321 protein-coding genes, 1 tRNA gene, 15 pseudogenes and 1 riboswitch are annotated in these 369,294 nt (G+C 71.2%); of the genes and pseudogenes, 183 read left to right on the top strand and 154 right to left on the bottom strand.

Annotated features, from left to right (window positions below):
• Positions 1–213 precede the first annotated feature (213 nt).
• The gene (locus ACZ562_RS03760) at positions 214–1,170 is read left to right on the top strand and encodes an ABC transporter substrate-binding protein (RefSeq protein ID WP_471173815.1); all 957 of its coding nucleotides are present in this window, start codon (positions 214–216) and stop codon (positions 1,168–1,170) included.
• A 95-nt stretch (positions 1,171–1,265) separates the two neighbouring features.
• Here the strand turns inward: ACZ562_RS03760 and ACZ562_RS03755 are convergent, their stop codons facing one another.
• The 7 genes from ACZ562_RS03755 to ACZ562_RS03725 all read right to left on the bottom strand — a co-directional run bounded on the left by ACZ562_RS03755 (position 1,266) and on the right by ACZ562_RS03725 (position 8,604).
• Positions 1,266–1,628, bottom strand: a complete 363-nt coding sequence (locus ACZ562_RS03755) for a DUF742 domain-containing protein (RefSeq protein WP_471173813.1) — start codon at positions 1,626–1,628, stop codon at positions 1,266–1,268.
• Between the two features lies 1 nt (position 1,629).
• Positions 1,630–2,061 carry a roadblock/LC7 domain-containing protein gene (locus ACZ562_RS03750; protein WP_471173812.1) on the bottom strand — a complete coding sequence of 144 codons (432 nt, stop codon included), beginning with the start codon at positions 2,059–2,061 and terminating at the stop codon, positions 1,630–1,632.
• A gap of 11 nt (positions 2,062–2,072) precedes the next feature.
• Complete coding sequence (locus ACZ562_RS03745) at positions 2,073–4,394, bottom strand: sensor histidine kinase (RefSeq protein ID WP_471173810.1); 2,322 nt, start codon at positions 4,392–4,394, stop codon at positions 2,073–2,075.
• 198 nt (positions 4,395–4,592) lie between these two features.
• Complete coding sequence (locus ACZ562_RS03740) at positions 4,593–5,603, bottom strand: substrate-binding domain-containing protein (protein WP_471173808.1); 1,011 nt, start codon at positions 5,601–5,603, stop codon at positions 4,593–4,595.
• 332 nt (positions 5,604–5,935) lie between these two features.
• Positions 5,936–6,850, bottom strand: a complete 915-nt coding sequence (locus tag ACZ562_RS03735; protein WP_471173806.1) for a lytic polysaccharide monooxygenase auxiliary activity family 9 protein — start codon at positions 6,848–6,850, stop codon at positions 5,936–5,938.
• Between the two features lie 249 nt (positions 6,851–7,099).
• The gene (locus ACZ562_RS03730; RefSeq protein WP_471173804.1) at positions 7,100–7,954 is read right to left on the bottom strand and encodes an NAD(P)H-binding protein; all 855 of its coding nucleotides are present in this window, start codon (positions 7,952–7,954) and stop codon (positions 7,100–7,102) included.
• Entirely contained in the window at positions 7,951–8,604 is a 654-nt protein-coding gene (locus ACZ562_RS03725) for a ScbR family autoregulator-binding transcription factor (protein WP_471173803.1), read from the bottom strand. Before ACZ562_RS03725 ends, ACZ562_RS03730 begins: the two co-directional genes overlap by 4 nt.
• Positions 8,605–8,738: 134 nt before the next feature.
• Here ACZ562_RS03725 and ACZ562_RS03720 point away from each other — a divergent pair, with 134 nt between their 5' ends.
• From ACZ562_RS03720 to ACZ562_RS03710, 3 genes are all read left to right on the top strand, one after another.
• The gene (locus ACZ562_RS03720; protein WP_471173801.1) at positions 8,739–9,677 is read left to right on the top strand and encodes a ScbA/BarX family gamma-butyrolactone biosynthesis protein; all 939 of its coding nucleotides are present in this window, start codon (positions 8,739–8,741) and stop codon (positions 9,675–9,677) included.
• Positions 9,678–9,770: 93 nt separating this feature from the next.
• Positions 9,771–10,418, top strand: coding sequence for a ScbR family autoregulator-binding transcription factor (locus tag ACZ562_RS03715; RefSeq protein WP_471173799.1), 648 nt, complete (start codon positions 9,771–9,773; stop codon positions 10,416–10,418).
• A 22-nt stretch (positions 10,419–10,440) separates the two neighbouring features.
• Positions 10,441–11,646 carry a damage-control phosphatase ARMT1 family protein gene (locus tag ACZ562_RS03710; RefSeq protein WP_471173797.1) on the top strand — a complete coding sequence of 402 codons (1,206 nt, stop codon included), beginning with the start codon at positions 10,441–10,443 and terminating at the stop codon, positions 11,644–11,646.
• Here ACZ562_RS03710 and ACZ562_RS03705 read toward each other — a convergent pair.
• A pseudogene (locus tag ACZ562_RS03705) lies at positions 11,618–11,782 on the bottom strand (cytochrome P450); the annotation flags it as partial. The gene ACZ562_RS03710 and the pseudogene ACZ562_RS03705 sit on opposite strands and share 29 nt — an antisense overlap.
• 92 nt (positions 11,783–11,874) lie before the next feature.
• Between ACZ562_RS03705 and cyc2 the strand changes: the two are divergent.
• Positions 11,875–14,031: a germacradienol/geosmin synthase Cyc2 gene (gene cyc2, locus ACZ562_RS03700; RefSeq protein WP_471173795.1), complete on the top strand. Its 2,157-nt coding sequence runs from the start codon at positions 11,875–11,877 to the stop codon at positions 14,029–14,031.
• A 109-nt stretch (positions 14,032–14,140) separates the two neighbouring features.
• On the opposite strand, the gene ACZ562_RS03695 is transcribed toward cyc2, so the two are convergent.
• Positions 14,141–14,881: a CTP synthase C-terminal region-related (seleno)protein gene (locus ACZ562_RS03695; RefSeq protein WP_471173793.1), complete on the bottom strand. Its 741-nt coding sequence runs from the start codon at positions 14,879–14,881 to the stop codon at positions 14,141–14,143.
• Between the two features lie 86 nt (positions 14,882–14,967).
• Between ACZ562_RS03695 and ACZ562_RS03690 the strand changes: the two genes are divergently transcribed.
• From ACZ562_RS03690 to ACZ562_RS03675, 4 genes are all read left to right on the top strand, one after another.
• The gene (locus ACZ562_RS03690; RefSeq protein WP_471173790.1) at positions 14,968–15,834 is read left to right on the top strand and encodes a LysR family transcriptional regulator; all 867 of its coding nucleotides are present in this window, start codon (positions 14,968–14,970) and stop codon (positions 15,832–15,834) included.
• Positions 15,835–15,907: 73 nt separating this feature from the next.
• Positions 15,908–16,531, top strand: a complete 624-nt coding sequence (locus tag ACZ562_RS03685) for a LysE family translocator (protein ID WP_471173788.1) — start codon at positions 15,908–15,910, stop codon at positions 16,529–16,531.
• Positions 16,532–16,659: 128 nt separating this feature from the next.
• Complete coding sequence (locus tag ACZ562_RS03680) at positions 16,660–17,784, top strand: M24 family metallopeptidase (protein WP_471173785.1); 1,125 nt, start codon at positions 16,660–16,662, stop codon at positions 17,782–17,784.
• Between the two features lie 46 nt (positions 17,785–17,830).
• The gene (locus ACZ562_RS03675) at positions 17,831–18,787 is read left to right on the top strand and encodes a phosphotransferase family protein (RefSeq protein ID WP_471173783.1); all 957 of its coding nucleotides are present in this window, start codon (positions 17,831–17,833) and stop codon (positions 18,785–18,787) included.
• Positions 18,788–18,843: 56 nt separating this feature from the next.
• Here ACZ562_RS03675 and treZ read toward each other — a convergent pair whose 3' ends face one another.
• Entirely contained in the window at positions 18,844–20,589 is a 1,746-nt protein-coding gene (gene treZ, locus ACZ562_RS03670; protein ID WP_471173781.1) for a malto-oligosyltrehalose trehalohydrolase, read from the bottom strand.
• A 173-nt stretch (positions 20,590–20,762) separates the two neighbouring features.
• Between treZ and ACZ562_RS03665 the strand changes: the two genes are divergently transcribed.
• From ACZ562_RS03665 to ACZ562_RS03655, 3 genes are all read left to right on the top strand, one after another.
• Positions 20,763–21,314: an FHA domain-containing protein gene (locus ACZ562_RS03665; RefSeq protein ID WP_471173779.1), complete on the top strand. Its 552-nt coding sequence runs from the start codon at positions 20,763–20,765 to the stop codon at positions 21,312–21,314.
• 158 nt (positions 21,315–21,472) lie between these two features.
• Positions 21,473–22,837 carry a M14 family zinc carboxypeptidase gene (locus ACZ562_RS03660; RefSeq protein ID WP_471173777.1) on the top strand — a complete coding sequence of 455 codons (1,365 nt, stop codon included), beginning with the start codon at positions 21,473–21,475 and terminating at the stop codon, positions 22,835–22,837.
• Positions 22,834–23,250: an SSI family serine proteinase inhibitor gene (locus ACZ562_RS03655; protein ID WP_471173776.1), complete on the top strand. Its 417-nt coding sequence runs from the start codon at positions 22,834–22,836 to the stop codon at positions 23,248–23,250. Before ACZ562_RS03660 ends, ACZ562_RS03655 begins: the two co-directional genes overlap by 4 nt.
• 86 nt (positions 23,251–23,336) lie before the next feature.
• Here ACZ562_RS03655 and ACZ562_RS03650 read toward each other — a convergent pair whose 3' ends face one another.
• The 4 genes and pseudogenes from ACZ562_RS03650 to glgX all read right to left on the bottom strand — a co-directional run bounded on the left by ACZ562_RS03650 (position 23,337) and on the right by glgX (position 29,753).
• On the bottom strand, positions 23,337–24,587 hold the full coding sequence (locus ACZ562_RS03650; RefSeq protein WP_471173774.1) for a M14 family zinc carboxypeptidase: 1,251 nt from the start codon (positions 24,585–24,587) through the stop codon (positions 23,337–23,339).
• A gap of 110 nt (positions 24,588–24,697) precedes the next feature.
• A pseudogene (locus ACZ562_RS03645) lies at positions 24,698–24,950 on the bottom strand (dihydrolipoyl dehydrogenase); the annotation flags it as partial.
• Between the two features lie 233 nt (positions 24,951–25,183).
• Entirely contained in the window at positions 25,184–27,565 is a 2,382-nt protein-coding gene (gene treY / locus ACZ562_RS03640; RefSeq protein WP_471173773.1) for a malto-oligosyltrehalose synthase, read from the bottom strand.
• 70 nt (positions 27,566–27,635) lie between these two features.
• Positions 27,636–29,753: a glycogen debranching protein GlgX gene (glgX, locus tag ACZ562_RS03635; protein ID WP_471173771.1), complete on the bottom strand. Its 2,118-nt coding sequence runs from the start codon at positions 29,751–29,753 to the stop codon at positions 27,636–27,638.
• A gap of 196 nt (positions 29,754–29,949) precedes the next feature.
• On the opposite strand from glgX, the gene ACZ562_RS03630 reads away from it, so the two are divergent.
• The 4 genes from ACZ562_RS03630 (at position 29,950) to ACZ562_RS03615 (ending at position 34,346) form a co-directional block, all read left to right on the top strand.
• Complete coding sequence (locus ACZ562_RS03630; RefSeq protein WP_471173768.1) at positions 29,950–30,762, top strand: Tat pathway signal sequence domain protein; 813 nt, start codon at positions 29,950–29,952, stop codon at positions 30,760–30,762.
• A 55-nt stretch (positions 30,763–30,817) separates the two neighbouring features.
• A complete protein-coding gene (locus ACZ562_RS03625) occupies positions 30,818–32,164 on the top strand; it encodes a copper amine oxidase (RefSeq protein ID WP_471173766.1) in 1,347 nt (448 codons plus the stop codon).
• A gap of 105 nt (positions 32,165–32,269) precedes the next feature.
• Positions 32,270–33,508, top strand: coding sequence for an SAV2148 family HEPN domain-containing protein (locus ACZ562_RS03620; RefSeq protein ID WP_471173996.1), 1,239 nt, complete (start codon positions 32,270–32,272; stop codon positions 33,506–33,508).
• Positions 33,509–33,623: 115 nt separating this feature from the next.
• Positions 33,624–34,346 carry an exonuclease domain-containing protein gene (locus ACZ562_RS03615; RefSeq protein WP_471173763.1) on the top strand — a complete coding sequence of 241 codons (723 nt, stop codon included), beginning with the start codon at positions 33,624–33,626 and terminating at the stop codon, positions 34,344–34,346.
• Positions 34,347–34,398: 52 nt separating this feature from the next.
• On the opposite strand, the gene ACZ562_RS03610 is transcribed toward ACZ562_RS03615, so the two are convergent.
• The gene (locus tag ACZ562_RS03610) at positions 34,399–35,262 is read right to left on the bottom strand and encodes a phosphotransferase enzyme family protein (protein WP_471173760.1); all 864 of its coding nucleotides are present in this window, start codon (positions 35,260–35,262) and stop codon (positions 34,399–34,401) included.
• 157 nt (positions 35,263–35,419) lie between these two features.
• On the opposite strand from ACZ562_RS03610, the pseudogene ACZ562_RS03605 reads away from it, so the two are divergent.
• Positions 35,420–35,634 (top strand): annotated as a pseudogene (locus ACZ562_RS03605) (sugar ABC transporter substrate-binding protein); the annotation flags it as partial.
• Between the two features lie 72 nt (positions 35,635–35,706).
• Here the strand turns inward: ACZ562_RS03605 and ACZ562_RS03600 are convergent.
• Positions 35,707–37,968, bottom strand: coding sequence for an MMPL family transporter (locus ACZ562_RS03600; protein ID WP_471173758.1), 2,262 nt, complete (start codon positions 37,966–37,968; stop codon positions 35,707–35,709).
• Positions 37,969–38,377: 409 nt separating this feature from the next.
• Here ACZ562_RS03600 and ACZ562_RS03595 point away from each other — a divergent pair, with 409 nt between their 5' ends.
• Both ACZ562_RS03595 and ACZ562_RS03590 read left to right on the top strand, forming a co-directional pair.
• A complete protein-coding gene (locus tag ACZ562_RS03595; protein ID WP_471173756.1) occupies positions 38,378–38,926 on the top strand; it encodes a DUF1697 domain-containing protein in 549 nt (182 codons plus the stop codon).
• A 124-nt stretch (positions 38,927–39,050) separates the two neighbouring features.
• On the top strand, positions 39,051–39,647 hold the full coding sequence (locus ACZ562_RS03590) for a TIGR03086 family metal-binding protein (protein WP_471173753.1): 597 nt from the start codon (positions 39,051–39,053) through the stop codon (positions 39,645–39,647).
• Positions 39,648–39,855: 208 nt separating this feature from the next.
• Here ACZ562_RS03590 and ACZ562_RS03585 read toward each other — a convergent pair whose 3' ends face one another.
• The 15 genes from ACZ562_RS03585 to ACZ562_RS03515 all read right to left on the bottom strand — a co-directional run bounded on the left by ACZ562_RS03585 (position 39,856) and on the right by ACZ562_RS03515 (position 55,095).
• Complete coding sequence (locus ACZ562_RS03585) at positions 39,856–40,614, bottom strand: sirohydrochlorin chelatase (RefSeq protein ID WP_471173751.1); 759 nt, start codon at positions 40,612–40,614, stop codon at positions 39,856–39,858.
• A gap of 8 nt (positions 40,615–40,622) precedes the next feature.
• The gene (locus ACZ562_RS03580; protein WP_471173749.1) at positions 40,623–41,534 is read right to left on the bottom strand and encodes an ABC transporter permease; all 912 of its coding nucleotides are present in this window, start codon (positions 41,532–41,534) and stop codon (positions 40,623–40,625) included.
• A complete protein-coding gene (locus tag ACZ562_RS03575; RefSeq protein ID WP_471173747.1) occupies positions 41,521–42,309 on the bottom strand; it encodes an ABC transporter ATP-binding protein in 789 nt (262 codons plus the stop codon). The genes ACZ562_RS03580 and ACZ562_RS03575 overlap by 14 nt, the downstream gene beginning before the upstream one ends.
• Positions 42,310–42,344: 35 nt before the next feature.
• Positions 42,345–43,457: an aliphatic sulfonate ABC transporter substrate-binding protein gene (locus ACZ562_RS03570; protein WP_471173746.1), complete on the bottom strand. Its 1,113-nt coding sequence runs from the start codon at positions 43,455–43,457 to the stop codon at positions 42,345–42,347.
• Between the two features lie 223 nt (positions 43,458–43,680).
• On the bottom strand, positions 43,681–45,015 hold the full coding sequence (locus ACZ562_RS03565) for a sulfate adenylyltransferase subunit 1 (RefSeq protein WP_471173744.1): 1,335 nt from the start codon (positions 45,013–45,015) through the stop codon (positions 43,681–43,683).
• Between the two features lie 2 nt (positions 45,016–45,017).
• Positions 45,018–45,965: a sulfate adenylyltransferase subunit CysD gene (gene cysD, locus ACZ562_RS03560; RefSeq protein ID WP_471173742.1), complete on the bottom strand. Its 948-nt coding sequence runs from the start codon at positions 45,963–45,965 to the stop codon at positions 45,018–45,020.
• A complete protein-coding gene (gene cysC / locus ACZ562_RS03555; RefSeq protein WP_471173740.1) occupies positions 45,962–46,498 on the bottom strand; it encodes an adenylyl-sulfate kinase in 537 nt (178 codons plus the stop codon). Before cysC ends, cysD begins: the two co-directional genes overlap by 4 nt.
• 35 nt (positions 46,499–46,533) lie before the next feature.
• Positions 46,534–47,244 carry a phosphoadenylyl-sulfate reductase gene (locus ACZ562_RS03550; protein ID WP_471173738.1) on the bottom strand — a complete coding sequence of 237 codons (711 nt, stop codon included), beginning with the start codon at positions 47,242–47,244 and terminating at the stop codon, positions 46,534–46,536.
• The gene (locus ACZ562_RS03545; RefSeq protein WP_471173736.1) at positions 47,241–47,420 is read right to left on the bottom strand and encodes a hypothetical protein; all 180 of its coding nucleotides are present in this window, start codon (positions 47,418–47,420) and stop codon (positions 47,241–47,243) included. Before ACZ562_RS03545 ends, ACZ562_RS03550 begins: the two co-directional genes overlap by 4 nt.
• A 145-nt stretch (positions 47,421–47,565) precedes the next feature.
• Complete coding sequence (locus ACZ562_RS03540) at positions 47,566–49,263, bottom strand: nitrite/sulfite reductase (protein WP_471173735.1); 1,698 nt, start codon at positions 49,261–49,263, stop codon at positions 47,566–47,568.
• A gap of 154 nt (positions 49,264–49,417) precedes the next feature.
• A complete protein-coding gene (locus tag ACZ562_RS03535) occupies positions 49,418–49,501 on the bottom strand; it encodes a putative leader peptide (protein WP_309486338.1) in 84 nt (27 codons plus the stop codon).
• Between the two features lie 127 nt (positions 49,502–49,628).
• Complete coding sequence (locus ACZ562_RS03530) at positions 49,629–50,201, bottom strand: GNAT family N-acetyltransferase (RefSeq protein ID WP_471173733.1); 573 nt, start codon at positions 50,199–50,201, stop codon at positions 49,629–49,631.
• Positions 50,202–50,259: 58 nt separating this feature from the next.
• Entirely contained in the window at positions 50,260–51,552 is a 1,293-nt protein-coding gene (locus tag ACZ562_RS03525) for a hypothetical protein (protein ID WP_471173731.1), read from the bottom strand.
• A 290-nt stretch (positions 51,553–51,842) separates the two neighbouring features.
• The gene (locus ACZ562_RS03520; RefSeq protein WP_471173730.1) at positions 51,843–53,132 is read right to left on the bottom strand and encodes a GAF domain-containing protein; all 1,290 of its coding nucleotides are present in this window, start codon (positions 53,130–53,132) and stop codon (positions 51,843–51,845) included.
• Between the two features lie 328 nt (positions 53,133–53,460).
• Entirely contained in the window at positions 53,461–55,095 is a 1,635-nt protein-coding gene (locus tag ACZ562_RS03515) for an acyl-CoA dehydrogenase family protein (RefSeq protein ID WP_471173728.1), read from the bottom strand.
• 346 nt (positions 55,096–55,441) lie between these two features.
• Between ACZ562_RS03515 and ACZ562_RS03510 the strand changes: the two genes are divergently transcribed.
• The gene (locus ACZ562_RS03510) at positions 55,442–56,584 is read left to right on the top strand and encodes a YihY/virulence factor BrkB family protein (RefSeq protein WP_471173725.1); all 1,143 of its coding nucleotides are present in this window, start codon (positions 55,442–55,444) and stop codon (positions 56,582–56,584) included.
• 63 nt (positions 56,585–56,647) lie between these two features.
• On the opposite strand, the pseudogene ACZ562_RS03505 reads toward ACZ562_RS03510, so the two are convergent.
• Positions 56,648–56,949, bottom strand: a pseudogene (locus tag ACZ562_RS03505) (NmrA family transcriptional regulator); the annotation flags it as partial.
• On the opposite strand from ACZ562_RS03505, the pseudogene ACZ562_RS03500 reads away from it, so the two are divergent.
• Both ACZ562_RS03500 and ACZ562_RS03495 read left to right on the top strand, forming a co-directional pair.
• Positions 56,922–57,410 (top strand): annotated as a pseudogene (locus tag ACZ562_RS03500) (helix-turn-helix transcriptional regulator); the annotation flags it as partial. The pseudogenes ACZ562_RS03505 and ACZ562_RS03500 sit on opposite strands and share 28 nt — an antisense overlap.
• A gap of 89 nt (positions 57,411–57,499) precedes the next feature.
• Entirely contained in the window at positions 57,500–58,189 is a 690-nt protein-coding gene (locus ACZ562_RS03495; protein WP_471173723.1) for a helix-turn-helix domain-containing protein, read from the top strand.
• Here ACZ562_RS03495 and ACZ562_RS03490 read toward each other — a convergent pair.
• From ACZ562_RS03490 to ACZ562_RS03475, 4 genes are all read right to left on the bottom strand, one after another.
• Positions 58,172–58,573, bottom strand: coding sequence for a VOC family protein (locus tag ACZ562_RS03490; protein ID WP_471173722.1), 402 nt, complete (start codon positions 58,571–58,573; stop codon positions 58,172–58,174). The genes ACZ562_RS03495 and ACZ562_RS03490 overlap by 18 nt on opposite strands.
• Before the next feature lie 61 nt (positions 58,574–58,634).
• On the bottom strand, positions 58,635–59,267 hold the full coding sequence (locus ACZ562_RS03485) for a VOC family protein (RefSeq protein ID WP_471173721.1): 633 nt from the start codon (positions 59,265–59,267) through the stop codon (positions 58,635–58,637).
• 68 nt (positions 59,268–59,335) lie between these two features.
• Positions 59,336–60,916 carry a diguanylate cyclase domain-containing protein gene (locus ACZ562_RS03480; RefSeq protein ID WP_471173719.1) on the bottom strand — a complete coding sequence of 527 codons (1,581 nt, stop codon included), beginning with the start codon at positions 60,914–60,916 and terminating at the stop codon, positions 59,336–59,338.
• Between the two features lie 41 nt (positions 60,917–60,957).
• Positions 60,958–63,720, bottom strand: coding sequence for a hybrid sensor histidine kinase/response regulator (locus ACZ562_RS03475; RefSeq protein ID WP_471173718.1), 2,763 nt, complete (start codon positions 63,718–63,720; stop codon positions 60,958–60,960).
• A 722-nt stretch (positions 63,721–64,442) separates the two neighbouring features.
• Here ACZ562_RS03475 and ACZ562_RS03470 point away from each other — a divergent pair.
• A complete protein-coding gene (locus ACZ562_RS03470) occupies positions 64,443–66,128 on the top strand; it encodes a carboxylesterase/lipase family protein (RefSeq protein ID WP_471173716.1) in 1,686 nt (561 codons plus the stop codon).
• 61 nt (positions 66,129–66,189) lie between these two features.
• Here the strand turns inward: ACZ562_RS03470 and mmuM are convergent, their stop codons facing one another.
• Complete coding sequence (mmuM, locus tag ACZ562_RS03465) at positions 66,190–67,110, bottom strand: homocysteine S-methyltransferase (protein ID WP_471173715.1); 921 nt, start codon at positions 67,108–67,110, stop codon at positions 66,190–66,192.
• Positions 67,111–67,133: 23 nt separating this feature from the next.
• Here mmuM and ACZ562_RS03460 point away from each other — a divergent pair, with 23 nt between their 5' ends.
• The 10 genes from ACZ562_RS03460 (at position 67,134) to ACZ562_RS03415 (ending at position 73,535) form a co-directional block, all read left to right on the top strand.
• On the top strand, positions 67,134–67,397 hold the full coding sequence (locus ACZ562_RS03460; RefSeq protein WP_471173714.1) for a hypothetical protein: 264 nt from the start codon (positions 67,134–67,136) through the stop codon (positions 67,395–67,397).
• A 166-nt stretch (positions 67,398–67,563) separates the two neighbouring features.
• Positions 67,564–68,010 carry an ATP-binding protein gene (locus ACZ562_RS03455; RefSeq protein ID WP_471173712.1) on the top strand — a complete coding sequence of 149 codons (447 nt, stop codon included), beginning with the start codon at positions 67,564–67,566 and terminating at the stop codon, positions 68,008–68,010.
• A 124-nt stretch (positions 68,011–68,134) separates the two neighbouring features.
• A complete protein-coding gene (locus ACZ562_RS03450) occupies positions 68,135–68,350 on the top strand; it encodes a hypothetical protein (protein WP_471173710.1) in 216 nt (71 codons plus the stop codon).
• Positions 68,351–68,545: 195 nt separating this feature from the next.
• A complete protein-coding gene (locus tag ACZ562_RS03445) occupies positions 68,546–69,358 on the top strand; it encodes a hypothetical protein (protein ID WP_471173707.1) in 813 nt (270 codons plus the stop codon).
• A 35-nt stretch (positions 69,359–69,393) separates the two neighbouring features.
• Positions 69,394–69,696: a putative quinol monooxygenase gene (locus tag ACZ562_RS03440; RefSeq protein WP_471173705.1), complete on the top strand. Its 303-nt coding sequence runs from the start codon at positions 69,394–69,396 to the stop codon at positions 69,694–69,696.
• A gap of 276 nt (positions 69,697–69,972) precedes the next feature.
• Positions 69,973–71,007 (top strand): permease, encoded by a 1,035-nt coding sequence (locus tag ACZ562_RS03435; protein ID WP_471173703.1) that lies wholly within the window; start codon positions 69,973–69,975, stop codon positions 71,005–71,007.
• Positions 71,004–71,885, top strand: a complete 882-nt coding sequence (locus ACZ562_RS03430) for a TIGR03943 family putative permease subunit (RefSeq protein ID WP_471173699.1) — start codon at positions 71,004–71,006, stop codon at positions 71,883–71,885. The genes ACZ562_RS03435 and ACZ562_RS03430 overlap by 4 nt, the downstream gene beginning before the upstream one ends.
• A gap of 87 nt (positions 71,886–71,972) precedes the next feature.
• On the top strand, positions 71,973–72,440 hold the full coding sequence (locus ACZ562_RS03425; RefSeq protein ID WP_471173696.1) for a hypothetical protein: 468 nt from the start codon (positions 71,973–71,975) through the stop codon (positions 72,438–72,440).
• On the top strand, positions 72,437–72,601 hold the full coding sequence (locus ACZ562_RS03420) for a hypothetical protein (protein WP_471173694.1): 165 nt from the start codon (positions 72,437–72,439) through the stop codon (positions 72,599–72,601). Before ACZ562_RS03425 ends, ACZ562_RS03420 begins: the two co-directional genes overlap by 4 nt.
• A gap of 43 nt (positions 72,602–72,644) precedes the next feature.
• Positions 72,645–73,535 (top strand): DUF817 domain-containing protein, encoded by an 891-nt coding sequence (locus tag ACZ562_RS03415; RefSeq protein WP_471173692.1) that lies wholly within the window; start codon positions 72,645–72,647, stop codon positions 73,533–73,535.
• On the opposite strand, the gene ACZ562_RS03410 is transcribed toward ACZ562_RS03415, so the two are convergent.
• Positions 73,449–73,661 (bottom strand): DUF397 domain-containing protein, encoded by a 213-nt coding sequence (locus ACZ562_RS03410; protein ID WP_471173994.1) that lies wholly within the window; start codon positions 73,659–73,661, stop codon positions 73,449–73,451. The two genes, ACZ562_RS03415 and ACZ562_RS03410, sit on opposite strands and share 87 nt — an antisense overlap.
• 563 nt (positions 73,662–74,224) lie before the next feature.
• On the opposite strand from ACZ562_RS03410, the gene ACZ562_RS03405 reads away from it, so the two are divergent.
• Both ACZ562_RS03405 and ACZ562_RS03400 read left to right on the top strand, forming a co-directional pair.
• Positions 74,225–74,407 (top strand): hypothetical protein, encoded by a 183-nt coding sequence (locus tag ACZ562_RS03405; RefSeq protein WP_471174005.1) that lies wholly within the window; start codon positions 74,225–74,227, stop codon positions 74,405–74,407.
• A gap of 117 nt (positions 74,408–74,524) precedes the next feature.
• Positions 74,525–75,823, top strand: coding sequence for an ABC transporter substrate-binding protein (locus tag ACZ562_RS03400; protein ID WP_471173991.1), 1,299 nt, complete (start codon positions 74,525–74,527; stop codon positions 75,821–75,823).
• 86 nt (positions 75,824–75,909) lie between these two features.
• Here the strand turns inward: ACZ562_RS03400 and ACZ562_RS03395 are convergent, their stop codons facing one another.
• Both ACZ562_RS03395 and ACZ562_RS03390 read right to left on the bottom strand, forming a co-directional pair.
• Positions 75,910–77,154, bottom strand: a complete 1,245-nt coding sequence (locus ACZ562_RS03395; RefSeq protein WP_471173687.1) for a D-arabinono-1,4-lactone oxidase — start codon at positions 77,152–77,154, stop codon at positions 75,910–75,912.
• A gap of 12 nt (positions 77,155–77,166) precedes the next feature.
• Positions 77,167–77,979, bottom strand: a complete 813-nt coding sequence (locus ACZ562_RS03390; protein ID WP_471173685.1) for a hypothetical protein — start codon at positions 77,977–77,979, stop codon at positions 77,167–77,169.
• Positions 77,980–78,196: 217 nt separating this feature from the next.
• Between ACZ562_RS03390 and ACZ562_RS03385 the strand changes: the two genes are divergently transcribed.
• The 5 genes from ACZ562_RS03385 (at position 78,197) to ACZ562_RS03365 (ending at position 84,126) form a co-directional block, all read left to right on the top strand.
• The gene (locus ACZ562_RS03385) at positions 78,197–79,516 is read left to right on the top strand and encodes a radical SAM protein (protein WP_471173684.1); all 1,320 of its coding nucleotides are present in this window, start codon (positions 78,197–78,199) and stop codon (positions 79,514–79,516) included.
• Between the two features lie 318 nt (positions 79,517–79,834).
• Entirely contained in the window at positions 79,835–81,346 is a 1,512-nt protein-coding gene (locus tag ACZ562_RS03380; RefSeq protein WP_471173682.1) for a cellulose binding domain-containing protein, read from the top strand.
• Positions 81,347–81,614: 268 nt separating this feature from the next.
• A complete protein-coding gene (locus tag ACZ562_RS03375) occupies positions 81,615–82,343 on the top strand; it encodes a response regulator transcription factor (protein ID WP_471173680.1) in 729 nt (242 codons plus the stop codon).
• Positions 82,340–83,245 carry a sensor histidine kinase gene (locus tag ACZ562_RS03370; protein ID WP_471173677.1) on the top strand — a complete coding sequence of 302 codons (906 nt, stop codon included), beginning with the start codon at positions 82,340–82,342 and terminating at the stop codon, positions 83,243–83,245. Before ACZ562_RS03375 ends, ACZ562_RS03370 begins: the two co-directional genes overlap by 4 nt.
• A 290-nt stretch (positions 83,246–83,535) precedes the next feature.
• The gene (locus ACZ562_RS03365) at positions 83,536–84,126 is read left to right on the top strand and encodes a DUF3060 domain-containing protein (protein WP_471173675.1); all 591 of its coding nucleotides are present in this window, start codon (positions 83,536–83,538) and stop codon (positions 84,124–84,126) included.
• A 21-nt stretch (positions 84,127–84,147) separates the two neighbouring features.
• On the opposite strand, the gene ACZ562_RS03360 is transcribed toward ACZ562_RS03365, so the two are convergent.
• The gene (locus ACZ562_RS03360; RefSeq protein WP_471173989.1) at positions 84,148–85,767 is read right to left on the bottom strand and encodes a serine/threonine-protein kinase; all 1,620 of its coding nucleotides are present in this window, start codon (positions 85,765–85,767) and stop codon (positions 84,148–84,150) included.
• Between the two features lie 275 nt (positions 85,768–86,042).
• A complete protein-coding gene (locus ACZ562_RS03355) occupies positions 86,043–86,177 on the bottom strand; it encodes a hypothetical protein (RefSeq protein WP_471173672.1) in 135 nt (44 codons plus the stop codon).
• A gap of 353 nt (positions 86,178–86,530) precedes the next feature.
• On the opposite strand from ACZ562_RS03355, the gene rsgA reads away from it, so the two are divergent.
• The 3 genes from rsgA to ACZ562_RS03340 all read left to right on the top strand — a co-directional run bounded on the left by rsgA (position 86,531) and on the right by ACZ562_RS03340 (position 89,960).
• Positions 86,531–87,643 carry a ribosome small subunit-dependent GTPase A gene (gene rsgA, locus ACZ562_RS03350; RefSeq protein WP_471173670.1) on the top strand — a complete coding sequence of 371 codons (1,113 nt, stop codon included), beginning with the start codon at positions 86,531–86,533 and terminating at the stop codon, positions 87,641–87,643.
• Positions 87,644–88,020: 377 nt separating this feature from the next.
• Entirely contained in the window at positions 88,021–89,424 is a 1,404-nt protein-coding gene (locus ACZ562_RS03345; protein WP_471173987.1) for a bifunctional transcriptional activator/DNA repair enzyme AdaA, read from the top strand.
• On the top strand, positions 89,424–89,960 hold the full coding sequence (locus ACZ562_RS03340; RefSeq protein WP_471173668.1) for a methylated-DNA--[protein]-cysteine S-methyltransferase: 537 nt from the start codon (positions 89,424–89,426) through the stop codon (positions 89,958–89,960). Before ACZ562_RS03345 ends, ACZ562_RS03340 begins: the two co-directional genes overlap by 1 nt.
• A 49-nt stretch (positions 89,961–90,009) precedes the next feature.
• Here ACZ562_RS03340 and ACZ562_RS03335 read toward each other — a convergent pair whose 3' ends face one another.
• Entirely contained in the window at positions 90,010–90,492 is a 483-nt protein-coding gene (locus tag ACZ562_RS03335; protein WP_471173666.1) for a DUF456 domain-containing protein, read from the bottom strand.
• Positions 90,493–90,681: 189 nt separating this feature from the next.
• On the opposite strand from ACZ562_RS03335, the gene ACZ562_RS03330 reads away from it, so the two are divergent.
• Positions 90,682–92,238: a protein phosphatase 2C domain-containing protein gene (locus ACZ562_RS03330; protein WP_471173664.1), complete on the top strand. Its 1,557-nt coding sequence runs from the start codon at positions 90,682–90,684 to the stop codon at positions 92,236–92,238.
• Positions 92,239–92,666: 428 nt separating this feature from the next.
• The gene (locus ACZ562_RS03325) at positions 92,667–93,149 is read left to right on the top strand and encodes an ATP-binding protein (RefSeq protein WP_471173662.1); all 483 of its coding nucleotides are present in this window, start codon (positions 92,667–92,669) and stop codon (positions 93,147–93,149) included.
• A 76-nt stretch (positions 93,150–93,225) separates the two neighbouring features.
• On the opposite strand, the gene ACZ562_RS03320 is transcribed toward ACZ562_RS03325, so the two are convergent.
• Both ACZ562_RS03320 and ACZ562_RS03315 read right to left on the bottom strand, forming a co-directional pair.
• Entirely contained in the window at positions 93,226–94,269 is a 1,044-nt protein-coding gene (locus ACZ562_RS03320; RefSeq protein WP_471173661.1) for a DUF2637 domain-containing protein, read from the bottom strand.
• 315 nt (positions 94,270–94,584) lie between these two features.
• The gene (locus ACZ562_RS03315) at positions 94,585–94,710 is read right to left on the bottom strand and encodes a hypothetical protein (RefSeq protein ID WP_471173660.1); all 126 of its coding nucleotides are present in this window, start codon (positions 94,708–94,710) and stop codon (positions 94,585–94,587) included.
• 203 nt (positions 94,711–94,913) lie between these two features.
• On the opposite strand from ACZ562_RS03315, the gene ACZ562_RS03310 reads away from it, so the two are divergent.
• Positions 94,914–95,723 carry a GntR family transcriptional regulator gene (locus ACZ562_RS03310; protein ID WP_471173659.1) on the top strand — a complete coding sequence of 270 codons (810 nt, stop codon included), beginning with the start codon at positions 94,914–94,916 and terminating at the stop codon, positions 95,721–95,723.
• Between the two features lie 322 nt (positions 95,724–96,045).
• Here the strand turns inward: ACZ562_RS03310 and ACZ562_RS03305 are convergent, their stop codons facing one another.
• Positions 96,046–96,819 carry a hypothetical protein gene (locus tag ACZ562_RS03305; RefSeq protein ID WP_471173657.1) on the bottom strand — a complete coding sequence of 258 codons (774 nt, stop codon included), beginning with the start codon at positions 96,817–96,819 and terminating at the stop codon, positions 96,046–96,048.
• Between the two features lie 153 nt (positions 96,820–96,972).
• Positions 96,973–98,646 (bottom strand): PucR family transcriptional regulator, encoded by a 1,674-nt coding sequence (locus tag ACZ562_RS03300; protein ID WP_471173656.1) that lies wholly within the window; start codon positions 98,644–98,646, stop codon positions 96,973–96,975.
• A 369-nt stretch (positions 98,647–99,015) separates the two neighbouring features.
• On the opposite strand from ACZ562_RS03300, the gene ACZ562_RS03295 reads away from it, so the two are divergent.
• From ACZ562_RS03295 to ACZ562_RS03280, 4 genes are all read left to right on the top strand, one after another.
• Positions 99,016–99,915, top strand: a complete 900-nt coding sequence (locus ACZ562_RS03295) for an FAD binding domain-containing protein (protein ID WP_471173654.1) — start codon at positions 99,016–99,018, stop codon at positions 99,913–99,915.
• Positions 99,915–100,514, top strand: a complete 600-nt coding sequence (locus ACZ562_RS03290) for a (2Fe-2S)-binding protein (protein WP_471173653.1) — start codon at positions 99,915–99,917, stop codon at positions 100,512–100,514. The genes ACZ562_RS03295 and ACZ562_RS03290 overlap by 1 nt, the downstream gene beginning before the upstream one ends.
• Positions 100,515–100,516: 2 nt before the next feature.
• Complete coding sequence (locus ACZ562_RS03285) at positions 100,517–102,913, top strand: xanthine dehydrogenase family protein molybdopterin-binding subunit (protein WP_471173651.1); 2,397 nt, start codon at positions 100,517–100,519, stop codon at positions 102,911–102,913.
• 211 nt (positions 102,914–103,124) lie between these two features.
• On the top strand, positions 103,125–104,276 hold the full coding sequence (locus tag ACZ562_RS03280; protein ID WP_471173650.1) for an XdhC family protein: 1,152 nt from the start codon (positions 103,125–103,127) through the stop codon (positions 104,274–104,276).
• A 4-nt stretch (positions 104,277–104,280) separates the two neighbouring features.
• Here the strand turns inward: ACZ562_RS03280 and ACZ562_RS03275 are convergent, their stop codons facing one another.
• A complete protein-coding gene (locus ACZ562_RS03275) occupies positions 104,281–105,987 on the bottom strand; it encodes a hypothetical protein (RefSeq protein WP_471173647.1) in 1,707 nt (568 codons plus the stop codon).
• A gap of 94 nt (positions 105,988–106,081) precedes the next feature.
• Here ACZ562_RS03275 and ACZ562_RS03270 point away from each other — a divergent pair, with 94 nt between their 5' ends.
• Entirely contained in the window at positions 106,082–107,545 is a 1,464-nt protein-coding gene (locus tag ACZ562_RS03270) for a hypothetical protein (RefSeq protein ID WP_471173645.1), read from the top strand.
• Between the two features lie 93 nt (positions 107,546–107,638).
• Positions 107,639–107,848 carry a hypothetical protein gene (locus ACZ562_RS03265; RefSeq protein WP_471173643.1) on the top strand — a complete coding sequence of 70 codons (210 nt, stop codon included), beginning with the start codon at positions 107,639–107,641 and terminating at the stop codon, positions 107,846–107,848.
• An 18-nt stretch (positions 107,849–107,866) separates the two neighbouring features.
• Here ACZ562_RS03265 and ACZ562_RS03260 read toward each other — a convergent pair whose 3' ends face one another.
• Together ACZ562_RS03260 and ACZ562_RS03255 are read right to left on the bottom strand one after the other, a co-directional pair.
• The gene (locus tag ACZ562_RS03260; RefSeq protein ID WP_471173641.1) at positions 107,867–108,307 is read right to left on the bottom strand and encodes an SRPBCC family protein; all 441 of its coding nucleotides are present in this window, start codon (positions 108,305–108,307) and stop codon (positions 107,867–107,869) included.
• 154 nt (positions 108,308–108,461) lie between these two features.
• Entirely contained in the window at positions 108,462–109,223 is a 762-nt protein-coding gene (locus ACZ562_RS03255; RefSeq protein ID WP_471173986.1) for a polysaccharide deacetylase family protein, read from the bottom strand.
• Between the two features lie 231 nt (positions 109,224–109,454).
• Between ACZ562_RS03255 and ACZ562_RS03250 the strand changes: the two genes are divergently transcribed.
• Positions 109,455–111,758 (top strand): ATP-binding SpoIIE family protein phosphatase, encoded by a 2,304-nt coding sequence (locus ACZ562_RS03250; protein WP_471173640.1) that lies wholly within the window; start codon positions 109,455–109,457, stop codon positions 111,756–111,758.
• 39 nt (positions 111,759–111,797) lie between these two features.
• On the opposite strand, the gene ACZ562_RS03245 is transcribed toward ACZ562_RS03250, so the two are convergent.
• On the bottom strand, positions 111,798–112,370 hold the full coding sequence (locus ACZ562_RS03245; protein WP_471173638.1) for a histidine phosphatase family protein: 573 nt from the start codon (positions 112,368–112,370) through the stop codon (positions 111,798–111,800).
• Between the two features lie 96 nt (positions 112,371–112,466).
• Positions 112,467–112,624: riboswitch (cobalamin riboswitch) on the top strand.
• A 37-nt stretch (positions 112,625–112,661) separates the two neighbouring features.
• Between ACZ562_RS03245 and ACZ562_RS03240 the strand changes: the two genes are divergently transcribed.
• The 3 genes from ACZ562_RS03240 (at position 112,662) to ACZ562_RS03230 (ending at position 115,285) form a co-directional block, all read left to right on the top strand.
• Positions 112,662–112,883: a CbtB domain-containing protein gene (locus tag ACZ562_RS03240; RefSeq protein ID WP_471173634.1), complete on the top strand. Its 222-nt coding sequence runs from the start codon at positions 112,662–112,664 to the stop codon at positions 112,881–112,883.
• A gap of 24 nt (positions 112,884–112,907) precedes the next feature.
• The gene (locus ACZ562_RS03235) at positions 112,908–113,678 is read left to right on the top strand and encodes a CbtA family protein (protein ID WP_471173633.1); all 771 of its coding nucleotides are present in this window, start codon (positions 112,908–112,910) and stop codon (positions 113,676–113,678) included.
• Between the two features lie 500 nt (positions 113,679–114,178).
• A complete protein-coding gene (locus ACZ562_RS03230) occupies positions 114,179–115,285 on the top strand; it encodes a winged helix DNA-binding domain-containing protein (protein WP_471173629.1) in 1,107 nt (368 codons plus the stop codon).
• 46 nt (positions 115,286–115,331) lie between these two features.
• On the opposite strand, the pseudogene ACZ562_RS03225 reads toward ACZ562_RS03230, so the two are convergent.
• The 5 genes and pseudogenes from ACZ562_RS03225 to ACZ562_RS03205 all read right to left on the bottom strand — a co-directional run.
• Positions 115,332–115,415 (bottom strand): annotated as a pseudogene (locus ACZ562_RS03225) (LysE family translocator); the annotation flags it as partial.
• A gap of 111 nt (positions 115,416–115,526) precedes the next feature.
• On the bottom strand, positions 115,527–116,318 hold the full coding sequence (locus tag ACZ562_RS03220; RefSeq protein WP_471173628.1) for a S1 family peptidase: 792 nt from the start codon (positions 116,316–116,318) through the stop codon (positions 115,527–115,529).
• Positions 116,319–116,517: 199 nt separating this feature from the next.
• On the bottom strand, positions 116,518–119,445 hold the full coding sequence (locus ACZ562_RS03215) for a helix-turn-helix transcriptional regulator (protein WP_471173626.1): 2,928 nt from the start codon (positions 119,443–119,445) through the stop codon (positions 116,518–116,520).
• Between the two features lie 184 nt (positions 119,446–119,629).
• Positions 119,630–119,829, bottom strand: a pseudogene (locus ACZ562_RS03210) (response regulator transcription factor); the annotation flags it as partial.
• Positions 119,820–119,942, bottom strand: a complete 123-nt coding sequence (locus ACZ562_RS03205; RefSeq protein WP_471173625.1) for a hypothetical protein — start codon at positions 119,940–119,942, stop codon at positions 119,820–119,822. The gene ACZ562_RS03205 and the pseudogene ACZ562_RS03210, both read right to left, overlap by 10 nt.
• Before the next feature lie 215 nt (positions 119,943–120,157).
• On the opposite strand from ACZ562_RS03205, the gene ACZ562_RS03200 reads away from it, so the two are divergent.
• Positions 120,158–121,828, top strand: a complete 1,671-nt coding sequence (locus tag ACZ562_RS03200) for an AMP-binding protein (RefSeq protein ID WP_471173623.1) — start codon at positions 120,158–120,160, stop codon at positions 121,826–121,828.
• Positions 121,825–123,470, top strand: a pseudogene (locus ACZ562_RS03195) (AMP-binding protein). Before ACZ562_RS03200 ends, ACZ562_RS03195 begins: the two are co-directional and overlap by 4 nt.
• 3 nt (positions 123,471–123,473) lie before the next feature.
• On the opposite strand, the gene ACZ562_RS03190 reads toward ACZ562_RS03195, so the two are convergent.
• From ACZ562_RS03190 to ACZ562_RS03110, 17 genes and pseudogenes are all read right to left on the bottom strand, one after another.
• Positions 123,474–123,881, bottom strand: coding sequence for a hypothetical protein (locus tag ACZ562_RS03190; RefSeq protein WP_471173621.1), 408 nt, complete (start codon positions 123,879–123,881; stop codon positions 123,474–123,476).
• A 127-nt stretch (positions 123,882–124,008) separates the two neighbouring features.
• Positions 124,009–124,704 (bottom strand): hypothetical protein, encoded by a 696-nt coding sequence (locus ACZ562_RS03185; protein WP_471173984.1) that lies wholly within the window; start codon positions 124,702–124,704, stop codon positions 124,009–124,011.
• Between the two features lie 391 nt (positions 124,705–125,095).
• Complete coding sequence (locus ACZ562_RS03180; protein WP_471173619.1) at positions 125,096–125,332, bottom strand: hypothetical protein; 237 nt, start codon at positions 125,330–125,332, stop codon at positions 125,096–125,098.
• An 80-nt stretch (positions 125,333–125,412) separates the two neighbouring features.
• A pseudogene (locus tag ACZ562_RS03175) lies at positions 125,413–125,574 on the bottom strand (NAD(P)-binding domain-containing protein); the annotation flags it as partial.
• Between the two features lie 3 nt (positions 125,575–125,577).
• A complete protein-coding gene (locus ACZ562_RS03170; protein WP_471173616.1) occupies positions 125,578–126,312 on the bottom strand; it encodes a hypothetical protein in 735 nt (244 codons plus the stop codon).
• Between the two features lie 24 nt (positions 126,313–126,336).
• A complete protein-coding gene (locus tag ACZ562_RS03165; RefSeq protein WP_471173614.1) occupies positions 126,337–126,852 on the bottom strand; it encodes a hypothetical protein in 516 nt (171 codons plus the stop codon).
• On the bottom strand, positions 126,825–128,102 hold the full coding sequence (locus ACZ562_RS03160) for an MCE family protein (protein ID WP_471173612.1): 1,278 nt from the start codon (positions 128,100–128,102) through the stop codon (positions 126,825–126,827). Before ACZ562_RS03160 ends, ACZ562_RS03165 begins: the two co-directional genes overlap by 28 nt.
• Positions 128,099–129,361 (bottom strand): MCE family protein, encoded by a 1,263-nt coding sequence (locus ACZ562_RS03155; protein WP_471173609.1) that lies wholly within the window; start codon positions 129,359–129,361, stop codon positions 128,099–128,101. The genes ACZ562_RS03160 and ACZ562_RS03155 overlap by 4 nt, the downstream gene beginning before the upstream one ends.
• The gene (locus ACZ562_RS03150; RefSeq protein WP_471173982.1) at positions 129,358–130,461 is read right to left on the bottom strand and encodes an MCE family protein; all 1,104 of its coding nucleotides are present in this window, start codon (positions 130,459–130,461) and stop codon (positions 129,358–129,360) included. The genes ACZ562_RS03155 and ACZ562_RS03150 overlap by 4 nt, the downstream gene beginning before the upstream one ends.
• 17 nt (positions 130,462–130,478) lie before the next feature.
• On the bottom strand, positions 130,479–131,459 hold the full coding sequence (locus tag ACZ562_RS03145) for an MCE family protein (RefSeq protein ID WP_471173981.1): 981 nt from the start codon (positions 131,457–131,459) through the stop codon (positions 130,479–130,481).
• 170 nt (positions 131,460–131,629) lie between these two features.
• Positions 131,630–132,667, bottom strand: a complete 1,038-nt coding sequence (locus ACZ562_RS03140; protein ID WP_471173607.1) for an MCE family protein — start codon at positions 132,665–132,667, stop codon at positions 131,630–131,632.
• Complete coding sequence (locus ACZ562_RS03135) at positions 132,664–133,899, bottom strand: MCE family protein (RefSeq protein WP_471173605.1); 1,236 nt, start codon at positions 133,897–133,899, stop codon at positions 132,664–132,666. Before ACZ562_RS03135 ends, ACZ562_RS03140 begins: the two co-directional genes overlap by 4 nt.
• Positions 133,900–133,904: 5 nt before the next feature.
• Positions 133,905–134,708 (bottom strand): MlaE family ABC transporter permease, encoded by an 804-nt coding sequence (locus ACZ562_RS03130; protein ID WP_471173601.1) that lies wholly within the window; start codon positions 134,706–134,708, stop codon positions 133,905–133,907.
• A gap of 3 nt (positions 134,709–134,711) precedes the next feature.
• A complete protein-coding gene (locus ACZ562_RS03125) occupies positions 134,712–135,482 on the bottom strand; it encodes an MlaE family ABC transporter permease (RefSeq protein WP_471173599.1) in 771 nt (256 codons plus the stop codon).
• A complete protein-coding gene (locus ACZ562_RS03120) occupies positions 135,479–136,408 on the bottom strand; it encodes an ABC transporter ATP-binding protein (protein WP_471173596.1) in 930 nt (309 codons plus the stop codon). The genes ACZ562_RS03125 and ACZ562_RS03120 overlap by 4 nt, the downstream gene beginning before the upstream one ends.
• A 128-nt stretch (positions 136,409–136,536) precedes the next feature.
• Positions 136,537–137,634: an RNA polymerase sigma factor gene (locus ACZ562_RS03115; RefSeq protein ID WP_471173595.1), complete on the bottom strand. Its 1,098-nt coding sequence runs from the start codon at positions 137,632–137,634 to the stop codon at positions 136,537–136,539.
• Positions 137,635–137,764: 130 nt separating this feature from the next.
• Positions 137,765–138,811, bottom strand: coding sequence for a lytic transglycosylase domain-containing protein (locus tag ACZ562_RS03110; RefSeq protein ID WP_471173594.1), 1,047 nt, complete (start codon positions 138,809–138,811; stop codon positions 137,765–137,767).
• Between the two features lie 124 nt (positions 138,812–138,935).
• Between ACZ562_RS03110 and ACZ562_RS03105 the strand changes: the two genes are divergently transcribed.
• The 6 genes from ACZ562_RS03105 to ACZ562_RS03080 all read left to right on the top strand — a co-directional run bounded on the left by ACZ562_RS03105 (position 138,936) and on the right by ACZ562_RS03080 (position 142,908).
• Positions 138,936–139,187: a hypothetical protein gene (locus ACZ562_RS03105; RefSeq protein ID WP_471173592.1), complete on the top strand. Its 252-nt coding sequence runs from the start codon at positions 138,936–138,938 to the stop codon at positions 139,185–139,187.
• Positions 139,184–139,549, top strand: a complete 366-nt coding sequence (locus ACZ562_RS03100; protein WP_471173591.1) for a helix-turn-helix domain-containing protein — start codon at positions 139,184–139,186, stop codon at positions 139,547–139,549. Before ACZ562_RS03105 ends, ACZ562_RS03100 begins: the two co-directional genes overlap by 4 nt.
• 122 nt (positions 139,550–139,671) lie before the next feature.
• Entirely contained in the window at positions 139,672–140,190 is a 519-nt protein-coding gene (gene uraD, locus ACZ562_RS03095) for a 2-oxo-4-hydroxy-4-carboxy-5-ureidoimidazoline decarboxylase (RefSeq protein WP_471173588.1), read from the top strand.
• Positions 140,187–140,582 (top strand): hydroxyisourate hydrolase, encoded by a 396-nt coding sequence (uraH, locus tag ACZ562_RS03090; RefSeq protein ID WP_471173586.1) that lies wholly within the window; start codon positions 140,187–140,189, stop codon positions 140,580–140,582. The genes uraD and uraH overlap by 4 nt, the downstream gene beginning before the upstream one ends.
• Before the next feature lie 6 nt (positions 140,583–140,588).
• Entirely contained in the window at positions 140,589–141,509 is a 921-nt protein-coding gene (gene pucL / locus ACZ562_RS03085; protein ID WP_471173584.1) for a factor-independent urate hydroxylase, read from the top strand.
• Between the two features lie 28 nt (positions 141,510–141,537).
• A complete protein-coding gene (locus ACZ562_RS03080; protein WP_471173583.1) occupies positions 141,538–142,908 on the top strand; it encodes an 8-oxoguanine deaminase in 1,371 nt (456 codons plus the stop codon).
• Positions 142,909–143,124: 216 nt separating this feature from the next.
• Here ACZ562_RS03080 and ACZ562_RS03075 read toward each other — a convergent pair whose 3' ends face one another.
• From ACZ562_RS03075 to ACZ562_RS03060, 4 genes are all read right to left on the bottom strand, one after another.
• The gene (locus ACZ562_RS03075) at positions 143,125–143,580 is read right to left on the bottom strand and encodes an acyl-CoA thioesterase (RefSeq protein WP_471173581.1); all 456 of its coding nucleotides are present in this window, start codon (positions 143,578–143,580) and stop codon (positions 143,125–143,127) included.
• Positions 143,581–143,605: 25 nt separating this feature from the next.
• A complete protein-coding gene (locus ACZ562_RS03070; RefSeq protein ID WP_471173578.1) occupies positions 143,606–144,247 on the bottom strand; it encodes a hypothetical protein in 642 nt (213 codons plus the stop codon).
• A 207-nt stretch (positions 144,248–144,454) separates the two neighbouring features.
• Positions 144,455–145,054, bottom strand: coding sequence for a histidine phosphatase family protein (locus ACZ562_RS03065; RefSeq protein WP_471173576.1), 600 nt, complete (start codon positions 145,052–145,054; stop codon positions 144,455–144,457).
• 21 nt (positions 145,055–145,075) lie between these two features.
• Positions 145,076–146,284 carry a pyridoxal phosphate-dependent aminotransferase gene (locus tag ACZ562_RS03060; RefSeq protein ID WP_471173574.1) on the bottom strand — a complete coding sequence of 403 codons (1,209 nt, stop codon included), beginning with the start codon at positions 146,282–146,284 and terminating at the stop codon, positions 145,076–145,078.
• Between the two features lie 87 nt (positions 146,285–146,371).
• On the opposite strand from ACZ562_RS03060, the gene ACZ562_RS03055 reads away from it, so the two are divergent.
• Positions 146,372–146,998 (top strand): winged helix-turn-helix transcriptional regulator, encoded by a 627-nt coding sequence (locus ACZ562_RS03055; protein ID WP_471173572.1) that lies wholly within the window; start codon positions 146,372–146,374, stop codon positions 146,996–146,998.
• Between the two features lie 192 nt (positions 146,999–147,190).
• On the opposite strand, the gene ACZ562_RS03050 is transcribed toward ACZ562_RS03055, so the two are convergent.
• The 3 genes from ACZ562_RS03050 to ACZ562_RS03040 are packed head-to-tail and all read right to left on the bottom strand — an operon-like array spanning position 147,191 to position 150,822.
• On the bottom strand, positions 147,191–148,003 hold the full coding sequence (locus ACZ562_RS03050; protein ID WP_471173569.1) for a hypothetical protein: 813 nt from the start codon (positions 148,001–148,003) through the stop codon (positions 147,191–147,193).
• Positions 148,003–149,277, bottom strand: a complete 1,275-nt coding sequence (locus tag ACZ562_RS03045) for a VWA domain-containing protein (protein ID WP_471173568.1) — start codon at positions 149,275–149,277, stop codon at positions 148,003–148,005. Before ACZ562_RS03045 ends, ACZ562_RS03050 begins: the two co-directional genes overlap by 1 nt.
• A gap of 45 nt (positions 149,278–149,322) precedes the next feature.
• Positions 149,323–150,822: an IucA/IucC family protein gene (locus ACZ562_RS03040; RefSeq protein WP_471173566.1), complete on the bottom strand. Its 1,500-nt coding sequence runs from the start codon at positions 150,820–150,822 to the stop codon at positions 149,323–149,325.
• 102 nt (positions 150,823–150,924) lie between these two features.
• Between ACZ562_RS03040 and ACZ562_RS03035 the strand changes: the two genes are divergently transcribed.
• The 3 genes from ACZ562_RS03035 to ACZ562_RS03025 are packed head-to-tail and all read left to right on the top strand — an operon-like array spanning position 150,925 to position 153,674.
• The gene (locus ACZ562_RS03035) at positions 150,925–152,454 is read left to right on the top strand and encodes an IucA/IucC family protein (RefSeq protein ID WP_471173565.1); all 1,530 of its coding nucleotides are present in this window, start codon (positions 150,925–150,927) and stop codon (positions 152,452–152,454) included.
• Between the two features lie 27 nt (positions 152,455–152,481).
• On the top strand, positions 152,482–153,396 hold the full coding sequence (locus ACZ562_RS03030) for a HipA family kinase (protein ID WP_471173563.1): 915 nt from the start codon (positions 152,482–152,484) through the stop codon (positions 153,394–153,396).
• On the top strand, positions 153,393–153,674 hold the full coding sequence (locus ACZ562_RS03025) for an Rdx family protein (protein ID WP_471173562.1): 282 nt from the start codon (positions 153,393–153,395) through the stop codon (positions 153,672–153,674). Before ACZ562_RS03030 ends, ACZ562_RS03025 begins: the two co-directional genes overlap by 4 nt.
• A 3-nt stretch (positions 153,675–153,677) precedes the next feature.
• Here ACZ562_RS03025 and aceB read toward each other — a convergent pair whose 3' ends face one another.
• A complete protein-coding gene (aceB, locus tag ACZ562_RS03020) occupies positions 153,678–155,312 on the bottom strand; it encodes a malate synthase A (RefSeq protein ID WP_471173560.1) in 1,635 nt (544 codons plus the stop codon).
• Positions 155,313–155,509: 197 nt separating this feature from the next.
• Positions 155,510–156,109: a nucleotidyltransferase family protein gene (locus ACZ562_RS03015; RefSeq protein WP_471173557.1), complete on the bottom strand. Its 600-nt coding sequence runs from the start codon at positions 156,107–156,109 to the stop codon at positions 155,510–155,512.
• A gap of 237 nt (positions 156,110–156,346) precedes the next feature.
• Between ACZ562_RS03015 and ACZ562_RS03010 the strand changes: the two genes are divergently transcribed.
• A complete protein-coding gene (locus ACZ562_RS03010) occupies positions 156,347–156,661 on the top strand; it encodes a DUF5955 family protein (RefSeq protein WP_471173555.1) in 315 nt (104 codons plus the stop codon).
• A 23-nt stretch (positions 156,662–156,684) separates the two neighbouring features.
• Here the strand turns inward: ACZ562_RS03010 and ACZ562_RS03005 are convergent, their stop codons facing one another.
• The 3 genes from ACZ562_RS03005 to ACZ562_RS02995 form a co-directional block, all read right to left on the bottom strand.
• Positions 156,685–156,993, bottom strand: coding sequence for an antibiotic biosynthesis monooxygenase family protein (locus ACZ562_RS03005; RefSeq protein ID WP_471173553.1), 309 nt, complete (start codon positions 156,991–156,993; stop codon positions 156,685–156,687).
• 367 nt (positions 156,994–157,360) lie between these two features.
• Positions 157,361–157,930, bottom strand: a complete 570-nt coding sequence (locus tag ACZ562_RS03000) for a DinB family protein (protein WP_471173550.1) — start codon at positions 157,928–157,930, stop codon at positions 157,361–157,363.
• Positions 157,931–158,034: 104 nt separating this feature from the next.
• A complete protein-coding gene (locus ACZ562_RS02995) occupies positions 158,035–158,832 on the bottom strand; it encodes an IclR family transcriptional regulator (protein WP_471173546.1) in 798 nt (265 codons plus the stop codon).
• 279 nt (positions 158,833–159,111) lie between these two features.
• Here ACZ562_RS02995 and allB point away from each other — a divergent pair, with 279 nt between their 5' ends.
• The 5 genes from allB to ACZ562_RS02970 all read left to right on the top strand — a co-directional run bounded on the left by allB (position 159,112) and on the right by ACZ562_RS02970 (position 163,716).
• On the top strand, positions 159,112–160,449 hold the full coding sequence (gene allB / locus ACZ562_RS02990) for an allantoinase AllB (RefSeq protein ID WP_471173543.1): 1,338 nt from the start codon (positions 159,112–159,114) through the stop codon (positions 160,447–160,449).
• A gap of 52 nt (positions 160,450–160,501) precedes the next feature.
• Positions 160,502–161,617, top strand: coding sequence for an allantoicase (gene alc / locus ACZ562_RS02985; protein ID WP_471173541.1), 1,116 nt, complete (start codon positions 160,502–160,504; stop codon positions 161,615–161,617).
• Between the two features lie 47 nt (positions 161,618–161,664).
• Positions 161,665–162,486 carry an AIM24 family protein gene (locus ACZ562_RS02980; protein WP_471173539.1) on the top strand — a complete coding sequence of 274 codons (822 nt, stop codon included), beginning with the start codon at positions 161,665–161,667 and terminating at the stop codon, positions 162,484–162,486.
• An 87-nt stretch (positions 162,487–162,573) separates the two neighbouring features.
• Positions 162,574–163,200 (top strand): dihydrofolate reductase family protein, encoded by a 627-nt coding sequence (locus tag ACZ562_RS02975; RefSeq protein WP_471173537.1) that lies wholly within the window; start codon positions 162,574–162,576, stop codon positions 163,198–163,200.
• A 120-nt stretch (positions 163,201–163,320) separates the two neighbouring features.
• Positions 163,321–163,716 (top strand): guanyl-specific ribonuclease, encoded by a 396-nt coding sequence (locus tag ACZ562_RS02970; RefSeq protein WP_471173535.1) that lies wholly within the window; start codon positions 163,321–163,323, stop codon positions 163,714–163,716.
• Between the two features lie 67 nt (positions 163,717–163,783).
• Here the strand turns inward: ACZ562_RS02970 and ACZ562_RS02965 are convergent, their stop codons facing one another.
• Positions 163,784–163,984 (bottom strand): hypothetical protein, encoded by a 201-nt coding sequence (locus tag ACZ562_RS02965; RefSeq protein ID WP_471173533.1) that lies wholly within the window; start codon positions 163,982–163,984, stop codon positions 163,784–163,786.
• 178 nt (positions 163,985–164,162) lie between these two features.
• Here ACZ562_RS02965 and ACZ562_RS02960 point away from each other — a divergent pair, with 178 nt between their 5' ends.
• A complete protein-coding gene (locus ACZ562_RS02960) occupies positions 164,163–165,368 on the top strand; it encodes a sensor histidine kinase (RefSeq protein WP_471173530.1) in 1,206 nt (401 codons plus the stop codon).
• A 48-nt stretch (positions 165,369–165,416) separates the two neighbouring features.
• Here ACZ562_RS02960 and ACZ562_RS02955 read toward each other — a convergent pair whose 3' ends face one another.
• On the bottom strand, positions 165,417–166,439 hold the full coding sequence (locus ACZ562_RS02955) for a Gfo/Idh/MocA family protein (protein WP_471173527.1): 1,023 nt from the start codon (positions 166,437–166,439) through the stop codon (positions 165,417–165,419).
• Positions 166,440–166,569: 130 nt separating this feature from the next.
• On the opposite strand from ACZ562_RS02955, the gene ACZ562_RS02950 reads away from it, so the two are divergent.
• The 8 genes from ACZ562_RS02950 to pflA all read left to right on the top strand — a co-directional run bounded on the left by ACZ562_RS02950 (position 166,570) and on the right by pflA (position 179,093).
• Positions 166,570–167,307 carry a GntR family transcriptional regulator gene (locus tag ACZ562_RS02950; RefSeq protein WP_471173979.1) on the top strand — a complete coding sequence of 246 codons (738 nt, stop codon included), beginning with the start codon at positions 166,570–166,572 and terminating at the stop codon, positions 167,305–167,307.
• A gap of 250 nt (positions 167,308–167,557) precedes the next feature.
• Positions 167,558–168,706, top strand: a complete 1,149-nt coding sequence (locus ACZ562_RS02945; protein WP_471173524.1) for an ROK family glucokinase — start codon at positions 167,558–167,560, stop codon at positions 168,704–168,706.
• Positions 168,703–169,284: a sugar kinase gene (locus ACZ562_RS02940; protein ID WP_471173521.1), complete on the top strand. Its 582-nt coding sequence runs from the start codon at positions 168,703–168,705 to the stop codon at positions 169,282–169,284. The genes ACZ562_RS02945 and ACZ562_RS02940 overlap by 4 nt, the downstream gene beginning before the upstream one ends.
• Before the next feature lie 100 nt (positions 169,285–169,384).
• Positions 169,385–172,234 (top strand): DEAD/DEAH box helicase, encoded by a 2,850-nt coding sequence (locus tag ACZ562_RS02935; protein WP_471173519.1) that lies wholly within the window; start codon positions 169,385–169,387, stop codon positions 172,232–172,234.
• Positions 172,235–173,223: 989 nt separating this feature from the next.
• On the top strand, positions 173,224–174,993 hold the full coding sequence (locus tag ACZ562_RS02930) for an SWIM zinc finger family protein (RefSeq protein ID WP_471173977.1): 1,770 nt from the start codon (positions 173,224–173,226) through the stop codon (positions 174,991–174,993).
• Positions 174,994–175,365: 372 nt separating this feature from the next.
• A complete protein-coding gene (locus ACZ562_RS02925) occupies positions 175,366–175,806 on the top strand; it encodes a pyridoxamine 5'-phosphate oxidase family protein (protein ID WP_471173516.1) in 441 nt (146 codons plus the stop codon).
• A 282-nt stretch (positions 175,807–176,088) separates the two neighbouring features.
• On the top strand, positions 176,089–178,350 hold the full coding sequence (gene pflB, locus ACZ562_RS02920; protein WP_471173514.1) for a formate C-acetyltransferase: 2,262 nt from the start codon (positions 176,089–176,091) through the stop codon (positions 178,348–178,350).
• Positions 178,347–179,093, top strand: a complete 747-nt coding sequence (gene pflA, locus ACZ562_RS02915) for a pyruvate formate-lyase-activating protein (protein ID WP_471173512.1) — start codon at positions 178,347–178,349, stop codon at positions 179,091–179,093. Before pflB ends, pflA begins: the two co-directional genes overlap by 4 nt.
• A 122-nt stretch (positions 179,094–179,215) precedes the next feature.
• Here pflA and adhE read toward each other — a convergent pair whose 3' ends face one another.
• Positions 179,216–181,876, bottom strand: coding sequence for a bifunctional acetaldehyde-CoA/alcohol dehydrogenase (gene adhE / locus ACZ562_RS02910; protein ID WP_471173510.1), 2,661 nt, complete (start codon positions 181,874–181,876; stop codon positions 179,216–179,218).
• Positions 181,877–182,348: 472 nt separating this feature from the next.
• On the opposite strand from adhE, the gene ACZ562_RS02905 reads away from it, so the two are divergent.
• Positions 182,349–183,344 (top strand): Acg family FMN-binding oxidoreductase, encoded by a 996-nt coding sequence (locus tag ACZ562_RS02905; RefSeq protein ID WP_471173508.1) that lies wholly within the window; start codon positions 182,349–182,351, stop codon positions 183,342–183,344.
• A 167-nt stretch (positions 183,345–183,511) separates the two neighbouring features.
• Here ACZ562_RS02905 and ACZ562_RS02900 read toward each other — a convergent pair whose 3' ends face one another.
• From ACZ562_RS02900 to ACZ562_RS02890, 3 genes are all read right to left on the bottom strand, one after another.
• Entirely contained in the window at positions 183,512–185,800 is a 2,289-nt protein-coding gene (locus tag ACZ562_RS02900) for an NACHT domain-containing protein (protein WP_471173506.1), read from the bottom strand.
• A 171-nt stretch (positions 185,801–185,971) separates the two neighbouring features.
• Positions 185,972–186,553, bottom strand: coding sequence for an Rv1733c family protein (locus tag ACZ562_RS02895; protein ID WP_471173504.1), 582 nt, complete (start codon positions 186,551–186,553; stop codon positions 185,972–185,974).
• A 557-nt stretch (positions 186,554–187,110) separates the two neighbouring features.
• On the bottom strand, positions 187,111–187,533 hold the full coding sequence (locus ACZ562_RS02890; RefSeq protein ID WP_471173503.1) for a pyridoxamine 5'-phosphate oxidase family protein: 423 nt from the start codon (positions 187,531–187,533) through the stop codon (positions 187,111–187,113).
• Positions 187,534–187,917: 384 nt separating this feature from the next.
• Between ACZ562_RS02890 and ACZ562_RS02885 the strand changes: the two genes are divergently transcribed.
• The 6 genes from ACZ562_RS02885 to narI all read left to right on the top strand — a co-directional run bounded on the left by ACZ562_RS02885 (position 187,918) and on the right by narI (position 196,352).
• Positions 187,918–189,132 (top strand): MFS transporter, encoded by a 1,215-nt coding sequence (locus ACZ562_RS02885; protein ID WP_471173975.1) that lies wholly within the window; start codon positions 187,918–187,920, stop codon positions 189,130–189,132.
• A gap of 46 nt (positions 189,133–189,178) precedes the next feature.
• On the top strand, positions 189,179–189,310 hold the full coding sequence (locus tag ACZ562_RS02880) for a hypothetical protein (RefSeq protein WP_471173500.1): 132 nt from the start codon (positions 189,179–189,181) through the stop codon (positions 189,308–189,310).
• Between the two features lie 208 nt (positions 189,311–189,518).
• The gene (locus ACZ562_RS02875) at positions 189,519–193,202 is read left to right on the top strand and encodes a nitrate reductase subunit alpha (protein WP_471173974.1); all 3,684 of its coding nucleotides are present in this window, start codon (positions 189,519–189,521) and stop codon (positions 193,200–193,202) included.
• Positions 193,202–194,908 carry a nitrate reductase subunit beta gene (gene narH, locus ACZ562_RS02870; protein ID WP_471173498.1) on the top strand — a complete coding sequence of 569 codons (1,707 nt, stop codon included), beginning with the start codon at positions 193,202–193,204 and terminating at the stop codon, positions 194,906–194,908. The genes ACZ562_RS02875 and narH overlap by 1 nt, the downstream gene beginning before the upstream one ends.
• A gap of 14 nt (positions 194,909–194,922) precedes the next feature.
• Complete coding sequence (gene narJ / locus ACZ562_RS02865; RefSeq protein ID WP_471173497.1) at positions 194,923–195,585, top strand: nitrate reductase molybdenum cofactor assembly chaperone; 663 nt, start codon at positions 194,923–194,925, stop codon at positions 195,583–195,585.
• Positions 195,582–196,352: a respiratory nitrate reductase subunit gamma gene (gene narI / locus ACZ562_RS02860; protein ID WP_471173495.1), complete on the top strand. Its 771-nt coding sequence runs from the start codon at positions 195,582–195,584 to the stop codon at positions 196,350–196,352. The genes narJ (ACZ562_RS02865) and narI overlap by 4 nt, the downstream gene beginning before the upstream one ends.
• Before the next feature lie 151 nt (positions 196,353–196,503).
• Here the strand turns inward: narI and ACZ562_RS02855 are convergent, their stop codons facing one another.
• Positions 196,504–198,243, bottom strand: a complete 1,740-nt coding sequence (locus tag ACZ562_RS02855; protein ID WP_471173493.1) for a sensor histidine kinase — start codon at positions 198,241–198,243, stop codon at positions 196,504–196,506.
• A 780-nt stretch (positions 198,244–199,023) separates the two neighbouring features.
• Here ACZ562_RS02855 and ACZ562_RS02850 point away from each other — a divergent pair.
• The 4 genes from ACZ562_RS02850 to ACZ562_RS02835 all read left to right on the top strand — a co-directional run bounded on the left by ACZ562_RS02850 (position 199,024) and on the right by ACZ562_RS02835 (position 203,571).
• Entirely contained in the window at positions 199,024–200,460 is a 1,437-nt protein-coding gene (locus tag ACZ562_RS02850; protein ID WP_471173491.1) for an NAD-binding protein, read from the top strand.
• A 298-nt stretch (positions 200,461–200,758) separates the two neighbouring features.
• Complete coding sequence (gene pcaDC, locus ACZ562_RS02845) at positions 200,759–202,060, top strand: bifunctional 3-oxoadipate enol-lactonase/4-carboxymuconolactone decarboxylase PcaDC (protein WP_471173490.1); 1,302 nt, start codon at positions 200,759–200,761, stop codon at positions 202,058–202,060.
• Between the two features lie 36 nt (positions 202,061–202,096).
• Complete coding sequence (locus ACZ562_RS02840) at positions 202,097–202,732, top strand: MBL fold metallo-hydrolase (protein WP_471173488.1); 636 nt, start codon at positions 202,097–202,099, stop codon at positions 202,730–202,732.
• Positions 202,733–202,791: 59 nt separating this feature from the next.
• Positions 202,792–203,571 carry an exodeoxyribonuclease III gene (locus tag ACZ562_RS02835; RefSeq protein ID WP_471173486.1) on the top strand — a complete coding sequence of 260 codons (780 nt, stop codon included), beginning with the start codon at positions 202,792–202,794 and terminating at the stop codon, positions 203,569–203,571.
• Between the two features lies 1 nt (position 203,572).
• On the opposite strand, the gene ACZ562_RS02830 is transcribed toward ACZ562_RS02835, so the two are convergent.
• Positions 203,573–205,402 carry an SGNH/GDSL hydrolase family protein gene (locus ACZ562_RS02830; protein WP_471173485.1) on the bottom strand — a complete coding sequence of 610 codons (1,830 nt, stop codon included), beginning with the start codon at positions 205,400–205,402 and terminating at the stop codon, positions 203,573–203,575.
• A gap of 143 nt (positions 205,403–205,545) precedes the next feature.
• Here ACZ562_RS02830 and ACZ562_RS02825 point away from each other — a divergent pair, with 143 nt between their 5' ends.
• On the top strand, positions 205,546–205,953 hold the full coding sequence (locus ACZ562_RS02825; RefSeq protein WP_471173484.1) for a DUF6278 family protein: 408 nt from the start codon (positions 205,546–205,548) through the stop codon (positions 205,951–205,953).
• 147 nt (positions 205,954–206,100) lie between these two features.
• Complete coding sequence (locus tag ACZ562_RS02820) at positions 206,101–206,844, top strand: amino acid ABC transporter ATP-binding protein (RefSeq protein WP_471173482.1); 744 nt, start codon at positions 206,101–206,103, stop codon at positions 206,842–206,844.
• A gap of 146 nt (positions 206,845–206,990) precedes the next feature.
• Here ACZ562_RS02820 and ACZ562_RS02815 read toward each other — a convergent pair whose 3' ends face one another.
• Both ACZ562_RS02815 and ACZ562_RS02810 read right to left on the bottom strand, forming a co-directional pair.
• Complete coding sequence (locus ACZ562_RS02815; protein WP_471173480.1) at positions 206,991–208,559, bottom strand: alpha/beta fold hydrolase; 1,569 nt, start codon at positions 208,557–208,559, stop codon at positions 206,991–206,993.
• 324 nt (positions 208,560–208,883) lie between these two features.
• On the bottom strand, positions 208,884–209,642 hold the full coding sequence (locus ACZ562_RS02810) for a hypothetical protein (protein ID WP_471173478.1): 759 nt from the start codon (positions 209,640–209,642) through the stop codon (positions 208,884–208,886).
• A 119-nt stretch (positions 209,643–209,761) separates the two neighbouring features.
• Here ACZ562_RS02810 and ggt point away from each other — a divergent pair, with 119 nt between their 5' ends.
• Positions 209,762–211,558, top strand: coding sequence for a gamma-glutamyltransferase (gene ggt, locus ACZ562_RS02805; RefSeq protein WP_471173477.1), 1,797 nt, complete (start codon positions 209,762–209,764; stop codon positions 211,556–211,558).
• Here ggt and ACZ562_RS02800 read toward each other — a convergent pair whose 3' ends face one another.
• The 3 genes from ACZ562_RS02800 to map all read right to left on the bottom strand — a co-directional run bounded on the left by ACZ562_RS02800 (position 211,559) and on the right by map (position 215,597).
• Positions 211,559–214,114 carry an ATP-dependent Clp protease ATP-binding subunit gene (locus ACZ562_RS02800; RefSeq protein ID WP_471173475.1) on the bottom strand — a complete coding sequence of 852 codons (2,556 nt, stop codon included), beginning with the start codon at positions 214,112–214,114 and terminating at the stop codon, positions 211,559–211,561.
• Between the two features lie 128 nt (positions 214,115–214,242).
• Positions 214,243–214,383 (bottom strand): hypothetical protein, encoded by a 141-nt coding sequence (locus ACZ562_RS02795; RefSeq protein WP_471173474.1) that lies wholly within the window; start codon positions 214,381–214,383, stop codon positions 214,243–214,245.
• A 428-nt stretch (positions 214,384–214,811) separates the two neighbouring features.
• Positions 214,812–215,597: a type I methionyl aminopeptidase gene (map, locus tag ACZ562_RS02790; protein ID WP_471173472.1), complete on the bottom strand. Its 786-nt coding sequence runs from the start codon at positions 215,595–215,597 to the stop codon at positions 214,812–214,814.
• Between the two features lie 32 nt (positions 215,598–215,629).
• Here map and ACZ562_RS02785 point away from each other — a divergent pair, with 32 nt between their 5' ends.
• The 9 genes from ACZ562_RS02785 (at position 215,630) to ACZ562_RS02745 (ending at position 226,680) form a co-directional block, all read left to right on the top strand.
• Positions 215,630–215,881, top strand: coding sequence for a helix-turn-helix domain-containing protein (locus ACZ562_RS02785; protein ID WP_471173470.1), 252 nt, complete (start codon positions 215,630–215,632; stop codon positions 215,879–215,881).
• A gap of 135 nt (positions 215,882–216,016) precedes the next feature.
• Entirely contained in the window at positions 216,017–217,561 is a 1,545-nt protein-coding gene (locus ACZ562_RS02780) for a hypothetical protein (protein ID WP_471173469.1), read from the top strand.
• 169 nt (positions 217,562–217,730) lie between these two features.
• Positions 217,731–218,573: a nitrilase-related carbon-nitrogen hydrolase gene (locus ACZ562_RS02775; RefSeq protein WP_471173466.1), complete on the top strand. Its 843-nt coding sequence runs from the start codon at positions 217,731–217,733 to the stop codon at positions 218,571–218,573.
• Complete coding sequence (locus ACZ562_RS02770; RefSeq protein WP_471173463.1) at positions 218,570–219,856, top strand: aspartate aminotransferase family protein; 1,287 nt, start codon at positions 218,570–218,572, stop codon at positions 219,854–219,856. Before ACZ562_RS02775 ends, ACZ562_RS02770 begins: the two co-directional genes overlap by 4 nt.
• Positions 219,857–219,878: 22 nt before the next feature.
• Positions 219,879–221,444, top strand: a complete 1,566-nt coding sequence (locus tag ACZ562_RS02765) for a PucR family transcriptional regulator (RefSeq protein WP_471173460.1) — start codon at positions 219,879–219,881, stop codon at positions 221,442–221,444.
• A gap of 203 nt (positions 221,445–221,647) precedes the next feature.
• Positions 221,648–222,490: a nitrilase-related carbon-nitrogen hydrolase gene (locus tag ACZ562_RS02760; RefSeq protein WP_471173458.1), complete on the top strand. Its 843-nt coding sequence runs from the start codon at positions 221,648–221,650 to the stop codon at positions 222,488–222,490.
• A gap of 87 nt (positions 222,491–222,577) precedes the next feature.
• A complete protein-coding gene (gene hydA, locus ACZ562_RS02755) occupies positions 222,578–223,981 on the top strand; it encodes a dihydropyrimidinase (RefSeq protein ID WP_471173455.1) in 1,404 nt (467 codons plus the stop codon).
• An 11-nt stretch (positions 223,982–223,992) separates the two neighbouring features.
• The gene (locus ACZ562_RS02750) at positions 223,993–225,012 is read left to right on the top strand and encodes a TIGR03842 family LLM class F420-dependent oxidoreductase (protein ID WP_471173452.1); all 1,020 of its coding nucleotides are present in this window, start codon (positions 223,993–223,995) and stop codon (positions 225,010–225,012) included.
• A 144-nt stretch (positions 225,013–225,156) separates the two neighbouring features.
• Positions 225,157–226,680, top strand: coding sequence for an NCS1 family nucleobase:cation symporter-1 (locus ACZ562_RS02745; RefSeq protein ID WP_471173448.1), 1,524 nt, complete (start codon positions 225,157–225,159; stop codon positions 226,678–226,680).
• A gap of 22 nt (positions 226,681–226,702) precedes the next feature.
• On the opposite strand, the gene ACZ562_RS02740 is transcribed toward ACZ562_RS02745, so the two are convergent.
• The gene (locus ACZ562_RS02740) at positions 226,703–227,371 is read right to left on the bottom strand and encodes a hypothetical protein (protein ID WP_471173444.1); all 669 of its coding nucleotides are present in this window, start codon (positions 227,369–227,371) and stop codon (positions 226,703–226,705) included.
• Between the two features lie 213 nt (positions 227,372–227,584).
• Complete coding sequence (locus ACZ562_RS02735; protein WP_471173440.1) at positions 227,585–227,791, bottom strand: hypothetical protein; 207 nt, start codon at positions 227,789–227,791, stop codon at positions 227,585–227,587.
• A 187-nt stretch (positions 227,792–227,978) separates the two neighbouring features.
• Between ACZ562_RS02735 and ACZ562_RS02730 the strand changes: the two are divergent.
• The 8 genes and pseudogenes from ACZ562_RS02730 to ACZ562_RS02695 form a co-directional block, all read left to right on the top strand.
• Positions 227,979–228,154, top strand: a pseudogene (locus ACZ562_RS02730) (gamma-glutamyltransferase); the annotation flags it as partial.
• 203 nt (positions 228,155–228,357) lie between these two features.
• A complete protein-coding gene (locus ACZ562_RS02725; RefSeq protein ID WP_471173437.1) occupies positions 228,358–229,200 on the top strand; it encodes an inositol monophosphatase family protein in 843 nt (280 codons plus the stop codon).
• Between the two features lie 96 nt (positions 229,201–229,296).
• Entirely contained in the window at positions 229,297–230,706 is a 1,410-nt protein-coding gene (locus tag ACZ562_RS02720; protein WP_471173434.1) for a phytoene desaturase family protein, read from the top strand.
• Between the two features lie 205 nt (positions 230,707–230,911).
• Entirely contained in the window at positions 230,912–232,069 is a 1,158-nt protein-coding gene (eboE, locus tag ACZ562_RS02715) for a metabolite traffic protein EboE (RefSeq protein ID WP_471173432.1), read from the top strand.
• 165 nt (positions 232,070–232,234) lie between these two features.
• Positions 232,235–232,744: an O-acetyl-ADP-ribose deacetylase gene (locus ACZ562_RS02710; RefSeq protein ID WP_471173428.1), complete on the top strand. Its 510-nt coding sequence runs from the start codon at positions 232,235–232,237 to the stop codon at positions 232,742–232,744.
• 292 nt (positions 232,745–233,036) lie between these two features.
• Positions 233,037–234,362, top strand: coding sequence for a hypothetical protein (locus ACZ562_RS02705; RefSeq protein WP_471173972.1), 1,326 nt, complete (start codon positions 233,037–233,039; stop codon positions 234,360–234,362).
• 425 nt (positions 234,363–234,787) lie between these two features.
• Entirely contained in the window at positions 234,788–236,260 is a 1,473-nt protein-coding gene (locus ACZ562_RS02700) for an AlkA N-terminal domain-containing protein (protein WP_471173971.1), read from the top strand.
• 9 nt (positions 236,261–236,269) lie between these two features.
• Positions 236,270–236,761, top strand: coding sequence for a methylated-DNA--[protein]-cysteine S-methyltransferase (locus ACZ562_RS02695; protein ID WP_471173426.1), 492 nt, complete (start codon positions 236,270–236,272; stop codon positions 236,759–236,761).
• A 121-nt stretch (positions 236,762–236,882) separates the two neighbouring features.
• Here the strand turns inward: ACZ562_RS02695 and ACZ562_RS02690 are convergent, their stop codons facing one another.
• Together ACZ562_RS02690 and ACZ562_RS02685 are read right to left on the bottom strand one after the other, a co-directional pair.
• Entirely contained in the window at positions 236,883–237,116 is a 234-nt protein-coding gene (locus ACZ562_RS02690) for a hypothetical protein (RefSeq protein ID WP_471173425.1), read from the bottom strand.
• 361 nt (positions 237,117–237,477) lie between these two features.
• On the bottom strand, positions 237,478–238,215 hold the full coding sequence (locus ACZ562_RS02685) for an SIR2 family NAD-dependent protein deacylase (protein WP_471173423.1): 738 nt from the start codon (positions 238,213–238,215) through the stop codon (positions 237,478–237,480).
• A gap of 112 nt (positions 238,216–238,327) precedes the next feature.
• Between ACZ562_RS02685 and ACZ562_RS02680 the strand changes: the two genes are divergently transcribed.
• Positions 238,328–239,809: an oxidoreductase gene (locus tag ACZ562_RS02680; RefSeq protein ID WP_471173420.1), complete on the top strand. Its 1,482-nt coding sequence runs from the start codon at positions 238,328–238,330 to the stop codon at positions 239,807–239,809.
• A 30-nt stretch (positions 239,810–239,839) separates the two neighbouring features.
• Complete coding sequence (locus ACZ562_RS02675; RefSeq protein WP_471173419.1) at positions 239,840–240,040, top strand: DUF2191 domain-containing protein; 201 nt, start codon at positions 239,840–239,842, stop codon at positions 240,038–240,040.
• Between the two features lie 18 nt (positions 240,041–240,058).
• Here ACZ562_RS02675 and ACZ562_RS02670 read toward each other — a convergent pair whose 3' ends face one another.
• Positions 240,059–240,553 (bottom strand): NUDIX domain-containing protein, encoded by a 495-nt coding sequence (locus ACZ562_RS02670; protein ID WP_471173416.1) that lies wholly within the window; start codon positions 240,551–240,553, stop codon positions 240,059–240,061.
• Positions 240,554–240,661: 108 nt separating this feature from the next.
• Complete coding sequence (locus ACZ562_RS02665; protein WP_471173415.1) at positions 240,662–241,741, bottom strand: ADP-ribosylglycohydrolase family protein; 1,080 nt, start codon at positions 241,739–241,741, stop codon at positions 240,662–240,664.
• 260 nt (positions 241,742–242,001) lie between these two features.
• Here ACZ562_RS02665 and ACZ562_RS02660 point away from each other — a divergent pair, with 260 nt between their 5' ends.
• Positions 242,002–243,120, top strand: a complete 1,119-nt coding sequence (locus ACZ562_RS02660; protein ID WP_471173413.1) for a glycerate kinase — start codon at positions 242,002–242,004, stop codon at positions 243,118–243,120.
• Positions 243,121–243,196: 76 nt separating this feature from the next.
• Here ACZ562_RS02660 and pssA read toward each other — a convergent pair whose 3' ends face one another.
• The 9 genes from pssA to ACZ562_RS02615 form a co-directional block, all read right to left on the bottom strand.
• Positions 243,197–244,015: a CDP-diacylglycerol--serine O-phosphatidyltransferase gene (gene pssA, locus ACZ562_RS02655; RefSeq protein ID WP_471173969.1), complete on the bottom strand. Its 819-nt coding sequence runs from the start codon at positions 244,013–244,015 to the stop codon at positions 243,197–243,199.
• A 22-nt stretch (positions 244,016–244,037) separates the two neighbouring features.
• Positions 244,038–244,694, bottom strand: a complete 657-nt coding sequence (locus ACZ562_RS02650) for a phosphatidylserine decarboxylase (protein ID WP_471173412.1) — start codon at positions 244,692–244,694, stop codon at positions 244,038–244,040.
• A gap of 170 nt (positions 244,695–244,864) precedes the next feature.
• On the bottom strand, positions 244,865–246,079 hold the full coding sequence (locus ACZ562_RS02645; RefSeq protein ID WP_471173410.1) for an acyl-CoA dehydrogenase family protein: 1,215 nt from the start codon (positions 246,077–246,079) through the stop codon (positions 244,865–244,867).
• A gap of 3 nt (positions 246,080–246,082) precedes the next feature.
• On the bottom strand, positions 246,083–246,610 hold the full coding sequence (locus ACZ562_RS02640; protein WP_471173967.1) for a MaoC family dehydratase: 528 nt from the start codon (positions 246,608–246,610) through the stop codon (positions 246,083–246,085).
• 16 nt (positions 246,611–246,626) lie between these two features.
• Entirely contained in the window at positions 246,627–247,589 is a 963-nt protein-coding gene (locus ACZ562_RS02635) for an HpcH/HpaI aldolase/citrate lyase family protein (protein WP_471173965.1), read from the bottom strand.
• Positions 247,590–247,642: 53 nt separating this feature from the next.
• Complete coding sequence (locus tag ACZ562_RS02630; protein WP_471173408.1) at positions 247,643–249,670, bottom strand: protein meaA; 2,028 nt, start codon at positions 249,668–249,670, stop codon at positions 247,643–247,645.
• A gap of 8 nt (positions 249,671–249,678) precedes the next feature.
• On the bottom strand, positions 249,679–251,016 hold the full coding sequence (gene ccrA / locus ACZ562_RS02625; protein ID WP_471173964.1) for a crotonyl-CoA carboxylase/reductase: 1,338 nt from the start codon (positions 251,014–251,016) through the stop codon (positions 249,679–249,681).
• Between the two features lie 423 nt (positions 251,017–251,439).
• Complete coding sequence (locus ACZ562_RS02620; RefSeq protein WP_471173407.1) at positions 251,440–252,249, bottom strand: TetR family transcriptional regulator; 810 nt, start codon at positions 252,247–252,249, stop codon at positions 251,440–251,442.
• A 136-nt stretch (positions 252,250–252,385) separates the two neighbouring features.
• Positions 252,386–254,191 (bottom strand): 3-hydroxyacyl-CoA dehydrogenase family protein, encoded by a 1,806-nt coding sequence (locus ACZ562_RS02615; protein WP_471173405.1) that lies wholly within the window; start codon positions 254,189–254,191, stop codon positions 252,386–252,388.
• Between the two features lie 368 nt (positions 254,192–254,559).
• Here ACZ562_RS02615 and ACZ562_RS02610 point away from each other — a divergent pair, with 368 nt between their 5' ends.
• Positions 254,560–255,129, top strand: a complete 570-nt coding sequence (locus ACZ562_RS02610; RefSeq protein WP_471173403.1) for an adenylosuccinate lyase — start codon at positions 254,560–254,562, stop codon at positions 255,127–255,129.
• Between the two features lie 10 nt (positions 255,130–255,139).
• On the opposite strand, the gene ACZ562_RS02605 is transcribed toward ACZ562_RS02610, so the two are convergent.
• From ACZ562_RS02605 to ACZ562_RS02595, 3 genes are all read right to left on the bottom strand, one after another.
• Positions 255,140–255,676 carry a GNAT family N-acetyltransferase gene (locus ACZ562_RS02605; protein ID WP_471173963.1) on the bottom strand — a complete coding sequence of 179 codons (537 nt, stop codon included), beginning with the start codon at positions 255,674–255,676 and terminating at the stop codon, positions 255,140–255,142.
• A gap of 152 nt (positions 255,677–255,828) precedes the next feature.
• A complete protein-coding gene (locus ACZ562_RS02600; protein ID WP_471173400.1) occupies positions 255,829–257,406 on the bottom strand; it encodes an alpha/beta hydrolase in 1,578 nt (525 codons plus the stop codon).
• 144 nt (positions 257,407–257,550) lie between these two features.
• On the bottom strand, positions 257,551–258,588 hold the full coding sequence (locus ACZ562_RS02595) for an Rv2578c family radical SAM protein (RefSeq protein ID WP_471173398.1): 1,038 nt from the start codon (positions 258,586–258,588) through the stop codon (positions 257,551–257,553).
• Between the two features lie 178 nt (positions 258,589–258,766).
• On the opposite strand from ACZ562_RS02595, the gene ACZ562_RS02590 reads away from it, so the two are divergent.
• The 12 genes from ACZ562_RS02590 (at position 258,767) to ACZ562_RS02535 (ending at position 275,735) form a co-directional block, all read left to right on the top strand.
• Positions 258,767–259,210: an SRPBCC family protein gene (locus ACZ562_RS02590; RefSeq protein WP_471173396.1), complete on the top strand. Its 444-nt coding sequence runs from the start codon at positions 258,767–258,769 to the stop codon at positions 259,208–259,210.
• A 153-nt stretch (positions 259,211–259,363) separates the two neighbouring features.
• Positions 259,364–261,754 (top strand): MFS transporter, encoded by a 2,391-nt coding sequence (locus tag ACZ562_RS02585; protein ID WP_471173394.1) that lies wholly within the window; start codon positions 259,364–259,366, stop codon positions 261,752–261,754.
• A 145-nt stretch (positions 261,755–261,899) separates the two neighbouring features.
• Complete coding sequence (locus ACZ562_RS02580) at positions 261,900–264,386, top strand: ATP-binding SpoIIE family protein phosphatase (RefSeq protein ID WP_471173392.1); 2,487 nt, start codon at positions 261,900–261,902, stop codon at positions 264,384–264,386.
• A 158-nt stretch (positions 264,387–264,544) separates the two neighbouring features.
• Positions 264,545–265,270, top strand: coding sequence for a class I SAM-dependent methyltransferase (locus ACZ562_RS02575; protein WP_471173390.1), 726 nt, complete (start codon positions 264,545–264,547; stop codon positions 265,268–265,270).
• Positions 265,271–265,931: 661 nt separating this feature from the next.
• Positions 265,932–266,678: an IPT/TIG domain-containing protein gene (locus ACZ562_RS02570; RefSeq protein ID WP_471173388.1), complete on the top strand. Its 747-nt coding sequence runs from the start codon at positions 265,932–265,934 to the stop codon at positions 266,676–266,678.
• Positions 266,679–266,829: 151 nt separating this feature from the next.
• A complete protein-coding gene (locus tag ACZ562_RS02565; RefSeq protein WP_471173385.1) occupies positions 266,830–268,104 on the top strand; it encodes an IPT/TIG domain-containing protein in 1,275 nt (424 codons plus the stop codon).
• A 1,680-nt stretch (positions 268,105–269,784) separates the two neighbouring features.
• Positions 269,785–270,618, top strand: a complete 834-nt coding sequence (locus tag ACZ562_RS02560) for a M55 family metallopeptidase (RefSeq protein WP_471173383.1) — start codon at positions 269,785–269,787, stop codon at positions 270,616–270,618.
• A complete protein-coding gene (locus tag ACZ562_RS02555; protein WP_471173381.1) occupies positions 270,611–271,915 on the top strand; it encodes a M20/M25/M40 family metallo-hydrolase in 1,305 nt (434 codons plus the stop codon). Before ACZ562_RS02560 ends, ACZ562_RS02555 begins: the two co-directional genes overlap by 8 nt.
• Positions 271,916–271,931: 16 nt before the next feature.
• Positions 271,932–273,884 carry a S9 family peptidase gene (locus ACZ562_RS02550; protein WP_471173379.1) on the top strand — a complete coding sequence of 651 codons (1,953 nt, stop codon included), beginning with the start codon at positions 271,932–271,934 and terminating at the stop codon, positions 273,882–273,884.
• On the top strand, positions 273,881–274,804 hold the full coding sequence (locus tag ACZ562_RS02545) for a S66 peptidase family protein (RefSeq protein ID WP_471173376.1): 924 nt from the start codon (positions 273,881–273,883) through the stop codon (positions 274,802–274,804). Before ACZ562_RS02550 ends, ACZ562_RS02545 begins: the two co-directional genes overlap by 4 nt.
• A 151-nt stretch (positions 274,805–274,955) precedes the next feature.
• Positions 274,956–275,147 carry a LapA family protein gene (locus ACZ562_RS02540; RefSeq protein ID WP_471173373.1) on the top strand — a complete coding sequence of 64 codons (192 nt, stop codon included), beginning with the start codon at positions 274,956–274,958 and terminating at the stop codon, positions 275,145–275,147.
• A gap of 27 nt (positions 275,148–275,174) precedes the next feature.
• A complete protein-coding gene (locus ACZ562_RS02535) occupies positions 275,175–275,735 on the top strand; it encodes a GNAT family N-acetyltransferase (RefSeq protein ID WP_471173371.1) in 561 nt (186 codons plus the stop codon).
• Here ACZ562_RS02535 and ACZ562_RS02530 read toward each other — a convergent pair.
• Positions 275,698–276,054 carry a DUF6204 family protein gene (locus ACZ562_RS02530; RefSeq protein ID WP_471173370.1) on the bottom strand — a complete coding sequence of 119 codons (357 nt, stop codon included), beginning with the start codon at positions 276,052–276,054 and terminating at the stop codon, positions 275,698–275,700. The two genes, ACZ562_RS02535 and ACZ562_RS02530, sit on opposite strands and share 38 nt — an antisense overlap.
• Before the next feature lie 26 nt (positions 276,055–276,080).
• Between ACZ562_RS02530 and ACZ562_RS02525 the strand changes: the two genes are divergently transcribed.
• Positions 276,081–276,416: a hypothetical protein gene (locus tag ACZ562_RS02525; RefSeq protein ID WP_471173368.1), complete on the top strand. Its 336-nt coding sequence runs from the start codon at positions 276,081–276,083 to the stop codon at positions 276,414–276,416.
• A 6-nt stretch (positions 276,417–276,422) separates the two neighbouring features.
• Here the strand turns inward: ACZ562_RS02525 and ACZ562_RS02520 are convergent, their stop codons facing one another.
• The gene (locus tag ACZ562_RS02520) at positions 276,423–276,770 is read right to left on the bottom strand and encodes a VOC family protein (protein WP_471173366.1); all 348 of its coding nucleotides are present in this window, start codon (positions 276,768–276,770) and stop codon (positions 276,423–276,425) included.
• A gap of 242 nt (positions 276,771–277,012) precedes the next feature.
• Positions 277,013–277,975, bottom strand: a complete 963-nt coding sequence (locus ACZ562_RS02515; protein WP_471173364.1) for a TIGR03557 family F420-dependent LLM class oxidoreductase — start codon at positions 277,973–277,975, stop codon at positions 277,013–277,015.
• Between the two features lie 150 nt (positions 277,976–278,125).
• On the opposite strand from ACZ562_RS02515, the gene ACZ562_RS02510 reads away from it, so the two are divergent.
• Genes ACZ562_RS02510 through ACZ562_RS02450 form a run of 13 tightly spaced genes read left to right on the top strand, consistent with a single transcriptional unit; the run spans position 278,126 to position 288,128 of the window.
• The gene (locus ACZ562_RS02510) at positions 278,126–279,967 is read left to right on the top strand and encodes an NAD(P)/FAD-dependent oxidoreductase (protein WP_471173361.1); all 1,842 of its coding nucleotides are present in this window, start codon (positions 278,126–278,128) and stop codon (positions 279,965–279,967) included.
• Positions 279,964–281,820: a transketolase gene (locus ACZ562_RS02505; RefSeq protein WP_471173360.1), complete on the top strand. Its 1,857-nt coding sequence runs from the start codon at positions 279,964–279,966 to the stop codon at positions 281,818–281,820. The genes ACZ562_RS02510 and ACZ562_RS02505 overlap by 4 nt, the downstream gene beginning before the upstream one ends.
• On the top strand, positions 281,817–282,743 hold the full coding sequence (gene ligD, locus ACZ562_RS02500; protein ID WP_471173358.1) for a non-homologous end-joining DNA ligase: 927 nt from the start codon (positions 281,817–281,819) through the stop codon (positions 282,741–282,743). The genes ACZ562_RS02505 and ligD overlap by 4 nt, the downstream gene beginning before the upstream one ends.
• 60 nt (positions 282,744–282,803) lie before the next feature.
• Positions 282,804–283,169, top strand: a complete 366-nt coding sequence (locus ACZ562_RS02495) for a gas vesicle protein GvpO (protein WP_471173356.1) — start codon at positions 282,804–282,806, stop codon at positions 283,167–283,169.
• 58 nt (positions 283,170–283,227) lie between these two features.
• Complete coding sequence (locus tag ACZ562_RS02490) at positions 283,228–283,665, top strand: gas vesicle structural protein GvpA (protein ID WP_471173353.1); 438 nt, start codon at positions 283,228–283,230, stop codon at positions 283,663–283,665.
• Positions 283,662–284,432 carry a GvpL/GvpF family gas vesicle protein gene (locus ACZ562_RS02485; RefSeq protein WP_471173352.1) on the top strand — a complete coding sequence of 257 codons (771 nt, stop codon included), beginning with the start codon at positions 283,662–283,664 and terminating at the stop codon, positions 284,430–284,432. Before ACZ562_RS02490 ends, ACZ562_RS02485 begins: the two co-directional genes overlap by 4 nt.
• A 4-nt stretch (positions 284,433–284,436) precedes the next feature.
• Positions 284,437–284,700 carry a gas vesicle protein GvpG gene (locus ACZ562_RS02480; RefSeq protein WP_471173351.1) on the top strand — a complete coding sequence of 88 codons (264 nt, stop codon included), beginning with the start codon at positions 284,437–284,439 and terminating at the stop codon, positions 284,698–284,700.
• On the top strand, positions 284,697–285,467 hold the full coding sequence (locus ACZ562_RS02475) for a DNA primase (protein WP_471173349.1): 771 nt from the start codon (positions 284,697–284,699) through the stop codon (positions 285,465–285,467). Before ACZ562_RS02480 ends, ACZ562_RS02475 begins: the two co-directional genes overlap by 4 nt.
• Entirely contained in the window at positions 285,464–286,573 is a 1,110-nt protein-coding gene (locus tag ACZ562_RS02470) for an SRPBCC family protein (RefSeq protein ID WP_471173346.1), read from the top strand. Before ACZ562_RS02475 ends, ACZ562_RS02470 begins: the two co-directional genes overlap by 4 nt.
• Positions 286,570–286,908 carry a gas vesicle protein gene (locus ACZ562_RS02465; RefSeq protein ID WP_471173343.1) on the top strand — a complete coding sequence of 113 codons (339 nt, stop codon included), beginning with the start codon at positions 286,570–286,572 and terminating at the stop codon, positions 286,906–286,908. Before ACZ562_RS02470 ends, ACZ562_RS02465 begins: the two co-directional genes overlap by 4 nt.
• A complete protein-coding gene (locus ACZ562_RS02460; protein WP_471173342.1) occupies positions 286,905–287,663 on the top strand; it encodes a GvpL/GvpF family gas vesicle protein in 759 nt (252 codons plus the stop codon). Before ACZ562_RS02465 ends, ACZ562_RS02460 begins: the two co-directional genes overlap by 4 nt.
• The gene (locus ACZ562_RS02455; protein ID WP_471173341.1) at positions 287,660–287,842 is read left to right on the top strand and encodes a gas vesicle protein; all 183 of its coding nucleotides are present in this window, start codon (positions 287,660–287,662) and stop codon (positions 287,840–287,842) included. The genes ACZ562_RS02460 and ACZ562_RS02455 overlap by 4 nt, the downstream gene beginning before the upstream one ends.
• Before the next feature lies 1 nt (position 287,843).
• The gene (locus ACZ562_RS02450) at positions 287,844–288,128 is read left to right on the top strand and encodes a gas vesicle protein K (protein ID WP_471173339.1); all 285 of its coding nucleotides are present in this window, start codon (positions 287,844–287,846) and stop codon (positions 288,126–288,128) included.
• 14 nt (positions 288,129–288,142) lie between these two features.
• On the opposite strand, the gene ACZ562_RS02445 is transcribed toward ACZ562_RS02450, so the two are convergent.
• The 3 genes from ACZ562_RS02445 to ACZ562_RS02435 form a co-directional block, all read right to left on the bottom strand.
• The gene (locus ACZ562_RS02445; protein ID WP_471173338.1) at positions 288,143–288,313 is read right to left on the bottom strand and encodes a hydrophobic protein; all 171 of its coding nucleotides are present in this window, start codon (positions 288,311–288,313) and stop codon (positions 288,143–288,145) included.
• A 42-nt stretch (positions 288,314–288,355) separates the two neighbouring features.
• Positions 288,356–289,177 (bottom strand): class I SAM-dependent methyltransferase, encoded by an 822-nt coding sequence (locus ACZ562_RS02440; RefSeq protein ID WP_471173335.1) that lies wholly within the window; start codon positions 289,175–289,177, stop codon positions 288,356–288,358.
• 122 nt (positions 289,178–289,299) lie between these two features.
• A complete protein-coding gene (locus tag ACZ562_RS02435; protein ID WP_471173333.1) occupies positions 289,300–290,793 on the bottom strand; it encodes a phosphatase PAP2 family protein in 1,494 nt (497 codons plus the stop codon).
• A 116-nt stretch (positions 290,794–290,909) separates the two neighbouring features.
• On the opposite strand from ACZ562_RS02435, the gene ACZ562_RS02430 reads away from it, so the two are divergent.
• The gene (locus ACZ562_RS02430; protein WP_471173331.1) at positions 290,910–292,529 is read left to right on the top strand and encodes an ABC-F family ATP-binding cassette domain-containing protein; all 1,620 of its coding nucleotides are present in this window, start codon (positions 290,910–290,912) and stop codon (positions 292,527–292,529) included.
• Between the two features lie 183 nt (positions 292,530–292,712).
• On the opposite strand, the gene ACZ562_RS02425 is transcribed toward ACZ562_RS02430, so the two are convergent.
• Entirely contained in the window at positions 292,713–293,819 is a 1,107-nt protein-coding gene (locus ACZ562_RS02425) for a baeRF2 domain-containing protein (protein WP_471173329.1), read from the bottom strand.
• Positions 293,820–293,832: 13 nt separating this feature from the next.
• Here ACZ562_RS02425 and ACZ562_RS02420 point away from each other — a divergent pair, with 13 nt between their 5' ends.
• Complete coding sequence (locus ACZ562_RS02420; RefSeq protein WP_471173961.1) at positions 293,833–294,159, top strand: DUF6158 family protein; 327 nt, start codon at positions 293,833–293,835, stop codon at positions 294,157–294,159.
• 28 nt (positions 294,160–294,187) lie between these two features.
• On the opposite strand, the gene ACZ562_RS02415 is transcribed toward ACZ562_RS02420, so the two are convergent.
• From ACZ562_RS02415 to ACZ562_RS02400, 4 genes and pseudogenes are all read right to left on the bottom strand, one after another.
• The gene (locus tag ACZ562_RS02415) at positions 294,188–294,730 is read right to left on the bottom strand and encodes a type 1 glutamine amidotransferase domain-containing protein (RefSeq protein WP_471173327.1); all 543 of its coding nucleotides are present in this window, start codon (positions 294,728–294,730) and stop codon (positions 294,188–294,190) included.
• A gap of 130 nt (positions 294,731–294,860) precedes the next feature.
• A complete protein-coding gene (locus ACZ562_RS02410; protein WP_471173325.1) occupies positions 294,861–295,295 on the bottom strand; it encodes a CBS domain-containing protein in 435 nt (144 codons plus the stop codon).
• On the bottom strand, positions 295,292–295,678 hold the full coding sequence (locus ACZ562_RS02405; RefSeq protein WP_471173324.1) for a DUF2795 domain-containing protein: 387 nt from the start codon (positions 295,676–295,678) through the stop codon (positions 295,292–295,294). The genes ACZ562_RS02410 and ACZ562_RS02405 overlap by 4 nt, the downstream gene beginning before the upstream one ends.
• A 149-nt stretch (positions 295,679–295,827) precedes the next feature.
• Positions 295,828–296,010: pseudogene (locus ACZ562_RS02400) on the bottom strand (hypothetical protein); the annotation flags it as partial.
• A 281-nt stretch (positions 296,011–296,291) separates the two neighbouring features.
• Here ACZ562_RS02400 and ACZ562_RS02395 point away from each other — a divergent pair.
• From ACZ562_RS02395 to ACZ562_RS02380, 4 genes are all read left to right on the top strand, one after another.
• The gene (locus ACZ562_RS02395) at positions 296,292–297,089 is read left to right on the top strand and encodes an RNA polymerase sigma factor SigF (RefSeq protein ID WP_471173322.1); all 798 of its coding nucleotides are present in this window, start codon (positions 296,292–296,294) and stop codon (positions 297,087–297,089) included.
• Between the two features lie 146 nt (positions 297,090–297,235).
• Complete coding sequence (locus ACZ562_RS02390) at positions 297,236–297,862, top strand: hypothetical protein (RefSeq protein WP_471173320.1); 627 nt, start codon at positions 297,236–297,238, stop codon at positions 297,860–297,862.
• Between the two features lie 109 nt (positions 297,863–297,971).
• The gene (locus ACZ562_RS02385; protein ID WP_471173319.1) at positions 297,972–299,219 is read left to right on the top strand and encodes an aminotransferase class I/II-fold pyridoxal phosphate-dependent enzyme; all 1,248 of its coding nucleotides are present in this window, start codon (positions 297,972–297,974) and stop codon (positions 299,217–299,219) included.
• On the top strand, positions 299,216–300,286 hold the full coding sequence (locus tag ACZ562_RS02380; protein ID WP_471173316.1) for an MBL fold metallo-hydrolase: 1,071 nt from the start codon (positions 299,216–299,218) through the stop codon (positions 300,284–300,286). Before ACZ562_RS02385 ends, ACZ562_RS02380 begins: the two co-directional genes overlap by 4 nt.
• An 86-nt stretch (positions 300,287–300,372) precedes the next feature.
• On the opposite strand, the gene ACZ562_RS02375 is transcribed toward ACZ562_RS02380, so the two are convergent.
• Positions 300,373–300,999, bottom strand: a complete 627-nt coding sequence (locus ACZ562_RS02375; RefSeq protein ID WP_471173314.1) for a DedA family protein — start codon at positions 300,997–300,999, stop codon at positions 300,373–300,375.
• The gene (locus ACZ562_RS02370) at positions 300,996–301,769 is read right to left on the bottom strand and encodes an MBL fold metallo-hydrolase (RefSeq protein WP_471173311.1); all 774 of its coding nucleotides are present in this window, start codon (positions 301,767–301,769) and stop codon (positions 300,996–300,998) included. Before ACZ562_RS02370 ends, ACZ562_RS02375 begins: the two co-directional genes overlap by 4 nt.
• An 83-nt stretch (positions 301,770–301,852) precedes the next feature.
• Between ACZ562_RS02370 and ACZ562_RS02365 the strand changes: the two genes are divergently transcribed.
• From ACZ562_RS02365 to dnaK, 6 genes are all read left to right on the top strand, one after another.
• Entirely contained in the window at positions 301,853–302,290 is a 438-nt protein-coding gene (locus tag ACZ562_RS02365; RefSeq protein WP_471173307.1) for a hypothetical protein, read from the top strand.
• Between the two features lie 183 nt (positions 302,291–302,473).
• Positions 302,474–304,486, top strand: a complete 2,013-nt coding sequence (locus tag ACZ562_RS02360) for a phage holin family protein (protein WP_471173959.1) — start codon at positions 302,474–302,476, stop codon at positions 304,484–304,486.
• A gap of 116 nt (positions 304,487–304,602) precedes the next feature.
• Entirely contained in the window at positions 304,603–305,664 is a 1,062-nt protein-coding gene (locus tag ACZ562_RS02355) for an ATP-binding protein (protein WP_471173304.1), read from the top strand.
• Positions 305,661–307,460, top strand: coding sequence for a vWA domain-containing protein (locus ACZ562_RS02350; RefSeq protein WP_471173302.1), 1,800 nt, complete (start codon positions 305,661–305,663; stop codon positions 307,458–307,460). Before ACZ562_RS02355 ends, ACZ562_RS02350 begins: the two co-directional genes overlap by 4 nt.
• Before the next feature lie 62 nt (positions 307,461–307,522).
• The gene (locus tag ACZ562_RS02345) at positions 307,523–307,948 is read left to right on the top strand and encodes an OsmC family protein (RefSeq protein ID WP_471173301.1); all 426 of its coding nucleotides are present in this window, start codon (positions 307,523–307,525) and stop codon (positions 307,946–307,948) included.
• Positions 307,949–308,100: 152 nt separating this feature from the next.
• Positions 308,101–309,984, top strand: a complete 1,884-nt coding sequence (gene dnaK, locus ACZ562_RS02340; protein ID WP_471173298.1) for a molecular chaperone DnaK — start codon at positions 308,101–308,103, stop codon at positions 309,982–309,984.
• A gap of 235 nt (positions 309,985–310,219) precedes the next feature.
• Here the strand turns inward: dnaK and ACZ562_RS02335 are convergent, their stop codons facing one another.
• From ACZ562_RS02335 to ACZ562_RS02310, 6 genes and pseudogenes are all read right to left on the bottom strand, one after another.
• Entirely contained in the window at positions 310,220–311,680 is a 1,461-nt protein-coding gene (locus tag ACZ562_RS02335; RefSeq protein WP_471173297.1) for a hypothetical protein, read from the bottom strand.
• Positions 311,670–312,287 (bottom strand): RNA polymerase sigma factor, encoded by a 618-nt coding sequence (locus ACZ562_RS02330; RefSeq protein WP_471173295.1) that lies wholly within the window; start codon positions 312,285–312,287, stop codon positions 311,670–311,672. The genes ACZ562_RS02335 and ACZ562_RS02330 overlap by 11 nt, the downstream gene beginning before the upstream one ends.
• 374 nt (positions 312,288–312,661) lie before the next feature.
• Entirely contained in the window at positions 312,662–312,874 is a 213-nt protein-coding gene (locus tag ACZ562_RS02325; RefSeq protein WP_471173293.1) for a hypothetical protein, read from the bottom strand.
• 177 nt (positions 312,875–313,051) lie between these two features.
• A complete protein-coding gene (gene narJ / locus ACZ562_RS02320) occupies positions 313,052–313,570 on the bottom strand; it encodes a nitrate reductase molybdenum cofactor assembly chaperone (RefSeq protein ID WP_471173291.1) in 519 nt (172 codons plus the stop codon).
• Between the two features lie 183 nt (positions 313,571–313,753).
• Positions 313,754–314,569: pseudogene (locus ACZ562_RS02315) on the bottom strand (SAM-dependent methyltransferase).
• A 21-nt stretch (positions 314,570–314,590) separates the two neighbouring features.
• Positions 314,591–315,454 (bottom strand): helix-turn-helix domain-containing protein, encoded by an 864-nt coding sequence (locus ACZ562_RS02310; RefSeq protein WP_471173289.1) that lies wholly within the window; start codon positions 315,452–315,454, stop codon positions 314,591–314,593.
• A 239-nt stretch (positions 315,455–315,693) separates the two neighbouring features.
• Between ACZ562_RS02310 and ACZ562_RS02305 the strand changes: the two genes are divergently transcribed.
• A complete protein-coding gene (locus tag ACZ562_RS02305) occupies positions 315,694–316,119 on the top strand; it encodes a hypothetical protein (RefSeq protein ID WP_471173286.1) in 426 nt (141 codons plus the stop codon).
• Here the strand turns inward: ACZ562_RS02305 and ACZ562_RS02300 are convergent.
• Positions 316,101–316,925: a helix-turn-helix domain-containing protein gene (locus ACZ562_RS02300; protein WP_471173284.1), complete on the bottom strand. Its 825-nt coding sequence runs from the start codon at positions 316,923–316,925 to the stop codon at positions 316,101–316,103. The genes ACZ562_RS02305 and ACZ562_RS02300 overlap by 19 nt on opposite strands.
• A 222-nt stretch (positions 316,926–317,147) precedes the next feature.
• Here ACZ562_RS02300 and ACZ562_RS02295 point away from each other — a divergent pair, with 222 nt between their 5' ends.
• Positions 317,148–317,453, top strand: coding sequence for a 4a-hydroxytetrahydrobiopterin dehydratase (locus ACZ562_RS02295; RefSeq protein WP_471173280.1), 306 nt, complete (start codon positions 317,148–317,150; stop codon positions 317,451–317,453).
• A 3-nt stretch (positions 317,454–317,456) separates the two neighbouring features.
• Positions 317,457–318,206, top strand: coding sequence for a class I SAM-dependent methyltransferase (locus tag ACZ562_RS02290; protein WP_471173279.1), 750 nt, complete (start codon positions 317,457–317,459; stop codon positions 318,204–318,206).
• A 27-nt stretch (positions 318,207–318,233) separates the two neighbouring features.
• Here the strand turns inward: ACZ562_RS02290 and ACZ562_RS02285 are convergent, their stop codons facing one another.
• Positions 318,234–318,407: a hypothetical protein gene (locus tag ACZ562_RS02285; protein ID WP_471173277.1), complete on the bottom strand. Its 174-nt coding sequence runs from the start codon at positions 318,405–318,407 to the stop codon at positions 318,234–318,236.
• 124 nt (positions 318,408–318,531) lie between these two features.
• Between ACZ562_RS02285 and ACZ562_RS02280 the strand changes: the two genes are divergently transcribed.
• The 3 genes and pseudogenes from ACZ562_RS02280 to ACZ562_RS02270 all read left to right on the top strand — a co-directional run bounded on the left by ACZ562_RS02280 (position 318,532) and on the right by ACZ562_RS02270 (position 320,671).
• Complete coding sequence (locus ACZ562_RS02280; protein WP_471173275.1) at positions 318,532–319,404, top strand: class I SAM-dependent methyltransferase; 873 nt, start codon at positions 318,532–318,534, stop codon at positions 319,402–319,404.
• A gap of 172 nt (positions 319,405–319,576) precedes the next feature.
• Positions 319,577–319,860: pseudogene (locus ACZ562_RS02275) on the top strand (SDR family oxidoreductase); the annotation flags it as partial.
• A gap of 199 nt (positions 319,861–320,059) precedes the next feature.
• Positions 320,060–320,671: a hypothetical protein gene (locus ACZ562_RS02270; protein WP_471173273.1), complete on the top strand. Its 612-nt coding sequence runs from the start codon at positions 320,060–320,062 to the stop codon at positions 320,669–320,671.
• 88 nt (positions 320,672–320,759) lie between these two features.
• On the opposite strand, the gene ACZ562_RS02265 is transcribed toward ACZ562_RS02270, so the two are convergent.
• The 3 genes from ACZ562_RS02265 to ACZ562_RS02255 all read right to left on the bottom strand — a co-directional run bounded on the left by ACZ562_RS02265 (position 320,760) and on the right by ACZ562_RS02255 (position 324,840).
• Positions 320,760–321,596 carry an aldo/keto reductase gene (locus tag ACZ562_RS02265; protein WP_471173271.1) on the bottom strand — a complete coding sequence of 279 codons (837 nt, stop codon included), beginning with the start codon at positions 321,594–321,596 and terminating at the stop codon, positions 320,760–320,762.
• A 103-nt stretch (positions 321,597–321,699) separates the two neighbouring features.
• Entirely contained in the window at positions 321,700–323,526 is a 1,827-nt protein-coding gene (locus tag ACZ562_RS02260) for an AMP-dependent synthetase/ligase (RefSeq protein WP_471173269.1), read from the bottom strand.
• 435 nt (positions 323,527–323,961) lie between these two features.
• Positions 323,962–324,840: a LysR substrate-binding domain-containing protein gene (locus ACZ562_RS02255; protein ID WP_471173267.1), complete on the bottom strand. Its 879-nt coding sequence runs from the start codon at positions 324,838–324,840 to the stop codon at positions 323,962–323,964.
• A gap of 193 nt (positions 324,841–325,033) precedes the next feature.
• On the opposite strand from ACZ562_RS02255, the gene ACZ562_RS02250 reads away from it, so the two are divergent.
• Positions 325,034–326,044: a bile acid:sodium symporter family protein gene (locus tag ACZ562_RS02250; protein WP_471173958.1), complete on the top strand. Its 1,011-nt coding sequence runs from the start codon at positions 325,034–325,036 to the stop codon at positions 326,042–326,044.
• Here ACZ562_RS02250 and ACZ562_RS02245 read toward each other — a convergent pair.
• From ACZ562_RS02245 to ACZ562_RS02235, 3 genes and pseudogenes are all read right to left on the bottom strand, one after another.
• A pseudogene (locus ACZ562_RS02245) lies at positions 325,980–327,225 on the bottom strand (DUF4185 domain-containing protein). The gene ACZ562_RS02250 and the pseudogene ACZ562_RS02245 sit on opposite strands and share 65 nt — an antisense overlap.
• Before the next feature lie 198 nt (positions 327,226–327,423).
• The gene (gene fdhD / locus ACZ562_RS02240; protein ID WP_471173264.1) at positions 327,424–328,272 is read right to left on the bottom strand and encodes a formate dehydrogenase accessory sulfurtransferase FdhD; all 849 of its coding nucleotides are present in this window, start codon (positions 328,270–328,272) and stop codon (positions 327,424–327,426) included.
• A gap of 7 nt (positions 328,273–328,279) precedes the next feature.
• A pseudogene (locus ACZ562_RS02235) lies at positions 328,280–328,459 on the bottom strand (2Fe-2S iron-sulfur cluster-binding protein); the annotation flags it as partial.
• A 214-nt stretch (positions 328,460–328,673) separates the two neighbouring features.
• Here ACZ562_RS02235 and ACZ562_RS02230 point away from each other — a divergent pair.
• The 4 genes from ACZ562_RS02230 to ACZ562_RS02215 all read left to right on the top strand — a co-directional run bounded on the left by ACZ562_RS02230 (position 328,674) and on the right by ACZ562_RS02215 (position 331,382).
• Positions 328,674–329,621: a beta-ketoacyl-ACP synthase III gene (locus ACZ562_RS02230; RefSeq protein ID WP_471173262.1), complete on the top strand. Its 948-nt coding sequence runs from the start codon at positions 328,674–328,676 to the stop codon at positions 329,619–329,621.
• Between the two features lie 135 nt (positions 329,622–329,756).
• The gene (locus tag ACZ562_RS02225; protein ID WP_471173259.1) at positions 329,757–330,434 is read left to right on the top strand and encodes a GntR family transcriptional regulator; all 678 of its coding nucleotides are present in this window, start codon (positions 329,757–329,759) and stop codon (positions 330,432–330,434) included.
• Positions 330,435–330,706: 272 nt separating this feature from the next.
• Positions 330,707–331,156, top strand: a complete 450-nt coding sequence (locus ACZ562_RS02220; protein ID WP_471173257.1) for a MarR family winged helix-turn-helix transcriptional regulator — start codon at positions 330,707–330,709, stop codon at positions 331,154–331,156.
• 138 nt (positions 331,157–331,294) lie between these two features.
• Positions 331,295–331,382 (top strand) — tRNA-Leu (locus tag ACZ562_RS02215).
• Positions 331,383–331,626: 244 nt separating this feature from the next.
• Here the strand turns inward: ACZ562_RS02215 and ACZ562_RS02210 are convergent.
• Positions 331,627–332,217: a hypothetical protein gene (locus tag ACZ562_RS02210; protein ID WP_471173255.1), complete on the bottom strand. Its 591-nt coding sequence runs from the start codon at positions 332,215–332,217 to the stop codon at positions 331,627–331,629.
• A 20-nt stretch (positions 332,218–332,237) separates the two neighbouring features.
• Between ACZ562_RS02210 and ACZ562_RS02205 the strand changes: the two genes are divergently transcribed.
• From ACZ562_RS02205 to ACZ562_RS02185, 5 genes are all read left to right on the top strand, one after another.
• A complete protein-coding gene (locus ACZ562_RS02205) occupies positions 332,238–333,911 on the top strand; it encodes a DUF262 domain-containing protein (protein WP_471173253.1) in 1,674 nt (557 codons plus the stop codon).
• A gap of 219 nt (positions 333,912–334,130) precedes the next feature.
• Entirely contained in the window at positions 334,131–336,554 is a 2,424-nt protein-coding gene (locus ACZ562_RS02200) for an AAA family ATPase (RefSeq protein ID WP_471173252.1), read from the top strand.
• The gene (locus ACZ562_RS02195; protein ID WP_471173250.1) at positions 336,551–337,000 is read left to right on the top strand and encodes a hypothetical protein; all 450 of its coding nucleotides are present in this window, start codon (positions 336,551–336,553) and stop codon (positions 336,998–337,000) included. The genes ACZ562_RS02200 and ACZ562_RS02195 overlap by 4 nt, the downstream gene beginning before the upstream one ends.
• Before the next feature lie 160 nt (positions 337,001–337,160).
• The gene (locus tag ACZ562_RS02190; RefSeq protein WP_362766545.1) at positions 337,161–337,490 is read left to right on the top strand and encodes a plasmid mobilization protein; all 330 of its coding nucleotides are present in this window, start codon (positions 337,161–337,163) and stop codon (positions 337,488–337,490) included.
• Positions 337,487–337,972 (top strand): PIN domain-containing protein, encoded by a 486-nt coding sequence (locus ACZ562_RS02185; protein WP_177223532.1) that lies wholly within the window; start codon positions 337,487–337,489, stop codon positions 337,970–337,972. Before ACZ562_RS02190 ends, ACZ562_RS02185 begins: the two co-directional genes overlap by 4 nt.
• A 1,081-nt stretch (positions 337,973–339,053) precedes the next feature.
• Here the strand turns inward: ACZ562_RS02185 and ACZ562_RS02180 are convergent.
• On the bottom strand, positions 339,054–339,743 hold the full coding sequence (locus ACZ562_RS02180; protein ID WP_471173247.1) for a hypothetical protein: 690 nt from the start codon (positions 339,741–339,743) through the stop codon (positions 339,054–339,056).
• Positions 339,744–340,016: 273 nt separating this feature from the next.
• Positions 340,017–340,487 (bottom strand): ATP-binding protein, encoded by a 471-nt coding sequence (locus tag ACZ562_RS02175; RefSeq protein ID WP_471173245.1) that lies wholly within the window; start codon positions 340,485–340,487, stop codon positions 340,017–340,019.
• A 168-nt stretch (positions 340,488–340,655) separates the two neighbouring features.
• Between ACZ562_RS02175 and ACZ562_RS02170 the strand changes: the two genes are divergently transcribed.
• Positions 340,656–341,528: a helix-turn-helix domain-containing protein gene (locus ACZ562_RS02170; RefSeq protein WP_471173243.1), complete on the top strand. Its 873-nt coding sequence runs from the start codon at positions 340,656–340,658 to the stop codon at positions 341,526–341,528.
• Positions 341,525–341,713, top strand: a complete 189-nt coding sequence (locus ACZ562_RS02165; protein WP_471173240.1) for a DUF397 domain-containing protein — start codon at positions 341,525–341,527, stop codon at positions 341,711–341,713. Before ACZ562_RS02170 ends, ACZ562_RS02165 begins: the two co-directional genes overlap by 4 nt.
• Positions 341,714–341,851: 138 nt before the next feature.
• Here ACZ562_RS02165 and ACZ562_RS02160 read toward each other — a convergent pair whose 3' ends face one another.
• From ACZ562_RS02160 to ACZ562_RS02130, 7 genes are all read right to left on the bottom strand, one after another.
• Positions 341,852–344,617, bottom strand: a complete 2,766-nt coding sequence (locus ACZ562_RS02160) for an ATP-dependent helicase (protein WP_471173238.1) — start codon at positions 344,615–344,617, stop codon at positions 341,852–341,854.
• Positions 344,618–344,710: 93 nt separating this feature from the next.
• Positions 344,711–347,437, bottom strand: coding sequence for a site-specific DNA-methyltransferase (locus tag ACZ562_RS02155; protein WP_471173236.1), 2,727 nt, complete (start codon positions 347,435–347,437; stop codon positions 344,711–344,713).
• Between the two features lie 5 nt (positions 347,438–347,442).
• Positions 347,443–350,646, bottom strand: coding sequence for a BPTD_3080 family restriction endonuclease (locus ACZ562_RS02150; RefSeq protein WP_471173234.1), 3,204 nt, complete (start codon positions 350,644–350,646; stop codon positions 347,443–347,445).
• A gap of 78 nt (positions 350,647–350,724) precedes the next feature.
• Positions 350,725–352,089, bottom strand: coding sequence for an AAA family ATPase (locus ACZ562_RS02145; protein ID WP_471173232.1), 1,365 nt, complete (start codon positions 352,087–352,089; stop codon positions 350,725–350,727).
• Positions 352,086–353,603 (bottom strand): hypothetical protein, encoded by a 1,518-nt coding sequence (locus tag ACZ562_RS02140; RefSeq protein WP_471173230.1) that lies wholly within the window; start codon positions 353,601–353,603, stop codon positions 352,086–352,088. Before ACZ562_RS02140 ends, ACZ562_RS02145 begins: the two co-directional genes overlap by 4 nt.
• The gene (locus ACZ562_RS02135; RefSeq protein ID WP_360242128.1) at positions 353,600–354,718 is read right to left on the bottom strand and encodes a hypothetical protein; all 1,119 of its coding nucleotides are present in this window, start codon (positions 354,716–354,718) and stop codon (positions 353,600–353,602) included. Before ACZ562_RS02135 ends, ACZ562_RS02140 begins: the two co-directional genes overlap by 4 nt.
• Positions 354,719–354,806: 88 nt before the next feature.
• On the bottom strand, positions 354,807–355,682 hold the full coding sequence (locus tag ACZ562_RS02130; RefSeq protein WP_471173228.1) for a hypothetical protein: 876 nt from the start codon (positions 355,680–355,682) through the stop codon (positions 354,807–354,809).
• A gap of 136 nt (positions 355,683–355,818) precedes the next feature.
• Here ACZ562_RS02130 and ACZ562_RS02125 point away from each other — a divergent pair, with 136 nt between their 5' ends.
• The 7 genes from ACZ562_RS02125 to ACZ562_RS02095 all read left to right on the top strand — a co-directional run bounded on the left by ACZ562_RS02125 (position 355,819) and on the right by ACZ562_RS02095 (position 366,454).
• Positions 355,819–357,459, top strand: coding sequence for a PD-(D/E)XK nuclease family protein (locus ACZ562_RS02125; protein WP_471173226.1), 1,641 nt, complete (start codon positions 355,819–355,821; stop codon positions 357,457–357,459).
• On the top strand, positions 357,456–358,631 hold the full coding sequence (locus ACZ562_RS02120; protein ID WP_318295290.1) for a pPIWI_RE_Y domain-containing protein: 1,176 nt from the start codon (positions 357,456–357,458) through the stop codon (positions 358,629–358,631). Before ACZ562_RS02125 ends, ACZ562_RS02120 begins: the two co-directional genes overlap by 4 nt.
• The gene (locus tag ACZ562_RS02115) at positions 358,624–362,058 is read left to right on the top strand and encodes a pPIWI_RE_Z domain-containing protein (RefSeq protein ID WP_471173224.1); all 3,435 of its coding nucleotides are present in this window, start codon (positions 358,624–358,626) and stop codon (positions 362,056–362,058) included. Before ACZ562_RS02120 ends, ACZ562_RS02115 begins: the two co-directional genes overlap by 8 nt.
• Positions 362,059–362,142: 84 nt before the next feature.
• Complete coding sequence (locus tag ACZ562_RS02110) at positions 362,143–365,013, top strand: pPIWI_RE module domain-containing protein (RefSeq protein ID WP_471173221.1); 2,871 nt, start codon at positions 362,143–362,145, stop codon at positions 365,011–365,013.
• A 568-nt stretch (positions 365,014–365,581) separates the two neighbouring features.
• Positions 365,582–365,734, top strand: a complete 153-nt coding sequence (locus ACZ562_RS02105) for a hypothetical protein (protein ID WP_471173219.1) — start codon at positions 365,582–365,584, stop codon at positions 365,732–365,734.
• Positions 365,731–365,928, top strand: coding sequence for a hypothetical protein (locus ACZ562_RS02100; protein WP_471173215.1), 198 nt, complete (start codon positions 365,731–365,733; stop codon positions 365,926–365,928). Before ACZ562_RS02105 ends, ACZ562_RS02100 begins: the two co-directional genes overlap by 4 nt.
• A gap of 16 nt (positions 365,929–365,944) precedes the next feature.
• Positions 365,945–366,454, top strand: a complete 510-nt coding sequence (locus ACZ562_RS02095; protein WP_471173212.1) for a flavodoxin domain-containing protein — start codon at positions 365,945–365,947, stop codon at positions 366,452–366,454.
• A gap of 16 nt (positions 366,455–366,470) precedes the next feature.
• Here ACZ562_RS02095 and ACZ562_RS02090 read toward each other — a convergent pair whose 3' ends face one another.
• Positions 366,471–367,049: an Rv1733c family protein gene (locus ACZ562_RS02090; RefSeq protein ID WP_471173209.1), complete on the bottom strand. Its 579-nt coding sequence runs from the start codon at positions 367,047–367,049 to the stop codon at positions 366,471–366,473.
• Between the two features lie 229 nt (positions 367,050–367,278).
• Here ACZ562_RS02090 and ACZ562_RS02085 point away from each other — a divergent pair, with 229 nt between their 5' ends.
• Both ACZ562_RS02085 and ACZ562_RS02080 read left to right on the top strand, forming a co-directional pair.
• Entirely contained in the window at positions 367,279–368,349 is a 1,071-nt protein-coding gene (locus ACZ562_RS02085) for a zinc-dependent alcohol dehydrogenase family protein (RefSeq protein WP_471173207.1), read from the top strand.
• Between the two features lie 100 nt (positions 368,350–368,449).
• A complete protein-coding gene (locus tag ACZ562_RS02080) occupies positions 368,450–369,133 on the top strand; it encodes a helix-turn-helix domain-containing protein (protein ID WP_471173204.1) in 684 nt (227 codons plus the stop codon).
• The last annotated feature ends 161 nt before the right edge of the window (positions 369,134–369,294 follow it).

Here is a 369,294-nt window from a genome sequence, read left to right as displayed (position 1 = left end):
TTCTGTTTTCCCCTGCTTTCCCGAAAAACCCCCCCTCCCCCCCCCCCTCTCCCTCCCCCCCCCCCCCCCCCCCCCCCCCCCCCCCCCCACCAGCACAATCAGCCACCCGCTGAAGCACATTGGTAACGAGGCTGCTCTTGACTGACCGAGAACCCGCTGGATTGGATCAGTGCAAGAGCTTCCGAGCACCGCCGAGAGTCCGGAACGGGAATCGTGACTTCTACCGCCCCACACAGCAGGTCCATCAGGAACCATCCCGGCGTGGCCGCCGTCGCGCTCGCCGCTGCCGCGGCCCTGCTGGCGGGATGTTCCTCGTCCGACGACACCTCCGACCCGCTCTCGGAGAAGCCGGCCGACGGCGGCAGCGTGGTCGTCGGCTCCAACAACTTCGCCGAGAGCATCCTGATCGCCGACATCTACGGCGAGGCCTTGAAGGCCAAGGGCGTCAAGGTCGAGTACAAGCTCAACATCGGCAGCCGCGAGACCACTTACGGCCTGCTGAAGAACGGCTCCGTCACGGTCCTGCCCGAGTACAACGGCTCGTTGCTCGCGTACCTGGACGCCAAGGCCCCGCAGCAGTCGGCCGAGGCCGTGAACGCCGCGGTGAAGGCCGAGCTGGACTCGAAGCTGACGCTGCTGGAGTCGGCGCCGGCCGAGGACAAGGACTCCGTCAGCGTCAACGCGAAGACCGCGAAGAAGTACGGCCTCACCGGCGAGTCCACTCTCCAGGACCTCAAGGACATCGCCCCTGACCTGGTCATCGGCGGTTCGCCCGAGTTCCAGACCCGGCAACAGGGCCTGGTGGGCCTCGAGTCCGAGTACGGCCTGAAGTTCAAGTCCTTCAAGGCGCTCGACGCGGGCGGTCCGCTGACCCAGGCGGCGCTGACGAAGAACACCGTGCAGGCCGCGGACATCTTCACCACCGACCCGACCATCACCAAGGAGAAGTTCGTCGTCCTCCAGGACCCTCAGAACCTCTTCGGCTTCGCGAACGTGACCCCGCTGGTCCACAAGAGCGGCCTCTCCAAGGAGGGCGTCGCCGCACTCAACGCGGTCTCGGCCAAGCTGGACACGAAGGCGCTGCTGGACATGGACTCCCAGGTCCAGCTGGAGAAGAAGGATCCGCTGGACGTCGCCAGGACCTGGCTGAAGGCGGCCGGCCTGGCCTGACGTCACGTACCCGACTCGCGCTCGCGCGCGTCGCACAGCAGCACCGGCACGTCCTCCGGCAGCGCCAGGGCACCACGCCCGCACCCGCGGCGGGATCAGAGCCGGCCAAGGCCGTCCCTCACCTTCTGCAGCAGGTCCAGGTCCAGGCCGGGGTCGCGGCGCACGGGATACGGCGGGTTGACGGCGATCCGGCCCGCTTCCAGCAGATCGCACAGCATGATCACGACCACGCTCACCGGAAGGTCGAGATGGGCGGCGAGCTCCGCCACGGCGACCGGCCGGGCGCACTGCCGGAGGATCCGCGCGTGCTCGGGCTGCGGCCGGGCCGCCCACTCGGGCGGCGGATCCACCGCGGTCACCGTCGTGATGAGGGTGAAGTCGGCGCGGCTGGGCCGGGTCCGGCCACCGGTCAGGGTGAACGGTCGTACGAGCCGGCCCGCCGAGTCGCCTTGGCTCACCTCACGCGCCGGAGCCGGCCGCGGGACCGACGCCCCCCCGCGGTGCCGCGCTGAGATGCTCGCCGATCTTCTTCACGAGCATGTTCATCTGGTACGCCACCACACCGACGTCCGCGCCAGGGCCGGTGAGCACGACGAAATGGGCGCCGGAACCCGCCGACGTGAGGATCAGATAGCTGTTCGCCATCTCGATGAGCGCCTGGCGCACCGGGCCGCCGCGGAAGTCCATGCTCACGCCCTTGCTGAGACTCATCAGCCCGGACGCGGTCGCCGCCAGCCGTTCGGCGTCGTCGCGCAGGAACCCCGTGGACTTGCTGACGACCAGCCCGTCCTCGGAGAGCACGACGGCGTGGCTCACGTCGGCGACCCTGTCGACGAGGCCCGTCAGCAGTTGGTCGACCTGGGAATGGGTGGCGGGGGCTGGGCGTGTCATGTCGGTGTCCTTCAGGAGCGGTCGGCGGGCGGACTCGAGGGAACTGCTGTGTCTGCGGCGGGGACCTGTGCCAAGGGGTCCTCCGGTGCGGCCTCCTCCCCCTGGTCGTACTGCGCCTGCGCGCCGTCGTCCCGCGCCCGCTGTGTGCCGCGCTGGAACCCGGTGAGTGAGCAGGCGGCGCGTTCCGCGGTGAACTCCTCCGCCGAGCCTTCCTCTTCGGCGGGCGCGGACTCCTCGCGCAGTTCGACGGCCAGGCTGGTCTGCGGGACCCGGCGGGGCAGCGGTGCGGGACCGTTCCGCCCGGCGACGAGCGAGGGGGCGGGGGCGGCGGACGTACGCGCGGGGACGACGGGCCGGGTCTCCCGCGCGGGCTCGGGGGCGGCCGCCTCGGGGGCGGGTGGTTCCGGAGCCTCACGCACCACGATGTCGTGCGGGAGCAGCACGATCGCGGTGGTTCCGCCGTACGGCGAGGGACGCAGGGTGACGGCGACACCGTGCCGGGTGGCGAGCCGGGCGATCACGAACATGCCGAGCCGCAGGTCGTCTGCCAGCGCCACGACGTCGAACTGCGGCTCCTCGGCCAACTGGGCGTTGAACGACGCGTAATCCTCCTCGGACAGGCCGAGGCCGCGGTCCTCGACCTCGACGGCCAGACCCTTGGCGACCATCACGGCCCGGACACTGACGGGGCTGGGCGCGGGGGAGTAGGCGGTCGCGTTGTCGATGAGTTCGGCCAGCAGATGGATCACGTCCGCCACCACCGGCGGGGCCAGGTACAGATCCTCGTCGGTGTGCACCTCCACCCGCTGGTACTCGGCGACCTCGCCCACGGCGCTGCGCAGGATGTCGATCAGCGCGACCGGCTCGGTCCAGCTGCGCCGGGGCTGCCCGCCGCTGATGATGACCAGGTTCTCCTCGTAGCGGCGCAACTGGCTGGCGTTTGAGTCCAGTTCGTACAGGCCCTTGAGGACGTCGGGGTCCTGGTGTTCGCGTTCCAGCGCGTCGAGCCTGCTGAGCTGGAGGTTGACCAGGTTCTGGCTCTGCCGGGCGATACCCAGGATCACCTTCTGGAAGCCTCGCCGGGTGTCCGCGAGTTCGACCGCGGTGTGCACCGCCGTGCGCTGCGCCGTGTTGAACGCCTGGGCCACCTCGCCGAGTTCGTCGCGCCCGTAGTCCAGCGGCGGTGCCGCCAGGTCGACGTCGACCTTCTCACCCCGGTTCAGCCGGGCCACCACGTCGGGCAGCCGCTCCCGGGCCAGACTGAGGGTGGCCATTCGCAGGCCGCGCAGCCGCCGCGACAGGGAACGCGTGATCCGCCACGACATGCCCACGCACAGCAGCAGGGCGGCCAGTCCGCCGGCGCTCAGCGAGCCGGCCGTCACCAGCAGGCTGTGGGCCTTGTCGGCGCTACGGGTGAGCAGTTCCGCCGTCTGGCTACGGATCAGGGCCGTGTACTGGCCGGAGACCTTCTCCAGCGCGGCCCTCCACTGCTGCTCCGCGGCCGGCAGCGCGCTCATCCCCGCGCCGCCGGCCGTCCGGGCCGCGAGCACCCGGTCCTCGATGTCCTGGATCGTCTGCCACTCGGGGCTCTGCAGGATGCGCTCGGTCCGCGTCTTCGTGCTGCCGCGCAGCTGGGGCACGATCTGGTCCTCCACGAGCCAGCGGCGGGTGTTGACCAGCTGTGCGACCCGCGTCCAGGCCTTTTCGTCCAGATGACCGGACGGCCAGGCCAGCGTGAGCTGCGCGTCCTCCTGGGAGACCAGCTCCGCCGCGTGCTCCAGCGCGACCAGCGGGCCGGCCTGCGAGGTGAGGTCGCCGTCGTCGACCTGGGAGAGCTCCTGAAAGGCGTGCACCTGGTCGTCGATGATCGACGTGTACTGGTCCAGCGCCTGCTGGGCGGTGATGTCCGTGGGATCGTCCACCTGGCCCCGGTAGTACTCCAGGCTCCCCACCGAGCCGACGACCGAGTACAGCCGGTCCGCGACCCGGGCGGGGGCCTGGCGGATCGCTTCGGACCGGCCGGCCAGCTTCGCGACCGCCTTGTCCGTCCTCCTGCGCTGCGTGTCCAGCGCGGCCCGGGACCCATGGGGCGAGGCCAGCCGCGCGGCCGACAGACTGCGCTCCCGCTGGAGCGCCAGCGTCGCGTCGGTGCCCATGGCCCCGGTCGACCTGCTCAGCTCCGTCTGCGAGCGCAGGCGCAGTCCCTCGGCGAACATCTGCGTCGTCGTCACGCCCCACATGGCGGCGAGGGTCACGCCGGGGACCAGCGCGAGGAGGATCAGGGAGAGACGTATGGAGGCGAGACGGCGCCGGGCGCCTGTCCGTTCAGACATCGTCGTCCTAGTGCGGGGAGCGGGAAGCGGTCGATGGGCGGTGTGGGAGCGGGGAGGGGGGAGCGGGGGGACGAGCGCGGCGGGTGACCGCGTGTCCGGTACGGCACAAGGGGTGCGCAGGATGTTATCCGTACATGTGCCGGTACGCGCCCCGGGTGAACCGATTCTTTGGGTGACACCCGTGTGCGAAGTGTCCGGTCAGCGGGTTCCGCCCGCGGCGAGTTTCGCGATGGCGGAGACGTTTGTCCTGGTCACGAATGCGGGGCCGGTCAGCACCGGCGCCACGCCGCCGCCGCTGACGTTGCCGTTGGTCTTGTAGAGCCAGAGCGAGTCCACGGCGAGATAGCCCTGCAGGTAGGGCTGCTGGTCCACCGTGAACTGCACGTCACCCCTCTGCACCGCCTTGACCAGGTCCTTGTTGAGATCGAAGGTGGCGACATGGGCCTTGCTGCCCGCCTGCTTCACCGACTTGACCGCGGCGAGCGCGAACTGCGCACCCATCGTGACGACTTCGTCGATGCTGGGGTCCTGCCGCAGCTTCGCCGTGAGGGCGGCGTTCACGGCGTCCGCGTCCGTGCCCGCCACGTAGAGCATCTCGGTCTGGCCGTCGAACGTCTTTTTCACCCCGGCGCAGCGCGCCTCCAGGGCGACGTTGCCCCGCTCGTGGATGACGCAGAGGGCGTGCTCGGCCCTCAGGCTGTCCAGCTTGTCGCCGACGGCGCGGCCCGCGACGCTCTCGTCCTGGCCGAAGTACGCCAGGAGCCCCGCCGACCGCCAGGCGTCGATACCGGAGTTGAGACCGATCACGGGTATGCCCGCCGCCTTCGCCTCGGCGACCGCGCCCTTCATCGCCTCCGGCTTGGCCAGGGTCACCGCGATGCCGTCGACGTTGTCGCGGACCGCGTCCCGCACCAGCTCGGCCTGGCCCGCCCCGTCGGGCTCGTTGGCGTACGTCAGGTCGATGCCGTCCTTGGCGGCGGCCGCCTCGGCGCCCTTCCTCACCAGGTCCCAGAAGGCGTCCCCGCGTCCGCCGTGGGTGACCAGGGCGACCTTCATCCGGGTGGTGTCCGACCTGCCCGCCGCGTCGGTGCCGGAACCCGGCGACCCGGCGGAGAAGGAGCAGCCGGCCATCAGCAGACACACGGCGGCCGCGAAGGCCGCGATGCGGGCGAAGCCGGAGGGGGCGTGCGGCGGGGAAGGAGTGATCATGACGGTGCGGCACCTCGCTGTGCGGCCGAGCCGGGGGAACGGAGAGCACAGCCGGACAGCACGAGGCTGTGCGAAGACCGGGCGACTCTCGCTGGCCCGGAGCCAATCGTGTGTGACCGCCGGTAGTCAAGTGAGCGGTCACCTGGAGTGAGTTGTCACTGCCGCCTTGTGATGATCTTCTGTTCACATGGAAGCACTGCGGCCCGGTCGGCTCGGTTTGCGCGCAACCGCCCCGTACATCGCGATGTCCTCGTCCCGGATCTCCTCCTCGTCCGTGCCGTCCGGACGCCAGTTGACGCGGTCAGCGTCAACTGACCGCGAACGGCGAGGAGTCAGCGCCGACGCAGGCGCAGGGCCAGGGTGGCGCCGCCGGTGAGTACCAGCACCGCGGCGGCGCCGCCCGCAAGCAACGGGGCCGAAGGGCCGTCCGCAGGTGCGTCGGCGGTGGCGGCGACCGGCGTGCTCCCGGGCGCCGTACCACCCTCGGTGCGCGGCGCCGCCGACGTTTCGGCCGGGCTCGCGGAAGCCGTCCGGCTGCTGGCCGCCGTCGGCGAAGGACTGCCGCTGGTACGGTCCTCGCCGCCGTCACCTCCACCACCCCTCGCGGCTGCGGGGAACACGACGTCGGAGCACGAGTAGTAGGTGTCCGGTGTGCTGCTGTTCTGCCAGATCGTGTACAGCACCTGCCGCCCCGTCCGGTCCGCCGGCAGCTTCGCCTCGACGCGGTACGCCCCGTCGGTCAGCGCCGGGTCCTTCACCTCGGCGAACGGCTTCTCCGGCAGGTCGGACCACTTCAGCGGCTTCGCCGGGTCGTAGCCGGGTTTGGTGAGGTAGAGCCGGAACGTGCCGGTGTGCGGGATCGTCGAGACGTACTTCATCGTCAGCGTTCCACCGGGTGTCAGCCGGGTCGACGGCCAGTCCGGGCGGGCGAGGTCGAGGCCCTTGTAGGCGGACAGGCCCCCGCTGCACAGCTTGCCGTCGGGGATCGTCCCGCGGTCGCGGCCGCCCACGTTCGCGACCCGCAGATTGTCCCAGGCCGCGAACGACGCCCCGTTCGCGGCGACGGCCGCCCGGCACGCCGCCGAGCGGGACGGGCCGCCACCGTCGGGGGAACAGGCGAAGACCCGGCTGACCGGATCCGTCGGCGCGCCGTGCGCCTGGGCCGGCCCCGACGTCACCACCGTGAGCAGGATCGGGGTGAGGGCGGCGGCCGCCAGGGCGGTGCGGTGTGCGGTCATCCGGGACATCCGGAACGTCTCCTCGGCCGAGGCGGGAACGGTCTGCTCCCGAGGAGTACGGAAAATTGGCCGGGCGCGTTCAGCCCCGCATGCCTCACAGGGGGCGATTGCCGGTCAACTGGCCGGTATCGAGGGTGTGTTTCCGGCCGGGGCAAGGGGTTCCCCGTATCCGCATGACCAGCCCTTTGCCCATCGTTCCAGGGGGACCGGCCGGCCCGTCGTGCGTATGTCGGTCACACCCTGTCCGCGCGCCGGACTTCACCCCCGGAACACCGGCAGATGATCCCGCGCCCACTCCCGGTAGCCGCCCGCAGGCCGGCCCAGCAGCTCCGCCGCCGTCGGGTCCACCCGCGTCTTCGCCCCCGCCCGCCCGCGCCCGGCGCTCTCCACGAGCGCGTCGGCGACCGGAGCGGGCAGGCGGGCGAGCAGCCGGCGGCGGGCCTCGTCCTCGGTCAGCTCGACGAACCGCAGCGGGCGGTGCAGAACCTCCCCGAGGATCTCGGTCTGCCGCACCGGGCTCATCGCCTCGGGCCCGGTGAGCGCGTGCGCACGCCCCGCATGGGCGTCCGGGGCCAGCAGCGCCTGGGCCGCCACCTCGGCGACGTCCCGCGGGTCGACGGTCGCGTTGGCGGCGCTGCCGTTCTGCGCCCGCACCACGCCCTCCTCCCGGACCGAGCGGGCCCAGCCGAGGGTGTTGGTCATGAAGGCGCGCGGGCGCAGCAGCGTCCACGACAGCCCCGATCCGAGAAGAAGTTGCTCGTTGGTCCGCTGCCAGACGGTGATCAGGTCGGTCGCCCCGGGATCGGTGACCGCGAGGGCCGACAGCTTCACCACATGCCCTACGCCAGCCGCCCGCGCGGCCGCCACGAAGTGCTCGTCGTGGGTGTGCGTCAGCGGGTCGGCGGTGACGAGCAGGGCAGACCGTACACCGGTCAGCGCCCGGTGCAGACTCGGACGGTCCGCGAAGTCACCGCCGGCCACTTCGGCCCGGGGGCCGGCCAGGGCGGCGGCGCGGTCCGGATCCCGGGTCAGCAGCCGCAGCCGCGCGACGCCCGACAGACGCCGGCCCACCAGCCGTCCGACGGTACCGGTCGCTCCGGTCAGCAGGATCACGGCTCAGTACCCGCCAGCTCGATGTCGGCCAGGACCCGGGTGCCCCGGTCGGGCTTGCTGTCCAGGCCCAGGAGCAGACCCGGCACCGCGATACTCGGCAGGACGTGGGACCACAGGACCGAGATCCGGTGCCCGAGGTCCTCGCGGCCTGTCAGCGCCCGTGACATCTGCTGAATGCCCGCGAAGCCGCCGACCAGCAGTTCCACCGTGTCCTTCAGCTCCACCGTGGGCAGCAACTCGCCTCGTTCGCGGGCTTGTTGCAGGAGCCCCACCAAGAGGTCCGTCCACTGCCGGTACGGCCCGGTGTGATCGACGCCGGGTGGCGCGCACTGGTCCACCGTCAGCCGCACGCTGCCCTGCAGCAGGGAGTTGTGCGTCAGCCGCTGCCCGAAGACGAACGTGATGTCGATGATTTCCTGCAGCTTGCACGGGTGCGGCGGCACGGCACCGAACGGCAGCTGCTCGTCGAGCACGGCCTGGGCGAGGGATTCCTTGGAGGGGAAGTGGAAGTACAGTGCGCCTTTGGTGACATCGGCCCGTTCCAGGACCATCGCGATGGTGGTGGAGGCATAGCCGTGTTCGTCGAAGACCGCGCCCGCGGCCTCCAGAATCGCCTTGCGCGTCCTGATGGCGCGCTCTTGTCGTGCCATAAGAGCTCCTCCCCTGCGCCGAGTTGGGCATCACGGGTCTCATTGAAAACAAACCGTCCGCCTCGTACTCTAGCGCTCACCGGCACGGCCACGTCGCCGTCCGTCATTGCTTTCGGGGGGTCCGAGGGAGGGACATGCCTCAACTGCCCCAGCTTGCCGAGACCTTGACAACCGGGACCCCGAAGACGACCGGGACCCCGAAGATCCTGACGGCCACCGTGCCCCGTCAATTGGTGCACCGGGCGGCCGTCGCGGAGACCTTCCTCACCGGCTGGACCGGCACCGGACCCGACCGGTTCACCGTCTCCGCCCAGTGGCCCCGGGCCCACCCGTTACATGTGTCGTCGGACCGGGCGTCGTACGAACCGCTGCTGGTCGCCGAGACCGTCCGCCAGTGCGGGGCGCTCCTCGCGCACACGGAGTACGGCGTTCCCCTCGGCCACCGGTTCGTACTCCACGAACTGCGCGTCACCACGCGCCCCGAGCACCTGGCCGTCGGCCCCGTACCGGCCGAGCCGGTCCTCGGCGTCACCGTCACCGAGGTCCGCCGGCGCGGTGACCGCCCGACGGCCATCCGCTACGACGCGGACATACGGCTCGACGGCGAGAGCGTCGCGACCGGGCACATAGCCGTCTCCTGGACCAGCGAGAACGTCTACAGCCGACTGCGCGGCGCCCGCACCCCGGACACCGTCTCCGCACTGCCGGCTCCGCCCGGCCTGCCGGCCTGCGCCGTGGACCGGCCCCTGCCCGCGGACGTCGTCCTGGCCCCGACCCGCCGCCGCGACCGCTGGCAGCTGCGCGTCGATACCACCCACCCCGTTTTCTTCGACCATCCCCTTGACCACGTGCCCGGCATGCTCCTCCTGGAGGCCGCCCGCCAGGCGGTACGGGCCCGGGACATCGGCCCCCGGCCGCCGACGGCGTTCCACACCGTCTTCCGCCAGTACGCCGAACTCGACCGCCCCACCTGGATCCAGGTCACGGACGAGGACGACGGGCATATACAAGTCGTGGGAAAACAGGGTGAGTCGACCGTCTTTGAATGCCGCGTCGGGACCGGCGCACGGTGAGATATCGTGTACGGGGAGTAAGAAACAAACGGCATGACCCGTTCTTTTCGTTATCAGGAGTCAGTCCGGTTCCATCCCAGGAGTGTTCAGTCGATGGCGAGGCAGTTACGCGCCGAGCAGACCCGCGCGACCATCATCACGGCCGCTGCCGACCTGTTCGACCGGCAGGGCTACGAATCGACCAGTCTGAGTGACATCGTCGACCACGCCCAAGTCACCAAGGGCGCCCTGTACTTCCACTTCGCGGCCAAGGAGGACCTGGCCCACGCCATCATGGAACTCCAGTCCAGAGCCTCGCGCCGGCTGACCAACGAGATGGACGCCAGGGACTGCACCTCGCTCGAAGCCCTGATGCGCATCACGTTCGGCATAGCACGACTGTCCGTCGAGGGGCCCATCCCGCGGGCCGGACTCCGGCTGGCCACCGGGGGAGTCGAGGTGCGCCCGCCGCTCAGGCACCCCTTCGCCGAGTGGCTGGACATCGCCTCCCGCAGACTCCTCGGCGCGGTCAAGGAGTGCGACCTCCACCCGGACACCGACATCGAGGCCGTCGCCCACTCACTGGTCTGCTTCTTCGTCGGCACCCGTGTGGTGGGCCGCTCCGTCGAACCGGTCAGACGGCAGCCGCGCCGGCTGGCCGAGATGTGGCAGATCCTGATCCGGGGCATGGTCCCGGTGCCCCGCCGCGCCCGCTATCTGACCCTCGCCACCCAGCTGGAGCGGGAGATCAGAACCGTGTGACGCCCGCGATACGGTGAGGCGCATGCCCGACACCCCGTCCGCGCCCGTGATCCTCGGCAACGAACCCGGCTCGTTCCCGCACAGCGTCCTCGCCGAACGGCATCCCGCGATCGTCCGGCAGGTGCGGGAAGCCTTCCCGTACGGCCCCGGGCAGCACCGCGCACTCGACGCGTTGCTCGACAGTTGCACCAACGGCGTGATCGAGCCCCTTCCCGCCGACGCCCACGACCGCGCCCGCTGGGACGACTGGGGGATGCGCGAGTACACCGGCCGGTCCTGGTTCGACGTGCCCTGGCTGTGGTCCGAGAGCCACTTCTACCGGCGGCTCCTCGACGCGGTCGGCTTCTTCGGACCCGGACCCTGGCAGGGCGTCGACCCATTCCGCCCCTTCAAGCTCGCCGAGCTCGACGCCCCGGAGACGGACGAGGAACTGGCCGCGCTCGACGGCCTCGCCGGCCGGCCCGCCGACGAGCAGGCACAGGCCCTGCTGCACGGCTCGCTGTGGGGCAACCGCGCCGACCTCGGCTTCCGCCTCTCCGCCGCGCACCCCGGCAGCCCGGCCGCCGCCCAGGGCCTGGTCGCCGACGACAGCGAGGCCCTGTTGCCGCTGCTCACCGGCACGGGCACGCTGTGCCTGATCGCCGACAACGCGGGCCGCGAACTCATCCCCGACCTGCTCCTCATCGCCCACCTCCTCGACCGCCGGCGCGTCGAGCGGGCAGTCCTGCACGTCAAGCCGTACCCGTACTACGTCTCCGACGCCACCACCGCCGACGTCGTCGACGCGCTGCGCAGGCTGACAGGAGCTCCGGGGACCGCCGCCGAGTACGGGAACCTCCTCTGGTCCGCGATGGCCGACGGCCGCCTCACGGTCCGGGCCCACCCCTTCTCCTGCGCCCCGCTGCCGTACGCGCAGATGCCCGCCGACCTCCGCGAGGAGTGCGCCGCGGCCGCGCTGACCATCGTGAAGGGCGACCTCAACTACCGCCGCCTGGTGGGCGACCGGCTGTGGCCCGCGACCACGCCGTTCGCCGAGGCCGCCGCGTACTTCCCGGGACCGGTCGCCGCCCTGCGCACCCTGAAGTCCGACGTCATCACCGGCCTCGACGCCCGCACGGAGGCCGCGCTGGTCGCCGCGGAAGGACAGCGCTGGCGGACCGGCGGGACCCATGCGCTGATCCAGGTGCGGACCCTCGCCCTCAAGCCACCCGCAGCGGCAGGGACTTGAGCCCGTTGATGAAGTTCGACACGAGGCGTGCCGCAGGCCCGGCGGTCCGTGGCGCTTCGGGCAGCACCCGCAGCACCTCCCGGTAGAGGACCCGCAGCTGCAGCCGGGCGAAGTGCGCGCCCGGACAGACGTGCGGCGGTCATCTGCCCACCGCACCGATTTCACGCGATGGTGTGATCACGTCCCGGCCCGCGGATGCCGCCGAACGGCCCTGGGTAGGGCCCGGCCATGACGCAGCAGCCCTTCGAACTCCCGCACTTCTACATGCCGTACGTGGCGCGGCTGAACCCCCATGTCGACGAGGCCCGCGCCCACTCGACGCGGTGGGCGCGCGAGATGGGCATGCTGGAGGGGTCCGGCATCTGGGAGCAGGCCGATCTCGACGCGCACGACTACGGCCTGCTCTGCGCCTGCACCCACCCCGACTGCGACGCGCCCGCCCTCTCGCTGATCACCGACTGGTACGTGTGGGTCTTCTTCTTCGACGACCACTTCCTGGAGACCTTCAAACGCACCCAGGACCGCGCCGGAGGCAAGGCCTACCTCGACCGGCTGCCCCTGTTCATGCCGCTCGACCTGTCGACTCCCGTGCCCGAACCGCAGAACCCGGTCGAGGCCGGTCTCGCCGACCTGTGGGCGCGCACGGTGCCGTCCATGTCCGTCGACTGGCGCCGGCGTTTCGCGGTCGCCACCGAGCACCTGCTGAACGAGTCCCTGTGGGAGCTGTCCAACATCAACGAGGGGCGGATCGCCAACCCCGTCGAGTACATCGAGATGCGCCGGAAGGTGGGGGGCGCCCCCTGGTCGGCGGGGCTCGTGGAGTACGCGACCGCCGAAGTCCCGGTGTCCGTCGCCGGGTCGAGGCCGCTCAGGGTGCTGATGGAGACCTTCTCCGACGGCGTCCACCTGCGCAACGACCTGTTCTCCTACCAGCGGGAGGTCGAGAACGAGGGCGAGCTCAGCAACGGCGTGCTGGTCCTTGAGACCTTCTTCGGCTGCACCACCCAGGAGGCCGCCGAGACCGTCAACGACGTCCTCACCTCACGCCTCCACCAGTTCGAGCACACCGCGCTCACCGAAGTGCCCGCGCTCGTCGTGGAGAAGGGCCTCAGCCCCGCCGAGGTCGCCGCAGTCGCCAAGTACACCCAGGGCCTGCAGGACTGGCAGTCCGGCGGTCACGAATGGCACATGCGCTCCAGCCGTTACATGAACGCACGCGCACGGGCCACCGTGCCGTGGCAGCGCCCGACCGGGCCCGGCACCTCCGCCGCGGACGTCGGCGCGCTGCTCGCCTCGGCCGGCGCAGAGCGTCTGCGCGCTTACACTCACGTGCCGTACCAGAAGGCCGGCCCGTCCCTGCTCCCCGACTTCTACATGCCGTTCCAGGTGGAGATCAGCCCGCATCTGGCCGGCGCCCGCGACCGCCTCACCGGCTGGATGCACCGCATGGGCATGCTCCAGGAAGGCGTCTGGGACGAGGACAGGCTCGCCGCCGCCGACCTCCCGCTGTGCTCGGCGGGCCTCGATCCGGACGCGACGCCCGAGGCCCTCGACCTCAGCTCGCAGTGGCTCGCCTGGGGGACGTACGGCGACGACTACTACCCGCTCGTCTTCGGGCACCGCCGCGACCTGGCGGCCGCCCGCCTCACCACCGAACGCCTGGCGGCCTGCATGCCCGTCGACGGGGAGAAGACCGTCGCCCCGCTCAACGGCATGGAGCGCGGACTGACCGACCTGTGGGCGCGTACGACGGCGGAGATGACCCCGGGGCAGCGGCGCACCCTCAAGGACGCGGTGAACGTCATGACCGAGAGCTGGGTGTGGGAGCTGGCCAACCAGCTCCAGCACCGCATCCCCGACCCGGTCGACTACCTGGAGATGCGGCGCGCCACCTTCGGCGCCGACCTCACCATGAGCCTGTGCCGGATGGGCCACGGTCCCGCCGTCCCGCCGGAGGTGTACCGCAGCGGCCCCGTCCGCTCGCTGGAGAACGCCGCTGTCGACTACGCGTGCCTCGTCAACGACGTCTTCTCGTACCAGAAGGAGATCGAGTACGAGGGCGAGATCCACAACGCCATCCTCGTCGTGCAGAACTTCTTCGGCATCGACTACCCGACCGCGCTCGGAGTCGTCCACGACCTGATGACCCAGCGCATGCGGCAGTTCGAACACGTCGCCGCACACGAGCTGCCCGTCGTCTACAAGGACTTCGGCCTCTCGGACGAGGCGTGCGAGATCATGCGGGGCCATGTGGCCGACCTGCAGAACTGGATGGCCGGCATCCTGAACTGGCACCGCAGGGTCGACCGCTACAAGCCCGAGTACCTCTCCCGCCGCTCCCACCGCTTCCTCCCGGACCGGGCGCCCGCTGTACCGGTGGGCTGATCCGGGGCAGCCGGGGCCGTCTCAAGAGGTCGAACACGATGCTCAGGAGTCTGGCACGACACAATGACCGACCAGCCGAGCAGAGGTGCCTCCCTGTTGTCCCCGCCCATCAGTTGATCAAATCTTCGTGCTGTGCCGCACGTTCCACCGCGGCGCGCGCCAGCGCCCGCAGCACCGGGTGGGGGCGCGAGCCGTCGCCGGACAGTTCCGGCTGGAAGAGCGTGGCAAGAAAGAAGGGGTGGCCGGGGAGTTCGGCGATCCGGACGTTGCCCTCCTCGTCGTGCCCGGAGAAGCGCAGACCGTGCGCCCGCAGGGCGTCGAGGTGGCGGGAGGGGCCGTACGCGCAGTGGTAGCGCTCGACGGTCCGCTCGGAGCCGATCACGGACTGGGCGAGGGAGCCGGGCTCGACCGCGACCACGGCCTCGTGGCCGACGAGCGAGCAGGCCAGCGGCTCGATGAGCAGGTCGTCGGCGTCGGCGTCGGGGTCGTTCTCGGCGTGCGCCACGCGGGTCAGCCCGCAGACGTCACGGGCGTACTCCAGGAGCGCGTGCTGGAACCCGCCGCACGTGCCGAGGAACGGGATGCCCGCCTCGCGCGCGGTGCGGATCGCCGCGAGCACCCCGGCCTCGCTGCGGTACGGACTGCCCGGCACCACCCACACCGCGTCGAACCCGCGCACGACGTCCTCGTCCGCGGCCTCCTCGGACGGGATCCAGTAGGCGTCCAGGACCAGCCGGTCGCGTGCGGCAAGGGTGTCGAGCAGGTGGGGGATGCGCGTGTGGGACACGACGTCGGGGGAACGGTCGCCGACCAGGGCGAGCCGGGCGGTCCGTGCTGAGTTGCTCGTCATGGCCCCATCCTGGGTGCGCCCGTGGTTCACGTCCAACGATGATTGCTGGACTGTCGATAAGCGATTCTGATGGCACCCTGGTGGGCGTGGACCCGCACCTCCTGCGCACGTACGTCACCGTCGCCCGCCTCGCCTCCTTCTCCGAGGCCGCGCGCGAGCTGGGCTACACCCAGTCCGCCGTGTCCCAGCACATCGCCGCGCTCGAACAGGACCTCGGCGCGCCACTGCTCACCCGCCGCCCCGTCGCACCCACGGCCGCCGGTGAGCGGCTCCTCGAACACGCGGGCCCGCTGCTGCTGCGCCTGGACGCGGCCCGCGCGGACGTCGTACGGATGGCGGCCGCGCCCGAGCACGGGCTGACGCTCGTGGCCGCACCGACCGCGCTCGGGCCGCGTGCCGTGGCCGCGCTCCCGGCCGCGGGGGTGACGCTGAGGGTGCTGGCCCGCGACGAGATCCCGGTTGCCGTCGCCGGCGGCACGGCGGATCTGGGCCTGGTCGACGGCCTGGCCGCGCCCAGCGACCCGCTGCCGCTGCCCGACGTGGCGCCGCTGACCACGCGCGGCGTGGGAGAGGAGGCCGTCTGCGTCCTCCTGCCCGCCACGCATCCGCTGGCCCGGCGCCCGGGGCTGCGCCTCGCAGACCTCGTCGACGCCCGCTGGCTCGACGCTCCCGACGCCGGCCTGCCCCTGGACCGGCTCCGTGCCGCGAGCGGCGGCCGCGGCTTCCGGCCGGCCCTCCGCTACGACGGAACGGACGTGCGCGTCCTGACCACCCTGGCCGCCGCGGGGCACGGCCTGACCCTGCTGCCCCGGTCGGCGGCCACCGGAGTGCCGGGCGCGGTCGCCGTCCCGGTCACCGAACCACGTCTGGTTCACCGGACGGAACTGGTGTACGCGGGATCGCTCCGGGGCGCGGCGGCGGCGCTGGCGGAGGCCGTGCGGGCGCCCGGCTGACCACCGTGCCCGGCCGCGGCGCCCCCGGAGAAAACCTCTGGCCGGTTCCGGCCGTGCGCGTCACGATGAGCCCATGCTGAGCACCCTCATCGCCTTCCTCGGAGCCTGCGCCCTGATCGCCGCCTCACCCGGCCCGAGCACGGTGCTGATCATCAAGCGGTCCCTGCACAGCAGACGTGCCGGTTTCCTGACCGTGCTCGGCAACGAGACCGGAGTCTTCGTCTGGGGCGTCGTCGCCGCGTTCGGCCTGACCGCGCTGCTGGCGGCCTCCGAGACGGCGTACGACGTGATGCGGATCGTCGGCGCGGTCGTCCTCGTCGGCTTCGGCGTCCAGGCGCTGCGGCAGGCGCGCCGCACCAAGGGGGAACCGGAGAACGGCGGACCGGGGGACACCGTGCAGAGCGGCTGGGCCTCCTATCGCGGCGGGCTGCTGCTCAACCTCGCCAACCCCAAGGCGGCCGTCTTCGCCCTGTCCTTCCTGCCGCAGTTCGTGCCCGAGGGAGCGCCCCACCTGCCGGCCATGGTCGCACTCGCCGCGCTGTGGGCGGTCTACGAAGTCGGCTACTACGGCCTGTACGTGTGGTTCGTCGACCGGTTGAGGACCGTCCTGTCCCGTACCGGGGTGCGCCGGCGCCTTGAGCAGATCTCCGGGGGTGTGCTGCTGCTCCTCGGAGTCCGCCTGGCTCTGGAGAGCTGACGCGTGGCCGGGGGCGCCTGCGAAAACCCGGCCGACCGGCTCGCGCTGCCCCCTCTGTCCGGGCAGGATGCTGCCCGTAGTCCTTTCACCGCCCGCAGCCCCCACACCCGCTGCCCAGGGAGGCCCGGATGACCGGCAGTACGGCCGCGCCCTTCACCGTCGACGACTACCGGGCCCGCATGGAGCGCGCCGCACGGGCCGCCGCCGACTCGGGCCTGGCCGGGCTTCTGGTGGCGCCGGGCCCCGACCTGGTGTGGCTGACCGGATACGCCCCCACCGCGGCCACCGAACGGCTCACCCTGCTGGTCCTCACCCCCGGACAGGACCCCGTCCTCGTCGTCCCCACGCTGGAGGCCTCGGACGCCGCGAAGGCCGCCGGCGCTCCCGCGCTGTCCCTGCGCGACTGGACCGACGGCAAGGACCCCTATGCCGTCACCGCCGCCTTCCTGGACGACGGCGGCTTCGGGATCAGCGACAACACCTGGGCGATGCACCTGCTGGGCCTCCAGAAGACACTGCCCGGCACCTCCTACGTGTCCCTCACCGAGGCCCTGCCGATGCTGCGTGCCGTCAAGGACGCGGCGGAGCTGGACCTGCTGGCCGCCGCCGGCACGGCCGCCGACGAGGCGTTCGAGGAGATCCGGAACCTGCCCTTCGCCGGGCGCCGGGAGTCGGACGTCGCTGCCGACCTCGCCGCCCTGCTGCGGCGGTTCGGGCACTCCCGGGTGGACTTCACCATCGTCGCCTCCGGCCCGAACGGCGCCGACCCGCACCATGAGGCCGGCGACCGGGTCATCGGACGCGGCGACATGGTCGTCCTCGACTTCGGCGGCCTGAAGGACGGCTACGGCTCCGACACCTCCCGCACCGTCCACGTCGGCGAACCCACCGACGAGGAACGCCGGGTGCACGACATCGTGCGCGAGGCCCAGGAAGCGGGCTTCACGGCGGTGCGGCCCGGTGCCGCCTGCCAGGAGGTCGACCGGGCCGCCCGCGCGGTCATCGCCGAGGCCGGGTACGGCGAGTACTTCATCCACCGCACCGGCCACGGCATCGGCGTCACCACGCAGGAGCCGCCGTACGTGATCGAGGGGGAGGAGCAGCCCCTCGTGCCCGGAATGTGCTTCTCCGTGGAACCCGGCATCTATCTGCCCGGCCGTTTCGGGGTACGCATCGAGGACATCGTCACGGTCACCGGGAACGGGGGCCGCCGCCTCAACGACACGACACGCGAGATGGTCATAGTGGACTGACCGAGCCCAGAGCCCCTCCACCACCCCGGACGACAACGGCGCGACCATGACCCAGGCACCGACACCCACCGCGGACACCGTCCGACGGCTGGTCCGTTCCCTGCTCGAGGACGGCGCGGACTCGGCCGCCGCCGGACCCGACGTCCGGCCCGTCACCGCGGGCGGTGAGCACTCCACGTGGTGGGTCGGCACCCGCCATGTGCTGCGGCTCGCCCCCGACCGCGAGGCCGCCGCCCGCCAGCGCCGCGAACTTCGCCTGCGGGACCTGGTCCGCCCGCACCTCCCGGTCGCCGTGCCGACGAGCGTGGCGCACGGCGAGTGGATGCCCGGTCTGACCTACACCCTGGACACCAAGGTGCCCGGCGGCTCGGGGGAGGACCACGACGTGTCCGCCGTCGGAGAGGCCGACCTCGCAGGGCTGCTCGCCGGGCTGCGCGAGGTGCCCCCGCGGCAGGCGGAGGCGCTCGGGCTCCCGCGCGCCGCTCCGCGCTCCCTGGCGGCCCTGCGCCGCGCCGCCGAGCGTGCCGCCCAACGCCTCGCCCGGGCGGACGAGTTCGACCCGGTCCGCCTCCAGCAGCTCACGCCCCCGGTCGCGGTCCAGCTCGCCGCCCAGCCCGGCACCGCGGTCCTCGTCCATCACGGCCTCAAGGGTGAACACCTCGTGGTCAGCGTCGACGGCCGGGTGCGCGGCGTCCTCGACTGGACCGGCGCGTTGGTCGGCGACCCCGCAGAGGACATCGCCGGGCTGGCGCTCGCCGTCGGATCCCCCGCCGCCGTCCGCGCCGCGACCCTCGCCGGCTACGGCGCACGCCCCTGCCTGCGCGGCCTGTGGCTCGCCCGCTGCGACACCGTCATCCGCCTCGCCGACCGCCTCGACGGCCGGGACACCGGCCCCCTTCCGCTCCTGCGGACCCAGCTGCGACGCGCCTGGGAGGCGATCCTGCTGGAGAGGGTGACGGAACTGCGCGACGAGGAGAAGGACGACGCGGAGGACGCCCTCTAGTGCCGCAGCTCAGGGGCGGCACTCACCGCCGTCTGCCCGCGTCGGCGGCGGCGCGCTCACGCCTGCAGCAGCACCGCGCACGACTCGCCGGGCACGTGCAGTACGCCGTCCGCGCCCGGCGCCTCGACGGGCTCCCACGCGGCCAGGACCTCCGCCTCGCGCGGGCCCAGGGGGATCGCGGCCGGCTGCTCGGAGAGGTTCACGACCACCCGTACGTCCCCGCGCCGGAAGGCGAGCCAGCGCTCCTCCTCGTCGTACGCCACCTTGATGTCGGCGAGGTCGGGATCGGTCAGGTCCGCCTGCTCGTGCCGCAGCGCGACGAGCCGGCGGTACCAGGCCAGCACGCGCGCGTGAGGCTCGCGTTCCGGCTCGGACCAGTCGAGACAGGAGCGGTCGCGGGTTGCCGGATCCTGCGGGTCGGGCACGTCCTCCTCGGCCCACCCGTGCGCGGCGAACTCCCGCCGTCTGCCCCGCCGTACGGCCTCGGCGAGTTCGGGATCGGTGTGGTCCGTGAAGAACTGCCAGGGCGTGCCCGCCGCCCACTCCTCGCCCATGAACAGCATCGGCGTGAAGGGCCCGGTCAGCGTCAGCGCGGCGGCGCAGGCCAGCAGCCCGGGGGAGAGCGTGGAAGACAGGCGGTCCCCCTGGGCGCGGTTGCCGACCTGGTCGTGGGTCTGGCTGTAGCCGAGCAGCCGGTGCGCGGCCACGGTCGCACGGTCCAGGGGGCGTCCGTGGTGCCGGCCCCGGAAGCTCGAGTACGTGCCGTCGTGGAAGAAGCCGCCGGTGAGCGTCTTGGCGACCGCGGCGAGGGGAGTGCCCGCGAAGTCGGCGTAGTAGCCCTGGGACTCGCCGGTCAGCGCGGTGTGCACGGCGTGGTGGAAGTCGTCGTTCCACTGGGCGTGCAGCCCGAGCCCGCCCTCCTGGCGGGGCGTGATGAGCCGAGGGTCGTTCAGGTCCGACTCGGCGATCAGGAGGAGCGGCCGGCCCTGGTCTGCGGCGAGGGCGTCCACGGCCGTCGACAGCTCCTCCAGGAAGTGGCACGCGCGCGTGTCCGCCAGGGCGTGCACCGCGTCCAGGCGCAGCCCGTCGAATCGGTAGTCGCGCAGCCAGGCCAGCGCGCTGCCCAGCAGGTACGCCCGCACCTCGTCCGAGCCGGGCGCGTCCAGGTTGACGGCGGAACCCCACGGGGTGTGGTGCGTGTCCGTGAAGTACGGGCCGAACGCGGGCAGGTAGTTGCCCGACGGGCCCAGGTGGTTGTGCACCACGTCGAGGACCACCCCGAGGCCGAGCTCATGCGCCCGGTCGACGAAGCGTTTCAGCGCCTCGGGCCCGCCGTACGGCTCGTGCACCGCCCACAGCGAGACCCCCTCGTACCCCCAGCCGTGCCGACCCGGGAAGGGGCACACCGGCATCAACTCAACATGTGTGACCCCCAGTTCGGCCAGGTGGCCCAGCCGCCCGGCGGCCGCGTCCAGAGTGCCCTCGGGCGTGTACGTGCCCACGTGCAGCTCGTACAGGACCGCGCCCGGCAGCGGACGTCCGGCCCACTCGGCGCGCCACGAGTACCGCCCGTGGTCGACGACCGCGCTCGGCCCGTCCGGCCCGTCCGGCTGCCGGCGAGAGCGCGGGTCGGGCAGCACCGGCCCGTCGTCCAGTGCGAAGCCGTACCGTGTGCCGTCGTGCGCCTCCGTCTCTCCCGTCCACCATCCGGCCCGCTCAGGATCGCGCGCCAACGCGCGCGTGGCGCCCTCGCAATGGAGCGTCACACGGCCGGCCTGCGGTGCCCACACCTCGAACTGCACGGACGGTTCCCCTTCGTCTGCTCACCGTGATGTAGCCCGTCCATGGTGCGTCAAACGAGATCAATCCGCTTTTGAATCACCCCTTTTGCGGCGGGTGTCGTCAGGTACGTGCGCGTGGCGGCCGTTTTCACGTTTTCTGGACACGCGGGGTTCACTGCCCGACAATCACGAGCGTGACGTCGTCCTTCGAGTTCAACACGTACCCCGCGCGGCTGTCCGACGTGGAGCGCGACAAGGCGCTGAAGGTGCTGCGGGACGGCGTCGCCATGGGCCGTCTGTCGCACGACACGTTCGTCCGGCGCATGGAGCTGGCCCTCGCCGCCCGCCGTTCCGACGAGCTCGCCGCGCTCACCGCCGACCTGCCCACCGAGAGCCGCGTCTCGCGTCTGGTGTTCGGCACCGTGGAGGCGGTCTCCGGCTTCACGGTACGGCTGCGCAGGGCCTGGCAGGCCGAGCGGCTCCCCAAGCTGCTGCTGCCCCACCCGGGCGACGGGCATCCTCTGCGCATCGGCCGCGACCCCGCGAGCGGGCTGCGGCTGAACCACGAGACCGTCTCCCGCGTGCACGCCGAACTCAGCCGCCAGGGCGGCATGTGGGTGCTGCGGGACCTCGGCTCGACCAACGGCACGACGGTGAACGGACGACGGGTCATCGGCGCGGCCGTGGTCCGGGAGGGCGACCAGGTGGGCTTCGGGCGGATGTCGTTCCGGCTCGCCGTGAGCTGAACCGCACCCTGCGCAGTGTAGCTCTGGCCTGGGCTTTACCCGGTGTCGTTGTGCCGGACCGGCCCAATCCCGTCTCCGCTCGGCGGTGTTGACGTGACGGTCAACTCGTGACTGACTGTGCTTACACCATGCACACCAGGTGAACCGACGGCACCACATTGTGGAGGTGTGCCCTGCCGCCCCTCCGCCGCTACCCGACCGTCGACGAACTCGGCACCCGGGCCGCCGCGCTCGTCGCCCGCCATCCCCGGGACGCCCGGCTGCGCCGTATCGGCACCTCCCGCGCGGGCACGCCCCTGTGGCTGCTGTCCGTCGGCCACGGCAGCCGCCAGGCCCTCGTCGTCGCGGGACCGCACGCCAACGAGCCCGTGGGCGGCGCCACCGTCCTGCGCCTGGCCGAGCGGGCCGTCGCCGACCCCCGCCTCACCGTCGGCGCCGACGCCACCTGGAACCTGCTGCTGTGCCTGGACCCCGACGGCCTGCGCCGCAACGAGGGCTGGCTGCAAGGCCCGTACACCCTCGGCCACTACTTCCGGAACTTCTTCCGTCCCGGCTTCCTCGAACAGCCCGAATGGCTGCCCGACGGAGCGGCCGGCGCCCTACTGCCGGAGACCCGGGCCCTGCTCGACCTCCAGGACGAACTGCGGCCCTTCTTCCAGTGCTCCCTGCACGGCGTCGACGTCGGCGGCGGCTTCGTCGAGCTCACCCGCGAGCTGCCGGGCCTCGCCCAGCGCGTCGCCCAGTGCTCGGCCCGCCTCGGCATCCCGCGGGAACTCGGCCCGTACGACACGCTGTACTGGCCGCGGCTGGGACCCGCCGTCTACCGGATCCCGCCCCCGCGCGTGGGGGACCTGGCCGCGGCCATCACCGAGGCCGCCGTCGACTCCACGTGGTTCCACCCGCACCGGCACGGCACGGTGACCGCGATCGTCGAGGCGCCCATGTGGGGCGTGGCCGCCGTGGAGGACGACTCCGCGCCCCCGGACCTGGAAGCGGTGCTGCGCACCGTCAGCCACACTCTGCGCCACGACGCCGGCCGACTGGAGCGGCTCCTCGCGCGGATCCGCCCCGCGCTCCTCGCCGCCCCCGACGCGGCACCGCTGCTCGCACCGGTCGACGACTATTTACTGGTCTGCCCCGGGCTCGCCGACGCATGGGACCCGGACGTCGCCGACGGCGCGCGCCCGCTCCCGCCGCTCGGCACCGCCCACCTGGCAGCCCTGCGCATCGCGGGGCGGCGGCTGGCGCTGCGGACGGCGGGGCTGCTGCACCAGCTCGTGACCCGCGTCGGCACCGACCCCGAAGGCGCGCTTTTGGAGCTGGACGGCTTGGTCGACGCGTGGTGCGCCGACTACCGCGACGGGTGCGGGGCGCGCTGGATCCCGGTCGCCCGTCAGGTGGAGTACCAGTCGCGCGTGGTGCTCGCCGCGTTCGAACTCGCCGGGCGGCACGCGCCAGCATGCTCCCGTTCGGGTGAGTCGGGGTGGGGTTCCGAGGCCGCCGTGCCGATGCATCTGGAATGACGCACACCACTGCAGCGAAAGCGGCACGTGCCGGCCTGCTGGCCGCCGCCGCTCTCCTCCTCGCCGGTATGACCCCGGCTCAGGCGACGGCCCAGGAGGCCCTCCCGGCCAACTGGCTCTACCTCACGGTCACCAAGGGCGAGTCGCGTTCCGGCGACACGCGCGGCACCCTGCTGCTGTGCCGCCCGCCCACGGGCCACGCGCACGCGGCGGCAGCCTGCGCGGAGCTCGAGGCGGCCGACGGCGACCTCGGTGGCCTCCAGCCACGGACCGCCTTCTGCCCGATGATCTACGCGCCGGTGACCGCCCACGCGCGCGGGCGGTGGAACGGACAGCGCGTCGCGTACACGGAGACCTTCTCGAACGCGTGCGAGATGGAAGCGCGCACGGGCTCGGTGTTCGTTCTGGACTGACCCGGGAGCCCGACGGCCGGTGCCGTCGGGATGGTGCGCTGCACGCGTGCGGGAGCCTGTTTCAGGCTCTGAGGAGCGGCGGTGTCTCACACCGGCCGGTCGCGCGCGTGCAGCGCCGCCGCCACGACCGTGCGGGACTGGTGCTCGACCTGGTGCTCCAAGGGCACCCAGCGGGCCTCGAAGCGCTCCGCGAACGCTTCGCTCCAGGCCGCCACCAGCCGTTCGAGACGCGGCGCCGCATGGTCGCCGGTCTCCAGCAGGACACGCAGCAGCATCGCCGCCGCCCGCAGCGGCAGCCTGCGCGCGAACGCGTCCACACTGCCGACATAGGCCCTCGTGTGGTCGGCCGGCGGAGTGTGGATCCAGTCCGAGGCCAGGCCCGGCACCAGCTCCAGACCCCACCTGGCGGCCCGCAGCAGAGGCCCGTCGACGCCCTCCAGACGCGGCAGCGCCTCCGTGAGCACCCGCTCCACCTGCAGCGCGTCCTGCCGCAGCCGGCCCGCCAGCCCGCGCATCGCCGCGGCCGGCGCCGGGTGCGGTGCCGGGTCGTCCACCAGGTCGCTCGCCCACATCGGCACCTCGACGACCGCCGTGAGACCGCCGTACCGGTGGATGTGGTGCCAGGTGCTGTGCCGCGCGTCGTCCGGCATGCTCGGGTAGGCCGCCCCCGTACCGGGCGCCGGCATCACATGCACGCCGGGCCCGGAGGCGGGCCAGCCCGCCGCGTCCGAGGCGGCCGTCTCCACCGGGATGTGCAGCTCGGCCGCGGACTTGCCGAACGGCTCGGCGAGTCCCGGCACGTCCTTCGTCAACTGCACCCAGCTCCCGCCCAGATCGGTCCCGTGCAGGGTCACCTGCAGGTAGGGCCGCAGCTGGTCGATGACGCCGGTCAGGACCCGCGTCTCGGGCGGCAGCCGGTCGGGCGGCAGCACGGACGGCGACCACTCGGGCTGCTCGGGCCCCGCGGGCCGGAAGAAACCGAGGTGGTAGTCGAAGAGGCTGCGTGGCGCCGGCGTGACATGGAGGCTCGCGCCGTCCGGGTCCGCGCACAGCAGAAAGTGCCAGGACGTGTCCGCCCGCAACTCCCGCTCGTTCAGGACCCGTTCGGCGACCGCGAGAAGTGCCGGGCCACCCGTCGGTTCGTTGGCGTGCGCTCCGGCGACCACCAGCACGCTGCGCCGCGCCTCGCCCACCGACAGCAGGTGCAGGGGTCTGCCCGCGCGGGAGATCCCCACCTGCCTCAGGGCGCACACGCCCGGCCGGTGAGCGGCCAGCGCCCGGGCGGACGAGACCAGTTCGGGCACAGTGGGGTAGCGCAGCTCCGGCAGAGGACTCACCCCCGTCATGTCCGCCCGGCCTCGCAATCCGCAGTACCCCACGGTCTCGGTGACGTGTCAAGGCCACCTCGGGGGAGGCTCCTGGGGGCGCGGGGCGCGGGCCCCGGCGCTCACTGCTGGCGCAGCCCGCGCCCCGCCGGCGTCAGGACGCCTCGCCGACCGCCTCCGACAGCGTCGGGTGCGCGTGGACGTGCCTCGCAGGGCTGGGCGTTCCGCCGACGATCAGCCGGCTCTCGGAGATCATCTCGGACACGTGCGGTCCCACCGGATGCAGCCGAGCACCAGGGCCGCCACCCGTTTCGGCGACCACTTTCACCATCCCGTGCTGCCCGTGCACCATTCCCTCGCGACGGCGGTCAGCGGTGCCCGAGGCCCGCGTCGGCCAGGCCCAGTCCGCCGGTGACCGGGGCCCGCCCACGAGCCGGCCGTCCGGGACGAGCCCCGGGAGCGGACGCGGTCGCGAGCCGGTCGCGAGGGCGAATCCCACGGCGTGCGGTGAAGACGCGCCCGCCCGAAACATGACCGTCGTCCACTCCTACGAGGACTGCGACCAGGCCCCGCGGCGGACGGCTGAGGCCCGTCACCCGAGGGCTCGATCAGCCGCCCTCCGCGGACGCTTCCGGTCCGGCCCCGCCGACCCGCTCCAGCAGCACCACCGGCAGCCGCTCGAAGAGCTCCGCCACGGGTGCGTGCCCCGTGAACTCCCGCTCCGGAGCCAGCACGTCGGCCCACCGCCCCGGCGGCAGCGGAAGCCGCGTGTCGCCCCAGCCGCCCGCCTCCGCCAGCCGCAGCGACAGCCGTGTCACGGCGGTGACCACCTCCCCCGAGCGCGCGAACGCCACACAGTGAGCCGCCGCCGGACCCTCCGCGGCCAGCGGGGCGTACGCCGCCGCATCACCGAAGACGTCCGGCCGTCGCGCGCGCAGCCGCAGGGCCGCCCGTGTCACCGCGCCCTTGTCGCCGGGATCCTCCGGAGGAAACCGCACGGGCCGCCGGTTGTCCGGGTCCACCAGCGCCAGGTACTCCTCCTCCGTGCCCTGGTACACGTCCGGCACACCCGGCATCGTCAGGTGGACCAGGGCCGCACCCAGGACATTCGCCCGGATATGGGGTGCCACCCTGCTTCGCAGGGCGGCCACGTGCTCGCCCGGCACCCCGCACGGCCCCGCCGTGACGAAGGCCGCCACCGCCTCCTCGTACGCGGGTTCCTGCTCCGTCCAGCTCGTGTACATCCCGGCCTCGCGCACATGCTTCAGCAGCGCCCCCCGTACGCGGTCCCCGTCGGCCGGGCCGAGCCCGAACACGGTCTGCCAGGCCGCCCACGCCAGCTGGGCGTCCGGTACGCCCTCGCCGCCGCGGGTCACCTCGGTCAGCACGTCCGACCAGCGCTGCGGGCACTCGGTGAGCACGGCCAGCGCCGCCCGCACGTCGGCGCTGCGCTTGGTGTCGTGCGTCGAGGCGACGGTTCCGGTGGTGGGCCAGTCGCGCTGCACGCGCGCGCAGTAGGCGTGGAAGTCCTCGGGGGACACGGCCGGGCTGCCGGGGTTCCCGCCCACCTCCGTCGCCGACAGCAGCGGTACGTAGCGGTAGAACGCCGTGTCCTCCACGGATTTGGCACGCAGCGCCGACGCGGTCTGCGCGAACCGTGTGCGGAACTCCACGTGCTCGGGCCCGTCACCGGCCCGCCCCAGCACGAGGTCGCGCACCACGGCGACGGCACCGGCCTCCTCGGGCACGACGAAGGCGAGCCGGGCCTCGGCCGCCGCCTCCTCGGTGACGACGGCTGCCGCGTCACCCGAGGCATAGGGCCGGTAGACCTCCATGCGGACGAGGAGCTCCTGGAGCGCGGTGCGCAGCGCCCAGGGCGCACGGTCGCGCAGCGCGGGCTCCGGGGACGTGGCGCACAGCCGTCCCGCCACCCGGGTCAGCCGGTCGACCTCGGCGGCCAGCTCGTGCGTGAGCACCTTGTACGCCGCCCGCCGCCCCGTCGCAGCCCAGTCCCCGCCCCGGTCCGTCTGCGGGGCCGCGAAGCGCCGGTACCGGCCGAGGAGTTCCCCGGCGCCCGCGGGGTCCGTGAAGAGGCCGTCGACGTGCCGCAGGGCGTCGTAGCCGGTGGTGCCCGCGACCGGCCAGGAGGCCGGCAGGTGCTCTCCGTCCGCCAGGATCTTCTCCACGACCGTCCACCGGCCGGCGGTCGCGTCGTGCAGCCGCAGCAGATACGCGTCGGGGTCGGCGAGACCGTCGGGGTGGTCGACGCGCAGCCCGTCGACGACACCCTCGTGGAGCAGCGAGAGGATCTTGTCGTGTGTGGCCTCGAAGACCCCCGGGTCCTCGACCCGCACCCCGATGAGTTCCGAGATGCTGAAGAAGCGCCGGTAGTTCAGCTCGGTGCGGGCCAGCCGCCACCACACCGGCCGGTACCACTGGGCGTCCAGGAGCTGCGGCAGCGGCAGCTCCTCGGTGCCCTCGCGCAGCGGGAACGCGTGGTCGTGGTAGCGCAGGACGTCCCCGTCGACCCTGAGGTCGCCGATCACCGCGCCGAGGGGGTGTCCGAGCACCGGCAGCAGCACCTGGCCGCCCTGTGCCTCCCAGTCGATGTCGAACCAGCGCGCGTACGGCGATTTGGGGCCCTCCCGCAGCACCTCCCACAGGGCACGGTTGTGGCGCGGAGCCATCGCCATGTGGTTCGGGACGATGTCCACGACCAGGCCGAGGCCGTGCTCCCGAGCGGTGTGCGCCAGCGCCCGCAGCCCGTCCTCTCCGCCCAGCTCCTCGCGCACACGCGCGTGGTCCACGACGTCGTAGCCGTGCGCCGAGCCCGGGACGGCCTCCAGGACGGGGGACAGGTGCAGGTGCGAGACACCGAGCGAGGCCAGGTAGGGCACGGCCGCAGCCGCGGCCCCGAACGGGAAGTCGGGCTGCAGCTGCAGCCGGTACGTGGCCGTGGGCGGAGCCGTACGAGATCGCTCAGGTGTCATGCAGACCTACGTACCCGCCCCGCCGCCTTTCGTGTCATCGGCCCCTGCACATGCCCCCGCGTGCGCGGAGCTATACGGGCCGCTGCAACACCGTCATGCTCCGGTCCACCAGGGTCAGCCGGTCACCGGCCTGCACCTTCGCGCTCGTGTCCGGCGGCACACCGTCCGTCCGGCTGGTGTCGACCACCACCTGCCACTGGCGGCCGTGGTTGACCGGCACCACGAAGTCCAGCGTCTTCGGCGACGCGTTGAACATCAGCAGGAAGGAGTCGTCGCTCATGCGCTCCCCGCGCGGTCCGGGCTCCGAGATCGCGTTGCCGTTGAGGAACACCGACAGTGCGGAGGCCTGCGCCGAGTCCCAGTCCCGCCGGGTCATCTCCTTGCCCTCCGGAGTGAACCAGGCGATGTCCGACAGCTCGTCGTGCGTGCCCTCCACGGGCCGTCCGTGGAAGAAGCGCCGGCGGCGGAAGACCGGATGGTTCCGGCGCAGCTGCACGATCGCGCGGGTGAAGGCGAGCAGCTCGCTGCCGTTCTCCTCGGCGCCGGGCCATTTCACCCAGGCCAGCTCGCTGTCCTGGCAGTAGGCGTTGTTGTTGCCGCGCTGGGTGCGCGCGACCTCGTCGCCGTGGCTGATCATCGGCACGCCCTGGGACAGCATCAGAGTGGCGATGAAGTTGCGCATCTGCCGCGCCCGCAGCTCCAGCACGGCCGGGTCGTCGGTCTCGCCCTCCACACCGCAGTTCCAGGACCGGTTGTGGCTCTCGCCGTCCCGGTTGTCCTCGCCGTTGGCCTGGTTGTGCTTCTGGTTGTACGACACCAGGTCGTGCAGGGTGAAGCCGTCGTGGCAGGTCACGAAGTTGATCGAGGCCAGGGGGCGCCTGCCGTCGTCCTGGTACAGGTCGGAGGAGCCCGTCAGCCGGGACGCGAACTCCGCGAGCGCGCGTGGCTCGCCCCGCCACAGGTCCCGTACGGTGTCGCGGTACTTGCCGTTCCACTCGGTCCACAGCGGCGGGAAGTTGCCCACCTGGTAGCCGCCCTCGCCCACGTCCCACGGCTCGGCGATCAGCTTCACCTGGGAGACCACCGGGTCCTGCTGCACCAGGTCGAAGAACGACGACAGCCGGTCCACCTCGTGGAACTGCCTGGCCAGGGTGGCCGCGAGGTCGAAGCGGAAGCCGTCGACGTGCATCTCGGTGACCCAGTACCGCAGCGAGTCCATGATCAGCTGCAGGACGTGCGGGGACCGCATGAGCAGGGAGTTTCCCGTCCCCGTGGTGTCCATGTAGTAGCGGGGATCGTCCGTCAGCCGGTAGTACTGCGGGTTGTCGATGCCCCGGAAGGACAGCGTGGGGCCCAGGTGGTTGCCCTCGGCGGTGTGGTTGTAGACCACGTCGAGGATGACCTCGATCCCGGCCTCGTGCAGCGCCCGCACCGCCGACTTGAACTCCAGGACCTGCTGGCCGCGGTCGCCCCAGGAGGCGTACGCGTTGTGCGGGGCGAAGAAGCCGATCGTGTTGTAGCCCCAGTAGTTGTTCAGGCCCATGTCCACCAGACGGTGGTCGTTCACGAACTGGTGTACGGGCATCAGCTCCAGTGCCGTGACACCCAGCCTGGTCAGGTGTTCGATGATCGCCGGGTGGGCGAGCGCCGCATAGGTGCCGCGCAGTTCCTCCGGCAGTTCGGGGTGGCGCATCGTGAGGCCCTTCACATGGGCCTCGTAGATCACCGTGTGGTGGTACTCGGTGCGCGGCCTGCGGTCGTCGCCCCAGTCGAAGTAGGGGTTGACCACGACCGAGGTCATCATGTGCGGCGCCGAGTCCAGGTCGTTGCGCTTGTCGGGTGCGTCGAAGTGGTAGCCGTACACCTCCTCGCCCCAGCGGATCGAGCCGCTGACCGCCTTCGCGTACGGGTCGAGCAGCAGCTTCGCCGAGTTGCAGCGCAGCCCGCGCCCGGGGGCGTACGGGCCGTGCACCCTGAATCCGTACCGCTGCCCCGGCATGACGCCGGGCACGTACGCGTGCCGTACGAACGCGTCGCTCTCCCGCAGCTCCACCGCCGTCTCCGAGCCGTCGTCGTGCAGCAGACACAGCTCTACTCGGTCCGCGGCCTCGCTGAAGACCGCGAAGTTCGTGCCGGCGCCGTCGTACGTGGCACCGAGTGGATATGCCTCTCCAGGCCAGACCTGCATGGATACGACTCTTTCAGCTGAAGCGCGCCGCCGGGGTGCCTTGGTCCCGAGTCTCCCCGAAAGTGATGGAACCACCTATGACTCACGTCCCTCTTACCGGGCGACCAGTGCATACGGCGGTCACGGAATACGTCGTATGCCGAACAAATGGGGCAGACGCGTACTCCCGGGGAGTTTGGGGGAGTAGGGGGAAGATGTGCGCAAGATAGTGCACCGCCATCTGGGCAAGGTGGTGGCCGGTTCGGCCATCGCGGTGGCCGGGACCGCCGTGATGGTCGGAATCACCCTGCCGGGGACGGCCGGGGCCGACGAGGCGGGAGGCGGCAAGGCGGGCGCCCAGTCCGCACAGCAGGCAGGTCAGGGGCAGGACGCCGTCCGGCCGGGCGTGGTCGAGCGGGCCCCGGCCGAGGGCGAGAAGGGCAAGGGCCGCGATCCGCTGACCGGCGACGAGATCAAGCGGGTCGAACAGCTCGCTGTGAACCGTCAGCTGTTCAACTCCACCGAGAACGTCGAGGGCGACCGGGGCCCGCAGCGCCTCACCGTCGACCTCGCGGAGCCGGACGACGACGAGGTCGACGACCCGAACGCGCCCAGGCGCGCTGAGGTCTCCTTCTACGACTACCGGAACGACACGCTCGTCACCAAGACCGTCGACCTCGCCACCGGGAAGGTCGTGCAGACCGGCACCGAGCACGGCGTCCAGCCGCCGATGAGCCGTGCCGAGAACGCCGAGGCCGCCGCGCTCCTGATCGCCGACCCGCTGGGCGCGGGCCTGAAGGCGGACTACAAGGACGCCACCGGCAAGGAGCTCACCTCCCCGGACCAGCTGCTGCTCAACGGCGCGGTCTACCGGGCCGCTCCGGGCGCCCAGCCCGCCGTGCTCGGCAAGTGCGGCGAACACCGCTGTGTACGGCTGTTCCCGAAGGTCAAGAACGGACCGTGGATCGACGCCAGGTCCATCGTGATCGACCTGAGCGCCCGCAAGGTCGCCGAGCTCGGCCGCGGCTGAGCCGCCCTCCATCCAGTTTTCCTACTTGCGCCTTCTGCAAGGGAGTCATTTCTTCATGCGCGTAAAGTCCTCAAGCAGCGGCCGCCGGCCGCGGGGAATCAGCCGTGCCCGCCGGGGGGCGGCCGTGGGTCTCTCCCTGGCCGCGCTGGCCGCCGGCGCGACGACGGGGGCGGGACCGGCCGCCGCCCAGCCGAAGACCGCCGGCGCGGCCGCCGCCGACTGCAGCGCCGCCTACCGGATCGAGCAGACGCTCTCCAGCGGCACGACCTGGCGGATGTGCTGGCGCTACGACAGCAAGGCCGGGCTCGTCCTGGAGGACATCTCCTACCAGCCCAAGGGCGAGGCCGCGCCGATCAAGGTCCTCAACAGTGCCCGGCTCGGCCAGATCCACGTCCCCTACGACGACGGAAGCGTCGAGTACGACGACCTGACGGGCTTCGGCTTCGCGCAGGGCCTGGTGAACCTGGCGTCGGGCGAGTGCCCCGGCGGCACCATCAAGAGCGTCAAGGTCCCGGACGCCTGGGACCCGGCGCACCCGGACGTCAACGGCCTGTGCACCACGACCCGCTCCCGCGGCCACGCCTACCGCATGCAGGGCAACAGCGCGAACAAGGTCTACCAGGCCCAGGGCAAGGACCTCCTCGTCTACACGGTCAACCAGGTCGGCTGGTACGAGTACATGACCGAGTGGCGCTTCCAGGACGACGGCACGATCAACATGAACGTCGGCGCCACCGGCAGCCTCTCGTGGGGGGACTACGACGCCGGTGACGGCCGTGGATGGCCCATCGGCAAGGGCGCCAGGGCCTCCGCCACCAGCCACAGCCACAACGCCTTCTGGCGGCTCGACTTCGCCCTCGACGGCTCCTCCAAGAACAAGATCGAGCAGTACGACTCGAAGGTCGCGGCGCCCGCCGGGGGCCAGGCGGCCCCGAGCGCCAAGACCACCCGGACCAAGGTCACCGAGGAACTGGCGGGCGACGCCAAGGCCTACCGCTGGTGGCGCGTGGTCAGCGCGACCGGCAAGAACAAGGACGGGCACGCGCGGTCGTACGAGATCGTCCCAGGGCCCACCACCAAGTACCCGGGGCGCAGCTTCACCAAGCACGACGTGTACTTCACCCAGTACAACAAGTGCGAGAAGTTCGCCAGCAACAACCCGGGCAGCTGCGGTGCCGGAGCGGGCAAGTCCGTCGACAAGTGGGTCAACGGCCAGACCCTCAAGCACCCGGTCGTGTGGATGAACGTCGGCTTCCACCACATCGCCCGGGACGAGGACCAGCAGCCCATGCCGGTCCACTGGCAGGGATTCTCCATCGCCCCGCGTGACGTCACCGCTATGAATCCGCTCACTCCCGACGAGCTCGCGTGGCAGAACGGGCACTGGGAACCGCGTAGTTGAGAAAAACGACCCTGTCCATCCGGCTGCACCGCCGACCGCTCCCGGAGTACCCTTCCTTGATCGTTGAGACGGGGAGAGCTCGGGGGAGCGGAAGGCGGTGCGCGGGTGGGCTCGGGAGGGCTGGAGTTGCCCCCTGGTGACGAGGGTCACGAGGGGAACTCCGCAGACGTCCCGCCCGGCACGGTGTCCCTGGCGCGGCCGATGGACGCGGGCGCCATCGGGCCGGAGCTGGACTGGGACGCCGACGCCTGGCGCGAGGTGCGTACGCGCGCCCAGCGAGCCGGCCGGGCCTACATCTGGCTGAATCTCGTGGAACAGCGGCTGCGCGCCGTGGTGGCCGCCGTTCTGCGGCCCGTCTACGAACCCGTGCACCGCGACGACTGGGTGGTCGCCGCAGCCGGCCCGGCAGGCCAGGAGTGGGTTCAGCGCGCGGTCGCCGTACGCGAAGTCAGCCGCCGCAAGGGCTACTTGCTCGACCCCGCCGACGACAACGTCCTCAGCTTCCTCACGCTGCCGCAGCTGCGGGAGCTGATGGTGCAGCACTGGCCGTGCTTCGAGCCCTACTTCGACGAGCGCCGGGACGTCGAACTCGCCCTGGACGAACTGGAAGTCACCCGCAACGTCGTCTCGCGCAACCGGGCGCTGTCCGAGGCCGTCCTCGGCCAGGCCGAACGGGCCTCGGCCAGGCTGCTGGAGATACTCGGCACGGGCGGTGACGTCCCCTCCGCGCGCCGGCTGCCCGTCGACGCGGTCGAGGACCTCGTGGGCGACCGGTACGCGGACGTGGTCGCCGTGCACCCCGACCGGGTGCGGCTCATGCGCCAGTTCCCTGCCGAGGACATCTTCGGCGGCGCCCGCCGGCTCGACGCCGTCGGCATCGGCCTCAACCTGCTCGTGCAGAACTTCTCCGGCCGGCGCCTGGTGCGCCTGGCGGAGTCCGGGTGCCGGGTACGGCTGCTGTTCCTGAACCCGGCCTCCAGCGCGGTCAAGCGGCGCGAGCGCGAACTCGGCGTCAGGCGCGGGGAGCTGAGCCGGGCCGTCGAGATGAACATCCTGCACATGCGCCGGGTCCGCTCGAAGCTGCGTGACCCCGGCGCGTTCGAGATCCAGGTCTACGACGACACGCCCCGCTTCACGGCGTACCTCGTCGACGGCGACGGCTCGGACGGCATCGCCGTCGTGCAGTCCTATCTGCGGCGGTCGCGGGGCATGGAGGCGCCGGTGCTCGTGCTGCGCGGCGGGGGCAAGCTGGTCAAGCCGGACGAAGTCGACGAGAGTGGTCTCTTCCCGACGTATCGCGAGGAGTTCGAGCTGGCTTGGACGGATTCGCGGCCCGTGTCCTGACCGGTGCCCGGCGCCGCGGAGGACGGCCAAGCGGAACGCGGGCCCCCGATTGTCAGTGGCCCATGGGAAGGTGGAGACCACTGGGGGAAAGCACCACCAAGAAGGGGGGCCGCCGATGGGCTGGCACCGGGAGCTGCTGATCGGCTTCGACCTGGAGACGACCGGGACCGATCCGCGTGAGGCGCGTATCGTCACGGGGGCCGTGATCGAGGTCAGGGACGGGCAGCCCATAGGGCGCCGGGAATGGCTGGCGGATCCGGGAGTGGAGATCCCGGCGGACGCCGTGGCGGTGCACGGCATCAGCAATGAGCGCGCGGCCGCCGAGGGCAGGCCGGCCGACCAGGTGGCGGACGCCATCGCGAACGTCCTTGTGACGTACTGGAAGACGGGCGTGCCGGTCGTCGCCTACAACGCGGCCTTCGACCTGAGCCTGCTCTCCGCGGAACTGAGGCGCTACGGACTGCCGTCCCTGCGCGACCGCCTGGGCGGGCTCGACCCGGCCCCGGTGGTCGACCCGTACACCATCGACCGCTGGGCCGACCGCTACCGCCGCGGCAAGCGCAACCTCGAAGCGGTCTGCACGGAGTACGGCATCGCACTCGACTCCGCCCACGACGCCTCGGCCGACGCCCTGGCCGCGGCCCGGCTGGCCTGCGCGATAGCCGCCCGTCACCCCAAGATCGCGGCCCTCGGCCCGGCGGAGCTGCACCGCCGTCAGATCGAGTGGTACGCCGAGTGGGCGGCGGACTTCCAGAACTTCCTGCGCCGCAAGGGTGAGGCGGACGCGGTGGTCGACGGGACATGGCCACTGCGGGAGCCGGCGGACGAAACAGTGTGAACCACCCGTTCTACGGGGCCGGTTGGGGATGGTCGGGGCTGGTTCCGCCGGTTCAGAAGGCATACCACCGCACTGTCTCGTCCCCGTCCCGCAGGGACGCCACCCGCCGTTCGAACTCGGCCAGCGCCTTGGGGTTGCCCGGGGCGTGCTGGGCCACCCAGGCGCAGCTGGCCGTTTCGCGGGCACCGCGCAGCACCGAAGAGCCCTCCCACTCGCGCACGTCCCAGCCGTAGGCCGACGTGAAGGAGTCGTAGGCCTCGGCGGGGAGCCCGTAGCGGTCGCGGGCGAGGGCCATGACCACCAGGTCGTGCTCGCGCAGATCGGCGGAGAAGGTCTCCAGATCGACCAGGACCGGGCCGTCCGGGCCGACGTGCACATTGCGGGGCAGCGCGTCGCCGTGGATCGGGCCGGGCGACAGGTGCGGGAAGAGCGCGGCCGCGGCCGACGCGAAGCCGTCGCGGCGCTCGCGCAGATACGCGGCGTCCGCCGGGTCGATCGCGTCGCCCGCGAGCCGCAGCCAGCGCTCCACACCGCCCAGCAGCTCGCGGGGCGGCAGGTCGAAGGAGGGGGAGGGCAGTGCGTGGACCACCCGCAGCAGTTCGGCCAAATCCCGAGGTTCGGCGGGCCGTACCGGATCGGGGAGCCGGTGCCACACGGTCACCGGGTGCCCCTCGATGAGCAGGGCTCCGGGATCCGCCGTGCGCACCGCGGGGACGCCCGCCCCGGCGAGCCACACCGCGATGTCCAGCTCTCGGCGCGCCCGGTCCAGGAGTTGGGCGTCGCGGCCCACCTTGACGACCAGGTCACCGGCGGCGAACACCGCGTTCTCGCCCAGGGCGAGCAGCCGCGCGTGCCGCGCCGGGCCGGGCAGTACACCCGCCGCGGCCAGTACGTCCCGCGCCCGTGCCTCGTCCACCGTCCGCCTCCGTGTCTGTCCGGCCCGGCCTGGATCCCGCCCGGTGACGTCGGGTTCCCGCCATCCACCGGCCAGTGTCGCATTGGCGCCGTGGTCGCGAGGCCGCCTGCTCCCGTCGGCGCGAGGCGCACCCGGCGCCGACCGCTTCGTCGCCACCATGGTGCGCCTCGCCCTCGGCGACTGGATGCTGCCCACCGGCACGCAGGCTCTCCGGGACCCTGCCCTGCACACCGCGAACGACGGCCGGGCCACCGGCACCGCCCTCGCCGGCCGGCCGCGCCCGGCGCACGCGCAGTCCGTCCGGGGCTCTATGAACCGCGCGAACGACTGGAGAAGGACGGCGACCTGGTGCTGGCGCGGTATCAGCGCTGAGCAGGCAGGTGCATGAGTGAGGGCCCGTTGGCTCCCCCGGAGACCAACGGACCCTCGGCTTTCAAGGAGGGATCAGACCCTCAGCGGCTCACCCTCGTCGTCCCGCGACGCGGGCGGCGCGACCGCCTCCGGCGACTCGTCGTGCGTCAGGTCCGGCAGCCGGTGCAGCCACTTCGGCAGGTACCAGTTGCGCTCGCCGAGCAGTGCCATCACCGCGGGGAGCAGCACGCCCCGGATGACCGTCGCGTCGATGAGCACCGCGGCCGCCAGGCCCACACCCATCTGCTTCATGGACTGCATGGACAGCGTGCCGAAGATCCCGAACACGGCGACCATGATGACCGCGGCGCTGGTGACGACACCGGCCGTGGTGACCACACCGTGCTGGATGGCGTCGTTGGTCGTACGGCCCCGCATACGCGCCTCGCGGATCCGCGAGACCACGAACACGTGGTAGTCCATCGACAGGCCGAACAGGATCACGAAGAGGAACAGCGGCAGCCAGGTGATGATGGCGCCGACGCCCTCAGCGCCGACCAGGGACGCGCCCCAGCCGTGCTGGAAGACGGCGACGAGGATGCCGTACGCCGAGCCCACCGACAGCAGGTTGAGCACGATCGAGGTGATCGCGACCGTCAGCGAACGGAACGACAGCAGCATCAGCAGGAAGGCGAAGACCACGACGAACGCGAAGACCGGGACGACGGCTCCGGCCAGCTGGTCGTTGAAGTCGTGCGAGCCGGCGACCTGACCGGAGATCGGCGCCTGGACCCCGTCGACCTTGCCGAGCGTGGCCGGCCGTACCTCGTCACGCAGCTTCTCCAGGCTCGCGCCCGCCTTGTCCAGGTCGGAGCCGCCGACCAGCGGGACATACACGAAGGCGATGTTCTGCGCGTCGTGCAGCTTGATCTCGACCGGGCCGCGTGAGGCGCCCGAGCTGATCGCCCGCTCCTTGAAGCCGGCGAGGGCCTCCTTGACCTCGGGGGCGTTGATGTCCTTCGCCTTGACGACCACCTCAGCCGGGTCGGAGCCGCCCGGGAAGGCCTCGTTGACCCGGTTGTACGTCTGCACGATCGGCAGCGAGTCGCCGAACTCCTGGTCCAGCGTGAGGTTCTGGGTCTTCATGCCGATCGCGGGAGCCGCGATCGCCAGTAGCGCGCCGGCCGCGACGAGGACGGAGACCAGCGGCCTGGCGAGGACGAGGCGAAGGACGGCCGTCCAGAAGCGGCTCTCCCCGCCGTTACGGGCGGCGCGGCGCTGCATGGCCTTGTGCAGGAACGGGATGCGGCCCTTCTCGACCCGCTCGCCCAGCACGGAGAGCAGCGCGGGCAGCACGGTCACCGACCCGACCATGGCGACCGCCACGACCATCAGCGAGGCCAGGCCCATCGCCTCGAACTCGGCGAGCCCGGTGAACAGCATGCCGGCCATCGCCACGCACACCGTGACACCGGAGACGATGATCGCGCGGCCGCTGGTGGCGGCGGCGACCTTGAGGGCCGTCTGCGCGTCCCGGCCGGCCTCGCGCTCCTCGCGCTCCCGGCGCAGGTAGAACAGGCAGTAGTCGACGCCGACCGCGAGGCCCACGAGGAGCATCACGGAGTTGGCGGTGTCGCTCATCGGCATCACATGGCTGACGACACCCATCAGACCCATCGTCGCCATGATCGCGGTGACCGCCAGCGCCACCGGCAGCAGCGCCGCCACCAGCGCGCCGAAGGCGATGAGCAGAATGCCGAGGGCCACCGGCACCGCCGAGTACTCGGCCTTCTGGAAGTCGTCCCCGAACGCGTCGTCGAACGTCTTCATCATGCTGGCGCCGCCGATCTCCTCGATCCGCAGCGACTCGTGCTCCTTCTGCACCCCCTCGACGGCTTTCAGCACCGGCTCGACCCGCTCGCCCGCGGTGTCCGCTGCGCCGCGCATGTCGAACTGCACCAGCGCGCTGCGGCCGTCCTTCGAGATCGTCCGCGTGTCGTACGGCGACGTCACGTCCGTGACCTTGCCCGTCTCCTCGACGGCCCGCATGACCGCGGCGACCGCCGCCTTGAACTCGGGGTCCGTTGCCTTGACCCCGGAGTCCTTCGCCTGGACCAGGACGGTCTCACCGGCCGGTTCGTCGATCCCGGCGTCCTCGATGATCGTGGCGGCGGTGCGTGTCTCGCCCTTGAGCTGGTCGCTCTCCTTGACGTCGACCCGGCCCGCCGCCGAACCGAGCCCCATCGCCAGGACGACGAACAGCACCCAGATGCCGACCGCCGCCCAGCGGTGCCGGGCGCTCCAGCCGCCGGCGCGGGCGGCGATGCCCCGCACCCGCGAATCTCCGTTCTGCATGACGGGCTTGCCCCCTTGTGCGCGGTGACAGCCCCCTGCCGCCACCTCCGCTTCGAAGGTATGGGCCGGATAAAGCCATCTCGTCGTGCTGGCCGGTGACGTGCCACGGGCGCGACTCATCCCCTCGGAGGCCGCCGTCTCACCACTGGGGAGGACGGTGGTCCCTTACATCTATCTGGAGACCTCGGGGACGACGATCGGGGTGTCCGGCCCGGACGGGCCACGGTGTCCGGTCCGTCGGCAGAGGTCCCGTTTTGTTGCTTCCAAACCTTGTTGAATAGGTCACAGGTGCGTGTAGCCGTTGATCCGCGCCCTCCCCGTCGGCCAGAGTTTCGCGCAGTCCGCGTCGCACGGACGCGGCCGTCGTGCCCACCCCCACGGGGCACGACGGCCGCTCTAAGGTGTGCGGATGACGACGACGTATGCGGCGCTGCTGCGGGGTGTCAACGTGGGCGGCAGCAAGAAGGTCCCGATGGCCGAGCTGCGCACGCTCATGGAAGGCCTCGGCTACGACGGCGTACGCACCTATCTGCAGAGCGGCCAGGCCGTGTTCGCGAGCGGCCACGGGGACGAGGAGTCCCTCGCCGGAGAGCTCGGGCAGGCGATCGAGAAGCGCTTCGGGTTCGCGGTCGGCGTCATCGTGCGCGACCACGCCTATCTCAAGGCGATCGCCGACGCCTGCCCCTTCCCGGCCGCCGAACTCGAGGCCAAGCAGCTCCACGTCACGTACTTCTCCGCGCCGGTGGACGCCGAACGGTTCGCGGGGATCGACCAGGCCGCCCATCTCCCGGAGGAGTTCCGGCTCGGCGACCGCGCGCTGTACCTGTACGCGCCGGACGGGCTGGGCCGTTCCAAGCTGGCCGAGCAGCTGTCCAAACCCCGGATCAACAGGGGCCTGATCGCCACCACCCGCAACTGGAACACGGTCCTCAGACTCGTGGAGATGACCGCCGGCTGAAGGGCGTCCGGCTGACGTGCAGAGTCGGGGCTCGAGGCACCGGCGCGGGAGCTGGTGGCGCCGGCCGACGACGCTGTCGCGTTTGTTCAAGAGTCCGGAGCGGGCGCTGCCTAGCGTGCTGTGCATGACGTACGACGACCTGCACCTGTACATGACCGAATGTGCCGCCGAGGCGGCGCGCGTCGCGCGCGGCGTCGCGGCGGACCGGCTAGGCGATCCCACCCACTGCCCGGCCTGGGACGTCCGCACCATGGTCAACCACTGGGTCCTCTACACCTCGCACGGCCTGGAGCACCGTGCCCTGCGCAAGCAGCTCCCCGAGGAACTCACCGCGCACGACTTCACCGCCGACCCCGACTGGGCCGAGGCGTACGCCGCCCAGCTGGACCGCGCGGTCGCGGCCTGGGCGGATCCCGCGGTGTGGGAGGGCGAGGTCGACCTCGGCATGGCGAGGATGCCGGCCGTGGACGTCGCCTCGATGATCATCAAGGAGATGGCGGTGCACGGCTGGGACGTCGCCACCGCCACGGGCCAGGAGATCCGCGTCTCGCAGGGCGCCGCCCGGTTCGTCCTGCACGTGGTCGAGAAGCACGGTGACCTCTACCGCCAGTACGACGGCTTCGCCGACCCGGTGCCCGTGCCGGACGACGCGCCGGTGTTCGAGCGGGCGCTGGCGGCCAGCGGGCGGGACCCGCGGCAGCGTGCCCAAGCGGACCACTGAACCAGGGGCTGATCGGGCCGGGACTGTGACCGCCGGGCGCCTGGCGTCGACGCCATGACCAACGCGGCCCCCTGCCCGCACACCAGCTCGACCGCTGGACGTACCTGGACTTTCGGCCGGTGCGGCGAGTGGGGGCACCTCCCAGGCCCTCAAGGCAGTGGGGGAGCGTGCCGGCGTCGCGACGGGGCGAACCCCGGCTGGCGCGGTACTAGGCACCCACAGCGGCCAGCGCAGGCACCCGTGCCGCGTCGTAGCGCTCCAGCAGCACCCGGGCCACCTCCGGCGCCGGGCCGAGTACCTCGGCCAGAACGTCCGCCCCGGCCGCGCCCCGCGCGATGCGGTCCGGCAGGAAACCGGGCGCGAGGACGTACGGCGCGACCGCGACCTTCGGGCAGCCCAGCGCCCGAAGCTCGCGCACCGCGTCCTCGGTGCGGGGGAACCCTGCGGGACAACCCGCGGAGGCGAACGCAGGCCGCACGGCGCACCAACCGGTGTGCCACCACTCCCGCGCGATGTCGGCGATCACTGCGATCGCCTCCGGGTCCGTGGACCCCGCCGAGGCCAGCACGACCCCGGTCGAGGACTTGTCGGCGGGCGTCAGCCCCGCCTCGTACAAACGCCGTTCGAGCGCCGACAGCAGCAGCGGCGACGGACCGAGCACGTCCGCCTGCCGGATCCGCAGCTGCGGCGGCGCGTCCCGCAGTACGGCGGGGATGTCGGCCTTCGCGTGGAAGGCCCGGGTCAGCAGCAAGGGCAGGGCCACGACGTCCCGGACACCCTCAGCCGCCAGCGACTCCAGCACCCCGTGCACGGACGGGATGTTGAAGTCCAGGAAGCCGGTCTCCACCCGCAGCCCCGGCCGCAGTGACCGTACCCGCCGGACCAGGGCGTGGACGGTCGCCGCGTGCCGCGGATCACGGCTGCCGTGGGCGATCACCACGAGGACGGGGCGGATGGGGTTGCGCATGTCGTCGCTCAGCCCTTCACCAGCAGACCGCGGCTGCGCAGTACCCACCGCTCCAGCGGGCTGAAGATCAGCAGGTCGATGGCGATGCCGACGAACAGGATCAGGAAGATGGCCTCGAACACCATGGACATGGAGCTGGCGTTGCGGCCGTTCTCCAGGAGCGCGCCCAGACCGATGCCCAGGTCGGGCGAGGAGGCGATGATCTCCGCCGCCATCAGCGAGCGCCAGGAGAAGGCCCAGCCCTGCTTCAGGCCCGCCAGATAGCCCGGCAGAGCCGCCGGCATGACGATGTGCCAGGCGCCCTTCAGGCCGGTCGCGCCCATGGTGCGGCCCGCCCGCAGGAACAGTGGCGGCACCTGGTCGATGCCGGAGACGAGGCCGTTGGCGATGGACGGGACGGCGCCGAGCAGGATCACCGCGTACATCATCGAGTTGTTCAGACCCAGCCAGATCACGGCCGGCGGCACCCACGCCACCGACGGCAGCGACTGCAGTCCCGACAGGATCGGGCCGATCGCCGCGCGCACGAACTTCACGCGGGCCACCAGCAGACCCAGCGGGGTACCGATCGCGAGCGCCAGCAGGAACCCGAGCAGACCGCGCGAGACGCTGGTCCAGATGTAGTCGAGGAGCTTGCCCTCCAGCCAGGCGTCCTGGAACTCGCCCCCGACGTCGGCGGGCGAGGGCAGCTTGGTCGGGTCGTCGACGATCTTCAGCGAGATCAGCGCCTGCCAGGCGACCAGCACCACGGCGACCGCCACGATCGGCGGAAGGATCTTGTTCACGAACGTCTGCCGGAACGGCGTACGGCCCGCGACCGAGGTCTCCAGGGCGTCGAGGCCCGCCTCCAGTCCGCCGAGTCCGGCGCTGTCCTTGACCGGGGCGTCGGCCGTCGTGTCGGTGGTCTCAGTGCTGGCCATGACGGCGGATCTCCCCACGCAGTACATCGGTGATCTCGAGGGACAGCTCGGCAACGGGGGCGTCCTCGATGCGGCGCGGCTGCGGAATGTCCACGCTCCACTCGCGCGCCACCCGGCCCGGCCGGGAGGACAGCAGCACGACGCGCTGTGCCAGGCGCACGGCCTCACGCACGTTGTGCGTGACGAACAGGACCGACACCCCCGTCTCCTCCCAGATCCGGGTCAGCTCGTCGTGCAGCACGTCTCGCGTGATCGCGTCGAGCGCCGCGAACGGCTCGTCCATCAGCAGCAGCTGGCTGTCCTGGGCGAGCGCGCGGGCCATCGCCACCCGCTGGCGCATGCCACCGGACAGCTCGTGCACCCGCTTGCCGTACGAGCCCTTCAGCCGGACCAGTTCCAGCAGCTCCTCGGCGCGGCCGCGCCGCTCGTTCTTGGGAACTCCCCTGAGCTTCAGGGCGAGTTCGATGTTCTTGCCCGCGGTCAGCCACGGGAACAGGGCGTGCTCCTGGAACATCAGAGCAGGGCGCCCGTTGGTCGTGATGTTGCCGGCGGAGGGCTTGTCGAGCCCCGCCACCAGGTTCAGCAGGGTGGACTTGCCGCAGCCCGAGGCCCCCAGGAGGGTGACGAACTCGCCTGGTGCGACATCCAGGGTGATGTCGTCGAGGACGAGCTGCTGCCCGGTGGGCCCGGGGAAGGACTTCGAGACGTGCTCGATGCGGGCGCAGTGCTCCACCGACGTGGCGCCTTCCGCGGCCTTGGCGAGGGCGGTTGCCATGGTCGTCACCTCCTGGGAACTCTCGGGAATCTGGGCTACTTGACGCCGAGACCGGCGTCGTCGACGGTGCTCTCGCCCTCGGCCTTGAGGACCTTGTTCAGGAGCGTCAGGTCGTAGATGCCGTCCAGCTTCGGGTTCTCGAGGAGACCCGCCTTGACCGCGTGCTCCGCCTCGGTGCTGAGCGTGGAGGCCAGCGGGTCATTGGTGATCTGGATGGACTTCCACGCCGGGTCCAGGACGTCGGCCGGCAGCTCCTTGCCCGAGTCGATGCCCAGCTGCTTGTTGGCCGCGGCCTTGGCCTCGTCCGGGTTGGCGTTGATCCACTTGTTGGCGTCGACCGAGGCCTTCAGTACCGCCTCGACGGCCTTCGGGTGCTCCGTGAGGAACTTCTGGGACACGATGATGTTCGTGATCACGAACTTCTTGTCCGGCCACAGGTCGGACTCGTCGAGAAGTACCTTGGCGCCCTCGGCGACCAGCTTGGACGCGGTCGGCTCCGGCACCCAGGCACCGTCGACGGAACCGGCCTTGTAGGCGTCCGGGGTGACCTTGTTGTCGGTGCGGACCACCGAGACGTCGCCCTTGCCGCTCTCCGCGTCGACCTTCCAGCCCTGCTCCGCGATCCAGTTGAGGAACGCCACGTCCTGCGTGTTGCCGAGCTGCGGGGTCGCGATCCTCTTGCCCTTGATGTCCTTCAGAGACTTGATCTTCTTCGGGTTGACCACGAGCTTCACGCCGCCGGAGGCCGAACCGCCGATGATCCGCAGGTTCTTGCCGTCGGACTTGGTGTAGCCGTTGATCGCCGGGGAGGGGCCGATCCAGCCGATGTCGATGGAGCCGGAGTTCAGCGCCTCGATCTCGGAGGGACCGGCGTTGAAGATCTGGTACTTGGCCTCCGTCGCGCCGAGCTGCTTCTGGAAGAAGCCCTTCTGGACGCCGACGAGAGCGGTGCCGTGGGTCAGGTTGCCGAAGTAGCCGATCTTGACGGAGTCGAGACCGTCGATCTTCTCCGCCCCGGCGGCGACCTTCTGGCCGGACGTGTCGTCGTCGGCCTTGGAGCCGTAGCTGCAAGCGGCGAGGGTGAGCAGGGGAAGAGCGGCGGCCACGGCTATGGTGCGGCGGAGGTAGGACGAGCGGTTGGCAGGCACGGGAGGCTTTCCTCTCGTTGGCCCGGCGGTCACGGTGTCTCAGGTCGTGGCCGGGAGGTCGGCAGGTCTTCGTCTGGGGCGGTGGGGGGTGAGGGCGCGCAAGCGGTGCGCGTACGTCATCGCACACATCGCGCCACTCCGCCCTGCCCGCTGCCGAGGGCGCCGCTGCCGACGCGGCCGCCCTCCTTCGCGAACATCGAGTAGTAGTCGGTGGAGTTCATGTTCAGAAGTCCCACCCGTCGTCCTCGGCCTCGTCCTTGACGGGCTCCGGGGACGCGAACGACTCGCCGACCATGCCCGCGGTGAGCGTGGTGCCGTCGTTCGGGTCGATCAGGATGAACGAGCCGGTGCGCCGCGAGTCGGCGTAGGAGTCGACCGGCAGCGGCTCGGCGCTACGGATCTTCACCCGGCCGATGTCGTTGGCGACGAGCTGTCCCGGGTGCGGGTGCAGGGACAGGTCGTCGAGCGTGAGACGGGACGGGATGTCCTTGACGATCGCCTTGACCGTGCGGGTGCCGTGCTTGAGCAGCACCCGGTGACCGACCGTCAGCGGCTGGTCGGCGACGTGGCAGACGGTCGCCTCGATGTCCTGGGTGGTCGGCGGCGCGTCCTTGCTGGGCACGATCAGGTCGCCGCGCGAGATGTCGATGTCGTCCTCCAGCAGGAGGGTCACCGACTGGGTCGTCCAGGCGACGTCGACCGGCTCGCCGAGCAGGTCGATACCGGAGATCTTCGTCGAGCGGCCGGAGGGCAGGACCGTGATCTGCTCACCGACGCGGAACGTGCCGGCGGCGATCTGGCCAGCGTAGCCGCGGTAGTCCGGGTGCTCGGCGGTCTGCGGCCGGATCACGTACTGCACGGGCAGCCGGGCGTGGCAGTGCGCCAGGTCGTGGCTGACCGGGACCGACTCCAGGTGCTCCAGGAAGGTCGGCCCGCCGTACCAGTCCATGTTCGCGGACGCCTCGACGACATTGTCACCGGCGAGGGCCGAGATCGGGATCGCCGTGACCTCCGGGACCCCCAGCTCGGTCGCGTACGCCGTGAACTCCTCGGCGATGGCGGCGAACACGGACTCCTGGTAGTCGACGAGGTCCATCTTGTTGACGGCGAGCACGACGTGCGGGACGCGCAGCAGCGCGGCGATCGCGGCGTGGCGGCGGGTCTGCTCGACGACGCCGTTGCGGGCGTCGACCAGGATCACCGTGAGCTCGGCCGTGGAGGCACCGGTCACCATGTTGCGGGTGTACTGCACATGGCCCGGCGTGTCGGCGAGGATGAACCGGCGCCGCGCGGTGGCGAAGTAGCGGTACGCCACGTCGATCGTGATGCCCTGCTCGCGCTCGGCGCGCAGGCCGTCGGTGAGCAGTGCGAGGTCCGGTCCGTCCTGGCCGCGGCTCGCCGAGGCGCGCTCCACGGCCTCCAACTGGTCGGTGAGGACCGACTTGGAGTCGTGCAGCAGACGGCCGACGAGGGTGGACTTGCCGTCGTCGACGGAGCCGGCGGTGGCGAACCGCAGCAGGGTGGTGGCCGAGAGTTCCTCGGTCGTCGTCGTGCTCATGGTTAGAAGTACCCCTCGCGCTTGCGGTCTTCCATCGCGGCCTCGGAGAGCTTGTCGTCGGCACGGGTCGCACCGCGCTCGGTGAGCCGGGAGGCGGCGATCTCGGCGATCACGGCGTCCAGCGTGGCCGCCTCGGAGTCGACCGCACCGGTGCAGGACATGTCGCCGACGGTCCGGTAGCGGATGAGCCGCTTCTCGACGACCTCGGTCTCCTTCGGCCCGCCCCACTCGCCGGCGGTCAGCCACATGCCGGCCCGCTGGAACACCTCGCGCTCGTGGGCGAAGTAGATGTCGGGCAGCTCGATGCCCTCGCGGGCGATGTACTGCCACACGTCGAGTTCGGTCCAGTTGGACAGCGGGAAGACGCGGACGTGTTCGCCGGGCGCGTGGCGGCCGTTGTAGAGGTTCCAGAGTTCGGGCCGCTGGCGGCGCGGGTCCCACTGGGAGAACTCGTCGCGCAGCGAGAAGACCCGCTCCTTCGCCCGCGCCTTCTCCTCGTCCCGTCGTCCGCCGCCGAAGACGGCGTCGAACTTCTCGGACTGGATCTTCTCGGTGAGCGGGAGGGTCTGCAGGGGGTTGCGGGTGCCGTCGGGGCGTTCGCGCAGCACACCGCGGTCGATGTAGTCCTGCACGGAAGCCACGTGCAGGCGCAGGCCGTGCTTCTCGACCGTACGGTCCCGGTACTCGATGACCTCGGGGAAGTTGTGGCCGGTGTCCACGTGCAGCAGCGAGAAGGGGACGCCGGCCGGGGCGAACGCCTTCAGCGCGAGGTGCAGCATGACGATGGAGTCCTTGCCGCCGGAGAAAAGGATCACCGGCCGCTCGAACTCGCCCGCCACCTCGCGGAAGATGTGCACCGCCTCGGACTCCAGCGCGTCCAGGTGCGACAGGGCGTACGGGCTGTCGGTACCGTCCTCGCCCCCCTTGACCTTCGCGACGGTGGTCGTCATGCCAGTCCCCTCTCGGTGAGCAGCGCGTGGACCGCGGCCGCGGACTCCTGAACGGTCTGGTGCTGCGACTCGATGCGCAGGTCGGGCGACTCGGGCTCCTCGTACGGGTCGTCGACCCCGGTGAGCCCGGTGAGCTCGCCCGCGGCCTGCTTGGCGTACAGACCCTTCACATCGCGTACGGAGCACACCTCGACCGGTGTCGCCACGTGCACCTCGACGTACGCCGTCCCCTTCTCCTGGTGGCGCTTGCGCACGGCCTCGCGGCTGTCCGTGTACGGCGCGATGACCGGGACGAGCGCCTTGACGCCGTTGCGGGCGAGCAGTTCGGCGAGGAAGCCGATGCGCTGCACGTTGGTGTGCCGGTCCTCGCGGCTGAAGCCGAGGCCCGCCGAGATGAACTCGCGGATCTCGTCGCCGTCGAGCACCTCGACGAGGTGGCCCTCCTCGCGCAGCCGGCCGGCCAGCTCGTACGCGATGGTGGTCTTGCCGGCACTCGGCAGACCCGTGAGCCAGACGGTGGCTCCGGTCGTCACGTGCTTCTCCTGATTCGTCGAAAGAGCGGTCTCGGTCATCCGTGCAGCCCGCACTCGGTCTTGGCGCGGCCGGCCCAGCGGCCGGCGCGCGCGTCCTCGCCCTCCAGGACGCGGCGGGTGCAGGGGGCGCAGCCGACGGAGGCGTAGCCGTCCATCAGCAGCGGGTTGGTGAGCACGCCGTGTTCGGCGACGTAGGCGTCCACGTCGTCCTGGGTCCAGCGGGCGATGGGGGAGACCTTGACCTTCTGGCGCCTCTCGTCCCAGCCGACGACCGGGGTGGTGGCCCGGGTCGGGGACTCGTCGCGGCGCAGACCGGTCGCCCAGGCCGCGTAACCCTTGAGGCCCTCCTCCAGCGGCTGCACCTTACGGAGCTTGCAGCACAGGTCGGGGTCGCGGTCGTGCAGCTTCGGGCCGTACTCGGCGTCCTGCTCGGCGACCGTCTGACGCGGGGTGAGCGTGATGACGTTGACGTCCATCACGGCCTCGACCGCGTCCCTGGTGCCGATGGTCTCGGGGAAGTGATAGCCCGTGTCGAGGAACACGACGTCCACGCCCTTCAGGACGCGGGAGGCCAGGTGCGCGACCACCGCGTCCTCCATGGAGGAGGTCACGCAGAAGCGCTTGCCGAACGTGTCGACCGCCCACTGGATGATCTCCAGTGCGGAGGCGTCCTCGAGGTCCCGGCCCGCCTGCTCGGCGAGCTGCTTCAACTCCTCGGCCGTACGCTCTTCCTGAGCCGTCGTCATATCTGGTCCCCTCCGTTGTCGGCTCGCCGAACGCCCCGGGCCAGCAGTCCGAGGAACTTCAGCTGGAATGCGCGGTTGCACGCCGCGCATTCCCAGGCGCCGTGGCCCTGCTCGCTGGGACGCAGGTCCTCGTCGCCGCAGTAGGGGCAGTAGAAAGGGGCGGCCCGCTCGCTCACGACAAGGCCTCCCTTTTCTTTGCGGCTCGGTTCGCCTCCGGGGCGCTCCAGCCTCCGTCGACGGTCGACCGTGCTCGACCGCTCCGCGGCCTCCGCGCGCTCTCCCTTTCGACGGAGGCGCGCCCCTTCGGCTCACTCGCCAAGCTCACGACAAGGCCTCCTCAGAAGCCCGGGCGGCCCACGTGGCGAACCGCTCGCCGTCCTCGCGCTCGGCCTGGAACCGCTTGAGTACCCGCTCGACGTAGTCCGGCAGCTCCTCGGACGTGACCTTCAGGCCGCGTACCTTGCGGCCGAAGCCGGCCTCCAGACCGAGCGCGCCGCCCAGGTGCACCTGGAAGCCCTCGACCTGCTCGCCCTTCTCGTCGAGGACCAGCTGGCCCTTGAGACCGATGTCCGCCACCTGGATACGGGCGCAGGCGTTCGGGCAGCCGTTGATGTTGATGGTGACCGGCTCGTCGAAGTCCGGGATGCGGCGCTCCAGTTCGTCGATCAGCGAGGCGCCCCGCGCCTTGGTGTCGACGATGGCGAGCTTGCAGTACTCGATGCCGGTGCAGGCCATGGTGCCGCGCCGGAACGGAGACGGCTTGGCGGTCAGGTCCAGCGCCTCCAGGGCCTCGACCAGCGACTCGACCTGCGCCTCCTCGACGTCGAGCACGATCATCTTCTGCTCGACGGTGGTCCGGACGCGGCCCGAGCCGTGCGCCTCCGCCAGCTCCGCGATCTTCGTGAGGGTCGCGCCGTCCACCCGGCCCACCCGCGGGGCGAACCCGACGTAGAAACGGCCGTCCTTCTGGCGGTGCACGCCGACGTGGTCGCGCCAGCGCTCCACGGGCTGTGCGGGCGCAGGTCCGTCGACCAGCCTGCGCTTCAGGAACTCGTCCTCCAGCACCTGGCGGAACTTCTCCGCACCCCAGTCGGCAACCAGGAACTTCAGGCGAGCCCTCGTACGGAGGCGCCGGTAGCCGTAGTCGCGGAAGATCGAGATGACGCCCTCGTAGACCTCGGGCACCTCGTCCAGCGGGACCCAGGCGCCGAGCCGGACGCCGATCTTCGGGTTGGTGGACAGGCCGCCGCCGACCCACAGGTCGAAGCCGGGGCCGTGCTCGGGGTGGTCGACGCCGACGAAGGCGACGTCGTTGATCTCGTGCGCCACATCGAGCAGCGGCGAGCCGGAGATCGCGGACTTGAACTTGCGGGGCAGGTTCGAGAAGGCCTTGTTGCCGATGATCCGGCGCTGGATCTCGTCGATGGCCGGGGTGCCGTCGATGATTTCGTCCGCGGCGATCCCGGCGACGGGCGAGCCGAGGACGACGCGGGGCGTGTCACCGCAGGCCTCGGTGGTGGACAGGCCGACGGCCTCCAGCCGGTTCCAGATCTCCGGCACGTCCTCGATCCGGATCCAGTGGTACTGGACGTTCTGCCGGTCGGTGATGTCCGCGGTGCCGCGCGCGAACTCCTCGGAGATCTCACCGATGACCCGCAGCTGCTGCGTGGTCAGCCGGCCGCCGTCGATGCGGACGCGCAGCATGAAGTACTCGTCGTCCAGCTCCTCCGGCTCCAGGATCGCGGTCTTGCCGCCGTCGATCCCGGGCTTGCGCTGGGTGTAGAGCCCCCACCAGCGCATACGGCCGCGCAGGTCGTTGGGGTCGATCGAGTCGAATCCCTGCTTGGAGTAGATCGTCTCAATGCGTGTCCGCACATTGAGACCGTCGTCGTCCTTCTTGAACTGTTCGTTGCCGTTGAGCGGGGTGAAGTGCCCCGCGGCCCACTGACCTTCACCGCGGTGACGGCTCACCTTGCGGCGGGGAGTCGCGGCGGGAGGGTTCTGCGGGGTGGCGGCCATGGTGATTTCGTCCTTCGGGACAGGCGGGAACGCGGCTCTTGCCCGCGCGTACGGGCGCATGGGTGTACATGCGCGTCATTGCGCGGGAAGGAGAACAGAAGGGAGGATGTCCGGCGGTGCTGGCGCCCGTGGCCGGAGGCCACTACGGGCAGGATCAGCTCGCCGGACAGATGGCGCTGGACATGCGGCCGAGGTCGACGTGCCGCCGACTCACCAAGGCAATTCCAGTTCCAGACATGACGGAAGCGTGTCACGGAGATCTGGACTCAGTCCAGCTTCGTCCATTATGCGGACACCCTTGTCCCGAAGTGTGGGACAAGGGTGTTGTCGGTCACATGTGGTGCGCACCGGCTTGTCCGTGCAGGTCAGGCAGGGTAGGCCCCTGGCCAGGGGCCCGGTGCGGCCACCTGCTTCTCCTCCTCGACCTTGGTGTCGAAGAGCCTGAAGCCGCGGCGCAGATAGTTGTCCATCGCATGTTCCCCGTCCAGGCTGCACGTATGCAGCCACACCCGCTTGGTCGCCGCCAGCCCCGGCCAGCGGTCCGTGAGGTCCCAGGCGCGGGCGGCGCCGTACGACAGAAGGTGGCCGCCCATGCGCCGCCCGCGGAAGGCCGGGATCAGCCCGAAGTACACGATCTCCACGACCCCGTCGTCCTGCGGCTCCAGCTCCACGTATCCAGCGGGCGTGCCGCGGTCGTAGGCGACCCACGTCTCCACGCCGGGCCGGCCCAGGTGCTCCTGCCAGCGTGCGTACGTCCAGCCGAGCCGGTCGATCCAGCGGATGTCCCCGCCCACGGACGCGTACAGGAAGCGGCTGAACTCAGGGGAGGGCACCTCGGAGCGGACGATCCGCACATCCCCCTCCGGGGCGGCGGCCGGGAGAAGGTCCGTCGGGGCGGTCTGCTCCAGGGACCAGGTGGTCACGGGGATGTCGGTCATGCCGGCCAGGGAACCATGCCCTCGAACGATCTGTCGAACGCCGGCGGCGCGGCAGGGCCTAGCCCAGTGACCGGCCCACCGAGGCCAGCGGCAGCGCGAACAGAACGCGCCCCGACTGGGACCAGACCTCACCGGTCTCCTCCCAGTAGGAGAGGGAGGCCGTGCGCCCGCTCCAGCAGGTGTGCGTCTCGTCCGACCCGCACTCCGTGGCCTTCGCACCGCGCGTGTTCTGCCGCCACAGTGTGCCGCGCCCGTCTCGCGTGTCGGACATGTGTGTCACATACCAGTCGGAGTGGTGCGCCAGCACGCCGCCGACACCGGCCGTCTTCGTCTCGTACGCCTCGGCCGCGTGCACCCGGCCCGCGGAGTCGGCGGCCGGCAGACCGGCCCGGGCCGGGTTCGTGTCGAAGGAGTAGCGCCACAGGCGGGTGGGCCCGTCGCTGTCCGCCGGGGTGCGCCCGCCCGCGACCAGGGTGTCGGGCGCCGTGCTGCGGTCGAGGGAGATGCTTGCGGGCCGTGCCGCGCTGTCGTCGCCGGTCAGGCGGTACGAGCCGACGGCGGGCAGCACGTACCGGTGACCGTGCGCCGACCAGCCGCCGCGCACCCGGCCGACCGCGGCGGCGTCCACGGTGGTGCGCTGGACGCGGTTCATGTCGTACACGTACAAGGCGTCGCGGGCCCCGTCGGTGGTGGTGACCAGCAGCTTGTCCTGGTACCAGACCATGCCCGACAGGCGGGAGTCGAGCCCCCGGTAGTCGCGTCCGCCGTCGACCGGGACGACGAGGAGCGCCCAGGTGTAGGTCAGATGGTTCACGTCGTTCGCGTCGACGAAGGCGACCCGGGCGAGGCCGCGGCCGGCCGAGGTGCCGCCGCCCTGGCTCCAGCCGGAGAGGATCACGCGGTTCTCGCCCCAGCGGCCGTCGTCGTCCGCGTCCCCGGAGGTGGTGACCGCGCCCGGCTGCCAGGACCGGGTGTCGGCGGCGTCCCAGCAGTAGGCGCGGGTGGCGGCAGGCTCGACGGGGAGCGACTTGCGCTCCCCGGCCGTACAGTCGACGGCGTCGCGCAGGCCCCGGTCGGCGTCGGCGAGGACGGCACCCACGCCTACGGGGCGGCCCATCGCCGAGGCGAGCCGGTCGAGAGTGGCCTCGGGCACCCGCTGTTCGCGCAGCCGCAGCCCGGTTGTGTCGGCTGACGAGGTGAGCGGCTTCAGCGCCCCGGGGTCGTCCCCGACCGTGGCCTGTGAGGCGCTGATCATGGTGGCGGCGGCGGTCAGTGCGAGGGCGGTGCCGGCCAGCGCGGCCCGCAGCGCTCTGCCCCGCCTGCGTCGACGGTGTCTGCCACGATGCTTCATTCGTCCTCCCGAGGCGGGTCAACTGCGCCTGGTGATCCGTACGTTGACCAGGGAGCAGGTGAGGCGACCCGTAGAGGGATGCTACGGCAGTCGGACACTGCCGGGGACGAAGACCCCGCAAATATGCGAAAGACGCACTCCGAGACTGTTGGAACGGGGAGATCGCTCGAACGCGAAGACCGTTTGTGCGGGTTCAGGCAGGCTCAAGCGTGTTCGGCAGGCTCAAGCGTGTTCGCCAGACTCAAGGGGTTCGACAGGCTCAAGCGTGTTCGGCGGGATGAGGCGCGTGTTCAGGCTCTCCCCTCGGCCGTCCTTTGCCGGGACACCGCCGGAGCGGTCGAGTGGGGCAGCAGGTCCTGCGGGTCGTCCGGGAGGAGCACCTCGATCTCCGCGTCCTCGCAGAAGCGGTACGGCCGGTGTTCCAGCAGACCCCCGAGATACCGCCGTACCCGGGACAGCTCGGCGCGCACGGTCACCGTACGGTTCGGGTCGCCGAACATGTCCTCGGCCAGGCCCGCGGCACTGCGGCCGGTGCGGTGCAGAGCCAGCAGGCAGAGCAACTCGGCGTGCCGGGGACTCAGTTCGCGGCTCCAGGAGCCCGCGCAGCCCGACACCGTCACCGACCAGCGGCGCGGCTGCGCCAGGTCGAGCACGATCCGCGTGGCGCCGCGCGGCACCGGCTCGTCGGCGACCCGGACCAGCCAGCCGGCCGCCAGCGGCTCCACCGCGCACAGCCCGAGCGGCGGCAGCCACCGACGGCCCGCCGCCAGCGACTTGGGCAGCGCGACCCGGTTCGTGTACGGCATCCCGGTCACCGCGGCCGTCCAGCCGTCCCGGTCCACCACCACGGCCCGGCCGCCGAGCCGGGCAAGAACCGGCGCCGCCACGGCACGCAATTGCTCCAGCGAGGTCAGGTGCAGCTCGCGCAGCCGTGCCTCGGCGAGCTTGGCCACAGAGTCGACCCAGGCGAGCGTCGCGGGGTGCATCGTCTCCAGCGGTCCGCTCACGTCCACCACGCCGAGCAGCCGGCCGTTCCGCGGATCCGTGATGGGGGCGCCGGCACACGTCCAGGTGGCGTGCGTGCGCACGAAGTGCTCGGAGCCGAACACCTGCACGGGGCGGCGCACGACCGCCGCGGTGCCCACTCCGTTCGTCCCGACAACGTCCTCCCGCCAGTCGGCGCCGGGTTCAAGACCCAGCCCGTCGGCCTTGCGCAGCACCGGCGAATCGCCCTCGCGCCACAGCACGCGGCCCTCCTCGTCGGCGACCACCACGATGTGGTGGGCGACGTCCGCGACCGACAGCAGCCCCTCCCGCAGCACCGGCAGGACGTGCCGCAGGACCGTGGTCTCCCGGCGCCGCTGCACCTCCTCGCGGGACAGCAGACCGGTCCTGAAGTCGTGGTCGGGGTCTACACCGCTGCGCAGCATGCGGTCCCAGGACTGCTCGATCACCGGGCGCGGCGCGAGCGGGGCGCGCTGTCCGGCCAGCCGGGCGGAACGGACCTCGCTCAGCACCCGCGCGGCACGCGCCGAGTCCACGGCGGCGAGCTGCGTCACGTCGGTCGGCGAGAGCGCCACTGATCCTCCCGTGGGTGGAACTCGGGACGACCGGTCGCGGCGGCGGGCCGGCCACTGTCCTGAAGTCAGTCCTGAAGTCCGTCCTGCAGCGCGTCCTGCACTGCGCCCTGAATGCTCGTCTCATAGTGCCGTTCGCGCCTGGCGGAGGGACACAGTCCGCACACAGAGGCCAATAAGTTGCAACCCCTTGCAACCCTGGTGGTCCGCCGCGCTGTGTCTGAAACTTGAACGACGCCGTCCCGAGCGGCGTTCGGGGCCTCGAACAGGCCTGTGAGCGGGGGTGGTGCCGTGTCGGCGCAGCACCACCCCCGCGCCGCGTCCCCGCAGGTCAGGCCGACGGCCTCGCCCGCTCCACCACGGCGGCCAGATCAAGGCTCGGCGGCAGTGTCCCGAAGGCCGAGCCGCTGTCGCCGCCCAGTCGCGAGGCGCAGAAAGCGTCTGCTACCTCCGGCGGCGCGAACCGGACCAGCAGCGAGCCCTGCAGCACCAGGGCGAGTCTTTCGGCCAGCCGCCTGGCCCGTCCCTCGATGCCGTCCAGATCGGCGAGTTCGGTCAGCAGGCTCTTGATCGCCGCGTCGAGACGGTGATCGGCGCCGCGGGCCTTGCCCACCTCCAGAAGGTAGGCGTTCAGTGCCGCCGGCTCCCGCTGCAGCGCCCGCAGCACATCGAGGGCCTGGATGTTGCCGGCCCCCTCCCAGATCGAGTTGAGCGGAGACTCGCGCACCAGGCGGGGCAGGCCGGACTCCTCCACGTACCCGTTGCCGCCCAGGCACTCGGCCGCCTCGACCGTCACCGGCGTACACCGCTTGGTCACCCAGTACTTGGCGGCCGGCACCGCGATCCGCAGCAGCGCCCGCTCCTGTTCACCGCCGTCGTCGCAGGCGGCCGCGAGCCGCAGTGCGAGGGTGGTCGCCGCCTCGGACTCCAGCGCGAGGTCCGCCAGCACGTTGCGCATCAGCGGCTTGTCGACCAGCTTCCCGCCGAACACCTCGCGGTACGAGCAGTGATGGACCGCCTGCGCGACGGCCTGCCGCATCAGACCCGCCGAGCCGAGCACGCAGTCGAGCCGGGTCGCGGCCACCATGCCGATGACGGTGCGCACCCCGCGTCCCTCCTCGCCGACCCGGCGCGCCCACGTCCCGTCGAACTCGACCTCACTGGAGGCGTTCGACCGGTTGCCCAGCTTGTCCTTGAGCCGCTGGAGGAGGAAGACGTTGCGGGTGCCGTCCTCCAGCACACGCGGGACCAGGAAACACGTCGGTCCGTCCGGTGCCTGCGCCAGCACCAGGAACCCGTCCGACATCGGCGCCGAGCAGAACCACTTGTGCCCGGTCAGCCGGTACGTCCCGTCCTCGGCCAGCGGCCGCGCGGACGTCGTGTTCGCCCGTACGTCGCTGCCGCCCTGCTTCTCCGTCATGCCCATCCCGAACAGGGCACCGGCCTTCCGGCCGGCGGGCCGCAGCTCACGCTCGTAGATCGTGGAGGTCAGCCGCGGCTCCCACTCGGCGGCGAGGCCGGGGTCCGTGCGCAGGGCGGGCACCGCCGCGTGGGTCATGGACAGCGGGCAGCAGTTGCCTGCGTCGATCTGTGTCCACAGCAGGAACGCGGCCGCGCGCCGCACATGTCCGCCGGGCCGTACCCAGGCGGCGGTCAGGCCGGCCGATACGCCCTTGCCGAGCAGCCGGTGCCAGGCCGGATGGAAGTCGACCTCGTCGATGCGGTGGCCGTAGCGGTCGTACGTACGCAGTCTCGGCGGGTTCTCCTCGGCCTGCGCCCCCCATTCCTGGACCTGGGCGGAACCGCAGGTCCGGCCGAGCCCCGACAGTTCGCTGCGCACCTCGTCGAGCAGGTCCGGGGCGGTGTGCCGGTCCACCGCCGCCGTCAGGGCGCGGTCGGTGGCGAAGACGTCGTGTCCGCAGAGCGGCGGGGGCTGGTTGGTCACGGAGTGGGTGCTGCCTGCCATGTCTGCGAACCTACCCGCCGAGACGGCGGACACCACAGGGACACGGCCCCGAAAGCACGGGCCGGCGCGGTCGCGCCTGGGCCGGCGGCGGCCCTCACGTGGCCGCACGGGCCCGGACGGCCACGGCGGTGGGCCCGATGTCCGGGGCGACCGACACTGCGGGCCCCGTCCGCCGCGCTGCGGTCACCGAGACCGGCCCCGGACGACTCGCCGGTCAGTGGCGGCGGCACGCACGGCCCGGGCCGGGGATCAGTCAGCGATCCGGGTCCGGCCGAGGCCGCCGGGCCGGTGCCGGCCCGCCCACCGCGGGATGAGTTCAGGCAGTCGCGACAGATACCTTTAGGACGTGCAGCCAGCAACGGAATCCTCCGAGCGGCCCTCCGGCCGCCTCCACCGGGCACGTGCCCTCTACCGGAACGTGTCGAAGCGCAGGACCGTCTGGCTGCTGCTCAAGGACACGGTCAACTCATGCGTGGAGTACCGCATCCTGGGCCTTGCGGCCGAGGCCGCGTTCTTCTCCCTGCTGTCCGTACCGCCGCTGCTGCTGAGCATGATCGGCCTGCTCGGCTACGTCGACGACTGGACCGGCACCGACAGCATCAGCGGCCTGGAGGCCAACATCCTGGAGGCCTCGCGCACGGTCCTGTCCGACAAGGGCGTCCGCGAGATCGCGCAGCCGATCCTGGACGACGTGATGAAGGGCGGCCGCCCCGACGTCATCTCCATCGGCTTCCTGTTCGCCCTGTGGTCCGGGTCGCGCGCGGTGAACGTCTTCATCGACACCATCACCGTCATGTACGGCCTCGACGGCGTCCGCGGGATCGTCCGGACCCGGCTGGTGGCGTTCCTGCTGTTCGTCGCGGGGCTGCTGATCGGCTCGGTCGCGCTGCCGCTGATGGTGGCGGGGCCGGACGCGGTGGTGCGGATCGTGCCGTGGTCGGCGACGGTGGTCCAGGTCCTGTACTGGCCCGTGGTGATCATCCTGTCCGTCGCGTTCCTGACGACGCTCTACCACGTGTCGGTGCCCGTCCGCTCGCCCTGGATCGAGGACGTTCCCGGCGCCCTGGTCGCCCTCGCCATGTGGGTGCTCGGCAGCTTCCTGCTCCGCATCTACCTGACGAACACCATCGAGGGCGCGACGATCTACGGCTCGCTGGCCGCCGCCGTCGCCGTACTGCTGTGGATCGGCGTGTCCGCGTTCGCCGTGCTCGTCGGGGCCGCGGTCAACGCCGCCATCGACCGGGTCTGGCCGGCCGCCGCCACGGCCGCGGCCCGTGCCGCCAACGAGCGGCTGCGGGAGGCGCAGGTCGCCGAGTACGTGGCCCGCGCCGCCGCGCACCGCGACGCCGACCCCGACGACCCGGACATGCCCTCCGAGTTCCCGGAACGCTGGTCCCGTTTCCTGCCGCCGGAGGACGTGACCTCACGACTGCGGACCCATGTGAAGAGCACCCACCCCCCTCATCCGCACAAGCCGGACGGGGCGTAGCCCCACAAGCCGGAGGGTTCGTATCCGCACAGGCCGCAGGCCTCATGGAGACCGCCGGCCCGGTCACGCCTTCCAAGTGCCCGCGGCCGCCTCCTCCCCCGCGAAGTCCGCGAAGCGGCACGGTTCGGGGCCCCAGACCTGCCGCACCCCGTCAGATGGGCGTTCCGGCCGTCCAGCAGCTGCTGGAACGCCTCGACCAGGGGTTCCACCTCCTCGGCCGGCACCCCGAAGCCGATCAGGTTCTCGACGTACCGGCGCGCCGACACGGCCCGATACGTCAGCTCGCGCCCCGCCGCCCCGCCGCCCCGCCGCCCCGCCGCCACGGCGACCTCCGCGACTGCCTCCCCGAACGTCAGCAGCCGCGGCGTGGGAGCGCCCGCTCACCCCGCTCCTCATGGAGGAGGCCGTGCGCGACGGACCCGGGCAGGCGGTCGTTCCGGACCGTCTGCTCGACCCGCTGGTCATCGCCGCGCCCAGGGCTGGTTCTCCCGCCCCGAAGCGGCCCCGGCCTGGTACCGGGCGATGGCGGACCACGTGGCGGGCCGCGTCCTGCGTCTGCTCGGGACGACCCGGCCCATCCCCGGACGGTCGCCACGCTCGCGGCCGAGGCCGGCGTGTCCCGCGGGGCCCTCGCCCGCCGCTTCACCGGCCTGGTCGGCGAGCCCCCGACGACGTACCTCACCGGCTGGCGCCCGGCCCTCGCCGCAGACCGCCTCCGCGACACCGGCGACACCCTCGGCGCCATCGCCCACCAGGTCGGCCACGGCCCCCTTTCGCCCTGTCCAACGCCTTCAAAGGGGTGTACGGCGTGAGTCCGCGGGACCACATCGCAGCGGACTCAGCCGACGAGGGTGGGCGTGTAGGCGGCGGTGGGGCACGCGGTTTCCCCGGCCGCCGCCGGCGTAGCCTGGCCGTGTGTACGCGGAGCGGGCGTCCGGGCTGAGCGGCGCCGTGGTGTGGAGTCGGACCCTCGACGACGACCCCGTCGTCCGGCCCGTCCTGCCGGACGGCTGCATGGACCTGCTCTGGACCGAGGGCCGGCTGCTCGTCGCAGGTCCGGACACACACGCGCACGTTCCCGAGGGCGGGCCCAGGCGCTGGGCCGGCGTCCGCTTCCAACCCGGTACCGCGCCCGCGCTCCTCGGCGTTTCGGCGCGCGAACTGCGCGATCGGCGCGTTGAGTTGGCCGAGCTGTGGCCCGCGGTGGAGGTACGGCGCCTGCAAGGCCGTATCAACGCGGCCGCGGACCCCGCGGCGGCCCTCGAAGAGGTCGCGCTGGCACGCGCGGCCGCAGTGGACCCGCCCGACCCCCTGCTGACGCGGCTCGTGGCGGCGCTCGACGCGGGCCGACCGGTCGCCGCGACCGCCGACGAACTGGGCCTCGGCGCACGTCAGTTGCACCGCCGCTCCCTCGCCGCCTTCGGCTACGGCCCCAAGACGCTGGCCCGCGTCCTCAGGCTCCAGCGAGCCCTCGCCCTGGCCCGTTCGGGCATCCCCTTCGCGGAGACGGCTTCCCGTTCCGGATTCGCCGACCAGGCCCATCTCGCGCGGGACGTGAAGGAGTTGGCGGGCATGCCGCTGGCGCGCCTACTGAGCCTCGGCTAGCCGCGCGAACAGGTCCACCCCGTTGCCGTCCGGATCGTGCAGCACCGCGTACCGCTGCCCCCAGAACGCGTCCCACGGCTTGAGCTCCCCGTGGCACCCGGCCGCCACCAACTCCTCGTACACGGTGTCGACTTCGGCCGGGCTCTCGCACAACAGGGCCAGCGAGGCCCGGCTTCCGCCGGACGGCGGCCGCCACCCGCCATGGAACGAGCGGACGGTCTCCTCCGTGTCGAGCAGCAGCCGGATCCCGCCCGCGAGTTCGGCCTCGACGTGCGGCTGCGCCTCCGCACCCTCGGGAAACACGAACCCGAGCCGGCGGTAGAAGGAGACGGAGGCGGCCATGTCGGAGACGACAAGACCGATGGCATCGAATCGTGGAGTCATGGGGCCACGGTAGGCACCACTCGGCCGAGTGGTCTTGAAGGAATCGGACACGCCCCGCCGCTCACCCGAAGGTCACCGGCCCGAGCGGTGTGTCCACCGTGAACGACAGACCCACCGGGCCGGCGCTGAGGGTGAGGTCGGTGCCGACCGCGGAGAGCAGGGGACGGATCTCGTCCGGTTCGGGGGCCGTCGCGGACAGGGACACCAGGTCAGTGGTGGGCAGGCCGGACGCGGACGGGTGGAGGGAGGAGCCCCAGTCGATGAGGAACGGCACCAGGCCGGAGGGGTGTGCGGTGTCACCGTCGGTCAGGCGCCACTTCAGCAGGATGCCGTCCGGTCTGCGGCGGCTCATCGGGTGCACGGGGCCGGGGTCGTAGCCCCGGGCGCGGGCGGCGGTGACCGCCGCGTCCAGGTCGGGCGGGCTGATCGCCCAGGTCACCGTACGCGGGACGGTCAGGCCGTCGACGCCGAAGGGCCGCGCCTGCCCGGGCGCGGACTGCTCCGGGTCCGGGCCGATGATCTCCAGGTAGCTGCTCCCGCCCAGGGACACCAGGTAGTTGCGGGTGCCCAGACCGACATGGGTGCCGCCGGGGGCGGGCGCCACACCGGTGCGGCGCGTGAAGTCGGCGACCGTTGCCGCGAGATCCGGGGTGGCGAGGACGAGGTGGTCCAGGTGTGCGGGAATGGCGTTCATCGGGGTCGAGGCTACGCAGACCGGGCCCCGCGACGGAACAGCTGTGCGGCAGGAGGGCCGCATACCTGTCAGGAGTGCCGTCGGCTTTCTCTGACGGCGGACGACGACTGCTGCAGGGATTCGAAGAACACGACCTGGTTCTTGCCTGCGGTCTTGGCCCTGTAGAGGGCGGCGTCGGCGTCCCGCAGCCCTTCCGCGGGCGGGGTCGGCTCGGTGACGCTCCGTGCTCCGATACTAGTGGTGACGTGTACCGAATGATCGCGGGCGAGGGTGAACGGGTCTTTGAAGGAGTCCAGGATTCGCGTGGCGTAGACGTGCAGGGTGCTCAGGTCCACGCCCTCCACCAGGAGCGCGAACTCGTCCCCGCCGAGCCTGGCCACCATGTCCTGGTCGCGGACCCTGCTCGTCAGCCGCTGTGCGACGTCGACCAGCAGGTCGTCGCCCGCCGGATGCCCCAGTGTGTCGTTGACCTCCTTGAAGCCGTCGAGATCGAGCAGCAGGAGTCCGGCGGCGGACGTGGCGGAGCACCGGCCGAAAGCGGACTCCAGGCGCTCGTTCAGCAGTGCCCGATTGGCCACACCCGTCAACGGGTCGTGGGTCGCCTGATAGCTCAGCTGCTTCTGGAGTTCTTCCTGCTCGCGCAGCGATGCCGCGAGGGCCTGGGCCTGCGTCCGCGCCTCGGTGGCCCTGCCCTGGGCGTACCGGGCCAGAAACGCGGTGCGCAGCACCAGCAGCAGCGACAGGCTCGCCATCATGCCTACGATCACCGTGACGTTCACGGGCTGGTCCCGGATGCCGTCGACATCGGCCAGCACGATCAACGGGCCCATCAGGATCAGCGCGATCAGGATCGACAGCCGCCGCCGGGACAGCCTCTCCTGGTCTCTCGCCAACCGGGTCGGCTGGGCCACGGACGAGTGCAGCGCCGCCGCCCCCAGCAGGAGGGAGGAGACCATCCACCCGACTTCGGACACGTCCTCCGGGACCGAGACCCCGGTGGCCAGCGTTCCGTAGTAGAGGCCGTCGGCAGCGAGCAGGACGAGCAGCCATCCGAGGCACAGCAGGAACGACGGCGTGTGCGTGCCGGTGGTGAGCATCAGCCGCGCGGCCATGGCAAGCAGCACCATGTCGGTGACGGGATAGGCGATGGTCACCGCGAGCGGCCAGGCGGACAACTGGCTGCGCAGGTAGGGGGCGATGATGAACGCCCACGACAGGGTGCCGAACCCCAGCGTGACGATTCCCGCGTCCAGCAGCCCGGCCCAGTGCAGGCGGCCGGCCTGCCGTCTGGCCAGGGTCACCAGACCGGCGGTGAACAGCACGTAGGTGCCCAGGTAGAGCATGTCGGCCACCCCCGGGAACGGAACCTCGACACCGCGGGCCTGGTAGAGACCCCAGATCAGGTCCGCCGCCGCGAACGGTGCCATGGCCGCCGCGAACAGGCACCACGGAAGGACCGACGGCGGCCTGTTCCTCCTCACTCCTACCAGGATCGCGAAGACGACCGAGCCGGATATCACCACGGGCAGCATGTAACGCTCCGCGGAGGAGGTGAGCAGGTAGAAGACGATCACCGCGGTCCCTGCCGCCACATACGCCCAGGCCGCCGCTTCGCGACGGGAGGCCGACCGGACATGAACCGTGCCCACGGGCCCTCCTTCCCTGCTCCGACCGGGTACGCGGTGATGCCTCATCCGGGAGGGTGGGAGCGGAGCGCCTCAAGAATGCGGCAGGTGCGGTCGAGTTCGTCCTGCAGGCGGGGAGCCGTCTCGGCCAGCTGGGTGGGTTCTCCGCCCCTGGCGTGCTGTTCGAGTTCCCGGCAGCAGGCTGCGAGGCTGTGCGCTCCGATGTTCCCGGCAGCGCCGCTGAGGCTGTGTGCCTTCTCCGCGATCTCCGAGGAGTCGTGGCGGTCCAGGGCATGGAAGAGGGCGTTGGTCAGCTCGGGGGCTCGGGTGATGAAGTGGTCCACCAGCCGGTCCACCAGTTCGTGCTCGGCCGGCGTGCCCGTGCCCCGCAGTTCGTCCAGCCGCTCCTCGATGGAGGCGCGCAGGTCGTCCTCGTCCGGGGGCTGGCCTTCCGGATGTGCCCAGCGTGCGAGGGCGTGCTCCAGCGCGTCGGCCGAGACGGGTTTGGAGATGTAGTCGTCCATGCCCGCGGCCAGACAGCGGTCCCGGTCCTCGGCGAGGGCGTCGGCGGTCATGGCGATCACAGGCAGGTGCCGGCCGGTCTCCCGTTCCCGGCGGCGCAGCTCCCGGGTGGCGCTGTAACCGTCCATCTGGGGCATGTGGCAGTCCATCAGCACGGCCTGATACGTGTTTTCCCCGGCGAGTCGCAGTGCCTCTACGCCGTCGGCGGCGACGTCCGCGCTGTAGCCCAGGCGGGTGAGGATGCCCTGCGCCACCATCTGGTTGATGTCGTTGTCCTCCACCAGCAGCAGATGCCCGCGGTGGGCCGGCGGGGGTGCCGCGGGGGCCGGCGCGGGAGCGGCCGCCGAGGGCTTCTGGGTGACGAGTTCGACCAGGGCGTCCATGAGCTGGGACTGCTGAACGGGCTTGGCCAGACTGCGGGCGATACCGGCCGCGGTGAGTTCGGCGGCGGGCAGCTGCGGGCCGGAGGTCAGCATCAGCAGCGGTACCCGCCCGAGTTTCTGGTCGGTGGTGATGCGCCGGGCGAGTTCGAGTCCGTCCATGTCCGGCATCTGCATGTCGAGCAGAGCCAGGTCGTAGAGGCGGCCTGCGGCTGCCGCCTCGTGCAGGGCCACCAGGGCCTGGGCGCCGCCGGAGACCGTGGTGGGGTGCATGTGCCACCTGCGCAGCTGGGTGTCGAGGATCAGCCGGTTGGTGTCGTTGTCGTCGACTACCAGCGCCCGCAGCCCGCGCAGCACGACGGGCTGGGGAGTCTCCGGGCGTTGCGGGGGGGCGTCGGGTGTGCGCACCGGCACGGTGAACCAGAAGGTGCTGCCCTCGCCGAGCCGGCTGTTGACCCCGATGGAGCCGCCCATGGCCTCGGTGAGCCTGCGGCAGATGGCCAGTCCGAGGCCGGTGCCCCCGTAGCGGCGGGTGGTGGAGGCATCCGCCTGGGAGAAGGCGTCGAACATCCGCTTCTGGTCGGCCTCGGCGATGCCGATGCCGGAGTCCGTCACCTCGAAGTGCAGCCACGGCGCGCTGTGCTCGGAGGGCTGGGCGGAAGCGGGGCGGGCGCGCAGGACGACCTCGCCGGACTCGGTGAACTTCACCGCGTTGGACGCCAGGTTCAGCAGGATCTGCCGCAGCCGGCCCGCGTCCCCGAGCACCATCGCCGGCAACTGGGGATGGCAGTCGCTGATCAGCTCCAGGCCCCGCGCCTGGGCGGTCTGCGCCACCAGCGAGATGACCTCCTCCACCATCAGCTGGGGACCGAAGGCGACCTCGTCCAGTTCGAGCTTGCCCGCTTCCAGCTTGGAGAAGTCCAGGATGTCGTTGATCAGCGACAGCAGTGCCGTGCCGGCGGACTCGATTCCTTCGGCGTAGCGGCGCTGCTCGGCGTTCAGTTGGGTCCCCAGCAGCAGGTTGCTCAGCCCGATGACGCCGTTCATGGGGGTCCGGATCTCGTGGCTCATCGAGGCTACGAACTGAGACTTCGCCTGGGATGCGGCGATCGCCTGGTCGCGGGCCTCGGCAAGGGCGACTTCGGCATGCTTACGCTCCGTGATGTCGCGGATGAACGCGTTGAAGCAGCGGGCCTTCGCCGACTTCAGCCGCCACACCGCGAGTTCGACCGGGATTTCATGACCGTCGCGGTGCATGGCGCTGAGCTCCACCCGGCGGCCCAGCACATGGGCCTCGCCGCCGGCCAGCACCCGCGCCAGACCCGCCCTGTGCGCGGCGTGGTACCGCTCGGGGATGAGCGTCTCCGTCAGCGGCCGGCCCATCACCTCACGATGGCTGAAGCCGAACAGCCGCTCGGCGCTCTGGTTCCAGTCGATGACCAGACCGTCCTCGTCGATGGACACGAAGGCGTCCCGGGCCGTGTCGATGACCGAGCGTGCCTGCTCCTGCAACAGCCGCAGCGCTTCCTCCCTGCGCCGCTGGCCCTCCGCCTCGCGCAGAAACCCGCGCACCTCGAGCGCCGCGCCCGCGGGGTCGCGCACCACCCAGGACGTCGTCTCGGTCCACATCCAGTGCCCGTCGGCATGCCGCATCCGCAGACATACCACCACCCGGCCGTCGCGGCGCAGATCCCGCTCCGCCCACTCGAAGTCCTCCGCGTCGCCCGGGTGCACCCAGGACTCGGCCGACGTCCCCACGATCTGCTCGACCGGCCTGCCGAGCAGCAGCGCACCCGCTGCGGAGACCTCCTGGTAGACGCCGTCGACCGACCGACGGAAGACCATGTCCGGCGAGTTCTTCGCCAGCAGCCGAAACCGCTCCTCGTCGTCGGCCGCGTACTGCTGCTGCCGGTCTGCGGGCTCCATGGATCCGCCTCCACATGATCATGCCCGGCCACAGGACGGGCCGGGACTTCCGACAGACGGCCGCGACCGCTCGGGCGCGGCGTCGCTGAACGGCGGACGTCCACCCACGGGCCAATGGGGTGGCGACGGAGATCGAGCGATCCTCTCCAGGTCTCAGCGGACCTTCCAGCGAAGAATGAACCACTGAAGTCCAGCGAAGAATGAACCACTGAAGATCGCAAATCGAGCCGCCCGCGGAACAGGGCCGTCCGTGTGACCCCCGAACCACCGGGGCCGCCGCGGCCGTCGAAATCCGCCTGGCGGTTACGCCGCTGTCGTCTGCCTCTCCACCAGGGGCGAGGTACTGACAACCACCAGACGCGCACGGCTTTCCGGATACGTCCACCGGGCCCTCGTCGAGGACCACAGCCACCCGGCCACCCAACACCTGCCCGTGGTCGGCAAGTTCACGAGGAGCGGTACGGCTTCCGCACCAACCCCCCGGCGCGGTACGGCTGCTCGTCCTGTCTCCGCCGACGGGTCGTCACCACCACGGGCGACGGTGGGTCCGGAGGGCGGCGGTGACCACGGCTCCACCAGCGGCGGCCCAGACCAGCTCGGCTGCGGCACGCCGATGTACGCCAAACAGCCGCAAAGCCGCGTTTGTGCACCGGAATACCGGGCCGTGATGTGGTGCTCTGTTGTTCACGGTGCACGAGCGCGGCGAGGAAGCTGGTGGTCGCATGACGGCAGTCCAGGCAGATCCCGTGGTGAGAACGCCGTACGGGGCCGTCCGCGGCCGGTACGAGCGGGGCGTCGCGGTCTTCCGGGGGATCCCCTACGCGGCGCCCCCCTTCGGTCCCCGCCGGTTCCGGCCGCCCGTGCCGCCCGAGCCCTGGGACGGCGTGCGCGACGCTGGCGCCTTCGGGCCGACGCCCCCGAAACCGCCGTACTCGGAGGCCTTCGCGCAGTACCTGTCCGACCCGGTCGTGCCGGGCGACGACTGCCTCAATCTCAATGTGTGGACTCCGGAGCCGGGCCCCGGTGCCCGGCTCCCTGTCCTGGTGTGGGTGCACGGCGGCGCCCTGACCAGGGGATCTTCCGCCGTCCCCGTGTACGACGGGCGCCCCTTCGCACGCGACGGCGTGGTCTTCGTCTCGCTCAACTACCGGCTGGGCGTCGAGGGCTACGGACTGTTCCCGGACGCCCCCGCCAACGCCGGCCTGCGTGACCAGATCGCCGCGCTGGCGTGGGTGCACCAGTCGATCGGGGCCTTCGGCGGCGACCCCGCGCGGGTGACGCTCTTCGGGCAGTCCGCCGGGGCGATCAGCATCGGGGCGCTGCTCGCCGCCCCGCAGGCCCAGGGTCTGGTGCGGCGCGCGATCCTGCAGAGCGGGACGCCCGAGGTCTCCGAACGGGACAAGGTTCGGCGCATGGTGCGCCGTATCGCGACCCGGCTGAAGATCCCCGCCACCGCCGCGGCCTTCGCCGAAGTCGACCGCGAGCTGCTGCTGCGCACCCAGGCCGAGGTGGGACGGCTCAGCAGCCCTGTCCTCGGCGGGCCCGCGTTCGGGATCGTCGTCGACGGGGACGTCGTCCCGCGCGACCCCCTGGAGGCCCTGGTGGACGAGGACGCCGCTGCCGGGATCGACCTCCTCCTGGGCTGGACCCGGGACGAGTACCGGCTGTGGCTGGTACCGGGCGGGCTCCTGGAACGCGTCGACCGGCTCGGGGCCGTCGCCCTGGCCGGCGCCATGGCCCGCTGCCACTGCGGGCACGAGGTGCCCCGCGGATACCGTGCCCTGCACCCGGAGGCCGGCACCGCCGAGATCGTCGGCCAGATGGTCACCGACCACCTGCTCCGCCTCCCGCTGCACCGGCTCGCCGACGCCCGCCCCGGCACCTCGTACGTCTACGAGTTCGCCTGGCCCTCCAGCCTCCCCGGCCTCGGCGCCTGCCACGCCCTCGAACTCGGCTTCGTGTTCGACACCGGTGACGTGCCCGAATCGGCGAGACTCGCCGGCGAGGGCGCCCCGCAGGAGCTGGCGGAGGCGATGCACGGGGCATGGGTGCGGTTCGCCGCCGACGGTGACCCCGGCTGGCAGCGCTGGGACGCCTCGCATCCCGTGAGGACCTTCGGCGACGGTGAGCCGTATACCGCATACGGTCCGCGAGATCCGGAGCTGGCGGTGTGGACCGTGGACAAGGCCGTCCGAGAGGCCGCCGGCACGTCGGCACCCTCGGACCTGCCGGACCTGCCGGACCCGTCGGACCTGCCGGACCCGTCGGACCTGCCGGAGACGCCGGACACGGGGGAAACGCCGGGACTGGTGAACGGTACGGGCGCGGCCTCGCGGACCGCGGAACTGCGGGCGGTCGTACGGCGGCTGCGGCGGCCCGGGGTGCGCCGCGGCCAGGGCCTGCCCTGACCGGTCGCGGGGGAAGCCGGCGGGGCGGGTACGAGGGAAACGGGCGGGAACGCGGGTGCGGTCACACCGCCGTCAGCGTCGCCGCGATCGATGTGATCGCCTCCGGCCCCACCCGGCAGCACCCCCCGATCAGCCGCGCCCCGGACTCCCGCCAGGCGCGCACCTGCTCCGGGGCGAAGGTGGGGCGGCCGGCCCAGACCCGCGCCCCCGCGTCCCAGGCCTCGCCGCTGTTCGGGTACGCGACGACCGGCTTGCCGGTGACGCGGGCGGCGGTCCCGATCGCCCCGTCCACGTCCTCGGGAGCGCAGCAGTTCACGCCCACCGCGATCACCTCGTCCGCCTCAGCGGCCAGGGCGAAGGCCTCCTCCAGGGGCTGCCCGGCGCGCGTGCGGTCACCGGCGACGGTGTACGACAGCCAGGCCGGCACGCCCAGCCCGCGCACCACCCGCAGCAGGGCCTCGGCCTCATCGGCGTCCGGGACCGTCTCCAGGGCCAGGACGTCGGGGGCGGCCGCGGCCAGCACCTCCAGGCGCGGCCGGTGGAAGCGTTCGAGCTCGGCCACGCTCAGGCCGTACCGGCCCCGGTACTCGGAGCCGTCCGCCCGCATCGCCCCGTACGGGCCGACCGAGGCCGCCGTCCACAAGGGCCGTGTGACGCCATTCGCCCCTGCCTGCCGGGCCGCCTCGCGGGCCAGTTCCACGCTCAGGGAGAGGAGTTCGGCGGCCCGCTCCCTGCTGATCCCGCGCTTCGCGAAGCCCTCGAAGGTGGCCTGGTAGCTGGAGGTGATCGCCACGTCCGCGCCCGCCTCGAAGTAGGCGAGGTGCGCGTCGGTGATCGCCTCGGGCCGTTCGGCGAGCAACCGGGCCGACCACAGCTCGTCGCTCAGGTCGTGCCCGGCGGCCTCGAGCTGGTTGGACATCCCGCCGTCGAGGACGACGGACCCGGCGGCGAGGGCATCGGCGAGGCTGATGGCGCGGGTCATGTCATCGACGGTAGTCGAGCGGGTTGGCCCTCGCCTTCCTCGCGGAGCGGGCGGCCGAGGCGCGGATGCCGGCCCCCTCGCTGGGCTTCCCCGAGGGGCCGAGCGGGCGTCGACGCCCGGTTTCCGACGGCTCGGCTGCGGAGTCCGTCCACCGCCTGCTCACCGACCCGCCGCACCCCCACCCGACCGCACGGCACTTCGGCAGCCACCGGTTCATGACGTACGAGACTTCGGCAGCCAACCGGTTCATGACGTACGAGAGGTCGGACCGGGAAATCGATCAATGAGAGGAATCCTCACGAAATCGCCTCACGAAATCGGCTGTCAACCGGACCGGGCACTTGGGCAACTCTTGTTCGAAGGCCCCGATGAAAAGCCGCCAGTGGCCTGCGGACGACGCCTCGCGTGAGGCGCGGACGCCGTTGAGCCGCGTTCACCCCCTGTGAGCACGTAATGTCCATCCTCACCTCCGCCCCGTCCCGTACCGTGCCTGCGACCGACACATGGGTTCTCCCCGCGACGCTTGCATCGCCCGGGGAGGCGCGGCGGCAGGTCACGAACCGGCTGCGGCACTGGTGTCACTCCCAACTGGCCGACGAAGCCGTGCTGGTCATCTCCGAACTGGTCACCAACGCGGTCTGCCACGGCGCGGGACCCGTCTGGCACACGCTGAAGGTCATCCGCGACGAAGCCGCTGCGTGTGTCGTCCGTATCGAGGTGGGGGATCACGGGCCGGGCTGGGACGGCAGCCGGACACCTCAGGGCACGGCGAGCGACGAATGCGGCGGACGGGGTCTCCACCTGGTCGAGGCTCTCACGTCCCGATGGGGCACCCACCGCCTCCCTCACGGCCAGCTGGTATGGGCCGAACTCAGCCTGCCACCGCACGACTGCCTGTAGTGCTCGATCCCTTCACAGCCGTGCACAGGACGGGATCGTGAGGCCCTGCATCCGAGGCCACCGCCACCACACAGCTGGCGCATCAAACCGTGCGCCCCTCCCGGCTCGGCGTCAGGCTGGTGCCATGGCCAGCGCGAAGCCCATCGCGATCTACCCGCCCGGCGAGGACGGAGGCCGGCGCGTCCGCGTCGACGGCCGATTCGTGGGGATGGCTTACGGGCTGCTGGACATCGTCGAGTTCCTGCGCCTCGCGGGCCTGGAGGAAGTCGACGACGACTGGGTGCGGCAGTCCGAGCTGATCGAGTGGCGTGGGGGCGGCCCGGACGTGTGGGAGCAGTGAACGCGACGCGGTGAAGCCCCGCCGCGGGAGGTCGGTTCCGACAGCGCAGGCGCGGTGCTGGCAGGCGCGTTCCCGGAGACAGGGCAGCGCATCCCGAAGTGCAGTAACGAGGTACGTAGTTTCACCGACAGCGCGCAGTTCATGCGTTCGGTACCGTCCTGACGCGTAGTGGCGCCTGTATGTACGGGGGAGTTCGTGCCGAGCCGTCTGGCTGTTCTGCTGTTTCTTGTCGTTGTCGGCGAGTTGCTCATCCTGCCCGTCTGGATGCACGACCTGATGGCGGCCCAGACGCCTCCCCGGCAGCTCGGCCTCGGCGAGATGACACTGCTGACTCTCGGCTCGTCGCTGTGCGCTCTGCTGGTCGCCTGGTCGGCGGGCCGCCGCAGACCCGGCCGGTCGTGGGCGACCGTCCTGCGCGCGGTGGTGCTCCTCGCGTTCTGTCTCGCGGTGGCTCTGTGGCTGCGGCAGAAGACGGGCACGGAGAACTGGAGCCTCGGGGCGGGCATCGAGAGCCTGGCTGCGGGAGTGACCGCGATGGCCTTCCGACGGGCGGTGCGCAGGTGGGAGCACGGCCGACCACTGCCGGGCGAGGTCTGGCTCGCCATGGTGCCCTTCCGTGAGCGGGAGGAGGAGGCCAAGCACTACTGCGTGGTGGTCGGCCGTGGCCTGACGCACGCTCAGGTTCTGCAGATCACGTCGAAGAACAAGGACGACCGCCACGACCATGTCCGAATCCCCGGGACCGGCTGGGACTTCACCGGCAAGCAAGCCTGGATGGAGATCGGTCTGCCGCCGCGCAGAGTGCCGTACCGCAGGTTCCTCAAGGACACGCGCCAGGGGCCGTGCCCGATAACGACATGGCGGCAGATCCGCGCGACGCGACAGACCTACGGCTTGGCCACGGCTCGCGACGGGCTTCGGTGGATCGGGGGCCGGATCGCCCGGCAGAAGGAGGGGCGCATCTCTGCGACGGCCCCTCGGCCTGACCGGCCAGTGCCTCCCCGGTGAACGTGCCTGGTCACGGGATGTGTAGGGTTCAGCGCATGACACAAGCGGTGAAACTCGTCATCTTGATCACCACTCAGCCGGGCCGCGGCCGGGACCAGATCGCTGCTTTCGAGCGTCTCGCGCCGATCGTGCGCGCCGAGGCGGGTTGCCTGCAGTACGACCTGCACCAGGTCAGTGGCGAGCCTGACCGCTTCGTTCTCATCGAGCGGTGGTCGTCGAAGGAGGCGCTTGCCGCACATGATGCGACCCCGCACATGATCGAAGCCGACGCAGCCAGCCCGGCGTTCCGCGCGGGGCCCGCGGAAGTCATCCAGCTCGTCGCTGAACCCCTGGCCTGAACGCATTCTGTACCTCGCCCCGAGCCGTCCCGCCCTCGCTGGACTCCTGCCGACCGCCGGGCGAGCACACAGCAACCCCGTGAACCTTCCCAAACCACCCGCGGGGCGGCCTGGTCAGCAATCAGATACGAGCTCGTCTGCCATACGCAGCGCCCACGGCGGGCGCCAGGGCCGGGGGCACGAGCTGATCGGTCGCGGAGGCCGTCGGGACGGTGCGAGGCGGGATTTCGGGGCCCGCTATCTTGAACCGGACATCCGACATCATGTGGGGCTGGTGTGCAGACGACAGCTGAACGGGCCGAGGGAGCGGAGGCCGTCAGCGATGTCGCCGCAGCCGATGACGCTCCCGCACGCGGCTGGCCCCGCGCGTGGCCGCTGCTGCTGCTGGCCGCGGCCGCCCTCCCCGGTACGGCGCTGTTCGCCTTCGGCCGGTGGGGGGACGAACCGGCCGTGCACGCCTGGCGGACCGTCTGTCTCGCCATCACCATGCAGGCGATGCCCTTCCTGCTGCTCGGCACCGCCCTGTCCGGCGCGATCAACGCGTTCGTGCCTGCCAGCGTGTTCAGCCGGGTCCTGCCCCGGCGGCCCGCCCTCGCCGTCCCGGTCGCCACGGCCGCCGGAGTCGTCCTGCCCGGCTGCGAATGCGCGTCGGTGCCGGTCGCGAACAGCCTGATCGGCCGGGGCGTCACGCCTGCCGCCGCCTTCGCGTTCCTGCTGTCCGCCCCCGCCGTCAACCCGGTCGTGCTGACCGCGACCGCGATCGCCTTCCCGGGCAGCCCCGCCATGGTGCTGGCCCGGCTGCTCGCCTCGCTCGTCACCGCCGCCGCGATGGGCTGGCTGTGGCTCCTCCTGGGGCGCGAACAGTGGCTCAGACCGGCCGTACGGCACACCGGCCACCGCCCGGGGCACAGCCGCTGGACGGAGTTCCGGCAGGGCTTCCAGCACGACTTCCTGCACGCGGGCGGCTTCCTGGTCGTCGGGGCGATGGCGGCGGCCACCTTCAACGTGACCGTCCCGCGCTCCGTGCTCGACACGTTCTCCGGCTCGCCCTGGCTGTCCGTGCTGTTCCTGGCCGCGCTCGCCATCCTGCTCGCGGTGTGCTCCGAGGCCGACGCCTTCGTCGCCGCCTCGCTCACCGGCTTCTCGCCGCTGGCCCGCCTGACGTTCATGGTGGTCGGCCCGATGGTCGACCTGAAGCTGATCGCCTTGCAGGCGGGCACGTTCGGCAGGGCCTTCGCGGCCCGCTTCTCCGCCGCCACGGCGGTCGTCGCCATCCTGTGCAGCACGCTGATCGGAGGGGTGCTGCTGTGAAACGGCCGCTCCAGGTGACCCTGCTCGTCCTCAGCGGCCTGGGGCTGCTGCACGCCTCGCTCTTCACGGACCTGTACCTCAGATACGTCAAGGAGGGCATGCGGCCGCTGCTGATCGGGTCGGGGGTGCTGCTGCTGGTGCTGGGGGTGGCGGAGGCGTGGTCGCGGCGCGCACCGGAAACGGAGCCGGAAACGGAGCCGGAAACGGAGCCGGAAACGGAGCCGGAAACGGAGCCGGAAACGGAGCCGGAAACGGAGCCGGAAACGGAGCCGGAACGGGATGGGCACGACGGGCTCGGGCATGAGGGACACGGGCACGGGCACGACGGGCACGGGCATGAGGGACACGGGCACGACCACTCCGGTGTGCCCAAGGTCGCCTGGCTGCTGTTCCTGCCAGCGCTGAGCCTGCTGTTCTACGCCCCGCCCGCCCTCGGGGCGTACACCGCGTCCCGCGAACCGGCCAAGGCCGTCACGGAGCAGGGGCAGGAGGACTTCGACCCGCTGCCCGCGACCTCGCCGCTGCCGATCACCCTCACCGACTTCACCCGCCGGGTACAGCAGGACCGTGCACGGGCCGTCGAAGGCCGTACGGTCCTGATGACCGGGTTCGTCACGCCGGTCAAGGGGGGCGACGGCTGGGATCTGACCCGGATCATGCTCTCGTGCTGTGCGGCGGACGCCCAGTCCGTGAAGGTGCGGATCCACGGGGGCACGGCGCCGCCCGCCGACACCTGGGTGACCGTCACGGGCACCTGGCACGCGGGCGGCACGCTGGGCACGAAGTCCGCGCCGGCCGCGCTGGACGCCCGTACCGTCAGGAAGGTCGCCCGTCCGGCCAACGGATACACCGACGCCCTTCCGCTCGTCCCGTCCTGACGGCAGCCGGGAGCGTGCCACAGAGGGGGAGGCGGGCGATCACACAGTTCGGCCGGCGCCGAAGCGATCCGCCCCTAGCGTGCCGGTATGACCGAAAGCCCGCAGGAGACACCGCAGACCCCCGCCCACGCCGTCACCGCGATGGTCGGCCATGTCCTGGCCCGCGCCGCCACCTGGACCGCCTGGGACGGCGAGCCCGCCCACGTCGACGACCGCGTCTACACCCCGCACAAGGCGATCCGCCGGGTCACCGACCATCTGATCGACCACCTGGCCGAGATGGAGGCCCGGCTGGCGGGCGAGGACCCGCAGCCTGACCACTGGCACGCCTCGGCGACCACGACCGAGGCGGACCTGGCCCCCTTCACCCAGGAGGACCTGGACGAGGCCCGCAGCCGTCTCACCCGCCTCGCCCGGATCTGGGCCGACCGCCTGGACGCACTGACCGACGAACAGCTCGACGCCTCCCCCGGCGAGGGCTGGAGCTTCCGCGAACTCGCCCTCCACCTCAAGGGATCGGCGTACTACGCCGACGCCCTGGGCGACCTCTCATGACCCCCTTCGCCGCCCTCCACCGCACCGACCGGCCGCTGCTCCTGCCCAACGCCTGGGACCACGCCTCCGCGACCCTCGCCGGCCAGGGCCTCCCCGCGATCGTGATCGGGGCGGCCGGCATCAACCCCACCAGGGGTGCGACGCGCGTGCGCAGGTGGTGAATCCGATGTAGCTGCAACCGGTGCCGCCGCGAGATCGCTCTAGATGGGCATGCACTTGATCATGCGGGGAGCGGGCGTCTTCATCCGGCAGCTGGCGCGGTTCGCGTGGCTACAGGCACGCAGCTGCGCGTTCGCGGTCGCGCTGCTCGGCGGCATGGCGGCCTCGAAACTGCTTCCGCCGCTGCCGGTGGCGCGCTACGACCTGCTGCTGGCATACGGTGTCCTGCTCACCGGCGTGGGCTACCTGGTGGGGTGGGAGAGCAGACGGGAGGTAGCGGTCGTAGCCGTCTGCCACATCCTGGGGCTCGCCTTCGAACTGGTGAAGGTGCAGGTGGGTTCGTGGAGCTATCCCGAGCCGGGGCTCGCCAAGATCGCCGGTGTGCCGCTGTACGGCGGCTTCATGTACGCGGCTGTCGGCAGCTACGTGTGCCGGGCCTGGCGGTTGCTCGACCTCACGCTCACCGGCTACCGGGCGCGCGGTACCGCCGTGCTGGCCGTCGGCCTGTACGTGAACTTCCTCAGCCACCACTGGCTGCCGGACCTGCGCTGGCTGCTGGGCGGCCTGCTGCTGGTGGTGACCACGGGGTCGTGGGTGCACTTCGTGATCGGCGAACGGCGGTACCGGATGCCGGTGGCGGTGTCCTTCGCCCTGATCGGGTTCTTCCTGTGGCTGGCCGAGAACATCGCCACGTATCTCGGGGCCTGGAGCTACCCGTACCAACTCAACGGCTGGGAACCGGTGTCGGTGTCCAAATGGGTTTCCTGGGCGCTGCTGATCAGCATCACCTTCGTCATCTGCGGAAGGCTGAGCGGCGGGCCCCCGGCCGGGACCCGGCGGTACTCCGCGTCAGCCGTGACTGCGAGCCGCGAACTCGACGAACTCCGTCCACGTGGTGGGAGAGAGCGCGAGCTGAGGACCGGCCGTGTTCTTTGAGTCGCGGACGTGGATGGTGGCGGGGCAGGCGGCCACCTCGACGCAGTCGGCGGAACTTCCGCTGCTGTACGTCGACTTGCAGGCTGACCGACCGCCGCGCCGGCCGAAGAGGGTCTGGGCGGAGATCCCCCTGCGGGTTCGGCTCAGCTGACCGGCGCGCGCCCGCGACGTCACTCACCTTCATGGTGGGGGTGTCTCCGGTCCTGGAAGCCGGGGAGGAAGATGAGCGTTGCTCAGGTTTGGTTCCAGCCAGTGTGAAGGAAACGGCGGTTGGGGCGAGGTGATGCCGGGGACGAGGCCCTCACCCCCCGCCGGGCCTTGTGGCAAGAACGGAACCCTCGGGTCTTCCGGGCCGCGTCCGGGCAGCGAAACGGGCGCGTTTCGAGCGGACCCGGGCAAGATTCTTGCTCTTGTCCTGAGTGGAAAACGCCTCCGTCTGCGGAAACGCATTTGTCGATACGGGCGTATTCGGTCACGGAATGCATGGACTTTCCCCTGGTCATGCACTGAGCGCGCCTGTAGAAATTCCGCATGAATCCGGACGGGCCGGGCTCTGCCCATGCCGCAAACGCGCCAGACAGGAAACGGTCGGACCGAGTGGCGGGTCAGAGCCGCGGAATAGAGGTGTCGTCGTCGATGCCGGGGAATGCCGACGTGCCTTCCTGGAAACGGCGCGTCGTGTCGGCACCGTGACCAAGACCGCCACCGACTTGAGCGCTTCCAAGGAAACCGTGCGGCTTGGCCGGTCCGACCCCGTCATCGACCTGGCACAGGTCGGCGCGAACGGCATCTCCCGACAGTGGGGGCTCACCACCGCGGACCCCGAAGCCCATCGCCACGCCCTCCTCGGGCCGCAGGTCATCCGGGTTTGACCTGCATGTTGCTACACGGAACCACAAACACCACTGGAGTCAGCCGTGCCCATCCGAAGCATCGCCCATGCAAGAAGAAGCACTCGCGTTGTGCTCACCGCTGTGGCCGCCGGCTCCATGCTGGTCGCGTGCAGCGGCGTCGGCGGGTGGGGCTCCGGCGGCGGCAGCGAGAGCATCAACGTGATCATGGCAGGCAATCCGCAGATGCAGGACATCGTGAAGCTGACGAAGGACAGCTTCACCAAGGAGACCGGAATCAAGGTGAACTTCACGATCCTTCCCGAGAACGAACTGCGCGACAAGGTCACCCGGGACATCGCCAGCCAGGCCGGGCAGTACGACGTGGCCACGATCGGCGCCTACGAAGTGCCCATCTGGTACAAGAACGGCTGGCTGCACGAGATGAGCTCGTACGCCGAGAACGACTCCGGCTTCGACAAGAGCGATTTGCTGGAGCCGATCGTGGAGTCGCTGTCGGGCCTGGACGGCAAGCTGTACGCGCTGCCGTTCTACGGCGAGTCGTCCTTCCTGATGTACAACACGGAGGTCATGGCGGAGGAGGGCATCGACGTGCCCCGGCGGCCGACCTGGCACCAGGTCGCCGACATCGCCGCCAAGGTCGACGGAGCGCGTCCCGGCATGAAGGGCATCTGTCTGCGCGGCCTGCCCGGCTGGGGCGAGCTCGGTGCGCCGCTGACGACCGTGATCAACACCTTCGGAGGCACCTGGTTCACCAGGGACTGGAAGGCACAGGTCAACAGCAAGGAGTTCAAGGAAGCGACCAACTTCTACGTCGACCTGGTCAGGAAGCACGGTGAGGTGGGTGCGCCGAAGACCGGGTTCACCGAGTGCCTGCACGCGATGAGCCAGGGCAAGGTCGCGATGTGGTACGACGCGACCAGCGCGGCCGGCCCGTTGGAGGACCCGAAGGTCAGCAAGGTCGCGGGGAACGTCGGTTACGCGTACGCGCCGGCGGAGAAGACGAACAGCTCCGGCTGGCTGTGGGCCTGGGCGTGGGCGATGCCGAAGACCACCAAGAAGGCCAACGCCGCCTCGAAGTTCATGCTCTGGGCCTCCGGCAAGGACTACGAGAAGCTCGTCGGCGAGAAGCTGGGGTGGTCACGCGTTCCCGTCGGAAAGAGGGCCAGTACCTATGAGAACTTCGAGTACCGGAGGGCGGCCGCGGCATTCGGCGACATCACCCTGAAGTCCATCAAGCAGACCCACCCGGCCTCCCCCGGTCTGCAGCCGCGGCCCACGGTGGGCATCCAGTTCGTGGCCGTCCCCGAGTTCCAGGAACTCGGCACCAAGGTGACGCAGGAGATATCTGCGGCCATCGCCGGCAGGACCACCGTGGACGAGGCTCTCGAAAACGGCCAGAAACTCGCGGAGGAAGTCGCCAAGAACTACCGGTGATCTCCCCTGGCCCGGTCGCCCCCGAGGGCCGGCCGGGCACCGCGGTCCGGATGCGGCACGGGGCCATGGGCCGCGAGGGACGTTTGTCACTCCGCGAGGACGGACCGCACGAAGGCGTTGGCGAACGTGCCCTTGGGGTCGAACTCCCGCGCAAGCGACCTGAAGTCGCCCAGCCGCGGGTACCGCCGGCGCAGCACCGCCGCAGGCACGGTGAACACCTTCCCCCAGTGCGGCCGCGTGTCAAAGGCGTCGAGTGCCTCCTCCACCCGGCGCACCACCGGCAGAACCGCCGCGGTGTCCTCGATCCAGGTGAAGTGCACCGCCACCGTGTCCCGCCCGTAGGCGGGGCTGAGCCACTGTGTGTCGGCGGCGACCGTACGCACTTCGCAGGTCTGCAGTACGGGGGCGACCGTATCCCGGATCCTGTCGATCGCATACAGCATGTCGACGGCATTCCGGCGCGGCAGCAGATACTCCGACTGGAGCTCCGCGCCGCTGCTGGGAGTGAACTCGGCCCGGAAGTGAGGCAGCCGTTCGTGCCAGGGCCCGGGCACACCGCACTGCGCGGTGCAGTTGACGGCGGGCATGCCCGGCACCGGGTGCAATGCCTCCGCGGCGGGCTCGGCCCACGGAAAGGCGGCGAGCGGCTGGTCGGTGCGCCGTTTGAGCCACACCTGCCGGAAGCCGGGCTCCCTCCAGTCGGTGAACAGGCTCACGCTGTACGCCGCGGCCGCGACCGTCTCGAAGTCCAGCCCAGTGAGCGGGAGTTCGGTGAAGACGTGCTGCTCGACCTCGTAGGACGGCTCCAGGCCGAGAGTGAGCGCGGTGACGACGCCGAGGGCGCCGAGGGAGGTGACGGCACCGCCGAACCGCTCGTCGTCCCGCCCGACCGTGACCGTCGAGCCGTCCGCCGTGACGATCTCGACCTCATGCACGGCCGACGCCAGCGAACCGTTGGCGACGCCCGACCCGTGCGTGCCGGTGGCGACCGACCCGGCCACCGAGATGTGCGGCAGGGACGCCATGTTGGGCAGCGCCAGCCCGTGCCCGTGCACACGGCGTGCCAGTTCGGCGTACCGGACGCCGCCGCCGACCCGTACCGTACGGGCCGCCGTGTCGACCTCCATCTGCGCCGGCAGCGCGTCCAGCGCGAGCAGCACGCCGTCGGGACCGGGCTCGGCGATCTCGTTGAAGGAGTGCCCGCTGCCCAGCACCCGGACCGATGGGCTCACGGCCACGAGAGCCCTGAGCGCGTCGAGCGAGCACGGCCGGCGCAGTTCCCGGGCGGTGTAGGTGATGTTGCCCGCCCAGTTGGTCAGGGTCTCGGTCATGCCGTGATCCTGTCAGTCCGACCTCAGCTTCTCCAGGGTCGCCTTCGTGTCGGTCTTGAGCCACTTCTCGACGTCGCTCAGGTCGGGCTTCTCGTCGTCCTCGTCGTAGGACGACGTGTAGATGCTCCAGGACATCTCGTACGTCATCCAGCCGTCGCGCACGGCGAGGGTGGCGTACTGGGAGTCACTGGGTTCCGAGGTGACGAGGTAGGCCTCGTCACCGAAGCCGGAGAGCGTCTCGACGTCGTAGTCCTCGTAGCGCTGGTCGTACTCGGACCACAGCGCGGTGAACTCGGGAGCCGGATCGGTCTTCTTGTGGAGGTCGACCTGAACCGACAGGTACGCGGAGGAGTACGACGTGGTGGACCTCTCCAGCGAGAGGCTGCAGTAGCTCTGGTCGAGGGCCCCGTGTGCCAGGGAGTGGTGGAGGGGGTTGTCGTCCCGCTGGTATTCGCTCTCGACCGACGAGTAGTCGACCGAGGAGCAGAGATTCACCTTGGCCTCGTATCCGCGCAGGTCCGGCTGGGGGCTGTCGTCCCGGCCCAGGAGGAGGACGCCCCCGGCCCACAGCGCGGAGGCGGTCACCGCACCCACCACGGCCCACAGGACGGCACGTCCTGCGCCTCCCGCTCGGCCGGACCGCGGCGGAGGGGGGAAGACGCCCGTCGGCTGGGCCGGTGGCGGCCACTGCGCCGCCACCGGAGCCACAGGAGGCCCGTAGACGCCCAACGGCTGAGGGACGGAGTGGGGGGCGGCACCCGGCTGGGCCTGCGGCTGGGGCTGCGATCCGGCCTGTGCCGGGGCACCGTCGGGGCGTTCGTCCATCGTGTTCTCCTTCTCCGTGGCCGGCGAAACGCGGCCCCGGCTGATCACCCTTGCAAAATCCCCTCGCACAGTCATCAGCAGAATTACGCAGCACGCCTACGTAACCGATCACCATGTCCTGGGCGTCGACACGCGGCGAGAGGGGACCCGGGACGGCCGGCGTACGGGCGGGGGCATACCGTGAGGAGTCGTACGCCTGACCCGGGAGGAGATACGGATGGGCAGCCGCACCGCGCTGGTCGAGGATCTGATGGAGCGGTTCCCGCACGTACCGCGGGAAGCCGTCTTCAAGGAGGACCTGCTCCGTGGCGGGGTTGCCTTCGACCCGTCCGCCCTGAGCGACAACGAGCAGGGCGAGGTGAAGCCGAAGTCGTACTTCATCTTCTCCTTCGACCACGGCACCCTGCCCGAGCTCGGTGAGGCGGCGCTCCGCCGCCCGCCGGAGGAGATCATCCTCACCGGCGGCCCGTACGACCTGCGGCGGACGGTCGTCTCCGTCCGTGTGAACCCGTCGTCGCCGTACCGCGTCGCCGCCGACGAGAACGGCATGCTCGGGCTCTACCTCGACGGGAAGCGGATCTCCGACGTCGGCGTGCCCCCCATGCCCGAGTACTACCGGCACACCCTCGCCAACGGGAAGTCGGTCATGGAGGTCGCCCCCACCATCCAGTGGGGCTACCTGATCTACCTCACCGTCTTCCGGGTGTGCCAGTACTTCGGCGCCAAGGAGGAGTGCCAGTACTGCGACATCAACCACAACTGGCGCCAGCACAAGGCGGCCGGGCGGCCCTACACGGGCGTGAAGGACGTCGAGGAGGTCCTCGAGGCCCTGGAGATCATCGACCGGTACGACACGGCGAAGGCGTCCACCGCCTACACGCTGACCGGCGGCGCGATCACCAAGACGGTCGCGGGGCGTGACGAGGCCGACTTCTACGGCCACTACGCCAAGGCCATCGAGGAGCGCTTCCCGGGCCGCTGGATCGGAAAGGTCGTCGCGCAGGCCCTGCCCAAGGACGACGTGCGGCGCTTCAAGGACTACGGCGTGCAGATCTACCACCCCAACTACGAGGTGTGGGACCGCCGCCTGTTCGAGCTGTACTGCCCCGGCAAGGAGCGCTACGTCGGTCGCGACGAGTGGCACAAGCGCATCCTCGACTCGGCCGATGTCTTCGGTGCCCGCAACGTCATCCCCAACTTCGTGGCAGGCGTGGAGATGGCCGAGCCCTTCGGCTTCACCACGGTCGACGAGGCGATCGCGTCGACGACCGAGGGCCTGCGCTTCTTCATGTCGCACGGCATCACGCCCCGCTTCACCACCTGGTGCCCCGAACCCACTACCCCGCTCGGCAAGGCCAACCCCCAGGGCGCGCCGCTGGAGTACCACATCCGGCTCCTGGAGGCCTACCGCGCCGCCATGGACGATTTCGGCCTGTCCTCGCCCCCCGGCTACGGCCCCCCCGGCCCCGGCCGCGCCGTCTTCTCCGTCAGTTCCTTCATGGACAGCCTCCCGGCACAGGAGGCGGCCGGGGTGTGACGGCAGGCGTGTTGCCGGGCGGCCGCCGATCCGAGTGGACCGGCGTCGGTACATTCTGACGTTCTTTCCGTGTAACTCTCTTGGCAACGGAGGGTGGACGGGACAGGCGGCAACGGAGGGTGGACGGGACAGGCGGCAACGGAGGGTGGACGGGACAGGCGGCGCGGGGCGGCCTGGCCGGCCTGGCCGAACAGAGCCTTTGAACACGCCGCTTGTCAGTTGTGCGGTGGGCGTGAAAGGCTCGTGCTCTGCCGCGAGGTTCCCCCCAACTCCTCTGCCAGTATGGCGAGTCGCCTTCGCTTGTGGATGCAGGAGCTCATGCCCGACCTGCCGACCCCCCAGGACGCCGCCGAGGCCGCTCTGTTCTCGGAGTGCTGGGACGCCGTGCTCTCCTACGCCGATCTGTGCACGGCCGGTTCCGAGGCCGCCACACAGCTGGCCACCGAGGCGTTCTCCCTCGGTATGCGCGAGGCCCGCGCCGAGGCCGTCCCGTCGCGGGGTGCCGGCCGCCGCCCGGCCCGCCTGCCCATGATCCCCCTGCTGCTGACCGCCGTCCGCAACACGGCGGCGGACTGGGAGGACCACGGTCAAGGGCACCGGCTCGACCCCGAACTGCGGTTGTGGCTCCACTCCGACAAGGCCGCCCGCTACACCAAACCGCCCCTGCAGCGCCCGCTCGCCCTGCGCGGCCTGCGCGATCTGCAGGAACCGGACGCGGCGCTGCTGTGGCTGGTCGAGGTCGAGGCGCTGCCGCTGCCCGTGGTCGCCCGCCGGCTCGGCCACGACCCCGCCGCCGTGGCCGACGAACTCACGCAGGTGCGCGGCCTGTTCCGGGACCGCTGCCACCGCAACCATCTCGACACGCCGATGGCCGCGCAGTGCCGCGGCTACGCCCGGCTGCTCGACGCCGTCACCCGGTCGCCCGCCGCCGACACCCCGCAGGACCTCTCCCGCCACCTGGCCCGCTGCGTGGACTGCGCGGAGGCGGCCGCCTGCCTGCGGCTGCAGGGAGGCGGACTGCCCGGGGCCCTCGCCGGCGGTGTGGTCGGCTGGGGCGGCCTCGCCTATCTGGAGCGCCGCCGCCGGGCGGCCGAGGTGCGCCTCGGCGCCGGCCGCCCCGAACCGGCCGACGCCTCCGGCGGGGAGCCGAACCCGGGCGCGTACAAGGCGCGCGTCCTGCGCAACGGCCTCCTCGTCGCGGCCGTCCTCGTCTCCCTGCTGGCGCTCGCCGTCTCGCTGATGCCCTTCGGTGAAGCGGGCGACAGCACCGGCTCCGCGGCCCCCGGCGACTCGGCCGACCGGCAGCCGGTGGCCGACCCGGGCGCGCCCGTACCGTCCGCCGATCCGCTGCCGTCCGACTCGCCGAAGTCGTCGCCCGGCCGCCGGCCGACCGCCTCCTCGACGTCCGAGTCGAGTGCTTCTTCGACGTCCGACGGGGAGAACTCCGACCCGGAACCCCATGGCACCTCCCCGGGCAAGGCCGGAGGCGGCGGACCCGAGCCCGGCGAGAGCGAGCAGGCGGTCTGCAAGGTCCGGTACGAGCTCGTCAACCAGTGGCCCGACGGCTTCCAGGCCACCGTCACCGTCACCACCGAACGGGCCCTCGAGAACTGGCGCGTCGCCTGGACCTTCCGGGACGACCAGAAGGTCAACCAGATGTGGGACGCGCGCTTCACCCAGAACGACTCCCGCGTCACCGCCACCGCGGCCGACTACGACAAGGCCGTCCCCGCGAACGGCTCCGTCGCCTTCGGCTTCGTGGCGTCATGGCGGGGCAGGAACTCGCCGCCGTACGACTTCACGCTGAACGGGAGCGGTTGCTCGAACTGAGAACGCGTCGCCCGGCTGCCTCACCGCGGCCTTCCTCGGCCTGTCCTGCCACGAGAGACACCTTCAGCGCGCCACCCAGGGCGCCGTTCCGGGTAGAGAAATTGAGTAGTTGTACTGATGTCCTGGGTCGTCTGATCTGCCACTCTTGCGCCTGGTCGCGCGGGCGGCGGTCCACGGACGGGGGTCGGCGCACGCCTCTGCCTCCGGCGGCCGTTCGGACGCGGGACGGCACCGGCCATCGGGTGGTAACCGCTGAGGAAACGAGAAAGTGACAGGCGAGGAAGAGCGGCCGCGGGTCCTGCTGGCCGACGACGACGAAGCGATCACGGCCCAGCTCGCCCCGTTGCTGGAGCGTTCCGGCTTCGCCGTGGAGGTGGCCCACGACGGCGGGGCCGCTCTGCGGTGCGCCATCGCGGTGCCGGGGCCGGACCTTGTTCTGCTCGATGTGCAGATGCCCGTGCTGGACGGCCGAGAGGTCCTGCGGCGGGTCCGCAGATCGGAGAACTGGCTGCCCGTCATCCTGCTGACCCAGGTGGGCGAGGCCGGCGAGCGTGCGATGGCGCTGGAGGAAGGCGCCGACGACTACCTGAACAAGCCCTTCGACCCCTATGAACTCACCGCCCGGATGCGCGCGGTGCTGCGCCGCACCCGTCGCGGGCAGCCTCCGCTCGGCGCCTCGAAGACCCTGCGTGCCGGAGAGCTGCGGGTGGATCGTACGGCCCGCCGCGCATGGCTCGCGGACCGGGAGCTGATACTGACCCCCAAGGCCGCCGCGCTGCTGGACCATCTCTTGACCCACCCGGGCGAACTGCTCGCCAGGGAGCGCCTGCTGGAGGTTCTGTGGGGCTGGGAGACCGCCAGCACCACACGCGCCGTGGACAATCGGGTCGCCGAGCTGCGCCGTGTGCTGGGGGACGATCCGGCCGTACCGCGGTGGATAGAGACCGTCACCGGTCAGGGATACCGTTTCATCGCACCCGTCGAGGCCGGAGCGTGAGGGTACCGAGACGCCGCTGGCTGCCCTTGGCCGCGGTGCCGGCAGCCGGCTGTGCGCTCACCGCAGTCGTCGCACTGCTGCTGGGCAATGTGACCGTGCATCTGCGGTTCGCCCTGGCGCTGGGCAGCGCGGTACTGGCCACCGCCGCAGCATTGGTGGCGGCGGCCGTCGCCGTGGTGAAGCAGCGTACTGAGCGGCTGCGCGAACGCCTGCGGGAGGAGGCCAGGGACGAGCACCGGCGATTCGTGCGGCACCTCGATCACGAACTGAAGAACCCGCTGACCGCGATCCGGGTCGGACTGGCCAACATCTCTGCCGCGGAGGGCATGGACGAGGATTCCCGCGCCACCGCGCAGCGTGTGGAGGAGCAGGTGCTGCGGATGGTCCGGATCACCGGAGACCTGCGCAAGCTGGCGGCCATCGAGGACCAGCCGATGGAACGCGTTCCGGTGCCGCTCGCAGAGTTGCTCGAGGCTGCCGGGGAAACCGCCCAGGAACTACCGGGCGGCGACGGGCGGAAGGTCACCCTCAGCGTGTCGGACGTCCCCTGGCCGCTGCCGCAGCCACCCGGTGACGCGGACCTGCTGGAACTGGCCCTGCACAATCTTGTTGCCAACGCGGTCAAGTACAGCGAGCCGGGGTGTTCCATCGAGCTGCGCGCCTACGAGGAGAGCGCGCACGTCGTGGTCGAGGTGGCCGATACGGGCCAGGGTATCCCAGCCGATGAACTGCCGGGCGTGTGGGACGAACTGGTACGGGGCAGCGAAGTGCGGGACATCCCGGGCAGCGGGGTGGGGCTGGCGCTCGTGCAGGCCGTGGTCGCGCGGCACAACGGGGACTGCGAGATCCGCAGCCGCCGGGGGGCCGGCACCGTGGTCCGGCTGCGCCTGCCGCTGGCGTGATCGGCCGGGCCTCCCGCCGCGTGAACGCCTGGTGGAGGAAGGCGGGGAGGAGCGTGGCCGGCAGCCCTGCGGCGGAACTCCCCAATGGGCGGAATCAGTCCGCGGTGGTCAGGTACGGGGCATTACCCGGCTCGACCTCACATGTCGCCACCTCGGAACGACGTGTCGCAGATCCGGCACATCGCGGCCACCGCGATGCGACAGCGCGTTCCTAGGCTTCTGATCAACAGGAGACGGACGTATCCGAACGTCCCTCCCGAGTCCCCACGAAACAAAGGAAAGGCATCTCCATGTCCATATCCAAGCTGTTGCCCGCCACCGTCATGGCCCTGGCACTCGCGACCACGGTCGGTTGCTCCGTCGACGTGAGCACTCCGGAAAAGGAGAAGAAGGCGTCGGAGCCCGGGACGTCGCAGACGGCGGACACCGGAAGCGGCGACAAGCCCGCCACCGACGCTGACGCGCAAACCCGAACCGACGCGCCGACCTCGTCCGCCCCCGCCCCCTCCAACGCCAAGCGGCTCCGGTTCAAGGGCACCCAGGCAAGCCACTCCGCTGACTGCACCGGCCGCGATGTCTCCGTCGAGGGCGACTTGTTGAGCCTGATGCTGAAGGGCGACTGCGGAACGATCACCGTCAGCGGCACCTCCAACTCGATCGTGGTCGAGTCCGCTGAAGCCATCAACGTCAGTAGCGAGCTCAATGAAGCGGCGGTGAGAACCGTGGGCGCGGTGTCCCTGGAGGGAGAGGGCAACGCCGTGTACTGGGTCCGTGCCGCCCGCGGAGAGGCGCCCGAAGTGAACGACGCAGGCGCGCTCAACGAGGTTACCCGGGTCAGCTCGGCACAGTACGAGGAAATGGAAGTGGCCGTACAGGAGTGATTCCCGGCCCATCGGCGGGAATCAGTCACGCCGAAGAGTGCTCTGCCCGTTCTGATTGGACTCGAAGGAGTAGTGCAGCGTTCCGTCCTCGGACGGTGTGAGGGTGATCCGTACGTCAACGCAGTTGGATGTGCCTTCGGTGATCTGCTCCTTCACCACCGAGGCCTGGTCGGTCTGGGAGACGAGCACCCAATGGCCGCTGCAAGTCGGGTAGTCGACGGTGGCGACGGTGTCCCCGACCTTGCCTCCCGTGTATACGGCTGTCACTGGGTAGTTGTTGTCTCCCTCTGTCACGGTTCCTTGCCAGGTGCCCTCGTAGCGGAACGCTGACGAGACGGGCTCGGTGCTGGCGGAGGCGGAGGCGGATGCAGACGCGGAGGCCGATGCGGAGGCAGAGGCGGACGTGGATGCCGAGGTGGATGCGGAGGCGGAGGCGGAGGCGGAGGCGGAGGCGGACGTGGACGCGGAGGTGGAGGTGGAGGTGGATGCGGAGGGGGAGGCGGTGGACGGCGTCGGCCGTGAGGTTCCCTCTGCCTGGTCGAGTGTGCCGCTCACCATCCTCGGAGCCAGGACGATCACCGGGGCAACAGCGGCTGCCGTCAGAAGCAGCGGCCATCGCCGTTGCCGCTGTGGTGTCGAGAGGCCGCTGGGCGAGGTCGGGACAGGACTGTGGTGAGGAGAGAGCGCGGGTGCGTCGATCGGGCCGACCGCCCCGGGAGCGGCGGTGTGACCCGGCCGGGGAGCTGGCTGCCCTGCGTCGACCAGTGCTGTCGGAGACGGTGTTTCCACGTCGAGCAGGCGCCCCGCGTGCCGGCCGACGTGGTCGAGGAGCTCCGGAGGCAGCCAGGGGCGCGAACGGTCGTAGCCGGCGGACTCGGCCATCTGAGCAATGCGTGCGGGAGTCGGGCGCTGGGCGGCCTCCCGGACAAGGCATGCCTCTGCGACTTCGCGCAGAGGCCCGTTCAGGCCGTCGAGGCGGGGCGGCTGTGAAACGACGGCGAACAGTGCCGCCGCGGCTCCGCTTCCGGCTTGGAGGAACGGGGAACGTCCGGTGGCGGCAAAGACGATGACCGAGCCGAGGCAGAAGATGTCGCTGGCACCTGTGATGGGCTCCCCGTTCACCTGTTCGGGGGAGATGAAGCCCGGGGTTCCCACCACCATCCCGGTGCGGGTGAGCTGGTCGCCGTCCACGGCGCGCGCGATTCCGAAGTCGATCACTCGGGGCCCGTCAAGGCCGAGCAGCACGTTCGACGGTTTGAGATCCCGGTGCACCAGGCCGCAGCCGTGGATTGCCTCCAGGGCCCGCGCCAGTCCGAAGGCCAGGGCCCACACGGACTCCTCCGGCAAGCGCTTGTGTCGCTGCACCGCCTCCTGCAAAGACAATGCGGGGATGTAGGTCGTGGCCGCCCACGGAACGGCAGCGTCGGTGTCCGCTGCCACCACCGCGGCGGTCCATTCCCCCACGACCCGGCTGGCCGCCTGCACCTCTCGCTGGAACCTCTGCCTGAACTCCGGATCCCGCGCGAGTTCGGCGTGCACGAGCTTGACGGCCACGGTCCGTCCTTGCGCCGAACGCCCCAGGAAGACCCTGCCCATGCCCCCGGATCCGAGTCGACCCAGCAAACGGTATGGCCCCACCATGCTGGGATCACCCGGCATGAGTTCGTCCATTCCCACCTCTCCCGCCAACTGAAGCGCACCGCAACAGCCTTGAACAAATACCCGCCCGCCATCACCCGCCAGGGACGGCATCCGGCATCTCATCCAGGAAGATCGGGTGAAGTCGTACGCACCTTACATGTATGGCTCGGTGTGCTCTTGACCGGCTACCAGACGCCTGTCATCATCCGCCGATCGTCGCCCGCCGCATCAAGGCCTGGCTGAGGAACCGCATGGTCGGGAGGCCCGAACCGCCGTCAGGCCGCACGGCGGCAAGGCCGCTGCCGCGCGGCGAGCGTGCGCAGCAGCTCCCCGACGCCGGGCAGCGGCAGCGGTCCTGGTACGGCGGCCCGGTCCTGGCCGATGCGCTGCTCGACGGCGGGGACGTTCACGCCGCCCGGCGGGCCGCGGCCGAAACACGTACCTCGCCGCTCTGCGGGCCGGCCAGAAACGCAAGCGGAACCTGATGCGGCTCCTTGGCCGGTACGGCCTGTGACCCTGCCAGAAAAACGGTGGCGCCCGAATGTGCGCGCCTCTAGGGTGAGGACCGCTTCTCGCAGTGGCTGTTGGCCCTGCTGCCGGCCGAGTGAGGAACGGGAGGTGTGAACCGATGGCTGTCTCTGTGATGGGCGCTGCCCGCATCCAGGAGTTCGACAAGTCCACCTCCGTGGCCTCCGGCTGACACCTCGACATCCTTCCGCGCCCGTGCGCGCGCTGCCGGGGCCGCCCTTGTGAAGGGTTTCCCTTGACTTCCACCTCAGTTTTCTCCGCTCTCGCTCCCTACGGCTGGGACGAGGCATGGGCGGACGAGTTCGCCCCCCACGAGCCCGAGGGGCTGCTGCCCGGACGCGTCGTCCGGGTCGACCGCGGGCAGTGTGACGTGATCACCGCCGGCGGGCTCGTGCGGGCCGACACGGCGTTCGTCACTCCGCACGACCCGCTTCGGGTCGTGTGCACCGGCGACTGGGTCGCCCTCGAAGCCGGTGGGAACCCGCGCTACGTACGAACGTGTCTGCCGCGCCGTACCGCCTTCGTGCGCTCCACCTCCTCGAAGCGGTCCGAGGGGCAGATCCTCGCCGCCAACGTCGACCATGCGGTCGTCGCCGTGTCACTGGCCGCCGAACTCGACCTCGGCCGTGTCGAACGCTTCCTGGCCCTCGCCTGGGAGTCCGGGGCGCAGCCCGTCGTCGTCCTCACCAAGGCCGACCTCGTGCCGGACGCGGCCACGCTCGGGCATCTCGTGCAGGACGTGGAGACGTCGGCGCCGGGCGTGCCGGTGCTGCCGGTCAGCGCCGTGGACGGGGACGGGCTCGACGCGCTCGCCGCTGTCGTGTCCGGCGGTACGTCCGTACTGCTCGGGCAGTCCGGAGCGGGCAAGTCGACGCTCGCGAACGCGCTGCTCGGCGAAGACGTGATGGACGTCCGGGCCACGCGGGACGTGGACGGAAAGGGACGCCACACGACCACCACGCGCAACCTCCTCGCCCTGCCGGGCGGCGGCGTGCTGATCGACACGCCCGGGCTCCGGGGCGTCGGGCTCTGGGACGCCGGGAGCGGGGTCGGTCAGGTCTTCTCCGAGATCGAGGAACTGGCGGCGGACTGCCGTTTCCACGACTGTGCGCACGATGCGGAGCCGGGGTGCGCGGTGCTGGCCGCGATCGACGCCGGTGAGCTGCCCGAGCGGCGGTTGGACAGCTACCGCAAGCTGCTGCGGGAGAACCGGTGGATCGTCGCGAAGACCGATGCGCGGCTCCGGGCCGAGATTCGCAAGGACTGGAAGCGGGATCGGATGGACTGGCGGAAGGGGGCGGAGGGCCGGGCGGCGATGGAGACGAAGCGGGGACGTAGGCGTCCGTAGCCGCCGTAGTTGCAGCGCGCGGCGAGCCGGACCCTGGAAAGTCCGGCTCGCCGCGCGCTGCTTACGCTTCCCCGCCCCTTGCCGAATCGGTCCAAGGCGAGCCGCACGCAAAGCGGCGAGGTCCCCGTGGTGTGAATCGCCGGCCCCGGGCGTAGCCGCCGCACACGAGAGGCCCGGCGCGGGTCTGCACGCCGCTCTCCTGGGCCACCTTCGGAAGGGCTCAGCCCGCTCGACGACTCCGGCGCCGGGGTTCAGCCGGCCGACATGGGCGCGGCACCTTGCCGACGCCGACGGGTACCCCACGCGACGCCGGCGCCAACGCCGTGTCCGTTTTCCGCTAGCAGCACCCTCGCCCACGGCGGAGACTGGAACGCGTGATGGACGAAGACACCAGGTACGAGGCGGTGCGGAGCAGGGACGCCCGGTTTGACGGGGAGTTCTTCTTCGCCGTCGAGACGACCGGGATCTACTGCCGGCCCAGCTGCCCGGCGGTGACGCCGAAGCGGCGCAACGTGCGGTTCTTCGCGACGGCCGCCGCCGCGCAGGGCTCGGGTTTCCGGGCCTGCCGGCGGTGCCGGCCCGACGCCGTGCCGGGATCGGCGGACTGGAACGTGCGGGCCGACGCGGTGGGGCGGGCCATGCGTCTGATCGGCGACGGCGTCGTCGACCGGGAAGGCGTGGCCGGCCTCGCCGCGCGGCTGGGCTACAGCGCCCGGCAGGTGCAGCGGCAGCTCACCGCCGAGCTGGGCGCGGGACCCGTAGCCCTCGCCCGGGCCCAGCGGGCGCACACCGCGCGCGTCCTCCTTCAGACCACCGGCCTGGCGGTCACCGAGATCGCCTTCGCGTCGGGGTTCGCCAGCGTGCGGCAGTTCAACGACACGATCCGGGCCGTGTACGCCTCGACGCCGCGCGAGCTGCGGGCCGCCGCACCGCGCGGCGGACGGGCTTCCCGGCGGGCGGACGCCCCGTCCGCGGGGATCCCGCTGCGGCTCGCGCACCGAGGGCCGTACCAGGCCGGCGCGGTCTTCGACCTGCTCGCGGCGGAGGCCGTGCCCGGCGTGGAGGACATGAGCGGGCCGCCGGGCCGGCGCACATACCGCCGTACGGTCCGGCTGCCCCACGGCACCGGCATCGTCGCCGTCGACGAGCGGCCCGGTACCCAGCGGGCGGCGCCCGGCGCCGCCCACCCCGGCGGCTGGCTCGACGCCCGCCTCCAGCTCACCGACCCCCGCGATCTGACCACCGCCGTCGGGCGGCTGCGGCGGCTGTTCGACCTCGACGCCGACCCGTACGCCGTCGACGAGCGGCTCGGCGCGGACGCACGGCTCGCCCCGCTGGTCGCCGCCCGGCCCGGACTGCGCTCGCCGGGTGCCTTCGATCCCGAGGAACTTGCGGTACGGGCACTGGTCGGCCGGGCCGGGGCCGAGCGGCTGGCCGGGCGCTACGGCAAGGCGCTGGACGCCCCCGCCGGCAGCCTCACCCACGTCTTCCCCGAACCGGCCGTCCTCGCCGAAGCCGAGCCGGACGGCCCCCTGGGCGCGCTCACCGCAGCCCTCGCCGACGGCGCCGTACGGCTGGACCCGGGCGCCGACCGGGACGACGCGCAGCACGCGCTGCTCGCCCTGCCGGGCATGGACGCCCGCACGGTCGCCGCCGTCCGCGTCCGCGCCCTCGGCGACCCGGACGTCGCCCCGCCCGGCGTGGACGTCCCCGACACCTGGCGCCCGTGGCGCTCCTACGCATGGCAACACCTGCGTGCAGCAGGGGAGTTGGAGCTGTGATGACCCGCACGACCCGCACGACCCCTATGACCGGCATGACCGTGACGTACTGGGCGAGCGTCGACAGCCCGCTCGGCCCGCTCCTCCTCACCGCCGACCCGTCCGGCTCCCTGACCTCGGTCTCCGTGCCCGGTCAGAAGGGCGGCCGCAGCGTCCAGGACGGCTGGCGGCACGACCCTGGACCCTTCCGAGCGGCCGAGGAACAGCTCGCCGCCTACTTCGCCGGTGAACTCAAGGAGTTCCGGCTGGAGTTGCGGCCGTCCGGCACGGAGTTCCGCGAGCGGGTGTGGGATGCCCTCGACTCCGTCCCGTACGGCGGCACCACGACGTACGGCGAGATCGCGGCCCGGATCGGAGCCCCCAGGGCCGCCGTACGGGCCGTGGGCGGCGCGATCGGTGCCAACCCGCTGCTGATCGTCCGACCGTGCCACCGGGTGATCGGGGCCGACGGTTCACTGACCGGGTACGCGGGCGGGCTGGAGCGCAAGACGACGCTGCTGACTCTGGAGGGCGTCCTCCAGACGCGCAGACGCTGACCTCGGAGGCGTCCCCCGGCCGCCGCTCTCCGCCGGCCGCGGCCCAGCCTCAGCCCCAGAACACCGCGCCCATCCACGCACCCATGATCAGCAGGCAGGTGAACAGTTCCGCCAGCACGCTGGAGCCGCCGGAGTGCATCGCCGTCCGTGTGGCGGCGACCGCCTCCCGGTGGCCGCCGAGCCGGAGCCGTTCGGAGAGATAGACGCCGCCGATGAAACCCGGGATGGCGCCGAGCACGGGTATGAGGAAGAAGCCGAGGAGCGCGCCCACCCCGGCGTACACCGCCATCCGGGGAGTCGCGCCGCTCATGCGCAGCCGACGGGGCGGCAGCGCCCAGCGCACCACCTGGGAGAGGAGCAGTGCGACGGTCGTACCGACCAGAACCCACCAGGCGACGGGCCGCGGATCCTTCAGCGCCCACCACAGAACCGCGGCCCACACGAGCCATGACCCCGGCAGCCCGGGTACAAGTACTCCGCACAGGCCGAGCAGGAGGACCAGGCCGACCAGCAGGAGGTCCCACACTCCCATCTGACCAGAGTGCCGGAGTGCAGAAGAAAGCGCAGGTCAGCCAGGTCACACGGGTCGCCGCCGGGCAACCTGCTCCCGCTCGTGCGCAGGCGGCCCGTTGCGGCCGGCACGTCGTCCGACGCGGAGCGCCCAGCCGGATTTTCCGGATGCCCCGTTTTCAACCGGCCCGTGCGGTGGACAATTGGGGGCATGAGCCAACAGGGGGGAAGGCCCACCGGTCACGAGGACGACTGGTGGGGCCAGCTGTACGACGACTCCACCGAGGACACCGGGCCCACGGCCGCGCCCGACTCACTCGACGACCGCTTCGCGTCCGCCGTGGGGGCCGTGGACGAGGAGTCCGCGGCCGACGTGCCGCGCGGCGCGGAGCTCGCGCCGCAGCGCGCACCCTGGGAGCCTCCTCCGCCCACGCCACCGGGCGGCACGGCGACCTTCCCTCCCGGACCGGTCCCCCCGGGATTCGTCGAACGGGCACCCGAGGGGCGTACGACCTCCGGGACCGGCGGCGGTCCGTCCACGGAGACGCCGGTCACGACGGTCCCCGCCTCCCGGATGCCCCCCGGCACACCGCCGCCGCCTGCCACGCCCGCCCGGCCGGCCGGCGCGGCCGTCCCCGACGGAGGAGCCGACTCCCGCCGCGACGCCATCGCCGACGCCGCGGAGGCCGCGGAAGCCGGCCCCGCCGCGCAGGGGGGTCCGCCGGGCACCGCCCCCGCGCCCACGCTCACCGGCGAGGGGATCCGCACGGCCACCCGCGTGGACGTCCCCACGCTCCCCGCGGCGGCCGCCGACTACGTCGGGACCGGGCCGCCCACCTACGACGCCGAACCCACCGCGCTGCCGCCCGCCGACCCCGACGACCTGGACGGCCTCGTCGCCGACACCGTGCTCGACGGCGCCCGGTACGGGGCGTGCACGCTGCGGGCCGTCTCCGTACGGGGGGACTCCGCACGGTTCAGGGGCGAGCCGCGACGGGACTCCCTGCTCACCGCCCGATTCGGCGCAGGCGACCAGGCGTTGGTCCTGGTCGCGATGGCGACCGGAGCGCGGGCCACGCCGGGGGCGCACCGCGCGGCCGCCGAGGCCTGTCAGTGGATCGGCCGGGCCGTGGGCCGCAGCCACGCCCGGCTCGCCGAGGACATCAGGTCCGGCCGCAGGGGCGACCTGAAGTCCGGTCTGCACCGCCTCACCGACCGCAGCCTCGGCAGACTCCGAGCCAGCGCCGCGGAACAGGGCATCGACCCCGAGGAGTACGCGGCCACCCTGCGGTGCCTGCTGCTGCCCGCCGATCCCGACTGCCGTATCCGCGTGTTCTTCGGTGTCGGCACGGGCGGACTGTTCCGGCTGCGCGACGGCGAATGGCAGGACATCGAACCGCGCGTCGCCGACGTCACCGGCGAGCCGGTCGTCGGCTTCGGCTCACTGCCCGCCGAGACCCCCGAGGGGGACCGGCTCACCATGGACCTGGGCATCCCGACGCCTCCGAGCCCGTACGAGCCCGCCCCCGAGCCGCTCCGCGAACCCTTCCGTTTCCGCGCCTCCGTCGCCCGCCCGGGTGACACGCTCCTGATGTGCACGGGCGGCCTGGCCGAGCCCCTGCGCGGCGAGCCCGAACTGTGCGGCTACCTGACAGGCCGGTGGTCCGGACACGCCCCGCCGGGTCTCGCCGCGTACCTCGCCGACGTCCAGATCAGGGTCAAGGGGTACGCGGACGACCGTACGGCCGCGGCCGTCTGGGAGGCGTGACGGCGCAGGCTGTGGATTCACCCGCATGTACGGCGTCGTCGGCGACAGCCTGCGGACGGCCCGCACCAATCCGCGGAACGGGCCGTGTCCTCAGCTGGAGAGGCAGCGGATTCCGGCCAGTTTCGCGAGCGGCGCGGGCATCAGCTCCGGCCGCACCCCGGCGTGGAGGCTTTACTGACACACCGGTTCGCCGAGTACGGCGAGGAACGGCAGACCGGAATCGGCGCCCGGCCAACCGGAACCAGCTCGTCCGCGGCGGCTCGACCGCGCTGGGCGAAGTGTCACCCACCCGTCCGCGAACGCCGCACCAGTGGCCGAACACCTGGTCGTTGATGATGCGCCATGACTGGCCCGTGTCCGACGGGGCATGGATCCCGTGAACGTGTTCGAGCTGGAGGGGAATCGACATCGGCACGCGGGCGGGGGTCATGAAGAGGCAGGCACGAGGAGGCGGTCCCAAGGCAGTCGGGGCCTTCTCGGCACGGACCGTGGAGGACGAGGCCGAGAGCGCCATGGAACAGGCGCCGGCACCTCAGCTCAGGCGCAGACTCGGACGGGCGGACCTGCGGGCGGTGCCGGAGGCGCGCAAGGCGCTGCGTGAGCTGTTACGGACCTGGGGGAGGCCCGGACGATCGGAGGTAGCGGAACTGCTCACCACCGAGCTCGTGACCAACGCGCTCGTCCACACCGACCACGATGCCGTGCTGACAGCCACCGTGGGACCCCGTGGACTCCGGGTGGAGGTACGGGACTTCGTGGCCCGCAGGCCGAGACCGCGCGTACCGAACGCCGACGACGGTACGCACGGCAGGGGCCTGCTCCTGGTGCAGTCCCTGGCGGACGCCTGGGGCGTGCGTGTGCACGGGGTGGGGAAGGCGGTGTGGTTCGAGCTCGGGGCCGGAGCGGCGTAGCGACGGGAAGGGGCGTGACCCGTGCGGGTCACGCCCCTTCCCGTGGTTCCGGCTCGCGTCGTCCGCCGGACAGGACCTAGCCGAACTGCTGCTCGAGGTCCTTGAGCTTGCGCTCCAGGGAGTCGAGGCGCGGCAGCGCCATTGTGTCGTCCTCCGCTGTGAGATCCACGGTGACCGGGTCAGAGCCGTTGCGGACGGGCTGCAGGGAGGGCCGTGACCGGACGGGCAGTTCCGGCGTTGATATGGCGGGCTCCGCGGAGACCTGGGCGGAGGCCCGCTCCAGGGTTGCCTGGGCCTCCAGCTGCCGTCCGCCACCGCGGCCGGCGAAGCCGCGGTGGCCCCGGCTGATCGCCTTGAGCTGGGCACGCTCGACCCGCTGCTGCTCGCGGCGCCGCAGGCGGGCAGCGTCCTTCTGGCGCTTGTCCTCGCGGACCTCGTCCACCGCCTCGTCCAGGCTGCGCACGCCCTCCAGAAGCATCAGGGACCACGCCTTGTACGTCTCACGGGGGGCCCGCACCCAGCGGACGACGCGGATCTGCGGCAGAGGGCGCGGCACCAGGCCCTGCTCGCGCAGGGCGGCCCGGCGGGTCTGCTTCAGCGCGCGGTCGAACAGTACGGCCGCCGAGAGGGACATGCCGGAGAAGAACTGCGGCGCACCGTCGTGGCCGAGGCCCCTGGGCGCGTGCACCCAGTTGAACCAGGCCGCCGCGCCCGCGAACGTCCATACGAGTATGCGGGAGCCGAGGGCCGCGTCGCCGTGGCTGGCCTCGCGCACCGCGAGCACCGAGCAGAACATGGCCGCGCCGTCGAGGCCGAACGGCACCAGGTACTCCCAGCCGCCGGAAAGGCTGAGGTTCTCTCGGCCGAAGCCGACGAGCCCACGGTAGGAAAGCGCGGCGGCCACGGCCGCGCAGCAGAACAGCAGCACGTAGGAGGCGATGCCGTAGATGGCCTCCTTGCGCCTGCGGCGCTCCTCGCTGCGCTCCCACGAGTCGTCCGCGGTCGCGTCCTTCCCCGAGGAGCGCTTACCGCGCGCCAGCACCGCAACCGCCGCCAGCATGCCCAGGAGCAGTACGGCGCCCGGAAGCAGCCAGTTCAGCGATATGTCGGTCAGTCTCATCTGGGGTCCCTTGCATTGGGATAGGGCGTAACGCCCGCCATAGTGGCCCAATTCCACCGGCCCTCAGGGGGTTTCGGGGCAAGAGGCCGCCAAGGAAGTGCAAGGGGATGCCCAGGGCGGCGTTCTGCTCGAACTGCCGCTTGAGGGGCGGGAGTTGAGTTCGAATAAGACTACCCGTACGGATGGTGCTACGGAAAGTTTCTGCGGCCGGTGAGGAAGTTGTGAACCACCTGTAACCGGAAGGGCGCCTCGTTCGCAGGCGATCTTACGGGACGCGCGTGCCCGTGTGTCGGCCGGGCGGGTGCTGAGGGTGCCTCAACTGGCCGCGCTGTTCGGTCCGGTCGGCTCACGGAAGGCCGCCGAGCCGATGTACGGCTGGGGCGACCCCGGCAGTAGCCGCTCCGGCTCGCGTTCGGTGACCGCCGCGCGCACCCGCGTCACGGGATGCGGGGCACCCCGAAGGGGGCACGGGCATACCGGAACCTCCGTTCGCGGTCTTTGTGAACGCGAGTTGCAAAGGTAAGCCTTGCCTTACTCAAGGATTCCCGGGTTTGACCTACCGGCTTCTGCGCCTAAGGTGCTTGACGGACGAGTAACAACCCGCCGTAATGACCCCAAGTACCGACACGTCCGGAGGAGGACCCGTGGAGCAGGGCGCGCAGGGCTCCGCCGACACGGGGAATCCGGATCCTCCCGGGCTTCCCGCGGGCGCGGCCCGGGTGCCGTCGCAGCCGCGGGCCGCGGACGTGGACCGGGAGCGGTGCGCCCCGCAGGGCGCCGCACGCGGCGAGCACACACACAGTGAGCAGACCATTCCCCGGCCCCGCCCCGTCGTCCAGCGGTCCTCCGTACGCGGGCAGATCCTCGACGCCCTGCGCACCGCTCTGGTCGCGGGCGAGCTGACACCGGGCGAGGTCTACTCGGCCCCCGCGCTCGGCGACCGCTTCGGAGTCTCCGCGACGCCCGTGCGCGAGGCGATGCAGCAGCTCGCCCTGGAGGGCGCGGTCGAGGTGGTCCCCAATCGCGGGTTCCGGGTGATCGAGCGCGGCGCGCGGGAACTGGCTGAGCTTGCCGAGATCCGCGCCCTGATCGAGGTCCCGGTGATGCTGCGGCTGGCCCGCACGGTCCCCGCCGAACGCTGGGCGGAACTGCGGCCCCTCGCCGAGGCGACCGTCCGCGCCGCGTCCTCCGGCTGCCGCGCGACGTACGCCGAGTCGGACCGGTGCTTCCACCGGGCGGTGCTGGCGTTGTCCGGGAACGAGCAGCTCGTCCAGATCGCCGAGGACCTGCACCGCAGGGCGCAGTGGCCCCTGGTGCGCGGCCGCGCACCGCGCGGGCGCGCCGAGCTGGTGGCGGACGCGGCGGAGCACACGGCGCTGCTGGACGCGTTGACCGCGCGGGATCTGGACGTGGTGCGGTCGCTGGTCGCGGAGCACTTCGCGGGCGCGGGCTGAGCAGGTCGGCGCAGCCCGCGGGCGCGCGCTGAGCCGGCCCGGACGACTGGTGCTGGTGCCGGGGGGCGGTCGCGCAGCCCGGCGCTGACGGGTGCCGCCCGCGCCCACCCGTGCCGCCCCGGCGGCACCACTGCCCGCAATCGGGCCGAGCCGGGCGGACGCCGCCGCGACGACTGGCGCAGCCGGGCAGGGCCGGGTGGACGCTGCCGCCATGGCTGGCGCAGCCGGGCAGGGCCGGGAGGACGCTGCCGCCATGGCTGGCGCAGCCGGGCCGGGCCGGGAGGACGCTGCCGCCATGGCTGCCGCAGCCGTGCCGGGCGGACTACGCCGTCGCCGCCGGCGGAGCCAGGTGCCGTGCCAGCCACGTCGGGACGCCCCCGAGCAGCCGGAACAGCCGCCGGGCCTCCTCGCGCAGCCGTGAGGCCTCCGGCTCGGCCTCCGCGTCGGCCAGCGAGGCCAGTGCGGGCGCCGTACCGACCAGGTACCCCAACTCCTCCCGGATCCGCAGGGATTCCGAGAACCCGTGCCGCGCCTCCGCCAACTCGCCGTCCCGCAGGGCGAGTCCGGCAAGGTGCCGCCAGGTGAACGACAGCAGCAGCGGATCGGCGTGCGCGGTGGCCCCCGCGTGGGCACGGCGGTACGCCGCCCGCGCCGCCTGCGGGGAGTCCGCGAGGTTCTCCGCGAGCAACCCGCGCCGGAAGTCCAGCAGTGCCCGCGCAGGCGCCCCCGGAGGGATCAGCGCCGCCGCCCGTCCGAGCGCGGCCCGCGCCTCGTCGGCCCGGTCCCGCACTCCGTGCAGTGTGGCCGCGTAGGCAAGCTGCCCGCGTTCACAGGCCGCCGCCCCCCGCTCGTCGTCACCGTGGGCCAGCGCCTCCGCGGTACGCAGCGCGTCCTCGGCCTCCTCCCAGCCTTGCTCGGTGTAGAGACACCGTTCCACGAGCAGACCGGCCCGCTGCAACGCCGTCGCCGGGGTCACCGGCTGGAGCAGGGCCGCCGCGTCGGCCCAGCAGGCGCGCGAGCGCAGCCGCCATACCGCGGTCTGGAGTGGATCGTCACCGGCGGTCGTTCCGTTACCAGACATGGCGGTATACGCCACCTTGCCCTCCCCGAGCACGCCATCGAGCTGTTGAGTGGTGGCGGCATCTCAGCACGATTCCCGGGCCCCGGCCAAGAGGGTGGGTGAAGTATTTCACAAAGTCGTGGGACGCGGACGGCACTCCGTCCCCTTCCGCCCCACGACGGTGTGACCTCAACTCATCCGCAACGCCAGGAAGAAATCGAGCTTGTCCTCCAGTCTGGACAGGTCACGGCCCGTCAACTGCTCGATTCTGCCGACCCGGTAGCGCAGCGTGTTGACGTGCAGGTGCAGCCGGGTCGCGCAGCGTGTCCAGGAGCCGTCGCAGTCCAGGAAGGCCTCCAGGGTCGGGATCAGTTCCGCGCGGTGTCGGCGGTCGTAGTCCCGCAGTGGGTCGAGCAGCCGGGCCGTGAAGGCGCGGCGGACGTCGTCGGGCACGAACGGCAGCAGGAGGACGTGCGAGGCCAGCTCCTGGTGCCCCGCCGCGCACACCCGCCCGGGTCGCGCCGCCGCCACCCGCCGGGCGTGCCGCGCCTCCTCCAGCGCCCCGCGCAGCCCCTCCGCCGAGTGCACGGCCGCGCTGACGCCGAGCGTGACCCGCCCGTCGTCGTCCAGGCCGGCCGTCAGCGGGTCCCGTACGGACTCCAGGAGCGCGTCGGCGAGGATCCCGGCCTCGGAGCCGTCGTGCTCGGTCGACACCGCCGGCAGCGGGACGAGCGCGACGGCCTCGCCACCCAGGTGGGTCACGGCGATGCGGTCGGAGGGCTCGGGGCCGCCGGCGAGCGGGTCGACCAGGATCTCCTCCAGCAGCGACTGGGCGACCGGGCCGCCCTCGATGTCGCCGCCGTCCCACTCGACACGGGCCACGACCACCTGCCAGTGCGGGGCCGCCCCGAACCCGGGCAGCAGCACCGGCGCCGCGACCCGCAGGCGCGCCGCGATCTCGGCGGGCGCCGCACCCGCCTGCACCAGCTCCAGCACCTCCTGCGCGAGCCGCCGCCGTACCGTGCGCGCCGCGTCCCGCCGGTCCCGCTCGACCGCGATCAGCTGGGTGACGCCCTGGAGCAGGTCGAGCCGCTCCTCGGGCCACTCCCCGGCGTCCGCCTCCACGGTCAGCAGCCAGTCCGAGAGCACCGTCTCGCGCACGTCCCGGGAGGCGTGGGGCGAGCGGCCGTTGCCGCGGACCGGGAAGAGGGAGTACGTGGTGGAGCCGAGCGCCAGCCGGTGCGGTCCGCGCCGGCCCGTGCGGGCGGAGGCCAGATGCTCGGCCGCGAGCTTCGCGCACACGTCGGCGGGCAGCGCCGGCCCCCCGGCCTTCGGGCCTGCGATCAGCCGCCCCGTCGGCGACAGCACCCAGGCCCGCAGGTCCAGGTCCGAGCCGAGCAGGTCCAGGACCACGTCCGGGCCGCCGCCCGCCGGGCCCGAGGTCATCATCCGGCGGTGCCGGTCGACGACGGCTGCGAGGTCACCGGCCCGCTCCCCGGAGACCTGCCGCACGACGTGCTCCGTGATCGTCGCGAACGCAACCGACTCGTGCACGGCGAACAGCGGCAGCCGGTGCCGGGCACAGGCCACGACCAGGTCGTCCGGGATGTCGCCGAGCTCCGCCTCACCGGCCGCGAGGGCGGTCACCCCGGCCCCCACCAGGATCCGTACGAACGGCTCGGAGTCCGCGGCGTCGCGGCGCCAGGCCAGGCCGGTGAGCACCACTTCCCCGCCCGACAGGTACCGGCTGGGGTCCCTCAGGTCGGTGGTCATCACGCCGCGCACGGTGCGGTCGAGTTCGTCCTCGCCGCCGAGCAGCCGCAGGCCCAGCGCGTCGGTGTCCAGCAGTGCGCGCAGCCGCATTCTCGTCGCCGCCGTTCTCTGTCTCGAAATCTACGATGGATCGTGAGGGGCTCGTGGTGGCGGGCCCGCCCGGTCGGCAGGTGAGCGGTGCTCGCCGTCTCCCGAGCTGTGTCCCGGCTGTGTCCCTGGTCACGCGGCTGTGTCTCGCGTTTCCACAGGAAAAGAGGAGGTTACTGACGACCTCCATTCATACGAATCTACAAGATGCCCGCCCTGGCCAGCCAACTCCTTCATGGTTTACGTGACTGACCCCGTCGGAGCAGCGCGCTGTGTACTGATCCCATCCCGCGTGAACAGCACATTGAACGAGCCGGACCCGCCGCACACGAACTGGCTCGATCCGTACGACCCACGAGAAGAGAGCCGGTCATGGACTTCCTTCGCCCCGCCAGCTGGGAGGAGGCGCTCGCCGCGAAGGCGGCGCACCCCACGGCTGTGCCGATTGCGGGTGGCACCGATGTGATGGTCGAGATCAACTTCGACCACCGGCGGCCCGAGTACCTGCTCGACCTGAACCGCATCGGCGAGCTCGAGGAATGGGAGGCCGGCGAGGACAGCGTGCGGCTAGGTGCCTCCGTCCCCTACACGAGGATCATGGAGAACCTGCGCGGAGAGCTGCCCGGCCTGGCCCTCGCCTCGCACACGGTCGCCTCCCCGCAGATCCGCAACCGCGGCGGCGTCGGCGGCAACCTCGGCACCGCCTCCCCGGCCGGTGACGCCCACCCCGCCCTGCTGGCCGCCGGCGCCGGGGTCGAGGTCGAGTCGGTGCGCGGCTCCCGGCTGATCCCGATCGACGAGTTCTACACCGGCGTGAAGCGCAACGCGCTCGCCGCCGACGAACTGATCCGCGCCGTCCACATCAAGAAGGCCGACGGCCCGCAGCAGTTCTCGAAGGTCGGCACCCGCAACGCCATGGTCATCGCGGTGTGCGCCTTCGGTCTCGCGCTGCACCCCGAGACGCGGACCGTCCGCACCGGCATCGGCTCGGCCGCGCCGACCCCCGTCCGGGCGAAGGCCGCCGAGGAGTTCCTGAACGCGGCGCTCGAAGAGGGCGGCTTCTGGGACAACGGAAAGATCATCACTCCGTCGGTCGCCAAGCAGTTCGCGGAGCTGTGCTCCGCCGCGTGCAACCCGATCGACGACGTCCGGGGCACGGCGAGCTACCGCCGCCACGCGGTCGGCGTCATGGCCCGCCGCACGCTGACCTGGACCTGGGAGTCGTACCGCGGCACCGACGGCCGTACATATCCGAAGGGCGGTGTCGCGTAATGCGCGTCAGTTTCACGGTCAACGGACGCCGGCAGGAAGCCGACGACGTGTGGGAGGGCGAGTCCCTGCTGTACGTGCTGCGGGAGCGCCTCGGTCTGCCGGGCTCGAAGAACGCCTGTGAGCAGGGCGAGTGCGGGTCGTGCACGGTGCGCCTGGACGGCATCCCGGTGTGTTCGTGTCTGGTCGCGGCGGGCCAGGTGGAGGGCCGCGAGGTCGTCACGGTCGAGGGGCTGGCGGACTACGCCAGGCAGCGGTCCGGCGGTACGGGTGCATGCGGCACGTCTCCCGACGAGGCCCGGCTGGGGGTCCCCCCGGGCGAAGCCTGGGGGAGGCAGGCCGGGGGCACCGACTCCCAGACCGGCGAGGGAACCGAACTCTCCCCGATCCAGCAGGCGTTCATCGACGCAGGCGCCGTCCAGTGCGGCTTCTGCACCCCCGGTCTGCTCGTCGCCGCCGACGAGATGCTGGAGCGCAACCCCAACCCGACCGACGCGGACATCCGCGAGGCGCTGTCGGGCAACCTCTGCCGCTGCACCGGCTACGAGAAGATCATGGACGCGGTCCGCCTCGCGGCCGCCCGGCAGGGAGAGGCGGTCTGACGATGCCCAGGAACGGCGCTCCCCTCGGCACTCCCACGAAGGTCACCCAGGGCTCCCGGACCAAGGGCGGCATCGGCGAGTCCACGCTCCGCCCGGACGGGACCCTCAAGGTCACCGGCGAGTTCGCGTACTCCTCGGACATGTGGCACGAGGACATGCTGTGGGGACAGATCCTGCGCTCCACGGTCGCCCACGCCGAGATCGTCTCCATCGACACGGGCGAGGCACTGGCCACGCCGGGCGTCTACGCCGTCATGACGTACGACGACCTGCCGACCGACGTGAAGAACTACGGCCTGGAGATCCGCGACACCCCGGTCCTCGCCCACGGCAAGGTCCGTCACCACGGCGAACCGGTCGCCGTCGTCGCCGCCGACCACCCGGAGACCGCGCGCCGCGCCGCCGCCAAGATCAAGGTCGAGTACCGCGAACTGCCCGTCATCACCGACGAGGCGTCCGCGACCGCGCCGGACGCGGTCCTCGTCCACGAGAACCGCACCGACCACCACATCGGCCACGTCCCGCACCCGAACATCGTGCACCGCCAGCCGATCGTCCGCGGCGACGCCGACGAGGCGGCGAAGAAGGCCGACTTCATCGTGCGGGGCGAGTACACCTTCGGCATGCAGGACCAGGCCTTCCTCGGCCCGGAGTCCGGTCTGGCAGTACCCGCCGAGGACGGCGGCGTCGACCTCTACATCGCCACCCAGTGGCTCCACTCCGACCTGCGCCAGATCGCGCCCGTCCTCGGCCTGCCCGAGGACAAGGTACGCATGACGCTGTCCGGCGTCGGCGGCGCGTTCGGCGGCCGCGAGGACCTGTCGATGCAGATCCACGCCTGCCTGCTGGCACTGCGCACCGGCAAGCCCGTCAAGATCGTCTACAACCGCTTCGAGTCCTTCTTCGGGCACGTCCACCGCCACCCGGCGAAGCTGTACTACGAGCACGGCGCCACCCGCGACGGCAAGCTGACCCACGTCAGGTGCCGCATCGTCCTGGACGGCGGCGCGTACGCCTCCGCGTCCCCCGCGGTCGTCGGCAACGCCTCCTCGCTCGGCATCGGCCCGTACGTCGTCGACGACGTCGACATCGAGGCCATCGCGCTCTACACCAACAACCCGCCCTGCGGCGCCATGCGCGGCTTCGGCGCGGTCCAGGCGTGCTTCGCCTACGAGGCCCAGATGGACAAGCTCGCCGACGCGGTGGGCATGGACCGGGTGGAGTTCCGTCAGCTCAACGCGATGACGCAGGGCACGCTCCTGCCGACCGGGCAGCCGGTCGACTCCCCGGCCCCGGTCGCCGAACTCCTGCGCCGCGTCAAGGCGATGCCGCTGCCGCCGGAGCGCCAGTGGGAGAGCAGCGAGGGTGCCGACGTACGGCAGCTGCCCGGCGGTCTGTCCAACACCACGCACGGCGAAGGCGTCGTACGCGGTGTCGGCTACGCGGTCGGCATCAAGAACGTCGGCTTCTCCGAGGGCTTCGACGACTACTCCACCGCGCGCGTGCGCATGGAGGTCGTCGGCGGGGAGCCGGTGGCCGTCGTGCACACCGCCATGGCGGAGGTCGGCCAGGGCGGCGTCACCGTCCATGCGCAGATCGCCCGCACCGAGCTGGGCGTCGCGCAGGTGACCATCCATCCGGCCGACACCCAGGTGGGCAGCGCCGGTTCGACGTCCGCGTCGCGTCAGACGTACGTCACCGGCGGCGCCGTCAGGAACTCGTGCGAGCTCGTCCGGGAGAAGGTCCTGGAGATCGGCCGGCGCAAGTTCGGTACGTACCACCCGGCTTGGGCCACGGCCGAGCTGCTCCTGGAGGGCGGCAAGGTCGTCACCGACGGCGGCGAGGTCCTCGCCGATCTGGCCGACGTGCTCGAAGACGAGACCGTCGAGGTCGAGGCCGAGTGGCGGCACCGGCCGACGGAGCCCTTCGATCTGCGCACCGGCCAGGGCAACGGACACGTCCAGTACTCCTTCGCCGCGCACCGCGCCGTCGTCGAGGTGGACACCGAACTCGGCCTCGTGAAGGTCGTCGAACTGGCCTGCGCCCAGGACGTCGGCAAGGCGCTCAACCCGCTGTCCGTCCTCGGCCAGATCCAGGGCGGTACGACCCAGGGGCTCGGGGTGGCGGTCATGGAGGAGATCATCGTCGACCCGAAGACGGCGAAGGTGAAGAACCCCTCCTTCACGGACTATCTGATCCCCACCATCCTCGACACGCCGACCATCCCGGTCGACATCCTCGAACTCGCGGACGACCACGCGCCGTACGGACTGCGCGGCGTCGGAGAGGCACCCACCTTGTCGTCGACTCCCGCGGTCCTCGCGGCTGTCCGCGACGCGACCGGCCTGGAGCTGAACAGGACGCCGGTACGTCCCGAGCACCTCACGGGAACCGCGTGACTCCGGCTGCCGTTGCGGGCAGTCGCGCCGCAGGGCGGCACGGGTGCGCGCGCAACGGCACCCCGGCGCCGGGCAACGGTGGGGCCTGGCAGGCATCTTCGTGGTCTGTTTCGCCCTCAGTCCCATTGAGAGCCGGCTGACGCCGCACCAGCTGTATCGATCAGGACCGCCGGACCGCCCTGCACACAACCGCTGTCAAGGAGACCGAGAGATGCTGGACATCGCCGACGAGCTCGACCGGTGGGTCGAGCGGGGACGCGACTTCGCCGTGGCCACCGTGGTGGCCGTCCGCGGCAGCGCTCCCCGACTGCCCGGGGCCGCCCTCGCGGTGGACGCCGACGGCACGGCGATCGGCTCGGTCTCGGGCGGCTGTGTGGAGGGCGCCGTGTACGACCTGTGCCGACAGGCGCTTCGGGACGGGGAACCGGTCCTGGAGCGCTTCGGCTACAGCGACGAGGACGCCTTCGCCGTCGGCCTGACCTGCGGCGGCGTCATCGACGTCCTCGTCGCACCGGTACGGTCGGGCGATCCCGTCCGTCCGGTGGCCGCGTCCGCGGTGTCCGCCGCCTCCCGCGGGGAGGCGGCGGCGGTGGCCCGGATCGTCTCGGCCCCCGCGCACCTCATCGGCAGGGCGCTCCTCGTCCACCCCGACGGCTCGTACGAGGGCGGCTTCGCCGCCCACCCCGAACTGGACCGCACGGTCGCCGCCGAAGCGGGCGCCTTCCTGGACGCCGGCCGCACCGGCACCCTGGAGATCGGCGAGCAGGGCTCGCGCTGCGGGGCCCCGCTCACGGTCCTGGTGGAGTCCTCCGTCCCCCCGCCCCGGATGATCGTCTTCGGAGCGATCGACTTCGCGTCGGCACTGGTCCGGATCGGCAAGTTCCTCGACTACCACGTGACGGTGTGCGACGCCCGCCCCGTGTTCGCCACCCGCACCCGCTTCCCGGAGGCCGACGAGATCGTCGTCGAGTGGCCGCACACGTACCTGGAGCGGACGTCCGTGGACGCCCGCACGGTCCTGTGCGTGCTCACCCACGACGCCAAGTTCGACGTGCCCCTGCTCCGGCTCGCGCTGCGGCTGCCGGTGGCGTACGTCGGTGCGATGGGCTCCCGCCGGACCCATCTGGAACGGAACGAGCGCCTGCGCGAAGCCGGCGTCACCGAGCTGGAGCTGGCACGGCTCCGGTCCCCGATCGGCCTCGACCTCGGGGCCCGTACGCCCGAGGAGACAGCGCTCTCGATCGCCTCCGAGATCGTCGCCGGCCGGCGCGGAGGCAGCGGCGTTTCGCTGACCGGCGCGCACACCCCGATCCACCACGACGTGACGTCCGGGCCGACGGGACGGATCGGGTCGGTGGCCTGAGGGGTCAGGAGGCCTGCGACGACAGGACCCTGGACGCTTCGCGGACCGCCGTGAGCAGGTCGTCCAGGGCGTGCGCGAGGTCCTTGACCGTCTGGTCCACGGAGCGCGTCGGGAGGTGGCCCGCCCACATCCGCTGCAGACTGGTGCGCAGTACGGTCGCCAGGTCCGCCACATTGCGCAGCCGGACCACGACTTCGTCCACACCCGGGCGGGCCGCCGCGGGAGTGTTCCACTGTCTCCGCAGTGAGGTCCTGAGGGAGACGGCGCGCGTCCCGATGACCCGCACCACGTCCCCCTTGACCTGATTGGCGCTCAGCGAGGCCAGTTCCTCGCTGGGACGCTCGAAGGTGGACCAGATCTCCTCGAGCAGGGCCAGGGTCTGGTCCCCGGTGGGCGATGCGGCGGCCGCCGCGGGTCCCTCGACGGCCGGTGCCTGGACGGGAGGGGTACCGTCCACGGTTTCGAGGGCGATGCGCGACGACGGAACCGGTGCGGCCTCGGAGAGCGTACGAGGCCGGAGAACCGGTGCCTGGTGGGGCCGGTTCACCTTCATCTCGTCCAGGTACGCCCAGCACGCCCGCGCCGCCAGGCGGAAGAACCACCAGCGGTCCCGGTCCGAGACCTTGCGCGGGATGAACATCAGGGAGCAGGCCTGGATCGCCAGGTACCACTGGTGGAGCCAGGCGGCATCGAGGCGCCGGTCCGCGCCCCAGCCCAGTGTCGCCTCGCGCACGGTGTCCACCAGTTCGGCCAGACCCAGTGGGATCAGCGGGCCCGTACAGCCGGGACCGACCAGCCCGGTGATCAGCTCCTCCCTGGCGTCGTCCAGCATGTGGGGAAGGTAGGAGTCGGCGACCAGGCACAGCAGCAGATGGACCGGATCGCGGGCCAGCAGCGCCTGCTCGTCGAACCGGGAAAGGTCGATGAGCGTGTACTGGTCCGCCGGGGCGTCCGCCCTGGCCGGCACCATGATGTTGCCGGGATGCAGATCTCCGTGGGCGCGGCCGCGCGCGGCGTCCTGGACCTCGTACCGGCTCAGGGGACAACCGTCCGCCAGGAGAACGGGGTTGGGCAGGGGGAGTTCGTCACCGCCGGTCGAGAACCACGGGAGCGACACCGCCCGAGGGCCGAGCCGGTCACGGATCCACTCGCTCAGGGGAGCGCCGGCGTCGAGGCGTCGGCCCAGCAGCTCCGTCACGAACTTTGCCGCCGGCAGCGTCGGCATCGCCGGATCCTCCGGATTCCACTCGCCCAGCACATCGCTGACGATGTTCCCGGCCAGCTGCGGAAGACCCGCCCGGCGCCCGGCCGCGGCGAGCGTCTCGGTCCTGCTCCTCCCGTCGCCGGCGGGCTGCTGGAACATCAGCCATGCGTTCCCCACCGGAAAGTGTTTGTCCGCCAGCTTCACCAGATGGCGCTCGATGAAGTCCCGGGTGCCCGGCAGGCCGCAGTCCAGCGCCAGAGCGTGGTTGCGCGGCTCGGCGGCGGCGTCGTCGGACGATGCGACCAGCTTGATGATCCTCCGGCCCCCCGTCCGGTCGGCACACCGCTCGCGCACGACGGCCGAGACGAGCTGCCCGCCACTGCCTCCGGTCTTCAGCGACTCCCACCTGAACAGCTCCATACGGTTCCCGTCGAGCCAGCGGGCCAGCGCGGCGTCCACGGTCTCGTCGTCGAACACCGCCGGGACACCAGAGGGGTGATGCTCCATGACCTCAGTATCTCCGGAAGCCGCCCGACTCCCGGTAGCTCTGTGCCGGGTACGGCCGCCCGTGATATGCCGTGCGGGGAGAAAGGGGATCATCATGGCACGCCGCAGGGGGAGTTGGCGTACACACCGCACCCGCACCGCACGGCTGTCCGGCACGGTCGACGCCGCGGCACTGCGCTCCGCGCTCACCGCCCACGAGCCGGACGGCGGGCCCGCACCCCGCTTCGAGGGTCTGCACGTCACCGGAGTCCTCGACCTGAGCCACTGCCGCCTCGACACCGCGGTCGCGCTCGTCGGCTGTCACTTCGAACAACCCGTCCAGCTCACCCAACTCACCGTCCTGGCACTGGACCTGTCGGGTTCGACGATGCCTGCCCTGTACGCCGACGGCATCACCATGGACGGCGAACTCGGCCTGAAGGGTGCCCGGTTGGGGGACGGCCGTGACGAGCGGAGCCCCCTGGTGGAACCGAGAGCGGGCGGTGCCCGGGTTCCGCGCCGCCTCCAGGAGGATTCCACGTCAGGCGTCGTCCGGTTGGCGGACGCGCGGATCGGCGGCAACCTCGTCGTCGAGCGGCTCCGGGTGACCGGCGCCGACGCCTGGTCGCTGCTCGCCCCGCGGCTGTCGGTCGGCGGCTCGGTGCACGCCCGCGAGCTCAACGCCTCCGGTTCCCTCTATCTGCGCGACGCGCGCGTCACCTACGCCGTCAACCTCCAGGCCGCCGAGGTGGGCGGCATCGACGCCACCGGGCTCGTCTGCAGCGGCGGCTTCTACGCTGACTGGGGATTCCGCAGCACCGGACAGGTGCTGCTGCGGGCGGCTGAGATAGGCGGGGTGGTCACCTTCCACGACAGCGTCCTCGCCGAGCCCGCAGGGTCGTTGCTGCTGAGCAGGGTCCGGGTGCCCCGCCTGCGCCTCGATCTGCGCGAGCCCCCGGCGGGGGCGGTGATCCTGCAGGACGCGGCGGTGGACGTCCTGGTGGACTGCGAGGACACCTGGCCGGACCCGGGCGAGCTGGTCCTGGAGGGCTTCACCTACAAACGCCTGGAGACCGCCCGGCCCGTCGCGGTCCGCTCCCGTGTCGGCTGGCTGACCCGTGACGAGCGCGCGGGCGCGGGCTCCTTCGAGCAGCTGGCGAGGTCGTACGAGACCATCGGCGACGAGCGCGCGGCCCGTACGGTACGGCACGCCCGAGAGCGTCATCTGCGCCGCCACGACCGCCTGTCGGGCCGGCTCTGGGGAGCGGTCCAGGACGTGCTGTTCGGATACGGCTACGCGCCGCGCCGGGCCCTCGCCTGGCTGCTGTTGCTGGCGGCCGCGGGATCCCTGTGGTTCGGGAACCACCCGCCCCCTCCGGCCGGCGGAGACACCCGCCGCGTCTGGGACCCCGTCCTGTACAGCCTCGACCTCCTCGTCCCGGTCGCCGGCCTCGGCTACCGGGGAGCGTGGGACCCGACAGGCGTGGACAAGGCCGTGGCGGTCTTCCTCGTCGTGTCGGGCTGGACGCTGGTGACCGCGGTGATCGCCGGGGCCCGGCGGGTGATCGGTCGCGGATGAACGGACGCCCGCGGCGGTGCGCTGCCCCAGGACCACCGGGGTCGAGGCGGCGATGCCGCACGCTGCCGGGGAGCGACGTACCAGAGGGAGTCGATGGGGCGCGACGAATACTGGGTGGCCGTTTCCCGAGGCGGTCTCCTGTACGGCGCCGGTTTCTTCGTGACGCCGAGTTCGACGCCGAACTGTACGGCGACGCACCCGAGTTCGGACCCGTGGCTGCGCGATCTCTTCGAACGGCACCGGGGGTACGTCATCGGGCGGCGGGACGGGCAGTGGTGGGTCGTCGGCGACACCGGCTACTGACTCTGGCGTGGACCGCCGTCACGGCCGTCTCAGGAGCCGGTTCGCCGCCCGTCCGAACACGTACTGTGCCGTGGTCCGCAGCAGGGGGTCGGCGAAGGCGGGCAGCAGGCGGACCCGCAACTCCTCCCGCCACAGCACTCGTGTGCGGCCGCCCGGGCCGGGCCGCACCTCGATCTCGGCCCACCCCCGGACGACGCGGCCCCGCTTCTCCAGCCGGCACAGGCCGGGCTCGCCGTCCGTCGGCGGGCGCCACACCGTGACCTCCATCGGGTCGTCGAAGGCGAGCGGGCCGATTCCCGAGCGGGCGACGATGAACGTGCCGCTGCGTGTCGGCGGGGGCGTGACCACGGTGACGCGGGTCAGCGGAACCACCTCGCCGTGGCGGGGCCACTGAGTGAGGCGCCGCCACGCCTCGTCGAGGGGCAACGGGGCGGTGCGTTCGAGGAGGATGTTGACCACGTAACGATCTTAGGGAATCCGGCCTGCTCATCGGCGGGTTCGGGGACGGCTCACACGGTTGGCCCAACGAGGCGTCGGCGTCCGACGTGCGTGCTCCGACGTGCGCGAGCGGCGCGCCGCGCCAATCCCGGTGCCGGTCGCATGAGTTGGGGCGTCATGGCCTGTACACCTTCCCCGGCTCCGCCGTCCCCGGCGCCAGCAGCTGCGGCACGGTCACGAACACGTACCCCCGCTCCTTGAGCGCATCGATGATGCCGGGCACGGCCGGCACGGTGCCGTAGTAGATGTCGTGCAGCAGGATGATCCCGTCGCGGGACGCCTGCGCGAGGACGCGCTTGGTGATCAGGTCCGAGTCGGTCGTCGTGTAGTCCTTGGCGGTCACGCTCCACAGCACCTCCGCGAGGCCCAGCTCGCGGCAGATCCCGTGCACGGTGTCGTCCGTCCGGCCCTGGGGCGGGCGCATCAGTGTCGGGCGGTGTCCGGTGAGGCGCTCTATCTCCTCGTTCGGGCGCTCCAACTCCTCGCGTATCTCCCCGGGTCCGATCCGCGTGAGGATCTTGTGGTCCCAGGTGTGGCTGGCCACCTCGTGCCCCTCGTTCGCCATCCGCTTCACGAGTTCGGGGTACTTCTCGATGTGCCGCTCGCCGAGCAGGAAGAAGGTCGCCGGGACCTGCTTCTCCTTCAGGATGTCGAGCAGGCGGGGCGAGTTCTCGCTCGGCCCGGCGTCGAAGGTGAGCGCGATGCACCTGGCCTCGCGGCAGTCGACGGTCCCGAACCTGGCCTGGACGCCCGCGGTGGCGTGGGCGCGGGCCGCGCTCGGCGCGGTGGCGCCGGTGTTCGTGCACGCGGTCAGTGACAGAGTCGCGGCCGCGAACATCATCGCGGCGGCACGCAACCCGCCCCCCGTTCTTGTCATCTTCTTGGTCGGAACACACATGCGGGGACTATACACAGCGATTATACGCGCTATGTATAGTCGATCGCCGGCGCCCTGACCCGTGCCTGGACGAACGACAACACCGACCTCCACCTCGCGAAGTCGGCGGGTTTGGTCGCTACGACGCGACGACCGGCGCACACCGGCGCACACCCGGGCCGGGAGCCTTCCGGCGAGGCGTACGTGCCCTTGCGGCGTAACGTCGTGAGGGTGGACTTCACTGCGGACAGCCTTGTGTCCTGTGCCGCGCGTGAGCTCAGCCGGAGAGCGGAGCAGCTGATCCGCGAGGTGGAGCGGCGTCTGCGTCGTGACGTTCCGGACCTGTGGGAGAACCCGGACGTCATGGCGTCGGAAAGCGTCGCCGCGCACGTCCTCGCAGTGCTGTACGGCCTCGAGCACGATGTCGATCCGGGCGGACTCGAAGGGCCGGCCGAGCAGGCAGGGCGCGCACGGCGGCTCGCTCGGCAGGGCACTCCCGTCAGCGCGATGCTGCGGGCCTTCCGGCTGGGACAGGGCATCATCCTCGACGCACTCCTGGAAGAGATGCCCCGGCTGACGGACGACGCCGAGCTGATCAGCTCGGCATCGCGCAAGCTGATCGCGACGGCGACCGGATACCTGGACCGCGCGTCGGAGCGGGGCGTCCTCGCGTTCCAGGAGGAACGGGAGCGCCGGCTGCAGTGGCGGCTGTCGATGGTGAACGAGGCCGGCATGCGCATCGGGACCACCCTGGACATCGTCCGCACCACCCAGGAACTCGCGGATGTCGCCACCCAGCAGTTCGCCGACCTCGTCACCGTCGACCTGCTCGACTCCGCGCTCCGCGCGGACGACACCCCGGCGGCGGGCCCGCCCCTGCTGCGCCGGGTCGCCCAGCGGTCGGTGGTGGAGCGCGACCCGGCATCGACGATCCCGCCGCAGCGGCTCCACACCTATCCGGACGGATCACCGTCGGCGCGCGCACTCGCCACCGGGCAGCCCTCCCGGCACGGCCTCGACGAGCCGCCCGGCGGCGTGGCCGCGGCTTCCGAGCACCACCGCGCCGCGGACCAGCCCCTCCACTCGCTGCTGGTGGTGCCGCTGCGCGCGCGTGACACCACGCTGGGCGTCGCACAGTTCTACCGCCACCGCCGCGCCGACCTCTTCGACGAAGAGGATCTGCTCCTCGCCCAGGAGATCGCCGCCAGGGCGGCGGTGGCCGTCGACAACGCCCGCCGCTACACGCACGCGCGCGCCACCGCGCTCGCCCTGCAGCGCAGCCTCCTCCCGCGGTTTGTGCCGCGGCAGTCCGCCGTGGAGGTCGCCTGCCGCTACCTGCCCGCCGGCGCCGAGGCCGGCGTGGGCGGCGACTGGTACGACGTCATCCCGCTGTCCGGGGCGCGTGTCGCGCTCGTGGTGGGCGACGTTGTCGGCCACGGCATCCACGCCGCCGCCACCATGGGCCGCCTGCGGACGGCGGTACGCACCCTCGCCGACATCGACCTGCCCCCCGACGAACTCCTCACCCACCTGGACGACGTCGTCATCCGCCTGTCCGCGGAAGCGTCCAGTACACCGGACGATCCGGCCGCCGAGTCCGTCACCGCGACAAACGCGGCCACCGCGTCGGCCGGCTCGGGGAGCGGGGGGTCGGGCGGCTCGGACGCCCCGGATGCGGGGGCTTCGGGCGGCTCGCGTGCCGCAGGCCCGGTCGCCCCGGACGCGGTGCCTTTCAGGGCCCCTGGCGCCGAGGTCGGTGGGGACGTCGGGGCGGCCTGTCTGTACGCCGTCTACGATCCCGTCTCCAGCCGCTGCACCCTCGCCCGGGCGGGGCATGTGCTGCCCGTCGTGGTGAGCCCGGACGGAAACGTCGACGTCCTCGACCTGCCTCCCGGCCCGCCGCTCGGCCTGGGCGGCCTGCCGTTCGAGGCGGCGGAGGTCGACGTGCGGGAAGGCAGCCTCCTCGCCCTCTACACCGACGGCCTGTTCGGAGTCCGCGGCCACGACATCGATGCTTGCCTCGCCACGCTGCGCCAAGCCCTGGCCCACCCCGCTCCCTCCCTGGAGGCCACCTGCGACAACGTGCTGACAGCGATGCTGCCCGAACGGCCGCCCGACGACGTCGCACTGCTGCTGGCCCGCACCCACGCCCTCGGCGCCGGCCAGGTCGCCGCCTGGGACCTGGACGCCGACCCCGCCGCCGTGGCCGGGGCCCGGGAGCGCGTCTCCGAACAGCTGGGCATCTGGGGGCTGGAGGAACTCGACTTCATCGCCGAACTGGTGGTGAGCGAACTGGTCACCAACGCCATCCGCTACGGCCGGCCCCCCATCCGCTTGCGCCTGATCCACGACCGCACCCTCATGTGCGAGGTGTCCGACGCCAGCAGCAGCACCCCGCACCTGCGCCGGGCCCGCGTCTTCGACGAGGGCGGCCGCGGTCTGCTCCTGGTCGCCCAGCTCGCCGACCACTGGGGGACGCGCCACGCCCGACAGGGCAAGACGGTCTGGGCCGAGCTGAACGGCTCCGCCGCCTGACGCGACACCCCTTCCCAGCGCCCCGCCCCCCGCCGGGGCCTACGCCCGGCCCAGCGGCGCTCCGACGCGGAGGTTCCACCGTCCGGACCGTCCGCTGAACTCGGTTGCCGTCAGGGGCGGCACGTCGATACGCCAGAACGCCGACTCGGGCGCCCCGAGTGCCCGCACCCCCGCGGCCCGTACGACCTCGGGGTCCACGACGGCGACGGTGCGGCCCGCCGATCGCGCGGCCGACTCCAGCCAGGTGCCGATCCGTTCGCAGAAGTCCCTTACCGACTCCCCGCCGTGCGGCGCGGAAGCCGGGTCCGACAGCCACAGCGCGACGGCCTCCGGCTCCTTGGCGCTCACCTCCGCCAGGCTCGCACCGCGCCAGCGGCCCACGTCCAGACCGGTCAACTCCGTTACCACCAGGGCGTCCAGACCGAGTGCCTCGGCAGTCTCGCGGCACCGCACCGTGGGGGAGACCAAGGCCCGGCCCTCAGGTCGGGGAGTCTCGGCCGCGGCGCGCGCGAGCCGGAGTCCGGCCGCGTCGAGTGAGCAGCCGTCGTCGAACCGGGCCTCCCTCAGCGCCGCACTGATCGCAGGTGAGATCAACATCACTCGGCTCGTCATCTGTCCGTTCCCGTGCTCGACTTCCCTGCCGCCCCGGGGACTTGAGGTGCTCCAGACCCCCTGGCGTGCGCCCGTGCGCTCTTGGCCGCGCCTCCGCTTCGCGGTACCTTCACGGGCGGTGTCCACGACGGACACCGACGACGGTTCCGCGGAAGCCGGTGAGAGTCCGGCACGGTCGCGCCACTGTAAGCCCGGTTCGCCCACCTCGGTGTGCGGCGGGCAAGTCAGACCCGTTCCCGTCGTCCTGTGCACCACCGAGACGGGACGCGAGTTCCCCCAGGAGGGCCTGCCATGGCGCAGTCTGTCGCTCAGCCGACCACCAACCCCACCGCCGTACCCGCCAAGCTGCCGATCGGCGCGATCGCCCCCTGGGCGGTCTTCTTCGGCATCCTGATGCTGGTCCTGCTCTACTTCGTCGGCGCCGAGCAGGGCGCCACCGCCGTGATGAGCGGAGAGGACGTGCACGAGTGGGTGCATGACGCCCGCCACCTGCTCGGCTTCCCCTGCCACTGACAGCGGCGAGGAAAGTACGAGCTCATGAACTCCGCAACCGTCAGAAACCTACTGGTGCGTGGCATGCTCGCGGGTCTCACCGCGGGCCTGCTCGCCCTCGTCGTCGCCTACTTCCTGGGCGAGTCGCGCGTCGACGCGGCCATCGCCTACGAGGAGGCGCACGCCCACGAGCACGAGCACGGCGCAGAACTCGTCACCCGTACGATGCAGTCCACCGCGGGCCTGTCCACCGGTGTGCTCGTCTACGGCATCGCGTTCGGCGGCATCGCAGCCCTCGCGTACTGCTTCGCCCTGGGCCGTATCGGCCGCTTCGGGCCGCGCGCGAGCGCGCTGCTCCTCGCGGCCGCCGGCCTGATCGCCGTGTACCTCGTGCCGTTCCTGAAGTACCCCGCCAACCCGCCCGCCGTGGGCGACCCCGGCACCATCGCCAAGCGCACCACCTTGTACTTCCTGATGATGGTGCTCGGTGTGCTGCTCGCGGTCGGCGCCGTCATTCTGGGCAAGCGCCTGGCGCCGCGCCTCGGGAACTGGAACGCGACGCTGGCCGCGGGGGCGTTCTTCGTCCTGGTCATCGGGCTCGCGTACGCGTTCCTGCCGTCCTTCAACGAGGTCCCGGCGGACTTCCCGGCCACACTGCTGTGGCAGTTCCGTCTGGCGGCCCTGGCCGTCCAGGCGACGTTGTGGACCGTCTTCGGGCTGCTCTTCGGAATCCTGGCAGAACGGGTCCTGGCCCCTCGTACGGCAGCCGCCGCAGAGCAGGCCACCACCACGCGGGCCACCCCGGTACCGCACTGAGAACGCCACTTCGACGGCCCCGCGGGAAACCTCCGGCGGGGCCGTCGGCCATGGCGCGGGCACCCGCGTCGGCCGGCCGCCCTGGTAGCGGGCTCTCTCTTCGGCGGCGTATGCCCGCCGCGCCCGGCGAAGGACTCGCGCCGGCCGTCGCGCTCCTCGTGCCGCACGACGGGGCGGAGGGCCGTCGACACGGACGCCTTCGGCCGGTCGCCTGTCGCGGCGGGGCGGTCTCCAGCAGTTCGCCGGCCGTCCGCCGCGCCGGCGCCGCGGTCTGTTCGGCGCCGCGCCGGTACGTCACGGGTAGGTGGGCTGCCCAGCGGATGTACAGCGCACCGGCCGAGGTACGGCCCACGAGGTCCGGACGCCCGTCACCGGAGAAGCCGCCGTGCGCGACCAAGCCCGTCGGCACGGGGCAAACGGCGCCGGTGTGCCGGGCCGGACCGGGATTCGGTGAGAGTTGCGGACAGAAGGTGTCCGCAAGCGCCGCTAGCGTGCACGGTATGACGAAGACGACCGCGACGGCCCCCGCGGCCGGCACCCGTGCCCTGAACCGCGCGACCCTCGACCGGCAACTGCTGCTGCGCCGCGCGTCCCTGTCCGCCAAGGACGCCGTGCGGCACCTCCTGGGCCTGCAGGCGCAGAACGTCAAGCCGCCGTACTACGCGCTCGCCGCCCGTCTCGACGGATTCACCCCCGAGGAGCTGTCGGGGCTGATGGCGGAGCGCGAGGTCGTCCGTATCGTCACCATGCGCTCGACCATCCACACCCACACAGCCGACGACTGCCTCACCCTGCGCCCCCTGGTGCAGACCGCCCGCGACCGGGAACTCACCAACTTCCGCAAGGGCCTTGAGGGTGTCGATCTGGACCGGCTCGCCGTACTCGCCCGTGAACTGGTGGAGGCCGAGCCGCGCACCATGAAGGAGCTGCGCGAGGCGCTGCTCACCGAGTGGCCGGACGCCGACCCGCAGGCTCTCGCCATCGCCGCCCGCTGCCGGCTCCCGCTCGTGCAGGTCACCCCGCGCGGTCTGTGGGGCAGGAGCGGCCAGGTCGCCCTCACCACCGCCGAGCACTGGCTCGGCCGCCCCGCCGAGCCCGCCCCGGCACCCGACGCGACCGTGCTGCGCTACCTCGCCGCGTTCGGCCCGGCGTCCGTCAAGGACATGCAGACCTGGGCGGGCCTGACCCGGCTGCGCGACGCCTTCGAACGACTCCGGCCACAGCTCCTGGCCTTCCGTGACGAGAACGGCGTCGAGCTCTTCGACCTCCCGGACGCCCCACGCCCCGGCCCGGACACCCCGGCCCCGCCCCGCTTCCTCCCCGAGTTCGACAACCTCCTCCTCTCCCACGCCGACCGCACCCGCGTCGTGCCGCCCGAGTACCGGGGCCGCGCCTGGCAGGGCAACCAGACCTCCTGCACGCTCCTCGTCGACGGTTTCCTCGCCGGTGTGTGGAAGCTGGAGGAGGGCGCCCTCGTCGTCGAGCCCTTCGGCCGGCTCACCAAAGCGCAGCGGGACGACGTCACCGCCGAGGGGGAGCGGATGCTCGCGGTGCTGCACCCCGGGACCGCGTACGACATCCGGTTCGGTGCCGTCGTACGACAGTGAAGGGGCTCTCGCCGTCATGACCACGGAGAGGCCGTCAGCCCGGGCGGGCGAACCAGGTGCGGGCCGCCGACGCGGTCAGGCCCCACAGGGTGTCCGTGATCAGGCCGATGGAGACCGGGACCAGTCCCATACCCTCCCCCGCGGAGAGCGCCGCGTGGAGAGGGGGCGCTGCGGGCCGCTCGTGGTGGCCCGCAACGCCCCCTGGTTTTTCACCTGAGGGATACTCAGGAGAACTGCCGGGTTACGAGTTGACCTGCGCGGTCACCTGGCTCGAGAAGGTGGTCAGCCGGGTGTAGACACCCGGGTAACCGGCCTCGGCGCAGCCCTCGCCCCAAGAAGTGATACCTGCCAGGACGCCCCCGATGAGCAGGGGACCGCCGCTGTCGCCCTGGCAGGTGTCTACACCGCCGGAGGTGTATCCGGCGCAAACCATGTCGCTCGCGATGAAGTCGGAGCCGTACGAGCCGGCGCAGCTGGAGTCGGACACGATCGGGACGGTCGCGGTCCGCAGCTGGTTGGAGGAGCCGCCGCTTGAGGAGGTGGTGCCCCAGCCGAGGATGCGGGCGGTCGTGCCGGCCGCGTACACGGAGGTGTTCGAGGAGGAGACGTACTTCGCCGTGGTGTACGGCATCGACGTCGACAGGGTCAGCACGGCCACGTCGTCGCCGTTGGTGGCGTCCGTATAGCCCGGGTTGATCCAGATCTTGCTGACTCTGCTGACCGTGCCGTTCGTGCCGCTGAGGTACGTGCGCCCGCCGACGACACGGACGCTGCTGGTGGTCTCGCCGACCATACAGTGCGCGGCCGTGACCACCTTCGTGGCCGACACCAGGGTGCCGCCGCAGAACTGGCTCTGCGAGGCGTCCGTGATCTGCATCATGAACGGGTACGCGGTCGTCGTGGTCGTCGTGCCGCCGACGATGGGCTGGGGGGCGGCCGTGGCGTTGGGAGCGCCGAGCAGCGCGGTGGCGGCGGCGGCAGCGGTGGCCGCGACGACGGCGCCGGTCTTCTTGGCGCGGTTGAGCCCGAACATGAGTCTCCTCAGTGGGGGTTGCCGGTGGGGGACGCGCGGGTGGGGGTGAGCACGGGGGTCGCGGGACCGACCCCCGTATGCCCGGCGAGCGGCACGCCCTTACGCTAGAACCCGGCGCTCCCTCTTCCCAATGAGGGAACCCCCTAAGGGAGTTGGGCAGGGTTAACCCTCGGTCGAACCCAGTAAACCCGCACGGGCCTCACTTCGAGTGGCGCCCCGCCGCCAGTCGGACGATGTCCACCCGCGAGCGGATCCCCAGCTTGCGGTAGACCCGGGTGAGCGTCGCCTCGACCGTCTTGACGCTGATGAACAGCCGCCCGGCTATCTCCCGGTTGGTGGCGCCCTCCATGACGAGCGCGGCGACCTGACGCTCCATCGCGGCGAGGCCGTCCAGCGCGTCGAGCGCGGGGACGGGCGCCGGGGCGGGCTGCGACGGCGCGGCGACGGCGGCCGCCTCCACCTGGCGCAGCCAGGGCAGCGCGCGGCAGCGCCGGAACAGCCGCGCCGCCTCGTCGTACGACGTCGTACTTCCGCGGTTCGCCTCCGGGGCGTCAGAGCCTGTGGCGAGAGTCCGACGGTGCTCCGCCCTTCGGGCCTCCGCGCGCTCGGACCCTCGCCACAGGCGCGCCCCTTCGGTCGGCCCCGGCCGGCGGGCGGTACGCAGCGAGGCCAGCGCGAACGCGGCCCGCGCCTCCTCCAGGCCGTATCCCAGTTTGGCGAGCCGGTCCTGAACGGACGTCAGCTGGGCGAGGGCGGCCTCGTGTTCGCCACGCGCCGCCCGGACCAGGGCCTCGGCCCGGTCCAGCACGGCCAGCACACTCTCGCGGTCCAGCCTGAGCGCGTGCTCCCGCGTCACGTCGATGACGTCCTGCGCCTCGCCTGTCTCACCGATACGCACCAGGGCCTCGGCGAGGTCGCCGTGCCAGCGGCCGCGCGCCGGGTCGGTGATGCCGAGCCCCTGCTCCAGCTCCCGCACCCGCCGCAGCGACCGGACCGTGCCCGCGGCGTCCCCGGCGACCAGCTGGGCGTGCCCGAGGGCGGCCAGGGCACGAGAGACGTACATCTGGTCGCCGTCCTCCTCGGCGTGCTGCACCGCTTCCCGGGCCAGCGCCAAGGCCCGGTCCACGTCCCCGCCCGCGGCCTCCGCGAACGAGGTGAGCAGGGCGGAGGCCACCGTACCGATGCCGGTGTCGCGGGCCATCCGCAGGCTCTCGCGGGCCAGGTCGAGGGCCCGGCCGCAGTGCCCGGAGCGCAGTTCGGTTTCGGCGAGCAGGCGCAGGAAATGCACCTCGCTCTCGACGACGCCGCGCCGCCGCACCTCACGCAGCAGCGCGGTGACCGTGCTGCGGGCCTCGGTCAGCTGATCGCTCATGATCAGCCAGCGGTACCGGGTCGAGCCCGGGCCGTTGTGATGGCAGGCCACCTCGGGGTCCTGGGGCTCCTTCAGCGCGCGCTTGATGGTGGCGGGGGCGTCCGGGTGGCCCATCAGGGTCTCGGTCTGGGCCTGGAAGGCGAGCGCCAGGAGTTCGGTGCGCCGGTCGCCGGCCCGGGCGGCGAGCTCCGCCGCGTGCGCGGCCTGCTCCCGGCCCTCCGCGAAGTCGCCCTCCACGACCAGGCCCCGCCAGGCCAGCTGGTAGTGGACCAGGGCGAGCAGCCGCGGGTCGTCACCCGCGTCGGCCAGTACCTGCGGGAAGACCGCGTCCACGTCACCGAGGGCCTGGCCGGCCGCCTCGATCACCACCATCCAGGCCCGTACCCGGTCGGCGGGCACGGTGGCCCGGGTCAGCACGTCGCGGGCGATGTCCCGGGCGAGGTCCACCTCGCCCGAGGTGATCGCGTCCTCGGCGGCCTCGAGCCGCCTCTCGTCCGGGGCCGGTCTGCTGTCCGGCGGGGTGTGCCGGGCCGCGAGCAGCCCCATCGACGCGGCCACCGACGGCGCCCCGCGGTCCCGTGCCAGCGTCGCGGCCTCCGCGAGCCGGGCCGCCACTTTGGGGTCGGTGCCGGTGGTCGCCAGGGCCAGGTGCCGGGCCCGCTCGATCGGATCGGAGGCCGCCGTGGACAGCGCGGCGTGCGCCGCACGCCGGTCCTGCGCCGAGGCCTCCGCGTACAGCGCCGCCGAGATCAGAGGGTGCGCGAACCTTACGGCGGCCCCCTCCGGCTCCGTCGCGAGCAGCCCGAGCTCCGCCGCCTGCCCCGTCTCGGCGTCGGCGTTCTCCCGGCCGGCCGCGTGCAGCAGGGCCAGGGTGGGGCGGGCGCCCGCGCTGGCCACCAGGAGAGTGCGGCGGGCCTCGTACGACAGCATCTCCAGCCGGTTCAGTACGAGAGCCCGCAGCGAGGTGGGCACGGGCAGCGGCTCACCCGGCCGGGGAGGGGTGGGGTTCTCGGCCAGCGCGCGGCCCAGCTCCAGCGCGAACAGCGGGTTGCCGCCGCTGGTGCGGTGGATGTCACGGACGGTGGACCGCGGCAGGCCGGTGTAGCCGCGGTGGTCGAGCAGCGCGGAGACCTGGGCGCGGGAGAGCGGGCCGAGGCGGACGGCCACGGTGTCGGGCAGGGACGCGCGTAGATGGCGGTCGTACTGCTCGCCCTCGGTCCGCTCCGCGCACAGCATCTGCACCGGGGTGCCGCCCAGGCGGCGGGCGGCGAAGCCGAGCAGTTCCGCACTGGCCGGATCCAGCCACTGCAGGTCGTCGGCGACGATCAGGACGGGGCCCGCGGCGGCGAGCGCGCGCAGCACGGACAGCACGGCCAGGCGCAGCGCGAGCCCGTCGCGCTGGAGGGTGGACTCGCCGCGGCCGGTGAGCGCCGACTCCAGGGCCGTGCGCTGGGCCGAGGGCAGCTGGTCGGCCACCTCGCCGACGGCCAGACCGAGGAGGTCGGCCAGGGCCAGGAAGGGGAGATGGGATTCGGACTCGGTCGCCGAGCAGCGCAACACGGTCCGTGCCGACTCGGCGTATTCGGCTGCCAATGACCGCAGGACGGTCGACTTTCCTATTCCCGCGGGGCCGTGCAGCAGCACGCTCCCACCCTGCCTGAGCTGCTCACGGGCCGCGCTGAACAGCTCCTCGCGGCCGATGACCAGGTCGGGGCGGCATCTCGCAGGCTCCTGGAAGTCCCGTCGCACGGTCACCGCTCCCCTCCTGTGTCTCGTGAGGCCCAAATTCTAGGCAACATCGCTTTGAAATTCGGACGGACGACGTCGTGAGGGATATAACAGCGGCCCAGGCGGGCGGAAATTCAAAGCGCGTCTGAATGAATAAGTGCTCATCTGTGAGGTGCGCCGAACGTGTGCGGGGGGTCGGGAACCAGCCAAGTCACGGCAATATACCCGCCCGGCGTGCGGGGCCACGGCCTCCCCGCGGGCACGGGCCCCGAGCTTGCGCATGGCCGACCGGAGGTACCCCTTCACCGTCCCGGCCCGCACCCCCGTCCGCTCCGCGGCCACCACCTTCGTGGCCCCCGAGGCGACGCACGCCAGCACATCCAGCTCTCGGGGCGCAAGACTCACCCCGGCCGCCGGCGGTGCTCCCCGCCGAAGGCGACCGGGAGCCCGGTCGCGCGCCGCAGCCGCAGGAGCGCACCGCGTATCTCCACCGTCCCGGCCGCCCCGGTCGTGTCTGCTGCCACGTACTCGCCCCTTCGTTCGCGGGTTCCCTGCGGCGAGGGGACCCCCTTTCGGGGTGCCTCCCGCGAGCGCTCACCCCCGTTCGGGGGTAGTGAGACCTGCATCACGGATTACACGATGGCAGAGAGCCGCCCGGCAATGGTCCGGTACGGCGCGGGAGTGAGCCGCAGGGGCTGGAGCGCCCCGGAGGTGAACGACCGAAAGAGGAGGAGGACAGATGAGTACGGCTACGGAGCTCTTCCGCGCGGCGCGGGACTTCCTGCTGGCGCACCGCGAGGACTACGCCACGGCCTACGAGGGCTTCTCCTGGCCCCGCCCACAGCACTTCAACTGGGCTCTCGACTGGTTCGACGTCATCGCGGACGGCAACGAGCGGACCGCGTTGCACATCGTCGAGGAGGACGGCACCGAGACCGTCCGGTCCTTCGCCGAGACGGCCGACCGCTCCGACCGGGTCGCGAACTGGCTGCGGGAGCGGGGCGTCCGTGCCGAGGACCGCATCCTCGTCATGCTCGGCAACCAGGCCGAGCTGTGGGAGACGGCCCTGGCCGCGATGAAGCTGCGCGCCGTCGTCATCCCGGCCACCCCGCTGCTCGGCCCCGCCGACCTGCGCGACCGGGTCGAGCGCGGCCGCGTCCGGCACGTGCTCGTGCGCGCAGAGGACACCGGCAAGTTCGACGAGGTGCCCGGCGGGTACACCCGGATCGCGGTCGGCGGTGCGCCGGAGGGCTGGCGGCCGTACGAGGACGCGTACGCGGCCCCGCCCGGCTTCACCCCCGACGGCCCGACCCCCGCCGACGACCCGCTGATGCTGTACTTCACCTCCGGTACGACGGCGCGTCCCAAGCTCGTCGAGCACACCCACGTGTCGTACCCGGTCGGGCACCTGGCCACCATGTACTGGATCGGCCTCAAGCCCGGTGACGTGCACCTGAACATCTCCTCGCCGGGCTGGGCCAAGCACGCCTGGTCCAACCTGTTCGCGCCGTGGAACGCGGAGGCGACCGTCTTCCTGTACAACTACGCGCGCTTCGACGCGGCCCGGCTGATGGCGGAGATGGACCGTGCCGGCGTGACGACCTTCTGTGCCCCGCCGACCGTGTGGCGCATGCTCATCCAGGCCGACCTGACCCAGCTGCGCACCCCGCCCCGCGAGGCCGTGGCCGCCGGCGAACCGCTCAACCCCGAGGTCATCGAGCAGGTCCGCCGGTCCTGGGACGTGACCATCCGCGACGGCTTCGGGCAGACCGAGACCGCGGTCCAGGTCTCCAACAGCCCCGGCCAGCCCCTGAAGACCGGCTCCATGGGGCGGCCGAGCCCGGGCTACCGCGTCGAACTCCTCGATCCGGTCTCCGGCGCGCCGGGCGCCGCCGAGGGGGAGATCGCCCTCGACCTGTCCGTGAAACCGGTGGGCCTGATGACCGGCTACCACGGCGACGCGGACCGTACGGCGGAGGCGATGGCCGGCGGCTACTACCGGACCGGCGACATCGGTTCCCGGGACGCCGACGGCTACATCACCTACGTCGGCCGCGTCGACGACGTCTTCAAGGCCTCCGACTACAAGATCTCCCCCTTCGAGCTGGAGAGCGCGCTGATGGAGCACGAGGCGGTGGCCGAGGCGGCCGTCGTGCCCGCCCCGGACGAGCTGCGCCTCGCCGTGCCCAAGGCGTACGTCGTCCTCGCGGAGTCCTGGGAGCCCGGCCCCGGCACGGCGAAGGCGCTGTTCGAGCACTCCCGGGAGGTCCTGGCCCCGTACAAGCGCATCCGCCGCCTGGAGTTCGCGCCCCTGCCCAAGACCGTGTCCGGCAAGATCCGCCGGATCGAGCTGCGCGAGGCCACGGCCGCGGGCTCGGCCGACGAGTACCGCGAGGAGGACTTCCGGTGACCGGCCTGTCGTACACGCACGGGACCGACGAGACCCCGCTGCTCGGCGACACCGTGGGCGCCGCCCTCGGCCGGGCGATCGCCGCGTACCCGGGCCGCGAGGCCCTGGTGGACGTGCCCTCCGGGCGGCGCTGGACCTACGCCGAGTTCGGCGCCGCGGTCGACGAGGCCGCGCGCGGACTGCTGGCGAAGGGGGTGACGAAGGGCGACCGGGTCGGGATCTGGGCGGTCAACTGCCCATGGGGGTACCTCCCACGCCCTTAAGGCAGTGGGGGAGGGTCCTCGTCCAGTACGCCACCGCCCGCATCGGCGCGATCATGGTGAACATCAACCCGGCCTACCGGGCGCACGAGCTGGCGTACGTGCTGAAGCAGGCCGGCGTCTCGGTGCTGATCGCCTCGCTCGCCCACAGGACGAGCGACTACCGGGCGCTGGTGGACCAGGTGCGGGGCCGGTGCCCCGGGTTGCGGGAGACCGTGTACATCGGCGACCCGTCCTGGGAAGCGCTGACGGCGGGCGCGGCCTCGGTGCCGCACGAGCAACTGGAGGAGACCGCCGCCGAGTCGAGCTGCGACGATCCGGTCAACATCCAGTACACCTCGGGCACCACCGGCTTCCCGAAGGGTGCCACGCTCTCCCACCACAACATCCTCAACAACGGCTACTGGGTGGGGCGCACGATCGGTTACACGGAGCAGGACCGGGTCTGCCTGCCCGTGCCCTTCTACCACTGCTTCGGCATGGTCATGGGAAACCTGGGAGCCACATCCCACGGGGCCTGCATCGTCATCCCGGCCCCCTCCTTCGAACCGAAGGCCACACTGGAGGCGGTCCAGCAGGAGCGGTGCACCTCCCTGTACGGCGTCCCGACCATGTTCATCGCGGAGCTGAACCTGCCGGACTTCGGCGCGTACGACCTGACCTCCCTGCGCACCGGCATCATGGCCGGCTCGCCCTGCCCGGTCGAGGTGATGAAACGGGTCGTCACCGAGATGCACATGGAACAGGTCTCCATCTGCTACGGCATGACCGAGACGTCCCCGGTCTCCCTGCAGACACGGATGGACGACGACCTGGAGCACCGCACGGGGACCGTCGGGCGGGTGCTCCCGCACATCGAGGTCAAGGTCGTCGACCCGGCGAGCGGAGTGATCCGGCCGCGCGGCACCGCGGGCGAACTGTGCACCCGCGGCTACAGCGTGATGCTCGGCTACTGGAACGAGCCCGAGAGGACCGCCGAGGCCGTGGACACCGGCCGCTGGATGCACACCGGCGACCTGGCCGTGATGCGTGAGGACGGGTACGTCGAGATCGTCGGCCGCATCAAGGACATGATCATCCGGGGCGGGGAGAACATCTACCCGCGCGAGATCGAGGAGTTCCTGTACGCCCACCCGAAGATCGCGGACGTACAGGTCGTCGGCGTGCCGCACGAGCGGTACGGCGAGGAGGTCCTCGCCTGCGTCATCCCGCGCGATCCGGCCGACCCGCCCACCCTGGAGGAACTGCGCGCCTTCTGCGAGGGGCAGGTGGCGCACTACAAGATCCCCAGTGCGCTGCGGATCCTGGACTCCTTCCCGATGACGGTGTCCGGGAAGGTGCGCAAGATCGAGCTGCGGGAGGAGGCGGCCCGGGGGTTGTGACGATCAGGTGGGCTCGTCGAGTCGGCTGTGGTCGGCGTCGGCTCCCTCAGCGGCCTCTTCGGCGGGCGCATCCTTGCCCAGAGCGCGCCGGAGTCGTGCGGCGACCGCCTCCTTGTCAGGTCCGGAGAGCCCGGTCGCCGCGGTCGCGGTGTCCGCAGTGCCGGGGGCGTCCGGGCCGGGGTGATCGGGGGCGCGCTGTTCTGCCAGTGCGGACATCAGCGTGCTCCGAGTGACCGAGCCGAGCTGCCTGCGGGCCGTGCCGATCGCCGCGAGGATCACCGCCTGCTTGATGTCGCGGCCCGACACCTCTGCGACGTCGGCGAGCTCGTCGATGGAGACGTCGTCGTGCACCGGCAGTTCCGCGGGCAGATGGGTCTGCCAGATGCGCCTGCGGGCCGGCCGGTCGGGCAACGCGAAGTCGACGTGCAGCAGCCGGGACGCAGGCGGTTTCTTGTACCGGGTTTTTTCGGGATGCTCTCATTCGATTTATTGTGCGATGGGCGGTGTGGACAGTGGGGTAATCGGTGTCGATGGTGTGCTAAGCACCCGTGGCGTCGAATTCGTCGGCGAGACTGTTGACGGGCCGTGGCGTGCCCGTGAGGTCGAGCACGAACAGTGGGACGCCCACGGAGTCGGCGCGGACGCGGGCGTCGTCCGCGTATCCGGCGAGGGAGAAGTAGACGCAGCCCGCGGACTCCGACATGGCCGTCAGCCACAGGCACTCCACGTCCCGCGGTGACGCCGGGCGCATCGTCGGGTCCACCAGGGCCAGCAGGCCGCGGGCGGCCAGGCCTATGCCGGTCGGGGGGCGCTGATCGGCGCGCCGGATGTCCCGGTGGCCGAGCCACCGCAGGTACACGGCGGCGGCCGTGACCGCGTCGCGGGCGGTGCGGATCGTGACGGGCTGGAACGCCCGGCGCGGCGGCGGGGAGACGCGCGCCCGCGAACCGACGGCCGGCCCGGCGTCCGGGCGCGCCCGAGTCACCGGGATGCGCAGCACCGTCCCGCACGGACAGCCCAGCTCCGGCCGGGGCCACTGGCTGCGGCGGCCGCAGGCGGCACAGCGCACGGCGACCCACTCCTCGTCCCACGCCCGGTGCGTGACGGGCGTCGCCACGGCACGCCGGTCCAGTTGAGGGGCCACGGGGGCGCCGCACGCGCAGGGATAGGACGGTGCCGCGTAGACCTGCTCACGCCGACAGGCCGGGCAGCGCACCGACACGCTCTCGGACATGGCCCCATCGTCCTCCACCCGGCCCCCGCTTGTCCGTCTGTTGGCCTTCTCCAAGGCGGGCAGGGCCCGCCCCGTGCCCGACGAGGGGCCCGAGGTCCGCATCGTGCCGACGCGGCCGGGGCCGACGGCGGCCCGCAGGTGCAGGGCGAACACGGCCGCCGTGACGGCGCCGCGGGGCCGCCGTGCCATCGCGCGACCTCGTACGGCTGCGGCCGGGCCGTCGTAGAGCTGTCCGCCCCCAGGGTCCGGGCGAAGCCGCCGCCCCCGTGCCGACCGGGCCCCGCGTGACGGGAACGTGCCCGCGGCGGGGGGCGGTTGAAGCCTCCTGAACCGGGTCAGAGGCTGATTTGAGGACTACGTGGTCCGTCCATGGCCGAGCGCGGACGGGATCTCATTCGTCGTGGTGCTCCGAGAGTCCGGGCCAGTCGTCGGGGCCGCCTCCCTGCCACTCGACGACATCACTCTCCGCGACATCGGTCACATACAGATCGGCGAGCCGCAGGATCTCGCTGACGTCGTCCAGGTGCGAGGCGATCCCCAGTGTCTCGTCACCCTCGGTGACCCGCCGGGAGCCGTCCAGGGCGGGAGGGTGCACCACGACGTGCGGATGCTCCGTTGGGTGTGTCATGCCTTCAGACTCCTGCGGGCGGGCGGGATCCGCACCCCGGGATCGCCTGGAAACCGCCCCGGAGACACCGAAGAGCGCCGCTCGCCGCCGGACACCGGGGCGTCGAGCACCCGTATGCCCTTGTCCCCGGCCGCCTTTGCCAGGTCCACGGACGTCCGCTGGGTGCTCGACGACATGTCGATCAGCAGTGCGCCGGACTCCGTGTTCTCCAGGACGCCGTCGGGGCCGCAGGCGACGGCCTCGAATCAGAGGGCGTCGACGGCGCTCACCTTCCACTCCTGGGAGGTGCGGGTCATCGTCAACCGCACCCGGTTCAGGTCCAGACGCGAGCCCGAGACCCGGGTGCTCTCGGTGACCTGGTTGACGAAGAGCAGTACCACGGCCTTGTCCGGGGAGGCCGACACGACCGAGGCCGTGGCGACCGTCGCCCTCACCACCCCGTGGTACTTCCTGGCCGTCGGCCCGACCACGGTCGTCGTCGTCTTGCGGTACTCGTCGCGGAAGCCCCCCGCCAGGTGGGTGCGGGCCCGGGTGAAGTCGCGGTCCAGATGCCGGTAGTCGTACGACAGCACGACCGGCGCCGCCTTCCGCGCGGCCGCGAGCGCCTGCGCCCGCGCGTCGTCCGCCGACTGTCCCTCCTGGTACTGCCACCCGAGTACGCCGGCCGCGACCAGCCCCGCGGCGAACACGACGCCCAGGACGGCGGTGAGCAGGCTCCGCCGCCGCGGATCCTCGCGCTGCTTCGGCACATCCTCCTCGACGGCCTCCGGCGACGGCTCGGGCGGGTCGTCCCAGCCGTTTGTGGGGGCCTCGACGAGCACGGTGCGTCCGGTCGGCTCCGCCCCCTCCTCGGCTGTGGCCGCCGGGCCCGCGTCGCGGTGGCCGCGCTCCGCGCGCCGGGCCGCCGCGCGGGCGGCCGCGGTGATGGTGCGCCGGGTGCCGGATCCGGAGCCGCGGCTCCGGGTGGTCGCCTTCGTCATGCTCGTACTCCTCACTGGTGCGCGTCAGCCGACGAACTCGACGTCGGAGGTCAGCCAGCGGCCGTCCCGGTGCACCAGGTCGAGCTGCAGGCGGTAGGTGCGCGCCTCCCCCTTGGGCACGGCGGTGTTGGTCACCTCGCTGTCGGCGACGACCAGGACACGGGCGGAGTGCTCGTCGGACCGGACGATGCCCGCCTCGAGGACCTGGCCCTCGGACACGGACTTGTTCCGGGCGACGAGCTCGGTCAGCTGCTCGGTCTGCGCGGTGAACTGCTTCTTGAAGTCGCCGGTGGCGCCCTTGAGGACGTTCGCGCTGTCCCGGCCGTAGTGCCGGTAGTCGAGCGAGGTGAAGTTCAGCGCCGACTGGCGTGCCGCGGCCAGGATGTCCTGGCGGCGCTGCTCCGCCGCGCGCTGCTCGCAGAGCCCGAGGCTCAGCCAGATCGCCAGCGCGGTGGTGAGAACCGTCGCCACGACGAGCCCCACCGACCCTGCCCTGCCCGACAGGGCCTTGCTCATGCCATCGGTCCGACGAGCAGCCATTGCCACGACTCCTTTCCGAATACGGCCTGTTGGCCCCCCGTCGAGCCGATCTCGACGGGCCTTCCGTCCGGGCCGGTGGCGGTTCCGGTCTCCGGGTCGTACGGCGTGACGTACGCCGTCCGGCCCGCGCCGCCGGAAGGGGCCGCCGCGCCGGGAGCGTTCTGGGCGCCCCGCACCGACGTCTCGCTTCCGCGCGGGGCCGTGCAGCGCGCGTCGGTGTTCGCCTCGCGCGTTCTGGTGTCCGAGGGGTCTCGCCGTGCCGTGCCGTACCCCTGCGTGCACGCCGGCGGGTCGCCGGCGTTCACCACCAGGCCGAAGTGGGTGGTGCCGTCGCCGGGGACGACGGTGTAGCTGCCCGCGACCACCACCGGGAAGGTGACCAACGCCTGCTCCACGCCGGGCAGCCGCGCCAGCGTCACCTGGCCGCCGCTGATCAGATTGGCCAGCAGGACCGACAGCCGCGGCCCGTTCGACTTCAGCAGCGAGTTCACCTGCTGCCCGGCCGGAGTCGCGTTGCCGATCAGCTCGCGCAGGTCTTTGTCGCTCGACTTCAACTGCGCGGTGAGCGCGGCCAGATCGCGTGCGAACGACCTGATGGAGGAGCCCTGGTCCGCCTGCGTCTTCAGCACCTTCCGCGAGTCCTCGATCAGCGAGACCGTCTCGGGCAGCGATTCGGACGCCGACTCGACGAGCGCGTTGCCCGAGTCCACCAGGCGACTCAGGTTCGGTCCGGTGCCGGAGAACGCCTTGCCCAACTCGTCGACGGTGACCCGCAGATCGTCCTTGCCCACCGATTTCACCAGCCGGTCCAGGCTGAGGACGAGATCGGTCGTGGGCAGCGGCACGCGGGTGCTGCCGCGCGGGATGGCGCTGCCGTCGAGCAGATACGGGCCGTGGGCCGTACGCGGCTGCAGGTCGACGTACTGCTCGCCGACCGCCGAACGGTTCGCCACCACCGCCAGGGTGTCGGCCGGGATGCGCGGCGCCCCGTCGTCGATGTCGAGGGAGACCGAGACACCGCCGGCGCCGGTCAGCCGCAGCGCGCCGACGCGGCCGACCGGCACCCCGCGGTAGGTGACCTCCGCGCCGGGGAAGACGCCCCCGGAGTCGGCGAAGTCCGCTTGCACGGTGTAGCCGCGGTCGAGGACGTCGTCCACCAGGCCGGTGTACTCGGCGCCGACGTACGACACCCCGACGGCGGTGATGGTCGCGAAGGCGAGCAACTGGACCTTGACCGTACGGGTGATCACGGCTGGACCCCCTTCAGCATCAGCTCGGCGAGCGCGAGGTCGACGCCCTCGGGCACGCCCCCCTCGGTGGTGAAGCCGCTGGTGCACACCGGCGGGCACAGCAGGTCGCCGCCGTCCGAGGGTGCCGACGGGGACGGCAGGCCCGGCGTGCTCGGCAGCGCGGTGGGTGTGGGGACGCCCGGCAGGTCGGGGAGACGGGGTACGCCGGGGGCGTCGGGCTTCTTCGACTCCCCGTCTCCCCGGCTGTCGCCGGGCTCGTCCGTCAGGTTTCCGTAGATGCCGGCCAGATCGAGGTCGGCGGTGATGCGCAGATTGACGTAGTCGCCCTTGATGGCGTCGACGGCGTTGCGCGGGAAGGGGTAAGTGGTGAGCAGCTCCAGCGAGTTGGGCAGGTCGCTGCCCGCCTTGTTCAGTTGCCGGAGAATTGGCCGCAGCTCTCTGAGGTTCGCGACCGTGTCGTCGTGCGAGGCGTTGACCACCTTGGTGCCGGTCTTGCCGAGCTTCGACAGTGCGGTGAGCATCCTCGTCAGATCCCGGCGCTGGTCGGCGAGGACCTTCAGGGCGGGCGGCATCGTGTCGACGGCCTTGGTGATCGTCTCCTTCTCCTTTCCGAGCCGCTCGGCGAGCCGGTCCACGGCCTTGAGGGCACGGACGATGTCGCCCCGCTGGTCGTCCAGACCGCCGATGAACGTGTTCAGCTCCTTGAGCAGCGCCCTGACGCGGTCCTCCCGGCCGTCGAGGGCGTGGTTCAGCTCCACGGTGATCGTCTTCAGCTGGGCCACGCCACCGCCGTTGAGCAGCGCGGACAACGCGGACAGCACCTCCTCGATCTCCGGGTTGCGGCCGCTGCGGGAGAGCGGGATGCGGTCGCCGTCGCCGAGCCGGCCCACGGGGGCGGTCCCGGCCGGGGCGGCGAGCGCCACGTACTTCTCGCCGAGCATGCTGGTCTGCCGCAGTTCGGCGACCGCGTTGCCGGGCAGCTTCACCGAGTCGGCGACCCGCAGCCGTACTCGCGCGTGCCAGCCGTTCAGCTCCACCTTCTCGACCGCGCCCACGGTGACGTTGGCGACCTTCACCGCCGACTGCGGCACCAGATCGAGGACGTCGCGGAACTCGACGGTGACGTGGTAGGCGTGGCCGTCCGCGGCGGCGCCGCCGGGCAGCGGGACGTCGTACCAGCCGTTGAACTCGCAGCCGCACAGCAGCAGTGAGCCGGCCGCCGCCCAGGCCACTGCCCCGCCCTTGCGCAGTACGTTCATGCGCTCGCTCCCAGAATCCCGCCGAGCGTCCGGTCGACCGTTCCCGTCACCGCGGGGCCCTCAGGCACCTCGGGCAGGGAGTCGAAGAGTTTCCTCAGCTCCTTGCAGCCGGGGTTGCTGCCGCCCTCGTCGCCGGTCGTCCTCAGCACGGAGCACAGCAGCGAGGCCGGATCCTGGGCCTGGTCGGCGTTGTTGCGGGTGTCGAGGGTGCCCGCGGCCGGGTTGTAGGCGTTGTTCAGGTTCGACATTCCGGTGGGAGCGACCTCCAGCAGCTCGGCCAGCGCGTCCCGTTGGGTGACGAGAACCTTGGTCACCTTGCTGAGGCCCCGCACGTTCGAGGTCAGCGACTTCTTGTTCCTCTTCACGAAGGCGGACACGTCGCCGAGCGCCGTCCCCAGGTTCTTGAGCGCGGCCGCGAGGTCCTTCCGTTCGCCCGCGAGCTGCCCTGCGACCTCGGCGAGACTCGAGTTGAACGACCGCACGCTCTTGTCGTCGGCGGCCAGCGCCGCGGTGAACACCTGCAGGTTCCGTACCGTGCCGAACAGGTCCGTGCGGCCGTCGGACACCGTGGTGACGGCCCGCGAGAGGTCCTCGACCGTCTGGTGGAGGTTCCCGCCCTGGCCGTCGAGGTTGTCGGCGCTCACCCCGAGCAGCCGCGACAGGGAGCCGTCCTTGTTGGCACCCTCGGGGCCGAGCGCCTCGGCCGTCGTGTGCAGGCTGTCGAAGATCCGGTCCAGCTCGACCGGTACGGCCGTGCGCGACTCGGGGATGACCGCGCCGTCCCGCAGCGCCGGGCCGCCGCGGTACACCGGCAGCAGCTGCACGTAACGGTCGTTGACCACCGAGGAGTTGATGATCGCGGCCTTGGCGTCGGCCGGGACCCTGCGGCCCGCGTCGTACTCCAGCTCCACCCGCACGCGGCCGCCCTCCGGTGTGATCTTCTCGACCTCGCCGATCCGGACGCCGAGCACACGGACGTCCGAGCCGGGATAGATGCCGACGGTGTGCGGGAAGTACGCGGTGACGTGCACCGGCTCGGGGCGAGGCCACAGCACGCAGGTGAGCGTGGCGACGAGGGCGAGCGCGACGCTCACGGCCAGGCGTCCTTTCAGGTTGTTCACTGCGCGCCTCCCGTGCGCGGCACCACCGGGGCGGCGACCAGGTTCTGGACGTAGGAGTCGAACCAGCGGCCGTTGCCCAGGGTGTTGGTGAAGAGCCGCACATAGGGCGCCATCAGCTTCACGCTCCGGTCGAGAGCGGACTGGTTCCGTTCGAGCATCCGCACCACGCCGTTCAGGCCCCTGAGCGCGGGCCCGATCTCCTTGTCGTTGTCCTCCACCAGGCCGGAGAGCTCGATGCCGAGCGCGGCGGAGCTCTTCAGCAGGTTGTGGATCGCCTCGCGCCGTCTGCTGATCTCCCGGAACAGCTTGTCGCCGTCCTTGACCAGGGCGGTGAAGTCCTTGGAGCGCTCGGCCAGCACGCCGGTGACACCGTTCGCGTGGCCGAGGAGCTCGCCCAGGGCCTTGTCGCGTGAGGCCACCGTCCGGGAGATCCTCGACAGGCCCTTGATGGACGCCCGTACCTCCGCGGGCGAGTCCTGGAAGGTGGTGGAGATGGTGTCCAGGGCCGTCGCCAGCCGGTCGGTGTCGACCTCCTCCGTCGTGGTGGTGAGATCGCTGAACGCCTGTACGACGTCATACGCCGGGACGGTGCGCTTGAGCGGGATCTCACTGCCGGGCCTCAACTGCCCCGGTCCCCTGGGGTGCAGCGCGAGGTACTTCGCGCCGAGGATCGTCTTGACCCGGATCGACGCGCCGGTGCCGGTGCCGAACCGGGGATCGCCCTTGACCTTGAAGGTGACCTTGACGTGGTCGCCGGCAAGGTCGACGTCCTCGACCTTGCCGACCTTGACTCCGGCGATCCGCACCTCGTCGCCCGGCTTGAGGCCGCCCGCCTCCGAGAAGGCGGCGCTGTAGTCCTCGCCGTCGCCGATCAGCGGCAGGCTGTCGGCGTTGAACGCGGCCACGGTCAAAAGCGCGAGCGTGGTGAGGCCGACGGCTCCGATGACGACGGGGTTGCGCTCGCGGAAGGGGGTCAGGCGGGGCCGGCGGATCCGTATGCGGGGCAGCCTCGGCGGCTCGATGCGGACCTTCATCAGCGGCTCCGGGCGGCGGGGGCGCGGCGCCCGGCGTGGAAGCAGCCGTATCCTCGGAAGCCTCGGCGGGTCGATGCGGACCTTCATGAGGGGTTCCGGGCGGTGCCTGCGGGTCATGCGCCGCACCTCGCCCTCGCCACATGCAGCTCGGGAGTGAGCACCTGCTTCGTCTTCGGCAGCACGATCCGGCCGTCGAAGTCGCAGAGGTAGAAGTTGAACCACGAGCCGTAGGACGCCGTCCCCGTAAGCTCGCCCAGTTTGTTCGGCAGCCGCTTCAGCACGCCCTCCACGGTCTTCTCGTTCTTGTTGAGCGTTCCGGTGAGACCGGTCAGCTCGGCGATGTCGTCCTTCAGGGGCGGGCGGGCGTCCTTCAGCAGTCCCGAGGTGGCCTCGGTCAGATCGCCGATGCTCACCAGCGACTCCCCGATGGGCTTCCGGTCGGCGGACAGTCCCGAGATCACCCGGCGCAGCTGCCTGAGCAGCCCGGAGAACCGGCCGCCGCGCTCGTCGAGCGCCTTGAGCACGGTGTTGAGGTTGTCGATCACCGAACCGATCAGCCGGTCGCGGCCGGCCAGCGTCGTGGTGAGCGAAGCCGTGTGCGCGAGCAGGCCGTTGACGGTGCCGCCCTCGCCCTGGAGAGTCCGGACGATCTCGGTGGCGAGCTGGTTGACGTCCTTCGGGCTGAGTGCGGCGAACAGCGGTTTGAAGCCGTTCAGCAGCGCGTTGAGGTCCAGCGCCGGCTGGGTGCGCGACAGCGGGATCGTGGCGCCCGGCTTCAGCCGGGTGCCGTCGCCCGCTCCCTCGGTGAGCGCGACGTACCGCTGCCCGACCAGGTTCCGGTAGCGGATGACCGCGCCCGTGCCGGTGAACAGCGGCCGGTCCGTGCTGACGGTGAAGGTGACCTCCGCCAGTGTCCGGTCCTTGATCCTGATGCCCTCGACCTCGCCGACCCGCACCCCGGCCACCCGGATGTCGTCGCCCGTCTCAAGGCCGGTGACGTCGCTGAACACCGCGTGGTAGGTGCGGTCGGGGGTCAGGGAGAAGTTGACGATCGTGGCGGCGAGCAGGGCCGTCGCCAGGATCGTCACCAGGGCGAAGAGGCTGAACTTGATGAGCGGGGCGGCGGTCGTCCGGGCTCCTGCGGTCCTCATGCGACGCTCACCGCCGTCCCGCGTGCCATCGGGCCGAACAGCAGAGTCGCGACCGGTGGCACCTCGTCTGCGGGCACGCCCAGGACGGGCGCCACGAGCGATCCGACGGCGCGCTGCTCCGCCCGGGTGGCGGAGACGCCTTGCGGACCGGACGAACTCGCCTTCGAGGAACCGTCGTTGAGATGCGCACCAGGTGCGGGCACGGGAGGGCCGGGCAGGTCACGGCAGTCGGGCCCCGACCGCTCGCCGTAGCGGGGCTCCTCACCCGGCTCGTACGCCCCCTGCGGGCGGACCATCTCGAGCGTGATGTGCATCTTGCCGCCCCGGAACGCCTGCTCGGAGGCCGCCTCCTGACGGACCAGGCCGGCGAGGAGACAGGGGTACTCGGGGGAGTAGCGGGCGAACAGTTCGAGCGTGGGACGGGAGACCCGGCCGAGGGTGATCAGGCGGTCGCCGTTCGCGTCGAGGAAGTCTTCCGCGGTGCCCGCGACGCCGGCCGTCGTGGTGAGCGCGGACGCGAGCCGGTCCCGCTCCTCGACCAGGGTGCGGCTGGTGGTGACGGTGTTGCGCAGGATCTCCATCAGGTCGGGCGCCGCGTCGCCGTACACCTCGGCGACGTCGGCGAAGCGTGCGATGTCCTCCTTGAGGGACGGCAGATGCGGATTGATGCGGCGCAGATAGGCCTCCACTCGGGTGAGGTTGTCGCCGATCCTGTCGCCGCGCCCCTCCAGGGCGGTGGCGAACGCGGAGAGCGTGGCGTTGAGCTTGCCGGGCTGCACGGTCCGCAGCAGCGGCAGCAGGTCGTTCATCAGCTGCTGGACCTCCATGCCGACGCGGGTGCGGTCCTGGGTGATGACGTCGCCCGCGCGGACGGGCCGGGCCGAGGAGCGGGCGGGGGCGACCAGGTCGACGTACTTCTCGCCGAACAGTGTCTTGGGCAGCAGGCGTGCGTGTACGTCGGACGGGATGTAGGCGGCGTACTGAGGCTTGAGCGCGATGCCGAGCGTCGCCTTCGTCCCGTCGGCCCGCACCTCGCGCACCTCGCCGACCAGCAGGCCGCGGAGTTTGACGTCGGCCCGCGGATCGAGCTGGTTGCCGAGGCTGTCGGCCTCCAGCGTGATCCGCACGACCGGGGTGAACGCCTGCCGGTACACGGCCACGGACAGCGCCAGCAGCAGGGCGAGCACGGCGAGGAACACGACGCCGTACAACCGCAGTCTCAGCACTCTCATCCCGCTCACCCCGCGATCCGTACGGTCGTGTTGGCGCCCCAGATCGCGAGCGACAGGAAGAAGTCCAGGACGTTGATGGCGACGATCGAGGTGCGTACGGCGCGGCCCACCGCGACGCCGACGCCCGCCGGGCCGCCGCTCGCGTAGTAGCCGTAGAAGCAGTGCACCAGGATGATCAGGACGGCGAAGACGAGCACCTTCCCGAAGGACCACAGCACGTCGACCGGCGGCAGGTACTGCTGGAAGTAGTGGTCGTAGGTGCCCGTCGACTGGCCGTAGTAGCCGGTGGTGATGGTGCGGGCGGCGAGGTAGGAGGACAGCAGCCCGATCACGTACAGGGGGACCACGGCGACGAACCCGGCGATCATCCGCGTGGTCACCAGGAACGGCAGCGAGGGCACTCCCATCACCTCGAGTGCGTCGGTCTCCTCGCTGATCCGCATCGCGCCGAGCTGGGCCGTGAACCCTGCGCCCACGGTCGCGGACAGTGCGAGCCCGGCGACCAGCGGGGCGATCTCCCGGGTGTTGAAGTAGGCCGACAGGAACGCCACGAAGTTGGACGTGCCGAGCTGGTTGAGCGCGGCGTATCCCTGCAGGCCCACCTCCGTCCCGGTGAAGAACGACAGGAAGGCGATGACGCCGACCGTGCCGCCCACGACGGCGAGTGCGCCGCGGCCGAAGCTCACCTCGGCGAGCAGCCGCAGAATCTCCTTCTTGTAGCGGCGCACGGTGCGGCCGGTCCACGCCAGCGAGCGCCCGTAGAAGGAGAGCTGGGCACCCAGCTCCTCCAGGCGATTCAACAGCGCCATGCCTCAGCCCCTCTGCGGAACGACTTGGAAGTACACGGCGGTCATCACGAAGTTCGTCACGAACAGCAACATGAAGGTGATCACCACCGACTGGTTCACGGCGTCGCCCACACCCTTCGGCCCGCCCTTCGCGGTGAGTCCCTTGTAGGAGGCGACGATCGCCGCGATCGCCCCGAACACCAGCGCCTTGATCTCGGCCGCCCACAGGTCGGAGAGCTGGGCGAGTGTGGTGAAGGAGGCGAGATAGGCGCCCGGAGTGCCGTTCTGCAGCACGACGTTGAAGAAGTAGCCGCCCGCGACGCCGACCACCGACACCAGGCCGTTGAGCAGCACCGCCACCACCATCGACGCCAGCACCCGCGGTACGACCAGCCGGTGGATGGGGTCGATGCCCAGCACCTGCATCGCGTCGATCTCCTCGCGGATCTTCCGTGCCCCGAGGTCGGCGCAGATCGCCGTGCCGCCTGCGCCCGCGATCAGCAGCGCGGTGACGATCGGCGAGGCCTCCCGCAGCACCGCGAGGACCGAGGCGGCACCGGAGAAGGACTGCGCTCCCAGCTGCCGGGTCAGGCTGCCGATCTGCAGCGCGATGACCGCGCCGAAGGGAATGGACACCAGGGCCGTCGGCAGGATGGTGACGCTCGCGATGAACCAGGCCTGCTGGATGAACTCCCGTGCCTGGAAAGGCCGTCGGGGCAGCGTCCGGACGACGTCCAGCGCCATCGCGAAGAGGTTCCCCGACTGTCTGAGCGCTCCGGTCGGCGACAGGCTCATACGTCGGCCACCTCCTTGCGGTGCAGTTCCGCCTCCCGCCGCGCGATCGCCTCCCAGCGGGGCGGGCGGGTGATGCCCGGTCCCGGCAGCAGGCGGGGAGTCAGCTCCTGGACGGGTGCCCGGTCGGCGAGTTGGGCGAGCTCCTGCTCGACCTGCGCGGCGTCCTTCTCCTCCGCCATGCCGATCGGCCCCTGCATCCGGCCGTTCAGGAACTGCCGTACGACCGGCTCGTCGCTGGTCAGCAGCCGTTCGCGGGGCCCGAACATGACCAGTTCGCGCCGGAACAGCAGGCCGATGTTGTCCGGCACCTGCCGCGCCGAGGCGATGTCGTGGGTGACGATCAGGAAGGTCGCGTCGATCTGGGCGTTGAGGTCGACGATCAGCTGGTTGAGATAGGCGACGCGTACCGGGTCGAGGCCCGAGTCGGGCTCGTCGAAGAGGATGATCTCCGGGTCGAGGACCAGGGCCCGGGCGAGACCGGCCCGCTTGCGCATGCCGCCGGAGATCTCGCCGGGCAGCTTCCCCTCGGAACCGATCAGCCCGACCATGTCCATCTTCTCCAGCACGATGCGCCGGATCTCGCTCTCGGACTTGCGGGTGTGCTCGCGCAGCGGGAAGGCGATGTTGTCGTACAGGTTCATCGAGCCGAACAGCGCGCCGTCCTGGAACAGCACTCCGAAGAGCTTGCGCACCTCGTACAGCTCGTGGTCACGGAGCTGCGTGATGTCCCGGCCCGCGATCCTCACGGAACCCCGCTCCGGCTTCAGCAGCCCGACGAGCGTCTTGAGGAACACCGACTTGCCCGTGCCCGAGGGGCCGAGCATGACCGAGACCTCCCCGGCGGGCAGCGTCAGCGAGACGTCCTGCCAGATGACCTGGTGACCGAAGGACTTGGTCAGCCCTTCCACACAGATCTCGACACCCATCCGGTCCACCTTTCGGCCTGTGGAGCAGCTCCGACATCTGCTCTACGGGGAGGGGTGGGGTGTCCGTCGCTCGGGAGGCGGAAATTTTTCGAAGGGATTTCCGGGCCGCGGAGGATAGGTTTCCGTGGCTACGGAAGCGCGCTCACCGTGGGGGCGGGGAGCGAGGCGGACGGTACGGCGGGGAGGTCCGGTGCCGTCGGGACGGCGGACTCGGCCGGCAGGTCCGGCACATCCGATAGATCCGATACGTCCGGTACATCCGGCAGGTCCGGTACGTCGGATGCATCCGTGAGATCCGACGGGCCGGGCAGATCGGTGACCTCCGGCAGCCGGGGGACGTCGGGCACCCGCGGGACGTCCGGCGCATCGACCGAAGGCAAGCGCGGGACGGAGGCGTCCGGCAGCGGCGGCACGGACAGGGGCAGGAGGGAACCGCCGTCGCGTGCCCCGGCCGCCGCCGGCGCGGTTCCCTTCGCCGAGGGCCGGTCCGCGGTGCGGGGGGCGGGGGCCTCACCGGTGCTGCCGGGACGGAGTGCCTCCGCGCCGTGCGAGGCGGACGGCCGCGGTGCGGGTTCGCTCCCGCCCGCGTCGAGCGCGTACGGCAGCACGAATCCGGCCACCGCCAGGGTCGCCGCGGTCGACGCGGCCGCCACGGCCTGCGCCTTGCCGACCGTCCGGGGCCGCCCGCGCCCGACGAGGAACAGAGCGAACCCGAGCGTCGCGGCCAGCGAGTTCCGCAGCGTCCGCCGGGCCCGGGCCAGCAGCGACTCGACGGTCCGGTAGCTCAGCCCCATGCGGACGGCGACCTGACCGACGTCGAGGTCCTCCGACTTCAGCCTGAGCGCCTCGGCCTGGCGCGCGGGCAGCTCACCGCTGCGTACCGCCAGCCACTTCGCCTCGGCGCGGTCGCACACGGCCTCCTCCACCGGCACGGGACCGGGCGCGATCAGCGTCGGACTGGTGCGGACCTCGGCCTCGCGGTTGACCTGGCGGTAGCGGTCCACGCACAGCCGCATGGTCACCGTCGTCAGCCAGGCCGCCAGCCGTTCGTCGTCCAGGTCGGGACGCTCCGCGGCGCGCAGCATCGCCTCGTGCACCGCGTCCTCGGCGTCCTCCGCGCTCATCGACCTGCGCCGGGCCACCTTGAGCAGCTGCTCGCGGTGGCTCCACATGCGCTGCCAGCGCTCGTCGGCCGCGTCCGTCTCCGCAGGCGTGTCCGTAGCCATGAGGGCCCCTTCGCGCTCACCCGCCGGTCTCGTGCTGTCCGGCGGGTGGCGAGATTACCCTCCGGTAGCCGCGGTTGTGGAGGGGGAGGCGGTCATCGAGTCCTCGCTGTTATTGGTCAGCCGTTGCTGGTCAGCCGCTCCTGGTCAGCGGTCCGCCGCCGGGCAGCAGGTCGCCTTCGGGCAGTTCGGCGTCCGGGCCGGGTACGGGGAGCAAGGGTGCCTCCGTCTCCTCCGTGCCGTCCTCCGGGCCCTCCCCCGGGCGGGTCCCGCCGGGGGTCGGGGAGGCGGGCTCGGACGGCCTCGGGGACGGGGTGGTGCGGGGGCGGGGGGACGGTGCCGGCTTCGGCGTGGACTCCGGCCGCGACGGCTCGGCACGCGGGGACGGCGCCGCGGAGCCGTACGAGGCGTCCGGAACGACCGTGTGCCCGTTCAGGAAGTACGCGTACCAGGCCCTGACCGTGCGCAGATACGCCTCGGAGTGGTTGTAGCCGAGGATCGCCCGGTCCAGTCCGGCCGGTTCGGACAGGTCCCGTCCGCCCGCGCACAGATAGCGTCCGGCGGCGAGGGCCGCGTCGAACACGTTGCCCGGGTCGGCCCGCCCGTCGCCGTTGCCGTCCGTGCCCCAGCGGGCCCAGGTGGACGGGATGAACTGCATCGGGCCGACCGCGCGGTCGTACACGGCGTCCCCGTCGTAGGCCCCGCCGTCGGTGTCCCGTATGACGGCGAAGGCACCCCCGTTCAGCACCGGCCCGAGGATCGCGGTCAGGGTCGTGCCGTCCGCGGTCACCCGGCCGCCCCGGGCCTGCCCGGACTCCACCTGGCCGATCGCCGCCAGCAGCTGCCACCGCAGCCGGCAGCCCGGTGCCTCGCTCGCGAGCCGTGCCTCGGCCCGCCGGTAGGCGGCGAACACGGACACGGGCAGCGCGGTGCCCGCCACCGACGTGCCGCTGCGCTTGCTCTTCCCGGTCCGCAGCGGCGGCAGCTCGGTGCGGTACGGGGTGTCACCGGTGACGCTCGGCCCGTGCCCGGCGGGCGCCTGCCGCACCGGCGCGGACGCTTGTGCCGGAACGGCCCCCGACGCCTGTGACGCGGTCAGCACCGCCATCGCCGCCGCCGCGAGCGCCGTACCCCTGGCACCCCTGGTACCCCTGGCGCCTCTGACCCTGTGTCCTGCCACGTTGCGGTCCCCTCCCTGTGTGCTCTCCTCGTCTGCTCTACGGGGCGGGGTGGCCGGTCCGTCGCGGGGATCCCGTGACGGTGAGGACTGCCCGCACATCCGTGCGGCGCGTTAGGTTGTGCGCGTGCGATTGAGAGTGGAGTTCACGACCGAGCCCTTCGACCTCGACGAGGCACCCGCGCATGCGCGGGTGGCCCGCCAGGTCGTCGAAACGGCCGAGCTGGACGCGGTGGACGTCGGGCCGTTCGGCAACACGGCGGAAGGCGGCGCCGACGCCGTGCTCACCGCCGTGGACGCCCTGCTGCGCAAGACGCTGGAGGCCGGCGCGACGCGGATCTCGCTGCAGGTCAACGTGATCGGGGAGGGCGCTCAGTGACCGGCGCCCGCGACGAGCCCTTCATCGCGGCCGTGAAACCGCTGGTCGACGCCATGGGCGGAGAACTGATCCCGCCCGACGAGGCCGGCCCCGAGGACGTCGTGCTCGCCTGGGAGGGCGCCGACGTGGTCGCCGTACGCCTGCCGCAGCTCGCCGACTCGCTCGACCACATCCTCGCCGCCATGGAGCGCAAGCAGGGCAAACCGCTCGCCGACCTGGACCGCAAGGCCAAGCAGGAGGTCGTACGGATACTCGAGGCGCGCGGCGCCTTCTCCGTGCGGCACGGCGTGGAGACCGTGGCGGGCGCGCTCGGGGTGAGCCGCTTCACGGTCTACAACTACCTGAACCGCGATAAGGGCTGAGGGCCGCCGACGGGGTCTGTCACCCCGAATTTTCAACAAAGTGTTGACGTGTGGTCATGAGGGGGCGTTAGCTGGCCGCAGTCCGTTCAGCACGAAGGCCGTTCGCGGCCACGGAGGCTCCCGTGACGCCGACCGACACGCCCCCGGGTCTGGCCCGGTTCAACGACCTGGAGGAGCACGCGGCCCTCGCCGTCCTCCGAGAGGCGTGCGCCTCCACGGCATGGGGGGAGCGGCTGCTCGCCGCCCGTCCCTACGCCACCGCCGACGAGCTGTACGCGGTGAGCGACGCCGCGACGGCGACGCTGACCACCGAGGACCTGGCGGAGGCGATGGCCGGCCACCCGCCGATCGGCCGCCCCAAGCCCGGCGACCCGGTCTCGGCCCGCGAACAGCGCGGCATGTCCGGGGCCTCCGACGAGCTCAGGGCGGAGATGCTCGAACTCAACCTGGCCTACCAGGAGAAGTTCGGCCACGTCTTCCTCATCTGCGCCACCGGCCGGACCGGCGAGCAGATGCGCGACGCGGTCAGGGAACGCATCGGCAACTCGCCGGAGCAGGAGCGGGAGACCGTCCGCACCGAGCTTGGCAAGATCAACCGTATCCGCCTGGCCCGACTCGTCGAAGAGGACGCCCGCGTATGAGCACCAGCACCGCCGCTTCCGTGTCCACACACATCCTGGACACCAGCATCGGCCGCCCCGCCAAGGGTGTCGCGGTCCAGCTCTCCGCCCGCAGCGGGCGGAACGCGGACTGGCAGGCGCTCGGCGGTTCGGCCACCGACGCGGACGGACGGTGCAAGGACCTTCCGGCGCTGCCGGAGCGGACCACCCATGCACGGCTCGACTTCGCGGTCGAGACGTACTTCGAGGAGAAGCAAGCCGATGCGCAGCAGGACGCCCCCGCGAACCGGGACAGCGGTGCCGCCGTGTTCTTCCCGGAGGTGGCGATCACATTCACCGTCGTGCCGGGCGAGCACTACCACGTACCGCTGCTGCTCAACCCGTTCGGCTACTCCGTTTACCGAGGGAGCTAGCTACAGATGGAAGACCCTTCCCGCCCCGCCCGCCCAGTGATTCTGGGACAGAACCAGTACGGCAAGGCCGAGAACCGAGTCGTCAAGATCACGCGGGACGGCGCCACCCACCACATCAAGGACCTGAACGTGTCCGTGTCGCTCTCCGGCGACATGGACGAGGTCCACTACTCCGGCTCCAACGCCAGCGTCCTGCCGACCGACACCACCAAGAACACGGTGTACGCGTTCGCCAAGGAGCACGGTATCGAGTCCGCCGAGCAGTTCGGCATCCACCTCGCCCGTCACTTCGTGACCTCTCAGCCGGCCATCCACCGCGCCCGCATCCGCATCGAGGAGTACGCCTGGGAGCGGATCGGGCACTCCGGACAGGGCGCGCACTCCTTCGTCCGCAAGGGACAGGAGACCCGGCTGACGCAGATCACCTACGACGGCTCCTCGTGGGCGGTCGTCTCCGGGCTCAAGGACCTGGTCGTGATGAACTCGACCGATTCCGAGTTCTGGGGCTACGTCAAGGACAAGTACACGACGCTTCCCGAGGCCTACGACCGCATCCTGGCCACCCAGGTCTCCGCCCGCTGGCGCTTCGGCTGGGCGGACGACGAACAGCGGATGCCCGACTGGGAGGAGTCCTACGAGCAGGTGAGGAAGCACATGCTCCAGGCCTTCGCCGAGACGTACTCGCTGTCGCTGCAGCAGACCCTCTACCAGATGGGTTCGCGGATCATCGACAACCGCGCCGAGATCGACGAGGTCCGCTTCTCGCTCCCCAACAAGCACCACTTCCTTGTCGACCTGGAGCCCTTCGGGCTCAAGAACAACAATGAGGTGTACTTCGCGGCGGACCGGCCGTACGGACTGATCGAGGCGACCGTGCTGCGGGACGGCCGCGAGGCGAAGATCCCGGCGGACCTGACCAACCTCTGACGCGGACACGGAAAGTAGAGGACGAACGATGGCACAGCGCCTCGTCATCGAGAACTGTTCGATCGCGACCGTGGACGCCGACGACACCGAGTACGCCTCCGGACACCTCGTCGTCGCCGGCAACCGCATCGAGTCGCTCGGCGCGGGCAGGGCACCCGAGGGCCTGGAGAACGTCGGACGCCGTATCGACGCCTCCGGCCACCTCGTGACCCCCGGCCTGGTCAACACCCACCATCACTACTACCAGTGGATCACCCGGGGCCTGGCCACGGACCACAACCTGTTCAACTGGCTCGTCGCGCTGTACCCGACCTGGGCGCGTATCGACGAGAAGATGGTGTACTCGGCCGCGCAGGGCTCGCTCGCGATGATGGCCCGCGGCGGTGTCACCACCGCCATGGACCACCACTACGTCTTCCCGAAGGACTCGGGCGACCTGTCCGGCGCCATCATCCGCGCCGCCCGCGAGATGGGCGTCCGCTTCACCCTCGCCCGCGGCTCCATGGACCGCAGCGAGAAGGACGGCGGACTGCCGCCGGACTTCGCCGTCGAGACCCTCGACGGCGCCCTGGCCGCCACCGAGGCCACCATCGACGAGCACCACGACGCCTCCTTCGACGCCATGACCCAGGTGGCCGTGGCACCCTGCTCGCCCTTCTCCGTCTCCACCGAACTGCTCAGGCAGGGCGCCGAGCTGGCGCGCCGCAAGGGTGTACGGCTCCACACCCACGGCTCGGAGACCGTGGAGGAGGAGAAGTTCTGCCACGAACTGTTCGGCATGGGCCCGACCGACTACTTCGAGTCCACCGGCTGGCTCGGCGACGACGTGTGGATGGCGCACTGCGTCCACATGAACGACTCCGACATCGCCGCCTTCGCCCGCACGAAGACGGGTGTCGCCCACTGTCCCTCGTCCAACGCCCGTCTCGCGGCCGGCATCGCCCGCGTCCCGGACATGCTCGCCGCCGGAGTCCCGGTAGGCCTCGGCGTCGACGGTACGGCGTCGAACGAGTCCGGCGAACTCCACACCGAGCTGCGCAACGCCCTGCTCATCAACCGCCTCGGCGCCCACCGCGAGGCCGCCCTGAACGCCCGTCAGGCACTGCGCCTCGGCACCTGCGGCGGCGCCCAGGTCCTGGGCCGCGCACGGGAGACCGGCTCCCTGGAACCGGGCAAGCTGGCCGACCTGGTGCTGTGGAAGCTGGACACACTGGCCCACGCCTCCATCGCCGACCCGGTGACCGCGCTGGTCTTCGGCGCCGCGGCCCCGGTCACGGCCTCGTTCGTCGGCGGCCGCCAGATCGTGGAGAACGGCCGCCTGCTGTATGCCGACGAGGACGCCATCGCCCGCTCGACGCGGGAGGAGGCACGGCGGCTGGCGCAGATCGCCGCTCAGTGAACTCCGTACTTCGGTACGGCACTTGATCTCCGGCCGGGAGGGACGGCTCCCGGCCGGCGTCCGTGGACCCGAGCGGGTCCATGGCGGCCGCCTCCGGGGCGTGCGTGGATGTGCGCCCCGGACCGGTCGTACGCCCGTACGTCCTCATCCTTCAGGCGACCGTGTGACATCCCCGTACACCCTCCACCTGAGCGGCGCGTTCAGGCCGAGGTGGCGTCACAGCCCGAACAGGCCCGGGTCCGCTGCCAGCTCCTTGAAGTACTGCCGCGGGTCCGCGACCAGCCGTCGCTCCGTGAGGTTCATCAGCCCGCCGACGGCCGTGATCTCGGCCGCCACCGTGCCGTCGGTCCTGCGTATCGTCTGCTCGATCCGGAACGTCTTGCCCTCGCCCCATTCGAAGACGCACGTCACCTCGACCTCGTCACCCGCCAGCAGTTCACGCCGGTAGCGGATGGTCGTCTCCAGGGCCACCGGGCCGACCCCCTCGGCCACGAGGCCGGCCTGGCTTATCCCCGCCGCCTGCAGCAACGACCAACGGGCGTGTTCCGCGTAGTTGAGGTACACGCTCTGGTTGAGATGACCCTGTACATCCGTCTCGTACCCACGGACGGTCACCGGGACGGAAAACGGTTCGGTCTCGGTCACGGCTTCCCCTTCTCGTCGTGCACGCATCGGTCGATCGATCTTGGCATGTCCGTCACGCCCTTCGGGGGGACGCCAGCAGATAACGAGCCCTCGTACGCGGCTCCGTGTACTCGCCGGCCTGCCAGCCCGCCCGCTCCAGCGTGACCGCGCAGGCCCGCAGCGACCCGGCGTCCGGCTCGTACACGGCGACGGCCTCCGGCTGCGGGGTAGCGCTCACCCGGTAGCCCTCGGTGTCCCGGGCGGCGGGGCGGTGGCCTGCCGCCTCCAGAGCGAGCGCGGCGGCCTGCACCAGATGCGTGCGCTCCCAGCCGCACGGCCGGTCCGTCGCACCGTCGGGATTGGTCATCCGCCGCAGCTCCAGCAGGCCCTGCCAGGCGCTGTGCACCTCGCGGGTGCGGGACGGGCCCGAGGCGGGTGTGTCCTCGGACATGCCCTCCTCGCCGCCGACGCGTGCGGCGAACACGCCGGACCTGATCGTCGCGGGGGCCTCGGCCGCTGGCGGATCGGGCTCGGCCTCCCGTATACGGTGCCCCGCCGGCGTCAGGAAGTGGTCGTGCGGTGGCCGCGGGTGCCGGAATGCGAGTCCGCGCCGCACCAGGGCCGAAAGCTGTGTCTCCGTGCCCTTCAGGCGCCCGGTGACGGGGTCGGCGGCGTCGATGACACGCCGCTGTGCGGCGGTCGGCGGTCGTGTCACGGCATGCTCCTCCCCGGTGAACAGCCTGCTCGAAGACTGATCGCAGGGGCGCGATCAGCTCATTCGAAGACTACGACGGAGGTCTGACACTCACCCGGCGGCGAGCGGCCGCCCTGGCCGCATCGCGCCCCGCCCGGTGGCCGCTGACCGGGGCCGGGCGCCCCGCCCCGTCGGGACCGGGAGACGACCACAAGCCCCGCTCCGCGACTACGGCCCCGGCCTGATGTTCCACCCCGCGATCACCGGCCGCGCATGCTCCGTGCTGAGCCGGCACACGGTGCCCGTCGCCAGCTGGAACAGGGCCCCCGCCGACGGGGGCAGCCCGAGCCGCCGCGCGGTGAGGACCCGCAGGAAGTGGCCGTGCGCGACCAGGACCACGACACCCTCGGTGTTGGCGAGCGCGGCGTCCGCCTTGGCCAGCATCCGGTCGGCGCGCTCCCCGACCTGTTCCGGAGTCTCCCCGGGATGGTCGGGCGGCCCGGGCGCGACGCCGTCCGTGAACAGGAACCACTCCGGCCGGCTGCGCTGGATCTCGGCGGTCGTGACGCCCTCGTACCCGCCGTAGTCCCATTCGTGCAGGTCCGCGTCGACCCGTACCCCGTGCAGCCCGATCAGCTCCGCGGTCTCCCGTGCCCGTTGCAGCGGGCTCACGAACGCGGCCCCGATCCGGTGCGAGCGGATCAGCGGCACCAGCTTGCGCGCCTCCTCGCGGCCGTGCTCGGTCAGCGGGACGTCCGTCAAGCCCGTGTGCCGCCCGGATCGCGACCACGCGGTCTCGCCGTGCCGGACCAGGAAGAGATCACTCATGCGACCCAGCCTATGAGTCCGCTACTGCCGATAGCCGCTCAGGAAGCGCCCGATCCGCCCGATCGCCGCCTCCAGGTCGTCCGCGTGGGGGAGGGTAAGGATGCGGAAGTGGTCGGGGGCCGGCCAGTTGAAGCCCGTGCCCTGGACGACCTGGATCTTCTCCCTCAGCAGCAGGTCCAGGACGAACTTCTCGTCGTCGTGGATCTTGTGCACCTTGGGGTCGAGGCGCGGGAACGCGTACAGCGCGCCCTTCGGCTTCACGCAGGAGACTCCCGGGATCTCGTTGAGCTTCTCCCATGCCACGGTGCGCTGTTCGTGCAGGCGGCCGCCCGGCGCGGTCAGCTCGGTGATGGACTGGCGGCCGCCGAGCGCGGCCTGGATGGCGTACTGGGCGGGCGCGTTGGCGCACAGCCGCATGGAGGCCAGCATCGTCAGGCCCTCCAGGTAGTTGCGCGCGTGCTGTCTGGGGCCGGTGACCACGAGCCAGCCCGAACGGAAACCCGCGACCCGGTACGTCTTCGACAGGCCGCAGAAGGTCAGGACCACCAGGTCGGGGGCGAGCGCGGCGGCCGAGTGGTGCACGGCGTCGTCGTACAGGATCTGGTCGTAGATCTCGTCGGCGAAGACCATCAGGCCGTGCCGCCGGGCGAGGTCGAGGATGCCCTCGACGATCTCCTTCGGATAGACGGCGCCGGTGGGATTGTTGGGGTTGATGATCACGACGGCCTTGGTGCGGTCGGTGATCTTCGCCGCCATGTCGTCCAGGTCCGGGTACCAGTCGGCCTGCTCGTCGCAGAGGTAGTGCACCGCCTTGCCGCCGGCGAGGGTCGTCACCGCCGTCCAGAGGGGGAAGTCCGGGGCGGGAATGAGGATTTCGTCGCCGTCCTCGATCAGCGCCTGTACGGCCATCGAGACCAGTTCGGAGACACCGTTGCCGAGGAAGACGTCGTCGACGCCGACGTCCAGGCCCCGCTCCTGGTAGCGCTGGGCGACGGCCCGGCGGGCGGAGAGGACCCCGCGCGAGTCCGTGTAGCCGTGCGCCCGGGGCAGCATCCGGATCATGTCCTGGAGGATCTCCTCCGGCGCCTCGAAGCCGAAGAGCGCGGGGTTGCCGGTGTTCAGGCGCAGGACGCTGTGGCCCGCCTCCTCCAGCGCGTTGGCTTGCTCGATCACCGGGCCGCGGATCTCGTAACAGACCTCGCTGAGCTTGCTCGACTGCCGGAATTCCATGCGCCGCTTCCCCTCCGGTAACTGGTGTTACTTGGTTTTACCAAGTAGGTGCTTGGAAAGTCCAACAACTTGTCTAGACTGCGTCGCATGTCACCTCGCCGAAGCTACGACCAGTACTGTTCCGCCGCCCGCGCGCTCGACGTCGTCGGCGACCGCTGGACCCTGCTGATCGTCCGCGAACTCCTGGCCGGCCCGCGCCGCTACACGGACCTGCACGCCGACCTGCCGGGCGTGAGCACGGACGTGCTCGCCTCGCGACTGAAGGACATGGAGCGCGACGGGCTGACGACGCGGCGCAGGCTGCCGCCGCCCGGCGCGGCGTACGTGTACGAACTCACCGGACGAGGGCGCGAGTTGATCCCGGTGCTGCAGGCGCTGGGTGCCTGGGGAGCAGCGGAGCTGGGTGAGCGCCGGCCCACGGACGCCGTGCGCGCGCACTGGTTCGCGCTGCCTCTCCTGCGAGAGCTGGAGGGCGAGGGAGTCGTCGAAGTACGGTTGGAGGAAGGCGACTTCCATCTGTTCGTGGGTGCCGGGGACGGGCCCGTGTACGGCGACGACCCGGCACCCGGGGACCCCGATGCCCGGCTGGTCCTGGACGCCGCGACGTGCGAGGCCGTCGCCCGGGGGGAGTTGAGCCTGGCGGACGCTGTGCGTGACGGCCGTATCGAGGTGACCGGCGACGGCACGGTGGCCAAGGCGTTGCGGGACGGGTGAACCCGACGAGGCCCGCAGTGCCGAAGCGCGGCGGTCCTCTTGACGGGCCGTCACCGCCGACGAGCTGTGCGCGGTGAGCGACGCCGCGACGGCGACGCTGACCGCCGAGGACCTGGCGGAGGCGACGGTGAACCCGAAGAGGCCCGCCGTGCCGAAGCGCGGCGGGCCTCTTGACGGTCCGTCAGTGCACGGTCAGGCGCCCGGCGGCACCCGCGGCGGCCGCCCCGCCCCCCGCGTCAGCGCGTACCCGCCGATGCCCGCGAGCGCGGCCAGCACACCGCCCACCGCGGTCCACACCCACCGGTCGGACCACCATCCGGAGGCCCAGCCGTCCTCGGGCTCGATGCTGGACAGCACGGCGGAGGCCGACGAACCGTCCTCGTCGTCCGCGGGCTCCTCGAACCGCATCGCGATCCCCGGCACCAGCGGCTTCGCCAGCGAGCCGTCCACCGCGGCCGACCCGCCGACGTCCTTGGAGTCGACCCGCACCTCGGCCCCGACCGTCAGGCCGAGGTCGGAGGTCGGGAGATTCACCACCGTCAGCCGGACGTAGTACGTCCCGGGCAGCGGGTCGTCGGCCCACGGCTCCGACCAGGCGCGGACCGTGCGCAGCACGCAGGCCAGCTCCACGGAGGACGTGCCCGGCGCGGCGGTGCGGGTCTGCGCCCCGTACTGGCAGGCCTGGCGGCGGCGCAGACCGTCGTACACGTCGACCTGCCAGGTCTCGGCGGCGTGCGTGTCCGGCAGCTTCACCGTCGCCTTGACGGTGGGGCGCTGTCCGGCGTCCGCGGGGAAGGACCAGTACAGGTAGTCGCCCGCGGACCCGTTCGCCGTCGCCTGCTGCCCCTGTTCGATCTCTGTCGCCGTACGGAACGACGTGCCCGCCTCGGTCGGCGCCGCACTGTCGTCCGAAGCGCCGGGCGAGGGAGAGGAGTCGGCCGCCGCGGGGCCCGCGGCGAGCCCGAGCGTCAGCAGCGCCGCGCTCAGCACACGTGTGACACGCATCAGTTGGTCCTCCAGACCGCGACCCGCCAGCGCGAGAGCCAGCCCCAGACGAGACCGGCGAGGAAGCCGGTGAGGATGAGGGCGCCGAGCAGCCACCAGCCGCGCCCGAGGCCGAAGGAGGCCACGTCGCCCGCCGGGGACGGGCTGTCCACGACGTCGACCGTGAGCTCCAGCGGCATGCCCGGCGTGGTCTTCACCCCGGAGGCCGCCGAGAACGAATTGGTGACCTGAAGGCACACGGTCTCGGCGGGCGCGGCTGCCTCGTCATCGTCGTCGCTCTCCGCCTTCGGGTACCGCAGCCCCGTCGAGACCACGTCGGTACGGCCGTTGCCCGCAGCCTCGCCGCGCACCATCTCCCGGCCGTGCACCGTGACCGCCCGCAACAGCACCCCGTAGTCCGGGTTCACGGCCCGGTCGGCCGCGACGCTCACCGAGGCGCGGACCTCCTGGCCCGGCTCGACGTCCACGCGGTACCAGCGCTGCTGCCCGAACTCCTCGCGGTCGGTGTACAGACCGGACTTCAGCGTCGGCGCGTCGGTGCAGCTCGTCGCGCCCTCGGTGGCCACCGGCGTCACCACCGGATCAGCCGCCCGGTCCACCAACTGGTTGACCCGGTCGGTGAGTTCGTCGGTGTGCTCCACCGAGGTGTACGTGCCGCCGGTCGCCTCGGCGATGCAGCTGAGCTGCTTGCGCATCTTGGCGTTCGGGACCAGGCCGAGCGTGTCGATGGTGAGGCCGATGCCCTTGGCCGCGATCTCGCGGGCCACCTCGCACGGGTCGAGGGGGGCGCAGGTGTCCTCGCCGTCGCTGATCAGCACGATCCGCTTGGAGCCGTCGCCGCCGTCGAGGTCGTCGGCCGCCTTCAGCAGCGCGGGTCCGATCGGCGTCCAGCCGGTGGGCGAGAGGGTGGCCACCGCGGTCTTGGCCTCGGTACGGTCCAGCGGGCCGACCGGGTAGAGCTGCGCGGTGTCCTTGCAGCCCGTCTTCTGGTCGTCGCCCGCGTAGTCGGCGCCGAGCGTGCGGATGCCGAGTTCGACCTCCTCGGGCGTCGCGTCGAGGACTTCGTTGAAGGCCTGCTTCGCCGCGGCCATCCGCGTCCCGCCGTCGATGTCCCGGGCCCGCATGGAACCGCTGACGTCGAGGACGAGGTCGACCTTGGGCGCGGTCTCGCCCGTGGGTTCACCGGCGGCCGCCGCGGCCGGGAAGGCCATCCCGGCCGTCAGGGCGGCGAGCAGGGCGCACACTCCCGCCGCCAGCCGTTGTCTTGTGATCATCGGCGGATCTTATTGATCCGAGGTGTCGTGCTCCAAAACAGGTCCTCACCGCAAGGGACTGGGCAGCTCGGCCCACTGGTCCCCGGGCGTCCCCGGCGAGAGCCGCATCAGCGTCAACGCCTTCGCGGGCAGCGGCTCTTCGAGCAGCGCGACCAGGTCCGGAGTGCGGGGCAGATCCCGTACGGCCGTCTCCAGGGCCGCCCGCAGCGCCGGCGCCGAACCCGCCGTACCGGCGAGGGCGCCGGCCACCAGCGAGCCGAACAGTTTGCGCCGCAGGGTCGTCTCGTCGTCCGTGACGAGCCGTCCGCTCAGCTCCGGGACCGGCACGCCGTGCCGGGACAGCCGGGCCGGGCTGATACGGATGTCGGCCAGGTCGCGGTAGACCAGCCGCAGCGGGGCTCCCGTCGGGGACAGCACCACGAGGAGGTTCTGGCCGTGCGCCTCAAGGGCCACGCCCAGCTCCAGCAGACGGAGGCCGACGGTGAGGGCGAGACGTGTGAAACGGGCGAGCCAGGAGGGTGATCCGGGCAGCTTGGTGGTGGCGAGCGCGGCCACCGGCACGACCCGCTCACCCCGCTCCGTCGCCGCGTACATGTGCGGCGGCTCGCGCAGTACGGCCGCCAGGTCGGGGGAGCCCGACGTGGCGGCGCCCAGCGTGCGCGTCACGCGCAGGAGGCCGTCCGCGCGGGCGGCGAGGTCCTCCGCGAACGCCGACAGGGTCGCGGACACGGTGACCGAGTACACCGAGATGTCCCGCACCGACGATGTCAGCCGGGCGCTCAGCGCGGTCTTCACATGCGGCCCGCCGGGCAGGGCGAGGGTGCGCAGGGACATCAGCGGGTGAGCGGGGAGCACCGGCTCGCACGGCCGCTTGAGCACATGCTCCGCCTGCCAGGGATGCACCGGGATCAACAGCCGTTCCCCGTCTCGCATCGTGTCCGGCCACACCCCCGTCACCAGGCACTCCCGCGCCCGAACCGGCACCAGGCCCAGCCCGACGAGCGGCCCGTGCTCGGGCCCGTACGCAAGCTGCTCGGTCACCGAGAAGCCGGGCCGGGAACGGCAGTTGGGGTGGTACGGATGGCCGTCGACCACACGCCGCTCCCACTCCCAGTCGCTCACCGGCCACTCTTCCGCGGGTGGGCCCTGCCCGGCTCGTGACAGCGCCAACGAGGCGACACTGTGGCCGAGTTCGGCCGCGAAACCCGTCCCGTGCGGTACGGCGAGGTCCGTCATCAGCCGCGCCGGATCGCCGTACGGCCTCTCGTCCAGCCGCAGGGCCGTGACGTACGCGGCGGTGGCGTACGGGTCCGCGGGCGGGCCGTGCAGACGCCGGCCGTCCGAAAGACGCAGCGTGAGTCCGTCCCGGTCCGCCGCGCGGCCCGCGATCCACGGCAGTGGTTCATGGGCGAGCGCACGCCACAGGCGGGTCAGCACGGCCGCCCGGGCGCCGGGCAGCCCGGCCTCGTACCGTGGCACGAGGCCTGGGCGCACCGCGGCAAGCTCGTCGGCGACCTCGGCCTCGGCGGTGGGGGGACGGTGCACGGTGGGGCTCCCTCGGGTACCGGTAGGGCGTCATGGCGGGCGGTGACGACAGACATACTGATCGTCTCCGCCACAACGGACCGTAGAGACCGTAGAGAACGAGTGGATCGCGTGGATCTCATCCTCCCGCCCGCCGCCGGCGACGGCGCGGTGCGCACCGACATCGCGGCCCGCGCCGACGCCTGTGCGGCAGCGCCCCTGCTCAACTGCCTGCTGCGTGAGGTGGCCGAGCCGCTGCCGGAAGCCGGTGAGCGGCGCGTGTACCGGCTGCCCGGCGGCCGTCTGCTGCGGGTGCGCGGAGAGCGGCGGCCCGCCGACCCCGAGGTGTACGCGGACGGCCGCTGGCAGCGCGTCGGCCATACCGAACTCGTCAAGCTCGTAGCCGAGGAACTGCGCCGGCACACGGGCCTGTCCAACCACGAACTGCCCGCCGAGATGATCGACAGCCGGGACGCGGTGGCCGCGCTGCTCGCCGCCCGGGCGCGGGCGACCCCGCCGGACGACCCGTACCTGCGCTCCGAGCAGTCCCTCCTCACCGGCCACCCCCACCACCCGGCCCCGAAGGCGCGCGGTGGCGGTCCCGTGGCGGGCTGGCTGCCGTACGCGCCCGAGGCGCACGCCCGCTTCCCGCTGGTGCTGCTCGGGCTCCGCGAGGACACGGTCGTCGAGGAGGGCGACACCTCGGCCCTCGACACCCTGGGTGAGGCCCCGCCCGGCTACCTGCTGCTGCCCGCGCACCCCTGGCAGCTCGACCTGGCCGGCCGGGACCTCGCCCCGGCCTTCGCCGACGGCCGCCTGATCCGGCTGGGCACGACGGAGTTCCCTCTCTGGCCGACGGCCGCGATCCGCACGCTGTACGCACCCGAGCGCGACCTGTTCCTGAAGTTCAGCCTCGATGTGCGCATCACCAACGACATCCGCCGCCTGTGGCGCCACGACCTGCTGAAACTCCGCCGCACCGATGCGGCGGCGACGTCCGCCTTCGCGGCTTTCCACGGCTCCGCGGCCTGGCTCGGCGACCGCGGCTACCGCACCGCCGACTTCGCCTTCGAGGAACTGGCCGTCCTCGTCCGGGACGGATTCCGGGGGCACCTGCTGCCCGGAGCGACCCCGCTGCTCGCCGCGGGCCTCGTGGAGGGCTTCACGGGCAGCCCGCTGGACGGCGCCACCGATCCGGCAGCCTGGTGGGAGACCTACCTGGCTCAGGTCGTGCCGCCCGCCCTCGCGGCCTTCGCCGACCACGGTCTCGTGATCGAGGCGCACCTGCAGAACACGCTGGTCGCCGTCGACGCCGACGGCATGCCGGTGCAGGCGCTGTTCCGGGACGCCGAGGGTGTGAAACTGCCGGCGGACGTGGAACGCGCCGCCGGCTGGGAGCGGCTGGTGTACTGCCTGTTCGTCAACCACCTCGGCGAGCTCGCAGCGGCCCTGGCCGAACGCCACCCGGCGCTGGACCCCTGGCCCGCCGTCCGCCGGGAGGTGGCCCGCCACGACCTCCCCGAGGTGGCGGCCCTCCTCGCCTCGCCCACCCTGCCCGGCAAGACGAACCTGCTGCTCCGCTGGACGGGCGCGGACGGCGCCGACGCCCGCTACCTGCCACTGCCCAATCCGCTGGCCGGCGACAGGGCCTAGTGGAGCCGCTGCCTTACGCTGGCCGGTGTGCTGCGCGACGTGACTGCTGTCCGATACGTGACCCCGCTGAGGTCGGGCGGCTCCGTGCCCGGAGTCGTCGAGGCCGACGACCTGGGAACGTACGTCGTGAAGTTCACCGGCTCCGCGCAGGGCCGCAAGGCGCTGGTCGCCGAGGTGATCGTCGGGGAGCTGGCCCGCGCCCTCGGGCTGCGGTTCCCGGAACTGGTCCTGGTCCACTTCGACCCGGCGCTCGCCGAGCACGAACCGCACCAGGAGGTGCGCGAGCTCCTCGACGCCAGCCACGGTCTCAACCTCGGCATGGACTACCTGCCGGGGGCGAAGGACTTCACCGCGGAGGCCGCCAAGACCTTCCCGGTCGACCCGCTGGAGGCCGGCCGGATCGTCTGGCTCGACGCCCTGACGGTGAACGTGGACCGCACGGTCCACAGCTCGAACCTGATGATCTGGCCCACGTTCGGGACCGTGCCCCCGCGCCTGTGGCTGATCGACCACGGGGCCGCGCTCGTCTTCCACCACCGGTGGGAGGCCACGGCCCCCGGGAAGGCGTACGACTTCCGCCACCACGCGCTCGGCCACTACGGCCCGGACACACGGGCGGCCGACGCCGAGCTGGCGCCCAAGGTGACCGAGCGGCTGCTGCGCGACATCGTGGCGGAGGTCCCGGACGCCTGGCTGACGGAGGAGCCGGGCTTCGCCACTCCCGGCGAGGTCCGCGATGTGTACGTCGACTACCTCCACGCGCGCGTGAAGGCCTCACGGTCCTGGCTCCCCACCGACTTCCCCACCCGGGAGGAACTCGCCGCCGAGGAGGCCCTTCGCGCGGCGCGCTCACAACAAGGCCGCCCGAACTGGCTCAAGCGGGTCCCCGACCTGCACGGCAAACCGGCGGCGGAACAGGATTGGTCGGTGCACCTGGGATGACGGACACGCAACGGGTCGAGATCGAGTACTGCACCCAGTGCCGCTGGCTGCCCCGGGCGGCCTGGCTGGCCCAGGAGCTGCTGACGACCTTCGAGGCCGAGCTGACGCAGCTGTCCCTCAAGCCGGGCAAGGGCGGCGTCTTCGTGGTCCGTGTGAACGACGAGGTGGTGTGGGACCGCCGCGAGCAGGGCTTCCCCGAGCCGACGGCCGTCAAGCAGGCCGTACGCGACCGGGTGGCCCCGGGAAGGTCCCTGGGCCACTCGGACAGGCCTGCGTGAGCGTCAGCCCTGCAGCTGCTCGTACGCCGGCAGCGTCAGGAAGTCCGCGTAGTCCTCGTCGAGGGCGACCTGGAGCAGCAGATCATGGGCCTGCTGCCAGTGGCCGGCCGCGAAGGCCTCCTCGCCGATCTCGGCGCGGACGTTCCGCAGTTCCTCGGCGGCGACCTCGCGGGCCAGCTCCGGCGTCGCCTTCACCGTGTTCCCCGCGTGCTCGAACTCGACGCCGGCGCTGATCCACTGCCAGATCTGTGAGCGGGAGATCTCGGCGGTGGCCGCGTCCTCCATGAGGTTGAAGATGGCGACGGCGCCGAGGCCCCGCAGCCACGCCTCGATGTAACGGATGCCGACCTGTACGGCGTTGACGAGACCGTTGTACGTCGGCTTGGCGGCCAGCGAGTCGAGGGCGATCAGGTCGGCGGCCTTGACGTCGACGTCCTCGCGCAGGCGGTCCTTCTGGTTCGGCCTGTCGCCGAGGACCTTGTCGAAGGACTCCATGGCGATCGGGACCAGGTCGGGGTGGGCCACCCAGGAGCCGTCGAAGCCGTCGTTCGCCTCGCGGTCCTTGTCGGCCTTCACCTTCTCGAAGGCGACCTTGTTGACCTCCTCGTCGCGCCGGGACGGGATGAAGGCCGCCATGCCGCCGATCGCGTGCGCGCCGCGCTTGTGGCAGGTGCGGACGAGGAGATCGGTGTACGCGCGCATGAACGGGGCCGTCATCGTGACCGCGTTGCGGTCCGGCAGGACGAACTTGGGGCCGCCGTCACGGAAGTTCTTGACGATGGAGAACAGGTAGTCCCAGCGGCCGGCGTTCAACCCCGAGGCGTGGTCGCGGAGTTCGTAGAGGATCTCCTCCATCTCGTACGCGGCCGTGATCGTCTCGATGAGGACGGTGGCGCGGACGGTGCCCTGCGGGATGCCGAGGTGGTCCTGCGCGAAGACGAAGACGTCGTTCCACAGGCGGGCCTCCAGGTGCGACTCCGTCTTGGGGAGGTAGAAGTACGGCCCCTTGCCGAGGTCGAGCAGGCGCCCCGCGTTGTGGAAGAAGTACAGGCCGAAGTCGACGAAGGCGCCGGGGACCTGGCTGCCGTCAGGGGCCACGAGGTGACGCTCGTTCAGGTGCCAGCCGCGCGGGCGCATGACGACGGTGGCGAGCTCGTCGTTCGGGCGCAGGGCGTACGACTTCCCGGAGTCCGGGTCCGTGAAGTCGATGTCCCGGGTGTACGCGTCGATCAGGTTGACCTGGCCCAGGACGACGTTCTCCCAGGTCGGCGCGGAGGCGTCCTCGAAGTCCGCGAGCCACACCCTGGCGCCCGAGTTGAGGGCGTTGATGGTCATCTTGCGGTCGGTGGGGCCGGTGATCTCGACGCGGCGGTCGTCGAGGGCCGCGGGGGACGGGGCCACCCTCCAGGAGTCGTCCGCGCGGACCTCGGCGGTCTCCGGGAGGAAGTCGAGCGTGGACGTACGGGCGATCTCTGCGCGGCGCTCCGCGCGGCGGGCGAGGAGCTCGTCACGCCGGGGCGTGAACCGGCGGTGCAGCTCGGCCACGAAGGCGAGGGCCGCTTCGGTGAGGACCTCCTCCTGCCGGGGCAGGGGCTCGGCGTCGACGATGGCCAGCGGGGACGGCGCTGGTGCGGACATGAGCTGTCACTTCCTTCAGCGAGCGTGGCACCGGGTGCCGGTCGACCCGGGTACGGCTGTGAACGCCCGCGGAGCAGTGGGGCGCTTCTGATCAGTGGATAGTAGTTTCCTCATCGTGGAACTTCAATGGTTTGTTGATGTCGAGATCCTCCGGGTCGAGGCAGGGCGGCGCTCGGTGCCACCGTGCACTCCCGGTGTCACTCAAGGTGGACCAGGTCCTCCGCCGTGTCGATGTCGTACGGCCGCGCCACGTCCCCGCACTCCACGAGCGTGATCGCCTCCTCGTGCTCCCTCAGATAGGCACGTGCCCCCCGGTCCCCGGTCGCAGTCGCGGCGATGCCCGCCCAGTGGGCGGCACCGAAGAGGACGGGGTGGCCGCGCACGCCCTCGTACGCGGCCGAGGCCAGGGACGCCTCGTCCCGGTACGCGGCGAGCACCCGGGCCGCCGCCTCCGGGCCGATACCGGGCTGGTCCACCAGAAGGACCAGCGCGGCCCGCGCACCCGTCCCGGCGAGCGAGCCGAGCCCGGCCCGCAGCGAGGTGCCCATGCCCTGCTCCCACTCCGGGTTGTCCACCAGCACGCACCCGCCGAGCTCCGCCCGCTCCCGTACAGCGCCCGCCTGCGCCCCCAGGACCACGTGGACGCGGGTGCAGCCGGCCGCGCGCAGTACGCCGGCCGCGTGTTCGACCAGTGGCCGCCCCCTGTGTTCGAGCAGCGCCTTGGGCCGCCCGCCGAGCCGCCGGCCGCCGCCCGCGGCGAGGAGCACTCCGGCGACCTGGTTTTCGTTGCGAGTCATGCGTCCTGCTTACCCGACGCACGGGAGAGCGCAGGGCTTCGTCGGGCTGAATTTCCGTCCGGGCGGTGGCGCGCCGGGGGCCGGGTGGCGTTTACTGGCCCGCGTCCCTCAGGTGCCCGACCAGCGTTGTGGGGGCATTGGGCCGGATCGCGCCGCAGTGCCCGGTGGTACTCGGCAGAGGGGCGGTAGGGGCAGTAGGGGCGGTAGTTGCGCACAAGGCGTGCTGGGGGGAGAGCTGTGTTGCGGAGCTTGGGGCAGAGGCCGGTGACCGGCAGCGACGAGGATCCGAGAGTGGCGGAACTGCGGACCGCGGTGTCCCGGCTGCGCCGCGAACTCGCCGCGCATCCGGCCGAGTTCCCGGACCGCGCCATCGCCGAGGACGAACTCGCCGCCCTCGCCGCGATGACGGCCCACGGCATCCCCGAGATCCCGCGACTGCGCAGCTCCCTGCTGCTGATCGCGGGCGCGATCGGTTCCGTCAGCGCCCTGGCGAGGGGACTGTCGCAGGTACGCGACGCGGTGGAGCTGTTCGGCGAGCCGCCGCGCCGTTGAGTGGTGGCCGGTCGCGGGCGGGCTCAGATGTCGCAGGCCAGCTCGTAACCGCCGCTCTGCATGTCCTCGCACAGGGCGTAGACGGTGCTGAAGCGCTCGGTGAACTCGGGCGATCCCTGCCAGGCACGCATCGAGTCGAGGTCCTGCCAGGCGGCGAAGGACACGAAGGAGTCCGGGTTCCTGAGGTCCCGGATCAGACGAGCTCCGAGGAACCCCTGGTGCGTCTCTTTGGTCCAGGTGAGGAACTCGCGCCAGCGGTCGATGAACTCGTCGGCGTTTCCCTCTTTGACCTGCCACCTTCCCGAGGACCAGTGCTTGTTCTCCTGCAGCATGATGGACACCTCGTTCCGCTGCCGGTCCCCCTGGTCCCAGGCTAGTGCCGCGTCAGCCAAGGTTCACCCCGTCGCGACGCCCGGCACGCCCTCTCGCCGCACCGGCCGAAAGCCCGAGTACGTCCAGTACGAGGACTTCCCGCCGGCACGCCGAGAGCACGCACCGGACGCCGCTCCTATACGAGCGAACCTTGGCTGACGCGGCACTGGGCCCCGCGTGTCCGCACCGCTCCCGGAGGCCGGGGGTCCAGGTCACCGGCGCCCACCCCGCTTGCCGGACTTCGGCGGACGCGGCTCCAGCCGAGCCCCTTCGTCATGCGTCGGCTCGCCCCGCACATGCCCGAGTCAACGATGCGAGCGGCCCTCGTCACTGGCCCACCCTTCCGTCGACGCACTCGCGCAGCAGGTCGGCGTGCCCGCAGTGACGGGCGTACTCCTCGATCCTGTGCACCATCAGCTCCCGGATCGGGATCTGGTCCCTCCCCACCCGCTCGCCCAGATCCGGGTGCTCGGCCAGCGCGGCGTCGGTCGCCGCCTGCTCACGCTCCAGATCGGAGTACGCGGCGTCCACCATGGCCTGCTCTGCGACAGCTCCCTCGAAGTCCGCGTCACGCCGGCCGTACAGCTTCGGCAGGGGGGCACCGTCGCTGATCCAGTTGCGCCAGTCCCGTTCCACCTCGGCGAGGTGCCGGACCAGGCCGAGCAGCGACATCGTCGACGGCGGAACCGACCGACGGGCCAGCTGCTCGGCATCCAGGCCCTCGCACTTCATGCGCAGGGTCATGCGGTAGCCCGTCAGGAAGTCCTGCAGCGTCGCAAGTTCGCCTTCCGGACCGACACCTTCGTTGTTGCGGGGGTCGTCGTGCGGGTCGGCCCACATGTCGGGGTAGACGGTTGCCTGGGTCCATCGCGCGGGTAGATCCCTCATACGCTGCATGTTGAGCTGTGACGGCCCGAGACCGCTACTGAATTCCTCGTTGCGAGGTGACGCCATGGTGGCGTAAAGAAGGTGCCGCCCACATCCGGACCGTGATCCGGCCCCTAGGCCGCCGGCCCCGAGTTCGCCAGCGACTCCGAGAGTTCCGCCGCGACCTGCTGGAGCACCGGCACGATGCGGTCCGTCGCGGACTCCGTGACCCGGCCCGCCGGGCCCGAGATCGAGATGGCCGCCGCGGTGGGGGAGTCGGGCACCGGCACCGCGAGGCAGCGCACACCGATCTCCTGCTCGTTGTCGTCGACCGCGTAGCCGTTGCGCCGCACGTCCTCCAGCGCCGCGAGGAAGCCCTCCGGCGTGGTGATCGTCTTCTCGGTCGCGGCCGGCATACCGGTGCGGGCGAGCAGCGCGCGCACCTCGTCGTCCGGGGTGTTCGCGAGCAGGGCCTTGCCCACGCCGGTGGAGTGCGGCAGTACGCGCCGGCCGACCTCGGTGAACATGCGCATCGAGTGCTTGGACGGCACCTGTGCCACGTACACGACCTCGTCCCCGTCCAGCAGCGCCATGTTCGCCGTCTCGCCGGTCTCCTCCACCAGGCGGGCGAGGTGCGGGCGGGCCCAGGTGCCGAGCAGCCGGGACGCGGACTCGCCGAGCCGGATGAGCCGCGGGCCGAGCGCGTAGCGACGGTTGGGCTGCTGACGGACGTACCCGCAGACGACCAGCGTCCGAATGAGGCGGTGGATGGTGGGCAGGGGGAGCCCGCTGCTCGCGGAGAGCTCGCTCAGCCCGACCTCGCCCCCCGCATCCGCCATCCGCTCGAGCAGGTCGAACGCGCGCTCGAGGGACTGGACGCCGCCGCCGGCGGACTTGGCGGAGTCGTTGGTGCTGGCGCTGGACGTCGGCACGGCGCGTTCCTTTCGGGACTGGCGGAAGGCAGAAGCCTACCCGTCAGTCGGTTGACTCTCCGCTGTACGTAGCTACGTTCTGCTTGCCGGAATTCCCATTCCGCTTTGTGGAAACGTCCAGAGTGTGCGCATCGAGCGCACTCTGAGAAGTGTGCCTCTTGACGGCCGGAAGGCGGGAGGGAAGACTTCTTCAACAGAACGTTGAATTCCGTTACGTGGAAGAAACTCCCGTTTCCCGGAAGTAACCGGAACCAAAACGGCGGCAGAGAGGGGCCCGGGGTGTCCGACGCCGAACTGGTGCTGCGCTCGACGCGTGTCATCACGCCCGAGGGGACGCGTGCCGCGTCAGTCGCGGTGGCCGGGGGATCGATCACGGCCGTACTGCCGTACGGCGCGCCGCTGCCCGCGGGCGCCCGCCTGGTGGACCTCGGCGACGACGTTCTGCTGCCCGGCCTCGTCGACACCCACGTGCACGTCAACGACCCCGGCCGCACCGAGTGGGAGGGCTTCTGGACCGCGACCCGCGCGGCGGCCGCCGGCGGCATCACCACGCTCGTCGACATGCCGCTCAACTCCTTCCCGCCGACCACGACGGCCGACCACCTCCGTACGAAGCGGGACGTGGCCGCCGGCAAGGCGCACACCGACGTCGGCTTCTGGGGCGGCGCGCTGCCCGACAACGTCACGGACCTCCGCCCGCTTCACGAGGCCGGCGTCTTCGGCTTCAAGGCGTTCCTGTCGCCGTCCGGCGTGGACGAGTTCCCGCACCTCGACCAGGAGCAGCTCCACCGGTCGCTGGCCGAGATCGCCTCCTTCGGCGGCCTGCTGATCGTCCACGCCGAGGACCCGCACCACCTCGACGCCGCCCCGCAGCAGGGCGGCCCGAGATACGCCGACTTCCTCGCCTCCCGTCCGCGCGACGCCGAGGACACCGCGATAGCGAACCTCATCGGGCAGGCCGAGCGGCTCGGCGTGCGCGTGCACGTGCTGCACCTGTCGTCGAGCGACGCGCTGCCACTGATCGCCGCCGCCAAGGCGGAGGGCGTCCGCATCACCGTCGAGACCTGCCCCCACTACCTGACCCTGACCGCCGAGGAAGTCCCGGACGGCGCCAGCGAGTTCAAGTGCTGTCCGCCCATCCGGGAGTCCGCCAACCAGGACCTGCTGTGGCGGGCGCTGGCGGACGGCACCATCGACTGCGTGGTCACCGACCACTCGCCGTCGACGGCCGACCTGAAGACGGGCGACTTCGCCACCGCATGGGGCGGCATCTCCGGCCTCCAGCTCAGCCTGGCGGCGGTGTGGACCGAGGCGCGCAGCCGGGGCCACGGCCTTGAAGACGTGGTCCGGTGGATGTCCGCCCGAACGGCCGCTCTTGTGGGCCTCGACCGGAAGGGCGCCATCGAGGCCGGCCGGGACGCCGACTTCGCCGTCCTCGCGCCCGACGAGACGTTCACCGTGGACCCGGCGGCACTCCAGCACCGCAACCGCGTCACGGCGTACGCCGGCAAGACCCTGTACGGCGTTGTGAAGTCCACCTGGCTGCGCGGCGAACGCATCGTGGCGGACGGCGAGTTCACCGAACCGAAGGGCCGGCTCCTCACCCGCACCCCCTGATTCCCACCCGCGCACGCAGCGGACCGACTCCCGAGAGGCAGACCTGATCACCGTGGCAGCGACGGAGAGCTTCACCGGCGACGCGAACCCCTACGGAGGCGGTGACCCGTACGCGGACTACCGCACCGCCGACTTCCCCTTCACCCGGTACGCCGACCTCGCCGACCGGCGGCTCGGTGCCGGTGTCATCGCCGCCAACGACGAGTTCTTCGCCCAGCGTGAGAACCTGCTGGTGCCCGAGCGCGCCGAGTTCGACCCCGAGCACTTCGGGCACAAGGGCAAGATCATGGACGGCTGGGAGACCCGGCGCCGCCGCGGTGCCTGCGCCGAGCATCCCTGGCCGGCCGCAGAGGACCACGACTGGGCACTGGTCCGCCTCGGAGCGCCCGGCGTGATCCGCGGCATCGTCGTCGACACGGCCCATTTCCGCGGCAACTACCCGCAGGCGGTGTCCGTCGAGGGCACCTCCGTGCCGGGCTCGCCGTCGCCCGGGGAACTCCTCGGGGACGACGTGAAGTGGACGACGCTGGTCCCGCGCACTCCGGTGGGCGGCCACGCGGCGAACGGCTTCTCCGTGGCGGTGGAACAGCGCTTCTCCCACGTGCGCGTAAACCAGCACCCCGACGGCGGCATCGCGCGCCTGCGCGTGTACGGCGAGGTCGTCCCGGACCCGCGGTGGCTGGAGGTGCTCGGCACCTTCGACGTGGTCGCCCTGGAGAACGGCGGCCGGGCCGAGGACGCCTCCGACCTCTTCTACTCGCCGGCCACCAACACCGTCCAGCCGGGCCGCTCCCGCAAGATGGACGACGGCTGGGAGACCCGCCGCCGCCGCGACCAGGGCAACGACTGGATCCGCTACCGGCTGGTCGCCCAGTCGCGGATCCGCGCGATGGAGATCGACACGGCCTGCCTGAAGGGCAACAGCGCCGGCTGGGCGTCGGTGTCCGTCAAGGACGGCGAGGACGGCGCGTGGACCGAGATACTCCCGCGCACCCGCCTCCAGCCCGACACCAACCACCGCTTCGTGCTCCCCGCCCCCGCCGTGGGCACGCACGCGCGCGTGGACATCTACCCCGACGGCGGAATCTCGCGCCTGCGGCTGTTCGGGTCACTGACGCAGGCGGGTGCCTCGGCCCTGGCGGCCCGCCATCAGGAGCTCGGCGGCTGAGAGGGGCTGCCCGGAACTATTGCCTCCACTTCCTGCGTTCTTCCCTCGTGACACTTCGGCAAGAGATCGTCGGCAACGCCATGCAGATGGCGGTCGTCAGCCTGAAGCCAGGCCAGACCGTCTACTGCGAGGCGGGCAAGTTCCTGTTCAAGACGACGAACGTGACCATGGAGACCCGCCTCTCCGGTCCGTCCGGCAACAGTGATCAGCACCCCCAGAGCGGCGGCGGGTCCGGCGGCATGGGCGGCATGCTGCGCCAGGCCATGGGCACCGCCGTGCAGGCCGGCCAGCGCGCGCTCGCGGGCGAGTCCCTGGCGTTCCAGTACTTCACCGCCCAGGGCGGCGAGGGAACCGTCGGCTTCGCGGGCGTGCTGCCCGGCGAGATGCGCGCCCTGGAACTCGACGGTACGCGCGCGTGGCTCGCCGAGAAGGACGCCTTCGTCGCCGCCGAGTCCACCGTCGACTTCGGTATCGCCTTCCAGGGCGGCCGCACCGGCATGAAGGGCGGCGAGGGCTTCGTCCTGGAGAAGTTCACCGGGCGCGGCACGGTGATCATCGCCGGCGCGGGCAACTTCATCGACCTCGACCCGGCCGACTTCGGCGGCCGCATCGAGGTCGACACCGGGTGCGTGGTCGCCTTCGAGGAGGGCATCCGGTACGGCATCCAGCGCGTCGGCGGCCTCAACCGCCAGGGCCTCATGAACGCCGTCTTCGGCGGCGAGGGCCTGTCCCTGGCCACCCTGGAGGGCAACGGACGGGTGATCCTGCAGTCCCTGACCATCGAGAGCCTCGCCAACGCCCTCAAGAAGGCCCAGGGCGGCGACAAGCAGGGCCCGACGGGTGGCCTGTTCTCGACGCACTCGGGCTGAGTACCCGTACGGCGGACCGATGAGTTGCGGGTGCCGGTGGGGTCTGAACTGATGACAGCAGACCCACCCCGGAAGGCAGGCACCCTCATGGGCAAGCTCGTGCTCACCACCTTCGTCACCCTCGACGGCGTCTACCAGGCCCCGGGCGGCCCGCAGGAGGACACCCGCGACGACTTCGACCAGGGCGGCTGGAGCGTCCCGTACGGCGACGAGGACTTCGGCCGGTTCGTCACCGAGGTCTTCGGACGCGTCGGCGCCTTCCTCCTCGGCCGCCGCACGTACGAGATCTTCGCCTCCTACTGGCCGAAGATGACCGATCCCGAAGACCCGGTCGCCTCGAAGCTGAACGCCCTGCCGAAGTACGTCGCCTCCTCCACCCTGACCGACCCGAAATGGGCCGGCACCACCGTGATCGGCGACGATCTCGCCGAGGAGGTCAGCGTCCTCAAGGAGCGCACCGACGGCGAGCTCCAGGTGCACGGCAGCGGCGCCCTCGCGCAGTCCCTGCTGGCCCTCGACCTCGTCGACACCGTCCACCTGCTGACCTTCCCGGTCGTGCTGGGCGCCGGGCGCCGGCTGTTCAACGAGGGCGCCCTCCCGACCGCCTTCCGGCACACCGGCGGCCGGATCACCGCGGCGGGCGTCTCCATCCAGTCGTACGACCTGGCAGGACGGCCGGAGTACGGGTCGTACGAGCTTCCGGAAGACCTCTAGCGAGAGCCTGTCGGGGGCGCCGGGTGGCAGGTTAACTTCCCGAAAACTCATCGGACTTGACGGGAAAATCTTCTGACTTGTCATTGACATGCCATCGTCTACGCGCGTCATCATGAGGGCATGAGATTCCCCCCACGCGCACCACGCATCGGCGCGGCAGCCGCCCTCCTGTCCGCCCTCCTGGCCGGCGGAACCGTCTCCGCCACCTCGGCGACCGCAGCCCCCACGGCGGTCGGCGAGATCTGCCACAGCGACCTGCCCTCCCAGGCGTACGGCACGCTCGAGCTCATCGAGCAGGGCGGTCCCTACCCGTACTCGCAGGACGGATCCGTCTTCCAGAACCGGGAAGACGTCCTGCCCCAGCAGTCCACGGGCTACTACCACGAGTACACGGTCAAGACGCCGGGCTCCTCCACACGCGGTGCGCGCCGCATCGTCACCGGTGAGGAGGCCCAGGAGGACTACTACACGGCGGACCACTACGCGACCTTCGACCTGGTCGACTACGGCTGCTGAGCCGAGCCGCCACGGCCGGCCAGAGGCAGCCGGGGAACGGCGCGGGAGCCGGAGGTCCGGTCCGCGTTCAGCCGGGCTTCCGGCTCTCGGCGGCGGCGAACAGCGCGAACGCCACCACGATCAGGACGGCGCTCGCGTAGATCTCGTAGCCGTCGAGGAAGCCGAGCCGTTGCACGAAACCCACGTGCCAGTGGGTGAACTCGTGCACCAGGCCCAGCACGCCCTGCACCAGGGCGAGGAAACCGAGTACCTCCAGCAACTGCTTCATGCCACAGACCCTCGCCCCGCGGACCCCCCACACGCATCGGCCGCGGGGCGAGGCACATACGCCGCAAGTACGTGATCGGACGGCGTGTGTGCGCCGAAAGTCTCCGGTGCCGCGACTTTGGTCGGTGATCCCGTCCGGGGGAGGTGGCGCGGGCCGTGGCTGCGTAGATTTGCCGACCGTGAATGGAGAGAAGTTCGCGCCGGTCCCAGCGGTGCCGACACGGGAACCGCAGCTGCGCAAGTGGCTGTTGCCGTCCGCCGTGGTGTACGCGCTCGACCCCGACGCCGAGCGGTGCGGGCGGCGGCCCCGGCGCACCGCGCGCGACTGGATCGTCGACTTCTCCTGCTTCTTCCTGGCCGTCGCCATCGGTCTGGCCGCGGCCGACTCCCTGTCCGACGAGGAGGGACTCTCCCCGGCCCTCGCCGCCGTCGACCAGTTGCTCGGCGCCCTGGCCTGCGCCGCGGTCTGGCTGCGCCGCCGCTGGCCGGTCGGTCTCGCCGTCGCGATGATCCCCGTCGGTTTCCTCTCGAACACCGCGGGCGGCGCGGGCATGGCCGTCCTGTTCACGCTCGCCGTGCACCGGCCCTTCCGGTACGTGGCCTGGATCGGCGGCATCTCCCTCGCGCTGCTGCCGCTCTTCTTCTGGCTGCGTCCCGAACCCGACCTGCCGTACCCGGCGGCCGTCGCGCTCACCGTGCTGCTCACCCTCACGATCATCGGCTGGGGCCTGCTCGCCCGCTCGAAGCGGCAGCTCATGCTGAGCCTGCGCGACCGGGCGCGGCGCGCCGAGACGGAGGCGCGACTGCGTGCCGAGCAGGCACAGCGCCTCGCCCGCGAGGCCATCGCCCGGGAGATGCACGACGTGCTCGCGCACCGGCTGACGCTGCTGAGCGTGCACGCGGGCGCCCTGGAGTTCCGGCCGGACGCGCCCCGCGAAGAGGTCGCGCGGGCGGCCGGTGTCATCCGCGAGAGCGCACACGAGGCACTGCAGGACCTGCGGGAGATCATCGGTGTCCTGCGGGCCGCAGAGCCCGACGACGCGGGCCGCCCCCAGCCGACGCTGGCCGCCCTTGACGCGCTGGCCGCCGAGTCCCGCGAGGCCGGCACGAAGGTCACCCTGGACAACCGCGTGACCGCCCCCTCCGCCGTCCCCGCCTCTGTCGGCCGCACCGCCTACCGCATCGCCCAGGAGGGCCTCACGCACGCCCCCGGCACGGAGGTCACGGTCTCCGTCACCGGCGCTCCGCTGGCCCGCCTCGAAGCACGCACGGCGTTGGGCACCCTGCTGGAGCGCGCCCCCGGACTCGCCCCGGACGGCCCGCCCGGCGAATGGCTGCCGGGAATGTTGATGCGCGGGCTGCGCAGCCTGCCGGTGCGGTGGTAGTGCGGCCGGTCGTAGAGCCCCCTGCGGGGGCGAAGGGGCAGAGCCCCTTCACATGGCCGCCGCGCCGACATCCCCCGGAAGCTCCGCCGGCCGCACGGCCCTGCGTTCCCGCCGGGACACATCGCAGGCCTCGGCGATCCGCAGGGCCTGCAACGCCTCGCGCCCGTCGCAGGGATTGGCCCGCTCGCCCCGCACCACGTCGACGAACGCGACCAGCTCGGCCTCGTACGCGGGCCCGAAGCGGTCCAGGAACCCTGTCCACGGCTTGTCCGCGGCCGGGGGCCCGGTCGGCTCGGTGGACGCGATCGGCGTACGGTCGTCCAGGCCGACCACGATCTGGTCCAGCTCCCCGGCCAGCTCCATGCGCACGTCGTAGCCCGCGCCGTTGAGCCGCGACGCCGTCGCCGTGACGAGCGTGCCGTCGTCGAGCGTGAGGACCGCCGCGGCCGTGTCGACGTCGCCGGCCTCGCGGAACATCGCGGGCCCGGCGTCGGACCCGGCCGCGTAGACGTCGACGACCTCGCGCCCCGTCACCCAGCGCACGGCGTCGAAGTCGTGGATCAGGGTGTCCCGGTAGAGCCCGCCCGACTGCGGCAGATACGCGGCCGGCGGCGGCGCCTGGTCCGACGTCATCGCCCGGACGGTGTGCAGCCGCCCGAGCCGCCCGGAGCGGACCGCCTCCCGCGCGCCCGTGTACCCGGCGTCGAAACGGCGCTGGAAACCCATCTGAAGAACCGTTCCGGCTGCTTCGACCTCGGCGATCGCCTGCAGCGTGCCGGGCAGGTCCAGCGCGATCGGCTTCTCGCAGAAGACGGGCAGCCCGGAGCGCGCCGCCCGGCCGATCAGTTCGGCGTGCGCCGACGTCGCCGTCGTGATCACCACGGCGTCCACGCCCCACTTGAAGATCTCGTCCACCCCCGGCGCCGCGGTCTCCCCCAGACGATGGGCGAGCTCCTGCGCCCGCGCGGGGTCCGCGTCCGTGAGGATCAGGGATCCGACGTCCCGGTGGCGGCTGAGGGTGTTCGCATGGATGGTGCCGATCCGGCCCGTACCGATGACTCCGATGCGCATGTGAACAAAGTGCGGTCGGACCCCGCATGCTGTCAATCGGTATGTCCGGACAACCGAACTACACAACTTCCCGTCAACCATCCGCGCAGCTACGCTCGGGGCCGTGCCGAAACCAGAAGTGGACCCGACCGTGACTCTCGAGCTCAGTGTGGACCGCACCAGCCCGGTGCCCTTGTACTTCCAGCTGTCCCAGCAGCTGGAAGCCGCGATAGAGCACGGACAACTGACCCCCGGAAGCCTTCTGGGCAACGAGATCGAGCTCGCCGGGCGCCTCGGCCTGTCGCGGCCCACCGTCCGTCAGGCCATCCAGTCGCTCGTCGACAAGGGACTGCTCGTACGCCGCCGCGGCGTCGGCACGCAGGTCGTGCACAGCCAGGTCAAGCGCCCGCTCGAGCTCAGCAGCCTCTACGACGACCTTGAGGCGGCCGGACAGCGCCCCGCGACCAAGGTCCTCGTCAACACGATCGTCCCGGCCACCGCGGAGGTCGCCGCCGCGCTCGGTGTGGCCGAGGAAAGCGACGTACACCGCGTGGAGCGGCTGCGGCTCGCGCACGGTGAGCCGATGGCATACCTGTGCAACCACCTGCCGCCCGGGCTGCTCGATCTGGACACCGCACAGCTGGAGACCACCGGCCTGTACCGTCTGATGCGCACCGTCGGGATCACGCTGCACAGCGCCCGCCAGTCCATCGGTGCCCGCGGAGCAACCGCCGCCGAGGCCGAGCGCCTGAACGAACAGGAAGGCGCCCCGCTGCTCACGATGCAGCGCACGACCTTCGACGACACGGGCCGAGCGGTCGAATTCGGCTCACACACGTACCGCCCGTCGCGTTACTCGTTCGAGTTCCAGCTGCTGGTACGGCCCTGACGGCTGTCCGTCGTCGTCCGGGTTCGTCGCAATGTCAGAACAATGCGACCTCGAATGTGGCGGGTGGAAGTCACCCCGACCATCCCTGCCATGTGCTGCAGCCGGCCCAGGCGCGCGGGGCTGTGTCGACGTGCGGCTCCGCCGCGCGGGCGGGACCGGCCACGACGGCGCCGCACCCGGCAGACATCCCGCACGCCCCCCGCTCCCCCTGCTCGGCACCCAGCGTGAGCGTGAGGCAGAATCAAGCCCGATGAGCACCTACGGCACCTTCTCCGCCCCCATCGGCTCCCGCCGAGCGCCGGCGCTCCGTACGGTCGGCACCCGCGAGCGCCGCTCACACCTGACGGCACCCCGCGTCCCGACGGTCGGCATCGACATCGGCGGTACGAAGGTGATGGCGGGCGTCGTCGACGCCGACGGCAACATCCTGGAGAAGCTCCGCACGGAGACCCCGGACAAGTCCAAGAGCCCCAAGGTCGTCGAGGACACCATCGTCGAGCTGGTCCTCGACCTGTCCGACCGGCACGACGTGCACGCCGTCGGCATCGGCGCGGCCGGCTGGGTCGACGCCGACCGCAACCGGGTCCTGTTCGCCCCCCACCTGTCGTGGCGCAACGAGCCGCTCAGGGACCGCCTCTCCGGCCGGCTGTCGGTCCCGGTCCTGGTGGACAACGACGCCAACACCGCCGCCTGGGCGGAGTGGCGCTTCGGTGCCGGCCGCGGTGAGGACCACCTCGTCATGATCACGCTGGGCACCGGCATCGGAGGCGCCATCCTGGAGGACGGCCAGGTCAAGCGAGGGAAGTACGGCGTCGCCGGCGAGTTCGGCCATATGCAGGTCGTGCCCGGCGGCCACCGCTGCCCGTGCGGCAACCGCGGCTGCTGGGAGCAGTACAGCTCCGGCAACGCGCTGGTCAGGGAGGCGCGCGAACTGGCCGTGGCCGACTCCCCGGTGGCGTACGGGATCATCGAGCACGTCAAGGGCAACATCGGCGACATCACCGGCCCGATGGTCACCGAGCTGGCCCGCGACGGCGACGCGATGTGCATCGAGCTGCTCCAGGACATCGGCCAGTGGCTCGGTGTCGGCATCGCCAACCTGGCCGCGGCCCTCGACCCGTCCTGCTTCGTGATCGGCGGTGGGGTCAGCGCCGCCGACGACCTGCTGATCGGCCCGGCGCGGGACGCCTTCAGACGCCACCTCACCGGCCGCGGGTACCGGCCGGAGGCCCGCATCACCCGCGCCCAGCTCGGCCCCGACGCGGGCATGGTCGGCGCCGCGGACCTCGCCCGGCTGGTCGCCCGCCGCTTCCGGCGCGCCAAGCGGCGCCGAGTGGAGCGGTACGAGCGCTACGAGCGGTACGCGGAGGCCCGCCGCGCCACCCGGGAGTCGCTGTGACGGCGTCGCTGCCCCGCCAGGCCACACCCGCGGACGAGCCGCCCCGGCCCCCCGAGGACCGCCGGCACATGATCCGCCGCAGGGCGATCACCCTGCTCATCATCGTGCTGCTCATCGGCGTCCCGGCCGGATACCTGGTGATCTCCGCCAACCAGAGCCGCAACAGCGGCAAGGACAAGGAAGCGAAGTACTCCGCGACCAGCCTCGCCGCGGGCTATCCCTCCAAGGTCCAGCGCCGTCTCTACCAGGTGCCGGTCCCGCACCCGGCGGACTCCGTCGCCTACTACGAGACCAACAACTGGAAGACCAGCCGCCTCTACGTCGAGTTCCGCACCACCGACGCCGGCCTGGAGGCCTTCCTGAACGGTGTGGGCGTGGGCCGGGACGACCTGAAGAAGGGCGACATCACCATCAGCGCCCGCGACCAGAACATCAGCGGCTGGACGTTCACCGGCCCGGGCCCGTGGTGGGGGCTCGTGCACGCGCAGAAGAACCCGGCGCCCACCCAGGACATCGTGGTGAACCTGGCCAATCCGGACTTCCCGATGGTGTACGTCGTCTCACGCACGGTTCCCTGACGAGGCGGCCCGGCCCGGTCGGCGGAGCCGGTTGTCATACCCCGCCCGTAGAGTCGAAGGCGACTGATTTCGACCTGACGGGCGGGAGGTGACAGACCGTATGAGCGACACGACGGTCGCGGTGGCGGACGGGCTCCAGGAGGGCGTTTCCGTGCGGCTCGCCGCGGTCTTCCTGCCCGCGCCTCTGCCGCGCGAGGGGCGAGTGGCCTTCTGGGACCCCGAGGGCGGCCTCCTCCCCGGCCGGGACACGGGGCACACGGAGCTCACTGTCGTACGACCGCACGGCACGGGCGTTCGCCGCAGGCCCACCCCCGCGCTGTCCCTCCGGCTCGACGAGGCGCTGCCCCTGCTCGTGCACGCCCGCCGCGACCCCGCCGCCCACCCCGCCACCGCCTGCTGGGGCGCGGCCGCACTCCACGCGCTGCGGCTCGCCGCGCGCGGCCGGCTGCTGCCCGGCCTGACGCCGACGGGCCACGACGCCTGGCGGGCCGGCCCCCTCGACCCGGACGACATCGCGCACCTGCGCGCGGTCGCGGCCGCCCTGCCGTACGAGGGCCACGCGGTCCCGCTGCCCGGCCCGGGACCGCTCCGGTTGCCCGAGCCGGAAGCACTGATGCGTTCCTTCCTGGACGCCGTCGCGGACACCCTGCCCCGCACCCCCGCCGCACCGCACGCCTCCGGGAAGCCCTTCGCGGACCGCCGGGCCCAGCGCCTGCCCGGCGCCCACGACTGGGCCGCGGAGGTCGCCGCCGGCATGGACGCGGGCGTACGGATCTCGCTCCGCCTGGACCTGTCCGCGTACGAGCTGTTCGACCGCGACGACAGCGACGGCATGCGCAGCGCGGGCGCGGCGATCGTCCAGGTGCACAGCCTCGCCGACCCCACCCTCGTCGCCGACGCGGCCGCGCTGTGGGCGGGCGGGGCGGACGTGGCCTTCGGACCGCGCGCCCGCGTGGACGCCGCCCTCGCCGTGCGCCGCGCGGCCCGCGTGTGGCCGCCCCTCGACCGGCTCGCCGACCAGGACGTGCCCGACGTCCTGGCCCTGTCCGGCGAGGAGCTGGAAGACCTGCTCGGCGTGGCGGCGACGCGGCTCGCGGCGGCGGGGGTCGCCGTGCACTGGCCCCGGGACCTGGCCCAGGACCTGACCGCCGCCGCGGTCGTGCGCGCCGCGCCCGGCTCGGCCACCGACGGCACGGGCTTCTTCGAGAGCGAGGAACTCCTCCAGTTCCGCTGGCAGCTGGCGCTCGGCGGCGACCCGCTCAGCGAAGCCGAGATGGACGAGCTCGCCGAGGCCCACCGCCCGGTCGTCCGCCTGCGGGACCAGTGGGTGCTCGTCGACCCGGCCCTCGTCCGCAAGGCCCGCAAGCGCGAACTCGGCCTGCTCGACCCGGTCGACGCGCTGTCCGTCGCCCTCACCGGCAGCGCGGAGGTCGACGGGGAGACGGTGGAGGCGGTGCCGGTCGGCGCGCTCGCCGCCCTCCGCGACCGCCTGACGGCCGGCGTCCGCCCGGCCGAGCCACCGCCGGGCCTGCACGCCACCCTCCGCGACTACCAGCTCCGGGGGCTGGCCTGGCTGGACCTCATGACCTCGCTCGGCCTCGGCGGCTGCCTCGCCGACGACATGGGCCTCGGCAAGACGATCACCGTCATCGCGCTGCACCTGCGCCGGGCGCGCCGCGAACCGACCCTGGTGGTCTGCCCGGCCTCGCTGCTGGGCAACTGGCAGCGGGAGATCACCCGCTTCGCGCCCGGCGTCCCCGTCCGCCGCTTCCACGGCCCCGACCGCACCCTGGACGACCTGGCCGGCGGCTTCGTCCTCACCACGTACGGCACGATGCGGTCGGCGGCGGCCACACTGGCCCGGCACACCTGGGGCATGCTCGTCGCCGACGAGGCGCAGCACGTGAAGAACCCGTACTCCGCGACGGCGAAGGCGCTGCGCACGATCCCGTCCCCCGCGCGCGTGGCCCTCACCGGCACACCGGTGGAGAACAACCTCTCCGAACTCTGGGCGTTGCTGGACTGGACGACCCCGGGGCTGCTCGGCCCCCTGAAGTCCTTCCGCGCCCGGCACGCCCGCGCGGTGGAGAACGGTGAGAACGCCGACAGGGGGGAGGCGGTGGCCCGGCTGGCCCGCCTGGTCCGCCCCTTCCTGCTGCGCCGCAAGAAGTCCGACCCCGGCATCGTTCCGGAGCTGCCGCCCAAGACGGAGACCGACCACCCGGTCCCGCTCACCCGCGAACAGGCCGCGCTGTACGAGGCGGTGGTCCGCGAGTCCCTGCTGGCCATCGAGACGGCGGAGGGCATGGCGCGCCGGGGCCTGGTGCTGAAGCTCCTGACCTCGCTGAAGCAGATCTGCGACCACCCGGCGCTCTACCTGAAGGAGGACCACGGGCCGGGCGCCGGCGACCGGCCGGCGGCCCGCTCGGGCAAACTGGCCCTGCTGGACGAGCTGTTGGACACCCTGCTGTCCGAGGACGGCTCGGCACTGGTCTTCACGCAGTACGTCGGGATGGCCCGCCTGATCACCGCCCACCTCGCCGCCCGGGCGGTCCCGGTGGACCTCCTGCACGGCGGCACCCCGGTACCGGAACGGGAACGCATGGTGGACCGCTTCCAGAGCGGGGCGACACCGGTGCTGGTGCTGTCGTTGAAGGCGGCCGGCACCGGCCTGAACCTCACCCGCGCGAGTCACGTCGTCCACTTCGACCGCTGGTGGAACCCGGCCGTCGAGGAACAGGCCACCGACCGCGCCTACCGCATCGGCCAGACCCAGCCGGTCCAGGTCCACCGCCTCATCACGGAGGGCACGGTCGAGGACCGCATCGCCGAGATGCTGGAATCCAAACGGGCCCTTGCCGACGCGATCCTCGGCTCCGGCGAGTCGGCCCTCACCGAGCTGACGGACCGTGAGCTGACCGACCTGGTGTCACTGAGGAGGGACGCGTGATGTCCGGCCCCGCCGACGAGGCACGCCGAGCACTGCGGGCCGCGCGAGGACGGGGCGGCGTCGGGGCGGACACGGCCACGGGGCGGCCGGCCCCAAGTCCCCAGCAAGACGCGGGTCACCCGGCCGAGGCTTCCGGACGGGACGCGAACCGCCAGGACCCGGCTCCTCAGCGGGCCGCCGGTCAAGCGGACGCGGTCGCCCGGCGGGGCGCGGGCGGGGCAGACCGGAGTCCCCAGCCGGACGTGGGGCGGGGGCGTTCCCCGAAGTCCGCGGAGGGCGAGAGTGCTTGGCCGGACCCGGATTCAGGGCGGGGTGCGGGCGGGTCGGGCCCGGGTCCCGAGCTGGAGGTGGGGCGGGGGCGTTCCCCGAAGTCCGCGGAGCGCGGGAGTGCTTGGCCGGACCTGGATTCAGGGCGGGGTGCGGGCGGGTCGGGCCCGGGTCCCGAGCTGGAGGTGGGGCGGGGGCGTTCCCCGAAGTCCGCGGAGGGCGGGAGTGCTTGGCCGGACCCGGATTCAGGGCGGGGTGCGGGCGGGTCGGGCCCGGGTCCCGAGCTGGAGGTGGGGCGGGGGCGTTCCCCGAAGTCCACGGAGCGCGGGAGTGCTTGGCCGGACCTGGATTCAGGGCGGGGTGCGGGCGGGGCAGACCGGAGTCCTCAGCCGGACGTGGGGCGGGGGCGTTCCCCGAAGTCCGCGGAGCGCGGGAGTGCTTGGCCGGACCCGGATTCAGGGCGGGACGCGGACCGCCAGGACTCCGCTCCCGGTCGGGATGCGGGCCGGGTGGACCCGTCTCGCCAGGGGGACGCGGGTCGGGCAGAGCCGGCTCTCCAGCGGGGACCCGGCCGGGAGCAGTCCTCGCAGCCCAAGGAGCACGAGAGCGCCCAGCCGGACCCGGCTTCCCGGCGGGGCGCGGCCCGGGAGCGGGCCGAGAAGCGCACGGAGCACCGGACTGCCCGGCCCGGGGACGTCGCTCGTGCGGCGCTGCGGCGGGCCGTGTCCGCTCGGCGAGCGGCCGATGCGTCGGACGACTCGACCGAGGCCGCGTCAGCCGGTGGCTCAACGGGGGAAGCGGACCGACCCGGCGACGCGGCGGGAGCCGCCCCGGCCGTATCGGACGCCGGCAACGCCCGGCGCGGTGAGCGCCCCGCGGACGTCGCGCGTGAGGCGTTGCGTGCGGCGCGGGTCAGCGCGGATGCGGGCGGCGAGAGTGCCGAGGCTGACCGTAAGACACCCCGCCCAGCACCCGCCGCTCCCCGGCCCCGGGAAGCCGCGCGTGGTCGTGTGGCCGACGTCCGGACCCGCGCCGTACGGGAGGTGCTCGGCGACGCGTTCCGGATGCCTGACGCGGCGGCCCGGCCGGGGGAGGAGGAGCGTACGACGACCGGCGCCGTCCCGGGTCCGGCCGACCACACGGTCCCGGGCCGACACGACAGCGACAGGGCAGACGGCCGGAGTTCGCCTGCCCAGGCCCCCGCGCCCGCCGCCCCACGCGTCCCCCGCTCCATGGCCGCCCCCGGCCGCGACACCGACCTACGCCGCACCTTCCCCGCGTTCGGGCCCAAGTCGGACGACGCCCCCTTCGCCGAGACCTGGTGGGGCAACGCCTGGGTCACCGCGCTGGAGGAGGGCGCGCTGGACGCCCAGCGGCTGGCACGCGGCCGCGGTTACGCGCGGCAGGGCCACGTGGACGCCATCACGGTCACGCCCGGGCTCGTGCTCGCCTATGTGCGGGGGAGCCGCCCCCGGCCGTACCGTGTTCAGGTGCGGCTGCGCACGCTCGGCGACGCCGACTGGGAGCGGTTCCTGGACGCCGCCGCCGAGCGGCCCGGGCACATCGCCGCGCTCCTCGACAAGGAGATGCCCCAGTCCCTGGCCGACTGCGGAGTGCCGCTGCTGCCCGGCACGGGCGACCTCGACCCCCGGTGCAGCTGCCCCGACTTCGGCCACCCCTGCAAGCACGCCACCGCCCTCTGCTACCAGACCGCGCGCCTGCTCGACGCCGACCCGTTCGTCCTGCTCCTGCTGCGCGGCCGAGGCGAACGCGACCTGCTCGACGCCCTGTCCCGCCGCAATGCCGCCCGCGCGGCGCGCGCCGCCCAGGAGCGGGAACCCGCCCCGCTCCCCGGAGTCCGGGCCACCGACGCCCTCGCGCCACGCCGACTCCCGCCCCTTCCGCCCCCCTTGCCCGTGCCCCCGCACCCCGAGCAGCCCCCGGTGTATCCCGCGGCCCCGGGCGGCCCCGACCCCTTCGCGCTGGACCAGCTGGCGACCGACGCCGCGGCCCGCGCCCACGCCCTGCTCGCCACCGGACGCGACCCGGTCGCCGAGCTGACGCTGTGGCAGGACGCGGTACGGCTCGCCGCCGCCCGCCCCGGCTCCGGGCTCACCGCGGCCACCCGCACCCTCTACTCCTCGCTCGCCTCCGCGGCCGACCGTACCCCGGCCGAGCTGGCGCGCGCCGTCGCTGCCTGGCGGCAGGGCGGCCTGGAGGGCCTCACCGTCCTCGACGAGCCCTGGGACCCGCCCGCCGGGCGCTTCGACCGGGCCCGCCCGCTTCTTCTCGCCGCAGACCTCCCTGCCTTCCGCCCCTGGCGCAACCGCCTCACCCACCCCCTCGGCCACGTCCAGCTCCGCCTGGGCCGCGAGGGCTTGTGGTACGCCTACGAATCAGAGCCGGGCCGTGACGACTGGTGGCCCCGCGGCACACCCGACCTGGACCCGGTCGGCGCCCTGACGGGCCTCGGAGCACCGAGCGAGCCCTGAGCGAGCCCGCCGATCTCGCCGTGCAGCTCCACGACGGTTGTTTCGCGGCGGTGCGTTCCGTGTGGTGAGGCGCGGACCGCGGGTCGATATCGGACATGGTCCGAGACAACAGGGAAGGGCGAGGCGTGGGTAGGGCCGATGGACCCTACTGTCTCGTGCTGCTGGATACGCCGGGCTGTCTGGCGGTGTGATCGGTCGACCGACCCGACTGGCACCCACACCCCGCAGAGGCCGGGCGGGCCCGTCGATCGCGGTGTGACACGGGTCGTTCTCCAGTGTGGCCGGGACCGATGGCCCCTCATCCCCGGGTCTCATGCGACTCAGGATGGAAAGACGCAGAACCGCTGCACCGGGCGAAGGACGGGCTGGCTGATGTATCCCAACGACGGTTTCCACGAACTCGGGCGGCAGGAATGCCTGCGGCGGATGACCAAGGTGCCCGTCGGCCGCATCGTCTACACGCGCCAGGCCCTGCCCGCCGTGCTGCCAGTGAACTTCATCGTGGACGGTGACGGTGCGGTTGTCCTGAGAACCTCCGCCGCCTCGGAGCTGGTCCGCGCGGTCGACGGCGCGGTGGTCGCCTTCGAGGTCGATGACGTCGACGCGGTCCGGCACTCCGGCTGGAGCGTCGTCGTCACCGGCGCGGCCACGGTGGTGACCGGCCCCGCCGAGCTCGAACGCCTGGCCCGCACCGGGCCGGTCTCCTGGGTGCCCTCACCGCAGGAGGTCTTCCTCCGCATCGAGCCCGAACTGGTCACCGGGCGTGAGCTGGTCGGCGGACGCACGCTGTACGGGGTGCACCACACCGCCTGAACGCCCCTTTACCTCCTTCCCGTGCCTCCTCGGCCACTGTGGGCGTTCCTGGACAAGACCTTCGGCTCGGTCACGCGACCCGGTCGGGCGAGGGCTGGACCGACGGCGGCCTTGGACCAGGCGATGAGAAGCGGGGCCCTGCCTGACAGGGACCTACGGCCCGGCATGACAGGGACGGGTGGCGTGCCCCAGGTGCGCCGAGAGGCCCTCGCTGGGGGCATCGCGAGCGACGAGCATCGAAAGCGAGGAAGTTCTACGGGCAGAGTGAGGGAGAGACCGGCGATGACCGTAACGGTGACAGCTGCACCCCGGGCGGCGACCGAGGCATGGCGAGGCTTCGCCGGTGCGCACTGGCGGGACGAGGTCGACGTGCGTGACTTCATCCAGGCCAACTACACGCCCTACGAAGCCGATTCGACGTTTCTGGCCGGGCCGACCGAGCGCACGCTCGCCGTCTGGGGCAAGATCGCTCGTCTGTTCCCCGAGGAGCGGCGCCGGGGCATCCTCGATGTCGACACGGGCCTGCCGTCCACCATCACCTCGCACCGGCCGGGCTTCATCGACCACGACCGCGAACTGATCGTCGGCCTGCAGACCGACGCGCCGCTCCGACGGGCCATCATGCCCAACGGCGGGCTTCGGATGGTCGAGAACGGGCTGAGGGCGTACGGCTACAAGGCCGACCCCTTCGTCGAGCGCGTCTTCAGCACCTACCGCAAGACCCACAACGACGGCGTCTTCGACGCCTACACCCCGGAGATGCGCGCCGCCCGCAAGGCCGGCATCATCACCGGCCTGCCGGACGCGTACGGCCGCGGCCGGATCATCGGCGACTACCGACGCGTCGCGCTCTACGGCACCGAGCGGCTCGTCGAGGCGAAGCAGGCCGAGAAGGCACTGCTGGACGCGCAGCCCTCCAGCCCGGACGTCATCCGGGACCGTGAGGAACTCGCCGAGCAGATCCGTGCGTTGGGCGAACTCGCGCAGATGGCCGCCTCGTACGGCTGCGACGTCACCCGACCCGCCGCCACCGCGCACGAGGCCGTGCAGTGGCTCTACCTCGGATTCCTGGCGGCGGTGAAGGAGCAGAACGGCGCCGCGATGTCGCTCGGCCGCACCTCCACGTTCCTGGACGTCTACCTCCAGCGCGATCTGGACGAGGGGACCCTCGACGAGACGCGGGCGCAGGAGCTGATCGACGACTTCGTGATCAAGCTGCGGATCGTACGGTTCCTGCGCACTCCCGAGTACGACGCGCTGTTCTCCGGCGACCCGACCTGGGTGACGGAGTCCATCGGCGGCGTCGGCACCGACGGCCGCCCGCTGGTCACCCGCACGTCCTTCCGTTTCCTGCAGACCCTCTACAACCTGGGCCCGGCCCCCGAGCCGAACCTCACCGTGCTGTGGTCGCCGCGGCTGCCCGAGGGCTTCAAACAGTTCTGCGCGCAGGTCTCCATCGACACCAGCGCCATCCAGTACGAGTCCGACGACCTGATGCGCCCGCGCACCGGCGACGACACCGCGATCGCCTGCTGCGTCTCCGCGATGGCGGTGGGCCGGCAGATGCAGTTCTTCGGTGCCCGCGTCAACCTGGCCAAGGCGCTGCTGTACGCGATCAACGGCGGCCGGGACGAGATGACCGGCGAGCAGATCGCACCGGAGGCGCCCGCGCTGACCGGTGAGTACCTGGAGTACGAGGAGCTGTCGTCGGCGTACGACCGCATGCTGGACTGGCTGGCGGCCACGTACGTCAACGCGCTGAACGTCATCCACTACATGCACGACAAGTACGCCTACGAGCGCGTCGAGATGGCCTTGCACGACCACCCCGTGCACCGCTTCATGGCCTGCGGCATCGCGGGTCTGTCGGTCGCCGCCGACAGCCTCTCGGCCGTCAGGCACGCCCGCGTGAAGGTCATCCGGGACGCCACCGGGCTGGCCGTCGACTACGAGGTCGAGGGCGAGTTCCCGGCGTACGGCAACAACGACGACCGCGCAGACGCGCTAGCGGTCGGCCTCGTGGAGTCGTTCATGGCGAAGGTGCGCCGCCACCCCACGTACCGCGACGCCGAGCACACCCAGTCCGTACTCACCATCACCTCGAACGTGGTGTACGGCAAGCACACCGGCAACACCCCCGACGGCCGGCGTGCGGGGCAACCCTTCGCGCCCGGCGCCAACCCGATGAACGGCCGGGACCGGCACGGGGTGGCCGCCTCCGCGCTTTCGGTGGCCAAGCTGCCGTACGAGCAGGCTCGCGACGGCATCTCGCTGATCACGACGATCACCCCCGAGGGCCTGGGCCACGACCCAGCCGAGCGCGCTCCGCACCTGGCCGGCATTCTCGATGCCTACATGGCCTCCGGCGGGTTCCACATGAACGTCAACGTCCTGGACCGGGCGACGCTGGAGGACGCCATGGAACACCCGGAGAAGTACCCGGAGCTGACGGTCCGGGTCTCCGGATACGCCGTCAACTTCGTACGCCTGACCCGCGAGCAGCAGCTCGACGTGATCAGCCGCACCTTCCACGGATCGCTGTGAGCACCACGGTCGAGCCGGTGACGGGCCGGGTCCACTCCTGGGACCTGTCCACGGGAGTGGACGGTCCCGGGACCCGGTTCGTGCTGTTCCTCAGCGGCTGCCCACTGCGCTGCCTGTACTGCGCCAACCCGGACACCTGGCACATGCGCGACGGCAAGCAGACCACCGTCGACGAGGTGATGGCCGAGATCGAGAAGTACCGGGCCTTCATCACCACCGCCAGCGGGGGAGTGACGCTCACCGGCGGCGAGGCCCTGCTGCAGCCCGCCTTCACGGCCGCCGTCTTCCGCCGCTGCAAGGAACTCGGCCTGCACACTGCTCTGGACACCTCCGGTTTCCTCGGCGCCCGCACCACCGACGAGCTGCTCGCCGGCACCGACCTGGTTCTGCTGGACATCAAGTCCTTCGACGTCCGCACCTGTCGGAAGCTCACTGGCGGCGACCTGGCACCGACCCTCAACTTCGCCACCCGCCTGGACCGGCTCGGTGTCCCGGTGTGGATTCGCTACGTCCTCGTGCCAGGATGGACCGACAACCCGGCGGCCATCGACGGACTCGGCGCCTTCCTGGCCGGGCTGGGCAACGTCGACCGGGTGGACGTCCTGCCCTTCCACAAGCTCGGCGCCCACAAGTACGACGCGCTGGGTCTCCCCTTCCCTTTGCGCGACACACCCGCACCGGATCCGGACCTGACGGAACGGGTGCGCGAGCAGTTCCGGGAGCACGGCCTGCGGGCGCTCTGACGAGTAGCCCGTTACGGCGTGAGCGAGATGCACGGCGTGAGCGAGATGCACAAGCCCGAAAGCCCCTGGCCGCAGTGATCCGGCCAGGGGCTGCTCGGTCTCGCGCCGCCCGCTCGTGGGGCCTACTCAACAGGTGCGTCGGCCGGGCCGTGGTAGGCCGCCCGCATGAGCTCCTGCATGTCGTCCAGCATCGGCATGCGCGGGTTGGCGGGTGCGCACTGGTCCTCGTAGGCGTTCAGGGCCTGCTGGGGCAGGGCGTCGAGGAAGGCCCGCTCGTCGACGCCCAGCGACTGGAACGACGGCTCGATGCCCACGGCGTCGCGCAGGCGCTCCACGGCCCAGGCGAGCGACTCCACGCCGGCCTGCGGGGTGGCGGCGGGCAGGCAGAGGGCGCGGGCGATGTCCTGGAAGCGTTCGGGGGCACGGTAGTTCTCGTACTTGGGCCAGCCCGTGAGCTTGGTCGGGACGGTGCCGTTGTAGCGGATGACGTGGGGCAGCAGGACGGCGTTGGTCCGGCCGTGTGCGATGTGGAAGGTGGCGCCGAGGGTGTGCGACATGGCGTGGACGATGCCGAGGAAGGCGTTGCCGAAGGCCATGCCCGCGATGGTGCCGGCGTTGTGCATCTTCTCCCGGGCCTCCGCCGAGCCGGCGCGGTCGTTCACCGCCGCCTCGAGGTGGTCGAAGATCAGCCGGATCGCGTGGAGGGCGAGGCCGTCGGTGAAGTCGCTGGCGTAGACGGACACGTACGCCTCGATGGCGTGGGTGAGGGCGTCGAAGCCGCTGTCGGCGGCCAGGGCCGGGGGCAGGGCGGTGGTCAGGAGGGGGTCGACGACGGCCACGCTCGGAGTGAGCGCGTAGTCGGCGAGCGGGTACTTCTTGCCCGTCGCCGGGTCGGAGATCACGGCGAAGGGCGTGACTTCGGCGCCGGTGCCGGACGTGGTGGGCACGCACACCAGGCGGGCGCGAGCGCCGAGCGTGGGGAAGCGGAAGGCGCGCTTGCGGATGTCGGAGAACTTGTGGCGCATGTCGGCGAAGTCGATGTCCGGGTGCTCGTAGAGCAGCCACATCACCTTGGCCGCGTCCATGGGCGAGCCGCCGCCGAGCGCGATGATCGTGTCCGGGCGGAAGTTCCGCATGAGCTGGGCACCGCGCTGCACGGAGTCGATGCTGGGTTCCGGTTCGACGTCGTCGATGATCTGTAGTGTCACGGGCTCGGGACGGCGCTTGAGTACGCGGTCGACGCGGTCGACGAAGCCGAGGCGGGTCATGGTCGCGTCGGTGACGATCGTGACGCGGTGGACGTCCGGCATGGACGCGAGGTAGCGGATGGCCTGCGGCTCGAAGTAGATCTTCGGCGGGACCTTGAACCACTGCAGGTTGTTGCGGCGGGTGCTCACCCTCTTGATGTTCAGGAGCTGGGCGGCGGAGACGTTGTTGGACACCGAGGTGCTGCCCCAGGAGCCGCAGCCCAGGGTCAGGGACGGCAGGAGGCTGTTGTAGATGCCGCCGATGGCGCCCTGAGAGGAGGGCGCGTTGACGATGATCCGTACCGTCTTGATGCGCTTGCCGTACGCCTCCGCCAGCGCGCTGTCCTCGGTGTGGACGACGGCGCTGTGGCCCTGGCCGTGGAAGGCGACCATGTCGGCGGCCAGGGCGAAGCCCTGCTGCTCGGAGCCGGCCCGCAGTACGGCGAGGACCGGGCAGAGCTTCTCGCGGGTGAGCGGCTCGTCCGGGCCGACGCGTTCGGCCTCGACCAGGATGAGAGAGGTGTGGGCGGGCACGGTGAAGCCGGCCTGTTCGGCGATCCACGCCGGGCTCCGTCCCACGGCCGCGGCGTTGACCTTGGGTTCGCAGCCCGCGTTCGCCTCGCCGGTGGGGAACAGGAACGCCTCCAGCTTCGCCTTCTCCTCGGCGGTCGCCAGGTGGGCGTGCAGCGTACGGAACTCGGCCAGGGCGGCGTCGTAGATCTCGTCGTCGAGGATGACGGCCTGCTCGGAGGCGCAGATCATGCCGTTGTCGAACGACTTGGACAGCACCAGGTCGTTGACGGCGCGGCGCAGCTTGGCGCTCCGATGGACGTAGGCGGGGACGTTGCCGGCGCCGACGCCCAAGGCGGGCTTGCCGGCCGAGTAGGCGGCCTTGACCATGGCGTTGCCCCCTGTGGCGAGGATCAGCGAGACGCCCGGGTGGCGCATGAGCGTGCCGGTCGCCTCGACCGACGGGGTCTCGATCCACTGGACGCACTGCTCCGGCGCGCCCGCGGCGACGGCCGCGTCGCGCACGATGCGCGCGGCCTCGGCACTGCAGCGCTGGGCGGAGGGGTGGAAGGCGAACACGACCGGGTTGCGGGTCTTCAGCGCCATGAGCGCCTTGAAGATCGTGGTGGAGGTCGGGTTGGTGACCGGCGTGACAGCGCACACCACACCCACCGGTTCCGCGATCTCGACCATGTCCTCGATGTCGTCGCGGGCGATGACACCCACAGTCCTCATACGGGCCATGCTGTGCGTGACGTGCTCGCACGCGAACATGTTCTTGGCCGCCTTGTCCTCGAAGACACCGCGGCCGGTCTCCTCGACCGCGAGCCGTGCGAGCGCGGTGTGCTGGTCCAGGGCGGCGACCGACGCCTTGTTGACGATGTGGTCGACCTGCTCCTGCGTCAGCTCCTCGTAGTCGGCGAGCGCCTTGAGCCCGTTCGTGACCAGCCGGTCGACTGCGATGGCGGTCTCGGACGGCTCGCCGCCCGGGGCGGCGGGGCGGGTTCGGGCGTCCTGTCGGGTCATGAGGGTCGCGCCTCCATCGTCGAGGTCGTGGGCCGGAGGACCGGCAGCGTGCCGTGTGAGGGAGCGGCACCGCGGGGGATCGGTACCGCTCCCACCACCACCGTCTCGCAGGCGGCAGCCGCCACCCAGGCGTCAAAGGTCCCGACCGGGGCCCGACCGGCCCGGGTCGCCGGGGCCGGTCGGCACCTGACGGCGAGCTGTGGCGGCCCGCAGGGCCGATGCCGGGCCTTCAGCGGCGGCCCCCGTGCGTCACCGGCCGAACACTGAGGCCCTTGCGCGTCGTGTTCCGTCATGGCCGCGTCGGCGTGCGGATTCCGGGTGCTCGGCGGTGCCGCCGGGCAGACACTGGAATCGGCCCGTCGGGTGCGGGCCGGATCGCCGTTGTGGCCGTGGTGCGGGCCCGTAGGCCGGCCCGCTGATGCGGTGCCTGGTGGGGGCCCGCGTCACGGCGGGGGCATGTCAGGAGGATTCCATGGCTTCGCGTGAACTCGACGAGAAGACGGTGACCATGCTCGTGGCCGAGGCCACCGCGGCTCCGTCCATGCACAACGCGCAACCCTGGCGTTTCCGGTACGTCGCCGACGAGCGTCTCCTGCTGCTGCGCGCCGACCTCGCGCGGGCCATGCCCCGGTCCGATCCCGGCAACCGGGCGCTGCACATCGGCTGCGGGGCGGCGCTGTTCAACCTGCGCGTCGCCGCCGCGCACACGGGCCTCGCCCCCGACATCCGACTGCTGCCCGAGCCACAGGATCCGCTGCTGCTCGCGGCCGTCCACCTGGCCGACCCGGGCGAGCGACGCTTGCGGCAGGACGACCTGGCGCGGCTGCATGAGGCGATCCGGCAGCGGCACACCAGCCGCCACCCCTTCGCCGAGAAGGACATCCCCGAGGACGTCCAAGCGGCCCTGAAAGATGCGGCGGCGCGGGAGTCGGCCGTCCTGCTCTTTCCCGGCCCCTGGCACGCCGAGACCGTGCTCGACCTGGTCCGCGACGCGGAAAGCCGCGACGTCATGGACTCCGGCGCCCGCGCAGACCTCATCCGCTGGACCCGTCTGGGAGCGGAGGCGGACACCGCCGTCGACGGCGTCCCCGAATACGCCTTCGGCCCGCGCAAACGGGACGGCAAGGCTCCCGTACGGGACTTCGCCGGACGCCGGCCGGTGGCCGACCGCGGCAGCACCGCCTTCGAGCACACCCCGCACCTGGCCCTGCTGAGCACCCCCGGTGACACACCCGCCGACTGGCTGCGCGCCGGACAGGCCCTGGAACGGGTTCTGCTGGAGGCCACCCTGGCCGACCTGGCCACCTCTCTGACCTCGCATGCCCTGGAAGACCGCGAGCTGCGCCTGCTGGCCCGCGACCCGGGCTTGGGCACGGGCCACGTGCAGATGGTGCTGCGACTCGGCTACGGCCCCCGGGGCCCGGCCACCCCCCGCCGCCCGGTAAGAGATGTTCTCGACATCGCGTGACCGAGGCCCCCGGCCCGGGCGGGCAGCAGGACGTGGCTCTCCGGCCGTCGCCGGCTGGCAGACGCCTGGAGCAGAGCGGCGTCCTCCTGGTCATGCCGGAGCGGCGCCGGGTTCCCCAGAGGCATGACTTTGACGTTTCCGCTGAGTAGTTACGTGGCGGTCCACAATCATGCTCCAACTGCTCCGCCCTGCGGGCGCGTCGGATTGGACGCGGGGGCGGGAACGGGCGGGTTGGACGCGGCAGTCTGACGAGCATCAAGCAGGTGGTCTTGGAATTCTGAGTGCCGGAATTGATATACCGGGCCAAGGGCACGCAGGAGACCGATTCGATGGGCGTCGTCGAGGAATGGCATCAGGCTCAGGGGAAGGTCATCGCGCGCGGCCAAATAGCAGGTGGCAACTCGGTGGGCAAGCCATGTTCTGCGGCTGCTGAACAGTCCCACCGACAGCCCCAGACCGCCAGCAAATGCTGCTCCCAAGACAGCCAGGTCCCACTGGTGCTCGACCAGGCCGCAGAGGCTGCCCAAGATTGCGCTGAACACACCGTAGGCCACGAGTCTGACGAGGGATGCATCGCGATCTGCCCGCCAAGATGCGAATGGGGTATTCGAGCGGCGGGACCTTGGGGAGAACTCAGCCCAGGAGTCCAGGGCGAGCGCCAGGGCTGCGGCAATGGCTCCTGGGAAGTACACGAAGAAGCCGACGGTGGGGGTGAAAGGGTCGAGCCACAGCAGATGGGGTAACTCCTCCCTGCGGTGATACCCCCGCTGATTCAACCAGGAGAAGAAGACACCGAACGCCGCGCCGACGAGCAGCCCCAAGCAAAGGTGCAGGGCGAGCCGTCCGATTTCCCTGGGACTCCGCGGGTCGGCGGTAAAGGGGGCATGACCAAATGCCTCGTTCGCTTTCGCGGCAGGCCAAAAGCCCACGAATCCACCGAGGAGCCCGCCGAGCAGGGTGAGCAGGAGCACGTTGGCAGGGCCACCGCCAATGATTTCCCGGTTCATGCTCAGCGCAATGACGGCTCCGGTGATCGCCCCCAGTGGTACGCACATCAGCGCGGTGAGCAGGGGCAGGGCCCGACGCGGCAGGGCCACGTAGGGCAGCCGTGGCCAGTGGAAGTCGCGGTTGCCGTGCGGCGGCGGCTCCGGTGCTCGGTAGGGGTGCAGCCCATCCCGATCTGCCGGGGGCATCTGGTCCAGGTAGAAGGCAAGCGACTCCATCCACCGACGGACGTCACCAGGGGAGTATTCGCGCCGTGGCAGGAAGGGGTGTCTGCCGTTCTGGGAGGGCTTCCTCGCATCAAGGAGCGCAGGAATCAGCTGATCGAAGAGGTGACCGCGCACGGCCTCGACGGATGTGCGTCGGGCGCTGTCCAGCAGCGTGGTGGAGTCGGACTGCGGGTCGGCATGGGTGACACGCAGCAACCACAAGCCGAGTGGCGTCGAGACGACCTCAGCCAGCGCAGCGGGTGGGTCCACCGCCTTGAGCACGTTGAGGATCGGTTCCTGTTGCGCGCTGGGTGGGTGCCAGACACGGCCCAGGTACGCGGCGGCCTCCGCCGGTGTGAACGGGGTCGGCTCGACGACAGCCGTAGCTGGCAGTGCCTGCCCCTGCAGGGCTTCGCGGTAGTGCTCCGTACGGCAAGTTAGGACGAGTTGCTGGTCGTCCACTTCCAAAGCCTCGCGCAGTGCGGACATCACCTGGACACGCAGCTCGTCGGGCAGTTCGTCCAGCCCGTCCAGGACTGGCAGGACGCCTCTCGGCTTGACCAGCTCATCCAGCGTCTCCCTACCGAAGGTCGGCAGCGACGGGTAGTCCCGGGTGAGCCGTGCCTTCAGCCATTTCCGGAGCCCCTCTCTGCCTGTGTCCTCGGGGTTCCAGCCCGTCAGGGTCAGCAGCACGGGAACTGGTTCCCCCGCTTCCCGGGTGCTGAGCAGCTGCCGAAGGAGTTGCACTGCCAGCGTGGTCTTGCCCACCCCAGGGCCGCCGAGGATGACCAGCCGACGTCGCGGCGAGTCTCGGAACTGCTGGGTCAGATCTACGATCCGCTGGCTGGAGCCCGCCGGCGGGGTGCCGATCAGATCGGGGTGAGCAGTGATGCGGTGCGCGGTGGGTCGCCACTGCACGGGCATTAGATAAGTGATGCCCAGCCCCCGACGGGCCGCCTCATCCTCCCAAAATGACCCTACAAGATCGGCGAGTTCCTTCCGGGCAGCCTCCAGGTCAACTGGCGACCGTTGACGGGACCACACCCACAGTCCCCAGGCGAGCCCCGGGAACACTGTGAGGGCAGCCACCAGAGCAGCCACCTTCCCAGCGGTGTCGAGATCGCGCAGCAACACTGCCGTACCGATAGCAGTCAGCCCGGCGGCAAGTCCCAGCATCCCGGCGAGAAACAACTTCTGTCGCCTGCCCGTCCCCCGCATGCCCTCATGATGGCGGGACGCGGTCACGATGTCCCCCGTTTACAGCGTTTCTATGTCGTGCCCGGTGGTGAAACCGTACTGTCGTCGGTGAGCACGAACCCGGTCGCTGCTTATGTCGGGTGAACACCCCGTCGTCGTTGGGATGCAAGGTCACCGGAGCTGGAACGAGACGTGTTCGGCCCCGCTGTCGGGGGCGTCTCACGCATGCCGGTGGCCCCGGTTGGCGTTGAACTCGGCCCAGGCCCTGTCCCACTGCGCCCCGCGACGTACATCCAGCCGTACCCGGGCGATCCACCAGCCGCCCACGACCAGCACGCACAGTCCCGCTCCGGCCGCCGCGCCGAGGGCGGCTCCCTGGGATCTGGCCTGGGTGGGGGTGGGAGGTGCGGGGCGCAGGCGGCCCGCGTCGTCGAGCCACACCGTGGTGGAGGAGCCCGCTTCGCTGCCCGCTGCCACCGGTGCCTCACCGGTCTCGGGCGAGCCGTCGGGCATCGTCCACCGCACGGTCGCCCGCACGAGGTCGTCTGCCGGCCCCGAGAATCGCGACGGAGTCGCCGGGGCGTCCTCGACGACGCGTGCGGCAGAGCGATGCAGGCCCTGCCCCTGGTCGAGCGCGGAGCGCTCGCCGACACCGGCCATCACCACGCCCACCGCGGGCACCATGAGGAGCAGCAGCCCCGCCGCTGCCACGCCGATCCAGGCTTCGGCGACGTCGGAGCGCCGTTTGAGCGGATTGCGCCGCCAGCGCCACAGCAACACCCTGCCATCCCGTGTCAGCATGTGTGCATCCCTCCGGGCACGACGGACACCTGAACATCACGCCTACATTGACAGATCGGCGATCGATGGCGGCAGAGACCAACAGGGTCGTCTTGTGAGGGCCGATCGGCCCCGTTGCCAGAGGCCGGCTGGGATCGGCCGGCTGCCGAAGCGCCGCCGGGCACAATGCCGTTCATGACAGACGAGGCGGGCGATGACACGGATGCCCCTCAACTGGGCGAGGTCGGCACGCTGTTGACGGGCTTCCTGCGCGCCGAGCCGTCGTGATCGAACCGCAGATGCCCGTCTGTACGACCGCATTCGGTGCCTGCCAGGCGGCCGATTCCCCCGTCCCTGGCCGCCGCAGGTGTAGCGCGTACGGCGCGTGGCGCGGCCCGGTCCGGTCGCGTCTCCGGCCGTCCCCCGCGGCCGGACGCGGCATCCCGCTTAACCGGCGTCGACGCCCGGGATGCCATCCCCACCGGCACCGGCACCGGCACCGGTCGGCCGAGCCTGCCGGAGGCGACGATGTCCGCGCGGCAGGCTCAGAAGCCCGGCGGGCCGCGGCGGGCTGCGCCTCACAGCGTGCCGGGCGTTCCCCTGAGTTCCCGCCCGGTGATCATCTCGGACTCGATCCGTACGAACACCGCGTCCCGCAGGGGCATCCAGGAGATGGGACCCGCCTGCGACAGCCGTTCCTGCTCGGCGGAATCGATCACCGCGGTGGCCCGTCCGGTGACGACCACGCTCCAGCCGGACCGGGTCGTCGCGTCGAACTCGTCCGCCTCGAAGGCGACCACGACATCGTCGATGGCGCGTACGAGGTCCGAGTCCGGCGAGGTGCACAGCAGGACGGAGGCGTCCGTGTCCAGGGAGAAGTTGACGGGGAGGACCGCGGGCAGCGCCTGCCGGGTGTAGACCACGCGGCCGACCGGCACCTTGGCGAGCAAGCGCAGGCACTCCTGCCGGTCGAGTGCGCGAAAGGCGTCGTTCTGGAACATCAGCCCATCGTCCCCGCGGCCGCCGTGTGGGGGTAGGGCCACCCGGCCCTACCCCCACACGGCGCGAGGAAGGCCGGTCGCAGCCGTTCTGCGGGAGCCGCGCGAGCCAGGCGGTACAGGGGGCTGTGCGGAGGGACGTCCGGGTCCGGACCCAGGGGCCGTCTGTCCGTCGGTAGGGACTGATGGCCCATGCCTCCGGCGTGTCCTGATGCGGACAGTGGTTGAGGGATGCCGTTCGCCAGGCAACGGGCCTGTGGCGCATGTGCGATCCCGGTGGCGCCGTACCACCATGAAGAGGAAAGGGACGGCCACATGGTCCAGCCGTTGAAGTCGAAGAGCGGCAGCTCACCGTCGAGTACGCCGGTGTCCGGCCGGGCGTGGCTGATGCTGGCCCTGGCCACCGTCGGTTTCGCCGTGAACTTCTGGGCCTGGGCGCTGCTCAGCCCCCTCGGCCCCCGGTTCAAGGACAGCCTCGACCTGACGTCGGTCGAGCAGTCGCTGCTGGTCGCGGTGCCGGTCGTGGTCGGTTCCCTGGGCCGCATCCCGGTAGGCGCGCTGACCGACCGGTTCGGCGGACGGGTGATGTTCCCGATCGTGTCGGCGGTCACCATCGTGCCGGTGCTCTACCTCGGCCTGGCCGGACACTCCTCTCTCGCCGCCCTGCTGGTGGGCGGGTTCTTCCTCGGCATCGGCGGCACCGCGTTCGCCGTCGGCGTGCCGTTCGTCAACGCCTGGTTTCCGCCCGAGCGGCGCGGGCTGGCCATCGGTGTCTTCGGCGCCGGCATGGGCGGCACCGCCATCAGCGCCCTGACCACGGTGAAGCTGGTCGAGGCGAACAGCATGTCCACCCCCTTCCTGATCACCGCCGCGACGCTGGCCGTGTACGCCGTGGCCGCCGCGCTGCTGCTGCGGGACGCCCCCGGCCGCACCGTGCCGACCGAGCCGCTGGCCCGGCGCCTGGCCGTCACCGCCCGGCTGCCCGTCACCTGGCAGGCGTCCGCGCTGTACGCGGTCGCGTTCGGCGGCTACGTGGCCTTCTCCGTCTACCTGCCCACCTACCTCAGGACCGGCTACGGCCTCACCCAGGCCGACGCGGCGAACCGCATGGCCGGGTTCGTGCTCCTCGCGGTGGCGATGCGCCCGATCGGTGGCTGGCTGTCCGACCGGCTGGGCCCGGTCCGGGTGCTGGCCGGCTCGCTGGCCGTGGTCGTGGCCGGAGCCGTCGTGCAGTCCTTCACCCCGGCGCTGGCGCCGGTGGGCACCATCGCCTTCCTGGCCATGGCCGCCGCGCTCGGCGCCGGCAGCGGAGCGACCTTCGCCCTGGTGGCCCTGCGGACCCCGGCCCACCGGGTCGGTTCGGTCACCGGCGTGGTCGGCGCCGCGGGCGGCCTGGGCGGCTTCCTGCCGCCGCTGGTCATGGGCTCGCTGTACGGGGCATACGAGTCGTACGCGATCGGCCTCGCCCTGCTCGCGGTCGTGGCCACCGCGGCGCTGGCATTCACCCTCACCGCCGTCCGCTCGGGGGCCGAACGCGGGGAGCGACAGCCCCGCGCCGGCCGCCAGCGCGGGCACGGCACCACCGCCGGCACCACCGCGTGAAGGCACACGGACGGGACCCACGGGAACGAAGGAAGGGAGAAGACCGGTGTGCGAGTACTGCGGCTGCCAGTCGCTGGCGTTCCCGGCCGCACTCGCCAACCCGAGCACCGAACAGTGGGGAGCGGTCGAGGCCGAGCGCCTGAAGGCGGGCGGCGCCCTGTCCCGGCCCACTCCCTGACCGATCGCACACCAGACCCGGCCCGCCCCTGTACGCAGACGATCTTTACCAAGCCACGTGTGGTCGTGGTGTGGCTTTGACCTTCCGGGGGACGGCGGTCATAGAGTCGTGTGCGGCCGGAACCGATCACAATTCGAACGGGCCGTGGCGCCCGGGGCGGAGTGGCACGGTGAGCACGGAGACCAGCCGGAAAAAGACGCAGGCGGGCCTGGACAGCGATCTGGCGGAGGCCCTGGTGCGCAGCCGCCGCTTCTTCACCAGGGCGGAGGTCTCCGACGACCTGCGCACCCTGCACCGAAAGGGCGGGCGGCAGGCGGACGAGTTCTACCGGGACCGCTGGTCGCACGACAAGGTGGTGCGCTCCACGCACGGAGTGAACTGCACGGGTTCGTGCTCGTGGAAGGTGTACGTCAAGGACGGCATCATCACCTGGGAGGCGCAGCAGACCGACTACCCGTCGGTCGGCCCGGACCGCCCTGAGTACGAGCCGCGCGGCTGCCCGCGCGGGGCTGCCTTCTCCTGGTACACCTACTCGCCCACCCGGGTCCGGTACCCGTACGTGCGCGGTGTGCTGCTGCAGATGTACCGCGAGGCGAAGGCACGCCTGGGGGATCCGGTGGCGGCCTGGGCGGACATCGTCTCCGACCCGGAGCGCGCCCGCCGTTACAAGCAGGCACGCGGCAAGGGCGGCTTGCTGCGGGCCAGTTGGGACGAGGCGGTGGAGATGGTCGCCGCCGCGCACGTGCACACCATCAGGGAGCACGGGCCGGACCGGCTGGCCGGGTTCTCTCCGATCCCGGCGATGTCGATGGTCTCGCACGCCGCCGGTGCCCGCTTCTACTCGCTGCTCGGCGGGGCGATGCTGTCGTTCTACGACTGGTACGCCGACCTGCCGGTCGCCTCGCCGCAGATGTTCGGCGACCAGACCGACGTGCCGGAGTCGGGGGACTGGTGGGACGCCGGCTATCTGATCATGTGGGGCTCCAATCTGCCGGTGACCCGCACACCGGACGCGCACTGGATGGCGGAGGCCCGCTACCGCGGCCAGAAGGTGGTGGCGGTCTCCCCGGACTACGCGGACAACGTGAAGTTCGCCGACGAGTGGCTCGCGGCCCAGCCCGGCACCGACGGAGCCCTGGCGATGGCCATGGGGCACGTGATCCTCAAGGAGTTCTTCGTCGACCGGGCCACGCCGTACTTCACCGACTACGTCAAGAAGTACACGGACCTGCCCTTCCTCGTCGTCCTCGACGAGGCCGAGGACGAGCCGGGCACCTACCGGCCGGGCAAGTTCCTGACCGCCGCCGACCTCGGCGGCGAGCACGCCACGGCCGAGCACGCCGAGTTCCGGACCGTCCTGCTGGACGCGGCCACAGGCCGGCCGGTGGTGCCCAACGGCACGCTCGGCGACCGCTACGGCGAGGCCGGCGCCGGGAAGTGGAACCTGGACCTCGGCGACGCCCGGCCCTTGCTGTCCGCCGAAGGCGGTGACGAGGCACCGGTCGCGGTGGAACTGCCGCGCTTCGACGCTTCCGACGGGAGTGCGGGACGGCTGCGGCGTGGGGTGCCGGTGCACCGGGTGGCCGGGCGTCTGGTGACCACGGTGTATGACCTGATGCTGGCCCAGTACGGGGTGGCCCGTGACGGCTTGCCCGGCCGGTGGCCGGCTTCGTATGAGGATGCCGAGGAGCCGTACACCCCGGCCTGGCAGGCGGCGATCACGGGAGTGGACGCGGGCCGGGCGGCCCGTATCGCCCGGGAGTTCGCCGCCAACGCCGAGGAGTCCGGCGGCCGTTCGATGATCATCATGGGGGCGGGTACCAACCACTGGTTCCACTCCGACACCATCTACCGGGCGTTCCTGACGCTGACCACGCTCACCGGCTGCCAGGGCGTCAACGGCGGTGGCTGGGCGCACTACGTCGGTCAGGAGAAGGTCCGTCCGATCACCGGCTACTCGGCGATCGCTACCGCCGCCGACTGGAACCGCCCGGCCCGGCTGATGATCCAGACCGCGTACTGGTACCTGCACAGCGACCAGTTCCGCTACGACCCGTTCTCCGCCGACACCCTCGCGGCGGCGGGGCAGGGAGGCCCGTTCGCGGGGAAGACCACCGCCGATGTGATCGCGCAGTCGGCGCGGATGGGCTGGATGCCGTCGTATCCGACCTTCGACCGCAACCCGCTGGACCTGGCCGACGAGGCCGAGGCCGCGGGCCGCGACGTGGGTGCTCACGTGGTGGAGGAGCTGAAGTCGGGGCGACTGGGGTTCGCGGGTGAGGACCCGGACGCCCCGGAGAACTTCCCCCGCGTCCTGACCGTGTGGCGGGCCAACCTGCTGGGCTCTTCGGCGAAGGGCAACGAGTACTTTCTCAGGCACCTGCTCGGCACCGACTCGTCCGTCCGTGCCACGGAGGCGCCGCCGGATGCTCGTCCGACGGATGTGGTGTGGCGGGAGGAGGCCCCCGAGGGCAAGCTCGATCTGCTGCTGACGCTGGACTTCCGGATGACCAGCACGACCGTGTTCTCCGACGTGGTCCTGCCGGCCGCGACCTGGTACGAGAAACACGACCTGTCCAGCACGGACATGCACCCCTTCGTGCACGCCTTCAACCCGGCGATCGCCCCGCCGTGGCAGACCCGCACCGACTGGGAAGCCTTCCACACCCTCGCCAAGGAGTTCAGCCGCCAGGCCGCCGACCACCTCGGCGTCCGCAAGGACGTCGTGGCCGCGCCCCTGCTGCACGACACTCCCGACGAAATGGCCACCCCGCATGGCCGGGTCCGCGACTGGAAGGCGGGGGAGTGCGAACCGGTCCCGGGCCGCACCATGCCGAAGCTGGTGACGGTCGAGCGCGATTACGGCGCTGTCGCCGAGAAGATGAGTGCTCTTGGCCCGCTGCTGGACAGGCTGGGCGCCACCACCAAGGGCGTCACCTTCCACGTGGAGGAGGAGCTGGACTACCTGCGCCACAAGAACGGCGTCGTGCGCGGCGGAGCGGCCGACGGGCGCCCGTCGATCGCGCGGGACACACAGGCGTGCGAGGCGATCCTGGCCCTGTCCGGCACCACCAACGGCCACCTGGCCACGCAGGGCTTCCACACCCTGGAAGCCCGCACCGGCAGGCAACTCGCGGACCTGGCGGCCGAGCACGAGGGCAAGCGGATCACCTTCGCGGACACCCAGGCCGCCCCGGTGCCGGTCATCACGTCCCCGGAGTGGTCGGGTTCGGAGACGGGCGGGCGCCGCTACTCGCCGTTCACGGTGAACGTCGAGCGTCTGAAGCCCTGGCACACCCTCACCGGCCGGCAGCAGTTCTATCTCGACCACGACTGGATCACCGCGCTCGGCGAGCAACTTCCCGTCTATCGGCCCCCGTTGAACATGGACGCCCTGTTCGGCGAGCCGCACCTGGGGGATGTCGGGGAGCTGGGCGTGACGGTGCGCTATCTGACCCCGCACAACAAGTGGTCGATCCACTCCGAGTACCAGGACAACCTGTTCATGCTCTCCCTGTCGAGGGGCGGGCCGACGATCTGGATGAGCACGCAGGACGCGGCCAAGGTCGGGGTGAAGGACAACGACTGGGTGGAGGCGGTCAACCGCAACGGCGTGGTGGCCGCCCGTGCGGTCGTCTCCCACCGTATGCCGGAGGGCACCGTCTACATGCACCACGCCCAGGACCGCCTGATCGACGTGCCCCGCACCGAGACCTCCGGTCGGCGCGGCGGCATCCACAACTCTCTGACCCGCCTGTTGATCAAACCCAGCCATCTGATCGGCGGCTACGCCCAGCTCTCCTACGCCTTCAACTACCTCGGCCCGACCGGCAACCAGCGCGACGAGGTCACCGTCATCCGCCGCCGCGCCGACCAGGAGGTGACGTACTGATGCGCGTCATGGCCCAGATGGCGATGGTGATGAACCTCGACAAGTGCATCGGCTGCCACACCTGCTCGGTCACCTGCAAGCAGGCGTGGACCAACCGCACCGGCGTCGAGTACGTGTGGTTCAACAACGTCGAGACCCGTCCCGGCCAGGGTTATCCACGACGCTACGAGGACCAGGACACCTGGAAGGGCGGCTGGGAACTCAACAAGCGCGGCAGGCTCGCGCTCAAGGCCGGGGGCCGGTTCAAGAAGCTGATCCAGATCTTCTCCAACCCCGACCTGCCGTCCCTCGACGACTACTACGAGCCCTGGACCTACGACTACGAGACGCTCACCAACGCGCCCCTTCAGGAGCACACCCCGGTCGCCCGCCCCAAGTCCCTGATCTCGGGCAAGGACATGAAGATCGCGTGGTCGGCGAACTGGGACGACGACCTCGGGGGATCGGCGGCGACCAGAGAGAAGGACGTGCTGCTGAACGAGGTCTCGCAGAAGATCAAGTTCGAGTTCGAGCAGACCTTCATGTTCTACCTGCCGCGGATCTGCGAGCACTGCCTCAACCCGTCCTGCGCGGCCTCCTGCCCCTCCGGCGCCATCTACAAGCGGGAGGAGGACGGCATCGTCCTGGTCGACCAGGACCGCTGCCGCGGCTGGCGGATGTGCGTGACCGGATGCCCGTACAAGAAGGTCTACTTCAACCACCGCACCGGCAAGGCCGAGAAGTGCACCTTCTGCTTCCCCCGCGTCGAGGTCGGCCTGCCCACCGTCTGCTCCGAGACCTGCGTGGGCCGGCTGCGCTACATCGGCCTCGTCCTCTACGACGCCGACCGCGTCCTGGAAGCCGCCTCCACGCCCGATGAGACCGGCCTGTACGAGGCCCAGCGCCAGGTGTTCCTCGACCCGAACGAACCGGGCGTGATCGCCGAGGCGGAGAGGTCGGGCATTCCCCGGGACTGGATCGAGGCCGCCCAGCGCTCCCCGGTCCACGCCCTGATCAACACCTACGAGGTGGCCCTGCCGCTGCACCCGGAGTACCGGACGATGCCCATGGTCTGGTACATCCCGCCGCTGTCCCCGGTGGTCGACGCGGTCCGCGGCACCGGCCGCGACGCCGAGGACCATCACCACCTGTTCGCCGCCGTCGACGCCCTGCGCATCCCTGTCGACTACCTCGCCCAGTTGTTCACCGCGGGCGACCCACAGCCCGTGGACGCAGTGCTGCACCGCCTGGCCGCCATGCGCTCGTACATGCGCGACATCAACCTTGGCCGCGAGCCGAACGACGCCATCCCCAAGGCGGTCGGGATGAGCGGCGAGCAGGTCTACGACATGTACCGGCTGCTGGCGCTGGCCAAGTACGACGAGCGCTACGTCATCCCGCCCGCCCACGCCGAACAGGCCCACAGGCTCGAAGAACTCGCCACCGAGTGCAGCCTGGACTACGAGGGCGGCCCCGGAATGGGCGGCTCCGGCCCCTTCGGCGAGAGCTCCGGCGGCGCCTCCCCGATCGCCGTGGAGAACTTCCACGCCCTGCGCGACCGCCAGACCTCCGACACCCCCGCCACGCCGAGCGACAAGGCCACCCGGGTCAACCTCCTCAACTGGGACGGAAAGGGCTCACCGCCCGGCCTGTTCCCGGATCATCCATCCGGCAGCGGAACCGGTGTCGGCGGAGACAGGGGCGGGGAGGCCGAGCCGAAGCCGTGAAAGCCGTGAAAGCCATGAAAAGGAAGAGCACGCGCACCGCCCGGACCGAGTCCTGGCACCCACTCGCCTGGCAGGCACAGTCCTTGCTGCTTTCCTACCCCGACGAGCAGTTCACGCAGCGCCTGGCCCTCGCCGGTCGGGTCGCCGACGCCCTTCCCGACTCGGTCGCCCGCCCCCTGCTCCGTTACACGGTCCACGCCGAGCGGACCGCCCCCGGGGACTTGGCCGCCGCCTACGTGGCCACCTTCGACCACCGCAGACGCTGCTGCCCGTACCTGACCTACTACGCGCACGGCGACACCAGGAAGCGCGGCATCGGCCTGCTGCGACTGAAGCAGACCTACACGGCGGCCGGCTGGCGCCTGGGCGACGACGAACTGCCCGACCACCTCGCCGTCGTCCTCGAATTCGCCGCCACCGACCCGGCCACCGGAGCACGTTTGCTCACCGAACACCGCGCCGGCCTGGAACTTCTGCGCCTGGCCCTGAACGACGACGGCTCGCCCTGGGCGCACGTCCTGGAGTCCGTCTCCGCCACCCTGCCCGCCCTCGCCGGCGACGACCGCGAAGCCGTCCTGCGCCTCGCCGCCGAGGGGCCGCCCGAAGAACAGGTCGGCCTCGACCCGTACGCATCCCCCGTGTTCCTGCCCGACCCCGTCGTAGGAGGTCCCCGATGACCGCGCCCGCGCAGCCCCTCACCCTGGCGGCCGAGGCCGGCACCGGCGGCATCCTGCTGTGGGTCGTGCTGCCGTACGTCGTCCTCGCGGTGTTCGTGCTCGGCCATGTCTGGCGCTACCGCTACGACAAGTTCGGCTGGACCACCCGCTCCTCCCAGCTCTACGAGAGGCGACTGCTGCGCATCGGCAGCCCGCTGTTCCACTTCGGGATCCTGGTCGTGCTCCTCGGCCACATCGGCGGCTTGGTCATCCCGGAGAGCTGGACCGAAGCGGCCGGTATCGGCGAGGACGCCTACCACGTGTCGGCCGTTGTCCTCGGGACGATCGCGGGCGTCGCCACCGTGGGCGGACTGGCCATCCTGATCTACCGGCGCCGTACCGTCGGGCCCGTGTTCTCGGCCACCACCCGCAACGACAAGGCCATGTACGTCTCCCTGACGGTGACCATCGCCCTGGGTCTGGCCGCCACGGTGGCCGCGAACATCGTGGGCGGCGGCTACGACTACCGGGAAACGATCTCCCCCTGGTTCCGCTCCATCTTCTACTTCCGGCCCGACCCTGCCCTGATGAGCGAGGCGCCCGTACTGTTCCAGCTCCACGCGCTCAGCGCCCTGCTGCTGTTCGCGTTCTGGCCCTTCACCCGGCTCGTCCACATGCTCACCGCGCCGCTGGGCTATCTGACCCGCCCGTACATCGTCTACCGCAGCCGCGACACCCGGCTCGGCGCTCGTGCCCCGCGTCGCGGCTGGGAACGCGCGGGGTCATGAGATGCGGGTCCACCGACCCGCCGGCAGCAGGAGGGTGGGCCCGAGGCGGCCGCGTGACGGCGATGCGGTACGACGTTCATGTGGCGGGCATCGCTTGTCCCTTCAGGGCTCGGCATCGCGGGCGTCGTCCTGGCGCGTTGGATCGCGGGGTTCAGCCTTGGGCCTGTGCGGGCAGCGGCACCGTCCATTCCGCGATGGCCCCGGTGGGCTGGTTCGGGGTGAGGGTGAAGCTGCCGCCGAGGTCGTTGGCGCGCCGGCGGAGGTTGTCCAGGCCGCTGCGTCGGGTGACGGCCGGGTCGATGCCGGATCCGTTGTCGGCGACGCGCAACCGCAGTCGGCTGCCGTCCGTCTCGGCGGTGACCTCGACAGCGGTGGCGTGCGCGTGCCGGGCGGCGTTCGACAGCGTCTCACGCAGCACCGCGACGAGGTGCTCGGCATGGTCGGAGGGCACGTCGGTGTCCAGCAGACCGGTCATGCGCAGGGCGGGAGTGAAGCCCAGCACGGCGGCGGCCTGGTCGGTCTCGGCAAGAAGCTCCGCGCGCAGCCCGCCGCGGCTGTCGGAGCGGTCGCGCTCGCGCAGCGCGTAGATCGTGCCCCGTACCGTCTTGATGGTGTCGTCGAGGTCGTCGACGACCCGCTGGACACGCTCGGCCACCTGGGGCCGGTCGGAGACGCGGCCGAGTACCGAGTTCAGGGTCAGTCCGGAGGCGAACAGCCGCTGGATGGCCAGGTCGTGCAGGTCGCGGGCGATGCGATCGCGGTCGCTCAGCACCACCAGGTGTTCGGCCTCGCGCCGGTGCTCGGCGATCTCCAGCGCGAGTGCGGCCTGGTCGGCGAAACCGCTGATCATGGTCATGGTGGTGTCCGGGAACTCGGCCCCTCCAGCCCGGTTGGCGACCTGCAGCACCCCGCGGACATGCTCGCCGCCTCCCAGCGGGAGCAGGAACCCCGGCCCCAGGTCGATCTGTGCCGCGGAGCCGCCTCCCGCCTGCGGCTCGCCGGACAGCGCACCGCTGGTGATCCGCTCGTTGGACTGGTAGACCTTCGCGGCCAGTGTGGTGGCAGCCAGCACCAGCCCCTGTACCCGCTCGGCGCCTTCGCCGTCGGCCGCCTCGATCACCAGTTCGTCGCCGCCGTCGAACGGCACCGCCAGTGTCACCAGATCGGCGCCGGACAGCGCCCTGACGGTCGCGGCGACCTGGTGCAGCACCTGGTCCGGGTCGGTGCCGGACAACAGGCTCCGGGTCAGTTCACTGCTCGCCGCCAGCCACCGCTCCCTGCGGCGTGTGTCCTCGTACAGGCGCGCGTTGTCGATCGCGACGCCCGCCGCGGCCGCCAGCGTGCGCAGCACCGCCTCGTCATCGTCGTCGAACTCCGCCCCGCCGCGCTTGTCGGTCAGGTACAGATTTCCGAAGACCTGGTCGCGCACACGCACCGGCGCGCCCAGAAACGTCGTCATCGGCGGATGCCCGGCGGGGAAGCCCACCGAGTCGGGATGCCGGCCCAGGTCGGCCAGCCGCAGCGGCTCCGGCTCCTTGATCAGCAGGCCCAGGATGCCCTGGCCATCGGGATAGTGGCCGATGGCACGGATGGTGTCCTGGTCCATTCCGACCGTGATGAACTGCCGGATCTTCCCTTCCTCGCCCAGCACGCCCAGGGCCCCGTACTCGGCATCCACGAGGGTGACCGCGGACTCGGTGATCCGCCGCAGCACCACGTCGAGATCCAGACCCGTGCCGATGGCGAGGACCGCGTCCAACAGCGTGTGTACCCGGTCCCGGGCCGCGCGGACCTGCTCCACCTGCGCCTGAAGGCCCTCCAGCAGCTCATCCAGCCGCAACTGGGGCGCGGCCGGGCGGCCCCTGCGCTCCTCTGCTGGACTCTCCGCCATTCCCGCTCCCTCCGCGAAAGGTGACGCCGGCACCTCCTCATCATGCCCGAACGGCCCTGTCAGCACCCGAACGCCTGTGTTAAACGGCCGCCCCGGATCCTCTGGCCCTGTCGAGCCCAAGACGCGAGAGCGTGGATTTGCGATTTGTAGATTGTACGTTTCGGCGGCGTCATCCCCATTCTTTGTCCAAAACGGATATGCTTGTCCTGGGTACTGCTGAACGTTCTGCGTCCCTGCCGGGTGGGCTGAGCCGGTGCGCTGAACCAGCTGCTCCACCCTTCCCGCGGATGATTGAGCATTTGTATGATCTCGGGACACCGAGAGTGTGGCGTCTGTCCATGGCGACGGGGAGGAGCCGCCTCTACCTTCGGCCTACGCGAGATTCCGCCGGGCGACCCCCGGCCCTTCCTCGCCTGCCGGGTAGGCCCTCCTTGAGGGCCGGCGAGTCCTGGCACTCGAGTTTTTCAGTCACGTCAAGTGATCCGTCGAAGGCGTCTGCCGTGGCGACGGGTTGTTCAGGTGGGATGCCCGCCCCGGTTCACCGGAACGCCGATATCGGCGCGGTCGTCGACCGGAGTGCGCTGCCACTATCCGATGGGAGTTGAGCAATGAGCGCTGCCAGCAGGCAGCCTGTCTCGCCTACCGGCGTCATCAGCCGTCAGCCGGTCCCAGGTGGAGGCGGTACTGATGGTGACCCGAGGTGTCATTGCGGTCGGCTGCTCCTCAGCTGCGCCGCCTGCCAGACCCTCCGTTGTGTCGACTGCGACCCGTACCGCTCTGATGACTGCGTTTTCGACCTCTGAGCACAGGCATCCCGATGCCGGCGCTGCGGTCTCCCCCGACCACAACGGCCGAGTCGCCGACGACCGGGTCGTGCCGAACAGCTCGGATGCCGGCCCGACCGGAAGCGAGGCACAGCAGTACTTCGTCGTGATCGGCAGCGACGTGGCGCGGAGGGTCTGCGGGTTCCTACGGGCAGCGGGAGACGTCGTATGCCATCTCACGCAACCGACGGATGATGAGCTGCGCAGGGCGTTGGGCGGCGACGTGTCCGGCGTCGCGATCCTTCTTGACCGCGATGCCGAGTCCCTGCGATATGCGCTGGCGGTCGAGCACATGTGTCCAGGCGTCACGCTGGTGGTGATGGTCTTCGACCGGACGGTGGCCGAGCAGCTCGTACGCGTCGTTCCGAACTGCCAGGTCACCTCGCCGGCCGATGTCGCCGCTCCTGTACTGCTGGCGGCCTGTCTGCGGCCCGAGTTGCTGGCCGTGCAGACGGCGACCGCGGGTCATGTCGGCATCCGCTGGGCGGATGGTGAGGTGAGTCGCGAGCCGTACCGGCTACCGCGCTCGTTGAGGTACCGGGCTCGGCTGGGGAAGATCAGGGGACAACTGCGACCGCACGACGGCAGCTCGCGGATCATGCTGACCGGCCTCGCCGGCCTTTTCGCGGTGCTGGTGTCGGACTGGGCCTGGTCGGTGACTTTCAACCACCGGCCTCCCGCCGAGGCCTTGTTCGAGGCGGTGCGAACGGTGTCGACCGTTGGCCCCGCCTCCGCGCACGGCTCTACCGCGTACCTCGTGTTCGCCAGCCTGGCGATGCTCATCACCATCGTCTTCACCGCCGTCTTCATCGCCGGCATGGTCGACCGTCTCCTGGCGCCTCGCTCCATCGGCATGGTGGGGCCCCGCACGCTCCCGCAAGGGGGCCACGTGGTGGTCGTGGGGCTTGGGCAGGTGGGACTGCGGCTGTGCACCCGGTTGCAGAGTCTCGGCGTCGGCGTCATCGCAGTCGAGCGCGACCCGGCGGCCCCCAACCTCAGGCTCGCTCGGGCACTCGGGATCCCGGTTTTCATCGCCGACGCCTCGGACAGGTTCGTGCTGCGCAAACTCAGCCTGCACCGGGCTCAGGCCATGGCTGCGGTCTCCTCCGACGATCTCGACAACGTCGCGGTCTCCGTGGCCGCACGGGCAGTCGCCCCGGATCTACGGGTGGTCATCAGGGCCGGCGACCACGAGGCTATCGCCGAGACGCAGTCACTGTTCAGGATCGGCACAGTCCGCGACCTCGCCACCTTGAGTGCCGCCTACACGACCGCGAGCCTGACCGGGCTGCAGCCCCGCGGCGTGCTCACACACGACAGACAACTGCTGGTGGAGCGGGCCGACGGTACGTTCGTGCAGTGGCCACACGCAGCCCGATGCGACCACCCGTAGGACAGGCTCGCAGACGCGGACCCGCACCGGCACATCTCACACGGCCCGTTGAACAGGCCACTTCGCAGGGTGCGTCAGTACGATGCACCCGCGTCGTGTCTCACGTACCCGGCCGACCACGGGGTGCCGGACCACATCCTTGCTCGGTGGGCCGGACACACCGGCGTGAAACCACAAAGCGGTGGTATGTGAACCCCGATGCGGCGGATCTTCGCGAAGCTCCCACAACAGGGGACGGCTTGCACGGGGTTCCGACCCGAGCACGTGAGAGATTGTGAGATGTGGGAGCGTGAGTCGGGTGAGCGAGAGTACAACCAACACCCTGCAATACCGCTTTGACGGGCCAGAAGACGCACCTGTCCTGATCCTGGGGCCCTCCCTGGGCACCACATGGCACATGTGGGACCGGCAGGTTCCGGAGCTGGCGAAGCAGTGGCGGGTCTTCCGGTTCGACCTGCCCGGGCACGGCGGCGCGCCCGCGTATCCGGCGGTTTCCGTCGGTGACCTCGCCGCGCGGCTGCTCGCCACGCTCGACGGTCTCGGTGTGCAGCGCTTCGGCTACGCGGGCTGTGCGCTCGGCGGTGGAATCGGTGTCGAGCTGGCCCTGCGCCACCCGGACCGTCTCGCCTCCCTCGCACTGATCGCCGCCTCGCCGCGCTTCGGCACGGCCGACGAGTTCCGGCAGCGCGGAGTCGTCGTGCGGACGAACGGGCTCGACCCCATCGCCCGCACCTCGCCCGAACGCTGGTTCACCGGCGGGTTCGCCGCCGCGCAGCCCGCGATCACCGAGTGGGCCGTGCAGATGGTGCGCACCACCGACCCCGGGTGCTACATCGCCGCGTGCGAGGCGCTGGCCGCGTTCGACGTACGGCCCGAACTCGCCCGCGTCGGCGTGCCGACCCTGGTCCTCGTCGGCTCGGACGACCAGGTCACCGGCCCGGCCGAGGCCCGCACGCTGGTCGCCGGCATCCCGGACGCACGCCTCGCCGTCGTCCCCGGCGCCTCCCACCTGGTGCCGGTCGAGCAGCCCGCCGCCGTCACCGACCTGCTGGTCCGCCACTTCTCCACCGCCTGGCAGCCCGCCGTCGACTCGGCCACCGGCCAGACGGCCATCCCGGCGGCGCCGGCCAAGCCGGTCCTGTCCGCGCCGCCGCCGCAGCCCGTGCCCATCGCCGAGATCGCTCCGGCCGTGATGGTGGAACCGCAGATCATGGGGCGGCCCGACCCGTACGACGCCGGGCTCAAGGTGCGCCGCGAGGTGCTCGGTGACGCGCACGTGGACCGGGCGCTGGCCCAGGCGGACGAGTTCTCGGGGGACTTCCAGGAGTTCATCACTCGCTACGCCTGGGGCGAGATCTGGGACCGGCCCGGCCTCGACCGGCGCATCCGCAGCTGCATCACCCTCACCGCCCTCGTCGCGGGCGGCCACCTGGAGGAACTCGCCTTCCACACCCGGGCCGCCCTGCGCAACGGACTGACCCCGGGGGAGATCAAGGAGGTGCTGTTGCAGGCGGCCGTCTACTGCGGCGTGCCGGCGGCGAACAGCGCGTTCAGGGTGGCCCAGCAGGTCATCCGCGAGGAGACGACCCCGCCCGAGTGAGTCGCGCAGCAGGCTCTCAGGGGCAGGATGGGCCCCATGAAGCTCACGAAGAAGTCGCATGCCTGCGTTCGCCTCGAAAAGGGCGGCCGGACGCTCGTCCTCGACCCCGGCGGATTCAGTGAGGCGGACGCCGCGGTCGGCGCGGAGGCGATCCTCGTCACGCACGAGCACCCCGACCACTTCAACGAGGAGCGGCTGCGGGCCGCCATGGAGGCCGACCCGGGCGCGGAGATCTGGACACTGAAGTCGGTCGCGGAGAAGATCTCGGCGGCGTTCCCGGGCCGCGTGCACACCGTCGGCCACGGGGACACCTTCACCGCCGCGGGCTTCGACATCCAGGTCCACGGCGAACTGCACGCGGTGATCCACCCGGACATCCCGCGCATCACCAACGTCGGCTACCTCGTGGACGGCGGCCGTGTCTTCCACCCCGGCGACGCCCTCACCGTCCCCGACCACCCGGTCGAGACGCTGATGCTCCCCGTGATGGCCCCGTGGAACAAGATCTCCGAGGTCATCGACTACGTCCGTGAGGTCGGGCCGCAGCGCGCCTACGACATCCACGACGCCCTGCTCACCGACCTCGCCCGCCCGATCTACGACAACCAGATCGGCGCGCTGGGCGGCTCGCAGCACCTGAGGCTGGCGCCGGGAGACTCGGCGGAGGTCTGAAGTCCTCCCTGGGAGACGGGCGGACCGCGCTGTCACACCCGCCGGGTAGGTTGTGGGGCATGCGCATCGCCACCTGGAACGTGAACTCGATCACAGCCCGTCTCCCGAGGCTGCTCGCCTGGCTGGAGAGCAGCGGCACGGACGTCCTGTGCCTCCAGGAGGCCAAGATCGCCGAGGAACTGTTCCCGTTCGACCAGCTGCGCGAGCGGGGCTACGAGGCGGCGGTCCACGCGACCGGCCGGTGGAACGGCGTAGCGGTGATCTCCCGCGTCGGCATCGAGGACGTGGTCAAGGGCCTGCCCGGCGACCCCGGCTTCGACGGCGCCCCGGAGCCCCGGGCGATCTCCGCGACCTGCGGCCCGGTCCGCGTCTGGTCGGTGTACGTGCCCAACGGCCGCGAGGTGGACCACCCCCACTACGCCTACAAGCTCCAGTGGTTCGAGGCCCTGAAGGCGGCCGTGGCCGGTGACGCGGGGGGCAGCCGCCCCTTCGCGGTGCTGGGGGACTACAACGTGGCCCCGACGGACGACGACGTCTACGACGTGGCCGCCTTCGAGGGCCTCACCCACGTCACCCCCGCCGAGCGTGCCGCCCTCGGCGCCCTGCGCGAGGCCGGCCTGTCCGACGTGGTCCCGCGGCCTCTGAAGTACGACCACCCGTTCACGTACTGGGACTACCGCCAGCTCTGCTTCCCCAAGAACCGCGGCATGCGGATCGACCTGGTCTACGGCAACGAGCCGTTCGCCAAGGCGGTCACCGACGCGTACGTGGACCGCGAGGAGCGCAAGGGCAAGGGCGCCTCGGACCACGCGCCGGTCGTGGTCGACCTGGACGTGTGAGTCACGGGTCGAGCAGCCGCAGATCCACCGACTCCGCGAGTGCCGCCAGACCGGCCTCGCCCGGATGCAGGTGGTCGCCGCTGTCGTACGCGGGCAGCATGCGCGCGGGGTGAGCCGGGTCGCGTACGACTGCGTCGAAGTCGAGCACGCCGTCGAACACCCCGGCGCCCCGGATCCAGGCATTGACCGCGACGCGTTCGGCGTCGGCGGCGGCCGTGCACCGCGCCTCGCCCGCACAGGGCACGATCGTCGCGGCCAGCATCCGCAGCCCGTGCGCGTGCCCCCGTCCGGCCATCTCCCGCAGACCCGCGATCACCTGCTGGGCCGTCGCGCCCCACCGCACGTCGTTCACGCCCTGGAACAGGACCCCCGTGCGCGCCGACGTCTGCGCGAGCACGTCCCGGTCGAACCGGTGTGGCGCGCTCACCCCGGACGGGCTGCCGGAGATCCCTTCGCCGGGATACCCGTCGGCGACCACACGGTTTCCCGAGATGCCCTGGTTGAGCACGCCATAGTGTGGGACCAGATGCTGGCGCAGCAGACGTGTGGCCAGCACATTGGGCCACCGCCGGTTCGCGTCCCGCGTGGACGCGGCCCCATCGGTGATCGAGTCCCCGAGCAGCACCACGGACCCAGGCCCGCCGGCCACGTCCACCCCGGTCAGAAGCGGCCAGCTGGTCAGGACGGAGGTGTACGCCGCCGGGGCGCCCTGCGCCGTATGGTCGCCCGGCCCGCTCAGGTACGACCGCTGCACCGCGAGCCGGTGCGCGGGAGCAGCGGTGACCGTCCCGGGCAGGTGGAAACTCACCAGCAGATTCGCGTCGGCGGGTACTTCGAAGGCGAGCGGATCGCTCAGCACCTGCGCTCCCGCCGGAATGCCGACGCCCGCCGCGCCCTCGAAGGACAGCGGCACGGGCTCGCCCCGCGCCGCCGCCCCCTCCGCCTGTCTCGCCACGGTGGCCGCCCCGATCCGCACCGGCGCCCCCGCGAACGTGTTGGCGAACCGCAGCCGCACCCGCGGCCCGCCCACCGAGGTGTGCACCACGAGCCGCAGCGTCCGGTCCGTCCACGGGCCCGCGGCTTGACGACCGGACGTTCCGGCCGCCCAACTCCCCGTCCAGCCCCGCGCCCGCGCCCGCACCGACAGCGCGAACACATGCAGCGCGACCGCGCGGGGCAGCCGTACGGAGACGGGCTCGCGACCCGCCACCAGCGGCACGGTCACCACGTAGAGACCTGCCTTCTGGGGCCGTCGGCCGCCCGGTGTGTTGACGTGGGGCAGTGTCACCGCCCTCGTGGCGAGCGGGCCGGTGCGCCAGTCGGGGGCGGTCAGCCGGTACGAGGAGCGGGTGCCGTCGGTGTACGAGACCGTGCCCGAGCCGCTCACCGCCTCGCATCGCTCCGCCTCAGGGGCGCAGGCGCCGCCCGTGCCCGCCACCAGGAAGGCCAGCGCGTCGCCGGAGCCGCCGACGCGCACGTACTGGCCGTCGGCCCGTACGTTGTCCGGTTCGCCCGGCTGTCGCCGCGGCCAGGTCAGCCGGGCGCCCTGCAGGGTGAGAGTGCGCCCGGGCGTCCAGCCCGCGGCCGCGAGGTCCCGCGCGGACAGGGAGGCGCCGAGGCCGTCGAAGTCCGCGTCGCCGGGCCGGGAGTCGTCGCTGACCGCCCTGTTGTCGAAGAGCTGGTCCAGCGGGAGTGGTCCGGGCCGGCCGGCCGCCCGTGCCGTGCCGCCCGGCACCGGGACGGCGGCGAGGAGGGCCAGGAGGACGAGGACGACCGTGGAGCTCCAGACGCACCGGTGCACTGCGGACTCCTCCCGTTCACCACCGATCACGATGAGACAAAAGGTGCATCAATAAGCTAAAGAGGCGTAAGTGACCAGTCAACGAGCCATGCGCGAACTCATGGTGAAGTGGACCGGATCGACGGCCCGCGAGCCTGTGGTGCGTATGCCGGTGCCAGTGACACGCTGGGGGTATGAAGATCCCTTTTCTGGGCCGCCGGCGCAAGGATCCCCCGGCCCGCGACCCCGAGGGCATCGCCGAACTCCTCGCCGAGTGTGAACTGCTGCGCTCCCAGGCGGGCCGGGTCGGTGTGCAACTCGACGACTCCGCCGCCTCGTTGGAGGCACTCGACCAGTTGGTGCCGCGCTGGCGGGACGACGAGGAGGTGCTGCCCTGGCTCGGCAACGACGCAGGGCTCTACCTCGGCACTGTCGTCGTGCGCACGGTGCCCGGTGCCGCCTGGGAGATCCGGGCCGACGGCCAGCCCGTGATCCGGCTCGCCTCCGGCCGTGAGTTCGATGTCGTCGCCTCCGGCCAGGAGTGGGCCTTCAGTGGCGTCCCCGAGCTCTCGCAGCAGTACGCCGAAGTCGCCGAGGAATGACTCCGGGCACCTCAGATGTGAACTATTTGCCAATATTTCACCGTAAATACGGCTAATGCCTGAAAAGTGCGTGTCGTTGCGCAACTCCGATCTTGCCCGGATAGGTTGCGGCAACCACGACACAGCTGAGAGTGAGTGGGGCTGGGCATGGTCGTCGATCCGTTGATCGAGCTGGTGGACGTCAACAAGTACTTTGGTGAGCTGCATGTCCTGCAGGACATCAACCTCACCGTCGGCAAGGGGGAGGTGGTCGTCGTCATCGGCCCGTCGGGGTCGGGAAAGTCGACCCTGTGCAGGGCGATCAACCGGCTGGAGCCCATCCAGTCCGGCACCATCAAGCTCGACGGGCAGCCGCTGCCGGAGGAGGGGAAGGCGCTCGCCAGGCTGCGGGCCGACGTCGGCATGGTCTTCCAGTCCTTCAACCTCTTCGCCCACAAGACGGTCCTGCAGAACGTCTCGCTGGGGCAGGTCAAAGTCCGCAAACGCAAGAGGGAGGAGGCCGACCGGCGCTCCCGTGAACTCCTCGACCGCGTGGGTCTCGCCGACCAGGCGCCCAAGTTCCCGGCGCAGCTCTCCGGCGGCCAGCAGCAGCGCGTGGCCATCGTGCGCGCCCTCGCCATGGAGCCCAAGGTCATGCTCTTCGACGAGCCGACCTCGGCCCTCGACCCGGAGATGATCAACGAGGTGCTGGAGGTCATGCAGCAACTCGCCCGTGACGGCATGACCATGGTCGTCGTCACGCACGAGATGGGCTTCGCCCGCTCGGCCGCCAACCGCGTGGTGTTCATGGACGACGGCCGCATCGTCGAGGACCGCACGCCGGACGAGTTCTTCACCAACCCGCAGAGCGACCGCGCCAAGGACTTCCTCTCCAAGATCCTCAAGCACTGAGCGTCTCGACTACGATGTGCCGTTCATCCCCGCGTGCCGGTGATCCCGCCGACGAGGCCGTGGAGTTCGCGCCGGCCGGACCGGGGACGCTGCTGCCGGGCGGGCAGTAGCAGGAGGGCACTTGCTCGCCCGGCGGCAGCCGGAGATCACTGCTCGCGCAGCGGAATCGACACGTACGACGGGTCGTTCGCCGGCGAGGAGAAGGTCAGCTGCGCGCCGGACGGGTTGTGCTCGATGTAGAGCGGGTCGACCGTGTCGACGGCCAGGGCGAGCCGGTGCCCTGCCGGGACGTCGTAGGCCGTGGAGAACAACTCCAGGTCGACGCCGAACGGCTTGCCGGGCGTACGCCCGTGGAAGGTGTACGGCGCGTTGCTGACCAGCTTGCCGAGGCCGAGCGGTCCCACGTCGTAGAGGTAGGCGACGAGGGTGCCGCTCTCCTTGGTCGGTGTGACGGTGGTGTGCAACGTCGGAGTGCCGCGCACCTGTTGGGCGGTGGCGTACTTCTCCGACTGCCACACGGCGGCCCAGCGGCGGGGGAGCAGGGGGATGGGCGCGACCGGAGGGAGCTTGGCCACCTGGTCCAGGATGCTGGACAGGAAGACGACTCCGCCGTCCGCTCCGGAGTCGACGTTGGTGTGGACGGTGGTCGTGCCCGCGAGAGCGATCTTCTTCTGTGTCGCACCGACCGACTTCCAGTCCGGGTAGCCTTCGTAGCCGCCCGTGGAGCGGGACTTGAGCCGGACCGGCAGCTCGCCGTCGATGCCGTTGTCCTCGCCCTTGAGGTAGTGGCCGAACCAGCGCTCGGTGTCGGTCCACACGTCGTTGGGCAGACCGAAGAGGCCGGTGATCTCGGCGGTGGCGTGGTCGCCGGGGCGGAACTCCAGCCGCTTCGGGCCGGTCAGCTTCTCGTAGAAGTCCGCGAACTGGTTGGGCGGGAAGACCGTGTCGCCCCACGCGTTGGCGAGCATGAGCGCCGTGCCGTTCTTGTTGAGCTCGTCGGCGTAGGTCGCGGCGGAACGTTTCCTTCCCCAGTTGATGATCTCCTGTTCCTTCGACAGGTTGGACGCGTAGAAGTCGTCGAAGATCTGTCGGACTTCCGGGCTCTGGCGGCCGGTGACCAGGCTCGCGCCGTCCAGGACTGCTGCTGCCTGGGCGTGCTGGGTGCGGCCGGAGTAGATCGAGCCGATCAGGTCCGCCCAGCCGCTGAGCGAGGCGACCGCCTTGACCCGCTTGTCGTGGGCGGCTGCGAGCAGGCTGATTCCGGCGCCGTAGGAGACGCCCGCCATGCCGATGTGCCCCGCGTCCGCCGGGGTGTTGGCGAGCGCCCAGTCGATGACCTTGGACGCGTCGGCTATGTCCGGCGGGCCCGCGACTTCTATCTCGCCGCCCGACTGCCAGAAGCCCCGAACGTTGTATGTCACCACGACGTAGCCGGAGTTCGCGAGCTTCTGGGCCTGGGCCAGGTACTCGATCTGGGGCAGGCCCCAGCTCGTGGGGAGCACGAGCAGCGGGTAGCGGCGGGTGCCGTCGGCCCCCGCGGGCGTGACGACGTTCGCCTTGAGGACCGTACCGCCGTCGCCCTTGATGTCGACGAAACGGACGCCGCTCGTCTCGGCCTGGGCGGTGGGGGCGAGGCCGAGGGCGCTTCCGGCGATCAGGGTCGCGGAAACGGCGCCCACGGCGGTCGTACGCAGGGCCTTGCGATGGTGTCCCACGGGTCACTCCTCACTCGTGTCAGTGCAAAGTGACCCGACGGTAACCTCGGCCGCTTACCGGAGGTAACCCGTGGGTAAGTTACGTGGGGGTAACGATGTTGTCGGCTCAACTCCCGTCCAGTACCGAACCCGCGCCGACGGCAAGCGCGGCAAACACGCGGTCCACGCGCCCGGCAGCGAGCTCGCCCACGCATCGGAGCATCCGGTCTCTCTCCCGACCCCGACCCCGACCGCGACCCGAGAGGGTGAGGGCGGGACCGTCGCGTCGCGGGCGTCCACCGCGCACCCGTGGCGCCCCGGAGAGGCATCGAAGCGTGGGAGAACTCAAGAGGCGCGGTGCGAGTTGCGGGGAACAGCGGGCGTCGGCAGGGGTGCCTGTGCCGCGCGCGTCACATCCCCGACGAGCTCGACGACGTCCGGGCCGTACGCCTGCGAGTTGACCACCTTCAACAGGAGCACGAACGAGTCGTTGCCGTACTTGCGGGCCAGCCGCTCATGGTTGCGGGCCAGATAACGCGTCGCGGCCTGGTTGGTGATCGCGCGCTGGCCACAGAACAGGAAGACCGGCCGGCTCAGGCCGGGTTGCCCGGCCGTGAGCCGCGCCAGCAGCACGTACTCGGTCAGGCCGGCTTCCATGCGGTGGCGGTCGCTGCCGATCTGGAACGCCAGCTTGTCCGGGCCCGGTTCCGGGTCGGTGTTCACGCGCACGCCGGGCAGCATGGCGTGCATGTGGGCCGCCATCCGCCGGTTCGCCGCCGGGCCGCCGACGCAGAATTCCGTCCGCTCTCCGAAGCCCTGCCGGGCCGCGTCCTGGGTGATCACCTCGGCATGCGCGCCGCAGTCCTTGATGAGCGCGGAGAGCTCCAGGAGCGCGAACACGTCGTAGCGGTGCACCGCGAGATCGGGGCTGCCCGCGTCGCGGCTCACCACCAGCAATGACTCCGAGTTGTCGGGCAGCCCGAAGAAGGCCTGCTTCCGGCGGAGCTTCCGCTTCCACAGGTAGGTGCGAGCCAGCCAGCCGAGCATGGCACTGAGGCCTGCGGCCACCACGCCCAGGACGATGTTGCGCACGTCGTCGTTCATGGGCGCGCATGGTAGCGGGCGAAGGCAAACCCGTGTTCGAGACGGCCTCGCCCGGCGCTCCTGACGTGGCTTCAGGTGATGGCATAGGCTGCGCGGACGGTCTCTGACTGGAGGTGCGCATGCGTCGCCCTGTCGCGCGGAAGCTGTCGGTACTGGCGGTCTCGGCCGCCGTGGTGTCGGTGGGTGCCGCGCCACCCACCGCTCATGACACAGCAGTTGAGAAGGTACCGGTGGCCGTCGGCTACGGAGGCGCGGTCGCCAGTGTCGACGCGGACGCCTCCGCCGCAGGGATCGAGGTCCTCAGGAAAGGCGGCAACGCCGTCGACGCGGCCGTCGCCACAGCCGCCGCGCTCGGTGTCACCGAACCCTACTCCTCCGGCATCGGCGGAGGCGGCTACTTCGTCTACTACGACGCCAAGTCCCGCACGGTGCACACGATCGACGGCCGCGAGACCGCACCCCTGACCGCCGACTCCGGCCTCTTCGTGGAGAACGGCAAGCCGCTCGCCTTCGCCGACGCCGTCAGCAGCGGCCTGAGCGTCGGCACCCCGGGCACGCCCGCCACCTGGCAGACGGCGCTGGACAAGTGGGGCAGCAGGAAGCTCGGAAGCGTCCTCAGACCCGCCGAGCGGATCGCCCGGGACGGCTTCACCGTCGACGACACCTTCCGCACGCAGACCGCCGCCAACGAAACCCGCTTCCGCTACTTCCCCGACACCGCCGAGCTGTTCCTGCCGGGCGGTCGGCTTCCCGTCGTGGGCTCCACCTTCAAGAACCCGGATCTCGCCCGAACCTACGAGGAGCTGGGCAGGAAGGGCGTCCGCGCCGTCTACCGGGGAGACCTCGGCGACGACATCGTCGACACGGTCAACAACCCGCCGGTGGACCCGGCGTCCGGCTGGAACGCCCGCCCGGGCACGCTGTCCGAGAAGGACCTGGCCGCCTACCGCGCCAAACTCCAGGCGCCCACCAGGACCTCGTACCGCGGCCTCGGCGTCTACTCCATCGCGCCCTCCTCCTCCGGCGGCACGACCGTCGGCGAGGCCCTCAACATCCTCGAGAACACGGACCTCTCGAAGGCGAGCGAGGTCACGTACCTGCACCGCTACATCGAGGCGAGCCGGATCGCGTTCGCGGACCGGGGGCGCTGGCTCGGCGACCCCGCCTTCGAGGACGTACCGGCCAAGGAGCTGCTGTCGCAGAAGTACGCCGACTCGCGGGCCTGCCTCATCAAGGACGACGCGGTGCTCACCAGCCCGGTCCCGCCCGGTGACCCACGCGACCCGGCGGCCTGCGCCTCCCGCGGCACGGCGGCCCCGACGACGTACGAGGGCGAGAACACCACGCATCTGACCGTGGCCGACAAGTGGGGCAACGTCGTCGCCTACACGCTCACCATCGAGCAGACCGGCGGCAGCGGCATCACCGTCCCCGGCCGCGGGTTCATCCTCAACAACGAACTGACGGACTTCTCCTTCACCGCCGCCAACCCGGCCGTCCACGACCCGAACCTGCCGGGACCGGGCAAGCGCCCGCGGTCCTCCATCTCGCCCACGATCGTGCTGGACAAGCACAACAGGCCGGTGGTGGCCCTGGGGTCGCCCGGTGGCGCGACCATCATCACCACCGTCCTGCAGACCCTGACCGGCTTCCTGGACCGCGGCCTCCCGCTCGTCGACGCGATCGCCGCGCCGCGCGCCAGCCAGCGGAACGCGGCCCAGACGGAGCTCGAACCCGGTCTCTACAACAGCGACTTGAGGACGCGGCTGGAGGCCGTCGGGCACTCCTTCAGAGCGAATGCCGAGATCGGCGCGGCGACCGGGGTGCAGCGGCTGCCGAACGGCAAGTGGCTGGCCGCCGCCGAGAAGGTACGGCGTGGCGGCGGCTCGGCGATGGTCGTGTACCCGGCGCCCTGATCACTGCGGGGCGGGCGTCGCGTCTTCCGCGCTGTGCGTGTCCTGCGTGCGGAAGGCGAGGCGCCCGTCCTCGACGGTCACAGTCACCCGGCCGCCCTCCTTGATGCGGCCCTCCAGGAGGAGCCGGGAGAGCTGGTTGTCGACCTCCCGCTGGATGGTGCGGCGCAGCGGGCGGGCTCCGTACTCCGGCTGATAGCCCCGCTCGGCGAGCCAGACCGTGGCGGCGTCGGTGAACCCGACCGTGATGCCCTGTGCCTGCACCAGGCGCCGGGTCTTCTCCAGCAGCAGGTCGGTGATCTGCCGCAGCTGGTCGCCGGTGAGCTGGCGGAAGACGACGATCTCGTCGATGCGGTTGAGGAACTCGGGCCGGAAGTGCTCGCGCAGCGGCCGCAGGATCTGCTCGCGCCGCGCCTCCTCGTCGGCTTCGGTGCCGCCCGCCCCGAAACCGACCCCGGCGCCACGCCGGGTGATCGCCTCGGAGCCGAGGTTGCTGGTCATCACGATGACCGTGTTGGTGAAGTCGACCGTGCGGCCCTGGGCGTCGGTCAGCCGCCCGTCGTCCAGGACCTGGAGCAGGACGTTGAAGACGTCCGGGTGCGCCTTCTCCACCTCGTCGAGCAGGAGCAGCGAGTACGGGTGCCTGCGCACCACCTCGGTGAGCTGGCCGGCCTCCTCGTGGCCGACGTATCCGGGCGGGGCGCCCACCAGGCGGCTGACGGTGTGCCGTTCCTGGTACTCGCTCATGTCCAGGCGGACCATGCGCTCCTCGCTGGCGAACAGCGCCTCGGCGAGCGCACGGGCCAGTTCGGTCTTGCCGACGCCGGTCGGGCCCAGGAAGAGGAAGCTGCCGATGGGCCGGTCGGGGCTGGCCAGACCGGCCCGGGAGCGCAGTACCGCGTCGGCGACCACGCGGACCGCCTCGTCCTGGCCCACCACCCGGTGGTGCAGGTGTGCCTCCAGACCGAGCAGACGGTCCTTCTCCTCCTCGGTGAGGCTGCTGACCGGGATGTGGGTCTGCCGGGACACCACCTCGGCGATCGCCTCGGCGGTCACCTCCAGGTTCTGTCCCTCGTCCGCCTCGTCCTCGTGGGTGGCCTCGGCTATCCGCTGCTTCAGCTCCGTGATCCGGTCGCGCAGCCGCGTGGCCTGCTCGTACTGCTCGTCCGCGACCGCCTGGTCCTTGTCCCGGGTCAGCTGCTCGACCTCGCGCTCCATGGCCCGTACGTCCGTGCCCTTGGTCCGGGCACTCAGCCGCACCCGGGCGCCGGCCTGGTCGATCAGGTCGATGGCCTTGTCCGGCAGACGCCGGTCGGTGAGATAGCGGTCGGACAGCTCGACCGCGGCCACCAGCGCCTCGTCGGTGTAGCGGACCTGGTGGTGGGCCTCGTAGCGGTCACGCAGCCCGCGCAGGATCTCGACCGCGTCCGCGACGGTGGGCTCGGGCACCAGGATCGGCTGGAAGCGGCGGGCCAGCGCCGCGTCCTTCTCGATCCGGCGGAACTCCTCCAGCGTGGTGGCGCCCACGATGTGCAGCTCGCCGCGCGCCAGGGCCGGTTTGAGGATGTTCCCGGCGTCCATGGAGCCGCCTTCGCCGCCCCCGCCGGCGCCCACGACGGTGTGCAGTTCGTCGATGAAGACGATCAACTGGTCGGAGTGGGCGCGGATCTCGCCCACGATGTTGTTCAGCCGCTCCTCGAAGTCACCCCGGAAGCGGGTGCCCGCGACCACGCCCGTCAGGTCCAGGGCGGCGACCCGCCTCCCGATGAGCACGTCGGGCACGTCGCCGTCGGCGATCCGCTGGGCGAGGCCCTCGACGATCGCGGTCTTGCCGACGCCCGCGTCGCCGATCAGCACCGGGTTGTTCTTGCCGCGGCGGGAGAGCACCTCGATGGTCTGCTCGATCTCCTCCTCCCGCCCGATCACCGGGTCGATGCGGCCCTGCCGGGCCAGGTCGGTGAGGTCGCGCCCGTACTTGTCCAGGGTGGGCGTGCCCGTGGTGCGGGGCCGTTCACTGCGGGGCTGCGTCACGTCCGGGGCAGCCTCGGGAGGTCCGGAGGGCGCGAAGCGGGCCGCGTTGAGGATGTGTCCGGCCGCCGAGTCGGGGTTCGCGGCAAGCGCGCTGAGCACGTGCTCCGGGCCGATGTAACCGGCACCGCTGGCGCGCGCCAGGTCGTGCGCGTCCAGCAGGGCGCGTTTGACGGCCGGGGTCAGGGACAGCGCGGTGGGGGGCGGGGCCTGTTCCGGGCTGTGCTGGGCCGGGCCGGAGCGCTCGTCGATCTCCGATGCGAGCGAGTCGGGGTCGGCGCCGGCCCGGCTGAGCAGGCTCCGGGTCGGCTCGGTGGCCAGCGCGGCGCGCAGCAGATGCTGGGTCTCCAGGTCACGGCTGCCGTGTTCGGCGGCGTACTGGGCGGCGCCGCGGACGAGTTCCCTGGCCGGCTGACTGAGCAGCCGGCCCATGTCGATCTGGCGGGGGCCGGGGCGCGGGCCGCCGAAGTAGCGGGCGAGGAATTCTCCGAAGGGGTCGTAGCCCTCTGGGCCGTTGAAGCCGCTGGTCATGGCGTTCCCATCCGGCGTCCCGAAGGGGTGCCTCCCCGTCCGGACGAAGTCGAGACCCTGGGGAGGCCCGGGACGCGTGCTGATCGACGTCGTGCCGGTGCGGACGCGGGTGCCCGGACGTGTACCGATTACACCTGTGGCTCGTCCTCGGCCAGGTCGCCCACGCGAGGGGCGGGCCACGTGTACTCGATCTCGTCCAGCACGAGGCCCGAGGCCAGCCGCAGCGGGCGCTCGGCCGTGCGCAGGCCGCCCTGGCGCTCGTAGAACACGATCGCACGATCGTTGCCCCGCAGCACCTCCAGGAAGGCGCCCCGGCCCGGATGCGCGGCCGCCGCCCAGGCGAAGCCGCGGCGCAGCAGGCGGCGGCCAGGGCCGGTCCGCCGGATCAGGTTTCGGAGGAAAGCCGCTGTGCCTCGTCAACGCCGGCGAGCGGGGTCTGGCGTGTGCAGCAGCAAGGCCAAAGCGGTCGATCGAGCGGGCGGCCGTGCGCCCGCCACTTCTCGGCATGCTCCCCGGCGAGCGGGCCGTGCAGACAGCCGGCGGGCATGCGCGTGGCGCGGGCGCTGCGCCGGCTGCGGGTGTGCGGGGCGGCGATCCGGCCGGCGTCGGCCCGGGTGCCGCTCCTGACGCGCATGCGGCGGGGTGACGCGGGGGTGCGGGCCGGTGTGAGCGGTCCTGCCGAGGGGGCGTACGAGGGTCAGCCCGTACGGGCCTCGTGCCGGGCCGTGAGGATGCGCGGCCCCGACTCGGTGATCGCCACCGTGTGTTCGACGTGGGCGGCCCGGGAGCCGTCGTCGGTGCGCAGGGTCCAGCCGTCGGGGGCCGCGTGGAAGCCGTCGTCACCGCCGCCGATCAGCATGGGCTCGATCGCCAGCACCATGCCGTGCCGCAGCGGGAGCCCCCTCCCCGGGCGCCCCTCGTTGGGGACCGGCGGGTCCTCGTGCATACGGCGCCCGACGCCGTGGCCGCCGAAGCCGTCCGGGATGCCGTATCCGCCCGCGCGGCAGACCGAACCGATGGCGTGGGCGATGTCGCCGATGCGGTTGCCGACGACGGCCGCCTCGATGCCGGCGGCGAGCGCACGCTCGGCGGTCTCGATCAGCCGTACGTCGGCCGGGCGCGGGGTGCCCACGACGAAGCTGATCGCCGAGTCGCCCACCCAGCCGTCCAGTTCCGCGCCGAAGTCCACGGAGACGAGGTCGCCGTCGCGCAGCCGGTATCCGTCCGGGATGCCGTGCACGATCGCGTCGTTCACGGAGGCGCAGACGACCGCCGGGAAGGGGGTGGGGGCGAACGAGGGCCGGTAGCCGAGGAAGGGCGACGTGCCGCCCGCGGCGCGCAGCACGTCGTGCGCGATCTCGTCCAGCTCCAGCAGGGACATGCCCACGTCGGCGGCCTGTCGTACGGCCGTGAGGGCCCGGCCGACGACCTGCCCCGCCTCGTACATGGCATCGATCGATGTATCCGTCTTCAGCTCCATCATGCCAATTACTATACCGGTATTAGAATGACGGCATGGTGCGCACCCCACTGACCCCCGAAGAACGCGAACGCGGCGAGCGGCTCGGACGGCTGCTCCGCGAGGCCCGCGGCGGCCGCAGCATGACGGACGTCGCGGCGAGCGCCGGCATCTCCGCCGAGACCCTGCGGAAGATCGAGACCGGCCGGGCGCCGACCCCGGCCTTCTTCACCGTGGCCGCCCTGGCGCGGGCCCTCGGTCTGTCCATGGACGAACTGGCCGGGGAGTGCGTGCTCGCGGCCGTGTGACGCGGTCAGCTCAATGGTCAAGATCGCGTCACGAGCGGTCACTGCCGTCCCGTTGAAAACTGTCTGTAGCCTGTTCGTAACACGGCTGGTGTTGCCTACGGAAACGGAGTGCTCCAGTCAGGCGGGAGTCAGGCAATGGCTGTTGATCAACTCCCGGGTCGAGTGCGGGAGTTCGCGAACCACCTGGACGGTCTGCTGACGCGTCTGGATCAGCGCGGCGGCTGGTGCGCCGTGTTCTGGCAGCGCGACCCCGACGGCATGCAGGCGTGCCTGGACGGCCGTGAAGTACCGCCGTGGGACGTCGTGGAGTCACTCCTGCAGGACCTCGCCGGAGAATACGGCCCCGCAGCCGCCGCCACGGAGGCGGAGCGGGCCCGGGCTCTGCACGCCGCCGCGCTCGCCGCCCACGACGCCCGGCCCGGCGGGCGGGACGCCCTCAGGGACCGGTTCGACGTGATGCTCCGCGAGCAGCGGTACGCCGCCGACCGGCAGGCGGAACTGGGCCGGTTGCTCGCCTCCGCCGCCACCCAGGAGGACGCCGAAGCCATCCGTCTCGATCTGGCCTGGGCCGGCGACGACCGCGAGCGGGCGACCCGCCGGTGCGCCGAACTCCGCGCGCGGATGGAGGAACTGGACCGGCGTACCGCCCGCGGACAGGCGCAGGCTTCCCCCCGGGACCCGGGCGGCTCGGTGCACCATGTGGACGACGTCTTCGCGCCGGCCGCCGTACCCGCGGGCGGGCGCGGCTCGTACGAGACCGGGTTCCCCGGCATGCCGCGGCAGCGCGACGCCGGTGCGGGCGCTGCCGGCCCGAACGACCCCCAGGGACGGTCCGGCCCCGGGGACGCCACCGCCCACGGCATGGCCGGCGAGTACGTCTCCCCTCACCCCGCACCCGCCGGCCACGACGCCCGGCCCTCCGCCTCACCTGAGCCCGCCCCCGCCCCCAAGCAGCGAAAGCGTCGCCGCGGCAGTGCCCGGTTCGCCGGGATCGCCGAGGAGGAGGCCGCCCCCGCCGTCGTACCGGCCGGGGCCGCACCCGTCGTACCCGCGACGCCCGCCGTCACCGGCCGCACCCCGCGCGGCGCGCGCTTCGCCGGGGCCGCAGAGGCGGACGAGCGGCCACAGCCGCAGGCCGAGCCGGTGGACGCGGCGGCGCGGCGGGAGATCGTCGCCACCGTCGAGACGCTCGTACGGCTGCGCGCCGAGGGCCGCAGCGGCGAGGCCCACGTGCTGCTGGTGGAGGCCGCGTACTGGCCCGCCGCCCGCTTCCCGCTGCTCGCCACCGAGATGCAGCGGGCCGGGCTCGGCGCCGACTGGGCGACCCTGCTGTGGGAGGCCGCCTCACTGCCCGCCGACCGGCTGGTCGCCGCGGCCGACGCACTCGTCGAGGCGGGGCTCGGCGCCGACGGGGAGCAGATCCTGCGGCAGGGCGTGGCACGGCCCGCCGCAGAGATCGGCCATGCGGTACTGGCGCTGGCCGCCGAGGGCCGCCGCCGCGAGGCCCGCGCACTGCTCGACGCGTACGTCCGCGTCCGCACCCCCGAGGAGGCGGCCCGCAGCGCCGGGCCCGACCCGCAGACGCTCGTCCCACTCCTGCTGGAGGCTGCCCGGCGGGCATCGGAGGAGTGCCACTGGGACCTCGTCCACGCTCTCCGGGTGGCGGGCTTCACCGCCTGACCCGCCGCCTGATCGGCCCTGCGGCTCACCCTCAGGAGTGTGAAACGTGATCGACTCCGCGGGTTGACGACAATGGTCTTGGCAAGGCTCTCCCGGAGGCTTACGTTCGTCCCTCTACGATCGTGTCTACGGGCGTAGAGGCTCTGGGGTCCCGTCGAAGGAGCAGCTCATGGCCGACGTCGTACGTGCCGCTCTGGTCCAGGCCACCTGGACCGGCGACACCGAGTCCATGGTGGCGAAACACGAGGAACACGCCCGCGAGGCGGCCCGGCAGGGCGCGAAGATCATCGGATTCCAGGAAGTGTTCAACTCCCCCTACTTCTGTCAGGTCCAGGAGCCGGAGCACTACCGCTGGGCCGAGCCGGTGCCCGACGGACCGACGACGCGCCGTATGCAGGAACTGGCACGCGAGACCGGCATGGTGATCGTCGTCCCGGTCTTCGAGGTGGAGCAGCCGGGCTTCTACTACAACACCGCGGCTGTGATCGACGCCGACGGCACCGTCCTCGGCAAGTACCGCAAGCACCACATCCCGCAGGTCAAGGGCTTCTGGGAGAAGTACTACTTCAAGCCGGGCAACGTCGGCTGGCCCGTCTTCGAGACGGCCGTCGGCAAGGTCGGCGTCTACATCTGCTACGACCGTCACTTCCCGGAGGGCTGGCGGCAACTCGGCCTGAACGGAGCCCAGCTCGTCTACAACCCGTCCGCCACCCACCGCGGACTCTCCTCCCACCTCTGGCGCCTCGAACAGCCCGCGGCCGCCGTCGCCAACGAGTACTTCGTCGCCGCGATCAACCGTGTCGGCGTCGAGGAGTACGGGGACAACGACTTCTACGGCACGTCGTACTTCGTCGACCCCCGCGGCCAGTTCGTGGGCGAGGTCGCCAGCGACAAGACCGAGGAACTCGTCGTCCGTGATCTCGACTTCGACCTCATCGAGGACGTGCGGCAGCAGTGGGCCTTCTACCGTGACCGCCGCCCCGACGCCTACGAAGGGCTGGTGCAGCCGTGAGCGACCTGTACGCACGCCACCGGGGCGTCCTGCCCGACTGGCTCGCCCTCTACTACAGGGAGCCGCTGGAGATCACGCACGGCGAGGGCCGCCACGTCTGGGACGCCGACGGCAACAAGTACCTCGACTTCTTCGGCGGCATCCTCACCACGATGACCGCGCACGCGCTGCCCGAAGTGACGAAGGCGGTGAGCGAGCAGGCCGGGCGGATCATCCACTCCTCCACGCTCTACCTCAACCGGCCCATGGTCGAACTCGCCGAACGCGTCGCCCAGTTGAGCGGCATCCCGGACGCACGCGTCTTCTTCACCACATCCGGTACCGAGGCCAACGACACGGCCCTGCTGCTCGCGACGACGTACCGCCGCAGCAACACCGTCCTCGCGATGCGCAACAGCTACCACGGCCGTTCCTTCAGCGCCGTCGGGATCACCGGCAACCGCGGCTGGTCCCCGACCTCGCTGTCCCCGCTGCAGACGCTCTACGTCCACGGCGGCGTCCGCACCCGCGGCCCGTACGCCTCGCTCTCCGACGACGACTTCATCGCGGCCTGCGTCGACGACCTCGAGGACCTGCTCGGCCACACCCGCCCGCCCGCGGCCCTGATCGCCGAGCCAGTGCAGGGCGTCGGCGGCTTCACCTCGCCCCCGGACGGCCTGTACGCGGCCTTCCGCGAGGTGCTCCACGAGCGCGGCATCCTGTGGGTCGCCGACGAGGTGCAGACCGGCTGGGGCCGCACCGGCGACCACTTCTGGGGCTGGCAGGCACACGCGCAGAACGGTCCGCCGGACATGCTCACCTTCGCCAAGGGCATCGGCAACGGCATGTCCATCGGCGGAGTGGTCGCCCGCGCCGAGATCATGAACTGCCTGGACGCCAACAGCATCTCGACGTTCGGCGGCACCCAGATCACCATGGCTGCGGGCCTCGCGAACCTGGCGTACCTGCTGGAACACGACCTCCAGGGCAACGCCCGGCGCGTGGGCGGACTGCTCATCGAGCGACTGCGGGCCGTCGCCGCCCAGGTTCCCGGCGTACGGGAGGTGCGCGGCCGGGGCCTGATGATCGGCGTCGAGCTGGTCGGACCCGGCACCGACGAGGCCGCCCCGGACACCGCGGCCGCCGTGCTGGAAGCGGCCCGTGCGGACGGGCTGCTCATCGGCAAGGGCGGCGGTCACAACACCAGCGCCCTGCGCATCGCCCCTCCGCTGTCCCTCACCGTGGCGGAGGCGGAGGAGGGCGCGGCGATCCTCGAACGCGCTCTGAGGAGCAGCGCCCAGTAGGTCCCACAGCAAGGGAAACAGCATGACCACCACCTTGGAGCCCCTGGAGCCGACCCTGTCGGTCCGTCAGGTCCTCACTCTGGAACGGGTGCTCGCCGGGGAGCCCGAGGTGGTGGCCGGCGCGAGCCAGCTCGACCGGCCCGTGCGCTGGGTGCACGTCGCCGAGGCCCCCGACGTCGGCGTGATGCTCAGCGGCGGCGAGATGGTCCTCACCACCGGGGTGCTGCTGGCCGGCGACGAGGGCGCGCAGGCCGAGTACGTCCAGTCGCTGCACCGCGCGGAGGCGGCCGCCGTCGTCCTCGGCCTCGGCCGGGCCTTCCCGGCCCCGCCGGACGTGATGCGCCGGGCCGCGGAGCGCTGCGGTCTGCCGATGGTCGTCCTGCACCGGCCGTTCCCCTTCGCCGAGCTGACGGAGGAGGTCCAGTCCCGGCTGGTGCGGCGGAAGTTCGCGGCCGTGAGTCTCTCCGAGCAGGTACGGACCGCGCTCACCGGACTCATCACCGCCGGCGCCCCACTGCAACGGCTGCTCGACGAGGTCGCCCAGCACAGCGCCTGCCCGGTCGTCGTCACCAACCTCGCCCACCGCGTCCTCGCCACGGCGGGGGAGCGGCCGGCGGTCGACGACGTGCTGCGCGACTGGGAGCGCATCGCCCGCCAGGCCGGGGGCAGCGAGGGCGACGGCTGGATCCGCGCCGAGCTCGGCGGACGGGGCGAACGCTGGGGCCAGATCGTGCTGTGCGGCCACCGGGGCGGCACCGCCGCCGGACGCCTGCTCGCCGACCGCGCCGCCGAGGCCCTCGTCCTGCACCGCATGCTGGGCGGCAACTCGGCGCACACCTGGGAGGAGCAGTCCGCGCAGAGCCTGCTGACCGACCTTGTCTCCGGGGTCGTACCGGCGCGGCAGCTGCTGCCGCGGGCGCGCGCGGCCGGACTGCCCGTCAACCGGCGTACCTTCGTGCCGCTGGTCGTGCGCGACGGGGAGGCGGACCGTCTCGACAGGGTGCTGCGCATGCTGGGCCTTTCCGGGCTCGTCGCCGAACTGGCGGACGGCGCCACCGCCGTGCTGCTCAGCCTCGCCCGCGACCAGGACGACCAGGCGCTCACCGCACACTTCGCGGCCCGGCTGCGCTCGGAGTCGGGCTCCTTGCACACCGTGGTGGCGGCGGCCCACGCGCGCACCGCCTGGGACGAGGTACCGGCCGGCCTGCGCGAGGCGCAGCACGTCGCGGACGCCGTGGCCGACTCCTCGGCCGCCCTGGACCTCCCGCCCGTCGTACGTCTCAAGGATGTCCACCTGCGCGGCCTGATCCGGCTGCTGCGCGACGATCCGCATGTGCAGTCCTTCGCGGAGCGGGAGCTGGACGGACTGCTGTGCGGGGCCGGCGAGGACCTGCTCGCCGTGCTGCGGACCTACCTCGCCACCGGCCGCAACAAGTCCCGCACCGCGCAACTCCACCACGTCTCCCGGCCCGCGCTCTACCGTCGGCTGGAGGCGATACAGACGCGGCTCGGCGTGGACCTCGACGACTTCGAGCAGGCCGCGTCGGTGCACATAGCGCTCCTCGCGCACGACGCGCAACAGGCGTGACACGTCGGAGCGGGTGACGCCGGGAAACAGCGGAGAAACACAGGACGACCTGGGAAAACGGCGGTGAGACATGGGATCGCGACAGGGTGACACCGTGGCACGCCGCACGCCCGCACACGTGACACGCTGCAACTCAAAGCAGGCTTTCGGACTTTCTACGCTCCTGGGGCGAGCCCCAGCACACCGAGCGACCGGAGGTCCCGATGAGCACAGTGATCCGTGCCGCCCTCTTCCAGACCGCATGGACGGGCGACAAGGAGTCGATGATCCGGGTACACGAGCAGGCGGCCCGCGACGCGGCCGCGCAGGGCGCTCAAGTCCTGTGCTTCCAGGAGCTGTTCTACGGGCCGTACTTCTGCCAGGTCCAGGACAAGGCGTTCTACGAGTACGCCGAACAGATCCCGGACGGCCCGATCGTCAAGCGGTTCCAGGCGCTCGCCGGGGAACTGGGCATCGTCCTCGTTCTGCCGATGTACGAGGAGGAGCAGCCCGGCCTCCTCTACAACACGGCCGCGGTGATCGACGCGGACGGCTCGTACCTCGGCAAGTACCGCAAGCACCACATCCCGCAGGTGCCGGGCTTCTGGGAGAAGTTCTACTTCCGCCCGGGCAACAGCGGCTGGCCGGTCTTCGACACCAAGGCCGGCAGGATCGGCGTCTACATCTGCTACGACCGCCACTTCCCGGAGGGCTGGCGCGCCCTCGGTCTGGAGGGCGCCGAGATCGTCTTCAACCCGTCGGCCACCTCGCGCGGCCTGTCCGCCTACCTGTGGCAGCTGGAGCAGCCGGCCGCGGCCGCCGCCAACGAGTACTTCGTGGGTGCGATCAACCGGGTCGGTGCCGAGGACCTGGGCGACAACGACTTCTACGGGACGTCGTACTTCGTGGACCCGCAGGCCCAGTTCGTCGGGGAGGTGGCGAGCGACAAGGAGACCGAACTGGTCGTCCGCGACCTGGACCTCGCCAAGCTGCGCGAGGTGCGCGACCGCTGGCAGTTCTACCGCGACCGCCGCCCCGACGCGTACTCCCCGCTCACCGCACCGTGACCCGGCGGTACCCGCGCCCCCCGCGGGGCGCGGGGAACCACGGACAACCTGCACCCATTCAACTGCGACCCAGCGGAGCGTGAACGCATGAGCAGCCGTACCGTCATCCGCGGTGGTCTCGTCATCACCGCGTCCGACGAGATCCACGCCGACATCCTCATCGAGGACGGCCGTATCGCGGCGCTCGCCGCGAGCGGCACGCCGGCCGCCGAGGCCTGGACGGCCGAGCGGACCATCGACGCCACCGGGAAGTACGTCATCCCGGGCGGTGTCGACGCCCACACCCACATGGAGCTGCCGTTCGGCGGCACCTTCGCCTCCGACACCTTCGAGAGCGGCACCCGGGCCGCCGCATGGGGCGGTACGACCACGATCGTCGACTTCGCCGTGCAGAGCGTCGGCCACACCCTGCGCGAGGGCCTGGACGCCTGGCATGCCAAGGCCGACGGCAACTGCGCGATCGACTACGGCTTCCACATGATCGTCTCCGATGTGAACGGCGACACGCTCAAGGAGATGGACCTGCTGGTCGAGGAGGGTGTCACCTCGTTCAAGCAGTTCATGGCCTACCCCGGCGTCTTCTACAGCGACGACGGCCAGATCCTGCGCGCCATGCAGCGCTCCGCCGAGAACGGCGGCCTGATCATGATGCATGCCGAGAACGGCATCGCGATCGACGTCCTGGTGGAGCAGGCGCTGGCGCGCGGGGAGACGGATCCCAGGTACCACGGCGAGGTCCGCAAGGCGCTCCTGGAGGCCGAGGCCACCCACCGCGCCATCAGGCTCGCGCAGGTCGCCGGTGCGCCCCTGTACGTCGTGCACGTCTCGGCGATGGAGGCCGTCGCCGAGCTGGCCAGGGCCCGTGACGAGGGACTGAACGTCTTCGGCGAGACGTGCCCGCAGTACCTGTTCCTGTCGACGGACAACCTGGCCGAGCCGGACTTCGAGGGCGCGAAGTACGTGTGCTCGACGCCGCTGCGGCCCAAGGAGCACCAGGCCAAGCTGTGGCAGGGCCTGCGCACCAACGACCTCCAGGTCGTCTCCACCGACCACTGCCCCTTCTGCTTCGTGGGCCAGAAGGAACTCGGCCGCGGCGACTTCTCCAAGATCCCCAACGGTCTGCCGGGCGTCGAGAACCGTATGGACCTGCTCCACCAGGCCGTCGTCGACGGGCACATCTCACGCCGCCGCTGGATCGAGATCGCCTGCGCCACCCCGGCGCGCATGTTCGGCATGTACCCGAAGAAGGGCACCATCGCCCCGGGCGCCGACGCCGACGTCGTCATCTACGACCCGCACGCCGAACAGGTCGTCTCCGCCGGGACGCACCACATGAACGTCGACTACTCGGCGTACGAGGGCAAGCGCCTGACCGGCCGCGTCGAGACGGTTCTCTCGCGCGGCGAACCCGTCATCACCGAGCGGGAGTACACCGGACGCGCGGGTCACGGCGTCTACACCCCGCGCTCCACCTGTCAGTACCTCAACTAGGAGTGGCGCACATGGACTTCGGACTCGTCCTGCAGACCGACCCGCCGGCCTCGAAGGTCGTCAGCCTGATGAAGCGGGCCGAGCGCAACGGCTTCACCCACGGCTGGACCTTCGACTCCGCCGTGCTGTGGCAGGAGCCGTTCGTGATCTACAGTCAGATCCTCTCCAACACCAGCAAGCTGACGGTCGGCCCGATGGTCACCAACCCGGGCACCCGTACCTGGGAGGTCACCGCCTCCACCTTCGCCACTCTCAACGACATGTTCGGCAACCGCACCGTGTGCGGCATCGGCCGCGGCGACTCCGCCATGCGGGTGGCGGGCCGCAAGCCCAATACCCTGGCCCGCATCAGCGAGGCGATGAAGGTCATCCGGGCGCTGGGACGCGGCGACGAGGCCGACCTCGGCGGTACGGTCGTCAGGTTCCCGTGGATCAAGCCGGGTGCCGAACTCCCCGTATGGATGGCCGCGTACGGCCCCAAGGCGCTGAAGATGACCGGCGAGGAAGCCGACGGGTTCATCCTCCAGCTCGCCGACCTGTACCTCACCGAGTACATGGTCAAGGCGGTGAAGGACGCCGCGGCCGCGGCCGGGCGCGACCCGTCCGACGTGAAGATCTGCGTCGCCGCACCCGCCTACGTCACCGAGGACGACTCGCCCGAGGCACTCGCCCACGCGCGTGAGCAGTGCCGGTGGTTCGGCGGGATGGTCGGCAACCACGTGGCCGACCTGGTCGCGAAGTACGGCGAGCACTCGGCCGCCGTCCCGGACGAACTCACCGACTACATCAAGGCCCGCGCGGGGTACGACTACTCGCACCACGGGCGCGCCGACAACCCCGACACCGCGTTCGTGCCCGACGAGATCGTCGACCGGTTCTGCATCGTCGGCCCCGTCGAGAAGCACATCGAGAAGCTGCACGCGCTGCGCGAGCTGGGCGTGGACCAGTTCGCCGTCTACGACATGCACGACGCCCAGGAGGCCACCATCGACGCGTACGGGGCGACGGTGATCCCCGCCCTCAACCGCTGACCCCCGCCCCCGTAGGTCCAGCCCCCACCTGATCTCCCCCTTCCCACCGTCCCGGGGAGGGGGCACAGGGCGCCCCCGCGCACCCTCCCATCGGCACCACCCGCACGGCCTTTCCCGACCCACCTCCCTTTGATTGGCCTGCCCATGACCGACACCGCTCCCACGGCCATACCGCCGTCCGCTCAAGTCACCCTCGCCGACGGCCGGGTGGAGCTCGCCCCGGGCACCGCCCCGAGCGGCCCCTACGCCAACGAGGACCTGCTGCCGGTCCCGGTGGAGAGGCGCACCTGGACCACGTACAACTTTTCCGCGCTGTGGGTCGGCATGGCTCACAACACGGCCTCCTGGACCCTGGCCTCCGGTCTGATCGCCGTCGGTATGGACTGGAAGCAGGCGGTGCTCACCATCGCCCTGGCCAATCTGATCGTGCTGGTACCGATGCTGCTCACCGGGCACGCCGGACCCAAGTACGGCATCCCCTTCCCGGTCTTCGCCCGCGCCTCCTTCGGTATCCGCGGTGCCAACCTGCCCGCGGTCGTACGGGCGCTGGTGGCGTGCGGCTGGTTCGGCATCCAGACCTGGATCGGCGGCGAGGCGATCTACTTCCTCGCCGGGAAGCTGATCGGCAACGGCTGGACCGACGCCGGAAGGATCGGCGGCCACGCCTGGACGATGTGGCTGTCGTTCGCGCTCTTCTGGGTGCTCCAGGTGGCGATCATCTACCGCGGCATGGAGACGATCCGCCGCTTCGAGAACTGGGCGGCGCCCTTCGTGCTCGTCGGCGCGCTCGTGATGCTGATCTGGATGAGCAACAAGGCCGGCGGTTTCGGCCCGATGCTCGACCAGCCCTCCAAGCTCGGCTGGGGCAGCGACTTCTGGAAGCTGTTCTGGCCCTCCCTCATGGGCATGATCGGCTTCTGGTCCACGCTGTCCCTGAACATCCCGGACTTCACCCGCTACGGCAGGAGCCAGAAGGCCCAGACGTGGGGCCAGGCGCTCGGCCTGCCGACCACCATGACCCTGTTCGCGTTCCTGTCGGTGCTGGTCACCTCCGGTTCGCAGGCCGTGTACGGCGAGACGATCTGGGACCCGGTACAGCTGGCCGCCAAGACGGACAACGTCGTCGGCCTGCTGTTTGCGCTGGTCACCGTGCTGGTGGCGACCCTGTCCGTGAACATCGCGGCCAACCTGGTCTCGCCGGCCTTCGACTTCTCCAACATCGCGCCGCGGAAGATCAGTTTCCGGGCCGGCGCGCTCGCCACCTGTGTGCTCGGCGTGCTGATCTTCCCGTGGAAGCTGTACTCCGACCCGCAGGGCTACATCTTCACCTGGCTCGGCCTGGTCGGCGGTCTGCTCGGCACGGTCGCCGGCATCCTCATCGCCGACTACTGGATCCTGCGCCGTGGCAAGCTCGACCTCGCCGACCTGTACCGCACGGACGGCCGCTACTGGTACGAGGGCGGCTGGAACTGGCGGGCCGTCGTCGCCTTCGCGGCCGGCGGCGTTCTCGCCGTCGGCGGCGCCGACTTCCACCCGCTGGTCGACGGCCGGCCCATCCCGGCACTGGCGTCGCTCGCCGACTACGGCTGGGCGGTGGGCCTCGGCACCTCGATGCTGCTGTACCTGGTGCTGATGGCGGCGCGCGGAAGGGAGCGTCTGGAGGTGTGAACCCTCCGCGGTGGTAGGGCGGTCAGGTCTTCTGACCGCCCTCCAGTGCCGCCACCGCTTCCTTGGCGGCCTTGATGGCACCCTTGTTGATCTCGTCCGTACTGGGCGCCTTCTTCGTCTCGAAGTCACTGCCGTTGTACGTGACGACCACCAGCGCGTTGGACACCTGCGCGACCACCACGCCCTCGCGTGTCTGCTGTTCGTCCTCGGTGGTGAGGTTCACGACGGAGTAGCCCGTGTCGCCGAGACCGGGGACCGCGCCTCCGCCGCTTTTCTCCGTGATGCGCGTCTTGTAGGAATTCTGTGCCGCTTCGTCCGAGTCCATGAGTTCGAAGGAGACGTCGAGCCAGCGGTAGTCGTACCCCTTGAGCGCGTTCCAGGAGCAGGTGCGGCGCACCTTCCTGTCCGTCGAGGGGATCTCCTTGCCGGCCGTCTTGGCGCCCGGTACCAGGGACTTGACGGTCTGCACGGAAAGGCTGCCGCACGGGGCGGGCGCGGCGGAGTACGTCTTCGAGGCCGATGCCGACGGAACGGAAGGGGACGACCGGGTGCCCGTCTTCTCGGTCGCCCTGCCCTCGTCGCCCGGGGCCGCGGCCAACGGGCCGGACGACAGCGCCCAGCCCGCCGCGGCGAGCACGACGACCGGGGACAGGCGCGCGGTGAGGGTGAGCGGCAGAGGTAGGGAACGCACGGCGCACTTCTCGTGGGGGATGGTGCGGAGGAGTCCGCACTGCGGACGGGACGGCCAGTGTCACACGAGTCCCTGTAAGGCGGAAGTGTCAACGCGCTCCGTGCTCGCGCGGTAACTGTGGTCTGCTGTTGACGGGTTGTGTGTCCCGTTATGTCCATGCGGGGTACGTGAATGCGGCTACCCCGGGCCGCAGCGGTCCACTGCCTGGTGGCATTACTTCATCAGCGTCATCACCTTCATCAGCGTCATCGTCATCATCATGTTCATCACCTTCACGCCTCCCTGCCCGCGTGCGACGCCGTGCACGAGGTGGTGCTGCTTTCCGGCCCGCTGTGCCGTCTGCCCGAACGGCCCGACCGGGTGAGGGCGTTGACCGAGGCGCACCGGGTGGTGCGGCAGGGCGGGCAGGTTGGCGGCCACCATCAACCGCCACGCCGCACTGCACGACCGGACTGGCCGTCACGGGCCGGTACGGCATCGAGGGCGTCGCCTGCCTGATGGGCGGCACGGCCGGCTGGACGACCCCGAGCGACGCGAGGCGGTCCTGGCGGCCACCCGGCGCATCGAGTCCGAACCGACACTGCCGGGCGTGAGGGGGCACCTGCGGGTGCGCGGCGGCCTGGACCTCCAGGGCGCCGTCGACGCCCCGCGCGGGCACGGCGTGACCGTGGGCGACGCCTGGTCGGGGCCGGCTCTGCGCGGTCGCGCGCGACCCGCGGACCGGGGATCCTGTCGGCGGCCGCGAATCCACGGGGCATGCAGGGGTACGCGGTCGGACGCTGACGTCCGTCCGTGTCGTGACGTCCGACCCTGTGTCGTGACGCCGGTCACGGGCGGTGATGTCCGGTCGCGGACGGTGACGTGCGGTCGCGGGCGGTGACGTACGGTTCTGAGCGGTGGCGTCCGGTCCTGGGTGTTCACGGCGATTCCACCGGGAGTACACGGGCCGGGTGGGGATTGTCAGTGGCGCGTGCTCTCATGGAGGCATGATCGAAGACACGGAAACCATCGACGAGTTTCTCGCCCGCCACTCGGCCGACGTGGAGGAAGCGGTCCGCAAGGCCGCCTCGGCCGAGATCCTGCCCCGGTTCCGCCGGCTCGCCGACCACGAGGTCGACCAGAAGTCCGGCCCGCACGACCTGGTGACGGACGCCGACCGCAAGGCCGAGCTGTACCTCACCGAGACACTCGGCGCCCTCCTGCCCGGCTCCGTCGTGGTCGGCGAGGAGGCGGTGCACGCCAACCCGGCCGCCTATGAGGCCCTGCAGGGCGACGCGCCGGTCTGGATCGTCGACCCGGTCGACGGAACACGGCAGTTCGTGCACGGCGACGCCGGATTCTGCACCCTGGTCGCGCTCGCGCAGGGCGGGGTCGTGCTCGCCTCGTGGACGTACGCGCCCGTACGCGACCAACTCGCCACGGCGATACGGGGCCAGGGCGCTTTCCTCGACGGCGAGCGGCTGCACTCCGGTGCGCCCGGGCCCGGCCGGGACCTCCAAGTGGCCACGTCCCACCCGGACTACACGACCGACGACCAGAAGCGCGCCCTGCTGGGCCTGCGGACGGACGGCGTGGCGCCGCGCGCGTGCGGCTCGGCGGGCCTGGAGTACCTGGCCGTCGCCCGCGGCGAGTTGGACGCCACGGCCTTCTCCTGGGAAGCCGCCTGGGACCACGCGGCGGGCCTGCTCCTCGTCGAGGAGTCGGGCGGCGCCCACCTGACCCGAACGGGTGAGCCGTTCCGCATCAGGGGCGGCAACGAGCTGCCGTTCACCGCGGCGAGGGACGCCGCCACCGCGCGCCGGGTGGCCGAGCTGCTGAGGGCGTCGTAGCGCCTCGGGAGCCGACCTGACCCCGGGCCTGTCAGCCCTCCGGCATATCCTGATCCCCAGGCCATCGGCTGACGAAGGAGTCCGAAGGTGCCGTCGATGCTCGATGTGGTCGTAGTGGGTGCGGGGCCGAACGGGCTGACCGCTGCCGTGGAGCTGGCCCGCCGCGGCTTCTCCGCGGCCGTCTTCGAAGCCCGTGACACCGTGGGCGGGGGAGCGTGCACCGAGGAGCTCACCCTCCCGGGCTTCCGCCACGACCCGTGCTCCGCGGCGCACCCCCTCGGCGTCAACTCACCCGCCTTCCGGGCCCTGCCTCTGGAGCGCTACGGCCTCGAATGGCTGCACGCCGACCTGCCCATGGCCCACCCCTTCACCGACGGGACCGCCGCGGTGCTGTCGCGGTCGGTCGCCGAGACGGCCGCCTCCTTCGGGCCGCGCGACGCGGGGGCGTACCGCAGGCTGGTCGAACCCTTCCTGCACAAGTGGGACACCCTGGCCCGCGACTTCATGTCGCTGCCGCTGACCGCGCTGCCCCGCGATCCGGTGACCCTGGCCCGCTTCGGCCTCGTGGGCCTGCCCCCCTCGACCTGGCTGATGCGCCGCTTCCGGGACGAGCGGGCCAAAGCCCTGTTCGCCGGCCTGGTGGCGCATGTGATGGCCCCGCTCACCGGCTTCGCCACCGGCGCCATCGGCCTGGTCTTCGCCCTGGCGGCGCACGCCCGGGGCTGGCCGGTGGCCCGCGGCGGGTCCCAGTCCATCTCCGACGCACTCGCCGCCTACCTGAAGGACCTCGGCGGCACGATCCACACCGGCTACGAGGTCAAGCGCCTCGACGACCTGCCGCCGGCGCGCGCCTACATCTTCGACACCTCGCCGACGGCCCTGGCGAGGATCGCCGATCTCGGCAACTACTACGAGGGCTACCGCTACGGCCCCGGCGTCTTCAAGGTCGACTACGCGCTCGACGGTCCGGTGCCATGGACCGCGGAGGAGGCCCGCACCGCCGGCACCGTGCAGATCGGCGCGGACAGCGCGGAGATCGGCGCCGCGCTGCGCGCCGCGTCCCGGGAGGGCCGGGCACCCGACAAGCCGTTCATGATCACCGTGCAGCCGAGTGTCGCCGACCCCACCCGGGCCCCCGCCGGCAAGCAGGTCTTCTGGGCGTACGGACACGTCCCCAGCGGCTGGACCGGCGACCTCACGGACGCCATCGAACGCCAACTGGAGCGCTTCGCCCCGGGATTCCGCGACCGCGTCCTCGCCCGCGCGACCGCCGGCCCGCCCGAACTCGCCGCCCGCAACGCCAACTATGTCGGCGGAGACATCGCCTCCGGCGCCGTCTCCGGACTCCAGATCCTGCTGCGCCCCAAGCTGTCCCTGTTCCCGTACGGCACCCCGCACCCGGCGGTCTTCATCTGCTCCTCGGCCACGCCGCCGGGCCCCGGCGTGCACGGCATGTCGGGGCACAACGCGGCGAAAGCGGTGTGGCGGCGCCTGCGGCAGACATGACCTGGCCCAAAACGGCCGTCTCTACAACGAGTTGACGCTTTCCGGTAAGGAAAACCAGTGTCGTCTTTGTCACTTCCCTTACCCGGCAGTACCTCGCTGAAAGTTCAAGCACCGTCAGTAGGGTCGGTCGTGAAAGATCGGACAGCGGTGTTCCGCTTCGGATCCCGGTCTGTCGTGCGTCTCGCCGACCCAGAGTGAGCCTGCCATGCGCTTCCTGCATCCGGACGGCACCACCGTCCACCTCGGCTACTGCACCAACGTCCACCAGGCGGAGGACCTTGAGAGTGTGATCGCCCAACTCGCCGATCAGGCCGTGCCCGTGCGCGAGCGCCTGAAGGCCGGCCGGCTCGGTGTCGGGCTGTGGCTGGCACGGGGCGTCGTCACCGAACTGGTCACCGACGAATGGGCGTTGAGAACGCTCAAGACCGAGCTGCGGGCGCGCGGCCTGGAGACGGTCACCCTCAACGCATTCCCGTACACCGGATTCCACCGCGGGGCCGTGAAGAAGGACGTGTACGAGCCCGGCTGGGCCGACGAGGAGCGGCTGGAGTACACCATCGACTGCGCCCGCGTCCTCGCCGCCCTCCTCCCCGACGACGTCCGCCGGGGGAGCGTCTCCACGCTGCCGCTGGCCTGGCGGACCCCGTGGCCGCGGGCGAGCGCCGAGGACGCCCGCCGTGCCCTGGACCGGCTGGCCACCGGGCTTGACGCGCTCGAAGCGTGGACGGGGCGCCGTATCCGGGTCGGCTTCGAACCGGAACCCGGCTGCGTCGTCGAGACCACCGCCCAGGCGGTACGGGAACTGGGCGGCCTCGACCCCGACCGGCTCGGCGTCTGCCTCGACGCATGTCACCTCGCCGTCCAGTTCGAGCATCCCGTCGCAGCCCTACAGCGGCTCGAGGACGCCGGTCTCCCCGTGGTCAAGCTCCAGGCGTCCTGCGCCGTCGAGGCCCCCGATCCGGCCGATTCCGCCGCCCGCGCGGCCCTGGGGCGGCTCGCCGAACCCCGGTTCCTGCACCAGACCCGTACCGTGACCGCCGACTCGGTCCTCGGGGTCGACGACCTGCCGGACGCCCTGGACGGGGGGCTGCCCGCCGGCGCGGGCCCGTGGCGCGTGAACTGCCACGCCCCGCTGCACACCGAACCCGAACCACCACTGCGCAGCACCGCCGACGAGCTCTCCCACCTCCTCGCCGGGCTGCTCGGCGGGGCCTCGGCCGGTTGCGACCACATCGAGGTCGAGACCTCCGCCTGGTCCGTCCTGCCCGAGCCGCCGGCAGACCTGACCGATGGCATCGCCGCCGAACTCGCGTGGGCCCGCGACCGGTTGACCGGTCTCGGACTCAAGGAGGCCCCCTCGTAAACCGCCTTGTCATGCTCGATGTGTACTGCCGTGCTCGCGGCCGGACCGGGCCTGCGAGGCGTACGCCCCGCGGGAGGTCGGCGGGTGGTGACTGTCCCCGCTGCGGGGCCTCGCGGACCGGGCCTGGGCGCGCAGGTCGTCCCTCCCGTGGTGTAGAAAACGGACATGACCACCATCACGCTCGTCCGGGGCGACATCACGCGCGAGAGTGTCGACGCGATCGTCAACGCGGCGAACTCCTCCCTCCTCGGCGGCGGAGGCGTCGACGGCGCGATCCATCGCCGAGGCGGCCCCGCCGTCCTCGAGGACTGCCGAAAGCTCCGTGCCTCCCACTACGGGAAGGGGCTGCCCACCGGCCAGGCCGTCGCCACCACTGCCGGTGACCTCGACGCACGCTGGGTGATCCACACGGTGGGCCCGCGGTTCACCCGCGATGAGGACCGGTCGGAACTGCTGGCCTCGTGCTACCGGGAGTCGCTGCGCGTCGCCGACGAACTCGGCGTCCGTACGGTCGCGTTCCCGGCCGTCTCCGCGGGCATCTACGGGTGGCCGATGGACGACGCCGCCCGCATCGCGGTGGAGACCGTCCGGGCCACGGAGACGGACGTCGAGGAGATCAGGTTCGTCCTCTTCGACGAGCGGGCGTACGAGGCGTTCGCCGCACAGGTCCGCTGACGGCACTCGGGTCGGCCGCACTCGGGACGTCAGCGGCTTCTTCTCCGTCGTGGCCCTGCTGATCGGCACCTACGGCAGCTCCGCCCTGGCCGCCCACACCGCCGTCAACCAGCTCATCCCCATCGTCTTCCAGATCGCCGTCGGCTTCTCCCGAAGAAGAAACCGCCACCTGAGGGGCCGCGGTGCGGCGGGATGCGGCCCGTCACCCGAACGGGCCGCAGCGCTCGCCGCTCTCCGACGTGCGGGATGTCCTATCCGTACCGGGTCCTACTGGTCGACGAGGGAGAACCGCGTGGCGGACAGTCAGGGCGCCTCCGGTGAGGACGCCACACCGACGGAGCTGGAGCAGCTGCGGGCGCGGGTGGCCCAGCTCGAGGCGGGCCAGGCCAAGCGGGTGCCGCACCACAGGGTGAGATCGTTCTTCGCCGCCGTACTGATCATCATCGGCTGTGTCCTCGCGCCGCTCGCCGCCGTCGCAGCGTGGACCGCGAACATCGTCGGCGACACGGACCGGTACGTCGACACCGTCGCGCCCCTCGCCTCCGACCCGGACATCCAGAACGCGGTCGCGAACCGGGTCACCGACGCCGTGGCGGACCGCCTCGACCTGACCTCCCTGCTGGAGGGCGCGGCCCCGGCCGACCGCCCGCTGCTGGAGAAGGCGCTCGGCAAGCTCGGCAACTCGCTGGAGAGCGCCGTACGCAGCTTCGTGCACGACAAGACGCAGGAGATCGTCGCGTCCGACGCCTTCGAGAAGATCTGGACCGATGCCAACCGAGGGATCCATTCCGCCGTCGACAAAGCCCTGACGGGCAGCAGCGACAGCGCGGTGAAACTGAACCAGAACACCGTCACCATCGACCTCGCCCCGGTGATCGAACGGGTCAAGCAGCGCCTCGTCGACGCAGGCATGACGGTGGCCGCGAACATCCCGGAGATCCACACCAACTTCACCGTCGTCGAGGGGAAGGACATCGGCAGGCTCAAGACCGCCTTCCGGCTGCTGCAGATCGCCGGCTTCTGGCTCCCCGTGCTCGCCGTGCTCCTGGTCGCGGGCGGTGTCCTCCTCTCCACCCACCGCCGCCGGACGCTGATCGTCGCGGCGCTCTGCTTCGCCCTCGCCACCGCCCTGCTCAACGTCGGCCTGATCGTCTTCCGGGACGTCTACCTCGGCGCGTTGCCGTCGAGCGTCTCGCAGCCCGCCGCCGAGTCCGTGTACGACACACTGACGCGGTTCCTGCGTGGCTCGGTACGGATGGTGGTGGCCCTGGGCGTGGTGGTCGCCATCGCCGCCTGGCTGACCGGACCGGGACGCGCGGCCCGCGTCGTACGGCAGATGTGGCACGCGGGCATCGGCGCCACCCGCGGGGCAGCCGACCGCGCGGGGATGCGCACCGGACCCGTCGGCCCGTTCGTGCAGCGCCGCCGCCCATGGATCACCTGGATCCTGGTCGGCGCGACGATCCTGTGGTTCATCCTGTGGCCCTACCCGACCGGCTGGGTCGTCATCGGCCTCGCGCTCGGCCTGCTGTTCGCGCTCGCGGTCGTCGACTTCGTGGCCGAGGACGCACCGGAGAGAGCGGATCAGGGGACCCCGGAGCCCTCCGGCACGAGCTGACCCTTGGCACGCGGAGGCGTCGGGGACGGGCTGCCCCGGACGAGCGGAGCCTTCCGGAACGGGCCGGCCCGGGCACGCGGAGCCGTCCCGTACGTGCTGACCCGGACACGCCGAGCTGTCCCGTACGTGTTGACCCGGACACGCGGAGCCGTCCCGTACGTGTTGACCCGGACACGCGGAGCCGTCCCGTACGTGTTGACCCGGACACGCGGAGCCGTCCCGTACGTGCTGACCCGGAGACGCCGAGCCGCTACGTCACCTCGCCCGAGCCGTACTCCGCCGCCGCGACCGCAGGCCCGTACTCAAGGACCTGTCGGCGACCGCCGCCCGGCGATCCCGCGGGTCCCGGGCCGCACGAGGTCGATGTCGGATTCTCGCCAGCCCCCTCCGGTCCCGTGGCCGATGCTGGACGCATGCAGAACGGGATGTACACCGAACGGGAGCGCTGTGTGCGCGCCGTGCAGTCCAGGGACGCACGCTTCGACGGATGGTTCTTCACGGCCGTCCTGACGACCCGCATCTACTGCCGGCCCAGCTGCCCCGCCGTGCCGCCCAAGCCCGGGAACATGACCTTCCACCCGAGTGCGGCGGCCTGCCAGCAGGCCGGCTTCCGCGCCTGCAAGCGCTGCCGGCCCGACACCAGCCCGGGCTCCCCGGAGTGGAACCAGCGCGCCGACCTCGTGGCCCGCGCCATGCGGCTGATCGCCGACGGCGTCGTCGACCGCGAGGGCGTCCCCGGCCTCGCCGCCCGCCTCGGCTACAGCATCCGGCAGATCGAGCGCCAGTTGCTCGCCGAACTGGGCGCCGGCCCGCTCGCCCTCGCCCGCGCGCAGCGCGCCCAGACCGCCAGGATCCTCATCGAGACGACGCCGCTGCCGATGGCGGACGTCGCCTTCGCCGCCGGTTTCTCCGCGATCCGCACCTTCAACGACACCGTGCGCGAGGTCTTCGCGCTGTCGCCGAGCGAACTGCGCGCCCGGGCGCCGAAGAAGAAGACGTCCACCAGCGCTCCCGGCGCCCTCTCCCTCCGCCTCCCCTTCCGCGCGCCCCTCAACCCCGACAACCTCTTCGGTCACCTCGCCGCGACCGCCGTCCCGGGTGTGGAGGAGTGGCGGGACGGCGCCTACCGGCGCACACTCCGGCTGCCGTACGGGCACGGCATCGTGACCCTCACCCCGGAGCCTGACCACATCGCCTGCCGCCTGAGCCTCAGCGACCTGCGCGACCTGACCGTCGCGATCAGCCGCTGCCGCCGCATGCTCGACCTGGACGCCGACCCGGTCGCGGTCGACGACCAGCTGCGCACGGATCCCGTCCTCGCGCCCCTGGTCGACAAGGCCCCCGGCCGGCGTGTCCCGCGCACCGTCGACGAGGCGGAGTTCGCCGTACGTGCCGTACTCGGCCAGCAGGTCACCACGGCCGCCGCCCGCACCCACGCGGCCCGCCTGGTCACCGCGCACGGCGAGGCGGTGGACGACCCCGAGGGCGGCCTCACGCACCTCTTCCCGTCCCCCGGGGCACTGGCCGCGGTGGACCCCGACTCGCTGGCGATGCCCCGCACCCGCCGCTCCACCTTCGCCATACTTGTCAACCAACTCGCCGACCAAACACTCCACTTGGGTGTCGAGAGCGACTGGACGGAGGCCCGGGCCCGGCTCCTCGCCCTCCCCGGCTTCGGGCCCTGGACGGTCGATGTCATCGCGATGCGCGCCCTCGGTGACCCCGACGCCTTCCTCCCCACCGACCTCGGAATCCGCCGCGCCGCCCAGGAGTTGGGCCTGCCCTCGACCCCGGCGGCGCTCACGGCCTGCGCGGCGGCCTGGCGCCCCTGGCGGGCCTATGCGGTCCAGTACCTGTGGGCGACCGACAGCCACCCGATCAACTTCCTCCCTGTGTAAGGACATTCAATGAAACAGCACATGGTGATCGACAGTCCGTACGGCCCGCTGACGCTCGTCGCCGACGACGGCGTCCTGTGCGGCCTCTACATGACCGACCAACGCCACCGCCCGCCTGAGGAGACCTTCGGCGAGCGCGACGAAACCCCCTTCTCCGAGCCGACCGCCCAACTGAAGGCCTATTTCGCGGGCGAGTTGAAGGAATTCACCCTCGACCTGACGCTCCTCGGCACGCCTTTCCAGCAAAGCGTGTGGGAGCAACTGCGCCGCATTCCGTACGGCGAGACCCGCTCGTACGGCGAACTGGCCGAGGCCCTCGGCAATCCCGCAGCCTCCCGCGCCGTCGGCCTCGCCAACGGCAGGAACCCGATCGGCATCATCGTGCCCTGCCACCGCGTGGTCGGCGCCGACGGCAGCATGACGGGCTACGGCGGCGGCCTGCACCGCAAACAGCGGCTACTGGACTTCGAACAGGGATCGGCACGAGCGGCACTCTTCTGAACCGACGACGCGGGGGCCGCCGTGATCGCGAACCAGTGCGCCCGGTGCCCATGCGGAGGGGGAGGGGCCACTGCCTGCCACGACACGGCGACCGCTTCGTGTGGTATGCGTCTGGGGCCACCTAGACAACGGTGGGCGGCTGCTCGTCCCGCTGCGGTGGGGTCGGCAGTTCTGTCGCTTCCGCTTGTCGAGCGGGCTCTTCGTTCTTCTTCATGAAGCGCTCCCATGCATCACGCACTCGTCCAGCGGAGTCGAGCACGTCGGGGAGTTGGTCCAGGAGACCCTTCACGGCGAAGAGCAGCACGGAGAAAACGCCAGCGATGGCGAGAATGATGATGATGGCGGTGCCGTCCACCGATCTTGACCTTCCGTCTCATGGAGCGGTCAAGCTGGTCGGCACGCAGGTCAACCCAGTTCAACCACCCCCCCATGGTGAACTGAGAAGCCTGCGGAGATGCAGACGCTCAGTGTCTTGCTTAACGCTGTACTACTGTTGATCGAACCCATCAATGACCCGAACCCTCGATGAGGGACAGTCAGGTCATCTCCGCATCAACTGCGGTCTGTTCGGCCAGAATAGTGGACGGTAGGCACCGAGACCAGACCCCGCCAGAGTCAAAGTCAAGGTGTGACGCAGCCGCAGGAGCTGAACCCCCTGGGCCTGGGGGCTCGGCTGGGCCCGCGGCACCGGCGAGGGGACAAGGTCCGTCTGACCCCTAGTAGTTGCTGACAGTGCTCAGCCGGTGCAGTAGTCGGGGTAGGGCGGTGCCGATCGGATCGCGTAGGACCTCGTCGGCGAGTTCGTCGTACGGTGTCGGCTCCGCGTTGACGATGATCAGCCGTGCCCCGTGGTCGGCCGCGACGCCCGCGAGGCCGGCGGCGGGCTGCACCTGCAGACTCGTTCCCACGGCGATGAAAACCTGGCACGCCTTGGTGATCGCGACCGCCTCGCCCAGCACGACCGGGTCGAGCCGCTCGCCGAACATGATCGTGGCCGACTTCAGGATGCCGCCGCATTCCAGGCACGGCGGGTCGTCCTCGCCGGCCTCGACCCGGGCGAGCGCGTCCTCCATCGGAGCGCGTGCATGGCACTTCGTGCACACGACACTCCGTGCCGTGCCGTGCAGTTCGAGTACCTTGCGGGCCGGCATGCCGGCGAGCTGGTGCAGTCCGTCCACGTTCTGCGTGATCACCCGCATGGGCACGCCGGCCCGCTCCAGCTCGGCCACCGCCCGGTGCGCGGCGTTCGGCTCGGCCCCGAGCGTCCGGTTCTTGCGCCGCATCTGCCACGACCGCCGCCGGATCTCCGGATCACTCATGTAGAACTCGTACGTCACCAGCTTCTCGGCCCCGGGATCCCGCCGCCACAGCCCGTTCGGGCCGCGGTAGTCCGGGATGCCGGAGTCGGTGGAGATACCGGCGCCGCTGAGGATGGCGACGAGGGGCTTGGTCATGTCACCGAGGGTAGGGCGGACGCTCCGAGTGCGGCGAACGGATATCCGGCGGCTTGGATCCCTCAGGTCGTGCCATGATCGTCCGCGACCGCCTCACCGCTACCCTTTCCCAGTGCACTCGTACGAGGAACTGACGGCGACGGAGCGGGAGTTGTGGGATGCGTTTTCCACCGGCCAGCTCGTGGACCTGCGTGCCGACGGTGGGGGCGCCGACCCTGAGGACGGGGGGAGCTGGGGCCTCGAACGGACGGTCCGGGCCGGGGTCGTCAGCGCTCTGCTGCTCGGTGGGAATCCGGGGCGGCCCGGAAGCGTGCCGGCACTGCGGCTCGCCGGGGCCCGGATCAGCGGCACGCTCGATCTCAGCGGCGCCGAGATCGGGCACGGGCTGTGGTTCGAGGAGTGCTGGTTCGAGCAGGGCGTCAGCTTCTACGGCGCGGTGACACGGACGATAGCGATCAAACGCTGCAGAGTCCCGGGCGTCGACCTGACGATGGCCCGAGTGGAAGGCCGTGTCGAACTCAGAAGGTCGGTGGTGCGGGGCAGGCTGTCGCTGCTGAACGCCCGGGTGGCCGGTGAGGTGGTGCTCAGCCGCGCTGTCCTCTCGCACCCCGGCGACTGGGCCGTCTTCGGCGGCGGGCTCGTCGTCGAGGGCGGGGTCTTCTGCCGTAGAACCACCGTGGACGGCGGGATCCGTCTGCTGGGAGCGCATCTGTCCGGCGGCCTGCACATGGAGAAGGCTCAGCTGCGCAATCCCGGCGCCGTCGCGCTGCTCGCCGACCACGCCGTGGTGGGCAGCACCCTGGCGCTGGCCGACGGCTTCACGGCCCAGGGGACGATCAGTCTGAGAGGCACGCAGACATCGGACCGGCTGACCTTCGACGGTGCCGTCGTCGATGCCCCGGGCAGGGCCGTGGACTGTGCGGGGATGCAGGCGGGCGTGTTCGTCTTCGCTCCGGCGCGGCCGCCGTCCGGCTTCGTGGACCTGCAGGATGCCCGGGTCGTGGCGCTCCATGACCAGGAGGGCGCCTGGCCCGACTCCGTGCGCCTTCAGGGATTCACCTACGGCTCCCTCCACGAGAGGGACGGGGGCGGGGCGGGCTCCGTGGCGTTTCGCGTGGCATGGGTGGAACGGGATCCCGGCTATGCCGCGCAGCCGTACGAGCAGCTGGCGGGCTGGTACCGGCAGGTCGGCCACGACGACGACGCGCGGCGTGTGCTGCTGGCCAAACAACGCCGCCGCAGGAGGACCCTGGGGCTCCCCGCCCGTCTGTGGGGACACCTGCTCGACGCGACGGTCGGCTACGGCTACCGCCCCTGGCTGGCAGGCCTGTGGCTCGCGGCCCTCGTCCTGCTCGGCACCTCGGTCTTCAGCGCGCACACGCCGCGGCCGACCGACCCCGGCCACGTGCCTCCGTTCCAGCCCTTCGTCTACACCCTCGACCTGCTGATCCCCATCGGCGGCTTGGGGCAGCGCAGTTCCTGGTACTGGGCGGGAGGCGGCACCGCATGGCTGGCCTATGCCTTCATCGCGGCTGGATGGATCCTGACGACGGCGGTGCTCGCGGGCGTCACGCGCGCGCTGAACAAGAACTGACGCAGGCCCCGCCGGTGTTATCGTCCGTCCATGGCCGAGGTCAGTGTCTCGCTCGACGCCGAGCTGGTAGTGGAAGTCATGGTGCTCGCGGGCGTGGGCAACCCCCAGGACGCCGTCGAACTCGTCGTCCGTGACTACATCGCGCGCAGCCACCGCACGGAGGCCCGCGTCGCCGCGCGCGACGAGGCGCTCCGCGAGGTGGAGGTGAAGCCCACGGACACCCAAGGCTGAGTCCGCGCGGCAAGGGCGTCAGCCGACCCGGTGGCCGTTCTCCAGCTCCGCCGTGCTCGTGCCCCCGTCCAGGACGTCGAGCGCGGCCAGGACGCGGCGGCCGAGGGCGCCGGGCAGGTAGGCGGCAAGCTCCTCGCGCGCCACGAGCCGCCAGGACAGCAGCTCCGCCTCCTGCAACCGGATCGCCTGGAAGTCGTCGTCGCCGAGGACCCCGCCGTCGTACAGGTACGCCACCAGCGGCGGCCGAGCCGCCCCGTGCACCCAGTCCACGGCGAGCAGCCGGCCGAGCTCCCGGTCGAGCCCGATCTCCTCGGCGGTCTCGCGGCGCGCGCCCTGGCGCGGGGTCTCGCCGTCGTCGGACTCGATGGTGCCACCCGGGAGCGCCCAGCCCTCGCGGTAGTTCGGCTCGACGAGCAGCACCCGGCCCCCGGCGTCACGGAAGAGCGCGGCGGCGCCGGCGAGGACACGGGGGAGCCCCGCGATGTACGTGGCGAAGTCTTCGGTCGTGGTCATCCAGGAAGAGTAACCAGCCCGCCGAGGCGCACCGAGCGTCCGTTCGGCGCAAGCGATGCACCGAGCGTCCGTTCAGCCCACGGCGACGCACCGAGCGTCCGTTTCCGCCTACGCCGCATCCCCCTCCGTCTCCGCCAGCCGCAGCGTCCGCTCCGCCAGCTCGCTGATCCGCATCCCGTCGAAGCCGAACACCGCGCTGCGCACCGTGTCCTCCAGCGGGTCCTTCCACTGGGCCGGGATGGCGTCCGCGCCCGTCAGTACGCCGGTCACCGACCCCGCGGTCGCGCCGTTGGAGTCGGTGTCCAGGCCGCCGCGGACGGTGAGTGTGATGGTCCGCGTGAAGTCGCCGTCGCCGTACAGGAGCCCGGCGGTGAGGACCGCGGCGTTCGGGACGGTGTGGATCCAGCCGAGCCCAGCGGTCTCCTCGGCCACCGTGGTCAGTGTGTCCTCCCAGGTCATCCGGGTGTCGTGGAGGGAGACGACCCGGCGCACGGTACGGGCGAGGCGGCTGCTCGCCGGGACGACGGCCAGCGCCTGGTCCACGGCGTGCCGCACGGTGGGGGCCGTGAACGCCGCCGAGATCAGTGCCGCCGCCCACATCGCGCCGTACACGCCGTTTCCGGTGTGGGACAGGACCGCGTCCCTGCGGGCGAGGGAGGCGGCGCGGCGCGGGACGCCCGGGCAGGTCCAGCCGTAGATGTCGGCGCGGATCAGGGCGCCGATCCACTCCTGGTACGGGTTGTCGTAGGTGGCCGTCAGCGGCGGTTTGAGGCCGTTGGCGAGGTTCCGGTACGCCGCTCGTTCCGCCGTGAAGGTCTGCAGGTACGGCAGCCGCAGCAGCCACAGGTCGCCCACCTGCTCCGTGCTGAAGCCGAAGCCGTGGGTCTCCAGGAGGTCGAGGCCGAGGATGGCGTAGTCGACGTCGTCGTCGCGGCAGCTGCCGTGGATCTGGCCGCGCACGCACTGGCGCCATTCGGGGCGCAGTTCGAAGCCGTCGTCGCCTACCGGCTCGGGCAGGTAGTCGGTGAGGGGCAGGGCGGCGGCCTGCCGCAGGTATCGGTCGATGCGGTCCCGCGTCCACAGGTCGCCCTGCTCGACCGGTTTGCCGAGCATGTTGCCCGCGATCCGGCCCAGCCAGCCTCCGAGGACGCGGTCGGCGAGCTCTGGCTCAGTGCCCACAGGGGTCATAGCACCGGTTTACCCGATTTCGGGGGCCGCCGCGCCGGTTTCGGACGGGGGCGCAAAGGGGTTACTCGGGGTTGTTCCAGGGTGCGGCCGGGGCATGACGGAGAGGGCGCGCTCCGGTTAATGTCACAGCGGCGCGACTGGCCTTGACATGCGTGAGGGCCCGGAGAGCAAGGGGATGCAAGGTGGCTGACGCTGCAGTGAACAGACCATCAACGGCACAGTCGGCACGGTGGGCACAGTCGGCTCAGCGGGCACATCGGGTGCTCATCGCAGTGGACAAGTTCAAGGGGTCGCTGACGGCCGTGCAGGTCGCCGAGCGGGTGACGGCAGGGCTGCGCAGGGTCGTCCCGGACGTCGAGGTCGAGGCGCTGCCCGTGGCCGACGGCGGCGACGGGACGGTGGACGCGGCGGTCGCGGCCGGCTTCGACCGGCGGGAGGTACGGGTCGCCGGGCCCCTCGGCGGCGAGGTGACGGCCGCGTTCGCGCTGCGCGGCGGCACGGCTGTCGTGGAGATGGCGGAGGCGAGCGGGCTGCAGCGGCTGCCCGCGGGTGTCTTCGCACCGCTCACGGCGTCGACGTACGGCTCCGGAGAGCTGCTGCGGGCAGCGCTGGACGCGGGAGCGCGGACGATCGTGTTCGGGGTCGGCGGCAGCGCCACCACGGACGGCGGCGCCGGGATGCTGTCCGCGCTGGGAGCCCGGTTCCTGGACGCGGAGGGGGAGCCGGTGGCGCCGGGCGGCGGCGGCCTCGCCGATCTGGCCTCGGCCGACCTGTCGGACCTTGACCCGCGGATCGGGTCGGTCGAGTTCGTCCTCGCGAGTGACGTCGACAACCCGCTGACCGGGCCGAAGGGCGCGTCGGCGGTGTACGGCCCGCAGAAGGGCGCGGCACCGGACGACGTGGAGGCGCTGGACGCGGCGCTCGTGCACTACGCGCAGGTGATGGAGAAGACGTCCGGGCCGAAGGCCGCCGAGTTCGCCGCGTCGCCCGGCGCGGGAGCGGCGGGCGGCATCGGATACGGCGCCCTGCTCCTCGGCGCCCGTTTCCGCCCCGGCATCGAGGTGATGCTCGACGTGCTGGGCTTCGCGACCGCCCTGGAGCCGGCGACGCTGGTGATCACCGGCGAGGGCTCCCTGGACGAGCAGACGCTGCACGGCAAGGCGCCGGCCGGCGTCGCGGCTGCGGCGCGCGCGGCGGGCAAGGAGGTCGTCGCGGTGTGCGGCCGTCTCGCCCTGCCGCCGGAGGCGCTGGGCCGGGCCGGGATCCGGCGGGCGTACCCGCTGACGCAGGCCGAGCCGGACCCGGCGAAGTGCATCGCGGACGCGGGGCCGATTCTGGAGCGGGTGGCCGAGCAGATCGGGCGGGACTTCCTGCACTGACCGGGACCGACCCCCGAAAACGCCGCGGGGCCCCGAGCCGGGTGGCTCGGGGCCCCGCGCGTTTGTCGTACGAGCGCTACGGCAGCTGCGCCGTCCGCGCCTCACGCCGGTTGTCGCGGAAGTTGTTCACCCGGCGGGCCGTGGCGAACAGCGGGATCACCGCGCCCATGACCAGCTGCAGGGCGCAGCCCGTCTGGAGGAGCAGCTGACCGCTGGGGGCGTCGAACGCCCAGGCCGCCAGAAGACCCATGGACAGGACGATCCAGGAGAGCATCGCCACGGCGAGCCGGCCCCGGGGCTTGGGGTACTCGACACGGCTCACCATCAGCCAGGCGGTGCCCAGGATCGCCAGGAGTGTCGCCACGAAGGGCAGCTCGAGCAGCACGATCGACACCACGGTCAGCGCGCCGAACGGCGACGGCATGCCCTGGAACGTGCCGTCCTTCACCGTCACGCACGAGAAGCGGGCCAGGCGCAGCACCACGGCGAGGAGCACCACGATTGCCCCCACCGCCGCCACGCGCTGGTGCGCGTCGTCCGCGACCATGCCGTACACCAGGACGAAGTACGCCGGGGCCAGGCCGAAGCTGATCAGGTCGGAGAGGTTGTCCAGCTCCGCGCCCATGGGGGAGGAGCGCAGCTTCCTCGCCACCAGGCCGTCGAACAGGTCGAAGACCGCCGCGCACAGCATCAGGATGACGGCCGTGGCCGCGCTGTGGCGGGCCATGCCGGACTCCTGGCTGCCCGTGAGGTGCGGGATCAGGATGCCGGTGGTGGTGAAGTACACCGCCATGAAGCCGCACGTGGCGTTGCCGAGTGTCAGGGTGTCCGCTATCGACAGGCGGAGCGACAGCGGCATCTCCTCCTCGTCGTCCGCCTCGTCGGCCTCGGGCACCCAGCCCGTCTGGGTCTGCGGATCAATCACGGTCAATGCGAGTCACCCCAGCCACGGTCTTCTGACCGACCTCGACCGCGACGTCCACGCCCTCGGGTAGGTAGATGTCGACCCGCGAGCCGAAACGGATCAGACCGATCCGGTCACCCTGCTCGACCTTGGTGCCCTTGGGCACGTAGGGGACGATACGGCGAGCGACCGCACCGGCGATCTGGATCATCTCGATGTCGCCGAGCTCGGTGTCGAAGTGCCAGACTACGCGCTCGTTGTTCTCGCTCTCCTTGTTGAACGCCGGAACGAACCCGCCGGGGATGTGCTCGACCGATGTCACCGTGCCGGAGAGGGGCGCGCGGTTGACGTGGACATTGAGCGGGCTCATGAAGATCGCGACGCGGGTGCGTCCGTCCTTCCACGGCATGATGCTCTGCACCACACCGTCGGCGGGCGAGATGACCCGGCCCTGGGAGATCTCGCGCTCGGGGTCGCGGAAGAACCACAGCATGCCCGCCGCGAGGGCGGTGGCGGGCACGGCCACGGCCTTGGCGACGCCGGAGCGGCGCGCGCGGACCAGGCTGAGGGCTGCGGTGGCGACGGTCGGGAGAAGCCACGGCGATGCTCCGCGCGCGAGGCGTACGCCGACCTGGCTGTCGCGAGGTGCAGAGGTTTGGCTGTGGGGCATGGATGACCTTCGTAGCGGATGATGCCGCGCTGCAACGGGGGACGGCGGCTTTCCCGGGATCGTACCGGTCGCGGGCCACAACTGGGCAAGCCAGGAAGCCGAGTCGGAGGCCGAAGAGTGCTGACGGGGTGTGATCTTCTTCCCCAAGAAAACACCCCGTAACCGGACATTCAGCCCTGGAATCGATACTCTTCGAGCAACCTGCGACCGATGATCATTTTCTGGATCTCGGCGGTACCTTCACCGATCAGCAGCATCGGGGCCTCACGGTAGAGGCGCTCGATCTCGTACTCCTTGGAGAAGCCGTAGCCGCCGTGGATCCGGAAGGAGTCCTCCACGACCTCCTTGCAGTACTCGGAGGCGAGGTACTTCGCCATCCCAGCCTCAAGGTCGTTTCGTTCTCCGGAGTCCTTTTTGCGTGCCGCGTTCACCATCATGGCATGTGCCGCCTCGACCTTGGTAGCCATCTCCGCCAGCTTGAACTGAATGGCCTGGTGCTGGGCGATCGGCTTGCCGAAAGTGTGACGCTGCTGGGCGTACTGGACGCCCAGTTCGAACGCACGCTGAGCGACGCCACAGCCACGCGCCGCCACGTTGACGCGGCCGACTTCCACACCGTCCATCATTTGGTAAAAACCTCGGCCGGTGACGCCGCCGAGTACGCGATCGGCCGGAATCCGCAGGCCGTCCATGATCAGCTCGGTGGTGTCGACACCCTTGTAGCCCATCTTGTCGATCTTCCCGGGGATGGTGAGGCCGGGGCGGACCTCTCCGAAGCCGGGCTCCTTCTCCACCAGGAAGGTGGTCATCGACCTGTGGGGCTTGGCGGCTGCCTCTTCAGGGGAGTGTCCTTCGTCACTTCGCACGAGAACGGCGACCAGCGACGACGTACCACCGTTCGTCAGCCACATCTTCTGGCCGTTGAGGACGTACTCGTCGCCGTCCTTGACCGCCTTCGACGTGATGGCCGACACGTCCGAGCCCAGGGCCGGCTCGGACATCGAGAACGCGCCGCGGATGTCGCCGGCCGCCATCCTCGGCAGGAAGTGGTCCTTCTGCTCCTGCGTGCCGTGCTGCTTGAGCATGTACGCCACGATGAAGTGGGTGTTGATGATGCCGGACACCGACATCCAGCCGCGGGCGATCTCCTCCACACACAGCGCGTACGTGAGGAGCGACTCGCCCAGACCCCCGTACTCCTCGGGGATCATCAGGCCGAACAGGCCCAGCTCCTTCAGGCCGTCGACGATCTGCTGCGGATACTCGTCGCGGTGCTCCAGCTCGGTCGCGACCGGGATGATCTCCTTGTCCACGAAGTCGCGGACGGTGGAGAGGATCTCCTGCTGGACGTCGGTCAGACCGGCGGTCTGGGCGAGACGGGCCATGGCCTACTTCTCCGTGTTCTTGTCCGCAGGTGCGGTCAGTTCCGGGCGGCCCGGCTGCTCGCCGCCGCGCTCCTTGATGTACGTCTCGGTCGGCACCATCACCTTGCGGCGGAACACGCACACCAGCGTGCCGTCCTGCTTGTAGCCCTTGGTCTCGACGTAGACGATGCCGCGGTCGTTCTTCGACTTCGACGGCCACTTGTCGAGAACGGCCGTCTCGCCGTAGATCGTGTCGCCGTGGAAGGTCGGCGCCACGTGCTTGAGCGACTCGATCTCCAGGTTGGCGATCGCCTTGCCGGAGATGTCCGGGACGGACATGCCGAGCAGCAGCGAGTAGATGTAGTTCCCGACGACGACGTTCTTGCCGAAGTCCGTCGTCTTCTCCGCATAGTTGGTGTCCATGTGGAGCGGGTGGTGGTTCATGGTGAGGAGACAGAACAGGTGGTCGTCGTACTCCGTGACCGTCTTGCCCGGCCAGTGCTTGTACGTCGCCCCGACCTCGAACTCCTCGTAGGTGCGCCCGAACTGCATCGCGCTCACGGCTCCTCTAGTTGGCGGGGATCTCGAACTTGCTGGTGCGCTGCATGCCGGCGGCGCGTCCCTTGCCGGAGATGACCAGCGCCATCTTGCGGCTGGCCTCGTCGATCATCTCGTCGCCGAGCATCGCCGAGCCCTTCTTGCCGCCCGCCTCGGACGTGTAGTAGTCGTACGCGTCCAGGATCAGCTCGGCGTGGTCGTAGTCCTCCTGGGAGGGCGAGAAGATCTCGTTGGACGCCTCGACCTGGCCCGGGTGCAGCACCCACTTGCCGTCGAAACCGAGGGCCGCGGCGCGCTGCGCGACCGCGCGGTAGCCGTCGATGTTGCGGATCTGGAGGTACGGGCCGTCGATCGCCTGGAGGTTGTTGGCGCGGGCGGCCATCAGGATCTTCATCAGGATGTAGTGGTAGGCGTCCGCCGGGTAGCCGGGCGGCTGCTCGCCCACGACGAGCGACTTCATGTTGATCGACGCCATGAAGTCGGCCGGGCCGAAGATGATCGTCTCGACGCGCGGGGACGCCTGGGCGATCTCGTTGACGTTGTTGAGGCCCTGGGCGTTCTCGATCTGCGCCTCGATGCCGATGCGGCCGACCTCGAAGCCCATGGTCTTCTCGATCTGGGTGAGGAGGAGGTCCAGCGCGACGACCTGCTGGGCGTCCTGGACCTTCGGCAGCATGATGCAGTCGAGGTTCTGGCCCGCACCCTCGACGACGGTCACGACGTCGCGGTACGTCCACTCGGTCGTCCAGTCGTTGACGCGCACGACCCTCGTCTTGCCGGTCCAGTCACCCTCGTTGAGGAACTTGACGATCGTGTGCCGCGCCTCGGGCTTGGCGAGCGGGGCGCACGCGTCCTCCAGGTCGAGGAAGACCTGGTCGGCGGGGAGGCCCTGCGCCTTCTCCAGGAAGCGGGGGTTGCTCCCGGGGACCGCGAGGCAGGAGCGTCGCGGACGCAGACGGTTGACAGCAGGCAGGTGCGCGGCGGAGCCGCTCGTTGCAAGGGTGGTGGTGGGCGACGGGCGGGCGGTCATGCGGGAACCTCCAGGGGGTCGAGCTTGTTCGCTTTCCGGATCTCGTCGACGATACGGCCGATGATTCCCGTGATGTCGAAGTCCTTCGGGGTGAAGACCGCGGCCACTCCCGCGGCCCTGAGCTGCTCGGCGTCGCCGTTCGGGATGATCCCGCCGGCGATCACCGGGATGTCGGCCGCGCCTGCCTCGCGCAGCCGCTCCAGGACGTCCGGCACGAGCTGGGCGTGCGAGCCGGAGAGGATGGACAGGCCGACCGCGTGCACGTCCTCGGCGAGGGCCGCGTCCACGATCTGCTCCGGGGTGAGCCGGATGCCCTGGTAGACCACCTCGAACCCGGCGTCACGGGCCCGCACGGCGATCTGCTCGGCGCCGTTGGAGTGCCCGTCCAGGCCCGGCTTGCCCACCAGGAAGCGGAGTTTGCCGGCGCCGAGGTCCTGCGCCGTGCGGTCGACCTTGCGGCGGACCTCGCTCAGCGCCGAGCCCTCCTCCGCGGGGATCGCCACCGGCGCGGACGAGACACCGGTCGGCGCCCGGAACTCGCCGAACACCTCGCGCAGGGCCCCGGCCCACTCACCGGTCGTGACCCCGGCGCGGGCGCACTCCAGGGTGGCCTCCATGAGGTTGTCGGTGCCCTTGGCGGCCTCCTTCAGGCGCTCCAGCGCCTTGCAGGGGCGGGGGTGGTTGAAGGGCGGCTGGTAGCGGGTGTCGCGCCAGTGCTGGAGCGAGGCGATGACACGGGCCTCGACCGCGGGGTCGACGGTCTGGATCGCCGTGTCCAGGTCGGCGGTCAGCGGATTCGGCTCGGTCGTCTCGAATATGTTGACGCCGATGATCTTCTCTTGACCGGACTCGATACGGGCCCTGCGCTCGGCGTGCGAGGAGACGAGCTGCGACTTGAGGTAGCCGGACTCGACGGCGGCCATCGCGCCGCCCATCTCCTGGATCCGCTCGATCTCGGCGAGGGACTCCTCGACCAGCGCACCGACCTTCGCCTCGATCACCTTCGAGCCCTCGAAGATGTCCTCGTACTCCAGCAGGTCGCTCTCGTGGGCGAGCACCTGCTGGATGCGCAGCGACCACTGCTGGTCCCAGGGGCGGGGCAGGCCGAGGGCCTCGTTCCAGGCGGGGAGCTGGACGGCACGTGCGCGTGCGTCCTTCGAGAGCGTCACGGCCAGCATCTCGAGCACGATCCGCTGGACGTTGTTCTCCGGCTGCGCCTCGGTCAGGCCGAGGGAGTTGACCTGGACGCCGTAGCGGAAGCGGCGCTGCTTGGCGTTCTCGATGCCGTACCGCTCGCGCGTGACCTTGTCCCAGATCCGCCCGAACGCCCGCATCTTGCACATCTCCTCGATGAAGCGGACGCCCGCGTTCACGAAGAAGGAGATACGGGCCACGACGTCCCCGAACTTCTCTTCGGGGACCTGCCCTGAGTCGCGTACGGCATCGAGAACGGCTATCGCGGTGGACATCGCGTACGCGATCTCCTGGACCGGCGTGGCGCCCGCCTCCTGCAGGTGGTAGCTGCAGATGTTGATCGGGTTCCACTTCGGGATGTGGGAGACCGTGTACGCGATCATGTCCGTCGTCAGACGGAGCGAGGGTCCCGGCGGGAACACGTGCGTGCCCCGCGACAGGTACTCCTTGACGATGTCGTTCTGGGTCGTGCCCTGGAGCCGGGTGATGTCCGCGCCCTGCTCCTCCGCGACGACCTGGTAGAGCGCCAGCAGCCACATGGCGGTGGCGTTGATCGTCATCGAGGTGTTCATCTGCTCCAGGGGGATGTCCTGGAACAGCCGGCGCATGTCACCGAGGTGTGCGATCGGCACGCCGACCCGGCCGACCTCGCCGCGGGCGAGGATGTGGTCGGAGTCGTAGCCGGTCTGCGTCGGCAGGTCGAACGCGACCGACAGACCGGTCTGGCCCTTGGCGAGGTTGCGCCGGTACAGCTCGTTGGACGCCTCGGCCGTGGAGTGACCGGCGTAGGTCCGCATGAGCCACGGCCGGTCCTTCTGACGCTCAGTCATCTGTGACCTCAGATGTTCCGGAAGCGGTTGATGGCGTCGACGTGCTTGGCGCGCTTCTCCTCGTCGCGCACGCCCAGGCCCTCTTCCGGCGCGAGGCACAGGACGCCGACCTTGCCCTGGTGGAGGTTGCGGTGCACGTCGTAGGCGGCCTGGCCGGTCTCCTCCAGGGAGTACACCTTGGAGAGCGTCGGGTGGATCTTGCCCTTCGCGATGAGCCGGTTGGCCTCCCAGGCCTCGCGGTAGTTGGCGAAGTGCGAGCCGATGATCCGCTTGAGGGACATCCACAGGTAGCGGTTGTCGTACTCGTGGTTGTAGCCCGAGGTCGACGCGCAGGTGACGATGGTGCCGCCCTTGCGCGTGACGTAGACGGAGGCGCCGAAGGTCTCGCGGCCGGGGTGCTCGAAGACGATGTCGACGTCCTCGCCGCCGGTGAGCTCGCGGATGCGCTTGCCGAAGCGCTTCCACTCGCGCGGGTCCTGGGTGTGCTCGTCCTTCCAGAACTTGTAGTCCTCGGCGTTGCGGTCGATGATCGCCTCGGCGCCCATGGACCGGCAGATCTCCGCCTTCTGGGGCGAGGAGACGACACAGATCGGGTTGGCGCCGCCGGCCAGCGCGAACTGCGTGGCGTACGAGCCGAGTCCGCCGCTCGCGCCCCAGATCAGGACGTTGTCGCCCTGCTTCATGCCGGCGCCGTTGCGGGAGACCAGCTGCCGGTACGCGGTGGAGTTGACCAGACCGGGAGCGGCGGCCTCCTCCCAGCTCAGGTGGTCCGGCTTGGGCATCAGCTGGTTGGACTTGACGAGCGCGATCTCCGCGAGGCCGCCGAAGTTCGTCTCGAAGCCCCAGATGCGCTGCTCGGGGTCGAGCATGGTGTCGTTGTGGCCGTCGCTGGACTCCAGCTCGACGGACAGGCAGTGCGCGACGACCTCGTCACCGGGCTTCCAGGCGTTGACGCCCGGGCCGGTGCGCAGGACGACGCCCGCGAGGTCGGAGCCGATGATGTGGTACGGCAGGTCGTGGCGCTTGGTGAGTTCGCTGAGCTTGCCGTAGCGCTCCAGGAAACCGAAGGTCGGCAGCGGCTCGAAGATCGAGGTCCACACCGAGTTGTAGTTGACCGAGGAGGCCATGACGGCCACCAGGGCCTCGCCCGGGCCGAGCTCGGGCAGCGCCACCTCGTCGAGGTGGGTCGACTTGCGCGGGTCCTTGTCACGGGTCTCGAGGCCCGCGAACATCTCCGTCTCGTCCTTGTGCACGGTGATCGCGCGATACGACTCGGGGAGCGGCAGAGCGGCGAAGTCGGCCGGCGTCGAGTCCGGCGACTGGATCGCGTCGAGGATGTCCTTCACGGTCACGGTGTTGCCTCCGGCGAATGGCGTCTTGAGGGGAGACGCTGAGGGTTACGTCGGTGCTGCTGAGGGTGTGAAGCCGTCGGTTCGGCTGGGGTGGTGCTTCGGCAGCGCTTTGTCGGCGCGGGAGGTTGCCTGTGACGCAGGCGTCCGGGCGCGCGAGCCATTGGCTTGCGGGGACAGCCGGCGTACGAATGGTCTCTGCACGCCGGCCGCCCGGACACTCCCAACGTATGGCACCGCGTGTCACCTCGCAAGGCACTGGGTGCCAGAACTTGCTCTCAGGTGAAATCTTTACGTAACAAATGAGCGATGATCGATCGAACAGGGTCTGAAAGGCGCCTGAAAACATGCTCTGACATGCCAAAACGGCCACCCCGTCGGGTGGCCGTCATCACAGTCTCGGAAGGGCGGCGGAAGGGCTCAGCGGACCCCCAGCGCCTCCTCGATGGTCCGCATGACCTGGTCCAGCGAGGCGTCGGTACGGGCGACCGTCACCAGCACCTCGCCGTGCGTGGAGACCGTCGCGGCGGCCGGCGGCGGGGCGGTGGTACGCCCGGCCCCGATACCCGACCCGAACGTCTTGCGCACGATCGCGAAGGCGTGGTCGAGCTGGGCCTCCACGTCTCCCTGGCCGCCGGCCCGCAGCCAGCGCCGCAGCACGTGGTTGTGGGCGGTGACCACCGCGGACGCGGCGACCTCGGCCAGCAGCGGGTCGTCGTTGGCGTCGTCGTCGTGGGCGTGCTCGTCGAAGTGGCCGAGGAGGTAGCGGGTGAAGAGACGCTCGTAGCGGGCGACCGACGCGATCTCCGCCTCGCGCAGGGTGGGCACCTCGCGCGTGAGCTTGTAGCGGGCGACCGAGATCTCCGGCCGGGCCGCGTACATCCGCATGACTTCCTTGATGCCGCGGCACACCGTGTCGAGCGGGTGCTCGTGCGCGGGGGCCGCGTTGAGTACCGCCTCGGCGCGGATCAGCGTGTCGTCGTGGTCTGGGAAGATCGCCTCTTCCTTGGAACGGAAGTGGCGGAAGAAGGTGCGGCGGGCCACTCCGGCCGCGGCCGCGATCTCGTCGACGGTGGTCGCCTCGTACCCCTTGGTCGAGAACAGCTCCATCGCGGCGGCCGCCAGTTCTCGGCGCATCTTGAGCCGCTGGGCGGCGGCGCGACTGCCTGCGGCACTCTCCGGCGCGTCGGGCGTAGCTGGTGTACGTGAGGACTTGGCGGGCTGGGACATGACCCGAACGTACTGCATGTGCGCAGCTCGATGCGCATGTCCGGGGTTCCCCCCGCCCTCGACGGGCGGGGGGCCTCCGGCCGGGTCGAGCAGTCCGCCCCAGTCCGCTTCCGCTCGGAACCAGTCGCCGGCGCCGTCAGCGGCGGGCATATTCGCGGAAGCCGCGGCCCGTCTTGCGGCCGAGGCAGCCCGCGGCCACCAGGTGCTCCAGGAGCGGGGCCGGGGCCAGGCCCGGGTCGCGGAACTCGCGGTGCAGCACCTTCTCGATGGCCAGGGAGACATCGAGCCCGACGACGTCCAGGAGCTCGAACGGGCCCATCGGGTAGCCGCCGCCCAACTTCATCGCCGCGTCGATGTCGTCGAGAGAGGCGTAGTGCTCCTGCACCATCTTGATCGCGTTGTTGAGGTACGGGAAGAGCAGCGCGTTCACGATGAAGCCCGCACGGTCACCGCAGTCGACGGCGTGCTTCTTGATCTTGACGCAGACCTCGCGCACCGTCGAGTGGACGTCGTCACCCGTCAGCACGGTACGGACGACCTCGACCAGCTTCATCGCCGGCGCCGGGTTGAAGAAGTGCATGCCGATCACGTCCTGCGGGCGCGAGGTGGCGCGGGCGCAGGCGATGACGGGCAGCGACGAGGTCGTGGTGGCCAGCACCGCGCCCGGCTTGCAGACCTTGTCCAGCGTCGCGAACAGCTGCTGCTTGATCTCCAGGTCCTCGGCGACGGCCTCCACGGCCAGGTCGACGTCGGCGAAGGAGTCGTACGAACCTGCCGGGGTGATCCGCTCCATCGTCTGCGCGGCGGCCTCGGCGGTCAGCCGGCCCTTGTCGACAGAACGCGAAAGCGACTTGCCGATACGGGCCTTGGCGGTCTGCGCCTTCTCCTCGCTGCGGGCGGCAAGGACGACCTCGTAGCCGGCCTTGGCGAAGACCTCGGCGATGCCGGACGCCATGGTGCCGGAGCCCGCGACGCCGACGGAGCGGATCGCCCGGCCGGGAATCTCGAGGCCGCCGGAAAGGGGTGTCAGGGCGTCCGGAACGACCGTCGCGCTGCCGGGAGCCTCGTACGTGTAGAAGCCACGGCCCGACTTGCGGCCCGTCAGACCGGCCTCGCTCAGCTGCTTCAGGATCGGGGCGGGGGCGTGCAGACGGTCGCGGGACTCGGTGTACATGGCGTCCAGGACCGTGCGCGCGGTGTCGACGCCGATCAGGTCGAGCAGGGCCAGCGGGCCCATGGGCAGTCCGCAGCCGAGCCGCATCGCGGCGTCGATGTCCTCGCGGGAGGCGTACTTCGCCTCGTACATCGCGGCGGCCTGGTTGAGGTAGCCGAACAGCAGCCCGTCCGCGACGAATCCGGGCCGGTCCCCGACCGCGACCGGCTCCTTGCCGAGTTCCAGGGCGAGGTCGGTGACCGCGGCGACGGCCGCGGGCGCGGTCAGCACCGACGAGACCACCTCGACCAGCTTCATCGCCGGCGCCGGGTTGAAGAAGTGCAGGCCGAGCACGCGCTCCGGGCGGGCCGAGTCGGCCGCGAGCCGCGTCACGGACAGGGCGTTGGTGCCGGTCGCCAGGATCGTCTCGGGCCGCACGATCCCGTCGAGTTCACGGAAGATCTGGTGCTTGGTCTCGTACGACTCCGGAGCAACCTCGATGACCAGGTCGGCGTCGGCCGCGGCACGCAGGTCGGTGGAGGTACGGACGCGGGCCAGGGCGTCGGTGCGCTCCTGGTCCGTCAGCCGGCCGCGCTCCACGGCGCGGGCGGTCGCGGCCTCCAGCGTGGCGACGGCCTTGGCGGTCGCGGCCTCGCTGATGTCGATGCCGACGACCTCGCGGCCGGCCTTGGCCAGGACTTCGGCGATGCCGGTGCCCATGGTGCCGAGGCCGACGACGGCAACGGTCTTGAGCGGGGACAGAGGGGTGTCGGACAGGGGAGTGGCCATCGCGGGACTCCAGAAATGAGGGTGACGACTGGGAGCGCGCCCGGGTGCGCCGTCAGGCGCACCGGGTGCGAGAGGAGTGCGGGTGTTGCCGGGCTGCAAGCGCACACGCCCGGCGCCGTGGTCCTGGGCGTGCACACGCCCGGAGAACGGCGGATGTCGACCGGCCCTGTCCCGGAGCCGAGTCCTGCTGTGGTACGTGAAGTACCGAACCGACCAGCACTCGCGGCGGCTGCGTCACCAGGCCGCTGCAAGCAAATGCGAGTGGATGACTCGCTCGTCTGAGCCTAACCCGTGGGTAACGAGCGCGCCAGCCCCCGAGTTTGTGATGTACGTCCCGCTGGGCGGCGGACCCGCCTAATCTCGGCTTCATGGACGAAGAGTTGCGATCACTCACGGAGCGCTTACGGCAGGAGTCGGGGGGATCAGCCGCCTACGACCGGCTCGTGGCGACCGAGGACGCGGACGAACTGGCGGGAGTGCTCACCGAGCCCGGGCAGCCGCTGTGGGCCAGGGAGCTGGCGGCGTTCCGGCTCGGTCTCGCCGGTGACCGGCGGGCCTTCGAAGCCCTCGTCCTGCTGCTCAACCACCGTGAGCCGCAGCGCTGTGCCTCCGCCGCCCACGCCCTGGCCCGGCTGAAGGACCCGCGCACCGCCCGTGCCGCGGCCGCCCTCGCCACCAACGAGCTGCGCGTCGCCTACGCGCTGCACCCGGTCCGGCTGCTGGTCCTGCTGCGCGCCCCGGAGTCCGTGCCGGCGCTGATCACCACCCTGGAACGGCGGCTGCGCCCGCACGATCCGTACCGGCGCGTGGCGCTCGCCTGTGTGGAGGGGCTGGGTGCGCTGGGCGACGCCCGGGCCAGACCCGTACTGGACGGGGCGCTGGCCCACCCGGCACTCGCGGAGGCGGCGGTGCGTGCGCTGGCGCGGATTCCCGCGTAGCGGTGGGCTCTCAGGCGGAGGGCGCCAACGTCGTCGCGTACCGCACCTCGGGCACCGCGACCCCGTCCACCTCGAAGGGTTCCCCGGCGCCGTCCGCGTGGAAACCCGCCCGTTCGTAGAAGCGGCGGGCGCGGGTATTGCCCTTGAGGACCCAGAGGAGCATGCGGTCGTGGCCCGCGGCAGTGCGTCGCCGTACCGACTCCTGGAGGAGGGCGCGTCCGATGCCTCCGCCGTACCGCCCGGGGTCCACGTAGATCGCGTACAACTCCGCGTCGGCGGTGCGCACTTCACCGTCGCGGTACGGACCGTGGCAGGCCCAGCCGACGAGTTCGCCGTCCCGCTCGGCGACGAGGTTCACCACGCTGCCGTCGCCCTGGGCGAAGCGGGTGCGGTGCCGCTCGGCGTCCGCCGCCACACTGAGCCCGTCGAGGTATGTCTGCGGCATCAGTCCCCGGTACGCGCTCTGCCGGCCGCAGATGCGGATCTCTGCCACGCGGTCACAGTCGGGCAGCATCATGGCGCGGATGCGGAGGCGTTCCTCGTCCATGGCCGCACCCTGGTGGGCCTGTCCGGCGGATCGGGTCGGAGCCGGGCGGCGGGGGGCGACCCCGTCGGGGGCGGTGATCCTGGTCAGCTCACTCATGCGTCCATGGTGGACCATGCGTCTGACAACGCCCCCGACGGACAGTCAGGCCAAGCTCAGCCGCGGAAGCCGAGCAGCCCGTGCAGCGCCGTACCGTGTGACGGCGTCGCCGACGCCGACGAGCCCAGCGGCTTGGGGTCGGGCAGTGCCCGGCAGACCGCGTCGGCCTCGCGGTGGCTGCGCGGCACCGTGCCGTCGGTCAGGTACGCCGCCAGGTACGTGTCCAGGCATTCGTTCCCGCTCAGCGTGATGCCGTGGTTCCCGCCGCCCTGTTCGACCACCAGGCTGGAGTGGGCCAGCAGCCGGTGGACCGTCGCGCCGCCCTGGTACGGGGTGGCCGCGTCGTCGGTCGCCTGGAAGAGCAGCGCGGGCGGCAGCTTGCCGTTGGCGACGTTCACCGGCTTCAGCGACTTGGTCGGCCAGAACGCGCACGGCGCGTTGTACCAGGCGTTGCTCCAGGCCATGAACGGCGCATTCGCGTACACCGCCCAGTTGTCCTTGCGCCACTGCTTCCAGTCGCGCGGCCAGGAGGCGTCACGGCACTGGACCGACGTGTAGATGCTGTAGCCGTTGTCCCCGGACGCGTCGATGGCGGCGAAGTTCTCGTACGCCTCGACCAGCGGGTCGGTGTTCTCGCCGTTGACATAGGCCGCGAACGCCTCGGCGAGGTAGGGCCAGTAGCCGTTGTAGTAGCCGCCCGGGATGAAGGTGTCCTCCAGTTCGGAGGCGCCGACCTTCCCGCCGGCCGGCTTCTTGGCGAGCGCCGCCCGCATCGCGTACCACTTGGCCTCGACTCCGGCCGGATCGGTGCCGAGCCGGTACGTCGCGTCGTACCTGGCGATCCACGCCATGAGCGCCTGGTGGCGGTCGTCGAAGGCGTAGTCCTGGGCGATGTTGTCGTCGTACCACACGCCGGTGGGGTCGACGACCGAGTCCAGGACCAGGCGCCGCACCCGGTCCGGGTAGAGCTTGGCGTAAACCGCGCCGAGGTAGGTGCCGTACGAGTAACCGAAGTAGTTGATCTTCTTCGTGTCCAACGCCTTGCGGATCGCGTCCATGTCCCGCACGGCGCTGATCGTGTTGATGTACGGCAGTTCGCTCGCGTACTTCTTGCCGCAGGCGTCGGCGAAGGACTTCGCGCGCGCGAGGTTGGCGTTCTCGATCGCGCGCGTGCTCGGCACGGAGTCGGGGCGCACGGGGTTGAAGTAGCCCGGCTTGCAGTCCAGAGCGGGCTCGCTCGCACCCACCCCGCGCGGGTCGAAGCCGATGACGTCGTACTGGGCCGCGACCGCCTTGGGCAGCGAGGAGGCGACGAATCCGGCGAGCGTCAGTCCGCTGCCGCCGGGACCGCCGGGATTGACCAGCAGCGGGCCCTGGTACTCCGTCGCGGTGTGCGGGACGCGGGACAGCGCGAGGGTGATCTGCCGGCCCTGCGGGTTCGCGTAGTCGAGCGGCACCTTGAGGGAGGCGCACTGGAGTGTCGGATAGTCGGCGGTGCCGCAATTCTTCCAGGTGAGCTTCGCCGCCTGAGCGACGTGCGCGGTCTGCGAAGTGCTCGCGCCGGCGGGGACGGCGGTGAAGGTTCCGGCCACGAAGACGGCGGCACCGCACAGCACGGCTGTGCGTTTTCTCATGGAGCCTCCCAGGACGGAGGGGTTTCGGACCGCAAGTGCCACGGTCCTCGCCGATCGTCCCGGAAAGCGCACGCGGAGGAACGCGTTCTGCCGATAGTTGACCCAATCGGGTCGCGGGATGCGCTCAGATGCTCTGATTTGCCATCAAATCAGTGTGAGTTGGGTAGGTTCGGATATTTGCGTATCAATCGGCTCGGTCTCCCGGATCCGGCGGGGCATCCCCGCGCGCGCGGGGCCGATGCCGTATTCCTGGGCCAGTTCGTGCACCTGACGGGTGATCCGGCGCTGGTACCACTTCGGGGCGTAGGCCCCGTCGGCGTACAGCCGCTCGTAGCGGCGCACCAGATGCGGGTGGTGGTGGGTGAGCCAGGCCATGAACCACTCGCGGGCTCCCGGGCGCAGATGCAGCACCAGCGGGGTGACGGACGCGGCTCCGGCCGCCGCGATCGCCCGTACGGTGGCCCGGAGTTGGGCCGGCTGGTCGCTCAGGAACGGGATCACCGGCGCCATCAGGACACCGCACCCGATGCCGTGCTCGCCCAGGGTCCGTACGACGTCCAGGCGGCGTTCCGGCGCGGGCGTGCCCGGCTCGACCGAGCGCGACAGGCCGGGGTCGGTGAAGCCGACCGAGACGGAGATGCCGACGTCCGTCACCTCGGCCGCCTGCTTCAGCAGGTCGAGGTCGCGCAGGATCAGCGTGCCCTTCGTCAGGATCGAGAACGGGTTCGCGTGGTCGCGCAGGGCGCCGATGATGCCCGGCATCAGCCGGTACCGGCCCTCGGCCCGCTGGTAGCAGTCGACGTTCGTGCCCATCGCGATGTGCTCGCCCTGCCAGCGCCGTGAGGCGAGCTGGCGGCGCAGCAGCTCCGGCGCGTTCACCTTGACCACTATCTGGGAGTCGAAGTCGACGCCCGCGTCGAGGTCCAGATAGGTGTGCGTCTTGCGCGCGAAGCAGTACACGCACGCGTGAGAGCACCCACGGTAGGGGTTGACCGTCCACTCGAACGGCATGCGCGAGGCGCCCGGCACCCGGTTGAGGATCGAGCGGGCCCGCACCTCGTGGAACGTGATCCCGCGGAACTCGGGCGTGTCGAAGGTGCGGGTGGTCACCGCGTCCGCGCCGAACAGCGCGGCGTCGGCCGGACCGCCGGCGGACTCCCCTGTGAGGTTCTCCCAGCGCATGACGCCTCCTCGGTAGCACTGCCCACAGAATAGAACACATGTTCCCTTGATCGTGCGACTTCGTTTTCCGAGGTTTCCGATCGCCGGCCGACCGCTTCCGGCACCCCGATTTGGGCGCCCGGGCACCGGGGTGGTTGGCTTGCCCCAACCCCGAGAGCACAGGTCCTGGAGGAACGCAATGGCGCAGGTCGAGGCCACTACGGAGCGGGTCGTCGCGGCGGACGCGGAGAAGGTGTTCGACGCGCTCGCCGACTACACCGGCACGCGCGCGCGGCTGCTGCCCGAGCACTTCAGCGAGTACGAGGTGCGCGAGGGCGGCGACGGCGAGGGCACCCTCGTCCACTGGAAGCTCCAGGCCACCAGCAAGCGCGTGCGTGACTGCCTTCTGGAGGTCGGCGAGCCCACCGACGGCGAGCTCGTCGAGAAGGACCGCAACTCCTCGATGGTCACCACCTGGCGGGTCACTCCGGCCGGCGAGGGCAGGTCCCGCGTCGTGGTGACCACCGTCTGGAACGGCGCAGGCGGCATCGGCGGCTTTTTCGAGCGGACCTTCGCGCCCAAGGGCCTCGGCCGGATCTATGACGCGGTGCTCGCCAAGCTCGCCGCCGAGGTGGAGAAGTAGGGCCGACGGCCCGGTTCTCGCCGGGCGTTGGCCGCCTCACCGGTTCGAGTGGATCTCCCCGCCGACCGGTATGACGCCGTAACTCGTCGCGCTTGTACGTAGTTGTCGCCTAATGCGGGAATTGCGTGACGGGTGCGACGAGGGGAGCGGGACGTGGGCGGCACGACTCTGACGCAGGACGAACGGGTCTCGGCGCCCCCCGGGACTCCCGTCCCGGCGCCCTCCACGACCGCCCCACTCGGCCCCCGCCGGGTGCGGCTGATCTTCTTCGGGCTGATGCTCGCGCTGCTGCTCGCCGCCCTGGAGCAGATGATCGTCGCCACCGCCCTCCCGAAGATCGTCGGCGAGCTGCACGGCCTGGACACGATGTCCTGGGCGATCACCGCCTACCTGCTCACCGCCACCGTCGGACTGCCCGTCTACGGCAAGCTCGGCGACCTCGTCGGCCGCAAGGGCGTCTTCCAGTTCGCGATCGTCGTCTTCGTCGTAGGCTCCGCGCTCGCGGGCCGGGCGCAGAGCATGGACCAGCTGATCGCCTTTCGCGCGGTCCAGGGCGTCGGCGCGGGCGGCCTCATGACCGGCGTGCAGGCGATCACCGCCGACATCGTGCCGCCCCGGCAGCGCGGCCGCTTCATGGGACTGATCGGCGCCGCCTTCGGGCTCGCGTCCGTCGCCGGCCCCCTGTTGGGCGGTTACTTCACGGACCACCTCGGCTGGCGGTGGTGCTTCTACATCAACGTGCCCTTCGGCCTCGTCACGCTGGCCGTCGTCACCGTCGCACTGAAACTCCCCAAGCCCGTGGCCAGGCCACGCTTCGACGTCCTCGGCGCGCTGCTGCTCGCCGCCGCCTCCACCTGCCTGGTACTGCTGACCAGTTGGGGCGGCACCGAGTACGCGTGGAACTCGCGCGTCGTCCTCGGCCTCGGCGCGGGAGCCGCGGCCGCCGTCGTCCTGTTCCTGGTCGCCGAGCACTTCGCGGCCGAACCCCTCATCCCGCTCAGGCTGTTCAGGGACTCCGTCTTCAACGTCACCGGCCTGGTGGGCCTGGTGACCGGCGTGGCCCTGTTCGGCGCCGCCGGCTATCTGCCGACCTTCCTGCAGATGGCCGACGGGGCCTCGGCCACCGAGTCGGGCCTGCTGATGCTGCCCATGATGGCCGGCATCGTCGGCGCCTCGATCCTCTCCGGACAGCTCATCAGCCACACCGGCCGCTACAAGATCTACCCGGTTCTCGGCGGCGCGCTCTCCGCCGTCGGCATGTGGCTGCTGTCCCGCCTCGAAGTCGACACGCCGCGGCTGCACTACAGCATCTGGATGGCCGTCCTCGGCGCCGGCATCGGCATGGTGATGCCCGTCCTGATCCTCGCCGTGCAGAACTCCGTGCCCCCCGCCGACCTCGGCACCGCCACCAGCGCCAACAACTACTTCCGGCAGATCGGCGGCAGCGTCGGCGCCGCGGTCTTCGGCACGCTCCTCGCCCACCGGCTCGCCGACGCCCTGGAAAGACGCCTCTCCGCGCACGCGGGCGCCCGGCTCCCCGACCCCGAGTCCCTCACCCCGCAGCTCGTCCACACCCTGCCCGCTCAGCTGCGCGACGGCTACGTCCGGGCCTACGCCGACGCCATGCCGAGTATCTTCCTCTACCTCGTGCCGGTGCTCGTCCTCGGCCTGCTCCTGGCCTTCTTCCTCAAGGAGGAACCCCTCGCGGCCCACGACGCCCCGGCCCGGACGCCCAGGAAGGCGCGGGTGAACGCCCAGGTTCCGCAGGCCCGTTCGCCGTACGCCGACGGAATCCCGGTCCGCGGCACCGTGCGGCACGCGGACGGGACCGCCGTGCCCCGCACCGCGCTCACACTGATCGACGGCGGCGGACAGCAGATCGGACGGGGCGCGAGCGCCGAGGACGGGCGGTACGCCCTGTCGACGCCGGGCTCGGGGACGTACATGCTGATCGCCGCGGCGGGCGGGCACCAGCCGGAGGCGGTCTCCGTGACCGTCGGCGAACGGCCCGTGGAGCTGGACGTCGTCCTGGGCGGCGCCGGGCGTCTCGCCGGAAGTGTGCTGACCGGCGACGGCGTTCCCGTGCGGGACGCCACCGTCACCCTCACCGACGTGCACGGCGAGGTCGTGGCCGGCACCCGCAGCGGACGCGAGGGCGGCTACGTCCTCACCGAGCTGGTGGCCGGCGACTACGTTCTCGCCGCCGGCGCGCCCGCCCTCCGCCCCACCGCGCTCCCTGTCACCGTCCAGTCCTCCCGGGAGACCCGCCAGGACGTCGAACTCGCCTGCGGTGCCGTGCTGCGCGGCACCGTGCGGGCCGGCGGCGGGCGCCCCGTCGAGCACGCGCGCGTGACGCTGCTGGACCTGGCGGGCAACATCGTCGACACGCACACCACCGGCGCGGACGGAACATTCCGGTTCGTCGACCTGTCCTCCGGTGAGTACACGGTCATCGCCTCGGGTTACCCGCCGGTCGCCGCGGTGCTCCACGTCGCGGGAGTGGGACGGACCGCACGGGACCTCCAGCTGGGGCACGAGGAGTGAACGGCGGTCCGCGCGCGGGCCCGTGCGCCGGTGCGCGCCCCCTGTGGCCAATTCCCGTATTGCCGCACATCACCTCCCACGGGAGCCGTACGGTGGTGAGGGCGGCACAGATCTTGCGGAGCCGTGGGGATAGGGGGCCTGGGCCATGGACCGTGGCACCGAGAGGGACGAACCTGCCGGCCGCGGAGCCGGGAACCACGCGGCGACCGAGCCCGCCGCGGCCGGGCGGGTCCCTCTGGCCGTGGTCGTGGTGGACCGCGACGGCCTCGTGTCCCATTGGAGCAGTGGCGCACGCCGCCTCTTCGGCGTGGCCAAGGAAACGGCGATCGGGCGCTGCGCCGTCGACCTGCTGCCCGTCTCGGGTGCGCTGACCGAGGAACTCACGGACCCCGAGGACGAGGACGTCACCGAGTACGGGGCGGACGCGGCGTACGACGGACTCGGACCCGACCTCGAGTCGTCCCTCGACGGCAGGCTGTCCTACCCGGCCGCGGGCCGCGCCCGCCTCACCGTGCCCGAACGCGACCGGGACCGCGTCGACGTACTGTGGTGGGCGTACCCGCTGGTCGGCCCCGGGCGGGAGCGGCTGCTGGTGCTGGCCGCGGACGCGGAGGGGCTGCGCCCGCAGGACCCCGCCCACGACATGGTCTTCGAGCGGATAGCGCCCGGCTTCGCGCTGCACACCGACTTCCCCGGCGCGGACGAACTGGCCCGCGGGCTCCCCGAGATCCTCCCCAGCATGGGCGTCGACGAGAGTGCGCGCATCGTCGCGCAGATCCTCGAACTCGGTTATCCGGTACTGGAGTTCAGTCAGAACGAACGGGTGCCCGTCACCCCCGACTGGGGCGTGCCCCGGCGGGCCGAGCGCAAGGCGCGCCGGGAGCGGGCCGCCCGCGCCCTCGCCGAGGGCATGCCCGTGCCGCAGGACCTCGCCGACGAGGGCGAGGACCTCGAATACGCGGCCGTACGCGAGCGCCTGGAGTTCCTCACCGAGGTCAGCGGCCGCATCGGCACCTCGCTCGACCTGGCGAAGACCATCGCCGAGGTCAGCAAGGCGGTCGTCCCGCGCTTCACCGACGTCGCGGGCACCTATCTGCGGGAACAGGTCGTCGCGGGCGAGGGGTTCCCCGAGGGGGTGCCGGACACGACCACGATGTGGCACCGGGTCGCCGTGGAGCACACCGACGAACCCGGGCGCTGGGACGACGTCGTGCCCGTCGGCGAGGCCATGCCGTTCCCGGCGCACACCCCGTTCTTCCACTGCATGACCACCGGCGAGCCCGTCCTCGTGCCGCGCATCAGCGAACAGATGGGGCACGCCATCGCCTCGCAGTTCGAGAAGCGCGACATCAGGCCCCTGATCACGGGCCGCTCCATGCTCGTCGTGCCCCTCAAGGCACGCCATGTGGTGCTCGGCTTCATGATCCTGCTGCGGCACCCCGAGCGGGTCGAGTTCAACGACATGGACCGCGTCACGGGCGCCGAACTCGCCGCCCGTGCGGGCCTCGTGCTCGACAACGCACGCATGTACACCTACCAGGAGAGCGTCGCCGAGACCCTCCAGGACAGCATGCTGCCGCACATCCCGCCGCGCATGGCGGGCTGCGACATCGCCACCCGCTATCTGCCCGGCACACTCCTCGGCCGCGTCGGCGGCGACTGGTTCGACTCCGTCAAGCTGCCCGGAGCCCGCACCGCGCTGGTCGTCGGGGACGTCATGGGCCACGGCCTCAACTCGGCTGCGATGATGGGCCAGTTACGCACGGCGGTACAGACCATGGCCGCCCTCGACCTGCCGCCCGCCCAGCTGCTGCGCAACCTGGACGACCTCGCGCAAAGGCTCGGCGACACGTACCTCGCGACCTGCCTGTACGCCGTGTACGACCCGATCGCCGGCGAGCTGCACCTCGCCAACGCGGGCCACATCCCGCCCGTCCTGGTCCGCGCCGAGGACGGCCGCAGCGAACTGCTCGACCTGCCCACGGGCGCGCCCATCGGCGTCGGCGGGGTGCCCTTCGAGTCGGTACGCGTGCGCGTGGCGCCCGGCGACAGGCTGGTCATGTGCACCGACGGCCTTGTGGAGGTGCGCGGCGAGGACATCGGCGTGGGGCTGGCTACGCTGTGCGAGTCCGCCGCCCATCCGGCCGCCTCGATGGACGACGCGTGCGACACCATCATCCGGGCCCTCAACACGCGCGGCGGCCGCAAGGACGACGTGGCCCTGCTGATGGCCCGGCTGAGCGGCATCGAGCCCGACGACGTGGCCGAGTGGCGGCTGGCCCGCGACCCGGTCGAGGTCGGCCGGGCCCGCGCGGCGGTTCGCGAGCAGCTCCACGACTGGGGCCTGGCCAAGCTGGCCGACAACGCCGCACTGTTGGCCGGCGAACTCGTCACCAATGCCGTACGGCACTCCCACAGCCGCCCCGTCGACCTGCGGCTCGTGCGCGGCGACACGCTGCTGTGCGAGGTGGACGACGACGACCACGAGCTGCCGACCCTGCTCAGCGCCGGTGCGGGCGACGAGTCGGGGCGCGGTCTGCGGGTGGTGAGCACGCTGGCGCGCGAGTGGGGGACCAGCCGTACGAAGGCGGGCAAGACCGTCTGGTTCGAACTGTCGCTGCCACGGTACTGATCCGCCCCCCGACAGGGGACGGGCGCACGACGGCGTGCCGGTGGTCGCACGAGCAGTGCAGGTGTGCGCCGTGCGCTTGTAGCCGTGACCAGGGCGCGATAAACCGTACTGGCCCGTCACTCGCGGCGGGCGGCGGTGAGTGACCTGGGGAGTTGGGCATGAGCGTGACGAGTCGGTACCGCGAGGCCTGGGAGGGCTTCTGGAGCGAGGCCTCCGACGAACAGGGGGCGGTTTTCTGGGACGCGGAGCCGGCGCTGACCGTCGGTGTCCACCTCGCCCTCTTCGAACCGCACCTCGCCGATCCCGGGCTGCCGATGGTGGACCTCGGCTGCGGCAACGGCACCCAGACGCGTTTCCTCGCCGACCGCTTTCCGCACGTCATCGGTGCGGATCTGTCCGCCGCGGCCCTGGACCACGCCCGGCACGCCGACCCCGCCGGGCAGGCCGCCTACCGGCTGCTGGACGCCGTCGAGAAGAGCGAGGCACAGACTCTGCACGCCGAACTCGGCGACGCCAACGTCTACATGCGGGGCGTGCTGCATCAGGCCGACCCCGACGACCGGCAGCCGCTGGTGGACGGCCTCGCCGCGCTCGCCGGGGAGCGCGGCCGGGTCTTCCTCGTCGAACTCTCCGAGGCCGCCAAGCCCGTCCTGATGGGCCTCGCGCAGGGTCCGTCCGGCCCGCCGCCCAAGCTCGCACCCATCTTCCGGCACGGCATCGCCCCCGGCGAGGTGGCCGACGAAGCGGTCCCCAGGCATCTGCGCGCGGCGGGACTCACGGTCCTGGCGAGCGGCGAACTGCCCCTGACCACCATGGAACACGGTCCCGACGGCACCCGCATCGAACTGCCGTCGAAGTGGCTTGTTGCGGGCCGTCCGGTGTGACGGCTGTGAAACCGCGTCAGCCGGTACCTGGACGGTACCGGCTGATCGGATCCAATTTCCTCAACGGAGGTGCCCATCGCGACAGCCGGCACCGTGCATTGCCCCGAAGGGGAAGTACATTTCGGCTGGCTGCCGCATCCCCCGGAGAGGATGGGCTGCCCACCGGTTGGATATACCCATCCAAACTCCCGTGCCAGGGCGCCAGCAAGCGGATTCCGGGTGGATCACCCGGAAAGGTGATCACCATCGTCTCCCTCACTTCCTCAACGCCATCCGCAGAGTTCCGAAAAGGGGAGACGAAACAAATTTAATCCATTTGAGTGGCGGAGTTGACGGCCCCTTGTAACCGAATCGGGTGCATGCGTCACTGTAAATGTGAAACCGGCGGGCTGCCCATCCCCGTGCCGGGGGAACGTTGAGACAGGCGGCCCTTGCCGGTTTTTCCTTGCCCGGAAACAGGGCACAGGCCGCTGTGCCCCCGGCCGTCGGCGCCGGGGCGACTGTCCATGCGTTCGCCCTGGGCCCGACAGCGTTCTTGAGCCCGGTTCCGCTCCGCCCGGAGAGGTCGGCACAGGCTGACGACGCCCGTCCATCGGCGCTGGCCCCGGCCCGTTCCGCCGGTTACCCGCATCCCATCGAAGCAGGAAGAAGGAGCGTCCCCATGCCTATCTCTCCGAATCAGGGTCCCACCGGCGGAGGCACGACGGTGACGATCACGGGTGTCAACCTCGCCGCCGCCTCCAAGGTGCTGTTCGGCACGAAGTCGGCCAGCATCACCTCAAACACGCCGACCTCGGTCACCGTGACCTCCCCGTCCGGGAACGGCCCTGTCGACGTGACCGTGACGACGGCGGGCGGGACGAGCAACCCGCTGTCGTTCTACTACATCGGCGCGCCGTTCAAGTCGTCGCTGAGCGCGAACACCGGGACGCTGGCCGGCGGCAACACCATCTCCATCTACGGCACCGGCCTGTCGACCGCGAGCAGCGTGTCCTTCGGCGCGAACTCCGTCTCCCCGACCGTGATCTCCGATGCCGAGCTCCAAGTGGTGGTGCCGGCTGGTTCCGGGGCCGGGTCGGTGTCGGTGACCGTGACGACAACGGGCGGCACCAACAACGGACTGTCCTACACCTATGTCGACGTCCCCTCGATCGTGTCGCTCGCCCCGCCCTCGGGATCGACTTCCGGTGGAACGGCGGTGTCCATCACGGGCACGAATCTCACCAGCACCCAGAGTGTCACCTTCGACGGCTTCGACGCACAGTCGATCAACGTCCTCAGCAGCACCCAGATGTGGGTGGTCACGCCGGCCCACACCGCCGGTGCAGTAGACGTCGTGGTCACCAACCTCGCCGGGTCCGCCACCGAGGTCGGCGGCTTCACCTACATCTCCAATCCCGCCATCTAGTCCGGCAGCCCCCTGGCGGGCAGACGCTCAACCCCCGTCCGGGCGGCAGCCTCTGCTCCGCCCGGACGGGCAAAGCCCCCACCAACAGCATCTGTGCCTGAGCAGGTCTGCATGCGGATCTCTCCGCAGTGGCGCGTGAAGGAGTTCAGCCATGGCTTTGCCCGTCGTCTCCTCGATCAGTCCCACCCAGGGGCCGCCTGCCGGCGGGACCACGGTCACCGTGACCGGTACGGGCTTCACCGGTACGACAGCCGTCAAGTTCGGCAGCAGTGCCGCCGCCTCGTTCACCGTTGTCAGCGGCACACAGATCGTCGCCGTGACTCCTGCCGGTACCGGCGCGGTCAATGTCACCGTCACCACGAGCGAGGGCAGCAGTACCCAGACCGTCACCTTTACCTATGTCCCCGCACCCACCCTGTCCGGCGTGTCGCCCAATCAGGGTCCGCTCGCGGGGGGCACCGTCGTGACCCTCACGGGCACGAATCTGTCGGGTGCGACGGCCGTGCGCTTCGACGGAATCGCGGCGACCTCGTTCACGGTCAATTCGGCCACGCAGATCACCGCGGTGACCCCTGCCCATGCGGCCGGTACCGCGGCGGTCACGGTGACCAGCCCCGGCGGCACCAGCAACTCCCTCACTTTCACGTACGTCCCCGCCCCCTCCCTGACGGGCCTGTCGCCCAACCAGGGTCCGGTCGCGGGCGGCACCACGGTTACGCTCACGGGCACGAACCTGTCGGGTGCGACGGCCGTGCGCTTCGACGGAATCGCGGCGACCTCGTTCACCGTCAACTCCGCCACCCAGATCACCGCGGTGGCTCCCGCCCACGCGGCCGGTACCGCGGCGGTCACGGTGACCACCCCCGGCGGCGTCAGCAACCCCGACAGTCCCAGCGCTTACTTCTACTACGCCGCACCGCCCGCGCTGACCTCCATGGCGCCCTCTTCCGGAACCACAGCCGGCGGCACCACGGTTACGCTCACGGGCACGAATCTGTCGGGTGCGACGGCCGTGCGCTTCGACGCGACCGCGGCGACCTCGTTCACCGTCAACTCCGCCACCCAGATCACCGCGGTGGCTCCCGCCCACGCGGCCGGTACCGCGGCGGTCACGGTGACCAACGTCGGCGGCACCAGCAACCCCCTCAGTTACAACTACCTCGGCGCACCGACCCTGACCGCCCTGAACCCTGCCCAGGGACCGACGTACGCGGGAAGCGTCGTCACGCTGACCGGCACGAACCTCACGACCACCACGAGTGTCCAGTTCGGCAGTACCTCCGCATCGTTCACCGTGCTTTCCCCGACCCAGATCACCGCCGTCGCCCCGGCCGGCTCCGCGGGGGCGGTGACCGTCACGGTCGCCACCACCGCCGGCGTCAGCAACGGGCTGACGTACACCCGGGTCGCGGCCCCTGCGATCTGACCGCCGTCCCGTGAGAGACGTCTTCCAGCGGGGCCGGACACTTGGCAGCAGACGTGTCCGGCTCCGCTCTCGGCCGGACGAGTGCGGGCCGATCAGATAAACGAGGCAATGTCGGACCTGTCAATTCACAGTCAAGGCGCCGTAGTTCTCCCCTAATCGAGCCGCTGGGACAGGGGTCATACGAATTTTGTTCGTGTCATAGCAAGGTTCTCGTCGGTGTATGCGTTTTTCTCTCCATGTCTCCCTTAATCGCAACCGCGTGGTGGAAGGCGTGGTGGTTCGTGATGCGCAGGAAAGTCGCTTCGTCGCTTGTCTCGGGGGCGGTGAGTTTAGGGCTGGCGTGTTCGCTGTCAGGGCCCGCAGCGGCTGCCCAGGGGTTGACGGGCGCCGCACCATCCGGCATTACGGTCGCCAATGCGGAGCGGAACGTATCCGCGGCGGCGGTCAGCGGGATCGTCACGGCGAGGACCGGCTTGCTTGTCCGCGCCCTGCCGACGACTGAATCTGCCAGGCTCGGCAGCTACTCCAGGAACGCCCGGATCGGTGTCCGGTGCAAGTCGTCCGGCGAGCGCGTCGGCGGCAGCGCAACGTGGTACAGGCTTGCGAATCGTTCAGGCTGGGTGGCCGGCGCCTACGTCAGAGTCCCAAGTGCCGTGCGGCGGTGCGGTGAGCCGGATCCTCAGGGCCCCCCGGGTCCCCCCGGCCCCCCGGGTCCCCCCGGCCCCCCGGGTCCGCAGGGCGAGGCCGGGCCTGCCGGGCCCGCTGGTGAGACCGGAGCCACCGGGCCTGCCGGGCCCGCCGGTCCGCAGGGCGAGACAGGGCCTGCCGGACCTCAGGGTGCGACCGGACCCGCCGGGCCCGCTGGTGAGACCGGAGCGACCGGGCCTGCCGGGCCCGCCGGGCCTCAGGGCGACACCGGACCTGCTGGTCCTCAGGGCGACACCGGGCCCGCTGGTCCTCAGGGCGACACCGGACCTGCTGGTCCTCAGGGCGACACCGGACCTGCTGGTCCTCAGGGCGACACCGGGGCTACGGGGCCTGCCGGGCCTCAGGGTGAGACCGGACCCGCTGGGCCCGCTGGCGAGACCGGCGCGACCGGGCCTGCCGGGCCTGAGGGTGAGACCGGCGCGACCGGGCCCGCCGGACCTCAGGGCGCCACCGGAGCGACGGGGCCCGCCGGACCTCAGGGTGCCATCGGCCCTGCTGGTCCGCAGGGTGAGACTGGAGCTACTGGAGCTACCGGGGCTCAAGGTGCGACCGGGCCTGCCGGGCCCACTGGACCCGCCGGACCCCAAGGGCCCTCCGGCACCGCCAGCGTCACTCCCGTTTACGGAACGGCCACGACGCTCGGTCCGGGGCAGACGATGGCTCGCGTCGCCGTCTGTCCGGAAGGCAGGGCGATCTTCGGTGGGTGGATGTCGGGCGACGAGGTCGTCCCCGTGAGCAGCTATCGGACTACGACCACGAATGCCGACGACAGCTGGACCGTGAACTTCCACAACAGCTCCACCACGCAGGAATATTCCATTCAGGCCATTGCCTACTGTGCGCCGTGACGCCGTGACGGCGCCCCGGCGATGGCAAGGTCCCTGAGACGAGAGCGGGGCTCCGCGGTCCATCGAGACCGCGGAGCCCCGCTCTCGTAGCCGCTCGTCCTCTCCTCGCGTAACGTGACGGAGCATGAAGATCCTCATCAGCGCCGACATGGAGGGCGCCACGGGTGTGACGTGGCCGGCCGACGTGCTGCCGGGTACGCCGCAGTGGGAGCGGTGCCGGGCGATGTTCACCTCCGACGTCAACGCGGCCGTGCTGGGATTCTTCGACGGCGGCGCCGACGAGGTGCTCGTGAACGAGGCGCACTCGACCATGCGCAACCTCCTCCTCGAACAGCTCGACGAGCGCGCGCAGATGCTGACGGGGCGGCACAAGTCCCTCTCCATGGTGGAGGGCGTGCAGCACGGCGACGTGGACGGCATCGCGTTCGTCGGCTATCACGCGGGCGCCGGCGCGGAGGGCGTCCTCGCCCACACCTACCTCGCGAACTCCGTCACCGGGGTCTGGCTGAACGACGTACGGGCGAGCGAGGGTCTGCTGAACGCGCACGTCGTCGCCGAGTACGGGGTGCCCGTCGTCCTGGTCACCGGTGACGACGTGGCCTGCGAGGACGCACTGGGCTACGCGCCAGAGGCGCTGAAGGTCGCCGTCAAGGACCATGTGTCGCGGTACGCGGCCGTGTGCCGTACGCCTGCCAGGACCGCCGCCGACATCCGTGCCGCGGCCAAGGAGGCGGCCGCGCTGGCGGTCCGCCACGAGCCGGTGGACGGCGGTCCGTTCACCGTCGCCGTGGAGTTCGACGCCGAGCACCTCGCGATGGCCGCGACCGTCGTCCCGGGCGTGCACCGCATCGGGGAGCGGAAGGTGGCGTACACGAGCGAGAACATGTACGAGGGGATCCGCACCTTCAAGGCGGTCACCACGATCGCCTCGGCCGCGGTGGAGGAGCAGTATGGCTGACCAGCGGGCTCTGGACGAGGCCGTGACGTTCACGTCCGACCTCATCCGCATCGACACCACGAACCGGGGCGGCGGCGACTGCCGGGAGCGGCCGGCCGCCGAGTACGCCGCGGCCCGGCTCGCCGAGGCGGGGCTCGAGCCCACGCTCCTGGAGCGTGCGAAGGGCCGTACGAACGTCGTCGCCCGTATCGAGGGCACCGATCCGGCGGCCGACGCGCTTCTCGTGCACGGTCACCTGGACGTGGTGCCCGCCGAGGCCGCGGACTGGAGCGTGCACCCGTTCTCCGGGGAAGTCCGCGACGGGGTCGTCTGGGGCCGGGGCGCGGTCGACATGAAGAACATGGACGCGATGATCCTCGCGGTCGTCCGGGACTGGGCGCGTCACGGCGTACGGCCCCGGCGGGACATGGTGATCGCGTTCACCGCGGACGAGGAGGCCAGCGCCGAGGACGGCTCCGGATTCCTCGCCGACAAGCACGCCGCGCTCTTCGAGGGCTGCACCGAGGGCATCAGCGAGTCCGGGGCGTTCACCTTCCACGACGGCGGCGGCCGGGAGCTCTACCCCATCGCGGCCGGTGAGCGCGGCACCGGCTGGCTCAAGCTCACCGCCCGCGGCCGGGCCGGACACGGCTCCAAGGTGAACGGCGAGAACGCGGTGACCCGCCTCGCCGCCGCGATCACCCGGATCGGCGAGTACGAGTGGCCGCTGCGCCTGACCCCGACCGTGCGCGCCGCCCTCACCGAACTCGCCGCGCTGTACGGCATCAAGACCGACCTGTCCGACGCGGACGCGTTTCTCGACGAGCTCGGGCCGGCCGCGAAGCTCGTCGAGGCGACCGTCCGCAACAGCGCCAACCCGACCATGCTGGACGCCGGCTACAAGATCAACGTGGTTCCCGGGGAGGCCGTCGCCCACGTCGACGGGCGATATCTTCCCGGCGGGGAGGACGAGTTCCGCACCACCCTCGACCGGCTCACCGGGCCGGACGTGGAGTGGGAGTTCCACCACCGTGAGGTGGCCCTCCAGGCGCCGGTCGACTCACCGACGTACGCGAAGATGCGGGCCGCCGTGGAGGAGTTCGCTCCCGAGGGGCACGTGGTGCCGTACTGCATGTCCGGCGGCACGGACGCCAAGCAGTTCTCGCGCCTCGGTATCACGGGCTACGGATTCACGCCGCTGAAACTCCCGGAGGGCTTCGACTACCAGGCCCTCTTCCACGGAGTCGACGAGCGTGTCCCGGTCGGGGCGCTGCACTTCGGCGTCCGCGTCCTCGACCGCTTCCTGCGGACCGCCTAGGCGAGTGGGGGACAACGTGCAGACCTTGCCGTACGGTTCCTGGCCCTCGCCCCTCGACGCCGCGCTCGCCGCCGCGCACGACGGGCACCCCGAGTACGTCGGCTTCGTCGGCGACGAGGCGTGGTGGACCGAGCCGCGCCCCACCGAGGACGGGCGGCGCACGCTCGTACGACGGCGCGCCGACGGCCGCGAGGAGTCGCTGCTGCCCGCTCCGTGGAACGTGCGCAGCCGGGTCATCGAGTACGGCGGACAGCCCTGGGCCGCAGCCGTGACCGACGGCGAACCGCTCGTGGTGTTCGTGAACTTCGCCGACCAGCGCCTGTACCGGTACCGGCCGGGGAGCGAACCCCGCCCGCTCACCCCCGTGTCGCCGGTTGGCGGCGGACTGCGCTGGGCCGAGCCGCGGGTGCGCCTCGCCGAGGGCGAAGTGTGGTGCGTCCTGGAGGAGTTCACCGGCGACGGCCCCACCGACGTCCGCCGTGTCCTGGCCGCCGTGCCGCTGGACGGCTCGGCCGCCCAGGACCGGGACGCCGTACGTGAACTCACCGGCGGCCGGCACCGGTTCGTCACCGGACCCCGGATCTCGCCCGACGGGCGGCGCGCGGCCTGGCTGGCCTGGGACCACCCGCGCATGCCGTGGGACGGCACGGAGCTCGTTCTCGCCGACGTCGCCCCGGACGGCACCCTCCACGGGCCCCGGACGGTGGCCGGCGGCCCCGAGGAGTCGATCGCCCAGGCGGACTGGGCGCCGGACGGCTCCCTGCTGTACGCCAGCGACCGCACCGGCTGGTGGAACCTCTACCGCGACGGCGAGCCGCTGTGCCCGCGCGAGGAGGAGTTCGGCGGGCCGTTGTGGAAGCTCGGCCACCGCTGGTTCGCTCCGCTGGACAGCGGCATGATCGCCGTCGTGCACGGCCGGGGCGCCACCGTCCTCGGGATACTGGACCCCGAGACCGGCGAGGTCGTCGACGCGGCGGGCCCGTGGACCGAGTTCGCGCCCACGCTCGCGGTGCACGGCGAGCGGGTCGTGGCCGTCGGAGCCAGTCCGCGCAGCGCGTACGAGGTGGTCGAGCTGGACGCCCGGACCGGCCGGGCCCGGGTGATCGGGGCCGCGCACGACGACGCGGTCGACCCCGCCCACTACCCCGAGCCGCAGATCCGCACCTTCACCGGTCCCGCCGGACGCGAGATCCACGCGCACCTCTACCCGCCCCACAACCCCGGCTGCGTGGCACCCGGCGACGAGCTGCCGCCGTACGTCGTATGGGCGCACGGCGGTCCCACCGGGCGCGCACCGCTCGTCCTCGACCTGGAGATCGCCTACTTCACCTCGCGGGGCATCGGAGTCGCCGAGGTCGACTACGGGGGCTCGGCCGGATACGGCCGGGAGTACCGCAACCGGCTGCGCGAGCAGTGGGGCGTGGTCGACGTCGAGGACTGCGCGGCCGTCGCCCTGGCCCTCGCGAGCGAGGGGACGGCCGACCGCCGCCGGCTCGCCGTGCGCGGCGGCAGCGCGGGCGGCTGGACCGCCGCGGCCTCGCTCGCCATGACCGACGTCTACGCCTGCGGCACGATCATGTACCCGATCCTCGACCTCGCCGGCTGGGGCACGGGGGAGACCCACGACTTCGAGTCCCGGTACCTGGAGACGCTGGTCGGGCCGTACGCCGAGGTGCCCGGACGGTACGCGGAGCGCTCGCCCGCCGAGCACGCCGACCGGATCACCGCGCCCTTCCTGCTGCTGCAGGGCCTGGACGACGTGATCTGCCCGCCCGCGCAGTGCGAGCGGTTCCTGGCCCGCATGGCGGGCAGACGGGTGCCGCACGCGTACATCGCCTTCGAGGGGGAGGGGCACGGCTTCCGGCGGGCCGAGACGACGATCCGCGTCCTGGAGTCCGAACTCTCCCTGTACGCGCAGGTCTTCGGCCTGAACCCGCGCGGCATCCCGACATTGGAGCTCGTGAAGTGAAGGAACTCGTCCGGCCGTCCCGGCTCGCCCCCGGCGCCCGCGTCGCCGTCGTCGCGCCGAGCGGACCCGTGCCGGAGGAGCGGCTGCAGGCCGGGCTCGACGTGCTGCGCGGCTGGGACCTCGATCCGTCGGCGGGAGCCCATGTGCTGGACCGGCACGGCGAGCTCCCCTACCTGGCGGGCACGGACGCGGCCCGGGCCGCCGACCTGCAGAACGTCTGGTGCGATCCGTCCGTGGACGCGGTGTTCTGCGCCCGCGGCGGGTACGGGGCGCAGCGCATGGTCGACCTGCTCGACTGGGAGGCGATGCGGGCGGCCAGGCCGAAGGTACTGGTCGGGTTCAGCGACGTCACCGCCCTGCACGAGGCGTTCGCGGCGCGGCTCGGCCTCGTCACGCTGCACGGGCCGATGGCGGCGGGCGTCGACTTCGTCAAGCACGCGCGGGCACAGGAGCACCTGAAGGCCACGCTGTTCGCCCCGGAGACGGTGCGCACGATCACCTCCGGCGGTACGGCCCTGGTCCCCGGCCGGGCGCGGGGCGTCACCCTCGGCGGCTGCCTGTGCCTGCTCGCCGCCGAGCTCGGCGGCCCGCACGCGCGTGGCTCGGCGGGTGGCGGGCTGTTGTGCCTGGAGGACGTGGGAGAGGAGACGTACCGGCTCGACCGCTACCTCACCCAACTCCTGCGCGCCGACTGGCTGGAGGGGGTGCGCGGCGTGCTGCTCGGTTCGTGGGAGCGGTGCGAGGCGTACGAGCGGGTACGGGCGCTGCTCGTCGACCGGCTCGGCGGCCTGGGCGTACCCGTCGTCGAGGAGTTCGGGTTCGGGCACTGCGAAGGGGCGTTGACGATCCCGTTCGGGGTGAGCGCCGAACTCGACGCGGACACGGGAACGTTGACGCTCGACGAGCCGGCCCTGCGCTGAGGTACGCCGGCGCCTCCGGTCACCCGTCCGGCCCACGCCACCGCCCCGTGTGACGGCGCTTGCCGCGCGGGACGCGCGGGGGGCGGTCATGCTGGCTCACATGAGCCCGAAGACCTCCGGGAGTCGTGGCAAGGCCGGTGTGAAGGAGTAGGTGAAGACGCCCGCCAGGGCCGGCGTGCTGCTGCTCGTCGTCATCACCCTGATCTTCATCTTCGAGAACACCGGCACCACCGAGATCCGGCTGCTGATCCCCTTGGTGACGATGCCGCTGTGGGTGGCGCTGCTCGCCACGGGTGCCATCGGCGCGCTGTATGGGGCCCTTCTCATGAGACGGCGCGGCTAGCGCCGGAGAGGGCCGTAGGGTGGCCGGGTGCCTCACAACGCCTCCCGCTATCTCGCCGAAGGCCCCCGCGTCGGTATTCGTCACTTCACCTACGACGACGGTGCCGAGTTCACCGCCCGGGCCCGGGAGAGCAAGGACCTGCATCATCCGTGGCTCTTTCCGCCGGTCAGCGGCGATGCCTACACCGCGTACGCCGGCCGGCTGATCGAGGATCCGACCAAGGCGGGATTCCTCGTCTGCGAGCGGGACGGCGGCGGCATCGCCGGGTTCGTCAACATCAACAACATCGTCGAGGGCGGCTTCCAGTGCGGGGCGCTCGGGTACGGCGTCTTCGCGCACGCCGCCGGGCGCGGGCTGATGCGCGAGGGGCTGGGCCTCGTGGTGGGGCACGCCTTCGGGCCCATGCGACTGCACCGGCTCGAGAGCAACGTGCAGCCCGGCAACGCCGCGTCGATCGCGCTCGCCCGCAGCTGCGGCTTCCGCCTGGAAGGCTTCTCGCCGGACATGATCTTCATCGACGGTGCCTGGCGGGACCACGAGCGCTGGGCGATCACCGCCGAGATGACCGGGCTGCGGACTTCCGGTTGATCTTCATCGTGTCCAGGTCCGTGACGGTGGACCTCAGCGCGCCGAAACCGTAGCCGAGGCCGTTCAGCGTGTCCTGCGCCCGGTCCTCCGCGATCGCGGCCGCCATCTCGTCGCCGTCCGCCGCGTCCGACACCACCACGTACCGCATCGAGAAGTGCTTGAGCGGCGACGGTTCGTACGACAGCGTCCCCTCCTCGGTGAAGCGCATGCTCGTCAGACCGTGGTCGCCGGCCTCCGCCAGCAGCCGCGCCCGGGCTTCGCCGGTCAGCCCGTCCCAGGTGCCCCGGACGATGACCCGGTAGGTATGCCGCTCGCCCATGCGTCGTTCCGTCCCTCCGCAATCCGATGGACGACCGACTCTACGTCGGCGGGGACCGGCCGCATACGGAATTTCGTGCTGCCTGCGCGCTGCGCGAGCGGCGGATCGTGGTGCGGTCACCGGCTCGGCGCCTCGCTCGCCCTGCGCCGTCTCGGACGGCACGGACAGCTGTCGCCGACGCCTCCCCGGCAACTCCGACCGTCCTCGACGCGACCGTGCTCGACGCGACCGTGACGCCCGCCGTCGACAGCCCCGACCCGGACGGGCTCCCTTCTACGGAGGTCACCGGCGGCCTGTGGGCCCGTCTCAGCGGCGAACCCCTCCCGGACCGCTACGGCTTCCGGATGCGGCCGGACCGGTAGCCGGGGCTAGGATCTGCGGTCCACGTACTCGTACACCGCACCGCCCGGATGCATCACGATCAGATTGCGGCCCACCGGTGTCGCGACGGGGCCCGCGATGATGCGGGCGCCCAGTTCACTGAGCACATGGTGGGCCTCGTCGACGTCTTCGACGGCGATCGTCGCGGCGACCTTGCGCAGCAGCTCCAGCTCGGCCTCGGGGCCGCTCATCAGCAGGAAGCAGCCGATCGCGGCCACCTGGACGCCGCCGCGCTCGAAACGGAGGGCGCTGCCGCCCGCCAGCCGTTCGTAGAAGGGGACCGCGGCCTCCAGGTCGTCGACGCAGACGCGCAGCGTGGCTCCCAGAATCTCCATGCGGTCGAGCCTAGTGCCGCGGCCGGCAGAGGAGATCGATTCGGGTCGTTTCGCCTGCCGGGCCGGCGAGCAGGGGATTGCCGGACGGAGCGGGTACCCGGCCCGGAGGCGGCCTCACGCGCCGGTGCGCGGCCGTCACGAACCGCGCTATGCGTACGTCGGCCCTGGGTGCTGAACCGGATGCCGGGGCGTGCCAGGCCGGTGGCCCCCGTGTACCGGCCGGAGCTCGCGGCCCGCGCGGCTCAGCCGCCGCCCTGGAGCTGCGGCAGCACCTTGGTGCGGTAGAAGTCGAAGAAGCCGCGCTGGTCGGGGCCGATCTGGTTGACGCAGATCCGGTCGAAGCCCGCGTCGGCGAAGGCGGACAGCGCGGTGACGTGCTCGTCGACGTCGTCGCCGCACACCGAGTTCTCGCCGACCGTCTCCTCGGTGACCAGCGGCTCCAACTGCTCGAAGTGCCTTGGCGAGGGCAGGACCTGGCCCATCTCGCCGGGCAGGAACTGGTTGGACCACAGCCGGCGCACGGTCCGTACGGCCTCGTCGCGGTCGGCGCCGTAGCAGACCTTGACGCCGCCGCCCACGGGCTTGGCGCCCCCGCCGCCCTTGCGGAACTGCTCGACCATCGTCTCGTCCGGCGTCATCGTGATGTAGCCGTCGCCCACGCGGGCCGCGAGCGCGGTCGCCGCCGGGCCGAAGCCGGAGATGTCGATCGGGACGGGTTCCTCGGGGACCGTGTAGAGGCGGGCGTTCTCCACCCTGTAGTGGGTGCCGTAGTGACTGACCTCCTCACCGGTGAACAGCCGGCGCATCACCTGGATGGCCTCCTCCAGCATCTCCAGGCGCACGTTCGCCGGCGGCCAGACATGGCCGAGGATGTGCTCGTTCAGGGCCTCGCCGCTGCCGACGCCCAGCCGGAAGCGCCCGTTCGTCATCACGGCCGTGGTCGCCGCTGCCTGGGCCACCACCGCGGGGTGGATCCGGACGGTCGGGCAGGTCACCGCCGTCTCGACGGGCAGGGACACCGCCTCCGAGAGCGCGCCGATCACCGACCAGACGAAGGGGCTCTGCCCCTGCGCGCCGTTCCACGGGTGGTAGTGGTCCGAGATCCACAGCGACCGGAACCCGGCCTGTTCGGCCATCCGCGCCTGCTCCACCAGGTCGGCGGGAGCGAACTCCTCGCACGACAGGAAGTAGCCGTACTCGGGCATGGGAGCACCTCCGATGACACTCCGCGACGGGGCGGATCGGGTCGCCGTCCGGGTACCCGGCGCCCGGGACGGAAACCGGGCCACGTTTGGGTGCCCTGACCAGGGGGACGCGGAAGGCTGCCGAGTTACGCGACAGCCCGGAGGCGAACCGTGAGTCGACCCCGCATCGTGATCGTCGGTGCCGGCTTCGCCGGGTACCGGACGGCCCGGACCCTGTCCCGGATGACCCGCGACAAGGCCGACGTCACCCTGCTCAACCCGACCGACTACTTCCTGTACCTGCCCCTGCTGCCCCAGGTCGCCGCCGGAATCCTGGAGCCGCGCAGGGTCACCGTCTCCCTCTCGGGCACCCTGCCCCGTGTACGTCTGGTGCTGGGGGAGGCCGACAGCATCGACCTCGACGGGCACACCGTCCACTACACCGACCCCGAGGGCGGCACCGGCACCCTGCCGTACGACCGGCTCGTGCTCGCCGTCGGCAGCGTGAACAAACTGCTTCCCATCCCCGGCGTCGCCGAGAACGCGCACGGCTTCCGGGGCCTTCCCGAGGCGCTGTACCTGCGCGACCACGTCACCCGGCAGGTGGAGCTCGCGGCCGCCGCCGACGACCCGGAGAGCCGCGCCGCGCGGTGCACCTTCGTGGTGGTCGGCGCCGGCTACACCGGCACCGAGGTCGCGGCGCACGGCCAGATGTACACCGAGGCGCAGGTGCGCAAGCACCCTCTGCGGGAGGGCGTACGACCGCGCTGGCTGCTCCTCGACATCGCGTCCCGCGTCCTGCCGGAGCTCGACGAGCACCTCTCGCGCACCGCCGAGCGCGTACTGCGGCAGCGGGGCGTGGAGGTGCGCATGGGCACCTCCGTGAAGGAGGCCACGCCGGGCGGCGTCCTGCTGAGCGACGGCGAGTTCGTCGAGACGCGCACGCTCGTCTGGTGTGTCGGAGTGAGGCCCGATCCGCTCGTCGAGGGCATCGGGCGGCCCCTGGAGCGGGGCCGGCTGATCGTCGACCCGTACCTCCAAGTCCCGGGCCACCCCGAGGTGTTCGCGTGCGGTGACGCCGCGGCCGTACCCGATCTGAACAACCCCGGGATGTTCACTCCGATGACCGCACAGCACGCGTGGCGGCACGGCGGGATCGCGGCCCGGAATGTCGCCGCCTCGCTCGGCATCGGCGAGCGGCGTCCGTACCGCCACCGCGACCTGGGTTTCGTCGTGGACCTGGGCGGTGCGAAGGCCGCCGCCAACCCGCTCGGCGTGCCCCTGTCCGGGCCGGTGGCCGGTGCGGTCACCCGCGGCTACCACCTCGCGGCCATGCCCGGCAACCGTGTCCGGGTCGCGGCCGACTGGCTGCTGGACTCCGTACTGCCGCGCCAGGCCGTCCAGTTGGGGCTCGTACGGTCCTGGTCGGTGCCGTTGGACACGGCGTCGCCGGAACTGGCACGGGTGCCGGGCGGGCCAAAGCGGCGCGCGGAGCCCACCGCCGGCTCGGGACCCGGAGCAGCGACGACGGCGGATACGGGCGGGCCCGGAGCCGGCACGGCCGCTGATGAGGGCGGGCCCGGAGCGGGCACGGCCGCTGGTAAGGGCGGGCCCGCAGACGGCAGGGAGCCGGGAGCGGGGCCCGCGCGGACCCGGGGCACCGGATCGGCCGCTCAGGCAGGGCATTTCGGAGCCGAGCTGGCGAAGAATCAGCCGGGTGGTGAGCTGGCGAGGAATCAGCCGGGTGGCGAACCCGTGAAGGACCGGCCGGGTGGTGAGCCCGCGAAGGACCGGCCGGGTGGTGAGCCCGCGAAGGACCGGCTGGGCGGCGAACCCGCGAAGAACCAGCCCGGCCCCGAGCCCGCGAGAAAGCAGCCCGGCCCCGACCCCGTCGCAGGCCCCCGCCCCGAGCCGGCGAAGGGCCGTCCGGAGCCCCCGAAGGACCATCCCGCCCCCGGCCCGGTCAGGCGCTCCGACAGCACGTCACCCGCCCCCGCGGAAGGAGACTCATGAAAACCGCCGAACTCGACGAACTGGCCCAGCAGTTGCGCGTGGACAGCGTTCGGGCGTCCGCCGCCGCGGGCTCCGGGCACCCGACCTCCTCGATGTCCGCCGCCGACCTCATGGCCGTACTCCTCTCGAACCACTTCCGCCACGATTTCGAGCGCCCCGCCCATCCCGGCAACGACCGCTTCGTCCTCTCCAAGGGACACGCCTCGCCCCTGCTGTACGCCGCCTACAAGGCGGTCGGCGTCATCGACGACGGCGAGCTGCTCACCTTCCGCAAGCTGGGCAGCCGGCTCGAAGGGCATCCGACGCCCCGGCGGCTGCCGTGGGTCGAGACGGCCACCGGCTCGCTCGGGCAGGGGCTGCCGGTCGGCGTCGGCATCGCACTGTCCGGCAAGCGGCTCGACCGCACCGGCTACCGGGTGTGGGTGCTGTGCGGGGACAGCGAGCTGGCCGAGGGCTCCGTGTGGGAGGCTGCCGAGCACGCGGGTTACGAGCACCTCGACAACCTCACCGCGATCATCGACGTCAACCGGCTCGGCCAGCGCGGCCCCACCCGGCACGGCCACGACCTCGACGCCTACGCCCGCCGCTTCCAGGCCTTCGGCTGGCACACCGTGGAGATCGACGGGCACGACGTCGACGCGATCGACCGCGCGTACGGCGAGGCCAGGTCCACCTCCGGCCAGCCGACCGCGATCCTCGCCCGCACCCTCAAGGGCAAGGGCGTCGAGTCGGTCCAGGACCGAGAGGGTCTGCACGGAAAGCCGCTGCCGGACGCCGAGGAGGCGATAGCCGAGCTCGGCGGACCGCGCGACCTGCGCATCCGGGTGCACGAGCCGCCCGCCGCCCGCATGCTGCACGCCGTACGCACCGGTTCCGTGGATCTGCCCGGCTGGGACAAGGGGGACTCGCAGGAAGGGGTCGCCACCCGCGACGCCTACGGGCAGGCGCTCGCCGCGCTCGGCTCCGGACGCGGCGACGTCGTCGCCCTCGACGGCGAGGTGGGCGACTCCACCCGCGCCGAGCTCTTCGCCAAGGAGCACCCCGACCGCTACTTCGAGTGCTACATCGCCGAGCAGCAGATGGTCGCGGCGGCGGTGGGTCTCGCGGCGCGCGGCTGGGTGCCGTACGCCGCCACGTTCGCGGCCTTCCTGACCCGCGCGTACGACTTCGTGCGGATGGCGTCGGTCAGCGGCTCGGGCATCAACCTCGTCGGCTCGCACGCGGGGGTCGCCATCGGGCAGGACGGCCCCAGCCAGATGGGTCTCGAGGACCTGGCGATGATGCGGGCGGTGTACGGCTCGACCGTGCTGTACCCGTGCGACGCCAACCAGACCGCCCGGCTCGTCGGCGAGATGGCGGGGCTGGACGGCGTCCGCTATCTGCGCACCTCGCGCGGGGCGAGCCCGGTGATCTACGGACCCGACGAGGAGTTCCCGGTCGGCGGCAGCAAGGTCCTGCGCTCCTCCGAGCAAGACCGGATGACGGTCGTCGCGGCGGGCGTCACCGTGCACGAGGCGCTGGCCGCCGCCGACGCGCTGGAACGGCAGGGCATCCAGGTCCGGGTGATCGACCTGTACTCGGTCAAACCGGTCGACCGGCCCACCCTCCGGCAGGCCGCCGCGGACACCGGTTGCCTGCTGACCGTGGAGGACCACCACGAGGAGGGCGGCCTCGGCGACGCCGTCCTCGACGCGTTCACCGACGGGCGGCCTGTGCCGCGCCTGGTGCGCCTGGCCGTCCGTACGATGCCGGGCTCGGGGTCCCCGGACGAGCAGCTGCACGCCGCGGGCATCGACGCGGAGTCGATCGCGGCGGCGGGCCGGCTGCTGGTGGAGGAGGCGGTCGTGCGGTGAGCGGGGACGACGTGCGGACCGTGCGGGCCGGACGTCGCACGGTGGAGGTGCACCGGCCGGACAAGGTGCTGTTCCCCGGCGGCGGGGATACGAAGGAGTACACCAAGGGGGACCTCGTCGACTACTACCGGGCCGTCGCCCCGTTCATGCTGCCGCACCTGCGCGGCCGCCCGCTGATGCTGGAGCGCTGCCCGGACGGCCTCGACGGCCCCCGGTTCATGCAGAAGAACACTCCGGAGACCTACCCGGACTGGATCACCCGAGCCGAGGTCCCGAAGGAGGGCGGCGCCGTATGCCACACCGTGTGCGACGACACGGCCACCCTGGTGTACCTGGCCGACCAGGCCGCGCTCACCCTGCACCGCTGGCTGTCCCGGGCCGGCCGCGTCGACCGGCCCGACCGCTTGGTCTTCGACCTCGATCCGGGAGGGGACGACTTCCCGGCGGTGCGCCGGGCGGCGCGGCAGCTCCGGGAACTGCTCGACGAGCTGGGCCTCCCCTCGGGGCTGATGACCACCGGCTCCCGCGGCCTGCACGTGGTGGTGCCGGTGACCGGGCGCGAGGACTTCGACGAGGTGCGTGAGTTCGCCCGCGACGTCGCCCGCACGCTCGCCGCCGCCCAACCCGACGAGCTCACCACCGCCGCCCGCAAGAAGGACCGGGGCGACCGGCTCTACCTCGACGTGGGGCGCAACGCCTACGCGCAGACCGCCGTCGTGCCCTTCAGCGTCCGTGCCCGCCCCGGCGCGCCCGTGGCCACTCCGGTCACCTGGTCCCAGCTGGACGACCCCGGACTCGACGCCCGCCGCTGGACCGTCGCCGACGCGGTGGAGCAGGCCCGCGCCCGTCCCTGGGCCGAGCTGATGAGCCGAGGCCGCGCGCTGGGGCCGGCCCGGCGCAGGCTCGGCAAGGTGCCTGGCTGACGCGCGTCTCCCTGGAGGTTTGGCCAACGCCCGATCGGCCACCCGGAGGAGGAGGTGGCCATGTCGAACACAAGAAGCACATCGGATTCGCAGCATTCCCGGAATTCCCCCAGAGGGACCGAAAAGCGTACGGAGAAGAAGGTGGCGGACAAACGGCCCAGCACCATGGAGGTGCTGCGCCAGGCGCGCGCGCAGCTCGCGGAGCTGACGGGCAAGTCCGCCGAGACCGTTTCGTCGTTCGAGCAGACGGAGGAAGGCTGGTCGCTGGAGGTCGAGGTGCTGGAGCTCACTCGCGTGCCCGACACGATGAGCCTGATGGCGAGCTACCAGGTCGACCTCGACCCGCAGGGCCGGCTCACCGGCTACCGGCGCGTTCGCCGATACGAACGCGGGCGTTCCGACGCACATAGGGCCGGCGGCCGCTAGGCCGCCCGCCGGCGACCACAACCGCTCACGAAACCAAAGACAAGGAGGCGCGGTCGGCATGACCGTTGTCCCGGCACAGCAGAGCGGCGGAGGGGGCGGCAGCAGCGGCCTCTACGACGTTCTGGAACTAGTCCTCGACAGGGGTCTCGTCATTGACGCGTTCATACGGGTCTCCCTGGTCGGTATCGAGATCCTGAAGATCGATGTGCGCGTCGTCGTGGCCAGTGTCGATACCTATCTGCGCTTCGCCGAGGCGTGCAACCGCCTCGACCTGGAGTCCGGCGCCAGCAAGACGCCGGGCCTGCCCGAAGTGGTCGGCGAGGTCACCGAGTCCGGCGCGCGTGGCAAGTCCAAGGGAGCGCTGTCCGGCGCCGCCGAGACCATTTCCGGTGCCTTCAAGCAGGCACGCGAGGAGGGCGAGACGGGCGAGACCGAGTCCAGGCCGCGCCGCAAGTCCACGGCCTCGCGCACCCGCAGGAAGGAGGAAGAGGAGTGAGCACGTACGTCTACGGCATCACGGCCGCTTCGCATCCTTCGCTGCCCGAGGGGATGGGCGGGGTCGGCGATCCGGCGCGCCCCGTGCGCATCCTGCGGGAGGGCGATCTGGCGGCCGTCGTCAGCGACGCCCCCGAGGGGCTGCGCCCCAAGCGCAGGGACCTGCTCGCCCACCAGAACGTTCTGAGCGAGGCGGGCGCTGCGGGCTCCCTGCTGCCCATGCGGTTCGGCAGCGTCGCCACGGACGACAGTGCGGTCACCGGAGTGCTCGCGGAGCGCGCCGAGCACTACAAGGAACGTCTGCGGACCCTGGACGGCAAGGTCGAGTACAACATCAAGGCCACCCACCACGAGGAGGCCGTACTGCACCTCGTGATGTCCGAGAATCCGGAGATCCGCGCCATGACGGAGGCCAACCGGCAGGCGGGCGGCGGTACTTACGAGCAGCGGCTGCAACTCGGCGAGATGGTGGTGGCCGCGGTCAAGGGCCGGGAGGCCGAGGACGCGGTGGAGATTCAGAGCGCCCTGGAACCTGCCGCGGAGGCCATGAGCGTGGGGCCCGAGTCCACGGGCTGGATCGTCAATCTGTCGTTCCTGGTGGACCGCGACTCTGCCGAGGAGTTTCTCGCCGTGGCGGAGCAGGCCCGCAAGACGCATCCGCACCTCGAGCTGCGGGTCAACGGGCCGCTGCCCCCGTACAGCTTCGTCGAGCCCGGCCCCGCCGAGCCCGCGGGCACCGCGATCGGTGCCGAGAGCGGGGAGGAGTAGGGCCGTGGGGCTGATCGGAGAGGTGCTGCTGCTGCCGTTCGCACCCGTGCGCGGCAGTGCCTGGGTGGTCAGACAGGTGCTGAACGAGGCGGAACGGCTCTACTACGACCCCGCCGCGATCCGGGCCGAACTCGCCCAGTTGGAAGAGCGGTTGGAGGCCGGCGAGATCGACGAGGAGGAGTTCGACCGATTGGAGGACGAGCTTCTCGACCGGCTGGAGATCGGCCTGCGCGGCAGCGCGGGCTCAGGTGAGGGGACGGCACGATGAATCGAGTGGGACTGGGCCTCGCGATCGGGGCCGGATACGTCCTCGGACGTACCAAGAAGATGAAACTCGCGTTCGCCATCGGCTCTCTCGTGGCCGGCAAGCGGATGCACCTCAGCCCGCGGGCGCTGGCGGACCTGGCCTCCCAGCAGCTGCTGAAGAACCCGCAGTTCAAGGAGATCGGGGACCAGCTGCGCGGGGATCTGCGCGGAGTCGGCAAGGCGGCCTCGGGCGCCATGGTCGAGCGGCAGATCGACGCGCTCGCCGACCGGCTGCACAGCCGTACCGCCGAGGTCCGCGACCACCTCGAGGGCGTGGTGCCGGACGCGGGGGACCTCGGCGCGGAGGACGAGGAACCCGAGGACTCCGAGGAGCCTCAGGACGAGCAGCCTGAGGACGAGGAAGCGGAAGCCGAGGAGGAGTCTGAGGACGAGGAGTTCGAGGACGAGGAGCCTGAGGACGAGGAAGCGGAAGCCGAGGAGGAGCCTGAGGACGAGGAGCCTGAGGACGAGGAAGCGGAAGCCGAGGAAGCGGAAGCCGAGGAGGAGCCGGAGCCGCGCCGGAGGAAGGCGGCGGCGAAGAAGACTCCGGCGAAGAAGGCCGCCAAGAAGGCGCCCGCGAAGAAGGCGGCGGCGAAGAAGGCCCCCGCCAAGAAAGCGGCGGCCAAGAAGGCCGGCGCCAGGAAGACGGCCGGAAAGAAGACGGCCGCGACCAGGGCGTCCGGACCCGGTGCCCGGGCCCGGAGGCCGAAGGGCGGCGGTGGACGATGACCGAGACCCTCTCCGGCGCGCGGGACGCGGCCGGCAAGGCGACGAATGACAACCCGCTCACCGGCCTCGCCCAGAGCGAGGCCACCGACCGGCTCAAGGCCGAACTGCAGGAGTACCTCGCGGCCCAGGCCCAGCGCCTGATGGTCGGTGTGGGCCGCAAGCTCGGCGAGACCACGGGCAAGCTGAACGACATCGCCGAGGGCAACAGCCCGGGCTTCGCCAAGCTCGCCCTCGACGGCGGACGCAAGCTCGCCGAGGGCAAGGGCCCGCTGCGGTCCGCGCTGGAGCTCGGCGCCACCCGAGTAAAGGACAACGTGATGGGCGCGTTCAAGAACCTCGGGGGCGGCAAGGGGAAGCGGAAGAGCAGCGCGGGCAAGAAACCCACCGTCATCCTCGAGTCCGTCGACATCGGCCTGCCGCTGCGCACGGTCTACGACCAGTGGACCCAGTACCAGGAGTTCAGCACCTTCGCTAAGGGTGTGAAGGCCGCGAGCCGCGCCGACGACACGACCTCCGACTGGCAGCTGAAGGTCTTCTGGTCCAGCCGCAGCTGGAAGGCCAAGACCAACGAGCAGGTGCCGGACGACCGGATCTCCTGGACGTCGGAGGGCGCCAAGGGCACCACCAGGGGCGTCGTCTCCTTCCACAAGCTCACCGACAGCCTCACCCGCGTCCTTCTGGTCATCGAGTACTTCCCCTCGGGCCTGTTCGAGAAGACGGGCAACATCTGGCGCGCCCAGGGTCGCCGAGCCCGTCTCGACCTCAAGAACTTCGTCCGCTTCATCACGATCAAGGGCGAGGCGGAGGACTCCTGGAGGGGCGAGATCCGCGACGGCGAGGTCGTCGTCAGCCACGAGGACGCGGTCGCGGAGGAGGAGGCGGAGGAAGAGGAGCCCCAGGACGAAGAGGAAGAGCCTGAGGGCGAGTACGAGGAGGAAGAGGAGCCCGAGGAGGAAGAGGAAGAGCCTGAGGAAGAAGAGGAAGAGCCTGAGGCCGATGTCGAGGAGGAAGAGGAGCCCGAGGAGGAAGAGGAAGAGCCTGAGGGTGAGTACGAGGAGGAAGAGGAGCGCGAGTACGAGTCCGCTGGCGGCGGGAGCCGGCGATGACCATGCCCCAGCGGCTGCCCGAGCCCTATGGGCAGGGCGGCGGCGCGAACCTCGCCGACATCCTGGAACGGGTGCTCGACAAGGGGATCGTCATCGCGGGTGACATTCGCATCAACCTGCTCGACATCGAACTCCTCACCATCAAGCTGCGGCTCATCGTCGCCTCCGTCGACAAGGCGAAGGAGATGGGCATCGACTGGTGGGAGGACGACCCCGCGCTGTCCTCCGGCGCCCGGCGCAAGGAACTCGCCCGCGAAAACGCCGAGTTGCGCGAGCGGCTCGCTCAAATGGACGCCCAACTGGACACCGGCCGCGCGCAGAAGGAGGCTCCATGACCGGACTGCGGTACGTCTACGCCGTCTGCCACCCCCTCGGCGCGCCCCTGCAGGCGGAGCTGACGGGCGTGGCGGGCGACCCGCCCCGGCTGCTGACCCATCACGGGCTGATCGCCGTCGTCAGTCATGTGCCGGAGCGGGACTTCGCCGAGGAGCCGCTCCGCGCACATCTGGAGGATCTGGACTGGCTGACCGAGACCGCCCGGGCCCACCAGGGTGTGATCGACGCGCTCACCGTGGTCACCACCCCGCTGCCGCTGCGGCTCGGCACCGTGTTCCGGGACGACAGCGGCGTACGCGTGATGATGGAGGCGCGCGAGGTCGACTTCCGGCGCACCCTGGACCGGCTGGAAGGGCGGGTGGAATGGGGCGTCAAGGTCTACCTCGAAGCGGAGCCGCGGGAAACCGGCGGTCCGGTGGAAAAGGCCGCGTCGGGACGGGACTATCTACGGCAGCGCCGCCGGCACGTCCGGGCGCACGAGGACATGTGGCAGAAGGCCGAGGAGTTCTCGAGCCGACTGCACGCCACGCTTTCCTCCTACGCCGAGGATTCCCGGCTGCACGCACCGCAGAATCCCGCGCTTTCCGGCACCTCGGGCCGGAACGTGCTCAACGCCGCCTATCTGGTGCCGCGCGGCGAATCCGAGGAATTCGTGGAACTCGTGGACCGGACGAAGGACGACATCCCGGGAATGCGCGTCGAACTCACCGGCCCCTGGGCGGCCTATTCCTTTGCCGGGGAGGAGGCGCCGTGACCGTCGTCGAACGCCGTGAGATCGCGCTCGTGGACCTGCTCGACCGGCTGCTCGCCGGCGGCGTCGTCATCACGGGGGACATCACCCTGCGCATCGCGGACGTCGACCTCGTCCGTATCGACCTGAACGCGCTGATCAGTTCGGTGAACGAGCAGGTGCCGTCACCGTGGGGGAGTTGACGTGACAAAGAGCCGCAACCGCATGGACCTCGATCCGGACACCGTCGAGCGCGACCTGGTCAAACTCGTCCTCACCGTGGTGGAGTTGCTGCGTCAGCTGATGGAGCGCCAGGCGCTGCGCCGTTTCGACACCGGCGACCTGAGCGAGGAGCAGGAGGAGCGGATCGGGCTCACCCTGATGCTGCTCGACGACCGCATGACCGAGCTGCGGGAGCGCTACGGACTGCGGCCCGAGGACCTGAATCTGGACCTCGGGCCGCTCGGACCATTGCTTCCCCGGGAATGAATTCCGGGCTTAATTCACCACCTGTACCAGCGGCCCCTGCCTCCGCTCGCGGCAGGGCCACGGAACAGGAAGCCCAGCAGCCACACGACGAGGACCGCCAGCGCAATCCACCACAGAAGTTTCACCGCAAACCCGGCACCGAAAAGAATCAGCACCAGAAGCAGTACCAGCAGGATGGGAACCATAGTGTGAACCTCCTGCCTTTCGAGTTTCCCGAAAACCGTGGTTCAGGCTTCCTTGCGGCAGAGAATTTCTCCGTGCAGCACGCTGAACCAGCCGTCCTCCCGCTGTCCCCACTCCCGCCACGCCTGCGACACGGCCCGCAGCTGCTCCTCGGTGGCATGACCGCCCTCGGTGGCCCGCTCCGCGTACGCGGACGCCAGCGTGCGGTCCGCCCACAGCCCGCTCCACCACGCCCGCTCCTCGGCGGTGGCGAAGGTCCAGGTGGTGGAGGTGGCCGTGACGTCGGTGAGCCCCGCCCGCAGCGCCCACGACTTCAGCCGGCGTCCGGCGTCCGGCTCGCCGCCGTTGGCACGGGCCACCCTGCGGTACAGGTCCAGCCAGTCGTCCATGCCCGGTGACTCGGGGTACCACGTCATGGCCGCGTAGTCCGAGTCGCGGACGGCGATGAACCCGCCCGGCTTCGTGACCCGCTTCATCTCGCGCAGCGCCTGTACCGGATCGCCGACGTGCTGCAGCACCTGGTGGGCGTGGACCACGCAGAACGTGTCGTCCGGGTAGTCCAGGGCGTGCACGTCGGCGACCGCGAAGTCGGTGTTCGTCAGGCCCCGGGCGGCGGCCGTGGCGCGCGCCTGGTCCAGGATGTCCGGCGCCTGGTCGACGCCGGTGACGTGGCCGTCGGGGACCAGGGCCGCCAGGTCGGCGGTGATCGTGCCCGGCCCGCAGCCGATGTCCAGGACGGCCATGTGGGGCTTCAGTGAAGCGAGGAGGTAGGCCGCGGAGTTGGCGGCGGTGCGCCAGGTGTGGGAGCGCAGCACCGACTCGTGGTGCCCGTGTGTGTAGACGGCGGTCTCCTGCGACTTCGACATGGCCGGTCCCCTTCTCGTCGTACTGCCCGCGGGGCTTTCCGCCCCGTGGGCCGGTACGCCTCACCGTATGTGCGCATGCCGAATAATGAGACCTTCGTTTTACCATGTGGACTGACAGGTGATCAGTTCTCGGGCAGCGGACGGAACACCGTGAGCGCCCCGGCGAGCTTCTCAAGCGTCAACTCTCCCTGCACTTCGATGACTTCGCCGTCGTACGCCAGGAGCGTGCCCGGGGCCACGCCGGCCACCCGCAGACGGCCCACCTGGACCGCCGCGTGAGCGGGAGAGCGGGTCAGCGGCCCGGCCACGGCGGCCGCGAGCAGCCGCAGCCCCGGCCGCCGGCCGCCGTGCACGACCCGTACGTCGAGCTGTCCGTCCGCGAGGTCGAGCCGGCGGCCCGGCGCGAGGCCCATCCGGTGGTACGTGCCGTTTCCGGCGAACAGCAGCCACAGCGGGTGGGCCTGACCGCGGAACTCGGCCTCCAGCGGATGCCGGTCGGCGCGCAGCACGCGCAGCGCCCCGAGCACTCCGGCCGGCCAGCCGCCGATCCGCTTCGACCAGCGTTCCCGCTCGCGCACCAGCTCCGGGTACACGCCCAGACTGCAGGTGTTGAGGAAGATGCCCTGCCGCTCGCCGCAGACGAACCGGCCCACGTCCACGCGCACGCCCTCGCCCTCCTGGACGGCCCGGCTCAGGTCGCGGGCGCCCTCCACCCCCAGGTCGTAGGCGAAGTGGTTCAGCGTGCCCCCGGGGAGCACCGCGAGCGGCAGGTCGTGGCGCAGGGCGACCTCGGCGGCGGCGTTGACCGTGCCGTCGCCGCCGCACACCCCGAGCACCACGGCACGGGCCGCCGCCTTCTCCAGCTCGGACCGCGTGTCCGCCGGCGCGCACTCGATGATCTCGGCCCGCGGCAGGCTGTCACGCAGGGCGCGCACGCGGTCGGCGGTGCCCGAGGCCGTGTTGGCGACCATCACCAGGCCCTCGCCGTCCGGCAGCGCCGGGACCCCGGCGCGCGGCCGGGCCGGCGGGACGACCTGGGCGCGGGTCGGCACCATGCCCCGTACGGCGAAGGCGGCGCACGCGCCGAGGGCCGCGCCCGCCAGCACGTCGCTCGGGAAGTGGACACCGGTGTAGACGCGGGACATGGCCACCGAGAACGCGACCGGAGCCACCACCGCGCCCCAGGCCGGCGACTCCAGGGCGACCCCGGTGGCGAACGCGGCCGCCGAGGCGGAGTGACCGGACGGGAACGACGTGGTGATGGGCTGCCGCTTCAGCTGCCGGACCAGGGGAACCGGGTCCAGCAGGGGCCGGTTGCGGCGCACCGTGCGCTTGCCGAGGGTGTTGATGGTCAGGGAGGCCAGGCTGAGGGAGGCGATACCGCGGGCCGCCGCCCGGCGGGCCCGCGGCGTGCGGCTCACGGCCAGCGCCGCGGCCGCCGTGAACCACAGCACGCCGTGGTTCGCGCTCCGGCTCAGCCGGGGCAGCACGCGCTCGGCGCCGGGCCAGTGCCGCTCCGCGGCGAACTCGAACAGCCGGCAGTCCAGGGCCAGCAGGCGGTCGCGCAGAACGTGGGGGCCGGGCTTCGGGACGGTGAGGTCGACGTCTGGGCTCATGCACACCGTGTACCCCGGCCTGCGCGGATCGTGTACGGGTCCGCCACGGGCGATGTGACGAGGGCCGTTCGAAAACCGCTTGTCGGGCCGGTCCGGCCAGCTCAGACTGGCTCCTCATGGGACATCTGGAAGCCGCTCACCTGGAGTACCACCTCCCCGACGGGAGGGCGCTCCTCGGAGACGTGTCCTTCCGGGTGGGCGAAGGGGCCGCCGTGGCCCTCGTCGGGCCCAACGGCGCCGGCAAGACCACCCTGCTCCGGCTGATCTCGGGCGAGCTGAAACCCCACGGCGGGACCGTCACCGTCAGTGGCGGCCTGGGTGTGATGCGCCAGTTCGTGGGGTCCGTCCGGGACGAGACGACCGTAAGGGACCTGCTCGTGTCGGTGGCCACACCCCGGATCCGCGAGGCGGCGCGGGCCGTCGACGCGGGCGAGCACGCCATCATGACCGTCGACGACGAGGCCGCTCAGCTCACGTACGCGCAGGCCCTCGCCGACTGGGCCGAGGTGCGCGGATACGAGGCCGAGACCCTGTGGGACATGTGCACGACGGCCGCCCTCGGCGTGCCCTACGAGAAGGCCCAGTGGCGCCAGGTGCGCACCCTGTCCGGCGGCGAGCAGAAGCGGCTGGTCCTGGAGGCACTGCTGCGCGGCACGGACGAGGTGCTGCTGCTCGACGAGCCCGACAACTACCTCGACGTGCCCGGCAAGCGCTGGCTCGAGGAGCGTCTGAAGGAGACCCGCAAGACGGTCCTGTTCGTCTCGCACGACCGCGAACTCCTCGCCCGCGCCGCCGAGAGGATCGTCTCCGTCGAACCCTCGCCCGCGGGCGCCGACGCCTGGGTGCACGGCGGCGGCTTCACCACCTACCACGAGGCCCGGCGCGAACGCTTCGCCCGCTTCGAGGAACTGCGAAGGCGCTGGGACGAGAAGCACGCGCAGCTGAGGAAGCTGGTGCTGAACCTCCGTCAGGCCGCCTCCATCAGCCACGAGCTGGCCTCCCGCTACCAGGCCGCCCAGACCCGCCTGCGCAAGTTCGAGGAGGCCGGCCCGCCGCCGGAGCCGCCGCGCGAGCAGGACATCAGGATGCGTCTGAAGGGCGGCCGTACCGGCGTCAGGGCCGTCACCTGCCAGGCACTCGAGCTCACCGGCCTGATGAAGCCCTTCGACCTTGAGGTCTTCTACGGCGAGCGGGTCGCCGTCCTCGGCTCCAACGGCTCGGGCAAGTCGCACTTCCTGCGCCTGCTGGCCGGCGACGACGTCGCGCACACCGGGATGTGGAAGCTCGGGGCGCGCGTCGTGCCCGGACACTTCGCCCAGACACACGCCCACCCCGAGCTGACCGGCCGCACACTGCTCGACATCCTCTGGCAGGAGCACTCCCAGGACCGCGGCGCCGCCATGTCCCGGCTGCGCCGCTACGAACTCACCCAGCAGGCCGAACAGAGCTTCGACCGGCTCTCCGGCGGCCAGCAGGCCCGCTTCCAGATCCTCCTGCTGGAGCTGGAGGGCGTCACGGCCCTGCTCCTCGACGAGCCGACCGACAACCTCGACCTGGAGTCCGCCGAAGCCCTCCAGGAGGGCCTGGAGGCCTTCGACGGCACCGTTCTCGCGGTCACCCACGACCGCTGGTTCGCCCGCTCCTTCGACCGGTACCTCGTCTTCGGCAGCGACGGCAGGGTCCGCGAGACACCGGAGCCGGTGTGGGACGAACGCAGGGTGGAACGAGCCCGCTAGTGCCGCGTCAGCCAAGGTTCGCCCCGTCGCGACGCCCGGCACGCCCTCTCGCCGCACCGGCCGAAAGCCCAAGTACGTCCAGTACGAGGACTTCCGGCCGGCACGCCGAGAGCACGCACCGGACGCCGTTCCTTGACGGGCAAACCTTGGCTGACGCGGCACTAGTGCCGCGGGGCAGGCGGCTCACGTCCAGCGCAGCAGCGCGCCCAGGCCGCCCGCCGGCACCTCGCCCTCGGCCGCCGGGGCCACCGAGAGTGCCGGAGCGCCCGTCGCGACCGCCGAGCGGATCAGCGCGTCGTCCGCGCGGGCCGGCCAGGGGTGCTGCTCGCCGAGGGCCCTGAGATCCGTACGGCGGACCGCCAGCTGGTCCGGGTCCCCGCCGATCCACACCTCGCGGTGCGCGTCGGGGCCGTCAGGCCGGATCAGCAGCTCGTCGATACGGTGCTCACGGGCGGCCTCGACCAGCGCGGGCACGCCCTCCACAGCCCCGGCACGGCCCTCGGCACCCGGATCGCGGGCCGCCAGGAACCGGTCCAGTTCCCGCTCCGCCCGCTGCCGCACATGCTCGGCGCGCGCCTGCTCCACGTCGGCGTCGAGCAGCCTGCTGCCGGTGCCGTGCGGGGCCTCCACCACGAGCTCGTGCAGGCGTTTGGGCAGCCGCTCGCGCACGGCCCGCTTCTCCCGCTCGTCGCCGACCAGGATGAGCAGGTCGGCCCGCGTCTCCTCCTGGCAGACGGTGAGCGCGTCGGCGATCTCGGCCGCGTTGTGCTCCCACGTGTTCTCCACCTTGAGCTGGAAGTGCCGCTCCGACCAGTCGGCCGTGCCCGTACGGTGCACGGGCCACTGCCGGCCGCCCACCGAACCCGCGTCCTGCCTGCCCAGCGCGGTGCGCAGCTCGAAGTCGGCGCCCCTGCGGTCGATGTACGCCACCACGCACACCGGGTCCTCACCGGCCAGCTCCAGCAGGGGCGCGGTGTGCGGCAGCAGCGCCCAGTGCGCACTGTCGCCGCCCGGGGGCCGAGCCAGCGGCGGATCCAGCACCACCTCCCCCGCTCGGGCGAACAGGGCCCGCCCGTGCGTCTCGGGGGAGTGCCGCAGCTCCTCCAGAGCGTCCCGTACGGCCCGGCACGTCTCGTCGTCGGCTCCCTGCCCGGCCAGGTCCCGGGACAGCGCCTCGGCTGCCAGATGCCGCTCGTGGGAGGTGTCCTCCGTGTGCCGGGAGGTGTCGACGTATACGGAGGCCCAAGGGCCGGGATGTTCGTACAGTGGATGCAGAAAGGCGAGATCCATGGCTCCCTCCCGGATGCCGCTCGGGGTAGTGCTCAGCTCACCGGGCGGGTACCCGGACCGCAGACACGAACACGACGAGCGGACCACCACCATGACCGGAGTCGACGCCAACCGCCTGGACGACCAGCAGCTCATGAAAGAGCTGGAGACCATCCACCGCACCCGCCACGACACCCTGCTGTACGGCTCGAACGACGCGCTGCGCGCCCACAACGACCGCATGGCACAGCTGGAGGGCGAGTACCTGCGCCGCAACCCGCGCCGCCCGGTCGCCGCGGGCCGCACCCGGGAAGGGGCCCGGGAACGCGGATGCGGGGAGTCGGCGACCCCCGGCCCCTGAATGAACAGCCGAGGACGCCTTCCGGCGGTCAGCCGGCCTCCTCGGCGAACACGTCGAGGAACGCCTCGCAGAACGCCTTCAGGTCGTCCGGCTTGCGGCTGGTCACCAGCTTGTTCGGGCCCTCGCCGCAGATCCTCACCTGCTCGTCGACCCAGGTGCCGCCCGCGTTGCGGATGTCGGTGCGCAGACTCGGCCAGGAGGTCAGCACCCGGCCGCGCACGACGTCCGCCTCGACCAGCGTCCACGGCGCGTGACAGATCGCGGCGACGGGACGGCCCTGCGTGAAGAAGTCCGCCACGAACGACACGGCCTTCCCGTCCATGCGCAGGAAGTCCGGACCGGCGACGCCGCCCGGCAGGACCAGCCCGCCGAAGGACTCGGCGGAGGTCTCGCCCACGACCTCGTCCACGGGGAACCTGTCCGCCTTGTCCAGGTGATGGAACGCCTGGATCTCCCCGCGCTTCGTCGACACGAGCACGGGTTCGTGGCCCGTGCCCTGCGCGGCCTGCCACGCGTCGGTGAGCTCGATCTGCTCGACGCCTGCGGGCGCGGTCAGGAATGCGATGCGCATGATGGTCCAACGTCCTTTCGTGCCATGCCGGTTCGCCCCGTGGCCGACCGAGGAGTCGTGGTGGCCCCGCGCACCGCGGCTCCGCCGACGGCGGAGCCCGTGGCGTCGGCCTCCGCGGCCTGTTCCCGGGTCATACCCCTCCCCGGTGGCCCGGCCCGGCGCGGCTGATGTCCGCGAGCACCGAGCCCGGGTCCTCGGCCTCGGCCAGATCCCCGAGGCTCACCATCCCGACCGGCAGCCCGTCCTCGACGACCGGCAGGCGGCGCACCGCGTGGGCGCGCATCAGCGCCACGGCGGCCGACACGGGGTCGTCCGGAGCGACCACGACCGGATCGGGTGTGCACACGGACCGGGCGCTCGCCGTCAGCGGGTCGGCGCCCTCGGCGACCGCCCGCACCGTGATGTCCCGGTCGGTGAGCACGCCGACGACGCGCTGACCGTCGGCCACCACGACGTCGCCGATGTCCTGGGCGCGCATCAGCTGCGCCGCCTCGACGAGCGAGGCGTCCGGGCGTACGGCGACCACGCCCGGTGTCATGACCTCCCTCACGAAGTCAGCAGTCACTGCGAGCCCCTCCTCTGCGTCAGGGCCTCGGCCAGCTCCTGGACGTTGACGTAGCGCTCCCTGCGCGGCATCCGCTCCACCGCCTCGGCCAGGGCGTCGGGCGCGTGTTTGCGGCGCAGGACACGGCCCAGCTGCACGGAGTCCGCGGGGAAGGAGCTGCGCCCCAGAATGCGGGCCAGCTCCAGCCGGACCGCCTCCAGCGACGCCCCGGAACGGCCTGGTGCCACCGGCCCGCCCGCGATCCTCGGATCGTCGTCGGCGGACGGCTCGGGGTCGTGCCACTCCTCGGTCCGCGTGGGATGCCCGGACCTCAGCAGCCCCTGCAGTTCGTGCTTCATCTCTTCGTCGCGATGGACGCTCAGCCGGTCACTGCCTCGCTGCATGACTCCCTCCAGATCTTCGGGGTGGGCACCGCGTACCCGGAGACGGGACGCCGACACGGAGGTTTGCCCTCCGGATGAGCGGACACCCGGCCCACACCCCCCCACGGACGCACCTGGGGAAGGAATCGCCATGACCCTGCTCGCCGTGATCATCCCTCTCCTGTTGCTCGGCCTGGTTCTGGCCCTCGGCCGCTACGAGGAACTGCTGCTCCCGCCGGAGGACACCGACCGGCACGAACCGGCCGATGTTCCGCCTGCTTCTTCTCCCGGCCCGGCAGGAACTCCTGCACCTTCGCCTTGAACCCCTGCTTGATCACGGACCCCCGGTCTGCGGCCGCTGCGGCACGTGTCGGAGACCTCGGTGCTCATGGACGGACCTCCCGGACCTCTGGGACACAGGCAGCAGCCTTACGAGTCACCCTGAGGGCTTCCGGAAAACCTGACCCGGTGTTTGCGCCGGAAGGCCGGGGGCAGGCGCACTCTCAGTGCTTCGGACCGGAGGCACGCCCGTGGGAGCGGCGGCGAGCCGCCACGGCAACATCCGTCCGGACCCGCAGAGGCCCTCCCGCGTCGACCGTCCAACTCAAACCCTTCCAAGGGAGTTGCGACGCACATGCCGACCCATGTCAGCGCGAGGCACCACCCGCACGACGACGCCCCCGACACCGCGGGGGCCTTCCGTCAACTCGCAACGCTCCCCGCGGGGCAGCGGCGCGACACCCTCCGTGAGCAGATCGTCGAGGCCTGGCTGCCCATGGCCGACCGGCTCGCCGGCCGGTTCCGCAGCCGCGGCGAGAGCCTGGAGGACCTGCGCCAGGTCGCGGCCCTCGGTCTGGTCAAGGCCGTCGACCGGTACGACCCGGAGCACGGCAGCGCGTTCGAGAGCTATGCCGTTCCCACCATCACCGGCGAGATCAAACGCCACTTCCGTGACCACATGTGGACCCTGCACGTACCGCGCCGGGTCCAGGATCTGCGCAACCGCGTGCGGTTCGCCTGCCAGGACCTCACTCAGACCGTCTCGGGGCGCCGGCCGACGGTCGCCGAGATCGCCGAGCACGCCCACCTGAGCGAGGAGGACGTGCGGGTCGGGCTGGAGGCGCTGGAAAGCTTCACGGCGCTCTCGCTGGACGCGGAGCTGCCCGGCGGCGAGGACGGGTACTCGCTGAGCGACGCGCTCGGCTCGCCCGATCCGGCGCTGGACACGGTGGTGGACCGCGAGGCCGTCAAGCCGCAGCTCGCGGCGCTGCCGGAGCGGGACCGGGCCATCCTGTACATGCGGTTCTTCTCCGACATGACGCAGAGCCGGATCGCCGAGCAGCTGGGGATCTCGCAGATGCACGTGTCCCGGCTCATCAGCCGGTGCTGCGGGCGTGTGCGGGACCAGGTCATGCGGGATGCGGCCGCGTAGGCCGTAGCCGGGGCGCGCACGCGTCACCCGCTCGGCCGTCCCGCTAATGGGGTCCGGCCGCGGGCGGGGCGGCGGCGGGCGGGCTGTGATGGCAGCGAGGGCACGAGTGCCGTGTCCCGCAGCCGTCGGCCGAAGGAGCCCGCCCCATGCGTCGCACCGTCCGTGTCCTGTCCGTCGCCGCCCTGGCCAGTGCCGCCCTGGGCATCGCCGCCTCGGCCGCCTCCGCGGACCCGGGCGCGGAGGCCGGCCCGAGCACCGTCTCGGTCTCCTGTGACCCCGCCGGCGGACCACCGTCCGCCACCACCGATGCCACACCGGAGGACTCCGACGCGGGCACGGACGCCGGTACGGACGGCTTCGACGCGGGCACGGACGCCGCCTCACCGGACTTCGGTGAGGGCACCGAAGACACCGGGTCGTACGGAGAGTCGTACAGCGAGCCGAACGGCGAGTCGTGCGAGGACACCGAGCAGAACACGGAGTCGTACGGCGAGTCGTCCGGCGCCACCGAGTACAACAGCACGGAGTCGTACGGCGAGTCGTCCGGCGCCACCGAACACAGCACGGAGCCCTACAGCGGCACGAAGGAGTGCACCGAGCCGCACACCCACACCTGCGCCCCGGCGGTGATCCAGCACGGGGTGAAGGCCGGTGACGGCGGTTCCCTCACCGGCTCCGTCCCCGCCCTCGTCGCCGGCGGAGTCCTGATCGCGGGCGCTGCCGGCGCCGGCGTGCACCGCGTCTGGAACAGGAACTCCGCCCCGCACCAATGACCCGACGGCCATGAGGCCCTGCCACCCTGGGTACTCGGAGCCCGAGGGCACGCCTCACCCCACACGGCCCACGGAACATACGGCGAGGCCGCCCACCCCGGAGGTACGGATGCCGCGGACCGCCCCCCAGGGCCACGGGCCCGTACGGTACGGCCCGCCGGTCCCCGAGGACGGGCTGCCCGTGCTTCCCGAGTCGGCCGCCGTGCTCGCCGCCGCGGCGCCCCGCGCCGAGAGCGAACCGGTGGGCGGGGGGCCCGCCCTCCTGGCCGCCGCGTGCGGGTACTGGGACCGGCGCGGTCTGCCCGCCGAACCCGACCGCGTGACCGCGGCCCCCGGCGCGCCCGCCCTGCTGCTCGCCCTGACCGCGGCGCTCGGCGGCGACGTGCTGGTGCCCCGGCCCTGTGCGGCCTGGTGGGCGCCGTACGCGCGCCTGCTGGGAAGACCCGTCTTCCACGTGGCGACGCCGGCCGAGTCCGGTGGGGTGCCGGATCCGTACGCCCTCCTGGAGACCGTCCGCCGGGTCCGGGCCGAGGGCGGTGACCCGCGTCTGCTCGTGCTGTCCGTCGCCGACGACCCCACCGCCACCGTGGCACCGCCGGAGCTGCTGCACGAGACCGTGGAGGCCGCCTCCGGCGAAGGCCTGCACCTGGTCAGCGACGAGACCTGGCGGGACACCCTGCACGCGCCGCACGACACCGTCCTGCTCAGCCCCGCCGAGATGCTCCCCGGCGGGGTCACCGTCGTCACCGACCTGGCCGGTGCGCTGCTGCCGCCGGGCTGGCCGGCCGCGGCCGCCCGGTTCCCCGCGGGCGGGGCCGGCGAGGGCCTCCACGCACGCGTGCTCGACGTGCTGACGGCGCTCGGCGCCCGCGTCGCCGGACCGGTCGCCGCGGCGGCCGCGTACGCCCTCGCGGAGCCCGAGCCGGTCACCGCGCGCGTGGCCGCCGCCGTACGCCTGCACGCGCGCGTGGCCGCCGCCGCGTACCGCAGGGTCGTCGCCGCGGGTGCCATGGCCAGGCCTCCGCAGGCCGGCCGCCACCTCTACGTCGATCTGGGGCCACTGCGGGACGCGCTCGCCGGGCACGGCGTCGGCGACGCCCAGGAACTGGAGGACTTCCTCGCCGCCCGGCTGGGCATGCCCGCGCCCGGCGGCCACCGCTTCGGCGACGACCTCGGCGCACTGCGCGTCCGCCTGTCCACCGGCCCGCTGCTGGGTGGCACGGACGAGGAGCGCGCGGAATGCCTCACCTCACCCGCACCGTTGGAACTGCCACACGTGCAACGCGCGTTGATCCTTCTGGAGTCGGTCTTCGACGATCTCCGCGACGACGCTCAGCGATGGGAGCCTCCTCGATGACGCAGCAGTCCGAGTCGACCACCACGAGTACGAGCACCCAGGAAGCCGACGGCCCGGCGGCCACGTCACCCCTCGCCCCCGCGTTCCCCGGCCCGCTCCCGCCTCTCGCCGAGCCCCGTCCGCCGGCGGAGCGGCGCGTGTGGCCGCGCACCTTCCACGACCGGCTCACCGCCCCGCTGCCCGGCCTCAAGTCCATAGCCCGCTTCGCCCGCGAGGGCTCCGTACGACCGGGCCGCGAAGGCCTCGCCGACATCCCGCGCCTGCCCTACGAGCCGGCCCCCCTGCCCGCGGTCGACGCGCGCACGCTCGCCGTCTCCTGGGCGGGCCATGCCAGTTGGGTCATACAGACAGGCGGCCTGACCGTCCTGACGGACCCCGTCTGGTCCCGCCGGATCATCGGCACCCCGGAGCGCGTCACGCCCGTCGGCATCGACTGGAGCGCCCTGCCGCACATCGACGCGGTCGTCATCAGCCACAACCACTACGACCACCTGGACGCCCCCACCCTGCGCCGGCTCCCGCGCGACACCCCGGTGCTGGTGCCGGCCGGCCTCGGCCGCTGGTTCCACCGCCGCCGGTTCACCCACGTCACCGAACTGGACTGGTGGGAGGCGACCGAACTCGGCGGCGTCCGCTTCGACTTCGTCCCCGCCCACCACTGGTCCAAGCGCAGCCTCACCGACACCTGCCGCACCCTGTGGGGCGGCTGGGTGCTCACCGCGCCGGACGGACAGCGCCTGTACTTCGCGGGTGACACGGGATACGGCCACTGGTTCGCCCGCATCGGGCAGCGCTACCCGGGCATCGACCTCGCCCTCCTCCCCATCGGCGCCTACGACCCCCGCTGGTGGCTCAGTGACGTCCACTGCGACCCGGAGGAGGCCGTCCGGGCCGCGCAGGACGTCGGCGCCCGCCGCATGGCGCCCATGCACTGGGCGACGTTCGTCCTGTCGGCGGAGCCGGTGCTGGAGCCGCTCACCCGGGTCCGCGCGGCCTGGGAGAAGGCGGGCCTGGACCGAGACGACCTGTGGGACCTGCCGGTGGGCGGCTCACGGGTCCTCAGTTAGTGCCTGTCCGACCGCGGTCGGGAAACAGCCGGATACTGCCTGTCCGACTGCGGTCGGGAAACAGTCGGACAGGTCCCCCGCCCCTCCTACGCCCTGGCCGTCCCGCGAACCCGTCGCCACACGCTCGGTGTCGCGCTGACCAGCAAGGTCAGCGCGACCGCCGCGACCACGCCCTCCCACGGCTCCGCGAACAGCGAGCCGCCCAGGATCCCGATCAGCTGGTACGTCAGGGCCCAGGCCAGACAGGCCGGCAGGTCGCCGCGGGTGAAGCGGCACAGCGGCCACCGCGCCATCAGACAGGCCAGCATCACCGGGATGCGACCCGCCGGCACCAGCCGCGACACCACCAGGACCGCCACACCGTGGCCGGCGAGCTTCTCCTGCGCCTGCGCGAGCCGATCCTCCGGGGCCCGCGCCCGGATCGCCTCCAGCCAGCGCGACCCGTTCTTCGACCGCATCCCGCGCCGCCCCAGCCAGTACAGCGTCACATCGCCGAGGAACGCGGCCACCGAAGCCGTCACGAACACCAGCGCCAGGGCGAACGGCGCCGTCTGGTGGAACGCCACCACGGCCGCCGAACTCACCAGCGCCCCCGTCGGCACCACCGGCACCAGCGCCCCGATCAGCACCAGCAGGAACAGCGACGGATAGCCGATCGCCTGCTGGGTGGACTCCGGCGGCACCGTCGTCGCCGCGGCGGCCAGCAGCCTCACCGCGCGACCTCGAGGCGGACGCTCTCCCCGTGCCCCAGCCGGTGCACCGCCACCTCCGGCGCGCGCTCCGCGGCCAGGCGCACGAACTCCTCGCCCGGCGCGTGGAACTCATGGGGGCGCACGGCGTCCAACCCGATCGGCCAGTACGTGCCGTAGTGCACGGGCACGGCGCTGCGCGGCGCCAGCCGGGCCAGCGCCTCGGCCGCCCGGCCCGCGTCCAGATGCCCCGCACCGAGATACGGCCCCCAGCCGCCGACCGGCAGCAACGCCACGTCGACCGGCCCGACCTCCTTCGCCATCGAGTCGAACAGCCCGGTGTCCCCGGCGAAGTAGGTCCGGCCCTCGCCCTCGATGACGTAGCCGAGCGCGGGCGAGCGGTGCGGCCCGAGCGGCAGCCGTCGCCCGTCGTGCCGCGCGGGCACGGCCCGTACGACCAGGCTGTCGACCATGGTCTCGTCGCCGGGCCCCACCTCGCTCACCCGCAGATGGGCGAGCCGGCGCAGACCCGGCACCGACCGGCGTGCGCCCCGCGGCACAAGCACGCGCGTACCCGGTGCGAGCCCCGCGAGGGAGGGGATGTGCAGGTGGTCGGCGTGCAGATGGGAGACGAGCGCCACGGCGGCGCGCCGGGCCCCGGGCGGCGGCAGAGCACCGCGACGGCGGCGCAGGTGGGCGAGGCGGCGGGCGAACAGAGGATCGGTGATCACACGCACGTCCGAATCCTCGACCGTGCAGGTCGCGTGCCCCCACCAGGTGATCTCCACCGGCACCTCTTTGCCTCCTTCCCGCGACTCCCCGAAGCGTACGGGCAGGAGTAGGGTCGGCGGCGAAACCCGGAGGTGAGGGGGACGCCATGGGACAGGTGCGGGGTGCCTCCGGCAGGCCGGCCGTTGCGCAGCTGCGGGTCACGGCGATCGCGAGTCTGACGCCGCTCGAGGAACTGGACGCCGACCCCTTCCTGGTGGACTCCCGCAGCCAGCACGCGATGTGCGCGCGCTGGGCCGCCGAGCAGGGCTACGTGGTCACCCGGGAGTTACTCGTGCGGTCCGTGCGTGCCGACCACTGTGTGCTGTGGGACGGCGTCCGGCCCGGCCTCGACCTGTTCGTCGCGCCCAGCCGCCGGGTGCTGGAGAGCGCGCTGTCGTCCGTCGAGGAGTTCACCGCCGAGTGTGCGCGGCGCGGGGTGCGCGTGGAGACCGTGGGGCACGCGGAGCCGTCGTACGACGCCCAGATGAAGGCCCGGGTGCACCGCAGGCTGTCGATGCCCACGGCGGGCTACGACGGCCGGTAGGCCGGCGGCTTCGTGGACCCGGCCGCTCCGGCCGCCCGCTCTCGGGGGCCCGGAGATCCCTCCGCCCGTTGTGACAGGGTGAGTGCAGGCCCGCACCGACGACGGGCCCGGACGTGAGGTGGGCTGGGCGTGGGCGGAGGGCGTTGGCGGCGGGTCGCCAGTCAGGTGGGGCGGAGCGTCACGGTGTGGGCCGTGTCCACGCTCACCATGCTCGTGCTCGCCGGGATCCTGCCGGACTTCCAGCTCCAGTCGGCGGACGGCGACAGCGCCACCCGCATCGCCGTCACGGCCGCGTTCGGCGCCGGGGCCTTCGGTCTGCTCTCGGCCCTGGTCTGGCCGCTCCTCGTCCGGCTGCTGCTCCTCGTGCCCGCGCTGGTGCTCGGGCTGCTCGTCTTCGTGCTCAACGGCTCCCTGCTGCTGATAGCCCTGCGCATCAACCCGTCCGGACGCGGCGAGGCCGCCCCGGAGACCGCCGTCGTCGTGGCCGCCGTCATGTCCGCCGTCGCCTCCGCCACCGGCGCGGCCCTGGCCGTGCGCGACGACGACGCCTACCGCCGCAGGCTCTACCGCCTCGCCGACCGCCGGCGCCGGTCGGGGCCGCCGTCCCCCGCCACCCCCGGCACCGTCTTCCTGCAACTCGACGGCGTCGGCCACGACATCCTCCTCGCGGCCACCGGCAAGGGCCTGATGCCGACCGTGGCCGGGTGGCTCGGCGACCGGCCGTCCCACCGGCTCACCCCCTGGCGCACCGACTGGTCCAGCCAGACCGGCGCCAGCCAGCTCGGCATCCTGCACGGCAGCAACCACGACGTCCCCGCCTTCCGCTGGTACGAGAAGGACAGCCGTGAGGTGATGGTCTGCAACCGCCCGACCAGCGCCGCCGAACTCCAGCGCCGTGCCATGGAGCACGCGGGCCACGGCGGACTGCTCGGCGTCGACGGCGCCAGCCGCGGCAACCTCTTCAGCGGGGGCGCCGACGAACAGGCCCTCGTGCTGTCCATCGCCACCAAGCGGCGCAGCCGCCAGAACCGGTCCCGGGCGGGCTACTTCGCGTACTTCTCCGACCCGGCCAACGCCGTGCGCACCGCCATGTCCTTCGTCGCCGAGGTCTTCCGCGAGATCGGCCAGTCCACCCGGACCCGCCTGAGCAAGACCCGCCCGCGCGTGGCCCGCGGCGGGCTCTACCCCTTCGTCCGCGCCTTCGCGACCGTCGTCGAGCGGGACGTCGTGGTCGCCGCCGTCATGGGCGACATGCTCGCCGGCCGCACCGCGGTCTACGCCGACCTCGTGGCGTACGACGAGGTGGCACACCACTCCGGACCGCACAGCCGCGACGCCGAGAAGGTCCTCGAACGCCTCGACCGCGCGCTCGCGCTGATCGCCAACGTGGCCGAGCACGCCCCCCGCCCCTACCGCATCGTCGTCCTGTCCGACCACGGCCAGAGCCCCGGCGAGACCTTCCGCGCCCGCTACGGCCTCACCCTCGGCGACCTCGTCCGGGCCGGCTGCGGTCTGCCCGTGCCACGCAAGGCGCAGCGCACCCACAGCGGGGCCGAGGCACGCGCGGCCGTGCGCGCCGCACTGCGCCGGCCCGTCGAGGAGGGCGGCGAGCAACACCGGCCCTCGCGGCGGCGCTCCGAGCCGCTCGTGCTGGCCTCCGGCAACCTCGGACTGGTCTCCTTCCCGGACGTGCCGCACCGCATGAGCATGGAGGAGATCGACGCCCGCCACCCCGCACTGCTGACGACCCTCGCCAACCATCCCGGCATCGGCTTCCTGCTCGTGCGCAGTGAGAAGCACGGCGGGCTCGTTCTCGGCGCGCACGGCGCGGAGATCCCGCTGGACGAACTCGACGGGAACCCGGGCCCGCTCGCCGACTTCGGGCCCGGCGCCGCCGAGGCCGTCCGCCGCACCCACTCCTTCCCGCACACCGCCGACATCATGGTCAACTCCTGCCACGACCCGGCCGACGGCGAGGTCCTCGCCTTCGAGGAACAGATCGGCTCGCACGGCGGACTCGGCGGCGCCCAGGCGAAGCCGTTCCTGCTGTCGCCGCTCGCCTTCTCCGCGCCGGTCGAGGACGGCGCGGAACTCGCCGGGGCCGAACACATCCACCGCGTCCTGCACCGCTGGCTGCTCGAATCGAACGGGCCGCAGGTGCCGGTGGATGCGCAAAGGGATCAGCGCGCGGCCTGAGCGCCGGCAAAAAAACCGAGTGACGACCGCAACCGTCGATTGAGAACCTCGACGCCGAGTAACCACGTCCGCGAGAGCGGCGCCGGTCCAGGCGCAAAAAAAAGGGGGAACCTGCTTTGCAGGCTGCCGTCACAGTCACTCCCGCCCGCATACCCGAACTGCTGCTCGGCCTCGCGACCGTGCGGCCGGTCTTCCTCTGGGGTGCTCCCGGCATCGGAAAGTCCTCCCTGGTCAGGGAGTTCGCCGAGTCGCTGGGGCTGGAGTGCGTGAGTCTGCTCGGCACCCAGCTCGCGCCCGAGGACCTCATCGGCGTGCCGCAGATCCGCGACGGGCGGTCGGTGTTCTGCCCACCGGAGGCGATCGCCCGCGACGAGCCGTACTGCCTGTTCCTGGACGAGCTCAACGCGGCCACCCCGGACGTGCAGAAGGCCTTCTACTCGCTGATCCTGGACCGCCGTGTCGGGAACTACGAACTCCCCAAGGGCTCCATCGTCATCGGCGCCGGAAACCGGGCCACCGACAACGCCCTCGCCCGCCCGATCGCCTCCGCGCTCGTCAACCGCCTCACCCACGTGCACCTGGAAGCCTCCCCGAAGGACTGGCTCGCGTGGGCCGCCGGCAACGGCATCCACCCCTGGGTCCTTGACCACCTCACCGACCGGCCCGACCACCTGTGGTCCAAGCCGCCGAAGACCGAGGAGCCCTTCTCCACGCCCCGCTCCTGGCACATGCTCTCCGACGCACTGCACTCCTTCGGGCACGACCTCGACGAGGACACCCTCAAGGTCGTCGCGCACGGCACGCTGACGCCCGCCCACGCGGTCGCGTTCTGCGGATACGTCAAGGTCGTCCGCAGCCGGTTCGGCATCGAGGCGATCATCAAGGGGGACGCCCGCTGGCCGCACCGCACGGAGGACCGCGACCTGCTCTACTACCTCGCCGAGTCCTTCCGCGGCCGTCTGATCAAGGACCTGCCCGCCGGCAAGGAGCACCTGTCGGCGAACGGCCGGCAGACCGCGTACCGCGCCAAGTCGCTGCTCGTGCAGCTCGCCGAGATCTCCGTCGAGGTCGCCCAGACCGTCATCGCCTCCGACGCCGACGGCAATCCCGTGCTGCCCGCCTGGTTCCTCATCGAGGCCGCACGGGACATGCCACGGCTGGTGGAGGCGCGCCGATGAGCCGTCGCGGCAAGCAGCCCGAGGCCAAGAACGACCCGGCCGCCGAGGCGTGCGCCAAGGGCGTGCAGCTGGTGTGGGCCAACCCCGCGCTGGCCGCCATCGAGGCCCGGCTGTGCCGCGAGAAGGGATGCGAGGCCGCGCCCCGGCAGGGACTCGCCCGGGTCGACTCCAACGGCCGTGTCCACCTGCACCCCACCCGCCTCGCCGAGCCCGCCGAGTGGGCCTGGGCCATCGCCCACGCCCTGATCCACCTCGGCTTCGGACACGTTCCCGCCGCCGGCGGCGCGCGCGAGCAGCCCGACGGCCACGACCTCGCCGCCCGCTGCGCCGTCGTCAACCGCTTCCTGCTGTCCTTTCCCGTCGGCAGGGCACCGGACGACCTGCCCGCGTCCTACCCCGACGGCGACGAGGAACAGCTCGCCGCGCGCTGGCGGCGCAGCGGAATCCCGGCGGCCTACGAACACTGCGGTACGGGGGCCGGAGAGCCGGACCAGCTCCTCGTCCCCTGGTCCGGCTGGAACGGCCAGATCCCGGACTGGCAGCTGGCGTTCGCGCACGCCCTGACCCGCACCATGTCCACCGCCCTGGACATGGCGGGCGGCCGGCGCGACTCCATCGACGGGCGGCCGACGCCGCTGCAGCCCTGGCAGAAGGCCCTGAGCTGGTTCGTCTCCTCCTACCCGCTGCTCGGCGGCATCGCGGCCGGCATCAAGCTCGTCGCCGACGCCGAACTCGCCCGCGCGCACGACATCTCCGTCGCCGCCGTCAACGCGGAGGCCGGCGAGATCTACATCAACCCCCTCCGCCGTTTCGAGGACGAGGAATGGCGGTTCGTGCTCGCCCACGAGATGCTGCACGCCGCCCTGCGCCACGGCGACCGCTGCGGCACCCGCGACCCGTATCTGTTCAACGTCGCCTGCGACTACGTCATCAACGGCTGGCTGAACGAGATGCAGGTCGGCACCATGCCCGAAGGACTGCTGCACGACCCGCAGCTGGCCGGACTGTCCGCCGAGGAGGTCTACGACCGGATCGCCGGCGACCTGCGGCGCATGCGCCGCCTGGCCACCCTGCGCGGCAAGGGCAAGGGCGACGTGCTCGGCGGCCCGCTTGCCGCACCCGGCGACCACGTCGACCTCGACGAGTTCTACCGCCGCGGCCTCGCCCGCGGCCTGGACCTGCACCAGCGGCAGGAACGCGGCTTCCTGCCCGGCGGCCTGGTCGAGGAGATCCGCGCGCTCAGCCATCCGCCGCTGCCCTGGGACGCCCGACTCGCCCGCTGGTTCGACGAGTTCGTGCCCCGCCCCGAGCCCGTACGGTCGTACGCCCGCCTCTCCCGCCGCCAGGCGGCCACCCCCGACATCCCGCGCGCGGGCCGCTACCACCCGCCCGAGGAGATCGCCCGCTGCACCTTCGGCGTGGTCCTCGACACCTCCGGCTCCATGGACCGGGTCCTGCTCGGCAAGGCCCTCGGCGCCATCGCCTCGTACGCCACGGCCCGGGACGTACCCGCCGCACGGGTCGTGTTCTGCGACGCGGCACCGCACGACGCGGGCTACCTGCCGGTCACGGAGATCGCCGGCCGGGTACGCGTACACGGCCGCGGCGGAACCGTGCTGCAGCCGGGCGTCGACCTGCTGCACCGCGCGGACGACTTCCCGCCCGCCGCGCCGGTCCTGGTGATCACGGACGGCTGGTGCGACGTGCTGCGGGTGCGGCGGGAGCATGCGTACCTGATCCCGCGGGGGGCGCGGCTGCCGTTCACCGCCCGTGGACCGGTCTTCCGGGTGAGTTGAGCCGTAGGGTGATCGCAGGTCCGGGCAACCCGTCACCGGGACCGCTTGCGAAAGGAATGACCGTGGCCACCACGCGTACCGCACACACCGTCTGGGAAGGCAACCTGCTCGAGGGCAGCGGCGTCGTCACCTTCGACTCCTCCGGCATCGGGAGTCAGCCGGTGTCGTGGCCGTCGCGCGCCGAGCAGGCGAACGGCAAGACCAGCCCCGAGGAGCTGATCGCCGCCGCCCACTCCAGCTGCTTCTCCATGGCGCTGTCGCACGGCCTGGCCGGCGCCGGCACCCCGCCCACCCGCCTGGAGACCAAGGCCGACGTGACCTTCCAGCCCGGCGAGGGCATCACCGGCATCCACCTCACCGTGCGCGGTGAGGTGCCCGGCCTGGACGCCGACGGCTTCGCCTCGGCCGCCGAGGACGCCAAGAAGAACTGCCCGGTCAGCCAGGCCATCACCGGCACGACGATCACGCTGACGGCCGAACTCGCCTGACGCCCGCCCCCGGCTCTCCTTCCGCGCCGCGTCCTCGATCCGGGGGCGCGGCGCCGTCGTAACCGCGGGCTGCCGGGGTACGCGGCATTGACAAGAGCGCGCTCAAGTTTTGTGCTGGATTGTGGGAAGTGCCCTGGCGGAAGGGGACAGCGATGGCACGTGCGGTCGGTATCGATCTCGGGACCACGAACTCGGTGGTGGCCGTCCTGGAGGGCGGCGACCCCACCGTCGTCGCCAACGCGGAGGGCGCCAGGACCACACCGTCGGTCGTGGCCTTCGCCAAGAACGGGGAGGTGCTCGTCGGCGAGGTCGCCAAGCGGCAGGCCGTCACCAACGTCGAGCGCACCGCCCGCTCGGTGAAGCGGCACATGGGCGACGGACACTGGCGCTTCCCGGAGCAGGGCTCCGTCGACGGCACCCGGTACCGGGCCCAGGAACTGTCCGCCCGCGTGCTGCAGAAGCTGAAGCGGGACGCGGAGTCCTACCTGGGCGAGGACGTCACCGACGCGGTGATCACCGTACCGGCGTACTTCGACGACGCCCAGCGGCAGGCGACGAAGGAGGCCGGGGAGATCGCGGGCCTGAAAGTCCTGAGGATCATCAACGAGCCGACCGCCGCCGCACTCGCCTACGGCCTCGACCGGGGCGAGGAGCAGACCGTCCTAGTCTTCGACCTCGGCGGCGGCACCTTCGACGTCTCCCTTCTGGAGATCGGCGACGGCGTCATCGAGGTCAAGGCCACCAACGGCGACACCCACCTCGGCGGCGACGACTGGGACCAGCGGGTCGTCGAGTACCTCGTCAAGAAGTTCAAGGGGCAGTACGGCATCGACCTCGCGGGCGACAAGATGGCGGTGCAGCGGCTGCGCGAGGGGGCCGAGAAGGCCAAGATCGAGCTGTCCAGCTCGTCCGAGACCACGATCAACCTGCCCTACATCACCGCCTCCGCGGAGGGCCCGCTGCACCTCGACGAGAAGCTGACGCGCGCCCAGTTCCAGGAGCTCACCGCCGACCTGCTCGACCGCTGCAAGACCCCCTTCCACCAGGCGGTCAAGGACGCCGGTGTGAAGCTCGCCGCGATCGACCACGTGATCATGGTCGGCGGCTCGACCCGGATGCCCGCGGTGACCGACCTGGTCAAGGAACTCACCGGCAAGGACCCGCACAAGGGCGTCAACCCCGACGAGGTCGTGGCCGTGGGCGCGACCCTGCAGGCGGGCGTCATCCGCGGCGACGTCAAGGACGTCCTGCTGCTCGACGTCACCCCGCTGTCCCTGGGCATCGAGACCAAGGGCGGCATCATGACGAAGCTCATCGAACGCAACACCACGATCCCGACCCGGCGCTCGGAGATCTTCACGACGGCCACCGACAACCAGCCCTCGGTCGGCATCCAGGTCTACCAGGGCGAACGCGAGATCGCCGCCTACAACAAGAAGCTCGGCGTCTTCGACCTCACCGGGCTGCCGCCCGCTCCGCGCGGCGTCCCGCAGATCGAGGTCGCCTTCGACATCGACGCCAACGGGATCATGCACGTCTCCGCGAAGGACCTCGCCACCGGCCGCGAACAGAAGATGACCGTCACCGGCGGCTCGGCGCTGCCCAAGGACGACATCGACCGGATGATGCGGGAGGCCGAGCAGTACGCGGAGGAGGACCACAAACGCCGGGAGGCCGCGGAGACCAGAAACCAGGCCGAACAACTCGTCTACCAGACCGAGAAGTTCATCCGGGACAACGGCGACAAGGTCCCGCAGGACATCAAGGCGGAGGTCGAGTCGGCGGCCGCCGAGCTGAAACAGCTCCTGGAGCAGAACGCCGAGACGAGCGCCCTGCGGTCCGGGATCGAGAAACTCGCCGCCGTCAGTCAGAAGATGGGCCAGGCGATGTACGCACAGGCCCAGCAGCCGTCCACACAGGACACCGGCCAGGACGCGGGCCGGCACACCTCACCGCAGGACGAGGAAGGCGTGGTGGACGCGGAGATCGTCGACGACGAGAAGGACCAGGGGGAGCGGGAGGGCGGGGCGGCCTAGAGGTCCTGTCGTCGCGGGGCATCTGTGCAGAACCCTACGGTGAACCTGACATGCCAGGAGCCGAGCCGGGCAGGGCAGCGATGGGGGCAGCCGGTGTCCCGGCTGCCCCCATCGCTTGTTTCAGTGCCGACCCGTCGTTCGGACTGCTCCAGTCCCATCGATCCTTGCGTTCCGTACTGCCGTTGGCCTTCTCCGGACGGCAGGGCTCAGAGAGGCCGGAGGTAGCGTCGGACGGTCAGCGTGCGGCGCTGAGCAGGAGACGTTCGATGTCGGGAAGCGTGTCCTCGCCCGGCTCGTAGGCTTTGATCGCTTGGACGGTGCGCTCGTCAAGGACCGGTGCGATGTCTTCCAGCGTGTCAGGAGGCTCCATCCGCTGGTGCTCGCGATCCCCCCGCGTTCCCCGTCCTGCTTCTCCGCGAATGGTGATGGTGGTCAGGAAGTCGTCAATGCGCTGGCCGACGTGAGGTCGTGGGTCCGGCTCGGCTGCCTTTCCTCCGCCGGCACCGGCGCCCGGCGACGGCCACTGACGAGCGGATGGCTCGTCACCAGATGTGTCCCTGACACAAGCCCCGTCGGCAGATTGGAGCGTACCGTGCCTGTGTTCGCTGGACTGGTCGCCTCGGGGCACAGGGGCGGGACGGCGTTGGGCTGTCGGTGACGGGACCGTCAAGGTGCGGCAGGCGTTGGCGGACAGCAGTACGAAAACCGCCCCCGCTGCGATGTCATGGCGGGGGACTGCGTGCCTCTCCCACACCCCAGCCATGTGACGGCTGAGCCCGACGCTGTGGCCCATGCTCCAGACACGCCATGCGTCGGCGACATCAGGGGCCTGGTGCTGCAGGAGATCGGCGAGTGAGCGGCCGACAACAGGCGCGGGCCAGGTGAAGTCCAAGAACCGGACCCACGGCGCCTCCCCGTGGGAAAGGCGGCTCCTGCGGAAGATTTCGGTGCACAGCGTGCTGAGGGTGAAGCGCACGTCATCGGCGACCGCCCGGCCGGTGAAGGGACGGGCACAGGCGATGATTTCTGTCAGGATGTCCAAGTCCTGCTCGTTCTCGCCTGCCTGGAGGCACGCCGTACGCCAGTTGGAGTCGCGCTCGGTGGGGATCCACAGGAACCTTGGCGGACCGTCTACATCCTGCATGTTGAGCTGATCCAGCGTGTGATGGCCGTGGCTGGGGACATGTGATGCCCGGCCCAGGCATGTGGTGAGGTCGTTCCGCGCGTCGAGCACCCTCTGGAGGGCGTATGCGTCTGCCTGTGCGCCGGTGCCTGAGCGTCCGTCTACGAGCCATACCTGTGCGTCGTGGGCGACTGGGCGAGCAGCAAGTGCTTGCAAGTACGCGGCAAGGACCGTCTTTCCTCCCATGCTGGAGCCGGCCAACCGCACCGTGAGCTCCGACATGCATTCCCCGCTCGACGAGGGGCGCGGTCCGGATTTCGGCATCACGGCCGACGACCGGTTCCCATGACCGGCTGGCGAGCCTGCGCCCGTCATGTTGCCTCCCACGGGGACGCGGCGCAGCCGGTCCAGTACGGCGGCGGAGTCGGTGGGAGTGAAAGACCGGGTGAAGTCGTCCACGGCAACGCGCAGATCCAGCTCCGCTGCCGGATCGTCGTCGCTCCCGCGCGCATCCAGGCTGGCCATGTCCGGCATAGGCACGTCCTTGTTGCCGCGCGTGTGGTTATCGCTCATGTGCATCCCCCTTTCCGTGGTGTCGTGCGGCGTATCCGCCGAGCAACTGCGGGAGGCGAGCGCGGGCTGTGTGCCACGTGGCCTTTACGGTGCCCGGGGCCCGCTCGATCTCCTCCGCGATCTGCGCGATGGAGCGCTCACCGAGCAGGACCAGGGCGGCGACCTCCCGCTGCCGGGGCGGCAGCTGGGCCAGCGCCCTGACCAGGTCGATCTGGGTCGTAGCCGACGTGATGGAGTCGGGGGTTAAGCCGTTGACGTGACCGGCATCGTTGATGGCCTGTGCCTCGCGGGCGGCACGTGAGTGGTGGCTGCGTGTGTCATTGAGGGCAACCTTGTACAGCCAGCTGTCCAGGCGTTGATAGCCGCGTATCGCGGGCCACGAACGGACGGCCTTCTCGAAGGTCCGCTGAACGATGTCCTCAGCCAGGTGCCAGTCGCCGGTCATCGAGGCCACCACTCGCACCAGTTTTCCGTAGTGCCTGTGTACAAGGGACGCGAAGGCCGGGTCATCGGCGGGATGTCCGTCGGCACTCGTTGCGCGGATGTCGAGCGCGCGTGCCTGGGGGATCGTCTGTGCCACAGCAGTGGCTTCCTGCTCGCTGGTCAACCGTGGGACTCCTTCCGAGCCGTTCCACTTCGTACCCCTTCGTCACAGGGCCCGGCGCATCGTGTCGCCGCCGAGCCGGCCGCTTCGCCCCCCAGGCGCGGCCAAGCCGTGTCCCCAGCTGCCATCCCGTGATCTCGTGCAGACCCCGGGATGGTGCGCGGTGGACTTTCTGCAAGGAGAAGGCCTCCCGGGCCCAGAAGGTTTAGCCGTGACCGAAAAAACCTTGGTCGTGTTCCCAGAGCGCCCCGCCCGGCATCACCGCCGACACCGCGGCTCACCTCTGCGGGGTAGAACGCGGTGAGTGGGGAAGGCGGTTGCCGATACGGCAGCCGCCGCTCCCGCCTCGTTCCCCTTTCGAGCACCAGAACCGGGTGTCAGACGATGAGGTGGTGGAAGAAGGCGACCGCACTGGCGAACGCCGCGCACCCTGTCAGCACTCCCACAGCCGGCGGCGCACCGCCTAGCCACGTCAGCACCCCTGCACCGATGCCCACCAAAACGGACAGCGCCAGGACCAGCGCTGCCCTCAGGGACAGCAGCCCTTGGGAATCGTTGCTTCCCGATCCTGTCTTTCCGGCACCCGCCATGACCGCGCCTCCCTTACCGGCACGCACCCTGCGTGCAGAAGGAAAAGCCGCGTAGCGGCTCGGCAGGTTTAGTGGACTTCTTCGGCGACGGCCGTAGACCGGCCCGCAAGCCGCTTCGGAAGGCGCAGCAGACGAGCACCTGGCGCGGGAAGCAGCGGTACATCTGCCCGCGAGTGATCAGTGCCCTGGGCCCTGGCCTCCGGCCTGTTCCCGGTCCGTGCATACGGTCGGCAGTGTGGCGCACACGGCATCCAGGACCGCTGCATACGGTGTGCCGAAGTCCGTCAGCCGGGAGCGGAGCCGCTCCAGGCCGTGGCTGTGTTCGGTGAGCAGTCCGGTGTCGCCGGTGCGGGCCGCGAACTCCAGCACCGCGGGCAGGAAGTCGGGCCGCTCCTCGCCGGTCAGCTCCAGGCCGTGGGCGCGGTAGACGTCCTTGAGGCTGGCGGGCGACATGTCGCGCCGTGGGGTGTCCCCGTCCCGCCACCTGCTCAGATACAGGCTGTGCCGTTCCGTGGAGTCGAAGACCCGCACGTAGTGCGCGGCCAGCTCCCGCGGCTCGGCCGCCGCCGCGTGGTCGGTGAACTCCCGTAGCTGCGGGGCGGCTTCGCGCAGCAGCGGCAGCCGGGCGCGGAAGTCCTCGTCCGGGTAGGTGAGGCACAGCGCGGCCGCCTGGTACAGCACCTCGAACGAGGGCATCGGGCCTCCTTGGCGTCGTCCGTGATCGGTCAGGTGCGCTCGCTTGCTTGCCCGTGGCTTCGAACCTAGGGCGAGGCGGCGGAGCGCACCTGTTCACGGCGCCCGGACGGGTCAGGAGAGGGCCAGGAGAGGGGCAGGAGAGGGGCAGGAGAGGGGCAGGGTGCCGGGACGGGCAAGCGCGGGTCAGGGCTTGCGGGCGACCCCCGCGTACACGGGCACGATGCCCTCCGCCTGGGCCGCCACGTCCTCGGGCCCCGGCCGCCAGCCGGAGACGGGGATCACGCCCGGTCCCAGGAGTTCCAGACCGTCGAAGAAGCGGGAGAACTCGGCGAGCGAACGGGGGTGGAAGGGGGTTCCGCTGCGGCGGAAGTGGTCGGCGGCCTTCCCCGATGGCCTCGGGACTCAGGTCGGGGGTGACCTGCGACAGGATCAGGTGGCTGCCCGGGGCGAGCTCGGCGACGTATCGCTTGAGGAGGCCGTACACGTCGTCTCCCGCCGGATCGTCGCTCAGGTAGTGGGTGAGCGCGACCAGGGACAGGGCGACCGGCCGCGTGAAGTCCAGGGACTCGCCGGCCAGGCGCAGGATGGTGCCGGGGTCGCGGACGTCGGCGTGCACATAGGTTGTCAGGCCCTCGGCGGTGCCGCGCAGCAGCGCCTCGGCTGCCTGAGGACGATCGGGTCGTTGTCCGCGTACACGACCTTCGCCGCCGGGTCCACGTCCTGCGCCACCTGGTGCAGATTGGGCTCGGTGGGGATGCCGGTGCCTATGTCCAGGAACTGGCGTGTCCCGGCCTCGGCGGCGGTGCGGACGGCCCGGTGCATGAACCGACGGTTGGCTCGCGCCCCGCGTACCACGGTGCCGTCCACGGCCAGGATCCTGCGGGCCAGCTCCTCGTCCACCGGGTAGTTGTCCTTGCCGCCCAGCCACCAGTCGTACACGCGGGCCGGGTGCGGCCGGCCGGTGTCGATACGGGTGGGCGCGGCCTCGGATCCGGTCATGCGGTCAAGTCTCCTTGCCGTTCAGAAGTCCTCGCGGTGCTCGCGGAGGATCTCCTTGGTGCGCTCGGCCGACGCGGCGTGCGCCGACACGTGGTCCAGGACCTCCAGGTGCGCGGCGACCTCCGTGCGGGAATCCAGGTACAGGGCGCCGGTCAGGTACTCGGTGAAGACCATGTCCGGCAGTTCCGGTTCGGCGAAACGGAAGAGGGAGAACGGCGCGTACGTCCCCGGATGCGGCCCGTCCTTGAACTCGGCGATCTGGAGCGTGACGCGGTCGCGTCCGGCGAACTCCAGGAGCTTGCCCAGCTGGTCGCGCATCACCTCGCCGCGGATGCTCACCGGGCGGCGCAGCACCGTCTCGTCCATGATCATCCACAGGTGGGGCGGGTCCGGGCGCTCCAGCAGCCTCTGGCGTGCCATGCGCAGGGAAACATGCCGCTCGATCGCGTCCGGTCCGGTCTTCCCGATGGTCCCGGCCTCCATGACGGCACGCGCGTACTCCTCGGTCTGCAGCAGCCCGGGCACGAAGTGCGGCTCGTACGACCGGATGATCCGGGCGGCGCCCTCCAGGCTCACGTACAGGCTGAACCAGTCGGGCAGCACGTCGTGGAAGCGCTGCCACCAGCCCGGCTGGTTCGCCTCCTCGGCCAGCGCGACGAACGCGTCCGTCTCCTCACCCGCGACGCCGTACGTCTCCAGCAGCACCTGCACGTACGGAATCTTCAGCGCGACCTCGGCCATCTCCATCCGCCGTACGGTCGCCGGGGCAACCCGCAGCACGCGTGCGGCCTCCTCGCGCTTGAGGCCGGCCGCCTCACGCAACTCCTGCAGGCGCTTTCCGAGCACCACCTGGCCCACGGTGGGCGCGGCCCGCCGCTCACTCACGCCACGCCTCCCCATACGCGCCGAAGTACGCGAGCAGTGTGTCATGTTCCGCCGCAGCTCTCACGGGGCAGTCCGTGACAAACGTGCCGCCAGGGGCGGCCGAAGGACATTACCTCACGGGTAATCGACCGGGCCGGGCGCAGGAGGGATCGTGGTGACACCGGGTTCCGGGGCGGCGCACTCCGCTCCGGGCACGGGTTCCGCTGCCTCAACTCGACCTCGACGGAGGGTGATTCGTCATGTCCGCGACCCAGCTGTCCGCGCTCGCCCGGACCTCCGACCCGCACACGGCGCTGCGTCGCTTCCTCGCCCTGGACGCGGTGGTGACCGGCGTGAACGGACTCGCCTATCTCGCCGCCTCCGGCCCCCTGGGCCGCTTCCTCGGCGCCGGATCCGCGCTGCTGCTCGAACTCGGCGTACTGCTCACGGTGTACGCGGCGGCCGTGGGCCTGCTCGCCGCCCGCGCCCGGCCCGCCGCGCTGCCGGTGCGGGCCGTGGTGGAGGCCAACCTCGCCTGGGTGGCGCTGAGTTTCGCCGCCCTGGGACTGTGGCTGTCGCCGACCACGGCAGGCGCGGTGTGGACGGTGCTGCAGGCGCTCACCGTCGCCGGGTTCGCCCTGCTGCAGTACGCCGCCCTGAGGGCACGTCAGGGCATCAGTGAGTGAAGGTACTTGACCGTCGCCGGATCGGCCGGGAGCAGCGTCTCGATGGCCAGCTCGGCGACGGTCACGTCCATGGGCGTGTTGAAGGTGGAGATGGAGGAGATGAAGGACAGTGTCCGGCCCTCGTGCTCGATCCTCATCGGCAGCGCGAAGTAGGCGACGTCTTCGGCCGGTTCCCCGTCGTCGTCCGCCTCCGGCACCGGGTACGACGCCACCTCCTCGTACAGCTCCCGCAGCGGCTGCGAGCGGCGCAGGGCGATCTGCCGTTCCATCTGGGCGAGCAGATGGCCGCGCCATTCGCGGAGGTTGCGGATGCGCGGTGCCAGGCCCTCCGGGTGCAGGGTCAGCCGCATCGCGTTCAGCGGGGGCACGAGGAGCGACTCCGAAACGCCGTCCAGGAGCATCATGATGCCCCGGTTCGCGGCCACCACCCGGTACGCGGCGTCGACCACCAGCGCGGGACAGGGCTCGTAGCCCCGTATCAGCCGCTCGATGCCCCCGCGCAGGGCGTCGAGCGCCGGGTCCTCCAGCGGGGTCTCCGGATAGTGCGGGGCGTAACCGGCCGCCAGCAGCAGCGCGTTGCGCTCCCGCACCGGGACGTCCAGGTGCTCGGCCAGCCGCAGCACCATTTCCTCGCTCGGCCGGGAGCGGCCCGTCTCGATGAAACTGATGTGCCGGGCCGAGGAGCCGGCCCGCAACGCCAGCGCCAGCTGACTAACCCGCCGCTGCTCCCGCCATGCGCGCAGCAGCGGGCCGACGCCCTGGCCGGTGGCGGGGGTTGCGGCCGTAGCGGGCGCGACAGTGGTCATGCGTACGACCGTAATCGAGGGGAGCGCGCCTCGACGAGCCCCGGAATCCGTCTCCTGGGAGGCCGCGGCGGTGAGTGGTCCGTCTGCCATTCGGCCGACAAACTCCACCGGTCCGCCCGAACATGTCGGCACCTTACCATCGGGAACCCTTCTGACCTGGGCCGCAGCGGCAGAGTTGTGGCAGGCTGAAGGAGCACCCGCAACCGAGGAAGGAGCGCGGCCATGCCCGTCGAACCGCTGTCGCAGAAGGAGATCGAGGACCGGCTCGCCGAGCTGCCCGGGTGGTCGCTCGACGGCGACCGCCTCACCCGCTCCTACCGGCTCGGCTCCCACTTCGCGGCCACGGCGATGGTCGTCCACATCGCCCAGGTCCAGGACAGGCTCGACCACCACTCAAACCTCACCCTCGGTTACAACACCGTGTCCCTGAGTGTGAACACGCACAGTGCCGGGGGCGCGGTGACGGAGATGGACTTCAAGCTGGCGCGGAAAGTGGAGGCTCTCGCTCCCGGCCACGGGGCCAAGTGACACGTGCTGGACTACGACAAGGAAGCCGGCGCCTACGACGCCAGCCGCGGCGGCGAGCCCCGCGCCGCCGCGGCAGCGGACGCCGTCCTCGGCCTGATCCCCGCAGGAGCCGGCCGGCTGCTCGACGTCGGCTGCGGCACGGGCATCGTGACCCGGCGGCTCACGGCGGCACGGCCCGGCCTGCGGGTGACGGGCGCCGACCTGACGTACGGGATGGCCCGGACGGCCGCCGTACGGATGCCCGGCGCGATCGTCCTGGCCGACAGCCGCCGCCTGCCGTTCCCCGACGGGACGTTCGACGCCGTCACCAGCGTGTGGCTGCTGCACCTTCTCGACGAGGACGACGACGTCCGGACCGTGGTCGCCGAGTGCGCACGCCTGCTGCGTCCCGGCGGCGTGTACGTCACCACCGTCGACAAGGCCGCCGCGCACGACGTCGGCAGCGACGTCGACGAGGTTCTCGCCCCGCGCCCCCGCAGACCGGCCCGGGACGCCGCGGCACACGTCGAGACGCACGCGGCCGGGTGCGGCCTGGCCCCGGCCGGGCGGGCGCGGTTCCCGGGCCGCGGTCAGGGCCGCAGCCCCCGAAGCACCGTCGCTGACCTGCGGCGCGGCTGGTTCACCCAGCTGCCGCCCGGCGGCCCGCTCGCCGAACGCTTCGCCGCCGAGCTGGAAACGCTCCCGTACCAGGACCGACCGCGCCCCGACCCCGTCTTCACCCTCCGCGCGTTCCGGAAGCCGCCGGCCGCCTGAAGTCCATGGCCCGGTTCGGGCCCACGACTACGTCGACGCCGGCCACCACGGCCGGCTCGGCTGGGGCGACTCCGCGGCCGGCAGGTGCGCCCGTCTCGTGCCACAGCAGCCGGGCACAGCCCACGGCGACGCGCGGGGGAGCGGCGCCTCGATCTTCACGAACCCGTCCGCGAGGAAGCGCTCCACCAGCTCGTCGTCCATGCGGTCATCGTCGGCGCCCCGGCTCGCACGCCGCATCCCGTTCTTGCCGCCCCGGCAACACGAGTGGTCCGCGCCCGGTGCGTCGGAGCACGCTGGCGGCATCCCGGACGAGAGGGTGACCACCATGGGCCACCAGCACCACGACCACCACGACACCGACATCGACTGGGCCGAGATGGCCCCGCACCTCGAGGCGCAGGCAGAGCTGTTCACGCCCCTGTACGAGCGGGCCCTGTCCTGGCTGGGCAAGGAGGTGACCGAGCCGGGTCTGATCGTCGACGCGGGCAGCGGTCCCGGGGTCGTCTCCTGCCTGTTCGCCGAGACGTTCCCCGGCGCCCGGGTTCTGGCGGTCGACGGCTCCGAGCCGCTCCTCGACCGGGCCCGGGAGCGGGCCGCCCGGCTCGGCTTCGACGACCGCTTCGGCACCCTGGCCGGTGAACTTCCCGGAATCCTGGACGACTTGGACTACCCCGCCGACCTGCTGTGGGCCGGCCGCAGCTTGCACCACCTGGGGGACCAGCGCTCGGCCCTCAACGCCTTCGCGGCTCGGCTGGCTCCCGGCGGGACGCTGGCCCTGATGGAGGGCGGCCTGCCTTCGCGGTTCCTGCCCCGGGACATCGGGATCGGGCGGCCTGGGCTGCAGGCGCGACTCGACGTGCTGGAGTCGGAGTGGTTCACGCGGATGCGGGCCGATCTCCCGGGGTCCGCGGCCGAGACCGAGGACTGGCCGGCGCTGCTGGCCGCCGCGGGCCTGACGCACACCCGGACCCGCAGCTTCCTGCTGGACCTGCCCGCTCCCGCGTCCGACCGGGCCCGCGCCTATGTCGCCGGGTCCTTGTCCCGGCTGCGCGAGGTCTTCGGCGACGCCCTCGACGCCGACGACCGTGCCACCCTCGATCGGCTCCTCGACCCGGAGGACGAGGCGGGCGTTCATCACCGGCCCGACGTCTTCGTGCTCGCCGCCCACACGGTGCACACCGCCGTCCGTGCGGTGTGACGGCCGGCTCAGGAGCGGCCCGGCCGCGGGGGCGCACCCGGCGGCGCTGCCCGCCGGGGACGGTCCGGTCTGCGCCTCGGATTCACCGCGAGCGGGGGCGAGTTGCACATCGCATGCCCTCATCCGGCGGCCGCGGCCGCCGCGTTGACCCGCGCTTCGCCGTGTCCGAGGTGTGCCGCGTTTCGTGCCCACGCCGGGCAACCTCCACGGGGCCACGAAGTGGGCGGTGACCGGCCTCGCCGAGAACACCGCCGCCAGGGCACCGAGTGGGGCATCGAGGTGACCTGATCGCGCCCGGCCGGGTCGAGACGCCCTTCCGGGACTCCAGCGGCAGCCTTCCGCCCGGCCATCTGCTCACCGCCGACCAGATCGCCGACTCGATCGTGTGGGCCGTCCGCCAGCCCGCCGGAGTCGACGTCAACACCATGGTCGTACGCCCCCATCGGTCAGCCCAACCGACCCTTCTCGTGCGGTCGTCGGGCTTGGAGCATCTGTTGGGAAACTTTCCTTCCAAACCTGGGAGCTGCCCCCTCTGCGGGGCCTCGACAAGCCTCCTGGGCTCCGGTGTCCTGCGCGATTGCGACCCCGCGCCTACGGGAGAAAACTGGGCGTACCGAACATCCCGGATATCCCGGCTGTTGGGAGGCGAGGCGTCATGTTCGTACGCACCGTGTATGCCACCGGTGATCCCGCGAAGATCGACATGGCAATCAGGGCACTGAACGTGCAGGGAAGGGATCTGCTGGAGGACCGCCCGGGATATCGCGGAGCCGGTGTCTTCGTGGATCGGGAGCTGGGCAAACTCCTCGCGGTGAGCTGGTGGGAGTCCGAAGAGGCCAGGCGGAACAGCGACGAGGTACTGCGCGAGCGGCGTGCGGCGCTTCTGGAGCCTTTCGCGGCGACACTGGCGGTCGACAACTACGAGGCGGTGGTCTTCCATCCGGTCCGCCAGCCGCAGGCGGGAGGCGGACTGCGGGTCAGCAGGCTGGAGTTCGACCCCGCGGACACGGACCTGCTGGCCGACACCTTCCGGGCGACGGTGGTCCCCAGGCTCGAGACCCTCCCGGGGCTGGCCAGGACGTCGCTGCTGGTCGACCGGCAGCGGGGGCGCGCCCTGGTCGGCGCCCTGTTCACCGACCGGGAGTCCCTGGCCGCGTCCCGCGGAGTCCAGGCGGCTGCCCGGCACGAAGGCGCGGCCAAGGCCCATGTGACCGTGACCGGACTCGAGGAGTTCGAGGTCGTCTTCACGGACGTGCGGGGCGACTGACACGTCCCGCACGGGAGCGCGCGGCCGGCGTGTCCGCTCAGCCCCGCCGCGGGGCGGGGCTGAGCGGACCGTCGTGCAGGAGCGGGCGTCAGCCCATGCCGAAGGCCGCGGGGTCGGGGCCCAGGCGCCGGTCCTCGTTCAGCGCGCTGATCGCCGCCAGGTCCTCGGCGTCCAGGCTGAAGTCGAACACCTCGATGTTCTCCTTGATCCGGGACGGCGTCACGGACTTCGGAATCACGACGTTTCCGAGCTGCAGGTGCCAGCGCAGCATGATCTGGGCCGGGGTGCGGCCGTGCTTCTGGGCGATGGCCACGATCGCCGGGACCTCGAGCAGGCCCTTGCCGGAGCCGAGCGGCGACCAGGCCTCGGTCGCGATGCCCTGCTCGGCGTGGTACTCCCGGGTCCCGTGCTGCTGCAGATGCGGGTGCAGTTCGATCTGGTTCACCGCCGGGACGACCGATGTCTCGCCGATCAGGCGTTCCAGGTGCTCCGGAAGGAAGTTGGAGACACCGATCGCACGCACGCGACCGTCGGCGTGGAGCTTCTCGAACGCCTTGTACGTGTCGATGTACTTGTCCTTGGACGGCACCGGCCAGTGGATCAGGTACAGGTCGACATAGTCCAGGCCGAGCTTCTCCAGGGAGACGTCGAAGGCGCGCAGCGTGGAGTCGTAACCCTGGTCGCTGTTCCAGAGCTTGGTGGTGACGAAGATGTCCTCGCGGGGGATGCCGGACGCGGCGACGGCCTTGCCGGTGCCCACTTCATTGCCGTAGATCGCCGCTGTGTCGATGCTGCGGTACCCGGTCTCCAACGCGGTGGCGACCGCCCGCTCCGCCTCGTCGTCCGGCACCTGCCAGACGCCGAAGCCCAGCTGGGGCATCTCGACGCCGTTGTTGAGGGTGATCGGGGGGACCTTGCTGCTCACGAGCTCTTGATCCTTACGGTTGCTGTCAGGTGGTACTCCACATCGTCAACGATCACGAGCCCCTGTGCATTCCTGACCGCCTAATCCACCGGTCCGGATTCGGTCAGGCGCGGTACAGGGCCTCGACGTCGTTGGCGTAGGCGTTCTCGATCGCCTTGCGCTTCAGCTTCAGGGACGGCGTGAGCAGACCGTCCTCCTCGGTGAACGGCTGGGCCAGGATACGGAAGGTGCGGATCGACTCGGCCTGGGAGACAAGGGTGTTGGCGGCGACCACCGCGCGCCTGACCTCCCTCTCAAGGTCCGCGTCGCGCACCAGCTCGGCCGGCGCCATCCGCGGTTTGGCGCGCATCGCGAGCCAGTGCTCGACGGCCTCCTGGTCGAGGGTGACGAGCGCCGCGATGTACGGGCGGTCGTTGCCGACGACGATGCACTGTGCGACGAGCGGATGGTCACGCACCCGTTCCTCCAGCACCCCGGGCGACACGCTTTTGCCGCCCGAGGTGACCAGAATCTCCTTCTTGCGCCCGGTGATGGTGAGGAAACCGTCCTCGTCGAGGGAGCCCAGGTCGCCGGTGGCGAGCCAGCCGTCGTGCAGGGTCGCGTCGGTCGCCTTCTGGTTGTTGAGGTAGCCCTGGAAGACGTTGGCGCCGTGCAGCCAGATCTCGCCGTCGTCCGCGATGTGCACGGTCATGCCGGGAATGGGCTGGCCGACGGTGCCGTAACGGGTGCGCTCGGGCGGATTGGCGGTCGCCGCAGCCGTCGACTCGGTGAGGCCGTACCCCTCGTAGATGTGCACGCCCGCGCCCGCGAAGAACAAGCCGAGGCGGCGGTCCATCGCCGAGCCGCCCGACATCGCGTGCCGCACCCGGCCGCCCATCGCGGCCCGCATCTTGGAGTAGACGAGCTTGTCGAAGAGCTGGTGCTGCACGCGTAGACCCGCGGACGGGCCGGCACCGACACCCCAGGCCTTCGCCTCCATCGCGTCCGCGTACTTCACCGCGACCTCGACCGCCTTCTCGAACGGCCCCGCCCTGCCCTCCTTCTCGGCCTTGCGGCGGGCCGCGTTGAAGACCTTCTCGAAGATGTACGGCACCGCGAGGAAGAACGTCGGCCTGAAGGCGGCCAGATCGGGCAGCAGGGCCGCCGCGTTCAGCTGCGGCTGGTGGCCGAGACGGACCTTGCCGCGGATCGCCGCGACCTGCACCATCCGCCCGAAGACGTGCGCGAGCGGCAGGAACAGCAGGGTCGCCGCCTCGTCGCCTCTCTTGGAGTGGAACACCGGCTCCCACCGCTCGATGACCGTGTCCGTCTCGACCATGAAGTTCCCGTGCGTGAGGACGCAGCCCTTGGGGCGGCCCGTCGTGCCCGAGGTGTAGATGACCGTCGCGGTCGAGTCGGGGGTGACGGCCTGCCGGTGGCGGTGCACCACCTCGTCGTCGAGGTGGGCGCCGGCGTCGTACAACTCCCGTACGGCGCCCGCGTCCAGCTGCCACAGCTGGTGCAGCCGGGGCAGCCGGTCGATGACGGTGGCGATCGTCATCGCGTGGTCCTCGTGCTCCACGACCGCGGCCGTGCACCCGGAGTCGTAGAGCATCCAGAAGCACTGCTCCGCCGAGGAGGTGGGGTAGACCGGCACCACCTGGGCACCGATCGTCCACAAAGCGAAGTCGAAGAGCGTCCACTCGTAGCGGGTACGGGACATGATCGCGACACGGTCGCCGAAGCGGATGCCCCGGGCCAGCAGGCCCTTGGCGAGGGCGAGGACCTCGTCACGGAACTCGGCGGCGGTCACGTCACACCACTGGCCCGTCTCGTCCTTGCGGCCGAGTGCGGTGTGCAGCGGGTCGTCCTGGGCATGCTCGAAGACGACATCGGCCAGGCCGCCCACCGGCGGTGCCAACACCAACGGAGGGATGGTGAACTCGCGCAAACCCCGCACCCCGCTCCTCTTCCCTTGCCTTCCCTTCCCTTGCCTTTCCTTGCCTTTCCTTGCCTTTCCTTGCCTTTCCTTGCCTTTCCTTGCCTTTCCTTGCCTTGTCTTTCCTTGTCTTTCCTTGGCTTCGGCTTTCAGGTGACGCTCCGCACAGCGCCGTGAAAGCTACCCCACCCGAAGACGGGGCGGGAGGGGCCGGAAGCCGAGCAGTGCTCATGTATGCGCTGGTCAGTGCAGGAAAATGCGCTCACATGGGGAAGGGTCGGACAGAAAGCTGACCGTTGAGTAAGTTTCTGGACGGTAATCTCCACCGAATCTGTACGACCCGGTTGCGGCGCCCGACCCGGACCGGCCACCGGTCGGCCTCGTGGCACGGCCGCCACTTCCGGCAGCCTCCGCGGAGCCGTTTGCGTCACTGGGTTGTCAAGCAGCTCACGTGCCCCCGCGCGCACGCCGTTGCAGACGGTCCCCGCCCGCCAGGATCGCCGCCGCCAGCGCGTCCGCCGCGCTCTGGGCGGAGGTGCGGCGGGCGCCGTGCACGAGCACGAAGTCGACCCGGCCGAGCTCGGGCAGCCCGGACCGTTCGGCCACCCGCACCAGGCCCGGAGGGATCAGGCCCCGCGAGTGGGCCATCACACCCAGGCCCGCCCGGGCCGCCGCGACCAGGCCGTTCAGACTGCCGCTCGTGCACACGACGCGCCAGGGACGTCCCTGCCGCTCCAGCGCCTCCAGGGCGAGTGCCCGCGTGATACCCGGCGGCGGATAGACGATCAGCGGCACCGGCCGGTCCGGGTCCAGGCGCAGCCGCTCCGCGCCGATCCACACCAGCCGGTCGTGCCAGACCAGCTCTCCGCGCGGATCCTCGGAGCGCCGCTTGGCCAGCACCAGGTCCAGGTTTCCGGCCGCCAGCCGCTCGTGCAGCGTTCCTGAGAGCTCGACCGTCAGCTCCAGGTCGACCTCGGGGTGGTCGTGGCGGAAACCCTCCAGGATCTCCGGCAGCCGTGTCAGCACGAAGTCCTCCGACGCACCGAAGCGCAGCCGCCCGCGCACCCGCGTCCCCGTGAAGAACGCCGACGCCTGCTCGTGCACCTCCAGGATCCGGCGGGCGAAGCCGAGCATCGCCTCGCCGTCCTCCGTCAGCTCCACGGAATGCGTGTCCCGCGCGAACAGCTGCCGCCCGGTGGCTTCCTCCAGACGCCGCACATGCTGGCTGACGGTCGACTGGCGCAACCCCAGCCGCCTGGCGGCCTGCGTGAAGCTCAGCGTCTGCGCCACCGCCAGGAACGTACGCAGCCGGGACGGGTCGTACACACCCCCAGGCTAACCCCGGTCATCGCGGAACGTGATGACAGTCAGAGTGCTATGCCGGATTCCCGATCGCGGACGGGAGGAGCAGGATGAAGAGGGGCCCTCCTGTCCCCTCTCCGAACGCAAGTCACCCGCCCGTACCGCCGAGAGCACAAGCAAGTGGAGCACCGTGAAACGCCTGCGACGGCCGAGCCGGCTGCCGATCGACCCGTACATCCTGCTGCTCCTCGGGACGGTGGGCCTCGCGGCGCTGCTGCCCGCGCGCGGGACGGGCGCCGACGTCGCCTCCGGCGCCTCCACGGCCGCCATCGCCTTCCTCTTCTTCCTCTACGGCGCCCGCCTGTCCACCCGTGAGGCGCTCGACGGGCTCAGGCACTGGCGGCTCCACAGCACGGTCCTGGTCTGCACCTTCCTCCTCTTCCCGCTCCTCGGCCTGGCCGCCGGCGGCCTCGTCCCCGTGCTGCTGACCCAGCCGCTCTACCAGGGCCTGCTCTTCCTCACCCTGGTCCCCTCCACCATTCAGTCGTCGATCGCCTTCACCTCGATCGCCCGCGGCAACGTGCCCGCCGCGATATGCGCGGGCTCCTTCTCCTCCCTGGTCGGCATCGTGCTCACCCCGCTGCTCGCGGCCGCCCTGCTCGGCAGCAGCGGCGGGTTCTCCGCCGACTCGCTCATCGCGATCGTGCTGCAGCTGCTCGTGCCGTTCCTCGCCGGACAGGTGCTGCGGCCCTGGATCGGCGGCTTCATCACCCGCCACAAGAAGGCCCTCGGTCTTGTCGACCGCGGTTCGATCCTCCTCGTCGTCTACACCGCGTTCAGCGAGGGCATGGTCCAGGGCATCTGGCACCAGGTGAGCCCCGTCCGGCTGGCCGGTCTGCTGGCCGTCGAGGCCGTCCTGCTCGCCGTGATGCTCGCCCTGACCTGGTACGGCAGCAAGGCGCTCCGCTTCGACCGGGAGGACCGGATCGCGATCCAGTTCGCCGGCTCCAAGAAGTCCCTCGCCTCCGGACTGCCCATGGCGAGCGTCCTGTTCGGCGCGCACGCCTCGCTGGCCGTGCTGCCGCTGATGCTCTTCCACCAGATGCAGCTGATGGTGTGCGCGGTGATCGCCAAACGCCGCTCGCACGATCCCGGCGAGGACGTCACCGCCCAGCCGCCAGCCGCAGCGTCACGAACCGCGGTCGGTACAGGGAGACGTTCCGGCTGAGCTGCGCCGCTCCGCCGCCCGCCGCCTGGCCCCCCTCCAGCCAGTTGACGTCGTAGCTCAGCACCAGCCGCCCGCCGCCGCCGAGTTCGGGATGCACCTGCGGGTTGTAGGCGGCGACCTGCTGCCCCTGCGGCAGCGACGGAGAGAAGTCCCGCGTCGGCCCGTGCCACGGCCCCGTCGGGGAGCAGGCCCAGTACGACGTCACCGTCGCCAGCCCCTCGGTCCCCGCCGCCATCGTGACCAGCACGTACGTCCCGCCCTCGCGCACCACCGAGAACGCGCTGCCCACCCCCGTGCGCCGCCCGTCCCCGAGCACCGCGCGCGGTCGCGCACCGGCGGCCCACTTGGAGCCGGTCCAGTACTGCCAGGCCGCCGGCTCCCCGAGCCGGCCCTCCGGAACCCGCGCCACGTACGCCGACGAGGCCGGCCTGGACGCCGCCTGGCCGTCGTCGCCGCCGAAGACGTATGTCCACCCGGCCTTCCCGACGAGCGTGGTGCCGAACAGCACGCGCCGGGAGGGATCCGGGACGAGCTGCTGGTCGAGCACCCTGACGACCGACTCGACGCGCAGATCGGGCAGCGAGAGAGTGGCGACCTCGGTGGCGGTCGGCATCCCGTAGATCCACGGGGTGCGGCCGGCCGTCCGCACCCACAGCAGGACCCGTACGACCTGCTCGGCCGAGCCGGGGGAACGCGGCTCGACCCGGGCTGCCACCGGCCAGCGCCACTGGCCCGGGCCAGGGTCGGGGAAGAGGGGGGAGGGGAGGGAGTACTGCAGGCGCCCGTCGTTCATCACGACGGCCGAGTTGCGCACCAGCGGTGCGGGCCGCGTCCCGCCAGGCGTAGGACTCGCCGACCGGATTGGGCGGGCCGTGCACCTGGCCCAGGTAGGTGTCCGAGAACAGCCAGAGCACCCGGCCGTCAGGCAGTCGCACCGAATGGGTGCCGTCGCCGCCGGTCCAGTCGTCGGTACGGGTCGCGTCGTCGCCATAGCGGGCGAACTCGGCGGTGAGACGGTGGTCCGCCGACCACGAGGCGACCGTACGCGGGATACAGTCGGCGCCATCCTGTCGATCGTCGCCGTCCGGGCGGCCCGTGAGCAGCACGGCTCCGAGAACCAGGGCCAGTAGCAGGCCGACCCCGGCTCCAGTCCGCTGCCGTGCTCGTATGTCCGCGGGCACGGTCCGCGACGTTAGCGGCTGCCGCCCGCATGGTCCATGGGCCGAACCGGGACCCGCGTTTCCCGCTGCTGGGGTCGGTCGTGCGGGCGGCGGAGGTGCGCTTCAGCGCGGGGTGAGCCGCAGCCGCCGTATCGGACTCGCCGGACTGGCCGGGGCGCCGCGCTCACCGGGCCCGGCCGGCCCGCCGCGGCGTGCCGGTCAGCCCTGGGCGGCCGCGGCCCGCAGGGTGATGCGTTCCTCGCCCGCGTACACGTTCATGGAGCTGCCCCGCAGAAAGCCCACCAGCGTCAGGCCCGTCTCCGCGGCCAGGTCCACCGCGAGCGCCGAGGGCGCCGAGACCGCCGCCAGCATCGGGATGCCCGCCATCACCGCTTTCTGCGCCAGCTCGAAGGAGGCCCGGCCGGACACCAGCAGGATCGTCCGCGACAGCGGCAGGCCGCCGTTCTGCAGGGCGCGCCCGACCAGCTTGTCGACCGCGTTGTGGCGGCCCACGTCCTCCCGTACGTCGAACAGCTCGCCGTCCTCGCCGAACAGGGCCGCCGCGTGCAGCCCCCCGGTCCGGTCGAAGACCCGCTGGGATGCGCGCAGCCGGTCGGGGAGACCCGCGAGCAGGTCCGGGTCCACCCGGACCGGGGGAGTGTCGGCGATGGGCCAACGGGCCGTCGTACGGACCGCGTCGAGGCTCGCCTTCCCGCACAGGCCGCAGGAAGAGGTCGTGTAGACGTTCCGCTCCAGGGTGATGTCCGGTATCGCCACGCCCGGGGCCGTCTTCACGTCGACCACGTTGTACGTGTTCGAGCCGTCGACCGTGGCGCCCGCACAGTAGACGATGTTCTGCAGATCGGATGCAGTCGCCAGTACACCCTCACTCACCAGGAATCCCGCGGCGAGCGCGAAGTCGTCGCCCGGCGTGCGCATCGTGATCGCGAGCGGCTTGCCGTTCAGCCTGATCTCCAGGGGTTCCTCGGCGACGAGTGTGTCCGGGCGGCTGGAGACCGCCCCGTTCCGGATGCGGAGCACCTTGCGTCGTTCCGTGACTCGTCCCATGTCCTGATCAGCCCCGGTTCTGTACGTGCTGGTAATCGAAACGCCCCTTGATGCAGAGGTTGCCGTGGGCCACCGGGTTGTCGTGCGGCGGGGTGACCTTCACGATCTCATTGTCCTGCACGTGCAGAGTGAGGATGCAGCCCACTCCGCAGGACGCGCACACCGTGGTCGTCTCGGTCCGCGCCGTGATGTACTCCCTCATCGCGCTGTTCGGCGACTCCTCCAAGCCGCTGTTCCTGTTCACCGGGTAGCCGTTCGAGAAATGTTTTGGCGTCCGAGAGTCTGACCGAAGCCGACAACCCCGGCGCCCTATTCCTGTGGCTTCACCTGCCGTCGTACCCGCGAGTCACTGATCAGACTGGTGGATCCCGCTATCCAAGGCAACGAGGGGGACCACGCACATGAACGGCTCGCGCATCGCCGCCGTCGGCCACTACCAGCCCGCCAAGGTGCTCACCAACGAGGACCTGGCGGGCCTGGTCGACACCAGCGACGAGTGGATCACGTCCCGGGTGGGCATCCGGACGCGTCACATCGCCGGGCCCGACGAGCCGGTGGACGAGCTGGCCGCCCACGCGGCGGCCAAGGCACTCGCCACGGCCGGTCTGACGTCGGCCGACATCGACCTGGTCCTGGTCGCCACCTCCACTGCCGTCGACCGCTCCCCGAACATGGCTGCCCGGGTCGCCGCCCGCCTCGGTGTTCCGTCGCCTGCAGTGATCGACGTCAACGTCGTGTGCGCCGGGTTCACCCATGCCCTGGCCACCGCCGACCACACCGTCCGCGCGGGCGCCGCGACCCGTGCCCTCGTGATCGGCGCCGACAAGATGTCCGAGGTGACGGACTGGAGCGACCGCACCACCTGCGTGCTCGTCGGCGACGGGGCGGGCGCCGCAGTCGTGGAGGCCTGCGCCGCCGGCGACGAGCCCGGGATCGGACCCGTGCTGTGGGGATCGGTGCCCGAGATGGGGCACGCGGTGCGCATCGAAGGGCAGCCCGCGCGGTTCGCGCAGGAGGGGCAGAGCGTCTACCGATGGGCGACCACGCGGCTGCCGCCGCTCGCCCGAGAGGCGTGCGAGCGGGCGGGGCTCGCCCCCGAAGACCTCGCCGCGGTCGTGCTGCACCAGGCCAACCTGCGCATCATCGAGCCGCTCGCCCAGAAGCTCGGCGCGGTCAACGCCGTCGTCGCGCGCGATGTCACCCGATCGGGCAACACGTCGGCGGCGAGCATCCCGCTCGCCTTCTCCAAGCTGGTGGAGCAGGGGGAGATCTCTACCGGGGATCCTGTCCTGCTCTTCGGCTTCGGCGGGAACCTTTCGTATGCCGGGCAGGTCGTCCGCTGCCCCTGAGCACGGTTCCGCGCCGCCCCCGACAGTGGTGGGATGAGGCCAACTCCGCCGTCCCTCTGACCATTTGCGCACCGTAGGCTGTAGACGAAAGACAATCGACACAGGTTGTCCGGTGGCCGCAGGAGGGGGACCGCGATGTTGTCGACAGGACTGCCGCAGGGGGCGGTGCCCAAGCTCGAACGACCCGGCCCACTGCGCGACCGCGTCTACGAGGCGCTGCTCGAACTCATCACGACCCGCGCCCTGCAGCCCGGCCAGCACCTCGTCGAGAGCGAACTGGCCGGTCACCTCGGCGTCTCCCGGCAGCCCGTGCGTGAAGCGCTGCAGCGGCTGAACACGGAGGGCTGGGTCGAACTGCGGCCCGCCCAGGGCGCGTTCGTGCACGAGCCCACCGAGGAGGAGGCCGACCAGCTCCTCACCGTCCGCACGCTCCTGGAGGCCGAGGCCGCCCGGCTCGCCGCCGCGAACGCGACCACCGCCGGCATCGAAGCCCTGGACGAGCTGGTCGCGCAGGGACTCCTGGCCGTGGCCTCCGGCGACGTGGACACCGCCGTCGCCCTCAACGCCCGCTTCCACGCGAAGGTCATGGAACTGGCCGGCAACGCGGTCCTCGCCGAACTCGCCGCGCAGGTGGACCGCCGGGTCCGCTGGTACTACACGCCGGTCGCGCGGCAGCGCGGACACCGGTCCTGGATCGAACACCGCGAACTGATCGGGGCGATCGCGGCCCGGGACGAGCGGAGCGCCACCCGCCTGATGCGGGAGCACACCGAGCACACGCGGCGCTCGTACCACGCCCGCGAGAAGTCCTGACTCACCCTGGCACGGCCGCCGGGGCGTGAAGCGCAGTCGGCGGCCCGGCGTACCGGTGCGCGCTCACCAACCCGTGTACGGGCTCCGCGACGTCGGCGTCTCGACGTGTGCCGGCATGGGCGGCGCCACGGAGGAGTGCGCCGCGGCGTCCCTCCGTGAGCATGTCACCGAGCACGCACCGAGCCCGTCGTCGGACAGGCGGCAGGATTCACCGCAGGATGCGCTGGAGGCGGTCGGGACCTCACTGAGTCACGTCCCGTTACAGTCTGCTCATGGTCAGTGATCAGCGGCCCGCCGCCCTCGAACCCCGGCTCGGCCAGCTCCTCAAGCACGCCCAGGCCAAACTGGCCAGGGTGTCCGCGGAGGCCCTCGCGCCCCACGGCGTCGACGGTCATGAGCTGGCCGTACTCGTGGTGCTCTCCGGCGTCGAGCCGCTGTCGCAGATCGAGGCGGCCGCTCTCCTCGGTGTCGACCGCACCACGATGGTGACGCTGATCGACGGGCTGGAGGACCACGGCCTGGTCCGGCGCCGTCGCAGCCCCGAGGACCGGCGCAAGAACATCGTCGAGCTGACGCCGGCGGGCGTGGACTGTCTGCACCAGGCCGAGCAGGCGCGGCGCGCCGCTGAGCACCGTTTCCTCGCGCCGCTGGACGAGACGACGGCGGCATCACTCCTGCGGGCCCTGAAGGCGCTGGTCGCGGACGAACGCGGCACGGAGTGAAGGGGCGGCAGCCGTGGCCTACGGGTCACCCGCGGTGACCCGTCCGGCGCGGATATGCAGGTGAAAGGCACTCCGAAACCTTGGTATTGTTGTGCGTGTCGCCGCCGGGAACACCTCTGGCAAGGCGGCAGGCACCTGGTCCGGGTGGCGGAATGGCAGACGCGCTAGCTTGAGGTGCTAGTGCCCTTTATCGGGCGTGGGGGTTCAAGTCCCCCCTCGGACACCAGAACGGGACGTTCACGAGTTCGTCCCGAAGCGTTCACGAATTACCGGTCGAGTCATGTGACTCACCGGTATTTCGTCGTTTCTGGGGCCTTCGGGCCTCGTGATCGGCTCGGTGAGGGGGTGGGGCGGTGGCGGTCCAGGGACTGCGCCTCTCATCTGCGGAAACAGGACATGCCTGCGCGACGGCTGGTAGCCGTGGCGCAGGCATGTGGGGTTTTCAGGGGGCAGAGCGCGGCGGAGGTGTGTCACTCGCGTGGCGGAGGCTCGACCTGCTCGGTCGGAAGCGGTCGCGCCAGGGACGGGTCGGAGGGTTGGGTTGTGGCGCTCTGCGTGCTGGCTTTGCGGGGCTGGATGCCCTGGTCGCGGAGGAACCGTCGGATGGCTCTGAGGTTCGCCACAAGGATGATGACGGCATTGAGCAGGGTCTGTGCGACGCGTCCGTGCGGCAGGCGGAGCTGAGGATTGTCGATGCTGTCGAGGGCGGACTTCCGGAGATTGCCGTTGCCGCCCTCGTTCTGACTGCGCAGTCCGGACCAGGCTTCCTGCCACAGAGGGGTGAACAGGGGGTATTTCTGCCGCCCCCTATGCGCGGCGGGCGTTGATGTGGCACGCAGACGCGTGGGGCAAGGGATACGGGCGCGGCTGAGCGCCGAGTGACAGGGATGACGGACTTCCGATCCCTGTTGAACCTCATGCCGGACGTGGGGGGTGCTCGCGCTGTCGTCGATACAGCAGTAGACGGTGAAGCCCTCGTCCAGGCGTGGGATGGACCCGGCTCCCACGGGATCGCTGTCGGGGCAAGGAAGTTGCGCCGGATTAGTGCCGCGGAGCTGCATTTCTCCGACATTATCGGGGCATGCAAAAGCTCGAGGCGCACGAGATGCCCTTGCACAAGGTGTTCAGCAGTGACTACGACTTCCAGATACCTGACTACCAGCGCCCCTATGCCTGGCAGGAGGAGCAGGCGGCTCAACTGCTGATGGACCTGCAGGAAGCCCTGGACCGTGGGACGGATGAGCCGTACTTCCTCGGATCCGTTGTGCTCGTCAAGAACAGCGCGGTTCCGAAGGCGGACGTCATCGACGGCCAGCAGCGCCTCACGACATTGACCATCCTCCTGTCGGTCCTACGCGACCTCACCGAGGATCCGGAGCTGCGCGGCGACCTCGACCGGCTGGTCATGGAGCCGGGTGCCAAGATCCGTGGGCTCGCCCCGAGGCCGCGGCTCACTCTCCGGAGCCGTGACGCGGACTTCTTCGAGAAGTACGTGCAGACGAAGGGCGCGGTGGGCACTCTGCTGACGCTCAAGGAGGAGGCCCTGCGGACCGACGCGCAGAAGGCCGTTCTCCGCAACGCGACAGTCCTCCACCGCAGCCTCACCGCGTTGACCGAGGAACGCCGGCTGGAACTGGCTCAGATGCTCGCCGAGCGGACGTTCCTTGTCGTCGTCAGCACTCCTGACCTCGACAGCGCACACCGGATCTTCAGCGTCATGAACTCCCGCGGCCTGGACCTGTCTCCCACCGACATCTTCAAGTCGCAGATAATCGGGGATCTCGGGGCGGAGGCGTCTGAGGCGTGCGCCACCACCTGGGAGGACGCAGAGGAGATGCTGGGGCGCGACGACTTCGCGGAACTCTTCCTCCACCTGCGGATGATCTTTGCCAAGAAGCGGGCGGAACAGGAGCTGCTCAAGGAGTTCCCTGAGCAGGTACTCAGCCGCTACCTCCCCGGCAGGGGCGAGGTCTTCGTCCATGACGTCGTCCGGCCGTATGCCGAGGCTTATGCCCAGATCCGTGAATCTCGTTATGAGTCCGCTTCGGGTGCGGAGGCGGTCAACGCCTGGTTCAGGAGGCTCCAGCAGGTCGACAACTACGACTGGCGGCCCACCGCGCTCTGGGCGCTGCGCCACCACGAGGACGACCCGGCATGGCTCGACACGTTCATGCGGGCTTTGGAGCGGCTGTCGGCCAGCATGTTCGTCCGTCGCGTCTACACGACCCCTCGCGTCACACGCTACGCCGAGCTGCTTCGGCAGCTCGACGAAGGGCAGGGCCTCGCCTCCCCCGCCCTCGAACTGAGGGACGACGAGAAGGCCGAGACCCGGGCCAGGCTCGACGGCGATCTCTATCTGGTCGGCAAGATCCGCAAGTACGTGCTGCTCCGGCTCGACGAGCTGCTGGCGCGCGGGCAGGGAGTGACGTACGACCACCCGCTCATCACCGTGGAGCACGTGCTGCCGCAGAACCCGAAGGCCGATTCGCAGTGGGTCGGGCTGTTCGACGAGGAGCAGCGTGCCCAGTGGACGCATCGCCTGGGAAACCTGGTGCTGCTGAACCGCGCCAAGAACTCGGCGGCCCAGAACTACGACTTCACTGCCAAGAAGGCCAAGTACTTCACCGGCCGCGGGGGAGTGGTCCCCTTCGCGCTGACCAGCCAGGTGCTCCAGCACGTCGAGTGGACTCCCGAGGTGCTGAAGGCCAGGCAGGAGGAGCTGCTGGGGGTGCTCTTCGAGGAGTGGCGTCTGTGAGCGCGGGGGCCGGGGCGTCACATCCCGGCCCCGAGTCCAATGATCTCCATGAAGTTCCAAAGAGTTCCATTATTGGGTCTGTATGGGCTATGGTCGTCCACAACTCAGGTCTCACGGCCCCGCGTTACAACGCTGCTCCCGTGTGTCCCCTCTCGTTCAGTTGCCGTCGGCCTGTCCGGCCGTACGCTCCGCAGTCGTCGCCTCCACGGGAGTCCCGTCATGCCCGTACCCGTCGATCCCGCCCCGGACCCGTCTCCCGCAGGGCCGCCCGCCCAGGAGCCGTCGGCCGGCACCCTTGCCAGTCTCATCGCCGGGCGGCTCGCCGGCTCGGACCTCGACGAGGACACCCGAGCCCTCCTGCTCACCGCCTTCCAGGACGACGGCGGGGCGCGCGGCCGGATGCCGGGCGCCTACGTGCAGTCCGTCACTGTCAGCGGCTTCCGCGGCATCGGCCGTACCGCACGTCTCCCCCTCACCCCCGGCCCAGGACTCACCCTGGTCACCGGCCGCAACGGCTCCGGCAAGTCGAGCTTCGCGGAGGCCGTCGAGATCGCGCTGACCGGCGACAACGCCCGCTGGCGCGGCCGCAGCGACATCTGGCGCAAGAGCTGGCGCAACCTCCACCACGGCGAGGAACCCCAGGTCGCCGTGGAGTTGCGCCTCGACGGCGATCCGGAGCCGGCCACCGTGCTGCGCACCTGGCACGGGGACGACGTCGCCGACTCCACCGCCGAACTCGACCGGCCCGGCCACGACCCCGTCCCCCTCCCGGGCCTCGGCTGGCAGGAGGATCTGGCGACCTACCGCCCCTTCCTGTCGTACTCCGAGCTCGGCCAGGTGATCGGCGGCAGGCCCAGCGAGATGTACGACGCCGTCGCCTCCATCCTCGGTCTGGAGCAACTCGCCGCCGCCGACAAGTGGTTGCGCGACCTGACCCGCGAGTACGACGCGCCCGCCAAGGAGGCGAAGGCCGAACTTCCCGCCCTGCTCACCCTCCTGGACGGCACCGACGACCCCCGCGCCCGGAGCGCCCACACCGCACTGAGCGGGCGGCGCCCGGACCTCGCGCGGGCGGCCGAACTGGCCGCCGAGACCGGCTCGGTGGACGAGGCCCTCCTGTTCGACCTGCGCCGCCGCTCCACCCTGACTGGACCCGACACCGAGGCGGTCGCCACGGCGGTGACCCGGCTGCGCGAAGCCATCGCCTCCGCCGAGGACCTGCGGGGCACGTCCGCCGAGGACGCGCTGCGCCGAGCCGAACTCCTCGCCCGCGCGCTCGCCCACCACCGCGCCCACCCCGCCCTCGACACCTGCCCGGTGTGCGGCGGCACGGCCCGCCTCGACGAGAAATGGGCACGCGACGCCGCCGAGCAGGAAAGCCTGCTGCGCGCCGAGGCCGAGCAAGTCCTCGCCGTCCGCAGGGAACTCGACGCGGCCGCGCAGGCCGTCCGCGACCTGGCCGTCCCGCCCCCCGACTGGCTGCCGTCCGAGATCGCCGCCGCCTGGGGCGACTGGCTGCGGTGCCGCACCGTCTCCGACCCGGCCGTACTGGCATCCGTCTCCGAGAACGCCGCACGGACCGCCACCGACGCCGCACGGGTCACCCGCCAGGAGGCCGCGGTGCGCCTCGCCGACCAGGACGACACCTGGCGCGACGCCGCGCGGGTACTCGCCGCCTGGCTCGACAAGGCCCACGCGGCCGAGCGGGCGGCCCCGCACCTGGCCCGCGTCAAGGCCGCCCAGAAATGGCTCAGGGCCACCCACGACGAGATCCGCGCCGACCGGATGCGGCCCATCGCCGAGGACGCCCAGCGCATCTGGTCCAACCTACGCCAGCAGAGCAATGTCGCCCTCGGTCCGGTCCGTCTGAGCGGCTCCGCAACCCAGCGCAAGGTCGCCCTCGAGGTGACCGTCGACGACATCGACGCCCCCGCGCTCGGCGTGATGAGCCAGGGAGAACTGCACTCCCTCGCCCTGTCCCTCTTCCTCCCGCGCACCTTCCTCCCGGAGAACCCCTTCCGATTCCTCGTCATCGACGACCCGGTGCAGTCCATGGACCCCGCCAAGGTGGACGGCCTCGCCCGCGTCCTCGCCCTCCTCGCCGAGCACCGCCAGGTCGTCGTCTTCACCCACGACACCCGCCTGCCGCAGGCTTTGAAGTACCTGCGGCTGCCCGCCACCGTCCTCACCGTCGACCGCCGTGAGCGCTCCGCCGTACGCGTCCGCTCCGGCGACGACCCCGTCAAGCAGGCCCTGTACGACGCGAAGGCGCTCGCCAGGACCCGCGACCTGCCCGGGGACGTCGTCGCCCGGGTCCTGCCCGGCCTGTGCCGCACCGCCCTGGAGGCCGCCCTCCTCGAACCGGCCCGGCGCCGGCTCCTCGGCACGGGCCTGCCCCACGACGAGATCGAGCGACGCATCGCCAAGGCACACAAGCTCACCGAACTGGCCTCTCTCGCCCTCTACGGGGAGACCGACCGGGTGGGCGAGACCATGACCGACCTCACCCGGGCCTACGGCCAGCAGGCCACCGACCATATCCGGTGGTGCAACAGGGGCTCCCACGAAGCCGTGCTCGTCGACGACGCGGAAGAGATCATCCGCCGCACCGCGGACCTCGCGAAGGCGGTGCGATCCCTGTGACCACGATCCCCCCGGCCACACCCGTCCCGACCGCGCGCCCGCCCCGGCTCCCCGCACCCCTCCCGCCTCCGCAGCCGCCCACCTCGACCCCCGACGAACTGCTCGCGGGCGCGGACCGGTTGCTCGGCACGGCCACTGCCTCCACCACGGGCGTCTGGCCGCGCGCCGTGGCGCTGCTGCTGCGCCACGCCCTCGAAGAGGCTCTGCGCCGCTACTGGCAGGCCCGCAAGCCGGAGCTGGCCCGCTGCCCGCCGCACGCCCAGGCTCTGTGCCTGGAGTCCTACGCCGACCCCGACACGGCCCGCCGCTGGTCGGCGACCTGGGCCGGCCTCAGCCGGGCCTGCCACTACCACGGGTACGAGCTGGCTCCCACGCACGCGGAGTTGTGTGCGTGGCGGGACGACGTCGAGCGGGTGATCGGGGCGCTGGTGCCCCGGACGCAGTGACGGATCGCAGTCGGACCGCAGGTCCGCCGCGTGGGACGGGCGGCGGAAGCCGGTAGGCGGGGCGGTACGGGACGGGGTGCAGGGGAGAGGGGGCGTGCCCGCTTGTCCACCTCGACCGGCCGCACTCGCACTGCCGTCATACGCGTATTACGATGCCTTTGTGGCAAAGACGCGCATCACCATCAGCTTGGAGCAGGACCAGGCCGAACGCATCAGGCAGCACGCGGAACGGGCGGGCATGGACGTCTCGGCCTACCTGGTGCATGCCGCGACGCGCCAGATGGCCGAGAGCGATGCCATAGAGGAGCAGTTCGCCGAGGTGGACGCGCTCATCGCCCGGGCGGAGCGAGCGGCGGACGGGCTGCCCGCCGAACCTGCCCCGGAACCGGCCGCTGAGCTGACGGAGCAGGAACGCCGCGAGGTCGAGGAGGCCCTGGGGCTCGTGCACGGCCGGGACCGGCAAGGCCGCCGTCCGGGACACGCCGCGTGAGCGCACGGGTGCCGGTCTACGACACCGGCATGCTCATCGCACTCGCCGACCGCAAAGCGAAGGCGGTGGCTCTGCACGAGGGACTGCGCACGGTCCCGCACCGGGCGCTGGTGCTCGGACCGGTCCTCGCCCAGGTGTGGCGCCCCCAGCCGGCGCTGGTGCACGCCCTGTCCGGCGTCCTGAAGGACTGCACGGTCCCTCAGGCCCGTACGTCCGAGCCGCCCATGCGTGAGACGAAGGCGGGCCGTCCGGAGTGTCTGGCCTGCGCGACGGGCCCGGACCTCGCGGACTGGCGGCGCATCGGTACGGCGCTGGGGCGGGCGACCCTGCCGACGAAGAAGAGGCCGGACGCGGTGGACGCCTGGGTGGCCCTGGCAGCGGCCCGGCACGGCAGCGCGGTGATCTTCACCACCGACCCGGGGGACATCCACGCCTACCTGACGGTCCTCGCGCCGACGGACGTACATGTGGTCGCCGTCTGACGGACGGGAGTCACTCTCCGCCCCGCCCAGATGGTCGCGCAGGTGGTGAACGAGCTGTCGGCAGGAGCGGGGCGCGGGGCTCGGCCCTGCGCAGGCTCGCTCCGCGAGCGGGTGCCGAGGCGATCAGCTGGCAACGGTAACGGCCATCCAGTGCCACGGCCTCCCCGCGCGCCGACCGCTGAACTCGCCGAGGGTCCTCCACCCGCTTCGCCATTTACCACGGCCGTGGTACTTGGCACGGCAGGAGCACGTACACAGAAAGCCCTGGGCGTTCTGGCAGGAAGAGTTGCACCTTTCACGCGGGTTGTACTCACGGCCGATGAGGACGCTCGGGTACCTGCGGAGCAGCTCGCGGCTTATGTGGGGGAAATGAGGGCCGGCAACCGTCCAACACTTCTCGCGGCCGTCCCACCGGAACGATCGATCGCTTCCGACCCAGCCGGAGAGTTTCCGCTCGTGCTCCCACATCGTATGAGCCGGGAACCAGACGCTGAACCACCCATTGGCGGGCAAGCCGATTGTCGGCAGGTGCTCACCCCGATAATTCGGTAGCCACTCAGGGGGCTTGAGGTACTCAGTCTTCTTCCGCCGTTCACGCCTGCGTCCTTTGCCCCCGCCCGCAATCTGCCGGCTGCGTCGAGGTCCGGGCCCCCACTCGACCGACACGAGTGCGGCGAGCTGACCGGAGGCATGGCAAGGGAGATGACTTAGCGGCCTGTCGTGGGCGACCACACGGCCGTCCTGGTCGACCTGGATGGAGTTGCGGCACTTCAAACACGTGCGGTTGAATCTTCCATCACCCACAAGCACCCCCTTGGTTGCGCTGATGTCTCCCGTATCCGCTGTTGTGTCCTGCCGGTCTCGGCAGCACCTCGTCGGCTGTACCCCCACGCCCAACTGCACGGCATTGGTACCCGGGGTGCTCGTGAGGTGCGAGTTCCTTGGTTGGCGCTCCTCAGGCTCTGCGCAGGCGGTGTAGGTGCCGTAACCGACTGCGGTGGTGGAGGCGGGGCGCCCGACGCCCTTCAGTGCGCCGAGGGCCAGTCAGGCGAGTTCTCGGACTCTGGCGGTGTGCTGCGCGTCAGCCATCCCACGACGTCGGGGGTGGGCCAAATGCGCGACGACCGGCCCTCACGGCCAGAGTGGCCATGGCAGCGTTGGCGCCACCACCAATCACAGCGCCGATACCGAACGGTGCAACTCGACCGAGAACGATGATTCCCTGCTTGGTTCCGTACTTCGTGATGAAGTTCTTCCCCAAGACCTTGTTGATCTGACGCAACGTCTCGACGGGCACCCTGGCGACAACCTGACGTCCCCAATGTTGCCCCGTACGCTCGGCGACTTTGGTAATGCTGGCTGAGCCGCTCCCGCCGAGCATGATTCCCATCACGATCGTTCGACGGCGCTCGATCTCGTCGATGGGGACTCCGTGGACTTCGGCGAGCGAGAGCGCGAAGAGGGCGCTCAGTTCAAGAGACGAGAGAGCCTCGCCTGCCGACAGCGCCAGTGCGACTCCCGTGCCGACGCCGGGCGCGGCTGCAGTTCCTCCAACCGCCGCACCCGTTCCGGTCAAGGCGCTGACGTACATCCGCTCCAGATTGCGGATTACCTGTTCTGGCGTCGCCTCTGGGTTCCGCTGGCGGGCGCGGGCGATGTTCTTGCGTATTAGTAGGCTCTGGCTGTCGATTGCCTTATCGAGGAGGTCGAGGACTCGCTGCCCACGTACGTCTGCTTCCGGAACCGGTCCGTCGTGGGCACCCGTTGCCATGCCTTGAACTCCTTCGGTCGTTGAGTCCCAAGTCTCCCACTCAGGCCGCCAGTTATGGAGCGTTTTCCCGACAGCTCCTACCTGTCCGGGCTCGGAGCCGTTTGCGGTCCGCGCCATCGGCTGAGAGAACACTGTCAGCACCTGCCAGAGCCTCGTCGAACCGGAGTGCGGCGACGGCTCACCTGGGAGTCTGGCCTGACCTCATCGACCGGGGCGGAAGGTTGTGCTCAGCCGCCTGCCGCGCACCGGGTGAACCGCGCCCAGCCGTCGCGGTCAGATCCGCCCGCTGTGCGTGTCCGGGCCTGGGGTCTCGCAGGCGCATTCAGCCCAGACCGTCTTGCCGCCGGGCGGGTACGGCTCGACGCCCCAGCGGTCCGCGAGGGCAGTCACCAGGAGGAGGCCACGGCCGGACTCGGTGTCCAGGGACGGTCCGCAGTCCGCAGGCGGTGACGGGAGGCGCTCCCCCCGGGCGTCGGTGACGGCGATACGGAGCTGGCCGGCCGCGGTGTCGAGGGTGAGGGTGAGCCGGAAGTCGCGGCTGCCCACGCGACCGTGCAGGGCGGCGTTGGCGGCGAGTTCGGCCACAATCTGCTCGGCGTGCTCGGTGACACCGGGTGACACCGGCCACGCGCGGAGTTGCTCGGCGGCGAGAAGGCGAGCAAGCCGGGCTCCACGGCGGGTGGACGACAGGAGCTGGGTGAACGTGTGTACGGTGGTGGTGAGTTGGGGTGTGGTTGCGTTCATGGGGCCACGGTGACGGGTGCGCGGGGGCGCGTTCCAGAGCTACGATCCGTACGTTGCGTCAGCGTACGAGCACATTCCGTGGACGGTACGACGGTTCATGCGTCACGCTGGGTGTCGTCGGGTGGGGGCTGGCGAACAGCGCGGGTAAGGAACCGGAGGTGGCCGCAGATGACCGGCGGCGGTGTGGTGGACGACGAGGACATGCCGGGCGGCGAGGCGGACCGGGAGCCTGATCCCTCGGACAGCCTGCGGACGTTCGGGGCGGTCATGCAGGCACTGCGTGAGCACGCGGGGTACAGCAGAACCGAGTTCGCGGACCTGGTGCGCTTCTCCAAGCACACGGTGGAGTCGGTGGAGTTGGGGCGGCGGATGCCCGACGTTGCGTTGGTGGAGCGGTCCGAGGAGGCGCTGGGCAACACGGGGGCGCTGCGGAAGTCGTCGAAGTACGTGACGCGGGGGCGCGGGGATGTGGGGCTCGCGGCGTGGTTCCGGCAGTGGGCCCGGCTGGAGCGGGTGGCGGTGAGCCTGTGCACGTATGAGTGCCGGCTGGTGCCGGGGCTGTTGCAGTCGGAGGGGTATGCGCGGGCGGTGTTCGAGGGGACCGTTCCAGTGGCGCCGGACAGCCTGCTGGAGGACTTCATGGCCCGACGGATGGAGCGGCAGCGGATGCTGTTCGAGCGGCCGACGACACCGTTCAGTTTCATCGTCGAAGAGCACGTCTTCCGGCGCCGGTTCGGGGATCCGGACCAGATGCGGGAGATGTTCGACCATGTGCTGGAGCTGAGTGCGCCGCGGAATGTGACGCTTCAGATCGTGCCGTTGGAGGCAGGGTTGCATGCTTGCCTGGATGGGCCGGTGCGGCTTCTGGAAACTCCCAGAGGGCAACGACTTGCGTACTCCGAGGGGCAGCAGAACGGCCGTCTGATCTCCGACGTGAAAGAGGTGAGCCTCCTCTGCCAGCGCTATGACACACTGCGCTCGCAGGCCCTGAACGCCAAGGACTCGCGGGGTCTGCTGGAGCGACTCCGAGGAGAGCTATGAGCACGAGGCCGGAACTGGCGTGGTTCAAGTCCAGCTACAGCGGCAGTCAGGGTGACGACTGCGTGGAGGTCGCCGTTACCGAACAGGCCGTGTGCGTACGGGACTCCAAGGACGTGACGCGCCCTCACTTCGCCGTCGGCCGTGAGGAGTGGTCGCGGTTCGTGGGGTTCGCGACAGAGGTGTGACGTCTCTTCGATGGTGAGCGGTGGCCGAGGGCGGCCTTGTCTGCCGCGGTAGGGACGCAGACGAGACCATGCACCGCTCACGTTCGAGACCCGCCTGGCCCATGCCCTTTCACGGGCCAGGAAGGATCGGAGCGTTCGTCAGCCTTCGCGGCTACGGCAGATGCCCGCGAAGTCGCAGCCGGCACAGGACGTGCACCAGTTGTCCAGGCGGGACAGCCGGTTGGTGCGCAGCGAATCCGCCGCCTCCGTGACCCGCTCGCCGAGGTCGGTCATGACCTTGGGGTCCACCATCTCGCGAGTGTCGCGTCCCGCCTTGTCGAGGTTGAGGACCTCCACGACGTCCGCGTCCTGCCCGGTCAGCTCCCGGTAGCCGAGTACATACAGATGCAACTGGTCACGGGTCAGGTCCTCGGCCTGGGCGCGTTCGCTGGACTTGAAGTCGACGACCGACGTCTCGTTCGTGTCCAGCCGCTTGATCAGGTCGACACGGCCGGTCACGGTGACGCCGGGAACTGGGTGGATCTCGACAGGCTGCTCGGAGTACCGCGTCTGGTGCAGGGTCGCGCCATGGCGCTCCAGGTATCGCCGGACAGCCGTCTCGGCGGCGGGGCGGAGCTGGTCGGCCGCCGCCTTGTTCGCGAACGGGAGGTTGAGGTGGCGCTCGACGAGGGCCTCTGCTTCCTCGGGAGCGGCGATGTCGCCTTCGATGGCACGCTTGTGGATCTCGGCCATGACGTCGTGCAGGGACTTGCCGAAGCCGAGTTCCTTCTGCAGGGGCGAGTCGAAGCCGTAGAGCAGGCGGAGCTTGAAGGAGTACGGGCACTCGAAGAGGTACTTGAGGTCCGAGAAGGACATGACGACATCGGGGGTGCCCCGCCTGGGAGTCGGCGTCAGTCGGCCGTCGGGCGAGGGGACGACCTCGCGGGTCAGGACAGTGTGGACCCCTGTGGCTTCGTTGAAGAAGTCCGAGCGCTTCTTGCCGGTGCGCTTCTCACTGGGTGCGAAGGAGAGCGCCAGGTACTTCTGGGCGCGGGTGACGGCGACGTAGAAGAGGCGCCGCTCGTCCGCCTCGGTGCCCCGGTAGCGGGCCGCGCCCGGGATGAGGTCCTCCTCGACCACGTGAAAGACGCCGAGCCCGCCCCGGCCGGAGGCGGGGAAGGTGTTCTTGCGCAGGGCGGGCAGGAAGACCGCGGGCCACTGCATGCCCTTGGCCTGGTGGACGGTGGCGATGACGACGGCGTTGGGCTGGGCGTAGCCGTTGTCTCCGTCGGACTCCTCGTAGTAGTCGGGTGCCTGGTGCTCGACCCACTTGGCGAACGCGTCGAACCGCTGCTGGGGTTCGCTGGTGAGGTGGATGCGTTCGAAGTCCCCGATCGCGGTGGAGAAGCGGCCGAGGTTGTAGTAGACGAGTTCGCCCTGCTCGTTCGGAACGCGCTCCTCGCGCAGCTCCACGGCTTCGAGGAACTCGAGGAAGACGCCCTGGAGCGTGGTGGAGTCCCAGGGCTTGGAGGCATCCCACTGCATGGCGGTGGTGAGTACGGGAAGCCCGGTACGTACGTCGCCCTCCGCGAGCCCGACGCCAGCGTCCACCCATGCATCGACGACGTCCTGCTCGTCGGCCAGCCCCGCGACGAACCGGAAACAGGTGACGGCTGCCTGCACCTCGGGGGTCTCGAAGAGCTTGGTGAGGCCCTTGATGACGTACGGGATGCCACGGTGGCGCAACTCTTCGACGAGAGGTCCAGCGTCGGCTTTGACGGAGCGGAAGAGGACGGCGAAGTCGGACCAGTCGAGTCCGCGCGGCTCACTGCCTTCCCGGTCCTGGAAGGGGATGCCACGCAGCCGCTCCATGCGGTCGACGAGCCAGGTGGCCTCGGCCTCGGTGTCCGGGAACTCCAGTGCCAGCAGGTCACCGCGCTCGAAGGTCTGGTGACCCGCGGCCGTCATTGCCTTGCTGAGACGCTCGCCGGGATCGATCTGCTCGACGACGTGGCGTGCGAGGTCGACGATGGCGGAACTGGAGCGGAAGTTCTCGTTCAGGGTGACGCGGTGGACGTTGGGGTAGCGGCCCTCGATAGTGAGGATGTTCTCGACGGCACTGCCGCGCCACTGGTAGATCGTCTGGTCGTCGTCGCCGACCACGCAGAGGTTCGCGCCGTGGCGGGTGAGCCCGCGGATCAACTGCTCCTGCACCGGGTTGGTGTCCTGGTACTCGTCGACGACGACGTACTTGACGGTCTCCTTGACGTGCCGCTGCAGGTCCAGGACGGACTCGTCACCCTCGTCATTGTCGTCGTTCAGCAGGACGGCAGCGTTGTGGAGGATCGCCGTGTAGTCGAAGTACGCGCGGTCGCTGAGGAGTTGCATGTACTTGCCGAGCCCGTCCGCGACGTCCGGGCGGAGCCCGTCCAGGTCCACGTCGTCCTCGCGGAGGATCGACATGACCTGCTGATACAGCTTGGAGTTGACCCAGCGCCGCAGGGGCTTTTCGGTGCCTCTGACGACCGCGTTTGTCGTGGTCAGTCCGGAGCGGGTGCTGTACTTGTCGATGATCAGCCTGGTCTGCACGTCGTTGAGGACGTTGTACTTGAATGCCTCGGGGACGTGGCTGTGCAGCAGGTCCAAGGCGTACCCGTGCATCGTGCCGATGTACATCTCGGCGAGGCCGTGCACCTCGCCATGGAGTTCACGGATCCGGGTGTGCACACGCTCCTTCAGCTCACCTGCGGCCTTCTCGGTGAAGGTGAAGGCGACGATGTTCTTCGGCTGCACATCGCGCCGCCCGATCAGGCGCGCGATCCGCTGCGAGATGACCTCCGTCTTGCCGGAACCGGCACAGGCGACGATGAGGAGGTTGTCGTCGTGGGTGTTGATGGCGGTGCGCTGGGCATCCGTGAACAGCATTGTTCCCCCCGGAACTGACTGGTGCCTCTGTGTGGGAGGCCGGTGGTGGGCGGGGTGGGTGCCGTGGCGGCACCCACCCCGCGAGTGGTGACGTCAGACCTCGATGGCCTTGAGGACCTCGTCGCCGTAGTAGTTGACGACCTTGACCGCGATGCGGCCGGACTCGGGCTTGGGGAAGGGGCGCGACTCCGTGGTGAAGAGTGTGGCCAGCGCCTCCTCGTCGATCTGCCCCTTCAGCGCCTTGCCGAGCCGCTCGTACGGGTTGAGACCCGTGGACTTCCCGTTCTCGCCCGAGAAGTAGACGTGGCGCACGATGAAGGCCTCGGCGTCGTAGTCCGTGTCAATGGACCACATCATGATGTCGTCAGGGCCCTCGGCGCGGACGTCACCCGTCGTCGGGTTGTAGATGTCGAGTCCCTTGATCTCGGCGACGAGCTGGCCGTCGCTCGTCTCGGTCACCTCGATGTCGGGCTCGCCGAAGACGGTGAACAGGTTGCCGGCGCCGGTGTTGGCGAGTTCGTCACCCATGGCGAGGTCCGGGTTCATGCGGACGTTCAGCACGGTCATCTTGCCGACGTGCTGCTCCTGGATGACGGAGAACTCGCCCCTCTCCTCGTTGATCTCGGTGGTCGCCTCGGTAGCGTTGGCGTCGAAGGCGAAACCGAGGATGAGCAGGAGGTCGATCTGGCCGAACCTGAGGGCCTCACGGGCCGCGTTCTTAATGAAGAGCGAGTCGATGGTCCCGTACTCGGGGCCCAGCGCGATTCCGACGCGGGCCGGCGTTCCTTCCTCGGCGTTCTTGCGGATGCCGACGGCGGTCAGTATCCGACCGGAGACCGGCTCGACCGATTCGAACTCCAGCCGCTCGTTCCGGTACCCGTTCTGCACGCCCGCCTTCTTGACGTGGTCGAGGATCGTCTCCTCGTAAGAGGCGCCGGACGGCATCATCTCGGCGGCCTTCTCGGAGGCGGTGACCTCCTGATCGGAGTGGACGCGGTGCGGTGACAGGGACTCGACGGTGAAGGCTCCGGCGACCCGGATGGCCTTTTTATCTTCGTAGGGGCGGTCGTACAGGGTCTCGAACTCGGCGTGCTTCTTGATCGCCTTGTCGATCTGCTCGCGGGTCATTCCTTCCTTGATATCAGGGTTGTTCGCGATCGACTTCAGCGTGATGTGCGGGACACGCTCGTAGACGAAGCCGCGGCGGATGTCATGCTTCGAGGGTGAGCGGTCGAGTGGCTGCTGGCTGAGTTCGGCTTCCTTGGCCTTTCCTTCGGGGGAGTCGGCGAGTAGGTAGGCGGGGTACTTGGCGCCCATGAGACGGTGCCGGGCAAGGGCAATGGCGACGCGGGAGGTGTCGACGGTGATCCAACGGCGGCCCCACTGCTCGGCAACGTAGGCGGTAGTGCCGGAGCCGCAAGTGGGGTCGAGGACCAGGTCGCCTGGGTCTGTGGCCATGAGCATGCAGCGTTCCACGACCTTGGTGTTGGTCTGAACGACGTAGACCTTTCCTTCGGTGAAGGCCCCCGTCTGTGTATCAGTCCACATGTTCGTGTAAGCGGTGACTGGGAAGTCATTCATGAAGCGGACGTACGCCAAAGAATTTCTGGTCGGAGCCGCGAGCCGATTGGCAGCTGCAAGTCTATCCATGCCTGCAGGTGTAGTCTTCCAGTGATGGTTCCTGCCTGGAGAAAACTGGTGTCCATTGAAGGTGTACGGCAGGCTGCCGGTCGTTGTCCTTCCCTGGGAGGCTAGATTGTCGTGCCGGTAAATGAGGGCATCCGCTAGAGCATCAGGGTTCTCGCGCTCTTCACGGCTCATGACCCGCCTAGTTCCATCGGGCAGTTCGACTCGCGTGTACCGACCTCCGACGTCATGGCTGAGTCCGGTGCGACGATACAGCTTCCTGGCCTTGAGGGAATTGATGTCTCTCGCGTACCACAAAAGATAGTCGCCGTTTCTGCTCAGTGCGCTTGTGGAAAGCCCTCCAGTTGTACGGAACATGATAGTGATGACTGAGTTCGACTCTCCGAATACTTCGTCCAGAAGGCATCGTACGCGGTGTACATTCTCTTCGCCGATTTGTACAAAAACTGATCCTGATTCGGTGAGGAGATCTCGAGTCGCAATGAGTCTGTCGCGCAGGTAAGAAAGGTAGGAGTTAACCCCCAGTTCCCATGTGTCGCGAAATGCTTTGATCTGTTCAACCTCATGCGTAATGTCAGCGAGGTTGCCATCACGCACACGGGTGCTGTCGACCCGTGCCTGCCAGTTCGACTCGAACTTGATGCCATACGGCGGATCGATGAATACCATCTGCACCTTGCCCCGCAGATTCTCCCGCTCCGCGAGGCTTGCCATCGCTTGGAGGGAGTCGCCGAGAATCAGGCGGTTGGTCCAATTCATCGAGTGCTTGTACCAGTCGACCTTATCCAGCTCGTCCGCGATGCCGTCGCTGTAGAAATCGGTGCTGAAGAGCGATAGTTCCTCCCCGGCGTCCTCGCCTTCTAGGCGCTCCCGCTGCCTCTTCGTCTCGTCCATCAACTCCTTGACGAGATACCGCGGCTCAATCAGTTCCTGGCGGAAGATCGGCGGAGCCGGGACCTCTAGGTCCTGGCGGTCCTGTTCGTCCTTGCCCTTCCAGACGAGCTGGGGGTCCTTGGCGAAGTCGCGCTTGCCGCGCCAGGTCATGGCAGCCTCGACCTCTTCCGTAACCAGGTCGATTGCGTCCGCCGTAGGGTTGTTCACTCGGGTGTCCTCATGCCTTATGGCCTGCACGGCCTTGGTGCGGTTCGCGCTGCTTCTGCGGGGAGCGGCCATTGTCCTTACTTCCCTTCCTCGTCGTTGCCGTCGTGCCGCTGCTGCTCGGCCTCCGCCTCGCGCGCCGCGCTCAACAAGTCGTCGTCCCAGGGATAGTCGTCGCCCCAGTCCGCCTCGTCATCGTCGGTCATGAGTCGCTCGACGCTCTTGAGCCCGTCCTCGTGGAGGCCCGTCAGCGCTCCGTCGTCGTACAGTGACTGAATCGCCATGTTCAGACCGACCTTGAACTTGGTGGGGTCCTCCGACAGCTCCACGTAACCCCACTTGCCGAAGCCGCCGTGGTTGTTGACGGCCGCGCACCACATGCGTGCGGTCTCCGCCTTCATGGCCCGCTTGCCGGCCGATTTGCGGGAGCCCGACACCTCCACGATGAGGTGACGCTGCTGGTCCTCTTCATCGCGTGGCTTCAACCGGACGATGAAGTCAGGCAGGTACCGGTGGGTGCGTCCGGCGTAGAGGTACGGAATGGCGAACTCCAGGTGGTCGTTCTTGACGTACGACTCGACGTTCTTGTTGCCGTCGAGCAACGTCGCCAGAATCTGCTCCCAGGTGTTGCCGCCTATTCCGTCGAGGACGACATAGTTCACCGGTGACTTGTCCGGTTCGGCCTCGTAGACCGCCTTGGTCGTGTAGAAGTTCACGTCGTCCGTGGAACCCTCCGGCGCGTACCGCGCGAAAATGGGCACCACCTTGGACGAGTTGTTGCTCTCCTGACGGTTCAACGCGGCGAAGAACTGCTGGGCGGCCCGCAGTTGTTCCTCGGAGACGCTGGAGATGATCGTCAAGTCCCGCTGGTTGTCCGTTCCGACGCAGTGAGTGATCCAGTCCTTCGCGAGCTGTACGAGGTTGGGGAACATCCAAGGCTTGCGACCCTGCTTCGGATCTTCCAAAAGTTCCAGAGCCAGCTTGGCCACCTGGAAGGCGACCTGCTGGACGCGGACACCCCGGCCGTCGACCAGCATGTGTGTGGCGCTCCTCCCGATGATGCCTTCCACCTCGGCCCGGGTCGCGACGTGCTCGTTCACCTTGAACGGTTCCGCTTGCGTGAAGTCCGCGTAGAAGCGCGCCTCCTTGATCTCTACGCGGTACCCCTCCAAGCGCGGGAAGGTGATGCGCAGCTCCTCGCGATCCTTCATGGCCCGGACGTGCTTCGGCTCCGGTCGGGGCTTGGTCTTCAGCTCCCGATTCGGGTCGGTCTGGATGAACTGGAAGGGGATGCCGTACACGTCCGCGTACTCGGGCTCCAGCAGTCCTTCGTCATTCGCCGCGTACGAGATGCGGCGCAGCCCTCGGCCCACCACCTGTTCGCACAGCAGGTGGCTGCCGAAGGCCCGGACCCCCAGGATGTGCGTGACCGTGTTGGCGTCCCAGCCCTCCGTGAGCATGGACACGGACACGACACACCGCACATCCTGCCCGAGCTTGCCCTTCTTGCCGACAGTGTTCAGGACCTCACGCAGCAAGTCGGCGTCCGTCAGTGCCTCCACGTCCCGGTCGGGGAACCGGGTGCGGTACTCCTCCTTGAACGCCTCCAGCTCTTCGGCCGCCGCGGCCTTGAACTGGGCATCCAGCTGGGGGTTGTCGGACTCCAGCTGCGTCGAGTCGACCAGGATGGTGCGCGGCACCGGGTAGCGGCGGCCCTGCTTGTCGTAGTTGGAGAAGAGCTCAAGCATGCCCGGCTTGCCGAGGGCATCCGTGTCCGGCAGCTCGTGCCCGGCGATCTGGTCGTACACCCACTTCGACACCGTCGTGTTGTTGCAGACGACGATGAAAACCGGGGGAGTGGAGCCGGTGCCCTGGGTCTCCTCCTCCCAGCGTGCGAAGGCCTCCGCGTAGTTCCGGTACAGGCTGTGGGCGGCCCCGTCCAGGACGGCCGGCAGCGTCTTGTCCGCGAGCGTCTCGGGCTTCTGCGAGCGCTTCGGCATCTCGTCCCGGATGTGCTCCCACAGGTTCAGGTATGAGACCTCCTTGTGCTCCGCGTCATCGTCCACGGGCACGCGCGGGATCTTGACCAGGCCCGACTCGATGGCGTCCAGGAGTCCGAAGTCGCTGACCACCCAGGGGAAGAGGGTGCCCTCCGGGTAGCCCGAGCCGTTCAGGTAGAAGGGGGTTGCGGAGAGGTCGTAGACCGTCTTGATGCCGGTCTTGCGCATGATGTGGTTCAGGCCGTCGAACCACTGGCGCGCGTGCTTGTTCTCCTCCTCGGCCTGCTTCTTCTCCTCCCCCTTCAGGTCGTCGACGGTGACGGCCCCCTCGAGGGCGGCCCCGCGGGTCTGGTAGCAGTGGTGCGCCTCGTCGTTGATGACGATGATCTCGCCCTTGCTTCCACCCAGATCGCGCAGTACCCGGTTGACCATCATGTCGGGCGTCTCGACGAAGGGGTCGTTCTTCGACCTGGCCAGCAAAAGCTTCTTGGTCTTGGACGCGAGTCCCTGGCCCTCCCGCGTAGTCTTGAGCATGAACGCGTGGTAGTTGGTGATCGCCACCTGCGCCTGGCCGAGCGCACCCCACAGGTCCGCCGGGACGACGTCCCGTTCGTTGTAGTAGTTGTTCGGGTCGGACGGCATCAGGACCCGCAGCCGATCCCGGATGGTCACACCGGGCGCGACCAGGAGGAAGCGCTTGGCAAACCGGGGGTCCTGCGGATTGGCGACCTTGTTGAGGACGTTCCAGGCGATCAGCATCGCCATCACGACGGTCTTGCCCGCACCCGTCGCCATCTTCAGCGCGACCCTGGGCAGCCCCGCGTTGTGCTCCTGGTTGGTCTCTTCGAGATGGGTCTTGATCCACGGCCTGCCGAGTTTCGTGCCCACCTCCGTCAGGTAGATGGCGGTCTCCACTGCTTCCACCTGGGCGAAGAAGAGCTTCCGTTCCCGGGCCGGGTCGGTCCAGTACTCCAGGAGACGGCGGGTCGTCGGCGTGATGTTGGGATATCCAGCCGTGCGCCAGCGGTCGACCTCGTTGCGGATGTTGCCGATGACGTCCTGGCCCTTGCGCTCCTCCAGGATGCCGTCGAAGAACAGCTCGTGCTGGACGCCAGCCGACGTCTTGCGTCCCTTCCGGGCGCGTGGGACGGGCATCCAGGTCTCGCTCGGGCGGCGCCCGGGAACCCGCTCGCCGGTCGGCTGCCCCCGCTCGTCCAGTTCCCAGTGCCAGGCCGGTTCCGCGTACGGAGAATTGATGATCGGGTTCTCGATCACTGCTGCCATGCTCTAGATATCTCCCTCACGCCACGTCTGCGTGGACCGTACAGTCTGCCACCGACAATGACCCCATTCGTCCCATGATCACGTCGCCCGCACCCGGTGCTCCCCCCGCTCCAGCCACCCCATGACCACCTGATGCGCCCGCCACCCATCCGGAAACTTGGGCGGCACGTCCAGGTACACAGGACTGCTCCGTGGATGCCGGTCCAGCAGATCCCGGATGCCGGCGCGGGCCACCACGATGCAGGCGAAGCGGTGCCGGGACAGCAGGACGCACAGGCGGCCCGTCTCCAGGTGGAAGGCGGAGGCGTCGTGGCGGCCGGAGAGCGGGTGCCAGACCAGGGTGACGTCGAACTCGCGGCCCTGGAGGCGGTTGGCGGTGTCCACCGTGACGCCGGTCAGACCGCGGGCAGCGAGGCGGGTGCGGACCGCGTCCGCCTGCACAGTGCGTGCCGTGCCGATCGCGATGCGGTCCGCGGTGAGGGGCTCCCCGTTGACCAGCGCACCGCGCTCCAGCAGCCGGGCCGCCGTCGCCGCGAGGGCATCCGCCACCTCCGGGTCCTGGTCCAGGGTGTGGCGGGCGGGGAGTTCCAGGTGGCCCCAGCCGGAGTCGGCGGCCCGGGCGAGGACGTCGTCCAGGGGGCCGGAGCCGTGGGGCAGGCTCGCGTACGACAGCACGCGCTCCGGTGCCGTCGTACCGGGGACGAACCGGTAGAAGGGATAGAAGGCCTCCTCGACCAGGGGCGCCGCCGTCTCCGGCAGGCGCCAGGAGACGGGGAGCTGGTGGCGGAGCAGGTCGGGGTTGTGGGCGAGGGTGACGTCGACCGCGTTGCGCAGGGGGTCCCAGGTCAGGCCGTGCCAGCGGTCGGTCTCCACGGTGGCGAAGGGGTCGAGCTGGCCGGGGTCGCCGACGAAGAGGACCTGTGAGTCGTCCTGGGCGAACAGCGGGGCCGTCGCCAGGAGTCCGTCCGAGCGCATCTGGTACGCCTCGTCGACGATGGCCCACCGCCATGGCGCGCACTTGTCCGGGGTGACGAACGACCACTTCTTCGCGGTGGACACCACGACGGGCAGGTCGCGCAGGTCCGTCACCTGGCTGCTCCCGGTGACGTTGGGGTGTCGGGTGACGCGGGGCGGGAGGACATGGCCGTTGGCGTGGAGGCGGCCGAGTGCCAGGCCGGGATGCTCCCGTGCGATGCGGTCCACCAGGTCGTCGACCTGCTCGTTGGTCTGCGCGACGATTATGAGCTGGTGGCCCGCGGACGTCAGGTGCCCGGTGGCCTTCACCACCAGCGTGGACTTCCCGGCTCCGGGAGGCGAGTCCACCACGACGCCCCGGCCGGGGGCGGTGTCGAGGCTGGTCAGGATCCCCGTGACCGCCCGGTCCGCGCGTTCGCCGGGGGTGAGGACTTCGGGCTCCCCGGTGTCGGGAAGGAGGGCGGTCACTCCCAGGTCTCCTCTGCGTCCTCGTCGGTGGGTTCGTACGGCTGGGGCGGACCGCCGTGGGTCCAGGGGGTGTTCTCCTCGTCGGGCAGGGCGGACGGCATGGCCGTGGGGTTGAGCGTGGTGTACGTCAGCTCCTCGCCGGTCTCCGCGAGAGTGCCAGCCGGTGCCGGAGGCTTGCGCTTCCTCTCGAAGCCGCCCTCGAGCTGGAGCACCACGGTGTGGCCGCCGTCGTCCTCCCGCCGTACTTCGAGGATCCGAGCTCCTTGGCCGGGCCGGGCGGGGGACTTCACCTCCGTGCCGACCGCGAGACCGACGCGGGCGTCGGTGCCGGTGCGCAGGCTGATCGTCGGGCGCCAGACCTGGGAGCCGGGACGGTCGCCGGGGGCGAAGCGGTCCTCGTCCCTGGCCGTCACCGTGCCCGTGAACGCCTCGCCGGTCAGCTCGTACTCCGCCATCACCAGCGGGTCGTCGAACGCGCGCTCCGCCTCGTAGCGGGTGACCGCGTCCTCCAGCCGGGCCAGGCGGCGGGCGGCTCGGACGGCCTGGTCGCGGCGGGCCTGCGGGCGGCCGTCGGCGTCCAGGTACTCGGCGTACTCGGAGAACCAGCGCCGGTCTCGGGACCAGCGGTCGGAGACGTGGGTGCCCTCCGGCAGCCCGCGGAGCAGTTCCACGCCGTGCCACATCAGCCGCCAGGTGGGAAGCATCTGGCCGCTCAGCTCACGGTCGATCTGGCGGCCGACCGCCTCGCGTCCGCGGTCGTCGGACGCCTCGTCGTAGCGCGTCATCAACTCGTGCAGGGTCCGGTCGAAGACCGGGTCCGTGGACGGACCGGCCGGCGGCCACACAGCGAGGTCCTCCGCCTCCCGTGCCGCCCGCGCGCCGTCGTTGTCCTCCGGTGGATCAATCCAGGAGAGCAGGGACGCGAGGTGGGAGTCCTCGGAAGAACTCTGGCCGGTGGCCCAGTTGGCGGCGAGCAGCCGTGTCATCGCGAGCATCACACCGGAGTCCGGGAACTCGGCCAGGTCCGCGAACCAGGTCAGCCACTTGCCGAGGGTGGGCACGGACGGGTCGACCGCGTACGGCCCCTCGGTGGCGCGCAGTCTGGTCAGCCGGCCGAGCAGGCGCACGTACGCGATGCCCTCGCCGTTCGGGACGAGGAGCTGCGGAGCCCGCTGGAAGCGCAGGCGTTCCTCCTTCTCCTTGCCGCGGCCGACGGTGTAGGGCTCCGTCTCCGTCCGGCACCCGTCGATGTACGCGAGGAGGAGTGCGGCCAGGCGCTCGGCGAACCGGAAGCGTTCGGCGCGGTTGCGCGGCTGGCGGACGGTGAGGAGGGTCGGGTGCTCGGGGTCCGTACCCGCGAGCGCGGCCAGGGGTGCGCACGCCTCGCCGGCGAGGGTGAGCGGCACCAGGACGAACGGCTTCTCGTCCAGGTGCTGGTGGCGGACGGTCGTCAGCGGTTCGGCACGGCCGGTGCGGGACGCCGTGAGCGCCGCGACGGTGGACAGGACGCTCATGCGGCCCCCCGGCGGAGTCGGCGCAGCCGGGCGGCGGCGCGCAGCAGGTCGGCGGCTTCCGCCTCGGCCTCTCCGGGGGCGGCGACGCCGTCCACGTAGTCGAGCGCGGTGCGGGTGGAGTCGATGCCCGGCAGGTCGTTGCGCACGCCGCTGCCCAGGCGGGCCGGCGAGGCGCATCCGTCGGCCTCGTCGCGGCAGTAGCGCGCCATTTCACAGAAGGACAGGCAGGAAGGCGTGTACGACGCGTCCAACGCCTCTATGGAAGAGGAGAGTTCGTCCGCGCTTCGGGTCGTGTCCAGGGTTGCCGTCTCGGGCAGTTGGGCCGCGAGGTCCTCTGCGCGCCGCAGCCGGGAGAGCTGGAACTGGAGGGCGTCGAGTTCCTGCCGGAGGTCGATCAGGCGGCCGTAGGGGCGGTTGGAGAAGTCCTTGGGGCAGACGAGCAGGAACTCGTGGGAGATCTGCTCGGTAGGCAGGCCGGCCGTCTCGAAGGCGCGGTGCAGGGCGAGGACGTACACCGCGGCCTGCTTGGCCGCCTCGGCGACGGCGGTCGGATTGGCCTGGCCGTCGATCGCGGCGAACGAGCGGATCAGGACGATGTGGAACTTCCCCTCGATGCGGTGGGTGAGCGCGTCCGGTTCCAAGTACGCCGTCTGACCGGCGACTTCGAGGGTGAGCACGGGGCGGTCGAGGATGAGCCGTACGTCCTGGCCGGAGGCCACGTGCGCGATGAGGCGGCGGGTCTCCCGCTCGCGCAGGTGCAGGGCAGTGTTGCCCCCTACCTCGTTGAGGTCGGTGACATGGGCCTCCGCCACGGGGACGGAGAGCTGCTCGCGCAGCAGCCGGATGAGTTCGGCGTAGCTGCCCCACTTCACGAGGCCGTGGAATGCCTGTTCGCGGGCGAGGGCGAAGGGGGACTGGCCGAAGCGCGGCTCGTATCCGACCTGCTGGGCGAGCAGTGCCTTGTCCACCCCGGCGGCGTCGAGGACGGCGCGGCGGGCGCAGGCGGGATTGGCGGTCAGGGCGGTGATCTTGCGGGCGGTGTACGGCTGAGGGGGCTGCGGTCCACGCAGCCGTGCGAGTCGGTCGTCGGGAGGTTCGGACTGCTGCGAGGGCATCGTCTCTACTTCGGGAACGTCTTCGGGAACGTCTTCGGGAGCTCACCGGCGTGCGAGGCGTCTGACGTCATCCGTCGGAAAGGGGTCGTCAGGACAGGGTCCCACTCGCGTCGCGCAGGGCGTCACGCATCGGTGCCGCACCGAACAGCTGCTGTACGTCGGCGAGTTGGGTACGGGCACGCTGTGCGGCCGTTTGCCTCTGCTGATCGTCCTCCTGCTGGTGGACGGCCGCTTCGGCGTTTGCGGCGGCGATCACGCGGGCGGGGTCGGGCTCCGGGGCCGCGGCGTCGTAGGCGCCCGGGATCGTGAGGGCGAAGCGGCGCAGCAGCCGCCAGGCCGCGTCTGGGGCCGGATGCCCCGCAGTGGTGAGTCGCTGGATCTGCTCGGCGGTTCCCACCGCGTGAGTGAGGAAGTCGGTGCGTGGGCTGAGTGGGCCGATGATCCGCCGCTCCACGGGCCAGGTGGACAGGGCCAGGAGTCCGCGTGCGGGGACCAGGCGGTCGTGGGTCAGTGCCGCGCAGATGTAGTACGGGCGGGCATAGCCCTGTGCCGTGAAGGATCGCTCCTCGTCGCGGCGGAGGGACGCGAGTTTGGTGGCGACCAGCGACTCGGTGAAGAACGCCTCGTACGTGGACGAGATGAGCTTCGGAGAGGCAGGGGCGCCCAGCAGGGTGAGCGCCTGGTGGACCTGTTCGCGGATCGGGATGGAGCCGTGCGCCGGGCGCTCCGTGCGGCGTGGTGCGCCTGTGGTCGCCGACGCCTGCGGGGCCGGGGGCTCGGCCGGGAGTGCCTCGCCGTCCGGTTCCGCCTCGGTCTCGAGGGCGTGCTCCCAGGCGGCCTCGGCTTCGCGCAGCGCGCGACGGATGCGCGCGGTTTCGGCCTTGTCCCGTGCGCGCACGGCACCGCGCAGCTCGGTGCGCAGGTGGGACAGGCGCTGCTCGAGTTCCTCCAGTGATGCCGCCATGTGGGGCAGCTTAGCGCAGCAACCAACCTATGCCAAGAACTTCCAATGAGTTCCAAGATTACCTGCTACGGTCGAGTGCGGCGGCGCACCCGGCTGGTCCGAAGGGTGCCGTCTGTTCCGAGACAAGGGGGAGGCAATGAGTCACGACACGACGGCATGGCACAAGCCGCACTGGCTGACCGGGAATGACGACCTCGTTCGCGTGGGGCCCGGTACGGGCGGGAGCGAGGAGCACACCTGCCCCTCGCACGCCGCTGCCAAGGCCCGGCCCGGTCTCTGGCCGGCCCGGCGTCTCCGTCTTCCGAAGCCGGAGCTCGAGACGTTCACCCTCGGGCCTGTGATGGACGCCGTGGACCGGGTCGAATTCCACGGTGAGACACCCGACCAGGCCCTTGCAGGGCTGCGCTCCCGCACCCCCGCCCTGCACCCCGGTCACCTGACGTATGCCGAGCACGCCCTCCGTACGTACATAGAAGCGCGCGCCGACGATGGTGAGCAGCGGCTGCGGCCGGTCCGTCCGTACTGGGTGGCCCAGCGGGAGAACGGCAAGTTCTGGGAGATGTACGCCTGGTGGCGCAGGTACGAGTCGGCCGACGGACGCCTGCGCGAGTACCGACGGTTGCGGCACGGCGAGGCCAAGGACTCCGAGCCCGGCGAGATCGCCATCGCCGTGTACGTGGCCGTTCACGGGCGCCAGGCGGCCTGGCCGCGGAAGTGGGCGCGCGCGTTCCAGCCGTATGGCCCCACAGCCCGGCCCGAGCGGGTGCGTGTCGTCGAAGTCGGGCTCTCCGACGGACGGCCGCGCGTGCAGTTCGACGGGACGGCCGAGGAAGCCGAGGCCTACTACGCCGAGCACGGGCACGCGCACGTGGCGCGTGTCGTGGCGGGCGGCAGGCCGGCACCCGGCTCATCCTGCGTGGACTGCAAGCAGTTCACGGGCTGCGAGGCCGTGCCGCGCAGGCCGGGGGTCCTCGGCCTTCCCTCGCGGGTGGCACCGCTGAGGAAGGTGTCGGTCAGCGATCTGCGCTATCACGCGGCCTGCCCCGCACAGGGGTTCCTCCGTTCTCTGCACCTGCCCAAGTCTGACGAATACGGCAGCGCGGCGAGGCTCGGCCAGGCGGTGCACGGCTGGATCGAGAAGCTGCACCGGCGCCCGGAACAGCCGCCGTGCGCGGTCGGCGACATGCCCCCGGCGGGCGAGAACTGGACAGAGGGACGCTGGTGGGTCTCCGACGAGGACGCCGCGACCGGTCGGGACATGCTGCTCCACCACGTCGACGCCTGTCCCTTCCAGGACGCCGCACTCATCCAGCGGGTCGAGCCCGAAGCCCTCCGAGTCGTCCACGACACCGCGGCGCAGGCCGTCGTCATCGCCAAACCCGACCTGCTCTACCAGGAGGACGGCTCGTGGGTGTGGCGGGAGCTCAAGACGACACGGAAGCGGCGCCGCCACCACGAGGACCTTCTCGACACCTACCCCCAACTCGCCTTGGCGGTCGCGCTCCTGGCTCAGGGTGCGCTGGGCGGCGATCCGGACGGCTCGCGCGTCGAGGTGGAGATCCTCCGGCCGGACAGTTCCGATCCCCACGTGATCGACCCGACGGACCCCGGCCGGCAGCGGAAGGCGCTGTCGGTGCTGCGGCGGTACGCCGGTCCGTGGCGGGAGGACGAGACGTGGGACGCCCGCCCCGGACCGCATTGCCGGTCCTGCCCGGTCTCCCGGTGGTGTCCGAGCGCCGCGCCCGACGGCGCCGTCGCGGGAGAGGGGGAGTCGTGACCACGACCGACATGAGGGAGGCACGGTCCGAGGACGCCGTCGGCACGGACGAGGGGTTGCTCCGACAGATCGCCAGCGCCCTGGCGTGCCTGTCCCGGCAGCGGACCGTACCCAACCCGGTCTACCCGGCGAAGGTGCAGAACGCGTACAACCGCCTCGTCCTGCACTGCCTGCGCCGGGGCGAGGAACCGCCGGGCAGCGTGCCGCAGATGGTCCGCTGGGCTGGTGAACGGCCGCTGATCGAGTGGCCGTTGGAGCTGCCGCCCGACAACTTTCCCGGAGCGGCCCTGCTCGTCGATCCGGAGACCCGGCTGCCGCACCAGCTGTGTCTGGAGTGGGAGGTGAGCGCGGCCGACCCGGCGGCCGAGCTCTTCGAGAACGAACGCATCCGGGAAGCACTCGCCGTGTGCCGTGCGGCCAAGGCCCCGCAGGCCTACACCGCGTTCCGGGCCCTACTCACCTCCAGGCCCGTGCTGACCGGCGCCGAGCTGGCACTGCTCGGCGGCGATCCCGACTGCGGAATGCTGCTGCACGACGTGATCAAGCGCTGCTACGAGCCTGTGCCCGCCTCCTATCTGAGGCGCGGCACGTACCGGCAGTGCGCTCGCTGCCGCTGCCTCATGGTGCCGCTGCTGCACGGCAGCCACCGCTGCGAACTGGACCGGTGCCGCCGCGACGGCACATCGGACGAAGGCACGCCGCTTCGTGCCGACAAAGGCGGGGTCTTCCAGCTCAGCCGCCCCCTGCGGATGTTCATCACCAGCCCCGGGCTCGCGGAGACCGATCTACAAGCCGCCCTGGAGAAGAAGTTCGGAATCACCGCCGAGATGTGGCCCAACTACGACGCGTACGACCTGCGCGTCCCCCTGTCTGAGCGACGGCACTGGGCGGTGGACGTCAAGGACCGGGTGAACCCCGTTCTCCTGGCGCGCTCCCTCACGCCGTTCAGGAACGAGCCGCCGTACGACCGTGCATTCCTCGTCGTGCCCCGCTACCGCTTCCGCGACAACGAGGCGTATGGGCGGCAGTTCCGCCGAAACCTGCCGGAGGACCTGGCCGATCGGGTCACCCTGCTGGACGACCAGGCCTTCCTGCGGCTGGTCGCCGATGAGATCTCCACCCCGCGTGACAAGGCGGGGGACCCGCGTACCGAAGGAGGACGCCGTGCGTGACCGTAGGGGATGGCACCGGCGCTGCTCGCCGCAGCAGCTCACCGAGGTGTGGCCGGCGAACCTCGGCAGCTTCCGCCCCGGCGACCTTCTCGACGTCGAACTGGGCCTGTATCTCTTGCAGGACGTGACGCCCACCCGCACGGCCGCCGATGTCTGGCCGCTGTTGGGCGGTTACCCGTACAGCGAGGTGTTCGGAGACGTTCGCAGCGACGAACAGCGGCTTCGTGTTCTGCGCGCCCGCCACTATCTGTGGGACATGCGGCGACGGCACGCCTGGTCGGAGGCGCTGATCGACTACCTGAAGGTCCCCCAGCACCTGCGCGGATACGAAATCGACGGACCCGGCTCCGTACCACGCCGTCGCGAGCCGTCGCGCGCCGCACGCCGTTTCGAGATCTTCGAAGAACTGCTCAGCACCGCTCCGCGGTTCGCGACGCGGTCCGTTCCGTTCGCCGAGGAGGGAGAGCACACCTTCCGGGTGCAGGACCGTACCCACTCCGTGGTGTTCGACGAGGAACTGCTGACGGACACCCTGCCGCGCGCCCACGCGCTTGACGCACCACCGGCCGGGCGTGGAGAGCCCGTCGACGTCACCTGGGAAGAGCTCGAGAAGGCCGCCGACGAGATGGACGCCGTCAAGGCGACGGCACAGGGGCCGCGCAACGGCTGGGCCGGGCGGCTCCGGCGGGTGAAACTGCTCGTGCGCGACGCGGAACTCGGCCGCTTCACAGAACAGGGACGGCTGAGGATCGACCGGCTGCTGCACCTCGTGGGGATGGTGGGAGCCGGCAAGTCCACCCTCCGGGACATCCTGACCTACCACCTCGTGACCCGGACACCCCGCCGGGTCACCATCGTCGTCGGCGATGTGGCCGAGACGCTCGCCGTGGTGGAGCAGTTCGACCGGCTCGGTGTGCGGGCGGCGCCGATCCTCGGGCACTCCACCAGGGAGCGCAACATCAACCGGCTGCACCGCCGCACTGCCACGGCCGGCGCCGCCACCATGCTCGGGCACGACCACGCGGGCTTCGCCTACCTCAGCAGCGCCTGCCCCGTCGACGTGCTGCGCGGCCTGGAAGCCCGCCGCCCGCTCGGCGTCCGTGAAGCACCGTGCATCACGCTGTACACCGTCCCCGAGCAGGAGGCCACGGACGGCGATCCCCTCCTCGACGAGGAGTACAGCACGCAGCGTGACGCACAAGGCCCGAAGCCGCAGCGGAGACTGTGCCCGTTGTGGAACCGCTGTCCGCGCCACCGCGGGGCTCGTGATCTGGTCGACGCACAGGTGTGGGTCGCCACCCCGGCCGGTCTCGTGCACAGCTCCGTCCCACTGCACCAGCACCAGGAACAGCTCCGGTACCTCGAACTCGCGTGCCGACTCAGCGACCTGATCATCGTCGACGAGGCCGACCGGGTGCAGATGCAGCTCGACACGGCCTTCGCGCCGGCCAGCACTCTGGTGGGCAAGGCCCCGAACTCCTGGTTCGACGAGGTCGCCGTCCACAAGTTCCAGCAGATGGCCCGGGATGGCCGGCTCCAGCTGTCCGCCCGTGACGTCGACGACTGGACCAACGCCGTCAACACGGTCAGCGCCGCCACCGACCGCCTCTTCGCCCTGCTCGTCAAGGACGACAAGCTCAGGCGATGGATCAGCGTCGACTACTTCAGTGCCTTCACCCTCCACAACCTGCTGCTGGACAGCTGGTTCCCGGGGCGGAAGGAGGGCGAACGCCCGCCTGCGGCGGCCCGGACGCTGGACGGTGCGCTCGGCCGGTTCCGCGACGACCCGCTGCACGAGCAGCAGAGCACGGGAGACGACGATGAAGTGACACCCTTGGTGAACACCTTCGTCCACCTCGCCCTGGAACTCCTGCACGCGCCCCAGGGAGCACGGACGCGTGAGAGGCTGCGCGACACCCTCACCGACATCGTCGGAGACGACAGCACGGTGCTCGCGGACGCCGACCTCCAGGCCCGGCGCTTCGAGTTCACCCTGCTCCTTTCCGCTCTGCACAGCCGTCTCGACTTCATGACCACGCTGTGGCCGCGCGTCGAGGCCGCCCTCAATCTCGAGAGCGCCTCGAACGTGCTCTCCCGCAGGCCCCCCAAGGACTACGAGGCGGTCATCCCCGAGTCGCCCATGGGTAACGTGCTCGGCTTCCAGTTCCGCCACGACGACCGTGAGCGCGATGGTGACCGCAGCGGTGAACTCCGCTTCTTCCACTGCAACGGCGTGGGCCGCGAACTGCTCATGCGGCTCGGTGACCTGTGCGCCGTGGACGGCCGCCCGGGCCCGCACGTCCTGCTCATGTCCGCAACGAGCTGGGCGGGCACGTCGAGCAGGTACCACGTGCACGCCGACGTCGGTGCCGTTCTGCGTCCTCACGACGAGGAAGTCGAAGCCGTCCTGGGCAGCGAGTTCCGCAAGGAGTTCTTGTACTGGCCCGGAAACGACCGGCCCAAGCCGCTGCGCCTGTCCGGCTGCGACCCCGAAGAACGGCCCCAGGCCCTTCTGCACATGCTGCACCAGCTCGCGGTGCCCGACCGGAGTCTGCCCGACGCCGAGAGCATGCTGGACGCCGAGCTGAAGGAGATCGACGATCCGGACCGCCGCCGCATCCTGTTGCTCGTCGGCAGCTACGACGAGGCACGTCGGGCCGCCGAGTACCTCAACCAGATCCCCGAGTGGAACGGCCGCGTCACCCGACTGGTGTCCGACGACGCGGACTCCGACACCGCCTGGACCCGGCTGCCGGAGGACGCCGCCGCACGGACGCTGCCCCGCGGTGACGTGAAGGCTTTCCCTTCGGTCGGCGGCGACATTCTCGTCGCGCCGCTGCTCGCTGTGGAGCGGGGACACAACATCGTCCTGCGCGATGGCAAGGCGGCCATCGGCACGGTCTACTTCCTGGCACGCCCACACCCTCGGCCCGACGACATCGCGCTCGCCATCCAGTCCATCAACGACTGGGCCGTACGCCAACTCCGGGATGCTGACGGATCCTTCCGGCAGAACGCGCTCGCCGCCGCCACCCCCGACCAGGCGGCTGTGGCGTTCCGCAGCCGCGCACGCCGTCAGTGGAACCGCTTCCTCACCCGGCGGCTGGCCTGGTCCAGCCTGCGGGACGAGGAGAAGACGGCGTTCACCTGGGACCAGCTCGTCGTCATGTGGCAGGTCATCGGTCGTCTGGTGCGCGGCGGCGTGCCGGCCCGGGTGGTCTTCGTCGACGCGGCTTTCTCTCCCAGAGAAGCCGGATTCCAGGACACGGACACCCCAGACACCAGCCTACTGGCGAGCATGCGTGAGGTGCTCGCCCCCTTCTTCGAGGACGGGAACACGGCGGAGCGGCACCTTGCCCCGATCGACAAGTCCCTGGTCCGTGAGCTGTACGAACCGCTCTACCGCGCCCTGGTGGACATGGGCTGACGGCATCCGTCACCACACCGCACCCCCGACGTGTTCGCGTCGCGTCCGAAGACTTAACGCCTTGCTCCGAGGAGAACCGACACCATGGCCTACCAGTACAACCGTCCGGCGGCGTACCTGCCCGACCCGGCACGGGGACCCTTCGTCTTCCCGATGCACACGCTCTCCCTGCCCGCCCACTGGGAGGAACCACTCCTGCGCCTTTACCACGGCGGAATGACAGAGGGGCAGGCCGAGCGACGGCGCCGCGTACCCACAGCGGCTGTCAACCAGCTGATGCGCGCCACCGCGCCGGACATCGTCACGGTCGACTCCACGGCACGGTTCGGTTCGGAGAACCCCTGGCTGTACTGCCAGGACGCGTACCCGATGGCGGTGACGAACCTCTACATCGCCACCTGGCTCAGGAGCCTCCCGCGCGATGCCGGCGATCCCGAGACCGCGGCCCTGCTGATGAACTGCTTTCGTGACCTCGACACCGCGGCTCTCAGCTGGCGGCCCGGCAGGGTCGACCTCCTCGAGCAGAAGGTGTCGCCCGGAGGAACCGCTCTGCCCGCGCCCCACGTGTACCGGTTGCTTCCTGACGTCCTCGCCGAAAGGATCGCGCGCCAGGGACCGTACGAACACCACGGGCAGCAGCTGTCGTTCCGACAGGTCGCCGGCCGCACGGGGGCCAGGGGGCAGGGAAGCGGGGGCGCCGAGCTGATGTCGAACGTGATCGAGTACGTACCCGGGCGGCGTGGTGGCGGCGACGGCAAGCCGGCCTACTACGCGGCGACCCTCCGCATCACCGTGCGCACCGTTCCCTTCTCACCCGTCCCGCGCGTCCACGTGGCCGCCGGCGTACGTCGGTTCGCCACCGGTAAGGTCTACATGCCGTACGGCAAGGGCGTGTCCGCGTACCTGCTCCCGGACGACTCCCTCGTCCACGATGGCCCGCAGTCGCAGCGTTTCGCCGTCGCCATGCTGGAGTGGAAGAACGGCACCACGGACTGGCGTCAGGGCGGAGCAGAAGGAATGCTCGCCGGGATCAGCGCACTCGACGCACTGCCGTCCCCGGACCGGCTGGTGAAGGAGGCCGACCACTGGATCCACGGCCGGGACGGCATCCGGATCGCGATCGGGCACCAGGCGGCCATGGGCAGGCACACGATCGGCACCGGACTGATGCCCAGTGAACGCCGACGGCTGATCGAGTGGGCGGAGCAGGCGATCGCTCCCGAGTTCGTCTCCGTTCCGAAGCTCGAGCGCAGTGCGTACGCGCGGCCGCCCAAGAAGCAGCTCAAGAAGCTGCCGTCCATTCCCAAGAACATGGAAGAGAAGGATCCCGAAGAGCGCGCGGTCATCCTGGACCAGCGTGAGCTGAACGCGGCCCACAACGCTCAGGTTCTGCGGGCACGCCTGGCCGAAGCCCTCGAAGGGGAAGACCTCACCGCGGTCGTGCTCCACCAGAACGATGCCATCCGCGATCAGATGATCGCAGCGGCGGAAATGGGGCTGGGGCTGGCCGGGCACCGGCACGCGCAAGGCCCCGATACCTGGGTGTGGGAGGCGGAGGAGCTGACCGTCCGGCTGCACGCGCGGCCCCTGGGCGCTCTCGGCGCACCGCTGGGAGGCGACAGCGTGCCGCGCCGGGGGCAGGAGCACGACAAGGCCATCGAGGAGCGCCGTATCGGTGTCGCGCGGGCCATGGCCGCCTTGCGGGAAGCCGTACCCGGGGTGCGGCTGGCCTTCGTGGAGCTCGACGGGCAGGATGCCTTCCGCCACGCCAAGCGACGGACCGACCCCAAGCACGCGATCCGCCTCGGCTGCGCGGACGCAGGCCTGGTGACCCAGTTCATCCGTCCACCAGACCCGGATGCGGAGACGGAGGAGGCTCTCGCCGATGCTGGTCTGCGTGCCGCCGCGGCCTGGTCGGACGGCCTGCGCCAGACCGGTATGCGGCTGGTGCCCCAGCACACGCTCGGTGACACGCTCATCCCCGCGAACCTGAACCAGGTGGCCTTCCACCTCGTGGAACGCCGCCTTGACGGGCCCACAGGCAAGCAGCAGTTCACGCCGATCGCGGTGCTCATCCGACCGGGCGCGAAATGCGTGCTGGGCAAGTCGGCCGACATGCACGCATGGGTGCCGTACCCCGAACTCCTCAAGTCATTGACGGGAAGGGTCGAAGGCAGGAAGAACAGCGCGGAGCAGTCGGCCCTCATGGCGGCCTTCGTCAAGAAGACCCTCGCACAACTGCGCAGCACCCCGACGCTCGTCCTGGCCCACGCCCAGGACGTCCGCAAGCGCTGGCCGTGGCTGAGGAACGACGGTCTGGAACGGGACAGGCTCGGCCTCGACGGAGGCCCCGCCCAGCGGATCGGTCTCTACGGCAAGCAGCTGCGTGTCATCCGGATCGCCGACGGCAGCCGGGACGAGACGGCGCAGTGTTGGGCCGAGGCGGAGGAACTCTCCTCCGAGTTGAAGGGCAAGCAGCGTGGGGGCATCGCGATGGGGCTGTGGCGGCCCGGCCTGCGAGGAGACTCGGACCGCGTCTTCTACAGCACTATCGGCAAGTCCGGCACGCAGACGAAGCTCACCAACGACGACGCCAAACTGACTCCGCACACCAATGCCTCGGGCAACAACGCCTTCCGGCCGACGGTGAATGCCTGGAACCCGGACCTCCTGGAACTGACCGTCGCGTGCCTTCAACCCGGTGACGACGCGGAGGCATGGGCTGCATTCGTCCACCAGCAGCGTTTCAGCGAGGACTACCGTGCTGGTCGTGAGGGGTTGGCTCTGCCCTTGATCCTCCATCTTGCGCGACTCGCGGACGATTACGCTCTGCCTCACGAGATCGAGGAGGCTTTGGACCCGACGGAGCCCGAGGCTGCGGCCGCGCCGGACGACGCTCTGTCGGGCCAGCTGGCCTTCGACTTCGACCTCGATGACGGGGATGACGACGAATGAAGCTTCCCGCTGAGGAGCCGAGGGGAGTCCCACCCCTCGGCTCCTCAGCGGGTAAGGCACCACGACCTCAGGGGCGTAGTTGCAGCCATCAATAAATGCATGCGCATGCTCTCGGGGAGTGATCTTTGCGGCTCGCGGGGACCTCAACATCAATTAGCCCTGTTGTGCCTGGTCAAGGGAACTCGTGAACGTCCCACCAGGCAGAACTAGCTGAAACCCCACTTCACGTTGGGTTTTCTGCTTTTCGGGGACGCGGAAAACGGGGATGCGGGTGAGCTCCGGTCCGCTCGGTCCGCCGGCCGCGCCCACGTGCGGTTGCGCCGCGACGCGCCCACACTCCGTCCACGCCTCGGCACAGGCGCACGACGACGAGGCGCTCGTCCACCGCGATCCCGCCGACAGCCGAGCGGACGACGGCGGGGATGGGCCGAACATGAGGGATCAGGGCCGATCGGCCCCTGATCCGCACCCGGACAGCCCATGGCACCCCCTTCGATCCGCTGGAGGATCGAAGTGTCGAGAGGGGTACAACGGTCATGAAGCACCAGGAGCGGAGCGGCTGCCCGTCGTGGACGAGGCCGGGCGCGTCGTCGGCCTCGTCACCCGGCGCGATCTGCCGCAGGTCTTCCTGCGGCCCGATGCGCGGATACGGCGGAAAGTGATCGACGACGTGCCGGTGCGGGTGCCGGGGCCGGCGCCCGCACCCCCGACGTGTGCGTGACGGAGAGCGTGGTCACGCACACCGGCTCCATGGCGCGCAAGTGCGAGACGGGCGTCGCCGTTCTCGTGACACGGCAGATCGACGGTGTGGTCGCCGTGGCCGGCAAGCTCAGCGGCCGGCCGGACGACTCACACCTGCGGCCCGACGGGCCGGCGCTCCACGGCGTCGCCGATGACCGGCCGCACAACATGTGAGAGGAGGCGGACCGCCATGCCCAGCAGCGTGTTGGTCGCCTACGGAACAACGAACGGATCGACCGCGCAGATCGCCGAAGCCGTGGCCGAGGTGCTGTCCAAGGCGGGGCTCACCGCCGAGGCACGGCCGGCCGGCTCCGTTACGAGCGTGGCGTCGTACGACGCCGTGGTGGTCGGCGGCGGACTGTACGCGGGGCGCTGGCACAAGGACGCCCGCCGGTTCGTCCGGCGCCACGGCCGCGCACTGGCCGAGCGCCCGCTGTGGTTCTTCAGCAGCGGACCGCTCGACGCCTCGGCGTCGGAGCGGGACATTCCGCCCGTGCCCGGTGTGAAGAAGGCCATGGCCCGGCTGGACGTCAGGGAACACGTCACCTTTGGGGGCTGCCTCGAAGAGGGCGCGAAGGGCTGGGTCGCCGGGATGATCCTCCGCAACGGAAAGGGCGGGGACTTCCGGGACTTCACCGTGATCGAGGGGTGGGCGGCCCGCGTCGCCGCCGACCTCCTGGACGAACCGGAAAGGAGGTGAGCCGGCAGGCCGGGCGTCAGCCCGTCTTGTGGCCCCACTTCGGGCCGACGAGGTCCCACTCCTTGCCCCACTGATCGAGGCGCCGCCGGTCGAGGCGCCACCGTGCGACGGCTCCGGCGCCGATCACCAGGCCGGAGAAGGCGCCCCCTGCGGCGGCGCCCAGGAGGGACGCCTCCAAGGCCGCCTCCGTGGGGCCGGGCGGCTGCGGGGTGAGCTCGCCCCGGCTGGTCGTCCAGACGGTGACCTGGGACCCGGCCTTCTGTCCGGGGTCCACGAGCGTCCGTTGGACATGGGCCGAGCCGTCGGCGGCCGTCCACCGGACCTTCGCCAGGACCTGGCCCCCCGCTCCTTCGAGCCCCGAAACGGGCCGCGGGACGTCCGTGACGAGCACACCCTGGACGCTGTGCCGCTCGGCGCGCTGTTCCACGAACACCTCGTCGGCGGCATCGGCAGTCAGCACACCGGCGAACGTGCCTCCCACCGCGACGACCGCCCACGTGCCGAGCACGACCCAGGCCTCGACGACGTCGTCGTGCCGCCGCAGCGGGTTGTTCCGCCACCGCCACAGCCTCTTCTTGGTTCGCCTGGAGTCCATGGTTCCGCACCTCCCCTTCATCATCCCACTCACGCAGCGTGACCGCCGTACAGAACCGGTGCGGGGGCCGGCCGGTGGCAGGTGAGGGCCGGCCGGCCCATGCGGAACCCGGCGGCACGGGACAAGCTGGAACCTGAGGGATACAGCCCGGCGCCGCGCAGGCATCCGCTCGTTGCGGTCCTCCGGCGAGCCTGCCGGGACGGAGAGCTCAGGAAGGGTGAGGGTCGTCATGAAGGGCTTCGTCTTCCACGGTCCCGGACAGTCCGCCTGGGAGGACGTTCCGGACCCAGGCATCAAGGACGCCACCGACGCGATCGTGCGCGTCGACGCCGTCACCATCTGCGGGACGGACCTGCACATCCTCAAGGGCGACGTGCCCGAGGTGCAGCCCGGCACGGTGCTGGGGCACGAGGCGGTCGGCGAGATCGTCGAGGTCGGCGCTGACGTGCGCACCGTGCGGCCGGGCGACCGGGTTCTGGTCTCCTGCATCAGCGCCTGCGGCCGCTGCCACTACTGCCGCGAAGGGGCCTACGGCCAGTGCCGCGGTGGCGGGGGCTGGATCCTCGGCCACCTGATCGACGGCACCCAGGCCGAATACGTCCGCGTGCCGTACGCCGACCTGTCCGTGTACGCGCTGCCCGGCGCCGTGGACAGCAAGGACGCCGTGCTGCTGGCGGACATCTTCCCCACCGCGTACGAGGTGGGCGTGCTCAACGGGCGGGTACGGCCCGGGGACACCGTCGCCGTCGTCGGCGCCGGCCCCGTCGGACTGGCGGCCGTCGCCACGGCCCACCTGTTCGCGCCCGAACGGATCGTGGCCGTGGACCTGGCAGCCCCGCGCCTCGAGGCGGCCAAGGGGCTCGGCGCCGACGCCGTGGCCGACGCCCGCGAGGGCCCCGAGCAACTGATCGCCGACCTCACCGACGGGCTGGGCGCCGACGTGGTCATCGAGGCCGTCGGCGTGCCGGAGAGCTTCGAACTGTGCACGCGCGTGGTGCGGCCCGGCGGGCACGTGGCCAACGTCGGCGTCCACGGCAAGCCCGCGACGCTGCACCTCGAAGACCTGTGGATCAAGAACGTGACCATCACCACCGGCCTCGTCGACACCTACTCCACCCCCACCCTGCTGCGGATGGCCGCGGCCGGCCGGCTGCCCACCTCGCCGCTGGTCACCCACGTCTTCCCGCTGGAGCGCATGGAGGAGGCGTACGACGTCTTCGCCCGGGCCGCCGACACCGGCGCGCTGAAAGTGGTACTCGGCGGACCACAGCACGATGTCGTGGCGGTACGGGCGGCCTGACGAACGGTGGAAACGAGGGCGGCCCGACGAAGCGGTGGCAGTCCGGCGGCCCGACGAAGCCGTGGCCGTGCGGGTGGCCCGACGAAGGGAGTGAGGTGCCATGAATGAAACGGCACCCCCGAACGCGGCGGCGACCCCCGAAGGCCCACCCCTGGGCGACCTCGGACGCCGCCTGGCCCGGCGGCGCGCCGACCTCGGCCTGACCCGCGGGGAGACGGCCGCCCGGGCAGGCATGGCCCCCAGCTATCTGCGGCACCTGGAGGAGCACCCCGCCGCCGCACCGGACGTGAGCGTGCTGCGCAGGCTGGCGGGAGCCCTGGAAACCACCGTGACGGCGCTCTCCGGCGGTGACGCCGATCTGCCGCCCGGCCAGGGACGGGCCGGCGGACACCCACGGTTCACGGAGCTGAGCGTGCGGGAGTGCCGGGCGCTGCTGTCGACACACGGTGTGGGAAGACTCGCACTGTCGACCGTCTCCGGGCCGGTCGTCGTCCCCGTCAACTACAGCGTCGTCGAGGGGGCGGTCGTCTTCAGGACCGACCCCGGTGCGACGCCGTCCCAGGCGCTCGACTGCCAGGTCGCCTTCGAGGTCGACCGCGTCGACGACACCCTCAGCCAGGGCTGGAGCGTGCTGCTGCGCGGGCGGGCCCGGGCCGTCACCGACCCCGACGCCGTACGCCGGCTCGCGGATCGGGCCTACAGCACGCCGTGGGCCGGAGGGGACCGCGACCTGTGGCTGCGCATCGATCCCCTCGTCGTCACCGGACGGCGGATCACGGTGTGACAGGGTCCGGTCCCCGCGCCCGCCGATGCCGTACGCCGCACGGTCGTCGAGACTCCTCCGGCGGGCCCCGGGGGGGGGGGGGGGGGGGGGGGGGGGGGGGTTGGGGGGGGGGGGGGGGGGGGGGGCGGGGGGGGGGGGGGGGGGGGGGGGTAGGGGGGAGG

It is taken from the genome of Streptomyces sp. NPDC040410 (assembly GCF_055595715.1).
The sequence above is the reverse complement of the archived record's forward strand: the minus strand, read 5'-3'. Positions and strand labels throughout refer to the sequence as shown.

Excerpts from the sequence above, each read along its gene's own strand:
- ACZ562_RS03750 (WP_471173812.1), bottom strand. The coding sequence starts at position 2,061 with ATGACACGCCCAGCCCCCGCCACCCATTCCCAGGTCGACCAACTGCTG.
- ACZ562_RS03745 (WP_471173810.1), bottom strand. The coding sequence starts at position 4,394 with ATGTCTGAACGGACAGGCGCCCGGCGCCGTCTCGCCTCCATACGTCTC.
- ACZ562_RS03740 (WP_471173808.1), bottom strand. The coding sequence starts at position 5,603 with ATGATCACTCCTTCCCCGCCGCACGCCCCCTCCGGCTTCGCCCGCATC.
- ACZ562_RS03735 (WP_471173806.1), bottom strand. The coding sequence starts at position 6,850 with ATGTCCCGGATGACCGCACACCGCACCGCCCTGGCGGCCGCCGCCCTC.
- ACZ562_RS03725 (WP_471173803.1), bottom strand. The coding sequence starts at position 8,604 with ATGGCACGACAAGAGCGCGCCATCAGGACGCGCAAGGCGATTCTGGAG.
- ACZ562_RS03720 (WP_471173801.1), top strand. The coding sequence starts at position 8,739 with ATGCCTCAACTGCCCCAGCTTGCCGAGACCTTGACAACCGGGACCCCG.
- ACZ562_RS03715 (WP_471173799.1), top strand. The coding sequence starts at position 9,771 with ATGGCGAGGCAGTTACGCGCCGAGCAGACCCGCGCGACCATCATCACG.
- ACZ562_RS03710 (WP_471173797.1), top strand. The coding sequence starts at position 10,441 with ATGCCCGACACCCCGTCCGCGCCCGTGATCCTCGGCAACGAACCCGGC.
- cyc2 (WP_471173795.1), top strand. The coding sequence starts at position 11,875 with ATGACGCAGCAGCCCTTCGAACTCCCGCACTTCTACATGCCGTACGTG.
- ACZ562_RS03695 (WP_471173793.1), bottom strand. The coding sequence starts at position 14,881 with ATGACGAGCAACTCAGCACGGACCGCCCGGCTCGCCCTGGTCGGCGAC.
- ACZ562_RS03685 (WP_471173788.1), top strand. The coding sequence starts at position 15,908 with ATGCTGAGCACCCTCATCGCCTTCCTCGGAGCCTGCGCCCTGATCGCC.
- ACZ562_RS03680 (WP_471173785.1), top strand. The coding sequence starts at position 16,660 with ATGACCGGCAGTACGGCCGCGCCCTTCACCGTCGACGACTACCGGGCC.
- ACZ562_RS03675 (WP_471173783.1), top strand. The coding sequence starts at position 17,831 with ATGACCCAGGCACCGACACCCACCGCGGACACCGTCCGACGGCTGGTC.
- ACZ562_RS03655 (WP_471173776.1), top strand. The coding sequence starts at position 22,834 with ATGACGCACACCACTGCAGCGAAAGCGGCACGTGCCGGCCTGCTGGCC.
- treY (WP_471173773.1), bottom strand. The coding sequence starts at position 27,565 with ATGACACCTGAGCGATCTCGTACGGCTCCGCCCACGGCCACGTACCGG.
- glgX (WP_471173771.1), bottom strand. The coding sequence starts at position 29,753 with ATGCAGGTCTGGCCTGGAGAGGCATATCCACTCGGTGCCACGTACGAC.
- ACZ562_RS03625 (WP_471173766.1), top strand. The coding sequence starts at position 30,818 with ATGCGCGTAAAGTCCTCAAGCAGCGGCCGCCGGCCGCGGGGAATCAGC.
- ACZ562_RS03615 (WP_471173763.1), top strand. The coding sequence starts at position 33,624 with ATGGGCTGGCACCGGGAGCTGCTGATCGGCTTCGACCTGGAGACGACC.
- ACZ562_RS03600 (WP_471173758.1), bottom strand. The coding sequence starts at position 37,968 with ATGCAGAACGGAGATTCGCGGGTGCGGGGCATCGCCGCCCGCGCCGGC.
- ACZ562_RS03595 (WP_471173756.1), top strand. The coding sequence starts at position 38,378 with ATGACGACGACGTATGCGGCGCTGCTGCGGGGTGTCAACGTGGGCGGC.
- ACZ562_RS03590 (WP_471173753.1), top strand. The coding sequence starts at position 39,051 with ATGACGTACGACGACCTGCACCTGTACATGACCGAATGTGCCGCCGAG.
- ACZ562_RS03585 (WP_471173751.1), bottom strand. The coding sequence starts at position 40,614 with ATGCGCAACCCCATCCGCCCCGTCCTCGTGGTGATCGCCCACGGCAGC.
- ACZ562_RS03580 (WP_471173749.1), bottom strand. The coding sequence starts at position 41,534 with ATGGCCAGCACTGAGACCACCGACACGACGGCCGACGCCCCGGTCAAG.
- ACZ562_RS03575 (WP_471173747.1), bottom strand. The coding sequence starts at position 42,309 with ATGGCAACCGCCCTCGCCAAGGCCGCGGAAGGCGCCACGTCGGTGGAG.
- ACZ562_RS03565 (WP_471173744.1), bottom strand. The coding sequence starts at position 45,015 with ATGAGCACGACGACGACCGAGGAACTCTCGGCCACCACCCTGCTGCGG.
- cysD (WP_471173742.1), bottom strand. The coding sequence starts at position 45,965 with ATGACGACCACCGTCGCGAAGGTCAAGGGGGGCGAGGACGGTACCGAC.
- ACZ562_RS03550 (WP_471173738.1), bottom strand. The coding sequence starts at position 47,244 with ATGACGACGGCTCAGGAAGAGCGTACGGCCGAGGAGTTGAAGCAGCTC.
- ACZ562_RS03540 (WP_471173735.1), bottom strand. The coding sequence starts at position 49,263 with ATGGCCGCCACCCCGCAGAACCCTCCCGCCGCGACTCCCCGCCGCAAG.
- ACZ562_RS03535 (WP_309486338.1), bottom strand. The coding sequence starts at position 49,501 with ATGTCTGGAACTGGAATTGCCTTGGTGAGTCGGCGGCACGTCGACCTC.
- ACZ562_RS03530 (WP_471173733.1), bottom strand. The coding sequence starts at position 50,201 with ATGACCGACATCCCCGTGACCACCTGGTCCCTGGAGCAGACCGCCCCG.
- ACZ562_RS03525 (WP_471173731.1), bottom strand. The coding sequence starts at position 51,552 with ATGAAGCATCGTGGCAGACACCGTCGACGCAGGCGGGGCAGAGCGCTG.
- ACZ562_RS03515 (WP_471173728.1), bottom strand. The coding sequence starts at position 55,095 with ATGGCAGGCAGCACCCACTCCGTGACCAACCAGCCCCCGCCGCTCTGC.
- ACZ562_RS03490 (WP_471173722.1), bottom strand. The coding sequence starts at position 58,573 with ATGACTCCACGATTCGATGCCATCGGTCTTGTCGTCTCCGACATGGCC.
- ACZ562_RS03485 (WP_471173721.1), bottom strand. The coding sequence starts at position 59,267 with ATGAACGCCATTCCCGCACACCTGGACCACCTCGTCCTCGCCACCCCG.
- ACZ562_RS03475 (WP_471173718.1), bottom strand. The coding sequence starts at position 63,720 with ATGGAGCCCGCAGACCGGCAGCAGCAGTACGCGGCCGACGACGAGGAG.
- ACZ562_RS03470 (WP_471173716.1), top strand. The coding sequence starts at position 64,443 with ATGACGGCAGTCCAGGCAGATCCCGTGGTGAGAACGCCGTACGGGGCC.
- mmuM (WP_471173715.1), bottom strand. The coding sequence starts at position 67,110 with ATGACCCGCGCCATCAGCCTCGCCGATGCCCTCGCCGCCGGGTCCGTC.
- ACZ562_RS03455 (WP_471173712.1), top strand. The coding sequence starts at position 67,564 with ATGTCCATCCTCACCTCCGCCCCGTCCCGTACCGTGCCTGCGACCGAC.
- ACZ562_RS03450 (WP_471173710.1), top strand. The coding sequence starts at position 68,135 with ATGGCCAGCGCGAAGCCCATCGCGATCTACCCGCCCGGCGAGGACGGA.
- ACZ562_RS03440 (WP_471173705.1), top strand. The coding sequence starts at position 69,394 with ATGACACAAGCGGTGAAACTCGTCATCTTGATCACCACTCAGCCGGGC.
- ACZ562_RS03425 (WP_471173696.1), top strand. The coding sequence starts at position 71,973 with ATGACCGAAAGCCCGCAGGAGACACCGCAGACCCCCGCCCACGCCGTC.
- ACZ562_RS03420 (WP_471173694.1), top strand. The coding sequence starts at position 72,437 with ATGACCCCCTTCGCCGCCCTCCACCGCACCGACCGGCCGCTGCTCCTG.
- ACZ562_RS03415 (WP_471173692.1), top strand. The coding sequence starts at position 72,645 with ATGGGCATGCACTTGATCATGCGGGGAGCGGGCGTCTTCATCCGGCAG.
- ACZ562_RS03400 (WP_471173991.1), top strand. The coding sequence starts at position 74,525 with ATGCTGGTCGCGTGCAGCGGCGTCGGCGGGTGGGGCTCCGGCGGCGGC.
- ACZ562_RS03395 (WP_471173687.1), bottom strand. The coding sequence starts at position 77,154 with ATGACCGAGACCCTGACCAACTGGGCGGGCAACATCACCTACACCGCC.
- ACZ562_RS03390 (WP_471173685.1), bottom strand. The coding sequence starts at position 77,979 with ATGGACGAACGCCCCGACGGTGCCCCGGCACAGGCCGGATCGCAGCCC.
- ACZ562_RS03385 (WP_471173684.1), top strand. The coding sequence starts at position 78,197 with ATGGGCAGCCGCACCGCGCTGGTCGAGGATCTGATGGAGCGGTTCCCG.
- ACZ562_RS03380 (WP_471173682.1), top strand. The coding sequence starts at position 79,835 with ATGCCCGACCTGCCGACCCCCCAGGACGCCGCCGAGGCCGCTCTGTTC.
- ACZ562_RS03365 (WP_471173675.1), top strand. The coding sequence starts at position 83,536 with ATGTCCATATCCAAGCTGTTGCCCGCCACCGTCATGGCCCTGGCACTC.
- ACZ562_RS03360 (WP_471173989.1), bottom strand. The coding sequence starts at position 85,767 with ATGGTGGGGCCATACCGTTTGCTGGGTCGACTCGGATCCGGGGGCATG.
- ACZ562_RS03345 (WP_471173987.1), top strand. The coding sequence starts at position 88,021 with ATGGACGAAGACACCAGGTACGAGGCGGTGCGGAGCAGGGACGCCCGG.
- ACZ562_RS03340 (WP_471173668.1), top strand. The coding sequence starts at position 89,424 with ATGACCCGCACGACCCGCACGACCCCTATGACCGGCATGACCGTGACG.
- ACZ562_RS03335 (WP_471173666.1), bottom strand. The coding sequence starts at position 90,492 with ATGGGAGTGTGGGACCTCCTGCTGGTCGGCCTGGTCCTCCTGCTCGGC.
- ACZ562_RS03330 (WP_471173664.1), top strand. The coding sequence starts at position 90,682 with ATGAGCCAACAGGGGGGAAGGCCCACCGGTCACGAGGACGACTGGTGG.
- ACZ562_RS03325 (WP_471173662.1), top strand. The coding sequence starts at position 92,667 with ATGAAGAGGCAGGCACGAGGAGGCGGTCCCAAGGCAGTCGGGGCCTTC.
- ACZ562_RS03320 (WP_471173661.1), bottom strand. The coding sequence starts at position 94,269 with ATGAGACTGACCGACATATCGCTGAACTGGCTGCTTCCGGGCGCCGTA.
- ACZ562_RS03300 (WP_471173656.1), bottom strand. The coding sequence starts at position 98,646 with ATGCGGCTGCGCGCACTGCTGGACACCGACGCGCTGGGCCTGCGGCTG.
- ACZ562_RS03295 (WP_471173654.1), top strand. The coding sequence starts at position 99,016 with ATGGACTTCCTTCGCCCCGCCAGCTGGGAGGAGGCGCTCGCCGCGAAG.
- ACZ562_RS03290 (WP_471173653.1), top strand. The coding sequence starts at position 99,915 with ATGCGCGTCAGTTTCACGGTCAACGGACGCCGGCAGGAAGCCGACGAC.
- ACZ562_RS03285 (WP_471173651.1), top strand. The coding sequence starts at position 100,517 with ATGCCCAGGAACGGCGCTCCCCTCGGCACTCCCACGAAGGTCACCCAG.
- ACZ562_RS03280 (WP_471173650.1), top strand. The coding sequence starts at position 103,125 with ATGCTGGACATCGCCGACGAGCTCGACCGGTGGGTCGAGCGGGGACGC.
- ACZ562_RS03275 (WP_471173647.1), bottom strand. The coding sequence starts at position 105,987 with ATGGAGCATCACCCCTCTGGTGTCCCGGCGGTGTTCGACGACGAGACC.
- ACZ562_RS03270 (WP_471173645.1), top strand. The coding sequence starts at position 106,082 with ATGGCACGCCGCAGGGGGAGTTGGCGTACACACCGCACCCGCACCGCA.
- ACZ562_RS03265 (WP_471173643.1), top strand. The coding sequence starts at position 107,639 with ATGGGGCGCGACGAATACTGGGTGGCCGTTTCCCGAGGCGGTCTCCTG.
- ACZ562_RS03255 (WP_471173986.1), bottom strand. The coding sequence starts at position 109,223 with ATGACAAGAACGGGGGGCGGGTTGCGTGCCGCCGCGATGATGTTCGCG.
- ACZ562_RS03245 (WP_471173638.1), bottom strand. The coding sequence starts at position 112,370 with ATGACGAGCCGAGTGATGTTGATCTCACCTGCGATCAGTGCGGCGCTG.
- ACZ562_RS03240 (WP_471173634.1), top strand. The coding sequence starts at position 112,662 with ATGGCGCAGTCTGTCGCTCAGCCGACCACCAACCCCACCGCCGTACCC.
- ACZ562_RS03235 (WP_471173633.1), top strand. The coding sequence starts at position 112,908 with ATGAACTCCGCAACCGTCAGAAACCTACTGGTGCGTGGCATGCTCGCG.
- ACZ562_RS03230 (WP_471173629.1), top strand. The coding sequence starts at position 114,179 with ATGACGAAGACGACCGCGACGGCCCCCGCGGCCGGCACCCGTGCCCTG.
- ACZ562_RS03220 (WP_471173628.1), bottom strand. The coding sequence starts at position 116,318 with ATGTTCGGGCTCAACCGCGCCAAGAAGACCGGCGCCGTCGTCGCGGCC.
- ACZ562_RS03200 (WP_471173623.1), top strand. The coding sequence starts at position 120,158 with ATGAGTACGGCTACGGAGCTCTTCCGCGCGGCGCGGGACTTCCTGCTG.
- ACZ562_RS03185 (WP_471173984.1), bottom strand. The coding sequence starts at position 124,704 with ATGTCCGAGAGCGTGTCGGTGCGCTGCCCGGCCTGTCGGCGTGAGCAG.
- ACZ562_RS03180 (WP_471173619.1), bottom strand. The coding sequence starts at position 125,332 with ATGACACACCCAACGGAGCATCCGCACGTCGTGGTGCACCCTCCCGCC.
- ACZ562_RS03170 (WP_471173616.1), bottom strand. The coding sequence starts at position 126,312 with ATGACGAAGGCGACCACCCGGAGCCGCGGCTCCGGATCCGGCACCCGG.
- ACZ562_RS03165 (WP_471173614.1), bottom strand. The coding sequence starts at position 126,852 with ATGGCTGCTCGTCGGACCGATGGCATGAGCAAGGCCCTGTCGGGCAGG.
- ACZ562_RS03155 (WP_471173609.1), bottom strand. The coding sequence starts at position 129,361 with ATGAACGTACTGCGCAAGGGCGGGGCAGTGGCCTGGGCGGCGGCCGGC.
- ACZ562_RS03140 (WP_471173607.1), bottom strand. The coding sequence starts at position 132,667 with ATGAGGACCGCAGGAGCCCGGACGACCGCCGCCCCGCTCATCAAGTTC.
- ACZ562_RS03135 (WP_471173605.1), bottom strand. The coding sequence starts at position 133,899 with ATGAGAGTGCTGAGACTGCGGTTGTACGGCGTCGTGTTCCTCGCCGTG.
- ACZ562_RS03130 (WP_471173601.1), bottom strand. The coding sequence starts at position 134,708 with ATGGCGCTGTTGAATCGCCTGGAGGAGCTGGGTGCCCAGCTCTCCTTC.
- ACZ562_RS03125 (WP_471173599.1), bottom strand. The coding sequence starts at position 135,482 with ATGAGCCTGTCGCCGACCGGAGCGCTCAGACAGTCGGGGAACCTCTTC.
- ACZ562_RS03120 (WP_471173596.1), bottom strand. The coding sequence starts at position 136,408 with ATGGGTGTCGAGATCTGTGTGGAAGGGCTGACCAAGTCCTTCGGTCAC.
- ACZ562_RS03115 (WP_471173595.1), bottom strand. The coding sequence starts at position 137,634 with ATGGCTACGGACACGCCTGCGGAGACGGACGCGGCCGACGAGCGCTGG.
- uraH (WP_471173586.1), top strand. The coding sequence starts at position 140,187 with ATGAGCACCAGCACCGCCGCTTCCGTGTCCACACACATCCTGGACACC.
- pucL (WP_471173584.1), top strand. The coding sequence starts at position 140,589 with ATGGAAGACCCTTCCCGCCCCGCCCGCCCAGTGATTCTGGGACAGAAC.
- ACZ562_RS03080 (WP_471173583.1), top strand. The coding sequence starts at position 141,538 with ATGGCACAGCGCCTCGTCATCGAGAACTGTTCGATCGCGACCGTGGAC.
- ACZ562_RS03075 (WP_471173581.1), bottom strand. The coding sequence starts at position 143,580 with ATGCGTGCACGACGAGAAGGGGAAGCCGTGACCGAGACCGAACCGTTT.
- ACZ562_RS03065 (WP_471173576.1), bottom strand. The coding sequence starts at position 145,054 with ATGAGTGATCTCTTCCTGGTCCGGCACGGCGAGACCGCGTGGTCGCGA.
- ACZ562_RS03060 (WP_471173574.1), bottom strand. The coding sequence starts at position 146,284 with ATGGAATTCCGGCAGTCGAGCAAGCTCAGCGAGGTCTGTTACGAGATC.
- ACZ562_RS03055 (WP_471173572.1), top strand. The coding sequence starts at position 146,372 with ATGTCACCTCGCCGAAGCTACGACCAGTACTGTTCCGCCGCCCGCGCG.
- ACZ562_RS03050 (WP_471173569.1), bottom strand. The coding sequence starts at position 148,003 with ATGCGTGTCACACGTGTGCTGAGCGCGGCGCTGCTGACGCTCGGGCTC.
- ACZ562_RS03045 (WP_471173568.1), bottom strand. The coding sequence starts at position 149,277 with ATGATCACAAGACAACGGCTGGCGGCGGGAGTGTGCGCCCTGCTCGCC.
- ACZ562_RS03025 (WP_471173562.1), top strand. The coding sequence starts at position 153,393 with ATGACGGACACGCAACGGGTCGAGATCGAGTACTGCACCCAGTGCCGC.
- aceB (WP_471173560.1), bottom strand. The coding sequence starts at position 155,312 with ATGTCCGCACCAGCGCCGTCCCCGCTGGCCATCGTCGACGCCGAGCCC.
- ACZ562_RS03015 (WP_471173557.1), bottom strand. The coding sequence starts at position 156,109 with ATGACTCGCAACGAAAACCAGGTCGCCGGAGTGCTCCTCGCCGCGGGC.
- ACZ562_RS03005 (WP_471173553.1), bottom strand. The coding sequence starts at position 156,993 with ATGCTGCAGGAGAACAAGCACTGGTCCTCGGGAAGGTGGCAGGTCAAA.
- ACZ562_RS03000 (WP_471173550.1), bottom strand. The coding sequence starts at position 157,930 with ATGCAGCGTATGAGGGATCTACCCGCGCGATGGACCCAGGCAACCGTC.
- ACZ562_RS02975 (WP_471173537.1), top strand. The coding sequence starts at position 162,574 with ATGGGCAAGCTCGTGCTCACCACCTTCGTCACCCTCGACGGCGTCTAC.
- ACZ562_RS02970 (WP_471173535.1), top strand. The coding sequence starts at position 163,321 with ATGAGATTCCCCCCACGCGCACCACGCATCGGCGCGGCAGCCGCCCTC.
- ACZ562_RS02965 (WP_471173533.1), bottom strand. The coding sequence starts at position 163,984 with ATGAAGCAGTTGCTGGAGGTACTCGGTTTCCTCGCCCTGGTGCAGGGC.
- ACZ562_RS02955 (WP_471173527.1), bottom strand. The coding sequence starts at position 166,439 with ATGCGCATCGGAGTCATCGGTACGGGCCGGATCGGCACCATCCATGCG.
- ACZ562_RS02945 (WP_471173524.1), top strand. The coding sequence starts at position 167,558 with ATGAGCACCTACGGCACCTTCTCCGCCCCCATCGGCTCCCGCCGAGCG.
- ACZ562_RS02935 (WP_471173519.1), top strand. The coding sequence starts at position 169,385 with ATGAGCGACACGACGGTCGCGGTGGCGGACGGGCTCCAGGAGGGCGTT.
- ACZ562_RS02925 (WP_471173516.1), top strand. The coding sequence starts at position 175,366 with ATGTATCCCAACGACGGTTTCCACGAACTCGGGCGGCAGGAATGCCTG.
- pflB (WP_471173514.1), top strand. The coding sequence starts at position 176,089 with ATGACCGTAACGGTGACAGCTGCACCCCGGGCGGCGACCGAGGCATGG.
- adhE (WP_471173510.1), bottom strand. The coding sequence starts at position 181,876 with ATGACCCGACAGGACGCCCGAACCCGCCCCGCCGCCCCGGGCGGCGAG.
- ACZ562_RS02905 (WP_471173508.1), top strand. The coding sequence starts at position 182,349 with ATGGCTTCGCGTGAACTCGACGAGAAGACGGTGACCATGCTCGTGGCC.
- ACZ562_RS02895 (WP_471173504.1), bottom strand. The coding sequence starts at position 186,553 with ATGCTGACACGGGATGGCAGGGTGTTGCTGTGGCGCTGGCGGCGCAAT.
- ACZ562_RS02890 (WP_471173503.1), bottom strand. The coding sequence starts at position 187,533 with ATGTTCCAGAACGACGCCTTTCGCGCACTCGACCGGCAGGAGTGCCTG.
- ACZ562_RS02885 (WP_471173975.1), top strand. The coding sequence starts at position 187,918 with ATGCTGGCCCTGGCCACCGTCGGTTTCGCCGTGAACTTCTGGGCCTGG.
- narH (WP_471173498.1), top strand. The coding sequence starts at position 193,202 with ATGCGCGTCATGGCCCAGATGGCGATGGTGATGAACCTCGACAAGTGC.
- narJ (WP_471173497.1), top strand. The coding sequence starts at position 194,923 with ATGAAAAGGAAGAGCACGCGCACCGCCCGGACCGAGTCCTGGCACCCA.
- narI (WP_471173495.1), top strand. The coding sequence starts at position 195,582 with ATGACCGCGCCCGCGCAGCCCCTCACCCTGGCGGCCGAGGCCGGCACC.
- ACZ562_RS02855 (WP_471173493.1), bottom strand. The coding sequence starts at position 198,243 with ATGGCGGAGAGTCCAGCAGAGGAGCGCAGGGGCCGCCCGGCCGCGCCC.
- ACZ562_RS02850 (WP_471173491.1), top strand. The coding sequence starts at position 199,024 with ATGACTGCGTTTTCGACCTCTGAGCACAGGCATCCCGATGCCGGCGCT.
- ACZ562_RS02840 (WP_471173488.1), top strand. The coding sequence starts at position 202,097 with ATGAAGCTCACGAAGAAGTCGCATGCCTGCGTTCGCCTCGAAAAGGGC.
- ACZ562_RS02835 (WP_471173486.1), top strand. The coding sequence starts at position 202,792 with ATGCGCATCGCCACCTGGAACGTGAACTCGATCACAGCCCGTCTCCCG.
- ACZ562_RS02825 (WP_471173484.1), top strand. The coding sequence starts at position 205,546 with ATGAAGATCCCTTTTCTGGGCCGCCGGCGCAAGGATCCCCCGGCCCGC.
- ACZ562_RS02820 (WP_471173482.1), top strand. The coding sequence starts at position 206,101 with ATGGTCGTCGATCCGTTGATCGAGCTGGTGGACGTCAACAAGTACTTT.
- ACZ562_RS02810 (WP_471173478.1), bottom strand. The coding sequence starts at position 209,642 with ATGAACGACGACGTGCGCAACATCGTCCTGGGCGTGGTGGCCGCAGGC.
- ggt (WP_471173477.1), top strand. The coding sequence starts at position 209,762 with ATGCGTCGCCCTGTCGCGCGGAAGCTGTCGGTACTGGCGGTCTCGGCC.
- ACZ562_RS02800 (WP_471173475.1), bottom strand. The coding sequence starts at position 214,114 with ATGACCAGCGGCTTCAACGGCCCAGAGGGCTACGACCCCTTCGGAGAA.
- map (WP_471173472.1), bottom strand. The coding sequence starts at position 215,597 with ATGATGGAGCTGAAGACGGATACATCGATCGATGCCATGTACGAGGCG.
- ACZ562_RS02785 (WP_471173470.1), top strand. The coding sequence starts at position 215,630 with ATGGTGCGCACCCCACTGACCCCCGAAGAACGCGAACGCGGCGAGCGG.
- ACZ562_RS02780 (WP_471173469.1), top strand. The coding sequence starts at position 216,017 with ATGGCTGTTGATCAACTCCCGGGTCGAGTGCGGGAGTTCGCGAACCAC.
- ACZ562_RS02775 (WP_471173466.1), top strand. The coding sequence starts at position 217,731 with ATGGCCGACGTCGTACGTGCCGCTCTGGTCCAGGCCACCTGGACCGGC.
- ACZ562_RS02765 (WP_471173460.1), top strand. The coding sequence starts at position 219,879 with ATGACCACCACCTTGGAGCCCCTGGAGCCGACCCTGTCGGTCCGTCAG.
- ACZ562_RS02760 (WP_471173458.1), top strand. The coding sequence starts at position 221,648 with ATGAGCACAGTGATCCGTGCCGCCCTCTTCCAGACCGCATGGACGGGC.
- hydA (WP_471173455.1), top strand. The coding sequence starts at position 222,578 with ATGAGCAGCCGTACCGTCATCCGCGGTGGTCTCGTCATCACCGCGTCC.
- ACZ562_RS02750 (WP_471173452.1), top strand. The coding sequence starts at position 223,993 with ATGGACTTCGGACTCGTCCTGCAGACCGACCCGCCGGCCTCGAAGGTC.
- ACZ562_RS02745 (WP_471173448.1), top strand. The coding sequence starts at position 225,157 with ATGACCGACACCGCTCCCACGGCCATACCGCCGTCCGCTCAAGTCACC.
- ACZ562_RS02725 (WP_471173437.1), top strand. The coding sequence starts at position 228,358 with ATGATCGAAGACACGGAAACCATCGACGAGTTTCTCGCCCGCCACTCG.
- ACZ562_RS02720 (WP_471173434.1), top strand. The coding sequence starts at position 229,297 with ATGCTCGATGTGGTCGTAGTGGGTGCGGGGCCGAACGGGCTGACCGCT.
- eboE (WP_471173432.1), top strand. The coding sequence starts at position 230,912 with ATGCGCTTCCTGCATCCGGACGGCACCACCGTCCACCTCGGCTACTGC.
- ACZ562_RS02710 (WP_471173428.1), top strand. The coding sequence starts at position 232,235 with ATGACCACCATCACGCTCGTCCGGGGCGACATCACGCGCGAGAGTGTC.
- ACZ562_RS02700 (WP_471173971.1), top strand. The coding sequence starts at position 234,788 with ATGTACACCGAACGGGAGCGCTGTGTGCGCGCCGTGCAGTCCAGGGAC.
- ACZ562_RS02695 (WP_471173426.1), top strand. The coding sequence starts at position 236,270 with ATGAAACAGCACATGGTGATCGACAGTCCGTACGGCCCGCTGACGCTC.
- ACZ562_RS02685 (WP_471173423.1), bottom strand. The coding sequence starts at position 238,215 with ATGACCAAGCCCCTCGTCGCCATCCTCAGCGGCGCCGGTATCTCCACC.
- ACZ562_RS02675 (WP_471173419.1), top strand. The coding sequence starts at position 239,840 with ATGGCCGAGGTCAGTGTCTCGCTCGACGCCGAGCTGGTAGTGGAAGTC.
- ACZ562_RS02670 (WP_471173416.1), bottom strand. The coding sequence starts at position 240,553 with ATGACCACGACCGAAGACTTCGCCACGTACATCGCGGGGCTCCCCCGT.
- ACZ562_RS02665 (WP_471173415.1), bottom strand. The coding sequence starts at position 241,741 with ATGACCCCTGTGGGCACTGAGCCAGAGCTCGCCGACCGCGTCCTCGGA.
- ACZ562_RS02650 (WP_471173412.1), bottom strand. The coding sequence starts at position 244,694 with ATGCCCCACAGCCAAACCTCTGCACCTCGCGACAGCCAGGTCGGCGTA.
- ACZ562_RS02645 (WP_471173410.1), bottom strand. The coding sequence starts at position 246,079 with ATGGCCCGTCTCGCCCAGACCGCCGGTCTGACCGACGTCCAGCAGGAG.
- ACZ562_RS02640 (WP_471173967.1), bottom strand. The coding sequence starts at position 246,610 with ATGCAGTTCGGGCGCACCTACGAGGAGTTCGAGGTCGGGGCGACGTAC.
- ACZ562_RS02630 (WP_471173408.1), bottom strand. The coding sequence starts at position 249,670 with ATGACTGAGCGTCAGAAGGACCGGCCGTGGCTCATGCGGACCTACGCC.
- ACZ562_RS02620 (WP_471173407.1), bottom strand. The coding sequence starts at position 252,249 with ATGTCCCAGCCCGCCAAGTCCTCACGTACACCAGCTACGCCCGACGCG.
- ACZ562_RS02615 (WP_471173405.1), bottom strand. The coding sequence starts at position 254,191 with ATGGCCACTCCCCTGTCCGACACCCCTCTGTCCCCGCTCAAGACCGTT.
- ACZ562_RS02610 (WP_471173403.1), top strand. The coding sequence starts at position 254,560 with ATGGACGAAGAGTTGCGATCACTCACGGAGCGCTTACGGCAGGAGTCG.
- ACZ562_RS02605 (WP_471173963.1), bottom strand. The coding sequence starts at position 255,676 with ATGGACGAGGAACGCCTCCGCATCCGCGCCATGATGCTGCCCGACTGT.
- ACZ562_RS02600 (WP_471173400.1), bottom strand. The coding sequence starts at position 257,406 with ATGAGAAAACGCACAGCCGTGCTGTGCGGTGCCGCCGTCTTCGTGGCC.
- ACZ562_RS02595 (WP_471173398.1), bottom strand. The coding sequence starts at position 258,588 with ATGCGCTGGGAGAACCTCACAGGGGAGTCCGCCGGCGGTCCGGCCGAC.
- ACZ562_RS02590 (WP_471173396.1), top strand. The coding sequence starts at position 258,767 with ATGGCGCAGGTCGAGGCCACTACGGAGCGGGTCGTCGCGGCGGACGCG.
- ACZ562_RS02580 (WP_471173392.1), top strand. The coding sequence starts at position 261,900 with ATGGACCGTGGCACCGAGAGGGACGAACCTGCCGGCCGCGGAGCCGGG.
- ACZ562_RS02575 (WP_471173390.1), top strand. The coding sequence starts at position 264,545 with ATGAGCGTGACGAGTCGGTACCGCGAGGCCTGGGAGGGCTTCTGGAGC.
- ACZ562_RS02570 (WP_471173388.1), top strand. The coding sequence starts at position 265,932 with ATGCCTATCTCTCCGAATCAGGGTCCCACCGGCGGAGGCACGACGGTG.
- ACZ562_RS02565 (WP_471173385.1), top strand. The coding sequence starts at position 266,830 with ATGGCTTTGCCCGTCGTCTCCTCGATCAGTCCCACCCAGGGGCCGCCT.
- ACZ562_RS02560 (WP_471173383.1), top strand. The coding sequence starts at position 269,785 with ATGAAGATCCTCATCAGCGCCGACATGGAGGGCGCCACGGGTGTGACG.
- ACZ562_RS02555 (WP_471173381.1), top strand. The coding sequence starts at position 270,611 with ATGGCTGACCAGCGGGCTCTGGACGAGGCCGTGACGTTCACGTCCGAC.
- ACZ562_RS02530 (WP_471173370.1), bottom strand. The coding sequence starts at position 276,054 with ATGGGCGAGCGGCATACCTACCGGGTCATCGTCCGGGGCACCTGGGAC.
- ACZ562_RS02525 (WP_471173368.1), top strand. The coding sequence starts at position 276,081 with ATGGACGACCGACTCTACGTCGGCGGGGACCGGCCGCATACGGAATTT.
- ACZ562_RS02520 (WP_471173366.1), bottom strand. The coding sequence starts at position 276,770 with ATGGAGATTCTGGGAGCCACGCTGCGCGTCTGCGTCGACGACCTGGAG.
- ACZ562_RS02515 (WP_471173364.1), bottom strand. The coding sequence starts at position 277,975 with ATGCCCGAGTACGGCTACTTCCTGTCGTGCGAGGAGTTCGCTCCCGCC.
- ACZ562_RS02505 (WP_471173360.1), top strand. The coding sequence starts at position 279,964 with ATGAAAACCGCCGAACTCGACGAACTGGCCCAGCAGTTGCGCGTGGAC.
- ACZ562_RS02495 (WP_471173356.1), top strand. The coding sequence starts at position 282,804 with ATGTCGAACACAAGAAGCACATCGGATTCGCAGCATTCCCGGAATTCC.
- ACZ562_RS02490 (WP_471173353.1), top strand. The coding sequence starts at position 283,228 with ATGACCGTTGTCCCGGCACAGCAGAGCGGCGGAGGGGGCGGCAGCAGC.
- ACZ562_RS02475 (WP_471173349.1), top strand. The coding sequence starts at position 284,697 with ATGAATCGAGTGGGACTGGGCCTCGCGATCGGGGCCGGATACGTCCTC.
- ACZ562_RS02470 (WP_471173346.1), top strand. The coding sequence starts at position 285,464 with ATGACCGAGACCCTCTCCGGCGCGCGGGACGCGGCCGGCAAGGCGACG.
- ACZ562_RS02465 (WP_471173343.1), top strand. The coding sequence starts at position 286,570 with ATGACCATGCCCCAGCGGCTGCCCGAGCCCTATGGGCAGGGCGGCGGC.
- ACZ562_RS02460 (WP_471173342.1), top strand. The coding sequence starts at position 286,905 with ATGACCGGACTGCGGTACGTCTACGCCGTCTGCCACCCCCTCGGCGCG.
- ACZ562_RS02445 (WP_471173338.1), bottom strand. The coding sequence starts at position 288,313 with ATGGTTCCCATCCTGCTGGTACTGCTTCTGGTGCTGATTCTTTTCGGT.
- ACZ562_RS02440 (WP_471173335.1), bottom strand. The coding sequence starts at position 289,177 with ATGTCGAAGTCGCAGGAGACCGCCGTCTACACACACGGGCACCACGAG.
- ACZ562_RS02435 (WP_471173333.1), bottom strand. The coding sequence starts at position 290,793 with ATGAGCCCAGACGTCGACCTCACCGTCCCGAAGCCCGGCCCCCACGTT.
- ACZ562_RS02430 (WP_471173331.1), top strand. The coding sequence starts at position 290,910 with ATGGGACATCTGGAAGCCGCTCACCTGGAGTACCACCTCCCCGACGGG.
- ACZ562_RS02425 (WP_471173329.1), bottom strand. The coding sequence starts at position 293,819 with ATGGATCTCGCCTTTCTGCATCCACTGTACGAACATCCCGGCCCTTGG.
- ACZ562_RS02420 (WP_471173961.1), top strand. The coding sequence starts at position 293,833 with ATGCCGCTCGGGGTAGTGCTCAGCTCACCGGGCGGGTACCCGGACCGC.
- ACZ562_RS02415 (WP_471173327.1), bottom strand. The coding sequence starts at position 294,730 with ATGCGCATCGCATTCCTGACCGCGCCCGCAGGCGTCGAGCAGATCGAG.
- ACZ562_RS02405 (WP_471173324.1), bottom strand. The coding sequence starts at position 295,678 with ATGCAGCGAGGCAGTGACCGGCTGAGCGTCCATCGCGACGAAGAGATG.
- ACZ562_RS02395 (WP_471173322.1), top strand. The coding sequence starts at position 296,292 with ATGCCGACCCATGTCAGCGCGAGGCACCACCCGCACGACGACGCCCCC.
- ACZ562_RS02390 (WP_471173320.1), top strand. The coding sequence starts at position 297,236 with ATGCGTCGCACCGTCCGTGTCCTGTCCGTCGCCGCCCTGGCCAGTGCC.
- ACZ562_RS02385 (WP_471173319.1), top strand. The coding sequence starts at position 297,972 with ATGCCGCGGACCGCCCCCCAGGGCCACGGGCCCGTACGGTACGGCCCG.
- ACZ562_RS02380 (WP_471173316.1), top strand. The coding sequence starts at position 299,216 with ATGACGCAGCAGTCCGAGTCGACCACCACGAGTACGAGCACCCAGGAA.
- ACZ562_RS02365 (WP_471173307.1), top strand. The coding sequence starts at position 301,853 with ATGGGACAGGTGCGGGGTGCCTCCGGCAGGCCGGCCGTTGCGCAGCTG.
- ACZ562_RS02350 (WP_471173302.1), top strand. The coding sequence starts at position 305,661 with ATGAGCCGTCGCGGCAAGCAGCCCGAGGCCAAGAACGACCCGGCCGCC.
- dnaK (WP_471173298.1), top strand. The coding sequence starts at position 308,101 with ATGGCACGTGCGGTCGGTATCGATCTCGGGACCACGAACTCGGTGGTG.
- ACZ562_RS02335 (WP_471173297.1), bottom strand. The coding sequence starts at position 311,680 with ATGAGCGATAACCACACGCGCGGCAACAAGGACGTGCCTATGCCGGAC.
- ACZ562_RS02325 (WP_471173293.1), bottom strand. The coding sequence starts at position 312,874 with ATGGCGGGTGCCGGAAAGACAGGATCGGGAAGCAACGATTCCCAAGGG.
- narJ (WP_471173291.1), bottom strand. The coding sequence starts at position 313,570 with ATGCCCTCGTTCGAGGTGCTGTACCAGGCGGCCGCGCTGTGCCTCACC.
- ACZ562_RS02305 (WP_471173286.1), top strand. The coding sequence starts at position 315,694 with ATGTCCGCGACCCAGCTGTCCGCGCTCGCCCGGACCTCCGACCCGCAC.
- ACZ562_RS02300 (WP_471173284.1), bottom strand. The coding sequence starts at position 316,925 with ATGACCACTGTCGCGCCCGCTACGGCCGCAACCCCCGCCACCGGCCAG.
- ACZ562_RS02295 (WP_471173280.1), top strand. The coding sequence starts at position 317,148 with ATGCCCGTCGAACCGCTGTCGCAGAAGGAGATCGAGGACCGGCTCGCC.
- ACZ562_RS02285 (WP_471173277.1), bottom strand. The coding sequence starts at position 318,407 with ATGGACGACGAGCTGGTGGAGCGCTTCCTCGCGGACGGGTTCGTGAAG.
- ACZ562_RS02280 (WP_471173275.1), top strand. The coding sequence starts at position 318,532 with ATGGGCCACCAGCACCACGACCACCACGACACCGACATCGACTGGGCC.
- ACZ562_RS02270 (WP_471173273.1), top strand. The coding sequence starts at position 320,060 with ATGTTCGTACGCACCGTGTATGCCACCGGTGATCCCGCGAAGATCGAC.
- fdhD (WP_471173264.1), bottom strand. The coding sequence starts at position 328,272 with ATGGGACGAGTCACGGAACGACGCAAGGTGCTCCGCATCCGGAACGGG.
- ACZ562_RS02230 (WP_471173262.1), top strand. The coding sequence starts at position 328,674 with ATGAACGGCTCGCGCATCGCCGCCGTCGGCCACTACCAGCCCGCCAAG.
- ACZ562_RS02225 (WP_471173259.1), top strand. The coding sequence starts at position 329,757 with ATGTTGTCGACAGGACTGCCGCAGGGGGCGGTGCCCAAGCTCGAACGA.
- ACZ562_RS02220 (WP_471173257.1), top strand. The coding sequence starts at position 330,707 with ATGGTCAGTGATCAGCGGCCCGCCGCCCTCGAACCCCGGCTCGGCCAG.
- ACZ562_RS02210 (WP_471173255.1), bottom strand. The coding sequence starts at position 332,217 with ATGCAGCTCCGCGGCACTAATCCGGCGCAACTTCCTTGCCCCGACAGC.
- ACZ562_RS02205 (WP_471173253.1), top strand. The coding sequence starts at position 332,238 with ATGCAAAAGCTCGAGGCGCACGAGATGCCCTTGCACAAGGTGTTCAGC.
- ACZ562_RS02200 (WP_471173252.1), top strand. The coding sequence starts at position 334,131 with ATGCCCGTACCCGTCGATCCCGCCCCGGACCCGTCTCCCGCAGGGCCG.
- ACZ562_RS02180 (WP_471173247.1), bottom strand. The coding sequence starts at position 339,743 with ATGGCAACGGGTGCCCACGACGGACCGGTTCCGGAAGCAGACGTACGT.
- ACZ562_RS02175 (WP_471173245.1), bottom strand. The coding sequence starts at position 340,487 with ATGAACGCAACCACACCCCAACTCACCACCACCGTACACACGTTCACC.
- ACZ562_RS02170 (WP_471173243.1), top strand. The coding sequence starts at position 340,656 with ATGACCGGCGGCGGTGTGGTGGACGACGAGGACATGCCGGGCGGCGAG.
- ACZ562_RS02165 (WP_471173240.1), top strand. The coding sequence starts at position 341,525 with ATGAGCACGAGGCCGGAACTGGCGTGGTTCAAGTCCAGCTACAGCGGC.
- ACZ562_RS02160 (WP_471173238.1), bottom strand. The coding sequence starts at position 344,617 with ATGCTGTTCACGGATGCCCAGCGCACCGCCATCAACACCCACGACGAC.
- ACZ562_RS02155 (WP_471173236.1), bottom strand. The coding sequence starts at position 347,437 with ATGGCCGCTCCCCGCAGAAGCAGCGCGAACCGCACCAAGGCCGTGCAG.
- ACZ562_RS02150 (WP_471173234.1), bottom strand. The coding sequence starts at position 350,646 with ATGGCAGCAGTGATCGAGAACCCGATCATCAATTCTCCGTACGCGGAA.
- ACZ562_RS02140 (WP_471173230.1), bottom strand. The coding sequence starts at position 353,603 with ATGAGCGTCCTGTCCACCGTCGCGGCGCTCACGGCGTCCCGCACCGGC.
- ACZ562_RS02135 (WP_360242128.1), bottom strand. The coding sequence starts at position 354,718 with ATGCCCTCGCAGCAGTCCGAACCTCCCGACGACCGACTCGCACGGCTG.
- ACZ562_RS02130 (WP_471173228.1), bottom strand. The coding sequence starts at position 355,682 with ATGGCGGCATCACTGGAGGAACTCGAGCAGCGCCTGTCCCACCTGCGC.
- ACZ562_RS02125 (WP_471173226.1), top strand. The coding sequence starts at position 355,819 with ATGAGTCACGACACGACGGCATGGCACAAGCCGCACTGGCTGACCGGG.
- ACZ562_RS02110 (WP_471173221.1), top strand. The coding sequence starts at position 362,143 with ATGGCCTACCAGTACAACCGTCCGGCGGCGTACCTGCCCGACCCGGCA.
- ACZ562_RS02095 (WP_471173212.1), top strand. The coding sequence starts at position 365,945 with ATGCCCAGCAGCGTGTTGGTCGCCTACGGAACAACGAACGGATCGACC.
- ACZ562_RS02090 (WP_471173209.1), bottom strand. The coding sequence starts at position 367,049 with ATGGACTCCAGGCGAACCAAGAAGAGGCTGTGGCGGTGGCGGAACAAC.
- ACZ562_RS02085 (WP_471173207.1), top strand. The coding sequence starts at position 367,279 with ATGAAGGGCTTCGTCTTCCACGGTCCCGGACAGTCCGCCTGGGAGGAC.
- ACZ562_RS02080 (WP_471173204.1), top strand. The coding sequence starts at position 368,450 with ATGAATGAAACGGCACCCCCGAACGCGGCGGCGACCCCCGAAGGCCCA.